The following is a 452,255-nucleotide window of genomic DNA, read 5'->3' as shown; positions in this document are numbered from 1 at the left end:
TCCATGTAGCGTCAAGACCCCCGAACAAAACTTGTTCCGGGTCATTATATTGTGGGACAGAATCGGTGCCTACAGCACGCAATGTCCGAGTTGGATCATTCGCGTCGATTTGACAGCCGAGCAGTTGCTTCCGGTCTACCCACAACTCCGGACATGACGCTGAACCGCGACAATTGTTGCTTCGGGCCAAGAGGCGAAATGGCATGGCATCAAGAAATGAAAGAGGTCACCAACTGAGGCGGGCCTTATTTGCTGATGTGTTCGAAATTGAACATCCGGAACTGCCAAGACATGAACATACTCAAATCATGGCCTCAAAAAAGAAACCGCTTAGCCCGGAAGAGTTTGCGTCCTTGCTTATAGTCGGCAGCACATCTGCCGTAACCAGTCCCCCAGCAGTGATCCCGGCCGAACATAGCGCCCGGCTGATCGCTATGGGTTACATGGTCGAACTATCGGGCCGGCTGCGAATGACCACGCAGGGCCGAATGCAAATATATGCGGGACAACTCATTACCGAGGTGGGCTCACAACGCCACCAAGCTGAATGAATGCCTGGTGGCGTTGTGCTAGCCCCGGATAGAGCAATCTCCGGTATGTTAGATCAGCACACGGCTTAGCTCTCGTCTGAGCAAAATTGCTCACTTTTCATTTGATCTTAGTCCGGGAGATGCCAGCCACTCAGTCATGTGGGCGGCGGCTTCATCGTGCCGTTCTCCGCAGCCGCGACTCTCGTTCTGGATCTGGTGGAAGTTGGTTGGCGCGCCCTCGCAGGTCTTTGGCTTCCTCGCAAGGCGCGCTTCAAGAGAATGAATCTGCTTAACCCAACGTCGTTGTCTCTGCATGGCTCCTCTTTGGAACCCTCGAGGAATCGGAACCGTTAGAATGGTTGCGTGCCTTCCGCTGCTGGGGCGTGCCTGATCCGGGCGGTCCCGGCTTTCAGCCCCCAAGCCCGGCCGGGACCGCTCACTTAAGGTCTCTGTCCATAGCCCTCAACGTGAGGCGGCCTGGCTTCTCAGTACGGTCGCTTCAATGGGCCTAAGATCAGTCTCATTGTTTCGGGCGATTTTGGTGGATCTGGACCGTCACAATCAATGCAGCGGAACTCACGACCGCCCGTCTGCGCTAGCAGCCATCTCATGGGCTCGCTGCATTTCCTGCAGAGAGGTGGGGGCGTATTTTTCGGCATGAATGCTCTCGCGGTGTCGGCGGGAGCACAAAACTCTCAGTCACCGATGGATGCCGAGGGCGGTCGATGATCCAGGCACTAGCCCGTCTTATTCATCAGCGGCTTGTTGAGAGGCTGGCGAGCGTGGCGTAAGCCGCTGAGATGGCGTAGGATTCGGTTGCTGACACCCACCCTCCGCGCATCCGGGCCGCCACACTCGCCATGACCGACGATACGAGTCTGCCGTTCTCATTTCCAGCCGTTTCCCACAAGAAGATCACAGCCTCGTTCGACGGCGGCAAGCTGACGTCGGATGGCGGCGTCATGCTTCTGGCCATGGCGGACCGGCGCCTCGGCTTGGCCGCGAAGTTGTCCTGCGTATTCCCCGAGCGGCGCGATCCGGGACGCATCGTGCACAGCCTTGCGGATATGATCCGCGCCCGCATCTTCGCCATCGCGTGTGGCTACGAGGATGGCAATGATCTCGATCGTTTACGCGGCGATCCGGCGTTCAAGCTGGCTTGCGGCCGACTGCCGGACACTGGCCGGGATCTGTGTTCGCAGCCGACCCTATCGCGCCTGGAGAATGCACCACACCTGCGCGAGGTGATCCGGCTGAGCTCTGTGCTGGTTGACCTATGGATGGACAGCTACGCGCGAGCGCCGAGCGCAATCACGCTCGACATCGACGACACGGTCGACGTGGTGCATGGCCGTCAGCAACTCTCGCTGTTCAACGCCCATTATGATGAACACTGCTTCCTGCCGATCCACGTCTACGACACCGAGCACAGCCGGCCTGTTGCGGTCATCCTGCGCCCCGGCAAGACGCCGAGCGGCCGCGAGGTGCGGGCACACCTGCGCCGCCTGGTTCGGCGCATTCGCCGGCGCTGGCCCGATACGCGTATCACCTTCCGCGGCGACAGCCATTACGCCGGCCCCGAGGCGATGACTTTTTGCGAGCAAAACGGCGTCGATTACATCTTCGCGCTAGCCGGCACGAAGCCGCTCGCCAGAAAGGTCGACGAGGTCTGTGATGCATTTCGAACCGAACGTGCGATCGAGAACAAGATCGTGGTTCGCGGCTACACCGAGACCTGCCACGCGGCCGGCTCCTGGCATCGTGAGCGCCGCGTCGTCGCCCGCATCGAGGCAACCCAACAAGGGCTCGACGTCCGCTACGTCGTCACCAGCCTGGATATCGGCTCGGCTGAGTGGATCTATGACAGCCTCTATTGCGCTCGCGGACAGGCCGAGAACCTGATCAAGCTGCACAAGACCCAGCTCGCCTCCGATCGCACCAGTTGCCGCTCGGCGCTCGCCAACCAGGTCCGCCTCGTCTTCCACACCGCCGCCTATTGGCTCATCCTCGCCGTGCGCGATGCCATCCCAAAGCCGCGCGATCTGGCAACGGCCGAGTTCAACACGATCAGGCTCAGGCTTCTCAAGATCGCAGCCCGCGTCATCGAGACCGCCACCCGCGTCCGTCTCGCCTTCGCTGCGGCGTGCCCCGACGCCGACCTGTTCCGCGGCTTGGTAAACGCTCTGGTCCCGCAAGCACCCTGACGCGCGGGGCATGAGCCCCCGGTCACCCCGCTGCCGTCCTCCAACGCGTTCACGAAGTCGGGTCGAAAAGCGGCGAAAAAGCCGAAGCGTTCGCGCGCGCCTTCACCCCGACCGGAAATGTTCCAGCTGCCCCGCCCGGCAATCATGAATAAGACGGGCTAGGCGCCTTTCATTTGAGCAAGTCGACTCACACTTTGCTGGTGCCCCAGAACATGGAGGATTCGATGACGCGCTTTGTCGTTGACGATGACCGCAGTCAGAGCACTTTGTTTTCCGAGCGGCTGGAAGACTATTTGTCCGAGGCTAGGGTCAAAAGCCGTCGATGACGATCGACCTACAGCAACTACCGCTTCACCCTCGGAAGCGGACCTTTATCGGTCCACGCCCGAGTCATCGCGCAAGGCCGGTCTGCTGCGAATGATGTGCAATCGCAGCAAATTGTTCGCGCGCATCAATGTCGCGCGATCAGTCCGGCGGTTCATGCTGTCATCAAAAAAAGATTGGCAGTGCGAATAATGTTCACGCCTTGCGGCCCCTGGGCCGCCAACCACATCTCCCCACCGCAATTCTCGGGTGCAGGTTTGGGCTCCCAAACCGCCCAGTTGCGAATTGTGGAGATGGACTATGGACTTCCTCGGTTTTCTTAATGGTTCAGGTTTGACTCAGCCTGCCATTTGGATCGCTGCAGCGGTCGCATGTGTGATCCTGCTGCGCGTATCGAACGTATTTCGCTACATTCCCAACAATCAGGTCGGCATCGTCGAGAAGCTGTGGGCGATCAAGGGCTCGATCGAGGACGGCTTCATCGCGCTGAACGGTGAGGCCGGCTACGAGCCGGAAGTGCTGCGCGGCGGCCTGCACGTGATGTTTCCCTTCATGTACCGGATCCACCGCTCGGATCTCGTGACCGTCGGCCAGGGCAAGATCGCCTATGTGTTCGCGCGCGATGGCGCGGCGCTGGAGCCTTCGCAAGTGCTCGGCGCCAACGACACCGAAGACAAGTCGGACTTCCAGGACGCGCGCCGCTTCCTGCTCGGCGGCGGCCAGAAGGGGCCGCAGCGCAAGGTCCTGCGCGAAGGTACCTATGCGATCAACACCACGCAGTTCGCGATCATCACCGATGAGCGCGTCTACGGTCATGCGCTCAGCGAGCGGGAACGCGGCGTGCTCGAGAGCATGCAGCTCACGATCACCGAGCGCTGGGGCTTTGCGCCGGTGGTGCTGGCGGCCGATCACGATCTTGTCGGCATCGTCACCGTGCATGACGGCCCGTCGCTGCCTCCGGGCGAGATCATCGCGCCCGAAGTCGGCATCGAGCTACGGGATGCTGCGACCTTCCACAACAATTTCCAGGAGCCCGAGAAATTCCTGCTCGCCGGCGGCTATCGCGGCCGCCAGCTCCAGGTCATCGTCGAGGGCACCTGGTACATCAACCGCCTGTTCGCGACCGTCGAGGCGGTACCGAAGACGGTGATCCCGGTCGGCAATGTCGGCGTCGTCATCTTCTACACCGGCCCGCGCACCGACGACGTCTCGGGCGAGCAGTATCGCCATGGTGAGCTGGTGCTCAACGGCAGCCGCGGCGTCTGGAAGGACCCGCTGTTGCCGGGCAAGTACGCCTTCAACACCTATGCCGGCAAGATCGAGGTGATCCCGACCGTCAACTTCATCCTGAAATGGGTGCGCGGCGAGGTCGGCGCGATGAAGCTCGACGAGAACCTGTCGGAGATCTCGCTGATCACCAAGGACGCGTTCGAGCCGACGCTGCCGCTCTCGGTGGTGATGCATATCGACTACAAGAAGGCGCCGATGATCATCCAGCGCTTCGGCGACGTGAAGAAGCTGGTCGAGCAGACGCTCGACCCGATGGTCAGCGCGTTCTTCAAGAACATCGCGCAGAAGATGACGCTGATCGAGCTGTTGCAGAACCGCGCCGCGATCCAGGAAGAATCGGCGCGCGTGATGAAAGCGAAGTTCGAGGGCTATTCGCTCGACTTCCAGGAGGTCCTGATCGGCACGCCGCGCGCGGCGCCCGGTGACCACACCATCGAGAACATCCTGATTCAGCTCCGCTCGCGCCAGATCGCACGCGAGCAGATCGAGACCTATCAGGAGCAGGAGAAGGCCGCGGTGCAGGAGCGCGCGCTGAACGAAGCCAAGGCGACGGCGGCAGCGCAGACCGCACTCACGCAGTCGCTGATCCAGGTCAAGGTCCACGAGAACGAGGGCGCGGCTGCGCTCGCCCGCGCGCAGAAGGATGCCGAGACGAGGAAGGTGACCGCAGCCGCGGTCGGCGAGCAGTCGCGGCTGGAAGGCCAGGGCGAGGCCGACCGGGTGCTCGCGGTCGGTACCGCCAACGCGCAGGCGACCAAGCTGTCGGTCGATGCCTATGGCGGGCCGGAGTACCGGCTTGCCGAGCAGAACTTCGCGAAGTTCGCCGATGCGCTGACGCGGATCAACCAGCCGCTGGTGCCGCAATTCCTGATGTCGGGCGGGCAGGCGGGTGAAGGCGGCAATGCAGGCCTGATCCCGACCGCGATGCTGAGCTCGATGTTCGGGCAGATGATGCCCGGCGCATTGGAGAAGCTGAAGGACGAGGCGCCGAAGGCCGCGCGCCGCACCAACGGCCAATGACACGGCGATCGTGCGATGCCGTCGAGCGAGCGACCGCAAAGATGCTGTGCTCCCTCTCCCGGGGGGCACTCGCATATGGCAGCGAGAAGCTTGGGATGCCGTTTCCTGAGTCGTCATGGCCGGGCTTGTCCCGGCCATCCGCGGCTTTCTCGCGCGGAAACCAAGACGTGGATGCCCGGCACAAGGCCGGGCATGACGCGTTCGTGGGGGAAATCGAGCCCATATGCGATAGCCTCGCCATTGCGGGCGAGGGGTGCATGCACGATTTCGGAATATTGGAAATATATGCCTGATTTGCCCGACGTGTCAAGTTGCCCGGTCGAACGCCGGCGGCCGTCGGCTCCTTTGCATGGGGTTGTTTTCGATATTTTGGCAGCGCGCAGAAGCGCCGCCGATCCTATTCCGTCTTGTCGACGTTCCAGAACACCGGCGGCGCCGGGCCTTCCAGCACGCCGGTGAGCGATTTGCGCCAGGCGCTCGGCAAGCGGAACTGGCCGAGCGGGACATAGATCACCTGCTCGTAGGCTTCTTTTTGAATCTCCATCGCGAGCTTCTTCTGGTCTTCAGGGGAGGTGGCGCGCGCATAGGTGTCGCGCATTTGCTCGAGCTTGGCGTCGTCGGGCCAGCCGAACCAGGCCCGCTTGCCGTTCGCGGCGATCTGGTTGTTGACGATCGGGTTCATCACCTCGGTCGCGCCCGTGAAGGTGAAGAACAGGTTCCAGCCGCCTTCCTTGGGCGGCTTCTGGCTGGCGCGACGGCTCACCACAGTCTGCCAGTCGGTCACCTGCGCGTCGACGTTGAAACCCGCCGCGCGCAGCAGCTGCGCTGCGACGGTCGGCGGTCCCTTCAGCGTCTGCACGTCGCCGGGGATCATGATCACGACGGGCGTGCCGTCATAGCCCGAGGCGGCGAGCGCCTTCTTCGCCTCGGCCATGCCGTTGCCTTTGATCAGCGTCTCGGCGCCGGCGTCGCTCGCGAGCGGCGTGTCGCAGGCGAAATAGGAGCCGCAGATCTCGTAATATTTTGCATTACCGACGGTGGCGTCGAGCACGTCCTTCTGGTTCATCGCCAGGAATGCCGCGCGGCGGATCTTGGGATTGTCGAACGGCGGGTGCAGGAAATTCATCCGGCCTTCGATCTGGAAGCCGAACTTGTTCAGCACGGCAACGGTGAGATCGGAATTGGCCTCGAGCACCGGCACCAGGTCGATCGACGGCTGTTCCAGGAAATCGATGTCGCCGGATTGCAGCGCGTTGATCGCGGTCTGCGCGTCGGGCATCGTGATCCATTCGACGCGATCGACCTTCGCGACCTTGCCGCCCGACAGCCAATCCGGCTTTTCCTTGCGCGGCACGTAGTCGGCGTTCCGCTCATAGACTGCCTTCACGCCCGGCTGGAATTCGGCCTGCACGAACTTGAACGGCCCGCAGCCGATCTGCTCGGCGATCTGCTTGCCGGGTGGCGTCTCCGCGAGCCGCTTCGGCATCATGAAGGCGACATAGGAGGAGGGCTTTGCCAGCGACTCCAGCACCAGGCCGTACGGCTCCTTGAGCTTGAGCACGATCGTCTTCGGTCCGCCGGCCTCGAGGGAGGCGGTGAACTCGGCCAGCTTCTGCGCCATGCCGTCGACGACGGTCCAGCGCTTCAGCGAGGCGATGCAGTCCTCCGCGGTGACGGGCGCGCCGTCATGCCATTTCAGGCCGTCGCGCAGCGTGAAGGTGTAGGTCAGCTTGTCGTCGGAGATCGTCCAGTCCGCCATCTGCGGCCGGACCTTGAAGCTTGAATCGATGCCGAGCAGCGTGTCGTAGACCATGTAGCCATGGTCGCGGGTGATGTAGGCGGTGGTGAAACCGGGATCGATGATGCGCAGGTCCGAGTGCATCACCGCCGATATGGTCTTGCCCTTGCCGGCGGCGATGGCTCTCGATGACAGGAGAGCCGGGGCCGCGATCGCCGGCGGCACGCTGGCCGCGAGCTTGAGGAGCGTTCTGCGCGAAACATCGACCATTCGCCGTCCCCCGATTTGTCGTTGCGCCGGCACGTTGGCCGCAGCGAGCCGCATGCTTCACCAATCCGATCAGCAAATCAAGCAAGCGCCGTGCCGCCAATCCCGCAAGGCGCGCAAGCGCGCATCCTGCATAGGAGCCTGCGCTTCCTGCCGCACCTCGCAGGCTGTTCGGACGGCGATCCGCCGTGTAGGCTTGCGGTCTGCCGGCCAGCAATAAGGCCATATCCCGCACATCCCTGAGGGAACAAGCAGCCGAGGGAGACCAGAAGAACCGTCATGACCGATATCCGATACGTAGCACCGCGCACGCTTGATGAAGCGATCGGCGCATTTGCTGCCGCCGGGAGTGCCGCCCGCATTATGGCAGGGGGCACCGACTTATTGGTGCAAATGCGCTCCGGCCTGGTGCGGCCGGGACTGATCGTCGACATCAAGAAGATCGGCGAGATGACCGAGATCTCTGAGGCCGCCGATGGCGGCTTCCGCGTCGGCGCTGCCGTCTCCGGCATGGAGCTCGCAGACCACGCGCGCTTCGGCAAGGTCTGGCCCGGCGTGCTCGAGGCCGTGAACCTGATCGGCTCCAAGCAGGTGCAGGGCCGGGCCTCCGCCGGCGGCAATCTCTGCAACGGCTCGCCGGCCGGCGACAGCGTGCCGGCGATGATTGCGGCGGGCGCCGTCGTCACCGTGCAGGGCCCGAACGGCCGCCGCGAGCTCAAGGTCGAGGACGTGCCGGCCGGGCCGGGACGGACCAACCTCAAGCCGGGCGAGATCCTCGTCAGTTTTGCGCTCCCGCCGCGGCCCAAGGGCTCGGGCGATGCGTATCTGCGCATGATCCCGCGCACCGAGATGGACATCGCGGTGGTCGGCATCGGCGTCAGCCTGACCTTGCAGGACGGCGTCTGCACCGCGGCCCGCGTCGGCCTCGGCGCGGTGGCGCCGACCGCGCTGCTGGTTGAACCGGCAGCGCAGGCGCTTGTTGGTTCGAAGCTAGACGATGCGGCGCTGGAAGCGGCTGCTGCGGCGTGCCGCGCCGCCTGCCGTCCGATCGACGACAAGCGCGGCACCATTGCCTACAGGACAAAGACCGCCGGCGTGCTGCTCAAGCGCACCGCCGCGATCGCCGCCCAGCGCGCCGGAGGACACTAGCACCATGCCGAAACTGCACGTCACCACCTCCGTCAACGGCGAGCCGGTCGAATTCCTGTGCGAGCCGTATGAGACCATGCTCGACGCGCTGCGCGGGCAATTGGGGCTCACCGGCTCCAAGGAGGGCTGCGCCTCCGGCGATTGCGGCGCCTGCTCGATCACGCTCGACGGCCGGCTGATCTGCTCCTGCCTGATGCTCGCGGCCGAGGCCGAGGGCCACGAGATCCGGACCATCGAGGGCATGGCCAAGGGCGACAGGCTGCATCCCTTGCAGCAGAAATTCCTCGAGCATGCCGCGCTCCAGTGCGGCATCTGCACCTCGGGCATGCTGGTGGCCTCCGAGGCGCTGCTGGCGCGCAACGCGAATCCGACCGAAGAGGAAGTCCGCTTCTGGCTCGCCGGCAATCTCTGCCGGTGCACCGGTTACGACAAGATCGTCCGCGCGGTGATGGAGACCGCCGCTGAAATGCGGGAGATGAGGCCATGAACGTCGTCAACAACAAATGGATCGGCCAGCGCACCATCAGGCCCGATGGCGTCGACAAGGTGACCGGCCGCGCGGCGTTTGCCGCCGACACCACCATGCCCGGCATGATCTGGGGCAAGGTGCTGCGCAGCCCGCATCCGCATGCCCGCATCAAGTCGATCAACACCGCGAAGGCCGAGGCACTGCCCGGCGTCAAGGCGGTGGTCACCTCGCGCGACATCGTCGACTTCACGATCGAGAAGGGCGCGGTGATGCTCGGCATCCAGGACATGCGCTGGATGTGCCGCAACGTGATGGCGCGCGACAAGGCACTGTTTCCCGGCCATCCCGTCGCCGCAGTCGCCGCGACCACGGAGGCGATCGCGGCGGAAGCCTGCAAGCTGATCGAGGTCGATTACGAGGTGCTGCCCTGGGCGATCGAGATCGACGACGCCTTGAGGCCTGATGCGCCGATCCTGCACGAGTTCAACAGATTCGACGGCAAGCCCTCGAACATCATGGGCCGCATCGAATCCAGGAAGGGTGACATCGCACAAGGCTTCAAGGACGCCGAAATCGTCATCGAGCGCTCCTTCACCACGCGCCCGGTGCACCAGGGCTATATCGAGCCGCATGCCTGCCTGATCTCGGTCGCGGCCGACGGCAAGACCACGATCTGGTCGTCGAGCCAGGGCCAGTTCATGGTGCGCGCGATGACCTCGATGCTCACAGGCATCCCGCAGAGCGACATCCGCGCCATCCCCGCCGAAATCGGCGGCGGGTTCGGCGGCAAGACCATCGTCTATCTCGAGCCGCTCGCGACCTTGCTCGCCAAAAAATCCGGCCGTCCGGTCAAGATGGTGATGACCCGCGAGGAGGTGATGCGGGCCACTGGGCCGACCTCGGGTTCGAAGAGCACGGTGAAGATCGGCGCGAAGAAGAACGGCACCATCGTCGCCGCCCACGGCAGCTTCTATCTGCAGGCCGGCGCCTTTCCGGGCTCGCCGATCCGCGGTGCGGTGGGCTGCAGCTTCGCGCCCTACGACATTCCGCATGTGCTGTCGGAAGGGTTCGACGTCTGCTCCAACCGCTCCAAGGTCGCGGCCTATCGGGCGCCCGGCGCGCCAATCGGCGCCTATGCGGTGGAATGCGTGCTCGACGAGCTTGCCGAGGCGCTGAAGATGGATCCGCTGGCGCTGCGGCTGAAGAACGCGGCGAAGGAAGGCACCAAGGCGGCACACGGCCCGGTGTTTCCGCGCATCGGCTATATCGAAACGCTGGAGGCCGCGAAGAACCATCCGCACTATGCCGCGCCGCTCGGCAAATATCAGGGCAGGGGTGTCGCCTCCGGCTTCTGGTTCAACGCCGGCGGTGAATCCTCGGCGCAAGTCAACATCACCGAGGACGGCAACGTCGTCGTCACGACGGGCCACCCTGATATCGGCGGCTCGCGCGCCGGCATCGCCAACATCTGCGCCGAGCTGCTCGGCATCGACTACAAGCGCGTCTCCGTCATCATCGGCGACACCCAGACGATCGGCTTCTCCAACCTCACCGGCGGCAGCCGCGTGCTGTTCGCCTCCTCGATGGTGGTGACGCAGGCGGCCGACAAGGTGATCGCAACCTTACGCGAGCGCGCCGCGAAGATCTGGGAGATCGACCCTGAAGCGGTGAAATGGGAGAACGGCGCCGCGCACCCGGTGAGCCCGAATGCCGGCCAGTTCGAACCGCTGACGCTCGCGGACCTTGCCGAGAAGGCGCCCTCGCAGGGCGGCCCGATCGGCGCCAGCGTGCAGCTCAACACCCAAGGCGCCGAGGGCGGCTTCGGCACGCATATCTGCGACGTCGAGGTCGATGTCGATCTCGGCATCGTGCGCGTGATCCGCTACACCGCCGTGCAGGATGTCGGCCGCGCCGTGCATCCGAGCTATGTCGAGGGCCAGCTGCAAGGCGGCGTCGCGCAGGGCATCGGCTGGGCGCTGAACGAGGAGTACATCTACAACAAGGACGGCAAGGTCGATAATCCGGGCTTCCTCGATTACCGGATGCCGGTCTGTTCCGACCTGCCGATGCTCGACTGCGCGCTGGTCGAGGTGCCGAACCCGAAGCATCCGCAGGGCGTCAAGGGCGTCGGCGAAGTGCCGCTGGTGCCGGTGATGGCCGCAGTCGCCAACGCGGTGCATAACGCGCTGGGCAAGCGCTTCTACAGCCTGCCGATGTCGCCGCCGAAAGTGTCGGCGGCGCTGGACGCACCGGCGCAGCAAGCCGCGGAGTAGGGGTGTTCAGCCATTCGCTTCGCTCATGCGGGCTTCTTCCTGCGTACTCCCGATGCGCGAAGCGATATCCGGATGGGGTCGTCTCGCGTGTCGGTGCGCCCAGTTGTGAGTTCGCATGAACAGAATTGTTTGCGTCAGGTCGAGCGATAAAGGTACGAAGTGACAGCCTCGCGAGAGGACGCTAGGGCGCTGGCGGCGGACTTGGTCGCCAGCCTTGGTGCGCAAGTTGATCTCGAATTCATAATTGTAGACGAGATCGAAATCGGAGAGGGCTGGGTGTTCTTCTATAACGATAAGGAATATGTCGAGACCGGAGACATTAGTCTGGCTCTCGCCGGAAATGGACCGATATTTATCGATCGCGAGGGGCGAGTGAATAAGCTCTCGACCGCCGAGCCGTGGGAAGTGTCGGTCAAACGGCCAAGCGTGTAGGCGGGTAAGGCTGTCCCGTACATCGAGTTGCGGCGGATAACCCTGACGCTCACCCGCCCTGCAGGGCAGCGATGCTCACCGCAACTCCTTCCCCAACTGCGCAAGCACCGTCTCGCAGGTCATCAGATCGAGATGCCCGCCGCCGGCGTTCTTGAAGAAGGTGATGTCGTCGGCTGACAGCCGGCCGGCGACCTTGCCGGTCGCGAGGTCGTAGTGATCGCCGAGCACGTCGCTCTCGCGGATGGCGCCGCTGGCGATCGGCGCCAGGATGTCGCCGACGCCGTCGAAGGCGGATTCGCGGCGATCGACGAAGATGCGCGCGCGCCGCGCCGCCTCGTCGTCGGACTCGCGGGTGTCGGGGGTGAAGCCGCCGACCAGATCGAGATGGGTGCCGGGCTTCAGGTTCGCGCCCTTCACCAGCGGCTCGCGCGAGCGGGTGCAGGTGGTGATGATGTCGGCCTCGCGGGTCGCGGCGTCGAGGTCGGTGACAACGTCGGCGGCGATGCCGTCGCTTTCCAGCAGCCCGGCGAGCTCCTGTGCGCGCGCGACGGTCCGGTTCCAGATCCGCACCCGCTTCAGCCGCGGCCGAACCGTGCGGTGGCCGCGCACCAGCCAGCGCGCCATCTCGCCGGCGCCGACCACCAGCAGCGTCTCGGCGTCCGGCCGCGCCAGATGTTTGGCGCCGAGCGCGGAGTCCGCGGCGGTCTTCCAATGGGTGATCTCCGCGGCGTCCATCACCGCCAGCGGCCGCCCGTCATTGCCGTCGAACAGCACGCAGACCGCCTGCACGGCCGGCAGCTTGCCATGCGCAAGGTTGCCCGGGAAGCTGGTGTACAGCTTGGTCATCATGAAGCGGCCGGCATCGACCGCGCTGCGGGTCACCAGCTGCTGGCCCCTGTCGTCGCCGAGATAGCCGTCCTTGACGGCGATCTTCGGCCGCCGGTGCGCGGCCTCGATCGCCTCGATCAGGATCGGAAAGGTCAGGACGCGGTTGACCTCGCGGTCGTCGACAATATGCACGTGTTTCTCTCCTCGGGCGCGCCGGACGCCCCAAAAAGCGTTCCGGACTGATAGCGCGTAGGGACGGCCAGTCAACCGGACATGCGCCACCGCGCGGCGCTTGCTATCCTGCGCACCTGATTCTCTCGCAGGTTTTCGCAAGCCGTGGTTGCAGTCGTCGTCGCCATCCTGATCTTCATGCTGCTCGGCGGCGCCGCGCTTGCGACCATGGCGATCCATGGCCGGCTCAAGGACCATCACCGCAGCGACGAGACCAATACCTCGATACGCCTGGTCGCCACCCTGTTCGTCACCATGCCGTCGCTGCTGCTCGGCCTGATGATGAACAATTCGGCCAATACCTATGTGGCGGTTGACCGCAACCTGCATGTCTTCGCCACCGACCTCATCCTGCTCGACCGCAGCCTGCGGCCGCTCGGCCCCAGCGCCGACGAGCCGCGCCGGCGGCTGCTCGCCTATGTCGAGCAGGCGCTCAAGGATGCCCCGATCTCGCGCGCGAACGAAGTGTCCGAACATTTGCTCGACGAGGTCGGCACCAGCATCCGCGAGCTGAAGTTCGACGACGAGCAGAGTGTCGCGCTGTGGAACGACGCCCGGTCGGTCTACCGGCAGGCGGTGCAGCAGCGCTGGACCTTTGCCGAGCAGTCCGACAGTTCGTTTCCTTCGCCGCTGATCTGCATCCTGGTCGGGTGGCTGACGCTGATGTTCGCGACGCTGGGTTTTCGCGCGCCGCGCAATGCGGTCGTGGTCTCGACCACCATCGCCGCCGCGGCGCTGATCTCGGCCGCGATCTATCTGATACTCGAAATGAGCACGCCCTTTTCCGGCCCGATCCAGCTCTCCGACCGCCCGCTGGTGCGCGCGGCCGAGGAGATCAGGCGGTAGCTGCCGGTATCGGCACGCGCTCTCGGCTTTATTCCCCTCACGCCCGTCGCCCGGCCCGAAATTGTTTCCGCGCCGCCAGCGGAATAGTGGAGGCCTTCGCGCGTCCTAACGCATGCAAGCCATTTGCATTCGAAAGGGAGACATCATGAAGACAACGCTCGCACTCGCGCTCGCCGCTGCCGCTGCCGCTTCGTTCACACTCGCGTCTGCCGCCTTTGCTGCGCCGCCGACCAAGACCGGCACCACGGCGAGGGGCTCGGTCCTGACAGACGCCAAGGGCATGACGCTCTACACTTTCGACAAGGACACCGAAGGCAAGTCGGCCTGCAACGGCCCGTGTGCCACGAACTGGCCGGTGCTGAAGGCGGAAGCCAGCGACAAGGCCGAAGGCGGCTACACTATCATCTCGCGTGACGACGGCTCGAAGCAGTGGGCCTACAAGGGCAGGCCGCTCTATACCTTCGCCAAGGACCAGAAGGCCGGCGACATCACCGGCGACGGCTTTCTCAACGGCGCCTGGCACCTCGCGCAGCCCTGAGGCGTTGCGGAGGACCGCAGGGCGGGTGAGCGCAAGCGTAACCCGCCCTTTCTCCGCGTACGAGATTTGCGGCGGGTTAGGCTGACGCTAACCCGCCCCACATTGGCGCTTCACGCTCGCTGCTTCAGCGCCATGCCCATGCTGATCCAGCTGACGCCGGCGCAGATCAGGTCGACGCTGAGGAAGATGCCGAGCACGTAGAGGCTCGACACCGGCCAGCGCGCCAGGATCATGGCCCCGAGCACCAGCGTGATCAGCCCGGAGATCGCGACCATTCCCCACGGCGCCGCCGAGTTCATGCCGAACGCCAGGAAGATGCGGACGATGCCGGAGACCACCAGCGCGATGCCGAGGAATAGCGTCAGGGTCGCCGCGGCGAGCAGGGGGTTCTCGAAGGTGATGAAGCCCGCGACGACATAGAGCGCGCCGAGCAGCAGCCAGAACAGAAACTTGCCCCATGTCTTGAACTGGAACGCGTTGATGATCTCGGCAACGCCGGCGACGATCATCATCGCGCCGACGAACAGCACGCTGACGACGGTGGCGAAGAACACGCTGCCGAAGGCGAACACGCCTGCGATCAGGTAGATCACGCCCAGGGCGACGATCCAGCCCCACTTCGCGCGAAGATGGGCAAGCCCGGATCCGAGGCTGTGAGGAGGTGTGACGGGTGAGCTGGACGCGGTGGACATCGTATCGCTCCCGAATACTGGAATAGATTATGCTACCATAGGTGCCGGTGCGGACAAAGGGCAGGTGAAATGGCACCAAATGCATGCTGGCACCAAAGGCGTTGCAACACGTTGATTCAAGTCAACCGGTGTGTTGCCGCGCAGCATTCGTCGGTTTGACGAGAGCCGGTCCGCATCGGACGACGGACTGTCCGGATCGGAGAGCAAATTGTCCCGATCGCGCATCCACCCAAGGAGGTCGACATGCCCACGACACACGATAAGGACCACGTCTACAAGATCCTTGAACTGGTCGGATCATCGGACAAGAGCGTCGAGGCGGCGATCGAGAACGCCGTCAGCCGCGCGTCGAAGACGATCCGGGAAATGAAATGGTTCGAGGTGGTGCAGACCCGGGGCCATATCGAAAACGGCAAGGTCGGCCACTACCAGGTGGCGCTGCGGGTTGGCTTCACGCTGGAATAGGGCGCTTAGGCAGCTTATCGCGAGAGCGCGAAGCTGTATCGCATCCTCATCTGTCATCGCCGGCTTGACCGGGCGACCCAGTACGCCACGGTTTCGGCTCAAGCACGCGCGCCTCTGGAATACTGGATCGCCCGCATGCGCGGGTGATGGCACCGAACTTGCTCGAGATCGCGCAACGCAACGCAATGTCGTCCCGGCCTTCGCCGGGACGACTGTTGTGGGCTCGGCTCCCCCCATCACCGCCGCGACAGCGGCGCGGGCGGCGGCGGGGCGGTCGAGCCGGCGGCGAGCGAGCGCTGCACCATCACGGTGTCGGACCAGCGGCCGTAGCGATAGGCGACACCGGGCAGATGGCCGACGCGGGCGAAACCGAACCGGTCGTGCAGCGCCAGCGACGCGGCATTGTCGCTGTCGATGTAGCCGATCATCTGGCGGAAGCCGGCCGCCGCGCAGGTGTCGACCAGTTCCTGCAACAGCCGGCCGCCGACGCCCTTGCCGGTGAAGCGGTGGTGAATATAGATCGAATGCTTCACCGTGTAGCGATAGGCCGGGCGCTTGCGGAACTGGACCACATAGGCGTAGCCGACCACCTCGCCGTCGCACAGCGCGACCAGATGCGGCAGGCGGGTGTTACGCAGATTCTTGCGGCGGTCGCGCAGGTCGTCGGGCTCCGGCGTGCCGGAATCGTCGACGCTCTCCTCGATGCCGTGGCGGATGTGATAGCGGTAGATCGACAGCATCGCATCGACGTCGCTGTCGCGCGAGGGGCGGACGGTGATCTTTTGATCATTCTCCATTGTGTTGCGTCCGCTGGCCTATTCGGACACGACATAGGTGTAGAAGCGGACGCGGCCGGCGTCGTCGATCTCCTTGTAGATGCCCTGGACCTCGACCTCGAAGCCCGGGAACGCATTGAAGCTCGCCTCGAACATCCGCAAGTAATCGATCATCGGCTTGCTGCGTTCCGACAGCCGTTCGCCGGGCACGATGGTGGCGATGCCGGGCGGATAGACCACGAACGGCGTCGCGGCGATGCGGCCGAAGATCTGGTCGATCGGCAGATAGTCGACATCGTTGCGGATCAGATATTGCGCCGCCTGGCGCGGCGACATCGCGATCTCAGGGAGATGTTCGGGCAGGAATTGCTTGGCCTGCAACGTGCTGACGCCGCCGTCGCGGAAGAAGCGGTGCATGTCGCCGCAGAGGTCGCGCAGCCGCACGCCGGTGTAGCGTTGCGGGCGGCGGCGGAAGAATTCGGGGATGACGTCCTCGACCAGCGCGTTGTCGTCGTGCAGCTTCTTGAAGGCGACGAGCCCGGACACCAGCGTGCCGGCCTTGCTGGCCTCGACGCCGGGCGTCAGCAGGAAGAGCAGGGAGTTGAGGTCGTTCTTCTCGGCGACGATCTGGTTCTCGCGCAGATATTGCGCGACGCCGGGCGCGGGGATGCCGTGATCGGCATAGGCGCCGGTGGCGTGGTCGAAGCCCGGCGTCAGCAAGGTGAGCTTGTTCGGGTCGGTCATGGCAAAGCCCGCGGTCAGCTCGGGGAAGCCGTGCCAGGTTTCGCCCGGGCTGAGCTGCCAGTAGGACGGATTGGTCGCGAGCTGATCGGTCGAGATCGTCTCCCAGGCGACATTGTGCACGCCGTTCTCGCGCGCGACGTCGGGGATCATCACGCGGTCCGGCACGAACGGCTCGAAGAACCAGCGCCGCTCCGCGCGCGTCTCCTTCTCCTCGAACTCGCGCTTCACCGCACGGATCTTCTTGCGCAGCTCGATGCCGAGCCGGATCGTGTCGTCCCACAGCACTTCGCCGGAGCGGCCCTTCATCATCTGCGCGCCGACGTCGAGCGAGGCGAAGATCGGATAGAACGGCGAGGTCGAGGCGTGCTGCATGAAGCTTTCGTTGAAGCGGCGGTGCTCGACCCGGCGCTTCTGGCCCTTGATGTGGCGGTCGCGGATGTGGATCTGCGAGGCCTGCGAGAAGCTCGCGAGCTGCTTGTGGGTCGATTGGGTGGCGATGATGCCGGGCGCCTCGGGGCCGAGATTGGCGAGCCCCATCGCGAAGCGGCCGGCATAGATCGGGTGGAACTTCATGAAGCCGGCCCAGGCCTCGTCGAACAGGATGTAGTCGCAGAGGTGGCCGATCCGCTTGAGGATCATCTCGGCGGAGTGGATGGTGCCGTCATAGGTGCATTGCTCGACCACGGCGACGCGGAACGGACGCTCCTTCTTCCAGGCGTTCTCGTCCTTGACCAGCGGGTGCTTGCGGATCTGGTCGCGCAAGCTCCCCTCGTCGAGCAGGTCCCAGCGCATCGGGCCGCAGGCCCCAGGCGTTGCGCACCGTCGGCACATAGACCGGGATGCCGCCGCCGATCAGAAGCGCGCCGTGGTGCGCGGCCTTGTGGTTATTGCGGTCGAACAGCACGAGATCGCCGTCGGTGACCAGCGAGCCGAGCGCGACCTTGTTGGATGTCGAGGTGCCGTTGAGCACGAAATAGGTCTTCTCGGCGCCGAAGATCTTGGCGGCTTCCTTTTGCGCCCGCAGCGCCGGCCCCTCATGGGTGAGAAGGTCGCCGAGATCGAGCACGGAATTGTCGAGGTCGTCGCGGAACACCGCCTCGCCGAGATGTTCGACGAACACCCGGCCGATCGGGCTGCGGCTGTAGAACACGCCGCCATTGTGGCCCGGGCAGGTCCAGAGCTGGTTGCCTTCCTCGGCATAATCGACCAGCGCCCCGAAGAACGGGGTCTTCAGGTTCTCGGCATATTGCTTCAGCCTGGAGATCAGGTTCTTGGCGATGAAGGGCGGGGTTTCCTCGGACAGGAACACGTAGCCGTCGATGAAATCGAGCACCTCGACCGGCAGATCCTCGAACCGCTTGCGGCGGATCAGCAGGAGGATCGGGAAGTCGAGGCCGCGCCGGCGCATCAGGTTGATCAGCGCCGCGGTCTTGCCCTCGAGACCCTTCTTGCCCCAGTCGACCACCATGCAGCCGATCGCCGCATCGGTCTGCACCGCGATCTCGGCATCTTCCAGCTTGCGGGCGCGGACCACCTCGAAGCCGGAGCGTTCAATCTCGGTGATGATCTGGTTGAAGCGGATGCCTTCGAGGTCGTCGGCCTCGAAAACCGGCGCCGCGAACAGGAAGTTGAAGCGTTTGAAATAGTCCATGCATGTCCCCGAAACTGGTCCGCTGAACCTGTCTGCACAATTCATGACAAAGAGATGACGGTCCCTCTGCGACGCCAGGTGCCATGGCCAAATCCGCGTCGCCGCGTTGAACTCCCGATATTGCCAGCTTTCGCAAAAGGAAGGCGCCATGCCCCACCCTGCCAACTCCGCTGTTGCCGATCATTTGGCCGCGCTCGAGCGGCTTGCCCCCTTGATTGCCGAGCAACGGGCGGATTTCGACCGCGAGCGCCGGCTTCCCGACGCGGTGGTCCGCGCCCTGGCCGAGGCCGGATTGTTTCGGCTGTATTTGCCGAAGGCGCTGGGCGGGCCGGAATTGTCGCCGCTCGACTTCATGACGATCGTCGAGGCGGCCGCCGCGCTCGACGGTTCGGTCGGCTGGCTGGTCGGCAACGGCGGCGGCATGAGCCGGGCCGGCGGTTATCTGCCGGAGGAGGTGGTGCGCGGCTGGTTCGCCGATCCGCACGCCTTCATCGCGAGCGCCACCGGGGCGATCGGGACGGCGGTCGAAGTCGAGGGCGGCTATCGCGTCAGCGGACGCTGGCCGTTCGGCAGCGGCGCGCCCCACGCCACCAGGTTCATGGGGCTGGCGAGCGTCAAGGGGCCCGACGGCAAGGATGGCCCGCCGATCTGCTGCTACGTCGATCGCGCCGACGTCCGCCTCCACGACACCTGGTTCGTGTCCGGTCTGCGCGCCACCGGGAGCTGCGACTTCGAGATGCAGGACTGCTTCGTGCCTGACAGCCACACCCATCCGCTGGTCGACTTCAAGCCGACCCAGCCGGGCATCCCGTACCGGCTGCCGGGTTTGGCGGCGTTTTCGTGGACGGTCTCGGTCGTGCCGCTCGGGATCGCGCGCGGCGCGCTCGACGCCTTCATCGCGCTCGCGGGCAAGAAGCCGCGGCTCGGTGGCGTCGGCCAGCTCCGCGACGGCGAGCTGGTCCAGTCGATGGTCGGCCGAGCCGAAACGGCGCTGCGCTCGGCGCGGGCGCTGCTGGTCGAGGACATGACGGAGCTGATGGCCGCGAGCGAGGCCGGAGGCGAGCGCCTGATCGAAGCAAGGCTGCTGCACCGGATCGCGTGCGCCAATGCCGGCGAAACCGCCGCGCGTATCGTCGAGATGATCGCGGCGGCCGCCGGCACGGCCGCGATCTTTGAGACCGGTACGCTCGAACGATCGATCCGCGACGTCCAGGCCGCGATCAAGCATGTCGCGATGACCCCGATCAGCTACGGGCTGGTTGGGCGCGTGAAGCTCGGCCTGCCGCTCGGCACGACGCGGTTTTGAGCAGCGCCGCCAGCGGTGCAGGTTTCTTGCGTCGAGCGGTCAGGAAGCGACCGGCACCAGGCCGTAGCGCAGCATCGTCTCTTTCATCCTGGCTGGATCGGGGGCACCGCCCGCCATCAGGGCCGCCATCTCCTTGAAATATTGCGGTCCGAGCGCGCCGGGGCTGAGGAGGCAGAGGCAGGTCGCCGGACCGTTCGAGCGGTTGGTGAAGCCGTGCACGACACCGCGCTTGATGAACACCGACTCGCCGGGCGCGATGTCGATCTCCTTGCCGTCGACCTGCCAGGTCGAGACGCCCGAAAGCCCGTAGATCGTCTCGTCCCAGCTCTCGTGATAGTGCGGAATCGGCATCCGGGCATTCGGTTGCAGCGTCATCTCGAACAGATCGACGCTGCCGCCGGTGGTCTCCTTGCTCTGCAGGAATTTGAGCTGCAACGTACCGAAATCAATCAGGTCGGGCATGACGGGCTCGCGAATGGTTCGGGTGCCCACGATAGCGGACGGCGCCGAAGGAAGCCAACGGCGCGTACAGCCCGGACGCGCGATGCGATGTCCGGGCCGGATCTAGTGATCCCGCATTCCGCTTATGCCGGCTCAGCGCCGGTGCGCTCAGTAGACGAGGTTCGTGCCCGGCGGCTTCTCCAGTGCGGCCGCCAGCGTGCGATACTCCTCGCAGTCGGTGCCGCAGATCTCGGCGATCCGCTGCAGATGATACTGCGCCTGGTCGCGGTTGCCCTGTTCGATCTGCCACAGGCCGTAGTAGTTCCACGTCAGCACGTGGTTGGGATCGGCCTTCAGCGCGCGCTCGTACCAGACCTGCGACTGCTTGTAGTCGCCGAGCTTGCGATAGGAGTAGCCGATCAGGTTCGCAACGTTCGGATGATCATCGCGGTCGAGCGCGCGCAGCTGATCGATCGCGGCGGCGTAGTCGTTGCGTTCGTAGATCGTCGCATAGGCCGCGCGATAGCCGTCGCGGAATGCCGGATCATCGAAGCCGGATTGCTTGATCGGCTTCTTGACCCTGTGCGTGGTCTTTCTGTCCTTCTGCTGGGGATAGGCCGGCGCAGGCGTGCTGTAGCTCGACCCGTAGAACTCACCGCCGCCTGCTCCTCCGCCGCCGCCACCACCTCCACCGGCGGCGAGGGCGGTGTGCGGTGGGAACAGGATGATCGGTGCTGTCAGAAATGCCGTAAGCATTGCGAGCTTCATCGGTGACTTGATCATGCGCACCTCCCGACTAGACGTGGACAGTCATTGATCTGAAGCACTAACTCCCGATCGAGAGAGACATTCCGCGCGTTCTGAAAAATTGTTTGCCGATGCGACAATCGCACTGTCGCTTCCGGAGCTCGTGCTTGCACGTGCGCCGAATGTCTTGTTCGCACCATCGAACGGCGGAGCCGAAACTAACATCGGTGTTAGAATCGCCTGGTCGCACAAGGGCAGTGTGAAGGGCAGGTCAGCGTCAATGCGTGTAGCCCGGATGAGCGAAGCGATATCCGGGATCTTTCGTTCCGCATATCGCGGAGCCCGTCATCGGGCGCGCATTTTGCGCGAGCCGTTGGCTCATGCGGGCCGCAAGTGTCGCTACTTCTGCTCCAGGTGCCAGGCGCCGTCCCAATCCGCCGCCGGCGGATTTTGCCTGAATGCTGCGACGCGTGCCTTCATGGTGATCGACGGTCCGTCGTCCGGCGCCGCAGCCAGCGCGGCCGCGAAAGCTTGCTCGGCGTCGTCCCAGCGGCGGTCGCGATAGGCGGCGAGACCATCGGCGTAGCGCTGCCGCAACTCGGTCTGCGCCGGCGTCAGTTGATCCTTCTTGCCGAGGATCTCGAACACGGCGACCGGCTGGGTCTGGCCGACGGCGACGAGGCGGTCGACCTCGCGCAGCTCGATGGTCGCGGCGCAGGCGCTCGCGGTGGCCTCCGAGATCAGGCTGCGGCTGCCGTAGAACTTGTTGGCGCCTTCCAGCCGCGAGGCAAGGTTCACGGTGTCGCCGAGCACGGTGTAGCTCATCATGAATTCCGAGCCGATGCTGCCGACCAGCGCTTCGCCGGTGGCGATCCCGATCCGGATGTCGCAATCGGCCGGGATGGCGCGCACGCCGAGCAGTTCGGGCAGATCCTTGCGCAGCTGGTTGACCTGGCCGATCATGTCGATGGCGGCAAGCGCGGCGAGATGGGTCTGCTCGGCTTCTTCGACGAACGGGGCGCCCCAATAGGCCATGATGGCGTCGCCGATATACTTGTCGATGATGCCGCGATGCGCATGGACCGGCGCGGACATCGTCGACAGATAGAGGTTCATGATCTTGACGAGGCCGCGCGGCGTCACGCCTTCGCTCAGGCGGGTGAAGCCTTTCATGTCGCAGAACATCACCGTCATGATGCGGCGCTGGCCTTCGGTGGCGGCGACCGCCGGCTGCTCGAGCAGGCCCTCGGCGATCCTCGGATTGATGTAGCGGCCGAAGGTCTCGCGGATGCGCTGGTTGTGACGCAGCGTCTCGATCATGCGGTTGAAGGCGGCGGAGAGCTGGCCGATCTCGTCCTGGGTCGTGATTGCGATGGTGCCGTCGAGGCGGCCCGCCTCGACCTCGCGGGTGCCCTCCAGCAGCCGCATCACCGGGCGCGTGATGCCGCTGCCGACCAGCATCGCGAACACGAAGCCGAGGATCGCGGCAATCGCGGTCACGACACCGGAGATGATGATCGCCCGCTGCTGGGCACTCATCACCTTCGCTGCGGCCGAAGCGACCTGCGCTAGCATGTCGGTACGAATGCCTTCGATCTTGTTGTTGAAGTCGTCGCGCAGGACGTCTGCGCGGAGCGTGGTCGCTTTCGCGGCCGCGAAGTCCTGGGCGTCGAGCTGGTCGAGCAGCGTCTTGTTCTCGGCGTTCAGGCGCATTAGGAGGTCGTTGACGGCATTGTCGATGCGGTCATCGAGGCGCCCGAGGGCGGCGTTGTCCGATGGGGTCGAGGGATCGGCGATGATCGAATCGATCAGCACGCGCGCCGCGTCGGCCTCGCGCTTGATCTGGGGCTCGATCTCGTCGAACGTCTTGCGCGCCGCGTCGTAGCCGCTCGCTTCCCCCGCCGCCTGCATCTTCGCCATCATCATCCGGCGCATCGCCAGGGACCGCTCCAGCGAGCGGATGTTGACGCGGGCGAGATGGCCATAGGCGGGGATGTAGCGGTTGGTGAGCTCATCCAGGAGATGGCCGACCTGGCCCGCCATCACCATCGACAGCAGCGAGGTGATCACCGCGAGGACGATGAGTCCCGCGGCGATGCCGACGATCTTCTGCCTGATCGAATTGCGAAACATGCCCAGCCCGGCCGCAGCTGCAATAAGCGGATCACCCCCGCCATGGCGGCGAAACAGCTAATAGAGTTCCGCGGCCCGCGGTGCAAGCGACCGGCGCGGCCGGTCTCGCCGCCGGACGAGGGCAGGCGTCAGGGGTTAGCGCAGCCCTTCGTAGACCATGAGGCCGCGCGCGATGGCCAGCTTGCGCAGGGTCCGCGGCACCAGCCGCTCCTGGGGATGCAGGTAGCGCCACGAGGTCAGGACGAGGTCGTGCAGCCGGGTGACATCATCCTCGAACGGGGCGAGCAGGCCGGTCAGGCTCGCCGGCATATGGACGCGAGCGGTAAAGGGCAGCAGCAGCAATTCAAGGTGCGCCTTGGAGCCGGTTTCGGTCGTGGCGGTGACACCGGCGATGGCCGGCAGGGTCTCTTCGACGACACAGGTGATGATGTCTTCGATCTCGCCGCGGCTCTCGTCGGTGAAAAGGGCGGAAAAGCTGCGGTTCTTGAGGTCGCAGCCGAGCAGGGCGGAGGTGCGGGTGCCGGCGACGCGGAACGGAAAGCGGGTCTCGCCGTCATAGGACAGCACGAAGATGTCGGACAGCAGCTCGCGCACCGCGGACGGTTCGAATTCGCTCCGGTCGGGTGCACGCGCAGTGCCGCGCTTCGCATTCCAATAGGCGAAGAATTCGCGGCTGGAGCTGTGTTTCATAAAGAACCTTGCCCGGCACCTGGCTCGGCGGGACACATCTGTCCCGGTTTTGCTCAGGCGCCTTCCCTTCTCTGTTGTGCAGGGAAGGCTGTGCAGCGTCCATGCCGTGGCCGCGGTTTGGGCGGCTTATCGGCAGCTTTGTGTTGTTAACGTAAATTTAACTATGTCCTTGGCGTCGGTGGAACCTGCGCATAGGGTCCGCGCGTTCCCGTTCGCCGGCTGCCCCAAGCGCCGGCGTGGTTGGTACACAGGCGGCGTCAAACAGTTTGGTCACCGTGCGGGGAGGGGTGGGGATGTTCTCCCGATCCCTCTGGGGCACGAGAAGACCAGCCGATCAGGGAGGGCGTTCTCAGCGCCCTCCCTTGTTTGTTTTTATTGACGTTTTTCCGGTTTTTTAAGCTCCGCCCCTATTCAGCCCTTGGCCTGGTCAATGCAGCGGGCGCGCCTTCAGCCGCAGCGCGGGCGTCGCAGCACGGTCAGCGACGGGAGCGCCGGACGGGCCGGAAAACGCTACCGGACAGCCGCGCTGCGTGTCCGGACGGGCGGTCGGAGCGGCGGCCGAGGGCCGCTTCCGGGTCGATCCGACGGGTTCGCGCCGGGACGTTTGGACTATCTATCCCCCGATTCTATGGCGCACTGCATTTCCAGTTCGGGACAGCCGTCTCCTTCTGATCCACCGCAACGTGTCCCTCATCTCGTCGCGAGAGGATTCCGGTATGACCCCCCGACGACGAACCGCCGCCCCCGCCGAAACCGAAGCCTGCACCCTAGCCGAAAGCGCAGGGCGCGGCAGATGGACGAGGCGCAAGTCGCTGCAGCTAAACGGCGGGTTGCAGAAAAACCCTCCGTTTCCGAAAGGCCCATCACCCTCGCGCCCGTAAGATGGCTGCGATCCCGGAAGCAACATTTGAAAGCGGCATAAAGGACGCACGCCGAAAGGTAGAGGAGCATTCGCGTGGTCAGCATGATGGCTGAGCAGGCGAAGAATGGGATGATGGCTAAAAATGCGCCCGGACCTGGGCGCGGAAAAGCCGGGGTGCCAGCGGCCCCGGCTTTTAAACCTACGCTCGCAAGTCAAAAGATCGATAAGAACCTCGCGAAGCGTGCCCGTAAGATGGCGGCTATCGGAGCGCGCGCACGTAACCGATCATCTCTTCGGTATCATCAGTATCTTTGAAGAGTGTCCTCAGCAGCCGCCACAATTCGCGGTGCCCGGCTGTTTGGCCACCTTGCTTGAGATAATCCGCGATATCCATTGCGGCAGTTTGGATCTCAATCGTACCGCTGACGCGTGCGTCCAAATGCGCCACCTCCCGCTCGACATACAAGCTTTTGGTGTCTGTATCGAAGACCAGCGCGCAACGATCCGCGTGGGTGACCTCAGGGCCTCTAACTTGGCGGTATAACTCGCGTCTGAGGAGGGCCATGTTCAACTCCGACGGTTTCCGACAGCAGAATCCGAAGCTTCGGCTTCATGAGGCCGCCGCCTTCTCTCTCGCCTGCTTGATATGGAAGTCGGCCAGCTTGGCTTCTTCCTCCGCCAACAGCTTGTGGAGCATGGCGATCTTCCCAGCGTCGCTCGCGGTCGCCAGTAGCTCTTTGTAGTGAGCGATGTTCGCCTGAAAAATGAAATTCAGCATGGCTCGACTTCCTTTGGTTGAGCCAAGGTTCGTTATGCTGCGCCTCGGAAACGCAAATAGCGAGTCAAATGTCGGCTACCCGACAAATATGAACCTAAGGCCACTCCAAAAATCGAAACAGAGCCCCCAAGTGTAAATGCTTGCTGGACGCCATCAAGTGGACGGCCTGCGAGCACTTGCGCAGCGAGATATGGGCGGACTCGGATCCCCCTGATCCGGGAAACCCCTTACGTACACCACCCGAATTTTAAACACGGGCTCCTTCGGGCTAGATGATGCTCGATGAGGTCAGGATGCTCGGGGCCATGATGAGCAAAGAGTGTCCGTTAGCGGTGTCCGACGACAATGACCAAGCTTGAATTGATGAAGGTCAAAGACGCTGCCAAGGAACTGCCAGACCATTTTGCTATGGACTGGCAGACGATAGCGAGCGCACCGTTCGACCGTGATCTCGAAGTCGCGGTTTTCGACGCTGGAGAAACCCACGCGGTTGTCTTTCCGTGCCGCCGTGTGCTTCGGGGTTGGGTAAGCGCGGAGACGGCGGCCCCCGTGGCCATTCATCCAACCCATTGGCGCGAATGGCAGGCCTCCAACTCAGCGCTTTTTGTTGTGCTCGGTCCGGGCATTGCGCAAAGCGGCGACCTTTAGCTCCTCCTCCGCCAGCAGACGTTCGATGGCGGCGCGCCTCTCCGCGTCCGTTTCCGTCTCAAGGAGCGTCTTGAAGTGCGCAATGTTGGCGTTCGCGATCTCTTCAGGCATCCGGATAGGCGTCCAATCACCGACCAAGTTGATCCGACCCCGATCCCACAAGGGACATACGGCCGTGCTGCAATGCGGCGCGAGAGTATCGCGATCATCTGCCCCCTTCAAGCCGTGGCCGATCAGCGGTACAAGCGATCCATCGAGTAGGAATCTTGCTCAATGCAAATCTGTCATGCAGCGATCTTCGCTGTCGCGTTTGAACTGACCGGATCGGCGGCCCTTGCTGCGGATGCAAACCACGGGGCGGAGCTGGCAAAACGATGGTGCGCCACCTGTCACGTGGTGAGCGACGATCAGAAGCAGGCAGTCGCCGATGTGCCGCCATTTGCTGCAGTTGCGCGTAACCCAGATTTTAGTCCCGAGAAGCTGGCGCTTTTCCTGCTCGACCCGCATCCAAAGATGCCAAATTTTCCGCTGAACCGAGCCGAAGCAGCGGATATCGCCGCTTACGTCGCGTCGCTGCGCAAATAGCGCAGAGGCGAGGTTATAAGCAGCCGGCCTCATCACCGTGATTCTACGGCTTGGCACAATCTGCACTGGTGCGGTCGGTTCCCGGGCGTAGGCTTCAACCCCAACTGTAGGGGTTGTGTCATGGGCAGTGACATACTCGAAAGCGTTTGCATCGTGCTCCTCGGGCTAAGCCCGCTCGTCATCATCGGCGTCGTCATGTACGTGGAGTGACCGCAATCTGGCTCGGCGCATCGGGCCGGTAGATGGCCCCAGCAACTAGCCTCCGTCATAGGCCCCCAATGGTTGCTGGGGTCGCTCAATCAGAGGCCGCCTCAGTTGGCGGCCTCTATCGTTTCTGGGTGTAACGTTACGAGAAGATTTCCTGAACGCACCTCGTCATCTCCACGCATCACCTTGGCTTTGATCCTTCCAGCCTGCTGGATCACCAAATTTTTGAACGTGGCCATGATCGTCATATCGAGGCAATTGCTTGGATGTGTCGCCATGCCTCAAGCTGGGCGCTACACCACAGTAGGTACGAAGCGGTGGCAACAATGAAGTAGCGGTCGAAGGCGGTCGCGGGACGTTCACCGGCCTTGCGGGTCGCTTGCGCCTCGGCGTCGATGAGCTTCGTGAATTCGGCCTCGGTGACACCGCCCAGCGGCTTGGTCACGCCCACATACAGCGTTCCGCTTCGCCCGCTCGCGAGGATGTAAACAAAGAATTGCGCGTTCATCTTGCACCAAATGGATGCGGAAGGCGTCTTAAGTCTCGCAAGTTCAGGGAGGATTGCCAATTTCGACGGGTCCCGGCTCTGCATCGCAACACTGCGTGGCTGCGACGCATCCGGACACGAGAGATGTCCGATTTCGGGATTGTGCACTTGCACAGCGGTATGAAAGCCGCCTATCTGGGATGCACAGCCGCGTGCGAGGTCGCCGACCCCTTGGACTCCCATCCCGAATTCCCGCTCGAGCCGCCGCCGGAGGCGCCGCGCGAGCCGATCCTGACCCTGCCGCCGGCGCTCACCGCCTACATCCTCCTGATCGCGGTGATCCATCTGCGGGTGCTGCTGCCGCCGGAGATGGAAAACTGGACCATCGACGCCTTCGGCTTCATCCCGAAGCGCTACGATTCGACGCTGCTCGACATCACCTTCCCGGGCGGAGACGGCGCCAAGGTCTGGACCTTCGTCACCTATTCGCTGCTGCACGCGAACCTCACCCATATCGGCTTCAATGTGTTGTGGCTGCTGCCGTTCGGCAGCGCGCTGGCGCGGCGCTTCGGTGCGGTGCGGTTTTTTGTCTTCATGGCGGTGACGGCGGCCGCCGGCGCGCTCGCGCATCTGTTGACCCATGAGCACGCCATTGCGCCGATGATCGGCGCGTCGGCCTCGGTGTCGGGGACGATGGCTGCGGCGATGCGCTTCGCCTTTGTGAAGGGCAGCTTCCTGTCGTTCAGCCGCGGCGATGCCGACGCGGCCGCCAAGGTGCCCGCGCTGTCGCTCTGGCGGGCGCTGCGCAACGGGCGGGTGCTCGCGTTCCTGGCGATCTGGTTCGGCGTCAATATCCTGTTCGGCGCCACCTCGCTGTCGCTCGGTGCCGAGGACGCGAGCGTCGCCTGGCAGGCGCATATCGGCGGCTTCCTCGCCGGGCTGTTGCTGTTCTCGCTGTTCGATCCGATTCCGCGCGCGCGAGACGATGCTGCGGATGCGTCGTCGCTGGACCAGTCCGGCCGCGTCTGATCGCCGCTTGCGGCTCGGTTCGAATTCCTCCATCATCTTTGCGACACAGAACAAAGCGGGCCGACACATCGAGCCCAGCTACCGACCGCGCCCCGGAACCGAAATCGGCGCGGAACTGTTGATTGAAGACTCTGGCGAACAGGCTCGACCCCGCTGAAGCGGGGGCGAGCGGATTCAGGGAGGCGGCAATGACGGTACGTTCCATTCTCGATGCAAAGGGCCATCAGGTCATGAGCGTCGCGCCCGGCGCGAAGCTCTCGGCGGCGATCAAACTGCTCGGCGAGCGCAAGATCGGCGCCGTGCTGGTGATGGAGCAGGGCCGGATGGAGGGCATCTTGTCGGAGCGCGACATCGTGCGCGTGCTCTCAGAGCGCGGCGCGGGCGTGCTGGACGAACCGGTGAGCGCGGTGATGACCAAGAAGGTCGTGAGTTGCCGCGAGTCCGATACCGTCAGCGGCCTGATGGAGATGATGACCACCGGCAAGTTCCGCCACCTCCCTGTCGTCGAGGACGGCAAGGTGGTCGGGCTGATCTCGATCGGCGACGTCGTCAAGCGCCGCGTGCAGGAATACGAGCACGAGCAGGAAGCGCTGCGCGACTACATCAAGACTGCCTGAGCGCTATTTCCCGGTGGTGCCCGTGCCGTTTGACGGCGGCACCAGGATCTCGATCGCTTCCTCGATCGCGCCGATGGCGCGTTCGGCTGCGCGGATGCCATGTGCGATCAGGTCGTCGGCGCGGTGGAAGTCGAACCAGCCGATCTGACCGACGCGCGGCGAGATCAGCATGTCGGGCGGATCACCGGCGAGGCGCGCGCGGGTGATACGGTCCTGCATGATGTTGAAGGCGTCGACCATGACGCTCGAGATTCCGGGCCGGCTGGCGCTGCCGAAAAACTCCCGCTTCACGGTCCGTTCGGCGGAGAAGAAGCGCCCGAACCGCCGCTTCGGCGGTTCGGGCTCGATCTCTGCCTCGGCAGTCACCGCGACCGTCACCTCGGGCGCGGCGGACGGCCCGTGATTGTAGATCGTGGTCGAGTGCGCGAACACGTCGCTGGAGAGGTTCGCTGCAATGACGATCTCGGCGCCGAGGGCACGGGCGGCGGAAACCGGCACCGGATTGACCAGCGCGCCGTCGACCAGCCAACGGTCGCCGATCAGCACCGGCGCGAAGATGCCGGGCAGGGCGTAGGAGGCGCGCATTGCGTCGACCACACGGCCCTGGGTCAGCCAAATCTCGTGCCCGGTGCGGACTTCGGTTGCGACGCTGGCGAACTTGACCGCGAGGTCCTCGATCATGACCTGGCCCAGCGCGGCCTCGATCTCGGCGGCGAGCTTGGCGCCGCCGATCAGGCCGGAGCCGTTGAGGCGGATGTCGAGGTAGCCGAGCACGCTGCGTGGCTGCAGGCTGCGGGCCCATTGCTCCAGCTTGTCGATATGGCCGGCCGCATAGGCGCCGCCGACCACGGAGCCGATCGAGGTTCCGACCACGACATTGGGGACGATGCCATGGGCGAGCAGGGTCTTGATGATGCCGATATGGGCAAAGCCGCGCGCGGCGCCGCCGCCGAGCGCGAGCCCGATCACCGGCCGGCGAACCGGTCCCAGTCCTACCTTGTCGGGGCCGTCGGAGCTCTTTTGGCCTCGGCCCATCCAGCTATCCAACACGGCAAATCTCCTGCCAGCGCGAGACTAGGCCGCGCGGCATCGCTGCGCCAGCGTCGTCCGGTTTCATGGTTATTCCCCACAGGCATGATTCATGCCCCGGGTGGACCGCGGTAGGCAGGGAATGTGACTTGACCGCGACGATGGGACTAACATCGGCTTGATCGAGCGGTTCCAAACCGGGGACGACGCCCCCGGGAGTGTGACAAAGCATTGGACGAAGGCTTGAATTTGCCGCGTTTTCGTTGAAAAGCATGGTGATGACTTCGAGGGGCAACGGCATCGGCGGATGCGGGCGGGGCATGCGGCTCCTTCCGCTATTGACGCTTGCGGCATTTTTGCTGGCCCTGATCCCGACTTCCGTGTCGGCGCAGTTCTTCAGCGACCGGCCGCCGCCGATCCCGCCCGCCTCGGTGCCGGACGTGCCGTCCGGCCCGGCGCTGAACCTGGCGCCGCCGTCCGGGCCCGGTTCGGGGCCCGTTCTGCCCGGTCCGCTGACCCAACCGACCATCGTCCAGCCGTCGATCGCGACCGTGCCTCCGGTGACGCCGCCGGCCGGCTCGCCGACCGCGGGGCAGGCGGTGCTGTCGCTGACGGCGCGGTACGGCAAGGACCTGCCGGTGATCAATGCCGGGCTGGTGTGGCGGGTGTTCGCCGACAAGCCGGATGACAACGGCACCTACAAGCTGATCCGCGAGGAGCGCGGGGCGACGCCCAACGTTGTGCTGCCGCCCGGCAACTATGTCGTCCATGTCGCGCTCGGCCTCGTCAGCGCGGTCCGCGCCGTCAGCCTGAAGTCGGAAACCGACCGCGAGTCCTTCGTGCTGCCGGCCGGGGGCCTGCGGATCGAAGGCCGGGTCGGCTCCAGCAAGATCCCGGCCAACCAGATTTCGTTCGCGATCTACAAGGGCAGCCAGTTCGACGGCTCGGACCGTGGCCCGCTGGTGCCCAACGTGTCCGCCGGCGACGTCGCGCTGCTGCCGGAGGGCACCTATTACATCGTCTCCAACTATGGTGACGCCAACTCGGTGGTGCGCTCCGACATTCGCGTCGCGGCGGGCAAGCTCACCGACGTCACCGTCACGCATCGCGCGGCCGTCATCACCCTCAAGCTGGTCAGCGAGAAGGGCGGCGAAGCACTCGCCAACACCGCATGGTCGGTGATCACGCCGGGCGGCGACGTGATCAAGGAATCGATCGGCGCGTTCCCGCGCGTCGTGCTCTCCGAAGGCGAGTATCGCGCGATCGCCAAGAATGAGGGCAAGGTGTTCGAGCGTCCCTTCAACGTCGTCAACGGCGTCGACGGCGAAGTCGAGGTCGTGGCGCGCTGACGCCCGACCGAATTGCATTTCATGCAGCCGTCATAGTCTCTAACGTGAACTAACCATCGCGCCAATTTGAGCTGTCATAATCGCTGGCGGCGACGCATAGGCTCGCTATTTTTACATGGCGTTAAGCCGCGGCATGACTTGGATGCCACGGGGACTAAAGCGCGCTGAGTTCAAATTGTGTCGTCATCGCGCCTTGGCTTTTTGCTTGAGCATGATCCCTTCGGAAAGCTTGTTTCGCACTTTCCGGATCATGCTCCGGCGTTTGCGTGAACGGGGCGTGCCATGATCATGGCCAACAAGAAATCAGCAAAGACTTCGGCCAAGTTCAATTCCGAGATGTTCGCCGACGTTCCGGTTCTGCAACGCAAGTGGCAGGCGGCAGTCCGTCCCGGTGAAAAGCTGCCGCATTATGAAGACGTGATGCTCGGCAGTCTCGGCCGGCTCGCGGATCACATCGTGCTGCTGCGCAACGTCGACGGCGTGCTCAGCGTCTCGCACACCGGCCGCTATGTCCAGACCTGGCTGAACGACGAGCGCTGGGACATTCCACTCAGCGCGCTGCCGCCGGACTGCGCGACGGCTTTGACCGAAGCCGCCGCGAATGCGCGCGAGAACTGCCGGCCCTATCTCGCGTCGGCGCATTGCGTGCGCGACGGTCTGGTGCGGACCTTCGACGTGCTGGCGCTGCCGACGCGGTCGCGCTGGGGCGGCATCCTGGTCGGCGTCTATGTCAACGAGCGCAATGCGCAGTACAATCTTCTCGATACGATCTTCTCGGCCACCGACGAGGGCGTGCTGTCGCTCGCCGCGATCCGCGACGCGCGGGGCGAGGCGGCCGACTTCCAGATCGTGCATCTCAACCAGGGCGCCGCAAGGCTCCTGATGCAGCCCGCGACCGAATTGCTGTGGCGTCGGCTCGGCGCCGGCGGCAATCCGCTGGCGGCGCCGGCGGTGATGAACCGCCTGCGCGGATTCGTCGGGAGTGGATTCGTCGGCAATGGTCCTGGCGGCCAGTTCGAGATCGACAGCGGCGATCGCTGCCTGCGGCTCGGCGTCACAGCGTTCGGCGACATGCTGTCGCTGACCGTCTCCGACGTCACCGCGCTGAAGCAGCGCGAGCTGTCGTTCCGCCTGCTGTTCGAGAACAACCCGATGCCGATGTGGGTATTCGACGCCGGCACGATGGAGTTCCTCAGCGTCAATGACGCCGCCGTTCAGCACTATGGGTACAGCCGGGAGAGATTTCTCGGCATGACACTGCGCGAGATCTGGCCGGAGGATGAGTGGGCCATGCACAGCGCCGCCTTGCGCGAGGTCGGCGACGTCTATCAATCGAGCCGCGACTGGCGGCACATCAAGGCGGACGGCACCGAGATCCATGTGCTGACCTTCGGACGCAGGGTGGCGTTCGAGGGCCGCGACGGCTATCTGGTCGCGGTGGTCGACATCACCGAACGCCGTGCTGCCGAAGCGCGGATCGCGCACATGGCGCACCATGACGGTCTCACCAACCTGCCGAACCGCGACTTCTACCAGGAGCGCCTGCGCGAGGCGCTGGAGCGCGGCCGGTCCGGCAATCGGCGCGTCGCGGTGATGTGCATCGATCTCGATCTGTTCAAGAACGTCAACGACTCCTTCGGGCATCCGATGGGCGACCGGCTGCTCAAGCTGGTGACGGAGCGGCTGCGCGAGGTGGTCCGCGACGACAACGTGGCGGCCCGTCTCGGTGGTGACGAGTTCGCGATCGTGCTAGCCGCGGATGTCTCGCCGAACGAAGCGAGTGCTTTCGCCGAGCGGCTGATCGATGCCCTGAGCGCGCCCTACAAGATCGACGGGCTCGAGGTCGTGGTCGGCGCCAGCGTCGGGATCGCGCTGTCGCCGGGCGACGGCACGACGTCGGAGGACCTGATGCGCAATGCCGACATGGCGTTGTATCGCGCCAAGTCCGAGGGCGGCGGCGTGCATCATTTCTTCGAGCCGGAGATGGATCAGCAGGCGCAGAAGCGCCGCGACATGGAGCGCGATCTGCGCGCCGCTTTCAGCAACGGCGAATTCGAGCTGCACTACCAGCCGCTGGTCGATATCGCCGCCGACCGCATCAGTGGCTTCGAGTCGCTGCTGCGGTGGCAGCACCCGCAGAAGGGCATGATCTCGCCCGCGGAGTTCATCCCGGTTGCGGAAGACATCGGCCTGATCGTCGCGCTCGGCGAATGGGTGCTGCGCGAAGCCTGCGCCGAGGCGATGAAGTGGCCCGCCGACGTGAAGGTCGCGGTCAATCTTTCGCCGGTGCAGTTCCGCAGCCGCAATCTGGTCCAGGCCGTGATTTCGGCGCTGGCGCATTCCGGCCTGTCGGCGCGGCGGCTCGAGCTCGAGATCACGGAGTCGGTGTTTCTGGCGGAGACCGAGGCCAACCTCGCCATCCTGCATCAGCTGCGCGAGCTCGGCGTCAGCATCTCGATGGACGATTTCGGCACCGGCTATTCCAGCCTGAGCTATTTGCGCAGCTTCCCGTTCGACAAGATCAAGATCGACCGCTCCTTCGTGAAGGACCTGGCGCGGCGCTCCGATTGCCTCGCGATCGTGCGCGCGATCTCGGGCCTCGGCCGCAGCCTCAAGATCACCACGACCGCGGAAGGGGTCGAGACAACCGACCAGCTCGACTGGCTGCGCGCCGAAGGCTGCAATGAAGTGCAGGGCTTTCTGTTCAGCGCCGCGCGGCCCGGGCACGAGATCGCGGCCTTGCTGCGCGGCTTTGCGGAGCGCGCGTCGAAGGCGGCGTAACTCTCCGCTCGTCATGGCCGGGCTTGACCCGGCCATCCATCATTCTTCAGAAGAATCTTTCGGTAGATGGATCGCCTGGTCAAGCCCGGCAATGACAGATCTACGGTTTCAGAACCGCGTCACGATATCCGACAGCACCGGGCGCGGGCGATCCTCGCTCGGCTTGGTCGGCGTGCCGATATGAATCAGGCCGGCGAGCTTCTCGTCCGGCTTCAGGCCGAGACCGTCGAGCACGTCGCGGTCGAAGGCGAACCAGCCGGTCAGCCAGCAGGCGCCGTAGCCGAGCGCGGTCGCGGCGGTGACGATGTTCATGGCGCTCGCGCCGGCCGACAATTCCTGCTCCCACGGCGGCACCTTCGGGTGCGGCTTGGTGAAGGAGACCACTCCGATCACCAGCGGCGCATCGGTCAGGCGCTTCTTCTCGACCTCGATGTCGGTGGCGGGCGCGCCGGGATTCTTGCGGGCAAACACCTTTGCGATCACGTCGCCGGCGCGGCCGCGGGCCTCACCCTCGAACACGATGAAGCGCCAGGGCGCCAGCTTGCCGTGGTCGGGCACGCGCGCGCCGATCGTCAGGATGGTCTCGAGCTCGGCCGCGGACGGGCCCGGGCCGGTCATCTCGCGCGGTTTCATCGAGCGGCGTGTCTTGAGGAGTTCAATGGCATCGGGCACGGAAATGTCCTTCAAGTGGAGTCGTGCCCCCAAGATGGGGCCACGACCAAGCCGACGAAAGCCCGTTTAGACCGATTGTGAAGATCAGGCGACCGATCGCGCCCGTTTCACGTCCGGCGGTGTCGCTTCATCCACCAGCGCAGCGATCGCCTCATCGGTCGGCATCACGGTCTGCCGCTCGCTGCCGAGGCGGCGGACCGAGACCGAATGCGTCTCGGCTTCCTTCTTGCCGACGACGAGCAGGGCCGGGATCTTGGCCAGCGAGTGCTCGCGGACCTTGTAGTTGATCTTCTCGTTGCGCAGGTCGATCTCGACGCGGAGGCCGGCGCGGCGCGCCGCGGCCGCCACCACCTTGGCGTACTCGTCGCCCTCGGAGGTGATGGTCGTCACCACGAGCTGGGTCGGCGCCAGCCAGAGCGGGAAGTTGCCGGCATAGTGCTCGATCAGGATGCCGATGAAGCGCTCCATCGAGCCGCAGATCGCGCGGTGCACCATGACCGGCGCCTTCTTCGAGCCGTCATGATCGATGTAGAACGCGCCGAACCGTTCCGGCAGGTTGAAGTCGACCTGGGTCGTGCCGCACTGCCAGTCGCGGCCGATGGCGTCGCGCAGCACGTACTCGAACTTCGGGCCGTAGAACGCGCCTTCGCCCGGGTTGATCTCGGTGCGGATCCGGTTGCTGCCCTTGGCCTTGATCTCCGACAGCACGGTCGCCATCACGCGCTCGGCGTGATCCCACATCTCGTCGGTGCCGACCCGCTTTTCGGGCCGCGTCGAGAGCTTGACCGTGAGCTCGCCGTCGAAGCCGAAATCGGCGTAGGTCGACAGGATCAGCTCGTTGATCTTGAGACACTCATCGGCGAGCTGCTGTTCGGTGCAGAACACGTGGGCGTCGTCCTGGGTGAAGCCGCGCACCCGCATCAGGCCGTGCATCGCGCCCGACGGCTCGTAGCGATGCACGACGCCGAACTCGGCGAGCCGCAACGGCAGGTCGCGGTAGCTCTTCAGCCCGTGCTTGAAGATCTGCACATGGCCCGGGCAGTTCATCGGCTTCAGCGCGAACCAGCGCTTGTCCTCGGCCTCGTCGCCGGCGGACTGCGCCGCGAACATGTTCTCGCGGTACCAGTCCCAGTGGCCCGAGGTCTCCCACAGCACCTTGTCGAGGATCTGCGGCGCATTGACCTCACTGTAGTCGCCGAGCAGCCGGCGCCGCATATAGGCGATCAGCTGCTGGAAGATGGTCCAGCCCTTCGGGTGCCAGAACACCACGCCGGGGCCTTCTTCCTGGAAGTGGAACAGGTCGAGCTCGCGGCCGAGCTTGCGGTGGTCGCGCTTCTCCGCTTCCTCGATCTGCTTGAGGTAAGCGTCGAGGTCTTCCTGCCTGGCGAATGCCGTGCCGTAGATGCGGGTGAGCATCGGATTGTTGGAATCGCCGCGCCAATAGGCGCCGGCCACCTTCATCAGCCTGAAGGCGTTGCCGATCTTGCCGGTCGACGTCATGTGCGGGCCGCGGCACAGATCGAACCAGTCGCCCTGGAAATAGATCTTGATCGGCTCGTTGCCGGGAATCGCGTCGACCAGCTCGACCTTGAAGGCCTCGCCCTTGTCGCGGAACACCTGCTTGGTCTTCTCGCGATCCCAGACTTCCTTGGTGAACGGCTTGTCGCGCGCGACGATTTCGCGCATCCGCTTCTCGATCGCGGCAAAATCTTCCGGGGTGAACGGCTCGTTGCGGAAGAAGTCGTAATAGAAGCCGTTCTCGATCACCGGGCCGATCGTGACCTGGGTGCCGGGCCACAGCGACTGCACGGCTTCGGCGAGCACGTGTGCGGCATCGTGCCGGATCAGTTCCAGCGCGCGGGGGTCTTCACGGCTGATCAACTCAATCTTGGCGTCGGCTTCGATCGGATCATTGAGATCGGCGAGTGTGCCGTCGAGCGCCATCGCGACGGTGCGCTTGGCGAGCGAGGGCGAAATGCCTTTGGCGATGTCGAGGCCGGTGGTCCCTTTCGGGAAATCGCGCCTCGCTCCATCAGGGAAGGTGAGGGCGATCTTGTTCACGGGTTCTGCGGGTTTGAGGTTAGAGAGGCTGTACTGGAATCCGGACTCGGATTTGGGCGGCGTGTCGGACATTGAAGGCTCCTGTAGCTCACTCCTGCGAACGAGCGCAGGTAAGCGGAAAGCAGCGGTATAGCAGGGGATTTGACGCCTGCAATCCGGCAATATCAAGAAAATGGGCCTCCGGCCGTACCGATTCGAGAGAAGCTCGCCTGCTCCTGATGGCACCAAGCGTTGCGACGTTGCCGATCATCGTTTAACGTCGAAAGTCCACTTTCCCGCCATCGCGCGATCCGCAAGGTTCATGTTTTCCCGTCTCCTGCTTTTCGTGGCGTTGCTTCTGGTCCCGGGCGCCTTGCGGGCGGAAGAAGCACCGGTCGAGAAGGCCGGCTTTGCGAAAAAGCTGACCATCTACCTCGCCAAGGGCCCGGCGAACGCCTGCGGCGCCGGTTGCGATCGCTGGATCGCGATCGAAGGCGAGATCGATCGGGAAGCCGCGCAGCGGATTCGCACCTTCCTTTTTCCCATCAAGGACAGGCACCTTCCGATCTACCTCCATTCGCCAGGCGGAAACGTCGAGCAGTCCTACGCGATCGCGCGGTTTCTGCGCGCACACAAGGCGATTGCCCGGGTCGGCCGCACCACCGTGCCGGCCTGTTTCACGGGCACGCAGACCGATGCTGCCTGCCTGAAGGTCAAGGCTGCGAAGGGAGAAGTCGAGGCCGAACTCACCACGCGCAACGCGATGTGCGTTTCGGCCTGTGCCTATCTGTTCCTGGGCGCGACCGACCGCGAAGTGGCGCCCGACTCGGTGCTCGCGGTGCATAACTCCAGGCTGATGTTTGTGGTCCATGGGAATCCGTCGCCGCAGGTCGTCGCGGATTTCAGGCGGCGCGAGATGGTCAGCGCCGATCGCGACCGCAACGCGTTCCTCGCGGCGATGGGGATCAGCCACGAGCTCAGCGAGTTGATCCGGACCGTGAAGTTCGAGAACCTGCACGTGCTGACGCGGCCGGAACTCTATCGATTTGGAATCGATACGCGGCCGTTGCCGGAAACGCTCTGGGCTGTGGAGAAGGAAACCCGGCCCTATGTCCGCAAGATCGCGCAGCAGAAGAAGGGCGACGGCAGCGCGTTCCGTATGATGGAGTGGCGCCTGTTCTGCGAGAACAAGGATCGCGGGCGGCTGATGTTCGTGCGCGAGTTCGACGAGGGCGCCGCTGGCAAGAGCACGGTGGTGATGATGGCCGGCGCCGCCAAGGCGATCGCATTCGGCAGGTTGCCGGCGCGGTTCGGCAAATACGAGGTCTGGAGCGACCCGGTGGGGTCGGACACCGTCAAGGCGATGCTGGCGGTCCCGCATCTGCAGATCGGCGAAAGCACGCCGTCGTCAGACGGCAAGTCGGATCCGAAGTCCGATTTCAAGCCTGACTTCGCGACATTCGATATCGAAACGACCGGGCTGGAGCAGGGCTGGACGCAGCTATTGGCGTCGTGCCCGGCAACGAGCGCAGGCCCGAAGCCTGCGAGCCCGTCGCCGGCCGCTGTGTCGTCGAGCGTCAACGCGGCGCCGGCCGCATCGCCGTCGCCATGAGCGCAACAGGCGCCATTCAATCACGTGCCATCGATCACGTGCTATGCATTTAGATGCAGTTGCATTGATTTCGAGGTCTGCTATCAACGCGGCGTGAAACGCTTCGCTCCCACCGCATTGATGCTCGGCAATATCGTCACCGGCTGCTCGGTGCTGGCGCCGGCCGGCATGCTGTCGGAGCTGTCCAACGGACTCGGCGTCACGATCCACGCCGCGGGTCTCCTGATCACCTTCGGCGCGATCGTGCTGTGCGTGGGCTCGCCGGTGACGGCGTGGCTGACCAGCCGGTTCGAACGGCGGGCGCTGCTGACGGCGACGCTCCTGGTGCTGGCGCTGACCAACGCGGCATCGGCCTTCGCGCCGGACTACGACAGCCTCTTGATCATACGCCTGGTGATGCTCGCGGTCGGTGTCCTCTACACGCCGCAGGCGGCCGGCACCGCGGCGCTGATCGTGCCGGTGGAAAAGCGTGGCAGCACGATCGCCTATATCTTCCTCGGCTGGTCGCTCGCCGCTGCGATCGGGCTGCCGTTGATCACCTTCATCGCAAGCCGTTACGGTTTTCGCGTGACCTATGGCGCGATCGCACTGACCGGGCTTGTGAGCTGCCTGCTGCTGTGGTGGCGGTTGCCCGGCGGGTTGCATGGCGCGCCGGTCGACTTGAGGACCTGGGCCGATCTCGGCCGCAATCCGACCGTCATCCTGCTGCTGTCGATCACGACGTTGCAGATGTCCGGCCAGTTCGTGGTGTTCACCTTCATGGGGCCGCTGCTCGGCAAATTGACCGGCGCCAACGCGGACGCCGTCGGGATCGTGTTCGCGCTCTACGGCATCTTCGGGTTCGTCGGCATTGCGATCGCAACGCGCATCGTGGATTCCTGGGGTGCCTGGAAGACGTCGGTGCTGTTCACCGTGCTGCTGCTCGCCGGCGTGGCCGGCTGGGCGCTGAGCGCCGGCGCCTACGCATTGATGGCCGCCTCGGTTGCGGTTTGGGGTCTCGGCTTTGCGTCGACCAATTCGATGCAGCAGGTGCGGCTGGTCGGTGCGGCGCACGCGCTCGCGTCGGCGTCGGTCTCGCTCAACACCTCGGTGCTGTATATCGGCCAGGCCATCGGCTCTGCGATCGGCGGATTGCTGTTCGCGCGCGAATGGCTCTACAGCGCGGGCTATGTGGCCACGGCCTTCGTCGCGGCGGCCCTTGCGGTCGTGGTCATGACGCGGCCGCGACAGACGGCGCGCGCTGCCGCAGCCGAGTGAGCCTCTTGCCGTAACGCGCTTCTCTGCGCGAAGCTGCGCCCATCGCGCTCCAATGTTTCTAATCGGCGATCCGGGTCAGGAACGCCTTGAAGCTCACGCCCGGCAGCTGCAGTGCCTCGCCCTCGAAATCGACCATGTCGCCGTTCGCGGTGCCCTTCAGCATCAACGTGATCATGTCGGTCCCGAACAGCGGCCGGAACGCGGGATCGGGATTGTGCCGCTGGGTCGAGACCTTGACGTGAATGCCGTCACCGCGGTCGGTGTAGTTGCCGACGAAGGCAAAGGCCGAGTTGCCGCCGCGCAGCTTGCCGCACGTCGCGTAGAGCACACCGGTGCCGGTGCCATGTACGGTGTGAAATTCGAGCTTGTACAAGCCTTCCTGCAATGCCCACCCCCGTGAAAAATATCTGTCCCAATGGTTACAGCCCATGGTGCATGCGGGATGCAGACAATGCCGCGTGGCGCGGATCGCTCGGTCGTCAACACCACATCGGGTGAGGTCAGCGCATGGTCGGGAGGTTGGCGCTGCGGCTGTTCGCGTTGGGCGTTGGTCGTGGTGCCGGCTTCCAGCTCTGCCGCTAGAGCAGATTCTGATCAGACACGGTCATAACCGGCTGCGGCGAAGAAGTTCAGGCACTTTTGGGCGGTGAAGGCGGTCAGGGCGGTGGCAATAGCGTTGTCCAAAGCCTCGATTGATCTGGCGGCGGCCTTTCGAAGTGCGGCTTTGAGCTTGGCGAAGGCCATTTCGATCGGATTGAGGTCGGGCGAATAAGGCGGCAAATAGAGGAGCTGGGCGCCCACGGCATCGATTGCGATGCCGACCTCGGCGCGCTTGTGTGCTGCGAGATTGTCCATCACCACGATGTCGCCGGGCCTGAGTGTCGGCACGAGGACTTGCGTCACGTAAGCCTCGAACGCCAGACCATCCATGGGACCGTCAAGGACCATCGGCGCAGTCATGCCGGTCGCTCTGAGCGCGCCGACGAAGGTCGTCGTCTTCCAATGACCATGCGGGAGCGCTGCGACACAGCGCTGGCCGTACGGCGAGCGGCCATAGCGCCGCGCCATCTTGGTCGAGGCTCCCGTCTCGTCGATAAACACCAACCGATGGATGCCGATCTCAGGCTGAGATGCCTTCCACGCCGCGCGTTCAGCGGCCACGTCCGGCCGATCCTGCTCGCTGGCGTGCGATGTTTTTTTTGAACGTGATGTTGCGGCGATCGAAGAATCGCCAGACCACGCTCGGCACGAAACGCTCGCCGTGGACTTTGAGGAGATGGTCAGCGATCTCGGCCAGCGTCATGTCAGGCGTAGCCTTGACCAGGGAGAGGATCTCCGCAGCATGACCCTCGATCCGAGCTGAACGTCTGTCTCCGCCCTGCGCTCCCGCCTCACAAGCGCCGGTGCTGCGCCATTCGTTGACCAGTTCGATCGCTGTCGATGGCGCTACGCCGAACCGGCCGGCGGCGCCCCGACAGCTCATGCCTTCCTCTTCCACAGCCCGAATAATGCGAAGGCGAAGGTCCGGCGAGAGCGGCTTAGCCATGGGGGCTGGCCTCCATCACCAGCCCTCAGGGTGAATCACGATTTGCCTCACAAGGGAATCTGGAGGGTTCTGTGAGGTCGCGCTCACGCGAGGGCGCGGCAGGCGCTTATGACGCGACCTCATTGAAGCCGGATTGAACGAAGGCGCGGGAGGCTATTCGCGGTTTTGCAGCTATGGGGATTGTTCGAGATCGCCATGCCCGATCTGCTGGCTCGGCGCGTGAGGCAGAGACACAGGAGTGCGCATCCTGGAAGAGTTGAGATCAGACGCGCTTCGCCTGAGATCGCGATAGGCCTTTTGCTGCATCGGACGGTTGTTGTCGCGCAGTGTGACAGCACGGATTCGACATCGTCCGCGATGATCGAGACGCTGGGAGCGAAATGACGAATGATGATCGTCGTGCACGACATGACTTGGCTCACGATGTGTCGCATCGGAACGGTGATGTTCGAGGGCTGGGGCGTCTGAAGCTATGTCGAAAGCGCTCAATGATGCGCATGACGCCACCACAATCGGGACAGGCAGGAACCTCGGCCCGGGTTTGAGCCTCCGAATCCACAGGCGACGGCTGGCCATCGTTTGGGGCTGTTCGCTCATGATCGAGAAGTTCGCGGCAAAGGGCGAGCTTGGCAGCGCGATGGCGGTTGGCCATGAAGCCGAAGTGGCGGATGCGGTGGAAGCCGTCAGGCAGCGTATGAAGCAGGAAACGGCGAATGAACTCATCGGGCTTGAGATTCATGATCTTTGTCGCGCTGTTTTGGCGATAGTCCTTCCATGAGAAGGCGACATGATCGTCGTCGAGTGCGACGAGCCGGCTGTTGGCGATCGCGACGCGATGGGTGTAGCGGCCGAGATAGGCCAGGACCTGTGCGGGTCCGCCGAAGGGCCGCTTGGCGTAAACAACCCAGTTGATGCGTCGCATGGCGTCGAGGTGGGCCGCAAAGGCAGCCGGCTCGGCCAGAGCTCCGAGATCGCCGAAGAAACGCAAGGCACCGGAGTTGAAGGCTGCCGACAGACGTTTGAGAAAAAGTGTGCGAAATAGTCTGGACAACGGTTTGACGGCCAGGAAGAAGTTCGGTCGGCAAGCGGTCCAGCGCGCGCCATCGGGCGAGAGGCCGCCACCCGGAACGACGCAATGGACGTGGGGATGATGCATCAGCGTCTGTCCCCAGGTGTGGAGGACGGCGACGCCGCCGATCGCACCGCCGAGCCGGCGTGGATTGGCGGCGAGCGTCGTCATCGCCTCGGCGGCAGCCTTGAACAGGATGGCATAGACGACGGCCTTGTTCTGGAAAGCGATCGCGGCGATCGGTGCGGGAAGTGTAAAGACGACGTGGAAATAGGGAACCGGAAGCAGGTCGGCTTGACGCGCGGCGAGCCACGCGGCTCGGGCTCTCCCCTGACACTTCGGACAGTGCCGATTGCGGCAGGAATTATAGGCAACGCGTGTCGTGCCGCAGTCGTCGCAAGCCTGCATGTGGCCGCCGAGCGCCTCGGTCCGGCACGCAACGATCGCGCTCATCACGCGCCGCTCGACCCGCCCCAGATGACCGGCATGTACACGGCGATAGGCGTCGCCATGCCGGCACAGAATATCGGCAATCTCGATGGCGGGCCTGTTGGAGCGGATGTCGGAGCGGGTCATGACCCGCATCCCGCTGCGGGTCATCCAGGTGGCGTCACCTCCAGCGACAGGCGATCGAGCGGGCTCTGCGTCGCTCGGATCGTATCGGTGGCGACCTGCGTGTAGCGCGCTGTCGACGACAAATTATTGTGCCCGAGCAAGACCTGGATGATCCGGATATCGGTTCCGTTCTCGAGAAGATGTGTCGCGAAGCTGTGGCGCAGCGTGTGCAGCGTGACGCGCTTGGTCAGGCCCGCAGCCTTCACCGCCGACCGGCAGGCGGCATGCAGCACGGTCTGATCGATCGGATGATCTTCGTCACGACCAGGGAACAGATAAAGCCGCGGCCGGGCGAGCCGCCAGTAGGTGCGCAGGATGCCCAGCAGCTGGGGCGACAGCATCACGTTGCGATCCTTCGCGCCCTTGCCGTGGCGCACCTGGATGACGCCGCGGGCGCTGTCGATGTCTTCGATCCGCAGTCCCGCAACCTCCGAGGCCCTGAGCCCGGCCGCATAGGCGGTGGTGAGCGCGGCGCGGCTCTTCAGGCTCGATACCGCTTCAAGAAACTGAACCACTTCGTCGGCGCTGAGAACGACCGGCAGCTTGCGCGGTTCTCGCGCATAGGGAATGCGCTCTGGGATGAGCGCCTCGCCGAGCGTGACGCCGTAGAAAAACCGTAGCGCACAGACGATCTGGTTCAGCGCCGGCCATGAGATGCCGGTCGAGACCAAATGCACCTGGAAGGCGCGGACGTCTTCCAGCTCTAACCGGTCAGGCGATCGGCCAAAATAGCGGCTGAACTTCGAAACCGCGCTGATGTAGGATCTTTGCGTCGCCGGCGACAGATTGCGGACGGTCATGTCTTCGATCATGCGGCGGCGAAGAGGGCTCAAATCGGCCATCTCGATACTCCTGTCTGAGGGGGTGGGCTCCAACACCCACATCCTCTCAGCCAGGAGGCGATCTATGCCACCTTGCCCCCTACGCCGCGGCAGCGGCTTAGTTCAATCCCTTCCGATTCCGCCAGGTCAGAAAATGCTCTAGCCGGTGATCGACGCGCTACGCGTCACCATTTCACGTTCTGGCTGGGCACGATGAACGCCGTCGTGCTCGGCCTGTTCGGATTGTGGGTGAAGTAGCCGTAGGCGGCAATGATCACGACGAGCAGGGCAAGCACGGCCAGCAGATCGATCTGCCGGGGATCGTGCCCGTTGTGGCTGAGTTTCCAGCGCATTGTTGTTTCCTCGCCAAGGGGGCGATGAAACAATGCGCCGAGTATCGCCACAGTTCCGCCGGAACAGCTATGCGCGTGGCGTTTGGGAGCGCCGCAACAGATCAAGCGTCGTTGACGCCGCGCCAGCGGCCGTAGCGCCAGGGCAGATACCAGTGTGCCCCAGGCGGCCTCGCCTGCGGGACATTATCGATGCCAGAAGTTCCCCAGGGCTGGCAGCGCAGCAACCTTGCCAGCGTCATCCACCCGCCGGCCCAGAGTCCGAAGCGCTCGATCGCTTCATCGCCATAGACCGAGCAGGTCGGCAGATGCCGGCAGTTGTAGCCGACCAGCGGCGACAGCGTGTGCCGGTAGATCCAGATCAAGGCGCGGCCAAGGTTGCGCGGCATGCGGCGCATGGTGGTGGCACAGTCCATGCATCGCGAATGGTGTGTCGTTGAACGATCGGTCGGTGACATACGCAAGTATGTACGTAATCTTGCGGGGGTTCCAAGCTAAGGAACTGTTCAATTGCAGATATTTACGCCACAGTTGGCTACTATTGCACAGCACCAGTGGCGCTGCAGCAAGGGCTCTATGGACGGTCCAGGTCAGCAACGCTACCGTTCCCATTACGCGCCGATGACAGATTCGTGGCGCATTGCCATGGGGCCATTGCCACCGCTCGCATCACCAAGGGCTTGGGGGAAGGAACCAAATTGAGGCTCGCGAACTCGCTTTCGTTGCGCAGTTGGGTGCTCACCGGCGCCGTTGCCCTTTGCTTCGCGGTTTCCGGCACCGCCACATGGGCGGGGAGCTCCACGCAGACCAGCTCGACCCTCGAAGAACGCAAGCTGCCGATGAAGTTCAGCTGGATCGCATGCCAGCCGAATTGCCGCGGCTGGGTGTCGGCGGTCGGCATCATCACGGCCGACAGCCCCAAGGAATTCGACGAGTTCGCGCGCAGCCGCCAGCTCAGCGGCGCCACCATCGTGCTCGACTCCAGCGGCGGCTCGGTCAACGACGCGATTGCGCTCGGCCGCCGCTTCCGCGGTCTCGGCGCGCTGACCACGGTCGGCACCAGCGTCGTCAATGCGGCCGCGCAGGGCGACCGCGCCAGCGTGCTGCCGGATGCCTATTGCGAGTCGATGTGCGTGTTCCTGCTGTTGTCGGGCAAGACGCGCTATGTGCCACCGGCCGCGCACATCCGGGTGCATCAAATCTGGATGGGTGATCGCGCCGATGACGCCAAGGCCGCCAGCTACACCGCGCAGGACCTGATGATCGTCGAGCGCGATATCGGTCGTCTTGCCAAATACACCTTCGATATGGGTGGTGCGGGTGAGCTGTTGTCGCTCGCACTCAGCGTGCCGCCGTGGGAAGATTTGCACGAATTGTCGGCGGCCGAATTGCGGCTGACCAATCTCGTTACCACCGATGCAGTCGCCGACGTGCTGCCGCATCAGGACAACGCAATCCCGGTCGCCGAGGCGAAGCCGAAGAACGCCGATCGCTTCGTGAGCAGCGCGATGCAAGGCGAGGCGCTGCCGCAAGCCGCGAAGGCGACCAAGACCGCCGAGGCTGTCGTGCCGACCGGCGGCACCGCCGCCCCGGCGCCGGTCCAGCCGTCGCAGTAAGGTTGAGGCTGGCGGTCGGGCTTACGCCGGCTGCTTTGCCTTGGCCTCGATCTGGCCGATCGCATCGACCACGGCGTCGAAGGTCAGTAGCGTGGAGGCATGGCGGGCCTTGTAGTCGCGCACCGGCTCGAGCAGCGCGATGTCGGCCCATTTGCCGCCCTGCGGAGGCTGGCCATTTTCCTTCAGCATCTTGCGGACGGTCTCGCGCAATTCGCGCAGCTCATCCGCGGTCGATCCGACCACATGGCTCGCCATGATCGACGAGGAGGCCTGGCCGAGCGCGCAGGCCTTCACGTCATGGGCGAAGTCCGTCACCACGGGGCCGTCCATCTTGAGGTCGACCTTGACGGTTGAACCGCACAATTTCGAATGAGCGGTGGCACTGGCGTCCGGCTCGGCCAGTCGTCCGAGGCGCGGAATATTGCCGGCCAACTCAATGATCCGCTTGTTATAAATGTCGTTCAGCATGGGGGTAGATGCCTGGTTCCGGCTGCGCCGGGCGCTCTTGGCGGCTGGGTCTCACCGTCCTATATATGAACGGCATCGTCCGAAACATAGCCCGGCTATGCTTCCACCGCGGGCCACTTGCGCCGCGGCGGTGCTACGAAGATGGGGACTCAGGCGCCCGGCGGTTCGACGATCCGCCCCGTCTGCCCGGTGACACATCCGGCCCAAAGGCAAATGCCTGGCCGGTCGAACGGAGAAGACATGGACGCCTTGATCAAATCGATTCGCCCCAACAAGCCGGCCGATGCGAAGGCCAGCGAGCTCGACCCCTCAGAATTCCTGGCGGCGGCCGTCCGTGCCGACCAGCCGCGCCCGTCGCGGGCGGAGGCCGAGGACGCCGTGAAGACGCTGCTCGCCTATATCGGCGAGAACACCGGCCGCGAGGGCCTGCTCGACACGCCGCGCCGCGTCGTCGAGGCCTATGACGAGCTCTATCAGGGCTATCATCAGTGCCCGGCCGAGGTGCTGAACCGTACCTTCGGCGAGACCGCCGGCTACGACGATTTCGTCCTGGTCCGCGACATCGAATTCACCTCGCAGTGCGAACATCACATGATGCCGTTCTACGGCAGGGCGCATATCGCCTACACGCCGGTGGAGCGCGTCGTGGGTCTCTCCAAGCTGGCGCGGCTGACCGATATCTTCGCTCGCCGCCTGCAGACCCAGGAGCATCTCACCGCGCAGGTCGCGGCCGCGATCGACGAGGTGCTCAAGCCCCGTGGCGTTGCCGTGCTGATCGAGGCGGAGCATACCTGCATGTCGGTGCGCGGCGTCGCCAAGCATGGTGCATCGACCTTCACCAGCCGCTTTACCGGCATGTTCCGCGACAATCCGGCGGAGCAGCAGCGTTTCCTGTCCCTGGTGCGAGGACCGAACCGGTAACCTCGCATTTTCCTGAGCGAGGTTTTCCGTGTCCGCATCGACCCACGATCACGACCGCGAAGAAGGGCTGGCCTTCCAGCCCAAATTCGACGCGACAGGTCTTGTGACCTGCGTCGCGACCGATGCCGCGACCGGCGACGTGCTGATGGTCGCGCACATGAACGACGAAGCCCTGCGCAAGACGATCGCGACCGGTGAGGGCTGGTACTTCAGCCGCTCGCGCAATGCGCTGTGGCGCAAGGGCGAAAGCTCGGGCCAGACCCAGCGCGTGATCGAGATCCGGACGGATTGCGATCAGGACGCGGTGTGGATCAAGGTCGAGCAGATCGGCGCGGCCTGCCACACCGGACGGCGCTCCTGTTTCTATCGCGCCGTGAAGGGCGAGGGCGGCAATGTCAGCCTGTCCTTTGTCGACGCCGAGCGGCTGTTCGATCCGGCGCAGGTCTACCGCAAATAGCGGGTCCTGCTGGGCTCTCTGGATCTTAACGTGCCGTTAACCATAATTGCGGCAGGTTGTCGGGACATGGGTGCCGATTGCCGGCGCCCGGCAAGGCACCCGGACAGATGGCGGTCGACCTCTTCAATGCGACGGCTTCGGCAGGTGTCGATGCTTCGCGCCTGAAGGTCGCCGGTTCGATCAAGCAGGCGGCCGCGACCACCGGCACGAGCTTCGAATATTTGCTCACGACCGCGAAGATGGAATCCAATTTCAATCCGCGGGCCGGTGCCACGACCTCGTCGGCGCATGGACTTTATCAATTCATCGACCAGACCTGGCTCGGCACCGTCAAGGAGGCTGGAAGCCAGCTCGGCTACGGCCAGTATGCCGACGCCATCACCAAAAATTCCGACGGCAGTTATTCGGTCAGCGATCCCTCAGCGCGGAGCGCGGTCATGAAGCTGCGCGACGATCCCGATGCGGCGTCGTCGATGGCCGCGGTGTTGACGCAATCCAACAGCTTCAAGCTCACCGGCACGCTCGGCCGTCGTCCGACCGATGCCGAGCTCTATATGGCGCATTTCATGGGCGTCGGCGGCGCAGGCAAGCTGATCTCGAGCGCCGAGGACAGTCCGAGCGCCAATGCCGCAGCGATGTTTCCGAAAGCGGCGGCCGCCAACCAGTCGATCTTCTACGACAAATCGGGCAGCGCGCGCAGCGTCAGCCAAGTCTATTCGGTGTTGACCACACGCTACGCCGCGGCTGCGAATTCGAACGACACGCGCACGGCGTTTGCCGCGGCGGGCGGCGACACCATGTCGCCTTATGCGATCGCAAGCGCTGCGCCGACACAGGCGCCGGCCATGGACACTGCGTCCTATCTTTCGACCTTCCCGAATGCCCGCGCGGCCTCATCAGCCGGTGCGACCTCGGCCGTCGCATCGGCACAGCCGGCGCCGGCCTTCCGCTCGCTCTACCAGGGCGGCGACCGTTCGGAGCCGATCTCGCCGGCGGTGCAGGAACTGTGGGGCAATTCCGCCTCGCTGACCACGTCGGCGACGCCAAAGGTCCGAGCGCCCGGGCGGCTTGATCTGTTCAGCGATCCGAACGGCACTTACAGCAGCGGCTAGATTGCTGGCTTCGCAGGTGCGTTGGCGCGCTGTGGCCGTCTTAACGAAACGTCAATAATCCCAAACGTTTATGGTGAACCCTTTGTTAAGCGTCATGGTTTATTTTTCCTTGTAGTGGCGTCGTATGTCGATGCCGTCTCGTTGCGTAAGCCGGCAGGACCATGATCGTTCGGCAGTTCATTAGTTGGATTAGGACCGCTCCGGCAGGCGAGCGGGCAGAGGCGACGCGGGCGTTGGCCCGGGCCTGGCTCATTTCGGATCTCACCGAGGACGACCGCATCGCAGCCGAAGGCGCGCTGCTGATGCTGCTCGACGACCCGTCGCCGCTGGTGCGACAGGCGATGGCCGAGGTGTTTGCATACAGCGCGGAGGCGCCGGCTACGATCGTGCAGGCGCTGTCGGCCGACCAGCCGGCGATCGCGCTGCCGGTGCTGGAGCATTCACCTCTGCTGATCGATGCCGACCTGGTCGACCTCGTCGCGACCGGCTCCGACGAGATGCAGTGCGCGATCGCGCGCCGCGCCAATCTGCCGGCCTCGGTCGCCGCGGCGATTGCCGAGGTCGGCTCGGCGGCGGCCGCGCTCGAGCTGATCGAGAATCCCTCCGCCGGGCTTGCGCCATTCTCCTGGGACCGCATCGTCGAGCGCCACGGCCATCTCGCCGCCATCCGTGAATCGATGTTGCAGCTGGAAGATTTGCCGTCGGCGACGCGGCTCGCGCTGGTCGCAAAGCTCTCCGACACGCTGGCGCAGTTCGTCGTCGCGCGAAACTGGCTCGGCGCCGACCGCGCCGACCGCATCGCCGGCGAGGCGAAGGAGCGCTCCACGGTGAACATCGCCGCGCGTGCCTTCGGCGACGACATGCAGAACCTGATCACGCATCTGCGTGCCACCGGCCAGCTCACTGCCGGGCTGATCCTGCGCGCGCTGCTGTCGGGCAATCTCGACCTGTTCGGGGCTGCGCTCGCCGAACTGTCCGGACTGCCCTATGGCCGGGTTTCCGCGCTGTTGAACGACCGCGGCGGCAACGGCCTGCAGGCGCTGCTGCGTCGCGCCGGCCTGCCGGAATCCACCTACGCGGCGTTCCGCGTCGCGCTCGAGGCCAGCCACGAGGTCGGCTATGTTGACAGCGGCGACGGTGCCGCGCGGCTGCATCGCCGCATGGTCGAGCGCGTGCTGACCCATTGCGAGACCGATCATTCGGCCGCCGAGCCGCTGCTGATCCTGCTGCGCCGCTTTGCGACCGAATCGGCTCGCGAGGATGCGCGCATGTTCTGCGAGGAACTCGCCGCGGAAGACGCGATCGCGGTGCTGCCTTACGACGACGATCTGATCGCGGCCTGAAGGTCGCGTTTCCCGAGATTGACGATGATTGAAGCCGTGGCCGCCGCCGAGGCGCGCGGCTATTCGCCAGGTGCGATGCTTGGCGCGAGGATGGCCTCGAGATGTTCGGGCCGGTCGCGGTTGGCGTGGGTCAGGAATTCATCGGCGATGCCGCGGAGCTGCTTGCTCAGCACGCCGGCCACGACCGCGGTGTCGAGCTTGGTGCGGTTACGTACGATCGCCTGCACGGCATTAATGTGGTGGGCAATCAGCTGCGCCGGCACCGCGGCGAGGTCAGGCGCGTGCTCGATGATGCGGCACAGGCTCTCGGCCGCCGCCGCCGCCGACGGATAGCCGAATGTCGCGGCATCGCCCTTGATGTCGTGCGCGGCGCGGAACAGCTCATCGCGCGTGTTGTCGTTGAAGCCCTCGCGTTGCACCGTGGCGTGCGCGGCGGAGAGGCGGTCGGCCTCGATCGTCATCCATTCCTTGAACTCGCCCGACAGCCCGGCGAGCGCCTTTTCGGCGCGGCCGACCGGATCGTCGAGATCGCTCTCGGGGACGCGCAGCAGCACCTTGCGCAGCGGGTTCGGCTGCGTGATGACATGATGGGTGCCGAAACTCTTGACCTCGATCGTCCCGGGTTTGTCTTTCGCCATGGCGATATCCTAAATGGTCGAGCGCGCCTTCTCGAGCAGCGACGGCTGTTGCAGGATTTCGACCTCGCCGCTGCCGCGGCGTTCGGGGCCGATATAGGTATTGGTGGTGTTGCGGCGGCGGTCGGGACCGAAATAGGTCTTGGTCTTGATGAACGGGCGCGGGTTGGCGACCACGTTCATGATGCGCTGGTAGAGGCCCTTGGCCGAGATCGGCTTGGCCAGGAATTCGGTGACGCCGGCATCTCGCGCCACGGTGACGCGGCGCTTCTCGGAATGTCCGGTCAGCATGATGATCGGCGCGTAGGGATTGCCCTTGGATTCCGGCTGCCGGATCATCTGCGCGAGCTCGAGGCCGTCGAAGATCGGCATCGACCAGTCGGTGATGACGATGTCGGGCACGTAATGGGTGTACATCTCGAGCGCGGTGGCGCCGTCCTCGGCCTCATACACCTCGCGCGCGCCGAATGAATGCAGCAGCGTCCGCAGGATGCGGCGCATGTGCGGATTGTCGTCGCAAATCAAAAATCGCAGCTTGTTGAAATCGATGCGATACATGGTCCGGTCCCGAACGGGCATACCGGGCCAATGCGGTATTACCCAGCGTTAACCATATCCCGCCCGCGGTTAATGATTGGTTGCCGGGCAGGGTGGGGCGGTACGCCGTCAGTAGCCGAACTGCTCGCGCAGGATGCGCTCTTCCAGCGAGTGGCCGGGATCGAACAGCATCCGCATCGCGATCGTCTTGTCGGAGAGCACCTCGACCCGGCGGACGTCGCGGACCTCGTCATGGTCGGCGACCGCGGCGACCGGGCGCTTCTCGTCCTCGATCACCTCGATCACCACGAAGGCGGAATTCGGCAGCAGCGCGCCGCGCCAGCGCCGCGGCCGGAACGCGCTGATGGGGGTGAGCGCCAGGAGCGCCGCGTTGATCGGCAGGATCGGCCCCTGGGCGGAGAGATTGTAGGCGGTCGATCCCGCCGGCGTCGCCACCAGGATGCCGTCGGCCATCAGCTCGGGCATCCGCTCATGCTCGTCGATCAGGATGCGCAGCTTCGCGACCTGGTAGGTCTGCCGGAACAGCGCGACCTCGTTGATGGCGTGATGCAGATGCACCGCGCCGTGGATGTCGGTCGCGCGCATCAGGAGAGGATTGATCAGCGACTCCCGCGAGGCGGCCAACCGCGTGCGCAGATCGTGCGTCGAATATTCGTTCATCAGGAAGCCGACCGTGCCGCGATGCATGCCGTAGATAGGCTTGCCGCTGCGCATGTTGGCGTGCAGCGTCTGCAGCATCAATCCGTCGCCGCCGAGCGCAACCACGACGTCGGCATCGGCGGCCGAATGGTTGCCGTACATCGCGGTCAGCTGCTCGAGCGCGGTCTGCGCTTCCGCGCTCGCGCTGGCGACGAAGGCGATCTTGTCATACCGCTTGGAGCTAGCCATCGCTCACGAACTCGTTTGGCACGGAACACGCCGCGCTCGTCTATACATCCCGGGCGGCCTTGTCGAGATGGTCCCGTGAGAGACCCGATGCCCAACGGGTACCGCCAGACTAGCGCAGTTCGCTAGTGATATGCGTAAATGTCGGCCCAGGGAGTGAACGGCATGGCTAACAGTTTTGCGACACAGCTCACCGCGGCGTTGCTGGTGGCCTGCCTCGCAACCGCGGTGCGGGCCGACGACGAGACCCCGCAGCCGTCGCCGTCGCCGAGCGCGCAGGCCCCAAGCGGTCAGAACCCAAGCGGCCAGAAGGGACGGGCAGGGCGCGGCGAGACGGGCTCCGGCGCCAGCGCTGCGGCCAATGCGTCGACCGCCGAGCAGCACCGCCTGCCGCCGGATTCCACGACCAAGCAATCGGTCGCGCTGCCCGGCCGCACGCTCGCCTTCAGCGCGACCGCGGGCTCGATCCGCGTGTTCGACGACAAGGGCGAGCCGCTCGCCGACATCGCCTACACCTCCTATCAGCTCGATGGCGCCGAGAAGGCGAGCCGCCCGGTGACGTTCCTGTTCAACGGCGGGCCGGGCTCCGCTTCCGCCTGGCTGCAATTCGGCAATGTCGGGCCGTGGCGACTGCCGTTCGACGGAGCGGTATCGTCGGCCTCGCCGGAGCTGCAGCCGAATGCGGATACCTGGCTCGATTTCACCGATCTTGTCTTCATCGATCCGGTCGGCACCGGCTACAGCCGTTTCGTCACCACCTCGGAGGATGCGCGCAAGCGCTTCTTCACCGTCGATGGCGATGCCAATTCGGTCGCGCTGGTGATCCGCCGCTGGCTGGAGAAATACGACCGGCTGACCTCGCCGAAATACGTCACCGGCGAAAGCTATGGCGGCATTCGCGGGCCCAAGGTGGTGCGCAATCTGCAAATGCAGCAGGGTGTCGGCGTACGCGGCCTGATCCTGATCTCGCCGGTGCTCGATTTCCGCGACTATACCGGCTCCAGTATCCTGCAATATGTCGCGAGCCTGCCGACCATGACGGCGGTCGCGCGACAGGCCAGGGGGCCCGTGACGCGCGAGGATCTTGCCGACGTCGAGAGCTACGCGCGCGGCGACTTCCTGCTCGATCTCGTCAAAGGGCAGGCCGATACCGAGGCCACCACGCGGCTCGCCGACAAGGTCGCGAGCCTGACCGGCATCGATCCGGCGGTGAGCCGCAGGCTCGCCGGCCGATTCGACATCGGCGAATTCCGCCGCGAGTTCGATCGCAAGAACGGCAAGGTGACCGGCCGCTACGATGCCTCGGTCGAAGGCTTCGATCCCTATCCGGACTCCAGCTCCTTCCGCTTCAACGATCCGTCCGGCGATCCGCTGATGGCGCCGCTGACCAGCGCCGCCGTCGATCTCACGACGCGCAGACTGAACTGGCGGCCGGACGGCTCCTATCATCTGCTCAGCGAAAGCGTGAACAAGGGCTGGGAGTTCGGCCACGGCATCAGCCCGCCGGAATCGGTGACGCAGCTGCGCCAGATGCTGGCGCTCGACCCCAAGCTGAAGCTCCTGATCGGTCACGGCCTGTTCGATCTCGCGACGCCGTACTTCGCCTCGAAGATCATCCTCGACCAGCTGCCGGCCTTCGCGGGTCCGAGCCGCACCAGGCTCGCGGTCTATCCCGGCGGCCACATGTTCTACTCTCGCGACGGCTCGCGCCAGGCATTCCGCAAGGAGGTCGAGGCGCTGGTGAAGTGAGGGGGATATCGCTGCGCGAATGACGCGGTCCGTTGCAAATATTCTCGTCGTCCTGGCGAAAGCCAGGACCCATAACCACTGAATTCGATTGTGAACGAGATCGTCGCCCCAGCGTCGCGCGCCAATTGCCATTTGGGGTAATGGGTCCTGGCTTTCGCCAGGACGACGGCGGTGGATGGTGCTCGATTCATGATGACAAACACGCGTTGTCATCACCCGCGCATGCGGGTGATCCAGTATTCCAGAGACAGTCGTGCATGAGCCGAGAGGCCGCGGCGTACTGGGTCGCCCGGTCCGCACATCGAGCCGGGCGATGACAGATGAGGATGAGGACATGGCTTCACGTTCTTGTCCGAGCCTTGCTCTTCGTTCCGCCCTCTCCTGAACGGAGGGGGCAGGAAAGCCGGGTGCCGATCGCATTGTCTCAGCCATAGGTCTCCACGATGAAGTCGATCAGGGCGCGGAGCTTCGGCGTCATCTTGCGGTTCTTCGGCCACAGGATCTGGCGCGCGCGGGCTTGCGTCGAGTAGTTCGGCAGCAGCACCTGCAGCCGGCCCGCGGCGATATCGTCGGCCAGCAGCTCGTCGCGCATCAGCACGATGCCGGCGCCGGCCAGCGCCGCATAGCGGATGCCGAACGCGTTGTTGATGAAGAGGCGGCTCGCGACATCGACATGCACTTCGCCCTCCGGCCCGACGAAGGTCCATCGCGGCCCGTCCGACCAGCCGGGATAGTGCAGGCATTCATGGTGGATGAGATCCCCCGGATGCGTTGGTGTGCCGCGTTCGGCGAGATAGCTCGGCGCGGCGCACACCACTCCTGTGTAGGGCGACAGCGAGCGCGACATCATGGTGGAGTCGGTCAGGGTGCCGACGCGGATCGCGGCGTCGAGGCCTTCCTCGAGCAGATCGACCATCCTGTCGCTGAGGATGAGGTCGACCGAAACTTCCGGATATCTCTTCATGAAGCGGACCAGCGCAGGCGCCAGGCTGTACGACCCGAAGGCGACCGAGGTCGCGACGCGGAGCTTGCCGCGCGGCGCGCTCAACGCCTCCTCGACCAGCGCATCGCCGACCTCGGCCTGTTCCAGCAAATGCTTGCAGTGATCGAGATAGCTGCGGCCGAGCTCGGTGAGACCCTGCCGCCGCGTCGACCGGTTGATCAATTGCGAGCCGAGCCGGTCCTCGAGAAAACGGATATGCTTCCCGATCATGGTCGGCGAGATCCGCAGCTCTTTGGCCGCCGCGGTGAAGGAGCCGAGATCGGCGACGCGGGCGAACACGGCCATACTGGTCAGTCGGTCCATGGATTATAAACCAATGGTTATTTCATTGCGCATCATCGCGCCGCTTACGCAGCGTTGGAATTGGATTTATTACCACGAGTGAGCAATCGGCGCGAATGCGCGCTCGATCGCTTTGGAATGTCGCGGTTGCGCCCGGAGGGGCGCAGTCCGGACGGGTCTCGAACCAGGACAGGAGTGTCAGGATGCCTTTCCAGATCACCATCAATGGGACCAGTCATTCGGTCGATGCCGATGGCGATACGCCGCTGCTGTGGGTGCTGCGCGACGTGCTCGGCATGACCGGCACCAAGTTCGGCTGCGGCATGGCGCTGTGCGGCGCCTGCACGGTGCATCTCGATGACAGCGCGGTGCGCTCCTGCATCACGACGATCGACAGCATCGGCGACTCCAAGATCACGACCATCGAGGCGGTCGGCAAGACGCCGGTGGGCAAGAAGATCCAGGACGCCTGGCTCGCGCACGAGGTGCCGCAATGCGGCTACTGCCAGTCGGGGCAAATCATGTCCGCCTCCGCCTTGCTCGCAAGCAAGCCGAAGCCGACCGACGCGGATATCGACGACGCGATGTCGGGCAACATCTGTCGCTGCGGCACGTATGTGCGCATTCGCGAAGCCATCAAGCAAGCCGCGCAGTCGGGAGGTTGAGCCATGACACTGATGGACCATCTGTCTGAGCGCGCCGCCGACCTGTCGCGGCGCAATTTCCTCCGCGCCAGCGCGATCGCTGGAGGCGGCCTGCTGCTGAGCGTGAGCCTGCCGCTTGCGAGCAGCGAGAGCGAAGCCGCGGCCGCCGGTGACTTCGCGCCGAATGCCTTCATTCGGATCGGCGGCGACGGCAAGGTCGTGCTCACCATGCCCTATGTCGAGATGGGGCAGGGCACCTACACCTCGATCCCGATGCTGATCGCCGAGGAGCTCGAGATCGGCCTGAAGCAGGTGCAGCTCGAGCACGCGCCGCCGAGCGACAAGCTCTATGCGAATGCGATGCGCGGCGCCTGGCAGCCGATGCGGAAAGCCGGCGCCACGGCGAAAGCGATGTTGGTCGCGGCAGCGGCGAAACACTGGAACGTCGAACCCGGCTCGTGCCGCGCCGAGAACGGCGAGGTGCTTCATGCGGCCTCGGGACGCAAGCTCGGTTACGGCGAACTGGCGGTCGACGCGGCGCAGATGCCGGTGCCGGAGAACGTGACGCTGAAGAGCCCGGCCGAGTTCAAGCTGATCGGCACGCCGGCCAAGCGGCTCGATACGCCCTCCAAGATCAACGGCTCGGCCGTCTACGGCATCGACGCGCGGCCGCCCGGCGTGAAGGTCGCGACGCTGGTGCAGTCGCCGGTGTTCGGCGGGCGGGTCAAGCGCGTGGATGATGCGGCGGCGAAGGCCGTCAACGGCGTGCGCCAGATCGTGAAACTCGATGACGCGGTCGCCGTGGTGGCCGATCACATGGGGGCGGCGAAGAAAGGTCTCGCGGCGCTCACGATCGAGTGGGACGAGGGGGGGCACGCCAAGCTCGCCACGTCAGATATCGCGCGCGAGCTCGAAGCCGCCACCACGAAGCCGGGCGCGGTCGCGCAGAATATCGGCGACGCCGACAAGGCGCTGGCGGGCGCGGCGACGAAACTCGAGGCAAGCTATCAGCTGCCGTTCCTCGCCCATGCGACGATGGAGCCGATGAACTGCACCGTGCATGTTCGCGCCGACGGCTGCGAAATCTGGGTCGGTAACCAGGCGCTCTCGCGCGTGCAGGCGGTGGCCGCGAAGATGCTGGACCTGCCGCCGGAGAAGGTGGTGGTGCACAATCATCTGCTCGGCGGCGGTTTTGGCCGCAGGCTCGAGGTCGATGGTGTCATTCGCGCCGTGCAGATCGCAAAGCAGGTCGACGCGCCGGTCAAGGTGGTGTGGACCCGCGAGGAGGACATCCAGCACGACATGTACCGGCCGTACTGGTGCGACCGGATTGCGGTCGGCCTCGATGCAGCCGGCAAACCGGTGGCCTGGAACAACCGCTTCGCGGGTTCTTCCGTCATTGCGCGGTGGGCGCCGCCGGCGTTCCGCAACGGTCTCGACCCCGACACGACAGAAGGCGCGATCAATCTCGTCTATGACATTCCGAACTTCCACGTCGAATATGTCCGGGTCGAGCCGCCCGGCATTCCGACCGCGTTCTGGCGCAGCGTCGGGCCCTCGCACAACGTGTTCGTCACCGAAAGCGTGATCGACGAGATGGCGGCGGCCGCCAAGCAGGACCCGGTCGAATATCGCAAGGCGCTGCTCGGCAAGTCGCCGCGCGCCAAGGCGGCGCTCGAGCTCGCGGCGGCCAAGGCCGGTTGGGGCGGGAAGCTGCCTGCCGGGCGCGGCCGCGGCGTGTCGCTGCAATTCGTGTTCGGCAGCTACCTCGCACAGGTCGCCGAGGTCGAGGTTGCCAAGGACGGTTCGGTCCGTGTCCATCGCGTCGTCTGCGCGATGGATTGCGGCACCGTGGTCAATCCCGACACCGTGCAGGCGCAGCTGCAGAGCGGCATCAATTTCGGGGTCACCGCCGCGCTCTATGGCGAAATCACGCTGAAGGACGGTCGCATCGAGCAGAGCAATTTCGACAGCTACCAGATGCTGCGGATCGATCAGGCCCCGGCCATCGAGGTCCATATCGTGCCGAGCACCGAGCCGCCGGGCGGCATGGGCGAGACCGGGACATCGGGAATCGTGCCTGCGATCAGCAATGCGATCTTCGCGGCGACCGGCAAGCGGCTGCGAAAGATGCCGGTCGATCCGGCGGTGTTGAAGCAGACGTAAGCTACCGGCCGTCATGGCCGGGCTTGTCCCGGCCATCCACGTCCTTTCTTATTCGATTGGAGTGAAGACGTGGATGCCCCGGGCATAGGCGAGCGGAAGCGACGCCGTCCTTCGGACGGCTATGCCCGGGCATGACGGAATGCCGGCGCGATCGTGAAGCCGGGCGGATTTGCGCCTTGCATTGATCCGCGCGAGGCGGTTCGCCAATCTCAAGTTCGCCCCTCGTATCACTAACGCTCACGGCTCCACGGGAAGAGCGAGGCCGGGAAATCGGCCGCGTAGCGGTGACCGATCGGCGGGCGGGGCTCTTCTTGCGGAGGATTCGGGTCAGGCTCGACCACCTTCCTGTAAAGATGCCAGGTCGCATGACCAAGCACCGGCAGAACGACGCAGAGACCGACGAAGAATGGCAGTGAACCCACGGCCAGCAATACCGCAACGATCAATCCCCACGCCGCCATCTCAATTGGATTCATCATCACGGCCCGTATCGAGGTGCGGATCGCATCGATCGCTGTGGCATGGCGGTCGAGCATCAGTGGAAACGAGACGACGCTGACGCACAGGGCAGCCAGGGCGAAAAGGAAGCCGACGCCGCATCCGACGATGATGAGCGACCAGCCTTCGGGCGTCGTCAACACGCGCTCTGCGAAATCAGGGATGCTCGCAGCCGGAGCATAGCCGAAAGTCGCAATGTAGATCGCGTCCGCGGCGGCGATCCAGACCCCGAACAGAACGAACAGGAGAATGCCAAGTTCGAGCATGGCGCCAAACGACGGCGCGCGCAGCACCTGCATTGCATCCCAGGCTCCTGGCTCCTCTCCCCGCTCGCGGCGGCGGCTCAGTTCGTAGAGGCCTAATCCGGCGAAAGGACCGATCAGGGCGAAGCCGGCGGCGAGCGGAAACAGCAGCGGCAGAACCGAATAGCCGATCACAAGTCTGAACAGGACAAGTCCGAGGACGGGGTACATCACGCACAGGACGATGGCGTGGGTCGGGATGGCCTTGAAGTCTTCCCAGCCGAGGCGCAGCGCGTCGCCCAGGTCGGAAAGGCTGATCTTGCGAACCACAAAGGCGGTCGAGACGCCAAACAATTGCAGTTTGGGTCGTGCGAATACGGTGGTCATGGTTCCGGTCTCCTTGCTTGTGCCCGCAGGGGAACGGAGCGCCATCAACACACGCACATCCGCCTCATGCGCGAAAATCGCGACTGAGTCCGGCAAATCAGATTCAACCGGAAGGAGCTTGCCGGACGACATCTGTCGCAACCGGTCCAATCAAACTAGTCCGATACGCAGCAGAAGCAAGATGGCGAACGCGGTCGGGAGAATTGTGCAATCGCACAGGCCAGTTTTTTGCGATGCACCATCTGATGACGGGTGCCGATCGGTGCCCTCCGGCACGCGATGTATTCGCGCTATCGCGCGCCGGACAGAGGCGGGACATACTCCTCTATTGACGCCGGGCTCGACGAGTACCATCTTCAATGCACTGAACGCCCCCAAGCTCCGATGAGATTGCGGCCGTGACGTTGACCCTTTGTCATGATGTCCCAGCGTCCCGACCGGCAGAATGGGCGAGGCAAAAGGCGCGGTGATGGTGTACGTGACACCATACCTTTGACACCATACCTTTGACGTGAGCTCCGCCCTTTCGTTCGTCTCCGTAGCCTTCAATGGCAAGGAGGAATGAGGGATGGCTGTCGCGCTCGTACTGCTCCTGGTTGCAGTCGCCTCGGTGCTGTTTCACATCTACAGCCCGTGGTGGTGGACGCCGATCGCCTCAAACTGGCGCTACATCGACGACACGATCAATCTGACGTTCTGGATCACCGGTGCGGTTTTCTGCGCGGTCATCGCGTTCATGGCTTACTGCGTGTTCCGCTTCCACCACAAGGAGGGACGGCGGGCCGCCTACAATCCCGAAAACAAGAAGCTCGAATGGTGGCTCAGCATCGTGACGGCAGTCGGCGTCGCAGCCATGTTGGCGCCCGGCCTGGTCGTCTGGCACCAGTTCGTCACCGTTCCCGACGACGCGACCGACGTCGAGGTCGTTGGGCAACAGTGGATGTGGAGTTATCGGCTTCCGGGAAAAGACGGCCGGCTCGGCACGTCAGATGCGCGCCTGATCAGTCCCGACAATCCTCTGGGGTTGAATCCCAACGATCCGAACGGACAAGACGACATCGTCATTCAAAGCGACGATCTGCATCTGCCGGTTGGGAAGCCGGTGAAGGTGTTGCTCCGCTCAATCGACGTTCTGCATGATTTCTACGTGCCCGAGTTCCGGGCCAAGATGGACATGATACCGGGCTCGGTGACCTATTACTGGTTCACGCCCACCCGCACCGGAACATTCGACGTCCTCTGTGCGGAGCTGTGCGGTACCGCGCACGCGCAGATGCGGAGCAAGGTCGTCGTGCAGGAAGCGAAAGAATATCACGCATGGCTCGAGAGGCAGCGGACGTTTGCGGAGTTGTCAGGCCAGCACGACGTCGCGAAGGCCGCGTACAAGACTGGTAGCGAATGAACATGCCGACGAGGATCAGCCGGATATGAGGTGAACTCGTCGCTGAGCGGAAGACCAAGGAGGCTATTCCGATGGTCGATATCCCGTTTGATGAGGTCGCAGGCATCCCGCCCGCCGAAGTAGGTGAGGTCGAGCTCTATCACCCGCACAGCTGGTGGACGAGGTACGTCTTTTCGCAAGACGCCAAGGTTATCGCCGTCCAGTACTCGATCACGGCGATGTCCATCGGAATGGTTGCGCTGGTGCTGTCGTGGATGATGCGGCTGCAACTGGGATTTCCCGGCACATTCTCCTTTATCGATGCCAATCAGTACCTTCAGTTCATCACCATGCACGGCATGATCATGGTGATCTACCTGCTCACGGCGTTGTTCCTCGGCGGCTTCGGCAACTACCTCATCCCGCTGATGGTTGGCGCGCGGGACATGGTCTTCCCCTACGTGAACATGCTGAGCTACTGGGTCTACCTGCTCGCCGTGCTGGTGCTGGTCGCGACGTTCTTCGTGCCCGGTGGGCCGACCGGCGCCGGCTGGACGCTTTATCCACCCCAGGCGATTCTTTCCGGCACCCCCGGGCAGGATTGGGGCATCGTTCTCATGCTGGCCTCGCTGATCCTGTTCATCATCGGTTTCACGATGGGCGGGCTCAATTATGTGGTGACGGTGCTGCAGGCCCGCACGCGCGGCATGACGTTGATGCGGATGCCCCTGACGGTGTGGGGCATCTTCACGGCTACCGTGATGGCGCTGTTGGCCTTCCCGGCGTTGTTCGTCGCCTCGGTGATGCTGTTGCTGGACCGCCTCCTGGGAACCAGCTTCTTCATGCCGACGCTGGTCGAGATGGGCCAGCTGACGAAGTATGGCGGCGGCAGCCCGATCCTGTTCCAGCATTTGTTCTGGTTCTTCGGCCACCCCGAAGTCTACATCGTGGCCTTGCCGGCCTTCGGCATCATCTCCGATCTGATCAGCGTCCACGCGCGAAAAAACATCTTCGGCTATCGCATGATGGTTTGGGCGATCGTGGCAATCGGTGCGCTCAGCTTCGTTGTATGGGCGCACCACATGTATGTGAGTGGCATGAACCCGTATTTCGGGTTCTTCTTCGCCACCACGACACTCATCATCGCCATCCCGACTGCGATCAAGGTCTACAACTGGGTGCTGACGCTGTGGCGCGGCGACATCCATCTCACGGTGCCGATGCTGTTCGCGCTCGCGTTCATCATCACGTTCGTGAACGGCGGCCTGACCGGACTGTTTCTCGGTAACGTGGTTGTGGACGTTCCGCTGTCGGACACGATGTTCGTTGTCGCGCACTTCCACATGGTGATGGGTATCGCGCCGATCATGGCCGTGTTTGGCGGGATCTATCACTGGTATCCGAAAGTCACCGGGCGCATGCTCAATGAGGCGCTTGGACGTTTCCACTTCTGGGTGACGTTCATCGGGGCCTATGCGGTCTTCTTCCCGATGCACTATCTGGGCCTGCTCGGGATGCCCCGCCGCTATCACGACATCGGCGAGACAACCTTCGTCCCGGCATCCGCCCACGACCTCAATGCGTTTATGAGTGTGGCGGCGCTGATTGTCGGCTTCGCCCAGCTTGTCTTCCTGTTCAATCTCATCTGGAGCCTGTTCAAAGGAAAAGAGGCTGGCAGCAACCCCTGGGGAGCCGCCTCGCTGGAGTGGCAGACACCGGAGACGCCGCCCGGACATGGCAACTGGGGCAAGGAGCTCCCGATCGTCTATCGCTGGGCCTACGATTACAGCGTGCCGGGCGCTGCCGGGGATTTTGTGCCGCAGAATGAACCGCCGGCCGGATTGGCGACGCAGGGAGCCCATCCGTGAGTGCCATCATCCTGTTCACTGTTACAATAGCAGCGATCGCGGGATGGTGGCTCTCGCAGCAGCGGCTGGCCGCCAAACCCTGGCTCGAGCAAGGGGCGGACGTCGATGTTCGCGGTGAGCGCGGGTCGTCCGTGCCGACGGCGAAGATCGGACTGGGCGTGTTTCTCGCGGTCGTCGGCTCGTTGTTCGCGCTCCTGATCAGTGCTTACTCCATGCGCAACAGCATGGTGGACTGGCGGGAGCTGCCGCTGCCCAGGCTGTTGTGGTTCAATACCGGCGTCCTGGTCATCAGCAGTGTGGCGCTGCAATGGGCGTACATGGCCGCGCGACGCGACGACATTGATGGCCTGATCGTCGGCCTGCTGATCGGCGGGGCATCCGCCATGACCTTCCTGGCCGGGCAGCTATTGGTCTGGCAGCAGCTGAAGGCCGCCGGCTATTTCGTGGCGTCCAATCCGGCCAATTCCTTCTTCTACCTGATCACCGCGGTGCACGGACTGCATCTGATGGGCGGTCTGGTGGCGCTCGGCAGGACGACCGCCAAGGTATGGCGTGGCGCGCCGATGATGCAGATGCGCCTGAGCGTGGAGCTCTGCGCCATCTATTGGCATTTCCTGTTGTTGGTCTGGCTGATCTTGCTCGGTCTGCTGACGGGCTGGACTGACAATTTGGTCGACATCTGTCGCCAGTTGCTCACCTAGCGAGGTCGGGAAGCGATGACGGAAACCACACTTGCACCCCCCCAGACGTCGCCCGGAACGATACCCGGATTGCGCGGCATCGCCGCCGACTGGGCGTCGGACCAGCGTGCCTTCAAGCACGTGTCCTGGGGGAAGGCCATGATGTGGATCTTCCTTCTGAGCGACACCTTCATCTTCAGCTGCTTCCTGCTGTCGTACATGACGGCGCGAATGTCGACGACCGTGCCGTGGCCCAATCCCAGCGAAGTCTTCGCGCTCAATCTCGGCGGCAAGCACATCCCGCTCATCCTGATCGCGATCATGACTTTCATCCTGATCAGCAGCAGCGGGACGATGGCGATGGCCGTCAACTTCGGCTACCGCCGGGATCGTGTCAAAACGGCAGCCTTGATGCTGGCCACCGCGGCATTTGGCGCGACGTTCGTCGGAATGCAGGGCTTCGAATGGACCAAGCTGATCATGGAGGGCGTACGGCCCTGGGGCAACCCGTGGGGCGCTCCGCAATTTGGCGCCTGCTTCTTCATGATCACCGGCTTCCACGGCACCCACGTGACCATCGGTGTGATCTTCCTGATCGCCGTCGCGCGAAAGGTTTGGCGGGGAGACTTCGACGTCGAGCGGCGTGGCTTCTTCACGAGCCGGAGGGGGTATTACGAGATCGTCGAAATCATGGGCCTGTACTGGCACTTCGTCGATCTGGTGTGGGTATTCATCTTTGCCTTTTTCTATCTCTGGTGAGGTTGGCGCATGACAAACGCAGCGGTACATGTGGAAGGGCAGGCAACGCAACATGGGCTGCACGCGTATGTGCACGACGCAGTCGCATCGGGAGCCACGCACGCAAAGGGCCAGCAGCATCCGATCAAGCTCTATCTCGTGGTCTGGGGATGGCTGTTCGTGCTCAGCACCTGCTCATACCTCGTCGATTTCTTTGGCATCCACGGCCATCTCCGCTGGTCACTGATCCTGCTGTTCATGGTGCTGAAGGCCGGCCTGATCGTTGCCGTGTTCATGCATATGGCCTGGGAGCGGTTGGCGTTGGCCTACGCCATCCTGTTGCCGCCGGTGCTCGTGCTGGTCTTTGTAGGGATCATGGTGTTCGAATCCGACTATACGCATCTGCTTCGGGTCATGTTTTTCGCGTCAGCGAGCTAGAGGCAGGACGGCTGAGAGGTCGCCACGTCATCTGGGACTTTGCGAAGAAGGCCTTCAACCGATGGCCTCTAGAGTATCGAACTGACGAGGAATCAATCTCGTGCAAATCAATCGTTCAATTCTTCGCCGGAGCTATACGAACATCGGAGACTACGTCGCACTGACGAAACCGCGCGTCATGTCGCTGGTCGTCTTCACCGCACTGGTCGGTCTCATGGTCGCACCAGGCGGCATCGATCCCGTCACCGGCGTCGTTGCTCTTGTTTGCATAGCTGCGGGAGCTGGCGCCGCAGGTGTGCTCAATATGTGGTACGACGCCGACATCGATGCGGTGATGGCGCGGACCGCCATCCGTCCAATCCCTGGCGGCCGTGTATCGCGCTCGGAAGCATTGGTTTTCGGATTGATGCTCGGCACGTGCGCCGTCCTGGCCCTCGGCACTTTGCTGAATATGGCCGCTGCTGCTCTCCTTGCTTTCACGATTTTCTTCTACGTCGTCGTCTACACGATGTGGCTCAAGCGGCGAACACCGCAAAACATCGTCATTGGCGGTGCCGCTGGCGCACTCCCTCCGGTGATCGGCTGGGTCGCGGTCACCGGAAGCGTCGGGCTCGAGCCGCTCATCCTGTTCTTGATCATCTTCCTCTGGACGCCACCCCACTTCTGGGCATTGTCGCTCAATCTTGCTGGAGAATATGCCCGCGCCGGTGTGCCGATGTTGCCGGTCGTCGCCGGCAAGACCGAAACAAAGCGCCAGATTCTTCTCTATAGCGTGCTTTTGGTTCCGATCTCGCTGCTACCCTACGCACTGGGATTCGCGGGGGGCATCTATGGCGCGGCCGCGGCGATGCTGGGAGCGATCATGATCTTTCTCGCATGGCAAGTACGTCGAAGCCACGACAAGGAAAGGCGGCCTGCTCGTCGCTTGTTCGTGTTTTCGATGCTCTATCTGGTGCTTCTTTTTGGTGTGCTGCTGATGGATGCTGCACCCTACGCTCAGTCCTACTAACGCGACGCATTCGAATCGACAGCCGCAGGGCTTACTTCGTGCCGTCCCCGGCGAGACCGGGCTTGTTTATCCGACAAACCGAAATGTTTTCGCCGCGGCGGCCTGCGCCGCAGGGCAAATCAATGGCAGGGCGTTCAGGCCGGCGTTGACCCGCCACAGCATTCGCCGCGCGTTTGCACCGGAGGGCAGGGGACAGTCCCGTAAGAGCAGAACACGCAGCAATCGCCGGCAAGCGGCTTGAGGCGGGTGCCGCAGCCGCGGCAGTCGTAGAAGAACTGGCAGGCATCGGTCGGCATGGTTTCGGTCGCGGCGAATCCGCAGGCCGGACAGGTCAGGGTCGACACGAGTTGCATAGGCCGCGGGTCCGTTGGTCAGCCCCTTATGTCATTTGGGCGATTGCACAGGTCAAGGCCCCATCTGGCAGGATTGTGATCGGCGGTCGCCAAAGACGGGCCCGGGATGAACTCGCAAACTGGCGCCGATGATGTGCGAATTGAGCTGAACCGGTAGCGGCTTCGAAGATATTCGTCGTCGGGCCGCGCTCCATGCGGGCGCCAGGCCGGCATGAACGATTAACCACCCAAGCTCCCGCTGGTGCAGTTGTGAACAGGGTGACCTTTTCAGCACCCGTCCTTTGTGAGACTGTCGCGACATGAATGTTCGCCAATTGTTCAGATTGCTGCTCGCCGTCCTCGTGACGGCAGGCCTGACAATTGCGCCGCTGGCTGTGCCCGCGGCGGCCGGATCTTCGTTGACCGGTATGAGCCAGATGGCGGACATGTCGGACATGACGGCCGATATGCCGTGCTGCCCCGACAAGCAGAAGAGCAATGATTGCCGGGATTGTCCGCTGGTTGCGATCTGCATGTTGAAGGTCCTGCACGCGGGGCCATCGACGCTCGGTCTCGCGGTGAGGCCGTCGACGCAGCTGCAATTGCATCCGCATGACGATCTGGTCGCTGACGGGCTGGTCCGTCCGCCGCCCGACCATCCTCCTCGACATTTGGTCTGACTGGCGCCGCAAGCGCCGTTGCTGCCGCGCGACCTTCTGGCGCGTGGACGTCGCATGCCGCGCAAGCGGCAGGCCAAATCCAATCGAGGAATGAAACGAGATGACGTCGTTCAATACGTCGCGTGCCGTAGCGGCCGCGCTCATCGGCCTGGCGCTGACTGGCACCGCCACTGTCGCGCTCGCCGACATCAAGGACTACGAATTCCAGCTCGTCGACCAGACCGTCCAGGCCGGTCCGGACAAGGTTGTCACCGTTCGGCTGATGAACAAGAAGACCGGCAAGGCCGTGCCTGACGCCGTGATCTTCGCGACGCGGCTCGACATGGCGCCGGACGGCATGCAGGAGATGGCCACCAAGGTCACGCCGATGCCTGGGATCGAACCCGGCACCTATCGGTTCAAGGCGAACTTCGGCATGGCCGGGCGCTGGCAGCTGTCGCTCGGTGCGAAGGTGCAGGGCGAGACCGGCACGGTCGAAAGCAAGCTCGTCGTCACGGCCGGAAAATGAACCGGCTCGCTCTGGCAGGCGTTGCCGCTGCGATCGTTGCAGCGGCAGGCGTCGTATATCTCGGTCGCGGCCTGCCGCCGTGGCCGGGCGCAAATCTTGCCGCCTCAGCCGCGCAAGCGGCGGAAGCTGGCGCGCCGATCTATTTCCGCGATCCGGACGGCAAGCCGTCTTACTCGCTGGCACCGAAGAAGACGCCTGACGGCCGCGACTACCAGCCGGTTGCCGCCGGCGCCGATCTCAGCTTCGACGAGGCGGACGCGCCAATGGCGATGCCGGCGGACAACAACGCCACGGCCGCCAAGGGCGAGCGCAAGGTCAAATATTATCGCAATCCGATGGGCCTTCCCGACACCTCGCCGGTGCCGAAGAAGGATTCCATGGGGATGGACTACATCGCCGTCTACGACGGCGAGGACAGCGACGGCGGCTCGATCACGCTGTCGCCGGGAAAAATCCAGCGCACCGGCGTCAAATCCGAAGCGGCGGAGCTGCGCCGCATCCGCACGCTGGTCCGTGCCCCCGGCACGATCCAGCTCGACGAACGGCGGGTCTCCGTCATCGCGATGCGTGCCGAGAGCTATGTGCAGAAGGTCGCCGACATCACGACCGGCAGCCGGGTGACCAAGGGGCAGCCGCTGATGGAGATCTACAGCCCGGCGGTGTCGTCCGCGGCGGCCGAATATGTCGCGACCATGACCTCGAAAGCGATCGCGAATATCGAGCCCTACGGACGCGGCTCCAAGCAGCGGCTGACCAATCTCGACGTTCCCGAGACCGTCATCGCCGAGATGGAGAAAAGCCACACGGTGCCGCTCGCGATCCAGTGGTTGTCGCCGCGCGACGGCATCGTGTTGCAGCGTGCGGCGATCGAGGGCATGCGCGCCCAGCCCGGTGACGTGCTGTTCCGGATCGCCGACGTCTCTGTCGTGTGGGCACTGGTCGATGTCGCCGAGCGCGATCTCGGCAACATCGTGGTCGGGCAGAAGGTCGCAGTGCGGGCCCGCAGCTATCCCGGCCGCGCGTTCATGGGCCAGATCAGCGTGATCTATCCGCAGGTCAACAAGGACACGCGCACCGCGCGGGTACGGATCGAATTGCAGAATGCCGATCTCGCGCTGCTGCCGGACATGTATGTCGACGCCGAGATCGACATTGGCAGCGCGGCGCCGGTGCTGACGGTGGCTGACAACGCGATCCTCGACACCGGGAGCCGGCAGACCGTACTGATCGACCGGGGCAACGGGCGGTTCGAGCCCCGCGTGGTTAAGCTCGGGCGGCGCGGCGACGGCTATGTCGAGATTCGCGACGGGATCGCGGAGGGCGATGCGGTCGTCACGTCGGCGACCTTCCTGATCGATGCCGAAAGCAACCTGAAAGCCGCGATCAAGGGCTTTGCCGAGGCCGGCGCTGCGCAAGCGGCAACGGCCGACGGCCAGATGACGGAGGGAGGCCGGCCATGATCGCACGTGTCATCGCCTGGTCGGCGCGCAACCTGCTGCTGGTGCTGTTCGGCACCGGCTTTGCGGCTGCCGCGGGCCTCTACGCGTTGCTGCATCTCCCGCTCGATGCGATCCCCGATCTCTCCGACACCCAGGTCATCGTCTACACCGAGTATCCCGGCCAGGCGCCGCAGGTGATCGAGGACCAGGTCACCTATCCCTTGACCACGGCGATGCTGACGGTGCCGAAATCGAAGGTCGTGCGCGGCTTCTCGTTCTTCGGCGTCTCCTTCGTCTATGTCATCTTCGAGGACGGCACCGACATCTACTGGGCGCGCTCGCGCGTGCTCGAATTTCTCAACGGCGCGGCGTCGCGGCTGCCGGCCGGCGTGTCGCCGACGATCGGTCCCGACGCGACCGGGGTGGGCTGGGTCTACCAGTATGCCGTGATGTCGAAGGAGCTGAATCTTGCCGACACCCGCACCATCCAGGACTGGAATCTGAAATTCGCGCTGGCGAGAGCGGAAGGCGTCGCCGAGGTCGCGAGCGTCGGCGGCTTCGTCAAGCAGTACAATGTGATCCTCGATCCGCAGCGGATGCGCGACCGCGGCATCACCATGCAGCGGATGCGCGATGCGATCCGCGCCAGCAATGCCGATGTCGGCGGCCGCACCGTCGAACTCTCCGAGTTCGAATATGTCATTCGCGGCAAGGGCTATCTGAAGGACATCAACGATCTCGGCAACATCGTGCTGAAGACCGACAACGGCACGCCGGTGCTGCTGCGCGACGTCGCCCGCGTCGAGCTCGGCCCCGACGAGCGGCGCGGCATCGCCGAATTGAACGGCGAGGGCGAGGTGGCGAGCGGCATCGTGCTGCAACGCTTCGGCGTCAATGCGCTCGACGTGATCGAAAACGTCAAGAAACGCTTTAAGGAGATCGCGACCAGCCTGCCGAAGTCGGTCGAGATCGTGCCGGTCTATGACCGGTCCAACCTGATCTATGCGGCGATCGACACGCTCAAGCGCACGCTGTTCGAGGAGAGCGTCGTGGTCGCGCTGGTCTGCCTCGTGTTCCTGCTGCATGTCCGCAGCGCGCTGGTCGCGATCCTGATGCTGCCGGTCGGCGTGTTGATGGCGTTCGGCGCGATGAAGCTGCTCGGGATCGGCTCCAACATCATGAGCCTCGGCGGCATCGCGATTGCGATCGGCGCCATGATCGATGCGGCGATCGTGATGATCGAGAACGCGCACAAGCACCTGGAGCGGGCCGAGCCCGGCCGGTCGCGGGTCGCGATCCTGATCGAGGCCGCGGCGGAGGTGGGACCGGCGCTGTTCTTCAGTCTGCTCATCATCACCGTGTCGTTCATGCCGATCTTCACGCTGGAATCGCAGGAGGGGCGGCTGTTCTCGCCGCTCGCCTTCACCAAGACGTTCGCGATGGCGGCAGCCGCGCTGCTGTCGGTGACGCTGGTGCCGGCGCTGATGGTGATCTTCGTCCGCGGCAGGATCGTCCCCGAGCACAAGAATCCGATCAATCGCTTCCTGATCTGGATCTACCGTCCCGTCATCAACGGGGTGTTGCGGGCGAAGACGCTGGTGATCCTGCTCGCACTCGGTGCGATCGCCGTCACGGTCTGGCCGGCGCGGCAACTCGGCACCGAGTTCATGCCCGACCTCAACGAGGGTACGCTGCTCTACATGCCGACCACGCTGCCGGGGATCTCGGTGACCAAGGCGGCCGAGCTGCTGCAGATGCAGGACCGCATCATCCGCAGCTTTCCCGAAGTCGTCTCGGTCTACGGCAAGGCCGGCCGCGCCGCGACCGCGACCGACCCGGCGCCGTCGGAGATGTTCGAGACCGTGGTCAACCTCAAGCCGAAACAGCAATGGCGCAAGGGCCTCACGCTCGACCGCCTGATCGCCGAGATGGATAAGGAGCTGCAATTTCCTGGCGTCTCCAATGCCTGGACCATGCCGATCAAGGCGCGCATCGACATGCTGTCGACCGGGATCCGGACGCCGGTCGGCGTCAAGGTGATCGGCCCCGATCTCGCCGTGATCGACAAGCTCGCCCGCCAGATCGAGCAGGTCGTGAAAGGCGTGCCCGGCACCTCGTCGGCCTATGCCGAGCGCGGCCTCGGCGGTTACTACCTCGAGATCACGCCGAACCGCGAGGCGTTATCGCGCTACGGCATCGCGGTGCAGGACGTGCAGGACACGATCGCGACCGCGCTCGGCGGCCAGACCGTCACGACGACGGTGGAGGGACGCCAGCGCTTCACGGTCAACATGCGCTATCCGCGCGACCTGCGCGACAATCCGGGCGCGATCGCCAGCGACATCCTGGTGCCGATGCCGGCGAGCGGCGCGGTGCCGCTCGGCGAGGTCGCCGATATCACGCCGGCGCGCGGGCCGACCACGATCAGGACCGAGAACGGGCAGCTTGCGACCTACATCTATGTCGATATCCGCGATCGCGATCTCGGCGGCTATGTCGCGGATGCGCAGCGCGCGGTGCAGTCCGCCGTGCAGTTTCCGCCAGGAGCCTATGTGATCTGGAGCGGGCAATACGAATATCTCGAACGCGCCGCGGCGCGGCTCAAGATCGTGGTGCCGGTGACGCTTCTGATCATTTTCCTGTTGCTCTACCTCAACTTCCGCTCGGTGGCGGAGACCATGATCGTGATGTTGTCGTTGCCGTTCGCGCTGGTCGGCGGGCTCTGGCTGATGTGGGCGCTCGGCTTCAACCTGTCGGTTGCGGTCGCGGTCGGCTTCGTCGCGCTCGCCGGCGTCGCCGCCGAGACCGGTGTCGTGATGCTGATGTATCTCAACCAGGCGCTGGCCGAGGTCACCGCGCGTCGCGTCGCCGAGGGCCGCGCGATCGGTCGCGACGATCTCAACCACGCGATCATCGAGGGCGCGGTCGAGCGGGTGCGGCCGAAGATGATGACGGTGGTTGCCATCATGGCCGGGTTATTGCCGATCATGTGGAGCACCGGCACCGGCTCCGAGATCATGCAGCGCATCGCGGTGCCGATGATCGGCGGCATGATCTCGTCGACCTTGCTGACGCTGATCGTGATTCCCGCGATCTTCGCCGTCGTGAAGGGCATCGGGCTTCGCGTGAGGATGCCGGGAGCGGATGTCGTTGCGCCGGTCGTGCGACAGCGTGTAGCAGGGGCAGGGAATCCGTTGGCTGGTTCAAACCGGATTGAATGATACCCTGAGGGGGTATATACGATGGGGTTCGCGGCCGACTGATTTGCAGTCGGGGTGCGGTCAGGTGAGTTCGGGGCGATCACGCAGGTGTTGGTGCGGTTGACGAGGTCAGGGCGGGTGCGGGCGGGATGTTCCATCATCCTGGCCTATCTGTTCTGCGTCCTCGCGCCGTCCGTCGCGCTCGCGTTCGGAGCGCCGTTTCCGTGCCTGACCGATGAGGTCCAGCCGGCCGCCGCGGTGCAGGTGCATGATGCCTCGATGGCGCACGCCGATGGCGCCGCGCACGATCATGCCGCCCACGATCATGGCGGCATGCATATGCATCACGCCGCCGATGGCGCTGAACCTCCTGCCAAGCACAGCCACGACGGCAAGAACGCGCCGGGGCCGTGCTGCGCGATGATGTGCGTGTCGGCGCTGCCGGCCGATCTTCCGTCCGTCACTGCTCCCTTGCACCCGATCGCGACCCGTCTCGCCGAGGCTCTTCAGAGCCTGCACAGCGAGGCGCCCGCGCGGCTCTATCGTCCCCCCATCGCCTGATCCTCAGCTGACATCGTGGCTGCGCCGCGCGCTCGCGTGCGCATGCCTGTCATTCATCTGACGATCGGGACAGACCCATGTATTCGCATTTCGGGGCGAGGCTCGCCGCCGTGGCCACACGGCTTGGCAACCGGCTTGGCCGGCGCGCGCCATCCACATTCGTGTTGCGGATCGCCTCCGCCATCCTCGCGGCCGCGTCGCTTGCCGGCTGCATGGCCAACGGCCGGCCGCTTGCCGCCGCAGGCGATCCGGCAAACCCGTCGGCGGGCAGCGCCAGCGTCGGCTACCGCTCGACGATCGCGCCCTACAGCAGCCTGCGTCCGGCGACGCCGCTGCCCTGGCGCGAGCGCAACGACGGCGTGACGCCGCCGACCAATTCGAATCGGTAGGAGGGCGCCATGCGACATCTAGCCATCGTGCCGATCCTGCTGCTGACATCCGCGCTCGCGGGATGCGCGTCGTTCTCGCCCGACGGCGGCATGGGCGTCGTCTCCGAGGTCACCGCGCAGGCGATCGGCAAGGACATCGCCTTCGTTCGCACCAAAGACGAAGCCACAACCGTCGACGCCGCGGTGAAGCGGCTGCTGGCGCGCAACCTGACCGCGGATGCCGCCGTCCAGCTCGCGCTATTGAACAACAAGGGATTGCAGGCCGCCTATAACGAGCTGGCGCTGGCGGAGACGGAACTCGTTGCCGACAGCCTGCCGCCGAACCCGACCTTCTCGGTTTCCCGGATCACCGGCAACGGCGCCAGCGAAGTCGAACGGCAGGTGGTCGGCGACATCCTGGCGCTCGCGGCGCTGCCGGCGCGCTCCGAGATCGCGCGCGAGCGCTTCCGCCAGGCGCAGCTCAAGGCCGCGCTCGCCACCTTGCGGCTCGCTGCCGAGGTGCGGCGCGGCCATGTCGCGGCGGTGGCGGCGAACGAGACGGTCGCGCTGCTGACCGACGCGAAGGCGACTGCCGAATCGACCGCGCAGCTCGCCAAGAAACTCGGCGAGACCGGCGGCATGAACAAGCTCGACCAGGCCCGCGAGCAGGTGTTCTACGCCGAGATCACGGCCGACCTCGCCAGCGCGCGGCAGAATGCGGCGAGCTCGCGCGAGCGGCTGGCGCGTCTCTTGGGATTGTGGGACGGCGATCTCGGCTTCCGGATTTCGAGCAAGTTGCCATTGCTGCCGAAGCGGCCACTGGAACAGACGTCGATCGAGGTCGCCGCGGTCGGTCATCGCGTCGATCTGCAGATCGCACGGATGGAGATTGTCGCGCTCGCCAAGGCGCTCGATCTCACCGAAGCGACGCGCTTCGTCACGCTGCTCGACGTCGCCGGCATCGACAGGCGGACGCGCGATCCCGAGGGCCCGCCATTCAGGGAGCGCGGCTTCGACGTCCAGTTCCAGATCCCGATCTTCGACGGCGGCGAGGTGCGGGTGCGTCAGGCGGCCGAGACTTACCGGCAGGCCATGAACCGACTGACCGAGAAGGCCATCAATGTCCGCTCCGAGGCGCGCGACGCCTATCGCGTCTACCGCTCGACTTACGACATCGCGAGCCACTACCAGCGCGAGGTGCTGCCGCTGCGGCAGATCATCACCGAGGAGATGCAGCTGCGCTTCTCCAGCATGCAGGTCGACGTGTTCGCACTGCTGACCGAAGCGCGGCAGCGGCTCGGCTCGCTGCGCGCAGCGATCGATGCCAAACGCGACTTCTGGCTGGCGCAATCCGACCTGCAGACCGCCATCAGCGGCGGCGGCCCGGCGGCCGCGCCATCGACACCATCCGCCATCGCCTCGACCGCGCCTGCGGCTGGCGATCATTGAGAGGAGACGTAGATGTTTTCACGTCGAGGATTTTTGGGGAGCGCGGCGCTGGTCACGGCAAGCGCGGTCAGCGGCCGCGTCCAGGCTGCCGCGATTCCGGAGGCGCCGACCATGGACAGAGCGGTGATGCAGCCGCCGCTGCATCCGACAAGCGGGCCCGACTACCGGCCCGTCGTCACGCTCAACGGTTGGTCGCTGCCGTGGCGGATGAACGGCGACTGGAAGGAATTCCATCTCGTCGCCGAGCCGGTGGTGCGCGAATTCGCCGACGGCATGAAGGCGAACTTGTGGGGCTATAACGGCCAGGCGCCGGGCCCGACGATCGAGGCGGTTGAAGGCGACAAGGTCCGCATCTTCGTCACCAACAAGCTGCCGGAGCACACCACGGTGCACTGGCACGGCATGATCGTGCCATCAGGCATGGACGGCGTCGGCGGCCTCAACCAGCCGCACATCAAGCCGGGCAAGACCTTCGTCTACGAGTTCGAGCTGAAGCACAGCGGGACCTTCATGTACCACCCGCATTCCGACGAGATGGTGCAGATGGCGATGGGCATGATGGGCATGTTCATCGTGCACCCGCGCGATCCGGCATTTCGTCCGGTCGACCGCGACTTCGTCTTCATCATGAGCAGCTACCTGATCGATCCCGGCACCTATCTGCCGAAGGTCAACGAGATGAGCGATTTCAACATGTGGACCTGGAACAGCCGCGTCTATCCCGGCATCGATCCGATGCCGATCCGGCTCGGCGACAGGATCCGCGTGCGGATCGGCAATCTGACCATGACCAATCATCCGATCCATGTGCACGGGCACAATTTCGCGGTGACCTGCACCGACGGCGGCTGGGTGCCGCAGAGCGCGCAATATCCGGAGACCACGACCGACGTGCCGGTCGGCGCCGTCAGGGCGTTCGACATGCTCGCCGACAATCCGGGCGACTGGGCGTTTCACTGCCACAAGTCGCACCACACCATGAACGCGATGGGCCACGACGTGCGCAACTTCATCGGCGTGTCGCGCAAGGATCTGGCCAAGGCGGTCGGCAAGCTCGCGCCCGACGCCATGGTGATGGGATCGACCGGCATGGCGATGGGCAACATGGAGATGCCGGCGCCCGACAACACGCTGCCGATGATGACCGGAACGGGACCGTTCGGGCCGATCGAGATGGGCGGCATGTTCACCGTGATGAAGATCCGCGAGGGGCTCGGCCGCGACGATTACGCCGATCCCGGTCCCTACAATTATCCGCCGGGCACCGTTGCCTATCAGGTCGACGCGCCCGCCGCCGAACCCGCGCGGCAGCCGCCGGCGGCTCCCGAGCGAAAAGCCAAGCCATCGATGAAGGGAATGAAGATGTAGCGGATCGACGTGCCGTCCAACGAAAAGCAAGCAACAAACTCAGAATGGAGAATCCAATGAATCACCGCACCACGATCGGCATTGCCCTCGTTGCGCTGTCGATCACCGCGGCGCCGTCGCGCGGTCACGAAAAACACGGTCACCAATCCTACTCGGCCGGCGAGCCCGGCGATCCGAGCAAGCCGTCGCGCACGGTCGAGGTCGAGATGAAGGAGATGGAGTTCACGCCATTCCGCATCGAGGTCAAGCGCGGCGAGCAGATCCGTTTCGTGATCAAGAATGCCGGCACCGAGGATCACGAATTCCTGCTCGCGACCACCGAGGAGAATTTGAAGCATGCCGAAGTCATGAAGAAGCATCCGCATATGGAGCATGACGATCCGAACGGCGTCCGCCTCGCGCCCAAGAAGACCGCGGAGATCGTCTGGAAGTTCACCAAGGCCGGAACATTCGAATATTCCTGCCTGATCCCCGATCACCGCGATTACGGGATGACCGGTCGCGTCATCGTGCAATGAAACCAGCAACGAGAGAAAGGACGACAACGATGAACAGGATGATCCGGATTGCAGCCGCAGCTGCGCTGGCGCTGACATTGGGCGGCGCTTTCGCGCAGGCCGCAGCCATCAACGGCGAGGTCAAGAAGATCGACGAGGGCGCAGGCAAGATCACGCTCAAGCACGGCCCGGCCAGGAGCCTCGGCATGGACGAGCCGATGACGATGGTCTACCGGGTCAAGGATCCCGCGCTGCTCAAACAGGTCAAGGTCGGCGACAAGGTCAAGTTCGAAGCCCAGGAGGGCGATGGCGGCTACACCGTCACCGCGATCCAGAAGGCGAAGTGAGGCGACGCCCGTATCGTCGCCCCGCGCACGATGGGCTGTCGGTTGAAACACCGCCGGCAGCCCCAGCAAGCGCGGGGCATGATCGTCAAAGCAGAGCTGCTCCACGTGGATCGGCTTGAATGCGTTGCACGGGTGGACTTATCCTGCGGTCTGGAAGGACAAGCCATGAGCGATTGCTGCGAGCAGAAGACGCCCGAATGCTGTGCGCCACCGCCGCCGACGTTGCCGAAGAAGGCTGGCGCGCCGGCGTTGGATCGCAACCTCACGGCTGATGCGTGCGGCTGCTCGGGCGGCGTTCCGGTGTTTGACGGCCTCGATCCGCGCTACAAGCGCGTGCTCTGGACCGTCATTGCCATCAATGGCGCGATGTTCCTGACCGAGATGATCGCGGGTCAGCTTGCCGGATCGCAGGCGCTCAAGGCGGATGCGCTCGACTTCCTTGCCGATACCGTCACCTATGGGCTGAGCCTTGCGGTGATCGGCGCCGGCCTGCGGATGCGTGCGTCGGCGGCGCTGCTGAAGGGCGCTTCGCTGAGCCTGATGGCGCTCTGGGTCGTCGGCTCGACGGTCTACCAGACCCTCGTTCTCGGTGTGCCGAAGGCCGAGGTGATGGGCGCGATAGGGACGTTGGCGCTTGCGGCGAATCTGTCGTCCGTTCTGCTTCTGCTGCCCTACAAGGACGGTGACGCCAATGTCCGCTCGGTCTGGCTCTGCTCGCGCAACGACGCGATCGGAAACCTCATCGTGATGGTGGCCGCGCTCGGCGTCTGGGGAACCGCCACCGCCTGGCCCGACCTCGCGGTCGCCGCGGTGATGGCGATGATATTCCTCACCTCGTCGGTGCAAATCCTGCGGCAGGCGTGGGCCGAGTATCGCGAGGCGGCGCTGCGCAGCCCGACGGCGGCGCATGGCTGATTGAGCCGCACCTGACCGTGTGCTGCTGCTGGAGGCGTGCGCGGGAATTCGCCTTGCATTTACCTTAAATGATGGCGCCGGGGGAACGTCCGTGGCAGCGGCGCGTTGCTGTGCATCATTTGTGCGCAGAAGGCCCCCTCCATGACAGTCAACGTGGCAATACTGATGGCGGCATTGGTGCTGTCGGGAACCGTGTTGGCGCAGAGCTCCGGTCCGTCGGCCGGCTCAGCGGGAGCCGGGCAGGCCGCCAACGTCACCACCACCGGCCAGGCGCTGAACACCAGCAAGAAGACCGGCGACAGCGGCCCGCCGATCGCGACGGCCGCGCACCCGGCGAAGCCAGCTGACGGCAGCACGGTCGGCGCGAGCCGTCCGCAAAAGCCCGACCGGCGCCTCGAGCACTACCCGTAGGCTGCGGAGCCCAAGCAAGGCAATCACCTCCAGGATGCGTTACCCATCCTATCGCAGCGATATCGATCAGCAAAAAGCCGGCGCGGTCATTGTGACTACACCGGCTTGATGTTTGAACGGTTCGCTTGCTCAGTAAACCAGGCCGGTGCCCGGGGGCTTCTCCAGCGCGGCGGCGAGCGAGCGATATTCGTCGCTGCTGGTGCCGGCGAGCTGGGCGATGCGGTTCAGGTGGTATTGCGCCTGATCGCGGTTGCCCTGTTCGACCTGCCAGAGGCCGTAATACTGCCAGGTGCGCACATGGGCCGGGTCGGCCTTGAGCGCGCGCTCGTACCAGATCTGCGAGACCTTGTAGTCGCCGAGTTTCCGATAGGAATAGCCGATCAGGTTGGCGACGTCGGCACGGTCATCTTGGCCGAGCGCCTTCAGCTGCTCGATCGCGGCGCTATAGTCGTGCTTGTCGTAGATCGTGGCATAGGCGGCGTGATAGCCGGCCAGGAACTTCTGATCGTCGATCGCGGAGCTCTTGTCCTTCTTCGCCTTCTTGCCCTTGCTGCTGCTGTCGGAAGCCGGCGGGGAGGGATTGTCGCCGCCTGCGGCGTAGGCCGAGATGACCGGCCCGGCGGCGAGGGTCATCGAGAGCACTGCGAGGCCCAAAAACTTCCAAAGAAACTTCGGCGACTTGCTCATTCCTGGTTGCTCCTGATCGTTCCTGATCGTGCTCGGTAATCCTACACCCAAGCCTGCTGACTTGAACACCCGAGGGTGCAGAACATTCCCGCCCGGGTCCACGATTGCGTGATCCCCGCCGGCAGGGGGCGGCCAACATGACCAAGATGTCATTCACATGAATGAATACCGTCAGCGCCCTTCAGAACGGGTTCAGTGCGCGGCCCATAAGGTCACGTGCATTGATCGGTGAGGCCGACCATCCGGCCGGAGACCTCTCGATCCCGCAGAGGAGACCACCATGCTGAAGACGATTTCCGCCGCGCTGCTCGCCATGTCCGTGATCGCAGCGCCCGCGCTCGCCGCTGAGGCCGGCAAGACTGCTGCGCCCGCGCCGGTGACCACGACCGCCCCGGCGACCAAGGCCGCCCCCGTCATCAAGAGCGAGCAGCTGCCGTCGAAGGTGCGCAACGCCAACGCCAAGATGCACCACAAGCACTATCGCCATCACCGCCACCACAAGCACATGGGCATGCTGAAGGTGAAGGCGCCGAAGCATGCGACCAAGCACGTCCATGCGAAGGTCGCCACCAAGCACGTCGCGCCGGCCAAGCGCGGCTGATCAAGCGCGGCTGAGCCTGATCCGAAGGGCGTCGTTCGATCCACATTGCCCCGCTGCGCCCTTGGGATGCAGAACCGGCCCGTCCGTCCATTGCTTCCCCAATGGCGGCGGGCCGGAGTGCGTCGGGGCTTCCGTTGCGAGGCTGGGCGCCAGCTCGGCGGGAACAACCGAGTTGCGAATTCCCCGGCTGGCGGTTTATGAGACGCGTCCGGGGACTCATGAAACAGCGTCGTTTGCGGACCTCATCAAAACTGGCGGCGATCCTGCTGCTCTCGATGCCACTTGCCGGCTGCCTCACCAGCGACGACGGCGGCAGCTCGACCACCTTCACCGACGATCGCGGCGTCGCCAACCAGCCGTTTCCGGACAGGTACCGCGACCAGATCCTGGCCTTCATGCGGACCTACCTGAACAATCCGGTCGGGGTCCGCGAAGCCGGCATTGCCGAGCCGGTGCAGCGCACGGTCGGCGGCCGGCTGCGCTACGTGGTCTGCCTGCGCTACAGCGCAAAGGATACCGACGGCAATTACCGCCCGGCGCGGGAGCGCGGCGTCCTGTTCGTCGACGGCCGGCTCGACCGCATCCTCGACAACGCCGCCGAGCCCTGCGCCGGCGCGTCCTACGCGGCATTTCCGGATCTGGAAAAGATGGCGCGCTAGGCATGATCCGGAAAAGTGCGAAACGGTTTTCCGACAAGATCATGCCCAGACAAGGAGACAAGGCGCGATCTGACGCGCTTTGGGACGCGGCGGCTTGTCGCAGCAGCAAGCCTGAGCAGTTCGTTAGCGAACTCCGATCACTTTTCGGCGAGCGCTGAACTTCACCTTAGCCGTTTGCGACTTACATACAGCCGAAATACGGCTGCTTAACCGGTGAAAAAACCTTCTCTGCCAAGGAACAAACGGGCGTTGTTGCGACCCTGTTACAGCTCGGAAACATCACAGGTCAGGCATTGCCCCAAAGCAACCTAATTGGCGTCACGTTGTTTGGCTTAACAGCGCAGCGTTCGTAACGGGGATCAGAGATGAAGAAGTTTTTGCTCGGCACAGTCGCGCTGGCCGCCCTTGCGGGCCCGGCATTTGCGGCTGACATGCCAGCCCGCACCTATACCAAGGCACCGCCGCCCTATACCGCCCCGGCGCTCGTCTACAACTGGACCGGCTTCTATATCGGCGGCCATGTCGGCGGCGCGTTCACCGACGGCACCAATCTGATGGGCAGCGACGCGCGGTTCATGGGTGGCGTGCAGGGCGGCTTCGACTATCAGTTCGCGCCGAACTGGGTGATGGGTATCGAGGCGCAGTACTCCTGGCTGCCGAGTTCCTCGAACAATGGCCTGACGTTCCCTGCCGGAACGGTCGTGACCGGCAATACCGACCAACTCGGTTCGGTGACCGGCCGCCTCGGCTACACTTGGGGTCCGGCGCTACTCTACGCCAAGGGCGGCTACGCCTGGCGCGACAACAACATCACGGCGTCGGTCGGCGGCGTGCCGGCGGCCTTCACCACCGATGGCGGTCACAAGGACGGTTACACGGTCGGCGCGGGCCTCGAATACATGTTCGCCCCGAACTGGTCGGCGAAGGCCGAGTACCAGTACTACAATTTCGGCAAGACCACTTTCACCAGCGGTCCGGCCGACATTGTCGGTGCGAGCTTCCGGAACGACGAACATACCGTCAAGCTCGGGGTCAACTACCGCTTCGGCTGGGGCGGTCCGGTGGGCTCCCGCTACTGATCGCGTCGTCGTATCATCGACATCGAAAGGCCGGCCTTCGGGGCGGCCTTTTTTGTTGGCCTGCCGCGTGCCCGCGCTCCCACATTCACCCGATGTTCAGGCCTGATCGTGCAATGCAAAAAAATAATTCCTGCATTGCACGGAACTTTCATCGTGATGCGCTATTGTGGGATCGCCGGGCTGGTGGACAAACAAACATGCGTAGCTTTGCGTTAGGGCTGATCATCTCTGCGGTCTCTGTGCCGTGCTTTGCCCAGACCATCCTCAAATCCGAACCCTTGGCACTCGCGCCTTACGAGGTCGTGTTCGTGCAGGACGCCTCCTGCACGGCCGGCAAGGTGCTCAAGGTGACCGGGTCGATCCGCGGTCTGCATCGGCGGAAAATCTGCGTCTCGCTCGCCGCCGAACAGGCGTCGCTGGCGACGGCGACGCCGTAACGGCAGCACGACGGCCGCATCGGCATCCGGTCCGCCTATGCGCACCGGACGACCCACTGTACCTCAGTTCAACCGCGGCTCCAGACGCGCTTCGCGTTCGGCATCGGCCTTGTTCTTGGCCGGGTCCTCGTTCGGCTCGGGCTGGCACGGCCGGATTTCGTAGTCATTGTCCAGCACCGGGCGCGGCGAGGACTTCTCCTCCTCGGAGACGGTATCCACCACCAGGCCCGATTGCCGGGCAAGCTTCCAGACATCGGCCTCGGTCGGGTAGGCCTTGCTCAGCTTGGCGTCTTGATAGAATAGCGCGTACGGCATTCGTCGTTTCCCCAAACAACCGACAACGCCAAGGCCCGTCCCGGGTTTCACACGAGATCGCCGTTCCGATCACGGAACCGTGAGCCGGATTCAGGCAAGCATCTGAAAATATGAGTCATTTCGGACTTTTTGCGGGAGGAGCCTGAGTCCTTAATGAGCGGTAAACCCCGGAAAAAAGAATCCCCGGGACTCCTCGGGTAGAATCGCCGGATGCTCCGAGCCATGAGAGCGATCCACCAGCCCCCCTACGAACGCGTGCAGCTCGCGCTTGCGGTTGTGCTGCTCGCAGCCTGTGCCGCCAACGTGGCACTGGTCTGGTCGCGGCTCTAGGGAAACTTGGCTCCAGCCAAAACCTGTATGTAGCGGACCACGCGAAAACGCCGTGGCCGCGCGACCCCGGCACCGATTGACGGGCCGGCCATTCCTTCCATCATTGCCGGCAGAACAAGTGCCCGCCGCGGCCTGCGCGGACGGGCCGCGATCGGGGTGGAGCTGTCATGATCGAGATGCTGAAGGAACGGGTCAATTGCGACGCCGGCCTGGTGCGGCGCGGCCGTTACCTCACCACGACATTCCTGCTCGAGATCGGCAAGGCCGCCTGGCTGATCGCCATCCATGAGGGCCGCGTCGTCGCGGTGACGAAGGGCCCGTTCGTGATGCCGTCGTCGTCGTTTGCACTGCGCACCTCGGACGAGGAATGGGACAGGTTCTGCGAAAAGCGGCCGCCGCCGGGCTCCAACGACCTGATGGCGCTGCTCAAGCGCCGCGTGCTGAGGGCCGAGGGCGAGCTGCAGATCTTCATGGCGAACCTGCGTTACTTCAAGGAGGCGCTCGGCAAGCTGCGCCGCGAGGGAGCGGCCGCATGAGCGCCAAATTCGAACCGATCATCGGCCGCTACACGCATCTCGAGCTGTCAGGCCGGGCGCACCGCGTCTATGTCGAGGAGGCGGGCGAGGGCACGCCGCTGCTCTGCCTGCACACCGCGGGCGCCGACGGGCGGCAATATCGCGGCCTGATGAACGATGTCAGCGTCACGCGCAACCATCGTGTCATCGCGTTCGACATGCCCTGGCACGGCAAGTCGTCGCCGCCCCAAGGCTGGCACGACGAGGAATACCAGCTCACCTCGGCGCAATACATGGCGATGATCCTGGCCGTGATGGAGGCGCTCGATCTCGACCGGCCGATCGTGATCGGCTGCTCGATCGGCGGCCGGATCGCGCTGCATCTCGCGCTCGAGCATCCCGAACGCTTCCGCGCGATCATAGGTCTGCAGGCTGGCGCGCATGTCGATCCCTATTACGACCTGAATTTCCTGCATCGGCCGGACGTGCATGGCGGCGAGGTCGCGGCCGCCATCGTCTCGGGTCTGGTCGGGCCGGACGCGCCCGACAAAGACCGGTGGGAGACGCTGTGGCACTACATGCAGGGCGGGCCCGGCGTGTTCAAGGGCGACCTCTATTTCTACAAGATCGACGGCGATATCCGCGCCCGCGTCGCCGAGATCGACACCAAACGCTGCCCGCTGTTCCTGCTGTCGGGCGAGTACGACTATTCCTGCACGCCGGAGGAGACGCTGGCGGTGGCGAACAGCATTGCCGGCAGTGAGGCCACCATTATGAAGGGCCTCGGGCATTTCCCGATGAGCGAGAACCCGGGCGAGTTCTTGAAGCATCTGCTGCCGGTGCTGGAGAAGATCGGCGGCGGCTAGAGCGTTTTCAAGCGAAGTGGATACCGGTTCGCGCTCAGAAAACGCGTCAGAACAAGAGTCGCCACTCTCGACCTCGTATGGCGCGGTGTGACAGACTGCGTCATCGCACGAAGAGGTTACGCGGGAGGTCTCCATGCTTCCGAAGGCTGAAGCGGCATATTTCGCGATTGCCGATATTTCCGGCTATACCAACTTCCTCGCGGCGGTCGAGCTCGACCACGCGCAGGACATCATCGCCGATTTCATGGACGTGGTGGTGAAAGGGCTGCGCCCGCCATTTCGCCTCGCCAAGTTCGAGGGCGACGCCGCCTTCGTCTACTCGACCGGGACAATCGACGGCTCGCTGCTGCAGGACGCGATCGAGGGCGCCTATTTCAAATTCCGCCGGCGCCTGCGCGACGTCCGCCAGGCCTCGACCTGCGAGTGCAAGGCCTGCGTCGCGATGGGCGATCTCGATTTCAAATTCGTCGTCCATCACGGCGAGATGGTGAAGCAGAAGATGGGCGGCAGGGAAGAGCTCGCCGGGCGCGACGTCATTCTGGTCCACCGGCTGCTCAAGAACACGGTTGGCGAGAAGGTTGGCGGGCGTGCCTACGCGCTCTACAGCGACGCAGCGATCCGCGCCATGGGCGTCGACCCGGTGGCACAAGGTCTGATCCCGCATCAGGAAACCATCGACATCATCGGCGATGTGACGCTGTGGGCGCGCGATCTCGAGGCGGCGTGGCAGCAGGACGACGCGCAAACGCGGCTGGAGGTGACGCGCGAAGACGCCTACGCGATACTGGAGTTCGACATCGCCGCGCCGCGGCAGACGGTGTGGGAGTTCATCACCGTGCCCGGGCAATGGCAGAAATGGTGGGACGCCGACGACATCGTCGAGGAGTCAGGCAAGGGGCGACGCGGTATCGGCACCAAAAACCATTGCGCGCACGGCAACCATACCAACGTCGAGGAAACGCTCGACTGGCGTCCGGTCGATTACTTCACGGTCGGGATCACGCTGCCGGTGCCCGGAGCCCCGCGCATCATCATGACCCGGGCCGTTCTCGACGGCGCAAACGGAACGTCCCGTTTCGAGCTGCGGATCGCCAAGCCGAAGCCGAAGGACAGGGCGTTCCTCGATGGCGCCGCGGCCAAATTCGCCGAACGGATGACCCAGGCGGTGGCCGGCCTCCGATCAATGGTGGAAGGCAAGCAGCCTGCCGTTGACGCTGTGGAGGAGCCGACGCTGGCGCGATCGAGCGGACGCTTCCTGAGCGAGCCGGTGAAACCGGGCGCGCGCGGCTGAAGGTCAGCGAACGATTCGGAGATTAAAGGGGGCCGGTTACTTGCCGGAGCGCGGCAGCTCGCTGTTGTCGCGGATCGCAGCGCGGACCTTGGCCATGGTCGTGGTGCAGTATTCCTCGCGCTCCCTCAGGAAACGCTGCTGCTGCGCGCGGAAATTGGCAACACGGTCCCGCACCTCGGATCCGAAGTCGCCGCTGATGTCGAGCTTGGCAAATTGCGGCGGCTGCGCCGGCGGCGGCGGGACTTCGACGACGGTCACAGCTAAAGGCTGTGGAGCGGAGGGCAGGCCTTCGATCACGGTCGGCAGCGGAAGCGGTGGCGGCATGAGTGCAGCTTGCACCTCAGCCTCAGGCTTGACGCTGAGCGTGGCGATGGCCTCGACCAAGGCCTGTTCAGCGGCGGTCTGCAACGCGGCAGCGGGTGCAACTGGTGCGGCGGGTGGCGCGGCGGTCGGCTGGGCGGCGGGCGGCGTCACCGTCCGCGGGGCAGGCGTCGGCAGTTCGGCGTCGGGCAGCTTGCCCTTCACCGACTGTACGAAAGCCATTGTCTGCGCGATCAGGAGATCGCGTTCCTTCATCCACTTCATGGCGCACCTTGAGCGCGCGGATTGCATCAGAGCAACCCCGCGGAAGCAAGCACTCGCCATCATGATGGTTGACGAAGACGCCGGTTTTGCAGGCACGGTGACAAAATTGTGACGTGCGTGGGCGCGAGGGACGGTCAGCGCTGGCGGGGATTGGTGTTCGGGACGAACGGGGTACCGACGATCCGGACCGGCGTCTGGGCCAGTGCTTGGCTTGGGACCGGCGCCTGATTCGCGGCCGGCCGGGGCGCCGCGCTGGCCGGAGCGGGCGCCGGATCGAGCAGGGCGACGATGCCGGCAGCGGCCACGCTCAGCAGCGTGAAGCTGCCCAGAAGCATCAAATTTCGGTTGGTCTCGCGTACTCTCATGCGGGGAAAATCGCGTGAGGCGGCATAATGTTCCGAACAAATCCTCAGGCGTTTTCTCGCGGTTTGGCCTCGAGCTTGAGAAAGTGCGGCAGGAGGAGACCTGAAAGCTCAAGTCGCGAGTCCACCGGCCCGGTGTGCCGGCTGGAGCGGGCGCGTTCAGTCTAGTGAGCCATCGCCTCGACAGCTACCGGTTCGGTGCTGCGGGCCTCGATCAGGTCGGCGTAGCGGCCATACTCCTCGGCCATTTCGAGCAGCTTTTCACGCACCGTGGCGTCGGTGACCTGGCGGGCCAGCCGTCGCGCCTGATCGGACTGGAAGCGATAATGGGCTGTGTCGGACATCGTAGGCTCCTCACACATGTGTAAGGACCGTCCGGCAAAGGTTCATCAAGACGTCATTGAAGGGAAGACGTCATGAAGGGCAGGCGTTATTGAAGGGTGTTGGACCGATCGGTCGCCGTAGCCGCGACCGGGTGGCCGGCCTTGTCCTCGCGGACCTCGACCTCGAACCAACCCATCTCCTTCAGCTCGCGCGCCTTCTTCTCGGCAGCGTCTTCGCTGTCGCGCTTCAGCACGATTTGGCTGGTGCCATCCCGGGCAAGGATCAAATAGGTCATTGGCTGAGTCCCATCCCACATTCTGCATACCGCGTTTTGGGCTGCAAGGACAGAAACAAGGCAAGGGATGGGTGATGCTACGGGGATGATCCCACGATTCCTGCCAGGGAGCAGGGTGTCCGGCTGGTTCCCGACCGCTGTCGACATGACCAGCTACGCCGGATGATCGCCGATATCCGAGAGCTTGAGACCGGCGCAAGCTTGATAGGTCAGCTGTCCGCCGTTGGCGTCCAGCGGCAGGCTTACGAGTTGCGTTTCGCAAAGCGCACTGAGATGACGGACATCATTGCTTGCGTGCCTGCCGAGCAGGGCTCCTTCGATGAGTCACCGTTGCCTTGCGCGCAAGTCCTGTCGGCGGTGTGAGCGGAGCCCGGAAGACTACGGCTTCCGTTAAACGTTGTGGGTAATCCAAGTGAGGCTCTTTGATTGAGCCGCGAATACATGCTCGGGTTGGATCAAGGACAATGCGCGGCGCAAGCCGTGTAGATCCGGATGGAGGACTCGATGCCCAGGCACTTCGGTTTGAAGGCGACATCGCCGGCGGGACGGTCGACGTTCACGGGATCATCAAGAGATTTGCAGCAGCGGACCGCGTCGGCATCTGCGTCGAAGAATCGTGCTTCGGTCAGTTCGCCGGCATCAAAGCCCGCTTCGCCATGCTCGGAGCTGCCGTATTCTCCCACGAGCTGGCGGGGCTGCTGCGGTCGACGGTCGATCTCGACCGATTGAAGCTGCGCGCGACGAGGCGTGGCTGACAGTCTTCATAGCTCGGACGGCTCGTGCTTTTTGTCGCGCTTCAGGTCCATGCGATCGATGCGTTCATCGATCAATCGATTCAGTCTCTCGTCCCGCAGCGTGTCCTTCCTGAACAGCCCGCCATGCAGGCGATAGGCGAGGAGGAGCAGGACCACAGCAACGCCGACGAGATAGTAGGACCAGTCCATAGTCAGAACCGCGCCTGGCAGTGTCCATTGTGAAACAGCGAGCCTCGGCAACTGTGCCAGGCAGCGCTAACGACGGCTCGCCAGCATCACCGCAAGGTCAGCTCAATTGGCGCCCGCCAGGATAAACAGATTATTGTAGACGGGCAGTGCAATGAAGGCGACCACATAAGCCACTTGGCGTTCGCTGTTGCCGTGCCACAGCAACCATATCACGAGGTAGGTTAGGCCCAGTTTGGCAATAAGCCACCATTCACCCAGCCACTCCTGGGTGAGCCACATGAACGGGTTCAGTTCGCCCATTCCCCGCTGCAAGATCTCGTTGGTGGTGATCAGATCCGAGTAGCCCATCAGCAAGGCGCAGACCAGCAGCATTGCCTTCAGGAACGACGTCCTCGCCCGCAACTGCTTTTCCGTCATCCGGTGCCTGCCCGAAATCCGCTTGTGGCTCCCTGTTGCGCAATTTTGCGGGATGTTTTCGGCTAGTGCAAGCCCCCACGACCCGGTTGTCCAACGCCACGCTCTCCAAACCAACCAGGTTGGGCATCCCGTACCGGGGCACGGCCAACCGACCCGTCCCGTTGATTTCGTGAAAAGATGGTGCCGGCTGAGGGGATTGAACCCCCGACCTTCAGTTTACAAAACTGCTGCTCTACCGCTGAGCTAAGCCGGCTACATGGGTATGATTTGCGCGCTCGCATAGCAGACTTGGCGGGGCAGGGCCAGAACCTGAAGGCCAGAACCCGGGAGGTCCGGATCGGCCGTTCGCCTCCACCGGCCAGGCGGCAAAGAGGCGGCCCGAAGGCCGCCTTTTGCGCGTCAGCGGTTCGCCCGAGCTACTGGCAGGGATGTCGCAGGCCGTCACTGCCGCGGAACCACGTGCCGGGGGTGCAGACAAAGCCATTCTGCCGGGCATATTCCTCGCCGCCGATCGGGGTGCGGGCATAGTCGGGGCCGCCGAACGGGGCGGTCGCGATCGCGGCTGCGGTGCCGACCGCGCCGCCAACCACACCGGCCGCGACGCCGGCGGGGCCGGGGTCATAGCGGTTGTAGCTGCCCTGCCAGTCGCGGTCCCGCCGATAGGTGTGGTGGCGATAGGCGGTGCGCGTGGTGCCGGGCGTCATCGTCTGGCATCGGGCATCGGGATCGTCATTCGAGCAGCGCGCGGCGGTACCGATGGTCTGCTGCGCCATCGCGGAGCCGGCCAGGGTCGCAGCGAGCAGGGCTGCTGCGCCAACGGTGGCGCAGCGAATCTTGAGCTGTGTCATGCAAGGTCTCCTCTCGTCGTGGTGACGAGCTAATCTCGCCGCGCCGTGCCTGTTCCGATCCGGCCTTGCCCTGCGTTCAAACCAGTGTGAAGTTCCGTAACTCTCGCGCATGATGCGTTCCGGATGATGCTGTCTTGACGAGAATTGCATGCACACTGGTGACATCGACTACGCCGCCGGCGACGCCAATTTGCGCGGCTATCTTGCGTTCAAGGACCGCGGCGTAAAGCGTCCCGGGGTGCTGGTATTCCACGAAGGGCTCGGGCTCGGCGATTTCGCGATGGAGCGGGCACGCAGGCTTGCCGAGCGTGGCTATGTGGCGTTCGCCGCCGACATGTTCGGCGAGCGGCGGCAGGCCGCCGATCTGCAGCAGGCAATGACGCTGATCGGTCATTTGCGCGCCAATCCCGCCACGCTTCGCGGGCGGGCCCGCGCCGCGCTCGCGACGCTCACGGCATTGCCCGAGGTCGACGCTACCCGTTGCGCGGCGATCGGCTTCTGCTTCGGCGGCACGGTCGTGCTCGAGCTTGCGCGCGACGGTGCTGACCTCAAGGCCGTCGTCAGCTTCCATGGCGTGCTCTCGACCACGCAGCCTGCGGCAGCGGGGGCGGTGAGGGCGAGCGTGCTGGTCTTGACCGGAGCCGACGATCCGCTGGCGCCTTCCGACCAGGTCGCGGCATTCGAGAACGAGATGCGCGCCGGCAAGGTTGCCGACTGGCAGGTGATCAGCTACGGCAACACGCTGCACGGTTTTGCCAACCCGGCCGCCGACGGTTCGATCATGAAGTCGGCGCTGTACGATGCGCGGGCTGACCGCCGCTCCTGGGCGGCGATGCAAGGCCTGTTTGACGAGGTGCCGGCCTGACAAGATCGGCGATGTGGTGTTTGATCTGCCGTCACGCGCCGGCGCGGGGGATTGATGTTCGGAATCTTGAGTCTTGGCTTTCTGCTTGGCATGCAGCATGCGCTGGAGCCGGATCACATCGCGGCGGTATCGAGCATCGCGGCGCGCCGTACCCATGTCGGTGATATCGTCAAGCACGGCCTGACCTGGGGCCTCGGTCACACGCTCACGCTGTTCGTCTTCGCCGGCGCCGCGATCCTGCTCGGGCACGCGATCCCCGAGACGGTCGCGCAGCCGATCGAGACCGCGGTCGGCGTCATGCTGGTCGGCCTCGGTGCGCATGTCTGGTGGCGGCTGTGGCGCGATCGCGTGCACTTCCACACCCATTCGCATGGCGACGGCATGACGCATTTCCACGCCCACAGCCATGCCGGTGAAACCGTGGCGCGTGCGTCCACCAGCCCACATGTCCGCGCGGCGCACAGCCACGCCCATGGCTTCCGCTGGCGCACGCTGCTGGTCGGTCTGATGCACGGCATGGCGGGCTCGGCGGCGCTCTTGGTGCTGACGGTATCGCAGGCCCCAAACCCGGTGATCGGGCTTGGCTATGTCGCGCTGTTCGGCGTCGGATCGATGATCGGGATGGGCGTGCTGTCGAGTGTGATTGCGGTGCCGCTCGCGGCCTCCGCACGCTGGCTGACCTGGGCCAATCGCGGCCTGCAAATGGCGGTCGGCGCGGTCACGATTGCGATCGGCATCCACTCGATCATCGAGAACGCGTTTACCTGACGCAGCCAACGTGCGCCGGACCGCCGTTAACGATTCCTGATCCCTCACGGCCGCATTGACCGGATGCCGATGCTTACGCGTTAGGCTTACCGCCAGTTTGGGCCGCGTCCTTAACCCTTCCGCCAAGCCGTTGGATTAGGCTGCGGGTGGAACAATTCGGGACGCTGGGTAGAACATGCGCGGAAGTCTTGCGCTGACGATATTGGCTGCGATGACCTCGACGGCGCTGGCCGGCGGCGGCTTCGACATTGTCGTGCCCAATCGCCCTGGCGTGCCCATCATCATCAATGGCGTCGACGCCTCCTACGCCGTGGTCGAAAGTGCCATGGGGCTGGCCCGCAACGACTCGATGGTGCCGACCGTCTATGGCGGCCGCCCGATCGATCCCGAGCCGAATGTCGGCCATTATTATCCAAGCCTCGGCCACATGCCGGGTTACGGCCGCCTCGAGATCGAGCCGCCGGCCAACCGCCGCCTGCCGCAGCCGGCCGAGAGCTATCACGAATCATGGTCGGCGCGGTCCGCGCCGCTGCCGGCGCAGTCCAGCGTGCCGGTCGATCCGCCGCCGGTGATCTACGCGCCGCAATTCAACGGGCCGCAGCCGCTGCCGGGACCGGTCCCGCGGCCACCGCGTCCCCGAGGACCCTAAATCAACTGCCCCTCGAACGGGGGCGCCTTCATAGCCACCAAGAGCTACGCGACGAACAGAGAGACCATCAGGAGAGAGTAATGCGTCAAATGATCAAAGGACTGATTGCGGCCGTGGCCGTCATGGTGACCGCGCCCGCAATGGCGTGCGGTTTCAACCCTTGCGGCTATTCCGCGCCCGTCGTGAATTACGGCTGCGGCGGCTGCGGCGGCTGCGGCGGCTGCGGTGGCTACGGCTACGGCTACGGCTATGGCGGTTACGGCGCGGTCGAACGCCTGCCTGACCCGGATGCGGCCTACCCCGACGCAGCGCAGCAGTACTATTACGTCAACCAGGGACCGAGCTACACCGGCCCGGGCAATTGGGCGCCGCGTCCGTACTACCGCGAGGGTTACGGCCGTCCGTATTACGGCTATCGCCACTATGGCTACCGTCACTACGGCTACCGCCATCACTATCGGCCCTACCGTGCGCACTACGGCTATCGCTACGGCTACGCGCCACACCGCTACGGCCATCCGGTGCTGCGCCGCTACTACTGATCCGACGATCGGTTCGAGACCCGGTCGAAGACATCAGCGCCCGTTTGCGTCAAGCGAGCGGGCGTTCTTCGTTTGACAATTGAAGTGAGGTCGCTTCCGCAAAGGGCGCCGCACCCCCCGCATGCGACCGCCGCAGGTGCGCGCTGCCAAAATATCGAAAACAACCCCATGCAAAGGAGCCGGCGGTTGCCGGCGTTCGACAGGGCGACTTGACACGTCGGGCAAATCAGGGATATATTTCGAATATTCCGAAATCATGCGAGCGCCGCCTCGCAAGCCCCCTGGTCCGCAAGCGGGAGAGGTGAACAAGATCTCGGCCCCATCCAACTATCAAACTAACCCATCAGCCCGAGCCGGCTGGCGCCGATATAGAGCGCGAGCACACAGGCGTTCGACACGTTGAGGCTCTTGATCTCGCCGGGCATGTCGAGGCGGGCGACGACGCGGCAGGTCTCGCGCGTCAATTGCCGCAAGCCCTTGCCTTCGGCGCCGAGCACCAGCGCGAGCGGCTGCTGCAATTGAACCTTGCCGAGATCCTCGGTGCCCTCGCTGTCGAGGCCGACGGTCTGAAAGCCGTGGTCGTTCAGTTCGTTCAGCGCGCGCGCCAGATTCTGCACGGTGACCATCGGGACCAGCTCGAGCGCGCCGGAGGCGGACTTCGCCAGCACGCCGGTGGCCTCCGGGCTGTGGCGGGCGGTGGTGACGATCGCCTTCACCGCAAATGCCGCGGCCGAGCGCAAGATGGCACCGACATTGTGCGGATCGGTGATCTGGTCGAGCACCAGCACGATGCCCTCCTGCGCCAGCGTGTCGATGCCGGGCGAGGGCAGGGGGTCGGCCTCCGCCAAGAGGCCCTGATGCACGGCATCGGGGGTGAGGCGCCGGTCGATGTCGCCGGGCCGGACGATCTCCGGGGTGACCCGGGTCGCGATGTTTTCGTCGGCAAGGCGCTTCGCGGCGTTCTCGGTGAGGTAAAGCTTGCGGATCTGGCGGTCCGGGTTGGCAAGCGCGGCGGCCACCGTGTGCCAGCCATACAGAATCACCGGTCCGTCGGAACCGGATTCGCGCTCCCGCCAAGCCGGCGGGCGGCCGAATTTCGGCCCTTTTTGGAAGGGTTTACCGCCCTTGCCTCGGAAATTGGGTTTGCGGTCGCGGTCGCTCATGTGAGGCTTGTGTCACGGCTCTCGATTATTGGCAATTTACGCAGCGTTTTCGAGCGAAGTGGAGGGCGGTTCGCGTGAAGAAAACGCGTCAAAAACAAGAATCTAGCCGCCGTTATTGCTTGTTTGGAACAGAGATCGCGACAGTCTGCAAAAGTATGCCAAATAGGCGGCCCGCTTGGTTGACTTTGGGGACCGCCTTCGCCCATAAACGCGCCCGACCGCGCACCCGCTTCGGGTCGGCCGGTTATCAGCGTCATCTCGATGACCCGGTCCGCCGCCACTCGCGCGGCCGGTCTGATGCTGTTGGACGGGGGAGTGTCCCGAGTGGCAAAGGGAGCTGACTGTAAATCAGCCGCCTCATGGCTTCGCAGGTTCGAGTCCTGCCTCCCCCACCACGCTTCGCCCTGACGGGCTACGCGTGGCGCAGCCACGCCTGACCCGTCAGGGCAAAGCGTGTCCGGCGTAGCTTGAGCGCCAGCGAAAGCGAAGACGGACTGGCCAAGGGCATCGCTTCCACGAACTTCAATTCGACACGTTACTCCCATTTCGCTGGGCATGCCGAGAAGGCGTCTCGCGCCGCCACCACGATTCACCCCCGCAAACCACGCCGCAGCAGTTTCGCGAAATCCTGCGCCATCTGCGACGGCGCTTCGTGCGTCGGGGAGAGGATGGCGATCTGGTACTGGATCTTCGGCTTGAACGGGCGGATGGCGAGGTCTTCGGTGAAGGGCTTGCTCACCACCGGATCGACGATGCCGACGCCGCGGCCCTCGGCGACGAGCTGGCACGCGGTCGAGAAGAATTCGGTCTCCGCGACCACGTTCCAGCGCGCGCCGTATTCGGAGAAGGCGGATGCCAGCTGCTGGTAGATCGGATCGCCGCGAAACAGCGTGACGAAGGGGACGCCATCGAGGTCATCAGGGGTGATCTGCTTGAGCTTCGCGAGCGGATGCGCATGCGGCAGCATGCACGCGCACTCATACGAGAACACCTCCATGTGCGAGGTCGGATAATCCAGCGGCAGCTCGGCGATCGCGAGATCGAATTGCTGCGTCGAGATCAGCTCGCGGACGGTCGCGGAATTGCGCGTGATGATCTTGATCTGCAGCTCGGGCTTGTTCCTGGCGAACTGCGACAGAAGCCGCGGCAGCAGGCTGATCGAAATGCTCGGATAGGCCGCGATCGCGAGGTGACCGCGCCGCCCGGACCTGATCTCGGCCGCAACGCGCGCCGCGTTCTCGGCGGCTTCGAGGGCGCGCGCCGCCTCGACATAGAACAGCTTGGCTTCCGGGGTCGGCTGAAGGCGGCCGCCGCGGCGCAGGAAGAGATTGAGGCCGGTCTCGTGCTCGAGGCCCGCGATCATCGTGCTGATGCCGGGCTGCGACATGCCGAGCAACTCGGCCGCCCGGGTCATGGTGCCGTGGAGCATCAGGGCGCGGAAGCATTCGAGCTGTCTGAGGCGCATGCGCGACTATACGAATCTGCTATAATGGACACAATTAATATTATTAGAATTACATGACGAGCAGTGCTCCAATGGCGCAACGAGCCATTGAGGAGGCACCACATGACCATAGCAACCATCGATCTGACCCGCGCCCGTCTGATTCCGGCCCGCAATGGCGTGGCGGCTCGCCTCGATGCGGGAGAGACGGTCATGGTCGTCAACACCCATGGCAAGCAGGTGGTCGATACCTGGGCCTTCAATGCCCGCGACACCGGCGAGTTCATGTCGATGGAGCACAGCCGTGCATCGATGCTGCGGCTGATTCCGCGCGTGGGTGACACGCTGACGACCAACCGGCGCCGCGCGATCCTCACCTTCGTCGCCGACACGACGCCGGGAATCCACGACACGTTGATCGCGGCCTGCGACATTCACCGCTATCGCCAGCTCGGTGCGGTCGGCCACCACGACAATTGCACGCAGAATCTGGCGCACGCGCTCGAGACAGTCGGCCTGTCGGCTGCGGTGACGCCGGCTCCGCTCAATCTGTTCATGAATGTACCCGTCACCGACGGTGGTCAACTGGACTTCAAGTCGCCCGTCAGCGAGGCCGGGCAGTATGTGGCGCTGCGTGCCGAGATGGATCTCGTCATCGTGTTCTCCGCCTGTCCGCAGGACATGGTGCCGGTGAACGACATGCGGCCGACCGACGCTCATTTTCTCATCGCCTGACACGGGCCGCGCGGAGAACAAATCATGCGCAAGCTGCCGCCGCTTAATGCCGTCCGCGCGTTCGAAGCCGCGGCGCGCCATGAGAGCTTCACCGCCGCCGCCAATGAACTCTGCGTCACGGTGACGGCGATCAGTCACCAGGTTCGGCAACTCGAGGCAATTCTCGGACACAAGCTGTTCGAGCGCTCCGGCCGCGCGGTGGTGCTGACCGCGGAGGGCCATGCGGTGTTCCCCATGCTGCGCGACGGCTTCGACCGCATGGCGAGTGCCTTCGCCGCGATCCGTCCGCCGGCCGACGGCGATGCGATCACGGTATCGACCACGCGCGCCTTCGCCGAGCGCTGGCTGATGCCGCGGCTCGCGCGCTTCAACGCCGCGTTTCCGCACCTCGTCGTCCACATCGATGCGACCGAAGAGGTGCGGACGCCGGGCGCAGACGGCGTCGATCTGGCGATCCGCTACGGACGCGTCGACCGCGCCGGCGAGACATCGGTGCTGTTCAGCGATCGCTACATTGCGGTTGCGGCGAGCGCGATCTGTCCGCCCGGTGCCCGTCTCGGCATTGACGACGTCCGTTCGCGCTCGCTGCTGGCGTTCCGCTGGAAGAACGCCGCGCTGGACTCGCCGGCGTGGTCGGCCTGGCTCGCGGCGGCCGATCATGATCCCGGCCGGGACTTCCGCATCTCCTGGTACAGCGAGGAGCCGCTGGCGCTGCATGCCGCCGAGCGCGGGCTCGGACCGCTGTTGTGCAGCGATGCGCTGGTGGACGAGCAATTGCGCGAGGGCACGCTGCGCCGGCTCGACGGTCCCGCGCTTGCGGGCTTTGCCTATCGCCTCGTCGATACGCCAAACGCTGCCCGGCGCAAATCGGTGACGGCGTTCATCGACTGGCTGCGGGCCGAGGCGGCCACCTTTCGGGCGGCTCCCGAGCAGGTCATGACACGGGCTGCGTGAAGTAGGGCAGGGTCTCGACGCGGACCTGGTAGGTGCCTGCCTTGACCAGGCCGTCGAGGTGCGCCGCGATGTCCTCGAGCGATGCGAACCAGACCTTGCGTTCGGCAACGATCTGCTCGAGCCAACGCTCCACGACGCGCCAGCGGGCAAGCCGGCCGGTCAGGAACGGGTGCCAGATCCCCATCCAGAATCCGCCGGCCTCATAGGCGGCTTCGAACTCCTCGAACGAGGCGGCAAGGCCCTCGCTCGGCGATTTGACCGGCATCATGTAGCCGATCTCCGCGTAATGGGCGAAGGGCGGCCAATCGTCCGATCCCCAGTGCGGCGGCATTTCGTAGAGCGATCCGCGCGCGGTGCGCATCTGGTACGGGATGTCGTCGGCCATCAGCGACGAATCGTAGACGAAGCCGTGCTCGATCAGGAGATCGATCGTGGTCTGGTTGGCGTTGTAGACCGGCGCGCGGTAGCCGCGCGGCTTGCGCCCGGTCATCGCGACATGAATGCCGAGCGCGCGTTCGAAGGCCTCGCGCTGCTCCACCGAGGAAATCTCCGTCGGATCCTCATGGATGTAGCCGTGATGGCCGATCTCGTGGCCACCCCTGAGGATCGCCTCCACCGCATCCGGATAGCGCTGCATGGTCCAGGCCGGCATGAAGAACGATTGCTTCAGGCCGAGGCGTCGATAGGTTTCCAGGATGCGCGGCACGCCGACGGTCGGTCCGTAGCGTCCCATCGTGATCGGATAGAGCCGGTCGAAGGAGTCCTTTGGGCGCGCGATGTGGATCAGGCTGTCGGCGTCGACGTCGAACGTGATCGCACAGGTGCAGCGCGCACCGTTCGGCCAGGGGATGGGATTCTTTATCATGGGATCATCCTCGTGCAGCCGGCGGACAGCGGTGCATCATTCCGCCGCCACATTAACAGGCCCGTCGATTCCAAGACACTGCCGGACCAGCACGGGGATCGCGGCGAAGGCGTCGGCGAGCGAGCGCCGGTAGCGTTCATCGTTGAACTCCTGGTAGTCGACCGCGATCAGATGGCTCTCCTGCACCCCGAGATAGTGGGCGCAGGTGAAAATATGGGTTTCCAGATGGTTCATGGTTTCCCGCACCCCGCCGGGGCCAAAGCCGAATTCGCCGCGCGAGCTCAGCACCACCAGCGTCTTGCCGCGCATGATCGGCTCAAGCGGAAAGTCGCCGCGGGCGAGATCGAAGCTGAAGGTCTTGTCGATGCGGATCACCTTGTCGAGCCACGACTTCAAGGCCGCCGGCATGCCGTAATTGTGCATCGGCGCCCCGATGACGATCACGTTGGCGCGTTCAAGCTCGTCGATCAGCGCATCGGAGAGACGAAGCTCGTCGTGCTGCTCCGCCGTGCGGTCGCCGGGCGCAGTGAAGGCGGCGGCCACCCACGCCTCCGTGATCAGCGGCGGCGGGGCGCGGCCGACGTCGCGCGAGATGATCGTGGCGCCGGGCTCGTGCGTCAGCCAGTGCTCGACAAACGACCTGGAGAGCTTTCGACTGACCGAACGGTCGCCGCGCGGGCTGGCATCGATATGCAGAAGTGTCGTCATCCCTGGCCTCGGCTGGTTGGGGGCAATGCGTTGGCTCCACAATGACCGAGTGCCCGGGTCGGCGTGATTGACGAATCCGGCAGGTGAGTTGAGAAAATCTCAACAGTGAAGCGGCGTGCCGTGATGACGCGGTCTGCGAGCGTGACCGCGGGGGGATCTGTCGCCATTCAACACGCAAACTTCACTCTCGATCTCATCTCAACCCGGCTTGAGGATTCCTCATTATCGCCTCACGGCTGCCTGCTGCTCAGATGCCCCATCCCGGCCCAAACCAATGCGCCGGACAACGGGGGAAACATGTTGCTCAAGCAGACACAGCTTCCGGCGCAGGATGAAGCCGGCTTCGATGCCCACGGAATTGAGCCGGTGCCGGCGACGCACCGCACGTCGTCATCATCAGATCAGTTTTGGATCTGGACCGGCGCGAACATCGCACCGATCAACTGGGTGCTGGGCGCGCTCGGCATCCAGCTCGGCCTGAGCCTGCTGCAAACGCTTGCCGTCATCGTTGTCGGCAATCTGTTCGGCGCGGCGCTGTTTGCCGCCTTCTGCCTGATGGGACATCGCACCGGCGTGCCGCAGATGGTGCTGGGCCGGCTGGCGTTCGGCCGCCGCGGCGCCTATCTGCCGGCGCTGGCGCAGGTCCTGATGCCGATGGGGTGGGTCGCGATCAACACCTGGATCGTGCTCGACCTCTGCATGGCGGCGCTGGAGCGGATGGGCATTGGCGGCGGCATCGAGCTCAAATACGCGATCGCGGTGCTGGTGATGCTGTTCCAGATCGGCATCGCGGCCTGGGGCTTCAATGCCATCAAGGTGTTCGAGCGCTACACCATGCCGTTCATCCTGCTGATCATGGCGGTCATGACCGCGCTCGCCTTCCTGCGCGTCGATATCAGGTGGCAGTCGGCAACCGTCACCGGCATGCCGGCGTTCGCGGCGGCGACGCAGCTGATGACCGCGATCGGAATCGGCTGGGGCATTTCGTGGCTGACCTATGCCGCCGACTATACGCGCTTCACCAGGCCCTCGCTCGGCGCCGCCAAGGTGTTTCGGGCGACATTCCTCGGCATGTTCCTGCCGACGGTCTGGCTCGCCTTCCTCGGTGCGGCCATTGCGTCCGCCGGCGCCGGTTCCGATCCGTCGAAGCTGATCATCGCAGCTTTTGGTGCGATGGCGCTGCCGGTACTGCTGGTGCTGCTCCATGGCCCGATCGCGACCAACATCGTCGTGATCTATTCGGCGGCGCTGTCGTCGCTCGCGCTCGATCTGCGGCGGCCGCGCTGGGTGATCTCCGTGCTGTCCGGCCTGATCGCCTCCGCGATCCTGTACGCCTTCCTGCAATCGGGCGATTTCGCCCACGCCTTCGACAATTTCATGGTCGCCCTGATCGTCTGGATCAGCCCATGGGCCGGCGTGACGCTCGCGGACTTCTACCTGGTGCGACGCGGCCGCATCGATGTCGCCTCGCTCTACGAGGAGCCGGGTCGGGATCGTGATTTCAACTGGGCCGGGCTGATCGCGTTTGCTGCCGGCTTCGTGGCGGCGTGGGCTTTCCAGATGGGCACGATCAAGGCCATGCAAGGTCCGCTGGCGTTGGCGACCGGCGGGGTCGACCTGTCGTGGCTCACCGGCATCGGCGTTGCGATGGCGAGCTACCTTGCGCTGCATCGGCTGTTTGGACGTCCGTTGGCGCGGAGCGTCCCGTCGCCGGCCGTGGACACAGCGTCGATCGAACCCGCGCCCACATCGACCTGACAGGGGCACGCCTTGCGCCTGCTCACTCCATCCGCGCGAATATCTCCACCAGCGTCTCGCGCAGCCAGCGCTGCGCGGGGACGGTGTCGTTGCGCTGGTGCCAGAACAGGCTGACGATGCGCGGCGGCGCCGGCAGCGGCACCGGCACCGCATGCAGATGGGGCGCCTGGCGGGACTGCGCGCTGAGGTCGCGCGGCAGCACCGCGATCAGGTCGGACTGGCGCACGATCTCGTAGGCGGCGTTGTAATGATTGACGATGGCGACGAGGTTGCGCGACAGCCCGCGAGAGCCGAGAAACTGGTCATAGGTCGGCAAAGTTCGGCCGGCCAGGCTCACATCGACATGCTTGGCGTTGAGGAAACTGCGCACATTCAGCCGCTTCCGGCCCGCAAGCGGGTGATCACGCCGCATGAAGCAGGCATAGTCCACCGTCCAAAGCGAGCGCGAACGGATCAGTCCCTGATGCAGCGCCTCATTGACATAAACGCTCAGCACGCAATCGACCCGGTTGTCCTCGAGCTGGTCGGCGATCCCGATGATGGTGTTCGGCACGGTGCGGATGCGCGCCGTCGGCGCCATTTCGGCGAAGCGGTTCAATAGCCGCGGCATCACCAGAGCCGCCACGTAGTCCGACATCGACAGGCTGAACTCGGTCTGCGCACGGCGTGAATCGAAGACCTCCTCGTCGAGTGCGCCGCGGATGCTCTCCAGCGCGCCGCCGATCGGATCCCACAGTGCCACGGCCCGCTGGGTCGGGCGGATTCCCGTGCCGGATCTGACGAACAGGGGATCGCTCAGCGCGTCACGTAGTCGTGCCAGCGCATTGCTGACCGCGGGCTGCGTCATTTTGAGCGTGTTCGCGGCACGCGTGACGCTGCCCTCCGTCATCAACGCCTCGAAGACTTTCAGGAGATTGAGGTCGAGCGTGCGAAACGGCATTAGCGACATTCATGCTGGTGATATACTAGATCATAATTATAAATTATTGCGATAATTGAGGTTTGTCTATCATTCCCCCGAACACGGGCGCCGGGCCGTGGCTCAGGGGGGATATTCATGTCAATGATATCGGCGCGCATCGAGCGCCTGCCGTTCGCGCGTTTCCATGTGCACCTGCTGCTGATGGGCGGCCTGGGCTATCTGTTCGACGCGATGGATGCCGCCGTGCTGGCGTTCATCCTGCCGGTGCTGCGCACCGCCTGGGGGCTCACCAATGTCGAGACCGGCGTGCTCGGCAGCAGCACCTTCGTCGGCTATCTGTTCGGCGCGCTGTTTGCCGGGATGCTGGGCGACCTGATCGGCCGCCGTGCGGTGATGATGTCGGCGCTCGCGCTCTACAGTGCAGCTTCGCTGGTCAGCGCGACGGTGGACAGCTGGCCGGCGTTCTTCGCCGCGCGCGTCGTTGCCGGCATGGGCACCGGCGCGGAAAGCGCGATCATCGCGCCTTATCTCGCGGAATTCGTGGCGCGGCGTTACCGCGGCGCCTTCACCGGCGCGCTCGCCGGCTTCTTCTCGTTCGGCTTCGTTGCGGCTGCCTTGCTCGGCTATTTCATCGTGCCGGCCTATGAGAACGGCTGGCGCATCGTGCTCGTGATCACCGCCATACCTGTCGTGATGCTGCTGTGGTGGCGCCGGTCGCTGCCGGAATCGCCGCGCTGGCTGGAAAGCCGCGGCAGGGTCAAAGAAGCCGAGGCGGTGCTCGATAAGGTCGAGGCGAGCTTCGCGCGCGAGGGCCGTGTGCTGCCGCCACCGGTCGCAGAGCCCGCGCTGCCTGCCGTATCGTCGGGAACGCTGCTGAGCAATTTTGCGGCGCTGTTGGCCGGCCGCCAGGCGCGGATCACCACCATGACCTGGATCATGTGGCTGTCGATCACGTTCAGCTATTATTCGTTCTTCGTCTGGATTCCCGGCCTGCTGGTCCAGAACGGCATGAGCATCACCAAGAGTTTCGGCTATTCGCTCGCGATGTATTGTGCGCAGGTGCCCGGCTATTTCACCGCCGCCTTTTTCAACGAGCGGATCGGCCGGCAGTCCACGATCGCATCCTACATGATCCTCGGCGGCGCCAGCGCGCTCGGGCTCGCCTTTGCCGCAAGCGACGGGCAGATCATGGCGGCCGGGCTGCTGCTGTCGTTCTTCATGAACGGCACCTATGCCGGCGTCTATGCCTACACGGCCGAGGTGTTTCCGACGGCGATCAGGACCACCGGCGCAGGGCTCGCGTCCGCGATCGGTCGCATCGGCGCGATCATTGCACCGATCCTGGTCGGCTATCTCTACCCGAATTTCGGCTTCGCCGGCGTGTTCGGCGTCACCACGACCGTGCTGTTGATCGGCGCCGTCACCGTCGTGCTGATGGGCGTGCCGACGCGCGGCCGATCGCTGGAAGACATCGCAAGCGAAGCCGCGTGAAGCATGATCCGGAAAAGTGTGAAGCGGTTTTCCGAAAAGATCATGCTCAAACTAAAGCGACCGGCCACGTCCTGACAGGAGACCTTATGTCCACGACCCTTTTCAAGAATGCCGCGCTGCTCGACCCGCTGCGGTCCGATCTGCTCGAAGGCCACCACGTGCTGGTCGAGGATCGCCTGATCAAGGAAGTGTCCGATCGGTCGATCGAGGCCTCAGTCGATCGCGTCATCGACCTCAAGGGCAAGACCCTGATGCCCGGCCTGATCGACCTGCATGTGCACGCGGTCGCAGTCGAGCTCGACCTGTCGCAGCAGGCTCGGATGGCGAACGTGCTGGTGACGCTGCGCTCGACCATGCTGCTGCGGGGCATGCTGAAGCGCGGCTTCACCACCGTCCGCGATGCCGGCGGCGCTGGCCATGCGCTCAAGCAGGCGATCGACACCGGGCTGACCGATGGGCCCAGGCTGTTCGTCTCCGGCCGCGCGCTCAGCCAGACCGGCGGCCATGGCGACGGGCGCGGCCGCTCGGATTATCTGAGCGACCCGACCTGCTCCTGCTGCGTGCGGGTCGGCGCGATCGCGCGCGTCGTCGACGGCGTCGATGCGGTGCGCAAGGCGGTGCGCGAGGAGCTGCAGATGGGCGCCGACCAGATCAAGATCATGGCGTCCGGCGGCGTCGCGTCGCCCACCGATCCGATCGGTGCGTTCGGCTATTCCGAGGACGAGATCCGCGCCATCGTCGCGGAAGCGAAGGCGCGGCACACCTATGTGCTGGCGCATGCCTACACCGCGGAGGCGATCGAGCGCGCGGTGCGCTGCGGCGTGCGCACCATCGAGCACGGCAATCTGGTCGACCTTCCGACCGCGCGCCTGATGGCCGAGCAGGGCGCCTATGCGGTGCCGACGCTCGTCACCTATGAGGCGCTGGCCACCGAAGGCGCCAAATACGGCCTGCCTGCCGCAAGCGTCGCCAAGGTTGCCGACGTGCGTGACGCCGGCTTGCGCTCGCTCGCGATCTATCGCGAGGCCGGCGTCAAGATGGGATTCGGCACCGATCTGCTCGGGCCGTCGCAGCGCTTGCAGAGCGACGAGTTCCGGATCCGCGCCGAGCTGCTCGGTGCGCAGGCCGTGATCCATAGCGCGACCATTGTCGGCGCCGAAGTGCTCGGCATGGAAGGCAAGCTCGGCCGCATCGCGCCGGAGGCGTTTGCCGATCTGCTGGTGGTCGAGGGCAATCCGCTGCGCGATGTAACGTGCCTGCTGGGCCAGGGCGAGCACATTCCGCTGGTGATGAAGGCCGGCAAGGCCGAAGTCGACCGGCTGGGCGGGTGAGCCACCTAAGCACGCTCGCGGGCAAAGCGCTCGTCCTCACGGCGTCACGCGGGGGCAGGCCGGGCCGATTTGCTCGTTCACGTTACCGCTGGCGGCGTTGACGCGGCCGGGCGGAAGCACGACATATCGCGTGCCGACCCCACCCGCCGCTCCGGAGCCAGCCATGAACGCGCCCCCCAACATCGATCACGTCACGCCGCAGTCCGACGGCGACGTAGTGAGCTGGCTGACCAACGAGACGCGCGACCAGCGCTTCATCGACAATATCTTCGCCGAGTTGTGCATCCGGCTGCAGCGGACGGGCATTCCGCTCAAGCGGGCGACGATGAATCTCCTGATCCAGCATCCGCAATGGCTCGGCGCCCGGATCATCTGGGCCGACGGGAAACGCGAGGCCGAGATCACGCGGGTCGACTACGATGTCCAGCAGCGATCGGAATATATCGGCAGTCCGGTCTACGAAATCCATCAGGGTATCGACGAGGTGCGCGAGAAGCTCGAACATGACCCGTCACAGGGCCGCAAGCACGCGCTCTATGACGAGATGCGCGCGCAGGGCCTGACCGACTATGTGGCCTGGCCGTTGCTGCATACGCTCGGCAAGCGGCATGTCGTGACCTTCGCGACCGACCGTGCCGGAGGTTTCGATGATGCGCATATCGCCAGTCTGAAGACGGTGCTGCCGGTGCTGGCGCTGGTCAGCGAAATCCGGATGAAGAACCGCCTGGCGCGGACGCTGCTCGAGACCTATGTCGGCTCGCACGCCGGCGAGATGATCCTGGCCGGCGCGACGCGGCGGGGCAGCGGTACCACGGTGAGCGCCGCGATCATGATCTGCGACTTGCGGGATTTCACCCGGATCTCGGACTCCTGGCCACGCGATGACGTGATCGATCTCCTGAACGACTATTTCGACGCGATGTCGGAGCCGATTGCGCGGCATGGCGGGGAAATCCTGAAATTCATCGGCGACGGTCTGCTCGCCATTTTCCCGCTCAGCGAACCCAAGGCCTGCGCCAACCTGCTGCATGCGGTAGCCGAGGCGCGGCTGGCGATGGCGGCGCTCAGCGAAAGGAACGGCATGATGGGCCGCGCGCCGATGAATTACGGCATCGGCGTCCATGTCGGCGACGTCATGTACGGCAATATCGGATCGCGCACCCGGCTCGACTTCACCGTCATCGGCCCCGCCGTGAACATGGCGTCGCGCCTCGAAGCCCTCACCAAGCAGTTGAAGAAGACGGTGCTGCTGTCCCGCGCCTTCGCGGATCTTGTCGAGCACGATTTCGCGCTCGAACATGTCGGCGAGCATCCGGTGCGCGGCTTCAGCGAGCCGATCGAGTTGTTTGCCTATAATGGCTGAAGAAATCTTCAGGCCGGCGTCGCCTTTTGCGCCGGCGTAGCCCGATCGATAAATCCCTTGGCGAGGGCATGATAGACGCCTTCCTTGCAGATCAGGCGCGAGCTCGCATGCGCGATCAGGGCCGCGGCCATCAGCGGCACCACCATGGCGTGATTGTCGGTCATCTCGGTGACGATCACGAAGGCCGTAATCGGGGCCTGAACCACGCCGGCGAAATACGAGACCATGCCGAGCAGCATGATGGCCGCAAGCGGCGCGCCGTGGAACAGCGGTGCGATGTTGGAGCCGAGCCCGGCGCCGACCGCGAGCGATGGCGCGAAGATGCCGCCCGGCATGCCGCTGATCGAGGCAAATGTGGTGGCCAGGAATTTCCACACGCTGAAGCTCGCGGGCAATTGTGACCCGGCTTCCAGCGCGGATTTGACCTGCTGATATCCCGTGCCGTAGATCGCGCCGTCGGAAGCAATCCCGCAAATCGCCGCCGCAAATCCGCAGATCGCGGCAAAGCCGACCGGATAGCGTTTGATCGTGCGTCCGACCGGGTTGGCAAATCCGCGCGCCATTGCGATCAGGATGCGGCTGAACAGGCCGCCCGCCAGACCTCCGGCCACGCCGCAGAGCGGGACCGCGAGCCAGTCGGCGCCGTTGCGCAGGGCCGTCGCGCTGGTGCCGAAATAAGTGTAGTTGCCCATCAAGGCGAGCGACGTCAGGCCCGCGGCGATCACCGCGCCGATGATCAGGCTGGAGGTTCGCGTCTCGAAGGCGCGGCTCATTTCCTCGATGCCGAACACGATCCCGGCCAGCGGGGTGTTGAAGGCTGCCGCGACGCCCGCCGCCGCACCGGCAAGGATCAAGCCCGGTTGGCGCCGGGGCGAGAAGCGGCCGAGCGCAAACATGATCGACGCGCCGATCTGCACCGTCGGTCCCTCGCGCCCGACCGATGCGCCACACAGCAGGCCGAACAGGGTTAGCAGAATCTTGCCGGCGGCAATGCGCAGCGAAACCAGGCTTTCGCGCGCGGTCTGGTCGGTCAGATGGCGTGCGGCGATGGCCTGCGGGATGCCGCTTCCCTGCGCGTTCTGAAAAAAGCGATTGGTCAGGTAGACCGAGAGCGCGAAGCCTGCGGGCGTCAGCACCAGCGAGGCGTAACGGACATGCGACACCAGCGCGGAGAAGGCGACCTGCGCCAGATCCGCGAGCTGGGCGAGCGCGACGGCCGCCGCGCCGACCGCAATGCCGCCCAGAAGGAAGATGGCCCGGCGCTGCCAACGCGCGGAAACGATTCTGAACAGCCGCCTCTGGCGGTTGGAGGGGAAGCCCATTCTGACGCAATTCCGGCTGATGACGTGATCCGGTCCGGACGGATCACGTCATTCCTAGCATGCGTCGGTGGTGGGTGAAGCTCAACAAATCAGCAAGGCGTGCCCGCGCAGCCGCCAGATGCCAAAGCCGAAATCTGTGCTTTTTGCCGCGGGCAGCAGAGATCCCGCCGCCTATCTCCGGCGCCGCTGCTTCCTTGGAAACAGCCGATCGCGGATGTAGCGCGAGGTCGGCGTCAGGCGAAGTCCGCGCGGCTTTTGCCAGGCGGCGCGGTCGATCTCCTTCTTGTCGCCGATCGCCAGCCGTCCCTTGGCGTTCTTGGCGATGAAGATCGCATCGCTCATCCTGCGGCCGGAACGCTTGTTCTTGGCCGTCACTTCCTTCCACAGGCTGAGCCTGCCGAGCTTGAGCTTCGGCAGCTCTTCCTTGATCTCACGCTTCAGGCAGTCCTTGCCGGTCTCGCGCGCACGCCTGCGTCCGCCGGGGAACATCCACAGCCCGTCGGATCGACGTCGGACCAGAAGGACCTTGCCGCGCTTCGCGGCAACTAGTTTGGAAGACTTCGTCATGTACTGCGCAATGACCGAAACAGAATCGACCCCATTCTAATTTGTCTATTTGAGTAGACAAGTTCCAAGGGCGAATTGTTCCACAGTCATGTGTCGGCTGTTTGTCTGCCACGGAAGGCCTGAGCACTGAGAAAATCCTGACGACGCGCATCCTCGTACGAGGAGCGGCAAGTGAAGAGGCGGCCGGCTGTGACGGTCTGGCGCGGCTTCACCGTGGATACGCTTGCACGCGTTCGCCGTGAGCCCGGGCGTGGTCTCGCTTCATCGAACATCCTCACGTTGAGCTCGTGAGAATGAGGTACTCCTGGTTCCCGTAGGAGGAACTGGCGCGGCCTTCGATGACAAAAGTCCATGGCAGGCAGCTCTCTGCCGCTTGACTCAATGTTCTTGTTTTGTTCTAATCGCCCTCCACCGTGAATAGGAGGCCGCCATGGACAACCGTATCAGCGAAATTCGCAGGCAGATCAGGGCGCTGCGCGTCAGCATGCTCGAGGCCGAGGCCATCATGCGACAGCAGATCAACCGGGATGAGGACTGCGCCTTCGTGGCCGGGGACCTCCTCAAGATGCGCCTGGTGATGAGCCGTCTGGTCGAAGAGCGGGGCATGCTGGGCGACCGCGAGCCGATCATCGTGCATGCGAGCGTTGCTCCGCGCCGCCGTGCCGCGCCACCGATCTTTCTTCGCGCGGCGAAGCGGGAGCTCGTCGCCGGCGAAGCGCGTGGGTGATGACGAACTAAGGATGCAGCGGCTGCGCACCGAGTTGCGCGAGTTCGACGCATCCGTGAACCGGCTGAGGCAGGCCGGACGCGATAGTGCATCGGCGCAGCTTCTGCTGTCGCGCAAGCGCGCCGAGCTGGAGGACGTGATCTGCCGGAGGAAAGATGAGAGAGCCGCTTCGGTATTTCCACGACAGCGATGATCATGCGCCCTGGATCAAGGCGCTGGCCGAGGTCCGGCACATGGCGACGCGGGAAGGCTGGTGCTTTCACCACGTGCAGGCGATCATCGTGGCGATCGACCAGTATGCGGAGGCCGCGCTTGGCAACCGCGAATTCTTCCTCAACCGCCCGCAGACCGTCGGCCCGCTGCGGCGAGGCGAGGTGCCGTAGAACGCAGCATCGCGTACGGCATTTCGCGAGCTGGTGCTACGGTCAGCACCGCCGTGTGGTTGACGAGCTCAAGGCAATACGTCGGCGGGATGCTTGTCGCGATGCTCGACATATTCGACGCGGGTCTGGTCCGGATGCAGCACCAGCATGTTGCGGCCGGTCGGGACCGGCTTGGGGGCCTCCAGTATCGTGGCGCCGACGCCGGGGAGATGCGCGGCGAATGCGTCGATGTCGTCGACCAGAAACGTCAGATGCGTCGCCGTGAACGGCTTCAGGCTCTGTTCCGTCCCTGCAATGAACAGGATCGAGGCGACCTGCGCCAGCCTGAGATCATATTCGGGATAGTCGAACCGAAGCCGCGCCGGCTGGCCGATCAGGGCTTCGTGGAAGGCCACGGCCTCGTCCAGGCCCTCGAGCGGCAGGTAACGTCTCGCCAGGATATTGAGTATCTTCATCGCCACGTCCTGATGTTCTCATATTGCTGCGACCGCCATCCGGTCCAGCCAGACGACGCGACAAGGCGCGCCGCCGCTTGCGCAGCGCCGCGATCGCTCGATCGATCTGTTCGAGCTTCTCCTGCATCACTGCCGAGCAGTTCACGCGCGCGCCGCGCCGGCCGTCTTCAAGCGCAGTCAGAAGATTGCGAAGCTCGCGGGTCGAGAAGCCCGCGGCGATGAGGTCGCTCACCCACGCAGCCCGTTCGATCTCCAACACAGAATAGCTTCGATAGCCGTTCGAATTCCGGCGCGGCACGATCAGGCCTGCCGCCTCATAATGCCGAAGCGCTCGTGCACTCACGCCAAGATGGTGTGCCGCCTCCTGAATCCGCATCGCGATCTCCTGTCGAGGGTCGGCCTAGCACCTTCTCATTAACGTCAATGTCAAGCGCCGTGTTGCGGGGCCGCACCGGGCGCCGCCGCTGAATTCCATCAATCCGCCGGGACGGACGCCGGGGCCAAATGCCCCGGCCTGCCTGATCTGGCCGGGATGGCCAATCCGCTGCCGCCGACATATCGTGACGGTCCGCGGCCGAATCTGAGGCGGATCGTTCATCGTCGGGTCATCTACATCAGGCCATCGTCAGCGCCGCGCCCGCGAGGGGCGGCGGCACATTTTTCGGAGGAGGTTTCGGATGATCAGGGGCTGGCAGATTGCGACGTCGGCGCTCGCCATCGTCGTGATGGTTGCAACGCTGGGCGCAGAGGCGAACGCGGCGCAGTGCGGCAACGGGCCCGGCGGATTCGAAGCCTGGAAGGAGCAATTTGCCGGCGAGGCGAGGGCCAAGGGCGTCGGTGCCACCGCGATCGACGCGTTGATGCAGGCACATTACGCCAGTGCGACGATCGCCGCCGATCGCGGCCAGCGCAGTTTTGGCCTGTCGCTCGAGCAGTTCATGGCCAAGCGGGGATCTGCGACCATCGTGGCGCGCGGCCGTTCGCTGAAGCAGTCGCAGGCGGCCATGTTCGCCTCGATCCAGCAGCGCTACGGCGTGCCGCCGGGACCGCTGATCGCGATCTGGGGCATGGAGAGCGGCTTCGGCAGCCAGCGCGGCAACCAGAACATGCTGTCGTCGATCGCGACGCTTGCCTATGACTGCCGTCGCCCGGACTTCTTCACCGACCAGCTCTATGCCGCGCTGAAGCTGATCGACCGCGGCACTCTGTCCGGAAGCACGCGCGGCTCGATGCATGGCGAAATCGGCCAGACCCAGTTCATGCCGAAGAACGTCCTCGCCTATGGCACCGGCAATCTCGACGTCGCCGCCAACGCGCTGAGCTCGACGGCGAACTTCCTGCACGCCCATGGCTGGCGCGCCGGCGCCGGTTATCAGCCCGGGGAACCCAATTTTGCCGCGATCGAGGCATGGAATGCAGCGCAGGTCTATCAGAAGGCGATTGCCATTATGGGACGGCAGATCGACGGCCAATGAGCGCAGGGCCGGGGGTTCCTTCATCCCCTGTTAACGCAACGGTGCCCAGATCGTTTGCTGTGAAACGGAGCAGATGGAGACAGGCTCCATGCTCAAGAACGGCACCTATGCGGCGTGGTTTCGGACGTCGCTCGCTGACGGCACCGGCATCGTGCACATGGCCGACGGCAGGCTGTGGGGCAGCGATGCCATCATGCTTTACGACGGCACCTATGAGGTCGACGGCGAGCGCTTCTCCGCCGTGCTCACCGCCAGGCGGCACTCCGAGGGACATGCGACCGTGTTCGGCACCGACGACCTCGTGGTGCGGCTCGAAGGCGTCTGGAGCGGCGCGATCGCGACGGCCGCGGGCAGGGCGGATGCCGTGCCCGATCTCGCCTTCGAGGTGACGCTGATTCCAAGCAATGGGGTGGCGCCCACACCGCCGCCCGATCCGCCGCTGCCGAAGTTCGATCCGAGCAAGCTGCCGAAGCTGCCGAAGCGCTCGAGTCGCTGAGCAACTTTATGCGTCGCTCGGGCCCGCGGTCTCCGGAAACGGCGCGCCGGGGATGTAGAGCTTCAGCGCGCGGATCTCGTAGACCGCCGACGGGTTGACGCTGCGCAGGTCGCGTGCCGCGGCGATCGCTTCTGCTTCATCGGCGCAATCGATCACGTAGAAGCCCAGCAACTGCTCCTTGGTCTCCGAGAACGGGCCGTCGATCACGATGCCGTGGCCGGGCCCGCGCAGGGTGCTGGCGTTGCGGGTCTCGCCGAGCCGTGCAGCCGGGCCGAGCCGCCCCTTCAACCGTTGATGGACCTCGCGCAGACCTGCCATGACGGCTGCGTCCTCATCGGCGCTCCACGACTTGACCTCGGCTTCGACGTGATAGGCCAGGATGGCATAAAGCATCTCGTGAGCTCCTCATTTCTGTTGCGGCAGGCCCAAGGACGGCCCAGAGCCAGCCACGCCGACATTTCATGTGTAGCGGACCGGCCGGTTTTTGTGCTGCGACAAGGTATCCCGCCGGCGGCATGGCGGCGGCGAATCCCGCGGCCTGGACAGGTAAAAAGGCGCGGCGGAATCGCTTCCGCCGCGCCCCCGGATTTGTTGTCTCGCTGGTCAGGGCTGAGAGCGCCCCGATGCCAGGCTGATTACTCAGAGCCTAGCGGGCGATCTCAGCGAGGTGACAGCGCTTGAGACAAGACACTAGATCACCTCCTTTCTTTGTTGATGGGACCAGCAATATAGGTGGCGAATCTGCCGCTGTTAAGACCGCCGTCCGTCCCATCCGGGCCAGGAACCGGCCGCATTGCGCGAACATATTCTCGTTTACCGGCGCACAAGGACGCCCGCCGAGGCAGTTGAGACGGCCGTCCGGCCGTGTTAGGTGATCGCTCGATGCGGGTGTAGCTCAATGGTAGAGCAGCAGCCTTCCAAGCTGAATACGAGGGTTCGATTCCCTTCACCCGCTCCAATGTTTTCAATGGTTTAGAGCGTCAAGACCTTTTCATTCTGACAAGACACGCATTGTCATTCTGACAAACGTTCACTTTCCCTTCGCTTGTCTTGCACGGCGCTTGATGCGTTTCATTTGCGCATCCTGCTTGGCTTCATCATCGTCGTGCAGGTAGTGCGCCATGGCCATTGTCGACGACCACTGACCCTTCTTCATCAGCTGTGTTTCCGTCAGGCCGGATGTGCTTGCTTCGGTCGTGCCGCCGTGGCGACCAAATGAGGTGAAAGTCAGTTCGGGCCGTAAACCTGCGGCCAAGATAACTTTCTTCGTGATGCGCTGGACTTGAGTCAGTATTTCACCCTTACCAAACCAGGGAAGACTGCTGCCATCACGCCGCAGCATCAGACCTCCCGTTGGGCGCAGCTCCTTGACTGCGTCGAGCTCGGCCATCAGCAGCGGATAGAGTGCCCTTCCTTTGGCATTGAAAAGTGGTTCCCAGGATCCGGTGCTGGTCTTGTAGTTGATAACGTAGACGTGATTCGGCCGGCTCGGAGGACGGTAGTGGTCGGTCATGAAGCGGATGAAAATATGAGCCTCGCGCTGAAGCAGCTCCCAACCGATCAGCGCACCGGTGGCAAGCGAAGAATAGCCCATATCGATCGCCTTCGCGCGGAAAGCTGCAAGCTCCGCAAAGGTCGCATGCGGCGTTTCGCGCGAGCTGGATCGCAGGCCCATCTTTTCGAATGGATTGCGGGGTGGAAACAAGGCTGGATGTGCCCGGGAAATGGCGTTCCATCCGCTACGTGCGGTCTTCATCGCGTGATTGACCGTCGTACGGCGTTCGATCTTCTCGCCCTTCACTTCTTTGAAGAGCAGTTTTTCGAAGAGCTGATCGACGAAAGCCGTATCGATACTTGCGGCTCGGCGTGCCCCCAATCGTCGGCCATCTTGCAGGATGTAATCGCAAATCATCTTGATCCCAGTCTCATGAACGCGGCACTGGCCCGGGCTCAAAGGCTGAAGCCGCTTCGCTGTTTTCTGAGACCAGGTTTGGCGGTAGAGGTGAAACATCCAATCCAGCGTGCCGACGACAACGCCAATGCCGATTGGACTTGCGTCCTCGCCGCGGGTGCGCCAACTATCAAAAGCAGGAAGCAAAATTTGTTCTGCGCGTGAGACTGCGCGCTTATAGTCAGTACCTAGGGCTTCGTTCGCGATCGAACATCCACGCTTGCGGGCCCACGTCGGGATATTGAAAAAATATGCGAAGCCGCCGCCTCTGAGACGCTTGCGCAGAGTGTACCGAGGCAACGATAACGCAGATCGCCCTGGTCTTTTCACAGCAGTCTCCTGGACACCTCCGGATCGTCTTCAGGATCGATTGGAATCGATCCTTCTTCTCTAATCAACACAGAAATGCGTCCGTCAGGCCATATCTCGACGCGCGCGACCTTACCGCCGCTGTCGAGGACGCCTCGAACAGCCCGCTTAATATCTGCCTCGGTGAATCTGGTCCGGGACATCCAAGTCGGTGTGTACGGGATCGCTGATCATTAAATCATGACGCTCAGTTATGAGTCTACTGAAACAAGGGAAAGCGTGGAGCACCGTGGCGAAGATAGATGGGGCAGGAGGCCTCTTGCGACAAAAAGATCGAAGCAGAACATAACGATCATTTTCCCTTGATGTCGCCGGGGCGGCGACAAATCGGAAGGCTAGATTTGCTCAAGTTTGACCTAGACTGGTTGTGTTTGTGTAGCTGGAGCTAGCTCAAACTTCCCCATGATGGATAGGACCGAGAGTTCAAGTTTTTCAATCGGTTAAAGGGCGGCGTGTGCACAACGTGTGCACCGGGAGATCAAAAGAAATCTCACCGCATCCCAGTTGAGCGGGCTTATGGCGCATGTGTAGGATCTGCATTTCTCGATGCTCGAAGTGGAATGATCGAAACCGTGGGTTTGACTCAAATCTCTGCGCCATTTGCATGATTTCGCGCGACCGCATTCGCCGTAGTGCTCTGATGGTTGCGCGAGCTGCCAACAAGGAGGAATTGGTACCGTCAAGATAGTCGGCCAATTCAAGCCGTTGTCAGTAAGGCCGGAGCATTTCGAACATGGTTTCGGGCGTCAGCTCGAAATAATCTCCGCGACACCCCGCGCGCGCGATTGGTTGCGCGAATGCGGTATTGCAAATGCCATCCCTAATGAATGCTTTGCCGATATGGACGGCGACGACTTGGCCGAATGTCTGCCAAGCTTCGACTTCTCCCCCTAGGAGTTGGCCGGTCGCCGGACGCGCGGGAGAAATCTCGGCGCGACCTTAGCTCTTTCGCGAACGGCATCACCTTTTTCCGGTGGATAAGGCCGCGACCCTCCATGGTTGCGAGGTGCGTGCATTATTCTACCTTGAGGAGAATCTATATGGCCTCACCAGAAAAGACGCCGTCAGGCCTGCCGACCATGGCTGGCTGGTTTGAGCCTGGATTACTGATCAAACTGCTTTGGCGCGTCGTCGTTTCCGAACTCTTTGGCCAATACGCTGATCGGCGATTGATCGTAGCGGCGCTTGATCCGGTATCTGCCGACGAACTCGTGAAGCGTGCCAAGCAGTTTATGCCCGGCGGCGACAACGCCGAAGTCTGGGATTTTGCACCCAAGGACGGCGCTGTTTGGATTGATTATGTCGCTGATCTCGGTGACGGCTTCGACTCCACTTACGCCATGGCTTGCCTCTTGGCACGTGACGAGCTGACGTTCGGGCAGGAAAAACTGCCGCGTGGTCAGCTCCTGGTCATGGGTGGCGATGAAGTTTATCCCAACGCATCCGCCGAGGCCTACCGCGACCGGCTGCGTACACCCTATGAGTGGGCGTATCCGGACTCGAACCCAAAGCTGCTCAAGGGGCCTCCTGTCTACGTCCTTCCCGGCAATCATGATTGGTATGATGGGCTCGTTCAATTTCTGGCGCTCTTTTGTCGCCGTGAGCATCTGCATCTTGGTGGCTGGCGCTCGCATCAACGGCGCAGCTACTTCGCGCTTCAGCTGACGGAAACCTGGTGGATTTGGGGCATGGACTCCCAGCTCGACGATGACATGGATCAACCCCAGAAGGATTACTTCGTCGCGATCGCCAAAGGTATGCCGGAGAATTCCAACATCATCCTCTGCGGGCCAGAGCCGGGATGGCTCTATACCAACGTTCCTGGCGGCGCCTCGCTCAAGATCATGGACTATCTGGCCTGGATCGCGATCAACCATTGCAAGGGTGTCCGCATCCCGCTCGTGATCTCTGGCGATACCCATCACTACAGCCGCTATGAGGGGGATGACGGGATGACGCAATTCGTCACCTCGGGCGGAGGTGGGGCCTTCCTGCACCCCACCCATCAGCTAGCACCGACCATCGACCTCAATCGTCGCGCCGACGGAATTGTCTGGATGAAGTCCGCCGTTAAAAAGCTAACCTTGGGGGCATTCAAGGATGCGGCAGGAGCGACCAAAGAAGCTTGCTATCCCGATCGAGCCACTAGCCTTGATATGTTACGAGGCAATTTCAAGTTTGCCAGTCTCAACCGGGGCTTCGGCATCGTGCTCGGTGTTGTCTATTTCTTGCTTGGGCTAATCGTGAGGTATCTGCCATGCGATGTCTGGTACATCGCGCCCATAGTCCTGGCAGCCGGCTTCTATGCCTACACGAAGCGGACGGAAGGCGCGTCCGCCAAAGTCGGCTGGGTTTCTGCGACAAACGGCATAGCGCATAGTCTCACCTTGATCGCTTGCGCGTGGGTCTTCAATCATTTCAACGCATTCTTCGTCGATTCATCGTCCTGGCCGCGCTTAACCTTTCTTCTGTTCGGCACCGAAATGATCGGTGCCGGTGGCGTTGTCGCTGCTGAGCTCTTCGGCGCCTACCTGTACGTATCGTCCGCATACCTCGACATGAATCACAACGATGCGTTCAGCTCGATGCGCCGCGACACACATCGTAACTTTATAAGAATGAAGATCGTCGGGGAGGAGCTGACGCTTTATCCGATCGGCTTAACGAAAATTCCGGCGCGCGACGCCTGGGCTAAGAACCCAACCAACGTGGGTCCGATCTATGTGACGAACCCGGACTTGAATCCCGAGCTCATCGAACCCGCGGTAACGATCAAGGCGCAACGCAAGCCAAACCCGCCCATTCCGGCGAATGACCCGACAGCGTGAGGTCATTCCACCTCGTAGCGATTAGCTGATCTCGATAGACGGCTTAAGGGCGGCAGGATCGGGTGTTCGGCCGGGCGGCGAAGCATCGTCGGGCCAGGGCGAGGGGAACGGCCAAGACGAACGGAACGGCGCGGCCGAGGCGGTGCCGTTCCTGCGGCGCTATACCGTCTTTAATGTCGCGCAATGTGAGAACCTGTCGGATCACTGCCTTGGTTCTGCGCTCGCCTTGCCGGAGCGCCAGATCGTACCGCAGGCCGAGGCGCTGGCGAAAGCGACGTTGGCCGATATCCGTACCGGCGGGGCGCACGCCTTCTATCGGCCTTCGGAAGACGCGGTCCACATCCCGCCGCAGCCCGCTTTCTTCGATCAGATCAATTACTACCGGACCCTGTTTCACGAACTGGGGCACTGGACCGGGCATGCAAAAGGCTGAACCGCGACCAGACCGGCTCGTTCGGCTCGAAACTCTACGCCAGCGAGGAACTTGTCGCCGAGATCACGGCCGCCTTTGTTTGCGCCGCGCTGTCGATCCAGCCGACCGTGCGCCACGCCGATTATCTCGGCAACTGGCTGAACGTCCTGCGTTCGGATAATCGCGCCATCTTTCGCGCCGCCAGCAAGGCCTCGAAAGCCGCCGATTTCCTGCTGGCCTTCCGAGCGCCGGTCACAGCGAGCACCGATGACCAAGCGCGGGACGAACTACCGCCATAGCGCCTCCGTCCCCGGCGATCCCCGGACGCAAACGCCACTGGCTTTCAAGAAACCCATTGCCTCCCGAAACCGGGCTCGTCGGTGAGGCTGTTCGCAATCGCTGAGCCTTCACCTCAACATCAACCGAAGGAGATAAGATAATGGACCTGCAACACATTCCCTTGAGCAACCTCAAGGTAGCCGCCGTCAATGTCCGCCATGGACGCAAACCGCCCGATGTCTCCGACATCCTGCCGTCAATCCGCGTCCGCGGCGTTCTGCAGCCGCTTCTGGTGCGACCAAATGAAGAAGGCTTTGAGATCATCGCCGGGCGACGGCGATATTTCGCCGCAAGCAAGGTCGCCGAGGAACAGGGCGCAGCACCTGAAACGGTGCTGCTGCCGTGCGCCGTGACGGCCACGGGCGACGACACCGGCGCGATGGAAGCCTCCCTTATCGAAAACGTCGCCCGCCAGCCAATGGACGAACTCCAGGAATACGAGGCCTTCGCCAAACTGCTCAAGCAAGGCCGCAAGGTGGAGGAGATTGCCGCAACGTTCGGCGTGACCGAGCTTCGGGTCAAGCAGCGTCTTGCGATCGCCTCCCTCCACCCGAAAATCAAGGAAGCCTTCCGCGCAGGCACCATCGAGGGCGAAGACCTGCGCCTCCTCACATCGGCGACGAGGAGCCAGCAGAAGGAGTGGGTCGATGCATTGGCCACGGAGGCCGGTGCGGACGGCGACGGGGAGGGAGCACCACGGGGGTTTCGGCTCAAGCGCTGGCTGTTCGGAGGCGAACAGATCGCAACCAAAGTCGCGTTGTTTCCGCTTGCGAACTACCCCGGCAATATCGTCACCGATCTCTTTGGCGACGTCGGCTACTTCAGCGACCACGATGCCTTCTGGGTACTTCAGAACACAGCGATTGCGCAGTTGCGGGACGACCTGACCGGCAAAGGCTGGCAACAGGTGACGGTCATGGAAAGAGGCAGCAGTTTCCACGACTGGCAGTACGATGAAGTGGCGCTGGAAGACGGCGGCCACGCGTTCATCGAGGTCGGCTCGAACGGCGAGGTGGAGGTCCATGCCGGTTATCGCGACCGGGACGAGCGGGACGCGGACGATAGGGAAGCTCAGGGCGGAAAGGCCACCGACACGCTGGAAAGGTCCACTCTTGCCAAGGCTGAATTGACCAAGGCTGCCGAGAACTATGCATCGCCACGCCATCGTGCGCGCCGAACTGCTGTCGCGGCCCGGCATTGCGCTCCGGCTTGCCGTCGCGCACATCATCGCCGGATCGCCGCTGTGGAGCGTCCGCCCCGAGCCGCAGCGCGCCGACAAGGAAGCCATTGCTGAAAGCGTGGCCGCAGGGCGAGCTCAGGCAGCCTTCGAGGCCGAGCGAACCGCGATCTTCGAATTGCTCGACCTCGAACCGAGCCACTACGGTACGCTGACGCGGGGCAATGCCGATGCCTATCGGGGCGCCGCCGTACTCGCCCGGCTGCTGACCCTGCCGGACGAACAGGTGTTACGGGTACTGACCTTGCTCATGGCCGAAACCCTGTACGCAGGCTCGGAGCTGGTCGAGGCGGCGGGCTTTCTTGTGGCCCCCGACGTGGCGCGTTGGTGGGCAGCCGACGATACCTTCCTCGATCTCGTCCGGGATCGCGGCGCGGTCAATGCCATGCTTGCGGACGTCGCCGGCGCGGAGACCGCCGCCGCCAACGTGTCGGAAACGACAAAGGTGCAGCGAAAGATCATCCGCGACTGCCTGAACGGCGAAGGGCGGGACAGGATCGAGGGTTGGGTGCCGCGCTACATGGCGTTCCCGCCGCATGCTTATGACGCCGCCAAGACCCTTAGCGCGGCCAGCAACTGGGAGGCTGTTAAGGATTTGTTTACCGGCGGCTAAGCCCACCGATTCGGCTGCGGCGGCCTCCGCCGCAGCCTTTTTGCAGGAGTCGGTGAGTCCTGAATCAAACCCTAACAGCCCCGGAAATAAGCCTGAGGGGGAGCCTTCCCGACTCGGATTATGAGTCCGGAGCGATCCACGGATGGAACTCGACGGAGCCGACCCATGCTGAATGCATTCAGCGTCTTTAAGGACGGAAGTGCCATGGTGAAGCATTGCGTTGCGCAACTTTTGGTCGGAGCGGCGACACTAACTGCGACCGTCGTGGTGCTTGCCCGGGTCGTCTCCTCACTGACGATGGGCGCACCGTAGGTGCGACTCCAATATGTGGAAGCCGTCGTTCCCAGACGAGTCCGCCCGAACCGAACGATGTCGCCCGAGCTCACTTTGATTCGATCGATCCACCTTCGGGATGGCGGGGGCATCGGCACTGGAAGCAGTCCCGATGACTGCTCCCGCGAGGGGATGGACGATCGGCGCTGAGACTAAAAAGTAATCCTTAGGAATCGACGAGACCTGTGCGGCATACGCCCCGAAATAAAACCGGCCCCATGTGCATCAGTCCCAGGCTTCTTGAGCCGTGTGCACATGGGGCCGGTCTGATCGTCGGCGCGATACCGCGGCGGCTTTGCTCTTGCGGAAAACCGCGCGCTTACTTCTTCATCTTCTTGGTCTTCTTGGCGACCTTCTTGGTCGCCTTGGCGGTCTTCTTTGCCTTCTTCGCTTTCTTAGCCATGTCTTCCTCTTAGGTTTGGTTGGCTTGACGAATGCGCGGACGCTGCGAACCAGCGCGCGCCATCAAGCTAACACGAAACTAGCAAAAACCATACCACGATGAATTAACGCTCGGCCTTGCGCGTCGCGACGTCGCGATGATGAGCGACGCAGGCGACTCACCGAAGCGCGGGTGATGCGATGTCAGCTATTCGCCGGCGAAGATGATGCTTCACGATTCGTCGATGGCCTCCGGCCACTAAACGGCCGCGCTTGCGTGTGCTCAGTCCGAACTCGGGAGACGCAAACGACAGGCTCACATAGTCCTTGCCGCTGTTTTCCCGGCGCCGGATTCACTTAAGCGCTCGTCGCGAACCACCGGATGACAATGCGGAATCCCGGATGAGTGTCCGCACTCTTGTCGCGGTTGGGCAGATGTCGATGTCGGTGCCGACCCGGTACGACGCGGTCTTGAGCTGAACCTTGTAACCGCCGTTCTCGTTCTTGGTGACGTGTCCGATCGCAGTCACGGTCTGTCCCCATGAGCCTCAAAGGAACGATTCCCTGCTCGTGGGCGTGACGACCTATGGGAACCGCTCCGCCGCCAAAACCCTCGCCATCTCCTTTTTTCCCCGCCGGTCCTGCTAGTCCCGGCTCCTCGCGGCCGCTTCGCTCCAAAAAACTCGTTTGCTCGGGTGCGCCGCTGCGCTTCGCCCCTGACGGGTTCGGTGGCGTTTCGGTTCCCATGACGGTCTCGCCATCGCAGGGGATCGGCCTCTGCGGCATCAAGGAGACAGACCATGACTGCGATCGGATACGTCACCAAGAACGAGAACGGCGGCTACAAGGGACAACTCAAGACCGTGTCGATCCGGGCCGACATCGACATCGTGCCCAACCGCGACAAGAGCGCGGACACTCACCCGGACTTCCGGGTCGTCACCCAGGGCGTCGAGATCGGCGCGGGTTGGATCCGGCGCGGGGAAAACAGCCGCAAGGACTATGTGAGCCTGTCGCTTGCGGCTCCCGAGTTCGGACCACGCAAGCTTTACGCCAACCTCGGCCGTGCCGCCGGCCAGGACGACGACAACGTCTTCGCCGTCATCTGGAATCCGGCGGACTAACGCCAAGCCCGGCCCCCGCGCTCTTCGCACGGGGGCCGTTCTCTCGCCCCAATTACTCCTGACGATCCCGTTCGTCTGATCGCTCGTCTAAATGCCCGGGGGCTTCTCCTGAACCACGACGTTACCGTCACACCGCGCGAGACACCCGTTTCTTGCGGACCGGCCTGCTATGACCCAAGCGACTGGGCCTGGGAATTCCTGCGTCGAAATCCTGACTATTACGCTGACTGGTGCTGCTCCGTGCCCCGGCATCAGCCGCTTATCACCCTGAACGACGGCACGCGATTATTGCGATTGCGACGGCGCTTTCCACGCGCCGAACAATGGGGCCTTTATGCCTTCGCCGATCCTTCGATTGTGGCTCGGCAAGCTCCGGTGTTCTGGCATATGGCCTCGCTGAGGCAGGTCGTCCGGCTCCGGGCCGCGCCCCCAAAACATCGCCAAGGCCTCGCACCGCTCACGCTGTCGCGCTTCAATGCCGACCGGGTTGCGGCGATCGGCGTCGATAACATTCCGCTGGTGTTGATGAAGGGGCGAGGCGCCTTCGTTGCCGTCGAAATCCACGACATCGCGGTCCTGACACAACCCTTTGCGTCGGTGTTTGAGATCAACGGTTTGGCGGATTTGAACGCGCAAACCGAACTGCTCAAGCGCCTGCACCGCTTTACCGAGCAGGCAGCAACGGCCGCCAATAGGCAGGCATTGACGGTCGACGAACGGCTCCACCACGCGCTGATCGCGCTCGATGAGAGTATGGCCGGCAAGACCTACCGGCAGATCGCCATCACGATCTTCGGCGAGAAAAAGGTAGCCGAGGAATGGCAAGGACCGAGCCAGTTCCTGAAAGACCGCACAAGGCGGCTGGTCGCCAAGGGCACCGAATTGATGAAGGGCGGTTACCGCGATCTGCTCGCCTAGCCGCTTGGCCTATAGGTGGCTTGACCAACCTTGCCGGTCTGGGGTGGCGAATCGGCATTCTCTAATCTTCGCCACTCCCGATCGCGCGGCAATCTGACGACGCTTCTTCTCGCCCTCGCATTTTGACGGGGCGCGCGCGAGGGAGAGCCCAAAGATGGCGGACGACGCAAAGAAAGAGCCGGAACCAGCATTTCTGAATACGGTGGAAGCAGCCGCCTGGCTGCGGCTCACCAAGAACACCCTGGAGAAAATGCGGGTGCAGGGCACAGGCCCCCTTTACCGCAAGCATGGACGTTACGTCCGTTATCACATCGAAGACCTCGTCGATTACTCGCAGGCCAACAAGCGGAGGTCGACCTCCGATGCGGATTGATCGTACCCGTCTGCGGCTGCAAATAGCCGTACTGGCCAGCGTTTCGGCGGCCGTCGTTGCGATGTTCATCACCTCTGATATTCGCGCGCCGCTCGTCATCTACAATGCCTCGGGCAGCGCGCCGCTTGGGTTCTATTACCTCGAGAACCGGCTCCCAAAGCGCGGCGAGACTGCGGTAATAATACCTCCGCCATTGATCGAGCTGATGATTGTCGCCCGTGGCATCCTGCCGCCGTCGGTGCCGCTGGTGAAACAGGTCACAGCCATCGGCGGCGATGAGGTTTGCCGCTCGAAGGAGCCGATCAGCACAATTGCGATCAATGGCCAGGTCTTGGCTGAGGTGTTCGACAAGGACCGCGAGGGACGGCCGCTGCCGGCTTGGGAGGGCTGCATCCGGCTGGTCGATGGCGAATTCTTCCTGCTGCAGCCGCATCCATACTCGTTCGATTCAAGGTATTTCGGGCCGGTCATGAGGTGCGATATTCTGGGCGTCGCGCGGCCATTGTGGACCTGGAATCCGGATCAATAGACCGGCGAGAGAGGCAACTGGATGTTCATGCGGGCGACCCTGCTTGCGGGGTATCGCCCGCTCGCGGAACGGTGAGATCGGAATGCAAGCGCGCCGGGTCGTCATAGACGGACGCCAGGTGGCGTGAGCTGAGCCTCTTGATCACCTGAATCGCACAGGTCTTCGCGTAGCCGTCGCGGATCAGAAAATAATCGCAATAAGCGAGCGCGATGACCGCATGCATCAAATCGATGCCGTCGGACCGCTGGGGCTTGCGGCGGGGATTAGCGGTGCGCACGGCCGTCAGCGCATCCTCCACCACAAGCGACGGACATGCGTCGAAAAACGCCTTCTGATGCGCTTCACACCACGCCAGCAGCTCAGCCTGCTGCGCAACCGTGAAGGGCTTCCCGTCGGGATCGAACTTCGGAATCAAGCCTTTGATCCACGCCCTGAAGACCTCGTCCTGTCGCGTCTTGAATGTCTTCCTGTCCACGGCCTGGAGCCGCGTCAGCGCGTCCGGAGCAAGCTCCTTGTGCTTGGACACGCGGTTGAAATCGACGCCGTCAATCCAGCCCCGCGGCGTCAGTCCGATCCGCGTTTGCGTCCCGGAATGATAGAAATCGACGACCGAAAGATGCGGCGTAACCACGCAAAGGTCTCGCGGAGTGACACCGAAACGACCCTCCCAGAGGAAGCGTTCGACCTCCTGCCGCTGCACCGCGACGCGCTCAACGATCCACAACGGGTCATGTTGTTCGAGAAATGCCAGGCGGCGGTCCTGCTGCGTCCGGTCGGTAGCACTGCCGATCTCGACCAAATTCCACAGGGAGAGTGCGAGCCGGACCTGGCCAGTTGCAAGCACGGCATCGATCTGCGGCCACCAATCCTCATTCGAGACGGCGCTGTGATCGAGATAGAGATTGGGCGTTCCGAGCAGCATGAGCGGTATTTTGCAGGAGGGAAGCGGGAGGGCTCTTCAAATCGGGCGTCGAGATACCGGTGCACGGCGATAACGCGATCGTGGCCGAATCCGGAGCCTGGTGCGACGACTTGGAGCGTCGTTGCCACAAGGGAGAGCTCCGATGAAACTCTATGTTGGACTGGACGTCGGCCTTGAAGAAACCAGCGTTTGCATCGTCGATAGCGAGGGTCTCACGGTTCGCGAAGTGAAGGTCAACACCGAGCCAGAGGCGATCCGCTCCGCGTTGGAGGGCTACGCGGATCGCCTCGATAGGGTGGGGGTTGAGGCGTCATCGCTAGGTATCTGGCTGTATCGCGAACTACGGGCAGCCGGCCTTCCAATCATTGTCGTGGAAGCGCGCCATATGCGCGTTTCGCTATCGACGATGCGCAACAAAACTGACCGAAATGATGCGCGCGGCATCGCGCAGATGATGCGGCTGGGCTGGTACCGCGCCGTCCATGTCAAGAATATCGACATGCAAAAAATGCGCACGTTGTTGACTAACCGGAAGCTGCTCAAGCGCAAATTGGTCGACCTCGAGAACCATGTTCGCGGGGCACTGCGGGCCTATGGATTGCTCGTCGGAGCGGTCGCCCGGGGGGCTTACGAAGCTCGGATCCGCGAGCTGATCGAGCACTGCGACCCGGTCTTTGCGATGTCCATCGAGGTTATGCTGGACGTGCGCCGCGCGCTTCTCGAGGGCTACGAACGGCTGCATCGCGTGCTGCTGCAGGCGGTCCAGCATGATCCCGTTTGCCGCCGTCTGATGACGGTTCCGGGCGTCGGTCCGGTCGTCGCCTTGTCCTTCAAAGTTGGCGTTGATGACCCTCATCGCTTTGCCCGATCACGTACGGTGGGCGCCCATTTTGGCCTGACGCCGAAGCGCCACCAATCTGGAACATCGATCGATTTTGAGGGCCATATCAGCAAACAAGGCGATATCTCCGTGCGAGAGGCGCTCTGTGAGGCGGCTGCCAGCCTGCTGCTCCGGGTCAGAAAATGGTCGGCACTGCGGGCATGGGGCCTGCGGATCGCCAGGCGGTCGAGCATGCTGTGCGCGATTGCCGCGGTGGCGCGGAAACTCGCATGCATTCTGCATCGGATGTGGGTCAGTGAGACCGATTTCCACGTCGGATTCGGTGCCAAGATCATGCAACGGCTGCGCTTAAAGCCTGCGCAATAGCCTCCGCGCCGGCGAGCCAGCAAGGCGCTGGGGACACGCCCCAGCATTGTTGAGGAGGAACGAAACTAGAGATCCGCGCGCGCGGTGAGCGTCCCCTGGCGGGGCCGCGAAACGGGGAATGTCCGCTATCTCTTGCCTGCTGCCGCCCTTCGGGGACGAGAGCGCAAAACTGCTTGGACAACCCTGTTTACGAACCTGGTGAAGAGCATGCGACGGCCGAAGTGCTGAACGCGAAGGAACGCATGGACCCCGCCTGGTGAATGCCACTGCAACGCGGTGTGGTGACGTTTGTGCGTCGTAGATGGAGGGAAGCAGCGATGCTTATTCTGCGAGGAGTCGAAGAAAAGCGTAGGAATGAGTTGACTTTGAACGCCCGATTAGGAAGGCCGCCCGTAATCGGTCTGCACCCGGATTTGCGGCCGCAGCGCAAGTGGCCTGCGCGATGAATGACGGGCACAGTGCGCCGCCTCAGCAACGCGGGAGGCGTGCGATGGAATACTTCTGTGGTCTGGATGTCGGCATGGACGAGACGGCCGTGTGCGTGGTGGACGACAAGGGCACGGTGATGCTGGAGACGGCGGTGGTGACCGATCCCGACGCGATCAAGGCGGCGCTTGCGGCGTATCTCGGCCGCTTGCGGCGGCTCGGCCACGAGGCGGGCTCACTGTCGCCCTGGCTGCATGCGGAGCTGCTGAAGCTCGGCCTGCCGGCGGTCTGCCTGGAGACGCTGCATGTGCGCGCGGCGCTGAAGGCGCAGCGCAACAAGACCGACAAGGCGGACGCGCTCGGCATCGCCCACATCATGCGCACCGGCTGGTTCCGGCGCGCGCATATCAAGAGTGAGGCCTGCTACCGGCTGCGGCTGCTGCTGACCCACCGGCGCAATTTGAAGCGCAAGTTCCTGGATCTGGAGAACGCGATCCGGCACTCGCTGAAGGTGTTCGGCATTCGCCTCAACCGGGTCGGGCGCGGCGGCTTTGCGCAAGCCGTGCGCGAGGCCTGCGCGGGCGATGCGCTGGTCAGCGAGCTGATCGACGCCATGCTGACCGCGCGCGCGGCGCTGTGGAAGCAGTATTGCCGGCTGCACGACCTGGTGGTCAGACTGGTCGCCGGCCATGCGCTGTGCCGGCGCTTCATGCAGATTCCCGGCGTCGGCCCGATTGCGGCGCTGAGCTTCATGACCGCGGTCGACGATCCCTCGCGCTTCAGGCGCTCGCGCGACGTCGCGGCGTATTTTGGCCTGACCTCGCGGCGCTGGCAGTCCGGCTCCTCGATCGACGTGCAGGGCCGGATCAGCAAGGCGGGCGACGGCGACGTGCGGCGGGCGCTCTATGAGGCGGCCAGTGCGCTGCTGACCCGCTACAAGCGCAAGGACAAGGTCAAGACCTGGGGCATGGCGATCGCAAAACGCACGAGCCATCGCAAGGCGACCGTTGCAGTGGCACGCAAGCTTGCCGTGATCATGCATGCGATGTGGGTCGACGGCACATTTTATTGCGGCGATCCGGACGCCGCGCAGGCGGACGTCAGCGCACGTGCCGCCGCCAAGGACCGCAAGCTGCTCGGAGCCCATGCATGACCAGAGGCGAGCCGATGGCCGATCAATGACCCGAGCAGCGTAGCCAATTTGAACACGGAGCTCCGCCACAAGCGGAAGAGGCCTGGTGCAGATCAACGACGACGGAACGCACGCTATCTTGCCTGTGGCCACGCACGTGACGTGCAAGTTGGACCACGCCGGAGTGCCTGTGATGTGGCTCCGTCATGCCGATGGAAAATTGCGCCGCGACGGCATCCACGCTGCCTTGCTGCAGCGATTTTGCGCCGTCGCTGAGCGCGGAAGAGTGCACGGCGCACCCGGACTCGCGGTTGTGGTGGCGCAGCGCGTTCAAGCGTGGCGCAGAGGGCCTTGTCGTAAAAGAGAAAGGAAGCGAGAATGGGTAAGAGCGGAGAGACGAGAGACGACACGACCGATTAAGAGGGCAAGATAAAAGCACTGGCGCTATGGAGCGCCTAAGCCGTTGTCTGCACATCCAAGAGTTGGCGCTCGCTGAATCCTCTCCGTCACCATATTCGGCCCAACGCAATGGCGAGCTTGAGCAATTGCGTCTGCGTCTTGGCGAGCGCTCGTTGGCTTCACATATCGGCGGCTCGTTCAAACGCCGGATGCGGGCCATGCGAGAGATCGACGACGAATTCGAAGTGAAACTTGGACGGATCGGCAACCGCAGAGCCAGGAAAGCGACCAGCTATCTTCGACGCGTCCGCCAGGAGGCGGCCAAAGCTGGCGCCGGTGTTCGGACGGCCTCGTCGTTCAGCGGCGGTCGCATCGGGCGCGGCCGCGCGCAAGGTGCGGTGCTGGTCGGGCGCGGGCGGAATCCGGGCCAGCGCCGCGTCGTGATCAAGGCCCGGATCGTGCGGATTAAGTCAGGCGACCTAGGTGCCGTACGAGCTCACCTGCGATACGTCCAGCGCGACGGTGTCACACGCGAGGCCGAGCCGGGGGAGCTCTACGACGCCAGCAATGACCGCGCCGATGGCAAGAGCTTTGCGGAACGCAGCACCGGCGATCGCCACCAGTTCCGGTTTATCGTGGCGCCTGAGGACAGCTCGGAGCTGGCGGACATGAAACCCTTCGTCCGCGACCTCATGCGGCAGATGGAGCAGGATCTCGACACCAGGCTCGACTGGGTCGCTGCTGATCATTTCAACACCGGCCATCCCCATACCCACGTCGTCCTGCGCGGCAAGGATGGCGAAGGAAACGATCTCGTCATCGCGCGCGACTATATCGCTCATGGTCTTCGCTCGCGGGCAGCGGAGCTCATCACGCGAGAGCTCGGCCCGGAAACGGAATTCGAGGTCGCACGTAAGCTTCAGCAGGAGATCACGGCCGAGCGGTTAACGCGGCTCGATCGGAGTATCCTGCGAGATGCTGCCGAAGGAGCTCTTGAGTTGGGTGCTCTGTCTGGACGGGAGCCCGCCTGGCAAACGGCGCGGATCGGACGGCTGCGAGCCTTGGCGCGCATGGGGTTGGCGGAAGAGGCTGAACCGGGGCGTTGGCGGATCGACCCTGAGCTCGAGCCCAAGCTGAGACGCATGGGGGAGCGCGGCGACATCATCAAGACCATGCATCGCGAGATGGCCGCGGCAGGAGTTTCGCGAGCCGCCGGCGACTACGCGATCTTCGATCCGGAGCGACACGGTCAGCATCTGGTCGGGCGGGTCGTCGGCGAAGGGTTTGCAGATGAACTGACAGAGCGCCGCTATGTGGTGATCGACGGGGTCGACGGGCGGACGCACTATGCGGAGCTTGGTATCCTTCGTGCCAACGAAGAGCCGCCTGTCCGGAACACGATTCTGGAGCTCCGGTCGCGCGTCGCTGAGCCGCGCGCAATCGATCGGACGATCGCAGAGATCGCCGCCCGCCATGGCGGCATTTACAGCGACCGCCTGCACCGGGAATTCGCCCCGCAAGCATCAGGCGAATTTGTCAGAACCCACGTCCGTCGTCTGGAGGCGATGCGGCGCGAGGGGATGGTAAGCCGTCTTGCCGATGGCGGTTGGAGCGTGGGGCGGGATTATCTGGACCGGGCGCTTCGATACGAACAACTCCAGCAATCGCGCGCTCCGGTCCGGATCGCGGTGCTGTCGTGGCAAAGGCTCGAGGATCTGCCGCAGGCGCTGGGCGCAACTTGGCTGGATCGCAAGCTCGTTGGCAAGGAGCCCAATGAACTCGCATCGACCGGCTTTGGCGCGGCGGTCGAGACCGCCTTGCGAGCCAGACGGCAATGGCTGATCGAGCAGGGGTTGGCGCGGGAGGAAGGCGGTCAGATGCGCTTCGCGCGGAACATGCTCGAGACGCTCAAGACGCGCGAACTGACGCGGACCGCCGCGGAGATATCCGCGCGCACTGGCCTTGAGCATGTCGATGCTAAAACCGGCGACAAGATCGAGGGCGTCTACCGGCGCATGCTGACGCTGAACAGCGGACGGTTCGCCGTGATCGAGCGATCCCACGAGTTCGTGCTGGTGCCCTGGCGTCCGGTGCTGGAGCGGGTCCGCGGGCAATTGGTCACCGGCCAGATCGGCGGGGAGGGTATTTCCTGGTCAATCGGCATGAAGCGCGGATTGGGCCTTTAAAACGTATAAGCTACTGATAAATATAGAGGTTATACTATTTGTGCGGAAGTAGTATAACGGACTTGCCGCTTGCACTGAAACGGTTATACTATTTTCGCGAAAATAGTATAACTTGGGTTCCCGGCATGACCTCCGCCCGCCTCGATATCACCTATCAAACGCTATATTCGGAATTGGCCCAGCGTAGCCTCGATGAGAGCTTCACCTCCGAATTTTCCTCGAATGGAAGGTTCGTGGCTGTCGAAGTCAAGGACAAGAAGTACTGGTACTTCGACACACCCAAGCCAGAGGGGGGCGGCCAGGATCGCCGCTACGTCGGTCCAGTGGATGATCCTGAAATCACCAAGCGGGTTGAGGCATTCAAAGATCTGAAGGCCGACCTGAAGGGACGTCGCCGGCTGGTTTCCACGCTGACCCGCGAGGCCTATCTGCCGCGGCCCTTACCCATGGTCGGCCAAGTCGTGGAGCAACTGGCCAAGGCCGGCTTTTTCCGCATGAGGGGGGTGCTCGTGGGAACAGTGGCCTACCAATGTTACTCCGCCGTGCTCGGCCGACGCCTTGATGCGGTCGCCATGCAGACTGGCGATGCCGACTTTGCGCAATTCCATGAAATCTCGGTCGCGATCAAAGATACCATGCCTCCGATCCTGGAGGTACTTCGACATGTCGATCCGACTTTTCGCGAGGTTCCGAGCCAGGCCGACGGCAGGGTCTCCACCCAATTCGTGTCGAGGGACAACTTCAAGGTGGAATTCCTGACGCCGAACCAGTGGTCCGATGATCAAGCAGGCAAGCCAGTTCCGATGCCGGCGCTCGGTGGTGCGGCGGCATTTCCGCTGCGCTTTCTCGATTACCTGATTTACGAGCCCATCCGTGCCGTGCTGCTGCATGGTGCAGGCGTGCCGGTTCTCATTCCATCTCCAGAACGATATGCCATCCACAAGCTGATCGTCGGATCCCGCCGAAAGCAAGACCGCGACGGGACGGCCAAGAGCGCGAAGGATCGACTTCAAGCCAGATCGATCATTGAAGCAATGATCGAGAACCGGCAGCATGCTGATCTTGCCTCCGCCTTCATGGAGGCATGGGATCGTGGTGACCAGTGGAGAGCTGCGATCCGCACCAGCATTGCGACCTATGACGATGACTTCCAGACGTTGCTCCGAACCGAATTTGCGAAGGGTGTATCCGAGTTCGGCTCCGATCCAGCCAATTACGATCTGGTAGACAAGTCCACCGACAAGCCGGCTCCACCGCCAAAATGACTCGTGACAGGCAGGCCAAGTCCTGCCTCGCGTTGCCTGCTCCAACGTCGCCTCGACCAGCAGCAGCACAGGTCCCGCGTCAACATGATCGCCTCTGTCACGCAAGTGCTGCCGATGAAGATGCCGATATCGGCATGTCGATCACGCCGACGTCACCGATCATGCTCGACACTGCGTCTGGCGCAACATGATGGTGGCAGTGATCGGGCTGTCCACGCCTTGCTGGCTTTTGCTTGCTAAACGGCATGTTGATCACTGACCCATCCAGCATTCGCGCTGAATACAATTAGATCCAGCTCAGTCTTGCAGAATCACATCGTGGCCCTTCGTGGCCGCGCCGACTCGCGAATGCTCGCTACGGCGTTGAGCGCTGATCGCCAGGGTTCAGGGGGCGACATGGCAACGAGATGCTATTTGCGCCAAGTGTTCACACGCTGTTGAGGTGTTCGATGACGCTGCGTCGACCTTGATTTTCAATGCCGGCGCCTGACCATACTTGATCAATCTCGCGCTCGCTGATGGCGCGACTTTTTATTTCGATTGAAGGCTCGCCGCATTCGCCGTTTTCATCGCGCCGCTCACGTGGGGTGAGTGAGTGGGGCGAGCGGGATGTTTCCAGCAAAAATCTATGTCGGTCAGATCGCCGTCGTGCTCGGCATCGTCGTGGTGTCGACCTGGGGCGCGACGCAATGGACGGCTGCAGCTCTCGGCTATCAGCAGCGCCTCGGCGAACCTTGGTTTCTGATCGTCGGCTACCCTGTCTATCTGCCTTGGCGGTTGTTCGAATGGTGGTTCGCCTTTGAAGCCTATGCTCCCGAGATCTTCGAGGAGGGTGGAGGAATCGCCGCCGGCGGCGGCATCGCGGGCGCGCTCTTTGCGATCGTCAATTCGGTGTGGCGCGCGCGCCAAAGCCAGATGGTGACGACCTACGGTTCGGCTCGGTGGGCGACCCCAAAGGAAATCAAGGCGGCCGGCCTGTTCGCGTCTAAGGGCGTTTTCTTGGGGCGCCTCGAGAACAACTATCTGCGCCACGACGGACCGGAGCATGTCATGTGCTTTGCGCCCACCCGTTCGGGCAAGGGCGTGGGGTTGGTGTTACCGACACTGCTGTCCTGGACGTCGTCGGCAGTGGTGCACGACATCAAGGGCGAAAACTGGGAATTGACCTCCGGCTGGCGCTCGACGTTCTCGCATTGCCTCCTGTTCAATCCCACGGATTCGCGCAGCGCCCGCTACAATCCGCTGCTTGAGGTGCGCAAGGGGGCGGCCGAAGTCCGCGACGTCCAGAACATCGCCGACATCCTGGTCGACCCCGAAGGCGCGCTCGAACGCCGCACCCATTGGGAAAAGACCAGCCATTCGCTGCTGGTCGGCGTCATTCTCCACGTCCTGTATGCGGAAGAGAAGAAGACGCTCACCCGCGTCACGGAGATCCTGGCCGACCCTGCGCAGTCCTTTGAGAAGACGCTCAGGATCATGCTGGCCACCAATCATCTCGGCACCGAGGCCGAGCCGAAAGTGCATCCGGTCGTCGCCGCGACCGCACGAGAGCTGCTTAACAAGTCCGAAAACGAACGCTCCGGCGTTCTGTCGACTGCCGTGAGCTTTCTCGGCCTCTACCGCGATCCCGTCGTCAGCCGAAACACCGAATACTGTGATTGGCGCATCGCTGACCTCGTGAGCGCGGACAAGCCGGTCACGCTTTATCTCGTTGTTCCGCCGTCGGACATCAGCCGTACAAAGCCGCTGATCAGGCTGATTCTCAACCAGATCGGTCGGCGACTAACCGAGACTTTGAACGTCAATCAAACCGGCCGAATGCAGCGCCAGCTCCTGATGATGCTGGACGAGTTTCCTGCGCTCGGCCGGCTCGACTTCTTCGAAAGTGCGCTCGCATTTATGGCGGGCTACGGCATCCGCGCCTACCTAATCGCGCAGTCGCTCAACCAGATCGCAAAAGCATACGGGGAGAACAACGCGATCCTCGACAATTGCCACGTCCGCATTGCTTTTGCAGCGAATGACGAGCGCACCGCCAAGCGGATTTCGGACGCGCTGGGGACCGCGACAGAACTGCGTGCGCAGCGCAACTATGCCGGCCATCGGCTGGCTCCCTGGCTCGGTCATGTCATGGTCAGCCGTCAGGAGACCGCACGTCCTTTGTTGACGCCGGGCGAGGTGATGCAGCTGCCGCCCGAGCAGGCCATCGTGCTGGTTTCTGGACTTGCACCGGTCCGAGCAATGAAGCTTCGGCACTACGAGGACGCAAACTTCGTCAGCCGCTTGCGCAAGTCGCCGTCCTTGACGGGCGAGGTGTATGCCGACCGGCCGGCAGCACGCCCTGACAATTGGAGCGGCCAGGTGCGCTCCACCGACCTTCGCCTTGCGACCCTGCGGTATCGCGAGCTCATGCAGGCGGGCGGCGAGGAGGGCGGTCTCAAGCAGCAATTGCCGTTGTTCGATGAGGCCGCACCGACCGGAAACGACGCTCGTGCCATCGAGGAGCGATTGCTTGACGACGAGTCTGACGTCGCCGCCGACCGCAGCCAGATGCAGCAGGCAGCAAATGCCTCGAGCGCCGTACGCAGAGCCCACGCCGTCACCCGCAACGATGACGATCTTCTCCCCTCATTCTGAAGAGCATTCCCGATGAAACCGAAACTGTCGGCCTATGTCAGCGATAGCGTGGCGCAACGGCTCGAACTCGCAGCCAAGCGTCCCGGAGCCAACAAGTCGGCCATTGTCGATGCTGCGCTGGATCGCTTCCTCAACCCTGAGCGGGACACGAGCGGCGATGCAGCGCTGATCCGACGGCTGGACCGGATGAGCCGGCAACTGGAACGAGCCGACCGCGACGTGAGCGTCCTGGCGGAGACCATCGCACTTTTCATCCGCTATTACCTGACCATCACCCCGCCGCTGCCTTCGCAGGATCAGGATGCAGCGCGTGCGCTGGGACGCGAGCGGTTCGAGATGTTTGTCGCCCAGGTCGGCAAGCGCGTCGCCTCCGGTGGCCGGCTTGTCGCCGACGTCATGGATCGCGTCAGCGCCTCCAAGCCTGATCTCTTCATGCGGAACCTCGAGGAGGGTGCTCCTCTGGGCGCGGCCCAATCTGGCGATACTGGATCCCGCGCGCAGAGCGCGACGGGTGAGCCGCCGGAGCATTCTCCGGCAGGGCGAGAGGAGGTTGGCAATGTCTGATCTCCTCTCGCCAGAAACTCGCGAACGACGCCGGGGCATGCTGCGGACCGCGATGGGACCTGCAATCGCGCTGGCTCTCGAGGAGCCCGATGTCGTCGAGGTCATGGTCAATCCCGACGGGAGGCTTTGGCTTGATCGCCACGGGACGGGCCGCGCTGATACCGGCGTTGTTCTGACGCCGCAGGAGTCGGAGCGGATCATCCGGCTTGTTGCCAGCCATGTGCGGGCGGAAGCGAGCGGTTCGTCTCCAATCATCTCAGCGGAGTTGCCCGAAACGGGCGAACGCTTCGAAGGCGTCTTGCCACCCGTCTCGCTTGCGCCTTGCTTTGCGATACGCAAGCCCGCGACGACCACGTTCCGCCTAACCGACTACGTCAAGGCGCAGATCGCCTCGCCTCTGATGGCGAAAGTGCTCACGGCCGCAGTGACCGACGCGCGCAGCATTCTGATCGCCGGCGGCACTGGCTCGGGCAAGACGACGCTTGCCAACGCTCTCCTTGCGGAGATTGCCGGTCTCGAAGAGCGGGTGGTCATCATCGAGGACACCCGCGAGCTGCGCTGCGATGCGAAGGATGCCGTGACGCTCCGGACCAAGCCGGGCGTGGCGAGCCTCGCCGATCTTGTGCGGTCCACACTGCGCTTACGGCCCGACCGCATCATCGTCGGTGAGGTCAGAGGCGCCGAGGCCCTGGACATGCTGAAGGCCTGGAATACGGGTCATCCCGGCGGAATTGCCACGGTCCATGCCAACTCGGCTCGAGCTGCGCTCTACCGGATCGAACAACTCATCCAGGAAGCGGTCGCGACCGTGCCGCGCCGGCTCATTGCCGAGGCGATCGACCTGGTCGTCTTCATCAAGGGACGGGGCCCCGCGCGGCGCATCGAGGCCGTCGCCGAGCTCAAAGGCCTCGATCCGTCAGGCGACTATCTGCTCGAAACCCCGCCTGGACTTCCAAACACCGCCCACCGCCCTTGACCTGAAGGAGACTGCTATATGTCAATTCGACTGCTTCTTAACGTGCGTTCGCGCCTGCGTGGCATCTGCTCGATCCGCGGGCTTCCCTTGATGGAGCTCGGCGCGGTCTCGGTCTGCATGCTTCTCAGCGCCTCGGCGGCGCACGCTGCCGGTTCGGGCATGCCATGGGAAGCCCCGCTCGAGCGCGTCCTGGAATCCGTCCAGGGACCGGTCGCCAAGATCGTCGCCGTCATCATCATCACTGTGACCGGCATCTCGCTGGCCTTTGGCGACACCTCCGGTGGCTTCCGCAAGATGGTCCAGGTCGTGTTCGGCCTGTCCATCGCCTTTGCTGCGAGCTCCTTCTTTCTTTCGTTCTTCTCGTTCGGTGGCGGAGCACTGATCTGATGCGCGCGGAAGGTTTTGAACTCGTGCTCCACCGCTCGTTGACCGAGCCCATCCTGATCGGCGGCGCCCCGCGTGCCGCCGCCATCCTGATCGGGACACTCTCCGCCGTGCTGGCACTCGGTCTGCGTCTTTGGCTCGCAGGCCTCGTGCTCTGGGTCGTCGGCCACAGCGCGGCCGTTTGGCTCGCCAAGCGCGACCCGGCCTTCGTCGAAGTCGCCATCCGTCACACCAAGCACAAAGGGCGTCTCGCACGCTGAATCTGAGAGAATTCCGCGGCCATGCCTATCGGCTAGCGGATTGGCTGCCATGGGCATGCTTGGTCGCTCCAGGCGTCATCCTGAACAAGGATGGCAGCTTCCAACGGACGATACGCTACCGCGGGCCGGACCTCGACAGTGCGACCGAGGCCGAGCTGATGAGCGTCACGTCCCGCGTCAACAATGTCTTGAAGCGTTTTGGCTCAGGCTGGGCTCTGTTCTTTGATGCCACGCGCATTCCGACTGGCGAATATCCCCGCTCGGAATTCCCTGATGCGGTGTCCTGGCTGGTGGATGAAGAGCGGCGGGCTGCGTTCTCAGGCGCCGCTGGGGTGGCATGGGAGGATCCGTCACGCCCCGGCGGGCAGCATTTTGAAAGTGTGTTGCATCTGACCTTGATGTACCTGCCGCCTGCCGAGACAGTCTCGCGCCTCGAAGGTCTGTTTCTCGAGCGCCCTAAGGAGAGGCATGGTGTTGAGCGGAAGAGGAAGCGCATTCGTCGCGGCCAACCAGTCGAAAGTCCTGCGCAGGGCATCCAGGACGACGAGATTGACGACCAGCAGCGATTCGACAGCAACGAAAAAGGCTATCGCGATCAGCTTCAGAGATTCGTTCAGGAAACCGACCGGGCGATCGATCTGCTCTCGTCGGTCTTGCCCGAGATCTGGCCTCTGAACGATGCGGAGACGCTCACCTATCTTCATAGCTGCGTCTCGACCAAGCGCCATCCGGTCAACGTTCCCAAGATTCCGGCCTATCTCGATTGCTTCTTGAGCGATGAGCCGTTGACCGGGGGATTGTCTCCGGCGATCGGGCGGAGCCATCTGCGCGCACTGACCGTCCTTGGGTTTCCACACGTCACCTTTCCCGGCCTGCTCGACGAATTGAACCGGCTTGGCGTTGCCTACCGGTGGGCAACCCGGTTCATTCCGCTCGATCGCACACAGGCCAACGCGACGCTGTCGCGTTACCGGCGACAATGGTTTGCCAAGCGCAAATCGCTTGCCGCGATCCTTAAAGAGGTCATGTTTAACGAGCAGGCGGCGCTGCTCGACACCGACGCCAGCAACAAAGCTCTCGACGCCGACGCGGCGCTTTCCGAGCTTGGCGACGATCTGGTTGCCTTCGGTTATATCACCACGACCGTCACTGTCAGTGACGAGGACTCGCATCAGGCGGACGAGAAGATCCGCGCGGTCGAGCGGGTGATCAATAGCCGTGGGTTTACGGCCATCCGCGAGAGCGTCAATGCGGTTGAGGCCTGGCTCGGCGGCCTGCCGGGCCAAGCCTATGCCAATATCCGCCAGCCAATCGTTCATACGTTGAACCTCGCCCACATGTGCCCGTTGTCGGCAGTGTGGGCTGGACCTGAGCGGTGCGAGCATCTTGATGGACCGCCGCTTCTGATCGCCAAGACCAAAGGTGCGACCCCGTTCAGGCTGTCGCTCCACGCCGGCGACGTCGGGCATACGATCGTTGTCGGCCCCACAGGGGCGGGCAAGTCGGTCCTGCTGTCGATGCTCGCACTTCAATTTCGTCGCTATCCGAACGCGCAGCTGATCACGTTTGACAAGGGCCGATCGGCACGGGCCACAACGCTCGCGTTGTCGGGGGCTTGGTATGAACTGGGCGCCAAGGGCGGCATCGCCTTTCAGCCGCTCAAGGATGTCGCGGAAGAGGGAGCTCGGCTCTGGGCGCTCGACTGGCTCTGCGGCGTGCTCGCCCATGAGCACGTGACCGTAACGCCCGAAGTCAAGGAGACGCTCTGGTCGGCGCTCAGGAGCCTCGGGTCTGCGCCCGTCTCGCAGCGGACGATGACCGGCCTTGTGGCGCTACTTGCCCGCGATGCGCTGCGGCAGGCGCTGCAGCCTTACACGCTGGAAGGGCCTTACGGTCGCTTTCTTGACGCAGACTCGGACCGTCTTTCTGGCGCGGACGTGCTGACCTTCGAGATGGAGGAATTGATGGCGTTGCCTGGCTTGGTGGCACCGGTCCTGACCTATCTGTTCCACACCCTTGAAGAGCGCTTTGATGGCCGTCCCACGCTGCTGGTGCTGGATGAGGCCTGGGTGTTTCTGGACGACCCGCTGTTCGCAAGCCGGATTCGCGAATGGCTGAAGACGCTGCGCAAGAAGAACGTGGCCGTCATTTTCGCGACCCAGTCGCTCGCTGATATCGCCGACAGCCAGATTGCGCCTGCGATCATCGAATCCTGTCCAAGTCGAATATTCTTGCCAAACCCTCGTGCGCTGGAGCCGACGCAGACCGAGACCTATCGCCGGTTTGGCTTGAACGACACGCAGGTGCGCCTGATCGCGGAAGCATTCCCCAAGCGCGACTACTATCTGCAGTCCCGAGCGGGAAATCGCCTGTTCGAGCTAGAGCAGATTCTGATCAGACACGGTCATAACCGGCTGCGGCGAAGAAGTTCAGGCACTCTTGGGCGGTGAAGGCGGTCAGGGCGGTGGCAATAGCGTTGTCCAAAGCCTCGATTGATCTGGCGGCGGCCTTTCGAAGTGCGGCTTTGAGCTTGGCGAAGGCCATTTCGATCGGATTGAGGTCGGGCGAATAAGGCGGCAAATAGAGGAGCTGGGCGCCCACGGCATCGATTGCGATGCCGACCTCGGCGCGCTTGTGTGCTGCGAGATTGTCCATCACCACGATGTCGCCGGGCCTGAGTGTCGGCACGAGGACTTGCGTCACGTAAGCCTCGAACGCCAGACCATCCATGGGACCGTCAAGGACCATCGGCGCAGTCATGCCGGTCGCTCTGAGCGCGCCGACGAAGGTCGTCGTCTTCCAATGACCATGCGGGAGCGCTGCGACACAGCGCTGGCCGTACGGCGAGCGGCCATAGCGCCGCGCCATCTTGGTCGAGGCTCCCGTCTCGTCGATAAACACCAACCGATGGATGCCGATCTCAGGCTGAGATGCCTTCCACGCCGCGCGTTCAGCGGCCACGTCCGGCCGATCCTGCTCGCTGGCGTGCGATGTTTTTTTTGAACGTGATGTTGCGGCGATCGAAGAATCGCCAGACCACGCTCGGCACGAAACGCTCGCCGTGGACTTTGAGGAGATGGTCAGCGATCTCGGCCAGCGTCATGTCAGGCGTAGCCTTGACCAGGGAGAGGATCTCCGCAGCATGACCCTCGATCCGAGCTGAACGTCTGTCTCCGCCCTGCGCTCCCGCCTCACAAGCGCCGGTGCTGCGCCATTCGTTGACCAGTTCGATCGCTGTCGATGGCGCTACGCCGAACCGGCCGGCGGCGCCCCGACAGCTCATGCCTTCCTCTTCCACAGCCCGAATAATGCGAAGGCGAAGGTCCGGCGAGAGCGGCTTAGCCATGGGGGCTGGCCTCCATCACCAGCCCTCAGGGTGAATCACGATTTGCCTCACAAGGGAATCCCTTCCGATTCCGCCAGGTCAGAAAATGCTCTAGGCCTTGGACCGGTCGCGCTCGCGCTCGTCGGAGCCTCCTCATCAGACGATCAGCGCGCCATTGACGCCGTCCTCGCCCGCACCGGGCCTCACCATTTCGCTGAGCGCTACCTCGCCGAACGTGGTCTGAGCTGGGCCGCCAATCTCATCAGCACCTTTGAACAGGCCCATAAGGCCTGACCTCAACCTCAATCCCTGGAGTTTTCCATGCTCGAAAGTACCGGTCGCATGTTCATGGGCACAACCTCAAGAGTTATCGTGACAACGATACTATCATTCGTCATCGCCGTGAATGGGTCGCGACGGCTGGGAGCGTTCGACATCGTGTTCGACCCTTCGAACTACAGTCAGAACCTCCTGACCGCTGCGAGAACGCTGGAGCAGATCAACAATCAGATCAGGAGCTTGCAAAACCAAGCGCAATCGCTGCTCAATCAGTCCAAGAACCTTACGAGCCTGCCCACCAGCGTGGTCGGTCAGCTTACATCGACGATCAATCAGATGAACACTCTGGTTGGTCAAGCGAAGAACATTTCGTTCGATGTTCAGAAGACCCAGCAGAATTTTGAGCGGTTTTATCCTCGCCAGTACGCGTCGGTGGTCTCGTCGGACAAGATGGTCCAGGACGCGATCTCGCGTTGGGACAATAGCTACGATGGGCTGAAGCAGTCGCTCACCATTCAGTCAGCCATCGTCAGTTCTCTGGGCCAGGATGGCCAAACACTTCGCACGCTGATGGCAAATTCGTCAACGGCAGTCGGCTCGCTGCAGGCCCAGCAATCCGGCAACGAACTGCTCGGCCTACAGATCAAGCAGTCGTTGCAGACCCAGGCACTTCTGGCGACCCAAGCACGCGCGGAGACGTTGCGTGCGGCCGAACAGCAGGCCTCGTCGGCCGCGGCGAAGGAGCGATTTAACCGCTTCATCGGCGATGGCCATGCCTACACCGGCGGCAAGTAGGTGAAGGCGCCATGGCTGATCTCTCCGTCATTGACCGCTTTACCGAGACATTCTCGCGCTACATAGACTCCGGCTTCGGTCTATTGTCGGGCGATGTCTCATTTCTGAGTTCAACGTTGATCGGCATCGACCTGACGCTTGCCGGACTTGCTTGGAGCATGCGTGCCGACGACCACATCCTGGTGACGCTCGCCAAGAAAGTTCTCTATGTCGGCGCCTTCGCGTTCATCATCGGCAACTTCAAGAGCCTCGCCGATATTGTCTTTGCCTCGTTCTCCAGCATCGGATTGAAGGCATCGGGTGGAAGCTTAAGTGCTGCCGACCTGGCGCGGCCGGGCTTTGTCGCCTCGGCTGGGTTTACGGCCGCTCATCCACTTCTGGAGGAGACCGGACAGTTCTCGGGTTTTGATGTCCTGACCAACCTGCCGACGATCCTGATCCTGCTGTTCTGCTGGATCCTGATCGTGCTCGCCTTCTTCGTCCTCTCGGTGCAGCTCTTCGTCACGCTGATCGAGTTCAAGCTGACGACGCTTGCAAGCTTCATCCTCGTGCCGTTCGCCTTGTGGGGAAAGACCGCGTTCCTCGCAGAAAAGACCCTGGGCAACGTGGTCGCGTCGGGGGTGAAGGTGATGGTCCTCGCGATCATCATCGACATCGGTTCGACCATCTTCGGTCAGCTCGCAAGCACGTTGACGCGTCCCGTCGATATCGTGTCGGCCATGAGCCTGTTGCTTGCGGCCCTCTCGCTGTTTGGCCTTGGCATCTTCGGTCCTGGAATCGCGGCTGGACTGGTCTCGGGCGCACCCCAGCTCGGCGCCGGCGCAGCCGCGGGAACGGTGGCGGGTGCGGCGGCGGTCGCGATCGGCGGCGGAGCGGCGGCCGCGGGCGGGCTGCGCCTCGCGGCAGGCGGTTCAATTACTGCGGTTCGCTCCGCAGCATCGCTCACCGGTGCGTCCTCGTTGGCAGGCACGTCGGCCCGGGCCGCAACCGTGGATCAGCTCTCGAGCGCGAGCACTGGCGGCGCAACGACCGGAGCGGCGGCCTCAGGCGTGGGTCGTGCGACAGGCTCGTCAGGACGCGGCCATGCGAGGGAAGCGGCTCAGGTCGCTGCTCACACCCTGAAGGAGGGGGACAAAGGCGGGCATTCGTCAGGTCCGAAGCTGGGGGAGGAGTAGGATATGGCTGGTCACCCCTTTCAGCGCGGGTCCGTTCGCTATGGCGAGACGCCTGAGCCGGTCACGCCCTATCAGAAGGCGGCCCAGGTCTGGGACGAGCGGCTAGGGTCCGCCCGTGTTCAGGCCAGCAACTGGCGGCTGGCAGCGCTGGCGGCCATCGGCCTGTCAGGCGTTCTCGGATTGACGATCTTTACCCAGATCGGTCGCTCGGGTGTCGTTCCTTACGTAGTCGAGGTCGATCGGCTCGGTGAAGTTCGAGCAGTCGGGCCGGCGCTTGAGGCCTACCAACCGTCAGACGCACAGATCGCGCATTTCCTTGCGCGGTTCATTGAGAACGTCCGCTCGCTGTCCATCGATCCGGTCATCGTCCGGGCGAACTGGCTGCACGCCTATGACTTCGTCACCGACCGCGGTGCACAAGCCCTAAACGACTATGCGCGCGAAGCCGATCCGTTCACAAAGATCGGCTCTAAGACCGTGACCGCCGAAGTCACGTCCGTGGTGCGCGCCTCCGGCGACAGCTTCGAGATCCGCTGGAAAGAAGACGCCTACGAGAACGGCGCGATCGCAAAGACAGAGCGCTTCACCGGTCTTGTCACCACGGTTCTCAAGCCGCCTACGGATGCCGAAACCCTGCGGAAGAACCCTCTCGGCCTCTACGTCCATTCCCTCAACTGGTCGCGCGACCTCATCGGAGACGCCAAATGAATTCCAAAGCCCTCACCAAGCTCGGGTCGGCCAGCGTACTTGCCTTGTCGGTTGGGCTTGCGGGATGCGCCACCAAGCTCAATCTCGAAGCGCCCTATGATGAGATGACATTTGAGAAGGCGCTGCCAGAGAGCGATCCGCCAGCGCCGGTGCAAGTCGTCGAAACGCCCAAGGTCCTGCCGTTGCCGGGCCAGTTGAAGCCATTTCCGACAAAGGGAGGCAAGGAAGAAAAGCTGCCGCCGGAGCAGGCGATCGCGAAGGCGAACAAGGCGGCAAGGATGGAGCCGACGCGCGCCGGTTATATCAACGCCATCCAGGTCTACCCCTGGACGGAAGGTGCGCTCTACCGGCTCTATGCAAGCCCAGAGAAGGTCTCGACCATCGCGCTTCAGCCGGGCGAGGAACTGATCGACGTCTCCACAGGCGATACGGTTCGCTGGGTGGTCGGCGATACCTCAAGCGGGCAGGGGAGCGGCCGCCGGGTGCATATCCTGGTCAAGCCGACGCTTCCGGACATTCAGACTAACCTCGTGGTGCTGACGGACCGGCGGGCCTATCACCTCGAGCTCGTCTCGACCAAGCAGACCTACATGGCGTCCATCTCATGGACGTATCCGACCGATACGCTCGTCGCTCTTCATAAGCAGAATGCCGCCGTACAGCAGAACGAAGAGCGGATCGCCGATCGCGGGGTGCGGCTCGACAGTCTTAATTTCCGCTATCGCATCGAGGGCGACGATCCGCCTTGGCGGCCGGTGCGCGCCTTCGACGACGGCCGCAAGGTCTATATCCAGATGCCGTCCGGCCTGTCGCAAGGCGAAGCGCCGCCTTTGTTCGTCGCCGGCGCCGATGGCCGGCCGAACCTCGTCAACTACCGGGTCCGCGGTTCCTACTACATCGTCGATCGGATGTTCGGTGCTGCCGAGCTTCGGCTTGGCGAAGATCCGCAGCGCATCGTCCGGATCATCCGTATCGACGCTCGGCCGGTCTCGCAGATCTTCAGCGCCGGGAGCGCATCATGACGAGCTTGGATCCGGGTCCCGAGCCGCTGGAGCTGCGGGCGCGGCCGCGACCCGTTCGGCGCCTCAACAAGCGCGCCCTTATGATCGGCTGCGCGGTCGCGGCGCTGTTCGTGGGCGGAGCGATACTTATTGCGCTCAAGCCGAGCTCCTTCAAGCAGTCTGAGCGAACGGAGCTGTACAATACCGACCGCAAGCAGACGGCCGAAGGCCTGAGCAAGCTGCCAAAGTCCTATGAAGACCTGCCGCCAGCGACGCCGCGGCTTGGACCGCCGTCGCCAGGGGACATTGGCAGGGCCTTTGCCGAAAATGAGAAGAAGGCTGGCGTCGCTCCGGACGCTGGCTTCCGAACCAATCCGGAGGAAGACGCCGAACGGGCTGAGCGGATCCGCCAGACGCGGGTCGCTCAACAGGCAAAGGAGTCGGGCTTGTTCGTCCGCCTGTCGGAGAAGCAGGACAAGCGCAAGCAGGCGAGTACGACGGAGGCCCCAACTGCCGCTCCATCCGAATTCCGGCCTTCAACGCCCGATACAGGCCCATCAGCTGCGGAGCTCGCAAAGACGGCGCAGGCGATGATCGACCGCTCCAGCGAAATCATTCCCTCGTCGCAGGCGCGAAAGCTGGCCTTTGTGGACGCGAAAGCCGACACGGAAACCACCAATCAACACGCGCTCAAGCCGGCGCCGTCGACCTATGCCCTGATGGCGGGGTCGATCATCCCGGCGAGTCTCGTCACGGGGCTGAATTCGGACTTGCCAGGCACCACCATCGGCCAAGTCACCGAGAACGTCTATGACACGGTGACGGGCGAGCACCTCCTGATCCCGCAAGGGACTCGGATTATAGGAAAATACGACAGTGTCGTCGCTTTTGGCCAGAAGCGGGCGTTGGTCGTCTGGAGCCGGCTTATCCTGCCGAACGGCAATTCGATCGTGATCGAGAACCTCCCGGCCACCGACGTTGCGGGCTACGCCGGCCTCGAGGACGAGGTGGACTTCCATACCTGGCAGTTACTCAAAGGTGTCGCTCTGGCGACCCTGATCGGGGTGGGGACACAGCTATCGATCGGTAACGACGAGAGCGATCTCGTGAAGGCGTTGCGGGAGAGCACGCAGCAAACGACCAATCGTGCCGGCCAGCGCCTGGTGGAACGCGAGCTCGACGTGCAGCCGACGATCACGGTGCGGCCGGGTTGGCCGCTGCGGGTGATTGTTTCGAAGGATCTGGTGCTGAAGCCGTACCAGGACGTTCAGGCAATGGCGAAGGGCAGGTAAGGGATGAAGCTTGCGAAGCTGCCTGATCGGACGCCGGTGAAAGTGAACGTTGTGTTTACGCCAGGCCTGGCGCAGAGACTGCGCGAGTATGCTGCGTTCTATGCAGAGACCTACGGCAACAAGGAGGAAGTGGCTGAGCTGATACCGTTCATGCTCGAGGCATTTATTGACGGCGATGTTGCTTTTAGGAGAGCAAAGCAGAGATCAAGCAATCGCGACCAAATGTTTACGGATGGGGATGACTCTACTTCGAGCTAGTGTCCCCTTTCCGATGATTGAAATGATCGCTCGACGGGATGTCACGAATCGACCTAGCGAAACACCTGAAGGCACTCGGCGACTAGGTGCAGCGAACGTCCGAGTCGATCGTGCAACTGCTCCAGTTCATGCTTCGTGGCGCCTTCAAGCCGAAGGCTATCTCGGGCAAGCGCACGCCTCACTAGAGCATCGATCGGCTCAGACGTAAGAACCTGGACCGGAGACTTGGTCCTCACGAATTCGAACGAGGATTCGACTTGGCCGCTCGGAGTTACGACAGCGGATGTGATCACGCTGCCCATGACAACAGCTTCCACTAGCTCAGTGGGCAGATTAATCGAGCATATGACAGCTCCAGTTTCTCTACACCTGTAGCCGGCTAGATAGCCTATCGCTCCCAAGCTTCCGGGAGAATGGCCGCAGGATTCCAGGAACGGCTCTAAGATGATTGCCTCGTAGTTACCCATGACGGTAGCTCCAAATTCTTCGGTCTCCCTCTTTATGTAACTTAAAAGCGGTCGCCTTAAAGGCGTCAATACGCAGGATGTGTGTTGGTGAAGCTGACACACAAAGGACCGCTGCGAGACGTTTTGGCAAAGAACATGCGACGCCTGCGGGCCGCGCGTGGGCTTAGCCAGGAGGCGCTTGCCTATGAATGCGGCATTAACCGAACCTATCTCAGCGGAGTCGAGCGTTCAGAGCGGAACGTGTCCATCGATAATATCGCCCGAATTGCGGTAGGGCTTGGAGTTGAGCCATGGCGGCTTCTGAAGGACGATTGAGGCACACACCTTGCCGTCTTGGTGTTCGGTTCAGCTAGAGCGAGTGGCCTTATTCAGTTGGACCACGTTGGATCACGTTTCCCCTACGGAAGACGGCCGATCCCGAAGACGGCCACGTGCAAGATCCAAAGTTTGTCGAATATATGGACCAACCTTTTGACCGGTGCGGGTTGGTGCACTGGAAGATAAAGCAGCGAGGCTGATTGAGCGATCGGATCGACTGAAAGCGCACTTGTCCGTAAGCTAAGGCCTTTGTTTTCATCTACTGAGCATCCAGAAAGGACTACAACTGCGGTAGATATCGATCGATGATAATGTGCGTGAGCTGTTCACCTCGGCTGGTCAACAGCGTAAGGTCTTTTGCGGAGACGGGCGCGAAATCTGTTGGATAGTCGCGAACTTTGTCGCGCGTTACAAGGTCGGGGGGATGGCACGGAAGCTGGTGATCCTGTTGGCCGAGGTAGACCATCCCGAAGCCGTCCAAGTCGCCTGCTTCTACATGACGATGTAGTCTGGAGTAGACGTGGTCTTGCGATTTGCGGTGCACCGCTTCGAAGGCCTTTGCGACGCGGCTGATCCACCAGAAGGGATGATCGCCACCGTTGAGCTGGCCTGGTCCGGCGTTGAGACTGATAATATGCGTCACCGGGTATGTGTCGGTGATATCGCCGTCTCTTCCGGGCTCCAGGACGGACACTCCCAGATTGTCGAACACGCCGCCGTCGGTCAAGACGACTGTCTGGGTTCGAGTGCTGCCGCCTTTGCTGAACTGGAAAGTTTCGATAAGCGGCGGCAGGATGATGGGGAAGGCGGCCGATGCCGCCACGGCCTTCGCAACGGTTGGGGCCGGTCCAACGATTTTCCCGTAACGCCAACCTCCCGACCGTTGCGAGCCAAAACGGAATGCGGTTCCGGTCTTCAGGTCACAGGCGTTTATGACCACTTGCAAATCCGGACGCGTGACATCACAGACAGTCTTCGATCGAAAGAGGCTGGTCAGGGCCTGCTCGAACGCTGTCGTGAGGCTAGCCCAAACCAGCAGCGACTGTCGAAACACCGCAAGCGCGCGCTCGATGCGTCGTGTCGGGAGTCCGGTGAGGAGTCGACAGGCAGCGAGGATTGACGAAAGGGACCAAAGGACAGCTGTGGGCAGTCCACTTAAGATCAGTGTGAGAAGGATCTTCACCCATTGTGTGCTGGTCAGCAGCTCTTTCAAGATCATCCGCTGGATGCCATTCCGGAGCAGCTCGACGAGTTTTCGGTCGAACGAAACGAAGTCATCCGAGCTGTAGGCGTAACATGCGCCGATGACGCTGCCTCCCGAAACGGTGGACAGGACCTTCACCTTTTCCAACAGGCCTCTGTCATGGAGCGCCCGCAAACAGCCGAGATGGAACGCCATCGCCCGTGCGCCGCCGCCGGACATGGCGAGTCCGATAAACGGCTGCTTCGGCAGCGGACTACTGTTGGTAATCGGCTCGCTCAAAGACCGTCCCCGTAATGAGGGGGCGTGATGAATCAGCCCCAATAATGATCATCAAGAAACGCTTGGCCTGGAATTCCTTGCTCGTCAGGAGATTCGCCATCGCGCCGTAGTCGGTGTTGCTGGGCAGCGGAATTCCTCCAGGGTGCGTGTGCCACATACCGACAAAGGCAACGGATTTCCTCGTCCTCCTGGTCTTTTCGGTGTTCATTTCAGAAACGCCCGCGGTGCCGCAGACGAATGCCGTCGGAGATTGAAGGCTATCAGGCGGTGGCCCGCTGATCTCATCGACCCAAAGGATTTTCAGGAACTCATCCGCGTGACCAAACAGGATGCCACCTGTCTCGACGCGTCGGCCGTTAACCCGCTCTGACCTGCGCATCCATGCCCGCATTCCTGCAAGAGCGGCCTGCGTCACACGGATCTGGTAACCGTTCCGGCCATCGACGAGAACAATATCGGTGGGCCACTCGAACTCGAACTCGTTGAGGGCACCTGTGCGCTGTCCGGTCAGATCAAACGAGCGGGCGCGCGCAGCAACAAGCGAGGGACTTGCCAACCATCTGCTCGCGACGTTCGTCATCAATGCCGAAAGCGCCATCACGTCGGCAGCGGAGCCCCGGAATGTCGGGCTGGAACAGCCGGGCTCGGGCTGAAACAGGCGCGTCCTGTCCGGGCTTACCGGCCAGAACTCGTCGAGGACGTGCTTTCCCTTTTCAAGATTCGACAGCGCTATCTTGGCGCGACGGTCGAGGTCCAGCGTTATTCCAGGAACCCCTTGCACAGCCATCGTCATCAAACCCTGATCCGCCTTGTGCCCCAGGGCCATTGAGACGATAGGCGGATGGGCCTTTGGCCAGGTCCTGAACTGCTTCTCCAGCGAAGTCGCGACCATTGTCGAAGCGGTTGCGTTGATGATCACGTCAGCGGCCAGGATGTCCGCGCGGCGCTCCGGGACTTCAAGCAATCTCACGATATCTGCGGGCGACGAGAGCGCTTCGACCCCATAATTGGTATATCGGATGTTCTGGGCGGTTGCCTTCGCCTTGTTGGCGCCAATCTGATACCGGTCGAAGAGCTGCCTGACCAGAACACCCGGCTTGACCACGTCCTTGTCGTAGAGCTGCAGCTTGGCCACGCCCGCGCGGGCGAGCAGCATGGCGACCGCGCTGCCGATAGCTCCACAACCGAGGAGGACGACATGGCGGCCCGCCCACCAGGCTGAAGCACTCTCGGCGTCTCGTCTGGTGACGATTTCCGGTCGATCCTCAAGGATGCTGCACCATTCGATTGTGGCCTTCGCAGCCCATTCATAGAATTCGGTGACGTCACTGGGATCGTCGCTGGTAGAAGCCCTGATTGCTTCGCGCATTTCATCGACGCGCTGCGCATCAATGCGCCAAGCAGCCAAGTGCTGAAGACGTGGGCCCCCGGCAATCCCGCGCATCGCGGCGCCCAGTATGAAGATGAGCGGCTGACCGCTTTCACCTCTGAGCACGCCTAACTGGATCATCAGCCGAATGACCTTGATGGGGAGATCTCGGGCCTTCAACTCTTCGAGAAGTTCCGAGACTGACTTGGGATACTCGTGCGGCATCCCGGTCGGAAGGAGCACAGCGGCGGCCAGGCGACCATCGGGGATGGTACCCTGGCTTTCAATCCATTCGCCGAGTTCTATACGGTTCTCGTTCTCGCGTATGATCTTCGCGTATCCTGCCCAGAATGGCGGTTCGACGACCGGCGTATTCTGCGTTGGGACAATTTTCAGGCTGCTGACCGCGTAGGTGACGGGCGGGTGCAGCGGCATTCCTGCCGGATCGAGTTCATCTGCGGCAGCGGCTCGAAGCCAGTCGTCGATGCGCTGCATGTAGCCGAAGAGGCCGTCTTCCGGCTGCCATTCGCTGTCGGTCGCTTGATAAAGGCAGATGTAGCTGCCCCATTGTACGTGCGAGAAGTCGCCGTAGCGCTTGTGCGCGAAGTCAAGCCGCGGCACCTCTAGAGGGAAATTAGCCGGAATCTTGAGAAGCAGTCGCTCCCGTGTCCTGAAAGGAATCCCGCCTGGCTTACGCGGGTATCCGGAGCAGTCCACCGAAAGAGAAACGACTACGGCTTCGCCATCTTCGGTCGGCTCGACGGTGTCTATGACCTCGAGCGAACCGGAGGAAGCTTGGACGATTTCGGCAAGTTGTGCGAGCGCCCAGGCCTGCCCGTCGGATTTCATTCGTGGCCGAAACCAACTTTGGCGGTTGGAGGTGCCGCACGTCCGCGGGCCGCCTCGACTGCGGCGGCCAACGTCTTGCGCGCGCTATCGGAGACCTCGTAGTCGTCACCGTCGAGGAAGACGCCGTCTTCGTTGACGCTGAAGATGATCGGCCGGAGGTTCTCGGGCGTGCTGTATTCGCCGGTGCAGAGGAACGCCGTGTTGACGATTTCCTCATAACGGTTCCTCGCCTTGACGTGGGGCGGATTGTCGCCAGACGAATTCGATGCCGGGAATTCCGGCGAGCTCGCGACGATATAACCGATATCGAGCTGCGGCGCCTGCAGCTCGTCGAGGGCGTCTTGCTGAAGAACATTGTCTTCATACATGACCTTCTTCGAGCAGTGATGCGGGGCAAGAAGCACGTTCCAGTTTAGCATGGCGTCATTGTTGTGAGCGTGCGTCTGCTCGAAGATCTGCATCAGGGTCGGGTAGGAGACATCGCCGAGGAAGAGTCCGTACATCGGATGATCTTGGTTGCCGATGATCACCCGCATGGCCACGCTGGTCTCGTTGCGAGCGTCAGCTTCACCCTCCTTGAAAGGCCCGTGGATGAAGGCATGAAAGCGGTCGCTGACGTCTGCACCGTCGAGAATGGTGATCTCCGCACCCGGGCGGGTGCGGAACTCCTCGGGAAGGTTATGATAGCGTTCGCCGGGTTGAAACAGCGAGCTGTAGCCGATAACCCGAACGCGATTGCCGGCGCCGGGATCACCTCCGGCCTTGATGGTCTTCGTTGCCCGGCGACGCGCCTCCTCGCGAAACACCTCGGCATCCTTGCACAGGACCTTTTCGTCCTCGTACTCCCGGAAGATATGCGGGCTGTGCCAGAGCTCGCCGATCACAACTCGCTTGAGAAGATCCTCGAAGCCGCGGCAATGATCCTGGTCAGGATGTGTCAGGACAAAGCAGGACAGGTAGGGCTTGCCATCGCGCTGCGGCAGCTTGGCCACGAGTTCATCAACCAGCGGAATGTGCTCGTTATCGTCCTCCTCAGCCATCACTTTGTCGTTCAGATCAATCTGCATGAGTTCAGTTTCGCCGACGACGATGGTCGTGCTATCGCCGCAGCCGACAGGCCAGAAAATAAAAGACGGTCCCTTTACATCTGCGAACATCGCGCCTCCTCGGCCGGTCAGGCCTTACACCATGCCTTTAAGTAAAACGGCCGCGCAAAAGGGCATTTCCTGAATGACCATGCTGCAAGCTAGCCGGAAATAGTATGTTGATTCGGGTCTGCAAGCCAAGCGAGTGGAGCCGGAAGCGCCAGAATCTAGGGTTGAACTTGAAGATTCGGTGGGTTTCCAGCTTCGGGCCCTCGATCGCCAGCGGTGGCCTGACGGCGGTGCATGTTCCGACGGTCAACTGATCGAGACGCCTTTACCCGAGGTCGGTTGTTACGGATGCCCGCCACCGAATGCGCAAGCGACTACATCGCTAATGATGGCCCGCTTTCTAGCCAATGTCGGTCTGTTGCGGCTTACGTTATCGAGTTGAAATTGCAACGGCAGGGGCGGTCTCGGGAATATCGATCGCGAGATAGCCGCCGTCGCCGTAGGACGACGTAAAGGCATAGGCTCCGACGTTGGGTCTACGCCACCATGCGGTGAACGGGGTGTCATAGTTGAAGAACAGTTTCACTATGTCGGGTGAGCCGGCGATGATCCGGGCGATGGCCTCGCGATCAGGATGCTTGTACTGAGCTCCATTTGTAGAGATCGCCCAGCAACTGCATTGGGCCGCTGCCACCAATTCGTTCGAGATATTGCCGCGGCTTCCGTGGTGCGAGGCCTTTACCAAGGCGAACCCCTCGTGTTCGGGATGCATTTCCTTGTAGAGCGCGAGCGATGCCAGCAGCCGGCCAACGTGAGCATCGCCGGTCAGCAAGATCGTACGCTTCTTGTAGGCGGCGACCACCGCAATACTCGAGCCGTTGGGCTTCGCCTTGTCGCTTTTGAATGGCCGACTAGCGAGGAAGGCGACGTCGATTGGCTCGGTCTCGCCGTACTCTTCCCAGCCCGGCGGAGCCTCTCGCAGAGTGTCCTCCCACGGCTTAGCGAGATCGGCCAATTGCTGCTGATCGGGCGACAAGACGGTCAGGGTCAGGCCGCCCGGAAGTTCGACAACAGGCAGCTCCTCTTGCCGCACTGCGACCGGCGCTGGCCTGAAATCGAGATTATTGGCGATCTGGTGCTCGGCGATGAGTGCGGCTAGACGTTCTCCGTCGAGCGCGCCGTACGTCTCGAAGCCCGGTTCCGGCGGAGCGTAATCAAGGTCGCCGCGGTCATTAAACCAGATCTGCTTGACGAGGGGCCGGAAGCGCTCCGACCTCAGGAGGGCTACCGCGCCTTCGATATGGTCGCGATCGATATGGGTCACGATGAATAGCTCGAACATGTCCTTCGCGCCCCCATGTTCTTCGACGTATGCAAGCACCGCCTCGGAGGTCGACTCGCGTCCGGCGTCTATGAGCAGGCGATAAGGGCTATCGGCTTCACCCCAGCTGAGGATCAGACAGTCCCCCTCCCGCGCGGGTAGCATTTCTAGCCTGAACATCAGCTTTGCGTCAGGGTCAAATATTGGAGTTGCGGCAGACTAGATTGTTGCGTTTGGCTTTGCTCCAACCGCCCCAATGCTCCTTGAGCCCCCGGTTCCACGAGATTGCCGGCTGGAGCATCGAGTTCGGGTTTCGTTTCCTCGACATCGCGAGTCAGCGGTTTGGCGATAGAGAAGGATGTGAAGGCCTGGCTCAGATCCATGGATCTGGCCACGCCTCGCACCTTGCGTAGGAGTTCGGTGCAAGTCGGGCAGCCGATCGATGTCTGCTCCAGACCCTCGATCAACCAGACAACACCGGTCGTAAAGAAGGGAAGACCTCGCATGACCGAATCGTAAAGAAGCTCATGAGCTTCGTAGAGATGCTCTTCGACATTCTGGGACAATAGCCACTTCGCCCGAAGAATCGGCCCATCGGGGAGCCGTGGGAATCGGCGCGCAAGATTGTCCAGCCACTCCGGCCAATCATTCGCGTGATCACCTTCTTGCAGCGACGAAAGGAGGACGTACCCGCCGATCGCTGCGGCAAGCGGGTTCTCGAATTTCTCGAATAGGGCGTCTTGGGCACTTTTCAAAATTTCGTAGGCGAGGTCGACGCGCCCCCTGTTCAGATAGGCAACGAGCCCCGCCCATCGCTCGTCTCTTAGGACCGGGTCGCAACGCAGCTGTCGGTCATCCTCGAACGCCAGCATCTCAAATGGTGTGGAGTAGTAGCTGTCACCCCACGGCAGGGGGAGGGCAAACAATTGGGTGCCGGCCTTGCCGGCGATGGCAGCGTAGGTGCGTCGCGCGCCGATCTCGGTAGTGTGGAAGTCGAAACTCGCAGAAGCCTGCCGCGTGAACATGATCCGGAGCGGCGTTCCATTGTACCCGCCCTCGGTCGTCACGCTTAGCCCGTCATCGCTCCCTGCAAGTTGAATGTCTAGTGCGTGCTCGGGGCCGCGGCGATACCGTTCCTCAAGGTAATGGAACCAGCCGGTCCAGCTCGATGGGTCAAATCCGTCAAAGTCGCTCGACCCGGCAATGCTGCCGATCGTCACGCTGAACGATGTGGTGGGGTAAGAGGGACCTCGCAGCAGTTCGCCAGATTGCTGGTGTGCCGACGCGAGCGTTGCGCCGGAAAAATGCGCCCAGCTGCGCCATTCGTTCGGTGAAGCCTCGCCCCGAAGGATAACCGGCATGCCGGCGTCGCCATATTCTTCAGCCTCTGGCCCGACCAAGAGCTCCTTGAGCAGCGGCTCTCCTGATGGCAGTACCGCCTCGACATCATACGCGCCGAAGGCGAGAGAAACGCGAACGCCGTCATATTCGTAAGATGACACGGGCGCGATCGTGGTCACCAACTTGCGAGAGCGGTCGGAGCGGCGAGTGTGCTTGTTAGCATCGTCGATGACGGGACGAAAGCGGACCGGCACCCCAAAGCGAACCTGATCACCATCGATGTACTTGTCGACACGAACCAATATGGCGGCTTTCTGCACCATTATTCAAGCCTCGCCTTCTTGAAGGTGGGGGCGGACCGTTGCTGAGCGTGCGCAAGGTTGGTGGCGCCGTTCTTGAGAGTAAACGTGTAGCCGCCATAGGGGAGGCTAAGCTCAATTTCGTACTCGTCGTTGCCGCAGGGGCGGGCCATCGCTCGGCCGCCTACTTCGTAGTGGAGCTCCCCGGGGCCGCACGCCTGGCCGCTACGATCGAGATAAATCGGCGATATAGGGTCCGCCGCCAAATAATGAAAGTCAAAAGCGCGCGTCTGGCCGCCCTGCGGCTGTTGTGGCTCCGGAAAATGCTGCTGGGTAAGGCGGAGCGAAACGTGCGACATGGCTTCGAGGAGCGAGTAATTATTGATGCGCCAATCCCCGTTATCATCACGTGCGCCCATGCCGCGTACAGACTTCATAAAGGCGTCAGTGAAGACGCTCGCGCCGTCGCTGCGGCCACGGGCTGGCTTGTCATCGCCGGTCGAGAAGATCAGCGGCGCATTGCGATTGGTGGAGAAGTCCTTGCGCGGTGTTGACTTAGCATGGACCGGCGAGCGTCCGATCGCAGCACCCGGCGGAAGGAGATCTCCATGTGGTCGCCGGCATGCGTCGATGAAGAAGATCTGCTCGGCTGCCGCGCAATTCTCCATGCCGGCCACGAACTTGCCGAGGTCGAGTGCATTGTCCCAGGCATCTTGCTTACGGAAGTCGAAGTCGGACATTAGCAACGACGTCAGTACGCCGTATCCAAAGCCATGACCACAAAACAGGAATACTAGCCGGTTCGCTTCATCGCTGTTGCCACGGCTATACCAAGCCTGGGCTGCACGTGCGAAAACGTCGTAGTTCGACATTGGTGGAAGCCAACTACCGGACCTCGTGTCGAACGGCACATCCGTTGGCTCGGCGGATAATATTGCTAGCCCGTCTTATTCATCAGCGGCTTGTTGAGAGGCTGGCGAGCGTGGCGTAAGCCGCTGAGATGGCGTAGGATTCGGTTGCTGACACCCACCCTCCGCGCATCCGGGCCGCCACACTCGCCATGACCGACGATACGAGTCTGCCGTTCTCATTTCCAGCCGTTTCCCACAAGAAGATCACAGCCTCGTTCGACGGCGGCAAGCTGACGTCGGATGGCGGCGTCATGCTTCTGGCCATGGCGGACCGGCGCCTCGGCTTGGCCGCGAAGTTGTCCTGCGTATTCCCCGAGCGGCGCGATCCGGGACGCATCGTGCACAGCCTTGCGGATATGATCCGCGCCCGCATCTTCGCCATCGCGTGTGGCTACGAGGATGGCAATGATCTCGATCGTTTACGCGGCGATCCGGCGTTCAAGCTGGCTTGCGGCCGACTGCCGGACACTGGCCGGGATCTGTGTTCGCAGCCGACCCTATCGCGCCTGGAGAATGCACCACACCTGCGCGAGGTGATCCGGCTGAGCTCTGTGCTGGTTGACCTATGGATGGACAGCTACGCGCGAGCGCCGAGCGCAATCACGCTCGACATCGACGACACGGTCGACGTGGTGCATGGCCGTCAGCAACTCTCGCTGTTCAACGCCCATTATGATGAACACTGCTTCCTGCCGATCCACGTCTACGACACCGAGCACAGCCGGCCTGTTGCGGTCATCCTGCGCCCCGGCAAGACGCCGAGCGGCCGCGAGGTGCGGGCACACCTGCGCCGCCTGGTTCGGCGCATTCGCCGGCGCTGGCCCGATACGCGTATCACCTTCCGCGGCGACAGCCATTACGCCGGCCCCGAGGCGATGACTTTTTGCGAGCAAAACGGCGTCGATTACATCTTCGCGCTAGCCGGCACGAAGCCGCTCGCCAGAAAGGTCGACGAGGTCTGTGATGCATTTCGAACCGAACGTGCGATCGAGAACAAGATCGTGGTTCGCGGCTACACCGAGACCTGCCACGCGGCCGGCTCCTGGCATCGTGAGCGCCGCGTCGTCGCCCGCATCGAGGCAACCCAACAAGGGCTCGACGTCCGCTACGTCGTCACCAGCCTGGATATCGGCTCGGCTGAGTGGATCTATGACAGCCTCTATTGCGCTCGCGGACAGGCCGAGAACCTGATCAAGCTGCACAAGACCCAGCTCGCCTCCGATCGCACCAGTTGCCGCTCGGCGCTCGCCAACCAGGTCCGCCTCGTCTTCCACACCGCCGCCTATTGGCTCATCCTCGCCGTGCGCGATGCCATCCCAAAGCCGCGCGATCTGGCAACGGCCGAGTTCAACACGATCAGGCTCAGGCTTCTCAAGATCGCAGCCCGCGTCATCGAGACCGCCACCCGCGTCCGTCTCGCCTTCGCTGCGGCGTGCCCCGACGCCGACCTGTTCCGCGGCTTGGTAAACGCTCTGGTCCCGCAAGCACCCTGACGCGCGGGGCATGAGCCCCCGGTCACCCCGCTGCCGTCCTCCAACGCGTTCACGAAGTCGGGTCGAAAAGCGGCGAAAAAGCCGAAGCGTTCGCGCGCGCCTTCACCCCGACCGGAAATGTTCCAGCTGCCCCGCCCGGCAATCATGAATAAGACGGGCTAGGCTGCCCAAAGGTGCCGGCGGATACCGATACTCCTCAAGAAACCATCGTGCCAATAAGCGCGCCGAGACGGTCGACGAGGTCAGTTGACCAAGTGGAGCGCTCTCATGGCATCCGGGGCCGCCGTTACGGAAACATGGATAGTGTCCCACCCCGACGATCAGAACATGAGTCTTTGGGCCAGGCTGGCTATCCTCGAAAACTACTCCGTCGACAGCGTGTGGTATTTTTGTATTCTGGGCTGCGTTCGACGTGCCCGCGCTTCCATTTTGCTCCGGACTGTTTGCCAATCCGACGTCTCCCGTTTCCACGTGCATTGCATCTCCGATGCAACGGCCCCTGTAGAGTGAGAACAAATGAAGTATAACCGCGCCGGCAAACGCCGACAATCGATGCAGTATTTACCCCACCCAATTTACCGGCGGATTGTGCTCAATCTTAAGTTACAGTGCAAGCCTTGATACAAGTAGATTGTCGCGGTTTGCGATCGATCCGTTGCAACGTTAGGCGAGTTTCCCGGGCGGACGCTCAGCGCATGTGTCTCCGATCGAGTCTAGGTCCTCGGCAATCACGACGGCCGCGGGCATCCGGAGAAACTCCGGCCGGCGGATCCTGACGCGCTACTTCGAATGCAGGCTCGCGACGTTGGTCTGCCCGAAAGGGACCAACAGGCGCGAAATCCAGTCTAAGCCTTGAAAGATCCCGGCAGCCCTTAGAAATGGAGATCCCGTCGCAACGCGCCGGCGCACATTTCTCCCAACGCTAGAAGCATCGTTCGGCCGAGACTGCTGACGTGCTGTCAGAGGTTCCGTTCGCGCGCCGGCCGCCGAAGTCGGCAACCAGCATTGGTGCGCGAACTGCCGGCCGGGGTCAAAGCTCCAGATAGCTAAGGTTGTCAATCGGCGTTCGACTGGGACCCCCTATCGGCATCCAAAAGGGACCCCTTTGATCGGCGTGCTCTGCTGGTAGCGCTCGGGTCGTCGGAGCTGGTCGGGGTTGCGGAGACGGCGCGAGCGCGGGTTGTTTGAACATCGTCGCGGCTTTTGAATCGCCAGCTGTCGTTGCCGGTCTCGACGATGTCGCAGTGATGGGTCAATCGGTCGAGTAGCGCGGTGGTCATTTTGGCATCACCGAACACACTGGGCCATTCGCCGAACGCAAGATTGGTGGTGACAATGATGGAGGTGCGCTCGTAGAGCCGGCTGATGAGATGGAACAGGAGCTGACCGCCGGATTGCGCGAACGGCAGATAGCCCAGCTCGTCGAGAACGATGAAGTCCATGCGGGTCAGATGCTCGGCGAGCCGTCCCTGCCGACCGTTGCGGGTCTCGGTCTCGAGCCGGTTGACGAGGTCGACTACGTTGTAGAAGCGTCCTCTGGCGCCATCGCGGATGCAACTTCTGGCGATGGCAATGGCCAGGTGGGTTTTGCCTGTACCGGTGCCGCCAACCAGCACGACGTTGCGTTGTTGGGCGATGAAGCCGCCGCCAGCGAGATCATTGACGAGAGTCTGATTGATCGGCGTGCCGTCGAACTGGAAGTCGGCGATGTCCTTGGCGAGCGGCAGCTTGGCAATGGTGAGCTGGTATTTGATCGACCTGGCTTGCTTCTCGTTGATCTCGGCGTTGAGCAGGTCGCCGACAATGCGTTGAGGCTCGTGCTGGCGCTTGACGGCAGTTGCCATGATCTCGTCGAAGGCAGCCTTCATGCCGTAGAGCTTAAGTTCGCCCATGAGGTCGAAGATTTGGGTTCGTTCCATCAGATGGTCCTCCGGAGGTTGTCGTAGCGGGCACAATCGGCGATCGGTGCATGACGGAGCGTCAGTGCGGCCGGCGTCATGATGTTGGCCGGTGGGGCGGGTTCACGTTGACGGGCCAGGATATTGAGAACGACATCGGCGGAATGGACGCTGTGACTGAGCGCTTCGGCACAAGCCGCTTCCACCGCGGACAGACCGTCAGTCAGCACCGCGGTGAGGATGTCGACCATCTGCCGATTGCCATCGTCGGTGCTGGCCAGCTTGCGCCGGATCCGCTCGATCGCGGCCGGCAGCACCCAGTCTTTGAAGGGAGCACCGTTGCGCAAGGCGCCGGGTTTGCGGGCGAGCACCGGCACATAATGCCAGGGGTCGTAGACGGTATCGCCGCGGCCAAAGGATCGCGGGTGCTCGGCAACGATACGTCCATCCTGACGGATCACGATGCGATCGGCATAGGCTTGAACCTCGACCGGTCGTCCGACTGCACTGGCTGCGACCGAGTACTTGTTGTTGTCGAAGCGCACCAGGCAGGTCTTCGAGACCGATGCTGTCACCGCATGGAAGCCGTCGAAGCGGCCGGCATAGGGAACGAGTTTGGGGCGTTCGGCTTCGAACACGTCCCAGATCGTCTGATCGACCAGCTCCGGATGGCGATGAGCCTTGGCGTAGGCGATGCACTTGTCGAGCAGCCAGGCGTTTAACTCGTCGAGGTTTTTGAACCGCAGCCGCGGCGTGAAGAAGCGCTCCCGGACCAGCCCGACCTGGTTCTCGACCTGCCCCTTCTCCCAGCCCGACGCTGGCGTACAGGCGACCGGATCGACCAGATAGTGGCTGCACATCTGCAGGAAGCGGCGATTGTAGAGACGGCCTTTACCGACAAAGATCGTCTCCACCGCGGTCTTCATGTTGTCGTAGATGCCGCGGGTGCAGGTGCCTTTGAACAGGGCGAATGCCCGGTCGTGGGCGTCGAACACCATCTCCTGCGTCTCCCGCGGATAGGCCCGCACGAACAGCATGCGACTGTGACAGAGCCGAACATGAGCAGCCTTCACCATCACCGTGGTGCCGCTCAGCAGGACCACCTCGTGGCTCCAGTCGAACTGGTAGGCTTCGCCTGGTGCAAAGCTCAGCGGCACATAAGCCGACGCTGTCGAGGTGCCGCGTTCCTTGGTCCACCGTCGGGCGTATCGACGAACCGCATCATAGCCGCCGGCATAACCCAGGCCGCGGAGTTCCTCGAATAGCCGGATCAGCGTCAGCCGTTCCCGCGCCGCCTTGCTCTCATTCCCTGCCAGCAACCGATCAAGCTCGGCACTCCAGGCACCCATCTTCGGGAGCGGCTGCGTCTCGCGCTCGTACCGGAACTCCGTCGCTTGAGAACGAATGACCTTGCGAACCACCTTCCGCGATACGCCAAGTTCTCGGCAGATCGCCTTGATCGGACGACCATCAACAAAGTAGGCGCGACGGATCTTACCAATCGTCTCCACCACCAGCATCCCAACCTCGGCTTCCATGACTCGATGGAAGCCACTGTGGACCCTTATCCCGGGGTCCCGATTGGATGCCGATCACCCCGAAACGGGGGTCCTTATTCCATGCCGAAACACAGTCTAAACATCGCCCAGCGCTCCGGTGATCGCCGTCAATGCATCCACATCGCCGCATTCCAGCGCGAGCTTCACGCCATTCGGCAGCGACACGCTCACTTTGGCCGGAGAACAAAAAGCTGGAGTCCCTTTGGGTTCCGAACCACGCACTTCATCGTAAGCCGGCAAATCAACCGTCGCCACGCTGTCTTTTCGCGACAGGTCCCGCTCGGACTTCCCCTCAAGCTGAACCGGGATGAACGCCGGGCGTGAGGACGGCGGCAGCGACCTGGTCGCGCTGTGCTTCTTGATCCACTTCCGAAGGAGGTTCGCGTTGACCCCATGTTCGAGTGCAAGCCTCGATACCGAAACCCCAGGCTCAAGGCAGGCCGCGACAAGACGCTCTTTCGATGCCGCCTCGTAGCGCCGGCGACCGTTCCGGCCGACAAGCCTGACCCGCAGTTTCTGATCATCGTCGCTCATCACAAGGTGTCCACCTATTTTGGTGGACACCTCATGCATCAGGACTCTCAAAAGCAAAAGGTGCGGAGAAATTCGCGCTTACGGTGAAGCTGCCGCCGGGGAGTTATCTGGCTTGGGGCGGACAGTTCGAGAACTTCTCGGTCGCGCGCCAGCGGCTCGCCATCGTCGTCCCAGCATGCTTCGCTATGATCTTCGTGCTTCTCTTCGGGGCCCTGGGGTCGGCGCGGGATGCGCTTCTAGTCTTCAGCGCCGTGCCGCTTGCGCTCACCGGCGGAATCGCCGCGCTATGGCTGCGCGGCATGCCGTTCTCTATATCCGCTGCAGTCGGCTTCATCGCCTTGTCGGGCGTCGCGGTGCTCAACGGTCTGGTCATGTTGACCCAGACTCGGTCGCTGATCGATGGCGGCGCGCCTATTGCTCGGGCGATCCGCGAGGGGGCCTTGATGCGCTTCCGTCCGGTCGTGATGACCGCGCTGGTCGCGTCGCTTGGCTTCGCGCCGATGGCGTTGGCCACCGGGACGGGTGCCGAGGTGCAGAAGCCGCTTGCCACCGTCGTGATCGGCGGGCTGCTGACCGCGACGGTATTGACGCTTGTGGTATTGCCGGCACTCTATGCTAGGTTCGCCAGACAGACGGTGCTCAAGCGAGCCAATGAAGGAAACGGCATGCAACGGGCGGCCGAATGATTGGTAGCTTGGTTATTCTGACCTTTCTGCTGCAATTCGATCGAGACGTAGCCGGTGCCGATGATCGGTCATCAGGTGCGCCCCACCCAGGACGGCGGCCAGCGTTCCCAGCCCGGTCCCGCCGGCGATCAGGAACATGATTAGCAATTGATATTTTACCGCATCAACCGGTTCGACGCCCGCGAGAATCTGGCCAGTCATCATCCCCGGCAAGGAAACGAGGCCGATCGCCGCCATGCTGTTCATGATCGGCATGAAACCGCTTCTCAACGCGTCCCGTATGATTGGCAGCAGGGCTTGGTATCGAGTGCCGCCGAGTGCAAGACAAGATTCTACGGCGGCTCGCTCCCGCACGAGGCTATTTGTCAGCACGTCCAAGCCCAGGCTTATTCCGGTCATGGTGTTACCCAGGATCATGCCCAGCAAAGGCAACGCGTAGCGCGGATGATACCAAGGATCGGGGCGTAGTTCCGTCAGGAGCGCGAACATCGTGACGGTACCGGCGGCGAGAAGTGTGCATCCGGCGCCCAAACCGTACTTCCAAACGCCCGGAAGGCGCCGCTTCTGCCGCGCGACGATTTCCCGCGAGGCGAAGAGAACCATGATGATGGCTGCAAGGGCTGTCCAAAGAGGCGACACCGCGGCAAACAGGAACGTCAGCACGTATCCAACGAGGACGAGCTGAACCACCATGCGCACAGCCGCGATGGCCAGTTGTTTCTCAAGCTTGAGGCGGAGAACAAGCGAGAGAACGCCGTCCATGGCGACAAGGAGCGCGGGTAGGGCCAGATCACTGTACGAAAGCTGGATGTAGGTCACGGCCGGCTTTCCTCGATGCTACCGTCGGGGCCCATCGCGAATATCCTTGACCCGACGCGGCGGGCTTGAGCGTTGTCGTGGGTGCTCCAGATGACGCTCGTTCCATTCGAAATGCGTTCGGCGATCAGGGATTCGACGGTGGCGGCGGATGCCGGGTCGAGCGCCGAAGTTGGCTCGTCCAGCAGAAGCACCCGCGATCGCAGCATGAGCGCCCGCACAAGCCCCAAACGTTGTCTCTCGCCGGTCGAAAGTCTTTGGATCGGCCATGGTCCGCAGTCGTCCGGAAGCCCCAGGCGCGTGACCAGCGGTAGGGCATCACCCCAGCCCGTGAAGTGCTCTTGTACGGTGTCGGACCACCAGCCGGGGTCGGCGGCGAGGTAGGTCACTCGCTTTCGCCAGGCGGGGCCGGGCATCGCCTCTCTCAGCGTTCCGTCAAGCTTGACCGTCCCTTCGTTGGGATCGAGGTCTGCGATGGAGCGAAGCAGCAAAGTCTTCCCGACCCCAGAAGGCCCTTGCAAGGCGACGCATTCGCCGTCCTGCAAGTCGAAGGACACGGAGATGTGCAAGCGCTTGAGTCCGTTGACCGTCAGCATGCGTCAAAGCTTAAGCTGTAGCCGATCGGCAGCGCGCCTGGCGATCTCCGCCGGCGCCTCGTCCGGGTAGGGATACACCGAGCTGACATTGATCTCGCCGAGCACGTAGCTGTCGCTCCCGTCTGCCTGGACGGGGCCGAGCATGAAGTCGGCGTCCCAGATCGCGGGCAGGTCACCTCGCGCGATGTCCAGCAGCGAGGTTAACTGTGGCGTCCACTCGTCCTCCATCAACCGACGCAGCCGCTGGAAGCGGGGATCTGCGTTCGACGTGTAGAGCCGCGCTCCGGCCTCGGAACGCGCGGCCGGCGAGTCGACCAGGGCTTTGACTTTGTGATGGCCGAAGCCGGCGCAGCGATCGCCTGCCATGTAGCAGCGCACCACGCCTTCGCTCAGGCGCGGCTGGAACGGTTGATCGATCACGCTGCCGTTTTCGAAATACTCAGCGCAGCGGCGGAGAAAATCATCCAGCGTCAGTTCCTCGGGCGCGTCCTTGGTCGCGTCCAGCACTCTGATCAAGGGGGCGGTCGGCAGTCTCTCGACCTTCCAGACGCCTTGACCACCGTTGCCCCGGTTGCGCTTGATCACGCGTGGACCGGCGGCGAGCCGTGTCGGCAACTCGGCGCGCATCGCCTCGGCGGTTTGATATAGCGCCGTGTCGCATCCCCACCCCATCGGGCGGGTACGATAGAGTACCTCCTTGGTACCCATCTTGAGGATGACGTCCGGATGAGCGCTGACCCACACGCCGCGGGCGGCGACGTCGCGCAGCAGGGCGTCGAGGCCGGCGCGATTTCGACCGTCTTGAATTGGGTTTACCCAGACGAGTACGCCGTCCACCGCGAGCAACTGCTCGCGGACCTCCTCGGCGAAAGTTTCATCGTAGATCGCCGGGCGTGCTTCGATGCCCACAGCGGCGAGCGCTTCGAAGACGTGGACAAAGCGGCTGTTCTGCGGGGTCGTATCCCGCCGCGCGGCGGCGTCGCCTCGCGAGAGAATGGCTATTGAAGGTGAAAAAGGCTGTCGTTCGGGGTCCATGCGCAAGCTCCACGTGTTGCGTGCTGCGCAGAGCTTGGACCGAAGTCTCACGGGGAGTCTGCTTGTCCCCTCTAAAACATCCTACGGAAATCCTTCTAACGGTTCAAGCCGGCGGTAATGGTGCTCATTCCATGTCTGCTGCTGTGCCGTCGACCCTTGATCCAGCGCAAAAGGACTTCGTCGGCCCCCGTCGGATCGTGAGCCATGAAAAAGGCTGGCGAACCAGGACAAGAAAACGAGATTCCCGAGCCTAAGCCTTCGCGGCTGGAGGAAGCTCTTAAGATTATCGAGGAGTACGCGAAGGACCTTAGAGAGATCATTAAAAAGCTCCGTCAGCACCTCCAATGAGCCCGCGCCGTAATCGCACCACGGTTCAGATTGAGCGCGTTCGTATGACGCGCGACCGCTCTCGGGGTGGTTCCTAAGGCAGAATGAATTCTTTGTGACGCACTTGGACGAGGGGCTTGATCGAGCCTGACAAAGCCCCCCGTTGACAGCCTCGCCGTCAGGGTTTTTATTCGAGGTTCGGGGATGTGCGATCTCCCCGCGAGGCGATATGCCCAAGAATCGCGTCCTGGATCACCAAGGGCGCAGCATGTCATCTTATACCTCAATCTCTTCTGAAAAATTGGCACGGCTGATCGGCACGGCGAACGCGCCGACGCTGATCGATGTGCGCATCGATGAAGATTTTGCCGCCGATCCGCGGCTGATCCCCGGCGCGGTTCGCCATTCGCACGTCGATGTGCAGCATTGGGCCTCTCGGATGACTGGCCAATCCGTGGTCGTCGTCTGCAACAAGGGCCAGAAGCTCAGCGAAGGGACGGCCGCCTGGCTGCGTTGTGGCAGCGTGGCTGCCGAAGTTCTCGAAGGCGGACACCTCGGCTGGGCTGCCGCGGAATTGCCCGCAGTCCCGGCCGACAAGATTCCGAAGCGCGACGGGCGGGGCCGTACGTTCTGGGTCACGCGGTCGCGCCCCAAAATCGATCGCATCGCCTGTCCTTGGCTTATTCGCCGCTTCGTCGATCCAACGGCCCAGTTCCTCTATGTGACGGCGTCGGAGGTCGAGGCTGTCGCCGAGCGTTTCGGCGCGACCCCGTTCGACATCGAGAACGTGTTCTGGAGCCATCGCGGTGATCTCTGCACCTTCGATGTGATGGTTCAGGAGTTCGGGCTTTCGACGCCAGCACTCGAACGACTGACGACGATGGTGCGCGCCGCCGATACGGCGCGGCTCGAACTTTCTCCAGAAGCGCCCGGTTTGCTCGCCGCTTCGCTCGGACTGTCGCGCATGTTCGACGACGATCTCGAGCAGTTGAGCGCTGGCATGCTGCTGTACGATGCGTTCTACCGCTGGGGTCGCGACGCGACCAAGGAGACGCACAACTTGCCGACCAACAAGGCGCGGTCGTGACCGGTGCCGATCACTTCGACTGGGGCAGGGACAACCAGGAGAACGATCATGCGGAATCGAGCAGTCTTGTCTGCAGCGCTGCTGCTGACCATCGCCAGCGGCAGCGCGCCCGCCCATGCGCTCACCCAGGATGAGCTCGTCGCCAAGATCGAGGCGGCGGGCTACTCGAAGGTCAGCGACATCAAGTCGACCGCCGAGGGCATGACTGCGACGGCGATCAAGGATGGCAGGCAGGTTCATCTCGTCATCGACAGCAGCGGCCAGATCAAGCAGCGGGATTGAGTTCACAATGATGAAACTGAGAACGATCGTCTGTGCGGCTATCCTGCTGCCGGGAGCAGCTATGTCGGCACCGGCCAACGAACCGCTGGTGGAGCACGACTCGATTGCCACCCTGACCCTCGGTGCAGCCATCACTCGGCCGCCCGCGACCGAAACGTTGCGTGGTGTGGTCGACGGCATCGACCAGGGCCGCAACACGATCGAGATACGGCTGTCTCAAGACAGGGAGGAGTTCTTCAAGGTGCAGGACGGCCTGATCTTCGACGCGGTCCGCTTTGGCGACCCCGTCGAGATTTCCGTGCAGACCATCTCCGGCGCACGAACCATCGTGCGCCTCTCGGAGCAATAGGAAGGCGGGGGCTTTTCGCCGCCGCGGAGAACGCGCCGCGGCTCCCGAACCACCTGCAAGGAGCAATTCAATGCGAAGAAACACGATCTCGGCTTTTATTGGCGCCGGCTGCTGCCTGTTTGCTTCGACTGCCATCGGGCAGACCTTCGACTGGAAAGTATTCAGCGAGCCTTTCATCACGTCGGCACGGGCTCAAAGTGTCGATTGGCGGAAGATCGACGAAACGTTGGGCCGCAAGCCGGCCGTCTCGGACGACGTGCATCGCTATGGGTTTGCGCGCTCTGACCTCACGGTGACCCTGGATGGCGTCACCATCAAGCCGGCTTTGGCTCTTGGCGGGTGGGTAGCGTTCAAGCCGGCGCATGGTGGTGTCATGGTGATGGGCGATCTGGTGCTGCTGGAGACCGAGATCAATCCGGTGATGGCCAAGATGATCGCGGGAGGACTCGAGATCACGGCGGTCCACAATCACCTGCTGCGCGCGAGTCCAGCAACCTTCTACATGCATGTCGCCGGCCATGGCGATCCCGCCAAGATTGCCGCCACAATCCGTGACGCACTCGCCGAAAGCAAGACGCCGTTGACGAGTGCGCCTCCCGCAAGCCCGCCTCCCGCGGTTGATCTGGATACGGCGCAGCTCGATCAGATCATCGGTGCCAAGGGGCAAGCCAATGGCGGCGTCTATCAGTTCGGCGTAAAGCGGCGCGACCCGATCTCGGAAAACGGCATGCCGCTCACCCCGGTTGGTGCGATGGGCGTCGCGACCGGCATCAACTTCCAGCCGACCGGTGGTGGCAAGGCAGCCATCACTGGTGATTTCGTGCTGACCGGCGACGAGGTCAACCCGGTGATCACGGCGCTTCGCACGCATGGCATCGAGGTGACCGCGCTGCATAGCCACATGCTCGACGAGCAGCCGCGGCTGTTCTTCATGCACTTCTGGGCCAATGACGATGCCATCAAGCTCGCCAAGGGCCTGCGTGCTGCGCTCGACAAGGCGGCAAGCGCAAAAACCTGATGCGATAAAGGGGGATCAGACGATGCGAACGTTCACGATTTCGTTCATGATTGCAGTCGGAGTTCTGGCGAGCATGGACGTTGCGGTCGGCGAGATCAGTTGCAAGGTCTGCGCCGATCAACAGAAGGCGTGCATGAAGAATTATGCCGGACCGACCTGCAAGTCCGAGTATCAGATGTGCATGAAGTCCTGTAAAAAGTGAGAACGGGGTACCGAAAAGCCTACTTGCGAGATGTCTCATCGCGGCACTCGCCAACCGGCGTCGGGGGCTCGGTTGTCCTCGATGCCAGCTGTTTCGCGGCCGCAGGCGCTCGGAAGCTGAACGGTACGCAGATTAGAGCTGGCTTTGCCGGGAAACAGCTCACAGACGAGGTTCACTATCGTCTTGTCTATGAGCCGGACGGCACGCTGCGAAGCTTCTCGATGGGCGTGAAGAAGGTCGGCAAATGGATCGTCGAGAGGGACGAGCTTTGCCTGTATCTCGGAGAGACGGACGACGGTTGCTTCCAGGTGACCAGGAACGGCGAGCAGATCGAATTGACGCCGGTGGAGCTCGGCGGCGCGCTCGATGGGATTTTGCAGCCGGCGTGTCACGGCAACGGGGACAAGTGATGACGACGACAACAACGAGCACCGGGCGAGGACAAATGGGCGAGATGGTACGCTATTTCCTGCGCCTGGGCTTTCTCGGCTTCGGCGGACCGGTGGCGTTGGTCGGCCAGATGGAGCGCGAACTGGTCGACGAAAAGAAGTGGCTCACCAAGGAGCAGATGCGCGAGACCATCGCCATTTGTCAATCGCTGCCCGGGCCGCTCGCGATCCAGGTCGGCATCTTCATCGCCTATTTGCGCTGCGGCTTCTGGGGCGCGTGGGCTGGCGGCTGGGCCTTCATCTTGCCGAACTTCGTCATCGTGGCTGCGCTAGGCGCGCTTTACGTCCATCTCGGCGACCTGCAGCCGGTAACCGCGATCTTCTATGGGGTCAGCCCCGCGGTGATCGCCCTGATCCTGCATTCCTGCTACCGGCTCGCCAAGCTCGGCATGGAAGACTGGCTGCAATGGGCGATCGCCGCGGTCTGTCTGGCCGTCACCGTGATCCTGCAAGCCGAAGTCGCGTTGCTGTTCATCGGCGCTGGTATCGTCGGCATCATCTACTACGGCAACATCAGGCGACCTCCGGTCGCCCTGCAACTCGCGGTGATCCCGGCGGCCGCGCCCGCAGCCGCGCCGGTCGCGACCGGCTCGACGCTGGGCAAGCTGTTGCTGTTCTTCCTCAAGGCGGGTTCGCTGACCTTCGGCAGCGGCCTCGTGATAGTTCCCTTTCTGGAGCAAGGGTTGGTGCAGCAATATGGCTGGCTCAACGAGCGCGAGTTCCTGGTGGCTGTCGCGATCGGCATGATGAGCCCGGGGCCGGTCGTGATCACGGCAACCTTCGTCGGCTATCTCGTCGCGGGATTCTGGGGCTCGCTGGTCTCCACCATCGGCATCTTCCTGCCGTCATTCCTGCTCGTTCTGATCGTGGCGCCGTTGCTGGCGCGGCACCGCAAGAATCCGAACGTGCAAGGTTTTGTGAAAGGCGCCTATGCAGCGGCAATCGGAACGATTCTTGGCGCGTGCTTCCTGCTCGGCAAGATCGCGATCGGTGACTGGCTGACAGCGCTGATCGGCGTCGTCTCGCTCGCCGTGCTGTTCCGCTGGAAGGTCAGCAATCCCTTGCTCATCGTCGTCACCGCCGTGGTCGGGCTTGCCGCCTATCCGATCCTGCAGCCTGCATGGGTGCTGACCGGGCTGAAATGAGAGGCTGACGATGTGGACACAGAGCAAGGTGACTCGGCTGTGGTTGCGCCTTGCGGCCATTGCCCTCGCGATCGTGATGGCAGCGGCCGCGCCCACGTCGGCAGACGAGGCCGGGACGATCGTCTTCGTCTGCCAGCACGGCGTAGTGAACGGTCAGATGGCCGCGGCCTATTTCAACAGAGCCGCGCAGGAGCGCCGGCTGCCGTTCAGGGCCGTCTCGCGGGGCATCGATCTTTATCGATCGGTCCCGGTGCGGGTCCAGGACGGCCTTGCGCTCGATGGACTGGAAGCGGCCAACACGCCGCAGCAACTGAGTGTGAATGACATCACCGCGGCGCGCCGGGTGGTGGCATTCGATCAGATTCCGGCGGAGCGGCGAGGGGGCGCCGATGTAACCTATTGGTCTGGCATTCCCTTGGGCATCGACGACTACGAGGCGACCCGCGACCAGATCGTCCAGCGTATCGACGCGCTTATTCCGACGTTGGCGGCGGCAGCTCAACCGGCAGAAAACAAGGCCCCACTCGAGCTCGAAGCGAAAATCCTGCTCGGCGATGTGCGCGGGCGCATCGATCATCTGGCCGTCGATCTGAAACGACAGCGATTGTTCGTGGCCGAGCTCGGCAACGACAGTGTCGGCGTCGTTGATCTGGCTGCTCACAGCCTGCTCCGGACCCTCACCGGGCTGAACGAGCCCCAGGGTGTCGGCTATGAGCCATCGACCGATACCCTCTATGTTGCCAATGCCCGCGATGGATCGGTGCGACTGTTCGAGGCCAATGAGTATAAGGCGACCGGACGGATTGAGCTCAGCAGCGATGCGGACAACATCCGGATTGATGCTGCGGCCAAGCGCGTTATCGTCGGCTATGGTGATGGTGGTCTGGCGGTCCTTGACCCGGCCACCCGCGCCAAGGTTCGCAGCGCGCCGCTGAAGGCGCATCCGGAAAGCTTCCAACTTGAGCCGGACGGTGGACGTATCTTCGTCAACCTACCGGATGCGCGCGCGGTCGTGGTGGTTGACGGAACTTCCGGGAAACAGCTCGCCACCTGGCCCTTGAACAAGGGCGGCAATTTCGCGATGGCGATCGATCGCGACCGTGGCCGCATCGTTCTGGCGTACCGCAGTCCCGCCGAACTTGCCGTCTTCTCGACGGATGGAAAGCCGATCGCGAATGCGGAAACCTGTGGCGACGTCGATGACGTCTTCATCGACGGGAAGCGCAACCGTGTCTATGTGAGCTGCGGCGCAGGATACGTCGACGTATTTGAAATCGATGGATCGGTCTACCGCCGGATCACACGCCTGCCGACGGCAACGGGGGCGCGAACGTCCCTCTTTGTGCCGGAGATGGACCGTTTGCTTGTGGCCGTCCGGGCGGGGCCGGCTGGGCCGGCCACGATCTGGGTGTTCAAACCAATGCCCTGAGATCGATTTCGTAGGGAGGCGGCGCATGTGCAGACGTAGCCGAGGCTTTCGCAGCTCCCCGAGATACTTTGTGCCACGGGTTGCGGTCACTTTGGCGCTGGTCGCCTGGTCTGTTCCAGCTTCCGCCTATCGCCCATTCGACGGCACCGATGCCGCCGTCGCAAAGAAGGGCGAGATGGAGATCGAACTGCAGCCGGCGGGGCGTTTGCGCGATGAGAGCGGGACAAGCCTGATCGCGCCAGCCTGGGTCATCAACTATGGTTTAAGTGAAGATTGGGAAGCCGTCTTCGAGGGGCAGGGACAAACACCGCTTTCTCCAGCCGGACCAACCAGCCTGACCGCAGCCGGAGCCTTTCTCAAGCATGTGGTTGTGCCCGGGAGCCTGCAGGACAAGACGGGCCCGAGCATTGCGACCGAATTTGGCGTTCTTCTCCCGGACAGCACCGGCAATTCAGGCGTCGGCCTAAGCCTGGCCGGCATTATTTCGCAGCGCTGGGATTGGGGCGCCATCCATCTGAACGCTGAGACGGCCCTTACCCGCGACCATCACGGCGATGTCTTTCTTGGCGCGATTATCGAGGGGCCGTCGACCTGGACAGCGCGCCCCGTCGCAGAAATCTTCTACGAGAACGAGTTTGGGAAGGAGGAAACGTTTTCCGGTTTGGTCGGCTTGATCTACCGGGTGCGAGACGATCTGAGCTTCGACGTCGCAGTCCGTCATGCACTCACCGGCAGGCACCCGGTGAACGAGATCCGCGCCGGCTTGACCTTCGGCTTTCCGCTGTCCTTCTTCGAAGGCCACGCCGCGCGCGCGGCGTCGCCAATTCCGCCTCGATAGCTACTGGCGATCCTGGTTCTCTGGATGGGCTCGCCAGTCTCGGCCAACCGTCTGATGGTTGTCGTCGGGCGTTGCCTGACCGGCGTGGTCGTTCTCGCCGCTTAGGGCCTTCCAGTCGCGTCCGATCTTGACGTCCTCAGCGCGGCTGCGATCCTGCTCGCGCGAATGGTCCGACTGCTGGGGCGGCTGTGCCTCTTGGACAGGGGTGGACTGCGCTTGCGCGCCGGCTTCGCCGAATGCGAAGATCAGCGCGAAAACGGATAACGCAGCAAGCGATGTAGAGCTTTTCATGGTGGCTCCCTTCCTTATCAGAACTGCGTACTAACTCGCCGGAACGCGCATTGTTCGTAAACGAGCAGGTTTTCATCTACGCCGCGATGGGGCCGGGAAATACGAGCTCTTGCGAAGGCTTGGACGGTGCAGCCGTCCGTCGGGGAGCCCATGTTTCGCGTGAAGGAAGCCTGGCCAGGGACAATCGCCGCGGCAAGGTTCCTGTTGGTCAATATTTCGGCCTGTGCGTATTGGCCCATTCGCGCGCGTGTTCGATCGGCAGGCGCTGTACGGCTGCGCGAACCTTTTGCGTTGCAGGCAGATTGTCCATACGTTCCCGCCAGCGGCAGAATGCCGGGTACTTTGGATACATTGACTGCCCCTCGGCGGTCAGGCTGAAGGCGAACGTGCTTGGCAGCAGATAGAAATCCGCCATCGAGAGTTCGTCCCCTAACAGGAAGTCCTTGCCATGCGCGAGCTGGCGCTCGGCCACCGCGAGCCCCGTTTCGACCTTGGGCAGCGCATGCGCGACGACCTTCTCGTCAGAGGCGATGCCGAGCTCCGGGAATACCAGACGCTCATGCGTCACGTGGTAGATCATGTAGGGGTAATAGTAGGAATTGACCGCGCTGATCCACTGGTTCATGCGGGCCCGCGCCTTGATGTCTTTCGGCGTCAGCGCCACGCCGCCAAAGGCCTCATCGACATAGGCGGCGATGGCGCTCGTTTCATAGATCGTGAGATCGCCGTGGCTAAGGATCGGCACGCGGTTGAACGGGTGCAGCGCCAGGTGATCGGGCTTGCCCATGACCGGTTCAAGGTCATGGAATTGGTAGGCCACGTCCTTGTGCGTCAGGATCAGTCGGACGATGTTGACAAAAGTGCTGCGTGGAAAACCGTAGACGATCGGACCGGACATCCGTTTTCTCCTTTTGCGCTTGTCGATCAGAGCAAGAACCAGAGCCAGAACGGCTTGGCCGCCTCGCGTAGCGCCTGTTCTCGAGTTAGCCCGAGGTCCTTGAGCAGATGCGGGTCATCCGCAATTTCGCGCAGGGCCTTGCGTTCGTGCTGCCGGTCGAGCCAACTCCACCATCCGTTCCGGCGAACGGGGGGTGAGAGCCCTGAGCTGGATTGATGAAGTGGAATGGCCGGATCAGCGGCCTGCACGGGCGAGATCGACAGGGCGTCGGCTAGCAGGATGGACATGGACGGCTCCAAAATGGCTTGAAATTCTGTGCTGGAGCTGTTCAATAATGATGCGAGGATGCGTCCTCGCAAAGCATCGTTTCTCGTGCCTGCCATAGTTTTTCTCATGAAGTCGGTCCGATGCGCCCACGTCTGCCTCCGCTCAATGCCCTGAAGGCCTTCGAGGCCGCTGCGCGCCACGAGAGTTTTACGCGTGCAGCCGAAGAGCTTTGTGTCACCCAAGGCGCGGTGAGCCATCAGGTGAAAGCGCTGGAGACGGAGCTTGCGCTAAAGCTGTTTAACCGTGAGCGGCAGCGTCTGATCATCACCGAGGCCGGGCGCGATTATCTTGCGGTCGTGCGCGACGCGCTGGACCGCATCGCCATCGGCACCGAGCGGTTGTTGCAGCGGCAGAATGCCGGTGTGCTCACGGTCTCGACCTCGCCCGACTTCGCCGCCAAATGGCTGGTGCACCGGCTTGGCCATTTCGCCGAGGCGCGTAGCGGCATCGACCTGCGCGTCTCCGCGACGTTGCACCACGTCGACTTCGCGCGCGAGGAAGTAGATCTCGCGGTGCGCCATGGCGACGGCAACTGGCCGGGAATGGACGCGGTGCGGCTGAGCCCGGAACAACTGTTTGCGGTGTGCAGCCCGAAGCTGTTTTCTGGCAAGCGACGCCCGAGCAAGCCCGCTGACATCCTGAAATTTCCGCTGATCCACATGGACAACCGCACTGACTGGAGCAACTGGCTGTTGGAGGCTGGTCTCGACGAAGTCGGAGTTACGCATGGTCCGCTACTGAACCGCGCCAGCATGGTGATTGACGCCGCAATCAACGGGCAGGGGATCGCGTTGGCTCGCACCACTCTGGCAGCATGGGACATCATTAACGGCCATCTGGTCCGGCCCTTTCCGCTGTCGCTGCCGTTGTCAAAGACCTACTGGATCATCTGCCCGAAGGCGACTGCGAACCTGCCGAAGATCGTGACGTTTCGCGACTGGTTGCTCTCGGAGGCCGCAAGCGACCTAAGCCGGCTCAAGAAGCTCGGCGCACCCAAGCGAGAGTGATGTTGAAGCGGCCCCTGACGTCGATCGACGGGAAGAGTGGCTCGAACTACTACTGGAAAAGCAGTCTCATCGTTTTGCGCGATGCGCCATGACGGTGGCATCGAGCGTCTCTTGATTTTGGTTCGCCCGAAGTCTGATGAACGTTCCCGACATCCAGACTTCATTGCAGTCAGCCGATGTACTGCTCGGCATCGTCATGCAGAGCCGATTGTTGGTGATCGCCCACTTCCGGTCCACGAACTCCCCGACTCTTCACCGATAAGGACGCCGTCGGGGCGCAAGTACATCATCGGGAAGAACGACCAGGCCATCTGCTAGGGGGATTCAGATCATATGAACAATTTAACATGACCCAAAAAGCATATGTCGCTGGAAGGGCGTCAACGACAACCTCCGTTGTGAACTCACGGCAGAACTCGCGCGGAGCAAATGATCAAGGAAGTCCTCACGTTCCATGGGTGTTCTCTAGCATATCCCAATAGCTCTGGGGCCAATGAGGGCTTTGCTTGAAAGCGAGTCAGGGCCGACGTCGCGAATGCGGCAGGATCGAGCGTACGGATGTGTCTTTGTACCCAGATTCTCGGACGCTCATTGGGCGCAGAATTCCCAGATTGGGGGTGTTTTTGCGTGATTCTGAGTGAAGTCTGTTTTTGGTCTAAAGTGTTGAAATGTGAACGAAAATGACGCTCAGTGAAGCCCGCGCATAGTAGCGCAATTTGACTTCCAAGCTGAATACGAGGGTTCGATTCCCTTCACCCGCTCCAATGTTTTCAATCACTTGCGGCACTGCCTCGACTCCATTCGGACAAGGGCACAGCTGCTCCTTCGAAAAAATCCGCGCTTTTGTTCGCGCGGCGTTTCCTCGTGCCGGTAGGATCACGCCGAGCGCTGGAGCGAGCGCGCTGCAACGGCGCGCGGCATCCGTATTGAACTCGGCCCAAGATAGCGGCGACCAATTGTCGGTAGACTGGAGGACCACGACATGCCCGACTGGATTCTCGCGCCGATCTGTGTGGTCGCACTGGGCGGCTTTATCTGGTTCGCGTTTCGACAGGGTTTCAGGGTCAAGCCGGACGAGAACAACCGCGACCACCCGACTTTGCCGCTTGGGCCGGACGGGTCGTGGCGCTGAGGGCGGCGTCGAACGACAGGTGCTGCCGGCACACTTGCGTGACCCATGCTCGTGGTGAGATCGTCATGCGGCCGAGGGTGCCAGCGTTGGGGGTCAATGGCGTCCGTTGCGGTCGGCGATCCTACACCCTTTGGAGTATGCCGATCGTCACGTGAACCTTCTGCCCAGGTGTGTAGACCTAATGGCTACCGGGATTTTGCATTTCCTTCCTGGGGCTGGAGCCGACGCCGTCCGCATGTATTTTAAGCGGGCGGTGTTGGTGCTGACGTGAACCACCGCCCCGTCGCAGCATCCCGCTCCCGCACGCGGAGGCGGCCCATGAAGCGAATACCCACGAGCGAAGCGATCATCACCGTCGCCTTGTTGGTGATGTTCGCGCTCGTGATCTGGTTTGGCGCCATGCCGTGAGACTAGGGCGCCCGCGCAACGAGCCCGAGAAAATCCGGATCGCGGGGCTGGGCGATGGCTCCGTCAGGGGAGCGAAACGACTCGCAGGTTGTTCGTGCTTCCCGCCTGCCCGAAGGGAATGCCGGCGACAACGACCAGCAGGTCCCGGCTTGATGCAAACTGCTCTGCATGCGCGAGAGCCGTCGCGCGCTCGACCATCTCCTCATAGCTCTGAACGTCGTCGGAAAGAACGCTGTGCGCACCCCAGAGTAGGCACAAGCGGCGCGACACTTCGCGGCTTGGGGTGATGGCGAGGATCGGCAGGCTCGGCCGCTTGCGCGCGACGCGTGCGGCCGTGGTGCCGCTCGACGTGTAGGCCACGATGGCCGCGGCGTGAATGACGGAGGCGAGGTCGGCGGCGGCTGTTGCAACGGCATGCGGCGGCGTCTGCTCTTCGCCGGGCTGGGTCGCCTCGACGATCGAGCGGTACATCTTGTGCTGTTCTGTGCTGCGGATGATGCGATCCATCATCTCAACGGCCTCGCGCGGATAGCGGCCCGTCGCGGATTCCGCCGACAGCATCACAGCATCTGCGCCGTCATAGATCGCCGTCGCAACGTCGGAGACTTCCGCGCGCGTCGGTGTCGGCGCGGCGACCATGGAGTCCAGCATTTGCGTGGCGACGATCACGGGCTTCACCGCGAGACGGCAAGCTCGCACCAGCTCCTTCTGGCGCCCGGGCACGTCCTCATGTGGAATTTCGACGCCGAGATCACCCCGCGCAACCATGATGGCGTCGCACAGCTGGATGATGTCGTCGATCCGCTCGAGTGCTGCCGGCTTCTCGATCTTGGCCATCAGGCCGGCGCGGTCGCCGACCAGGCCTCTCGCCTCGATGACGTCGGAGGGCTTTTGCACGAATGACAGGGCGACCCAGTCGACGCCGAGGTTCAGACCGAACTCCAGATCGAGGCGGTCCTTGGCGGTGAGCGGCGAAAGGTCGAGCACCGTCCCCGGCAGATTGACGCCCTTGTGGTTCGAGATCGTGCCACCGACGATCACCCTGGCTTCGATGAAATCGTCACCGAGGCCGGCGACGCGTACCCGGACCCTGCCGTCGTCGATCAGAAGGTCGTGGCCCGGGGCCACGGCGGCAAAGATTTCCCGGTGCGGGAGCGGAATCGAGGATCGGTCGCCGTCCGATCCGGACAGCACGAACCGGATGGTCTCGCCGGCCGCCACCGTAATCTTGCCATCGCGCAAGGTGCCGACGCGGATCTTGGGACCCTGGAGGTCCATCAGAATGCCGATCGGCCGGTTGACTTCCTGTTCCAGCTTTCGGATCGCGGCGTGGATGCTTGCGTGGTCGCTCTGGGTTCCGTGGCTAAAGTTCAGACGGAAGGTATCGACGCCAGCCAGCAGCAGCGCCTTGAGCATCTCGGGGGAACTGCTGGCGGGGCCGACGGTTGCGACGATCTTGGCCCGTCGATGACGACGCATGGGTCACCTCATTGCTGGCTTGCCGGCTGCAATCAGCACAGCGCGGATATCGTTGACATTGGTAAGCGTTGGGCCGGTGCGCACGAGGTCTCCAAGGCGGTCGAAGAACGTGTAGCTGTCATGGGCTGCCAGATAGGCCCGTGCGTCGAGGCGATTGGAGGCGGCGCGCCGCAGCGTATCCGGACTGATCAAAGCTCCAGCCGCATCTTCCGTTCCATCAATACCATCGCTGTCTCCCGCAATCGCCCAGATATCGGACGTACCGGACAAGGCGATGACAAGCCCGAGCAGGAATTCGGTGTTGCGGCCGCCGCGGCCCGCCGGCCCGCGTCCGATCGTCACCGTCGTCTCGCCGCCGGACAGCAGCACGGCAGGGGCAGGGCCGGGCTGCGCATGTCTCCCGACCGACCGGGCGATGCCCGCCATCACGGTTCCGAGTTCGCGCGCCTCGCCTTCGATCGCGTCTCCAAGGATGATCGGGGTCAAGCCTTCATCCCGTGCGGCCCTCGCCGCAGCATCAAGCGCGTGGAACGGCGCGGCAAGGATGCGGGCATCGGCCTCGATCTCGCCAGGTTTCGGGGTCTCGTCGGCTCGCGCGAGCACGAGCCGCGCCGCGTCCGGCAGGTCGATCGCAAACCGGCGCACGATCTCCTGCGCATCGGCTTTTGTGCTGCTGTCCGGCAGCGAGGGACCGGAGCCAATCGCTGTGGGATCGTCGCCGGGAATATCTGAGATCACGAGGGTCGTGACGCGGGCGGGGCGGGCGGCGAGCGCCAGCCGTCCGCCCTTGATCGCGGACAAATGCTTGCGGACGACGTTCATCTCGACAATCGTTGCGCCGCTTGCAAGCAGGGTACGGTTGACCGCCTGCTTGTCGGCGAGGGTCATCGGGGACGCAGGAAGGGTCATCAGGGCCGAGCCTCCGCCGGACATCAGGGCGATGACGAGATCGTCAGCTGAAAGTCCCTGAACGGCGCTGAGCATGCGAAGGGCGGCGGCCTTGCTCGTGTCGTCAGGCACGGGGTGAGACGCCTCGAGCACTGCGATGCGGCCGGCGGGAACGGAATGGCCGTGGCGCGTCACCACGACACCTGAAAGGTCGACATCAGGCCAGGCCGCGTCGAGGCCTGCGGCCATCGCCGCCGAAGCCTTGCCCGCGCCGACGACGATGCATCTGCCCTTCGGCTTTGCCGGCAGGGCGCGTGCGACGGTTATCCTTGGATCGCAACTGGCGATGGCAGTATCGAAGATCCTCCGGAGCGCCGTCCGAGCCCGCAAGTCCGTCCAATCAGTGTTCAATCGCCGTACTCCGGCCAGGTGCAGGCGCGATCGCGGCCTTTGCCGTCGTCTCACTGCCGAGAATGAAGGCGCGCCGCATCGGCTTGATCACCAGCAAGGCCGTGAGGGCCGCGGTGGCATTGAGCGCAACCGCGACGATGAACACGGCCTGCCAGCCGAGCTGCGAGGAGATGATGCTTGCGAGCGGTACGAGCAGTGCCGCGGTGCCCTTCGCCGTGTAGAGCATGCCGTTGTTGGTGGTTGCGTACTTGGCGCCGAACGTGTCGCCCGACGTCGCCGGAAACAGGCTGTAGATTTCGCCGAAGACGCCGAAATAGATCGCCGTGGCCAGCACGAAGACAACCGGAATGTGGCCGTAGGTGGACAGCGTCAGCAACATCAGCGCCGCAGTCGCGAACGCGATGAACATCGTGTGCTCGCGGCCGATCGTGTCGGAGACCCAGCCAAAGAACGGACGGCCGAACCCGTCGAACACACGATCGAGCGAGATGGCAAAGGTCAGCGCCGCCATCTGGAAGCCCGCCAGGGTGACCGGCGTGTCCGCGATCTTGAAGTCATGGGCAATCGGCCCGATTTGCGCCGCGGTCATCAACCCGCCGGAAGCCACCATGACGAACACCAGGTACATGACCCAGAAGATCGGCGTGCGCAGGACCTGCGGCGGCGTGTAGTCGATTGCGCTCTGCGGCAGATTGAGGCGCTTTTTCCTCGGCGCCTCGACGCCATGCGGCGGGCGGACGAACCAGGCTAGCAGGAGAACGATCAGGCCTTGCCCGATTCCGAAGGTCAGGAAGGTGCTTTGATAACCGCTGGCGGCAATCATGTTGGCGATCGGCACGACGGTGAGGGCTGCGCCGGCGCCAAAGCCTGCGGCGGTCGCGCCTGCGGCCAGGCCGCGCCGGTCCGGAAACCATTTCAGCGCGTTGCCGACGCAAGTGCCGTAGACGGCGCCGGCGCCGATGCCCGCGACAATAGCCGCCGCATAGAGCATGACGAGGGAAGAGGCGTAGGAGTTCAGCACCCAGGCCAATCCGATCATCAGCCCGCCGAACATGATGACGATGCGGGGGCCGTATTTGTCCACGAACCAAGCTTCCACCGGCACCAGCCATGTCTCCGTCATCACGAAAATCGTGAAGGCGAGCTGGATGGCCGGACGGCCCCAGTGAAACTTGGCGTCGATCGGATCAACGAACAGCGTCCACCCGTATTGCAGGTTGGCGATCATTGCCATGCAGACGATGCCGATCGCGAGCTGGAGCCAGCGGAAGCCGCCGGGCGACGATGCCGCTTTCGTGCTGGAGATCATGTGCGCTCCCAAAAGAGGTGGTGGTCGTTGGGTCCGGCTGCGTCGGGCTGTCGTCCTGCCGCCGCCTACTGACGAAATTCGTTGGTCAACTCGCCGATTCCGTCGATCGCGACGGTGACCGTATTGACGGACTCCTTCATCACCCCGACGCCGATCGATGTCCCGCAGCAGATCAGGTCGCCCGGCAACAGCGTCATGTCGTGTGAGATCTTGCTGACCAGCGCCTGCGCGCTGAAGATCATGTCGGCGATCGGGTAGTTCTGGCGCTCCACCCCGTTGAGGATGGTGCGCACCACAAGGCGTGCGGGGTCGAGGCCCGAGGCAATCACGGGACCGAAGGGGCCATATCCGTCGAAGCCCTTGGCCCGCGCCCATTGCGGGAAGGTCGGGTCGCGATTGAGAATGTCGGCGGCAGTGACGTCGTTGGTGCAGGTGTAGCCGAAGATGAAGCTGTCGGCCTGTTCGGGGGCGACGGCGGTGCAGCTCTTGCCGATGACAATGCCGAGCTCGCCTTCGTAGGTTGTCTTGCCGTCGTAGCCCGGGGGGCGCGTGATGATGGCCCCAGGCGCGGTCACGCTGGTTTGCGCTTTCAACAGGTAGAGCGGTTCGGCAGGCTCAGGTGATTTCAGCTTCTCCGCCAGCGCGTGGAAATTGTTCCAGAGCGCGATGATCTTGCTCGGCTCGGTTGGCGCGAGCAGTTCGACGTCGTCAAGCGCCAGCGTCTGTCCGGTCGGTCGTGTGTCGCCGAACATCTCTCCTGCATGCACGGAGATGCCGGACGGGGTGAGTTGCCCGAAGCCGGTTTCGGCACGGTGGCGGAAGCGGACCCAGCGCGTCACATTGGCCATCGCGATCACGCCACCGCAAGCGATTGGGCGTCGACGCCGGCTGCCCCGTCATAGAGGCCCGCCAGTCTGCTGCGCTGCGCGACCAGCGCCAGCACCGCGTCGAGTGCGGGCGTCGCAATCCCCGTCATCCGGCCCATCTCCTGCACCACGGTGATCAGCGGATCGATCTCGACGGGGCGTCCGCGCTCGAGGTCCTGCAGCATCGAGGTCTTGTGCGCGCCGACCTTGCGTGCGCCCTCGATGCGGCGTTCGACATCGACCCGGAACTTGACGCCGAGGCTTTCCGCGATCGCCTGCGCCTCCAGCATGATCGCCCTGGACAGCGCCCGCGTGCCGGGATTGGTGCAGATCACGTCGAGGGTCGCGTGGGTGAGCGCGCTGATCGGGTTGAAGCAGACATTGCCCCACAGCTTGAGCCAGATCTCGTCGCGGATGCGGTCGAGCACCGGTGCCTTCATGCCCGCCGCCGCGAACAGGGCGGCAAGCCGCTCGACATCAGGTGTGATCTCACCGGAGGGTTCGCCGAGCGGAAAGCTGTTGCCGTAGACGTGGCGGATCACGCCGGGCGCCTCGATTTCGGTGGCGGGATAGACCACGCAGCCGATGGCGCGCGCGGGGTCGAGTTCGTTCCACTGCCGTCCGCCGGGATCGATGCTCTCAAGCGCCGATCCTTCGTGCCTTCCGCCGTGCTTGTAGAAATACCAATAGGGAATGCCGTTGACGGCGGTGACGATGCGGGTCCGCTCACCCAGCAGGGGGCGCATCGGTTCGATAACGCCGGTGATCGAATGCGCCTTGAGGCAGATGATGACGAAATCTTGCTCGCCAAGTTCGGCGGGGTTATCGGTACAGCGAGGATGCACCACGCGCTCCTCGTCGCCGATCAGGAGCTTCAGGCCGTTCTGCCGCATCGCGGCGAGATGCGCGCCCCGCGCGACCAGGCTGACATCGGCGCCAGCGCGCATAAATTCGACACCGAGATAGCCGCCGATGGCACCGGCGCCGTAGATGCAGACCTTCATGAAATCCTCTCGAGCAGAGTGGGGACACAGCATGAGCCGCAACGGCTCGAACCGGGTTGCGTGGCAATGGCCTCGGAAAAGTCCGTCAGGCCGCGCAGGCGGCTTCCTCCAAGGCAAAGCCGATGTCCCGCATGCTCACGACGCCGACGAGCCGGCCGTTGTCGATGACGGGAATATGGCGGATGTCGTGACGGACCATCAGTCGCTCGACATCGGTGAGCGCGTCTTGCGAATTGCAGGACACCAGCGGCCGCGGCGAAATGAACTGCGCGACTTTCGCGGCAAGACCACCCGTGCCGCGCTCGGCGATCACAGCGACGATGTCGCGCTCGCTGAACATTCCGACCACGGCGGCGTCGACGCTGCGCGAGGCGTTTCTGACCACGAGTGCGCCGACATTGCTCGCGTACATCAGGTTCGCTGCAATGCTCACGGTTTCGCTCGAGCCGATCGTCACCACGTGCGCACTGTTAGTGCGAAGGATGTCCCCGACATACATGGCTTGGTCCTCCCGGTTGCATCATTGGGTCGTTAAGAAGCAATCGTGGTATACATTATCCCAGAAGTCAAACAAAAGAATCGCCGCGTTACGTAAGAAAATGGCAAAAATACTGACCCATTCTCAAATTCCGCGACCTTGACTCAAACGTCTTTTGGTATGCCATATGCCAATTGTGACGCTCGTTATCGGCGAGCAATTTCGTTCTGAACCGCAACCGGTTAGGGGCAGGTCGTGATGAAAAGAGAGCCGATCCGGCGCAAGCCGTCCGATCCCGATTTTCGCGCGCAACCGGATCAGGACGCGCGAGACGGCGGCGTTCAATCGGTCGATCGCGCGCTGCAAATCATGGAAGCGCTTGCAGAGGATGACGAAGGCTATCGGCTGACCGATCTTGCGATCCGCATCGGCTTGCCGCCGTCGACGGCTCACCGGCTGCTGACGACGCTGGAGAACCGCAGGTTCGTGCAATTCGACCGCGAGGAGTCCAAATGGCACATCGGCGCGCAAAGCTTCGTGGTCGGTTCGACCTTCATGCGTCGGCGCAATTTTTCCGCGCGGGCATTGCCCTATCTGCGCAAGCTGCGCGACCAGACCAGGGAAACCGCCAATCTTGCAGTGGTCGATGATGATTCCATCATCGTCGTATCCCGCATCGAAAGCCGGGAGATCATGCGTTCGCTGACCAAGGTCGGCGGACGCGTGGCGTTGATTGCCTCGGGCGTGGGGAAGGCGGTGCTGGCCGCGTATTCCGATGCCGATATCAACGCGATCATCCGTCGCCGCGGCATGCCGCGCCTGACGGAAAAGTCGATCATTCGGCCGGGCGAGCTGTTTCGAGAATTGGAGACCGTGCGACGCCAGGGCTATGCGGTGGACGATGAAGAGGCGCGGCTCGGCCTGCGCTGCGTGGCCGCAGTCGTCTTCAACGATTGCAGCGAGCCGTTCGCCGCGGTTTCGGTATCGGGGATGGCGGATCGGCTGACCGACGAGCGCCTGCCAGAGATCGGCGCCATCGTCCAGCAGATCGCAGCCGAGCTCTCCGCAGAGCTTCGCGGCAACAGCCGCACGCAACCGTAGCAGGGCGCAAGGCCTGCGGCTGATCTCGTCCTCGCCGGTTTCCATTCTTTCGCAGGCGCTAATCATTTGGAGACATGCAAGAAATCGCGAGCGTTGCCATAGCGCGGAAAATCCAATCGATTGCGTTGAGATCGATGATCGCGGGCCTGATGATCATGCTCAGGCCAACTCATAGCGAAGCGGGATCATCAGATGAAAATGCGAGCAGTGGATGCAGCAGTGCGCATTCTCGAACGCGAGGGGATCACCTGCGCGTTCGGCGTTCCCGGCGCCGCGATCAACCCGCTTTACTCCGCGCTGAAGCGCAACGGCTCGATCCGGCACATTCTGGCGCGCCACGTCGAAGGCGCCTCGCATATGGCGGAAGGTTATACCAGGGCGAAAGCAGGCAATATCGGCGTTTGCATCGGCACATCGGGCCCCGCCGGAACCGACATGATCACCGGCCTCTATTCGGCGATCGCGGATTCGATTCCGATCCTCTGTATCACCGGTCAGGCGCCGCGGGCGCGGCTCTACAAGGAAGATTTCCAGGCCGTCGACATCGAGGCGATCGCAAAGCCCGTGACGAAATGGGCCGTCACCGTGCGCGAGCCGGCGCTGGTGCCGCGCGTGCTGAGCCAGGCCTTCCATGTCATGCGGTCGGGGCGGCCGGGACCGGTGCTGATCGATCTTCCTCTCGATGTGCAACTGGCCGAGATCGAGTTCGACGACGAGACCTATTCGCCGCTGCCGGTCTACAAGCCGACGGCGACGCGCAAGCAGATCGAGAAGGCGCTCGAAATGCTCAACGCCGCGGATCGGCCGCTGATCGTGGCCGGCGGCGGCGTGATCAACGCCGATGCGTCCGAGCTCCTGGTCGCCTTCGCCGAAGCGGTCAACGTTCCGGTCGTCCCGACGCTGATGGCGTGGGGCGCCATTCCGGACGATCACGCGCTGATGGCCGGTATGGTCGGCCTGCAGACCAGCCATCGCTACGCCAACGCCACGATGCTCGAATCCGATTTCGTGCTCGGCATCGGAAACCGCTGGGCCAACCGGCATACCGGTTCGATCGAGACCTACACCAAAGGTCGCAAATTCGTCCATGTCGACATCGAGCCGACACAGATCGGACGGGTTTTCAATCCGGACCTCGGCATCGTGTCGGACGCCAAGGCCGCGCTGGAAATGTTCGTGACCATCGCCCGGGAGTGGCGGAAGTCCGGCAAGCTGCGCGATCGGCAGGCCTGGCCCGCAGCCTGTCGCGATCGCAAGCGCTCGATGCTGCGCAAGAGCCATTTCGATAACATCCCGATCAAGCCGCAGCGCGTCTACGAGGAGATGAACAAGGCGTTCGGCCGCGATACCTGCTACGTGACGGTGATCGGATTGTCGCAGATCGCGGGTGCCCAGTTCCTCAACGTCTATCAGCCGCGCAACTGGATCAACGCCGGGCAGGCCGGCCCGCTCGGCTGGACACTGCCCGCCGCGCTCGGCGTGCGCGCCGCCGATCCCGACCGCGACATCGTTGCGCTGTCGGGTGATTACGACTTCCAGTTCCTGATCGAGGAGCTCGCGGTCGGGGCGCAGTTCAATCTGCCCTACATCCACGTCGTCGTGAACAATTCATATCTCGGGCTGATCCGGCAGGCGCAGCGCGGCTTCGATATGGACTATCACGTCCAGCTCTCGTTCGAGAACATCAACGCACCCGAGATCGGCGCCTACGGCGTCGACCACGTGACCGTCGCGGAGGGACTGGGCTGCAAGGCGATCCGGGTGACGGATCCGAACGAGGCACAGGCCGCGTTCGCGACCGCGCGCGAGCTGATGGCGAAGCACCGGGTGCCCGTGGTGGTGGAGTTCATTCTCGAGCGGGTCACCAACATCGCGATGGGAACGGAGATCGACAACATCGTCGAATTCGAGGAGGTGCTCGATCTCCCGCTCGATGACGTGCCGAGCGCACAACGATCCGGCACGTTATTGCCGGCTTGACGACCTCATTCAGCGCTGCCCCAAGCGGAGATACCACCCGTGCCTCAATTTGCCGCCAACCTCACCATGCTCTTCAACGAGCTGCCGTTCCTCGATCGGTTCGCGGCCGCCAAGGCCGCCGGCTTCAACGCAGTCGAGTATCTTTTTCCCTATGACTTCGAAAAGGGCGCGTTGCGGGAGGAGCTGGCGCGCTGTGGGCTGACCCAGGTGCTGCACAATCTTCCGGCCGGCAATTGGGCCGCCGGTGAGCGGGGCATTGCGATCCTGCGCAATCGGGTCGATGAATTTCGCGACGGCGTGGTGCGCGCGATCGACTACGCGAAGGCGCTGGATTGCCGGCAGCTGAACTGCCTGGTCGGTATCGCTCCCGCCGGCGCTGATGCCGCAGAGCTGCGCGAAGTCCTGGTGTGGAATCTGCGCTTCGCCGCCGGCGCGCTTGGCCAGCATGGGATCAAGCTCCTGATCGAGCCGATCAACACGCTCGATATTCCCGGCTTCTTCCTAAGCGGAACGGAACAGGCGGTGCAGCTCATTTCCGACGTGAGTTCATCCAACCTGTTCATCCAGTACGACATCTATCACATGCAGATCATGGAAGGTGATCTGGCGCGGACCCTGCAAAAGCATCTCGGCCGGATCGCGCATGTCCAGCTCGCCGACAATCCTGGCCGTTACGAGCCGGGGACCGGCGAGATCAACTATCCCTATTTGTTCAAGCATCTCGACAGCATCGGGTATCGCGGCTGGATCGGATGCGAATACAAGCCGCGGACGACCACACTCGAGAGCCTCGCCTGGCACGCCGCGCAGACCTTCGTGACCTAGAGCTTTTGCGTTCCGTTCGAATCGGAACGGAGCTCTGGATTTTTGCTTTGACGCGTTTTCTTCACGCGAACGGTATCCGCTTCGCAGGAAAACATCCCAATCCGGCTGACAGGAGCGACGACAAATGAAAGACATAGGATTCATCGGGCTCGGCACTATGGGACGTCCGATGGCGAGCCACCTCCTGGCTGCCGGCTATCGCCTGTTCCTGCACGACGTCGCACCCATTTCGCCAGAGCTGATTGCGGCCGGCGGTATCGCTTGCGAGTCCGCCAGGCAGGTGGCGCAGGAAGCAGACGCCGTGATCATCATGGTGCCGGACACGCCGCATGTGGAAGCCGTGCTGTTCGGTCAGGGCGGCGTTGCGGAGGGGGTCTCCAAAGGCATGATCGTGGTCGATATGAGCTCGATCTCGCCGCTGGCGACGAAGGAGTTTGCGCGCAAGATCGATGCGCTCGGAGCCGACTATCTCGACGCGCCGGTTTCCGGCGGCGAGGTTGGCGCAAAGGCGGCAAGCCTGACCATCATGGTCGGCGGGCGGGAGCGGGCGTTCAACGCGATGAAGCCCCTGTTCGACGCGATGGGAAAGAATGTTACGCATGTCGGCGGCAATGGCGACGGCCAGACCACCAAGGTTGCGAACCAGATCATCGTGGCGCTGACCATCGAGGCGGTGAGCGAGGCCCTGCTGTTCGCGTCCAAGGCGGGCGCCGATCCTGCGCTGGTGCGCAAGGCGCTGATGGGCGGCTTTGCCTCGTCCCGGATCCTCGAGGTGCACGGCGAGCGCATGCTGAAGCGCAATTTCGATCCGGGCTTTCGCATCGAACTGCATCAGAAGGATCTCAACCTCGCGCTGGAAGGTGCGCGGGCGCTCGGCTTGTCGCTGCCGGGCACCGCGGCAGCCCAACAGCTATTCAACGCCTGCACCGCGCTCGGCGGCAAGGCCTGGGACCATTCCGCAATTCTGCGGGCGCTGGAAGTCATGGCGGGCCACGAGGTGGCGGCTGCCTGAGCTTCATGCAAGGATCACGGTGCCGAACTGCAATGGCCGGTCCTGATGACGAGATCGACGGCCCGGCACCCGTATCTCAAAAGACCGGTCTCTGGCGCCTTGACACGGTAAGTAAAAATATTATTACAAGCCGTGCTTGGGAGAGACGGCTGATGTTGCAGACAAAACGAAGCTATGGCGGCATGGTGACCGCGCCGCACCACCTCGCGGCGCAGGCTGGGCTCGCGGTCCTGTCGGAAGGTGGCAATGCGATCGAGGCGATGATCGCCGCGGCCGCGACGATTGCCGTGGTCTATCCGCATATGAACGGCCTCGGTGGCGACAGCTTCTGGCTGGTCGGCCGCGCCGGTTCGATGCCGGTCGGGATTCAGGCTTGCGGACGCGCCGCGATTGCAGCGGATCGCAGCTGGTATCGCGAGCGTGGCTGCAGCAGCATTCCTGGCCGCGGCCCGCTGGCCGCGCTGACCGTCGCCGGGACCGTCGACGGTTGGCAGAAGGCCTATGAGCTCAGCCGCGATCGTCATGACGGTCGGCTGCCGATGGCGCGGCTGCTCGAGCCCGCAATCCGGCATGCCGAGGAGGGCGTGGCCGTCACCAGCACGCTGCACGAGAACATCCGCAAGAAGCGGCATGAGCTCGAAAACGTGCCCGGCTATGCCGAGGTTTATCTGCCGCAAGGCACCCCACTCGCGCTCGGTGCGCGGCTGCGGCAGCCGCGTGTCGCCGCGACGCTGGGGCGTCTGGCCAAGGCCGGGCTGGCTGATTTCTATCGCGGCGAACTGGCGCGCTCGTTGGCGGTCGACCTCGAGCGGGTAGGGAGCCCGCTGCGATTGGCTGATCTGGAGCGGCATCAGGCATCGCTGGTGACGCCGCTGTCGGTCGAGGTGTCCGGACACAAGGTCTTCAACATGCCTCCGCCGACGCAGGGGCTGGCCTCGCTCCTGATCCTGGCGCTTTATGCCCGGCGCATCGCTGGCGAAGCCGATAGCGTCGATCATCTGCACAGGCTCGTCGAATGCACGAAAGCTGCGTTCCGTATCCGCAACGGCCACGTGACCGATCCCGACTACATGAAGCGCCCGGCCGCCGAATTCCTGTCCGAGCAATCGCTCGCCGCGCTTCACGAAACCGTATCCGACCGCCGCGCCGCGCCGTGGCCCGATCCGTCCAAGCAGGGCGATACGGTGTGGCTCGCTGCGACCGATCGCAGCGGGCTCAGCGTCAGCTTCATTCAAAGCGTCTATTGGGAGTTTGGCTCGGGCGTCATCCTCCCCGAGAGCGGAGTCACCTGGCAAAATCGCGGAACGAGCTTCAGCTTAAACGAGACCGATACCAATCGGTTGGATCCGGGACGCCTGCCGTTCCACACGATCCAGCCGGCGATGGCCGAACTCGGCGACGGGCGACTGATATCCTTCGGCACGATGGGCGGAGAAGGGCAGCCGCAGACCCAGGCCGCCATCTTCTCCCGCTACGCCATGCACGGCCGGGAGCTGCAGTCGGCGATTACGGCGCCGCGCTGGCTGCTCGGTCGCACCTGGGGCGAGGAAAACAACAATTTGAAGATCGAATCCCGCTTCGATCCCGCGATCATCGATCGGCTGCGCGCGCTCGGCCACGACATTCAGGTGACTGGCCCGTTCGAGGAGGTCATGGGACATGCCGGCGCAATCGTCTGGCATCCGGACGGCCTGATGGAAGGGGCCAGCGATCCGCGCAGCGACGGCGTCGTTGCGACCCGCTGAGGGGCATTCGCTGCTCTCGATCCGCACGTATTGCGTCGTGCGGCTTGCCCCGCTAGCGGGACGGCTTGCTGAGGCGCGCCGTCGCCTTCGATCCTGCCGACTTGTCCTTGCGATCCGCGACAGGGGCCGTCAGCCAGGTCAAGATCATGTCCTGCGCATGCTTGCGGCGCAGCTCTAGCCAGTCCGACGCGCCGAGATCCTTGTCGAACATCGCCGACAATGTGTACCGGTTGGAAACGTGGAAATAGCTCATCGCGGTGATTGAGACATAGAGCTGGATGGGATCGACGTCATCGCGAAACAGGCCCGCCGCCACGCCTCGCCGCAGAATGCTTTCGATGCTTGCAACCAGCGGCAAAGTAAGCTCGGCAATCTTGCGCGACTTGCGCATATTGCGTCCGCGTTGAAGGTTCTCGGTGTTGATCAGGGCGATGTAGTTCTGGTGCTGCCCGAAGAAAGTGAACGTGAAATCGATCAACCCACTCATTGCGGCGATCGGCTCGAGATCATCCAGTTTCAGCCGCTGTTCGGCCGCGCGAATTTCGGTGTAGACGTCCTCGAGGACGGCAATGTAGAGCCCGTTCTTGTCGCCGAAATAGGCGTAGAGCAGGCGCATGTTGGCCTTGGCGCGCTGCGCAATGGCCTCGACACGAGCGCCGCCGAGGCCATTGTGACAGAACTCGAAGGTCGCGGCGCGCAGGATCGCTTCCTTGGTGAGCGCGGAGTCGCGAGGCCGCTTTCCGCGTGTGGTGGTGCGGGTGGGGCTGGTCGGTGCTGTCGTCTCTGTCACGGCGTCAACCTTGCCTGGGCTCGGGTATTCACGCAGGGCACGTCCGCATCAGGCCACATCGGGCAGCGGACCGGTTCCCGGCGCAAGCAGCTGGGATTGAGATCGGCATTACGACTGTTCGTCAAGTGCGATTCCTCCATGTTTACTGCTTCCGGGCGCCGGCCGCCACCATCACGCCGTTGTGCCCGACGAGTCGGCCAGCCTTGTAGACATCGCGCGGCTTGGGACGAGCGACCACGGCTTCCTGGACATGCCGGGCGTCCAGCACGACGAAATCCGCCGTCCCGCCGATCGTGAGGCCGTAGTCCTTGAGGCCAAGCGCGCGCGCTGCGTTGGTCGTCACCATGTCAAAGGCCGCGGCCAATTGATCGTCAGTGTTGAAGCCGGAGCGATAGCCGACCATCATTGCGCGCTCGAGCAGATCGCCGTCGCCGTAGGGCCACCAGGAATCGCGGATGTTGTCGTTGCCGGAGAACACGGTGACACCGGCATCGCGAAGCAGCAACACGGGCGGAAATGCGTGTGCGCCCGGAGCATTGGTTAAAATGGCGACGCCGGCCTCGGCAAGCTGCTGCGCGGTACGCTGAGCCACGTCGCTAGCCACTTCGCCGAGCGCGTAGGCATGGCTGATCGTGACCTTGCCGCCAAGACCCGACGCTTTGGTGCGTCGCGCGATCTCCTCGATCTCCGAGATGCCCTGCAAACCGCCGTCATGCAAGTGAATGTCGATGCCGACGCCATGCCGTTCGGCGATCCCGAAGACGACGTCGAGATGCCCGGCGACGTCACCATCATGGCCTGCGGGATCAAGCCCGCCGACCAGATCGGCGCCGGCGCGAACGGCTTCCTCGAGCAATTGGGCCGTTCCGGGCGATGTCAGGATGCCGCTCTGGGGAAACGCGACGATCTGGATCGAAAGCTTCTCCCGGTGCGCCTCCCGCGCGGCGGCGATGGGCTCGAAATGTCGCAGGCCGACCTTGGCGTCGACATCCACATGGCTGCGCATCTGAGTCGTGCCCTGCGAGACGCAAAGGTCGATCAGGGCCGCAGCCCGAACCGGGATCGGCTTGGCGCCGGCGAGCGCTTCCTTCTCGAATTTGACGCGCTCGCGCACGCTGAAGCCGGCGGTGCAGGGCCGATGCGGCTTCCAGTCGTCGCCGATGAAGCATTTGTCGAGGTGGATGTGACCTTCGACCATGCCGGGCAGCACCAGGCGTCGGCCAAGGTCGCGCCTTTCGCCGACTGCGCCGTAGCTTTGCGGGGACGACGCGATCGCCACGATCTTGCCGCCGCGGACGGCGATTTCGACCAGTTGGCCGTCGGTCAGCCGCGCGTTCTGAAAGAGTGTGTCGATGGCAGTCAATTCGAGTCTCCAGTTTTCTTATGTCGGAACGATGCCGTCGGGCAGGGCACGCGAAAATGCCGCGATCTCGCCGGCGGTGGTGATCCAGATGTCCTCGCGCCTTGCGACGATCGCCTGCAGGGCGCGTCGCAGCGGCCGCAGCCGGTGCGGCTGGCCGACCAGGTATGGATGCAGCGCGATGCCCATCACCAGCGACTGCTTGGCGGATTGGGTAAGCATCTCCTCGAATGTGTCCGTGATCATGGTCGCAAACTGTTCGCCGCTGTCCTTGCGCCCGACAATCGAGGGGATGTCGTTCAGTTCCTGTGGATAGGGGACGGACAGGATCCGCCCGCCAGCCCTCGTCGCGAACCACACCGGCTGGTCGTCCATGCACCAGTCGAGCAGATATTGGTAGCCCGCTTCGGCGAGAAGGTCCGGCGTTACCGCGGATTGCGAGATCCACGGACCGAGCCAGCCGAGCGGCCGCCGTCCCTCGGCACGCGCGATGACATCGGTCGCCTCCTCGATCAGTCGCTGCTCCTCGGCCGGTGAGAGTACGCCTTGCCGTTCGGAATTGGTCCGTCCATGGCCGACGACCTCGTCGCCGCGCGCGCGAAATGCGTCCATGACTTCCGGGCAGTAATGATAGATGCTGCTGTTCACGAGCACGGAGACGGGCAGTTTCAGTTCGTCGAATAGATCGATGAGCCGCCACACGCCGACCCGGTTGCCATAGTCGCGCCAGGCGTAATTGAGGACGTCCGGATGCGGACCGCCCGGACAGAGTTCGGCACCGAGTCCGTCGCCGAAAGCGAAATGCTCGAGGTTGAGCGCGATGTAGACCGCGAGCCGCTTTCCGTGTGGCCATACGAAGTCGGGGCGGCGCGTGATCGCGCTGTAGCTGTAGCGGTCATGAGAGATGAGACCCCGCGCTGGATCCGCCGCTTGTGCGGATGTTGCACCGCCAAGAACGCCACGTGAGGTGGCCCGCTCCGGTTCTGCTCCAGTCTCCCGTTGCATTGCAATCTCCATTCGGCGCGCGATCAGCCGCTTGACATTCGTCAATTTGTGAAGAAAGTTTTTACTTCCGTCAAGGCCGCGGAGACGGCGGCAGCGGACCAGAGGCGGCTCGGGAGCCGTCGGAGCGGGAGGAATTGCAGAAATGAGCTACGCTTGTACCCCCATCACCGGGTTGTGCCGCCGCGTTGTCTTGCAGGGCGCGCTCGCCATTCTCATCGGCTCCGTGCCGCTTGCGGAGCGGGCGCGGGCAGCTGAGCCGATCAAGATCGGCCTGGTCACGGCGCTGTCGGGCCAGTCGGCGCGCGCCGGCGAAGCATTGACCCGTGGTGCCACGATCGCGATCGAGGAGATCAACGCGAAAGGGGGCGTGCTCGGCCGTCCGCTGGAGCTGGTGCGCCGTGACGATGAAAGCAATCCTGCGAAGGGGCTGACCGCCGCGCGCGAACTGATCCAGCGCGAGAAGGTCGCGGTGCTGCTCGGCGGTCTCGATACGCCCGTCCAGCTCGCGATCGTGCCGTTCGTCAACAACGTCAAGATGCCGTTCGTGGTGCCGTGGGCCGCCGGCACCAACATCACGCAGAACGGCGCCGCGTCCAACTATGTATTCCGCGTCTCGGCGATGGACGACGAGGTCGACAAGGCGATCGTTGCGTTCGCCGGCAAGACCTTCGCAGCCAAGAAGCCGGGCCTCATCCTCGTCAACAATCCCTGGGGCGAATCGAACGAGCATGGCCTGCGCGCGGCGCTGAAGGCGGCCGGCATCGAAGCGGCGGGTGTCGAGAAGTTCGAGGCGAACGATGTCGACGTGGTCGCGCAATTGTCCCGGCTCAAGCAGGCGGGCGCCGACTCCCTGTTCCTGGTCGGCAATGTCGGTCCATCCTCGCAGGTCGTGAAATCGCTCGACCGGATGGGTTGGGCACCGCCGATCGTGTCGCATTGGGGGCCGGCCGGCGGCCGCTTCACCGAGCTCGCCGGGCCGAGCGCCGAGAGCGTCGTCTTCGTCCAGACCTACAGCTTCTTCGGCAACCTCTCGCCGGTCGGCAAGCGCGTGCTCGCCGAGTTGCAGGCGAAGTATCCGGACATCAAGGGCCCGGCGGACGTGACGCCGGCGGTCGGCTTCGCCAACGCCTATGACAGCGTCCTGGTGATCGCCGGCGCGATCCAGAAGGCCGGTGGCACGGATCCGACCGCCATTCGTGACGGCTTTTACGGAATCGACCGGCTGGAAGGCCTGATCAAGACCTATGAAAAGCCGTTCGCCAAGGACAAGCACGATGCGCTGACGGCGCAGGACTACATCTGGGCCCACTTCGAAGACAACCACATCCTGCCGTTCAAGAACTGACGGCAGCGGTCGTCCAGCAAGCAGATCGGGGTGATCATCGATGTCGTTTCTTTCGGCGATAATAACCGGAATGGCGCTGGGGAGCATGTACGGTCTGCTCGCGCTGGGCTTTCACGTCACGTACGCCGTATCCGGCACGGTCAACTTCTCGCAGGGCAGCTCGATGACCCTGGGAGCCGTTGCCGGATACTTCTTCCTCATCGTGTGGGGCTGGCCGGCCGCGATCGGCATCCCCGCGGTGCTGCTGGTCTGCGCGGTTTACGGCGTTCTGATTGAACGCTTCGCGGTTCGTCCGTTCGTGCTGCGCGGGTCGGACAACTGGCTGATGGCGACCGTTGCGGTCGGCATCATCGTCGACAATGTGATGCTGTTCGTGTTCGGCAAGGAGCCGCGCAGCTTCCCGTCGATGCTCGCGGCCAAGCCGATCCAGATCGTGGAGGGGGCAGGGGTCTATCCGCTGCAGCTCCTGATTCCCGTGGTCGGGCTGTTGCTTGCGCTGGCGCTGCATCTGATCACCCGCCGCACGCGGCATGGCGTCGCGATGCTTGCGGTGGTGCAGAATCCCAATGCCGCGCGGCTGATGGGCATCAATGTCAGCGGCGCCATTGCCGCGAGCTATGCGGTGTCGGCCATGCTGGCAGGCGTCGCCGCGCTGCTGATCGCACCGCTGTTCAACGTCTCGTCCGAGATGGGCACGCTGTTCGGCATCAAGGCGTTCGCCGCCGCGATCATCGGCGGTCTCGCCAGCGCCTGGGGCGTCATGCTGGCTGGATTGTGCCTTGGCCTGATCGAGGTGTTCGCGACCAACTATCTCGGGTCGGTCTACACCCAGATCATCACGTTCGCTTCCGTCATCGTCATCCTCGTCGTCATGCCGCACGGGCTGCTCGGCCGAGCTGGAGTTAAGAAGGTATGACCTCGCGCGCCTCCCTTCTCGTCGCGTTCGCGGCGTTCGCCATTGCCATCGGCTATGCCGCGGTCGCGGACAGCTATTCGGTGTTCCTGATCGCGACGATTTCGCTGACGGCGATCGGCTGCATCGGCCTCAACGTCCTGCTCGGCCTCGCGGGCCAGATCTCGCTCGGCCATATCGGCTTCATGGCGATCGGTGCGTACACCACCGTGCTGCTGATGGAGAAGGCCGGCTGGCCCTACCTCGCCGCGACGGCGGGGGCCATCGTGCTGGTCAGCATCGTCGGCGGGCTGCTCGCGATGCCGGCGCTGCGCGTGCGCGGGCCGTATCTGGCGATGGTGACGATTGCCTTTGGCTTCATCGTCGAGCACGTCACGATCGAGTGGCGCGATCTCACCGGCGGCGGCAACGGTCTGATGCTGAGTGCGCCGCCGAGCGTGTTCGGCTATACGCTGTCCGAGCGTTCGCTTGCCATCGCGGGCGTCGTGCTGGTGTTTGCCGGTCTCATCCTGTTCGAGCGGCTGAAGCGCAGCGGCTGGGGCTATGCCATGCGAGCCGCCCGCGATACCGAGGTCGCGACGCGTTCGCTCGGCATCGATCTGGTGCAGGTCCGCGCCGTGGCCTTCGTGATCTCGGCGGCCGCGATGGCGCTGGCCGGCGCGCTGTTCGCGCCGCTGCAGGGCTATATCAGTCCGAGCTCGTTCCCGTTCCTGCAATCGGTGCTGCTGTTGTTCGCCGTGATGGTCGGCGGCGCCGGCTCGGTGCTCGGCCCGGTGATCGGCGCCGCGCTGGTGGTGCTGCTGCCGGAAGCGCTGTCGGATCTCGCCGAGTATCGCCTACTGGCCTTCGGCGTGCTGCTGTTCGTCGTGCTGCGCGCTGCGCCCTCCGGCATCGTCGGCCTCGCGGAGCAACTCGCGGCAAGAGTCCTGCCGGCACGCAAGCCGGTGGCCGGGCCCGCGATCGCCGCGGCGGAAACCGATGCGGCGATCCTCGAGACCCACAACGCGGCGGGGCTCGACGTGACGGATCTCTCGATCTCGTTCGGCGGCGTGCGCGCGGTCCAGGGCGTATCGTTCAAGGCGGCGCCCGGTGCCGTCACCAGCATCATCGGTCCCAACGGCGCGGGCAAGACAAGCGCGCTCAATCTGCTCTGCGGCTTCTACCGGCCGCAGGCGGGGACGGTGAAGCTCGGCGATCGCGATGTCACGGGCATGACGTCGCATTTGCTGGCGCGGGTCGGCGTGGCGCGCACGTTCCAGACCACGCAGCTGTTCGGGTCGCTCACGATCCTGGAAAACATCCTGCTGGCCGAGCGGGTCGGCCGTCTCGGCGGCGTTGTCTCCGCGCTGCGCAACGCGGAGACCGAGAGTTTCGCCCGGTTCCTGCTGCGCTTTGCCGGTGTCGACGGCGATGTCGATCGTCTTGCGGATTCGCTGTCCCATGGCGAGAAGCGCCTGGTCGAGATCGCGCGCGCGCTCGCTTTGCGGCCCCGCATCCTGCTGCTCGACGAGCCCGCGGCCGGCCTCTCCAAGGGCGACAAGCAGCGCCTGACCGCGCTGTTGCGCCGGATCGCCGATCTCGGGATCGCCGTCATCATCGTCGAGCACGACATGCCGATGATCATGTCGCTGAGCGATCTCATCGTCGTGCTCGACGGCGGCAAGCGCATCGCGATCGGCGATGCGGCGGCGATCCGCAACGACCCGCTGGTCCGCAAGGCCTATCTCGGCGACGCGACGGCCGGTGAGAAGAGCCGCGCGCCGCGGCCGGCGCGGCAGGGCACCGCACTCGAGGTCAAGACGCTCGATTCGTTCTATGGCCTGTCACGCGCCTTGAACGGGATCGATCTGGTGGTCGCTCCCGGCGAGGCGGTCGCCGTGCTCGGCGCGAACGGCGCCGGCAAGACCACCCTGATGCGGTCGATCGCCGGTCTCGAACCGCCGCGCTCCACGGGTGAAGTGCGGCTCGCCGAGACGCGCATCGACAGGATGCCCGCGCATGTTCGTGCCCGCTACGGCGTCGTGCTGGTGCCGGAAGGGCGGCAGGTGTTTCCGGAGCTGACGGTGAGGCAGAACCTGCAACTCGGCGCCTATGCGCGCAAGGGAATAGACCTCGATGCCGAGATCGAGGCGATGTTCGTGCGCTTCCCGCGGCTGAAGGAGCGCATCGACCAGCGCGCCGGCCTGCTGTCCGGAGGCGAGCAGCAGATGCTCGCGGTGGCGCGCGGACTTCTGACCGGGCCGAAGATCTTCATGCTGGACGAGCCGTCGCTCGGATTGGCGCCGCTCGTGGTCGATGAACTGTTTGCGTCCTTCGAGCGGCTGCGCAGCGAGGGCATCACCATCATCGTGGTCGATCAGATGGCAGGCCACGCGCTCGCGCTGGCCGACCGGGCCTATCTCCTGGAGACCGGTGCGATCCTGAAGAGCGGCGCCGCCGACATCATCGCCGAGGATCCGCTGCTCGAGGCGGCCTATCTGGGTGGCGAGGCCCAGGCCGGCGCGCCACAACGGCTCGCGGCACAGGCACGCTGAGGGAGGCGAGGGCGGATGTTGGTCGAAGGCCGCGAAACGGACGGAAGGCAGTCGGGTCGCGCGGGCGCGCCGGACGAGCGGCGTCCCGAATCCGCAGCGACGGTCTGTGCCGATGTGGAAGTGGGGCTCCTCGCCGACAGGGCGCTTCGCGATCGCGCCGCGGGCCAGGTCGTCGCCGTGTTCGAACGTTCGTTCTACGCCGTGATCGACGGGATCTGGATCTGCGTTGGACGGATCGGCATCGGATCGGGTCCGTTGCATGTGGTCGGCGACTTCCGATGGCCGGGCCTTGTGGTCGGCGATCCCGTGCGGGTCGCGGACTCCATTCTGTGGATCGGAGCGACGCCGCTCGCGAATCTGGCCGCGCGGTCGGTCTGGGCGCCGCCCGCTGCACCACACTGGTCGACGGCCAGCCTGCGACGCGGCCTTGATACCGTCGACGAGGTGTGGGGCGGTGATCTGACTTCGGAGGGCCTCGCCGTGGTCGGGGCCGGACATGCTCCGGGCGACGCCTCCGCGCTGGTTCGGGCTGCCATGCCCGGTCTCGCTGCGTTGGAGCTCATCCTCGCAGGCTCGGATGACGATGCGGATCGAGAGTCCGGGCTTGCCAGCCTGCTCGGTCTCGGGCCGGGGCTTACGCCATCCGGCGACGACCTGATCGGCGGTGCGCTGATTGCGCTGGCAGCGCTGGGACGCATCGAATGTCGCGACGCATTGTGGGAACATTGCCGCGCGCTGCTCGATGGCACCAACGACATCAGCCGAATCCATCTGCGCGCGGCGGCGCTGGGCTACGGGGCGGCGGCACTGCACGCTGCCATCCATGCAACGATGAGCGGCGAGGCCGCCGGATTTCGTCGCGCCCTCACGGCCCTGACGGCGATCGGGCATACATCCGGACTGGACGCATTTGCCGGCAGTCTGATCGTCCTGCGGCGCGCCGCCCTGCGCGAGCGGTGACGCCGTTGCAGCTCAGATTTCGAGTTCTCCCAGACTGCTCCGAACGAAGTTCGGAGCTCTTTTTTTGAGGCGCGATTGCGCTTCGGCCGGTCCGCTGTTCGAGGGTTGAGGAAATTCGCACTTTCCGAGAATCCGATCTTGACGAAGTAAGTGTTGTCTTATTAACTCGACACAACCAAAACGAACTTTGTTAGGGCGGAGACGATGACGGATCAGGATAGGCCGCAGTATCAGCAGTTGCTGGCGCGCAAGGTCGAAGTCGTGAATGTCGGGCTTGAGGGGTTCGTGAAGGACCTCCGCGACTGCGGCATCGACGTCGTTCACGTCGACTGGAAGCCGTCGGCGGGCGGAGATCCGCAGATGGCGGCCCTGCTCGCGAAGCTCGGTGTGTGAGGGCGCACCGATGAAGCTGATCGAAGACGCAAACCAGCAGGCGCTCGCCCGGATCCTCGAAGGAGAGCCGCGGCTGATCGACATCGTTCCCGCCCGCGAATTGATCCCGGGCCTGCGCGAACGGATGATCCTCCACGCCGGACCGCCGATCTCCTGGGACAGGATGTGTGGCCCGATGCGCGGCGCGGTCGCAGGCGCCATCGTGTTCGAGGGATGGGCGCGGGATCTGCCGACCGCGACCAAGCTCGCCGCCAGTGGCGAAATCGAATTTCACCCGAACCACCACTTCGGCGCAGTCGGCCCGATGACCGGCATGACGACGATGTCGATGCCGTTGTTCGTGGTCGAGAACGCACGCTTCTCCAACCGGGCCTATTGCGCGATCAATGAGGGGCTCGGCAAGGTGATGCGCTTCGGCGGCAACGACGCGAGCGTGCTGAAGCGGCTCGCCTGGCTGCGCGACGTGTTCGGGCCGACGCTCGGCAAGGCGATCCGTGCCGCCGGCGGCATCGACCTGAAATCGATCGTCGCGCGGGGCCTGTCGATGGGCGACGAGCTGCATCAGCGCAATCTGGCATGCTCGAGCGTCTTCCTTCGCGAAATCGCGCCCTGGATGGCGCGAACCTCGACCGACAACGCCGTTCTCGCCGAATGCCTCGCATTCATCGGGCAGAACGATCAGTTCTTCCTCAACATCGCGATGGCGATGGGCAAGGCGATCACCGATCCCGCCAACGGCATCCGGGGTTCGACCATCGTCACCACCATGTGCCGCAACGGCACCGATTTCGGGATCCGCGTCAGCGGGCTCGGCGAGCAATGGTTCACCGCGCCGGTCGAAATGCCGGAAGGGCTGTATTTCGCTGGCTATTCCGAGAAGGACGCCAATCCGGACATGGGCGATTCCGCCATCGTCGAGACGATCGGTCTGGGCGGATTCGCGATGGCGGCGGCGCCGGCCGTCGCAGGCTTCGTCGGGGCCGGCGCGCCGTCCGAGGCCGGCAACTTCACCCGTTCGATGGGCGAGATCACGGTTGCGCAGAATCCGGAATGGACCATCGCCGCAATGGACTTCGCGGGCGTGCCGACCGGCATCGATATCCGCCTGGTCGTCGATTCCGGTGTGGTGCCCGTCATCAACACGGGCATCGCGCATCGCGAGCCCGGCATCGGCCAGGTCGGTGCCGGCGTGGTCAAGGCGCCGTTGGCGTGCTTCCAGCAGGCGATCGTCGCGATCGCCAAGGATTTGAGTGTGTCATGAACGTCGTTGTCCTGAACGAGGTCCGCAAGGGATTCTATCTCGACTCGGTCGCGCTGATGCGGCTGTCGCGCGAGGTGGCCGGCTCGCCCGGCGTGATCGAGGCGGCGTTGATGATGGGAACCCCGTCGAACGCTGCGATCATGCGCAATGCGGGGCTTCTGGAGGAGGGCACTGCCGTGAAGGGCAATGACCTCGTGATCGCGGTCAAGGCCGAGTCGGAGCCCGCTGCCCGCGAAGCCCTCGACAATGCGATCAAGTCGCTCGACAAGCCGAAGACCCAGGGCGAGACGCAGGCTGCCTGGCGGCCGCACTCGATCGCCGCGGCCGTGAAGGTCAGGCCGGAGATCAATCTTGCGCTGATTTCCGTTCCCGGCGAGTTCGCCGCCGCGGAGGCCCGCAAGGCGCTCAATCGCGGCCTGCATGTCCTGATGTTCAGCGACAACGTGTCCCTCGAGGATGAATTGTCGCTCAAGCAGCAGGCGCGGGCGGCCGGCCTCCTGATGATGGGGCCAGATTGCGGAACGGCCGTGATCGGCGGCGCGCCGCTGGCGTTCGCCAACAAGATCAGGCGCGGCAGGATCGGCATCATCGGCGCGTCAGGGACCGGCACGCAGGAGGTCTCATGCCTGATCTCGGAAGCCGGCGCGGGGATCTCCCATGCCATCGGGGTGGGCGGGCGCGATCTGAAGAAGGATATTGGCGGCATCACCACGCTGATGGCGATCGATGCATTCGAGTCCGATCCGGAAACCGATCACGTGGTGCTGATCTCGAAGCCGCCGCATCCCGATGTCGCCAAATCCGTCCTTGAGCGGATCGGCAGAAGCAGGAAGTCGTACACCGTGTGTTTCATCGGTGCCTCGGAGATCGAGCTGCCACCGAACGCCCGCTTCTCGCCGACGCTGAAGGGCGCCGCGGAGCTGGCACTGGGAGACAAGAAGATCGGCACGGGCTTCGATGCGAATGCTGTCGCATCACGGCTTCCGCGGATCGGCCGAGGCGGGATCGAGGGTTTGTTTGCCGGCGGAACGCTGTGTGCCGAAGCTCAGGTGATCCTCGCTGCCGCAGGTCGGAAGGTGGCGTCGAACGCCGCCATCCCCGGCGTGGTCAAGCTCGGCGTCGAGCCGAACTCCGGACGGGATCGGCTGATCGACCTCGGCGACGACGAATATACCCGTGGCCGGCCGCACCCGATGATCGACCCGTCAGTGCGCGACGATGCGTTGCGTGCTGCGCTCAAGAACCGCGATCTTTCGGTGATCCTGCTCGATCTTGTGCTCGGCTATGGCGCGCATGCCGATCCCGCCGAGCATCTGACGAATATCGTCGCCGATCGCGAGCAAGATGCGCCAGCGTTGATCGCGTCCGTCGTCGGCACGGAGCAGGATCCGCAAGGGCGCTCCGCGCAGGTCAGGAAACTGGAGCAGGCCGGAATCCTCGTTGCGCCGTCGAACGCGCAGGCGTGCGAGCTTGCGGTTGCCATCGTCCAGAATGCCGGGAGGTAAGGAAATGCGTACGCTCAATGACGTGCCGCGTCGCCTGGTGGTCGCGATCGGTGGCAATGCGGTTCACCCCGAGGATATCAGGGGCACTTCCCAGGAGCAGAAGTCCGTCGCGCGGATCACTGCGGAAGCGCTGCTGCCGCTTGCGCAACTCGACAATGAGCTGGTCATCACGCACGGCAACGGCCCGGTCGTCGGCAAGATCATGATGCGCCAGATGCTGACGATGAGCCGAATCCCGCCGATGGACATGGACATCTGCGTCGCGCACAGCCAGGGCGGCATCGGCTATCTCCTGATGCAGGCGATCGAGAATGCCCTCCGCGAGCAGGGCAACCAGCGACATGTGGCAAGCCTGCTGACCCAGGTCGAGGTGGACAAGGACGATCCCGCGTTCAAGAATCCGACGAAGTTCGTTGGACCGTTCTTTTCCGAGGACGAGGCGAAGAAGATCAGCGCCGAGCTCAATTGGGCGATGCGTGAGGATTCAGGGCGCGGCTGGCGTCATGTCGTGCCGTCGCCGAAGCCCAAGCATGTCTGCGACATCTCGCTGGTCGACGCATTGGTCAAGCGGGGAACGATCGTCATTGCGGGAGGCGGCGGCGGCGTTCCCGTGGTTCGAGATGCAAAGGGCGTGCGCACCGGCGTGCCGGCGGTCATCGACAAGGATCTGACATCAGCTCATATCGCGAATGTGCTTGGTATCGAAGAGTTGCTGATCCTGACGGCTGTTCCGCGCGTCGCGGTGAATTTCGGCAAGCCGAACAAGAAGGATCTGGACCAGGTCAGCCTCGAGGAGATCAAGGCCTACCACCGCGAGGGACATTTTCCTCCGGGAAGCATGGGACCCAAGGTCGATGCGGCGATCCGGTTTCTCGAGGGCGGCGGCAAACGCGCGATCATCAGTCACCTCGACTGTGCCATGGCGGCGCTGCGGGGCGAGACCGGGACGCACGTCGTTCAGTAACCACCGGGATTGGCGCATCGGCGGGACATTCGCCCGTGCCAATCTGCATTCGAGCGTCGAGCAAGATGGCCCGCGCTCACCGAGTTGAAGCAGTTGGGGCGCATCTGCGCCTCATTCTGATCAGGCGATCGAGCTGGCCGCTGGCTCAAGCTCACACATGCAAGACAGACAAGCAGCCTGCGGGATTCAAGGGAACGACAAGGCGATGGCCATTCAATCCAGCATAAAGGCGAACCTGTACAAGGATTCCGTGTCGTTGATGCGGATCTCACAGGTCACGGTCGCGCGGACCGGCGTGCAGCGGGTCACGCTGCTGATGGGAACGCGCAGCAACAAGGAGTTCCTGCAGCAGGCCGGGCTGATGAGCCCGGCGCTCGAGAGCGCCAAGCCGGGCGATATCATGATCGTCGTGGCGGACGATGCGCCCGAAAAGCTCGCCGCCGCGGAGCGGGAGATCCACTCGCTGATCGCCGGCGAAAAACCAAAGGGCGGGTCGAATGAGGCAGCGGCGGAAGCACCGCCGCGCTCGATCTCCGGCGGCGTTGCGATTGCCGATCATGCCGACCTCGCATTGATCTCGGTGCCGGGCCCCTATGCCGCGGCGGAAGCCTTGAAGGCGCTGCGCCGGGGCCTGAATGTGCTGCTGTTCAGCGACAACGTGCCGATCGAACAGGAGGTGGCCATCAAGCGCGTTGCGGCGCAGAAGGGCCTGCTGGTGATGGGACCGGATTGCGGCACAGCCATTATCAACGGCGTGCCGCTTGGATTTGCCAATGTCGTTCGGCGCGGCGCGATCGGGCTCGTCGGCGCGTCCGGCACGGGCCTGCAGGAGGTGATGTGCCAGATCCATCGTCATGGCCAGGGCATCTCGCAGGCCATCGGCACCGGCAGCCACGACGTTTCAAGCGAAGTCGGCGGCATCACGATGTTGCACGGCCTTGAGCTGCTGGCCGCCGACGCGCAGACCAAAGTTGTCGCCGTCGTCTCCAAGCCTCCTGCGCCCGATGTGCAGAAGCGGGTGATCGAGCGCGCTCGCGCGATCGGAAAGCCGGTCGTGATCTGCTTCCTCGGCGGCGAGCTGGCAGCATCCGCCGGCAATGTTCACCGCACATCGTCGCTCGAGGAGACGGCGCGGCAGGCCGTCGCGCTTGCGGGAGCACGCCAACCCGGCGGCGATGAACAGTCCATCGAAGCGTTGGCAACGCGGGTCTGTGCGTCGCTGGCGCCGTCGCAGCGCTACCTGCGCGGTCTCTACTCCGGTGGAACGTTCTGCTCGGAAGCCCAGACCATTTGGCGGGCGGCGGGGATTCGTGCCCGGTCGAACGCGCCGCTTGCCGGGGCAGACCGCTTGGTCGACGTGGCAGAGAGCCACGGGCACACGGCCATCGATCTCGGCAGTGACGAATTCACGGTGGGACGTCCGCATCCGATGATCGACTATGGCGTGCGGATCGAACGGCTGCTGAAGGAAGCGGACGATCCGACCGTTGCCTGCATCGTCCTGGACGTCGTGCTCGGTTACGGCAGCCACCCCAATCCGGCAGAGATCCTGGCCCCGGCGATCCGCCGGGCGAAGGCCGCGGCGCGAGCGCAGGGGCGGGAGCTTCCCGTGATCTGCTTCGTCTGCGGCACGGATTCAGATCCGCAGCCCTACGAGATCCAGAAAGCCATGTTGGCGGACGCCGGCGCGGAGATTGTCGGCAGCAGCACGGGCGCGGCCCGTTCCGCGCAAGCCATCGCGAGCCGCATGGCCGCGGACGACAACGCCACAGCGCGCCGTGCGATGCAAGGTGGAGAACGATGATGAACGCAGCCCGCTCCGCGCTCCAGGACAAGACATCGGTCATCAGCCTCGGCGCCTCCGGCGTCGATCGCGGCGTCGAGAGCAGCGGTGCCCCGCTGGTGCGTCTGCAGTGGCAGCCGGTCGGCGACGGAAGTCCCGAGGTCGCCTGGAGCCTCGCGCAACTGGTTGGCGACGCCGGCGATGCCGACTGCCTCGGATCGCGGATCGATCGCGCCAATGCGGAGGTGCTCGAGCGCATCCTGACCGCGCAGCCGGTATGGGTCGACGTCGCGGCGCACGCATCCGAAGTCTGGCCGGACATGGGCCGGACGCTGCTTCATGCCGGTCCGCCGATCGCCTGGAACGATATGTGCGGCCCGATGAAGGGGGCGGTCGTCGGCGCGGTTCTCTACGAGAAGTGGGCGGCGACCCAGCAGGAGGCTGAACAACTCGTCGCGGCAGGCGGCATCCGCTTCGCGCCGTGCCATGAATTCGGCGCGGTCGGGCCGATGACCGGGATCATCTCGCCCTCAATGCCGCTGTTTGTGGTGCTGAACCAGACCACCGGCAACCGCGCCTATGCGCCGATGATGGAATCCGGCGGCGCCAAGACCCTGCGCTTCGGTGCCTTCGCGCCCGAGGTGATCGAGGGCCTCAAGCTGATCGAGAATGTGCTGGCTCCATGCTTGAAGGCCGCGGTCGCCGGCATCGACGGTGGATTGCCGCTGAAGCCGCTGATGTCGCAGTCGCTGCACATGGGCGACGACGTCCACAACCGCAACACGGCGGCGACCCTGCTGCTGTATCGCGCCGTCACGGAATCGCTGCTCAAGTCCTCGATCTCGCGCGATCTGGTTCACGAAACGCTGCGGACGATCGGGGCGGACGACATGTTCTTCCTCAGCCTGTCGATGGCGGCGTGCAAGGCGACCATGGATGCCGCGCACGGCGTGCCGTTCAGCAGCATCGTCACGGCAATGGCGCGCAACGGCGTCAATGTCGGCATCCGGGTCAGCGGCCTGAACGGGCAATGGTTTGTCGGTCCGGCCGACATCCCCGTCGGGCTGTTCCTGCCCGGCTTCAGCGAGGCCGATGCCAATCCCGATATCGGCGACAGCGCGATCACCGAGACTGCGGGGCTCGGCGCGTTCGCGATGGCGGCGGCTCCAGCGATGGTTCAGTTCGTCGGCGGCACGCCGCAGGACGCCCTGCGTTATTCGCGCGAGATGGCGCACGTCACGATCGGCCGCAATCCCGGCTTCACCCTGCCGATGCTCGACTTCATCGGAGCTCCAGTCGGCATCGACATCCGCAAGGTCGTGGACGAAAGCATGCGCCCGGTCATCAACACCGCAACGGCGCACAAGGAGCCGGGCATGGGGATCATCGGCGCCGGCGTCGTGCAGGCTCCAATGAAATGCTTTGTCGACGCCGTCGGCGCGCTAGCGACGGTGGCCGGGAGATGACGTTGCTTCGAGTCTGAGAACGACGGCAGCGGTCGCGCTGCCGATTGAAAAAATGCCGCAACAAAGATTGCGGCAACACCGGGAACGAACAGGAGGAAACAGATGAACGGTACCCGTCGTGCATTTCTGCAAACAGGCCTGCTCTCGGCAGCCTGGATCAGTTCATCAGGCCGGCTCGCCTCCGCCGACGATGCTGCGAAGCCGCTTCGCATCGGCATTCTCATTCCGGGGTCGCGGGCCGACCACGGCTGGATGGAGTCGGCCTACAACGGCATGAAGGCGGCCGAGCAACGCCACGGCAGCAAGGTCGTGATCACGTCGATCGAGAACGTCAAGTTCGCCGACATGGAGCAGGCGCTCGTCACGCTCGCGAGCAAGAACGACATGGTGATCGGCGCCGCGGGGCAGACCCAGGCATCGGTGCTCAAGGTCGCCAAGCGCTTCCCGAAGGTGAAGTTCTCTATCGTCGGCCCGACCGGACAACCGACCGAAAACGTCGCGCAATACGACGTGCTGCAGGCCCAGATCGGCTTCATCGCCGGCGCGGTCGCCGCGATGATGTCGAAGAACGGCGCGGTGAGCTACGTCGGCGGGCTTGAAATTCCGGCCATCGTCAACACCGGAACGGAATTCGCGAACGGCGCCAAGCATGTCAAGCCGGACACCAAATGCTTCGTGACCTACACCGGTGACTTCGACGACGTCGCCAAGGCGAAGGAAGCGACCCTTGCCGCGATCGCGCAGGGGGCGGACGTCCACTACAACATCCTCAATCTCGGCGTGCGCGGAATGGAGCAGGCGGCGCGCGAGAAGGGCACGAGGATGATCGGGAGCTATACCAACTACTGCTCCGACAATAACCCGCTCTACATCGCCTACACGGTCAGCGGCATCGGCTTCATGGTCGAATATGCCATCGACCAGGCCGTCGCCGGAACGTGGCACCCGGAGTACAAGCAGTTCGGCCTCGCGATGGGGCCACGTTCCGCCGACATCGAGATCTGCGCCGGGGCGACGCCGGAGATCCAGGCCAAGATCAAGGAGCTCAAGGACGACCTGCTGTCGAACAAGATCAAAGTCAAGGTGGGCTGACCGTGGCACTTCTCGAACTGTCTGGCTTGACCAAGCGCTTCGGGGCTTTTACCGCGCTCGACGACATATCGCTGCTGATCGAGCGCGGCGAGGTGCACTGCCTGCTCGGTGAGAACGGCGCCGGCAAGTCGACATTGTGCAATCTGGTGTTCGGGGTGCACCGGCCGGATGCCGGCACGATGACGCTGGGCGGAGAGCCGTTCGATCCGCGCGGCCCGGCGGAAGCGCTGCAGCGCGGCGTCGTCATGGTGCATCAGCATTTCAGCCTGGTGCCCAACATGAGCGTGGTCGAGAACCTGATGCTCGGCCGCGCCAACGCGGTGCTGAAGCCGCAGGATATCATCGTGCGGATGGAGCAGCTCGCAGCGGAATACGGGCTCGAGATCGACCCCGAGGCGCGGATCGATGAGCTTTCGGTCGGCGAGCGGCAGCGGGTCGAGATCATCAAGTGCCTGCTCGGCGATCCGCAGCTGCTGGTGCTCGACGAACCGACGGCCGTTCTGCAGCCGGACGAAATCGACGCGCTGCTGGCGATCTGCCGCCAGGTGGCGCTGCGCGGCAAGTCCGTGATCCTGGTGACGCACAAGCTCGGCGAAATCAGCCGCGTGGCCGATCGCACGACGGTGCTGCGGCAGGGCCGGATCATCGAGACCGTCGCGATGGATGGTGCCGACATCCGATCGCTGGTGCGTTCGATGGTCGGCCGCGACGTCCGGTCGGCAGGCTCGGTGCTCGCCGCCGCGGTCGACATCGAAGACAAGACGCCCGCGAAATCTAGTGCGGCCGCGGCCGGCCCGGTGTCGGCGGGCGAGGCGGTGCTGCAGATCTCCGACCTCGTGTATCGCGACCCGCATGGCGTGCCGAGGCTCGACGGCCTGAGCCTCACGGTCGGTACCGGCGAGATCGTCGGGATCGCGGGCGTCGAGGGCAACGGCCAGACCGAGCTCGGACTGATCCTGGCCGGCCTCGCCACGCCAAGCGCCGGCGCGATCGTGGTCGGCGGGACACAGGTCGGCGGTTGCACGCCGCAAGAGATCACGGATTCGGGTGTCGGTATCGTTCCCGAGGATCGCCATGCGGTGGCCTGCATCAAGGAATTGTCGGTTGCCGAGAACCTGTTTCTCGGCGCGATAGGAAAATTCAGCCGCTTCGGCCTGCTCGACAAGTCGGCGCGGCGCAAGGCGGCGGAGGCGATGATGCGCGACTTCGACGTGCGGGCGAGCAGCCCGGATGTTTCGATGGCGAGCCTCTCCGGCGGAAATCAGCAGAAGGCGGTGCTCGCGCGCGAGCTGTCGCTCGATCCGCTGGTGTTCCTGCTCGCCGCGCAGCCGACGCGCGGCCTCGACGTCGGTGCGATCGAGGCCGTCTACAATCGGATCCGTGCCGCGCGCGATGACGGCCTCGGGGTGCTTCTGATCTCCAGCGAGCTCGAGGAGCTGATGGCTGTGTCGGATCGGATCGCGGTGATCTACCGCGGAAAGCTGGTTGGCGAGCTCGCGGCCGGGTCGTTCAGCCGCGAGGCGATCGGAGCGATGATGTCGGGGCACGCGCATGTCTAGGTTGGCCATGGTTATGAAAAATCCGAAGCTTGCGCGGGTCGCGCAGGGCGCGAAACTCGAGCTCGTGCCGTTGCAGGTTCTGGTTCCGGTGGTATCGACCCTTGTCGCGCTCGGGATCGGCCTGCTCATCATCGCCGCCACCGGCGCCTCCGTCCTCGAGGCGATCGAAGCGTTCTGGGACGGCATGGCGGGAAGCGATTTCAACATCGGTGCTTCGATCAATCGCGCCATCAGCCTCGCGCTGGTCGGGCTCGGCTTCATTTTCGCCGGCCGTGCCAACCTGACCAATGTGGGAGGCGAGGGGCAGATCGCGATGGGCGGGATGTTCGCGACGGCCGCGGCCCTGCACGGCGCCGGCGACCTGCCGTTGGGACTGGCGTTCATCGTGCCGCTCGCCGTGGGGACTGTCGCCGGCGCCGTTTGGGGCGGCCTGGCGGGCTTCCTCAAGGCGGCACGCGGCACCAACGAGGTCATCAGCACATTGCTGTTGAGCTTCATTGCGCTGCCGCTGGTGTACTGGTCGGTCGAATCCTTTCACCTGCTGCGCAAGCCGATCAGCGATGTGTCGTCGCTGCCGGAATCGGCGGAGATTCCGGACACGACCAAGTTGCCGCTGCTGTTCCCGGACAATGGATCTCCGCTCCATATCGGATTGCTGATCGCGGCGATCGCGGTCGTCGTGGTGTGGCTGGCGCTCAAGCACAGCACGCTTGGCCTGCGGTTGCGTGCGGTCGGCTTGAATGCGACGGCCTCCCGCCGTGCCGGCATGCGGACGAGCGTCTACGTGATCCTGGCCGTGACGGTCTCCGGCGGCCTGGGCGGTCTCGGCGGCGCCATCATGATCCTCGGCCAGCAATTCTATCTGACGAGCGATTTCTCGTCGGGTTACGGATTTGACGGCCTGGTGGTCGGCCTGTTGTCGCGCGGCTCGGCCGTCGGCGTGGTGATCGGCGCGCTGCTGTTCGGCTTCCTGCGATCGGGATCCATCAACATGGAAATCTCGGCGCACGTCCCGTCCGCCGTCGTTCTGATCTGCCAGGGCCTGATCGTCATTGTCATTGCAGGCTCCGCGATCCTCACCAACCGAAAGGTGACCCGATGATTGACGAACAGATGGCCGTGTTCATCGGTTCCGGACTTCGCCTGGCGGTTCCGATCATCTTCGCCGCAACCGGCGAGATGCTGAGCGAGCGCGCCGGCGTGCTCAATCTCAGCCTCGATGGCATGATGTTGATGTCGGCCTTCACGGCGGCGCTGGCATCGTGGGCGACCGGATCGCCGCTTCTCGGCGTGGCGGCCGGCGTATTGGTCGCGATGGCGGTTGCCGCGGTCCAGGCCGTGCTGAGCGTGACATTGCGCGCCAATCAACTGGTGGTGGGGATCGGATTCAACATCCTGGCGCTGGGAACAACCACGTTTCTCTATCGTGAGATATTCGGGCCGCTGTCGCGCGATCCGATTCCCGGCTTCGCGCAGCTCAATCTGCCGTGGCTCGCCAGTATCCCGGTGATCGGGCCGGCATTGGCGAACCAGACCGGCCTTGCCTATGTCAGCATCCTGATGGTCGTCGTGACGTGGTTGATCCTGAAGTACACGTCGTTCGGGCTGGCAGTGCGGGCGGTCGGCGAGGATCCGCGCGCCGCGGACAAGGCGGGCATCAGCGTCGCCAGGACGCGCTATCTCGGCGTGCTCTACGCCGGCATCCTGGCGGGCCTCGGCGGCGCCTTCATGTCGGTTGCCGACAGCAATACGTTCACCGAGAACATGACCAAGGGAGCAGGCTATCTCGCGATCACGGCGGTGATCTTCGGCGGCTGGAATCCCTGGTACACGCTGGCGGCGTGCCTGCTGTTCGGCTTCGCGACCGCGCTGCAATTCCTGGTGCCGGCGCTGCAGCTCGATGTGCCGGTCGCGCTGCTGTTGCTGCTGCCATATTTGCTGGCGCTGGTCGCTATCGCCGGCTTCGTCGGCAAGAGCAGACAGCCCTCGGCCCTGACCATTCCGTTCGAACGCGGCGGCTGACCACAACAGACTTCAAGAAAACATAGGCAAGGGAGGACAATCCGATGACGAGTTCCACTTTAGCAAAGACCGCGGAATCCCCCGCGCCCGGCACCGCCAATCCCCTTGGGTCTGCTCCCGGCTACAAATGGCTGGTCGACGACAACAACGTCAACATGGCGATGGCGCTGCCGCCGCCCAGGGCGGTCACGATCGATGCGCAGCCGCAAACCGTGACGGTCGATCTGCACCGCACCGTCCTCATCGTCGTCGACATGCAGAACGACTTCTGCGCGAAGGGGGGATGGGTCGACCATCTCGGCCTCGATCATACGCCGGATCGGGCACCAATCGAGCCGCTCCAGAAGCTTCTCCCGGTGTTGCGGAATGCCGGCGTGCATGTCATCTGGCTGAACTGGGGCAATCGGCCTGATCTCAAGAACATGGCGCCCAACCAGCTCCATCTCTACAAGCCGAAGGGCGTCGGCATCGGCCTTGGCGAGCCGTTGCCGGGCAGTGGAGCGCGTGTGCTGCAGAAGGACAGCTGGGCCGCGGCCGTTGTCGATGAATTGAAGCAGGAGCCCGAGGACATTCACGTCGATAAATACCGGATCAGCGGCTTCTGGGACACGCCGCTGGACAGCATTCTGCGCAATCTCGGAACCAAGACGATCCTGTTTGCCGGCGTCAACACCGATCAATGCGTGCTGCATTCGCTCACCGACGCGAACTTCCTGGGCTACGGTTGCCTCCTGGTCGAAGACTGCTGCGCAACGACCTCGCCGGGCTACTGCGTCGAAGCAACCCTGTTCAACGTCAAGAAATGCTTCGGCTTTGTGACGCATTCGTCAAACGTCATCGAAGCCATTTCAGGAGTAGGTCCAACGGCGTGACGGATCGGTCGCGCTCCGAGTGCACACACTAGCCTTGTGACGCCGCTTGCGATTCTCGTCCACCTGATCCCAGGCGCGGCTCGGTCCCGGCAAGCAGCCGCTGGATGTTCGCGCGGTGGCGCGCGATCACGTAAAGGCCACCTGCGATGACCAGCAGCCGATAGGGCAATGGCTGCTCCAATGCGCAGACCAGTGCGATCGCAGTGAGTGCCGCCAACATTGAGCTCAGGGAAACGATCCGGGAAATTGCCAGCACAACGCCAAAGGCTGCAGCGGCGCCGAAACCGACCGGCCAGGACAGCGCCAGCAACACGCCGAGCCCCGTCGCGGCGGATTTGCCACCCGTGAAATTCAACCAGATCGAACGGCTGTGCCCCAACAATACCGCAAGTCCGGCCAGGCAGACCGCCCAAGGCAGCAAGGTTTGCAGATCGATCGCCGTCGGTGGCGTGACCGACGGTAATGTCCCGAGCCAGGGATAGAACCAGCGGGCAAACGCGATCGCTCCCGCACCCTTCAGCACATCGACCAGCAGGACCGCCAACGCGGGCCACTTGCCCAGGGTACGCAAGACGTTTGTGGCCCCGGTGGACCTGGAGCCGTGCTCTCGGATGTCGATGCCCTTGAGCAACTTCCCGGCGAGATAGCCCGCGGGTATGGAACCGAGAAGGTAGGCCGTCGCCAATCCAGCCGCACTCGCGATCCAAAAAATCATAGGCCTCTCCTCGATGCGCCAGTGTCAGGCAAGCGTCATCCGGAGTCTACCTCTATGCGACGGCCGATATCGTGGATACGAGGGGGCGATTCCCTCACCCGGTCCAATCCCCTTTGGAATAGGCCGGCTTTGCGATAGATACCGCGATCGACATGCCGATCGATCGGCGATACTGCCGCGACGAAGACAGGACACGGAATGACGACGCAATCAATCGAGATTCGCCGCCTCTTGCCTGCCGACGCTGCGCTTTATCGCGACATCCGTCTCGAGGCGCTGCGCTTGAGCCCCGAGGCGTTTGGCAGCGCGTATGAGACGGAGAGCGTTCATCCCGTCGGCTGGTTCGCGGAGAGGCTCGCGCACGGGGCGGCGATAATTGGGGCGTTTCGCGGCGGCGAACTCGCCGGCATCGTCGGCTTCATCGCGGCGCAAGGGCCGAAACAGCAGCACAAGGGCATGCTGGTCGCGATGTATGTGCGGCAGCAGGCGCGACGCGCCGGTGTCGGTCGGCTTCTGGTCGATGCTGTGCTCGAGCTCGCCGCGCAATCGGTCGAGCTGGTGCAGCTCGCTGTGGTGAAGGGCAATGAGCCGGCCTGCGGGCTCTACCGGCGCGCCGGCTTTGTCGAGTACGGGCTGGAGAGGCATGCCCTGAAGATCGATGGCCGCTACTACGACGACATCCTGATGGCGAAGGACCTGCTCGGGCGCGACTGACGTCGCACAAAGTGAACCGTCACAATTCCGGCGGCCCATTGCGATAGCCGCATATCCACGCTTAACGTCACGCATCCGCTTGCTGTCATCGCCTCGGGGACGCTTCCATGCCGAAGATCGATCTGACAAAGGTACCGGAACGCAAGGGGACCGGCTATCTGGCCGAGTTCGCTGCACCGTGCGCGGAACGAATCCGGCAGCGTCTCGGCGACGCCGGCGGGCTCGCCGATTTCGGCGTCAATCTGATGCGGCTGCCGCCGGGCAACTGGTCGAGCCAGCGCCATTGGCATTCGGACGAGGACGAGTTCGTCTATGTGCTTGCGGGCGAGGTAGTGCTGATAGAGGACGGCGGCGAGACGGTGCTGCGCGCCGGCGATTGCGCGGCGTTCCCGAAGAATTCCGGCAACGGGCACCATATGATCAACAGGTCGCAGATGACGGCGACCTATCTTGAGGTCGGCTCGCGCTCGCGTGCCGACGTCATCACCTGTTCCGACATCGATATGATGAGCCCGAGCACCGACGGCCGCTTCCTGCACAAGGACGGCCGGCCGTACGAATAGGCCCTGAACCGCAGGACGGCGCGAAATCCGGCGTTGCAGATTGGCCGGCGAAGGACCAATCTTCCGGCCAGGGAGATTTGGTCGCGTCCATGACGGAATGGTATTTCATCTGGATCGATGGTCCGCGCGGACCCGAGCCGCAGAAATGGTCGTCAGACGCGCTGTGGGGGCAGCTTGCGCGCCAGGACATCATTGTCCGCTTTCCCTTGATGGAGCGCGAAGCCGGGTTGTCGCTTGATCAGCTGGCGCGGCTGCATCCGGTGCCGCAGTGAGCTGCGCCGCAAGAGCGTGCGGCCGCCTCACACCACCAGCCGTCCTTCGCGGTCCGCGACCGTGATCTGGGCTTCCGTTCCCGAGTTGAAGTCGAGCCGGTCCGCCTCGATGCCGTCGCTGAAGATGACGCCGTTCTCCGGCATCAGCGAGCGGACGCTGAGGCGCTCGGTGCGTTCGATGCTGCCACAGACGAGGGTGACCTGCGAGGTGCGGCTTGGAAACGGCTCGCGCACCGCAAAGCGCAGCGCGCCGGTGTCCCAGGCCTGAGGCAGATAAGGCGGGCTGCCGGCGCCGCCGCCGAAGCTGCCTGCGATTGCGAGCGAACCGGTGACGATGCTCTTGAACCAGGCGGTTGAGCCGAGACCGGTCGCGACGATCAGGCCGCTCGAGGACTGACGCTCCTTTCGATCGGCGAGGGCGATCTCGTAGACGGCCGATGTATGCGTGCGCGCGCCGATGAAGAGATCGTTGACGGCATAGAGGATCTGGCCATTGGTGAGCGCGGCCTTGGCCATCGTCACCGCCTTGTGGCCGCGTCTGTCGCCCGCGACCTCGCGCAGGAGGGCAGGGAGGTCGCGCGGCACGAATGGCAGCAGGATGCCGTCGTGGCGCTGGGCATCCGGGTTGAGCCCGATCAGCGGATGACCATCGAGATATTTCATCGTGTTGGCGACGACGCCGTCCTGGCCGAGCGCCACCACGATGTCGGAAGGGCCGAAAATGAAGTTCGGCAGAAAACTCCGGTCGATGATCTGGTAACGACCCCATTGCTCCAGCGCCTGTACGGTGACGCAGCGCTCGGCCTGGTAGACATCGTGTTCGCGCTGGTAGTCGGAGAAGTCGGCGCCGAGATGCTCGACATAGAAGCGCGCCTGCGCCGCCGTCAGGTATTTTGCGATCAATTCCTCGAGCCGCGTCTTGCGGGTGACGAGGACGATCTTGCGGTCATTGTCGGCGGGCACGGGGAGCCTCCACGACGGGCCTGTCCAGCAGCGTGTTGAGCAGATCGGGCGAGACGTTGAGCTGGCCGATCTTCTCGGCCTTTTCGGCGATGCCGCTGAAGGCCTGCGCGATCAGCTGTCCCGGCTGCATGCCGGCCGCGGCCAGCGCCTGGATCACGCGGGTGTCGACGCCCTCGAAGATCTTCATCAGCGCGCCGACCCGATAGGCCTCGGCATCGGCCAGCGTGCGGGTGTTTTCGGCGTTGAGGCCGACGAAATCCTTGCGTTTGCTCTCCAGCGTGATGTCGGCGACCATGCCGGCCTCGCGCAGCTCGGCCTGCTTCGCCGCGACGCTCGCTTCGGCATCCATCTGGGTCTCCCGGATCGAGCGCTTCTTCTGCTCGACCGCGATCTCGGTGTCGAGCTCGCTCTCGCGGATGGCGCGTTCCTGCTCCACCGCGAAGTTGCGCCGCGCGAAGATCGCCTCGTCCGCGCTCTTGAGGATCGCCTCGCGCGCCTCGGCCTCCAGCGCCTTGGCGGTGTCCGGCGTCGGCTTCACGCCGCGGATCGAGACGCCGAGAATTTCGAGCCCGAGGGCGGCGATGTCGGTGCGACCGCGCAGTCCGCTCTCGATCAGGCCGGCGATGCGATCGGCGGCCTGCAGTGCTTCCTTCAAGGTGAGTTCCTTGACCGCCTGCTGCGCCAGCACCTCGACGGTCGCGAGAATCCGCTGCGGCAGCTGCTCCGGGTCGTCGGACTCGTAGGTCTTGCCATCGGCCTTGAGCGTGAAGTTGAGCATCGCGGCGGCCTTCTGCGGCTCGCTGATCCGGTAGGTGACATGGCCCTGGATGGTTAGCGCCTGAAAGTCGCGCGCGATCTGCTGGAAGATGAAGGCGGCGTCGCGGCTGCCGATCGGCACCGCGACCAGCGAGGTGACCGGCCCATAATAGAAGCCGGACAGGCCGGCGCCCTGCTGGGTCACCGCGCCGCGGCGGTACTTCATGAGATAGGTGGTCGGCTGGGCCTTGATGAAGCGGAGACCGAACATGGCATGCACTCCCGGGTAAGTTGGTCTAGGCAACTAAGTTAGTTGTACTGTACAACTAAGTATGCTATTATCAAGCGGTGACGTGAAAAGGTTCACGCCAGCAGAGCGTTTTCGAGCGAAGTGGGCACCGGTTCGCGTGAAGAAAACGCGTCGAGACAAGAAGCTCAGGAGAAGCGGGGAGAACATGCCCGAGAAGCCGGAACTCGACTTTCCGAGGCCGCTGACAACGGTGGACGTCGTCATTTTCGCCATTCGGTCAGACGCGCTTCAGGTTCTGCTGGTTCAACGCCCCAAAGCGGAAACCGAGCCGTTTCCAGGGGCTTGGGCATTGCCCGGCGGCTTCGTCGATATTGCCGGCGATCGCGACCTCGAAGCCTGCGCCGCGCGCAAGTTGAAGGACAAGACCGGCGTGGTCAGTCCGTATCTGGAGCAACTCGGCAGCTGGGGCAGCGCCTCAAGGGATCCGCGCGGCTGGTCTGCGACGCATGCCTACTTCGCATTGCTGCCGGGGCATGCCGCGGGCGGCGCGCTGGCCGTGGATGCGCAATGGTTCGCGGTCGAGGGCGAGAAGGTGAGGCCGAAGCTTGCCTTCGACCATGCCGAGATCCTGCAGGCTGCGGTGCAGCGTTTGCGCAGCAAGGTCGAGTACACGTCGCTGCCCGCCTATCTGATGCCGCCGGAATTCACGCTGCCGGAATTGCAGCGGACCTATGAGATCGTGCTCGATCGTCCGCTGGAGAAGAGCGCCTTCCGCACCCGCATGCTCGCCGCCGACCTGATCGAACCGGTCGCGAAGATGCGCAAGGGACCGAACCGGCCGGCGCAGCTCTATCGGTTGAAGAAGGCCAGGGCGCCGGTGTTCTTTGCGCGCACGTTCAATCCGCCGGGTTGAACGTCATACCGAGAGATCGAAGCCGGGCGTCGCGACGTCGGTCAAGAACGAGGCCAGGAACACTTTTCCAAGTACGTGCCTGGCTGCGGGCGTGCGGGCCTCGAGCCGGCCGCTTCGGATGGCCGCCCTGAATTCCGTTGGCGTGGGCGCCGTCATTTCTGTGTCAGGTGCCGCGCGTGGCGCCATTGCTGACGCGCTGAGCAGGACGCTGGCGTAATAAAGTCGGCTAAGGGCGCGCACGAGCCGAAGCCGGGCACGCACAGCGTCGTCCGGCGCGCGGCCGAGGCATGACCGCAGCAGGACGTATTCGAACTCCGCCGACCGCGCGAAGCTGTCGCCGATGATGGCGATATCGACCAGCGGATCGTTGCGATAGCCGGACTCCCAGTCGATCATCCAGAGCCGCTTGCCGTCGTACAGGATGTTGGCGGGAATCAGATCATTGTGGCTGGAAAGCGAATTCGCATCATTCCAAACATAGGCCGCGCGGATATGCTCGAAATGTTCGCTGTATCGATCAAGCGTGCCAGGAGCAAACAAGCCGGTACGACAGACGTGGGACCAGAGCCAGCCCACGATATCCGAATAGCGTACCAGATGTGGAAAGACCGGCGTCGCGTGCAGCCGCGCCAGCAATTCGCCGAGTGCCGTTGCCAACGCAGGCAATCCGCCAGCGTAGCTGCCCAGCGGTTGCCGCGCGACGAAGTCCATCACGGCAATGCGCGAGCCTTCGTCGGCGTAGTAGAGCCTTGGTGCAACGCCGGCTTCTGCGGCGATGCGCAGCGACGTATATTGATGCGGATTTTGCAGCGCGCTCGCTGGTCCCTCGATCCGCAATCGCTGCAGTGGACTGACCAGCCCCTCCGCTCGCAACAGATAGCGGCGGCCGCCCGCATCGATTCGGAACAGCCGCGCCCCCGTCGTGCCGCCTGAGATCGGCGTCATGGTGTCGATCGTTACCCTGCCGATCACCTCACGCAACGCAGCATGCGCTGCATCGCGCTGTTCCGGTGGAAGTGTATCGAGATCACTCATGCACAAAAAGTTAGCATGACGGCTATGCGTACCGAAATCGCATTGATGTTGGGTTCCCGATCCTCAATTGCTGGTCGCGCGCGACGAAGCATGAAACAATGCCGCAAAAATCATGTCGGGAGAAACTTGATGTCGTTCGAGCGGGGGTTGCATTGCGCCGTTGCGTGCAGGATCGTGAAGTGCAGATCATGGATCGCGTTGCCATTATTCTGCCTGATCAGCACGTTCGGAGTAATGCATGACGCCGTCGCGAACGAATCCCTGGCGATCGTGGATGCGCGTGTACCGGCGGTCGACAAAGCGGGCGGGGACCTTCCCTTGACGATGACGATCAAGAACGAGGCCGACAGCGCCGACGCGCTGCTCCGTGTCCGCTGCCCGGTCGCGAATTTTTCCGAGCGCCACATCGTCGATCGCGGCGAAGGCGCGCCCGCCATGCGCTCGATATCCAATATACCAGTCCCGGCCAAGGCGACGCTCGAGCTGAAGCGCGACGGCTATCACGTCATGCTGCTGCAGTTGCGTCAGGCGCTCGCTCCCGGTGAGACGTTCAAATGCGCGATCGTTTTTCAGAAAGCTGGAACCATCGAGACGGAGGTGCAGGTCCAGAAGTGACCCAAGACGAGTGAAGACAAGTGACTAAGGAAGGCGGCGGGCGGCACAGCCGATCGCCGGGACTCAAGGCTTCTCGCGCAACTGCCCGTGTATGACGGGCGGTTCGATCAATGAAGAACGCTGGATCCGGAGGAAATGAACTGATGACAAGGTTGAATTGGGTTAGATCGCATATGCTTGCGGCGGCAGTAGCATCCGCTGCGACCTTGGCGGGCTCGTTCGCGCTCGCCGACGATGTCAACCAGGATCGCCTGCTCAATGCTGACAAGGAAGCAGGCAACTGGCTGCACCACCACAAGAACTATTCGGCGACCCGCTTCTCGTCGCTGGCGGATATCAACAAGGACAACGTCAAGAACCTGAAGGTCGCCTGGACCATGCATCTCGGCGGCGTCGAGGGCGGCGGAATCTGGGGGCACGGCGGCCTTGAGGGAACTCCGATCGTCGAGAACGGATTCATGTACGTCACCGACGGCTGGGGCTCGGTCTACAAGATCGACGCGCATGGCGGCAAAGGCGTGCTGCTCTGGAAGATGGATCCCAAGACCGACCACGACTGGGCCGGCGCGGTCGCCTGCTGCGGCGTCGATAACCGCGGCGTCGCGCTGTGGGACAACCTCGTGATCTCGCACACGCTCGACGGCCGCCTGATCGCGACCAACAAGGAAACCGGACAGGTCGCCTGGCAGCGTCAGGTCGCCGATCCCGACAAAGGGTGAGGTGATCACCGGCGCGCCACTGATCGTCAAGGGCATGGCGATCACGGGCGTCGCTGGCGCCGAATACGGCATTCGCGGCTGGATCGCCGCGACCGACCTGAAGAGCCAGAAGGAAGTCTGGCGCACCCACACGATCCCGGGCAAGGACGAGCCCGGTTCCGAGACCTGGAAGGACGACAAGAACGCCAAGGCGAGCGGTGGTGGATCGACCTGGGTCACCGGCAGCTACGACCCGTCGACCAACACCATCGTCTGGGGCGTCGGCAATCCCGGACCGGACTGGGATAATGAATACCGGCCCGGCGACAACCTCTACACCGACTCGTCGCTCGGTCTCGATGCCGACACCGGCAAGATCAAGTGGCACTACCAGCACACGCCGAACGATCCCTACGACTATGACAGCGTGGCGGAGAACGTGCTGGTCGACGTTCCCGGACCCAACAACACGACGCTGAAGCTCGCGCTCGAGGCCGACCGCAACGGCTTTGCCTATGCGGTCGACCGCAACAGCGGCAAGTTCATCTGGGGTCTGCCCTTCGTCAAGAAGGTGACCTGGACCAAGGGTCTCGACCCCGAGTCCGGCAAGCCGGTGGAGTATGATCCGAAGCAGGGCGTGCAGAAGTACAATGCGCCCGTGACGCCGAGCCGGACCAACAAGGAGACGGATATCTGCCCTGGCAACATGGGCGGCAAGAACTGGCCGCCGACCGCGTATAATCCGAACCTGAAGCTCTGGTACATTCCCGTCATCGAGAGCTGCAACCACATCAAGGTCGAGGAGATGACGCCGGACAAGGTCAAGGCGCGCGAGTTCTTCACCGGCGGCGGACCGAGCCAGCCGGTCAAGATCACCGGCAGCGTGACCGCGATCGACGTCACCACCGGCAAGGTGGCAGGGAAGGCGGAGACGCAATTCCCGAACCTCGGCGGCATCCTGGCGACGCCCGACCTCGTGTTCTCCGGACAGCCGTCCGGCGAGGTGATCGCCTACGACGCGAAGTCGCTGCAGCAGCTCTGGCAGTTCAACACCGGCGGTGGCGTCAATGCGCCTCCGATGACGTTCTCGGTGGACGGCAAGCAGTATGTCGCGATCCTGGTCGGCCTCGGCGGTGCCTGGGATAAGTGGTTCATCGATGCCACGCCCGAGCTGAAGCGGATGCAGCCGGGCTCGATGCTCTACGTGTTCGCGCTCTGACATCGCAAGCGCGGGAGGCTTCACATCGAAGCCTCCCGCGTCGATCTGGCCGAGAGAAATCGGACAAGAAACAAGACAAATGAAACAAGCATGGCTGGTTGGCGTGTGGCTCGGCTGCGCGTTGGTGACGGGATTTGTGAGTGCGGCGCAGGCACAGTCGGCGAGCGATCCGACCGATGCGGGCAAGGCGGTGTTCAAGCGCGGCAATTGCGTCGGCTGTCACAAATGGCACGGCAATGGCGGCGGCGGTTATGGCGGCGACGCGTTGTCGCTGCGCAAGACCGAGCTGACCCGCGAACAGATCATCGAGACGGTGACGTGCGGACGGCCGGGCACCGGCATGCCGTTCTTCGTGCGCGGCTCCTATGACACCACGAAATGCTACGAGATGACCCGGCAGGATGTCGCGGATCGCATGCCACCCGAGGCGAATGTGTTCCTGCGGCCGAACGAGATCGAGGCGGTCGCCGACTACGTGCTCGCCCACGTCAAGGGCAAGGGTGAGCCGAACTATGACGAATGCATCGCCTTCTTCGGCGATGGCTCGCGTGTCTGCAATATCTACAAGGAGGCCGGCCACGCCGCCGCGTCGTCCGACCAGAGCGAGAAGGCAAAGCCATGAGCAAGCAGGGATCGGCAATCCGCGGGTTGGTCTTCGCCGCGTCAGTCACCGCGGCGGTGCCGGCGATGGCGACGGCGAGAGACTTGCGCGACATCAATGTCGGCATGGAAATCAGCAGCATTCCCGACGCGGGATACATCAACCTGACCTGCGTCGGTGAGAAGACGCACCGATTGGCGGAATGGGCGCAGTGGGCGGCTTGCCCGGCCGGGCCGGACCAGCTGCGCGGCATCCGCTTCGAGTATGACCGCGCGACCGCGCGGGAAGGCACCATGGTCGGCGGCCATCCGGCGATCCTGACCGTCATGATCGACAAGGACGCCAGGATCGCGGCGCTGACGATCGAGACCGATCCGAAGGCGCGGCTCTATCTGCGCAAGAAGGCGTTCCTGCTTGGTCTGCAGGCGAAGTCACGCTACGGCGAGGATGGCTGGACCTGCTCGGAGGCGAAGCCGGGCGCCGACAAGCAGGAGGTCGGCGGCGTATTCGTCGACGAGACGTGCAGCAAGACCACGGATGGTAGAACTGTCGAGATCGAGCGTCACCTCTATCGTGAGCCGAACAAGGAGCTCAAGGACATGACCGACGAGACCCGGATCACGATTCGCCGCGCGGGGTCGTAGGAACATCGATCGGGCGCATTTGCGCCGAGTTGCCCACCCGATCTCAAGTCTCGATCGGTGGCGCGTCGATGTCGATCTGCGGCAACAGGCCGGGCGACTGCCGTTCGACCAGCTCGCGCATCTTTCCGATGATCGCATTGCCTTCCGCCGAGACAATCGAGCTCGGGCCTGCGACGGTGATGACGAGCGGGGGCGTCTGGTCGGCCTCGGTCAGTCGCATCGCAATCGCGCTCAGGCCGGGGGTTCCCATGTCGCGCGTATAGGCGAAGCCCTGCCGGCGGATCGTCGCCAGCGCATGCTGGATATCGCCGAATCGGACGGCGGATGACGGGGCTTCCTCGGCGTTGATCCGCTGCACGATCCGCCGCGCATCCTCGTCGTTCATCAGGCTGAGAAACACCCGGCCCGGTGTCGAATGGGTCAGCAGCCGCCGCGCACCGGGTTCGAGATAATAGCGCACTGGCGTCGTGCCCTGCAGCACGCGGATATACTGGCTGTAGAGCTGGTTGCGCGCCACCACGAAGGTGGTCAGCCGCGTCGCCTCATGCAGCTCGCGCGTGATGGCATCGAGCGTCGCTCCCGGCAGCGTCTGGCTCTTGAGCCACCCGCCGAGCAGGGCGACGCGGACCGTCGGCCGGTAGGTGCGCACCTGCCGGTCGTGGTCGAGATAGCCGAGTTCGACGAGGCTCTTCAGCAGCGCCGATGTGCTCGACGGCGGATAGTTCAGCCGGCGCGCGATCTCGGTCATGGCCGCGGGCCGTTCGATCTCGGCAAAATACTCGAAGATGCGGAGCACGCGGTGCGCCGACTTGACGATTGACGGATCGGGGCTGCCGTCGGCGGCGCGAAACAACTCGTCATGCCTGTTGGCCTCGATCACCATCGCCGCGGGATCGTCCGCTTGCGTGCGCACGCGGTCGGCGACGATGCGCCTGCGGCCCCGCCGGGACGGCGGCTGGGTATCGGAGCGAACGCCCTTCATCTTCTTGCCGCTCGTGTCCTTGAAGGCAGCGCAAGCCTGGTGCGCTGCAACATCCATTGTCGCCTTGTGCTGTCGAATGTGCAGCGAAACCAACGGAGGTCAAGCGTCCGCGGTGCAGCACGACTTGCCGTGCGATCCGCGAGCGGACGGCATTTCCTCCACGTATCTGAAATTATTCTCGCAAGCCGGCTCGCCGGTGGACATCGCCGCGATCGTTCCCGATGTTGCAGGCGAGGTCTTGAACACCGAGCGATGACATCCCGCACACCGGCAAGGCTGCCGCGACGTCATCCCGAACCAGGAGAGCCCCGATGCAGATGAGCGCGCGCGACCTTCGCAGCTCCAACGATGCCGCCGATCCGGCCCGCCACATTTCGCATGATTGCGCTGGCCTCAACTTCTATGATCTCGATCGCGGGCTCCGCGGCCTTCTGGGGCTCTATCTGGCGCGCGAGGATCGCGAGCGGCTGGAGCCGCACTTCAAGCGTCTCGGCGAACTGGCGGGCGGCAGGCTCGACCGCTTGGCACGGATCGCCGACAAGCATGCCCCGGTGCTCAACCCGAGGGACGCCTACGGCCGCGACGAGGACTGGATCGACTATCATCCGGCCTACCGCGAGATGGAGGCGATCGCATTCGGCGATTTCCAGTTTCACGCCATGAGCCACCGCGCCGGCGTGCTCGGCATGGACCGGCCGCTGCCGGCGGTGGCCAAATACGTGTTTCAGTACCTGTTCGTGCAGTCAGAGTTCGGGCTGATGTGCCCGATCAGCGTCACCGACACCTCGACGCACCTGGTTCGCAAATTCGGCTCCGACGAGCTCAAGGCCTACCTGCTGCCGAAGATGCTGTCGGACGACATGGCGACGCTGTGGAAGGGCACGCAGTTCATGACCGAGCGCGCCGGCGGCTCCGATGTCGGCGCCGTCGAGACCGTTGCGCGGCGGGATGGCGACGTCTGGCGTCTGACCGGCGACAAATGGTTCTGCTCGCACGCCGATGCCGACGTCGCGCTGATGCTGGCGCGGCCGGAAGGTGCGCCCGATGGCACAAGGGGGCTCGCACTGTTCGCGCTGCCGCGCCGCCTCAAGGACGGCCGGCGCAACAGCTACCGGATCGTCCGTCTCAAGGACAAGCTCGGCACCAAGTCGATGGCGTCAGGCGAGATCCGGCTCGACAGCGCAGTTGCTTATCTGGTCGGTGATCCCACGCAGGGCCTCAAGCAGATGATGGAGCAGGTCAACCTCTCGCGCCTGTCGCACGGCGTGCGTGCCGCCGCGATGATGCGGCGCTGTGTCAATGAGGCTGTCGTCAGCGCCTCGTCGCGCGTGGCGTTCGGCCAGCGCGTCATGGATTTCCCGCTGCTGCGCCGCCAGCTGTTGAAGCTGATCGTGCCGACCGAGCAGGCGTTGTCGATGATGCTGGTGGCCGCGCGCGCGATGGACGATGCCAATGCCGGTTCGGCGCAGGCGAGGGACCTGCTGCGCATCCTGACGCCGCTGTTGAAGTACCGCGCCTGCCGCGACAACATTCCGGTCGCTACCGGTGCGATGGAGGTGCGCGGCGGCAACGGCTATATCGAGGAATGGGTGCAGCCGCGGCTGGTGCGCGATGCTCATGTCGGCGTGCTCTGGGAAGGCACCAGCAACATCAACGCGCTCGACATCATTTCGCGCGCCGTTGGCAAGAGCGGCGCGCACCGGGCGCTTGCCGCGGTCCTTCAGTCGCGCCTTGAGGAGGCGAAGGTGTTGCCCGAGTCGTTCGGCAAGCGCCTTCGGACAGCGCTCGATCGTTCGATCAGCTTCGCCGAGCAGGTCGCGGCCGATCGGCAATCGGAGCACACGGCGCGGCTGGCGGCGAGCGCGCTCTACCATGCCACCTCGGCCATCACGCTCGCATGGGAAGGATCCCAGCCGGAGGTCGATGCAAGGCGGCTGTTGCTGTCGCGATTCGTGCTCGAGCATCGCCTGACCGCGAAAGACCCGCTGGCGCCGGCCGCCGATGCATGGGAGCGCGACGCCATCGATCTGATGCTGAGCGATGCGCCGGTCACATTCGGTCAAGCGGTCAGGTCCCTGACAGCCTGACCACAAGAGAACAAAAAACATCGCGGGGAGGTCTCTATGCGATCGATTGCGGCCGCGCTCACGGCGGTCTTGTGTCTGGCTGCGGTTGGGTCCGTGCGCGCGCAGGTGTCCGGCGACGTGGTGCGCATCGGCGTCATCAACGACATGTCGGGACTTTATTCCGATCTTGGGGGCGAGGGGTCGGTCGAAGCGGCCCGGCTCGCGATCGAGGATTTTGGCCCGACCGTGCTCGGCAAGAAGATTGAGCTGATGTCCGCCGACCATCAGAACAAGCCCGATATCGCCTCCGGCATCGTGCGTCGTTGGATCGACGAGAACGGTGTGGATCTGATTGCCGATGGCGGCAATTCGGCGACGGCGCTGGCCATTCAAGCCATCACCCGCGAGAAGAAGCGCATCTTTGTGATTTCTGGGCCCGGTAGTTCCGATCTTACCGGAAAGCAGTGCTCGCCTTATGGGTTTCATTTCACCTATAGCACTTACGCTGAAGCCTCTGCCGTCACCAAGGCCATGCTCAAGAAGGGCGCGGATACGTGGTTCTTCCTGACCGCGGACTACGCCTTCGGCCATGCGCTGGAGCGTGACGCATCAAGCTTCATCACGACCGCGGGGAGCAAGGTCGTTGGCTCGGTTCGCCATCCGCTCGGTGCGTCGGACCTATCGTCGTTCCTGCTTCAGGCACAGAACTCGAAGGCGAAAGTCATTGCATTGGCGAACGCGGGCGGCGATACGGTCAACAGCCTAAAGCAGGCTTCGGAGTTCGGCATCGGAAAATCTGCCGACCAGAACATCGTCGCTCTTCTGATGTTGATCACGGACGTGCATTCGCTCGGCCTTGAGGCGGCGCAGGGCATCATCTACGCGACGTCGTTCTCGTGGACCCAGAACGAGGCAACCCGGACCTTCGGTCATCGCTTCATGGCGCGTCGGCACGGGCAGGCGCCGACCATGATCCAGGCCGGCGTCTACAGTGGAGTGATGCATTATTTGAAGGCAGTGCAGGCGGCCGGAACCGACGATGCTGGCGCCGTAGCCGCCGCCATGCGCAAGCTTCCGGTCAACGATTTCATGACGCAGAATGCACAGATCCGCGAGGATGGGCAGGTGATGCGTTCGATGTATTTGGTCCAGGCCAAATCGCCATCCGAATCGCGCGAGCCTTGGGACTACGAAAAGGTAATCGCGACGATTTCGCCGGACGAAGCCTGGCGGCCGCTCGCGGAAGGCGGTTGTCCGCTTGTGACGAAGGCTCAGTGATGTTTGCGTTCGCAGCGCTCGAGCGTTTTCGAGCGAGGTGGACGCCGGTTCGCGTAAAGAAAACGCGTCAAAACAAGAATCTGGAGCTTCGGTTCTGATTCAATCAGAACCGAAAATGCTCTAGTGCCGTGCCAGCAGCACCACGATGATCAGGGCCAGAATGGCGCATAGCACCTTCCAGAAGGTCACGGGATCGCGGTCGTGCAGCGATTTGCGGGTCGTGACGGCGGGGCCGGCCCAGGTGGCGCCGTTTTCCAGCTCGTGCGCGAACTCGATGGCGTCGCCGAAGCGTTGCGCGGGCTCGACGCTGAGCGCCTTGCCGATCACGGCATCGAGCCAGGCCGGCAGGTCCGGCCGGTAGCGTGACAGCGGCGCCGGCTTGCCGAACCGTGGCCGCGAGAACGGCTCGATCTCGCCGAACGGATAGTTCGCGGTGAACATGCGGTAGACGGTGACGCCGAGCGCGAACAGGTCGGAGGCCTCGTCGCCGGCCTTACCGCCGAACAGTTCCGGCGCCATGTAGCTCGCGGTGCCCGGAATATCCTCGGCGGGAAAGTCTTCCAGCAGCGGCACGCGCGCGACGCCGAGGTCGACGAGGCGCAATCCGCCGTCTTTCAGCAGGATCACATTGTCGGGCTTGATGTCGCGATGGATGATGCCGGCGCGGTGCAGCGCCGTGACCGCGCGCACCAGCTTGGTTGCGATCGCGATGCCCTCGGTGAGCGACAGCCGCGGCGCGCGGCCAAGCCGCTGCTCCAGCGTTTCGCCCTCGTAGAGCGGCATCGCCGAATAGAGCCTGGTCTGCCGCTCCGCCGGCACCTCGATGATCTCGCCGATCCACAGGCTGCGGACGCGCGCGGCCACCCAGGCCTCGCGCACGAAGGCGAGGCGGTAGGAACCTTCGCTGGCGACCCGCGGATGCGGAAACTTCAGCACGACCTCGCGGCCGGCGCGCTTGTCGGTCGCCTTGAACAGGCGGCTGTAGCGCCCGTCGGACAGCACGTCGTGGAGCGCGAAATCGTCGATCATGTCGCCGCTCTCCGGCAAGTCGAGGATCGGCAGCGTCGCGATCGCGTGGGTGAGATCGTCGCGATCCGCCGGCGGCAGGTCGACGACGTCCAGCACCAGCGCCGTCGTGTTGTCGCTGCTGCCGGCCGCGAGCGCGGCATCGACGATGCTGCGCGCCGATTCGTCAGGCGGTGTGCGCTCCTCCAGCAGTTGCTGGAGGAGGGAATCGGAGAGCGCGCCGTGAACCCCGTCGCTGCAGATCAGGAGACGGTCATGCTGCCGCAGCCCGACCGAGGTATAGTCGAAGCGGGCGAACTCCTCGAAGCCGATGGCGCGGTTGAGCATGTGGGCGAGGTCGCCGCGGCCGGCGATATGGTCCTGCGTCAAGCGCTCCAGCCGTCCGTCGCTCAGGCGGTAGGCGCGGGTGTCGCCGATATGGATCACATGGCATTGCCGCCGCGACAGGATGATCGAGGAGAACGCGCACGCCATGCCGCTGCGCGCGGCATCGACGCGGCCCTGGCCGTAGATCCAGCTGTTGGCGGCTTCCAGCGCCCGCGCGGCGCGGCGGCGGACGCCGAGCGTCTCGGGCAGCGAATAATAGGCGTCGATGAAGCTGCGGACCGCGACCTCCGCGGCCTCGCGTCCGCCCTTGTGGCCGCCGACGCCGTCGGCGACCACGGCCACAACATCGCGATGCACTGAGCCCGGCTGGCCGAGGCAGGTCGCGACATAGTCCTCATTGGCGGCGCGCTTGCCGGTCTCGCTGGCGAAGCCGACGCGAACGCCCAAATCCGGTTGCGCGCCATTCGCCACGTCCGAGCTATCCTCTCCCCGGGGAGCGGGCCGTCAGACGCGCGCTCCCGACACCGCGCCCCAGGTGGTGCGCCAGCGGACCTTGACCATGGCAAGTCCGATGAACCCAAGCAACGCCAGCGCGCCGAAGAACAGGAAGCCGGCGCCGAAACCGCCGGTCATGCCCTTGGCGAAGCCGAGCGTCTGGGCGAGGAAGAAGCCGCCGATGCCGCCGGCGCAGCCGACAAGCCCGGTCATCAGGCCGATCTCGTGGCGGAAGCGCAGCGGGATCAGCTGGAACACCGCGCCATTGCCCATGCCGAGCGCCAGCACGCCGATCGAGAACAGCAGCACCGAGATCCAGGCGATGCGCGGCAACTCGGTCAACGCCCAGCCGCCCGCAGCCGGCGCCGTCGGGCCCTCCGGCATGAAGGCGATCACGAGATAGGCCGCGACGACGACGCCGAACAGGATCGACAGCGAACGAATGCCGCCGATGCGGTCGGCAATCATGCCGCCGACCGGGCGGAATCCCGAACCGAACGCGACGATCAGCGCGACCAGCATGCCGGCCGCCACGCCCGAGACGTGATACTGCACGGTGAAATAGAGTGGCAGCGCGTTGGCGAGGCCGACGAAGCCGCCGAAGGTGATGAAGTAGAAGAACATGAACCAGCGGCTGTCGGAATCCTTCAGCAGCGCGCCGTAGGCCTTCAGCGAGATCTTCTTGCGCTCGCCCGGCGCGTCCTTGGCCGCGAACGCGTAATAGGCGAGCACCATCAGCATCGGAATCAAGAGGCAGCCGAACACGGCCTGCCAGCCCCAATGTTCGGCAATGCTCGGTGCAAGCAGCGTGTCGAGCACGACGCCCATATTGCCGGCACCGGCGATCCCCATGACCACGCCCTGATATTGCGGCGGATACCAGCGGCTGGCCTGGGGCAGGGCGACCGCGAACGAGGCGCCGCCGACGCCGAGCGCAAGCCCGAACAGCTCGATCGCGAGCTTGCTGGTCAGCCCGAAATGCCAGACCGATGCGGTCGCAACGATCACGACGAGTTGGGCGATGATGCCGGTGCGCTTGGCGCCGATGATGTCGGCGAGAATGCCCATCGGCACGCGCAACAGCGCCCCGGCGAGAACGGGAATGGCGACCAGGGTGAACTTCTCGTTCACGGCCAGGTTCATGTCGCGCGCGATGTAGACGATCAGCGGTCCGAGCGCGACCCACGCCATGAAACTGATGTCGAAATACAGGAACGCGGCGAGCAGGGTCGGCCAGTGACCTGCCTTCTTGAACTCGGCTAGCTTCATCGCAACGTCTCGCGGTGATGCGGCGGAGATAGCCGCACACGTGCGGTTCTCTCGGGCGCAGATAAATCGAATGTGGGTGAATGCGTGTGCGCGCTCGTCGTTGAGACGCACTCCGTCAAGAGTTCAGGTCAGCAATTTGCGTGCCATCGAATCGATCGCGTCGCTTTGCCTTGCAGTCGCAAGACGTTGCCGCGAGATCCCGAACCAAGTTCGGCGATCGGAATTGGCGCGGCTTGCAGCAAGTGCCGCCGCGCAAACGCGCACGCTGATGCTTTCTTGTGCGACGTGCCACGAGCGCGCCATGGCGTATCAATAACGGGTTCACGATTGCCATCGCGGCCGGCGATGCTGTGCTGCACAAGAGATCATCGCCGTGGCTAAAAATTCGGCCAGCCGGCCGCGCGGCGCATCATTGGGCAGGTGCGCGGTCGCCGAAAACGTATTGATTCTGCTGTAAGATTCGTCCGTCACGAGTTGGCACGCGTTTTGAATATCAATCAATAACGGAACATCGGTCGTCATCGAAGACGGTCTGCGCCCGCGGCTGGGCTTCCTACAACTCCAACCTTTATCGGTGCCCATCAACGACGCACATCGCGTCGCTGCGCAGCGCCGTCGGAATTGAAAGGCAGACCATGCTCGACAAAGTGACCAGGCAGAAGCTCGTGGTGATCGGCAACGGGATGGCCGGCATCCGCACGGTGGAGGCGCTGCTTGAGCGCGCCCCCGATCTCTACGACATCACGGTGTTCGGCTCCGAGCCGTACGGTAATTACAACCGCATCCTGCTGTCGCCGGTGCTCGCCGGCGAGAAGACCGTCGACGATATCATGCTCAACACCGTCGACTGGTACGAGGACAATAACATCACGCTGCGCAAGGGCGAGACGATCAGCATGATCGATCGCCGCACCTGTGAAGTCGTCACCGAGGCAGGCGAGCGCGTTCCCTATGACCGCCTGCTGATCGCGACGGGCTCAAATCCGATCATGCTGCCGCTGCCGGGCAAGGACCTGCCGGGCGTGATCGGCTTCCGCGACATCTATGATGTCGACCGCATGATCAAGGCCTCGACCGACTATCGCAACGCGGTCGTGATCGGCGGCGGCCTCTTGGGCCTCGAAGCCGCCAACGGGCTGATGAAGCGCGGCATGAACGTCACGGTGGTGCATCTGCTCGACACCTTGATGGAGCGCCAGCTCGATCCGGTGGCCGGCGGACTGCTGCGCAAGTCGCTGGAAGAGCGCGGCATGGTGTTCAAGATGCCGGCACAGACCCAGGCGATCCTGGGCGAGGACCGCGTCACCGGCGTGCGCTTCGGCGACGGCACCGAGCTGCCGGCCGATCTCGTGGTGATGGCAGTCGGCATCCGCCCGAACTTCGAGCTCGCCAAGAAGGCCGGGCTTCACTGCGAGCGCGGCATCGTCGTCTCCGACACCATGCAGACTTATGACGGCCGCATCTACGCGGTCGGCGAATGCGTGCAGCACCGCCGCCAGACCTACGGTCTCGTCGCTCCGCTGTTCGACCAGGCCAAGGTCTGCGCCAACCACCTCGCGATGAAGGGCTTTGCCACCTATGACGGCTCGGTCACCTCAACCAAGCTGAAGGTCACCGGCATCGACCTGTTCTCGGCCGGCGACTTCGCGCCGGGCCCGGACAAGGAGGAGATCGTGCTGCAGGACGCCAATCGCGGCGTCTACAAGCGCATCATCCTGAAGGACAAGAAGATCGTCGGCGCCGTGCTCTATGGCGACACCATCGACGGCCCCTGGTACTTCCAGCATCTGCGCGACGGCACCGACGTCTCGCATATGCGCGAGCGCCTGGTGTTCGGCGCCGCCAATCTCGGCGAGGGCGGAGTCAGCGGCCAAAACTCGGTTGCCGCGATGAGCGACGAGACCGAGATCTGCGGCTGCAATGGCGTCTGCAAGGGCGCGATCGTCAAGGCGATCTCCGAGAAGAAGCTGTTCACACTCGACGACGTCCGCGCCCATACCAAGGCCTCATCGTCCTGCGGCTCCTGCACCGGCCTGGTCGAGCAGGTGCTGGCGTTCACGCTCGGCGGCGACTATTCGGCGGCGCCGAAGGTCAAGCCGCTGTGCAAATGCACCGATCACAGCCACGACGACGTTCGCCGCGTCATCGTCGAGCAGCAGCTCAAGACCATTCCCGCCGTCATGCGCTTCATGGAGTGGAAGACGCTCAACGGCTGCCACTCCTGCCGGCCGGCGCTCAATTACTACCTGCTCGCGACCTGGCCGGGCGAGTATCGCGACGACCAGCAGTCGCGCTTCATCAATGAGCGCGTCCACGCCAACATCCAGAAGGACGGCACCTATTCGGTGGTGCCGCGGATGTGGGGCGGCGTCACCACGCCGAGCGAGCTGCGCGCCATCGCCGACGTCGCCGAGAAATTCAACATCCCGACGGTGAAGGTCACCGGCGGCCAGCGCATCGACCTGCTTGGCGTCAAGAAGGAGGACCTGCCGGCGGTGTGGGCCGATCTCAACCACGCCGGCATGGTGTCGGGTCATGCCTACGCCAAGGGCCTGCGCACGGTGAAGACCTGCGTCGGCTCCGAATGGTGCCGCTTCGGCACCCAGGACTCCACCGGCCTCGGCGTCAAGCTCGAGAAGTTCATGTGGGGCTCGTGGACGCCGGCCAAGGTCAAGCTCGGCGTCTCGGGCTGCCCGCGCAACTGCGCGGAAGCGACCTGCAAGGACGTCGGCGTGGTCTGCGTCGATTCCGGCTACGAGATTCATTTCGCCGGCGCCGCGGGCTTGCACATCAAGGGCACCGAGTTCCTGACCAAGGTCGAGACCGAGGACGAGACGCTCGAGGTGATCGTGGCGCTGACCCAGCTTTACCGCGAGGAGGGCTGGTATCTGGAGCGCATGTACAAATGGTGCGACCGCGTCGGTCTCGAGCAGATCAGGAAGCGGGTGGTCGACGACATCGCGAACCGCAAGGCGCTGTTCGCCCGCTTTGCCCATTCGCAGCAGTTCGCGCAGACCGATCCGTGGGCCGAGCGCGCCAGCCGCGGCGTCGACCGCAACGAGTTCGCGCCTCTCGCCGAATTGGAGCTCGCATGACCAGCTGGATCGAAATCGGCGCGCTCGAGGACATTCCGCGGCTCGGCTCGCGCGTGGTGCGCACGCCAGGCGGCAACATCGCGGTGTTCCGGACCGAAAGCGACGAGGTGTTCGCGCTCGACGACCGCTGCCCGCACAAGGGCGGGCCGCTATCGCAAGGCATCGTGCACAACAAGCGCGTGACCTGTCCGCTGCATAATTTCGTCATCGAGCTGGCCAGCGGGCAGGCGGTCGCGCCCGACGAAGGCTGCACGCATACTCATCTGGCCAAGGTCGAGAACGGCGTTGTCTGGCTGTCGGTGCGGCAGGCGGCCGCGGTGAGCTGAGCGGGCAAGGATCGGCCAGCCATGTCCGTCAAGACCACGTGTCCCTATTGCGGTGTCGGCTGTGGCGTCGTCGCGTCGAGGGACGCGGCGGGCGCGATTCGGGTCGAGGGAGACAACCAGCATCCGGCCAATTTCGGCCGGCTCTGCAGCAAGGGCTCGGCGCTCGCCGAGACCATCGATCTCGACGGGCGTCTGCTCGCGCCTGTCGTCGACGGCGCGCCGGCGGGCTGGGATGACGCGCTCGATCGTGTCGCCGATGGCTTTAGTCGCGTTATTCGCGAGCACGGGCCCGACGCGGTCGCGTTCTATGTCTCCGGCCAGCTGCTGACCGAGGACTATTACGTCATCAACAAGCTCGCCAAGGGCTTTGTCGGCACCGCCAATATCGACACCAATTCGCGGCTGTGCATGGCCTCCAGCGTCGCGGGGCACAAGCGCGCCTTCGGCAGCGATACCGTGCCGGGCTGCTACGAGGATCTCGAGCAGGCGGACTTGCTGGTGCTGGTCGGCTCCAACGCCGCCTGGTGCCATCCGATCCTGCATCAGCGCATGCTGGCGGCGAAGGAAAAGAACCCGGCGTGCAAGATCGTGGTGATCGATCCGCGCCGCACCGCGACCTGCGAGGGCGCCGATCTGCATCTGCCGCTGCGCTCGGGCAGCGACAGCGTGCTGTTCAACGGGCTGTTCGCGTTCCTCGCCGGCAGCAATGCGGTCGATCGCGGCTTTGTCGGCAATTGCACGACGGGAATCGTCGACGCCCTCAAGCAGGTGGGCGGCCAGACCCTGGCGCAGACGGCTGCGACGTGTGGGCTGAGCGAAGGCGCGGTCGGACTGTTCTTCGACTGGTTCACCGGGACCGAGCGCGTCGTCACGCTGTATTCGCAGGGCATCAACCAGTCGTCGAGCGGCGTCGACAAGGTCAACGCCATCATCAATTGCCATCTGTTGACCGGGCGCATCGGCCGTCCCGGCATGGGGCCGTTCTCGCTGACCGGGCAGCCCAACGCGATGGGCGGCCGCGAGGTCGGCGGCCTCGCCAACCAGCTTGCCGCGCATATGGAGATCGAGAACCCCGCGCATCGCGAGCTGGTGCAGCGGTTCTGGCGCGCGCCTGTGATTGCGGAGAAGGGCGGGCTGAAGGCGGTCGACATGTTCGATGCGATCGCCGACGGCCGCATCAAGGCGGTGTGGATCATCTCGACCAATCCGGTGGTGAGCCTGCCCGATGCCGACCGCGCGCGCGCCGCCCTCGACGCCTGCGAGCTCGTCGTGGTGACGGACTGCATGCGCGACACCGACACCACGCGGCATGCCGACGTGCTGCTGCCGGCGCTGGCGTGGGGCGAGAAGGACGGCACCGTCACCAATTCCGAGCGCCGGATTTCGCGGCAGCGGCCGTTCCTCGCCGCACCCGGCGAGGCGCGCGCCGACTGGCGGATCATCTGCGACGTTGCTGCCCGCATGGGCTATCCCGGCTTCGATTACGCGTCAGCCGCAGACGTGTTCCGCGAGCACGCTGAACTGTCGGGCTTCGAGAATAACGGCCAGCGCGATTTCGACATCTCGGCGCTGGCTGCGCTCGATGACAGCGCCTACGACGCGCTGGCGCCGGTGCAGTGGCCGGTGACGCGTGACCATCCGGCCGGCACGCCGCGGATGTTCGAGAGCCAGAAATTCTTCACGCCCGACCGCAAGGCGCGCTTCGTGCCGGTCGCGCCGCGCGCGGCGCGGCATGCCACCAGCCGCGATTTTCCGCTGGTGCTCAACACCGGCCGTATCAGAGATCAGTGGCACACCATGACCCGGACCGGGAAAACCGGTCGGCTGCTGTCGCATATCTTCGAGCCCTATGCCGAGTTTCACCCCGAGGATGCGCGGCAGGCCGGCCTGCAAAACGAAGGACTGGTGCAGCTGACGAGCAGCTGGGGCGAGATGATCGCGCGCGTCGTGGTCAGCCCCGACCAGCGCCGCGGCTGCGTGTTCGTGCCGATGCACTGGAACGAGGTATTTGCCGGCGAGGGGCGCGTCAACGCGCTGGTCAATCCGGCGGTCGATCCGCTGTCCGGCCAGCCGGAGTCCAAGCACACGCCGGTCAAGGCCGATCCCTACGCGCCGAAATGGCACGCCTTTATCCTGAGCCGCGATGCGATCAAGCGTCCGGCAACCGGCTACTGGGTTTACGGCAAGGCCGGCGATTGCACGCGGCTGGAGCTTGCGCTCGACGCCCGCCCGGAGAGCTGGCGCGACTGGGCGCGCGCGCAGCTCGGCCTCGAAGGTATCGAGATCGAATGGATCGCCTATCGCGATCCGGCCGCTGGCCGTTTCCGCTACGCGGCGGTGCGCGACGGCCGGCTCGAGGGCTGCGTGTTCATCGCGCCCGATCACGCGCTGCCGTCGCGGGCCTGGCTCGCCGGGTTGTTCGCGGAGCAACAATTGTCGGCCAATGCGCGGATGGCGCTGCTCGCCGGGCGGCCGTTCGGCGCCGGCGAGGATGTCGGTCCGATCGTCTGCTCCTGCTTCAGCGTCGGACGGCACCAGATCACAGCGGAGATCAGGAAGGGGGCCGACAGCGTCGAGGCGATCGGCCGCTGCCTGAAGGCCGGCACCAATTGCGGCGGCTGCAAGCCCGAGATAGGCAAGCTGATCGGTGCCACCGCGCAGCCGCGGCACGCGATCGCATCCTGAGTTTCCGCGCGTCGCGGCGGCGCCAGGGCGAGGCGCAAGCCGTGCAATTGGGGCGCTATCCGCCCATAAGCAGATTCGTCATACCCACCTTGAGTGCGTCCGGCCTTGACCCAACCGGGACACGCGCGGTTCAAGGTTGTTGCGACGCAAATTGACCTTTGAACCCCATTTCTATGATCGCAATTTTCTGATGTGATCTTTCAATATTTGCGAGCCAGTTTGCTGTCACCTCTGCTCAGGGGCGTCGTGTCGATCACCATCATGTCGTGACAAAAACGATAGAACAGGAAGGACATCACATGCCTTCACGCCGTCATTTTCTGACCGGCACGGTCGCGACCGGTGTTGCGCTGTCAATGCAGTACGTGCCGGCAACAGTCGCGCAGCAAAAGCGAGTGATCGTTGATTCGCAGGTTCACCTGTGGCCCGCGAGCACGCCGGAAAGACCCTGGCTCCCCGGTGCCAAACCGCAGCTACCGGAGCCCTTCACCATTGAGCGAATAATTCCACTGATGGACGAGGCTGGCGTCGACCGCGTCGTCATCGTTCCGCCAGTGTCGCTCGAAGGCGAGCGCATCGACTATGCCCAAGAGGCGGTCAAACAGTACCCCGGCCGCTTCGCCATCATGGCGCGTGTCGCCCTCGACAAGCCCGACCGCGCGGCACGGCTTGCGACCTGGCGCGACCAGCCCGGCGTGCTGGGTGTGAGGTTGAACTTCGGCCCCGGCGAAGCGGCGTGGCTGACCGACGGAACCGCGGACTGGTTCTGGCCGGCGGCGGAGAAGGCCCGCCTGCCTGTGATGTTTCTGACGTCGGGCCAGACATCGCTGTTCGCCCGCATCGCCGAGCGACACCCGCAACTGACGCTCATCATCGACCACATGGGCGTCGGCGCAGGCCTACGCCCTCGTCATGATTCATCGGATTCCACAAGCAGCAACGCGGTGCCGGAAGCTGTTGCCCAGGCGGTCGCGCTCGCAAAGTATGCCAATGTGTCGGTGAAGTTGTCGTCAGTCCCGCTGATTTCGACTCAGCCATATCCATTCCGTGACGTGATCCCGCATATCCACCGCCTGTTCGACGCCTACGGACCGGAGCGCTGCCACTGGGGAACCGATGTCACCAATTCATTCGCCCGGGCCACCTACCGGCAGCGCGTGACGCAATTCACAGAGGAGCTTCCGTTCCTCACCGAAAGCGACAAGGACTGGATCATGGGCCGCGCGATCCTGGCGCGGCTTCGCTGGACGTGAACCAGGTTTGCTGCCGGCTCTGGCCCATTGCGGAATTATCACGACACGCTTTAGCAGCCGCGGCAGATGCTCTTCAGCTTGTTGTTGAGCAGGCGGTCCTCCTCTTCGGAGGCTGCCTTGGTGTAGGGGTCGTCGGCGTGGCGTTTGTCGGCGGCAAATCCGCCACCGCGACTTACGCCGCCGGCATGCATGCCGTGCAAGCCGCCGCCATGGCCGTGGCCGCCGCGCGCATCCGCCGGCGGCATTGCGGCCGCAAGCAGGGTGAGCAGCAGTCCGACTGTTGCGATCGTCCGCATGATGTCCTCCTCGTCGCGGTAAAATACCGCTGATGCTGCGGCAAATCGGTGTCGGCCAACTTCACAATTTCGCGTGGCGGCAATCGGCCCGAAACTCGCGGCCGGTTCCCGAAGGGCCCCCGCCGCTGCGCCACACGGGGATGGCTTCATGCCGACAATGCAGTGCTCGCGGCAGCAAAATGGTGTATCGGCAAGCTCTGGCGCGCCCAGGAGACGGGCAGGACACGGGCAAGACACGGTCCGGCGCCGGACAATCAAGATTTAGCAAGATTTCGGAGGAACGTTCATGTCGGCTCTGCCACTTTCGGGCATCAAGATTCTCGACCTGACGCGGGTGCTCGCGGGCCCGCTGTCGGCCCAGATGCTGGCGGATCTCGGCGCCGAGGTGATCAAGATCGAGCGGCCCGGCGGCGGCGACGACGCCCGCGCCTTCGGCCCGCCCTATCTCGCCGATCCCGAAGGCAAGGCGAACAACAACAACTCGTTCTACCTCTGCGCCAACCGCAACAAGAAGTCGGTCACGGTCAATATCGCCAAGCCCGAAGGGCAGGCGATCATCCGCGAGCTCGCCAAGTCGGTCGACGTGATGATGGAGAACTACAAGGTCGGCGACCTCAAGCGCTACGGCCTCGATTACGACACCATCAAGCAGCTCAACCCCGGCATCATCTATTGCTCGGTGACCGGCTTCGGCCAGACCGGTCCGTACGCCACGCGCGCCGGCTATGACGCGATCCTGCAGGCGATGGGCGGCCTGATGAGCGTGACGGGCCATATCGACGGCGAGCCCGGCGCGGGCCCAATGAAGGTCGGCCCCTCGATCGTCGACTACATGACCGGCATGAACACCTCGATCGGAATTCTTTCGGCGCTGTACCATCGCGACGCCAACAACGGCGAAGGGCAGCATGTCGACGTCTGCCTGTTCGACACGGTGATCGCCTCGCTGTCGCACTGGCTGCAGATCTATCTCGTCAACGGCAACATGCCGCCGCGCCGCGGCACCTGGGGCAATGGCGGCATGCCGGCCGGCGTGTTCCGCTGCACCGACGGCGAATTGATGCTGGTGGTCGGCAATGACGGCCAGTTCCAGCGCACCTGCGCCGTGCTCGGCGAACCCGAACTCGCCAACGACAAGCGCTTCGTCAAGAACAACGACCGCGTCGTGCACGGCAAGGAGATCATGGCGATCTTCGCCGGCCTGTTCCTGAAGCATCCGGTCGCCTACTGGCTGGAGAAGCTCGAGGAGGCGGGCGTGCCGTCGGGCCCGATCAACAACTTCGAGCAGGTGTTCAGCGACCCGCACGTGCAGTCACGCGGCATGCGGGTGAAGGTCGATCATCCTTTCGAGCCGAACCTGTCGCTGATCCGCAATGCGCTGACCTTCTCGGGCACGCCGATCACCGAATACCGCGCCCCGCCGCTGCTCGGGGCCGACACCAAGGACGTGCTGGCGACCATCGGCTATGACGACGCCAAGGTCGAAGGGTTGAAGGCGCAGGGGATCCTGTAGGCGCTGGTGCGCCAACAGCCGTTAGCCGATAAGGATGAATCGGCCACCGGCCGGGCCGTTCATCCTTCGAGGCTCGCAAGAGCTCGCACCTCAGCGACTGTGTTCTTGGTCAAGCGGGTTGCCATGGTTTTTGGTCCCTGAGCATGGCGTTGAGGGTTGTAGGACTTTGCGCGCAACGGCGATGAGGGCGACCATCTTGGGCTTTCCAGCGGTCACCAGGCGCCGGTAGAAGACCTTGAGCTGCGGATGGTATCGGCTGGCCGACAGAGCGGCCATGTAGAGCCCGGCACGCAGCTTGGCTCTTCCGCCGCCGATCATGCTCTTGCCCTTCCAGCGGCCCGACTGGCGGGTGAACGGGGCAAGACCGGCGAGGCTCGCAATCTGGCGCCGATTGAGCGCGCCGAGCTCCGGCACCTCGGCAAGGAAGGTCCGCGCGAGGGTGTTGCTCACACCAGGAAAGCTGACCAGCAGCTCCTCCTTGGCGCGCCAGACTGGCGAGCCGCGCACCAGCGTGTCGATGTCGTTGTCGATCTCCGGCAGCTCCTTCTCGAGGACCTTGATATGGCGGACAAGGCTCTTGCGGACGCGGACGTTCTCGGCGCGCTTCTCGCGCTGACGCTCGGCAACGATCATCTCGATGATCTGCCGTCGGCGGCTGACCAGCTCAGCCAGCAGCCGAGCTTCCTGATCCGGCATGGCACGCGGCTCCGGCTTCACGGCCTCGACAAACCGCGCGATCACCGCCGCATCGATCGGGTCCGTCTTGGCACGCTGACCAACCGCCTGCGCGAAGTGCCGGATTTGGGCCGGGTTGACCACCACCAGCGGCAGCTGGGCGCCGGCCAGCGCAGCAGCAACGATCGTCTCGAAGCCGCCAGTTGCCTCTACCGCAATCAGCACCGGCGAGATCGCCTGCAAGCGCGCAACAAGCTCTTCCAAGCCTTTGCCGTCACGCGCCACGGCAAAGGCTTCCTCGCCCGGACGGACATGCACGTCCAACCGGTCCTTCGACACATCAATGCCAACATAGATCGCTTCCATCTGCACCCCTCCTTGCGCAATCGGGCTCGCCAGGCGGCCCTCGCGACTGTTCGGGTTCAATGGAACAACGGACGGGGCGCCGCGCTGAGGTTCGGGCTTCGATGCCCTGGGATGAAGCGGTCTCCCGTCCGTCACCGCGCCGGACATTCTAGCCGATCCGGCGATTCGAGACTTACAAGGATGACGGTCTACTGCGCTACAACACTTCGACCTGTATCGAAGCATTCTTGACACGAGCCTGCTAGATTGGCGCCATCGATCCCCTATCGAAGGTGCCAATCATGAAACGGGAAGTGGTGCGCGTCGAACCGATCTCGAGCTGGCTGGAGCGTTGGAAAGCGCCGGCATCGGCAGTCACCCGCGCCGGCAACATGATCTTCGTGTCCGGCCTGCCGCCGTTCGATCCGGCAACCGGCGAGATCGCCGCCGGCGCCTCGATCGAGCGGCAGAGCGAGCTGGTGATGGAGCAGCTCAAACAGTGTCTGGAGGCGGCCGGCGCGTCGTTCGACAACGTGATGAAGTGCAACATCTTCTGCACCTCGGCAAGACACTTCGCGACTTTCAACGCGATCTACCGGAGATATTTCGCCGATGATCTGCCGGCGCGGATCTTCGTCTGCATCCCGGAATGGACCGGGCCGTTCGATATCGAGATCGATTGCGTCGCGGTCGTGTAAGGCACGATCAGGAAAAGTGTGAAGCGGTTTTCCGTCGCGACAAGCGCAAGGCGTTTGCGCGGATCGTGCTCAGAAGAAAATGAAGCGTGATGGAAAATCGCGCTTGAGGGCAGGGCCTCTCACAAATCCTGGCGCGTCAGTCGGCCGTGCACCACGACCGGCCGCAGCGCCGGCTTGCTCGGCACGTCGCCCATCGTCAGCGCCATCACCGAGACCGTGACCACGCGATCGATGATGGCGCGGACGTCGTCGAGGTCGCATTTGCCTTCGGATAGCCGCAGCAGGCGTTCCTTCTCGCGGATGGTGTGATGCGCCATCGCGAGCGCGAAGTGCAGGCCCCAATAGAGCTCGGTGTCGTCGCGGCCCGGCATCGCGCGGCGCATCGCCGCGGCGAATTTGCGCAAATGATCGACCTCGCGGTTCTTGATACGGCGGATCGGCGGCACCGATTCGATCGAGGCGCGGATCATGAAGCGCGCCGCGGTCGAGCCCTCGCGATCCGGCCCGAGGCAGCCGCGCAGGGTCGGGCCGACGAGGGCGCGCATGATGTCCTCGATCGAGGCGCGTCCGCCGCCTGATTCCTCGGCCGCCTTCAATTCATTGAGACGTTCGCGGTTGGTCTGGATGCTGCGGGTGACGAACAGCTCCGCGATCAATTCGTCCTTGGAGCCGAAATGATAGTTCACCGCCGCGAGGTTGACGTTTGCCTCCGCGACGATGTCGCGCAGCGTGACGTCGCCGAAGCCGCGGTCGGCATAGAGCCGCTCGGCGGCGGCGAGAATGGCGGATCGGGTCTGGTCGCTGGCCATGGCTGAGAGCCTTTCCGTTATTCCGCGGTGCGCCGGGGAATGACGAAGACGACAGGGAGTTGCATTTCAAACATTTGTATGAAACTATCGTTTGAAGAACCGGAAATGTCAATCCGCTGATCGCGGGGCGGCGTTCTGGCACGCCACCGCCGCCGTTTCCGTGAACGCCCTTGCGGGCCGCGGAGGCGAGGTCAACAATGTTGCCCAAAAGGCCAAGGCCCGAACTCAAGGCCAGGTCCAAAGCCCAAGTCTAGGAAACGAGGAGCGTCCCATGGATTTCACGTTGTCGGCCAGGCAGAAGGAATGGCTTGAGCGCGTTCAGGCCTTCATGAAGACGCATGTTCGTCCGGCGGTGCCGATCTACGACAAGCAGGATGCCGAAGGCCCGCGCTGGAAGGTGATCCCGATCCTTGAGGATCTGAAGAAGAAGGCGAAGGCCGAGGGCCTCTGGAACATGTTCATGCCGCCGTCCTCGCATGAGGACGATGAATTCCACGGCGCGGGATTGAGCAACCTCGAATACGCGCTGCTGTCGGAAGAGATGGGCCGTATCTCCTGGGCATCCGAAGTGTTCAACTGCTCCGCTCCCGATACCGGCAACATGGAAGTGTTCATCCGCTACGGCACCAAGGAGCAGAAGCGCAAATGGCTGCGCCCGCTGATGGACGGCGAGATCCGCTCCGCCTTCCTGATGACCGAGCCGGCCGTGGCTTCGTCTGACGCCACCAACATCGAGACCCGCATCGAGCGCGACGGCGACCACTACGTCATCAACGGCCGCAAATGGTGGTCGTCGGGCGTCGGCGATCCCCGCTGCAAGATCGCGATCCTGATGGGCAAGACTGACTTCAACGCCGCCAAGCATCAGCAGCAATCGCAGATCCTGGTGCCGCTCGACACTCCCGGCATCAAGGTCGAGAAGATGCTGCCGGTGTTCGGCTTCGACGATGCGCCGCACGGCCATGCCCAGGTGCTGCTCGAAAACGTCCGCGTGCCGAAGGAGAACATCCTGCTTGGCGAGGGCCGCGGCTTCGAGATCGCGCAGGGCCGTCTCGGCCCGGGCCGCATCCATCACTGCATGCGCACCATCGGCAAGGCCGAGGAGGCGCTGGAGAAGATGGTGAAGCGGCTCGCCTCGCGCACCGCGTTCGGCAAGAAGATCATCGAGCATTCGGTCTGGGAGCAGCGCATCGGCGAGGCCCGCGCCGACATCGAGATGAATCGCCTGCTGTGCCTCAAGGCCGCCGACATGATGGACAAGGTCGGCAACAAGACCGCGCAGGCCGAGATCGCGATGATCAAGGTCACCGCACCGAACATGGCACTGAGGATCATCGACAACGCGATCCAGGCATATGGCGGCGGCGGCGTCTCCGACGAGGCCGGGCTCGCCAAGGACTATGCCCATATCCGTACGCTGCGGCTGGCCGACGGTCCGGACGAGGTGCACAATCGCGCCATTGCCAGACTTGAACTTCGGAAGTATGCAAACACGTCGCACTGAGCATGATGCGGAACGCATGGCGTTCGCGCTGACATCGTGCTCAAAATGAAAAAGAGAAATCAGGCTGGCGTGCCAGCCTGATCGCGGCGGCGCCCGGCGGTGCTGCCGAGAAAAATGAGTTGAGGGAGCGTCATCGTGGCGGACGGCGTCAGGAAAGACGAAGAATTTTCCGGCACAAGGGAAGTCGAGGAGCGCCATCGTATCAACGAGGCGGACCTCGCGGCTTGGATGCAGGAACACGTCGAGGGCTATCAGGGCCCGCTCAAGGTCCTGCAGTTCAAGGGTGGCCAGTCCAACCCGACCTACAAGCTCGAGACCCCCGGCCGCAACTATGTGATGCGGCGCCGTCCGTTCGGTAAATTGTTGCCGTCGGCCCATGCGGTGGATCGCGAGTTCCGCGTCATCGCGGCGCTCGGCAAGCAGAATTTCCCGGTCGCGAAAGCCTACGCGCTGTGCACCGACGATGCGGTGATCGGCTCGGCCTTCTACATCATGTCGATGGAGGAGGGGCGGGTGTTCTGGGATCCGACGCTGCCGAGCCAGCAGCCCGACGCGCGCCGCAAGATCTTCATCAGCAAGATCGAGACGCTGGCGAAGCTGCACATGCTCGATCCCGAAAAGATCGGCCTCGGCGATTTCGGCAAGCCCGGCAATTATTTTGCGCGCCAGGTCGACCGCTGGACCAAGCAGTATCGTGCGTCCGAGACGCAGCACATTCCTGAATTCGAGAAGCTGGCGGAGTGGCTCCCGAAGACGGTGCCGGAGCAGAAGCGCGTCTCGATCGTGCACGGCGACTATCGCCTCGACAACATGATCTTCCACGCCACCGAGCCGCGGGTGCAGGCGGTGCTGGACTGGGAATTGTCGACGCTCGGCGATCCCATGGCCGACTTCACCTATCTGTTGATGCAGTGGACCATGCCGGGCCTCGCCAATGCCGACCTCAAGGCGCTGAACATTCCGAGCCAGGACGAGGCCGCGCAGATCTACTGCGACGTCACCGGCATGGCTGTGCCGGATCTGAACTGGTACTTCTCCTACAACCTGTTCCGCCTCGCCGGCATCACGCAGGGCATTGCGGGCCGGGTTCGCGACGGCACCGCCGCGAATGCCAAGGCCCTCGAGTCGGCCAAGCGCACCGTGCCGCTGTCCCAGGCGTCTTGGGAATACGCGCAGAAGGCCGGCGCAACCTGATGAGAAAACGCGGCGCGATCCCTCGCGCCGCTTCTGCTTCCGCTTCACCTCGCCCCGCATGCGGGGAGAGGTCGGATCGCTTCGCAAGATGCGATCCGGGTGAGGGGGACTCTCCGCGAGTCCGTCTTTCACCGAGTTTGCCGAGGCAGCCCGTCACCCCAACCCTCTCCTCGCAAGAGCGGGGCGAGGGAGCACGGGGCCGGCGGCGATCCACCAGAGTTCGCGCCGCTTCTGCGAACTGCGGCATGTTTCCGCATTGTAGCCATCTGTGACTTGAGTTCGCTGCGCCGCTTTGGCAAGTCAGTCCAGTCAACGCCCGCCCTCGTCCTGATCGGACATTTTCACTTTGGCCCTTTCCTCGAATCTTCGCGGCAGCCTGTTCATGGCTGCGGCCATGGCCAGCTTCACGGCCAATGACACCATCACCAAGGCGGTGTCGGCGGAGCTCAACATCGGGGAGATCCTGCTGGTTCGCGGCTTGGTCGCGATGGTGCTGGTCGCGGCACTCGCCTGGTACCGCGACGCGCTCCGCAGCTTCAGTGCGCTGCTGATCTGGCCGGTCGGATTGCGCGTGATGGGCGAGATCGGCGGCACGCTGACCTATCTCTCGGCGATTTCGCAGATCCCGCTCGCCAATGCGTCGGCGATCTTCCAGGCGCTGCCGCTCGTGATCACGCTGGGCGCGGCGCTGGTGTTCGGCGAGCCGGTCGGCTGGCGGCGCTGGCTTGCGATCGCCGCCGGCTTCATCGGCGTGCTGGTCATCGTCCGGCCGGGGGCGGAGGGCTTCAGCCAGGCCTCGCTTCTGGCGCTGGCGTCGGTCGGCTTCTGCGCGGTGCGCGATCTCGCCACCCGCCGCATCCCGAAAGCGCTGCCGACCGTGTTCATCACGCTGCTCACCACCGTGACGGTGACGACGGCAGGCGCTGCTGTTCTTGTCCCGCTGGGCGGCTGGAAACCGCCGTCCGGCTACGCCCTCGGCCTGCTCGTGCTGGCCGCGGTGCTGATCCTGATCGGCTACCAATGCATCATCGTGTCGCTGCGCACGGGCGACATCTCGGCGGTGGCGCCGTTCCGCTACTCCGCATTGCTGTGGGCTATGCTGCTCGGTTATCTCGCCTTCGGCCACCAGCCCGACGTTCGGATGCTCGCGGGCGCTGCGATCATCGTCGCCTCCGGCCTCTACGCCTTCTACCGCGAGCGCAAGCGCGACAAGCTCCGCCCGGCCGCGACGGGGCCCGGCCTGCCGCCGGATGGGTTGTGATGCTGTATAGGCGGATGAGCCGAAGGCGTATCCGCCGACGGTGCGGCGGGTTACGCTTCGCTAACCCGCCCTGCGCTCGGAACATCAGTGAATGCCGGTGAACAGCCGGTTCCAGCGCACCGAGGACGGCCAGCGCCACACTTGCCATGCCGGCGCGTCATTGCCGATCGAGAAAAAGATCACCTTGGCTTGCCCGATGAGGTTCTCGAACGGCACGTAGCCGACGCCGCCGCGCGCGGGCGGTACGCGGCTGTCGGCCGAGTTGTCGCGGTTGTCGCCCATCGCGAAGAAATGCCCCGGCGGCACCACATAGACCGGCGTGTTGTCGTATTCGGACCGCTCGATGCGATCGAGCGTGTCGTAGCTGACCCCGTTCGGCAGGGTCTCGCGCCAGCGCTTGACGCGGACCGGGCGCGGCCCCTCGTCGCGATCGACATAGTCATCGACCCGCTCGCGCTTCACCGCGGTGCCGTTGATGTACAGCTGCCCGTCGATCATTTGAATGCGATCGCCGGGCAGGCCGATCACGCGCTTGATGAAATCAACGGAGTCGTCGCTCGGCAGCCGGAACACCACGACGTCGCCGGGCTTGGGTTCGGAGCCGAAGATGCGGCCCGAGAACAGCGGCGGCGAGAAGGGCAGGGAATAGTGCGTGTAGCCGTAGCTGTATTTCGAGAGAAAAAGGTAGTCGCCGACCAGCAACGTCGATTCCATCGACTCCGACGGGATGTTGAAGGACTGGAACAGGAAGGTGCGGATGACTAGCGCGATGATCAGCGCCTGCACGGCCACGCGGAAGGTTTCCGCGATTCCACCTTGCTGACGTTGCTTTTCGGTCGACATGGTCCCGGTTCCTGTTTCACACCCTACGCATGACCACATCACTTCGCGCAATGCGCAATCAGCCGCGCGACGAAATCGCCGCAAGCCGCGAGCTGCGACATCTCGACGAACTCATCCGGCGTGTGCGCCTGCGCGATCGAGCCGGGGCCGACCACCACCGACGGCACATCGGCCATGCTGACGAACAGGCTCGCCTCGGTGCCGAACGCGACCTTGGCGTGGTCGTTGCGGCCTGCGAGCTGCTTGGCGAGCGTGACGATGGGCGCGTCCGCTGCGGTGTCGAGTGCGGGGTAGTCGAGGATTTCCTCGAAATCGATGCCGCACTCCGGATGCCGCTTGCGCATGTCAGGCTCGATCTCGGCCTTGGCCCAGGCGATGATCGCGTCCGTCACCTGCCGCGACTCGGTGATTCCGATGCCGCGGCATTCGAATTCCACCACGCAACTGTCAGGCACGATGTTCAGCGCGGCGCCGCCATGCACGATGCTGGTGAGCAGGGTCGAGTGCGGGACGTCGTAGAGGCTGTCTCGCTCGGCATCCGCGGCCAGCAGCGCGGCGCGGCGGCGAATTTCCGTGATCAGGTCGGCCGCGTATTCGATGGCGTTGACGCTATCAGGCGCGATCGAGGAGTGGCGGGCGAGCCCGCGGAACGTGGCGCGCACGCCGTGCTTGCCCTTGTGGCCGATGATCACCTGCATCTGGGTCGGCTCGCCGACGAAGCAGCCGAGCGGCCTGATCGGCTTGCGTGCGACGTCGCGCAGCATCGGGCGCACGCCGACGCAACCGATCTCCTCGTCATAGGAGATCGCAAGATTGATCGGCGTCTTCAGATCGGCCGCGAGCATTTCCGGAACCATCGCGAGACAGACCGCGACAAAGCCCTTCATATCGGTGGTGCCGCGGCCGTACAGCCGCCCGTCACGCTCGACGAGCTCGAACGGGTTGTGGCTCCAGTCCTGTCCCGCAACCGGCACAACATCGGTATGCCCTGACAGAACCAGCCCGGCCTTGTCCTCGGGGCCGATCGTGACCCACAGCGAGGACTTCTGTCCGGTGTCATCGACGATGCGCTGTCCGCTGACGCCAAGCGAGGCGAGGTAGCGCTCGATGTAGTCGATCAGGGGCAGGTTGCTGCGGTCGCTTATGGTGTCGAACGCGACGAGGTCGGCCAAGAGCTTGCGGATACGGTCGGGGCGTTGATGTTGCATTGCCTGTTCGTGTGCGAGGGAGTGTGCGAGGAATTGCTGATGTACCGGCGATCCTGCCAGCAAAGTATAACAGCTGGTTTGCCTGCCGGGGCCAAGCAATATTCGGGCCGCTGCGGGACGTTATTGCGGGTCCGCTTCCGTCGCCCCATGTAACGACCGGGAGATCGCATGATCCAGCAATTGCGCATCTACGAGATATTCGAGAAGAACAAGGCCGCGTTTCACGCCCGGTTCCGCGATCACGCGGCGCGGATCATGACGGGGCGTTACGGGTTCAAATTCGCAAGCATGTGGGAAACGAAAATCGGTGACCGCACCGAGTTCGTGTACTTGCTCGAATGGCCCGACGAGGCGACCAAGATCGCGCAATGGGCTCGCCGGGGAGAGCACGAAGTAAGCCGTAACCCATCGCGCAGGTAAAGCCGGGTTGTTTCCGGTTTCACCTGTGGTCCTACCCCGAGCTTTCTAACTTCTGCTCGGGGCCCATGGGTGCGATCGGCACGCGGCTTTTCCTGCGCTCTTTGTTCAAGAGAGGGCGGAATGAAATGCAAAGCTCGGACAGATGATGTCGCGAGAATGCGGAAGTTCGACTCACAAGCCGCGCCGCATATTTGGTGTCGTCCCGGCGAAAGCCGGGACCCATTGCCACAAATGCGAATTGTTGCGCGACGCTGGGGCCACGGCTTGTTTCCAACAACACAACCCGGTGGTTATGGGTCCCTTGGGTTCACGACACAAGTGCAACACCTGCTAGGGTGTTGTGGCGATGGGACAATGTTATGGCCAGCTCAGCCTTGAAGAGCGCGTTGAGATTTACCGCCTGCATGCAGATGGTAAATCTCAAAACGATATTGCGTCTGCGCTTGACCGCGCGACGTCGACGATAAGTCGGGAGCTGAAGCGCAACTCGCGGCCTACCAAGGTCTGGAAGGGCGGTTACGAACCGGTCCGGGCTCAACAATTGGCCGAACGTCGGCGACGGCAGGATGGCCGCTTCAAGCTGGCGCGCCAGCCGGCCCTGCGGGACTGCGTCGGCAAAAGCCTTGCGATGGGACATTCGCCGGAGCAGATCGCTGGTCGACTGGCGCGAGAACATGGTCGCGTCATGATCAGCCACGAGTCAATCTATCGTTTCATCTATCATCGTACGGCCCAGAAGGATTACTGGCACCGCCTGCTGCCGCGCCATAAACTCAGGCGAGGGCGCCGGCGACGCCCAGGCGGCAGCCCTGCCAGCTTCATTAAACAACGGCGCTCGATCGATGAACGACCCTCCGAGGTCGAAGGCCGCGGGACGCCGGGTCATTGGGAAGCCGACTTCATGCTGTTCGCGCGATATGGCCAAGGATTGCTGGTTCTCCACGAGCGCCAAACCCGCTTCAGCATCGTGCTGCACCCACGCGATCGGAAAGCTGTCCTCACCGCTCGGACCATCGCCCGTCAACTCGGCAAGCTTCCACAGGCGATCCGTAAAACCATCAGCTTCGACAACGGAACCGAGTTCGCCGAGCATCACAGGCTTCATAACGCCCTCGGCGTCCAAACCTTCTTCTGCGATCCCCATAGTCCCTGGCAAAAAGGCGGCGTGGAAAACTCCATCGGGCGCTTACGACGCTCTCTGCCACGCAAAACTGACCTCAGGTTCATCACGGCAGCCGCCCTCAGGCGGCTCGTTCAGCGCCTCAACGATACCCCACGCAAATGCCTCGACTTCAAGACCCCCGCCGAGGCATTCTCCAAACTCAAATCAATCGTTGCACTTCAAACGTGACTCCATCTCCCGGCCTTCGCCGGGACGACGGTCGTGAAAGTGGAGTCATCCGGGCGGTCGGGACGACGGTGGTGGATGTGGCGCCGTCATCGCACCATGCAGACTCGCGTCGCGAACGGAGAATGTCGTTGCTAAATCGGCTTGCCCGTATACGGCATCGACGCGGTGAGGCCGCCGTCGACCGGGATGGCCTGGCCGTTGACGTAGGACGCCTCGTCGCTCGCCAGGAACAATCCCATCGCGGCGAGTTCGTGCGGCTGGCCGGGGCGCTTCAGCGGATTGAGCTGGCCGATCTTGTCCTGGGTGCCGCGCTCCTTGGCGCGATCGAACACCGGCTTGGTCATGCCGGTCTCGATCAGGCCCGGGCAGACCGCGTTGATGCGCACGCCGGTGCCGGAGAGCGAGTAGGCGGTGGTCTGCACCAGGCTGATCACGCCGGCCTTGCTCGCGCCATAGGGATGTCCGCTGGCGCCGGCCTTCAGGCCCGCGACGGATGCGGTGCAGACGATCGAGCCGGAACCCTGCTTGGTCATGTGCGGGATCGAATGCTTGATCGCGAGGAAGGGCCCGATCAGATTGACGCGCAGCACCTCCTGCCAGTGTTCCGGCGTCTGGTCGGCGAGCGGCACGAGGCCGCCGCTGACGCCGGCATTGGCCCAGATCGCATCGAGCTTGCCGTACGTCGACAGCGCCTTGTCGATGAAGGCCTTCACGTCGCTCTCCGAGCCGGCATCGGCGGTGACGGCTTCGACGGTGCCGCCGGCATCGCGCACCAGCTTGGCGGTCTCGTTGACGCCCTCGCTGCGATCGACCGCGATCAGCTTGGCGCCTTCCTTGGTGAACAGCAGCGAGGCGGCGCGGCCGATGCCGCTTCCAGCGCCGGTGATGATGACGGATTTGCCTTCGAGGCGGCCCATGGTTTTTCTCCCTGTTCACATGGTCCGTGGCGCGTCTGCCGCGCGACGGAATTCAAACAAAATTTCAAACGTCCGAAGCACTTGAGACGATGTGCGGCGTGACGTACAGCGAGACGGGACAGTATTGAAGGGCTCATCCGATGTCCAATCCAGACAAGCCTAACGTGACGGTGACGCGGTGGTGGTGGGTTCGCCACGCGCCGGTGCGCAGCGACGGCGGCAACATCTACGGACAAGAGGATATCGACTGCGACACCGGCGACGTCGAAGTGTTCGAGGCGGTCGCCAAGATGCTGCCACGCGATGCGGTCTGGTATTCGAGCAATCTGAAGCGCACGCACAAGACCGCGGAAGCGATCTGGGCCGCAGGTTTTCCGAAACCGGCCAACATGACGCAGGAACGCGACTTCGCCGAACAGCATCTCGGCCAGTGGCAGGGCATGAACCGGGCCGCACTGCTCGCGCGCCAGCCCCCCGGCAGAAGCTGGTTTGCCGACGTCAACGAGCCCGCGCCCGGCGGCGAGAGCTTCATGGATCTCTATACGCGGGTCTGCCGCACGGTCGTGCGGATCACAGCTGCGGAGCCGGGCAAGAATATCATCGCGGTCGGCCATGGCGGCGTGATCCGGGCTGCGGTCGGTCTCGCGCTCGGCGGCCAGCCGGACCGGGGCCTGTCGTTCGACATCGACAATGTCTCGGTGACGCGGCTCGATCACATCGCGGGCATCGGCCTGTCGACCTGGCGGCTGCCGATGGTGAACCAGCAGCCCTGGATCGCCGATCCGCGCCACGCCGCGATGCATCAGCCGTCCGGACCTGAAGTCCGGCCGGCGAGCAAGCTTGCGTGATTGCCGCTATCGCAACACCGGAACGCTGCCTAAGCTGAACACAGAATTCAAACGCCTTACATCAGGGAGAGAAGCATGACCTTGTTCGACATGAAGGGAAAAGTCGCCGTCATCACCGGCTCGACGCGCGGCATCGGGCTCGCCATTGCCGAGCGCATGGCCGAGCACGGCGCCAAGGTCGTGATCTCCTCGCGCAAGGCCGACGTCTGCGAGCAGGTCGCGGGCGACATCAACGGCAAGTTCGGCAAGGGCACCGCGGTCGCGATTGCCGCCAACATCTCGTCGAAGGAAAACCTGCAAAATCTGGTCGACGAGAGCAATCGCGCCTTCGGCAAGATCGACGTGCTGGTCTGCAACGCGGCGTCGAACCCGTATTACGGCCCGCTTGCCGGCATCTCCGACGATCAGTTCCGCAAGATCCTCGACAACAACATCGTCGCCAACAACTGGCTGATCTCGATGGTGGTGCCGCAGATGATCGAGCGCAAGGACGGCTCCATCATCATCGTGTCCTCGATCGGCGGCCTCAAGGGCTCGACCGTGCTCGGCGCCTACGCGATCTCGAAGGCCGCCGACATGCAGCTCGCGCGCAACCTCGCCTGCGAATATGGCAAGCACAATATCCGCGTGAACTGCATCGCGCCGGGCCTGATCAAGACCGACTTCGCCAAGGCGCTGTGGGACAATCCGGACACGCTGAAGGCCTCGACCGCGCGCTCGCCGCTGCTGCGGATCGGCGTGCCTGACGAGATCGCCGGCGCCGCCGTGTTGATGGGCTCGCGCGCCGGCGACTTCCTCACCGGCCAGACCATCGTGATCGACGGTGGCGCGACGATCAGCTGACGCGAAGCGTCATCCCGGGGCGCGCGTCAGCGCGAGCCCCCGATGCGCAATTGCGCATCGGGGGTCTCGAGCCGCAATGACGTCACTCCACCGCCGCGTAGACGCCGTTGCGCACCAGCGAGCGGGTATATTCGCGCTGGCCCGGCCCCTGCATCATGAAGACCGCGATCAGGTCTTCGCGCGGATCGATCCAGAAGAACGTGCCGGCCATGCCGCTCCAGAAGTACTGGCCGACCGAACCGGAGAACGGCGCGATGCCCTGCTGCATGCGCACGGCGAAGCCGAGGCCGAAACTGTGGCCGGGCGACACCAGCGTGCCCTGGATCTTGACGCCGGCGCCGAGGTGGTCGGAGGCCATGAATTCGAGCGTCTTGCGGCCGATGATCCTGGTGCCGTCGAGCGAGCCGCCGTTGAGCAGCATCTGCGCGAAACGCGCATAGTCCATCGCGGTCGACACCAGTCCGCCGCCGCCGGATTCCATCGCCGGCTTCTCCAGCATGTTGAACAGCTGCACCTTCTCGTTGGTCCAGGGATCGTTGGCAAACGCCTCGGCGAGCCGGCCGGCGTTGGCTTCCGGGGTGTGGAAGGCGGTCTCGTTCATCTGCAGCGGCGAGAGGATGCGCTCAGCGAGGAATTCGCCGAGCGTCTTGCCGCTGACGACTTCGATGATGCGGCCGAGGATGTCGGTGGAGCGGCTGTAGTTCCACTCGGCGCCGGGCTGGCAGATCAGCGGCATGCCGGCGAGCATGATGGCGTGCTCGGCATTGGTGATCTTGCGGCTGCGCAGCCGCGACTGCTGGTAGAGCTGCTGCACCGGGCCGTTACCGGTGTGGTCATACGTCAAGCCTGATGTGTGGCGCAGCAGGTCCTGGATCGTCATCTGCCGCTGGACGGGGACCAGATCGAGCTTGCCGTTGTGCTCGACGCCGACCTTGGTCTCGGCGAATTCGGGGATGAATTTCGCGACGGGGTCGTTGAGCAGGAAGTGGCCGTCCTCCAGCAGCATCATGATGCCGACCGAGACGATCGGCTTGGTCATCGAGAAGATGCGGAAGATCGTGTCATGCGTCATCGGCGCCGACGCCGCCGGGCTTTGCCGTCCGATCGCATCGAACCAGCCGATCTGGCCGCGCCGCGCCACCAGCACCGTGAAGCCGGGCGCGGTTCCCCTGTCGACCTCGCGTCTGAAGGTGTCGGACAGTGCCTGCAGCCGCGTGCTCGACAGTCCGATCGATTCGGGTTTGGCGAGGGGGAGGGACGGGGTGGTTGGGCTGGCGGCGTGCTTGGTGGCGGTCTGGGCGTTCATGGTCTCTCCCGGGTTCTTGATTCTTGCGGCGGAGCGCCGACGTGGGGTGATGGCCGAAGTCTGGCGCAGAAGTATTGCAATGAACAGAAGCTTCACCGCTTCGCCCTTGCAAACCGGCCATGCCCTGTGCTTGAAACGGCGCGAACCGGCGGCGACGCTGGTTCCCTGCAGGAGTGTAGCTCAATTGGTAGAGCACCGGTCTCCAAAACCGGGGGTCGCAGGTTCGAGCCCTGCCACTCCTGCCAGATTTTACCCAATCATTTGAGGGTGTTGGCCGAGGTCCTGGACCCCGGCCGTGATCGTATTCACTCACTTGATGAGCGGGCAGCCGCCGTCCTTCAGCGGCCGGAACGCCTGGTCGCCGGGCACCTCGGCGAGCACCTTGTAGTAATCCCACGGCGCCTTCGATTCCTCGGGCTTCTTGACCTCGAACAGGAACATCGAGTGCACCATGCGGCCGTCCTCGCGCACCACGCCGTTGTCGGTGAAGGCGTCGCGGACCGGGGTCGCGCGCATCTTCGCCAGCACCGGCTTGGTCTCCTTGGTGCCGGCGGCCTTCACCGCGTTGAGGTAGTGCAGGGTGGCGCTGTAGGTCGCGGCCTGGTTCATGGTCGGCATCCGCTTCATGCGCTCGAAGAAGCGCTTGCCGAAGGCGCGGGTGCGGTCGTTGAGATCCCAGTAGTAGGCCTCGGTGATGATCAGGCCCTGCGCGAGCTTCAGCCCGAGGCTGTGGATGTCCGAGATGAACATCACGATACCAGCCAGATTCTGTCCGCCCGCGACGATGCCGAATTCGGCGGCCTGCTTGATCGCGTTGATGGTGTCGCCGCCGCCATTGGCGAGGCCGACGATCTTCGCCTTCGACGATTGCGCCTGCAGCAGGAAGGAGGAGAAGTCCGGCGTGTTGAGCGGATGCCGGGCGCTGCCGAGCACCTTGCCGCCGGCGGCGCGGACCACGTCGCCGGCGTCGCGGACCACGTCGCCGGCGTCGCGCTCGATCGAGTGGCCGAACACGTAGTCGGCAGTGATGAAGAACCAGCTGTCGCCGCCGTTCTTGACGATCGCGCTACCGACGGTGTGGGCGTTGGCGTAGGTGTCGTAGGTCCAGTGCAGCGTGTAGGGCGAGCAGGACTTGCCGGTGATGTCGGAGCTCGCTGCGTCCGTCACGATCATGATCTTCTCGAACTGCTTCGACATCTCCATGCCGGCAAGCGCGGTTGCCGAAGTCGGCATGTCGATGATCATGTCGACATTCTCGGCCTCGTACCATTTGCGGGTGATGGTGGCGGCGACGTCGGCCTTGTTGAGGGCATCGGCGGTGACGAGCTCGATCGGCTTGCCGAAGATGCTGCCGCCGAACTCCTCGATCGCCATCTTGGTGGCCTCGACATTCCCGGCGCCGCCGATGTCCGAATAGACCGACTGGAAATCGGTCAGCACGCCGATCTTGAGCGGCGTCTGCTGCGCGAGCGCGGGCCCCGCCAGCACGGTGGCGATCAGGCCGGCGGCGGACAGACTCGTGACGATGGATTTCATGGTGATGCGCCTCCCCAAGATGTTATTATCGGTTTGTCCGACAAAGCTAGATTTGCCCGGTTCCAGTGTCAATTCGTGCCGGGCGGGTGCGACAATACGGCCAAGAAGAGCCGATTTGACGCTCTAAATGCCTTCGCCTATCCTTTGTCCGACAAAAGACAATCGGGAGCCTCCCGGGAGTGAAGATGCCCGCCACGCCGCGGTTCCGGCGCATCGATGTCGCGCCGGCCTATCAGAAGGTCGCGGACGCGATCGAACGCGAGATCATCAACGGCCGGATCAAGCCGGGCGAGCCGATCGGCACCGAGCAGCAACTGGTCGCGCAGTTCGGCGTCAACCGCTCGACGGTGCGCGAAGGCATTCGCGTGCTCGAGGAGGGCGGGCTGATCCGCCGCGATTCCAGCCGTCGCCTGCAGGCTTGTCTGCCGCGCTACAACAAGCTCGCCACGCGGCTGTCCCGCGCGCTGATCCTGCACGAGGTGACGTTCCGCGAATTGTTCGAGACGTCGATGACGCTGGAGGTCGCGAGCGTCGAGGGTGCGGTGGAGCGCGCGACCGAGGCGAACCTCGCCGAACTCGCCGGCAATCTCGAGCGCAGTGCGGCCGTGGTCGGCAATCCCGCTGATCTCGCCGAGCTCGATGCGGAATTCCACGTGCTGATGGCCAAGGCCTCACAGAACCGCGTGCTGCAACTCGCCCGCGAGCCTGCCGCGCAGCTGTTCTTTCCGACCACCGAGATGATCGTCGGCGGCGTGCCGGAGGGCGGCGCGCGCCTCGTCGAGGCGCATCGCCACATCCTCGATGCGGTCACGCGGCGCGACAAGGAGGCCGGCGTGCTATGGACCCGGCGGCATTTGCAGGACTGGCGGCGCGGCTTTGAGAAGATCGCCTCGCTCGATCGCTCGGTCGAGCACACCTACATGGAACACGCCTACGCCGCCCGGCAATAGCGACGGCGCGGCGAAGACAAGACAACGACAAAAAGCACATTCGGGAGGGACTTTATGAGCGGAGACATCGCAGCAACCATCCAGCGCGCCCGCGAGCACAGCATCGGCGATCTGCTGCGCCGGTCCGCCAAGCGTTACCCCAACAAGGCCGCGCTGATCTGCGGCGAGGTGAGCTGGACCTTCGCGGAGATGGACGCGATCTGCAATCGGCTCGGACGCGGCTTGCTTGCGCTGGGCATTGCGAAGGGCGATCGTGTTGCAGTGCTGTCGCGCAACTCGCATGGCTTTGCCGCGCTGCGCTTCGCGGTGGCGCGGATCGGCGCGATCCTGGTGCCGATCAACTTCATGCTCAATCTCGACGAGATCAATTTCATCCTCGCCAACTCCGGTGCGAAGCTGCTCGCGGTCGGGCCCGATTTCGTGGAGACGGCGCACGCTGCGGCCGCCAATAGCTCGGCAGTCGAAACCCTGATCTGGCTGCCCGGCGAGGATCCGGCCACCGCGCCCGACGGCATCACGACGTTCGACAGCCTGCTGCACAGCGACGCCTCGGCGCCGGATGCCTCGGTCGACAGCCGCGATCCCGCCCAGATCATTTACACCAGCGGCACGGAGTCGCTGCCGAAAGGCGCGATCCTCACCCATGAAGCCGTGATGTGGCAGTATGTCAGCTGCATCATCGACGGCGGCATGGCGACCGACGACACCGTGCTGCACGCGCTGCCGCTCTATCACTGCGCGCAGCTCGACGTCTTCCTGGGGCCCGCGATCTATCTCGGCGCCACCAGTCTCATTACCGGCAAGCCGGTGCCCGACAACGTCCTGGCGCTGATCGCAGCCCACAAGATCAATTCGTTCTTCGCGCCGCCGACGATCTGGATCGCGATGCTGCGCTCGGGCGCGTTCGATCGTACTGATCTCTCGACCCTGCGCAAGGGCTATTACGGCGCCTCGATCATGCCGGTCGACGTGTTGCTCGAGCTGCAGCGGCGGTTGCCCCACGTGAAGTTCTGGAATTTCTACGGCCAGACCGAGATCGCACCGCTCGCGACCGTGCTGGCGCCGGAGCTCCAGCTGCCGAAGGCAGGCTCTGCCGGCAAGCCCGCGATCAATGTCGAGACGCGGGTGGTGAAGCCGGACATGACCGACGTCGGGGTCGGGGAGGTCGGCGAGATCGTGCACCGCTCGCCGCATCTCTTGTCCGGCTACTACAACGATCCGGTCAAGACCGCGGCGGCGTTTGCCGGCGGCTGGTTTCATTCCGGCGATCTCGCGACTGTCGATGCCGACGGCTACATCACGGTCGTCGATCGCGTGAAGGACATGATCAAGAGCGGCGGCGAGAATGTCGCAAGCCGCGAGGTCGAGGAGATGATCTACCGGCTGCCCGCGGTGTCGGAGGTCGCGGTGGTCGGGCTGCCCGATCCGCGCTGGATCGAGGCGGTGACCGCGATCGTGGTGGCCAAGGCGGGCGAGAGCCTCGATGCCGAGGCCGTGATCAAGCACTGCGCCGCGTCAAGGTGCCGAAGCGGGTCATCTTCGTTGACAGCCTGCCGAAGAACCCGAGCGGCAAGTTGCTCAAGCGCGAACTGCGCCAGCGCTATGTCGGCGGTGCCACGCTGGATCAGGCGGTCCAGAAGAGCTTTGCCGGGTGATCCACCCGGTCGCCGCGGTGGGCGGCCGGGGCAACGGACCTCGTACCATCAGCCTAAGTCTTTGATTCGAGGGGCCCCGTTCCGATCCGCCGCGGGCGCGGCCGGGGTGGGGCGCGACCCCGCCGACCTTGACCTTTGGCCGGTCTCGCAGTAGATACCCGGCACTCGCAGCCGGCCCGCTTTGATCGCGGATATCCGGCGCGGCCTAATTCCCCGAACATTCGAGCTCGTTTATCGGCTCAACCTTCCAAACGAGGGCTGGGTCCGCAAGGTCGGCTGTTCGGATTCCTTGAAACGTTGCAAATCGTCCGGAGACGGACGCGGATCTCACGATGGCTTTCAGCCCGTTCAAATTCCTGCAGGAAGTGCGCTCGGAGACCGCCAAGGTCACCTGGCCGACGCGCCGCGAGACGACCATCACGACCATCATGGTGTTCGTGATGGTGGCGCTGGCCTCGATCTTCTTCTTCGCCGCGGACCAGGTCATCCGCTACCTCATCACCCTGGTACTGGGCATCCACTGATGAGCATGGGAACTCAATTGATGGACAAGCGCTGGTACATCGTTCACGCCTATTCGAACTTCGAGAAGAAGGTCGCGGAATCGATCCGCGAGCAGGCCAAGCAGCGCGGGCTGGAAGAGCTGTTCGAGCAGGTGCTGGTGCCGACCGAGAAGGTCACCGAGGTGCGCCGCGGCCGCAAGATCGACGCCGAGCGCAAGTTCTTCCCGGGCTATGTGCTGGTGAAGATGAAGCTGACCGACGAGGCGTTCCATCTGATCAAGAACACCCCGAAGGTGACCGGCTTCCTGGGCGCTGAAAACAAGCCGATGCCGATCTCGGAATCCGAGGCGATGCGGATCCTGCACCAGGTGCAAGAGGGCGTGGAGCGTCCCAAGGCGTCGGTATCGTTCGAAATCGGCGAGAACGTGCGCGTGGCCGACGGCCCGTTCGCCTCGTTCTCCGGCGTGGTGGAAGAAATCGACGAGGCGCGCTCGCGCGTGAAGGTCGCGGTGTCGATCTTCGGCCGCGCGACCCCCGTGGAACTGGAATTCGGTCAGGTCGAAAAGGTGGTCTGACCGGACGGCGTGGGGTATATGCCCCCCGTCAAGTGAGAGGCCGTGGGAGGGAGGAGGCGGTCGCCAGCCCCTTCAACCGAACCACGGAACCTGAAACCGCCGGCACCGTCCGGCACAACAGGAGCGATAAATGGCAAAGAAAGTGACCGGATACCTGAAGCTTCAGGTCCCGGCCGGTGCGGCGAATCCTTCGCCCCCGATCGGCCCCGCGCTTGGTCAGCGCGGTCTCAACATCATGGAGTTCTGCAAGGCGTTCAACGCGCAGACCCAGAAGGAAGAGAAGAATACCCCAATCCCGGTGGTGATCACGATCTACGCCGATCGTTCCTTCACCTTCGAGATGAAGACGCCCCCGATGTCGTTCTTCCTCAAGCAGGCTGCCAAGATCCAGTCCGGCTCGAAGGCGCCGGGCCGCGACAAGGCCGGCCAGGTGACCAAGGCGCAGGTGCGCGAGATCGCCGAGAAGAAGATGAAGGACTTGAATTGCGACACCATCGAATCGGCCATGAAGATGGTCGAGGGCTCTGCCCGTTCGATGGGTCTGGAAGTTGCGGGGTAACGGGCCATGGCAATCGGAAAGCGTTTGAAGAAGGCCCGCGAGGGTGTCGATCGCGAGAAGCTCTACCCGCTCGCGGACGCCATCAAGATGGTCAAGGAGCGCGCCAAGTCGAAGTTCGACGAGACGATCGAGATCGCGATCAATCTCGGCGTCGACCCGCGCCATGCCGACCAGATGGTCCGCGGCGTCGTCAACCTGCCGAACGGAACCGGCCGTACGCTGCGCGTCGGCGTGTTCGCGCGCGGCGCCAAGGCTGAGGAAGCCAAGGCCGCCGGTGCCGACGTCGTCGGTGCCGAAGACCTGGTCGAGAAGGTGCAGGGCGGTGCGATCGACTTCGATCGTTGTATCGCTACTCCCGACATGATGCCGCTGGTCGGCCGCCTCGGTAAGGTGCTCGGTCCGCGCGGCATGATGCCGAACCCGAAGATCGGCACCGTGACCATGGACGTCACCAACGCCGTGAAGGGCGCCAAGGGCGGCTCGGTCGAGTTCCGCGTCGAGAAGGCCGGCATTGTGCAGGCCGGCATCGGCAAGGCCTCGTTCTCCGAGGACAAGCTGGTCGAGAACGTCAAGGCGCTCGCGGATGCGGTCTCCAAGGCGAAGCCGGCGGGTTCCAAGGGCACCTATATCCAGCGCGTGGCGGTTTCTTCCACCATGGGCCCGGGCGTGAAGGTCGAGCCGGGCACGATCCTCGGCTGAGGTCTTTCGTCGTGACGAAATAAAGAGGGGCGGGATCGGGCAACCGGTTCCGCCCTTTGTTTTGCCGGAGCGTTTTCGCGCGAAGTGGCTACCGGCTCGCGTGAAGAAGACCCGCCAAGACGAGAATCCAAAGCCTCGTTCCGATTCAATCGAAACGGAAAAGGCTCCAGGTGAAGCCGCTCGCAGGAAACAACAACAATGCCCGATAAGGTGCTGGTCTATTCGCGCTTTCCCAGAAACGAGCTGGTGCGCTTCGGCGAGCGCTACGAACTGCTGAATGCCGCGGGCAAACGGCCGACCGAGATGTTTCCGGCGGCCGAGCTCGGCGAGATCCGGGCCATGATCACATCGGGTGGGACGACACTCGGCGGCGAGGCGATGGACATGTTGCCGAAGCTTGGCGCGATCATCTGCTACGGCACCGGCTATGAGGGGATCGATCTTGCCGCCGCCGCGAAGCGCGGCATTGCGGTCGGCCACAGCCCCGGCGCCAATGCCGCATCGGTTGCCGACATCGCGGTGACGCTGATGCTGGCGGCTACGCGCCGCCTGCCGGTCGCCGATAATTACGTCCGCAGCGGTGACTGGATCACCGCCAAGCCGTCGCCGATGATGCGGCCGCAGGCCGGCATGCGCGGCCGCAAGGTCGGCGTGTATGGTCTCGGCGAGATCGGCCGCAAGATCGCGGCGCGGGTCGCGGCGTTCGAGACCGAGGTCGGTTATTTCAGCCGGTCACGGCAGGACGTGCCGTATCAGCACTTTCCGAGCCTCGAGGCGCTCACCGACTGGTGCAGTGTGCTGATGATCGCGGTGCGCGCCGGCGCGAACACGGTTCACGCCGTCAATGCCGATATCCTGCGCCGGCTCGGCAGCAGCGGGATCGTGGTCAATATCTCGCGCGGCTCCGTCATCGACCAGAAGGCGCTGGTCGCGGCACTGACCGATGGCGCAATCGCAGGCGCCGGCCTCGACGTGTTCGCCAAAGAGCCGCACGCGCCAGACGAACTGACGGCGCTGCCGAACGTCGTGCTGTCGCCGCATATCGGCGGCCACACCCTGGAATCGCACGTGGCGATGCAGGACTGCGTGCTCGCCAATCTCGACGCGTTCTTCGCCGGCAAGCCGCTGCCGTTTGAGGTAAGGGGCGCCTCAGCGGCTGGCGGTTCCGACCTTGGAACCGGTTCCCCGGCCGCAATGTGAAACTGGTCTGAAATTTGCTCTTGGCAAGCAGGGCGGGACCGGTTACATAGCGGCTTCCGGGCGTGCTGGCACTTGCTGGCATGTCTGTGCTCGCATTCCGAAAACCTGAGGTGATAGGAGATCATTCCTTTCCGCATGTCCGCAAGGATGCTCGAAAGGAAGGAAACCCGTCGCCTCCAACGGAATGAGAGCAGGGCGTTCGGCCCCGGCCGATAGCCCGATCCTGTCCGAGACTGCAGGCGCCCGCGAGAACTTCGTGTTTTCAACGGCTTAATCGCATGGCCTGCATAGACGGGTGAAGACCGGATTTTGTGCTCCACGTCGCGGCCTGTTCGCGGCTGGGAGGCTGGTTTGGTTCGAACCTCGACAGCCCATGGCCGCAAGGCTCTGGGAGGGCAGGCTTCTAGATGTCGTCTTGCCCGGCATGTCCGAAGGGTCTTGCGCCCAACGGATCAGGTTTAGGGCGGGACGATGGGTGCAACCCGGCGGTCCTGCCTTCGCGGAAAGGCCGCCAACCGGAAAGAGCTTGCTGTGGAACGAGCGGCAAAAAAAGAGTCGGTCGAACAACTCAACGAGGTCTTCAAGACCACGTCGGTTGCGATCGTTGCTCATTATTCCGGCCTCACCGTGGCCCAGATGCAGAAGCTGCGCATGCAGATGAAGCAGGCGGGTGCGTCGGTGAAGGTCTCGAAGAACCGTCTCGCCAAAATTGCTCTTGAAGGCACTGACGTCGCTGCCATCGGCTCCCTGCTGAAGGGACCGACCGTGATCGCTACTTCGAACGATCCGGTTGCGGCGCCAAAGGTTGCCATCGAATTCGCCAAGGCGAACGAGAAGTTCGTCATCCTCGGCGGCTCGATGGGTAAAACCGTCCTGAATGTCGACAGCGTGAAGGCGCTTGCCTCACTGCCGTCGCTCGACGAACTGCGCGGCAAGATCGTTGGCCTCATCGTGGCGCCGGCGACCAAGCTCGCTCAGCTGTCGAACGCGCCTGCGGCCAAGCTCGCACGCGTCATTCAGGCTCATGCCTCAAAGAGCGAAGCGGCCTGACCCTTCGCTAATCTCAAACCTGGTTCGAACCAAACGTTTAAGGAAACAGATCAATGGCTGACTTGCAGAAAATCGTCGACGACCTCTCGAGCCTCACCGTGCTCGAAGCCGCCGAACTCGCCAAGCTCCTCGAAGAAAAGTGGGGCGTGTCCGCCGCTGCCGCCGTTGCGGTTGCCGGCCCCGCTGCCGGCGGTGCTGCCGCTGCTCCGGCTGAAGAGAAGACCGACTTCACCGTCGTGCTGGCTGCCGCCGGCGACAAGAAGATCGAAGTCATCAAGGAAGTCCGCGCCATCACCGGCCTGGGCCTGAAGGAAGCCAAGGACCTCGTCGAAGGCGCTCCGAAGCCCGTCAAGGAAGGCGTCAACAAGGACGAAGCCGACAAGATCAAGGCCCAGCTCGAGAAGGCTGGCGCCAAGGTCGAGCTCAAGTAATGCGCGATCCGGGAGCGCCGCAGGGCGCTCCCGGGCCATGCAAGCGGCGTGCGACAGGTTGTCGCGTGGTGCGCCGGACACAAGAAAGTGTGGGGATCCGTGGACTTAACCCTCGAATCTCCTTTATTGCCATCCCATATCGGGTTGGCAGCAGAAAAACACGGTAGGCGGCGGGGGCGGCAGGGCACCCGGCGGAAGCCGTTGGGAGACAGTCAGATTTCGGGCTTTTTCAGTCCGTAAAGCGGAGCGTTTGGACGAGCGGGTGCAGTGATGCGCCTCGCGCGTCGTTTTGCGTTTTGGAGGTGATGGGGCCGGGCCGGGGATTTAATTCCTGACTTTGCGCTTCGTTCCTTCGGGACGATTCGAAATTCAACCCGGGGGCGATGGCAATCGCGTCCCGGAAGGTTCGCCCCACAAAGGCGACGAAAATGAGAGGCCACGATGGCGCAGCAGACATTCACCGGTCGCAAACGCGTACGCAAGTTTTTCGGTCACATCAAGGAAGTCGCCGAGATGCCGAACCTCATCGAGGTTCAGAAGGCATCCTACGACCAGTTCCTGATGGTTGACGAGCCGGCCGGCGGTCGCCTCGACGAGGGCCTGCAGGCGGTATTCCGCTCGGTATTTCCGATCTCGGATTTCTCCGGCACCTCGATGCTCGAATTCGTCCGCTACGAGTTCGAACAGCCGAAGTATGACGTCGACGAGTGCCGCCAGCGCGGCATGACCTTCGCTGCGCCGCTCAAGGTGACGCTGCGCCTCATCGTGTTCGATATCGACGAGGAAACCGGCGCCAAGTCGGTGAAGGACATCAAGGAGCAGGACGTCTACATGGGCGATATCCCGCTCATGACGATGAACGGCACCTTCGTCGTCAACGGCACCGAGCGCGTCATCGTCTCGCAGATGCACCGTTCGCCCGGCGTGTTCTTCGACCACGACAAGGGCAAGACCCATTCGTCCGGCAAGCTGTTGTTTGCCGCGCGCGTGATTCCGTATCGCGGTTCCTGGCTCGACATCGAGTTCGACGCCAAGGACATCGTGTTCGCGCGCATCGACCGCCGGCGCAAGCTGCCCGTGACCTCGCTGATGTACGCGCTCGGTCTCGACGGCGAGCAGATCCTGTCGACCTTCTACAAGAAGATCACCTACAAGCGGACCAAGGACGGATGGCGCGTGCCGTTCGATGCCAACCGCTTCCGCGGTTATTCGACCGTGAACGACCTGATCGACGCCGACACCGGCAAGGTGGTGCTCGAGGCCGGCAAGAAGCTGACCGTGCGCAGCGCGCGTCAGATGCAGGAAAAGGGCCTCAAGGCCCTGCGGATGTCGGATGATGAGCTCGTCGGCAACTATCTCGCCGAGGACCTCGTCAACCCGAAGACCGGTGAGATCTACGCCGAAGCCGGCGAGGAGATCACCGAGAAGTCGCTCAAGGTGCTGAACGAGCAGGGCTACAAGGACCTGCCGCTGCTCGACATCGACCACGTCAATGTCGGCGCCTATATCCGCAACACGCTGTCGGCCGACAAGAACTTGACGCGTGAGGACGCGCTGTTCGACATCTACCGCGTGATGCGTCCGGGCGAGCCGCCGACGCTGGATTCGGCGCAGGCGATGTTCCAGTCGCTGTTCTTCGATGCCGAGCGCTACGACCTCTCCGCGGTCGGCCGCGTCAAGATGAACATGCGCCTCGAGCTCGACGCGCCCGACACCCATCGCACGCTGCGCAAGGAAGACATCCTGGCGGTCATCAAGACGCTGGTCGACCTGCGCGACGGCAAGGGCGAGATCGACGACATCGACCACCTCGGCAACCGCCGGGTGCGCTCGGTCGGCGAGCTCATGGAGAACCAGTACCGGATCGGCCTGCTCCGCATGGAGCGCGCCATCAAGGAGCGCATGTCGAGCGTCGATATCGACACCGTGATGCCGCAGGACCTGATCAACGCCAAGCCGGCGGCTGCCGCGGTGCGCGAGTTCTTCGGTTCCTCGCAGCTGTCGCAGTTCATGGACCAGACCAACCCGCTGTCGGAGATCACCCACAAGCGGCGCCTCTCGGCGCTTGGCCCGGGCGGTCTGACCCGCGAGCGTGCCGGCTTCGAAGTCCGCGACGTGCATCCGACGCATTACGGCCGTATCTGCCCGATCGAAACGCCGGAAGGTCCGAACATCGGTCTGATCAACTCGCTGGCGACGTTCGCGCGCGTCAACAAGTACGGCTTCGTCGAGACGCCCTATCGCAAGATCAAGGACGGCCGGGTCACCGACGAGGTGGTCTATCTGTCGGCGATGGAAGAGGGCCGCTACCGCGTTGCGCAGGCCAACGTGCCGCTCGATGCCAAGGGCCGCTTCACCGACGACCTGGTGGTCTGCCGTCATGCCGGCGAAGTGCTGCCGGTGACGCCGGACAAGGTCGACTACATGGACGTGTCGCCGAAGCAGCTGGTTTCGGTCGCCGCGGCGCTGATCCCGTTCCTCGAGAACGACGACGCCAACCGCGCGCTGATGGGCTCGAACATGCAGCGCCAGGCGGTGCCGCTGGTTCGCGCCGAGGCGCCGTTCGTCGGCACCGGCATGGAAGGCGTGGTCGCCCGTGACTCGGGCGCGGCGATCGCCGCGCGCCGCTCGGGCGTGATCGACCAGATCGACGCCACCCGCGTCGTGATCCGCGCCACCGAGGATCTCGATCCGACCAAGTCGGGCGTCGATATCTACCGGCTGATGAAGTACCAGCGCTCCAACCAGTCGACCTGCATCAACCAGCGTCCGCTGGTGAAGGTCGGCGACATCGTCAAGAAGGGCGACATCATCGCGGACGGTCCGTCGACCGATCTCGGCGAGCTCGCGCTCGGCCGCAACGTGCTGGTCGCGTTCATGCCGTGGAACGGCTACAACTTCGAAGACTCGATCCTGCTCTCCGAGCGGATCGTGAAGGACGACGTGTTTACCTCGATTCATATCGAAGAATTCGAGGTGATGGCCCGCGACACCAAGCTCGGTCCTGAGGAAATCACGCGCGACATTCCGAACGTTTCGGAAGAAGCGCTGAAGAACCTCGACGAAGCCGGTATCGTCTACATCGGTGCGGAAGTCCGCGCCGGCGACATCCTGGTCGGCAAGATCACGCCGAAGGGCGAGAGCCCGATGACGCCGGAAGAGAAGCTGCTCCGCGCCATCTTCGGCGAGAAGGCCTCCGACGTCCGCGATACCTCGCTGCGCGTGCCTCCGGGCGTGCAGGGCACCATCGTGGAAGTCCGCGTGTTCAACCGCCACGGCGTCGACAAGGACGAGCGTGCGCTGGCGATCGAACGGGAAGAGATCGAGCGTCTGGCCAAGGACCGCGACGACGAGCAGGCGATTCTGGACCGCAACGTCTACAACCGCCTCGCCGAGCTGCTGGAGAACCGCCAGGGCATCGCCGGCCCGAAGGGCTTCAAGAAGGATACCAAGATCACCCGTGCGGTGCTCGACGAGTATCCGAAGTCGCAGTGGTGGCTGTTCGCCTCGCCGAACGACAAGCTGATGGCCGAGATCGAGGCCATGCGGAAGCAGTACGACGAGTCGAAGAAGGGCCTCGAGCAGCGCTTCCTCGACAAGGTCGAGAAGCTGCAGCGTGGCGACGAGTTGCCGCCCGGCGTGATGAAGATGGTCAAGGTCTTCGTCGCGGTGAAGCGCAAGATCCAGCCCGGCGACAAGATGGCCGGCCGTCACGGCAACAAGGGCGTGGTGTCGAAGATCGTGCCGATCGAGGACATGCCGTTCCTCGAGGACGGTACGCATGCCGACATCGTGCTCAACCCGCTCGGCGTGCCTTCGCGCATGAACGTCGGTCAGATCCTTGAGACCCATCTCGGTTGGGCCTGCGCCGGCCTCGGCAAGCGCATCGGCCAGACCATCGACGCCTACTATCAGAAGCAGGATCTCAAGCCGCTGCGCGAGACCCTGAAGAAGATCTATGGCGAGGATGAAACCATCAAGTCGCTGAACGACAACGAGTTGGTCGAACTCGGCCGCAATCTGAGCCACGGCGTGCCGATCGCAACGCCGGTGTTCGACGGCGCCAAGGAAGCCGACATCGAGGAGATGCTGAAGCTCGCGGGCTTCGACGCCTCCGGCCAGTCGACCGTCTATGACGGCCGCACCGGCGATGCGTTCGATCGCAAGGTGACGATGGGCTACATCTACATGCTCAAGCTGCACCATCTCGTGGACGACAAGATCCACGCGCGTTCGATCGGTCCGTACTCGCTCGTCACCCAGCAGCCGCTGGGCGGCAAGGCGCAGTTCGGCGGCCAGCGCTTCGGCGAAATGGAGGTCTGGGCGCTGGAAGCCTACGGCGCCGCCTACACGCTGCAGGAAATGCTGACCGTGAAGTCGGACGACGTCGCCGGCCGTACCAAGGTGTACGAGGCGATCGTGCGCGGTGACGATACCTTCGAGGCCGGCATTCCGGAATCGTTCAACGTGCTGGTCAAGGAAATGCGCTCGCTCGGCCTCAACGTCGACCTGCACAATTCCAAGGTGGGACCGGCGCCGACGTCGGAAGCGGCCGAGTAACGCGATGATTTACGCCCGGCGCGAAAGCGCCGGGCCTTCGCGCTCCGCTCGGACGTTGAGTGGGGCGCGCGTTGAATAAAAGTTTCGAATTTGCTGCCGGTGACGATCGGCACGCGAGGAGAAGACCATGAATCAAGAGATTATGAATCTTTTCAATCCGACGACGCCGGCTCAGGTCTTCGACCAGATCCGGATTTCGATCGCGTCTCCGGAGAAGATTCTGTCCTGGTCCTACGGCGAGATCAAGAAGCCGGAGACCATCAACTACCGCACCTTCAAGCCGGAGCGTGACGGCCTGTTCTGCGCGCGCATCTTCGGGCCGATCAAGGACTACGAGTGCTTGTGCGGCAAGTACAAGCGGATGAAGTACAAGGGCATCATCTGCGAGAAGTGCTCGGTCGAAGTGACGCTGTCGCGCGTCCGGCGCGAGCGCATGGGCCATATCGAGCTGGCGGCGCCGGTCGCTCACATTTGGTTCCTGAAGTCGCTGCCGTCGCGCATCGGCCTCTTGCTCGACATGACGCTGAAGGATCTCGAGCGGATCCTGTACTTCGAATACTACGTCGTTCTCGAGCCGGGTCTGACCGCGCTGAAGGACCGTCAGCTGCTGTCGGAAGACGAGTATCTGAAGGCGCAGGACGAGTACGGCCAGGACAGCTTCACCGCCATGATCGGCGCGGAGGCGATCCGCGAGCTGCTGAAGGGGCTCGAGCTCGAGAAGCTCGAGGCGACGCTGCGTGCCGACATGGCGGAGACCGACTCCGACATCAAGCACAAGAAGCTCGCCAAGCGTCTGAAGATCGTCGAGGCCTTCCGCGTCTCCGGCAACAAGCCGGAATGGATGATCATGACGGTCGTGCCGGTGATTCCGCCGGACCTGCGCCCGCTGGTGCCGCTCGACGGCGGCCGGTTCGCGACCTCGGACCTCAACGACCTGTATCGCCGCGTCATCAACCGCAACAACCGCTTGAAGCGGCTGATGGAGCTGCGTGCGCCCGACATCATCATCCGCAACGAAAAGCGCATGCTGCAGGAGGCCGTCGACGCGCTGTTCGACAACGGCCGCCGTGGCCGCGTCATCACCGGCGCCAACAAGCGCCCGCTGAAGTCGCTCGCCGACATGCTGAAGGGCAAGCAGGGCCGGTTCCGCCAGAACCTGCTCGGCAAGCGCGTCGACTATTCGGGCCGTTCGGTGATCGTGGTCGGTCCCGAGCTGCGCCTGCATCAGTGCGGCCTGCCGAAGAAGATGGCGCTCGAGCTGTTCAAGCCGTTCATCTACTCGCGGCTCGACGCCAAGGGTCTGTCCACCACGGTGAAGCAGGCCAAGAAGCTGGTCGAGAAGGAGCGTCCGGAGGTCTGGGATATCCTCGACGAGGTGATCCGCGAGCATCCGGTGCTGCTCAACCGCGCGCCGACGCTGCACAGGTTGGGCATCCAGGCGTTCGAGCCGGTGCTGATCGAGGGCAAGGCGATCCAGCTGCATCCGCTGGTCTGCGCCGCCTTCAACGCCGACTTCGACGGCGACCAGATGGCCGTGCACGTTCCGCTGTCGCTGGAAGCGCAGCTGGAAGCGCGCGTCCTGATGATGTCGACCAACAACATCCTGCATCCGGCGAACGGCCAGCCGATCATCGTGCCGTCGCAGGACATCGTGCTCGGCCTCTACTACGTCTCGATCATGCGCGAAGGCCTGCCCGGCGAGGGCAAGATCTTCGGCGACATGGCCGAGCTCGAGCACGCCCTGCATTCGAAGGTCATCCACCTCCACACCAAGATCAAGTACCGGTGGGAAGGCCTCGACGAGGAAGGCAAGATGTCCAAGCGGTGGATCGAAACCACCGCCGGCCGTGTCATGCTCGGCAACCTGCTGCCGAAGAGCACCAAGATCTCGTACGACATCATCAACAAGCTGATGACCAAGCGCGAGATCTCGGGCGTGATCGACCAGGTCTACCGTCACTGCGGTCAGAAGGAGACGGTGATCTTCTGCGATCGCATCATGGCGCTCGGCTTCTACAACGCCTTCAAGGCGGGCATTTCGTTCGGCAAGGACGACATGGTCGTGCCGGCGTCGAAGTGGAAGATCGTGGACCAGACCCGTACGCTGGCGAAGGATTTCGAGCAGCAGTACAATGACGGCCTGATCACCCATGGCGAGAAGTACAACAAGGTCGTCGACGCCTGGTCGAAGGCCGGTGAAGAAGTCGCCAAGGCGATGATGAAGGAGATCTCGTCCACCAAGAAGACGGCGGCGGGCGCGGATGCCGACATCAACTCGATCTACATGATGGCGCACTCCGGTGCGCGTGGTTCGCCGGCCCAGATGCGCCAGCTCGCCGGCATGCGCGGCCTGATGGCCAAGCCGTCGGGCGAGATCATCGAGACGCCGATCATTTCCAACTTCAAGGAAGGTCTGTCGGTGCTCGAGTACTTCAACTCGACCCACGGCGCCCGCAAGGGCCTTGCGGACACCGCGTTGAAGACCGCGAACTCCGGCTACCTGACCCGCCGTCTGGTCGACGTCGCGCAGGACTGCATCATCACGCAGACCGATTGCGGCACCAAGCTCGGCATCAAGATGCGCGCCATCGTCGATGCCGGCACGGTCGTTGCCTCGCTCGGCTCGCGCATCCTGGGCCGTACGGCCTGCGATGACGTGCGCGATCCCGCCACCAACGAGATTGTCGTCAAGCGCGACACGTTGATGGAGGAGACCCATGTCGACGCGATCCAGCAGGCCGGCATCCAGGAAGTGAAGATCCGCTCGGCGCTGACCTGCGAGCTGATCAACGGCATCTGCGCCAAGTGCTACGGCCGCGATCTGGCCCGCGGCACGCCGGTCAACCACGGTGAGGCCGTCGGCGTCATCGCGGCGCAGTCGATCGGCGAACCCGGCACGCAGCTGACGATGCGCACGTTCCACATCGGCGGCGCAGCCCAGCTCAACGAGCAGTCGTTCGTCGAATCGAACTTCGACGGCAAGATCGTGATCAGGAACAAGGCGATCGCCCGCAACAGCGAAGGCAACCTGGTCGCGATGGTGCGCAACATGGTTGTTGCGATCGTCGATGCCGACGGTACCGAGCGTGCAACCCACCGTATTCAGTACGGTTCGAAGATGCACGTCGACGAAGGCGACATGGTCAAGCGCGGCCAGCGCATCGCGGAGTGGGATCCCTATACCCGCCCGGTGCTCACCGAAGTCGAGGGCACGATCGGTTTCGAGGATCTGGTCGAAGGCCAGTCGATCTCGGAAACGCTCGACGAGTCGACCGGTATCGCCAAGCGCGTGGTCATCGACTGGCGCACGACGCGCGGCGGTTCGGACCTGCGTCCGGCCATCGTGGTCAAGGGCAAGGACGGCAAGGTGATGAAGCTCGCGCGTGGCGGCGATGCCCGCTACATGCTGTCGGTCGACGCCATTCTGTCGGTCGACATCGGTGCGAAGGTGATGCCCGGCGACATCCTTGCGCGTATCTCGACCGAGAGCGCCAAGACGCGTGACATCACCGGCGGTCTGCCGCGGGTGGCGGAACTGTTCGAGGCTCGCAAGCCGAAGGATGCGGCGATCATCGCGGAGACCGCGGGAACGATCCGCTTCGGCCGCGACTACAAGAACAAGCGCCGCATCTCGATCGAGCCGATGGACAAGACCGAGGAGCCGCGCGAGTACCTGATCCCGAAGGGCAAGCACATCCACCTTCAGGACGGCGACATCGTCGAAAAGGGCGATTTCATCGTCGAAGGCAACCCGGCGCCGCACGACATCCTGGCGATCAAGGGCATCGAGGAACTCGCTGCCTATCTGGTCAACGAAATCCAGGAGGTCTACCGGTTGCAGGGCGTGCTCATCAACGACAAGCACATCGAGGTGATTGTCCGTCAGATGCTGCAGAAGGTCGAAGTCACCGATCAGGGCGACACCGACATGATCTCGGGCGAGCAGGTCGACAAGATCGAGTTCGACGCGCTCAACACCAAGGCCAAGGAGGAGGGCAAGAAGCCCGCCACGGGGACGCCGGTTCTGCTCGGCATCACCAAGGCGAGTTTGCAGACCCGCTCCTTCTTCTCGGCGGCGTCGTTCCAGGAGACCACGCGCGTGCTCACCGAAGCTGCCGTCAACGGCAAGGTGGACCCGCTCGAAGGCCTCAAGGAGAACGTCATCGTCGGCCGCCTGATCCCGGCCGGCACCGGCGCCTCGATGGCGCGGATCCGCGAAGTCGCGGTCAAGCGCGACAAGCTGATCCTCGACGAGCGCGAGAAGCAGCAGGCGGCGATCGTGCCGACGGCTCCGGAAGCGGAGCCGCTGGCGCTGCCGCCCGCGGAATAGGCATCCGCAAGACTACGGGTGCGACGAGAAGGCCGGCGTTCAGCCGGCCTTTTTGCTGCTTTCTTTCCCTGCTGCGGTGCAGGGACGCAGTTTGTTCATCTTTCCTTCAGGCAAAAAAGTGCCTTTGCTGGGGTGACTTAGACCGGCTGTTTGGCTCGTGCCGGAGACGACGGAATCGATATGCTCGACTTGGCGATTGTAGGCGGCGGCCCCGGGGGGCTGATGAGCGCCTGGTATTTGAAGCGCAAACTCGGCGACCTCTGCCGCATCACCATCTTCGAGGCGTCCGATCGCCTCGGCGGCAAGATCGCCACGCGCAAATTCGACACCGCGCCTGCGATGTATGAGGCCGGCGTTGCCGAGATCTACGATTACTCGATGACGGGCCCGGACCCGCTGCGCGAGCTGATTCAGCATTTCGGGCTGCAGACGATCCCGATGGACGCCGAGCAGGTGCAGCTCGACGGCGAACTGCTGGCCGACGTCCCCGGCATGCGCCGCAAATACGGCGCGAAGACCGCGGCCGCGATCGAGGCGTTCCGCAAGCGCTGCAGCGAGCTGGTGTCGCCGATCGAGTATTACGAGGGCGTCGGCGCTCACGACAACGAACATCCGTGGGCCTACAAGACCGCCGAGCAGATCCTCGACGAAGAGGTCGAGGACGTGACTGCCAAGCGGTTCTTCAAGGTGATGGCGCGCTCCGACCTCGCGACCGAGAGCCACAACACCAACGGCCTCAACGCGCTGAAGAACTACGTCATGGATGTCGACGGCTATATCGGCCTGTATTCGATCCAGAACGGCAACGAGCAGCTGATCGATTGCCTGCGCTCGGAGGTCAGCGCCGACATCCAGCTCAACCATCGCGTCCTCAAGGTCGGCAAGACCGCAAGCGGCCGCTACCAGCTCAACATGATGAACGGCAAGGGGCCGGAGACGCGCGACTTCGACCTCGTGCTGGTCTGCCTGCCACATTCCTGGCTCGCGACCATGCGCTGGGACGGCGAGCAGCTGCGCAAGTCGATGGTCAAGCACGTCGCCTATTTCGATCGTCCGGCGCACTATCTGCGCGTCTCGATCCTGTTCGACGAGCCGTTCTGGGGCGAGAAGATCCCGGGCGCCTGGTTCATGTCGGAAGCGTTCGGCGGCTGCTGCGTCTACAATGAGGGCGCGCGCCACGATGTCGGCAAGCACGGCGTGCTGAACTGGCTGATCGCCGGCTCCGACGCGCTCGCCTTCGCCAATCTCAGCGATGAGGAACTGATCGACGCCGCGCTGAAGTCGCTGCCGGCCTCGCTCGGCGATGCGCGTGCGCATTTCCTCGAGGGCAAGACCCATCGCTGGCTGTCGTCGGTCAACGCGCTGCCGGGCGGCCTGCCGGTGCGCGACGTCATGACCAACCACCGTCCCGATCCGAAGCAGCACCCCGGCATCGTGGTGGTCGGCGACTATCTGTTCGATTCGACGCTGAACGGGCTGCTCGATTCCTCCGATGCCGCGACCGACATCATCGTCACCGAGATGATGCGGCTGCGCCGCGCCCGTGCGCAGGACGAAGGCGCGCTGTCCGACAAGATCGACCGCAACTATTTCGAGAATTATCGCGGCGCCGGTCCCTACAGCGAAGTCTGGCGCAACTTCACCGACCCGGCCTATCTGACCGACCTGATCAAGACGGTGTGGGGCAGGGCGAAGGGCTACAAGCTGCTGATCGCCGGCTCCGCCAGCGGCGAGCTGGTCGGCGCGCTGCGCGAGCGCGGCATCGATGCCTGGGGCATCGAGAACAACCGCTACATCCACAGCAAGACGCCGAAGGCGCTCAAGAAGTACAACAAGCTCGGCTCGATCGCCGACATGCCGTTCAAGGACAATGAGTTCGACTTCGTGTTCGAGACCTCGCTGTGCCATCTCGGCGAGAAGCAGGTCGTGCGCGGGGTGCGCGAGCTCAACCGCGTGGTCAAGACCGGCGTCGTGTTCGCGTCGGTGACCTCGGACATGGCGCCGGCGGTGATCGATCGCTACGACCTGCTGCGCGGGGTGAAGAAGCTCGGCACCTGGTGGGAATGGTCGGAATTGTTCTTCGGCAACGGCTTCGACCTGTCGATGCACCGCCGCGACTGCACCGATGCGCTGTGGACGTTGACGCTTGCCGCCAACAAAGGGCCGGGGCAGTGGTACGCCGACTCCGACAGCCTGCGCTATTCCTTCTTCGACAAGGTCGAGGCGGATCACGACGACTAGCGGCAGCGAGTGACGGCACCCGCTCGCGGTCTTGCGCAAGGCGAGCGGCCCCGTCAACCAACGTCAAAGGCGGCCGTGCCGTGATCCCGAATCCACGGGACCGCGCGCCGCGCCGTTCCAAACGCTTTGCCGAATTCGTTGTGATCGCATAGGATTGTACCAGCAGCATTCGCCGCTGCGGTTTCGATTTGCGGTCATGCCGGCCGTGGAGCAACGGTTGGTTTCATGGCGCCAAGACCTCCTGCATCAGACGATCCGAATCGATCGGCGGCCGACGATCCCGCGCTGAAGAAGAAGTCTGCGGCCGCGGCCGGTCCGCCTGCGGCAACGGCCTCCGCCAAGCCCGCCGCCGCTCCGGTCGATGACGACGATGATGAGGACGAGGACGACGAGTTCGAGCTCGACGACGATGATGACGAGGACCTCGTCGTCTTCACCGCCAGGGAAGCCGCCGGCGCGCTCTCCACGATCTTCAGCTTCGTCAAGCCGATCCTGACCAACTACAAGAAGCCGCTCGCCTTTGTCGCGATCGGCGTGCTGGTCGAGACGTTGTTCAACGTCATCATGCCGCTCAGCCTGAAATTCCTGATCGACGACGCGCTCGGCGAGGAGGATTTCCAGGCCCTTTACAAGATCCTCGGCGTGCTCGCGGTCGCCGGCATCGTCACCTCGATCATCGCGGTCTGGTACGAGCGCTGGGATGCACGGCTTGGCGCGGGCATCATCGCCGACGTCCGGACCCGCATCTTCGACCACGTCCAGAACCTGCCGTCAGCCTATTTCGCCCGCACCAAGCGCGGCGAGATCCTGTCGCGTTTCTCGATCGATCTGTCGGCCTTCGAGGGCTCGGTCAAGACCTTCGCCAACAGCGCGGCGCTGCCGGGCCTCGAGCTGATCGCCGGCATCATCCTGATGCTGTTCCTGAACTGGCAGCTTGCCGTGGTCGCCTTGCTGGTGTTTCCGATCACGCTGATCGGGCCGCGCATCCTGACGCCGAAGGCGGTGCTGGCCAATTACGAGCAGAAGCAGAACGAAGCCGCGCTGCTCGGCATGGTGCAGGAGAACGTTGCTGCCCAGGCGGTGGTGAAGGCGTTCAACCTGCAGCGCCGGGCGCTCGGCTGGTTCACGCTGCGCAACCGCGACGTCCGCGCCAAGGCCGCGTCAGCCATGTTCCTGTCGACCATGGTGGAGCGCACCGTCACCATTTCGGTGCTGCTGCTCCACCTCGTGGTGTTGGCGATCGGCGCCTATCTCGCCACCAAGGGGCAGATCACGGTCGGCACCTTCGTGACCTTCGAGAGCGCATTCTGGGAGGTGTCGTACAACATCGCTCATCTCATGCATTTCATCCCGGTGTCGATCCAGTCTGCGGCGGCAGTGCGGCACATCGAGGAGCTGCTCGACGAGCCGACCCGCGGCGCCGACCGCCCCGGCGCGCCGGATCTGCCGCGCATCACCAACGACATCTCCTTCGACCGCGTTACCTTCCAGTATGAGGGGGCGCAGACGCCGGTGCTCGACAATCTCAGCCTCAAGCTCAATGCCGGCAAGAGCATTGCGATCGTCGGTCCCAGCGGCTCCGGCAAGAGCACGCTGATCAACCTGATCCTGCGGCTCTACGTGCCGGACGAGGGCCGCGTTGCCATTGACGGCGTCGACATCCGCCGGGTCACGCGCGAGTCGCTGCGGGCCAGCATGGCGGTCGTGTTCCAGGAGAACATGCTGTTCAACATGTCGATCCGCGAGAACATCCGGCTCGGCAAGGAAGGGGCCACGGACGCGGAGGTCGAGGACGCCGCGAAGAAGGCCGAGATCCATCGCTACATCATGAGCCTGCCGCAGCGCTACGACACGCCGGTCGGCGAGCGCGGCGACACCTTGTCCGGCGGCCAGCGCCAGCGCATCGCGATCGCGCGCGCGATCATCCGCAACCCGTCCGTGCTGCTGCTCGACGAGGCGACCTCGGCGCTCGACCAGACCACGGAGGCGGCGATCAACCGCACGCTGCTCAAGGTCGCCAAGGGTCGCACCATGATCTGGTCGACGCACCGACTGGCCTCGGTGGTCGAGATGGACGAGATCATCGTGATCTCCGGCGGCAGGGCGATCGAACGCGGCTCGCACGAGCAACTGCTGGCCCTGAATGGCGTCTACCGCAAGCTGTGGGACGACCAGGGGCATGTCCATCACGATGCGGACGACGAGGATGACGACGACGCGGACGATGATGAAGACGACGAGGATGAGGACGAAGACGAGGCGTGAGTCCCGCGCCGCGTCGCCGGCGATGGCCGGGCGCTAGAATCTTGTTTGACGCGTTTTCTTTACGCGAGCCGGTACCCACTTCGCTCGAAAACGCCCCTGCTGATCACGCCTCTACGCCCTGTCTGCGGCGTGCGGACGCTGCCGGAAGTGATTGGCGGACCGTGCCGCTGACGCTGCCTGCGGGCCGTGCAACCGGCGCAGCGTGCCCCGGCCGAGATAGCCGAGGAAGCGTGCCCAGCGCTGGGCCTGCCAGTAGGGCCCGCTGCCGATCGACACCTCGCGGAAGTTGAATGCCTTGGCATTCGACCACGCGTCGCACTCCGTCTTGACCGGATCGTCGTAGAACGCCGTGATCTTCTCCTCGCCCATGCCGTCGGTCGCAAGCCAGGCCGGGATATGGACGTTGCAGAGCTGGGATACGTCGGTGAACACCTTGTCGGTCCCGGTGCCGGTGACGGGGCAGGTGCTGGCGAAGGCGTCGCCGACCAGCACGACGCCGGCCTGCCGATAGCCGGTACTGACATAGACGTCGGCGGGCCTGATCTTGATGTCGCCGGCGACGTCGAACTCACCGGTGAGCCGGCGCAGCCGCGGTAGCGCGGCGTTCAGCGTCTCGACCGGATCGCGCCGCATCGCCCGCAGCCACGGATCGTCGGCCTGGCGGTAGGTGAACAGGTTGGCGCGCATCCGGTTTCCGATCGGAAACAGCGTGATGTAAGGGATGCGGTCGCTCGGCCGCTCCGAAAAGTAGGTCATGGCCGCGAACGGGAAGGCGGGGCGGCCGACGGGGACGAAATCGAAGCCGATCGAGATCGAGTGGCAGAAGCTGGTCACCAGCCGCTCGATGCCGAGCATCCGGCGCAGCCCGACATTCAGGCCGTTGGCGAGCACCACGAGGCGCGCCGAGATCTCCTCGCCGCCCGAAAGCACCAAGCGCTGCCGCTCGGAGCTGGTCGCGACATCGACGACCTTGTCGCGGATGAATTCCGCCGGCCCGGCGATCTCGGCCCGAATCGCAGTGATCAGCGCGTCGTACATGATGCCGTATTGCCGGCTCGGCTGCCGGTCGAGCAGATGACCGAATCGCGCGATCCAGTTCTCGCCGTCGAGCGTCGCCGAACGCAGCACGGATTCGGCAATCCCGGTGCGGGCGAATCGCGCGAGCTGCAGGTCGCCGCCGATCTTTTCGACGCGGAAGTCGAACGGATAGACCTGATGGGGATCGATCAGGACGGTCGGTATCCCGGCACGGCCGAGCATGGCGGCCGCGGTCGAGCCCGCAAGACCTCCGCCGATGATCGCGATGTCGGTGTACCGCATGACGTTTTCCGTGGCCGTAGACCGCAATTTTTGCGCTGCGAATGGCAAATAAAGGCTTAGTTTCGAAATTCGCCTTCAGATTCAAGTTGGGGAGAATTGTTTCTAATCATATTTTACCCGGATATAATATGATTCCGCTGACGTGCCGGAGATTCGGATTCGGGCGAGGGGAGGCGCGAAGGCTGTCAGATTTCGTCGCCCGACGAGCACTCCGAAATGCGAAATCTGCAAGCGCCAGAGGCGTTTCTTTGCTTGTCGTTTTGCTTGACTTCACTATCTCTCGATTATACAAGGCGCTCACTTAACGACAGGCGGTGAGCTACGCCAGCGTCGGAACGGAACACCCCAAGGCCTTTTTCAGCGCCGGACGGGCACCAACCTCGACGAATGCCGCTCAAACGCTGTCGATGATAGCTAGGCAATGCCAGGACGATTTTGGTTCTCTTGAGCACGTCCTCTTGAGAGTGAATTCGGATGCATGACCTCGGTGGCGGACCAGACAGCGAACGCTGAACGGTTCGGAATCGCGGTCCTCTGTGGCGTCGATGCGCTTTCCGCTCAGTGATGAGTGGTTGGCGCGATTTCGCTTTGCGCGGTTGTCTGTTCCGCGTCGAGCGGGCCGTACGGGACGGCTAGTCCTGAGAAGAAATTTGCGGAGCCATTCAAGGTTTCCGCGCGAACTAAAGGGTGAAGGCTGCATGCCGACGATCAACCAGCTGATCGCAAAACCACGTGAAGTGCAGAAGTCGCGCAAGAAAGTGCCGGCGCTGCAGCAGTCGCCGCAGAAGCGCGGCGTGTGCACGCGCGTCTACACCACGACCCCGAAGAAGCCGAACTCGGCGCTTCGTAAGGTCGCCAAGGTGCGCCTGACCAACGGCTTCGAGGTGATCGGCTACATCCCGGGTGAAGGCCATAACCTGCAGGAGCACTCGGTGGTTATGATCCGCGGCGGCCGCGTCAAGGACTTGCCGGGCGTGCGCTACCACATCCTCCGTGGCGTGCTGGATACCCAGGGCGTCAAGAACCGTAAGCAGCGTCGTTCGAAGTACGGCGCGAAGCGTCCGAAGTAAGCGGGAAACGATCAAATGTCGCGTCGCCATTCTGCTGAGAAGCGTGAAGTTCTTCCGGATCCGAAGTTCGGGAACATCATCATTACGAAGTTCATGAACTCGGTGATGTACGCCGGGAAGAAGTCGGTCGCCGAAAACATCGTCTACGGTGCGCTCGGCATGATCGAGGCCAAGACCAAGCAGCCCCCGCTCGGCGTGTTCGAGCAGGCGCTCGAGAACGTGATGCCGACCATCGAGGTCCGTTCCCGCCGCGTCGGCGGCGCGACTTACCAGGTGCCGGTGGAAGTCCGCTCGGTGCGCCGTCAGGCGCTCGGCATCCGCTGGCTGATCTCGGCCGCCCGTGAGCGCAACGAGAAGACCATGACGGAGCGTCTGTCGGCGGAGCTGCTCGACGCCTCGAACAATCGCGGCAACGCCGTCAAGAAGCGTGAAGACGTGCACCGGATGGCGGAAGCCAACCGCGCCTTCTCGCACTATCGCTGGTAAGGCGATCAACGGAATTTAAGGAACAGTCTCATGCCCCGCCAACATGCCATCGAGGACTACCGCAACTTCGGTATCATGGCGCATATCGACGCCGGCAAGACCACGACCACCGAGCGCATCCTGTATTACACCGGCAAGAGCCACAAGATCGGCGAAGTGCACGAAGGTGCCGCGACGATGGACTGGATGGAGCAGGAGCAGGAGCGTGGCATCACGATCACTTCGGCTGCGACCACCGCGTTCTGGAACGGCAAGCGCCTGAACATCATCGACACCCCCGGCCACGTCGACTTCACCATTGAAGTCGAGCGTTCGCTGCGCGTGCTCGACGGCGCCGTTTGCGTTCTCGACTCCAACCAGGGCGTCGAGCCGCAGACCGAGACCGTCTGGCGCCAGGGCGACAAGTACAAGGTTCCGCGCATCGTCTTCGCCAACAAGATGGACAAGACCGGTGCCGACTTCTTCAAGTGCCTGTCCGACATCGTCGACCGCCTCGGCGCCAAGCCGATCGCGATCCAGCTTCCGATCGGTGCCGAGAACAACTTCAAGGGTCTCGTCGACCTCGTGAAGATGAAGGGCATCGTCTGGAACGATGAATCGCTCGGCGCCAAGTTCGACTATGTCGACATCCCGGAAGACCTGGTCGAGCAGGCCAAGGAATATCGCGAGAAGATGGTGGAAGCCGCCGTCGAGCTCGACGACGACGCTTTGGCTGCCTTCCTCGACGGCAAGGAGCCGGACGAGGCGACCCTGAAGCGCCTGATCCGCAAGGCCGTGCTGACCGGCGCGTTCTATCCGGTGCTGTGCGGCTCCGCGTTCAAGAACAAGGGCGTGCAGCCGCTGCTCGACGCCGTCGTCGACTACCTGCCGTCGCCGGTCGACGTGCCCGCGATCAAGGGCACCGACGATGACGGCAACGAAGTCGTGCGCCATGCGGACGACAAGGAGCCGCTGGCGCTGCTCGCGTTCAAGATCATGGACGACCCCTTCGTCGGCACCATCACCTTCTGCCGCATTTATTCCGGCATCCTGCAGTCGGGCACCGGCGTGGTGAACTCGACCCGCGAGAAGAAAGAGCGTATCGGGCGCATGCTGCTGATGCATGCGAACAACCGCGAAGACATCAAGGAAGCCTATGCCGGCGACATCGTCGCGCTGGCTGGCCTGAAGGAAGCGCGCACCGGTGACACGCTGTGCGATCCCGACAAGCCGGTCATCCTCGAGAAGATGGAATTCCCGGAGCCGGTGATCGAAATCGCGATCGAGCCGAAGTCGAAGGCCGACCAGGAAAAGCTCGGCGTGGCGCTTGCCAAGCTCGCCGCGGAAGATCCGTCGTTCCGCGTGTCGACCGACCAGGAGTCCGGCCAGACCATTCTCAAGGGCATGGGCGAACTGCATCTCGACATCAAGGTCGACATTCTCAAGCGCACCTACAAGGTCGATGCCAACATCGGCGCGCCGCAGGTGGCGTTCCGCGAGCGCGTGACCAAGAAGGCTGAGGTCAAGTACACCCACAAGAAGCAGACCGGCGGTACCGGTCAGTTCGCCGAAGTGTCGATCGTCGTCGAGCCGAACGAGCCCGGCAAGGGCTATGAGTTCGAATCGAAGATCGTCGGCGGTGCGGTGCCGAAGGAATACATCCCCGGCGTCGAGAAGGGCCTCAACAGCGTGATGGGCTCCGGTGTCGTTGCCGGCTTCCCGGTGGTGGACGTCAAAGTGCAGCTGGTCGACGGCAAGTATCACGACGTCGACTCGTCGGCGCTGGCGTTCGAAATCGCATCGCGGGCTGCGTTCCGCGAGGCGCTGACGAAGGGCAAGTCCGTTCTGCTCGAGCCGATCATGAAGGTCGAGGTGGTGACCCCGGAAGACTACACCGGTTCGGTCATCGGCGACCTGAATTCCCGGCGCGGCCAGATCCAGGGTCAAGACATGCGCGGCAACGCCAACGTCATCAATGCGATGGTGCCGCTCATGAACATGTTCGGTTACGTGAACAACCTGCGCTCGATGAGCCAGGGTCGCGCGACCTTCACAATGCAGTTCGATCACTACGCCGAAGCACCGGCGAACGTGTCAGCTGAAGTCCAGAAAAAGTTTGCTTGATTGTCGTTGGTTAGCAACTAACGACTGAACGGAGAGTCAAATGGCCAAAGCAAAATTCGAGCGTAACAAGCCCCACTGCAACATCGGCACCATCGGTCACGTCGACCATGGCAAGACCTCGCTGACCGCAGCGATCACCAAGGTGCTTGCAGAGACCGGCGGCGCGACGTTCACCGCCTACGACCAGATCGACAAGGCGCCGGAAGAGAAGGCGCGCGGCATCACGATCTCGACCGCTCACGTCGAGTACGAGACGAAGAACCGTCACTATGCCCACGTCGACTGTCCCGGCCACGCCGACTACGTCAAGAACATGATCACCGGTGCCGCCCAGATGGACGGCGCGATCCTGGTCGTATCGGCTGCTGACGGCCCGATGCCGCAGACCCGCGAGCACATCCTGCTCGCCCGCCAGGTCGGCGTGCCCGCGCTCGTCGTGTTCCTCAACAAGTGCGACATGGTCGACGATCCGGAGCTGCTCGAGCTCGTCGAGCTCGAGGTCCGTGAGCTGCTCTCGAAGTACGAATTCCCGGGCGACAAGATCCCGATCATCAAGGGCTCGGCGCTCGCCGCCCTCGAAGACAAGGACAAGACGCTTGGCCACGATGCCATCCTCGAGCTGATGCGCAATGTCGACGAATACATCCCGCAGCCGGAGCGTCCGATCGACCAGCCGTTCCTGATGCCGGTTGAAGACGTGTTCTCGATCTCGGGCCGCGGCACCGTCGTCACTGGCCGTGTCGAGCGCGGCGTGATCAAGGTCGGCGAGGAAATCGAAATCGTCGGTATCCGCGACACCCAGAAGACCATCGTCACCGGCGTCGAAATGTTCCGCAAGCTGCTCGATCAGGGTCAGGCCGGCGACAATATCGGTGCGCTGCTCCGCGGCACCAAGCGCGAGGAAGTCGAGCGTGGCCAGGTGCTGTGCAAGCCCGGTTCGGTCAAGCCGCACACCAAGTTCAAGGCTGAGGCCTACATCCTCACCAAGGAAGAGGGCGGTCGTCACACCCCGTTCTTCACCAACTACCGTCCGCAGTTCTACTTCCGCACCACCGACGTGACCGGCGTTGTGCACCTGCCCGAAGGCACCGAGATGGTGATGCCGGGCGACAACATCGCGATGGAAGTGCACCTGATCGTGCCGATCGCGATGGAAGAGAAGCTGCGCTTCGCGATCCGCGAAGGCGGCCGCACCGTCGGCGCCGGCGTCGTCGCCGCCATCATCGAGTAAGGGTGGATCAGTCAGTTTGCAGCGGGTGGGTTCGCCCACCCGCAGCTCACCACTCGCTATTCGCTAATTGAGCGACGAAGAAAGAGATACGGCAATGAACGGCCAAAACATTCGCATCCGTCTCAAGGCGTTCGACCATCGAATCCTCGATACGTCGACCCGTGAGATCGTGAACACGGCGAAGCGCACCGGTGCGCAGGTTCGCGGACCGATTCCGCTGCCGACCCGCATCGAGAAGTTCACCGTCAACCGTTCGCCGCACGTTGACAAGAAGAGCCGCGAGCAATTCGAGATGCGCACTCACAAGCGCCTCCTCGACATTGTCGACCCGACCCCGCAGACCGTCGATGCGCTGATGAAGCTCGACCTGGCCGCCGGTGTCGACGTCGAGATCAAGCTCTAAGGTTTTGGATTTTTACGTCCGCCGCTTGCGGACAGAAAGACAGGAAGCACGCCGATGCGCTCCGGAGTGATCGCACAAAAGGTCGGGATGACGCGGGTCTTTACGGAGACCGGCGAGCATATCCCTGTGACCGTGCTGAAGTTGGGCAACTGCCAGGTGCTGGGCCACCGCACGACCGAGAAGAACGGCTATGTCGCTCTTCAGCTCGGCTCGGGCGCCCGCAAGACGGTGTACATGCCGAAGGCCGAACGCGGCCAGTTCGCGGTCGCCAAGGTCGAGCCGAAGCGCAAGGTCGCCGAGTTCCGCGTGTCCGAGGACGCGCTGATCCCGGTCGGCGCGGAAATCCAGGCGGACCATTTCGTGGTCGGCCAGTTCGTCGACGTGACCGGCACCTCGATCGGCAAGGGCTTCGCCGGCGGCATGAAGCGCTGGAATTTCGGCGGTCTGCGCGCCACCCACGGTGTGTCGGTCTCGCATCGTTCGATCGGTTCGACCGGTGGCCGTCAGGACCCCGGCAAGACCTTCAAGAACAAGAAGATGCCCGGTCATATGGGCGTCGACCGCATCACCACGCTCAATCTGCGCGTGGTTTCGACCGACGTCGAGCGCGGCCTGATCCTCGTCGAAGGCGCCGTTCCCGGCTCCAAGGGCGGCTGGATCTCGGTGCGCGACGCGGTCAAGAAGCCGCTGCCGAAGGAAGCCCCGAAGCCCGGCAAGTTCAAGGTCGCCGGCGGTGAAGCTGCCGAGGCTGTAGCCGAGAAGGAGGGCGTGTGAGATGGAACTGAAAGTCACCACCCTTGAAGGCAAGGACGCCGGCTCGGTTCAGCTGTCGGACGAGATCTTTGGTCTCGAGCCGCGCAAGGACATCATCCAGCGTTGCGTGCAGTGGCAGCTCAACAAGCGCCAGGCCGGTACCCACAAGGCGCAGGGCCGCGCCGACGTCTGGCGCACCGGCAAGAAGATGTACAAGCAGAAGGGCACCGGCGGCGCCCGTCACGGCTCGGCCCGCGTGCCGCAGTTCCGCGGCGGTGGCCGTGCGTTCGGTCCGGTGGTTCGCTCCCATGCGACCGACCTGCCGAAGAAGGTGCGGGCGCTCGCGCTGAAGCATGCGCTGTCGGCCAAGGCCAAGGACGGCGGGCTGATCGTGATCGACAATGCGCAGCTCGAGGCCGCCAAGACCAAGGCGCTGCTTGGTCACTTCTCGGGCCTCGGCCTGACCAACGCGCTGATCATCGACGGTGCGGAGCTGCACAACGGTTTCGCGACCGCGGCCCGCAACATCCCGAACATCGACGTGCTGCCGATCCAGGGCATCAACGTCTACGACATTCTCCGCCGCCACAAGCTGGTGCTGACCAAGGCTGCGGTTGATGCGCTGGAGGCGCGCTTCAAATGAAGAACATCGATCCGCGCCACTACGACGTCATCATCTCGCCGGTCGTGACGGAAAAGGCGACGCTCGCCTCCGAGCACAACAAGGTTATGTTCAAGGTCGCCGGCAAGGCGACCAAGCCGCAGATCAAGGAAGCGGTCGAGAAGCTGTTCGACGTCAAGGTGAAGAGCGTCAACACTCTCGTTCGCAAGGGCAAGACCAAGATGTTCCGCGGCAATCTCGGCTCGCATTCGGACTCCAAGCGCGCGATCGTGACCCTTGAAGAGGGTCACCGCATCGACGTGACTACCGGACTATAAGGCGCAACGACGATGGCATTGAAAACCTACAATCCCACGACGCCGGGCCAGCGCCAGCTGGTCATGGTCGATCGTTCGGCGCTCTACAAGGGCAAGCCGGTGAAGACCCTGACCGAGGGCAAGCTCGGCAATGGCGGTCGCAACAACACCGGTCGCATCACCGTGCGTTTCCGCGGCGGCGGCCACAAGAAGGCCTACCGCACCGTCGACTTCCGCCGCGACAAGGTGGACATGCCGGCGGTCGTGGAGCGGCTCGAGTACGATCCGAACCGCACCGCGTTCATCGCGCTGATCAAGTATCAGGACGGCGAGCTGGCCTACATCCTGGCGCCGCAGCGCCTGGCGGCGGGCGACACCGTCGTCGCCGGCTACTATGTCGACGTGAAGCCGGGCAACGTCATGCCGCTCGGCAACATGCCGGTCGGCACGATCGTGCACAACATCGAGCTGAAGATCGGCAAGGGCGGCCAGCTGGCGCGCTCCGCCGGCACCTACGCCCAGATCGTCGGCCGCGACCAGGACTATGTGATCGTCCGCCTGAACTCGGGCGAGCAGCGTCTCGTGCACGGCCGTTGCCGCGGCACCATCGGCGCGGTCTCGAACCCGGATCACATGAACATCTCGATCGGCAAGGCCGGTCGTACCCGCTGGCTCGGCTGGCGTCCGCACAACCGCGGCGTCGTCATGAACCCGATCGATCATCCGCACGGCGGTGGTGAAGGTCGTACCTCGGGCGGTCGTCACCCGGTCACTCCGTGGGGCAAGCCGACCAAGGGCAAGAAGACCCGCACCAACAAGTCGACCAACAAATTCATTCTCCTCAGCCGCCACAAGCGGAAGAAGTAAGGAACGCCGGACATGGTTCGTTCAGTCTGGAAAGGCCCGTTCGTCGAGGGTTCTCTGCTCAAGAAGGCAGATGCCGCGCGCGCGTCCGGCCGTCACGACGTCATCAAGATCTGGAGCCGTCGCTCCACCATCCTGCCGCAGTTCGTCGGCCTGACCTTCGGTGTCTACAACGGCCAGAAGCATGTGCCGGTGGCGATCAACGAGGAAATGGTGGGTCACAAGTTCGGCGAGTTCTCGCCGACCCGGACCTTCCACGGCCACTCGGGCGACAAGAAAGCCAAGAAGGCTTGAGGAATAGACGATGAGCAAACCAAAGCGCGAACGTAGCCTCGCGGACAATGAGGCCAAGGCCGTCGCCCGCATGCTGCGCGTCAGCCCGCAGAAGCTCAACCTGGTGGCGCAACTGATCCGCGGCCGCAAGGCATCGGCTGCGCTCGCCGACCTGCAGTTCTCGCGCAAGCGGATCGCGGTCGACGTCAAGAAGTGCCTGGAATCGGCGATCGCGAACGCCGAGAACAACCATGACCTCGATGTCGACGATCTCGTCGTTGCCGAGGCGCATGTCGGCAACGGCATCGTGATGAAGCGTTTTGCTCCGCGCGGCCGTGGCCGTTCGGGCCGTGTGTTCAAACCGTTCTCGCACCTGACCATCGTGGTTCGTCAGGTCGAGGCCGAGGCAAGCGCCTAAGAAGGGCGCAGGAGAAGACGATGGGTCAAAAGATCAATCCAATCGGGCTGCGTCTCGGCATCAACCGGACCTGGGACTCCCGTTGGTTCGCCGGCAAGCAGGAATACGGCAAGCTCCTGCACGAGGACGTCAAGATCCGCGAGATCCTGCACAAGGAGCTCAAGCAGGCGGCTGTCGCCCGCATCGTGATCGAGCGCCCGCACAAGAAGTGCCGCGTGACGATCCACTCGGCCCGTCCGGGTGTCGTGATCGGCAAGAAGGGCGCCGACATCGACAAGCTGCGCAAGAAGGTTGCCGACATCACCTCGTCGGACGTCGTGATCAACATCGTCGAAATCCGCAAGCCGGAGCTCGATGCGACCCTGGTCGCTGAATCGATCGCCCAGCAGCTCGAGCGCCGCGTTGCGTTCCGCCGCGCCATGAAGCGCGCCGTGCAGTCGGCGATGCGTCTCGGTGCCGAGGGCATCCGCATCAACTGCTCGGGCCGTCTCGGCGGCGCCGAAATCGCGCGCATGGAGTGGTATCGCGAAGGTCGCGTGCCGCTGCATACGCTGCGCGCCGACGTCGACTACGGCGTTGCCACCGCGTTCACGACCTTCGGCACCTGCGGCGTCAAGGTCTGGATCTTCAAGGGCGAGATCCTCGAGCACGATCCGATGGCCCAGGACAAGAAGATGGCCGAGGGCGACAACACGCCGCGTTCGCGCCGCGACGCCGCTTGAGGCAAAGCAGGAATTTGAGGGCTTAAAGCCATGATGCAACCTAAGAAGACGAAGTTCCGGAAGGCGCATAAGGGCCGTATCCACGGCGTTGCGACCTCTGGCGCGACGTTGGCGTTCGGCCAGTTCGGCCTGAAGGCGATGGAGCCTGAGCGCGTCACCGCCCGTCAGATCGAAGCCGCCCGCCGCGCGCTGACCCGTCACATGAAGCGCGCCGGCCGCGTCTGGATCCGGGTGTTCCCGGACGTGCCGGTGTCGAAGAAGCCCGCCGAAGTCCGCATGGGCTCCGGCAAGGGTGCGCCTGAATTGTGGGTGGTCCGGATCAAGCCGGGCCGCGTGATGTTCGAAATCGACGGCGTGCCGGTGCAGACCGCCAAGGAGGCGCTGTCGCTCGCCGCCGCCAAGCTGCCGATCAAGACGCGCTTCGTTGCGCGCATTGCGGAGTAATCGCCATGGCCGAGATGAAAGTTGAAGACATTCGCGCGATGAGCGACGACCAGCGGGAAGACGCGGTCCTTAACCTGAAGAAGGAACGCTTCAACCTACGTTTCCAGCGCGCCACCGGGCAGCTGGAGAACACGTCGCGGATGCGGGAAGCCCGCCGCGATATCGCTCGTATCAAGACCATCGCCGCGCAGCTGCGCGCGAAGAAGAAGTAAGGGGCCAGCTATGCCGAAACGTACTCTGCAGGGCGTGGTCGTGAGCGACAAGCAAGCCAAGACCGTGGTGGTGCGCGTTGATCGCCGCTTCACCCACCCGATCTACAAGAAGACGATCCGCCGTTCCAAGAACTACCACGCGCACGACGAGGACAACCAGTTCAAGCCGGGCGACATGGTCTGGATCGAGGAATCGAAGCCGATCTCGAAGCTGAAGCGCTGGACCGTGGTCCGGGGCGAACACAAGAAAACGGCCTGATTACTTCGGCCTGGCCGAAGACATTCAGGGAAATTTTTGGGCGCGCTAAAGCGCAGAAAGAGGACGAGGTGCATCAATGATTCAGATGCAGACCAACCTCGACGTGGCCGATAATTCAGGCGCACGCCGTGTCATGTGCATCAAGGTTCTTGGAGGTTCCAAGCGCCGCTATGCCACCGTGGGCGACGTTATCGTTGTGTCGATCAAGGAAGCCATTCCGCGTGGCAAGGTGAAGAAGGGCGACGTGATGAAGGCCGTCGTGGTCCGGGTCCGCAAGGACATCCGCCGCGCCGACGGTTCGGTCATCCGTTTCGACCGCAACGCCGCCGTGCTGATCAACAATCAGTCCGAGCCGGTCGGCACCCGTATCTTCGGGCCGGTGCCGCGCGAGCTGCGCGCCAAGAACCACATGAAGATCATTTCGCTTGCGCCGGAGGTGCTGTGATGGCTGCCAAGATCCGCAAGGGCGACAAGGTGATGGTGCTCACCGGGCGCGACAAGGGTCGCACCGGCGAGGTGTTCGAGGTGCGTCCGGACGAGAACAAGGCTCTCGTTCGCGGCATCAACATGGTGAAGCGTCACCAGAAGCAGAGCCAGACCCAGGAAGGCGGCATCATCTCCAAGGAGATGCCGATCGACCTGTCCAACATTGCGTATGTCGGCAAGGACGGAAAGCCGACCCGCATTGGGTTCAAGATTCATGCCGATGGCAAGAAGGTTCGTGTTGCCAAGAGCTCGGGAGCAGAGATCGATGGCTGAGACAGCTTACACGCCGCGCCTGCGCGCGGAGTATGACAAGAAGATCCGCGGCATGATGACCGAGAAGTTCGGTTATGCCAACGTGATGCAGGTGCCGCGCCTCGACAAGGTCGTGCTCAACATGGGCGTCGGCGATTCCGTCAACGACCGCAAGAAGGCCGAGACCGCCGCTGCCGAGCTGAGCCAGATCGCCGGCCAGAAGGCGATCGTGACCTATTCGCGGATCGCGATCGCGACCTTCAAGCTGCGTGAGAATCAGCCGATCGGCTGCAAGGTCACGCTGCGCAAGGCCCATATGTACGAGTTCATCGACCGCCTGGTGAACGTGGCGCTGCCCCGCGTCCGCGACTTCCGCGGCCTGAACCCGAAGAGCTTCGACGGCCGTGGCAACTATTCGCTCGGCATCAAGGAGCACATCATTTTCCCCGAGATCGACTTCGACAAGGTCTCGGAAGCGCGTGGCATGGACATCACGGTCTGCACCACCGCCAAGACCGACGATGAGGCGCGCGCCTTGTTGACCGCTTTCAATTTCCCGTTCCGGCAGTGAGTAGCTGAGCCAAAGCCACTCAAACGCGGATACCCAGGAGCCAAGCATGGCAAAGAAGAGTTCGATCGAGAAGAACAACCGGCGCAAGCGGATGGCGAAGAACGCTGCCCCGCAGCGCGAGAAGCTGAAGGCGATCATCGCCGACAAGACCAAGCCGATGGAAGAGCGCTTCGCGGCGACGCTGAAGCTCGCCGAGATGCCGCGCAACTCGTCGCCGACGCGCATCCGCAACCGTTGCGAGCTGACCGGGCGTCCGCGCTCGATCTATCGCAAGAACAAGCTCTCGCGCATCGCGCTGCGTGAACTCGGCTCCAAGGGCCTGGTTCCCGGCCTCGTGAAGTCGAGCTGGTAAGGGGAGGGTCGGAACAATGTCTACGCACGATCCGATCAGCGATCTCATCACCCGCATCCGCAACGCGCAGATGCGTTCGAAGTCCAAGGTCTCGAGCCCCGGCTCGAAGATGCGCGCCAACGTGCTCGAAGTGCTGAAGTCCGAGGGTTACATCCGCGGCTACGCCAGCGTCGAGCATGCCTCGGGCCGCAGCGAGCTCGAGATCGAGCTGAAGTATTTCGACGGCGAGCCCGTCATCCGCGAGATCGAGCGGGTGTCGAAGCCGGGCCGCCGCGTTTACGCCTCGGTGAAGAACCTGCCGCGCGTGAACAACGGTCTCGGCATTTCGGTGTTGTCGACGCCGAAGGGAATCATGGCTGACCACGAGGCGCGCGACGCCAACGTGGGCGGCGAAGTTCTCTTCACGGTGTTCTGAGGAAGGATTTTACGATGTCACGTATCGGCAAGAGGCCGGTGGCGATCCCGTCGGGTGTGACGGCAAGCGTCGAGGGCCAGACGGTGAAGGTGAAGGGGCCGAAGGGCCAGCTTCAGTTCGTCGTGCATGACGACGTCGAGGTGAAGTTCGAGAACGGCCAGGTCAAGGTCGCCCCGCGCGTCAAGACCAACCGCGCGCAGGCGATGTACGGCACCGCGCGCGCGCAGGTCGCCAACCTCGTCGAGGGCGTCACGAAGGGCTTCGAGAAGAAGCTCGAGATCACCGGCGTCGGCTACCGCGCCGCGATGCAGGGCAAGAACCTGCAGCTCGCGCTCGGCTACAGCCACGACGTGGTTTACGCGATCCCGGAAGGCATCACCATCGCGGTGCCGAAGCCGACCGAGATCACGATCACCGGCAACGATCCGCAGCGCGTCGGCCAGGTCGCCGCCGAGATCCGCGCCTACCGTCCGCCGGAGCCCTACAAGGGCAAGGGCGTGAAGTACGCTAACGAATTCATCTTCCGCAAGGAAGGCAAGAAGAAGTAACGGAGCCGGTCATGTCACTCAAGGTTACGAATGCCCGGCGCAAGCAGCGCGTCCGCCTTGCGCTTCGCCGCTCGGCAGGCGGCCGTCCGCGGCTGTCGGTGTTCCGCTCGTCCAAGCACATCTACGCCCAGGTCATCGACGACCAGAAGGGCGAGACGCTCGCGTCCGCCTCGTCGCTGGAGAAGAACCTGCGCGACGCCGGCAAGACCGGCGCCGACATCGATGCGGCGAAGGCCGTCGGCAAGCTGCTGGCGGAACGCGCGGCGCAGAAGGGTGTCAAGGAAGTCGTGTTCGATCGCGGCGCCTACATCTATCACGGGCGCGTCAAGGCGCTCGCGGATGCGGCGCGCGAAGGCGGATTGAGCTTCTAAACTTTACGAACGATTACCAGGATAGAGGCGTCAGGCCTCCTAGAGATTGGAAAACACCATGGCAGGTGAACGCGAACGCGGCGGACGCGAACGGAGCAGGGATCGCGAGGAGCGCGACAGCGAGTTCGTCGACAAGCTCGTCCACATCAATCGCGTGGCGAAGGTCGTCAAGGGCGGCAAGCGCTTCGGCTTTGCGGCGCTGGTCGTGATCGGCGATCAGAAGGGCCGGGTCGGTTTCGGCCACGGCAAGGCGCGCGAAGTTCCGGAAGCGATCCGCAAGGCGACCGAATCGGCGAAGCGCAACCTGACGCGGGTCGCGCTGCGCGAAGGCCGCACGCTGCATCACGACATCGCCGGCCGTCACGGCGCCGGCCGCGTCTATCTGCGTGCCGCTCCGGCCGGTACCGGCATCATCGCCGGCGGCCCGATGCGCGCGGTGTTCGAGACGCTCGGCATCCAGGACGTGGTGGCGAAGTCGATCGGCTCGTCGAATCCCTACAACATGGTTCGCGCAACCTTCGACGCGCTGAAGCATCAGGATTCGCCGCGCTCGGTGGCTGCGCGCCGCAACATCAAGGTCTCCACCCTGCAGTCGCGCCGCGTCGGCGGTGACGCCGAAGTGGTGGCGGAATAACAACGCGCGCTTCTCGAAGCGCTATTCGGAGTTACTGTCATGGCCCAGGCCAGCAAGACCATCAAGGTCGAGCAGATCGGCAGCGCAATCCGCCGCCATCACTCGCAGCGTTCGACGCTGATCGGCCTCAAGCTCAACAAGATCGGCCGGGTTGCCGAGCTGCAGGACACCCCTGAAGTTCGCGGCATGATCAGCAAAGTCCAGCATCTCGTCCGCGTCGTCGGCGAGTAAGCAGAGATAAGGAGAAGGGCGATGAAGCTCAGCGATATCGCCGACAACGCCGGCTCGCGCAAGAAGCGCATGCGTGTCGGCCGTGGCATCGGTTCCGGCAAGGGCAAGACCTCGGGCCGCGGCGGCAAGGGCCAGACCGCGCGTTCGGGCGTCCGCATCAAGGGTTTCGAAGGCGGCCAGATGCCGATGCATCGCCGTCTGCCGAAGCGCGGCTTCAACAACATCTTCCGGCTCGACTTCGCCGAGATCAATCTCGACCGTCTCCAGGAAGCGATCGACAACAAGCTGGTCGATGCGAGCGCGACGGTGAACGTCGAGTCGCTGGTGAAGGCCGGCGTGCTGCGCCGCGCCAAGGACGGCCTGCGGCTGCTCGGCCGCGGCGAGATCAAGACCAAGCTGACCATCGAGGCGCACGGCGCTTCCAAGTCGGCCATTGCTGCGGTCGAGAAGGCCGGCGGCTCGGTCAAGATCCTGGCCCCCGCCAAGGACGAAGGCGAGGCGGCGTAACATCTGCGTCATTGCCCGCGGCCTGCGCGGGCAATCCGCAGATCGAATGATGGACTTATCGAGGCCGAGCACCAGATAATGTCCGGTGTCTGCCGACGGCCCGAAAGAACGAGTTTCTTGGGGGCGTCGGCGAAGCGGGCTCCGGGAGAAAGCCGAACATGGTCTCAGCAGCCGAACAACTTGCCGCAAACCTCAATTTCGGACAGCTGGCGAAAGCCGACGAGCTGAAGAAGCGCATCTGGTTCACCCTGGGTGCGCTGCTTGTTTATCGGCTGGGCACCTATATCCCGCTGCCGGGCATCGATCCCAACATCTGGGAGCAGGTGTTCCGCAGCCAGTCCGGCGGCATCCTCGGCATGTTCAACATGTTCGCCGGCGGCGGCATCCACCGCATGGCGATCTTTGCGCTGAACATCATGCCGTACATCTCGGCATCGATCATCGTACAGCTGCTGACCACCGTGTCGCCGCAGCTCGAGGCGCTCAAGAAGGAAGGCGAGGCGGGCCGCAAGACGCTGAACCAGTACACCCGCTATCTGACGGTGATCCTGGCGCTGTTCCAGTCCTACGGCATCGCGATCGGCCTCGAAGGCGCCGGCAACGTCGTCAGCGACCCCGGCATGTTCTTCCGGATCTCGACCGCGATCACGCTGACCGGCGGCACCATGTTCCTGATGTGGCTCGGCGAGCAGATCACCTCGCGCGGCATCGGCAACGGTATCTCGCTGATCATCCTGTCCGGCATCGTCGCCGAGCTGCCGTCGGCGCTCGCCAACATGCTGGAACTCGGCCGCCAGGGCGCGATGTCGACCGGCTTGATCCTGATCGTTATCGTGATGGCGGTCGCCGTGATCGCCTTCATCGTGTTCATGGAGCGGGCGCAGCGCCGGCTGCTGATCCAGTATCCGAAGCGCCAGGTCGGCAACAAGATGTTCGAGGGCCAGTCCTCGCATCTGCCGCTCAAGCTCAACACCTCGGGTGTGATTCCGCCGATCTTCGCCTCGTCGCTGCTGCTGCTGCCGACCACGGTTGCGAACTTCAACGCCGGCAAGGGGCCGGAGTGGTTCCAGTGGCTCACCACCCAGCTCAGCCATGGCCGGCCGCTGTTCCTGCTCATGTATCTCGCGCTGATCGTGTTCTTCGCGTTCTTCTACACCGCGATCGTGTTCAACCCGACCGAGACCGCGGATAATCTGAAGAAGCATGGCGGCTTTGTCCCGGGCATCCGGCCCGGTGAGCGCACCGCCGAATACATCGACTACGTGCTGTCGCGCATCACGGTGCTCGGTGCGATCTATCTCGCGATCGTCTGCCTGATCCCCGAAATTCTGATTTCCTACGCCTCGGTCCCATTCTACTTTGGTGGCACCTCGCTTTTGATCGTCGTCAGTGTAACGATGGATACGGTGTCGCAGGTTCAGGGCTATCTGCTCGCCCATCAGTATGAAGGGCTGATCAGGAAGTCGAAGCTCAGGGGAGGCCGCCGCCGCTGATCGCGGTGCGGCTTCAAACTCAAAACACAGGTGTGCGGACGTCGCCCACCTAGCCGGGGGGCGAAACAGATATGAGATTAATCCTTTTGGGGCCGCCGGGCTCGGGCAAGGGAACCCAGGCACAGCGGCTGGTGCACCGGCATGGCATCGTTCAGCTCTCGACCGGCGAGATGCTGCGCGCAGCCGCTGCCGCGGGCACCCCGGTCGGCTTGCAGGCCAAGGAGATCATGGCCAATGGCGGCCTGGTTCCCGACGAGATCGTGGTGGGAATCATCGCCGACCGAATCGAGGAGCCTGACGCGAAGAAGGGCTTCATCCTCGACGGCTTCCCGCGCACGGTGCCGCAGGCGGAGGCGCTCGACGAGCTGCTCCGGAAAAAGCACCTCAAGCTCGACGCCGTCGTCGAACTGCGCGTCAACGAGAGTGCGCTGCTCGCCCGCGTCGAGAAGCGTGCCGAGGAAACCCGGGCGCGCGGCGAGGAAGTGCGCCTCGACGATACACCGGAAGTGCTGACCAGGCGCCTGGCGCAGTACCGCTCGCTGACGGAACCGCTGATTCACTATTATTCGGAGCGGCGGAAGCTTCTGACGGTCGATGGCATGATGACCATCGAGCACGTCACCCGCGAGATCAACCGGATCCTGACCGCGCTCGGCGCGCTGGAACCGAAGGAGCACGAGGAGCCCAAGAGCGCCTCGAAGGCGTCCAAGACGGCTAAGAAGACCGCGACGAAGGCGACCAGGAAGGCAGCCGAATCGGCCAGTAAGGCCGCCAAGGGAGCCTCAAAGCCGGCCTCCAAGGTCAAAGCTGCCAAGAAGGCTGCCAAGAAAACGGCGAAGCAACCGGCCAAGAAGACCGTGAAGAAGGCCGCAAAGCAGGCCGCCCGTACGGCGAATGCCCGGAAGGGGGCAAAGGCCGCCAAAAAGGCAGCAAAAAGGCTCACGAAAAAGCGAGCTAAACGCTAGGAGCGGTTGACGAAACCGACATGAATCCTTTAATAAGCCCCGCATCCAAGTTGGATAGTTTGATGACGATGCCGGGCCCCGAAGGACATCAGGGGAAGGGCGTCGTGTTCGCGTTTGTGGACACAAGCCCGCAGAGAGCAAGAACTTGAGAAGCCCGCATCCGTGATGGAGCGGCGACAGGAGAGAAGTCCGTGGCCCGTATTGCCGGCGTCAACATTCCTACCAACAAGCGCGTGCTGATCGCGCTTCAGTACATCCATGGTATCGGCCAGAAGAATGCGGCCGACATCATCGAGAAGGTCAAGATCCCGGCGGACCGTCGCGTCAGCCAGTTGACCGACCAGGAGGTCCTGCAGATCCGCGAAGTCATCGACCGCGACTATATGGTCGAGGGCGACCTCCGTCGCGAGGTCGGCATCAACATCAAGCGGCTGATGGACCTCGGCTGCTATCGCGGCCTGCGCCATCGCCGTGGTCTGCCGGTGCGCGGTCAGCGCACCCACACCAATGCGCGCACGCGCAAAGGCCCGGCCAAGGCAATCGCCGGCAAGAAGAAGTAAGTTTCGCGAATTGCAGGTGGGGAGTAGCGAATTAAAATTCGCTGCTCGCCATTTGCGTTTTGAGGTGTAGCCGCTGGCACTACGGCGGCGCTTGAGATCACAGGAAAGGTTTGAAATGGGCAAGGAAGCCACCCGCGTACGTCGCCGCGAACGCAAGAACATCGCCTCCGGTATCGCGCACGTGAATTCGTCGTTCAACAACACGACCATCACCATCACCGACGCGCAGGGCAACACCATCGCCTGGTCGTCGGCCGGCACGATGGGCTTCAAGGGCTCGCGCAAGTCGACCCCCTATGCCGCGCAGGTCGCGGCCGAAGACGTCTCCAAGAAGGCGCAGGAACACGGCATGCGTACGCTGGAGGTTGAAGTGGCCGGCCCGGGTTCGGGCCGTGAGTCGGCGCTCCGTGCGCTGCAGGCTGCGGGCTTCACCGTCACCTCGATCCGCGACGTGACCACGATCCCGCACAATGGCTGCCGTCCGCGCAAGCGTCGGCGCGTTTGATCTGTAAGTCGCGGGCGGCCTCCAGCCGCCCTGCGATCGTTTTTGGAATTGACCGCGCGGACTGTTCCGCGATCTCCAACGCCAGGTTCGGCCATTCGACGGGCCCGACGACTGGCCCATGGGTGAACAAGTGACGATCCAGAAAAATTGGCAAGAACTCATTCGACCGAACAAGCTGCAGGTGACGCCGGGCTCGGACGCGAGCCGGTTCGCCACCGTGGTCGCCGAGCCGCTCGAGCGCGGCTTCGGCCAGACGCTCGGCAACGCGCTGCGCCGCATCCTGCTGTCCTCGCTCCAGGGCGCGGCGGTGCAGTCGGTGCATATCGACGGCGTGCTGCACGAGTTCTCCTCGATCGCCGGTGTCCGTGAAGACGTCACCGACATCGTCCTCAACATCAAGGACATCTCGATCAAGATGCAGGGCGAAGGCCCGAAGCGCATGGTCGTGAAGAAGCAGGGCCCCGGCGCCGTCACCGCCGGCGACATCCAGACCGTCGGCGATGTCACCGTGCTCAATCCCGACCTGCAGCTCTGCACGCTGGACGATGGCGCCGAGATCCGCATGGAGTTCACGGTCGCGACCGGCAAGGGCTATGTCGCCGCCGAGCGCAACCGGCCTGAGGATGCGCCGATCGGCCTGATCCCGGTCGACAGCCTGTTCTCGCCGGTCCGCAAGGTTTCCTACAAGGTCGAGAACACCCGTGAGGGCCAGATCCTCGACTACGACAAGCTGACCATGACGATCGAGACCAACGGCGCGATCACGCCGGAGGACGCGGTGGCCTACGCTGCGCGCATCCTGCAGGATCAGCTCAACGTGTTCGTCAACTTCGAGGAGCCGCGCAAGGAAGTCACGCAGGAGATCATCCCCGATCTCGCGTTCAACCCGGCGTTCCTCAAGAAGGTCGACGAGCTCGAGCTGTCGGTGCGTTCGGCAAACTGCCTGAAGAACGACAACATCGTCTACATCGGCGACCTCGTGCAGAAGTCGGAAGCGGAAATGCTCCGCACCCCGAACTTCGGCCGCAAGTCGCTGAACGAGATCAAGGAAGTGCTGGCCCAGATGGGTCTGCACCTCGGCATGGAAGTGCCGGGCTGGCCGCCGGAGAACATCGACGAGCTCGCCAAGCGCTTCGAGGATCACTACTGATCCGATTTCACCGTCGTGGCCGGAGCATCTCCGGCCACGATTTTTTGCGCAGCATGATCCCGGAAAAGTGCGGAGCGGTTTTCCGGAAGGATTATGCTCAAACGAGATAGCATAAGCGCGCTAAGGCGCTTTGCGGGCGAACGCAGGATGCCCACCTGCAAAAACTTGTCGCTGAACCACCGCGGCAGAATTGAAGAAGGAATAAGTCAATGCGTCACGGCAAGGTTCATCGGAAGCTCAACCGCACCGCCGAGCACCGGCGTGCGATGTTCGCCAACATGGCGGCCGCGCTGATCAAGCACGAGCAGATCGTCACCACGCTGCCGAAGGCCAAGGAGCTGCGGCCGATCGTCGAGAAGCTCGTCACCCTCGGCAAGAAGGGTGGGCTGGCCCTGCGCCGCCAGGCGATCTCCGAGCTGCGCGACCTCGACCAGGTCAAGAAGCTGTTCGACACGCTGGCGACCCGCTACAAGGACCGCCAGGGCGGCTACACCCGCATCATCAAGGCCGGCTTCCGCTACGGCGACAACGCGGCGATGGCCGTGATCGAGTTCGTCGACCGCGACGTCGATGCCAAGGGCCAGGACTCCGGTCCGGCCCAGGGCAAGGAAGCCGAGGCGGCGTAACGCCGCTCTCGCCGAGGCGGCTAGACCGCTATCGAGCCAGGTTTTGAAGACGGCGCCTTCGGGCGCCGTTTTTTATTTTGCGCGGCGCTCCATCCCAGTGGTCGTCCTGGCTTTCGCCAGGACGAGATGTCTTCAAGTTCCTCACGCGTCGGTGAGGTGCAATTGCTATGCGTGATCCTACGCCCGATATCTCCATTCACATCAATGGAGATGACAAATGAAAATCGACCTTTCCGGAAAGACTGCACTGGTGACCGGCTCGACCGCGGGCATCGGCAACGCCATCGCCAGGGGGCTGGCCGAGACCGGCGCCGAGGTCGTCATCAACGGCCGCAGCCAGGCCAAGGTCGATGCAGCGGTTGCTGCGATCGTCAAGGCGGTGGCGGGCGCAAAAGTCCGCGGCATCGCCGCCGACGTCTCGACGTCGGCCGGTTGCAAGGCGCTGCTCGCCGCGCTGCCCGAGGTCGACATCCTCGTCAACAATGCCGGCATCTTCGAGCCGAAGGCGTTCTTCGACATTCCCGACGAGGACTGGAGCCGCTTCTTCGAGGTCAACGTGATGTCGGGCGTGCGGCTGTCGCGCGGCTACATGCAGGGCATGCTGAAGCGCAACTGGGGCCGCATCGTCTTCATCTCCTCGGAATCCGGCCTCAACATCCCGACCGAGATGATCCACTACGGCACGACCAAGACTGCGCAGCTTGCGATCGCACGCGGGCTCGCGCAGCTGACCCGCGGCACCGCGGTCACCGTCAACTCCGTGCTGCCCGGACCGACGATGTCTGAAGGCGTCGAGACCTTCGTCAAGGATCTCGCCCAGCAGAACGGCCAGTCGGTCGAGGAAGCCGCCTCCAACTTCGTCAAGCAGCACCGGCCGACCTCGCTGTTGCAGCGCTTTGCCAGCACCGAGGAGATCGCCAATCTCGTCGTCTATGTCTGCTCGAAGCAGGCCTCCGCGACCAACGGCGCGGCGCTGCGCGCCGAGGGCGGCATCGTCAATACCATCGCCTGAGGTGCGGCCATGTCAGCCTATGCGATTTCCGAGGTCGACGTGAAGGATGCCGCGGATTTCGAGGCCTATCGCACCATCGCCGCCAAGGCCATCGCGCAATTTGGCGGGCGCTATCTGGTGCGCGGCGGTGCGGCCGACGTGGTAGAAGGCGGGCCGCCGCCGAAGAGCATCATCGTCGTCGAATTCCCGTCGATGACGCGGCTGCGCGAGTGGTACGCATCGCCGGAATATGCCGAGGCGCTCAAGCATCGGCGGACCGCGCTGGACCGCCGGCTGATCTTCGTCGAAGGCGTGCCGCCGAGCTAACCCTTGGCGCCGTCGAGAAACTCGCTGAAGCCCGAGGGCCGATAGGGGCCGAAGCATATCTGCTCCAGGACGCCGATACCCGTCCGGTCGCCCTGGCGGGCGCGCACCACCTGTTGCACGTGCACGTTCTCGCGGGCCAGCGGATCAAGTGTCATCGGATCGAACGACTCGCCGCCGATCTCGAGCTCGCCCTTCCACATGCCCTGGCCCCATTGCTGATGACCGTAGCCGAGGCCCTTCATCTGGAATTTCAGGATCGGGTCGAGCGCGATGGTGGAGGTGTGGCCGTCGATATCGACCAGGTCGATTTCAGCGGACTGCGCCAGCCGGGTGTTCGGGACGTATTTGACACGGTGCCGCGCGGTCGCCATGCGGCGGTCGCGCCCATCGACGACCCCGGGGATCTCGGCCTCGCTTCGGTAGAGCGGCGCGGTGATGCCCTCGCGGACCAGCGCCTCGCCCTGCGTCCCGTCGAAGAAGATGGCGTGCGAGATGTGGTCGTCCCAGACCAACGGGGCCCAGAGGAAGAACACGCTCGGCGGCGGCATCGGCGCGCCGCCGACATCGCTTTCGCCGACATTGCGAACGCCCCAGGAGCGATCCTTGGTGCCGTAGCACGTGTGATCGTCGACTTTGATCTCGCCATCGGGGTGGCGCACGACGCCGCTCCAGCGGCCGAACTGGTCGAACCGGGTCGAGTCCATCGCGCGGCGGTCGCCGGACCAAAGCGTCTGCCGTGCTTCCTGGATCGCGGCCGTGCGTGCGGAGAAGGTCAAATCGCAGGCGAGACCCGTTGCATTGTCGTCGAGCACGACCCGCGTCCGCCGCATCGGCTCGATGACCTCCAGCCTGAACGGGCCGACCTGCATCTCGGTGCGCTCGAGCGGCGCCCGCCGCGAACCGTAGAAGCAATGCTGCCGTCCACCACGCTCCACGACGCTGAAGGCGCAATCGAGGATCTTGCGGTGCGGGTAGATCGCGATGCCGATGCCGAAATAATACGCGCCGTCGGCGGTGTAGCCGTTGAACCAGGTTCGGTCATAGACATTGCGGTCGCTGGTCGAGGGAACCGCAATCGGCTCCGGCGTCTGGTGGATGGGGAAGTCGTCCAGTTTGTTGAGCACGCCGATCCCTTTCGCTGTCTTGACGTTGTCTTCACGGGAACCATTTCGCCCGATCGCGCTTCAGTCTTGCCAGTATGAAAAACTGTCGTGGTCCAGCGCTTGCGCGCAGGCGCCACGGGTCATTTTCAGGAACAGTGCGTCGCCCCGCTCGGAGCGCTGGACGCTGAGCGCCGAGACGACGCCCATCATGATGCCATGCAGCGTGTAGCGCCGGTAATCCCGCCAGCAATCATCCCAGCCATAGTCCCGCACGCCGCGCCGGATCAGCTCGGAATGATAGAACCGCACCAGATCGGCTTCATGAAGCCGCCGCTCGGACGGATCGACACCGGCCGACAGGAAATAGGCAACGTCGACGATGCCTGGCCCCACCGTCAGCGTCTGCCAATCCAGCGTGGCCATCGGACGGGTGTTGCCGCGCACCTCGAACAGCATGTTGTCGAGCCGGAAGTCCGCGTGCTGCAGCGTTCGCGGCACCGATCGATCGGACTGGTAGCGCGGTATCGCGTCCGGAAGCCGGTCGATCAGATCCAGGAATTCCGGTTCGATTACGCCGTGATATCGCTCCTTGTAGTGACCGATGATGGCGGGCAGCACCGCGCGAAGATCCCTGCGCCGGCTTGCGGCGACCACGAAGCATTGCACCGCGTCGAGCGTCGGGTCGTTCCATCGCGGCGCATGCAGCGCGGCGGCCTCGGCCATCGCCGTCAGGCAGTCCGCGATCGCGCATCCGGCGAGCTGGTCGCCCGGGCGTGCGGGCGCCAGATCTTCCAGGATCAGTGTGAAGTCGTCGGTGGCAGGATCGATTTCGGCGAGGATCGGCCGCGGGGTGTGAATGTCGACGGTGGCCGCCAGCTCGCGATAGAACGCGACCTCGCGGATGTAGAGCGTGTGCGCGGAACCGGAGCGGCGGCTGTCGGGATCTGCGGCCGGGAATTTGCCGACGACGCTTAAGGGCGCGTTCGGCTCATCGCCGTCATAGGTCAGATGAAATCGATAGCTGTCGCCGACGAGGCCATTGCCGACCGGCTTGCAGACGAGTTCGACGACCTTCACCTGGTCGATCGCACCGGCTTCGCGCAGCGCCTGCGTCATCCACTCCGGATCGATCCGCGACGGATCGGCCGTGAGCAAACTCATCGGTTTCCTCCCATCCCCGCGTATCCCCTTGGGGCGTCACCACCGTTTCGGCCGCGTGTTGCACGGCCGGATTGAGGACGGGGTGATCGTTGCGCAAATCATACAGGCGATGTCATGGCTTTGGCAAAAGCCACGCGCCGGCCTGTGGGGATATCTCGCGAGTTGCGTAGGTGCGTAGGGCGGGTTAGCGCCAGCGTAACCTGCCGCTTCTGCTGGTGGGATGGTGGATTACGCCTTCCCCCTTCGCTCGTTGAGCTTCGACGGACGCTGCCTGCCAATCCACCCTACGCAGCGACTCCTACCAGCCCTCCAGCACGATCTTGCCGCGCGACTTGCCGCTTTCCAGCAGCGCATGGGCGCGCTTGAGGTTGGCGGCGTTGATGGTGCCGAAGGTCTGGTCGAGCGTGGTGCGCAGCACGCCCTTGTCGATCAGGTCGGCAACGTCGTTGAGCAGATGATGCTGCGCGATCATGTCAGGCGTCTGGAACGATGAGCGCGTGAACATCGATTCCCAGTGTACCGACACCGCCTTGCCCTTGAACACGGCGACGTTGAATTCGGCGGGATCGTCGATCAGGCCGAACTTGCCTTGCGGCGCGATGAAGTCGGCGATCGACTTGTAGTGCTGGTCGGTGAAGGTGAGGCTGGCGACGAGGCCGACCGGCGGCAGCCTCAAGCTCTCGATCTGCTCCTTCATCGGCTGCGAGTGATCGATCACCGCATGCGCACCGAGATCGCGGCACCACTTCTGAGACTCCGGCCGCGTCGCGGTCGCAACCACGGTCAGCCCGGTGAGGCGGCGCGCGAGCTGGATCAGGATCGAGCCGACGCCGCCGGCGCCGCCGGTGATCAGCAGCGTACGCGGATCGAGGCTCTTGCCCGGCACCGCGCCGAGCCGATCGAACAGCAGCTCCCACGCGGTGATCGAGGTCAGGGGCAGGGCGGCGGCCTGCGCGAAGGAGAGCGATGCCGGCTTTTTGCCGACGATGCGCTCGTCCACCAGATGAAATTCCGAATTGGTGCCCTGGCGCTGGATCGAGCCCGCGTAGAACACTTCATCGCCGGGCTTGAAGAGCGAGACGTCGGGCCCGACGGTATCGACCACGCCGGCCGCGTCGAAGCCGAGGATCTTGTAGCTGCCGTCGTTCGGCGCCGCGCGCTTGCGCACCTTGTAGTCGACCGGGTTGGCCGAGACGGCCTTCACCGCGACCCTGACGTCGCGTCCCTTCGGTTCGGGCTTGGCGATCTCGAAATCGACGAGCGAATCCGCCGCCTCGATCGGCAGCGATTTTTGATATCCGACGGCCTTCATGCCTGGTCTCCGTGGTGGGCGATTGCCTGCCGCCTTACCTGTCGTGCTGGCGTCCTTTTGGCAAGTACTGTAAAATCAGGGAACTAGTCCCTGTTTGTATACTATTGGAAAATTACCGATGAAACGGAAGAATTTCGCGCGCCGGCCGGGCTGCGCGGTCGAGGCGGCGCTCGACCTGATCGACGGCAAATGGAAGGGCGTGATCCTGTATCACCTGCAGGCCGGCACCCAGCGCTTCGGCGAGCTGCGGCGGCGGATGCCCGGCATCACCCAGCGCATGCTGACCAAGCAGCTGCGGGCGCTGGAGGACGACGGCCTCGTGACCCGCAAGGTCTACGCCGAGGTGCCGCCGCGGGTCGAATACACGCTCTCCGAACTCGGCGAGAGCCTGCGCCCGGTGATCGATATTTTGAAAGCCTGGGGCGAGGGCCATCAGGAACGGCTGTCCTGTGCGCCGGCGCCGGAAGTCGTTGTGAAGAAGTCGAAGCGCGCGGCCTGACAATTTGTAATGAAGAAGGCCGGGAGCGATGTCGCTCCCGGCCTTTGTTGTCGGCGCTGATCAGATTGCGTCAGAACGCAACCTGCGTGCGCAGCGCGACTGCGTCGAACTTCGAGCCGGCATCCACAGGCGATGTCGCCGAGGCCTGCTTGGCGATGTCTCCGTGCAGGTAGTTCAGCATGAAGCGGACGTTGTTGTTGACGTACCAGTTCAGCGCGGCGGTGTAGACGGTCTGCCGTCCGCCCGCGATGCCGACGGCCTGGCCGACCTGGTCGTTGAGGTTCATCGTGCTGACGCGGCCGGCGATTTCCCACGCGCCCATGCCGCCGCCGGCAAGCGAGAACGGATCGTGCGGCTTGATACCGCCATAGGAGGCCGTTGCCGGATTGTAGGCGTGATTCTCGCCGGTCAGCACGTAGCCGACCTGCGCGTAACCGCCGTCGAATTTCAGGCTCGGCGCGCCGAACGGCGGCAGCCCGGTATTCGCAGAGCGGTCGACATTGAACCAATAGTACTCGCCTTGTGCGATGAACGGGCCGTAGGTCGCTGCCGCCTCGACGCCGTAGACCTGCGCGCCCGAGACGTTGGCGATCGCACCGGTCGAGATCAGCGTCGTCGGGTCGATGCGCAGCTCGGGCCGGTCGTTCAGCGTGAGCGTCTGCGCCTGGGTGAGCTGGTTGCGCGGCGGCTGAACCAGCCATTCCGCATCGGCGCCGATATGCACCGAGTAGTTCTTGCCGCTGATCGGATTGCCGGCGACGCGGATGACACCGCCATACTGCTCGGACGTGCCGGCCGGCGCGGCTGACGACGCGGAGTGAATCGCGCCCGTCGTCGGTCCCGTGACATAGCCGCCGATCCAGAGCTGGTCGTTCCACCATCGGGTGCCGGCGCCCGAACGGAAGTCACCGGCCGCGATGTTCTGTGCGATGATGCCGACCGAGGCGCGCTCCATGAACAGGATGTCGTTGGAGCTCGTCGATTCGTCCAGCGTCCACGGGATGTCCATGATGCCGCCTTCGATCGCCATCTTGCCCCCGAACGGCTTGAAGCCGGTGTAGCTCAGATAGGCATTCTCGACGCCGGAGGTGCCGCCGCCAGGCAGCGATCCCGGTGCCGCGCCGCCGAAGTCGTAGATCAGCGCGTAATTCCAGTCGCCGAAGAATTTGCCGACGATGCCGATGCGGGCGCGGCGGAGGTTCTCGCCGCTGTCGAGCTTCTGCGGCGAGGTACTTGCGGTGTTCGGACGATAGTCGTAGCCGCCGACATCCCAGTGCACGCGGCTCGTGATCGCAACGCAGTTCTGTTCATCCGCAGTGCAGATCGTCGGCCGGTTGTTCGGCAGCGTCACCACGACGCCCGACGGCGCGACCGGGCCCTTGACCGGGATCGCGGCGTTGGCGCTTGCGACCCGCGCGGCCTTGGCATCCGCCGCCTTCGCGTTGGCATTCGCGCTGGCTGCGGTCGCAGTATTGGCATTGGTCTGCTTCTGCAGCTTGTCGAGCTTCTGCTCGAGCATCTTCAGCTGCTGTTTCAGCAGCGCGATCTCCGCGTCGCTGCCGCCTCCGGCCGATTGCGAATAGGCCGGAGAGGCGGCGAGCGCCCCCGCCAGCCCTATGGCGATTGCACCGACTTTTGTCGCACCCATTGTGCACCCCTGTTGTGTTTGAATTCCCCACTCACTCACTGAAACGTCCTAGGAGTTGATCGTGACTGACGCACGACAGCGCCGCCTAGCATCGCAGTTCCGCTTGTTGTCCGCGGGCAACAAGCGGAGCGGTGCAGTGAGATGACAGTCATCATAGAAGCTTGGCGGCGCGCTTCAACGCTGCTGCCGCCGGTTTTGCACCGGTCCGGCGGGGGCCAGTTATCCGGCCGGGCGCCCTTCAATTGCCCGGCGAACACGCCTATATTCCGGCGTTTCCACGAGAGGTGAGAATGCTCCGACCCGTCCGCTTCGCTGCCATATCCGCTCTGTGCACATTGGCTTTCATAGGGAATCTATCCCCGTCCGCGGCCCAGGACCGCCGCGTGCCGTCCTCGCAGGCCGAGCTCCAATTGTCCTATGCGCCGATCGTGCAGCGGGTGCAGCCGGCCGTGGTCAACGTCTACGCCGCCAAGACGGTGCAGAACCGCAATCCGTTTCTGGACGACCCGATCTTCCGCCGCTTCTTCGGCGTCCCGGGGCAACAGCCCGAGCAGATGCAGCGCTCGCTCGGCTCCGGCGTGATGGTCGATGCTTCCGGCCTCGTGGTCACAAACAATCACGTGATCGAGGGCGCCGACCAGGTGAAGGTCTCGCTCGCCGACAAGCGCGAATACGAGGCCGAGATCGTGCTGAAGGACAGCCGCACCGACCTCGCGGTGCTGCGGCTGAAGGAGACCAACAGGGAGAAGTTCGCGATGCTCGACTTCGCCAATTCGGACCAACTGCAGGTCGGCGACGTCGTGCTGGCGATCGGCAATCCGTTCGGCGTCGGCCAGACCGTGACGCACGGCATCATCTCGGCGCTGGCGCGCACGCAAGTCGGGATCACGGATTATCAATTCTTCATTCAGACCGACGCGGCGATCAATCCCGGCAATTCGGGCGGCGCGCTGGTCGACATGACCGGCCGGCTCGCCGGCATCAACACTGCGATCTTCTCGCGCTCCGGCGGTTCGCAGGGCATCGGCTTTGCAATCCCCGCCAACATGGTGCGCGTGGTGGTGGCCTCCGCCAAGAGCGGCGGCAAGGCGGTGAAGCGGCCATGGCTTGGCGCGCGGCTGCAGGCCGTCACGCCGGAGATCGCGGAGACGCTCGGGCTGAAGCTGCCGACCGGCGCGCTGGTCGCTAACGTCGCGCCGAACAGCCCGGCGGCGAAGGCCGGGCTCAAACTGTCCGATCTGATCGTCGGGATCGACGGCCAGGCTATCGACGATGCCAACGCGTTCGACTATCGCTTCGCGACCCGTCCGCTCGGCGGCAGCGCGGAGATCGAGGTGCAGCGCGCCGGCAAGCCGGTGAAGCTCACCGTGCCGCTGGAGACCGCGCCCGATACCAACCGCGACGAGATCGTGCTGACCGCGCGTTCGCCATTCCAAGGTGCCAAGGTTGCCAACATCTCGCCGGCGCTGGCCGATGAGCTGCATCTCGACGCCGGCGCCGAGGGCGTCGTCGTCACCGAGCTCGCCGATGACGGCACGGCTGCCAATGTCGGCTTCCAGAAGGGCGACATCATTCTCGCGGTCAACAATGAGAAGATCGTGCGGACCAGCGACCTCGACAAGGTATCGAAGGCGGGGTCGCGGATCTGGCGCATCACGCTGGTGCGCGGCGGCCAGCAGATCAACGTGACGCTCGGCGGATGAGCCCGAAGAGACCGCACGAAGCCAGCAATCTCTTTGCCGCGGCGGGGATGGAGCAGGACGCGCCACACCCGCTGCCGGACCGGTTGCGCCCGCGCACGCTGGCCGACGTCGTCGGTCAGGATCACATCCTCGGCCCCGACGGCGCGCTGACCCGCATGCTGGAGACGCGCACGCTGGGTTCGCTGGTGTTCTGGGGACCACCCGGCACCGGCAAGACCACCGTGGCGCGGCTTCTGGCCGACGCCACCGAGCTGCATTTCGAGCAGATCTCCGCGGTGTTCTCCGGCGTCGCCGACCTGAAGAAGGCGTTCGATGCCGCGCGGGCCCGGCGCGAGACCGGCAAGGGCACGCTGCTGTTCGTCGACGAGGTGCACAGGTTCAACCGCGCGCAACAGGATTCCTTTCTGCCGGTGATGGAGGACGGCACCGTGGTGCTGGTCGGCGCCACCACGGAGAACCCGTCCTTCGAGCTCAACGCGGCGCTGCTGTCACGGGCTCGCGTGCTGGTGTTTCATTCGCTCGATACGGCTGCGATCGAACGGCTGTTTGCCAATGCCGAGAAGATCGAGGGCAAGGCCCTGCCGCTCGATGCGGAAGCGCGCGCCGTGCTGGTGCGGATGGCCGACGGTGACGGCCGCGCCTCGCTGACATTAGCCGAAGAGGTCTGGCGCGCCGCGCGTAAGGGCGAGGTGTTCAACGCCGAGCAGTTGCAGGCCATCCTGCAGCGCCGCGCGCCGATCTACGACAAGTCGGCTGATGGTCACTACAACCTGATCTCGGCGCTGCACAAGTCGGTGCGCGGCTCCGATCCGGATGCTGCATTGTATTATCTCGCGCGCATGCTCGATGCCGGCGAGGACCCGCTGTTCCTGGCGCGACGCGTGGTGCGGATGGCCGTCGAGGACATTGGTCTCGCCGACCCGCAGGCGCTGGCGGTCTGCAACGCGGCGAAGGATGCCTATGATTTCCTGGGCTCGCCGGAGGGCGAGCTCGCGATCGCACAGGCCGTGGTCTATCTCGCCACCGCGCCGAAATCGAACGCGGTGTACACTGCGTTCGGCGCTGCGATGCAGACCGCAAAGCAGGGCGGCTCGCTGCTGCCGCCAAAACACATTCTGAATTCGCCGACCAAGCTGATGAAGTCGGAGGGCTACGGCTCCGGCTATCAGTATGATCACGACGCGCCCGACGCGTTCTCCGGCCAGGACTATTTCCCGGAAGCGCTGGGCCGCCAAACCTTCTACGATCCGCCCGACCGCGGCTTCGAGCGCGAGATCAGGAAACGGCTGGATTACTGGAACAGGCTGCGCAAGGAGCGGGGCGGGAGGTAGGACGCGTACCTATAAACCCGACGGCGTGATGCGACGAAGCTTGCGTCCGCTTGCCCCAATGACCTGATATGGCGATGGTCGAGCGGGCCTTCAGCTACGGGCCAGCAGCCAGACGTGCCCGCATATCGCGGGGAGCTATTCAAACGTGAATAGACTTCCTTCCGATAGTCGGGCGTAAGGCGGATGGGTGCTGGTCGTAGCTGGATCACAACACCCAGCAAAAAGCATCATTTTAACGGGTTGGTTTTTGCCGAATCTCTCTTGAGTTGTGATCGCCCGAAGATACCATCGGAAAATTCGCCTTGGATCGAGTTTGACCTGCTGGCGCAAATTGGCGGGTGGCGGTCGCATCGTTGAAAGATTGCATTGGATGATCGGATTATTCCGAATGGGACTCCCGATGAAGGTGCGTGGCGGTGTCGCGCTGCTAATCTATCTTTGCCTTCATGCACCGCCGGCAGTTGCAGTCGATAGCACCTGGACAGGGGGGAACAGTAGCGATTGGAATACCGCCTCAAATTGGTCCAATGCGACAGTGCCTTCGGGCACAGCGAGTTTTGACGGCAATGTCCTCACGACGATCACCTTCTCGTCGGCCGTTACCACCATCGGCACAATCCAGTTCAATTCGGCAGCGACCGACTACACGTTCGCGATCGACAATCCTACGGGCCGAACGGTAGTTCTGAACGGCCTTGGAATCGTGGGTTCATCCGGTGGGCCAACCATAAACTTGGCCGGTGCTTTCTTTTCATCGCTTGTGTTCGCAAACGGTAGTGGGGCCGGAAACGCCATACTCAACAACAGGGGGTTCCTCGGAGGAATACAATTTGTGAACTATAGCTCTGCGCAGAATGCAGTCATCACAAATAACTTTGCAAATCTTTCGTTTCGGAACTCCAGCACAGCTGCTAACGCCAGTATCTTCAATTACAACATCGGCAGTGGCGCTGGCACGACTTTTTCCGACACCAGCACGGCAGCGAATGCGAATATTCTGAACAGTGGTGGCACTGCTCTCACTATCTTTCGCGATCAGAGCACGGCTGGCAAAGCCACAATCGACAATGAAAATTGCGGGGAGACCCAGTTTTTTAATTCGAGCACCGCTTCTAACGCGCGCATCATCGTAGGGAGTTGTGGCGGGGTGACATTTAGCAACACCAGCACTGCGGCCAACGCCGTCATCGCCAACAAATTCGTCGCCACCTTCGGTCAGACTGCTACCGCCGGAAACGCCGTGATCACAACGACCAATGGAGGTCTGACGGCCTTTTATGACTCCAGTACGGCAGGAAACGCCACCTTGGTCACGCTCGACGCGAGTAGAACCGCCTTTCTGGGCAACAGCAATGGAGCGCTGGCGCGGTTCATTACCAATGGAAGCGGCGTCGTCGATTTTTCGCTGAGCAGCGGACCGAACAACGATTTCAAAATGACTGCCGGCTCCATCGAGGGGGCTGGACGTTATCTTCTTGGAGCAAACCAGCTCACCGTCGGCGGCAACAATATCAGCACTGAAGTTTCTGGGACCATTAGCGATTGCGGTCCGGGCGGCCATGACTGCGGTGCCGCTGGCACACTGCTCCCATTTACCTCGGGCTCATTGGTCAAAATTGGTACGGGCACGATGCTGTTGTCGGGGATAAACACCTATACAGGCGGCACCACGGTGAACGGCGGATTCCTCGACGTGATGGGCTCGATCGCATCATCCTCCGGCACGACCGTCAATTCCGGCGGTGCGCTGACCGGCTCCGGCATCGTGAGTGCTACAACAATTGCTGCCGGCGGCATCTTCCTGCCTGGCAGCGGCTTCGGCACGTCGACGAGCGTGCAAGGCAACCTCGCTTTCCAGTCGGGGGCGCTCTATCTTGTGCAGCTCAACTCGGCGACATCAACCTTCGCCGATGTCACCGGCAAGGCGAACGTCTCTGGCAATGTCAGCATAACGATCAATGCCAACGGCATCGTGATGAAGAACTACATGATCCTTCATGCGGCGGGTGGTGTCAGCGGAACTTTCGATGGCGCCTCCGCTCCGGGTGCGCTTGTTCCCACCGTCACCTATGATCCGACCCACGCCTACATCGATTTTAGTTTAAACTTCAGCGCGCAGAGCAATCTCAAACTCAACCAGACCAATGTCGCCGACGCGCTCGCAAATTTCTTCAACAGCAACGGCGGCATTCCCACTGTCTTCGCGACGCTGCAGCCTGCGGGCCTGTCACAAGCCTCCGGCGAACTGGCGACGGGAACGCAGCAGGCGACCTTCAACGCTATGAACATGTTCCAGGGCGTGCTGATCGATCCCTTCATCACCGGACGCAGCGATCCGGTCAGCGGGGCCGGCAATGCCAATGCTTATGCCGACGAGAACCTCGCCTACGCCGCTAAGCGTAAGCCTGATGATGCGCTGGCTGCGATTTACACCAAGGCGCCCCCAACGGCGTCGATCTTCGAGCAACGCTGGAAAGTGTGGGCTGCGGGATATGGCGGTTCGCAGCGGACAGACGGCAACGCGGTGACCGGATCGAACGACACTCGCAGCAGCATTTACGGTACGGTCGTGGGCGTCGACTATCGCATCTCACCGGACACGATTGCCGGCTTCGCGCTAGGCGGCGGCGGCACCAACTTCAACGTCAACGGTCTCGGCGCTGGCCGCTCTGATTTGTTCCAGGCCGGCGCGTTCGTCCGTCACAATGCAGGGCCGGCGTATCTCACGGGCGCGCTGGCATATGGCTGGCAGGATATCACGACTGATCGCACGGTAACGGTGGCCGGCATCGACCAATTGCGCGCCCAGTTCAACGCCAGTGCTTGGAGCGGGCGCATCGAAGGCGGCTATCGCTTCGTGTCGCAAGGCTTTGGCTGGATCCCCTATGCGGCAGGACAGTTCACGACGTTCGACCTGCCGAACTACGCCGAACGAGCCATAATCGGCGCCAACACCTTCGTGCTGGCGTACAACGGCAAGAGCGTGACCGACACGCGCAGTGAGCTTGGTCTTCGTACCGACAAGGCCTTTGCAGCGGCCGATGGGATCCTGACGCTGCGCGGCCGTGTCGCGTGGGCCCACGATTTCAATCCGGACCGTTCCATCGCGGCGGTTTTCCAGACGCTACCGGGCGCGAGCTTCGTGGTGAGCGGCGCCAGGCAGGCATCTGACTCGGCACTGGTGACGGCTGCGGCCGAGAAGACATGGCTGAACGGCTGGTCAGCTGCGGCAACATTCGAAGGCGAGTTCTCCAACGTAACCGAGAGCTACGCCGGCAAGGGGATGGTGCGATACGCTTGGTGAGGCCGGCTTCTGGGCCCAAAACCGACATGCCAGTCACCCGGCGATGTCCGGCTTCAGGGGCAAAGCCGACGTAGCGGATTTATGAGTACACGCCCTAGAGCAAAGCGAGATTAGGCTGCGGCCGCGAATAACGCGTGTTCCCGTTCCGGCCTGCGGCGTCAGTTGCAGAAGCCCGCAAATGCAATATGCAAATTGAGTGACTTCGGAATATTAGAAATATATCCCTGAATTGCCCGACGTGTCAAGTTGCTTGGTCGAACGCCGGCCGCCGCCGGCTACTTTGCATGGGGTTGTTCTCGATATTTTGGTAGAGCCCGCTGCGACGGCCCATAACTTCATATTGCTCTCGCGCGTCACTTGACGCTTTTCACGAACTCCAGAATCTCATCCGTCAGCCGCGTGTCCGGCGTGTTGATCGCGTAGACCTCCGACATATGGCTGTGCTGCGGCAGCATGAAGCTGCGGGCGCAGCCGCTCGGCCGCTTGCAGCTGGCCTGCTTCATGAGCTCGAACTGTTCGACGAAGCGCGGCGGATCGAGCTCGGCCGCGGTGATCAGAAATGGAATCGGACTGGCGACCAGGCCTTGCAGCGAGGAGCGTTCGGCGTAGCGCGAGGGGTCGGAGCCGTAATAGGCGAGCTCAGCGTCGCCGGCGGGCGAGGCGGTCAGATCGTAGATGCCTGACACCATGATCGCGCCGGCAAGGCCGCCGCCCGTCACCTTGTGGAATTCGCTGTGCGAGACATAGCTCGCGACATGGATCGCGCCGGCTGACTGGCCCATCAGGAAGATGCGGCTGGGGTCGCCGCCGCGGGAGCCGATGTTCTCCGCGACCCACTGCACGATCGCGCCCATGTCTTCGGCGCCTGCCGGCCAGGGAAAGGCCGGCGCCAGGCGGTAGGTGGCATTGACGCCGACAAAGCCGCTCTTGGCGGCCCACAGCATGACGTTGTCGTAGAACGGGCTGCCGGGGTTGCGCTTGCTGCCGGCAATGAAGCCGCCGCCGTGGATGTAGATCAGCACCGGCCGTGGCGCCGCCGCCGCTGGGTCGGGCGTGAAGATGTCGAGCAAATGGCGGTCGGCAGGGCCATACTTGACGTCGCGCTCGACCTTGACGCCCTGATAGGGCTCCTTCTGCTGCAGCGGTGCGTAGAGCGCGGCCGTCCTGGGCGGGTCGATGACGCGGCCGAGTTCCAGGAGCTTCCAGGCGAGATCTTCCTGCATCGGGCCTTGCTGCGCCAGCGCCGGTCCGGAGAGCATCAGGGCCGCCGCCAAAGCCGATACCGCCAGTCTCATTCCAAAGCTCCTTCCACGGCTCCCGTCGATTGCCGCATGCAGCCAAACATGGCCAATGTTGCGCCGGATTCGTACCGATTTCGCCGTGACGATTCGCGGCATTTGCGCTACCCACGGGCTTAACTTCGGAGTTGCAACCCCATGAGCCGCCGCGTCAAGAGACCTCTCCGCCCAGCGAGCGACCGCGCCAAAGGCGCGCGTCCCCATCGCGGCCCGGCAGCCGAGCGGGGGCCGGCGCATCGTGCGGGCGGCAAGTCAACAGCGGTGCGCCTTGGCGACAAGCAGCGGGCGCCCAAGCCATTCGTGCCCGAACCGGAGAAGAGTGTCGCCGAGCCGCCGCCGCTGCCGACCAAGGTGCAGACCGTGGTGGTGACGGCGGACGAGGACAACATGCGCGTCGACCGCTTTCTCGAGGCGCGTTTCCCCGGCCTGTCGTTTTCCCACATCCAGCGCATCGTTCGTAAGGGCGAGTTGCGCGTCAACGGCAAGCGTGCGGACAGCAAGGACCGGCTGGAAGAAGGGCAGAGCGTCCGCATTCCGCCGCTGCGGCTCGATACGCCGAAGGCGGCCGCCAGCCTGTCCGAAGCGGCGAAGAAGACCCTCCAGGATCTCAAGGATATGATCCTGTTCGAGGACGCCGACGTGATGGTGCTGAACAAGCCCGCAGGCCTGGCGGTTCAGGGCGGCTCCGGCATCACGCGCAATGTCGACGACATGCTGGAGGTGATGCGCGACGCCAAGGGGCAGAAGCCGCGGCTGGTGCATCGGCTCGACCGCGAGACCTCGGGCTGCCTGCTGATCGCCAAGACGCGCTTTGCCGCGACCGCTCTGACCGGCTCGTTCCGGCATCGTTCCGCGCGCAAGATCTACTGGGCGCTGGTTGCCGGCGTGCCGAAGCCGAAGCAGGGCCGCATCTCGACCTATCTCGCCAAGGAGGAGAGCGAGGAAGACAGCATCATGCGGATTGCGGCGCATGGCGACGAGGGCGCCAGCCACGCCGTGACCTACTATGCCGTGGTCGAGACTTCGGCGACGAAGCTCGCCTGGGTCTCGCTCAAGCCGGTGACCGGCCGCACCCATCAATTGCGCGCCCACATGGCGCATATCGATCACGCGATCGTCGGCGACCCCAAATACTTCAACAAGGAGAACTGGCAGCTGCCGGGCGGCCTGCAGAACCGGCTGCATCTGCTCGCGCGCCGCATCGTGATTCCGCACCCGCGCGGCGGCGTGATCGACGCGACGGCGCCGCTGCCGCCGCACATGCTGCAATCCTGGAATCTGCTCGGGCTCGAGGCCGATCGCTTCGACCCGATCGAGAACGCGCCCGAGGAGTGACGGCGGACGCCGCCTCTCGATATCCGTCGCGGACAGCAAGAACGATCAAAGCGGCTCACTGCGCCGCGGCTATGTTGCCGCGCGCCGGGCACCGCCGGCATGCAACCGTCAGAGAGGCTGTCCATGACCGGGACCTGGTTACGCGTCGCGCTTTTTCTCATTGGCTCGGCCGTCGCCACTGCGGCGGCACATGCCGAGACCGTGGCGCTCCGCGGCGGCACGCTTTACGCATCGGCCGATGCAGCCGCGCTGCCGGATGCGGCGATCGTGATCACGGACGGCGTCATCAGCGCGGTCGGCAAGTCCGGCGACGTCAAGCTGCCCTCGGATGCGCGCCTGATCGATTGCAGCGGCAAGACTGTCGTTGCCGGGTTCTGGAACAGCCACGTGCATTTCACGGAACATGTCTGGCACAACGCCGGCGAGGCGCCGGCCGCGCCGCTGACGCAGCACATGCAGGAGATGCTGACCCGATGGGGTTTTACCACGGTCTGGGATCTCGGCTCCGATCCACGGAACACGCTGCCGCTGCGCAAGCGCATCGCAGCAAATGAGGTCGCCGGTCCCAACATTCTGCTCGCCGGCAACGTGTTTCCCAAGGGCGGGCATCCCGTCTACCTGCCGCCCGAAATCCAGCTTCCTGAAGCCGCGACGCCTGCGGAGGCGGCGAAGTGGGCGCGCGACTGGCTCGCGATGGGCGAGGACGGCATCAAGCTGTTCACCGGCGCGTTCATGGGCGATAAACCTGTCATCAACATGGATCCGGCGATCGCCAAGGCGGCCGTCGACGTCGCGCATGCACAGGGCAGGCCGGTGTTCGCGCATCCGCAGAACAAGATCGGCGTCGAGACGGTGATCGCAGCAGACGTCGACGTGCTCGCGCACACGACGCCCAGCGAGCGGAGCTACACGGATGATCAACTTGCGCGGTTCAAGGCGCAGGGGACTGCGCTGATCCCGACGCTGTCGCTGTTCACGACGGTGGTTCTCGACCCCAACGTCACCAACCGCCTGGTGGCCGCGACCGTCAACCAGCTCAAGCAGTTCTCGGAGAACGGCGGCACGGTGCTGTTCGGCACCGATGTCGGCTTCACCACGCTGTACGACACCACGCAGGAATTCCAGCTGATGCACCGCGTGCTGTCGGAGCGTCAAGTGCTGGCCTCGCTGACGACCAATCCGGCGCGGTTCTTCAAGGCCGCGAAGAAGGGCAGGGTGGAGCAGGGCTTTGACGCCGATCTCGTGGTGCTCGACGGCGACCCGCTCAGCGACGTCGCCAATCTTGCGAAAGTGAGCACCACCATCCGCGCGGGTCACGTGATCTATCAGAAGCCGTGAGAGCCGGCCGGAAACCGGCTGCGCCGGTCTATTTGGCGGGAAGGCGCAAAGTAGCGAGATCCGAGCCGACGATCGTCGTGCCGGTAAATCCGCCTGCCTCGGCGGCGGCGCGATAGTCCGCTTCGGTGAGCGCGCCTCCGGGGACCTTGTAGGGGCCGTGGTGCGTTGCCCCGACCTGTGGCGCGAGGTGGGTCAGCATCAGATACTTGGCGCCCACGCGTTGTGCCATGGCGCCGAGGTCGGGCGCCAGGCTCTGGCGGTAGAAGACGGGCGGCGGCATGCCGCTGTCGCGCTCCGGACCCATGATGGGATGCATGGTCGAGTGCACGATCACCTCGGCGCCTTGTGCCAGCTTCTCGACTTGCGCCGACGTCGACGTCGGACGCGGCGGAGCGGCACTGTCATTGCTGGCATCGCCGCCGATCACGACGCTGCCGGCCGGCGTGTCGACGCGATAGGAGGCATGGCCCGCGATGTGGGTCGAGCGGATCGCGCTCACCCGGACCCCGCCCTTCGACCAGATCACCTGTGGCTCGTCCGTCGGCTCGAATGTGATGAGATGCACAAGCTCGGCAGGTCCGCCAGCCAACCGCCTCTTGTCCTCTGAAACCCGCTGTGCGATTTCGCCGGACTGAACAAAGGCATCGCCGATATGCGCGACAAACTTGCCGCAGCTCAGGGTGAAGCCGAGCGGGGAGGGCGCATCGCTGCTGCAGACCACATCGAGCGCGGCCCCGCCGGAACTCCAGTTCCAGCGCGCGAGCAGCAAGTCGACGAGGCCCTCGGTGTGATCCGAGTGCATATGCGTGAGGAAGACGGCGTCGATCTGGCCGGGCTCGACGTCCAGTTGTGACAGCCTTAGTTCGGTGCCGCGGCCTGCGTCGAACTGCAGCTTCAGCATCCCGCAATCGGAACTGTCATCTCCGTAGCGCACGAGTGTGCCGGCGCCCGCGATGCCATTGCGCAAAGCGGGGCCGCTCATGGTGCCGGTCAAGGTGACGAGCAGGCAGGGCGCCGATTGGGCGGGAAGTGGCAGCAGCAGCCAGATGACGGCCAGCAAGGATGTCGGAAGAATGAAGTGCCGCATGCCGTCCGCTCCCGCGTCGTTCCGGTGATCAGGGAGACTGCCAAAGCCGGCGCCATATCACAACGCTCGGCCGCGCCGCATCGAGGTGTTGTGATCGCGCGGCCGGTTGGTCTCGCCGCACGGTGCGGAAGCTTAAAGCATCAGCTTGTAGCCGAGATGGCTGCCGACGAATCCCAATCGCTCATAGAAGCGGTGCGCATCGGGGCGCGCCTTGTCGGTGGTCAGCTGCACGAGATCGCAGCCTCTCGCTTTGCATTGGTCGATCGCCCATTCGAACATCTGCTGCCCGACGCCCGAGCTGCGGTGCGCCTCGGCAATTCGGACCGCCTCGATCTGTCCGCGCCAGGCGCCCAGGCGTGCCATTCCGGGAATGAAGGTGAGTTGAAGGGTCCCGATCACCTCGTCGTCCAGGGTCGCCACGACCAGAAATTGGTTGGGATCAGCGAGGATGGCTTTGAAAGCGTCGACGTATCGTGGGTTCGGCGGCGAGCTCGGATCCTCGCGCTGTTTCCCCAGGAGATCGTTGGCGAGCAGGGCGATGATCGCGGGAAGGTCGGCGGGTTGTGCCTGGCGGAAAGCGACTGATGTCATTGACCTGAATTTCCATGGAGACGAGACCGGTGCTGCCGGACACGTTACAGGCTCGTTCAGGCTAGGACATCCGCTGGACGCAAATGAAATCCGCCGGCCTTTCGGGCCGGCGGATCGTTGTGTCGCGAGGTGCGGGCGTCAGTGGTCCCAGCCGCCGTCATGATGATGGCCGCCGTCGTCGAAGTCGAAGACGTCGAACAGATCGCTGAGCGCCGGGTTGTTGACCGGAACATAGGGATTGCCGGGCGCCGCGACCGGGTTCGGGAAGTTGTCGCGGCTGCGGTTCGTGATCGGCTCCAGGCGCCAATTCCGCTCGATGAATTTGATGATCGAGACGTGATCGGCATATTCATGCGAGATGTGGCCGTGCCGCGCGAACGGCGACACCACGATCAGCGGAATACGCGTGCCGTCGCCGAAGTAATCGAGCGGCTGCACATAGCCGGAGTCGAAGTAGCCGCCGCCTTCGTCAAAGGTGATGAAGATCGCGGTGTCCTTCGCATAGTCCGAGGTTTGGACCTGGTCGACGATCTTCTTGGTGAAGCCTTCGAACAGATTGAGTTTGGAGGACGACGGGTGACCGTCGGTGAAGCCGCTCGGCTTGACGATCGAGACCGCCGGCAGCGCGTGCTTGGAGAGGTCGGAGTACAGATCAACCGAGTCCTTGATATGGGCTGCGACCTGGTCCGGGTGCGACATGATCGAGGTGTCGTACTGGAACGGGTTGCAGATGTTGCAGTACTCGTCCGCGGTCGGACCAGCCACACCCCAGTTGAGTTGATAGGGATCGTTGACGTAGTTGTTCCACTGGTCGCCGTAGTACTTCCAGGAGATGTTCCGCTCGTTCAGGCTGTCGCCGATGCTCTTGCGGGTCGACGGCGGGATCGTGAACGGCGTGTTGGACGGATTGGTGTCGGTGTAGGCGTTCTTGCCGTTGCCGAAGTAACCCGGATTGTAGTTGTTCAAGAGATAGTAGTGGCCCGGTTCGCAGTTCGCGTTGATGTGGATCCCCTTAAGATAGTCCAGGATCGGCTTGACGCCGGGCTGGCTGGGATCCGAGCAGTCGCTGTAGGAGCCGCCGCCGGACACCGGGCTCGTCTGGTAGGGCGGCGCAAAGCCGCCATTGCCGCCGGCGCCGTAGCCGTCCTCGGTGTACCAGTTGTTGGTGCCGGAAGCCGGGTTCGGATTCTCGATTTCATGCACGATGCCGGCGTCGGGCGTGCCGCCGAACACCTGCGTGCCGTTCGGCGGCACCGCGGCGTTGCCGTAGGTGTCGCTGAAGTAGAGCATGTCGGCATGGCCGAACATGATGTGGTTGGCGCCGGTGCCGCCATTGACGGACTGGTGGAAGTTGTCGCTCATCGCGTATTTCTGCGCGAGCGAGGTGAAGTAGGGCACGTCACCCTTCTGCACGTTGTAGAAGCCAAGCGCCGTCGAACCCTCGCCGGTGGTCGTTGCCGTCGGCGAGTAGTCCGTTGAGAAGTTGGAGGGCTGCGCCGCACCGTTGGCGCCCGCGCCGACGGTCACCTCGACCCAGGCGAACAGGTTGCCACCGCAGCCCGACGGATTGTCACGGCTGGCCGCCGAGTGGTTGCAGTTCAGCTGCTGCCACATCTGGTAGAAGCGATGCACCGGGCTTGCCGAATAGGTGTCGTAGGGCATCGCATCGCTGTTGGTGAGCTGGAACGGACCGGCCGGCAGCGCGCTGACATTGGTGATGCGCTGGTCGGGGGTCTGCGAGGTCTGACCGGTGCCGCCGCTCAGGAGGAACTGGTAGTACTCGGACGGCAGGCCGGATTCCGACTGCTGCGCCAACGCAAGCGACGCCTCGCAGGTGGTGATCGGCGAGCTGCCGCATTTGTTCGGGATGTAGGAGACCTTGGGGCCGCCGACCAGCGGAGCCGGCAATTGATCCTTGGGGAAGTTCTGCTTCGGCGGGCTCAGCAGGAACGCATCGTTCAGGCCGGTATCGGTCGCCGCCTGCTGATGCGCCTTCTCGAAGTTCGGCCCGGGGATCGCGTTCTTCTTGTTATCGAGCTTGACGATGCCCTGCGAGAGCAGGTTGAACACGCTCTGGTCGCGCCGTTCGGGCACGTAGGTCGCGAACACGTGATCGAAGCTGCGGTTCTCGCCGATGATGACGATCACGTGCTTGATCGGCGACCGCGTCTCATGTCCACCGTGGTGATTCCAGTCCTCCGCAAGCACCGGGCCGGCGGTGAACTGACCCAGCGCAAGTGCGCTGAGGGTAAGGCGGCAACCTTGCAGCCAACGTGACCTGTGCTTGTCGCGCATTAAAGCTCTCCTTTTTGCTGATTGAGCGGCTTGGTGGAACTTGCGGTGTCTCGCGGCGCGACCCTGATGCGTCCCATCATGCCGCCGTCCTCGTGCTCGAGGACGTGGCAGTGGTAGACGAAGGTGCCGACGATGTTGGGATCGCGAAAATCCATGCGCAGGCGCACGCTCGGATATTTCAGCATCCGGGTGTTGTAGTAGGGGACGTTGACGGTATCGCGCAGGAACGGCTCGTTGACGGTGACGCCGGACCAGTCGAGCAGCTGGAAGTGCAGCTGATGGATGTGGAAATCATGCAGCTCCATCGAGCGGTTCTCGACGATCCAGTCCTCGACGTCGCCTTGTCTCACGGTGATGTCGGGAATGTCCGATTGCGGATCGAACGGTTTCGGCGTCTCTCCGTCGATGGTCATGAAGAATTTGGTCGGGCTGTTCGGGTCGTTCGCGTTCTCCGGCTGCTCGGAGAAGAACAGCTTCCTGACGCGCACCGGCGCGACGTTGCCGACCCACGGTCGCTCCGGTCGCGGCAGCGGCTCGGCGTGAGCGGGCAGCGCGGCCTGCGGCTCGCTTGTATTGACCGAGGACGTGATCGCGACCAGCGCGCGGTTGGGATCGTTCTCGCCGGCGGGCCCGGTGTCGACCGCGCGCGTCACCAGCAGGGCCGAGCTGCCGGCCGGCGGTCCCTCGACGATGAATTCGGCGCGCGAGCCCGGCGGCAGGCCGATATGGTTGACCCATTGCACTGATGGCGACGGGCTGCCCTGGAACTGCAACGGCACCCCATTGAGCCCGACGATCCCGATCTGCTGCGGGGAGCGGCCGACCAGCAGCGCGAGGTTGAGATAGGTGATCGCGGACGCGTTCAGGACCCGCCAGAGCTGCCGCTCGCCCGGCTTCATCGTGAGCCGGGCCGGCGGATAGTTCGGATAGGGCACCGGCACGAAGTTGACGGAGAGATCCTTCGACGGCTTGCCGAAGCCGGTGCCGGAGTTGGCGACGTCGCCGTCATTATCGAGCTGGCTCTTGGTCATGACCGGCTCGGATTTCGACGGCAGCGCGTCGGGATTGACGAGATCCTGGTCGCGGATCACGAGCAAGCGCTCGGGCAGGCCAGCGAGCTGTGGATCGGCGCGCTCGATGCCTTCGATGATGATGGCGCCCGAGGCGCCGCCGAGCACCTGCGTCTTGCTGAAGCCGTGCAGATGCGGGTGATACCAATAGAGGCCGGGTGGCGCGTCATCCGGAATGCGCAGGCGGTATTCGAACGGCGCGTCGTCGGGCTGGATCGAGGTCTTCAGCACATCATCCTGATGGCAGACCGGCGGCACCGTCAGCCCGTGGAAGTGCAGATTGGTCGAGATCGGCGTCATCGCGCCGCTCTCGCAAACATCGGCCTGCTTTCGCGTCGTGCAGATCGGCGCGCCGGCGAGTGGGCGGTCGATCGCAGGTGCTGCCATATCGAGGTCGACGAGGTCGTTCTTGAAACGGATGACGAGCTGATCGCCCGGCTTCAGCCGCAAGGTCGGCGACGGCTTGCCGTCCCGCGTCAGATAGCAATAGCGGCTCGTTCCGTCCGGCAGCTTCTGATCGTGGATGCTGAGGTCGGTTTCGAGCACGCCGTCGCGGCTGCGCAATTCGGCGGGTTCCTCGATCGCGCTTCCGGGCTCGGGCCGGGCGCAGACGTCCTGCTGCGTGCGCGGCGACTCCGGCAAGCCCGTTGCGCCGAGCCAGGCCGTCATGCCGCTCACGGCAAGCCCGAGGCAGGCCGCGACGATGACACAACAAACGGTCGAAAGTCGTCGTGCCACGCCGCCCCGCCAATACGCCGCCACCGGCGCGCAAGCGCGCACGGACGCCACGCGTGACGCCGGTTCACGTCTTGCGACCGCGATGGTCGACCAATGCTTCTGTTTGGTGTCGCGAGGTTAGCCGCGCGTTGTTGCCGGAATCTGGCAGGTTTTTAACGCGCAGATGACAGCGCCTTGCGGCACTTCGACGCGGAAGTGCGCGCGACGTTCAAACTTGCTGAGCGATCAATCGGATGCACCATTCGCGGACCGAATTGCGGAGAAAGCAGGACGCGCAGGCAACCGTCAGATATTTTTCTCTTGCGCGCCGCCGATCGCATCGCGCGCTGTCGTGTTGACGATCGGGATTAGCGTCTGAACTGCGCCAGAAACATCCGCAACGAATCGTGCGGGCTCTCGACGTCCGCAATCATCCAGCCGTCGGGTCCGTTGACGACGATGAAGTTGAGCGTGACCGTGCGGCCCTCATTATCGAACGTGACCGTCACATCGGTCCTGTCGAACTGCCGGCGCGGAATTGCGACCGAGATCGGGCCGAGCCGCCAGGTCGGGCTCTGCACCAGGAAATCGTAGGGGGCGTCGTGCAGGGCGGTCCAGGCGCCGCGCAGGCTGGAATCGAAGAATTGGCGGCCGGTTTCGTCGTCGCGCGGCAGGCCATTCGAAAATGCGGCGCTGCCTTTGCCATAATGGGCGTAGACGTTGCGGATCAGCGATTCCGGTGTGCGGAACCCGGCGACGGTGGCGGCGGCTCCGAAAACCGTCGCAACCAGCGAAAAACCCGCGAGGAATTTCCCGCGTCCCATCAGCTTTATTTGCCGTTGCCGCTGGCATATCTTGCAGGGAAATCCTCCCAAGCGAAAGCCGGCCGGCGCGATGCGCGAACTCTTCGACGACGTCCCAGACCAATCCCCGCTCGACCCGCAGGAGGCAGTGCGCCGCCACATCCGCAGGCCGCAGCGCAAGCGGTTCTACACCAGCGTCGGCGTGGCCGAGGCTGATGGCGGATTTGCGATCACGCTCGACGGCAAGCAGATCCGCTCGCCGTCCGGCAAGCCGATCATGGTGCCGAGCCGTGCCATTGCGGATGCAGTCGCAGCCGAATGGAATGCGCAGGGCGAGACTATCGATCCCATGACCATGCCGCTGACGCGCCTGGCCAACAGCGTGATCGAGGGGGTGATAGACCGCGTCGACGAGGTCGCTGACGATGCGGCAAAATTCCTCGGCAGCGACCTGCTGTTCTATCGCGCCGGCTACCCCGAGACGCTGGTGGCGCGCGAGGCCGGGCACTGGGACCCGATCCTGTTCTGGGCCGCCGATACGCTCGGCGCCCATTTCGTCATGGCCGAGGGGGTCATGCATGTCGGCCAGCCCGAGCCCGCGATCAAGGCGGCGCGTGCGGCGTTCCCGACCGATCCATGGTCGGTCGCGGCGCTCCATGTGGTGACGACGCTGACCGGCTCGGCGCTGCTGGCGCTGGCGCTCGCCCATGGCGTCCGCGACGAGGACCAGGTCTGGGCGGCCGCCCATGTCGACGAGGACTGGAACATCGAGAAGTGGGGCGTCGACGAGGAGGTCGCTGCGCGTCGCGCCGCCCGGCAGGTCGATTTCAGGGCCGCCGCCGGCGTCCTGAGGGAGTTCGGGCCGGCTGCCGGTTAACGAGACCTTTACGGCGCCGGGCTAGCCTGCGGCACGTCCCTCGCGCCTGGCCGAGACCTCCGACATGGCTATCGCCGTCAATCCCGTGCTGCCGGTGCTCGCCTCGAAGGAGGCGGACAGCGTTGCGCCGGACCTCACGCTGGAGGCCGGCAGCGTCGTCAATGCCCAGGTGCTGAAGGTGCTGTCGGCCGACCTGGTGCGGATCGCGATCGCGAGCCTGTCGATCGACGTCCAGACCGAGGTGCCGCTGCAGCAAGGCCAGAACCTGCAGCTTGCGGTCTCGCAGACCAACGACGGCGTCCGCCTGCAACTGGTCGGGCCGGGGGCTGACGCGGGCGATGCCGTGCAATTGTCGCCGGAGGCGACCAACGCCAGCGCCGCTCCGCAACCCGTCGCCACGGCGCCGAAGGCTGTGCTGTCGCCGCTCGAGCGTGTCACCATCACCGCGACGGCGCAGCATGCGGCGGCGGCGCAGGGCAGCCAAGCGCCGCTGTTTGCCAACCTCACGGCGGTCGCCGCGGCCAATCTGCCGCCGAAGCTGCAGGCCGCCATCGCGCAGGTGCTGGCGCAGCAAACCGGCCTCGACGAGAATTTGAGCGGCGATGCAATCAAGGGCGGCTTCCAGAAATCCGGACTGCTGCTGGAGGCGACGCTCGCCTCGGGCGTTGCGCCGGCGAGCGGCAGCGTGCCCGATCTGAAGGCCGCGCTGATCGTGCTGCGCCAGGCGCTGACTTCGCTCGGCGCTGGCGATGCCACAAGGCCCGCATCCACGCCGCCGCCGCAGCCGGCGCTTGCCGGTGCCGGCACGGCCCCGGGCATTGTGCCGCCGGCAATGCCCGAGCTCGAGGTTCAGGAGATCTTGCTGCCGCAAGCGCGCGTGCCGGTTGCCGAGGATCTCACCCGCGGCGCCACCCACCTTGCCGGCGCTCTCGCGGATGCGCTCGATGCCGGCCCGTCATCGGGCGGCGCGCTCAATCTCATTCAGGAAGCGCTGCATGAGCTCGGCAACCCGGCACGGCAGGGCGCCGCGCCGAGGGAGATGCTGCCCGGCGACGTGCCAGCACGCGGCAGCACGCCGCCACCGCCGTTTCACGGCGCGCTGCCGTCGGCCCAGGCCGTCGCGGGGCCATCGATCGCGCCAGGCACGCCGCTTGCGAACGCTGCGCACCGCCTCTTGGAAAACACCGACGCGGCGTTGGCGCGGCAGACGCTGCTGCAGATCGCCTCGCTGCCGGACCGTGGCGACGGCACGCGCCCGCAGCTCGACACGATGGTGCCGCGCTGGAATTTCGAGATCCCGTTCCTGACCCAGCAGGGCACGGCGATGGCGCAGTTCGAGATTTCCCGCGACGGCGGCGGCAACGAGGTCGAAGCCGCCAAGCGGGTGTGGCGGGCGCGCTTCACGCTCGACGTCGAGCCGGCCGGGCCGGTGCACGCGCTGGTCTCGCTGAACGGCGAGCGCACCTCGGTGCGGATGTGGGCCGAGCGTCCCTCGACCGTCGCGCAGCTGCGTGCCGGCGCTTCCGAGCTGAGCCAGGCGCTGACCAGGGCCGAGCTCACGCCCGGCGATATCGAGATCCGCGACGGCAGTCCGCCGCAACCTGCGCCCGCACGCGCCGGCCATTTCCTGGATCGTGCATCATGAGCGAGACGCAGAACCAGCTCGCGGTCGCGCTGCATTACGATCACGCCGGCGCGCCGCGCGTGGTGGCGAAAGGCAAGGGCGCGATCGGCGCCAAGATCATCGAGGTCGCCAGGGCCAACGATATCCCGATCGAGGAGAACGAAGTCTTGGCCGGCGCGCTCTCCAATGTCGAGCTCGGCGACGAGATCCCGGCCGAACTCTACAAGGCCGTCGCCGAGGTGCTGGTGTTCGTGCTGCGGCTGTCGGGCCGGGCCCGGTAGCGATAGCGTTTTCAAGCGAAGTGGGCACCGGCTCGCGTGAAGAAAACGCGTCAAACAAGTGAGGCTCATTGCCATCCTTTCACCACGATGGCATCAGCATCGTCGTCAACCCGAACCAGCTCAGGTCCCGTCGTGATCCATCGCCGCCATGCGCTTGGTCTGCTTGCTGCCGCGAGCATCCTGCCGTCGCGCAGCTTCGCCAATGTGTCCTACCAGCGCAGCGAGTTTCGTGAGGACCTGCAAAAGCGGTTCTTCGATCTCGGCACCGAGGGCACCTTCGTCGGCTACAAGGTCGACGACTATCTGATCATCGCGAGCGACAAGGTTCGCTCGGGCGAGGGCAGGCTGCCGGCCTCGACCTTCAAGATCCCGAACGCGCTGATCGCGCTCGAGACCGGCGTGGTGCAGGATCCCGACAAGGACGTCTTCAAGTGGGACGGCACGACGCGCAGCATCGAGGCCTGGAACAAGGATCACACGCTGCGCTCGGCGCTCGCGGTGTCGGCCTTCCCGGTGTTCCAGGAGGTCGCCCGCCGGATCGGCGAGGAGCGGATGAAGAAGTATCTCGACGTCATCGACTACGGCAACCGCGACATCGGCGGCGGCATCGACCAGTTCTGGGTGACGGGCAATTTGCGGATCGATCCGGTGCAGCAGATCGATTTCCTCGACCGGCTGCGCCGCGGCGTGCTGCCGGTCGGCAAGCGCCGCCAAGAGCTGGTGTGCGACATTCTCCCGGTCACGAAAGTCGGCGACGCCGTCATTCGCGCCAAGACCGGTCTGACCGACAAGGAGCACGGCGCGCTCGGCTGGCTGGTCGGCTGGGCCGAGAAGGGCAGCGAGGTCACCGTGTTCGCGATGAACATGGACTGCAAGACCCAGGCGCAGATCGAAGCGCGGATGAGCGTCACGCAGCAATGCCTCACCGATATCGTCGCGCTGTGACGGGCTGACCTGCGTACGCTGCGACTGGTAGGCGGGCCGCCGCTCGATTAGCATCCTCCGATAAAAGCAAAATCGGAGGGAATCATGCAATCAGCTTCGATCTGGCTGTCGTCGCTCACGCTGGCGGCGGCCGGCGGCTGGCTCGCGGCCACAACGTTTTCGGCGCCGGCCACCAGCAAGGAGCCGCGCTTCCCACAGCTCACGATGGATCAGCTCAACGACCAGCAGCGGCCGCTCGGCGAGGCGATCATGAAGGTGTCGAGCGTCGGCATCGGCGGTCCCTACAATCCGATGATCCGGAGCCCGGTGCTCGGCCAGCGGCTCTACGATCTGTTCTATTATCTGCGTTGGCAGACCTCGGTGCCGACCAGGCTGAACGAGTTCGCGATCCTGATCATCGGCCGGCAGTGGCGCTCGCAGGTCGAGTGGTTCGCGCATGCGCCGCTCGCGGCCAAGGCCGGCTTGTCGACCGATCTCATCGCCGAACTCAAGGCCAGCAACCGCCCGTCGAAAATGGCCGACGATGAGGCCGTGGTGTACGATTTCGTCACCGAGCTGACCACGACCAAGAAGGTCTCCGACGAGACCTATGCGCGGGCCAAGAAGGTGTTCAACGATCAGCAGATCGTCGATCTCACCGCGGTGGCCGGCAATTACGTGATGGTCGCGATGCTGCTGGCGATGGCGGAAGAGACCGTGCCGCCGGGCAAGGAAGAGCCATTCAAGGTCGGCGAGAAGTAGGGCGCAGCGCCGTATCGATCGGGTGCTTGCTAGCGCCCGATCGCGCGCAGCAAGGCCGGCATCAGCTTCGGGTCGCGGCATTGCGCGACGTTGAAGCGCATGAAGCCGGTGGCCGATTGCGTGGTGCTGAACACGTTGCCCGGCGCCAGCACGATGTTGTCGGCGAGCGCCGCGCGCGCCACGTCGGCGGAGTCGCAACCGTCCGGCAAGCGGCACCAGAGCTGGAAGCCGCCGCGCGGCATCAGCCACGGCTCGATGCCGATGCGCTGCAGCTTCTCGCCGACGTCGCGGCGGGCGCGCGCCAGCCGCCGGCGCAACTCCTCGACATGCTTGCGGTAGAAGCCGGTCGCCAAGACGCTCGCGATGATTTCGGTCGCGACCGCACAGGGGCCGCCGAATCCGGTGGCGACCTGCAGATCGACCAGCTGCTCGATCCAGTCGGCGCGCGCCGCGATGAAGCCGCAGCGCAACGACGCCGACAGCGTCTTGGAGAAGCTGCCGATCCGGATCACGCGGTTCAGCCCGTCGAGCGCCGCGAGCCGCGCCGACGGCTCCGGCTCGAAATCGGCGAAGATGTCGTCCTCGACGATGGTGAGGTCGAAGGCTGCAGCCACGTTCAACACGCGGTGCGCGGTCTGCGGCGACATCGTTGCCCCGGTCGGATTATGTAGCCCGGACACGGTGATGTAGAGCCGCGGCCGCTCGGCTTCGAGCACCGCCTCGAAGCTTGCGACATCGGGCCCCGATGGGGTGTAGGGCACGCTGACGAGTTTGACCTGATGGGCGCGCAGCAGCGCCCGGAAATTGAAATAGCAGGGATCGTCGACCAGCACGGTGTCGCCGGGCCGCAGCAGGAAGCGGCAGATCAGGTCGATCGCCTGGGTGCCGGACATCGTGAGCAGCACCTGCTCGGGCGACACGTCGAGGCCCTCGTCGGCGAACCGCGCCATCAGCATGCGGCGCAATGCCAGCGAGCCGCGCGTCGCGCCGTAATCCGCGAGCACGGCGTCCTCGGCCCGCGCCAGGCCGCGGAACGCGCGCCGCAGCGCCTCGGTCGGCATCCAGTCGGCGGGCAGCCAGCCGCAGCCCGGCTTCAGCGCGCCGCTCGCGGCGTCGAGCGATTGCCGCGACACCCAGAACGGATCGACGGCGCGGTCGTGCTGCGGCTGGTCGTTTGCCAGCGCCAGCGGCGGCAGCGCCGCGGACGAGACATAGAAGCCCGAGCCCGGCCGCGCCCGGATCAGGCCCTCGGCGGCGAGCCGGTCATAGGCCTCGACCACGGTCGAGGGCGAGACGCCCATGGTCGCGGCAAAGCTGCGGATCGAGGGCAGGCGGTCGTCGGCGGCGAGCGCGCGACTCGCGATCCTGGCGCGGATCGCGTTCATCACGCCGGTGGTCCGGGTCGCCTTTGGCGCATTGAATGATTGCCGCAAGTGTATGTCTACCTTTACCCATACAGTTTGGCGATATTGTATTGATCCGTAACTGCCTTGGCCAGCCCGTCGCCGCTATCCTCGCCTGCGAGCGTTGAGGTGTGCGATGAGCGATTCGAAGACATTGTCGGGGAAGTCTTGGTCGGGGAAGTCTTGGGCGGGTGAGGGGCGCAGCAGCGCTTCGCTGGAGGGCTGGGGCAGCGGCCTGCTCGGCGTGATCATCTTCAGCGGCTCGCTGCCGGCCACCCGCGTCGCGGTCGCCGGGTTCTCGCCGCTGTTCCTGACCTCGGCACGTGCGGCGATCGCAGCGCTGCTCGGCGCGGCACTGCTCGCGCTGCTGCGGCAGCCCTGGCCGGAGCGCAAGGACCTGGTGTCGCTGACCATCGTCGCGCTCGGCGTCGTGATCGGCTTTCCGCTGCTGACCGCGCTGGCACTGCAGCACATCACCTCGGCGCACTCGATCGTGTTCATCGGGCTATTGCCGCTGTCGACCGCCGTGTTCGGCGTGCTGCGCGGCGGCGAGCGGCCGAAGCCGCTGTTCTGGCTGTTCTCCTGCATCGGCAGCGCGACGGTCGGCGCCTTCGCCCTGTCGGGTGACGGATCGGCGTCGCTGGCCGGCGACCTGCTGATGATTGCTGCCATCATCGTCTGCGGCCTCGGCTATGCCGAAGGCGCGGCGCTGTCGCGCAGGCTCGGCGGCTGGCAGGTGATTTCCTGGGCGCTGGTGCTCTCGGCGCCGGTGGTGCTTCTGATGACGATCATGACGCTGCCGCCGAGCTGGCAGGGCATCGGCGCGCCGGCCTGGCTCGGGCTCGCCTACGTCTCGATCTTCAGCATGCTGGTCGGCTTCGTGTTCTGGTATCGCGGCCTTGCGCTCGGCGGCATCGCCAGCGTCGGCCAGTTGCAGCTGTTGCAGCCGTTCTTCGGCCTCGTGCTGGCCGGGCTGCTGTTGCATGAGCAGGTACGCTGGTCGATGATCGCGGCGACCATGCTGGTCGTCGCCTGCGTCGTGTTCGCGCGCCGCTTCGCGTGACGGCTAGAGCGGGATGATTTCCATCATCCCGCTCTAGCCCTTTGTTTTGCGCATGATCTTTTCGGAAAACCGCTACACGCTTTTCCGGATCATGCTCTAGCTCAGCTTGAACAGCGGCCGAGCAGCGCCTGGTTCGGTCCGGTGGCGGTCAGGCCGCGGCCGGAGAAGCCGTCGATCACGAAGGTCGAGATGCCCATGGCGTTGAAATGGCGGACCCAGCCGTCCATCCCGGCGCCGACACCGCTCGAGCCGTGCATCAGCACCACGACCGGGAGCCGGCCGCTGCCTTGCGCGATGCGGAATTCGCCGCCGACGGTGACCGGCTTGTCGTTGCTGTCGCCGGTGAGGAACTGGTGGTCGGAGATCGTCAACGAGGGGATGGCGTAGATCTCGGTGCGGGCCGCGATCGCCTTCGGGATCTGTTGCGCGCTGGTCTCGATGCAGGCGAACAGCAGCATGCTGAGAAGCACCGCTCCGATGGCTGCCGATCGGCCGTAGGTGAGCATGATTTCCCCCTCTGACTCGGCCGAATTGTAAAGCGCGCGCTAACCATGCCAAGCGCTAATTCACCCCGTCGGCGGCACGGTCCCGCACTGTTACGGATCGGGTTTCAGTGATCCTTAAGCGGAGCTGCCCACCTTGCGCGCTGACGCGACATCAGAGGGGCAGATGACCTTCAGGTTCATTGCGCCTGACGCGATCAGGTCGCCAAGCCAGCGCGCACTGTTGGAGCAGTGGGATCAACTGGCCGCCGGCCGGCCATTTCCCGCATTCGCCGAGTTGAAGCCGGATCCCGCGACGCACGATCCCCGGCAACTCGTCGCATGGGCGGTCGAAGGCGAGGGACGCCTGCGCAAATTCCGTGCGATGTATCAGGGCGAGCATGTCGCCGAGGCGTTCAATTCCGCCTGGGCGGGCAAGACCATGGAGCAGGTGGTCTCGATGTCGCTCCGGCGCATCACGCTGAGGCCGGCGAAGGAGTGCGCCGAGAGTGGTTGCGCGGTCTACATGGTGTTCTCCACCGTCGATGCGAACGACCAGCAGGTCGATTGCGAGCGGCTGCTGCTGCCGTTCGGCAGCGACGGCGAGAAGGTCGAGCATCTGCTGGCGTCCCTGCAATTGACCGTGGTCGGAAGCCGGCCACGCATTCTCAAGCATTTCGACATGCAGGCGGACGTGCGGCTGCAAGGCAGGATCCGCTCCGGCTTCTCGACCGGCGCGACCAGCGAGGCCGCTGGCGACCAGCGCAGGGCTCTCAGGCGCAACGTCGCGCGCGCGGCGCGGATCAGCTTTGCCCGGCGCAGCATTACCTGCATCGTGCGCAACCTCTCCGCGACCGGCGCCGCGGTCGAGGCTACGAATCCCGCTGTCATCCCCGACAGCTTCAGCCTCGTGCTGGAAATGGAGACGACGGAGCGGCATTGCCGCGTGATCTGGCGCAGGAAAGGCCGGATCGGCGTCCAGTTCAGCTGAGCTTTCCGATTCGCCCGAGATGGGTGAAGCCAAAGCCTTTGGAATATTTCAGCCCGTAGCCGAGCGCGCGGTCGATCCCGATATGGGCGAGCCAGATCATCGCGATCGAGAGCACCAGCGGTCCTTCGCCGGCAAAACCCAGCGTCATCAGCGCCACCGGCGCCAGATAGGTATGGGCGGCGTTGTAGGCGATGGCGCCGGCCCGCGGGCTGATCAGGTAAGCGGCAAAGCTGAAGTCCGGCACCAGGAACAGCAGGACGTAGACCAGCCAGGAACCCTCCCACTTGTAGTAGAGCACGGTCATCCCGACGAACAGAACCAGCCCCTCCAGCCGGAGCAGGGTGCGCACCCCGCCGGTCGCGGCGCCGGTCTCGGCCGTGGTCGCATCAGTCATCGCTGTCTCCCCAGATGTCGGAAAATCCTACCGTTTTTGCGCCCGAACCCGCCCACAAGCGCCTTTCCGGTTCCGAAATGACCGTGCTAAAGCCATTCCGCGGACCGGCACCTCGCGCCGGGACGCGGACTGTAGCTAACACGGGCGGAAACAAATGAAAGACATCCTCGACACCCTCGAAGAGCGGCGCGCCGGCGCCAAGCTGGGCGGCGGCGAAAAGCGCATCGAGGCGCAGCACGCCCGCGGCAAGCTGACCGCCCGCGAGCGGATCGAGCTTTTGCTGGACAAGGGCTCGTTCGAGGAATTCGACATGTTCGTCGAGCACCGCTCGATCGAGTTCGGCATGGAGAAGACCAAGATCCCCGGCGACGGCGTCGTCACCGGCTGGGGCACGGTCAACGGCCGCAAGACTTTTGTCTTCGCCAAGGACTTTACGGTGTTCGGCGGCTCGCTTTCCGAAACGCACGCACTGAAAATTACAAAACTTCAGGACATGGCGATGAAGGCGAGGGCGCCTATCATCGGCCTCTATGACGCCGGCGGCGCGCGCATCCAGGAGGGCGTCGCTGCCTTGGCGGGCTATTCCTATGTGTTCCGCCGCAACGTGCAGGCCTCGGGCGTGATCCCGCAGATATCGGTCATCATGGGCCCCTGCGCCGGCGGCGACGTCTATTCGCCCGCGATGACCGACTTCATCTTCATGGTGAAGAACACCAGCTACATGTTCGTGACCGGCCCTGACGTCGTGAAGACCGTCACGAACGAGGTGGTGACCGCGGAGGAACTCGGCGGCGCCTCGGTGCACGCGACCCGCTCCTCGATCGCCGACGGCGCGTTCGAGAACGACGTCGATGCACTGTTGCAGATGCGCCGGCTGATCGACTTCCTGCCGTCGAACAATACCGACGGCGTGCCGGAATGGCCGAGCTTCGACGATATCGGCCGGGTCGACATGTCGCTGGATACGCTGATCCCCGACAATCCGAACAAGCCCTACGACATGAAGGAGCTGATCCTGAAGGTCGTGGACGAGGGCGACTTCTTCGAGATCTCGGAGACCTTCGCCAGGAACATCGTCACCGGCTTCGGCCGCATCGCGGGCCGCACCGTGGGCTTCGTCGCCAACCAGCCGATGGTGCTGGCGGGCGTGCTCGACAGCGATGCCTCGCGCAAGGCCGCACGCTTCGTGCGGTTCTGCGATGCCTTCAACATCCCGATCGTCACCTTCGTCGACGTGCCGGGCTTCCTGCCGGGCACCGCGCAGGAATACGGCGGCTTGATCAAGCACGGCGCGAAACTCCTGTTCGCCTATTCGCAGTGCACGGTGCCGCTCGTCACCATCATCACCCGCAAGGCCTATGGCGGTGCCTTCGACGTGATGGCCTCGAAGGAGATCGGCGCCGACATGAACTACGCCTGGCCGACCGCGCAGATCGCGGTGATGGGTGCCAAGGGCGCGGTGGAGATCATCTTCCGCTCTGACATCGGCGACCCCGACAAGATCGCCGCGCGCACCAAGGAATACGAAGACCGCTTCCTGTCGCCCTTCATCGCCGCCGAACGCGGCTACATCGACGACGTCATCATGCCGCATTCGACGAGGCGGCGGATCGCACGGGCACTGGCGATGCTCAGGGATAAGAAGGTGGAGATCCCGGCGAAGAAGCACGACAATCTGCCGTTGTGAGGAATGCGTCGGGCGGATTAGCGACTTGTCCGCCGTAGCTCGAAGAGCGAAGGCGGAAGTGTAACCCGCCATCTTGGTTCCGCGCGATCCGCGGCGGGTTACGGCTCCGCCGAACCCGCCCTACAGGTTCGAACCTGATGACTGAAGACGAGCCGACCGACGACATCTCCGAGATCGAGGCGCAGATCGAGGAGCTTGCCGAGAGCGCCGAGCGATCTCGCAGGATTATTCTCGGTTCGAAAGTGGCAATCGCCGGCGGGTTCGTGTTGTTGTTCGCTGCGCTGCTCGGCCTGTTCAGTTCTGGTGAGACCGCAGCACTCGGATCGATCGCGCTGGTGCTTGGCGGCATCGTGTCGCTCGGATCGAATGTCAGCACGTTGCGGCAGACCGAGGCCGCGATCAGCAGCGCCGAGGCGCGCCGTGCGCGACTGATCGGCAACATCGATCTTCGGCTAGTTCACGATGCGCCGCTGAAGCTGATGTGAGGCCATACTTCGTAGCCCGGATGAGCCAACGGGTCGCGCGAACGCGCGCCCGATGACAGGCTCCGCGACATCCGGGGCCGCTTTATCCGTATGGTATCGTTCCCGCATATCGCTCCACTCATGCGGGCTACGCGGCTAACTTACCAGTCGCGCAAATCAAACCTGCTCGCGCCGGCTGCGGCATAGTAACCCGACAGGCGATGCTAGCTAGTTCCATTCGACGGTCCTCGAAACCGGCGGAATGGGCATGACGGGTAGAACGCGAGGAAGCGGCGGGCATCGTGATGGTGGTTTGACGTCACGCCGTTGCAAACGCGGCCGTGCGGCGTCGAATTCCCTGAAACGTGAATGCGCGGTTCACCGAGCGTTCAGCTCGCGGCGAAAAAACTGGCTGACGCAGTTGGTCCAACTCAGCAACAAAGGGAAACTCTCATGGAACGCCGGGATTTTCTGAAGATGGCCTTCGGTGTCGCCGCCGGTGTGGCGACTTTTGCAGCAACCGCCCGGGCGGCGCCGCTCGCGCCGCTTCCGCTCAAGGGGGATGCCCGCGCGCCGGCCGGCAACGATGCGCATCCGGCCGTCACCACCGGCGACGAGGTCGGTCGCCTGAAGCCCGAGGAGGTGCGCTGGCATCACGGTCATCGCGGTTGGCATCATCGGCGCTGGCATCACCGGCATTGGGGCTGGCGCCACCGCCACTGGCGCAGGCATCACTGGCGTCATCATCACTGGCGTCATCATCACTGGCGCCGCTGGTGACATCGGCACCACCTCAAAAAAGAAAAACCCCGCGCGAGGCGGGGTTTTGTTTATCCAGGTGTGCCGCGATCAGATCGGGCGGCAGCGGCCGTAGCGCCAGGCGAAACCGTACGGGCAAGCGCGAACGCGCGGCGCCACCACGACCGCGCCGGGTGCGACGACGACGGGACCACGGTTCCTGACGCAGCCGCCATAGGGACCGCGGTGCCAGCCGGGGCCGCAACCACCGGCAGCATCAGCCGCGCTGATGCCGGCGAATGCGGTCGTCACCAAAACTGCTGCTGCAAAAAGATACTTCATTTCTTCTCCTTTTAATTCGGCCGCGCTGCGGCACCGCAACAAACTTTTGATTACCGATTCGCCCGGCCGGATCATTGCAGAAGCCGTGCCCGATGTCGTCGACCATAATGTTGCGGGCTGAACGCGACATGAATGTTGCGCGTCACAGCTGCGTCAGTGCGCCGCAAGCAAGCTCAGCATTGATTTGAAACATTTCGCACGCGCGAGAGCAGTACGCGCCGTCACGAGGATACAAATTGTATCGGAGAGCGAGACAAGCAAGACAATGGGTTCGCGAATGACCGCGCCGATGCCGAATTCAACGCGCGATGTTACTCGCCCGCGCCAAACAGTGCTGCGAACCGCTTCTCACCGTTGCGCGAGAAATTGACCACGCGGCTGCCCGGTGCAGCATCGCGCGCGGCCCATTTCAATTCGGTGAAGCGGTCCATCATGGCAGCGCCGAGCGTGCCGGCGAGGTGGTGGCGCCGCTCGCTCCAGTCGAGGCAGGCCTTGCACACCGGACGGCGCGGATGCGTCAGCGCATCGGCGTCGATCTGCAGCTCCTCGGCCATGAAGCGCTTGCCTTCGCCGGTCAGTTCGATCGCCTGCTTGCTCTGGCGCACCAGTTTCTGCCGCCTCATGCTGTCGAGCATCTGCACGCCGAGATCGCCGGCGAGATGGTCGTAGCAGATGCGGGCGCGGCGCAGCGCCGGATCCTTCGGTCCGGTGCGCACGCGCATATGGCCGGCGCGGGCGGCGATGCCCTGCAGGCCTTCGAGCACGTCGGCGACGTCGGGGTCAGAGAGCCGGTAGTAGCGGTGGCGGCCTTGCTTCTCGGGCTCGATCAGCCCGCCGGCCTCGAGCTTGGCGAGATGCGAGCTCGCCGTCTGCGGCGTGATGCCGGCCTCCTGCGCCAGCTCGCTCGCGGTCAGCGCGCGGCCGGTCATCAGCGCGGTCAGCATGTTGCAGCGTGCGGGATCGCCGACCAGAGCGGCGATCCGGGAGATGTCGGGTCCTGCTTTCATAGTTCGATGATAGCCGAAGCATCGAGGTCGGGCAAGGCGGTAGTGTCCATCGTGCCCGTCGCCCGTAAAGACGAAAACACCAGGAGGCCATCAATGACCGTCACCGTCTTCATCCGCTACCAGCTCGATCCGTTCAAGCGCGCGATGTTCGAGGAGTATTCGCGGAACTGGCTCTCGATCATCCCGCGCTGCGGCGGCGATCTGCTCGGCTACTGGATGCCGCATGAGGGTACCAACAACGTCGCCTTCGCGCTGATCTCGTTCGAAAGCCTCGCCGCTTACGAGGCCTATCGCGCGCGGCTGCGCCAGGACAGCGAGGGCATGGCGAACTTCAACTTCGCGGAACAAAACCGCTTCATCCTCGCCGAGGAACGAACATTTCTGCGCAAGGTCGAGCTATAGTCGTTCCATAACGACAACGCGCGGAGGCGCCCATGATTGCCGTGATCTTCGAAGTCTGGCCGAAGGCTGAGCACCGGGAGCTCTATTTTGACCTAGCCGCCGAGCTGAAGCCGATCCTGCAGGAGATCGACGGCTTCATCTCGGTCGAGCGGTTCGAGAGCCTGACCGAGAAGGGCAAGTTCGTGTCGCTGTCGTTCTTCCGCGACGAGGCTGCGGTAGAAGCCTGGCGCAACACGGTCGAGCACCGCCGCACCCAGGCCAAGGGCCGCGCGCGGATCTTCGAGAATTACCGGCTGCGGGTCGCGAGCGTGATGCGTGACTACGGCCTGAACGAACGCGATCAGGCGCCGAAGGACAGCCGCGCAGTGCACGAGCCGCACTAGCACCGCGGAGTGTGCGTGCCTATCTCTGCGCGGCCAATGACTCTAGGGAGCGACCAATGCCACTGCCAACTGCTGACAAACGAGCCGCCTTCAAGAAGCTGCACGACAGCGGGTGCTTCATCATTCCGAACCCGTTCGATGTCGGCAGCGCCCGCGCCTTGCAACATCTCGGCTTCAAGGCGCTCGCCTCGACCAGCGCGGGCTTTGCCTGGACCATCGCGAAGGCCGACAACCGCGTCACCGTCGATGACGTCTGCGACCACCTCACCGCGGTGTGCGCGGCGGTCGATATTCCCGTCAACGCCGATTTCGAGGGCGGCTTCGCGGTCGAGCCTGAGAAGGTTGCGGTCAATGTCGCGCGCGGTGTCAAGACCGGTGTTGCCGGCCTCTCGATCGAGGACTCCACGGGAGACGCGGCCAATCCGCTGTTCGAGCACAAGCTCGCGGTCGAGCGCATCAGGGCGGCGCGCAAAGCCATCGATGCCGACCACAGCGGCGTGCTGCTCACCGGCCGCTGCGAGGCGTTCCTGTGGGGCAAGAAGGACCTCAATCTGGTGATCGAGCGGCTGCAGGCCTATTCGGAAGCCGGGGCGGATGTGTTGTATTCGCCGGGCATCTCGACCAAAGAAGAGATATCCGCGGTCGTGAAGGCGGTGGCGCCGAAGCCGGTCAATCTCTTGATCGGCGGCGCGTCCGACCTGACGCTGCAGGCTGTCGGCGACCTCGGCGTGCGCCGGATCAGCGTCGGCGGCGCGCTGGCGCGGATGGCCTGGGCCGGCGTCATGAAGGCGGCCAAGGAAATGGCCGAGAAGGGCACCTTCACCGAATTCGCCAACGGCTATCCCGGCGGCGAGCTCAACAAGATGTTCAAGTAGTCGCCACAAAAAAGCAGCGGGCCGTGGGGGCCCGCTGCTCGCGCCGGTGTCGTTACGCGTTACTTCGCATTCTCGGCCGGCGGCGCGGCCGGCTTGTTCATGTCCGACTTGTTCATGTCAGACGGCGGGGTCGACGGGTTGGCCGGCGCCGCGCCCGTGGTCACGCCGGGCTGGCTGTTCGGCTTCGGCGTCACGTCGCGCATGCCCGGAGGCGGCGCGGCTGGGTTAACCGGCTGCGTCTGCGCGGTCTGCGTCGACGGCGTCGTGCCGGCCTCGTGCACCGACGTGTTGTTCAACCCGTAGAACAGCGCGCCGAGCACCACGGCCACCGCAACTGCGAACATCGCGATCTTGGTGCTGCTGGCCGGTCCCTCCTGGAGTTCCGGATCCGGCTGCAGCTCGTTGTCCAGGCTGTTGAAGCGCGCCTGACGGCGGATTTCGTCATCGGTCAGGTTGGCGCGATACGGATCGTCAGGGTTGTAAGCCATTTCAAAGTTCCTCCGTTAGCCCCCCAAGGCTAAGCGCGTAGTCTAAACGCTGGAGACAATGGCTGGCGCGTGAGGATGTTCCGCGCCAATGTTGCAACCTGTTCATGCTGGAACCGCCGATTCCCAGGGTTCCGAACCTGTTCCATGAGGCTTTTTCATGTGGACCATGCCGCCCACCGATTCGGTGCTGCACGTGCTCTCGTTCATTGCCGTTGCGGCGCAATCGATGACGGCGGCGCTGGCGGCCGGCAGACGCAGCATGGATTGGGCCGGCGTCTGCATGTTAGGGGCGATCACCGCGCTCGGCGGCGGCACCATCCGCGACGTGCTGCTCGGGCATTATCCGCTGCTCTGGGTCGCACAACCGATCTACCTTGCGATCGCGGCGGCGGGCGCCTTCGCCACCATCCTGCTGGCGCGGCTGGTGGTCAGGCTCAATCTCGCGTTCCTGGTGCTCGATGCGATCGGGCTTGTGGTGTTCACCATGGCCGGCTGCGACGTGGCCTGGCAGGTTGACGCCTCGCTGCCGATCGTGATCGTCGCCGGCATGATCACCGGATGCGCCGGCGGCGTGCTGCGCGACATCCTCTGCAACGAGGTGCCGCTGCTGTTTCGCAGCGAGCTCTACGCCAGCGTCTCCGTGGTGACCGGGCTGTTCTATGCGACCGCGTTCGGACTGAACCTCAACCCACCGGTTTGGACCCTGCTGACCTTCGCCCTCGGCCTGACGTTCCGGATGCTGGCGATCCGCTATAAATGGGAGATGCCGAAATTCGTGTTCAGCGATGAGGAGCGCTGAACGGCTATTTCGCCGTCCGCGCCTTCGCGACCTCGTCCGCGCTGACGGCCGGCGCCGCATTGCCCCAGGCATTGCGGATATAGGTCGCGACATCGGCGACCTCCTGGTCGGTGAGTTTTGGATAGGCCGGCATCGAGCCTGCATTCGGCGCGCGCGGCGTCGTCACGCTCTGCGCACCGTCGAGGATGATGCGCAGCGTGCTCGCAGGACTAGCCGATTGCAGATTGGCGTTGCCGGGCAGCGGCGGATAGATCCGTGGGCTACCGGAGCCATCGAGCTCATGACAGGCGACGCAGGCGCCGCGATAGATGCGCTCGCCGTTGCTCATCTGCGCCGGCGAGGGCGGGGTGACCACAGGCTCCGACGCGCCGGCGGGCAGGCTCTTCAGATAGACCGCGATCGCGCGCACATCGGCGTCGCTCATCTTCGAGGTCGAATTGACTACCACCTCGGACATCAACGGACCGGCATGGCTGTGCCCGTTGCGGCCGCTCTGTAGATATTCGGCGATGTCACCGGTGCTCCAGGACTTCAGCCCACTCCGCTCGGCGCCGTCGAGCCTGGGCGCGAACATGCCCTGCACCATGTTGCCGCCGAGCGCCTGGTCGCGCTTATCGGCGCCGAACGCATTCTTCGGCGTATGGCAGGCGCCGCAATGGGCGAGGGCCTCGACGAGGTAGCGGCCGCGATTCCATTCCGCGGTCCTGCTCTGGTCCGGCTGGATGATGCCCGGCGTGAAGAACAGCGCATTCCAGGCCCGCATCAGCACGCGGTAGCAATACGGCCAGCGCAACCGCGGTGGCGGCGCCCTGTTGCTGACCGGCGCCAGCGTCGCAAGATAGGCGCGGATCGCCAGGATGTCGTCGCGGATCAGCTTCGTGAAATACGGGTAGGGGAAGGCGGGATAATAATGCGCCCCGTTCGGCGAGACGCCGGTGCGCAGCGCGCGGACGAAATCGTCGTCGCTCCAGCCGCCGATGCCGGTATCGCGGTCGGGCGTCAGGTTCGGCGAGAACACCGCACCGAACGGCGTGTCGATCCGCTTGCTCCCGGCGAACGGCTTTGCCGGGTCGGCGGTATGGCAGCTCGCGCAGTCGCCGGCGATCGTGAGCGCCTGGCCGCGGGCGATGATGTCGTCGGTTGACGCAGCGGTGCATTCGCGAGCCGCGAACGCACTGCACAACAGCACACCGGCCAGAATCGCACAGGTCGTTCGAGGTCGTCGCCGCATCCATTCACCTTCCGGTCCACACGACGCGTCACGCCGTTTCGCCGCGGGCCCGTCCTGCGACAGAAACCGAAACGGCCCTGCAATATTCCCGGCACGAAATTGCGATTTTCGAGCGACGGGCTTGGTCGCCCAGAATTGTGCTGCGCCGGCCGGAAAATCCGACATAGACTGGTTCTAACAAGTTCGGATGACTAGCTAAAAAGCAGGCGTCGCGACCAGCGCAAAGAGGGCTAAATGGGAATCAACCAAGGGCCTATCAGCCTCGACCAGAAATACACCCAAGGCACCGGCCACGTCTTCATGACGGGCATCCAGGCGCTGGTCCGCCTGCCCATGGCGCAGATCAGACGCGACCGCGCCGCAGGCCTCAACACGGCAGGCTTCATCTCCGGCTATCGCGGTTCCCCTCTCGGCGGGTACGACCAGCAGCTGTTCGCCGCCCGCAAGCATCTCGAGCAGTACAACATCAAATTCCAGCCCGGCGTGAACGAGGACCTGGCGGCCACCGCGATCTGGGGCTCGCAGCAGCTCGCCCTGTCACCCGGCGCCAAATATGATGGTGCGGTCGGTATCTGGTACGGTAAGGGCCCCGGCGTCGACCGCTGCGGCGACGTCTTCCGCCACGGCAATGCGGCGGGCTCCGCCAAGAACGGCGGCGTGCTTTGCCTGGCCGGCGACGATCACGGCGCAAAGTCCTCCACCGTCCCGCATCAGTCCGACCACGCCTTCATCTCCGCGCTGATGCCCTACCTCTACCCCTCTAGCATCCACGAAATGATCGAGATGGGCCTGCTGGGCATCGCGATGTCGCGCTACTCCGGCTGCTGGGTCGGCATGAAGGTGATTACCGAGACGGTCGAGACCACGGCCGAGATCGACCTCACCGACGAGATGACGCCCTTCATCATTCCGGCCGATTTCGAGCTGCCGCCGGACGGCCTCAACATCCGCTGGCCCGACGACCGGTTCGAGCAGGATCGCCGGCTGCAGGACTACAAGGGCTTTGCCGCGATCGCCTTTGCCCGCGCCAACAAGGTCAACCGCGTCACGATGGATTCGCCGAACGCGCGCTACGGCATCATGGCCTCGGGCAAGAGCTACGAGGACATCCGCCAGGCGCTGCGCGAGCTCGGCATCACGCCCGAGATCGCCGCCAAGATCGGCATCCGCCTCTACAAGATCGGCATGCCCTGGCCGCTGGAGCCGGAAGGCGTGCGCAACTTCGCCGTCGGCCTCGAAGAGATCTTTATCGTCGAAGAGCGCCGCGAGATCGTCGAGAACCAGGTCAAGCAGGAGCTGTTCAACTGGCGCGACGACGTGCGCCCGCGCATCGTCGGCAAGATGGACGATCACGACAAGCGCTTCCTGACCTTCGCCGCCGAGCTCAGCGTGGCCTCGCTTGCAAGCTCGCTCACCGAGCGGCTGCTTCGACTTAATCTCAATCCTGAAATCGCCGAGATGTTGCGCGCCAAGGCCGACTGGTTCAACGGCCGCCAGTCGTCGCAGATGCAGGCGACCGCACCCGTCAGCCGCACGCCGTATTTCTGCTCGGGCTGCCCGCACAACACCTCGACCAAGGTACCTGAAGGCAGCCGCGCGCTCGGCGGCATCGGCTGCCACTTCATGGCGCTGTGGATGAACCGCTCGACCGAGACCTTCACCCATATGGGCGGCGAGGGCGTACCGTGGGTCGGCATCGCGCCGTTCACCAACGAGAACCACATCTTCGCCAATCTCGGCGACGGGACTTATTTCCACTCCGGCATTCTCGCGATCCGCCAGTCGATCGCCTCCAAGGCCAACATCACCTACAAGATCCTCTACAACGACGCCGTCGCCATGACCGGCGGCCAGCACCACGACGGCGATCTGTCGCCGCAGAAGATCACCTTCCAGCTCCACGCCGAAGGCATCCGCGAGATCTACCTGGTCTCGGAAAATCCGGGTTCTTATCCGGCTGATACCATCGCGCCGGGCGTCAAGCTGTTCCATCGCGACGAGCTCGAGAACGTCCAGAAGATGTGCCGCGACACCAAGGGCACCTCGGCGATCGTGTTCGTGCAGACCTGCGCCGCGGAAAAGCGCCGTCGCCGCAAGCGCGGCCTGATGGAGGATCCGGCGCGGCGCGTGCTGATCAATCCGGCCGTCTGCGAAGGCTGCGGCGACTGCTCGGTGCAGTCGAACTGCATCTCGGTCGAGCCGCTGGAGACGGAATTGGGGCGCAAGCGCACCATCAACCAGTCGACCTGCAACAAGGATTATTCCTGTGTGAAGGGCTTTTGCCCGTCCTTCGTCACGGTCAATGGCGGCACCCTGAAGCGTCGCGCGCCGACCGAGCTTGGCGATATCGGCGCTTTGCCGGAGCCGGCCTCGAAGCCCGCGCTCGACCGGCCCTACAACATCGCGGTCGGCGGCGTCGGCGGCACCGGCGTGCTGACGATCGGCGCGCTGCTCGGCATGGCCGCGCACATCGAGGGTAAGGCCTCGATGATCCTCGACATGTCCGGCCTCGCGCAGAAGGGCGGTGCGGTGCTCAGCCATGTCCGGCTCTCCGAGCACACGGCAGATGTGACCTGTTCGCGCATCGTGACCGGCACGGCCGATCTCGTCCTTGCCGCCGACGAGGTCGTGGCGGTGTCGAAGGAGACCATCACGCTGTGCGACGCGAGCCGCACCGTCGGCATCATCAACAGCCACATCATTCCGACCGCGGACTTCATCCTCAACCGCGACTTCAATTTCCAGAGCCGCAAGGTTACCGGCGTGCTGGAGACCGAGCTGCGCAAGGACTCCGCCTTCTTCGACTTCACCAAGCCGGCCGAAGCGCTGCTCGGCGACTCGATTGCCACCAACATCATGATGATGGGCTTTGCCTATCAGCGCGGGCTGCTGCCGCTGTCGGCGGAGGCGATCCAGCAGGCGATCGAGGTCAACGGGGTCTCGATCAAGATGAACACGCAGGCGTTTCAGCTCGGGCGTCTGGCCGCGGCCGATCCGGCGCGGCTCGCCGCGATGATGAAGGGGCAGGACAACGACGTCGCACCGGTCAAGTCGCTGGATGCGATGTCGCTCGACGAGATCATCAACCACCGCATGGCGCTTCTGACCGGCTATCAGAGCGCGCGTTTGGCAAAACGCTACCGCAAGCTGGTCGATCAGGTCCGCGACATCGCCGTCAAGGGCGGTTATGGCGAGGCGCTGCCGCGCGCGGTGGCGATCAACTACGCCAAGCTGCTCGCCTACAAGGACGAGTATGAGGTGGCGCGGCTGTTCACCGATGGCCGCTTCGAGAAGCAGCTGCGCGACCAGTTCGAGGGCGACTTCAAGTTCAACTTCAATCTGGCCCCGCCGATCCTCGGCGGCGGGCTCGATGCGCAGGGCCGGCCGAAGAAGCGGGCGTTCGGTTCGTGGATGATGTCGGTGTTCAAGGTGATGGCGCGATTCCGCTTCCTGCGCGGCACGCCGCTCGACATCTTTGGCTACAACGCCGACCGCAAGCTCGAGCGCGATCTGATCGCGGGCTACGAGAAGGATGTCGCGACGGTGCTGACCCTGCTGTCGCCGCTCAATCACGACATCGCGGTCGAATTGCTGTCGCTGCCCGACCGCATCCGCGGCTACGGCCCGGTGAAGGACAAGGCGATCAAGGAGGCAAAGGTTCGCTACGCGCAACTCGCCGCCGACCTCGCCAACCCGCCGCCCGCGCCGCGGCAGATGGCGGCGGAGTAGGCGCCACATATTCAGTGTCGTCCCGGGCAAGCGAAGCGCGACCCGGGACCCATAACCACAGCAGTTCATTGTTGCGCGATGCTGGGGCGACAGCTTGACCTCACGACACGACCCTTTGGTTGGGTCCCGGCCTTCGCCGGGGCGACACCTGTGTTGTGGGCGCGCGCACTGCGCATAAGAGCAGTCTCGCCTGACGGAATATTTCAGCGCTTGCCAAGGTCGCGCCGTCGGTTCAGAAAAACGCTGGAGCGAGAAACGCCAGCGGAGAGCGATTTGACCATCAAGCGCAAGGCCTACATTGCCGGGATCTACGAGCATCCCACCCGGCATGCACCCGATAAATCAACAGCACAGCTACACGCCGAGGTCGCCAAGGGTGCGATCGAGGATGCCGGGCTCACCAAGGACGATATCGACGGCTATTTCTGCGCCGGCGATGCGCCGGGCGGGCTGTGGCCGATGGTCGATTACCTCGGCCTCAACACCAAGAAGCTGCGTCACGTCGACTCCACCGAGACCGGTGGCTGTTCCTATCTGATCCATCTCGGTCACGCCGCCGAGGCGATCGCCGCGGGCAAATGCTCGGTCGCGCTGGTCACGCTCGCAGGCAAGCCGCGCACCGGTCCGATGCCGCCGCGCGCCTCCGGCGCCGAGGCTGATTTCGAATTGGCCTACGGGGCTACCACGCACAATGCCTATGGCATGTGTGCCATGCGCCATATGCACGACTACGGCACCACCTCCGAGCAGCTTGCCTGGATCAAGGTCGCGGCCTCGCATCACGCGCAATACAATCCGCACGCGATGCTGAAGGAGGTCGTCACCGTCGAGGACGTCTTGAACTCGCCAATGATCTCGGACCCGCTGCATCGGATGGACTGCTGCGTCGTCACCGATGGCGGCGGCGCGATGATCGTCACCACACCGGAGATTGCGAGGAGCCTGAAGAGACCGCTGGTGCGCCTGATCGGCCATGGCGAGGCGATGAAGGGCCCGCGCGGCGGCAAGGATCTCGATCTCACCTATTCTGCTGGCGTGTGGTCCGGCCCGCGTGCTTTCGAAGAAGCGGGCGTCACGCCGAAGGACATCAAATACGCCTCGATCTATGACAGCTTCACCATCACGGTGCTGATGCAGCTCGAGGACCTCGGCTTCTGCAAGAAGGGCGAGGGCGGCAAGTTCGTCGCCGACGGCAACCTGATCTCGGGCGTCGGCAAGCTGCCGTTCAACACCGACGGCGGCGGCCTGTGCAGCAATCATCCCGTCAATCGCGGCGGCATGACGAAGATCTTCGAGGCGGTGCGCCAGTTGCGCGGCGAGGCGCATCCGAAGGTGCAGGTCAAGAACTGCGACCTCGCGATCGCCCACGGCACCGGCGGTCTGCTCGGCGTTCGCCACGCTGCCTCAACCTGCATTCTGGAGCGTGCGTGATGTCTGAAGCCAAGAAGTACAATGCCCCGGTGACCAATCCGGAGACCGCGCCGTTCTGGGAAGCGGCGAAGGCGGGCAAGTTCATGATCAAGCGCTGCATCACGTGCGGCGAAGCGCATTACTTCCCGCGCGCGATCTGCCCGTTCTGCTTCTCCGACAAGACGGTGTGGGAAGAGTCGAGCGGCGAGGCCACGGTCTACACCTACAGCCTGATGCGGAAATCGCCGACCGGTCCGTATGCGATCGCCTATGTGACGCTGAAGGAAGGTCCGTCGCTGCAGACCAACATCGTCGATTGCGATCTGGAGAAGGTGAAGATCGGCCAGAAGGTGAAGGTGGTGTGGAAGCCGACTGACGGCGCGCCGCTGCCGTTCTTCACGCCGGCCTAAGAAGTACCTTCCCCCCTTGCGGGGGAAGGTGCGTAGGCGGCCTTCGGCCGCCGTACTAATTAACGTCGATGCTTTGCATCGGCTATGGAAGCTGCCGGAAGAGGGGTGTCTCTCCGCGAGAGACGTGTTTGTGGAGATAACCCCTCTCCCAAGCAAGTTTGCGTTTGATGCCGTTGCAGCCCTCTCCCGCGGGGAGAGGGCGCTTCAATAGGCACCGTCGACAAGAGAGTTCGGGGAGAAAACAACAATGCCAATCGTGTACGAACAGCTGATGGCCCTGAAGAACCTCGGCCAGAAATACAACTACAGCGATCGCGACGTGATGCTCTATGCCTATGGCATCGGGCTCGGCGCCGATCCGATGGACGAGAACGAGCTCGCCTTCGTCAATGAAGGCGTGCTGACGCCGCGTCCGCTCAAGGTGGTGCCGACCTTCGCGTCGGTCGCGGCCTGGGGCGCCGGCCCCGGCGAGATGAACCTGAACCGCGTGATGGTGGTCGACGGCGAGCGCGACATCACCTTCCACAAGCCGTTCGCGACGGCAGCCCACATCACGGCCGACTCGACGGTGCTCGACGTGTTCGACAAGGGCAAGGACAAGGGCGCGGTGATCCGCCACCAGATCGTGCTGAAGGACGAGAAGGGCGACAAGCTCGCCACGCTGGTCGCCTCGCGCTTCGCCCGCGGCGATGGCGGCTTCGGCGGTCCGTCCGATGGCCAGCCCGAGCCGCACAAGGTGCCGGAGCGCGCGCCCGACAAGGTGGTCGACATCACGACGCGGCCCGACCAGGCGCTGATCTACCGCTTGTGCGGCGACCGCAACCCGCTTCACTCCGATCCCGCGTTCGCCAGGAAGGCCGGCTTCCCGCGGCCGATCCTGCACGGCATGTGCACCTACGGCATCACCTGCCGCGGCGTGCTGCAGACCTACGCCGATTACGATCCGTCTGCCTTCAAGCAACACGCGGCGCGGTTCTCCTCTCCGGTGTTCCCCGGCGAGACCGTGACCATGGAGCTGTGGAAGGACGGCAACGTGGTGTCGTTCGAGGCCAAGGTGAAGTCGCGCGGCGTCACCGTGATCAAGAGCGGCAAGACGGTGCTGGCGTAGCCACACGTCGAGGCCGTCGGCTCCCTCGCCCCGCTCTTGCGGGGAGAGGGTGGGGTGAGGGGCTTTCTCCGCGAACTGTGACAGCGGAGAGACCTGTACCCCCTCACCCGGATCGCGAGGGCGATCCGACCTCTCCCCGCAAGCGGGGAGAGGTGAAGAAGAAAGAACAAAACGGAGAAACGACCATGGGATTACTCGACGGCAAGGTGGCGCTGATCACGGGCGCCGGCGGCGGACTTGGTGAAGCCTACGCAAAGCTGTTTGCGCGCGAGGGCGCGGCGGTGGTGGTCAACGACCTCGGCGGCCCGCGCGACGGCTCGGGCTCCGACAAGTCGATGGCCGACAGGGTGGTCGATGCGATCAAGGCCGAGGGCGGCCGCGCGGTCGCGAATGGTGCCGACATCTCGACCATGGCCGGCGGCCAGTCGGTCTTCGACGACGCAATCAAGCATTTCGGCCGCGCCGACATCCTGGTCAACAATGCCGGCATCCTGCTCGACGAGACCTTCCACAAGGCCAAGGAAGCCAACTGGGACAGGGTGATGAAGGTGCATCTGAAGGGCACCTTCTGCTGCACCCAGCCGGTGTTCAAATGGATGCGCGACAATGGCGGCGGCGTCATCGTCAATACCTCCTCGACATCGGGCTTGATCGGCAATTTCGGCCAGACCAATTACGGCGCGGCCAAGGGCGGCATCTGGGGCCTCTCTAACGTACTGGCGATCGAGGGCCGCAAGTACAACATCCGGATCTGGACTCTGGCGCCGGGCGCGCTGACCCGCATGACGGCAGACCTGCCGCGCTACAAGGAGAACCCAGGTGCGGCGCTCGGCCCCGACGGCATCGCGCCGGCCGTGCTCTACATGGTCAGCGATTTGTCGGGCGACCAGACCGGCAAGGTTCTCGGCGTCTCGGGCCCGCGCGGCGTCCGCGAAATGCGGATGATGGAAATGGAGGGCTGGAAGCCGCCATTTACCGGCTGGAAGGCCGAGGACATCGCCACCCACGCCAAGGAGATCTTCTTCTCCGAGGAGCAGATCAAGATGGGCGCGCGGCGGTTCTGATCTTACGTCATTCCGGGGCACGCGAAGCGTGAGCCCGGAATCCATAACCACGATCGGGAGTATGGATTCCCCGATGCGCCATTGCGCATCTGAGGCCTGCGCCAAGTGGCGCATCCCGGAATGAGCCTGTATAGAGGCGGAAACAGATGAGGCACCAATGACCAAACTCACCGCCCAGGCCGCAGGAACCTTTGCCATCGCGCCGACCCCGTTCCACGACGACGGCCGCATCGACGAGGCATCGATCGACCGGCTGACCGATTTCTATACCGAGGTCGGTTGCGACGGCGTCACGGTGCTCGGCATCTTGGGTGAGGCGCCGAAGCTCGACGCCGCGGAGGCGGAGCAGGTCGCGCTGCGCTTCGTCAAGCGCGCCAAGAAGCTGCAGGTGATCGTCGGAGTCTCGGCGCCCGGCTTTGCCACGATGCGCTCGCTGGCGAAGAAGTCGATGGATGCGGGCGCCGCCGGCGTCATGATCGCGCCGCCGCCGCATCTGCGCACCGACGACCAGATCATCGGCTACTTTAAGCAGGCGCAGGAAGCGATCGGCGACGATATTCCCTGGGTGCTGCAGGACTACCCGCTGACGCTCACCGTCGTGTTCACACCCGCGGTGATCCGCAAGATCGTGATGGATTCGCCGTCCTGCGTGATGCTCAAGCACGAGGACTGGCCAGGCCTCGAGAAGATCTCGACCTTGCGCAACTTCCAGAAGGACGGCTCGCTGCGGCCGCTGTCGATCCTGGTCGGCAATGGCGGCCTGTTCCTCGATTTCGAGATGGAGCGCGGCGCCGACGGCGCGATGACGGGCTATGCCTTTCCCGAGCTCCTGATCGACGTCGTCAATTTGTCGAAGGCCGGCAAGCGCGATGCCGCGCATGATCTGTTCGACGCGCATCTGCCCCTGATCCGCTACGAACAGCAGCCTGGCGTTGGCCTGACCGTGCGCAAATACGTGCTGCAGAAGCGCGGCATCATCTCCTCCAGCGCCCAGCGCAAGCCCGGTGCTGTCATCACGCCGCAGGCGAGGGCGGAGGTCGATTATCTGCTCTCCCGCGTGGCGCGTGTCGACCGTCGCGCCAATCTGCAACCGCAATCCAGTGCAGCAGGATAATTATGACCGAGATCGTTGCCCCGCGCCTTGCGTCCACCGTTTTGCTGTTGCGTGACGGAACGCCGTCAGGCGAAATCGAAGTCTTCATGATGGTCCGCCATCACCAGATCGAGTTCAATTCCGGCGCGCTGGTGTTTCCGGGCGGCAGCGTCGACAAGAACGACAAGGAGATAGCCGCCGATCCCGCGCTCTATTCGGGCGGGGAAGGGCTCGACGGCGACGCGCTCGGTTTCCGCATCGCCGCGATCCGCGAAACCTTCGAGGAGAGCGGCATCCTGCTGGCGCGGCCGCGGGGGTCGAAGGATCTGGTCGACGCCATGCGCGCGAACGACATCGCGACCGCGCATCGTGCGGCGTTGAACGAAGGCAAGATCACCTTCCTCAAGGTGCTCACGGACAACGGCATGGTGCTCGCGCTCGACGAGCTCGTGCCCTATGCGCACTGGATCACGCCGGAGGGCATGCCGAAGCGCTTCGACACCTGGTTCTTCCTCGCCGCCGCGCCGCCCGAGCAGCTCGGCGCCCATGACGGCAAGGAGTCGACCGACTCGATCTGGGTATCGACGCGCGAGGCGCTGGAAGGCGGCGAGAGCGGCCGCTTCAAGCTGCCGTTCCCGACCACGCGCAACCTGATCCGGCTTGGCAAGCAGCCGAGCGTCGGTGCCGCGCTCGCCGACAGCAAGGGCAAGTCGATCGTCACGGTGATGCCCGTGATGACCAAGACCGCCACCGGCCGCCAGCTCCGCATCCCCAAGGAAGCTGGCTACGACGGCGAGGTGTTCGACGTCGGCGCGATGGGCTGAACTCTCGCGGATCCGGGCCACGATACTTCGGCGGGCATCGAAATATAGTCACCAGAAGCTTGCTATAACCACGTCAATCACCGCGCTGGGCGAACGGCCCGGCGCAAAGGAACCGACGTGGCAACATCTCTCGAAGCGGCAATATCTCTCGAAGCCCATCTGACGCTGCCCGGCAGCGATCACACCCTGCTGCTGCGGCACTGGCCGGGCGCGGGCGATCCGGTGCTGTACGTTCACGGCGCGACGTTTCCCTCAGCGCTGTCGGTCGGCTATCGCTTTGGCGGGCGTTCCTGGGCGGACGATCTCAACGCTCGTGGTTTCGACGTCTGGGGTTTCGATTTCACAGGCTTCGGCGGCTCGAGCAGGCCGCGGCAAATGTCGATGCCCGCGAGCGGGGTCGCGCCGCTCGGCCGTGCGCCGGAAGCCGCCGATCAGGTCGGTGCGGTGGTCGATCACATCCGCAAGGTGCGCGCCGGTGCGCCGGTTCATATCGTCGCGCATTCATGGGGCACGATGGCGGCCGGCCGTTTTGCGGCCGATCGTCCGAATGCCGTCGGCCGCCTCGTGCTGTTCGGGCCGATCGTCCGGCGCGAGCTGGAGGGGCTGCCACGCCCCGAGAGCGTCGGTGCATGGCGCGAGGTCTCCATCGCGGATCAATTGAAACGATTTGTCGAGGACGTCCCGCCGTCGCATCCGCCGGTGCTGATCGAGCCTGACCTCGCCGAGTGGGGGCCGGCCTATCTGGCGAGCGATGCCGGCGCAGCCGGACGCAATCCGCCGGCGGTCCGGATTCCAAACGGGCCGCAGGCCGACATCATCGCCGCGATGTCGGGACGGCTCCCCTACGACCCGCGCCGCGTCCAGGCGCCGACGCTGATCGTCCGCGGTGAATGGGACAACCTTTGCCAGGATGCCGACGCAGCCTGGCTGACACATGCACTGGGCGCGTCGCAGAAGGCCGATGTCGTCGTGCCGAGCGCTACGCATTTGATGCATCTTGAACACGGGCGGGAAGGCTTGTTTGCGGCAACCACCGCTTGGCTCGCAGGGAGCGCGTCGTGAGCGGCCCCGCGACCGGCGACGCGCGCCAGCCCCCTATGGGCTTCGAGCTGGCGCTGCTGCTCGCGCTCGCCACCCTCTGGGGCGGCTCCTACACCTTCATCAAGCTCGGCGTCGCGACCATTCCGCCGATCACGCTGATCGCGGCGCGCACTGCAATCGCGGGGCTCTTGCTGCTCGTCATCATGCGGATGCGCGGCGTGACGATGCCGATGGACGGCGCGACCTGGCGCCGCTTCATCTTCCAGGCCTGCCTCAACAGCGTGATCCCGTGGACGCTGATCGCCTGGGGCGAACGCTTCGTCGATGCCGGCCTCGCCACCATCCTCAATTCGGCCTCGCCGATCTTCACCTTCCTGTTCACGGCCGCGATCACCCGTCATGAGGCCGCGAGCCCGCGCAAGCTGTTCGGGGTGATTGCCGGCATGGCCGGCATCTGCCTGATCGTCGGCGTCGATGCGTTCCGCGATCTCGGGGAGGGCATCGTGGCCGAGGTCGCGATCGTCGCCGCCACCATCTGCTACGCCTGCGCCGCGATCTTCAGCCGCGGCTTCAAGGGGCTCGATCCGATGGCGCCGGCCGCGGGCTCGCTGATCGCGGGCGCCGCGGTGCTGATTCCGCTCAGCCTTGCCGTCGAACGGCCCTGGACGCTGACGCCGTCGACCAGTTCGCTGCTCGCCTTGCTGGCGCTTGCGGTGTTCTCGACCGCGATCGCCTTCGTGATCTACTTCCGCCTGATCCAGACTCTGGGTTCGGTCGGCACCACCGCGCAGGCCTATCTGCGGGTGCCGATCGGGGTTGCGCTCAGCGTCGCCTTTCTGGGCGAACGGCTGAGCCCGACGGCGTGGACCGGGCTCGCCTGCGTCGTGATCGGCGTCGCCGCGATGACGATTCCTGCGCGAAGGGTTACCACGGCCTGAGGTCATCGCCGCGACGGCGATCCCGCCGCGGACGACCGCCGCCGCTGATGTCCTGTCTCCCGAAACCGGCTGCCGGCTGGATGTCCCCGGATGCGTCAAGGAGGCCGGCATCCCGTCGAACGAGGCCTGATGTCACCCTGTGCCGGAATCGGCCACCGACGGCCCCCCGGGTGACACGGGTCACACCGCCGGCCGGCGGGGGGCTTCAGCATGTTTCCCCAAAGCCCGTAATTTCCCGTATATTGGGGCGCATTGGACCCCGGCCTTGATGACATGACCGCTGAATTGCCGCCGAATTCGCAAGCGCCGCGTGCGTTCTCCCTCTCCATTGGCCAGCTCACGTTCGGCAGCTTCCTGCTGGTGCTGGCTGTGATCATCATCACGTCGACGGCCAGCGTGATCGCGATCCGGCACATCGATACGACCTTCGCCGAGCTGCAGCGGCTGCAAAGCGTCGGCGACATCGCCGAGGATATCGATCGTCGCACCAACGAGCTGCGGCTGGCGGCGCGGGACTTCGTCACCGAGCCCGGAAACCAGTCGGCCCAGGTCGCAGAGGCGGCCCAGTCGCTGAGCGAGATCCTGAAGAAGACCCGGATCGAGCTGGCGCCCGAGCAGCAGGACATGATCGACGGCGTCACCCAGCGGCTGGCGACCTATCGCAGCGGGATCGAGCGCATCTCGGCGTTGCTCAGCCGCCGTGCCGAGATCGTCGCCGGGCTGCCGCCGCTGCGCGATGCGTTCGACAAGGCGGTCGCCGCGAGCGATGATGCGGCGCTGGCCAACACGCTGTCGCAGGCGCAGAGCCGCATTGCCACCGCGCTGTTGGCGCACAACACGTCGGCCGCCGAGCAGGCCGCGCAAAGCATGCGGGCGATGACCATCGCCGAACCCGCCCTGCGCGGCGCGGTCGACAATTATGCCGAGGCGATCAGCGCGATTTCAGTTCGCGAGGGCCAGATCGCCGACATCGACCGCGAGGTACTCGGCGCCGAAGGCCGCCTGATCCAGAAGGTCACCGAGCTACTGCGCGAGCTTAGCTCCCGCCGCGGCCATGTGCTGTCGCGCGATTTCGCGCGCACGCTGGCGGAGGCAAAATGGCAGAGCATCGTGCTCGGCACGGCGGGGGTGCTGATCGGCCTGTTCGCTTCGGTGCTGGTGGTTCGCCGCACCGTTCGCCCGCTCGCCCGGATCGCCGGATCGATCCGCAAGGTCGCGGGCGGCGAGAAGAGCGCGTTCATTCCGGGCGCCGATCTCGACAACGAGATCGGCGACATCGCGCGCGCAGCCGAAGTGTTCCGCCAGACCCTGGTCGATGCCGACAGCGCGCGCGAGGCCGCACTGCGCGCGCTTGCCGAGCAGCGGCTCGCCGAGGAGAGCTACCACAAGCTGTTCGAGGCATCGGTCGACGGCATCTACGTCACGACGCCGGGCGGTGCGCTGCTCAACGCCAATCCGGCGCTGGCGCGGATGATGGGCTATGCCACGCCGCAGGACCTGATCAACGGCATCGGCGACATCGCGTCCACCGTCTATGTCGATCCGGCGGCACGGGAGCAGTACCAGCAGCTGATGCTGCGCGACGGCACGGTGCGCGACTACGAGTATCAGGTGCGCTCGCGTGACGGCACCGTGCTGTGGCTGTCCGATTCCGCGACCGTGGTACGCAACGACGAGGGCGAGGTGGTCCGCTACGAGGGCACGGTGCGCGACATCACCGACCAGAAGCGCGCAGAGGACGCCATCGCCGAAGGCCGCCGGCTGTTGCAGATGGTCATCGACACGGTGCCCGCCGTCATCAACGTCAAGGAACGCAACCTGCGCTACGTGCTGATGAACCGCTACATGGCGGGTATCTTCGGCATCGAGCCGCAGGACGCGATCGGCCAGACCACCGCCGAGCTGATGTCGCGCTACGGCGCAGCCAAGACCGACGAGAACGACAAGCGCGTCCTGTCGGCGCGCCGCGAGCTTGGTTTCTATGAGGAAGAGTACAAGGACGCAGCCGGCAACATGCGGCAATGGCTCGTCAACAAGCTGCCGATCCTCGATGCCCAGGGCGACATCGAGAACATCGTCACGGTCGCGCTCGACATCGGCGAGCGCAAGCGCTCCGAACAGGAGATGCGCAAGGCGAGGGATTCCGCGGAGGCGGCGCTGCGCAATCTGCGGGAAACCCAGAGTTCGCTGATCGAGGCCGAGAAGCTCGCCGCGCTCGGCCGCCTGGTCGCCGGCGTCGCCCATGAGGTCAACAATCCCGTCGGCATCAGCCTCACGGTGGCCTCCGCGCTGGAGCGCAAGACCGCGAACTTTGCGACCCAGGTCGAGCGCGGCGACTTGCGCCGCTCGAGCCTCAACGACTTCCTGAACACCGCGCGGGATGCCTCCTCGCAGCTGGTCGCCAATCTGAACCGCGCCGCAGAGCTGATCCAGTCGTTCAAGCAGGTCGCCGCCGACCGCAATTATTCGGACCAGCGCACCTTCGATCTCGGCGATCTCACCGAGCAGGTGGTGATGAGTCTGCGGCCCGGCCTGCGCAAGCACAATCTGACGCTCAACGTCGATTGCGAGCCGAACCTGATCATGAATTCCTATCCCGGACCGTACGGCCAGGTGCTGACCAACCTGTTCCTCAACGCGGTCGCGCATGCGTTCCCGGACGGCAAGGCCGGCGAGGTCGAGATCCAGGTGCACGCCTCCGGCAACGACTATGTCGAGGTGATCTTCGCCGACAATGGCTGCGGCATGAGCCTCGACGTGCGCCGCCGCGCCTTCGATCCGTTCTTCACGACGCGGCGCGACCAGGGCGGCACCGGGCTCGGGCTGCACATCGTCTACAGCATCGTCACCAATCGCCTTGGCGGCCGGCTCTCGCTCGATTCCGCGCCGGGCAACGGCACCCGCATCCAGATGATCCTGCCGCGCGTCGCACCGCTGGAGCAGGCGGCGGAGTAGGTGAGCGATGAGTCGGTGGCGCCAGCTTTAGCTCCGTCATCCTGAGGTGCGAGCCTCTTCGGCGAGCCTCGAAGGATCGACGGCCACCGACCGGGCCGTGCATCCTTCGAGGCTCGCTACGCTCGCACTTTAGGATGACGGGTCAGATGCCGGTGCGATGACCTAATTGATATCCGCGAGCTTGTGCAGCGTGGCGCCGAAGATCAGGCTCGCCTTGCCGACCAGCGCGGTCCCACTCATGGTGCCGCGGGTGTCGGTGAAGGTGCCGGAGACGCCGATGCCCACCGGCGCGGGCCCGCCGAACAATGGGTTGTCGGTCTCGCGCGGCGTGGTGTGGCGCTGCACGAGGACCTCGCCCTTGAACGCGTCGCCCTTCACCGTGTAGCTGCCGGTGTAATAGAGATAGGCATCGCCGCCGAGAATTTGCCCGTCGCGGAAAAGAATCACTCCGCTGCCCTTGCCGACGCGTCCGTCCAGCAGGGTGACGTGGATTGAGTACAGCCCGTTCTTCATAACGTCCCATGTACCGGCTGCCGCGCCCGCAGCAATCCGGATTGGTTTTTTATGCCAAAGCGAGCAACCTTGTGCAATGCGGCAGGTTGATTCCGGGGGTATCCGGACTGACCGTGAACCCTCGGTTCCTGCCAGCCGGTGTGACGGCGCGATGACAGCGGACCGTGCGCGCGAATCGAACTGGCCCGCGAAATGCATAGCTCTGGTTGCACTGGCCGGTGAGTGCTGGAGCGAACACATGTCGGACTGGATTGAATCGGGCGGCCGTTTGGCGCGCCCTCGCAATGCCAATGGAACTTGGGCCCGTCGTGCGGGCCGTGTGATGGTGTCTCTCGGGCTGATGATGCTGGTGTTGGCGGCGGCCGTACAAATCGCGCGGGCGCGCGATCCCGACGGCCGCTACGCCAATTCGCCGCTCAAGGAATGGTTCGACGGTCTGCGCAGCGGCAAGGGACCGTGCTGCTCGGATGCCGACGGCAGCGCGGTCAGCGACGTCGATTGGGAGTCGAAGGACGGGCACTACCGCGTGCGCCTCGATGGGGCTTGGGTCGACGTCCCCGACGAGGCTGTGGTCACCGAGCCCAACCGGGTCGGCCGCGCGATGGTCTGGCCGATCAAGAGCTACATGGGCGTGACGATCCGCTGCTTCATGCCCGGCAGCATGACGTAGCGGATCGGTCTTCGCTCACGCGTATTTCTGGTCGCGCTCGAGTAGTTCGATCGAGATGCCCTGCGGGCCGCGGATGAAGCAGATCCGCACGCCGGGGCGGATCGTGGTCGGCTCCTTGGTGAACTCGACACCCTTGGCCTTGATCTCGGCCGCGACCGCGTCGATGTCCTTCACGGTCAGGCCGAAATGATCGAGCCCCTGATACGGCGTCACCGGCGGGGCGTTGACGCCGTCGCCTTGTGTCACCTCCGCGATGAACACCTTGGCGCCGCCGAGCTGGACCTCGATGCGGCCGGGGCCGCGGATGATCTCGCCGCCGAGAATGTCGCGCAGCCAGGTCGCGGTGGCCTCGGGATCGGGACTGCGCAGATGGACGTGGTCCCAGGTGACGACAGGCATTGCGATCTCCTTGTTGTTCTCGCGCGCGCTTGGGGCGCGGCACTCGCTCTCGGGCGGCGCAAATCTAGCGATTGGTCCGTTGGGATACCATGCCTCCGTGATGCCAGCCGCAAGATTGTCGTCCCGGAATGAAACCATTCCGGCGGTCGGTGATTGATCTTGCGTGGCCGCTCGACCTGCGGCCGTCCCGGATGCCGCACGCTGCGATGCCTGCGGTTTCTGTGCTGGGTGGCGGCTTGATAGGGCGTCGAGGGTGAGGGCACGACGATGCGAATCGGCTTGGCGTCGTTTCGAAGATTTGGCGCCGGACGTCTCGGTGAGGGCGGCCTTTACGCCAGCCTGCTGCTATCGGTGATCGCGGTCGCCGGAATTGCGGCGTGGTTCATGCTCCCCGAGCCGAGCGATGCTGGAGACCAAGATGTCTGGCCGGTGTCTTCCGCCGTCATCCGCACCGTGCAGGATGCATCGACCGGGGTGCAGCCCGGCCAAATCACAAATCAAGCTGGAAAGGACGCGCCAGCCGCACCGGCAGCTGAGCCGGCCACGGTCGGCGTGGCCACCGCCGCGCAGCCGGCCGAAGCGGCCAAAGCGTCCGAGCCGGGTACTGAAAGATCGCCGCTGGACAGGCTGCGGATCGCCTCGCAATCCTGGCGGCGCGGCGGGCTGGGTTCGAAGGTGCTGGTCACCCTGACGCTGCGCAATGCCAATGACTTCGCGGTGAAGGATATCGAGATCGCCTGCGCCTTCATCCGCGGCGACGGCAGCCCCGTGACCGAACGCAAGCGGCTGATCCCGGACACCATCGCCATGAGGAGCCGCAAGACCTACCCGCCGATGCTGATCGGGTTCGTAAATGTTAACGCAAACAAGGCGAAATGCACGGTCGTGACCGCCAGCCGCGCCTAAACCCTGCATCCCGAAAAAGTGACCGGGAATTGACTTGCCGGGTGAACCGTAACGGCCAGGGAGGAACTAACTAATAAGCCGACCGTTAGAGAACGACCCGGGAGAGCGGATGGCGTCTGTCCGGGTGATCATGCGCAGACGATGAATTCGTTGCGCGATGACAAGATGTCGTCGCGTCGAGTTGAACCGCGCCCGTAGCGCGGGGGGAGCTACCAAAATGCCTGTGGCGCGTTATTTCCTGTTCGTTGGTGGCGTGCTGCTCGCGCTGCTCTTCATCGTCAATGCCATCGTACCGCAGGAGGCCGTAGTCGCCAGCCAGGGCCTGTCGTCGCCCGGCGTCGACAGCAAGACCATGGTACGCATCAAGTCGACCCAGAAGCTGCCGGAGCGGGTGGTGTATGACACCAACCTGCCGACCATCGTTCCGTCGCAAGTGAACGCGGTCGCCGCAGCGACCCCGGCGGCTGCCAGCGATGCGTCGGCGCAGGCCCGCGTCCGTGACACGTTCGCCCAGTTCATTCCGCCGGAGAAGGCTGACGCGCGCAAGGGGCCGGTCGTGGCCGAGGCGAAGCCGGCCGAGCAGCCGGTGCAGGCGCCGAAGAAGCGCAAGATTGCGCACAGCCATACCCATTCCCAGCAGCCGATGCGGTTGGCCCAGCCCGGAATGTATCAGCCTTACCGTGTCGCGCAGCAGCAGCCGCGCATGGGCTTCTTCGGCGGCTTCGGTACCTGGTAGGCACGGACACGCCGCAATCGGCAATCGATACGCCGCCGCAAACACTTTGCGGCGGCATTTTCGTGTCCGCGATGCCAGCCCGGTAACCGGTTGCGGGAAGGCGCCCGTGGTGGCCGGAACCGGTTAGCGCGGCAGGCGCGGAATCTTGTCGGCGAAGCCGTTGTAGCAGGTCAGCCGCTCGTCCTCCTCCTTGACGAACCGGCATTCGGCGACGCCCTTGGCAGGGGCGGCCTTCGGCTTGGGCTGCGGCTTGAAGATCTCGTCGTAGCACATCAGCCGCTCCTTGGTGGCGTCGTCGATGTCCTGGCAGGCCTGGAGCTTCTGCGCGACCGATTGCGGCTTGCCGGGTGCTGCGGCCTTCTCGCCCTTCTTGGCCGCCGATTTCTTGCCGACCTGGACCAGCGGCTTGTCGCCGACCATCGGCTGCGAGGCCGCCGCCGGCTTGTCAGCGGCGGGCGGTGGCGTGGTGGCTGGAGCGGTGCCTTGAGCAAGCGCGGCAGCCGGGCAGAGGAGCGCCAGCGCGAGGATGATATGTCTCATGGTGAAAATGTCCGAAGTGGCGTGATGACCGGAAGGATGGCGCCGGGGATCGGAAAAGCCCGGCAAGCGCCGAGGCTTATCGCAAGTTCTGCCCGAATCCTACCCCCGGAAGGGCCCCGCCCGGCACCGATCCACCGGCAAAAACAGGGGCAATTCGTCGCCGGTTCGGCCGCAAGCGAGCGTGATTTGCGTTTGCCGGGCCGGGCGGCTATGACGGCGGCATCTGCGCGACTGGCGCTTGGATGGACCACCATCGGGGAGCGCAGAGACTGAACGCCGCGCGCCTGGGCACCGCTTCGAAACGGAGGTGCCATGACGGCGAACATTCTTGATGGGCATGCACATGCCCAAATTGTCATCGACAAGGTTGCGAGCGAACTGGACCGGCTGCGCCGCGCGCCCGGGCTCACGGTCGTGCTGGTTGGCTGTGACCCGGCGAGCCAGATTTACGTACAGAGCAAGGTCAGGATGGCCGAGCGGATTGGCCTGCGCGGCGAGGTCGAGCGCCTGCCGGATGACGCCAACGAGGCCGATCTGCTTGCCAGGATCGACGCGCTCAATGCGCGCGACGATGTCGACGGCATCCTGATCCAGCTGCCGCTGCCGGCGCATATCGACGCCTTGCGCGTGATGGCGGCGGTCGATCCCGCTAAGGATGTCGACGGCCTGCACGCGCTGAATGCAGGCCGGCTGTTTCACGGCGACGATGCCTTGGTGCCGTGCACGCCGCTCGGCTGTCTCCGGCTGATCAAGTCGATCCGGCGAGATCTCACCGGCGCTCATGCCGTGGTGATCGGCAGCTCCAACATCGTGGGCAAGCCGATGGCCGCGCTGTTGCTGCAGGAGCAGGCGACCGTGACGCAAACCCACATCCACACCCGCGGCATCAGCAAGATCTGCCGTCAGGCCGATATCCTGGTCAGCGCGGTGGGGAAGGCTGGGCTCGTGCGCGGCGACTGGATCAAGCCGCAGGCCATCGTGATCGACGTCGGCACCACGCGCGTCGAGAAGCCGGACGGCGGCTACGCGGTGTGCGGCGACGTCTTCTTCGACGAAGCGGTGCAGGTCGCCGGCGCGATCACGCCGGTGCCGCGCGGTGTCGGCCCGATGACGATCGCCTGCCTGATGGAGAACACGGTGAAGGCCGCGAAGGCGAGGGCGGCGCGGCTGCAATAGCCGCGGGGGCTTGTAGCGAGACGCGGGCGGCGGGTGCCGCGCGCGTCGTTTCCGCGCGCCCGGAGCCCGGTGCGCGAAGTTCATGGCCCCGGAGGTCATGGAAAGCCCGCAGCATTGGTCTATCGTCGCGCGACAGACGGAGGCGCGCGATGCTGTATGCGGAAGATCTCACCGAGGGCCAGACATTCCAGCTCGGCACCTACACGATCGGCGAAGCCGAGATCCTGGAGTTCGCCGGCAAATATGATCCGGTGCCGATCCATACCGACCCCGTCGCGGCTGCGGCGGGCCCGTTCGGCGGCCTGATCGCAAGCGGCTTCAACACCATTGCGATCTATCAGCGGCTCGTCGTGGAGGCGATCTGGACCAAGGTGGCGGGCATCGTCGGGCGGAGCTTCGAGATCCGCTTGCCGAGCCCGGTTCGCCCGGGAGCCACGCTCACCGGCCAATCCCGGATCCAGAAAATCACCATCAGGCCGGAGCGTCGCGACGCCGTCGTGATCTTCAAGACCGAGCTCGTCAACGACGAGCAGCGTCCCGTGCTTGTCCTGGTTCTCGATGCGCTGATCCACATGCGGCCGGCGGAGCAGGGGCGGACGTAACCTCCGCCCGGATCGATCTGGCCGCCCCGCGATGCTGCGGCTACCATGGCAAGCCTGCGCCGACCTGCAGCGGATCAATGACGTCGTCTTGATACGGCCGGGCTGCCGGACGTTCGTCGATACGGTGCAAGACGGATGGTATGGGCGTGAAGGGCAGCAAGCAGACGCGCGGCGAGATCGAAGCCAAACAGCGCAAGGCTGAGGAATGGCGTCGCACGCTGGCGCAACGCGCCGCCGAACGGCAGCGCCTGCGCGACTACAAGATCGCGCTGGCGCGCGACGAGGTTGCGGTGGTCACGAGCCAGCTCGCCGCCTCGAACAGCTATTCGATTCCGGATTTCGTCGAACGCGGAACCTATCGGCCCGAGCCCTTTGTCTGCAAGGATTGCGGCGTTGCCGAGGTCTGGACGCCGTTGCAGCAGAAATGGTGGTACGAGACCGCCAAGGGCGACGTGTTCACCAAGGCCGTGCGCTGCCGGGCCTGCCGCACCAGGGCGCGCGCACGCAAATCCGCTGCGCGCCGCGTGCATCTGGAAGGGCTCGCCAGGAAGAAGCCGTCCGCCACGTAGCGAGCGGGTGCACCCGACGTCGCGCCACACTTCACATAGCGATGGATCTGGAACCTGCGCGTACGCGGTCAATGCGTCGCGCGTGCGGAACGTTTCGTTGCCAGATCGGTTCGAGACTTCGAAGCCCCCGGCGAGGGGTGCGGGCAGGGAGGAACCAGCCAGGGAAACATCCAAAGGCCGGAACCAACAAGCAGGAGCAGCGGATGAAGCTTAATTCCACGCAAGTCAAGCAGACCATGACGCAACTCAACGCGCAGGTGCTTCCGGATGATCATCCGGCGGTGGCGCAGCTGAACAGCGTGTTCGGCGAGCACACATTCTTCGTCGACACCACCGGGCTCAAGGTGCTCGAACCCGCCCAGAGTTCCGACATGCCGGGGCAGACCGGTGAGGTGGTGAGCCTTGCCGAGTGGAGCGATCCGGAGCTGACGTCGCTGCGGCCGCACGAGCCCGAACCGACCGGCGTGCTCATCACGCTTGAACCCAGCAAGCACTAGGAGCGTTTTCGAAATCGGCCTTCCTGATGGCGACAGTCTCCAACGTCACATCAAGAGGTGCCGAAAGTCACATGGCAAATCAGCGCCGCCTGCGTATGCATCGGTTCGAGATGGGTATCCAGGCGGTGAGGGCCAGATGGGAATCGTGCGGCGCTGGAGCTCTGACGAGGACGAGAAGCTCAGAGAACTCGCCAGGGCCGGCAAGAACGCTCTCGATCAGCAACGAACTGACCCGCAGCGCTTCGGCCGTGCGCCGTCGCGCCGAAGTGCTGTCGGTCCTCATCATGGCAAAGGCGTTTCGCGCGCGCCCCTCGCATGTCGCCACCCATCTCGAGCGGGTCGCAATTGACGCGATCCGAAATCGCCGGCCGTTTCCTGCGGGTGTCGGCCCGAGCACCATTGCCGGAATGATCGAGAAGGGCTGGATCCTCCCGGAGATGGGACGGAAATATCGCGTGACCGACGCCGGCGTGGAGGCTGTCCGCCGGAAGATCCCGAGCGGGTGAAAACCGGCGGCGGCAAGATTCTCCGCCCGGGATGCGCGCTTGCGCCGTTGAAGGAGGAGGAGACTGACATCGAGCCGGTCTATCTCCAGGCCTATTCAACGTCACCGCTGGTCGGTGCGCATGTCGATCGGCTGAAGCCCGACTTCGTCTTCATCGACGGCGATCACAGCCTGCGCGGTGCGATGCAGGATCACCTGCTGGTGCGCTCCCACGCCAGCATCATCGTACATCACGACATCCACTCCCAGGCCTGTCCGGATACGACGCTGCTCTGGAAAGCGCTGAAGGAATTCGAAGCACCTGGCTTCGATGCGTTCGAATTCACCAGCCAGTATCCGTCCGTGAACGGCTCGTTCCTCGGCATCGGCGCGATGAAGCGGCGGTCCGGGCAGACCTAGAAGCGGCGCCCGTCGCGATCATGCATTCACCGGCCGGTCGCCGAGATTGAGCTTGCTCTTGTCGCCGCCGGCCCACGCCAGTGTCTTCGGGTCCATCACGCGGAACCAGAGCGGCGGGATCGCGGCAAGACCGAACATGCCGGTGTAGCCGTTCGGCAGCCGCGGGATGTCGTCGAAATCGCGCAGCGACTGGTAAGGGCGCATCGGGTTGGCGTGGTGATCGGAATGACGTTGCAGATGGAACGTCATCAGGTTCGAGACGATGTGGTTGGTGTTCCAGGAGTGGCGCGGCTCGACCGCCTGGTAGCGGCCGTTCGGCAGCTTCTCGCGCAGCAATCCGTAATGCTCGACATAATTGGCCTGGGTCAGCGCATACCAGCCGAGGAAATGATGCGCGACGATGAACGGCGCGACCTTCCAGCCGAACAGCGCAATCAGGATGGCCGCGACGACGAGCGTCAGCGCAAAGCCCTGCAGGATCTCGTTGTTGACCGACCAGACCGGCTCGCCGCGCCGGGTCAGCCGCTCGGCCTCATTGCGCCAGCCGCGCCTGAAGGCGCCCGGCAGCTCGCGTGTCGCGAAGGCATAGATCGATTCACCGAATCGCGCGCTGGCGGGATCTTCCGGCGTTGCGACCCAGGTGTGATGGCCGCGATTGTGCTCGACGCGGAAATGGGCGTAACCCACCGCGCAGTTGGCGAGCATGCCGAAGAGGATGTTGAGCCGGTCAGCCTTGTGGCCGAGCTCGTGCCCGATCAACAGCGCGCCGCCATTGATGGTGCCGACGCCGAGCAGCAAAGCGACGTAGGACCACCACGGCAGCTCCTGCGTGCCGAAGAAGGCGATCAGGGCGACGTAGTTGATCCATGGAAACACCACGGTGATACGCGCCAGCCGCAGATAATACGGATCGGCCTCCATCGCGGCGACCACTTCCGCCGGCGGATTGTGGGTGTCCTCACCGAACAGGACATCGAGCAGCGGGATCAGGATGAAGATGAAGACGAAGGGAATCAGCGTCACCAGCGGATTGTGCGTCCGCAGGAAGAGCCAGTAGGACAGTAGCGGGATCAGCGGCGGGATGAACGAGAGCATCCACAGATAGCGCTTGCCGTCCCGGTAGGTGATCGTTTCGCCAGCGGCATTGGTGCCCGTGAAGATCATCGCATTCCCTCCAGCATTTCTTGTCGAGGCGGCGTTTCGCCGTTGTTGCAGAGAGGATGCCGCGAGGCGGGCCTGCGCCGCCAGTTCCCAACAGGCCAATTTTGTGGCATTTTGCGCCAAACCTGTTCCACCGGATCTGTTCGGCTGGACGCTCGCGAGGGAGGGCGCCAAGGCAATGCAGGGATCGGAGGCCGATGCCCTTCGCACGCCGGTGTCCGTGAGCTATGCGCGGGCGCTGGTGCGGGCGTTCGGCAAGACGCGGGGCGAACGCGACGAGCTGCTGCAGGGCACCGCAATCCAGCAGGACGTGCTCGACCAGCCCGGCGCTCACATGCCGGTGTCGTCGCTGATGATCCTCGCCGCCAACATCACTCGCCGGCATGGTGAGCTGTGGCCGTTGTCGGCCGCGGCGGTTTGGTCGACATCGCTGCAAGGCGCGCTCGACGTCGCGACCAGGACGGCGCCGACCATCGCGGACGCGCTCAACACCGGCGCGCGCTTCGGGTCGACCCGCGCGCCCTTCATCCGTAACCGGCTGCGCACAACACCGCGCTCGATCCAGATTGAAATCTCTCCTGCGGTCGCCATGGATGCCGCGCTATGGCGCACCGTGGCGCTGGCGGTCAGCCTCAACGTGCATGCGGTCTATGCGCAGCTGCTCGAGGATGCGATCGATCAGGCGACCTTGCAGTTTCCCTGGCCGCCGCCTGCGGGCGTGGAGCGGCTGATGCCGTATTATTCCTGCGCCGTGAAGTTCAACGCCGCCGCCTTCATCTTCGACGTGCCCAAGCAGCTATGCGCGCGGGCTTCGCCGTTTGCCGATCCGGAATTGCACGCCAAGGCCATCGAAGCGCTCGAGGAAATCGAGAAGCCGCGCTCGGACACCGCGGCGCTGGCGCGGATCGTCGAGAGCCTGATTGCGGCGCGGCTGCCGCAGCGGCTCGGCGAGGAGGAGGCCGCGCGCCTCGTCGGCACCTCGCGGCGGACGCTGGTGCGGCGGCTGGCGGAGGCGGGCTGCGCCTTCCGGCCGCTGCTCGACGGCGTGCTGCGCGAGCGCGCCCGGACAATGCTCGCGGCGGGCACGCAATCGCGCGACGAGATGGCGGCCGCGCTCGGCTACACCGACGCAACGAGCTTCAGCCGCGCCTGCCGGCGCTGGTTCGGCGACAAGAGCCTGCGGAGTTAGCTCAGCGGCGCGCTCTGGCGCGGCTGCGCAGGCTCGCCACCACTTGGCATGTGAGGTTGGGCGGCTGGCGGGTCGTTGCGCTTGCGCTTCGAGGTCCACGCGACGATCGGGTAGGCCAGGAGCGCCAGATAGCTGGAAGGCATTGGATGATCGACGCCAAATGTCTTGGGATTCTGCCCCTTCGGAAGGTGGGCGCTCCCGAACAGCACATCGTAGAACGAGAACAGTCCGGCGAAGTTCTTGTCCCTGGCTTCCGTCTCGCTGCTGTGGTGCCAGTGGTGAAATTCCGGCGACACCAGGATGTGTCGCAGTGGTCCGTAGTTCAGGCGGACATTGGCGTGAACCAGCCAGGTCTGCCAGAAGTAGATCAGAAGGTAAGTGGCGATCGCTTCCGCGGAGAAACCGAGTGCGTAAAGCGGAAACAGCGCCCCGGCCTTCATGAAGATGACGTCGAGCGGGTGCTGATGAACCGCAGCGAGCCAATCCAGTTCCTCGACCGCGTGATGAACGGAATGGATTTCCCACATGGCAGGCACGACGTGCAGGATGCGGTGCGTCCAGTAGACGCCGAGGTCCGCGATCAGGATCACGATGGGCACTTGCACCAGATACGGAAGATCGCCGATCGTCTGCGTCAGCGCTGCCGGCAGGATCGACTGATTGACCAGAACGGCCGCCGTCATGATGGCGATCACGCCGCCTACCACCAGCCACCCGTTGAGAAACAGGAAGGCCATGTCGGTCAGCAGGCCACGCCTGAGAATCTTCTGAGGCCTCGCGGCGAGCAGTCGCTCGAAAGGCACGAAGATCAAAACCACCAGCAAAAGCTGCTTCAATCCCGATAAATCGTTCATTCAAAATGGCCGTTTGAAATGCCGGTAGCCTATCACCCCGGCGCCCAACAGCGTCAAGGGGAAGGGAAGCCCAAACCGCGGGAGCGTTAATCGGCCGGTTCCATGTCGCCGGGGGGCGTCAGAAACCAGGCAAGTCCAATCGATTTGGGTGGTGCGCTAGTGGCGCGCTCGGAGAGATTCGAACTCCCGACCCTCGGAATCGAAATCCGATGCTCTATCCAGCTGAGCTACGAGCGCGTTGCGGGTCGATTATCAGACTTGGGCCGTCGGGGCCAGCAGGGACGGCACGGCGTCCGCGCGTCCCGCCGGCCTTGCTTTGAGCTCAGAAGCAGGGATGCCGGCGATGATCCTGGCCGATATAGGCGGCCGAGCCCTGGTAGCACTTGTTGGTCGACGGGCCGTCGTAATAGGCGAAGCTGCCGGCGGCCGGGCCCGGGCCGTAATTGTGCAGATAGCTGATGTGGTAGGGCAGGCCCCAATAAGCGTGGTGGTGGTGATGCCGGTGGTGGCGCGGGGTGGCCGAGAGGTCGGCCGCTGCAGCCGGGGTGAGGGCCGGGATCGCCAGGGAAACGGTCACGGCGAGGGCGGCGAAAAGCTTGGTCTTGGTCATTGGCGGCCTCCTGGCATTCACGATGGAATCGGCTTGCGCAGCCGGTCCAAGATCCTCTGACGCTTCATCTAACCCGGAATCTGGCCAAAAGCTGCGGGAAATCAGTCACAGCGCGCCAAATTTTGCCTTTTTGGGGATGCTTAACGGATTGCCAACACAGTCCGGCCAGAGTCTTGCGGTCAGGTCCGCCCGGGCTGCCTTTCCCTCGGTTTCGAACATTCCATGCGCATCACGCCCCTTGTCGCTTTGCTGCTCTCGGTTCTGGCGGTCACGCCAGCGCGAGCCGTTCTGCACATCACGCGCGACCATGGCGGCTATGTCGAGGAGTACAAGGCCAAGTACAAGCAGATCCGCGAGCGCCGCGAGCGGGTCGTGATCGACGGCATCTGCAATTCGGCCTGCACGCTGGTGTTCGGCATCGTGCCGCTGAACAAGATTTGCGTGACGCCGAAGGCGAGCATCGGCTTCCACCAGGCCTATTACGACAAGGCCTTCACCTTCGGCATCAAGGTCACGAGCCTCGAGGGCACCTCCGACCTGATGTCCTACTATCCCGACACGGTGAAGGACTGGATCCGCCGCAACGGCGGTCTCACCACCGAGATGAAGAAGATCAGGAACGGCGTCGATCTCTGGAAGATCGTCGATCCCTGTCCGGAAGAGTGGTAGGCGCGGACGCTCGCGCGCTCCGGACCTTCTTCCAGCGCGGCTTTGCGCGCTTGCCGCGTGCGGCCAGTGCCCGCGATCCGAAACCCTGCGGTTAGAATTTGGAACCGGCAGCACGGGCCATTCGTTTTGCTCATGATGCGTTCATCCTCATGATGCGATTGTGGTCCGAGCAGCGAGAGCGAGCCTCACCGCCGGAACGGACCGGCCTCAGCTCGCACGCGCAGGAGGTTGTGATGGCAACCAGGTCCAATCTTTCGAAGGCTGAACTCGCCCGCGGCGTTGCCGGCGCCGCGTCAGCGTTGGTGCTGAGCGCGCTCGTCCTGTTCGTCGCCGCACATCACCTGAGCGGCGGGTAGACCGGGCGGCGCGTCCACCAAGCCAGTCATGAAAACAGGAAGGTCCCGATCAGGAGGCCGGCCGCAAATGCCCAGAGTCCGAGGGTGCAGGCCGAGATGACCCGAACGAGATTGCGCAGATCCACGTCCTGCCAGCTGCTGTGGGATCGATACGTCAATTGCAGGCACCCCCTGCGGCGGCCGCCTTTGCGTCCTGGTTCCACAGCCTGTTCCCGATACGTGCCCAAATGAAGGCAACCGGTGGTGGCGCCTGATCACGCATTTGCGAGCTTTGGCCGGCGGTCGGCGGCCGTCCTTGCCAGAAGGGACCGAAGCCGGAGCCCATCACGCCGCAAAAGCCGAACCGCCGCTTTGCACGATGTCGCTGAGATATTTTGCCGGCGGCTTGCCGAGCGCCTTCTTGAACATGGTGATGAACGCCGTGACGGATTCATAGCCGAGCGCGGTCGAGACCTGCTGAACGTCACACCGGCCGACAGCTCACGCAACGCGACGATCAAATGCAGCTGCTGGCGCCAACGGCCGAACGTCAGGCCGGTTTCGCTCAGGACGAGACGTGCAAGGGAGCCGGAGCTGCCTTCATATTCCTCAGCCTGCGAACTGCGCGCAGCCATCAGGCGGCGGCGCTGTCAGGCATGGCGCAATGCCTCGGCTAGGCAACTTCGCCGGACGCGCGACCACGATCTGACGCTTGCTCTGTGCGGACATGCGGCCTGTCAATTCGGCTTCCGCACCGGCCGCATACCGGTAGCGGATGCCCGTCGGTTGTATGCGATGGACCCGCGCGCTATGGACACGCCTGGCGAGCAAGAGCCCGGGGAAAGTGCCGTTGAGGATATCCGCCAGTACGCGCATCGTGATCGGATCGACGCTTTTTGCCCTGGCGTCGAGTGCATTGCTTTATCTGGTTCCGGCGAGCCCGATCGACCGGCAACTGCTGCGCGGCACCTTTCACTTTTATCAGGGGCACGCGTTTCTCGTCCCGGTCAAATACGTGGATGGCGAGATCAAGACTGCCCGGATGTATGAGGATGACAGGCTTCTCGGCCCGGCGAATAGCACCCAGCAAGAGATCATCGACAAGGGCGCCGGCCGATTCGGACTTTACCGGGATCGCTGGGGCTATTTCGGGCCGGCCTTGATGTTCTCGACAAGCGACAATACCGACCCGAACACGAACGGCAGGAAGTATCACCTCAGATGACGATCTGACGTGCGCTGTCTCCGCGTGCCGTCACGTCGTCCGTATCACGCCCAGTTCCTTCGACCGCTGGAGAAGAGCCGTCCGGTAGGGCGGGGAGGGATCGTCATCGTCGTCGTCAGGGATGGCGCAATAGCCGAACTCCTGCTGAATGCGGTGGATCTCCATGACGCGATCGTTCAACCGCTGCAGATGCTCGATCGACCTGGCCTTCCAGTAGCGGAAAGTGTCGAACGTGATCGGCACGAAGGCGGTGCCGAACAGCGTTGGATCGGGCACGATAGTCCGGCCGAGCAGCAATAGCGGTCGTGACCGACGATGACGAGGGTGGCATACGGCCGCCCTTCACTCACCCTGAGGCCCTTCAGCGATAGTTCCCGCATGCGCGGGTGATGACACCGTTCTTCGGGGCGCACCCAGCAACGCCATGGAAATTCGCGATTGCCCGCTGCCTGATCTTCGGGCAATGACGGCCTGCAATGAACAAGAGCTTCGAGGAAACTGCCGCTCGCCTGGCGCCGGCGATTTTTGTCGTGCTGTGGAGCACGGGATTCATCGGCACCAAATACGTCATCAACAATGCGGAGCCGCTGACTTATCTGGCGATCAGGATGGCGTTCGTGGTGATGGTGATGACGGTCATCGCCGCGGTCGCACGGCCGAAATGGCCCGACCGGACAGGCGTTTTCCACAGTGCGGTGGCCGGCATCCTGGTGCACGGCTTCTATCTCGGCGGCACCGCGATTGCGATCGCGCATTCGATTCCCGCGGGCCTGTCGGCGTTGATCCCGGGCCTGCAGCCGATCCTGACCTCGACCATCGCCAACCGCTGGCTCGGCGAGCGCGTCACGCCGCTGCAATGGGGCGGACTGCTGCTCGGTCTCGCCGGCGTCGTGCTGATCCTGCACAACCGGCCGATGACGGGCGATGCGGGGTGGGGCTGGCTTGCCTCGGGCGTCTCGCTGATCAGCATCACGCTTGGCACGCTCTACCAGCGCCGCTACTGCAACCAGATCGACTGGCGCGCCGGCAATCTCGTGCAGTACGTCGCGGTGACGATCTTTTTCGGCATCGGCGCCTGGCTGTTCGAGACCAACGTCGTGCATTGGACCAGCGAGTTCGTGCTGGCGATCGCCTGGCTGGTGTTCGCGCTGTCGATCGGCTCGATCGGGCTGCTGTATTGGCTGATCCGTCACCATGCCGCGACCTCGGTCGCGAGCCTGTTCTATCTGGTGCCGGCGGTAACCGCGTTGATGGCCTACATCCTGTTCGGCGAGCGGCTCGATCCGGTATCGATCGCCGGCATGGCCGCCTGCGCCGCCGCGGTGCTGGTGGTCAACCGCCGCGCTTAATCCTTGCTCTAATCCCTGCTGCGGATTTTTGCATAAGCCGCAAGCGCGCGCTCGCGGGCCTGCTTGTGATCGACAATCGGCGGCGGATAGGTCTTGCCGAGTTCGACGCCGGCGCTTGCGAGCTCGATCGGTGTTGCGGTCCAGGGCTGATGGATCAGGTCGTTGGGGAGCTGCGCCAGCTCCGGCACCCAGCGCCGGACATAAGCACCGTCCGGATCGAACTTCTCGCCCTGCAGGATCGGATTGAAGACGCGGAAATAGGGCGCGGCATCGGCGCCGGAGCCGGCGACCCATTGCCAGTTCGCCGGGTTGGAGCCGGCATCGGCGTCGACCAAAGTGTCCCAGAACCATTGTTCGCCTGCGCGCCAGTCGATCAGCAGGTGTTTCACCAGGAACGAGGCGACCACCATCCGCACCCGGTTGTGCATCACGCCGGTGTGCCAGAGCTCGCGCATGCCGGCATCGACGATCGGATAGCCGGTCAGACCGCGCTGCCAGGCCTTCAATGCGCGCGCGTCGCACTTCCACGGAAAGGCGTCGAAGTGCTCCTGCAAATTCCGTACGGCCAGGTCGGGGACATCGAACAGCAGATGGCGGCAGAACTCGCGCCAGCCGAGCTCGCTGAGGAACTTGTCGATATCGCCGGCGAGGCGCGGGTGCTCGGCGGCGGCGAAGCGGGCCGCATGCCAGACCTGGCGCGGGCTGATCTCGCCGAAGCGCAGATGCGGGGACAGGCGCGAGGTGCCGTCGCGGTCGGGCCGGTCGCGATCGCCGGCATAGCCGCGGATATTCTCGTCGAGGAATGCCTTCAGCCTGGCCTGTGCCGCGGCTTCGCCCGGAGTCCAGATCTCGCGCAGGCCGCCGGCCCAATCCGGCCGGGTCGGTTCGAGATTCCAGTCGTCGACGGCCTCGCTCGTGATGACGCCGATGGAGGTTAGCTTCTTCGGTGCCGGCAACGGCTTTTGCGGATCGCCAAGCCCCTGCACACGCCGCCAGAACGGCGTGAACACGCGCAGGCCTCGATTGTCCTTGTTGCGGATGAACTTGGGGTCGACGAGCAGGTCACCAGGGAAAATCTGCGAAGAGATACCGTCGCTTGCGAGCGCGGATGCAACGTCTCGGGCAATTGCTTGATGCGGCGCCTGCGCGATGTCGTTCCAGAACACGGCGTCCGCATGGATGTCGCGCGCCAGCGTGGCGATTACGGAAGCGGCCGGTCCCGTCCGCAGCACCAGCGTTCCGCGGATCGCTTCAAGGTTTTTGCGAAGTGCGCGCAGCGACTGCGCGAGCCACCAGCGCGTCGCGCCCCCGAGGGAGCGCGCGGCTGGAGGTTTCAAGGCACGGCTTTCGTCGTCGCGGACATAGAGGCCAACCACGGGCGCGCCGCGGCTGGCCGCTTCATGCAGGGCCGGGTGATCCGACAGCCGCAGATCGTCGCGGAACCAGACGATAACAGGCTGTGCGCGGGCCACCCGGACGCTGCGTGCCGGCCGTTACTTCGGCTGCGGCACGATGCGGATGTAGGGCTTGGGTTCTTTCCAGCCCTGCGGATAGATCGTCTTGGCTTCGTCATTGCTGACCGAGCCCGCGATGATCACGTCCTCGCCCTGCTTCCAGTCGGCTGGGGTGGCGACGCGGTGCGTGGCGGTGAGTTGCAGCGAGTCGATGACGCGCAGGATCTCCTGGAAGTTCCGCCCCGTGGTCATCGGGTAGACCAGCACCAGTTTGATCTTCTTGTCGGGCCCGATGATGAAGACGTTGCGGACCGTCTGATTGTCCGCCGGCGTGCGGGTGAGGGGATCGCCCGAGGTCGAGGCCGGCAGCATGTCGTAGAGCTTCGAGACGTTGAAATCGGTGTCGCCGATCATCGGATAGTTCGGCGCCGCGCCCTGGGTTTCCTTGATGTCCTCGGACCATTTGGCGTGACGATCGACCGGATCGACCGACAGGCCCATCAGCTTGACGCCGCGCTTGTCGAATTCGGGCTTCAGGCGGGCGAGTGCGCCGAGCTCGGTGGTGCAGACCGGGGTGAAGTCCTTGGGATGGGAGAACAAAAGCACCCAGCTATTGCCGATCCAGTCGTGGAACTTGATCTTCCCTTCGGTGGTCTCGGCTTCGAAGTCGGGGGCGACGGCGCCAATCTGAAGTGCCATGATTTTACCTCATCTCTTTGAAGTTGCATCTAAATTTGTATTTGAGGTGGTCTGTTCCAGTATAGGACGCGGAAAGGCTTAAGTGAACGGGTTCTGAAAAAAGGTGAGACATTTCTCCTTGAGGGTGGAATTCCAAGCAACTTGTTTTGATCTGTACTCCTGCGACGAAATATCAGGTGCGGCACAAAAGCTTGGAAATGCCCAGATAAAGCCGCTTATCGCCGTCATCACGCCGGCCCCGGCTGCTATAGGACTGAACCGTGACAGCGTTTAAATCGACCAAATAGCAACCATCTAAAAATCTCGGAACCCAAGTTCCGAATCATTAACCACTCGTTTACGCCCGCATGGAAAATCTGGCCTCAGATAGGAATTGAAAGCTCCCACAATGTCTACCCCAAGTACCAAGACCGCTGAGGCTCTCAGCGGTGCGTTGCATCCATCCTGCCGCAAGACCGCCGCCCATGCGCTGACCATCGTGCGCGATGGCGTGATCACCGGCGAAGGCCCCACCACCAAGGGCCGTATCCATTTCTCCCGGTCACTCGATGCCGATGACGCTGCCTGGTGCGCGCGCATCCTGACGGCGGCCGCGGTCGAGCATCAGCCGGTCAGCCGGGCCGAGATCGAGGCGCTGTTCGCGATCAACGAGGCCGCTGCCGAGCGCAGCGATGGCGGCCGGTTCGACGACCTGCTCGCCAAGGCGATCGCCCATCATGCCGCGTCCGAGTCCGGCCTGCCGGTGCCGCCGCGCACGGTGGCGCTGTCACCGGACACGAACATCGATCGCTGGGCGCCGACCCAAGGCACCAAGATGGACACCAAGGTTCTGGAATGGATCGCGGGCCGGATGCGCGGTCAGCGCCGCACCGGCCGTGCGCTCGCGGCGATGGTGGCGACGCTGGTGGGCGCGACCGCGCTGCCGCTCGCGGCGCAACTGCCCAACGTGTTCGACATCGGGATGATGTAATCATCCCGAACCAATGGCTTCAGGCGAGAGCGGCGGGGATCACTTCCCCGCCGTTTTCTGTTTGCCGCCGGTCTCCTCGAGCCCGAGCGTCCGCCCCGGGAACCCGGCGACGTCGAAATAGCGGGTCGAGAGCACGCGCTGGAATTTCAGCACGGTGCGCAGGCCGTTGGCCGAAGGCTTCTTCGACATGATGGTGCCCCCGGCCATCTTCGGCACGATGCCGTTCGGCAGTGCTTCCGACATCACCCGGCCGATCAGCCCGCCATTGTTCGGGGCGCGCAGCCCGAGCAATTGCGCCGCGGTCATGCCGACATCGGCGTTGCTGACCGGCAACGGATCGACATAGCCCGCCTTGAAGTCGGGACCGATCGCCGCGGTGAAGTTGAAGGTGTCGCCGCGGCTGAAGCTGCCATGCATGCCCTGGCCCTGGCGCAGCACGGTGTCGGCGACCTGCACCGAGCAGTTGGTCGGAATCTCGCAACCGCTCGACCAGGAGCGGAAATTGACCACGATCGACGGGCTCGGCGTCACCGCCTTGCCCTTCAGGTTAAGGTTCGACATCGGCAGCGTGCCGGGGAAGGTGCCGAGCTTGTCGTCGACAAACAGGCCGCTGACATAGTCCTGCTCGAGCAGCGCTTTGATCACGCGGTCGGCGAGCTTCTTGTCGCGGTTCGGCAGATAGATCAGGTCCGAGCCGCCATTGGTGGCAATCACGACGTCAGGCTTGGCCGGGTCCTGGCCGAGCACGCCGTTGCCGGCCTTCGGGTGGACATTGTCGGCGACCTTGGCATTCTTGTCGTTGGGGTCGAACAGCGGCAGGTTCAGCGCCTTGGCGAGATCGATCGCCAGAAAGCCCATCGGCAGGAAATCCTTCGGCGTGTCGTCATAGGCGATCTTGGCCGAGGGGCTGGTTTTGCTCTCCTTCGAGATCGTCGAGAAGCCGTGGTCGGACGAGACCATGATGTTGGTGTTGGCGGCAAGCCCAAGCTCGTCGAGCGCCTTGCGGAGCTGGGCGAGGTTGTTGTCGGCATTCTTGATGCCGGCCATCGAGGTCGGGCCGTTGATGCCGGGGGTGATGGTGTTGAGGCTGTCGCCGGTATTGTGCTGGCTGCCGTCCGGATCGCGCGACCAGAACACCAGCACGAACGGCTTGTTGCGCGCCTTGAACATCGGCAGCACGACCTGGGTCGCGACATCGGCCATGTAGGCCTGCTGGGCTACGTTGGCCACCGTCGTGCCCGGCGTCTTGGCGTCGCCGGCCTTGGCGTTGTCGGCGCGGCTCGGGGTTGCGAGCGGCAGGCCCGCCTTGGTCAGCGCGTCCTTCATCTCGTCGGAGAGCGGCACGCCGGTCTTGCCGCCGGTGGAGTCATCGATCACGATCGTGTTCTTGCCGCGATCGGTGTGGTCGAACAGCAGGGTCGGGCCGACCTTGCCGATGGCCGCGGTGCTAAAACCCTGGCCGCGGGCCATCTTCAGCAGCGTTTCCTCGTTGAGGTAGTCGCCATTGAAGTGATCGTCGATATCGGCGAGCACGGCGTCGTTCTCGATGAAGGGGACCACGGTGTCGCCGGCAGGGACCGAGGTGTAGCCGGTATAGATCGTGTTGGAGAAGGTGCCGGTGTCGCCGAGATAGTGGCCGGTCGACAGCGCCGAGCTGTTCGCCATCGTGAAGGTCGGGAACAGCGAGTGCGAATTCTTGAAGTGGACGCCCTTGTCGCGGATGTCGGTCATCGTCGGCGCCGTCTCCGCGCTTACGATGCCGCCGCGCAGGCCGTCGGGGACGAACAGGATGAGGTTGCGGGGTTTTGCATTCTGCGCGGAAGCGGCGCCGGCTGAAAGCGCGATCATGCTCGCGGACAGTAATGTAATGGCATGGCGCATTTTGTTATTCCCCTGATGAAGCCCCGCGGCAGCCCGCCGCAGCTTTCGTTTAGTTTTGCCACATGACAGAAATGTTACAGCGCCTGCCGGGCGCTGTAACTGCCGGATTTTTCTTGGCGACGGCCGGTCAGCAGGCCGTCATTCCGCGGGCTGAACCGCGGTTCTCTCATTGCGCGCAGCGCTGCCGGCATGCCCGTACCGTGCATAGAGCGCGGGCAGGACGGCAAGCGTGAGCAGCGTCGCGCTGATCAGGCCGCCGATCACGACGGTCGCGAGCGGCTTCTGCACCTCGGCGCCGGTGCCGGTGGCGAACGCCATCGGCACGAAACCGAGCGAGGCCACCAGCGCGGTCATCACCACGGGGCGGAACCGGGTGAGGGCGCCTTGCTCGATGGCCTCCCGCATCGGCACGCCGCGCTCGCGCAATTGCCTGACGAAGCTCAGCATCACAAGCCCGTTCAGCACCGCAACGCCCGACAGCGCGATGAAGCCGACCGCCGCCGAGATCGAGAACGGCATGCCGCGCAGCCACAGCGCCGCGACGCCGCCGGTGAGCGCCAGCGGCACCGCGCTGAACACCAGCAGCGCATCGCGCACTGAGCCCATCGCCGCCAGCAGCAACAGGAAGATCATCGCAAAGCAGGCCGGCACCACGACGGCAAGGCGCTGGCGCGCCGCGGCGAGATTTTCCGATTGGCCGCCCCAGGTCATCCAGTAGCCGGGCGGCAGCTGCACCGATTGCGTGACCTTTGCCTGAGCTTCCTCGACCACCGAGCCGAGATCGCGGCCGCGGACGTTTGCCGTCACCACGATGCGGCGCTTGCCGTTCTCGCGGCTGATCTGGTTCGGCCCCTCGGTGAAGGAGAACTGCGCGACGCGTTTGAGCGGCAGGCTCTGCACCGGCGAACTCGGCGTTGCCTTCGGCAAGGCGACCGGCAAATTGCTCAACGCCTCGAGATCGGAGCGGACGCTCTCCGGCAAGCGCACCACGATGTCGAAGCTGCGATCGCCCTCGTAGACGACGCCGGCATCCTGGCCGCCGACCGCGGCACCGATCACGTCCTGGACCTCGGAGACGCTCAGGCCCCGCCGGGCGATCGCCGCCTTGTCGACCTTGATCTCGAGCACGGGCAGGCCACCGGCCTGTTCGACCTTGACGTCGGTCGCGCCGCGCACGCCGCGTAGCGCTGCGGCGACCTGGATGGCGGCCTTCTGCATCGGCTCGAACTCGTCACCGAACACCTTGACCGCGATATCGCCGCGAACGCCGGCGAGCAGTTCGTTGAAGCGCATCTGGATCGGCTGGGTGAATTCATAGACGTTGCCGGGCAGCCGGCCGACCGCCTTCGAGATCTCCTCGATCAACTGCTCCTTGGTCAGCGATGGATCCGGCCACTGGGCGCGCGGCTTCAGGATGATGAAGGTGTCGGACGCGTTCGGCGGCATCGGGTCGCTCGCTACCTCCGCGGTGCCGGTCTTGGAGAAGACGAACGACACCTGCGGAAAGCGGCTGACGGCCTTCTCGACCGAAAGCTGCATCGCCTGCGACTGCGACAGCGCCGTGCTCGGAATCCGCAGCGCGTGCATGGCGATGTTCTTCTCGTCGAGCGAGGGGATGAACTCCTGGCCGAGCCGGAAGAACCCGAACAGGGCGGTGGCGAACAGCACCACCGCCACCGCGATGACGGGCAGGGGCGTTGCAACCGCACGCCGGAGCAGCGGGCTGTACCCGCGCTTCAGCGCGGCAACGAGCCAGTTCTCCTTCTCCTGCACGCGGCCGGTGATACCGATCGCGATCAGTGCGGGCACCAGCGTCAGCGACAGCACGAAGGCCGCCGCAAGCGCGAGGATCACGGTCAGCGCCATCGGCTCGAACATCTTGCCTTCGACGCCGGTGAAGGTGAGGAGCGGCACATAGACCAGCAGGATGATGGCCTGCCCGTAGAGGCTCGGCTGCACCATTTCCAACGCGGACGCCCGCACCGTCGCCAGCCGTTCGTCGCGGGTCAGCACGCGGCCGAGCGCGTGCTGCTTCTCGGCGAGATGACGCAGGCTGTTCTCGGTGATGATGACGGCGCCGTCGACGATCAGGCCGAAATCCAGCGCACCGAGGCTCATCAGATTGGCGCTGATGCGGCCCTGCCACATGCCGATCGCCGTCATCAGCATGGCGATCGGGATCACCAGTGCCGTGATCAATGCGGCGCGGAAATTGCCGAGCAGCACGAACAGCACCGCGATCACGAGCAGCGCGCCTTCGCCGAGGTTGCGCGCCACCGTACCGATGGTCGCATCGACCAGCTGGGTGCGATCGAGCACGGTCTCGACTGCGACGCCTGCCGGCAAGGGTTGCGTGATCGCACGCAGCTTGGCATCGACCGCGGCCGATACCGTGCGGCTGTTGGCGCCGATCAGCATCAGTGCGGTGCCGACCACGACCTCGCGGCCGTTCTCGCTGGCGCTGCCGGTGCGCGTCTCGCCGCCGATCGAGAGCGAGGCGAGGTCGCGGATGCGGACCGGGACGCCGCCGCGGGTGGTGACGACGACGGCACCGAGCTCCTCGATGTTTTCGAGGCGACCGCCGGACCGCACCACGAATCCTTCGCCGTTGCGCTCGATATAGCGCGCACCGCGGCTGACATTGTTGCTCTCGATCGCCTTGGCGACGTCCGCGAAGGTGAGGCCGAGCGCGATCAGCTTCGCTGCATCGGGTTGGACTTGGTACTGCTTGAGATAGCCGCCGATCGAATCGACGCCGGCAACACCCGGCACCATCTTGATCTGCGGCTTGATGATCCAGTCCTGCACCGTGCGCAAATAGGCGTCCTTTTCGACCTCGCTTTGCAGCACCTGGCCGTCCGCCGTGAGGAAGCGGCCGTCGCTCTGCACCTTCTGGCCGGAGTAATGGACGGTCCACATGTAGATTTCGCCAAGACCGGTCGAGGTCGGGCCAATTCGCGGCTCGATGCCTTGCGGCAGGCGCGCGCGAACTTCGGTCAGGCGTTCGCCGACCTGCTGGCGGGCGAAATAGATATCGGTGGCTTCGCTGAACACCGCCGTGATCTGCGAGAAGCCGTTGCGGGATAGCGACCGCGTGCTCTCGAGCCCTGGCGCGCCGGCCAGCGCCGTCTCGATCGGGAAGGTGATCTGCTTCTCGATTTCCGCCGGCGACAGCGCCGGGGCGACGGTGTTGATCTGGACCTGCTTGTTGGTGATGTCGGGCACTGCGTCGATCGGCAGCTTGGTCAATGCGAGGCCACCGAGGAACATCAGGACCGCCGCCAGCGTGACGACGATCCAGCGCCGCTGGATCGCAAGACCGATGATGCGCTTAATCATGGCCGTGCTCCGCTTCGTCCTTCTCGACCTCGGCCTTCAATGTGAAGGTGTTCTGCACCGCGATGGTCTCGCCGGCGGTAAGACCCGCGACGATTTCGATGTCGTCGTCGTCCTCACGGCCGGTTCGCACCGACCTCGCCTCGAAGCCGTCGGCATCACGCACGAATACGGTCGGCGTGCCCTTGATGGTTTGGATGGCCTTCTTGGTGACCATCACGGTGGACGGCGCGCCAGACAGCGGGACCTCCGCGGTTACGAAGGTGCCCGGTTTCCAGCGGTGATCCTTGTTGGGCAGGGTCGCGATCACGCGGGCATTGCGGGTCTCGCGGTCGAGCAGGGGGCTGACGAAGATCACGCCGGCACTGGCTTCATCCTCGGTGCCGATGGCACGGATCTTGACCGACACGCCTTCGCGAACTGCGCTGATGTCCTCCGGCGAGACCGCCAGATCGACCCAGATGTCGTCGAGATTGACGATGACGTAGAGCTCGCTTTCCTGGCCCTCGCGCCCGATCAGTCCGCCGAGGTCGACGCGCCGTTCGGACACCCGGCCGCTGATCGGCGCGCGAAGGAACTGCGTCCGCAGGCTTTCGGGCGGCTGGCTGGGCAGATCGGCGATCTCGCTTTCCGACAGGCCGAGCGCAAACAGCTTCTGCCGCGCGCCGTCGAGCTTGATCTGGGCGTCGTTCGCGGTCAGCCGCGTGCGCAGGAACTCGTTTTCCGAGACGACCCGGGTTTCGACCAGCGTCTTCTGCCTGGCATAGAGGGTCTGCTGCAGATCGTTGGTGAGCCGCGCGGCGAGGTATTCGCTCTTGGCGTCGGCGACCTCACGGCTTTCGATCGCAGCGACAATCTCGCCCTTCTCGACCACGTCGCCGAGACGCTTGCGCAGTTCCGTGACTGTCGCGAGCACGCGGACCGAGACGCGGCCAATATGATCGGCGTCAGGAATCAGCGATCCCGGCGCGAGGAAATGTCGCTTCAGCATGCCGCCACTGGCCGGTGCGAGCGTGATGCCAGATTCACGAATCTGGTCTTCGCTGAGCTCGATATGTCCGGGGGCCTCATGCCTGGCCTCAACCTTCGATCCACCCGTGACCGCAGTCTCATGCATCGTGGCCGGGAACTTGACCGGCCAGCCGATCCATCCGGCCGCCAGAATGATCAGTGCAATGCCGGCGGCCACGCCGGCGAAAAATAGAACAACCCGTTTCATATGCGCCTCTCCGCAGCGCATGCCGATGGCCCTGCGCTGTCGCGACGTCGATCTGTGCGGAAGCGTGCGCGCTACCGGATGGCAGCGGCGCACGGCCGGTCATACCGACCGGATCAGGCGCGGGGTGGTTTGAAGGGGGAGAGGCGATCCGCCGAAGCCGGCAACCCGATGCTGCCGTCGCCATAGCTATGCGGCGCATAGGCGATCGGGAATGCCGTCTCCTGCGGCGCCACGGAGGCGACGTGGGTCAGGCAGTGATCGCCATGCAGTGCGGCCGGATGCGCGGGAGCCTTGCCGCCGGTGTCGTTGATCGACTGTGCGATCGAGAAGCCGGGAGCTGCATCGTCATCGCCGTCGAAGGCCCAGCCGTGGAAGAACGACAGCACCAGCGCAAGCGAAATCAACCCCGCAAGCAGGCTGCGCCAGCGGCGCGATCCTGTTGCATGAGCGGAAGGCTGAATCATGGTGCGCGATGCGTCCATGGGCCCTAATTAGCCTCGTCATCGGGCGCATTCAAGTTCGACGCCGCGACAGATTGGCCGCGGATACTATAACGTTACACGCTCTCAGCGGTTCGGCGCATCATCCAGCGGCGCGCTGCGACGATGGCCCAGATCGCTTCGACCAGCCCGAACGGCCAGGCGCCCTGCAGGAAGCCGTAGGCCGAGCCGAGCGCGCAGGAGACCGCGAAAGCCAGGATGAACCACGGGCTGCGGTCCTCGGCTGCGTAGCAGACGAGCATCATCGTCACGGCGAACAAACCGAACAGCGTGAGCGCATCCATTCCGCAGCAGGACTCCTGTTGTAACGCTGTTGATATCTGAGCATGCTTGGGCTGGAATATCCATCCAGCGTCGCCGCCCGAAAGGATTGCCCCCATGAAGCGCATGCATGTTCACGTCGCCGTCAAGGACATCCACCAATCGGTCGGATTCTACTCGGCGTTGTTCGGTGCGGAACCGACGGTCGTGAAATCCGACTATGCCAAATGGATGCTCGATGATCCCCGCGTCAATTTCGCGATCTCGACCCGCGGCCGGGAGCCGGGGCTCGATCATCTCGGCATTCAGGTGGAGAGCGCCGAGGAGCTCGGCGAGGTCTATGGCCGGCTGCGCAAGGCGGGCGGCGAGGTGATCGAGCAGGGACAGACGGTGTGCTGTTATGCCAAGTCCGAGAAGTCGTGGATCGACGATCCCGCGGGGATCGCGTGGGAGACCTTCCATACGACGGGTGAGAGCATCGTCTATGGCGACGGCAGCGGCGAGCGGACCGCGCATGTCGCGCACGAGAAGCTGGACGGGCAGCAGAGCGCCTGTTGTGCGCCACAGCCCCAGGCCGCGCCGCCAGAGGCTTCGGCCTGCTGCAGATCGTGAGCTCGGGGCGGTCGCCGGGCAGTCGTCATGTCGGCGCAGCCGGCTACCGCTGTAAGCAAAGGCTTAATGCCTGCGACATATTATCCCAGCGACGACTCCCCTCCGTGCTAACAGCCCCCTAACCATGCGGCTTTTGCCAATCAAGGATCCTGAGCGATCCTGGCGTCATATCAAGGCACAATGGAAGAAGGACGCTGAAGGCGTCGGAGAGGATTTTGCCACCTTTGGCGGCATCGGTGCCTTTGAAGCGCTGACCGCCAGGGAAGGCGACAGTCAGGGGCTGTATCACCTGACCGACGGCGAACGGGTCCACGCCGTCTGCCAGGTCAGGCGGCTCCTGATGAGCCGATATACGTCGCCGGCTCTCAGCGCGCGTTTCATCAATGTGTCTCCGATCTACGATCTCGGCCTCGCCGATGTCAGCGATTACGCGCAGATGCTCGTGGCGCTGTTCTCCGGCGTCGTCTGGCTGTCGCGTGATGCGCTGGCGGCCAGCCACATCCGTTTTCTCCTCAAGAGTCCGGGCGACTCGCAATTCTTCGCCGCGCTCAAGGCCGCGACGCCGTTCTCTCCATTCTCGAAATTCAGCATTGAGGGCGCGTTGATCGAGTGCAGCCTGAAGGAGACGACCGGGGTCGCCTGATACGGTCGCGTCCCGAGGATTTCCGTGCGGATCGCGCTCGGCTACTCATCCGCCTTAACAGTCCGATAACTGATTTTCCTAACGAGCCCTTGGGTTGTGCTCCCGTACAAGGGCACCCGCAGGGGCAGGAAAATGTCGGTTATCTCAACGAACAGCGTGAAGCCGGAGCACCGGCGGCTGTCGATCAAGGGTGTGCTGCGCGCCACCAGGATGGGTGCCATTCAGTGGCTCGTCCTGAGCGCCGCGCTGCTGGTGCTCGCCATCACGCTTGGCACCGGCTATCTCGCGCTGCAGTTTCGCGAGCGCGCGCTGGAGATGTCCGAACGCGGGCTCAACAACACCGCGCTGCTGCTGTCGCGGCATTTCGATCAGCAGCTCAGCGACCTCCAGCATGTCCACGACGACATCGTGAACTACCTGCGGTCGGAGCAGGTCGAGACCGCCGATCAGTTCGAAAAGAACATGTCGCTTTTGAGCGCGCACGAGATGCTGCGCACACGGCTGGCCGCGTTGCCGCATGTCGGCGGGCTCAATCTATTCAATGCCAAGGGATGGCTGATCAACTCGTCCGAGATGTGGCCGGTGCCCGACGTCAGCATTGCCGAACGGCGCTATTTCCAGGAGTTCACCTCGGGACGACCGACGTCGCCGGTGATCGTCGAGCCCGCCATGAGCAAGGTGACCGGCAACTGGACCACGATCTTTGCCCGCAAGATCACCGGGCGCAATGGCGAGATCATCGGCTTTGCGAGCCGCGGCGTCGAGCCCAGCCATTTCGAGGATTTCGTGGCCTCGCTGGCGCTGGACGGCGACACCGTGATTTCGATGATCCATCGCGACGGAACGATCATCGCGCGTTATCCGCAGGATGCCGGCGTGGTCGGCCGCAACATCATCGACCAGCCGGTGTTCCAAAAGGTCATCAGCTTCGGCGGCAACACGTCGGGACGGTTCGTTGGCGCTTCTGGCGAGGAGAATGTCGGTGCGGTCAAATCGCTGTCGCATTTTCCAATCCTGATCCTCGCCACCACGAAGACCTCGAGCGCGCTGGAAGACTGGCGCGCCCAGACCAAGCTGCAATTCTGCGCGGCCGTGTTGGCGGTACTGATCATCAGCTTCGCGGTCTTCCTGATCGTCCGCCAGCTGCAGCGGCAGCACGATGCGGCGCAGCGCCGGCTGTCCGAGAAGAGCCAGCATCTCGACACCGCGATCAACACCATGACGCAGGGGCTCCTGCTGTTCGACGCCTCGGCGCGGCTCGTGATCTGCAACCAGCGATACATCGACATGTTCGGCCTGTCGCCCGATATCGCCAGGCCCGGCTGCCATCTGCGGGATCTGATCCTGCATCGCCAGGCGCTCGGTTCATTCGTCGGCGATGTCGACGAATACTGTGCGCGGTTCACCAATCCCAGGGGGGACGAAATCCGGGATTCGGTGATCATGACGCCCGACGGCCGCAGCATCCGCCTGATCTACAAACGCGCACCTGACGGCGGCTGGGCTACCACGCTCGAGGACGTCACCGACGGGCGGCGTGCGCAGGCGCAGATCGAGTATCTCGCGCACTACGATGCCCTGACCAATCTGCCGAACCGGACGCTGTTCCAGCGTCACGCGGAAGAATTGTTGCGCGAGGCTACCGTCCGCGAATTCGCGATCCATTACATCGATATCGACGAGTTCAAGCGGATCAATGACACGCTGGGTCATCCGATCGGCGATGAATTCCTCCGGCGCGTGGCCGAGAAGCTGCGCCAGTCGGTCGGGTCGAACGACTTCATCGCACGCCTCGGTGGCGACGAGTTCGCGATCGTCCAGCATGACATCATGTCGGACGACGACGTCAGCGATCTGGTTGCGCGTGTCTATCAGTCTCTGCGCACGCCGTTCGACTGCCACGGTCATTGGCTGTCGAGCGACGCCAGCATCGGCATTGCGATCGCCCCGCGACACGGCTCCGACCTGTTCGGCCTGCTCAAATGCGCCGACCTCGCCATGTACGCGGCCAAGGCCGCCGGCCGCAGGACCTACCGCTTCTTCGATCCGGCGATGGAGAAGCAGGCCAACCTGCGCCGCGCGCTGGAGGCCGATCTGCGAAGTGCGTTGGTGGAGGACCGCTTCGAGCTGCACTATCAGCCGCTGGTCGACCTGCGCAGCGACGAGGTGACCGGCTGCGAGGCCTTGCTGCGCTGGCGCCATCCGGTGCGCGGCATGATCTCCCCGGCGGAGTTCGTACCGGTCGCCGAGGAGACCGGGCTGATCGAGGAGATCGGGCAGTGGGTGTTGCGCACCGCCTGCATCGAGGCGGCGGCCTGGCCGGCGCATGTGCGCCTGGCAGTCAACGTCTCGCCGATCCAGTTCAAGTCGGAGACGCTGGCGCTGAAGGTAGCGAGCGCACTCGCCGAGAGCGGGCTCGACCCGCGCAGGCTCGAACTCGAGATCACCGAGGCGGTGCTGATCGCCGACGACGATGCGGCGCTTGTCACGCTCGGCCAGCTGCGCGCTCTCGGTGTCCACATCGCGCTCGACGATTTCGGCACCGGCTACTCGTCGCTGCAATATCTGCAGCGCTTCCCGTTCGACAAGATCAAGATCGACCGCAGCTTCGTCAAGGAAGTGACCCGCAACAGCAGCTCGGCCTCGATCATTCGCGCGGTGGTCTCGATCGCCGCCGACCGCAACATGATCACGACCGCCGAGGGCGTCGAGACCGATCAGCAGCGCGACACGGTGCAGATGCTCGGCTGCACGCAGATGCAGGGCTATCTGTTCAGCAAGCCGGTTCCGGCGCAGGATCTCCGGACACTGCTCGCGGCCGATAGCGTCGAGGACGCCGCCTGAGCGGCTCTCGCTGAAAAGTTCCAAAAAATCGACCTGCCGACGTGTCGGGCGCGGAACCGAAACGGTGGAACCGCGTTCCATTGCGGGGCTCGACCGGCAGGCAATCAATGAAGACCGCAGTAACGTCCGCGGCCATGCTGCTGTTTACCTCATGCATGGCGAACGCAGAGAGTGGCCTTGCGTCCTATTATCATGGCATCGGCAGGGGTGCCGAGATGACCTGCGCGCATCGCAGGCGGCCATTCGGCAGCATGGTCACCGTGTCCTACCACGGGAAATCGATCCGGTGCCGGGTCAACGACCGCGGACCGTTCGTTCGCGGACGGATCATCGATGTCTCGACCACGGCGGCGCGCGCGCTCGGCATCCTTCAGCTCGGCGTCGCGCATGTGGTGATCGAGTAGCGCGCGGCCGGCGGCGGGATCAGGGTTTTGAGGCGGTCGCCCGCTGCTCGGCGATCGCCTTGCGGAGCGTGCGCGACAGCGCTTCGACCGAATAGGGTTTCTGGATCAGCTCGAAGCCGCTATGCGCATTCTCGGCGAGCACGTTGCTGTAGCCGCTGGTCAGGACCACCGGCAGGCCGGGAAAGCGATCGCGGATCACGCCGGCGAGCTCGACGCCATTCATGCCGGGCATGATCACGTCGGAGAACACGAGGTCGGCGGCGAACTCGTTCTCGGAGAGAATCGACAGCGCGGCGTTGGCGTTCGCCGCGCGCTTGACCGAATAACCGAGATCCTCGAGCAGCTCGGTGGAGAACTGGCCGACATCGTCGTTGTCCTCGACCACGAGGACGCGATAGCCGCGGCCGATCGAGGCCTGCTCGATGCCGGCGCTGGCCGCGACCTTGGCGTCCGCCGGGCGCATCGCCTGCGGCAGATAGATGGTGAAGGTTGCGCCGTGCCCGGGCGTGCTGGTCACCTCGATGTCGCCGTCGGATTGCTTGACGAAACCGAACGCCTGGCTCAGCCCGAGGCCCGTTCCCTTGCCGACCTCCTTGGTCGTGAAGAACGGTTCGAAGATCGCATCGAGATTTTCCGGCGAGATGCCGGTACCGGTATCCTGGATCGAGACCGTCACGAAATCACCGCTGCGCGAGGCCTGGGCGCGCAGGGCAGGGATGTGCTTGACCTTCCTAACGCCGATCGTCAGCTGGCCTTCGCCGTTCATGGCATCGCGGCCATTGACCGCAAGGTTGATCATCGCGGTCTCGAACTGGCCGATATCGGCGATCGCAAAGCAGTCGGGATCGTCGATCCTGACCTCGATGTGAATCCGCGCGCCGACCACCGGACGGATCAGCTGCACCACGCTATCGACCTGCGTCCCGACATTGAACACTTCGGGATTGAGCGGTTGCCTGCGCGCAAATGCCAGGAGCTGCGCGGTGAGCTTGGAGGCCCGCTCCACGGTCTCCGAGATCGCATCGATGTAGCGGCGTCGCCGCTCGTCCGGCAGCTCGCGGCGGCGCAGGAAATCGGTCGCCGAGCGGATGATGGTGAGCAGATTGTTGAAGTCGTGCGCGACGCCGCCGGTGAGCTGGCCGACCGCTTCCATCTTTTGCGACTGCCGCAGGGCTTCCTCGCCGCGGCGCCGCTCGGTGATGTCGACGGCCTCCGGCACCGCGCCGACGATCGTGCCGTGCTGGTCCTGCAACGGGCGCATCGCGAAATCGAAATAGCGTTCGCCGATCGGCAGCTGCAATTGCAGCTCGATCTTGACCTCCTCGCCGCGCATCGCGGTCGCAAAGGCATTCTGGATCACGCGCGGCATGCCGTCGGTAGCAGTGAACCATGGCGTGTCCCAGAACGGTTTGCCGACGACGTTGGTGGCCTCGGCGCGGATGCCGGCCAGCGCGGTCTGGTTGGTGTAGAGCAGGTCGCCATCCCGGTTGAGCAGCATTTGATATTGATGGCTGGTTTCCAGGATCGCGCGGGTCTGCGCTTCGCGGGATTCGAGCTGTGCGGTGCGCTCCAGGATGCGCCGCTCCAGCGACTCGTTGAGCTTGCGCAGTTCGATCTCGGCTTCCTTGGCCGCGGTGATGTCGTGGGCGACGCCGATGAAACCGATATGCTTGCCGTTCGGGTCCCACCGCGGTTGCGATTCCGAGCGCAGCCAGCGCCAATCGCCCGCCGCGTTCCGATAGCGTGCCTCGAGCACGAACGGCTTGAGCGACAATTCGCCGGTGATCTGCTCCTGCAGGATGTTCGGCAGATCATCCGGATGCAGCGCCTTGCGCCAGTCGAACACGACGGCTTCCTCGAACGGCAGGCCGAGGAAATCCAGATAGGCCTGGTTGGCGAAGGAGCGGGTGCGGTCGAGCTTGGTCACCCAGATCGGCACCGGCGCGCTGTCGGCGATCAGGCGGAAGCGTTCCTCGCTCTCGCGCAGGGTTTCCTGCGCCAGCATCTGATCGGTGACGTCGAGATCGGCGCCGACCAGCCGCAGCGCACGGCCGCTGCGGTCGCGGTCGATCTTGGCGACGACACGGATCCAGCGGCTCTCGCCGTCGTTCGGGCGGATGATGCGGTATTCGGCGGTGTAATCCTCGCCGCCGGCCTTGAGCACGCCGAACAGGTGCTTGATGGTTCGTTCGCGATCATCGGGGTGGATGCGCGCGATCCAGTTCTCATAGGTCTCGTTGACCTCCTCGGGCGGCAGGCCGTGCACCAGCAGATATTCGGGAGAGCGGCGGTTGCGCACGCCGTCGCGGAAATCGATCTCGAGCCCGCCGACCCGCGCGATGCGCTGGATCCGTGCCAGCTCGGCCTCGCGCTCCTGAAGCTCGCGATGGGCGCGGTCGCGTTCGCGCGCGATCTCCTCAAGGTGCTGCCGCAGCCGTTCGGCTGCCGCAGCTTCGGGAAGCACATCAGCGGGATCGGGTGGAGTCATACGCGCCGGCAACCTCTCGGCGCAGTTTCACACAGGATGAGGCGGCTTTTCCAGCGTGATTTGCGGCGATCACTTGCCCGTCACTTGGCCCTCATTTGCCTTTGGGCGGACGGCAATTATAGGCCCTGCGGAACCCGGCGGAGTGCGCATCCTCCTCGGAGCAGAACCAGCGATCCGGATTGCCGAGGCCGGGGTAACTGCGGCACGCCTGCAGGTGATAGATGCCGACATTGCCGGTGACGCGGGCGCGTACGGCATACTTGCCCTTGATGTTGCAGCTTGCCGGCATCGGCAGGTCGTCAGGGAAGAGCGCATTGCGGATCTGCGTGTCGCGGTCGGCCGGGCAGGCGTTGCCGAGCAGGGCGCCGTCCTTCTTGCCGAGACGAAAATCGCGCGGCGCCACGAAGCAGCCCTTCCACAGCCCCGCACGACTGTCCGTGGCGGTGGCTTGATCCGGCTTGAATCGGCCAGTGGCCGATGTCTCGACGTTGAGGGCGTAGCCCTTCTGAACCATCACCTGGCTGAGGCTGGTCGGGTCGCCCTCGAGCTTGCAGACGCCGAGGCGGCGCTTCTTGAAGGTCGGATCGACGCCGATGTCGTCGCAATGAATTGGTTTGCCGCCGATCAGTCTGGTCAGCTGGTCGCGCGCTTCAATCCCGCAGGTCCAGACGTCGGCGTGCTCGTCGATGCAGAGCTGGTCGGCCGCCGGCGCGTCGATGCCGTCGAGCCGATAGACCGTGTTGCCGAGCTGAATTGTGCCGGCGTCCTTGACGATCGCCGTGGCGGCGGGGCCACCGGTCGCAGACAGGGCAGCCGTCGCAGACAGGACAGGGCTCGCGGACAGGCATGTCAGGAGAAGCGTCGTGATGACCGGATTCCGAAACCGCATTTTCTCACTTCAGATCTTTGGCGGGCAGCCGAACTTCTAGCACAGGCAGGTACGATCCAACCAAGGACTGTTCGCACGCGACGCGTGCGCGCCGTCACATCCTGATCGGCATTCCGCGACGTAGAACGGCCGGACATTGCTGTCGAAGGGATGCCGATATGGCCGAGTTCATCATCAACCTCATTGCGGATGTCATCACCGACATCTGGACCCTGCAATGTCTCGCGCGCCGGCGGCGGAAGCTAGAGGCGCCTCGGCAGACGGCTTCCGAGCAAAGATCCGATTGACTTCATGAGAACAAACTAGGAACATGATGTGCCACCTGAATCCCGGATGCCCCATGATGTCTGCACGGCCCGAATCTGATGACGATGACGGGCTGGAAGCGGCTGTCGATCAGGCCATTTCCGCGTGCGGCGGCAATTTGCGCGCGACCATCCGGGCGCTGATCGTGGCCAATGAATTCCTGGAGAATGAGGTCAGCGAGCTGATGAAGGCCGTCGCGAAAGCGCATTCGCGCGGCCGCTTCAAGACTTATTCGGGCTGAAATACCCCTCCGGCTACCGCCAAGGACCGGCCAGGCGCCGCGCCCGGTCTGCATTTGCCTCCGGGGCATTTTGCTGTACCACGGAGTGGTTACGCCAATCGCCCGTGCCGGATTGCGCGGGGAGGAATCCTGCCCAAAGCCCAAGCAAGAAGAGCATGTTCAAACGAATCCTGATCGCCAACCGCGGCGAGATCGCCTGCCGGGTCATCAAGACTGCGCGCCGTATGGGGATTGAGACGGTTGCCGTCTACTCCGAGGCCGACCGCGACGCGCTACATGTCGAGATGGCCGACGACGCCGTGTTGATCGGCCCGCCCGCCGCGGCCGAGAGCTATCTTCTGATCGACAAGATCGTCGACGCCTGCCGCAAGACCGGCGCGCAGGCCGTGCATCCCGGCTACGGCTTCCTGTCCGAGCGCGAGGCCTTTCCGCGCGCGCTGGAAGCCGCCGGCATCGTCTTCATCGGCCCGAACCCCGGCGCCATCGCCGCGATGGGCGACAAGATCGAATCCAAGAAGGCCGCGGCCAAGGCCAAGGTCTCGACCGTGCCCGGCCATCTCGGCGTCATCGAGGACGACAAGCACGCGGTCCAGATCGCCGACGAGATCGGCTATCCCGTGATGATCAAGGCCTCCGCCGGCGGCGGCGGCAAGGGCATGCGCATCGCGCATTCGAAGAGCGAAGTCGCCGAAGGCTTCAACCTCGCCAAGGCCGAGGCGAAGTCGTCGTTCGGCGACGACCGCGTCTTCATCGAGAAATTCATCGTCGATCCCAGGCACATCGAGATCCAGATCCTCGGCGACAAGCATGGCAACGTGATCTATCTCGGCGAGCGCGAGTGCTCGATCCAGCGCCGCAACCAGAAGGTCATCGAGGAAGCGCCGTCGCCGCTGCTCGACGAGCAGACCCGCCGCAAGATGGGCGAGCAGGCGGTCGCGCTGGCCAAGGCGGTGAATTACGATTCGGCCGGCACCGTGGAATTCGTCGCCGGCCAGGACAAGAGCTTCTACTTCCTGGAGATGAACACCCGTCTGCAGGTTGAGCATCCCGTCACCGAGCTGATCACCGGCATCGACCTCGTCGAGCAGATGATCCGCGTCGCCGCCGGCGAGAAGCTTGCACTCGCGCAGAAGGACGTCACGCTGACCGGCTGGGCGGTCGAGTCCCGCGTCTATGCCGAGGATCCGTTCCGCAACTTCCTGCCCTCGATCGGCCGGCTGGTGAAATACCGTCCGCCGGCCGAGGCCAGCCATGACGGCATCACGATCCGCAACGACACCGGCGTGCAGGAGGGCGGCGAGATCTCGATCCACTACGATCCGATGATCGCCAAGCTCGTCACCCATGCCCCGTCGCGCGCCGCCGCGATCGAGGCGCAGGCGACCGCGCTCGACGCGTTCTATGTCGACGGCATCAGGCACAACATTCCGTTCCTGTCGGCGCTGATGAACCATCCGCGCTGGCGCGAGGGCCGGCTCTCGACCGGCTTCATCGCGGAAGAATTCCCGAAGGGATTCTCCGCGCGCGCCCCCGAGGGCGAGATCGCGCGGCGGCTCGCGGCAGTCGGTGCCGCGATCGATCACGTGCTGGGCGAGCGCAAGCGGCAGATTTCCGGCCAGATGGGCGGCCGCGTGGTGCAGCGCGAGCGCCGTCGCGCGGTGTGGCTCGATCGCGCCGAAATCGCGCTCGACGTCGCGCGCGAGGATGACGCCATCGCGGTGCGCTTTATCGGCGCCGATGGGCTGCCGGGCAATCCGCACAATCTGGTGTCGAGCTGGGCGCCGGGCGAGCCGGTGTGGCAGGGCACCATCGACGGCAATTTTGTCGCCGTGCAGGTGCGGGCGATCAACAACGGCTTCCGCCTCGCGCATCAAGGCTATGAGGTACCGGTCTATGTCTTCACCGAGACCGAGGCGACCTCGGCGCGGCTGATGCCGGTGACCTCGGCGGCCGACACCGGCAAGAAGTTGCTGTGTCCGATGCCCGGGCTCGTGGTGTCGATCGCGGTGACCGAGGGCCAGGAGGTCAAGGCCGGCGAGACGCTCGCGGTGGTGGAAGCCATGAAGATGCAGAACGTGCTGCGCGCCGAGCGCGACGGCACGGTCAAGAAGATCCACGCCGCCGCCGGTGCCACGCTCGCGGTCGATGCACTGATCCTGGAGTTCGCCTAGACTCGTCATTGCGAGCGAAGCGAAGCAATCCATCTCCCCTCGCAGAGAATGGATTGCTTCGTCGCTTCGCTCCTCGCAATGACGCGGACGGAGAAGACAACATGGCCTTTCGCAAGCGCCGCGAAGCACTGCGATCGATTCTCAACGGATCAACCTGCATTCGCCCGGGCTCGGTCTATGACGCGACCTCGATCCGGATTGCGGAGGATCTCGGTTTCGAACTCGGCATGTTCGGCGGCTCGGTGGCGTCGCTCGCCGTGCTCGGCGATCCCGATATTGCGCTGATCACGCTGACGGAGTTCGCTGAACAGGTGCGCCGGATGTCGCGGGCGTCGACCTTGCCAGTGCTTGTCGATGCCGATCACGGCTACGGCAATGCGCTCAACGTTCGCCGCACGGTCCAGGAGGTCGAAGCTGCCGGTGCCGCCGGCCTCACCATCGAGGATACGCTGCTGCCGCAGACGTTCGGCCAGGCCAAGGCGCAGCTGATCTCGCTCGAGGAAGGCGTCGGCAAGATGAAGGCCGCGCTTGACGGCCGCAGCGATCCGTCGCTCGTCATCCTGGGCCGGACCGGGGCCGTCTCGATCACAGATCTCGACGACGCGATCGCACGCGCCAGGGCCTATGAGGCGGTCGGCGTCGATGGACTGTTCTTCACCGGCATCACGTCGCGCGGGGAGCTCGAGGCGCTCTCGGCCGCCACGACGCTGCCGATCGTGCTTGGCGGCGCGCCGGAGGAGATGACCGCGCTGGATTATCTGGCAAGCCAGCGCGTCAGGATCGCGCTGCAGGGCCACGCGCCGTTCGCGGCCGCGACCCAGGCCGTCTACGAAACGTTGAAGGCGCTGCGCGAAGGCACCTCGCCGAAGAATCTGAAAGGCATCGCCTCGTCCGAACTGACCAGCCGCGTGATGCGCGAGGCGGAGACCAGGGCGCGCAGCGGCGAGTTCCTCGGCCTGAAGAAATGAGCGGTGTGATCCGCCATGTCACGATCAGCGGCCGGGTGCAGGGCGTCGGCTATCGTGCCTGGGTGGACGAGCAGGCGAACTCGCGCGGCCTCGAGGGTTGGGTCCGCAATCGCCGCGACGGCAGCGTCGAGGCGGTGTTCGCTGGCCCCGAGGTCGTCGTCGCTGACATGATCGCGGCCTGCGGCCGCGGACCGTTCTCGGCGCGCGTCGACCGTGTGCACGCCGTATCAGGCAATTCCGATCTTCTGAACCTGCGACGGGCAGGGGAGCGGTTCTCGGTCCTGCCGACGGTATGACGCGTGGTCACGCAACAGCCGTGATCACCAGCGCCTGAATGCGGCCTTCGATCGCGCCCTTGCCGAAGCGCCGCGCGAGCGCCGATGCAGCGTGCTCGGTCGCGGCGTCGAGGCCGATCCCGCCGCGTGCCTCGATCTCGCCGCGCAGCGGTGAGCCCTGGCAAAAACCGATCGCCGGATCGTGCGGCGCGTTCGCCCGGCTCTGCTCCCGGACGGTGTCGATCTCGATCTTGCTGAAGCCCGCGGCCAAAAGATCGGCCCGGATCGGGTCAGCCGCATAATGGCCATGGGGCGTGCGCGCGAGGAATCGCGGCGGATCGGCCGGGAAGACCTCTGCCAATGCCTGGGTCACCACGTCGGCAAACTCGTTCTCTTCGATGCGATCCCACATGCTGAACAGGAAACGGCCGCCCGGCTTCAGGACACGGCGGGCCTCCGAATAGCCCTTGGGCTTGTCGGGGAAGAACATCGCGCCGAACTGGCAGGCGACGACATCGAAGCTCGCACTGCCGAACGGCAGGTTGAGCGCGTCGGCCTGCCGCCACGTGATATCAGCCGCGTCCGGCATCCGCGATTTCGCCCGTTCGAGCATCGGCTCATTCAGGTCGGTCGCCACGATGCGGGTGTCGCGGCCGAGCGCTGCCGACAGCGCGCGGGTCACGGCCCCGGTGCCCGCGGCCGTCTCAAGCAGGTCGCGCGGGCCAATGGCCTTGGCGCGTTGTGCGAGATCGCGTGCGTAGGGTTCAAAAATCATCGGCACGAGGAGCCGGTCGTAAAGTTCTGGAATGGACCCAACGAACTCCTTGTCGGACGCGGGCATCGCAAGCTCCTTGTTGGCCGTGAAGCTGGCTCATGTCGACAGCCCGCGATCCGGCGGAAAAATCGTCCACCCGGATCAGCTTGGACGAAGACGTCGGTCGCGACAAAGGAAAATTCGTCATCTGTGATGAATCACCCTCGCTGGGGTCACACAGGCGAGAGGGACACGCTGCGTCATGCGGCGTCCCTGGCGGCATCGATGACCCTTGACTTCTGCTCCGAACAATCTGATATTTCTGTCATGACAGAAATAACCGCCAAGAAAAAACTTCCCGCCGCCGTCGAGCGCTTCATCCTGCATTGGGGCGACATGGGCGACGAATGGGGCGTCAACCGCTCGGTCAGCCAGATCCACGGGCTGCTCTACCTCGCCGAGGCGCCAATGACCGCGGAGGACATCGCCGACACGCTCGGCATGGCGCGCTCCAACGTCTCCAATTCGATCAAAGAATTGCTGTCCTGGGGATTGATCCGGCGGGTGCCGATCCTCGGCGACCGTCGCGACCATTTCGAGGCCGAGACCGATATCTGGGAGGTCGCGGCGAAGATTGCAGCGGGGCGCAAGGAGCGCGAGATCGATCCCGCGCTGGCGGCGCTGCGCGCTTGCGTCTCCGACGCGGCCGACGATCCCGCCATCAGTCCGCTCGCCAGCAAGCGGCTGAAGGAGATGCTGACATTCACCGAGCTGGTCGACCGCTGGTACACGCAGATGCTGAACGTGCCGCGGCCACGCCTGGTCGCATTGATCAAGCTCGGCGAGAAGATCGTGAGTTTCCTGCCGACAGGCAGAGCCAAATAGGGGCGGCGGCGTAACGGGAGTGTGCGATGGCGTCAGCAAGGATATCCACCTTCAAGACAGCGCCGGCTTCCGATACGAAACTGTTCGACGACCATCGCTTCCGCGCGTTGTTGTCGGACGAGGATTGGGGCCGCCTGCCGGTTGCGATCTGGCGGCGCTTCTCGAAGCGGTTCGAGGACGGCAACACCGTCGTCTATGTCGGCGAGGTCGAGGAAGCCTCGAGCAGCCGCGCCGGCTGGTGGCTGGCACAGGCCGCGCGGCTGATCGGCGGACCGCTTCCGACCGGCACCGAGATCGGCGTGCCGATGATCGTCACCGTTACCGAGGACGCCGCGAGCGGCGGCCAGATCTGGACCCGCATCTGCGCGCGCCGCGACGGCTTTCCGCAGGTGATTCATTCCGCCAAGCGTTTTGCCGGGTCGACCGGGCTCGAGGAGTATGTCGGATTCGGCGTCAGCATGGCGTTGCGGATCGCGGTCGAGCACGAGGCGCTGGTGTTTCATAGCGTTGGCTATTCGCTGCGGCTCGGGCCGTTTCGGATGCAATTGCCCGAATGGCTCACGCCAGGCGATCTCACCGTCACGCATTCCGATCTCGGCTGCGGCGACTTCCGCTTCACGCTGGAGATCATCCACCCGCGTTTTGGCCGGCTGATCCGTCAGTCCGCCGTATTCAGGGAGGCTTACTTCGTCATGACGCCGCTGCTTTGGACCTTGGTCGCCATCCAGATCGCGATGGGCGCGTTCGACACCTTCTATCACCACGAATTCACCGAGCGGCTGGCCTGGCGTCCCTCGCAGCGCCATGAGTTGCAGCTGCACAGCGTGCGGAACATGCTTTATGCGCTGCTGTTCCTCGTGCTCGGCTGGCTGGAGGTGCACGGTATTCTCGCGATCGCCGTCATGGCCGTGCTGGTCGTCGAGGTCGTGATCACGCTGATGGATTTCGTCGAGGAGGATCTGAGCCGAAAACTGCCGCCGAGCGAGCGGATCAATCATACGCTGCTCGCGATCAACTACGGCGCCATCCTGGTGCTGCTGGTGCCGGTGCTGATCGGCTGGGCGATGCTGCCGACGGCTGTCGTGCCGGCTTCCGCAGGCCTGCTAAGCCTGTTCGCAACTGCCGCGGCCTTCGGCGTGGCGCTGTTCGGTGCGCGCGACTTCGCCGCCGCCAGGCGGTTGGGACGGATGGTCAGCGGGTCGGCCGCCACCTTGGTCGAGAAATTGCCGGCGCGGCAGACCGTGCTCATCACCGGCGCGACCGGGTTCATCGGCAGCCGCCTGGCCGCAAGCCTCACCGCATCAGGCCATCAGGTGATTGCGCTGATCCGCAATCCGGCGAAGGCAGAGATGCTGCCGCCGCCGGTGACGCTGATCACCAGCCTCGACCAGCTGCCCGCCGATACAGGGATCGACGCCATCGTCAATCTGGCGGGCGAGCCGATCGGCAACGGTCTTTGGACCGAGGCCAAGCGCCGCAAGATCATCGCCTCGCGTGTCGACATGACGGCCGAGGTCGTCAGGCTGATCGCGCGGCTCGAACGCAAGCCGGCGGTGCTGGTGAGCGGCTCCGCGATCGGCTGGTATGGTCTCTGGCAGGACCAGGTGCTGACGGAATCGGCGAAATCCCACGCTTGCTTCAGTCATGAACTGTGCGAGGCCTGGGAGAATGCGGCGAAGCCCGCCGCCGGTCACGGCGTGCGCGTCGCGTATTTGCGGATCGGTCTCGTGGTCGGCACCGACGGCGGTTTCATCACGCGGATGCTGACGCCCTTCGAATTTGGTCTCGGCGGCCCGCTCGGCTCGGGCAAGCAGTGGATGTCGTGGATCGAGCGCGACGATCTGGTGCGCCTGATCGCGCATGTGATCGCGAAGCCGGAGCTCTCAGGCCCGATCAACGCGACCGCGCCGATCCCGGTGACCAACACGAAATTCACCGAGGAGCTCGGACGCCGCCTGCACCGGCCCGCGATCTTCCGCGTGCCTGCCGCGCTGCTCCGCGCCGTCGGAGGCGACTTCGCCAACGAGCTGCTGCTCGGCGGCCAGCGCGTGCTGCCGAACAAGGCGCTCAGCAACGGCTTTGTGTTTCGGCATGAGACCTTGCGCAGCGCGTTCGAGGCGATCTTGTGAAGAGGGCGAGATGTCTGATGACGGTTGCCGTGCATTTGGAGGTTGGCTCGCTGGATGCGGAGCCGCAACTGCGGTCCTCTCTGGTGTTGCCCAGACGCTGCTGATGGTCGCATCCGGCGGCGACATCATGAGGCTGCTGGGAGGCGTCATCGCGCTTCTGCTTCCCTCATTCCTGGTCTTTGTCATCACATGCCTGCTAACCGCGATTCCCGCAGCGATCGCGATCTGGCTAAGCGAGGAGTTCCGGATCCGATCCGCCGGGTTCTTCGCCGGCGCAGGCGCTGCGATCGGTGCGTTGTGCATCACGGTGCTGCTGCGGTCTCCGGCCGTCTGGACATCCGGACTTGTCTGCCTGTTCGCCGCAGCCGGATTTGTCGCAGGCCTGACCTACTGGTTTGTCGTGAGAGAGCTGGAAGCCGCCGAGCATTCCTCGTGATGCTGCACAGCGGTGCCCGCACTACGCTGCAGACGCCACACTCCGGAACGTCGCCGCCAGCGTCCGCAATGCCGCGAGCTTCGCGGGTTCGCTGACCTTCGAATGCAGCATCACCTTTGACGTACCGAGCCGTGGCAGCTTGCGCGTGGGTCCGATGTCGATCAAGCCGGGCGGCGCGATGCGGCGGACGAGGGGGGCAACAGCAAGGCCTGCGAGCGCGGCGGCCACGACCGCGGTGACGCCGCCGCCGACGAAGCTTTCGGTCCACGCGATGCCGGCCTTGTCGAGCACTCGCACGGCAAGGGCGCGCACACCGCAGGGCGGTGCGAGCGTAGCGAGCGGCAGTGCGTCGCCGCGCGGCCAGACGAAGCGCTTGGCGGCGAACCAGCCGAATTCGTCCTCGGTCAGTTTCTCGCCGCCACGCCGGCTGCCCTCCTGGCGCACGATCACGGCGTCAAGCTCGCCGGCATCGTAGGCGTCGAGCATCTCGCGCGAGAAGCCGATGGTGACGGCGAGCGCAAGCTGCGAGGCCATCGCGTGCAGCCGCTCCAGCAGCGGCACCAGCTCCGGCCCCGCGGCGTGATCGCTGATCCCAAGCGTCAACTGCTGCCGCGCCGGTGTCCCGCCGGACACCGCACGGTCATGCACCTCGATCAGCGCGCGGGCGTGGTGCAGGAAGGCCGCGCCATCGGCGGTCAGCCGCACCGCGCGCGGCGAGCGCTCGACCAGCCGCTTGCCGAGCACGGTTTCCAGCCGCTGCAATTTCTGCTGATCGCGGCCTGCGTGGTGCCGAGCGCCTCGGCGGCACGGGTGAAGCCCTGCAGCTCGGCGACGAGGAGGAAGGCCTGCACGGTGTCGATATCGAGCGTCGCCGTCATGATCAACAATTGTTATCATTGCTATCCATATGGATAAGATATCAAGATGATGCGCAAAGGTCTAGTTGGAGGAGGCGCGATTGACCCGCGCCAACCGAATTCAAGGAGACCGATCATGCCGCTCGTCACCGTCACCTATGCGACCTCCCGCGAGAGGCCGTCGCTGAAGTCCGACATCGCCGCTGCCGTGTCGGAGCTGACCGCGGGGATTCTGCACAAGGACCCCAAGGTCACGGCAATCATCGTGAAGTCCGCCGACGCCGCCGACTGGTTCGCCGGCGGCAAGTCGCTCGCCGAGCAGGGGCTCGCGAGCTACTGGCTCGACATCCACGTCACCGAAGGCACCAACACCAAGGACGAGAAGGCGGCCTATCTCGCGGCGCTGTTCAAGCGGATGGGCGAATTGCTCGGGCCGCTCCACACCGAGAGCTACGCCCATGTCGACGAGGTGAGGGGCGATGCCTACGGCTTCGGCGGGCTGACCCAGGAGCGCCGTTACATCGCCGGCAAGCTCGAGGTGCCGCAGAAGGCGGCGTAAGCCTTACAACGTCGCTTCCGGCAGGCGCGCTGCGGTGTCCCCGAACACCTCGGAAAATGCCTGCCGGAGCGCGATGTCGACATCGGCCATCGTGACCGGCAGCCCGAGATCGACCAGCGAGGTGACGCCGTAGCGCGGATCGACCACGCCGCAGGGCACGATCGCCTGGAAGTGCGAGAGGTCGGGCTCGACATTGATCGCGATACCGTGGAACGAGACCCAGCGGCGCAGCCGCACGCCGATCGCGGCGATCTTGTCCTCATGGCCCGGCCCCTTGTGCGGGCGCCGCACCCAGACCCCGACGCGGTCCTCGCGGCGCTCGCCGCGGACGTTGAAGGCAGCGAGCGTGCGGATGATCCATTCCTCGAGCGAGGCAACATAGGCGCGCACATCGGGCCGGCGCCGCTTGAGGTTGAGCATCACATAGGCAACGCGCTGGCCCGGGCCGTGATAGGTGACCTGACCGCCGCGGCCGCTCTGGAAGGTCGGAAAGCACGGAGCCAGCAGGTCGTCGGCCTTGCCGCTGGTGCCGGAGGTGTAGAGCGGCGGGTGCTCGAGCAGCCACACCAGTTCAGGCGCCGAGCCCTCGGCGATCGCCGCTACCCTTGCGTCCATCTCGGCGAGAGAATCGGGGTAGGGCACCGGACGGTCCGAGATCCGCCATTCGACCGCTTCGCCGCCCGAAGGGCGGGCAAAGGTCGTCAAATCGAGGCTTTGGCGGTCGTTAACCATTAGCTAACCCTAACGTGGTCAGGTGAATCCACAATTTAGTTCCAGTTCGGCGGTTCAGAAGTGCCCACCCTCGATAAAGTCAGCGTTGATCTCATGGTGGTCCTCGGCACGACCACCATGCCGATTCACCAGGTCATGCGGCTGTCCCGGGGCGCCATCATCGAACTGGATGCCACCGAGGCCGACGAGGTCAAGATCCTCGCCAACAACCTGCCGGTGGCCAGCGGCGTCGTCCTGGTCGACCGCAACCGGATTGCGGTCGAGGTCAAGCAGATGCTGCCGAAATCTCCCGGGGTTCGCAGTTAATTCACGCATCAAGCGCCTTGTCCCTGCATCCGTGATTTGTTACATGGCCCCCTCGATGCGGCGGCGCCTTAGGGTTCCATCCGACATCCTTAGCGCTCGTGGCGGAATTGGTAGACGCGCTGCCTTGAGGTGGCAGTGGGTAACACCGTGGGGGTTCGAGTCCCTCCGAGCGCACCACACCTCAGTTGATCCTTGAAATCGCTGGACTTTTTCGAAGTGTGGCTGCGGCCTGGCCGTGCCGGCCCCGCGCCCCAGGGCAGGTGCGACGAGTGCCGGCGCGCGACGTGAAGGCGCCGGTCGATGCGGTCCTGTAACACCGGTCAGGTAGATTCGCGGATGCATGGCCTTGCCGGTGTGGCGCTGCCGACCGGAGGCGGCCGCGTCTCCCGACCGCGCGGCCGCAAGCCTGCCCCACCCGGAGCACCCGATGATCTTTGCCAGCTACGCCTACCGTGTCCTCTCCAACTTCGTGTTCCTGGGACTGGTCTATTTCACGCTGAACCTGCTGGAGAAATACGAGCAGCGCGCGACGGTCGCGATCCTGGTCCTGGTCTATGCAACGATGCATGCCTTCTCGGGCCTGCGCTCGTTCTATTTCTTCCAGCGCATCGAGCGCCTCGAAGGCGAGACGCGGCGGCTCGCCGCTGCGGCCGGTGAGGGGCCCAATGCGGTGGCCTCGCGCAAGCAGATCGTCGCCGATGTCACCGCGCTCAGGCATGCCGGCGAGATCAAATCCTATATCGACATCTTCTTCCTGGCGCTGGTGATCCTGCTCTGCGTCGCCAAGATCGTGGTCAGCTAGATCGCGCTCTAGCCCGTCTTATTCATCAGCGGCTTGTTGAGAGGCTGGCGAGCGTGGCGTAAGCCGCTGAGATGGCGTAGGATTCGGTTGCTGACACCCACCCTCCGCGCATCCGGGCCGCCACACTCGCCATGACCGACGATACGAGTCTGCCGTTCTCATTTCCAGCCGTTTCCCACAAGAAGATCACAGCCTCGTTCGACGGCGGCAAGCTGACGTCGGATGGCGGCGTCATGCTTCTGGCCATGGCGGACCGGCGCCTCGGCTTGGCCGCGAAGTTGTCCTGCGTATTCCCCGAGCGGCGCGATCCGGGACGCATCGTGCACAGCCTTGCGGATATGATCCGCGCCCGCATCTTCGCCATCGCGTGTGGCTACGAGGATGGCAATGATCTCGATCGTTTACGCGGCGATCCGGCGTTCAAGCTGGCTTGCGGCCGACTGCCGGACACTGGCCGGGATCTGTGTTCGCAGCCGACCCTATCGCGCCTGGAGAATGCACCACACCTGCGCGAGGTGATCCGGCTGAGCTCTGTGCTGGTTGACCTATGGATGGACAGCTACGCGCGAGCGCCGAGCGCAATCACGCTCGACATCGACGACACGGTCGACGTGGTGCATGGCCGTCAGCAACTCTCGCTGTTCAACGCCCATTATGATGAACACTGCTTCCTGCCGATCCACGTCTACGACACCGAGCACAGCCGGCCTGTTGCGGTCATCCTGCGCCCCGGCAAGACGCCGAGCGGCCGCGAGGTGCGGGCACACCTGCGCCGCCTGGTTCGGCGCATTCGCCGGCGCTGGCCCGATACGCGTATCACCTTCCGCGGCGACAGCCATTACGCCGGCCCCGAGGCGATGACTTTTTGCGAGCAAAACGGCGTCGATTACATCTTCGCGCTAGCCGGCACGAAGCCGCTCGCCAGAAAGGTCGACGAGGTCTGTGATGCATTTCGAACCGAACGTGCGATCGAGAACAAGATCGTGGTTCGCGGCTACACCGAGACCTGCCACGCGGCCGGCTCCTGGCATCGTGAGCGCCGCGTCGTCGCCCGCATCGAGGCAACCCAACAAGGGCTCGACGTCCGCTACGTCGTCACCAGCCTGGATATCGGCTCGGCTGAGTGGATCTATGACAGCCTCTATTGCGCTCGCGGACAGGCCGAGAACCTGATCAAGCTGCACAAGACCCAGCTCGCCTCCGATCGCACCAGTTGCCGCTCGGCGCTCGCCAACCAGGTCCGCCTCGTCTTCCACACCGCCGCCTATTGGCTCATCCTCGCCGTGCGCGATGCCATCCCAAAGCCGCGCGATCTGGCAACGGCCGAGTTCAACACGATCAGGCTCAGGCTTCTCAAGATCGCAGCCCGCGTCATCGAGACCGCCACCCGCGTCCGTCTCGCCTTCGCTGCGGCGTGCCCCGACGCCGACCTGTTCCGCGGCTTGGTAAACGCTCTGGTCCCGCAAGCACCCTGACGCGCGGGGCATGAGCCCCCGGTCACCCCGCTGCCGTCCTCCAACGCGTTCACGAAGTCGGGTCGAAAAGCGGCGAAAAAGCCGAAGCGTTCGCGCGCGCCTTCACCCCGACCGGAAATGTTCCAGCTGCCCCGCCCGGCAATCATGAATAAGACGGGCTAGGTGTCTGGTCCCGGAGTGTGGCGGAATGGGCCAGGCGGGACACCCGAACGAAAGCTGAGCAGAATTGACGAGGGCGATCGATATGCTGCCGCTCATAACGGTCTCGTTGCAGGTTCGAGTCCTGCAGGGCCCGCCGGTGATTTCAGAGGGCGGCAGACTAAGCCCAAGCGCAGCCAGAGCCGGTGGCACCGAAACCGCCGGCCGACTTTGCCAACTATTATAGTTTTTGATGGAGGCATAGTTGTCGATAGCTCGATCGGCTCTCGTTAAGCTTTTGCTCATTCAAAGTTTACCCAATTTTGATTCTCTTGTTCACGACGACGGCCTGCGTGTCTGGCACAATTGGCGATGAAAACGAATTCATTGGAAGATACTGAAGAAGGTTGCCGGCCGACCAGGAACGCGGTCTGCCGGGTTTTCGATCCTTGTCGAAAAATTCGTATCCGCGACGACCGTGGACCCTTGCTGAAGCGACGGATGGGGCAGGCTTCGCGAATGGGAGCGGTCGCGCTCTTCGTCGTGGCATCCGGTTATCAGATGGCCGCCCAGGCCGGCACATCGACCGCGAACTTGACCGTCCAGATCACCATCACGGCGGCCTGCACAATCAACGCTGCAACGCTCAATTTCGGGAGCGTGTCCGGAACAACGCTCGCCACCACCTTGCAGTCGGGTAGCACAACCGTCTCGGTCACCTGCACCAATGGCAGCCCGTACTCCATCGCCATGGACAACGGAGCAAATGTGTCCGGCAGCCAGCGGCGGATGACGAATGCGGGGAATTTTATCAACTACGATCTCTATACTGATGCAGCCCATACAAACCCCTGGACCACGGCTACCAGCAGCACCACCTGCACAACCACGAACGGCTGCTTTCTCGGCACCGGTAACGGATCGGCGCAGACGATCAACATTTTCGGTACCGTTCCCGCTACCGGCACCGCACCGAACACCGGCACCTACACGGACACGGTGGTCATGACCATCACCTATTGAAGAAGGGGCCGCGGCAGCGGCCCGCTGTTCCGTTGCATCTGCGTATCGACGAAATGCCTTCTTGGCGCACGATTTCGAAATCGATTGGGCATCGCGATGCATCAAAATTCGACACTGCTGGCCGCATTTGCCGCAAGCCTGACATGCATGGAAGTTGCCCATGCCACCGCGCTTCGCGTTGAACCCGTTCTCCTGGAACTGAATGCGCCGGCGGCGGCGGCTTCCCTGACGCTGCGCAATGACGAAGATGCCGACGTCGAGGTCCAGACCCGCGTGCTTCGCTGGTCGCAGTCCGACGGCAAGGAGAGTCTCGAACCGACAACCGACGTGGTGGCATCACCTCCGGCTGTCAGGATGGCGCCTCATTCAGACTACGTCGTGCGGGTTGTGCGGGTGTCGAAACGCCCGGTCAACGGCGAAGAGAGCTATCGTGTCATCGTCGACCAATTGCCGCGAGCAGGCGGCAGCCAGAGTCGCAGCGTGAATCTTTTGGTACGACAGTCGATCCCCGCGTTCTTTCGCGGACGCGAGATCAGCCGGCCGCAGGTTTCCTGGACGCTCCGCACTGAAGCTGGCCAACTGACGGTCGTGACCCAGAATGCCGGCGACGAGCGGCTACGTATCGCAAACTTGCGGCTTAAGGATTCCTCGGGAGCTACCTTGTCCTTTGGCAATGGTCTCCTCGGCTATGTCCTCGGACATTCCTCCATGAGTTGGGCCACGCCGAAATATCCTCGCAGCTTTGGATCCGGCGGATCCATCGCCGTCACGGCGGACACCGACAAGGGCCAGACTCATGCGATTATTGAGTCTCCGGCTCGTCGGTAGAAGAGGCTCCGCGCTTGTTTCAGTGATGGCACTGCTCGGCATAGTCTTCTGTGCCGGGCGTTCGCGTGCGGGGGAGCACCAGACAAATCTGCAACTCGATGTCGTGATCAACTCCATGCCCGCCCGAACGATCGGATCATTCGTGCGGTTCGACGACGGTCGTATCGGCGGAACGGTGGAGGAACTGGAAAGCCTCGGCCTGCGACCGGGCCCGTCGCATCGACCGGGCGAGATCATCGCACTGGATGATATCCCGACCCTAAAGTATCGATATGAGGAGAGAACACAGCGGATATTCATTGCCGTCGACGAAGCCGGACGCAAACCGCAACTGTTTGACGCAGGCGGCTCCAGCGGGAACCTGCCAAGGGCGCGGGGCGATCCCGGCGCGGTGCTGAATTATGACCTGTTGAGTTCAACCAGCAACGCAGCTACCCCGGGATTGATCGGGCTCGGTAGCACATCGCTTTTGCTCGATGCCCGGGCGTTTTCGCCTTACGGCACCGCCGAACAGTCGGCGATCGTCCGCACTGGTCCGCAGCAGCCTGCGCAGGCGACACGGCTGAATTCATCTTACCAGTATTCCGACCAGGACCGGATGATCGGCTACGTTGCTGGGGATACAATCAACGGCGGACTGGCCTGGTCGCGGCCGATCAGGATCGGCGGCCTTCAGGCTCAACGCGATTTTGCCCTGCGGCCCGATCTCATTACCGCGCCGCTCGCGACGATCGGTGGTAGCGCGGCAGTGCCGTCAACCGTCGATGTCTATGTCAACAACATCAAGACGTTTTCTCAGGACGTCGCGTCCGGTCCTTTCAGCGTGAACAACATACCGCTGATTTCAGGCGCCGGCACGACGCAACTCGTGGTGCGGGATTCGGCAGGTCACGAAATCCAGACGTCGGCGCCGTTTTATGCGACCTCGAGCCTGCTTGCGCCCGGGCTGAGCAGCTGGTCGGTGGAGGGCGGATTGCCGCGGCTGTCCTACGGCTCGAGCAGTGACGTCTATGTCGGCTCGCCTGTCGGGTCTGCAACCCTGCGACGAGGTATCTACGACGGCTTGACAGCAGAGGCGCACGTCGAAGGCGGAGCCGGCGTCATCAACGGTGGCATCGGTGGTGTCTTCAGGACCGGGACGATCGGTGTCGCCGCCGTGGCCTTGGCAGGCAGCGGAAGCGGCACGAACCGCGGTCTGCAGAGCTACGCATCCTATGAGACCCGGCTCTTCGGCGTGAGCATTTCGGCGAGTTCGCAACACACCTTCGGCACCTATGACGACCTTGCCTCCGCCACCGCAAGATTGCAAAACATCGCGGCGTTGAACGGCGGCCTGCAAAATCTGAACGGTCTGTTCAATTACCTGCCCGGCAGTATCGCTTCATTGTCGAACTCGTTTGCCTATGTGACGGGCATCTATGGCAGCGCCCGTGCGCCGGTCGCACTCGATCGCATCACTTTCAGCGCTCCGATGCCGTTCGACCCCCGGGCCAGCCTGAGTGCAAGCTTTGTCGATCTGCGCGATGACTCGGGCCATCGGTCCAATATTGTGACGGCCTCCTATTCGCGTTCGTTGCCCTACAATGCGTCGATATTCTCCACCGTCTTCCACGATTTCCGTACCAAGAAGAATACCGGCATGTTTGCCGGTTTGAGCATCCCTTTCGGCGACTCTGCTTCGATCACGACCGGGGTTTCGAGCGGACGGGGCGGTACGACCGGTAGCGTTGATGCCGTCAAGTCGCTTGGGCCGGAGCCCGGCAGCTACGGCTGGCGCGTCCACGATTCCGAAGGCTCATCGAAGTACCGGGAGGCAACAGCTTCCTACAGGTCGAGCTACGGCACCATCCAGGCAGGCGCAAGCCAGGCCGGATCCGGCAGCGTGGGATCGCTGGAATTGCGCGGTTCGATCACCACCATGGGAGGCGGTGTTTTCCTTTCGAACTGGATCGACGACAGTTTCGCGGTGGTCGCGACTGGCGTGCCGGATGTCGAGGTCCTCAGCGAGAACCGCCGGGCGGGTGTCACCGATTCCAGGGGCATGCTGTTGATCCCGACGCTCCGGTCCTACCAGAAGAACAAGATTGCGATCGACCCGACGAATCTTCCGGTCGACGACGAAGCAGCAACGACGCATGACATCGTCGCTCCGGCCGATCGCGCCGGGATGCTCGTCAGATTCGACGTCCGCAAGGAGACGACGGCTGCGCTGGTTACTTTTATCGGGCCTGACAATCGCGTTCTGCCGGCGGGGGCCGTCGGCCACATGACCGGCGGAGGCGAGTTTGTCGTAGGCTACGACGGACAGGCCTATATCAGGGGGCTATCGTCAATGAACGAAGCCGAAATCGAGTTAGCTGGCGCGCGCTGCCACGCCACGTTCGCGTTTGTTCCGAGGCCCGGCGAACAGGTCCGGATCCCCGGGGTCGTGTGCCGATGACGTAGTCATGTCCGACGTAAAACAGTTCCTTCGTACATCAATTTCCTCGATCATCCCTTCTGAACAACCCGCATTGCGAGATCGAAATCGTGGTCATCGGCCCAAAGCGAACCCTGCTCTTTGCTTTGCTGCTGCAACTTGCGGCATCGTTTTCGGCCCACGCTCAAAGCTGCTCCGTTACCTCGGCGTCCGGCAACTACGGATCTGTCGACATTCTGGCCGGCAGCGCCGTCGATACGACCTCGACATTTACCGTAACATGCAGCGGCTGCGCGCTCGGCTGCACGGTCAATGCGTGTGTGCAATTCAACCAGGGGGCGCCCAACAGCAGCAGTTCGGTTCGATCACTGGGAAGTGGTGCGAATACGGCAATACACGAGCTCTACACGGATTCCGGGCGCACGCAGGTCTGGGGATCCTGGGGATACGGAACCACCGCGTATGGCTCCGGCGGCGTCAGCATCAATCTCAGTCTTCCTCTTTTGGGTGGGCCCGCGCAACAAACTCTAACCGTCTATGGGCGCTTCCTCGCCAATCAGCAGGCAACGATACCCGGGACCTACGTCTGGAGTACGACCTCTCCGGTCGTCGCCTACGCGGCCTATCTTCTTGCAAGCCCGAATTGTTCGTCGAACCCGGGAACGACGACAAATGCAGGCTCCTCGCCCTGGACAGCGACAATCGCCGGAAATTGCATTGTTTCGACCACGCCACTCAACTTCGGTAACGCTTCGCTGTTGACGTCGAATGTTGACGGCGTTGGGACGATTTCAGTGAAGTGCACCAATACGACCCCGTACTCGATCGGCCTCGACAATGGACTACACGTAAACGGCAGCCAGCGGCGCATGCAGGCAGGTTCCAGCTTCATCAATTACAATCTCTATACGGACGCGGCCCGGACCAGCGCCTGGACAAGTACGACATCCGCTACAACCTGTACGTCCGGTGCCAACACCTGCGTGCTTGGCACAGGAACAGCGTTGAACCAGAACGTTTCAGTCTATGGGCGCGTTCCGCCGCAAACCTCACCCCCTCCAGGAGTCTACGCCGACACCATCATCGTCACCGTGACCTTCTAGCCCGATCTTGCCGGATTAGCGGTTTGAGAATCCGAAAATCAAAATCGACACGATGCCGATCGCCGCAAATGTCCAACTCTTTCAATTTCGACAGCCGATGACCGCACCGGTTTCGGAGCAGAAACGAGCTCACCGAGACGCAACGAACAAGCTCAAACGCTTCCGCCGCTTCGCCACGCGATATGACCGACGGGCAGACGACTTCCTCGCATTCGTCCACCTCGCCGCAATCTGCATTTGGCTCCGCTGAATGTGGATTCGTCTAGTCAGGCACGCGCTTGCTGGCCGCCGAGGCCTCGGCGCGCGGGGTGCGCCTGGCGACGTGGACCGACGCATTGCTTGCGGCGGGCGGCGCGACACGCAGCGGCGCGGCGTGAAGCCGGCCGTGCGCCGGAGCGGGGAACTGATGCGCGGCCTGCTTCTGGTGGCTGGCCTGGCGCGCCGAGATCGCCTGCGCACGCGGTGCGCCAACTCCGGAGGCCGCTGTCGCGTGCTGTGCGAGACGGCGATCGGCCGCTGAGCGGGCCGCGAGAAGGGTCAGGTCCAGCGCTTCGGGAACGCGAAACACGTCAGCCGCTGGGATCGGCAATGTCGAAACTGACGCGAGTTGGGTGAACTGCGGCTGCGGCCACAGCGTGCGGACGGATGCGCCGACGCGCGCGCGCTGCGCGTGATCGAGAATGTCGGCATCGCGCCAATCCATGTCGGCAAACACCGGGGCCGGCAGCGTCCGCGTCGCGGTGAAGACGAAGTTCGGAATTTTGGGCCAGCGCGTGATTGCGACCGTCTCGGTCGGCGGACGCATGAACCATTGCTGCGGCTCGGTCGGCGTCGCCGGGCGGTCCGCTGTCGCGGGCACGACATGGACGATGCGGTAGCCGCGCTCCTTCAGCGTGTTGAGGATGCGCGGCAGCGCCGCGACGGTGCGCGGCTGGATGTCGTGCAGCAGCAGGATGCCCTTGTGCTTGGCCTCGATCCGCTGGATCGCAAGGTCGTAGACCCGCTGCGGCGAGATGTGGCGCCAGTCGTCAGCTGGGAAGTCGGCGCTCCAGACCTGGATGCCCTGTGACGCCAGATAGGCTTCGGGGATATCGGCGCGCATCAGGCCGGGGATTCGGAAGAACGGCGCGAGCTTGCTCTTGTCGCCGTTGAGGGCGGCGAGCGTCGAGGCGATGCCGTCGTCGACTTCCTGCCGCACGCGCTCGAGCGGCATCTTGTTCATCGTCAGCGGATGGTTCTGGGTGTGCGTGCCGACGGTATGCCCGGCGGCGACCAGCTTGCGCACGCCCTCCGGATTGAACCGGGCCTGGGAGCCGATGGTGAAGAAGGTCGCCTTGACGCACTGGCTGGCGAGGATCGCCAGCACCTGGTTGCTGTATTTCGGCAGCGGCCCGTCGTCGAAGGTCAGCACCACCTCGTGATCGGCGAGCGGCAGTGTCTCCGGATACTGCATGGTGCCGATCCGCGGATGTTCCCTGGGATCGACGACGATGGTCCGCGAGGTGCCGAGCGCGTTGGGGTTACCCGGGCAATCCGCGGCGAGGCCGGCCTGCGGCGTCATCAAGCAGCAGCCCAGCAGCGCCGCGCCGATCACGGTCCACGACCGCTTCCGGATCATCACCAGGACGTCTGCAATCATCAATCTCGGCCGCATTCCAAACGCACTGTCGAATCCTTAGGTGGGGCCCCATGAATGCCGCCTTAACGGTCTGTAATCCACCTTGGGTCCCGGGTTCAATGTGTCCGGTCAGACACGGTTTTCAACGCCGCCGGGACGATGTGGACGACGTGATAATTATGCTCCTGCAGGTACCTTAGGAAGGCCGGCAGCATCTCGGCTGTTCGCATTTGCGGGTCATGCAGCAGGATAATTCCCTTGCGATGGCCCTCCAGCCGCCCGGTGAGCAGCTTGAGTTCCTCCTCGGGGGTCATCTTGTTCCAGTCGCTGGCCCAGAAATCGGCGCCGAACACCGCGATACCGCGTTTTTCCAGGCGCTCGAGCAGGGCGGGGGTCGACTCGAAATAGGGGAACCGGAAGAACGGCGTGCTCGGGACCGTGCTCGCGGTGCCGCGCAAAGCCGTCTGGACCGCTTCGATCCCCCGATTGATGTTCGCTTCGGCCTGATCCGTCGAGAGTTTGTTGGAATGTGGATGGTCCCACGTGTGGTAGCCGATGGTGTGCCCGAGGCGCGCGATCTTGCGAACCATGTCGGGATGATCGGCCGCATTGCGGCCGACCATGAAGAAGGTGGCCTGCACGCATTCGGTTGCCAGCGCCGTCAGCACCCTGTCGGTGACGCCAGGTGTCGGCCCGTCGTCGAAGGTCAGCACGACCTCGCCATCCCGCAGCGGCAGGGTCTGCGGAAAGCTCTTCAGCCCGACGCGCGGATAGGTCGCAGGATCGACCTCGAGCACGCGCGAGGTGCCGAGTGCGTCCTTGCGCGGACATTCGGCGGCCTGCGCCGGGCCGATCAGCGCAAGCGGCGCGAGCGGGATCAGCGCAACAGGCGCGAGCGCGAGCAGAGTCGCGAGGACATTGACGATTGACCGTGGGCCGCTCGACATGTTTCTCATTGCAATATTTTTCATTGCACTCGGCACCGTCGATTAGGTAATCCGTTCCGCACTCATCAGAGCAGTTTTTCCCCTCCTGTCAAACCGGCGAATCACGGCATGGCCGAGAATATCGACGTTGTCGAACCCGCCGAGGCCAACCCGCTCGCCCGGATGCCGATGCGGGACGAGGAGGGCCAGCTCCGCCCCGAATTCGTCACGGAGATCACCCGGGCCATTCGCGCCGCCGACCGGCCCCTGCTGTGCGAGGTGGTGGCGGAACTGCACGAGGCCGATCTCGGCGACCTGATCGAGGCGCTGGAGCCGGACGACCGCGTCACCTTGGTCGAGATCACGGGTACGGACTTCGACTTCTCGGCGCTCAACGAGGTCGACGAGACGGTCCGCGAGGAGATCCTCGAGGAACTCGAGCCGGAGACCGTTGCCGAGGGCGTCCGCGAGCTCGAATCCGACGACGCCGTCGAGCTGCTGGAAAGCCTCGACGAGGAGGACCAGGAAGAGATACTGGAGAAGCTGCCGGCGGCCGAACGCGAGGACATCGAGCGCAGCCTGCTGTACCCGGAGAATTCCGCCGGCCGGCGGATGCAGACCGAGTTCATCGCGGTGCCGCCGGACTGGAAGGTCGGGCAGGCGATCGACTACATGCGCGACACGCCCGATCTGCCGGACCGCTTCTACGAGATCTATGTGGTCGACGCCGACAAGCATCTGCTCGGCGCGGTGCCGCTCGACGTGCTGCTGCGCACGCGCCGCCCGGTTCCGGTCAAGGACCTGATCGAGGAGGACCGTCGCCGGGTCTCCGCGCTGGAAGACCAGGAAGAGGTCGCGCGGATGTTCGGCAAGTACAATCTGGTCGCGGCTCCCGTGGTCGACACCACCGAGCGGCTGGTCGGCGTGATCACCATCGACGACGTCGTCGACGTGATCGAGGAGGAGGCCGACGAGGACCTCAAGGCGCTGGGCGGCGTTACCCATCCCGAAGAGCTGTCCGACACGGTCTGGACCATCGCCCGCGGCCGCTTCAACTGGCTGCTGGTCAATCTCGCCACAGCGTTCCTGGCCTCCTCGGTGCTCGGCCTGTTCGAGGGGCAGCTCGAGAAGATGGTGGCGCTCGCGGTGCTGGCGCCGATCGTGGCGAGCCAGGGCGGCAATGCCGCGACCCAGACCATGACGGTCGCGGTGCGCGCGCTCGCCACCCGGGAGCTCGGTGCGTTCAACGCGACGCGCGTGGTGCTGCGCGAGACCATGGTCGGGCTCGTCAACGGGCTCGCCTTTGCCGTCATCACCGGCATCGCCGCGGTGGCCTGGTTCAAGATCCCCGGCCTCGGCATCGTGATCGGACTTGCCATCATCTGCAACTTGGTCGCAGGTGCGCTCGGCGGCATCCTGATTCCGATGGTGCTGGAACGGGTGCGCGCCGATCCCGCGGTTGCCTCCGGCACCTTCGTCACGACCGTCACCGATGTGGTCGGCTTCTTCTCGTTTCTCGGCATCGCCACGCTGTGGTTCGGGCTGAAATAGCGCATGATCCGGAAAAGTGCGAAGCGGTTTTCCGACAAGATCATGCATGACGGGGGCGCCGGCGGGCGCGTTTATCGTTAATCGCGCCTTAACGGGGTTGGCGGATGATGCTCCTATCTCCAGAGGGGCCATCACGGGGGCCATCATGCAGCGGTTGCGGCTCAAGGCGGACGGACGGATCGTCGAATTGCGCGACGGGCAGGAAATCCCGCTCGCGCCCGCACATCCGGCCGAGGCGCCGATGCAGCCTTCGGCCTCGCAACCGGCCGTGCGCGATCTGCGCCGCCGGGCCCAGCTCACCCAGCTCGAATTCGCCGCCAAGCTCGGCGTACCGGTGGAGACCATCCGCAACTGGGAGCAGGGCAAGCGCGCCCCGCGGGGACCCGCCCGCGCGCTGCTCGCCGTGATCGCCCATTCGCCGGAGACGGTGTTCGCCGCGCTGTCGAGCGAGCCGACGGCGGCGTGAACTGATACGCCGCGCGCGGCGTTCATTGTCGGCCAATTGATCGCGCATGCCGGCCACAACACCGGTGTCGTGCGGGGGGGACGGCAACGGGGCCCTCGCTTCCGGCACGATCTCACGGGACTTGCCAGCAAGGCGGTTTGGCCGCTTTAATCGATGGATTGCAGTACGTTCTTATTTTGAAGCGTGGATTTCCCATGAAGGCCATCGAGCAGATCATTGCCGGTTACGTGTCACTGAAGAACCGTCAAGCGCTGGAACAGCTCAGAGACCACCGCCAACACCTGCTGGACGATGTTCGAACCCACAGCGTCCCAGGTTTCAGGCCATCGGTCGTGAACGAGACCCTCGCCGAGGAGATCGAGCTCATCGAGGGAGCATTGGCTCGCTTCGACGAGCACGGATAGCTTGCGACCGGAACGTCAGGCCGGCTGGTCGTCTGACGATCAGCCGCAGCACGGTTGCGTGGCTTTCGGCGCGCAACAGGATTGCTGCTCCTGCAGCCATCGGTCGCGCGGCTTGCAGCTCGATGGACGTGCCGAGAGATAGACGCGGATCGCGGCGTCGCCGGCATCCATGCGTTCCGCGCGATAGATTTGCATCGGCCGTACGCCGTCGCTGACCTCGAAGGTCAGCTTGGCCTGCGGATCGAAGCCGACCGCCTCGTCGACCTTGCGGATGATCGCAAGGAACTTCCCGGCCGGCATGTGGCCCCGGTTTTCCTCTTCGATGTCCCAGAGCTGAATGAAGGTCTCGCTCCAGCTCTCGGGGTTCGCGCCGCAATCGAGCCCTCTGAATGAGCCGGTTTTGACTTCGGTCACGTGATAGCTGGGGCGGACATCCCGGCCGTCGTAACTGAAGATCAGCGGCTTCTCCTTGTGCGCCTCGAGGCTGGAAAGCAGCGTTGCGGACGAGAGCTCTTCCACCGGCAGCAGGGCGCCGACGGTCGATCGGGTATTGGCAAGCGTATCCATGGCTGCTATCCTCATTTCAATGATTCTTGAATTGTAGGATTATCGAAAGATGGAGGAGCGTCAAGCCCGAACCGCCTTCGCCGCGCTGTCGCAGGAAACGCGGCTGCGGATCGTGCGATTGCTGGTACAGGCCGGCCCGGATGGCATGGCGGCAGGGGCGATCGCCGAGGCGGTCGAAGTATCGCCATCCAACGTGTCCTTTCATCTGAAGGACCTCGAGCATGCCGGCATGATCGTGCCGCGTCGCGAGGCGCGTTCGATCATCTACTCGGCGGATTTCACCGGCTTGAGTGACCTCATTGCCTTCCTGATGAAGGATTGCTGCGCGGGCCACCCGGAAATCTGCGCGCCGGCGCTCGCCGATGCCCGGTGCGGGCCGTCCACCGCCAAGAAGAAGGCGCGAGCCTGATGCGCGGCTTCGACCTGCCGCGGCGCCTGGTGGCCGAGGGCCTCGGTACCTTGCTGCTGGTCGCCACCGTCGTTGGCTCCGGAATCATGGCCGAGACCTTGACCAAGGACGTGGCGTTGGCGCTGCTCGGCAACACCCTTCCGACCGGCGCCATCCTGGTGGTGCTGATCACGATCCTTGGACCAATATCAGGCGCGCACTTCAATCCGGCGGTCACGCTGGTGTTCATGCTCAAGGGCGAACTCCGTCCACCGCATGCCGCGCAGTACGTCGCGGCGCAGGTGCTCGGGGGAATCCTCGGCGCAATGGTCGCGCACGCCATGTTCGGCCTGCCGCTCCTGGAGTTCTCGGCCAAGGCAAGGACGGGATTTCCGCAATGGTTTGCCGAATTCGTTGCCGCGTTCGGACTGATCGCAACGATCATCGGTGGCCTCCGGTTTCGTGAGGCCGCAATTCCATGGCTGGTCGGGCTTTACATCACGGCCGCGTACTGGTTCACCGCATCCACGTCTTTCGCCAATCCGGCCGTTGCCATCGCGCGATCGTTCACCGACACGTTTTCCGGCATCCGCGCGCAGGATCTGCCGGGATTCATCGTCGCCGAGGTTCTGGGTGCCATGGTCGCGCTGGCATTCATGACCTGGCTGCTGCGGGGCGCCGAACCCACCAAGGAAGTAATCCGATGACAATCACGATCTACCACAATCCCGATTGCGGAACGTCGCGCAACACCCTGGCCATGATCCGCCAAAGCGGGGAGGAGCCGGAGATCGTCGAATATCTCAAGACGCCTCCCTCGCGCGACAAGCTGATCGCGCTGATCGCTGCCATGGGCATGACACCGCGCGCGCTGCTCCGCGAGAAGGGCACGCCCTATGCCGCGCTCGATCTCGCCAATCCAAAATGGAGCGACGACGAATTGATCGATTTCATGATGGCGCATCCGATCCTGATCAATCGGCCCATCGTCGTCTCGCCGAAAGGCGTGAAGCTGTGCCGGCCGTCCGAGGCCGTCCTTGATCTCCTCGCCGTTGCCGACATCGGCCGGTTCGTCAAGGAAGACGGCGAAGTGATTTCGCCGAGGACGCCGGGTGCGCGCGCTGAATGAGCCGCCGTGCAGATAACCTCCTGATCGTCGCGCTCGGCACCACGCAAACCCTGGCCTGGGCGTCGAGCTATTATCTGCCGGCCATTCTCGCGGACCCGATTGCGCGGGACCTCGGCATATCCACGAACTGGCTGTTCGCCGCGTTCTCGATGGCGCTCGTGATATCAGGACTGCTCGGTCCGCGCGTCGGCCGCCAGATCGACCGCATGGGCGGGCGCGAAGTGCTTTGCGCGTCCAACCTGATTCTGGCGTCCGGCCTGATCCTGCTCGGGCTTTCGCAGGGCACCGTTCTGATGGCCGCAAGCTGGCTGTTGCTCGGTGTCGGCATGGGCCTTGGCCTGTATGATGCGGCCTTTGCGGCGCTCGGGCGCATCTATGGCAACTCCGCGCGCCGCTCCATCACCGGCATCACCTTGATCGCGGGGTTTGCCAGCACGATCGGCTGGCCGCTCACCGCGTGGGGCCTCGCAACCATCGGCTGGCGCTGGACCTGCTTCGGCTGGGCGGCGGCGCACATTCTGATCTGCCTGCCGCTCAACGCGTTCGTGATGCCCAGACTGAAGAGCGAGCATCGGATCGCAGCCGACACGCCAAAGCCGCATATTCCGATCGACCGCGCGATGGTGCTGCTCGCCTTTGCCTTCGCGGCCGCCTGGAGCGTCACGTCCGCGATGGCGGTGCATTTGCCGCGAATTCTGGAGGCGTTGGGCGCGACGCAGACACAGGCGATCGCGGCGGGCGCGCTGATCGGCCCGGCGCAGGTGGCGGCGCGGATTGTCGAAGCGAGCCTGCTGAAGCACTTCCATCCACTCTGGTCGGCGCGATTGGCCTGCATCACGCACCCCTTGGGCGCCTGCGTCATCGGCCTGTTTGGCGGTGGCTTTGCCGGGATCTTCGCGCTGCTGCACGGCGCCGGAAACGGCATCCTGACGATCGCGCGTGGCACGCTGCCGCTGGCGATATTCGGTCCAAAGGATTACGGCTACCGCTTGGGGCTGCTCGGCGCGCCGTCGCGACTGTCGCAAGCGATCGCGCCGCTGGTATTCGGATTTCTGATCTCACCGCTCGGCGGCTATACGTTCGCGGTCACGTCGGCTCTCAGTCTCGCTGCGCTCCTTGCGCTGTTCGCACTCAAGGCCGAACCGAAGAGCCCTTCGCAGTAGCGTCACGACCTTTCATCCGCCGAACCGTCTCGATGAACGCCTTGATGATCGGCGAGTGGTCGCGGCCGCTGTGATGGGCGATGCTGTACTGGGTCTTGATGGTGCGGTCGCTGATCTCGAGCGCGCGCAGGTTCGGGTGCGGCACGAATTCGAAGTCGGCGACGACGCTGATGCCGAGCCCACGCTCGACAGCCTTCCACACGCCTTCGCGGCTTTCGATCTCGAACACCGGCTCGATCCTGATGCCCTCGGCCTGCATCGTCGCCTCGAAGGCGCGCCGGGTGGTCGAGCCGCGCTCGCGCAGCACGATGGGCTGGTCGGCAAGCTCGCGCAGCCTGACCGATTTCCGCTTGAACCAGGGATGATCCCGGTTGACGAACACGATCACGCGGTGCGTGCGATAGGGGATCATGGTGACGCGCGGATCTTCCGGCACCTCCGCCAGGATCGCGACGTCGGCCTCGAAATTGACGATGTGACGAAGAGTGCGTTCGGAGTTGCCGAGCAGGGTCGAGATCTGCACCTCGGGGTGATCGCGCTTGAACGCGGCGATGATCTCGGTGGCATGAAACGGCCCGACGGTCGCAACCCGTAGATGCCCCTTGGTTGCCTTGCCATGCGCGGCCAACAGTTCGTGCGCCTCGTCGCAGAACGTCATGATGCCGCGGGTGATCTCGAACAGCGCGGCGCCGGCTTCGGTGAGCTCGGTGTGCCGTGGCTTGCGGATCAGAAGCTCGACGCCGTAGGTCTCCTCCAGCTCCTTGACCTGGATCGTGAGCGTCGGCTGCCCGACATTGAGCACGCGCGAGGCCGCGGTGAAGCCGCCATGCGTGGCGACCGCATGGAAGGCACGCAGCTGGCTGAACACTATTGACATAATCAATAGAACGTATCCGAAGAATGAATTTGTCAATAGCAGCCGGCGCCGTACCTTCGCGCCAAACGGAGGACGCGCGGATGGACTGGAGTTACTCCAACCCGGTAAGAGTCGAATTCGGAGCCGACAGCTTCGACAAGCTGCCGGCGTTGATCGGCAAGCGCGCCTATGCGCTGGTGACCTATGGCGAGCCGATCTTCGCCGAGCTCGAGCGGCGGCTGCGCGCTGCGGCGGGGGCTTCGGTTCTAACCATCCGCGATGTCGCGCCCAATCCGGACTACCGCTTGCTCACCGAGCAGACCGCGCGCTTTGCCGGGCTCGCCAGGCAGCCCGAGGTGATCGTCGCGCTTGGGGGCGGCTCCGTGATCGATTCCGCAAAGGTGTTCGCGGCAGCCGGCGGTGACTTCGCGATCGTCAAAACCTATCTGGAGACGCAGCAGGGCGCAGATCGCCTTTCAGCCATCCCGATCATCGCGGTGCCGACCACCGCGGGCACCGGCAGCGAGGTGACGTGCTGGGGCACGGTGTGGGACGAGGCCAACGGCAAGAAATATTCGCTGGCGCGGCCGTCGCTCTATCCGACCCATGCGGTGATCGATCCGCGCCTGATGCTCGGCAAGCCGCAGCTTCTGACCATCAGCACCGGCCTCGACGCGCTGTCGCATGCTCTCGAGAGCATCTGGAACGTCAATAACAACCCGGTGTCGGCCAACCATGCGGTGGCGGCGGCGCGCGGCGTTCTCGACGTGCTGCCGAAGCTCGCCAATGACCTGGGCAATCTCGAGCTGCGCAGCCGGATGGCGCAGGCGGCGCTGTTCGCAGGGCTGGCGTTCTCCAACACCAAGACCGCGATCGCGCATTCGCTGTCCTATCCGATCACGCTGCGGCACGGCGTGCAGCACGGCATTGCCTGCTCGTTCTCGCTGCCGATGGTGCTGCGCAGCGTCAAGGGGGCGGGCGGGCTCTGCGAGGACAGCCTCAAGCAGATCTTCGGCGCCGACCTGGCGCGCGCCGCCGACGATCTCGAGGACTTCATGGCGCGGCTCGGCATCTCCTGCAACCCGGCGGCCTACAGGATCGAGCGCGCCGAATGGCACGCGCTGATCGCAGACTCGCTGCAGGGCGAGCGCGGCCGCAACTTCCTGGGATCCAAGGAACGGCTGATCGAGGCATCGCAAACGCTGCGGATGCCGAGCGCGGCGAGCGCGTGACGACGGCATAGCGACACGGAGAGATACAGTGCAAGACAATCGCAAAACCATCACCGTCAACGGACGTCGTTACGACGCGCCGACGCGGCCAACGGTCGTGATCTGCCTCGACGGCTCAGAGCCCGGCTATATCGAGCAGGCGATCGAGGCCGGCGTCGCGCCGACCTTCGCGCGCTTCATGAAGGAGGGCGCGCATGTGCATGCCGCGAGCGTGATCCCGAGCTTCACCAATCCGAACAACCTCTCGATCATCACCGGACGGCCGCCCGCGGTGCACGGCATCGCCGGCAATTATTTCTACGACACGGCAAACGACGCCGAAGTCATGATGAACGATCCGAAATTCCTGCGCGCGCCGACCATCCTGGCCGGCGTGCATGACGCCGGCTACAAGGTCGCCGCCGTCACCGCCAAGGACAAGCTGCGCACCTTGCTGGCCTATGGGCTCGACTATGCGAGCGGCCGTGCCATCGCCTTCTCGTCGGAGAAAGCCGACCAGGCCACCAGGGCCGCCAACGGCATCGACAATGTGCTCGACTTCGTCGGCCTGCCGCTGCCCGAGGTCTATTCGGCGGATCTGTCGCGCTTCGTGTTCGCGGCCGGCGTCAAGCTGGTCGAGCGGCATCGTCCGGACCTGATGTATCTGTCGACCACCGACTACATCCAGCACAAGGTCGGGCTCGGCACCAGAATCGCCAACGACTTTTACGCGATGATCGACGGCTATCTTGCCAGGCTCGATGCGCTCGGCTGCAACGTCGTGGCGACCGCCGACCACGGCATGAACGACAAGTTCTTGCCCGACGGCAGGCCCGATGTGATCTACCTCCAGGACGTCATGGACGACTGGACGGGTACAGGCACCGCGCGCGTGATCCTGCCGATCACCGATCCCTATGTCGCCCATCACGGCTCGCTCGGCTCGTTCGCGACGATCTACACGCCCGAGGGCGCCGACGTCGACACGCTGCTGATGCGGCTGCGCGACATCAAGGGTATCGAGGTGGCGCTGCCGCGCAACGACGCCTGCGCCCGGTTCGAGCTGCCGCCCGACCGGATCGGCGACATCGTCGTGATCTCGACCAGGCACAAGGTGCTTGGCACCAGCGAGTCTCGCCACGATCTGTCCGGCCTGACCGAGCCGCTGCGCTCGCATGGCGGACTGACCGAGCAGCGGGTGCCGCTGATCGCCAACCGCAAGATCGCACTGCCGGCCGGTCATGCCTTGCGCAATTTCGACGTCTTCGACGTCGCGCTCAACCGCATCCAGTGACATCCGGACCTTAAGGACACCACCATGAACATCCAGAGCCCGGCAGTTCGCCACGAGCAGATGCGCATCGCAGGCAGCCTCGTCGACACCGACGAGCATGTCGAGGTTTTCAATCCCTACACCAACAAGGTGGTGGGCACGGTGCCGGCGGCGCGCCCCGAGCATGTGCGCAACGCCTTTGCCAGGGCGGCGGCGTTCAAGCCGAAGCTGTCCCGCTACGAGCGCCAGCGCATCCTGCTGCGCACCGCCGAGATCCTGGCGGGCCGCAAGGAGGAATTCGCGCGGCTGATCACCGCGGAGTCCGGGCTGTGCTGGAAGGACTCGCTCTACGAGGCCGGCCGCGCCTACGACGTCTATTCCTTTGCTGGGCAGCTTGCGATCAAGGACGACGGCGAGACCTTCTCCTGCGACATCAGCCCGCAAGGCAAGGCGCGCAAGATCTTCACGACGCGCACGCCGCTGCTCGGCGCGATCTCGGCGATTACGCCGTTCAACCATCCGCTCAACATGGTGAGCCACAAGATCGCGCCGGCCATCGCCACCAACAACCGCGTGGTGCTGAAGCCGACTGAGCTGACACCGCTGACCGCGCTCGCGCTCGCCGACGTACTGTACGAAGCCGGGTTGCCGCCCGAGATGCTGTCGGTGGTGACGGGCAATCCGCATTCGATGGGCGATGCGATGATCACCGATCCGGACGCCGATCTCGTGACCTTCACCGGCTCGGTCAGGGTGGGCAAGCACATCGCCGACAGAGCCGGCTACAAGCGCCTGGTGCTCGAGCTCGGCGGCAACGATCCCCTGATCGTGATGGAGGACGCCGATCTCGAGAAGGCGGCCGAGCTTGCGGTCACCGGCGCGACCAAGAATTCCGGCCAGCGCTGTACGGCCGTGAAGCGCATCCTCTGCGTCGAGGCCGTCGCCGACGATTTCGCTGATCTCGTGCTGAAGAAGGCGCGCACCCTGAAGTGCGGCGATCCGATGGATCCGACGGTCGATGTCGGCACCGTGATCCATGAGGGCGCGGCGAAGGAATTCGAGCGAAGGGTCCACGCTGCGGTCACCGACGGCGCCGAGCTCCTGCACGGCAACGACCGCAAAGGCGCGCTGTATCCGCCGACCGTGGTCGACCGGATTCCCTACACCAGCGAGCTGGTGATGCAGGAGACCTTCGGTCCTGTGATCCCGATCATCCGCGTGCCCAACGATATCGAGAGCGTGATCCGGATCTCGAACGCGACGGCATTCGGCCTGTCGTCGGGCGTCTGCACCAACCGGCTCGACTACATCACGCGGTTCGTCAATGAGCTCGATGTCGGCACCGTCAACGTTTGGGAAGTGCCGGGCTACCGGATCGAGATGTCGCCATTCGGCGGGATCAAGGACTCCGGCCTTGGCTACAAGGAAGGCGTGCAGGAGGCGATCAAGAGCTTCACCAACGTCAAGACCTATTCGCTGCCCTGGCCGGTGTAGGGACGCGCGTCGATCCGAAGGGAGGGCCGCACGCGCGTAACAACAACAGCGCGGCGGCCCGAGGGTGAACAACAAAACAATCATCAGGGGAGGCTGCAATGTCGATCACGTTCAGTCCGGCGAGCGTCGGCTCGGTCGGAGTCCAGAATCCGGAGCTTGCGACATCGTTCCGCCGCGCGCAGTGGCGGATGCTGTTCGCGGCGATGTTCTGCTATCTGTTCTTCTACACCGGGCGGCAAACCTTCGGCTTCGCGATTCCCGGCATCCAGGCCGAGTTCGGCGTCAGCAAGGAGGTGCTGGGCTGGGCCAGCGCGGCGCTATTGTGGTGCTACGCGGTCGGGCAGGCCATCAACGGCAATCTCGGCGACAAGTTCGGCGGCCGCCGCGTGATGAGCGCGGGTGCGATCCTCTCCTTCATCATGAACTGGGCGACCAGCCTCTCGACAGGGATCGTCAGCCTCACCGCGTTCTGGGGCATCAACGGCTATTTCCAGTCGATGGGGTGGGCGCCGGGCAGCCGGCTGCTGTCGAACTGGTGGGGTCGCCACGAGCGCGGCACGGTCTACGGGCTCTATACCTTCGCGGCCGGTCTCGCCTCGGTACTGTCGTTCGTCACCTCGCTGGTGGTGGTCGGCTATTTCCAGCTCGACTGGCGCTGGATCTTCCGCATTCCGGTGGTGCTGCTGCTGCTCGGCGGCATCGCATTCTATTTGATCGCGCGCGAGAAGCCCGAGGACATGGGCTTTGCCTCGCCGCATGACGAGGCCGACGACGTCACCGCAACCGAAGCCGCGGTCGACGCCAATGAGGGCTCGCTTGCGCGCTACAAAGCGGTGCTGTCGAACTGGCGCCTGCTGGTCGCCGGCGTCTCGATCGGCTTCCAGAACGCGGCGCGCTATGGCCTTTTGGTGTGGGTGCCCGTTCACTTCCTCGGCAGCAACTGGGCCAAGGCCGGCGCCACCTCGGCGATCGATCCGCGCTGGATTAGCATCGCGCTGCCGGTCGGCATGGCGGTGGGTGCGTTCAGCAATGGCTGGGTCTCGGACAAGGTGTTCGGCTCGCGGCGGTACCTCGCCATCGTGCTCTATATGGTGCTCGCCGCGGTCACCGCGCTGTGCATGTACGCGATCCCGACCACCGAGGTCTATCTCGGGATGACGGTGCTGTTCCTGTGCGGCTTCTTCACCTACGGCCCGCAATCCTCGTTCTGGGCGCTGTGCCCGGATCTGGTCGGCCACAAGCGGGCAGGGACCGCAACCGGGGTGATGAACTCCTTCGCCTATCTGTTCGCGGGTCTCGGCGAGCCGATCATCGGCCACTTCATGGACAAGCATAACCAGACCTCGCTGGTGTTCCTCGTCGTCGCGGTCTGCGCGACCTCCAGCGCCGTGGTGGCAGCCTTCATCCGACGCTAGCTCACTCACATGCGTCCCGGGTGACTGCCCGGGACGCGGCCATCGGGGTATGTGTAGCCCGATGAGCGAAGCGATATCCGGGGTTGCTGTGGTCCCCGCATGTCGCTTCGCTCATGCGGGCTACGCCTTTTTGCAGCCAGCGGAACGCAGCCGCGCGCGAACGTTGGAGCCCAAACACCGCGCCAATTCGCTGAAACCGCCTGGCCGCGCCGACGAGCCAGCGCCCAATTGCTCACCACGGGCTGATTAAAAACGGAGCGGTACCATAATAATATCTAGTCATATCAATGATATGTATAAAATTGCATGCAGAATGCAAAATGTGCTTGTCGCCTCGCACGGCTTGAAGCAGACTTCGCGCGGGGCAGGAGAGGCCAAAGACCTTCGATGACGCGGGTCGGCGCGGGGCAAAAACAATCTGCCGGCAGAGGAGCGAGCAATGCGCGATCAGGTGTCCACCATCGCAATGGCAGATACGGCGAAGCCTTCCGGCGTGCGCTGGAAGATCTTCCTGCTGATGCTGTTCCTGATCTCGATCAACTATATCGATCGCGCCTCGCTCTCGGTCGCGATGCCTGTGATCGCCAAGGAGTTCGACATCGATCCGGCGATGCAGGGCCTGATCCTGAGTTCGTTCTTCTGGACCTACGCGCTGATGCAGGTGCCGGGCGGCATGCTCGCCGATCGCTTCAAGCCGAGGATCGTGATCGCCCTTGCAACGCTGTTCTGGGGCTTCTTCCAGGCGCTGGCGGCGCTGTCCACCAGCTGGATGCTGCTGCTGCTGACCCGGCTCGGGCTCGGCGCATCGGAAGCGCCGATCTATCCGGCCGGCGGCAAGCTCAACGCGATCTGGATGACGCAGACCGAGCGCGGCCGCGGCGCCACCTTGCTGGATGGCGGCGCGCCGCTCGGCGCTGCGCTGGGATCTATCGTGATCGCCTGGCTGATGGCGGCCTTCAGCTCCTGGCGCGTCGCCTTCGTCGTCGCGGGCGTCGGCACCATGCTGTGCGGCCTGTGGGCCTGGTACTACATCCGCAACGCGCCACGCGAGCATCCGTCGGTCAATGAAGCCGAGGCGCGCTATCTCGAGGAGGCGCATGCGATCGAGGACGCGGCGACGCCGCCGTCGTCGGGCGCAAGCGGGATGGCCTATTTCCGCTTCCGCTCGGTCTGGTGCATGTGCCTCGGCTGGATGTTCTTCAACACCACGTTCTACGGGCTGTTGACCTGGATGCCGACCTATCTGTTCAAGGTGCACGGCTTCGATATCAAGGCGCTCGGCGGCGCATCCTTCATCATCTTCTTCGCGGGCTTCGTCGGCGAACTGGTCGGCGGCTGGATCGGCGACGGCTGGCGGGCGCGGGGCGGGGCGCCTAACACCGTGTTCCGCACACTGTTCGGTATCGCCGCGATCATGGCGACCGTGTCGATCTTCCTCGTCGCCTACGTCACCAACGCGGTCGTGGTCGTGGTGCTGCTGTCGACGACGCTGTTCTTCCTGCGATGGTGCGGCATGTACTGGGCGATCCCGTCGGCGCTGGCGGGCCGCGGCAAGTCCGGCTTCCTCGGCGGCTGCATGAATCTCGGCGGCAACATCGCCGGCATCACGACGCCCCTGATCGTCGGCTTCATCGTGCAGGCCACCGGCTCCTACTTCCTCGCGCTGATGTATTTTGCCGCCGCGGGCATTGCGCTGTTGATCTGCTCGACCCTGATCGATTACAGCCGCAAGCTCCCGGTCTGAAACGAGGACGGCCGAATCCTGCCAAGGGTTCGGCCGGTTGATGAGGCAAGCGAATGACACCTCCCGTCCGGCTCGGCATGCTGACGCCGTCGTCGAATACAGCCCTCGAGCCGATCACCTGCGCGATGCTGGCGGGCGTCGACGACGTCTCAGCGCATTTCTCGCGCTTCAAGGTGACGGAGATCGCGCTGTCGGAGCAGGCGCTGCGCCAGTTCGACGCCAGCGAGATTCTGCGCGCGGCAGAATTGCTCGCCCATGCCAAGGTCGACGTCATCGCCTGGAACGGCACCTCGGCAAGCTGGCTCGGCTTCGATCGCGACGAGAGCCTGTGCGAGCAGATCACGGCGGCGACCGGGATTAAGGCCTGCACCACGGTGCTGGCCTATCGCGACCTGCTGCGGCGGATCGGCGCCCAACGCATCGGGTTGGTGACGCCGTATCGCAGGGATGTGCAGGACAAGATCATCGCCAACTGGAATTCGGCCGGGCTGCATTGTTTTGCCGAGCGGCATCTGTCGCTGCAGGACAATTTCTCCTTTGCCGAGGTCAGCGAGGTCGAGGTCGCAGGCCTGATCGAGGAAGTGGTGCGCGAGGGCTGCGATGTCGCCGTCGTGCTCTGCACCAACATGCGCGGCGCCGGCGCCGCCGAGCGGCTGGAGCGCGGTTTTGGCGTGCCGGTGCTGGATTCGATCGCGGTGACGCTGTGGGCGTGTCTCACAGCTGTGGGCTGCAATCCGTCGCGCGTGCACGGCTGGGGCAGCCTGTTTACGAACCCCGATCTGCGCGCAGCGACCGCGATCCCCGATCATGACGATAAAGGCGTGCGGTGACCGAAGCCAAGACTGAAGCCAAGACGAGCAGACGGAGCAAGGAATCCAAGCGTGCGATGACGGCGCTGCAGCGGCGCCGGCTGCGCGTGCCGCGGGTCGGACTGCACGAGCAGGCGGCGGCGCGGCTGCGCACCATGATCGTGCGCGGCGAGTTGGCGCCGGGACAGTCGCTGGGGGAGGCGGACCTGTCCGACGCGCTCGGCATTTCGCGGACTCCGCTGCGCGAGGCGCTGAAGCAATTGGCGAACGAAGGCCTGGTTGAACTCAGGCTCAACCACAGTGCCGTGGTCGCGCCGTTCCGCCGTGCCGAACTGACCGAATTGTTCGAGGCCGTCAGCGGCATCGAGCGCTGCGCCGCCGAGCTCGCCGCGCTGCGGATGGAGGACGCCGATTTCGAACGGCTCGATGCGCTGCAGGACAAGATCGAATGGCATCACGGCCGGGGCGAGCTGCGCGACTATTTTCAAGTCAACCAGCAGATCCATTCGGCGATCGTCGGCTTCGCCCGCAACGCGGTGCTGAAGGCGACGCATGAGGCGCTGCTGGCGCGGGCCGAGCGCGCGCGCTTCTTCGCGCTCTCGGTGCTCGGGCGCTGGGATGAATCGGTGCGCGAGCACCAGGATATCCTGGCCGCGCTCAGGCGCCGCGATGCGGCGCGGGCCGGGCAGATGCTGGCCCACCATGTGCGCCGCACCGGCGAGATCGTCGCCGAGACGCTGGATGGCAAGGCACTGAATGACGAGGCGGATGACGACGCGGTACCGGACACTCCCGCAAAGCCGCGCGGCCGCAAGACGAGGAACGTTGCGCCATGAAGATCCTGCTGCTCAATCCCAACACGACAGTGGCGGTCACGGATCTGCTCCATGCCGCCGGTAGCAAGGTGGCTTCAGCCGGCACCGAACTCGTGCCCGCGACCGCCGCGCGCGGCGTGCCCTATATCGCGACCCGCGCCGAGGCTCAGATCGGCGGCGCGATCGCGCTGGAAATGTTGGCCGAGGCCGGCCCCGGCATCGATGCCGCCATCATCGCCGCGTTCGGCGATCCCGGCCTGTTCGGTGCGCGTGAGCTGTTTGCGTTTCCGGTGGTGGGATTGGCCGAGGCCGCGATGCTCACCGCCTGCATGCTCGGCCGGCGGTTCTCCATCGTGACCTTCGCCGGCGCGCTGGCGCCCTGGTACGAGGAATGCGTCGCCATGCACGGGCTGAGTTCACGCTGCGCCGGCATCCGCACGCTCGACGGTGGCTTCCAGTCGATCTCCGACGTGCAGGCCGAGAAGGAAGAGCTGCTGGTCGCGCTCGCCAACCGGGCGGTCGAACAGGACGGCGCCGACGTCGTCATTCTGTCGGGCGCGCCGCTCGCAGGCCTTGCCGCAAGGGTCCGCGACCGTATTCCGGTGCCCGTGGTCGATCCGGTCGCGGCCGCTGTGCGCCAGGCGGAGACGCTTGCCGTGCTCAAGCCGCGCAAGGCGGTCGCCGGCACCTTCCGGCGGCCTGATCCGAAACCAACGCTCGGACTGGCGGAGCCGCTTGCTGCAATCATCGAACATCGCTCACCGAAAGAGGGGACAGACTGATGTCCTTCGACACCATCATTCGTGGCGGCACCGTCGTCACCGCTGCCGACACCTTTGCCTGCGACGTCGGAATCCGTGACGGCAAGATCACGGCGCTCGGCCGCGATCTCGGCGATGCGGCCACGATCATCGACGCCACCGACCGGCTCGTGCTGCCGGGCGGCATCGACAGCCACGTCCACTTCGCCCAGCCGTCGGGCGACGGCATCGTGATGGCCGACGGCTTTGCCAGCGGCACCCGCTCGGCGGCGTTCGGCGGTAACACCACCGTGCTGCCGTTCTGCCTGCAGGAGAAGGGCCAGACGCTGCGCGAGGCGCTCAAGCACTACCATTCGCTGGCGGACGGCGAATGCCATGTCGACGTCGCCTTCCATCTGATCGTCACCGACCCGACCGAGCATGTGCTGGGCCAGGAGCTGCCGGCGCTGGTCGAGGACGGCTATACCTCGCTCAAGGTCTTCATGACCTATGAGGGGCTGGCGCTGTCGGATCGCGAATTGCTCGAGACCATGTCAGTCGCGCGCGAGACCGGCGCGATGCTGATGGTGCATGCGGAGAACTTCGACGCCATCCGCTTCCTCACCGACCGGCTGGAACGCGCCGGCAACATTGCGCCGCGCTTCCACGCGACCTCGCGGCCGATCCCGGTCGAGCGCGAGGCGACGCATCGCGCAATTTCGCTGTCCGAGCTTGTCGACGTGCCGATCATGATCGTGCATGTCTCGAACCGCGAGGCGATGGACGAGATCCGGCGCGCGCAGCAGCGGGGCTTGCGGGTGATGGGTGAAACCTGCCCGCAATATCTGATGCTGACCGAGAAAGACCTCGATCAGCTCAATATGGAGGGCGCGAAGTACGTCTGTTCGCCGCCGCCGCGCGACGTCGCAAGCCAGCAGGCGTGCTGGGAAGGCTTGCAGCAGAAGGTGTTCTCGGTGTTCTCGTCGGACCATTGCCCGTTCCGCTACGACGACCCGAAAGGAAAGCTCGCGCCCAAGGGGCGCACCAGCTTCCGCTGGGTGCCGAACGGCATCCCCGGTGTGGCGACGCGGCTGCCGATCCTGTTCTCCGAGGGCGTGGTAAAGGGGCGCATCGACCTCAACAGCTTCGTCGCCTTCAGCGCCACCAATCACGCCAAGATCTACGGCCTCTATCCGCGCAAGGGCACGATCGCCGTCGGCTCGGATGCCGACATCGCGCTGTGGGACCCCGAGCGCAAGGTGACGATCCGCCACGAGCTGATCCATGACGGCTCCGACTATACGCCCTATGAAGGGCTCGAGGTCACCGGCTGGCCGGTGCTGACCATGGTGCGCGGCAAGGTGGTCGTCGACGACGGCACCCTTGTCGGCAGCAAGGAGCACGGCACATATTTGCCGCGCGCCAAACCCCAGGCGGGGGCAACCATCCCGTAACACCCAAAGCAAGAAGGCAGGAGACCACCATGCCCTACGCGACAACCGACGACGGCGTGCGGCTCTATTTCGAGGAGACCGGATCCGGCCATCCGGTGATCCTGGTCCATGAATTCGCCGGCGACCTGCGCAGCTACGAGCCGCAGATGCGGCATTTCGGCAAGCGCTTCCGCACCATCGCCTACAATGCGCGCGGCTTCCCGCCGTCTGATGTGCCCGAGCAGGTCTCGTCCTATTCGCAGGCGCGCGCCGCCGACGATATCCTTGCCGTGCTCGATCACATCGGCGCGCCGAGGGCGCATATCATCGGCCTCTCGATGGGTGGCTTTGCGACCTTGCATTTCGGATTGCGTCATCCGGCGCGGGCGCTGTCGCTGTGCATCGGCGGCTGCGGCTATGGCGCCGAGCTCGACAAGCGCGAGACGTTTCGCGCCGAGGCCGACGTGATCGCGGGCATGATCCGCACGGAGGGCATGCCGGCGTTCGCCGAGCGCTACGCCTACGGGCCGACGCGCGTGCAGTACGAGAACAAGGATCCGCGCGGCCACGCCGAGTTCAAGACCATGCTGGCCGAGCACTCGGCGGTGGGATCGGCCAACACTCAGCAGGGTGTGCAGAAGGAGCGACCCTCGCTCTACACGCTGGTCGACGAAATGAAGCGCATCACGGTGCCGACGCTGATCATCACCGGTGACGAGGACTGGCCGTGCCTGCTGCCGGGCATTCTGATGAAGCAGAGCATTCCGTCGGCCGCGCTCGCCGTCATGCCGAACTGCGGCCATGCCATCAACATCGAGGAGCCCGACGAATACAACCGGATCGTCGGCGATTTCCTGGCGCAGGTCGAAAGCGGCCGCTGGCCGATGCGCGATCCGAGAGCGGTGAGCGCGTCGATCACGGGGATGAAGGACTAGCTGGCTCGGCCCAATACGTCGCGTTGAATTGTACGACTACAGGAATCGTGCCGGATCGTGCGTACATGAACACGTCGTACGCGCGGAAGTAGGTCTCAACATGACGCGCGTGCCGGCGTCATTGAGTTCGCGATCGATTCGATGACATCGATGCGATATTCGTTCGCGCGCGCCGCAACCGCCGCGTGAGATCGAACGCGTGACGATCACGTCGCGATGACACGTCAATCGCAAAACCGACACAGAGCTGTTACGCGCGCTGGCTAATGTGTCGCATGTCGACGTCATAAATCCTTAAAAAATGGGGCAAGAAGTGAAGGCGAAATTCCTTTCAACGGTCGGAGTCTGTCTGGTCGCTGCTGCTGCAGTTGTGTGCAGCGCCGCCGCTCACGACGATGATAGAGATCACGTTCATCGTCATCCGCACGACATCCACACGGCAACGCCGATCAAGTATCTCGTCGTGATCTTCAACGAGAACCGCTCATTCGATCATTATTTCGCAACCTACCCGAATGCGGCCAACCCGACCGGCTCGATTCCGTTCATTGCGAAGCCGCATACGCCGAAGGTCAACAACCTCGCCAACGCCAATCTGCTGACCAACAACCCGAACACCAATCCGGCCAACGGCACGGGCGCGACCAATCCGTTCCGGCTCGATCGCACCCAGGCCAACACGCGCTCGCAAAACCACGCCTATACGCCCGAGCAGCAGGCGGTCGATAACGGCAAGGAAGACCTGTTTCCGAAATTCACCGGTCGCGGCACCGCCGGCGGCGTCGGCGCCTTCGGCACCAACGGGCAGGTGATGGGTTATTTCGACGGCAACACGGTCACCGCATTCTGGAACTACGCACAGAACTTCGCGATGAGCGACAATAGCTGGACCGACACCTTTGGTCCGTCGACGCCCGGCGCGCTCGAGGTGGTTGCCGGCCAGACCAACGGTGCGCAGAACATCGTCGGCACGTCATCGTCGATCGCCGACGGCCAGGGCGGCCTGACGTTGATCGGTGATACCGACCCTGCCTACGACGCCTGCTCGAGCACGACCAGCCAGGTCCTGATGACCAGCAAGAACATCGGCGACCTGCTCAATGCCGAGCACATCAGCTGGGGCAGCTTCATGGGCGGCTTCGACCTGACGCTCAAGAACAGCAACGGCACCACCAACTGCGCCCGCAGCACCTTCTCGAGCAACGTCAACGGCAGCATCGTCGACTACACCCCGCACCATGCCTGGTTCCAGTACTACAAGTCGACCGCCAACCCGACCCATGCGCGGCCGAGCTCGGTCGACGCAATCGGCCGCAGCTATGTGCCCGGCAGCAAGACGCTCGATCCGGCAAATCATGCCTACGATCTCGAGGACTTCTACGCCTCGGTGAAGGCCGGCAACTTCCCGGCCGTCTCCTACATCAAGATGCCGGCCTATCAGGACGGTCATCCCGGCAACTCCGATCCGCTCGACGAGCAGGTGGGCAATGTCGAGCTGATCAACTTCCTGCAGAAGCAGAAGGAGTGGCGCGAGACCGCGGTCATCATCACCTATGACGACTCCGACGGCTGGTACGACCACCAGTACGTTGCGCCGATCAGCGCCTCGTATGATCCGACAGCCGACCAGGTCAACGGTCCCGGCCAGTGCGGCCGCGGCATCGGCAAGCAGACGCAGCCAAAGGGCCTGAACGGTCAGCCGGTGAACGGCCGCTGCGGTCCCGGCACGCGGATCCCGTTCCTGCTGATCTCGCCTTACGCCAAGAAGAACTTCGTCAGCCACACGCGCATCTCGCAGGCGTCCGTCGTGCGCTTCATCGAAGACAACTGGCTGCACGGCCAGCGTCTCGGCGGCGGCGCGTTCGACGATAGCGTCGAATCGATCACGGACATGTTCGACTTCGATCATGGCCATGATCACGATCACGACCGCGACGATCAGCAGAACAAGCTGTTCCTCGATCCGACGGCCGGCACGGTCATCGTCAGCCCGCCTGATGATCATCCCCATCACTAACGCTCTGGGATCACTGGACGTCATATGAACGGCCGCATGTTGTGGCTTCTCGGCGCCGGCCTGCTCTGCATGGCCGGCGCCGTTGCGGCAGTCGAGACCCAAGGACTTCCGGGGACAAATCCGAGCCCGGTGCAGCTCAGGCGTCCGCCGATCGCCCCATTGTCCGGCATGGCGCAGCTCGGCCAGAAGATCTTCTTCGACGCGTCGCTGTCCTCGTCAGGCGCATTGTCGTGCGGCTCCTGTCACAGTCCGGATCACGCCTACGGGCCGCCCAGCGATGCGGCGGTCATGTTCGGCGGCCCCGCGCAATCGCGGCAGGGGACGCGCGCCGTTCCGGGACTGACCTATCTGGAACGCCAGCCGAATTTCAGTATCGGACCCGAGAAGGACGAGGACGACAATCTCGTCGACTTCGCGCAACTGGCCGCGGCAGGCCAGCAGGCTGCGCGTGCGAAAAAGGTCGCGACCGGGACCGCGGCGTCGGCGGTCAACATCGTGCCGCAGGGTGGGCTGTTCTGGGATGGCCGCGCCGATACGCTGCAGGACCAGGCGATCTTCCCGCTGCTCGATCCTAATGAGATGGACGGCGGCAGCATCGAGGTGGTGGCGCAGAAGCTGCGCCAGGCGAGCTATGCCCCGCGCTTTGCCGAACTGTTCGGCGCGAACATCTTCGACAACACGCGGCTGCTGGTCGCGGAGGCAATGTTCGCGGTCGCGCGCTATCAGGTCGAGGAGCCGAGCTTCCATCCCTACAGCAGCAAGTTCGACTACTGGCTGGAAGGCAGGGCGCGGCTGAGCGAGAGCGAGTTGCGCGGCCTGCAATTGTTCAACGATCCGGACAACGCCAATTGCGCCGGCTGCCATACCTCGGCGCCTACCCGCGACGGCCTGCCGCCGCTGTTCACCGATCACCAGTATGAGGCGCTCGGCGCGCCGCGCAACGCCGCGCTCGCCAGCAACCGCGATCCCAACTATTTCGATCTCGGGGTCTGCGGTCCGTATCGCACCGACATTGCCGAGCAGACGCAATATTGCGGGATGTTTCTGACGCCGACCTTGCGCAACACCGCAACCCGCCGCGTGTTCTTCCACAACGGCGTCTTCACGAGCCTCGAGCAGGTGCTGGATTTCTATAACTTCCGCGATACCAATCCTGAGAGGGTCTACCCGCGTGCGGCCGACGGTACGGTGCGGAAATACGACGATCTGCCGGAAAAGCATCACGGCAATGTCGACGTCGCCGATCCGCCGTTCGAGCGCCATCTCGGCGACACGCCCGCGATGACCGCGCAGGACGAAGCCGACATCATCGCCTTCCTGAAGACGCTGACCGACGGTTACCAGGCGGAGCGGTGAGCCGTCGCGACGGCTCATCGCGGAACCCATGCGTGAGTTGGCAGGTCCTCGTCATGCGCGCATAATGGGCGCATGAATGTCGTCGAAGGCAACGGTGCCAGAATTCCCGCGATCGGGCTCGGCACCTGGGAGCTGCGCGGGCGGACCTGCGCCCGCATCGTCGAGCAGGCGCTGCGGCTCGGTTACCGGCACATCGACACCGCCCAGATCTATGACAACGAGCGCGAGGTCGGCGAGGGGCTGCGCGCCTCCGGCATCAAGCGCGACGATGTGTTCCTGACCACCAAGGTCTGGACCACACATTTCATGGCGAAGGATCTCGAACGTTCCGCCAAAGAGAGCCTGGCGCGGCTGCGTATGGCCGAGGTCGATCTGTTGCTGCTGCACTGGCCGCATCCGCACGTGCCGCTTGCCGAGACGCTCGGTGCGCTGGCGCGGGTCAAGCAGGCGGGACTGGCGCGGCATATCGGGGTCTCGAACTTCAACGTGGCGCTGATCGAGGAGGCGGTGGCGGCGTGCCCCGAGCCGCTCGCCTGCGATCAGGTCGAGTACCATCCTTATCTGAGCCAGGCCGATGTGATCGAAGCCTGTGCGCGCCATGGCATGGCATTCGTCGCCTACAGCCCGATCGCGAAAGGACGCGTCAAGGGCGATCGCGCGCTGGCGCGGATCGGCGACCGTTATCGCAAGACGGCTGCCCAGGTCTGCCTGCGCTGGCTGGTGCAGCAGAATGTCTCGGCGATCCCGCGCACGTCGAAGCTCGAGCGGCTCCAGGAAAATCTGGACATCTTCGACTTCGAGTTGTCGGATGAGGACATGCGCGAGATTTCGGCAATCGGGGGCACGGCCGCGCGCTGACGGCCCATCTGAACGCCCATGGCGCGTTGGGTCCTTGCCTGTGAATCGCCGCGCGGAAAATGGCTGGGCAGCGGTCCGGATCATGCTATTGCGCGCTGGCCGATTGCGGTTTTGCACCGAATGGGGATTGAGGCAGGCGGGTTCCAGCCGGTATTGTGACCGGCGGGGAGACGACACTGATGTGATCGAGTGGGATGAAGTTTCGGCCAAACGCGGATCTGATGGCATCGGTGTTCGTGCACCTGATGCTGCTCGCGCTGATTTTCCTGTATTCGGAGGTGCATCAGTTCGATCCAGTCGCCGCTGACACGGTGCCGGTCGAGATCGTGACGCCGCAGGAGGTCGCCAGGAGCGAGATCAAGAGCGAGATCAAGCCCGATCCGGTGCCGAGCCCGTCGCCGACGCCGGAGCTGCAGTTACCATCGCTCGACAAGCCCGTGGACACGGCCAAGTCTGAACCACCGGCGCAAGCGCCGGCAGCACAGCCGCAGCAGGCCCAGCAGCAACCGCCGCAGAAGCAGGCGACGCCGCCGGAGCCCAAGCCCAGCCCGGCTCCGCAGCATGCTGCCGTCGAGCCGCCGGCACCGCAGACGCCGGCACCCCAGACGCCGCCGATGCCCCAGCCAATGGCGCAGCAAGCAGCGACGCCGTCGCCACCCGCCTATGTGCAGCCCGAGCCGGACCTGTCCGTCAAATACAATGTCATGCTCGGTTTGCCGCCCGACATCCCCATCAAGCCGCCGGCCGAAGCGCCGCACGGCCCCGGTCCCGGCAAGGACAATTTCGACGCCGCTGCCACCGAGCAGGCCGACGTCGGCTCCAGCGTGGTCGCCGAGTTCCGCCGTCATCTGAAGAGCTGCATGAAACTCCCGGCGACGCTGAGCACCGGCGATGACGTCAGGATCAAGCTCAGGGTGTTCATGAAGCCCGACGGCAAGCTCGGCGCATCGCCGTTGCTGATCGAGGCTACCGCATCGGAAAAGGGGCCGCTGCTGCTCAAGAGCGCGACCGAGGCGCTGCAGGCCTGCCAGCCCTATGCGATGCTGCCGCGGGATCGCTACGGCGAATGGAAGGTGCTCGACCTCGACTTTACGCCGCGCGATTTCGCATCGTGAGCCGAGGCAAGTCTCAGCTTCCCATCGCCTGCCAGGCATTCGAGGCGAACTGCCGGCGCCAGATCACGATGACGACCGCGGCGGTGGTGGCGAACAGCACCCAGGGGCTGACGAACCAGCCGAGATAACCGAGCGCGAAGAAGAACGCGCGCTGGCCGCGATTGAAGTGCCGGCCCGCGGTCTCGAACAGCCGCGTGGTGCGGATCACATGCGCCTCGGCTTCCGGTGTATCGCGCTGGCCGGCCGGCGGCATCGCGCCGAACAGGATCGCAACATAGTTGAACAGGCGATAGGCCCAGGCGAATTTGAAGAACGTGTAGATGAAGATCAGGATCAGCCCGATGCACTTGATCTCCCACAAAGCGGGTGAGGGCGTCAGGTTGACCGGCAGCGCACCGAGCACCGCGAGCGCGTCACTGGTCGCGCGCAGCAGCGCCAGCGCGCCACCGATCGCGATCAGGCTGGTGGAGGCAAAGAACGCGGTGCCGTTCTGCAGGCTGGCCATGATCTGCATGTCGACCATCCGCGCATCGCGGTTGAGCAGATTCCTCACCCAGATCTCGCGATAGACATGCATCCGCGCCGACAGGCTGTCGCGTCCGTAGGCGGTGTGCTCCAGCGTGATGGCGTAGACCAGCCATTCCAGCGCGAAGAAGCCGACGGCCAGGATGTCGACCCAATAGCCGGTCATTGGTGCCTTCCTTCGTCAACGCGCGGCAGGTCCGCGCCGCGCTGCATCCGCATCCGCGTCATGTACAGGTTGAACGCGTGCAATGCACTATGGCAAACTGGCGTGGCAACAGGATTCACAGGCATGCTCAAGCTCGTCATCGGCAACAAGAACTATTCGTCATGGTCGATGCGGCCTTGGCTGGCGCTGCGCGCCAACGACATCCCGTTCGAGGAAATCTTCGTTCCGCTCTACACCGACCAGGCCGACAAGGACCGCATCCTCAGCTTCAGCAAGGCCGGCAAGGTGCCGACGCTGATCGACGGCGACGTCACGGTGTGGGATTCGCTGGCGATCATCGAATATCTCGCCGAGAAGTTTCCCGAAGCGAAGCTCTGGCCGTCGGATCGCGCCGCGCGCGCGCATGCCCGCGCGATCTCGGCGGAGATGCACTCCGGCTTCGTGCCGCTGCGCAGCGAATGCGGCATGAACCTGCACCGGCCAATCCGCGCCGTCGCGCTGTCGGACGATGCGCGGGCCAATGTGGCGCGGATCGAGGAGATCTGGGCCGATTGCCACGCGCGCTACGGCAAGGAGGGTCCGTTCCTGTTCGGCGCATTCTCCGGGGCGGACGCGATGTACGCGCCCGTGGTGCATCGTTTCCGCACCTATGCGATCCCGGTGAAGGCCGAGGCGCAGCACTATGTCGATGCCATGATGCAGCTTCCGGCGTTCCAGCAATGGACCAGCGACGGCCTGGCCGAGACGCTGCGGATCGAGCGATTCGAGGACGCCTGACCGGTCCTGCGCTGCCGAATTGTGACAGCGGCGGCAAAGATCGCGGCTTGACGCCGCGGGGCCGAAGGCGTCGAATCCGAAAGACCGGTTTTGCAAGTCGTGAAAGGACTTAGACCATGGGCATTCTCGATTCGCTGGAGAATTCACCGGAGCTGAAAGGCATGCTTGGCCAGCTCGGGGCGGCCGTCATCCCCGTCGTGCTGGGTCAGGTGATGGGCAATGGCGGGCAGGGCGGCTTGTCGGCGATCGTGGCCAAGCTCGAGCAGGCCGGCCTCGGCGAACAGGTCAAATCCTGGATCGGTACCGGCCAGAACCTGCCGATCACCGCCGAGCAGCTCCAGGAGGTACTGGGCAGCGACACCGTCAAGCAGCTCGCCGCCAAATTCAACATTCCGGTCGACCAGCTGTCCAAGGTGCTGGCCCAGCAACTTCCGGCTGCGGTCGACGGCGCGAGCCCCAACGGAAAGTTGCCGCATACCGCCTGAGGCCGTGGAACCGGGTTCCGGCCGAGGTCGGCGGGCAATTTCCGGCTGGCACGTAAATTGCTGCCTATCGCCCTGAAAAACCTGCAAAATCGCACCTTCGTCATGCCCCAATCTTGCTGGATTTGGGGCGGTGCGATGTGCTAGGTTGCCGCAGGGTTCTCAAAATGCCGGCTTGAGCTATCGGGACTGTCAGCTCAGCCAGCAATCTCTAAGAAGATGGAGAGGGCGTTGAAGCATAAGTACTCGATTGGCGAGATCGTCTATTTCACGGCCAGCAACGTGGCGCGCCCCGCTGCGAGCGGCACCTATGAGGTGATCCGCCTGTTGCCGACCGACGGTGACGATTGCCAGTATCGCATCAAGAGCTCGACTGAAGCTTTCGAACGGGTGGCCAAGGAGAGTCAGCTCGCGCTGTCCTGAACGCGTTGTGCGCAAGCCGGTGGCTGGAGCGGATTCCGCGCCGTCGCCGTCAAAAGGCCCTGTTCGCAGACCCATTGTGCTGAAGGTTGGACGTCGGGATGGCGGCGTTCGCCGTCGCCGGCTGTGCTTACGCTGTGTTGAGGGACATCGCGCATGAATTGGGCTTCCTCGCTGGATCAGATCTGGCGCTCACCGACCTTCCCGATGTGGCTGACGCTGGCCGCGGCGGGCTTCTTTGGGATCGTCGTTCTGGTCACGCTGCTGCGCGCGGAAAAGTCCGTCGCCAACGGTGCGCTGACCGTCATCACGCTGCTGTCGATCGCGGTTGCGGTCGCCGCCACGATCCGCGGCTTCGGGCCGGGGGGGCAGGCGGCGCCCGCCGACACACGGACGGCGCAATTCACCAGCCAGACCGCGCCGGCGCTGGCCTGCATCGACGACCTTGCCGGAGACGCCGTCCTCAATGCCTGCGAGAAGGTGCTGTTCGGTTCGTCTGACACAGCCGCTGCGGCGGTCAGCTATGCGGCGGCGCAGATTTCGCGCCTGACCGCGCTCGGCGACCTGGCAACCGCGGAGCGCAATTCCACCACCGAATTGCAGGCGCTGCGCCGCGCTGTCGAGCACGACCGCTACGGTCTGGTGGCCTACGCACTGATGGCGCGAGACCACTGCACGCCGACCGCGTGCCCCGCGTTCCGCTCGCTGGGCGACAACCATCAGATCATCAATAACATGAACGAGCGGACCTACGAGAACCTGGTCACGCGCTACGCCGCGTCCTGGAACGCACCGGCGGGCGCGCAGGCGTCGGCTGCCAACGGCCTGATCGCAGCGTTGCCGCCGTCGATGCCCACCGGCAAGCCGACCAATGCGGAGTTTCCGAGCGCGTCCTCGACGCCGCCGGTCAGTATCATGACGCCCGAACCGGCGAAGCCGGCCGCTGCGGCCCAGCCGCCGGCCGCACGTGCCGCCGCCGCACCGCCCGCGGCCCCGAAGCGGCCGCCCGCGCCGAAGCGCCCGGTCCAGATCGCGCCGGCTCCTGCGCCGGCGGCGCCGCCGCCTGCCGCGGCAAGCGCGCCGGCGGCCGCGAACCAGGAATGAGCGTGATGACGGCGGCTTGAGCCGTCGTCATCACGCTGTTCCGGGTAGTAAATCCCGATATCCACTGCCGCTGCTATCGCTCCCTTTCCAAAGCGCGCGCCGGCCGCTACATCCGGCGCATGCCGCTTCATCTCATCAAGCTTGCCGTCGGTTGCGACTCGGTCAAGGAACTCAAGGGCTGGGTCGCCGAACGGATGGCGACCGCGAAGAAAAAGGGCCTGCCGCTCCGTCACGTCCACATCACGCGGATGACGCCAAAGCGCGAGGAGGAGATCCTCGCCGGCGGTTCGCTGTATTGGGTGATCCGTGGCGAGATCGCCGCGCGCGAGAAGATCATCGCGATCGAGCCGTTCCGCGACAAGGACGGCATCGGACGCTGCCGGCTGGTGATGCAGCCCAAGGTGATCGCCGTCTCGCCGCGGCCGATGCGGCCGTTCCAGGGCTGGCGCTACCTGACCGCGGACTCCGCGCCCGCGGATCTCACCAAGTCGAGCGCGGCCAGTGTGGCGTCGATGCCGGAGCCCATGCGCCGCGAGTTGCGCGACCTCGGATTGCTCTGAGCAATCGGAAGACGGCTGGCGCCGATCACTGCGTCACGAGATGCAGCCGGCCCCATTCGGACGCCGGGATCTCGACATAGCGGCCGCCCGCCTTGTCGACGGTGACGTCGAGCAGTTCATGGTCGATCCCCATCTCGCCGAGATATCGCCGGAACTGGTCGGTGAAGATCGAGGTCAGGCTTTCCCGGTGCTCGGCCGAGACGTTGGGCGCGAGCCGGTCGTAGATCTGCATTCTGGCGGTCAGGATAACGCGATTGCCGGGCGGCAGGATGCGATGTACGCCGCCTGCAAGCATCAACACGCAGGCCAGCTCGCAGGCGACACCAGAGAGCTTTTCCTTCGCATCCAGCGGGCCGCCGGGCCGCTTCAGTGCAAAACAGTCCTCATCGGATTTCCCACTGCAGGCCTCGACCTCGGTCGCCGCAACCGCCGCATCGATGCCGCGACCGCGCAGGATCCGGCCGAGGCTGGCAGCGACAGTGAGGTCGGACCCTTGCTTGACATTGATCACGACCGGCAGCTTGCGTCCGTTCTGCCGGTCGAGGATCGCCAGCAAGCGCTTGTAGGTGTCCCACTGCACGACGCCCTCGGCGGCGATCCAGTCCGAGCAGCCCGGACCGCAGGCATCGGGCGCACCATGCGCGACGTAGAAGATCATCGCGCCGGGTGCGGAAATGACCCCGCCGACCGGCGGCCGGGTCTGCGCCTGCGCCGCGACGGCGGCCAACAGCGCGATGCCGAGAGCAATACCTCGCCTGAAATAACTGTTCATTCCGATCGCCTCTGAAAGGCGCGATCATCCCGCGTCGCGGCGGCGGCGCAAGCCCGACCCGACATGGCTAGACCGCGATGTTATCGATCAGTCGCGTGCCGCCGATCCTTGCCGCCACCAGCATCCGCATCGGACCGTCCTTCAGCGAGCCGATCGGCGCCAGCGAGGCGGCGTGGCGGACCTCGAGATAATCCAGCACGAAGCCGGCCTTGGTGATCTCAGCGGCCCCGTCGGCCATTGCGGTCGCGGCGTCCTCGCCGGCGCGCAGGCGGCCTGCCGCTTCCTTCATTACCCGGTTGAGCTCGGGGGCCGCGCGCCGTTCCTCCGTCGAGAGGTAGACGTTGCGCGAGGACATCGCGAGGCCGTCGCGTTCGCGCACCGTCTTCGACCCGATCACCTTGACGCCGAGGTCGAGGTCCGCGGCCATCTGGGTTACGACCCGAAGCTGCTGAAAGTCCTTCTCGCCGAAGATCGCAACATCGGGCCGGACTTGGGTGAACAGCTTGCCGACCACGGTGGCGACGCCGCCGAAGAAGTGCGGCCGGAAGCGATCCTCGAGTCCAGCGGTGGCCGGTCCCTCCGGCACGATCCTTGTGGCGAAGCCGTCCGGGTACATCGCCTTCACCTCGGGATGCCAGATCAGGTCGACGCCTTCGGCGGCGAGCTTGGCGACGTCTTCCTTCCAGGCGCGCGGATACGAACCGAAATCTTCGGTCGGCGCGAACTGGGTCGGGTTGACGAAGATCGAAACGACGACTCGCTTGGCGCGACGCTTGGCGAGCCGCACCAGCGACACATGGCCGTCATGGAGGGCTCCCATGGTCGGGACCAGCGCGACGGTCGCCTTCTTGGCGCGCAATGTGTCGACGGCGCGACGAAGGGCGGGGACGGTACGGACGACGGTGGGATTTCTCGGCATCTGGTCTCGACTCGTGGGGCAAGCTGGGTGGGGAAATCCAGGTGGAACGTTTGGCGTTCGGCAGGTGGCGGAGCTTACCAAGTCCGAACCGCAATCGGCAAACCGCCGCGCAAGCATTACCCGATCTCGCACGCGCATGGATCGCAGGCCGCGTGCCGCCGATCGACGCAGCAGGCTTGCGCGTTCGATTCATCATTAAGGACGGCTGCAATTGATTTCCTGTCGCAGTGATGCATTTCGCTTGACCGCAGCCGTGCGCGATTTGAAGATCGTTGCGGGGATTGAATCATGTTGGTGCAGGCTAGTCAGGGTCAATCCGGCTCCGCACATGTCGTGGTGCTGGGCAACGAGAAGGGCGGTTCGGGCAAGTCGACCACCGCGCTGCATATCGCCGTTGCGCTCCTGAAGGCCGGACAGCGCGTTGCCAGCATCGATCTCGACTGCCGCCAGCAGAGTTTCACCCGCTACATCAGCAATCGCCAGGCCTGGGCGCGGCGTTCCGGGCTCGATCTCGAACTCCCCGCGCATTATTGCATCAAGTACGGCGAGACGATGCAGATCGAGGAGAACGAGAACGCCGAATTCCAGCAGTTCATGGCCGCCGTGAGCGCGGTGGAACGTGCCGATGATTTCATCGTCATCGATACCCCGGGCTCGGACAGCTACCTGATGCGGCTCGCGCATTCGATGGCCGACACGCTGGTGACGCCGATCAACGACAGCTTCCTCGATTTCGACGTGCTGGGCACGGTCGACCCCGCGACCTATGCGGTGATCGGCGAGAGCCACTACGCCGAGATGGTGCGCGACACCAGACGCAAGCGCCGCCAACTCGACGGCGCCTCGACCGACTGGATCGTGGTGCGCAACCGGCTGTCGATGCTCGGCTCGCGCAACAAGCAGCTGGTCGCCGACGGCTTGAAGCAACTGTCGCTGCGGCTCGGGTTCCGTTCGGTCGACGGCTTTACCGAGCGGGTGGTCTACCGCGAATTCTTCCCGCGCGGGCTGACGGCGCTCGACGACATCGACGAGGCGACGCTCGGCACCCGCCCGAGCCTCGGGCACGTCACCGCCCGCGAGGAGGTGATGGGCCTGTTGCGCCAGCTCAAGCTGCCGCTCGACGAGCGCGGCCGCCGCCGCGCCGCCAATCGGGCCGAATGGTTCAGCCAGGTCGACAAGCCGCTGGAAGTCGACGACATCATCGGCAGCTAGGCCGGCAAGGCCGGTAATCCCGGTGGCGGCCCAGCATCGGGCAGATTCTCCGAACGATTGGTTTGAGCGGTCGCGAGGCGACCAACGGAGGATCGAATGGAACGGCGCCAGTTCATGTCCCTTCTCGGAGGAGCTGCGTTGGCACCGCTCGCCACCTCGCCGGCCTACGCGGACCCGCCGGACGCCTGTGGTGTTCCAATCGCGCGGGACGACGGCTGGTCCGTCGCCTCCATCACTGAGGACAAGCTCGCCGACCGCGCCGCGCTGTGCAAGATGGCTGATCGGATTGCCGCCGCGAGCGATGGCAACATCCATTCCGTGCTGGCCGTTCGCAGCGGCAAACTGGTGTTCGAGCGGTACTTCAGCGGTTCCGACGAGGTCCCCGGCCGCTTCTATGGCAGCCGGGTCGAAGACGTCACGTTTAATGCCGATACGCTGCACAACATCAAGTCGGCTTCAAAGAGCGTCGCGTCACTCGCCGTCGGAATCGCGATCGATCGCGGGCTGATCCGCAGCATCAACGAACCGATCTTCAGCTTCTTCCCCGAATTGTCAGACCTGCGGTCCCCCGAAAAGGACCGCATCCAGCTCGTGCACGCCCTCACCATGTCGATAGGGTTGGCGGGGGTGGAGGCGACCCCGGCGACGGGAGAGGCGTTCTTCTACAACACCGGCGCGCTGACGCTGGTGTCGGCCATCGTCCGCAAGGCGACCGGGCATCCGCTCGACGAATTTGCGCGCACCGCGTTGTTCGAGCCCCTGGGCATTACCAGCTTCGAATGGAGCCGGGTCAAAGGGGACAGCGATGCCGGTGGCGGGTTGCGCCTGCGACCGCGCGACATGGCAAAGATCGGCCAGCTTGTCCTCGCAGGCGGCCGCTGGAACGGTCGCCAGATCGTCCCAAAGACATGGATCGAGACCTCGACGGAATCGAAACTCAAGGCCACGGAGCATCAATCCTATGGATACCTCTGGTGGCTCGGCCAGTCTCGGCTCAACGGGCGCAAGGTCGACTGGATTGGCGCGCTCGGACGAGGCGGGCAGTCGATCCGGATCGTCCCTGAGCTCGATCTCGTTGTCGTGGTGACCGCGGGATATTATCAGGACTACAGCCCGCAGGCGTTTCAAGCGCAGTACGGCGTCTTCAAGGATGTCCTGCAAGGGATTTCGCCTCCGGTCTAAAGCGCAATGAGATTGGGTTGAATCGTCATCGCGCTTTTAATGCTTATTTCAGCCTGATCTGCGCGCAGACGCTTCGTCGACCTGCTGGCGAGGCTCCGCCAGGGCTGTCCCGAGTTCGAGGCCTGGTGGGGAACCCACGACGTCAGCGGCAGCGTCGCCGGGCGGAAGGTGCTCAGCCACCCCAGGCGCGGCAGGCTCAATTTTGAGTACGCCAGCTTCCAGGCCAACGACGATCCCGGCCTGAGGCTGATCATCTACACCGAAATCGGTTGAAATCCGTGGTTTTCCGGTGATTTCGACCACACCACGGCCAAAAAGCCGGAACAAAGCAGCCGAAATCCCGTTTCTCCTCCACGTCGATCCAAGGAGCGGTCGAGGGGCGACCCAGGGCTTGAACGCAACCTGGGGAACTCACGTCAAAGGGTAGAGGAGAGCACGAGCCGTCGCGGTGAGGCGTGTGCATCTGCACAAACTATAGGTGCGGCGCACAACGTTATGCCACCGAAGCCACAATATTTGGACTTCCTGTCACGGCGCTGTGACATATATTCTCAAAAAGAGGCCGAAGAGCCTCCGGCCAAAATCGCCCTGTAAAGGCGGGCACCTCGAGGACGTCATGAAGCGTGGAATTCTCGTTCTGCTTTCGCTCTCCGTAGTGATCACGGGTGCGTATTTCACCGCGAGCAAGTGGGCGATCCGTCACGAAACTCTCATGTTCAAGGATCCGACCCGCGATGAGCGGCCGGTCGCGGTCGACGTTGCCGTGCGCTTCGACAAGGAGATGCAGGCCGACGCCGGCATGATCAAGCTCCCGGTTGCGATCCTCAATCATGGCAATACCGTCAAATTTACCGAATATTCCTTCCTCGCGAATGTGTTCGCGGCGCGCGGCTATCTGACCATCAGCATTCAGAACGACCTGCCGTCGGATGGACCGATGGTGACCAAGGCTGGCGAGCTCTATGTCGGGCGCCTGCCGCAGTATCAGCGCGGCATCACCAACATCAAATTCGCGATCGAGGAGATGAAGAAGCGTCAGCCGAACGCGGACTACAGCAAGCTGACGATGGTCGGCCATTCCAATGGCGGCGACATCGCGATGTATTTCGCCAAGCAGTATCCGGACGAGATCAAGAAGGTCGTCACGCTGGACAATCTGCGCGTGCCGTTCATGACCGACGGCAAGTTCAAGATCCTCTCGTTCCGGTCTCACGATTCGCAATTCAAGCCAGATCCCGGCGTGGTGCCGGACGAGGAAGAGTGTGAGAAGGCCGGCATCACCGTTGTGAACACCAACTTCCAGCACAACGACATGCGCGACACCGGGCCGGAGAAGGCCAAGGACTCGATCCAGGCGATGCTCGATAAATTCCTGGCCGACACCGACAGCGATGTCGCGGCGGTCGACACCAGGAATTCGCCGCCGAAGATTCTGGAGCCGGGTCCCGTCTCGCTCTACGTGCCGGTCGAGAAGCCTCAGACCTTCGGCGAGAAGGTCAAGAAGTCGCTCTCGCTGACCAAGACCGAGACCAAGAAGGGTCCGTCGGTCACGAACTGACAGGGCCGCCCGGGATCCGATCCGGGCGGGCGGGCGCGGTCACGTTGACCAATCCGATGCCGCGGCCCACATAGTGTTTGCTGTACGAGGCAAGCGCTGATGGCTGGCAAGACGATCAAACCGACATCCGGAAGCGACGTGCGCCCGGCCGATGCGCCTGGCGTGCCGGCGTCGAGCGCCAATGACATCGCCGCGTTCGTGGCGAAGGCGCGCGCGATGTCGCCGCATCGCGCCGGCGCGCGCGGCAGGCTGGTGTTCGCGCTCGACGCCACGATGAGCCGGCAGCCGACATGGGACATGGCATGCACGCTGCAAGCGGACATGTTCCGCGAGGCCGGCTCGCTCGGCAGCCTGGATATCCGCCTCGTCTACTATCGCGGCTTCAACGAGTGCCGCGCGTCGGGCTGGATCTCCGACAGCGCGCAGCTCGCGCGGCTGATGAGCAAGATCGACTGCCAGGGCGGCAATACCCAGATCGGCAAGGTGCTGTCGGAGACCCGCCGCGAGGCGGTTGCGGCAGGTGTGCGCGCGCTCGTGTTCGTTGGCGACGCGATGGAGGAGAACGCCGACGCGCTGTGCGCAAGCGCCGGTGAGCTCGGCCTGCTCAAGGTGCCGGTCTTCATGTTCCAGGAGGGCGCGGACGCAACTGCCGAGCAGACGTTTCGCGAGATCGCGCGGCTGACCGGCGGCGCATGGTGCAGGTTCGATCCCGGGGCGGCGGCACAGCTCCGCGAGCTGCTGCGCGCCGCCGCAGCCTATGCTGCCGGCGGCCGCGAGGCGCTGCTGCAACTGGCGAAGACGACGAGCGGCGCGGCCAGGCTGATCGGCCAGATGAAATAGGCCGCTTGGCGCGTCAGGCTCCGCCCGACGTCACGGTCTTGGCAATAGCGCCGAGCAGCGCCGACATGTTGGCCGTGACCTGTCCGGTCGCTTCCGCGACGCCGTGCCGTTCGGCGAGCCAGGCCGGATCATTGTAGGAGAACCAACAGTCGCCGGCTTCGTCCTGCCAGACCAGGGCCTTGAGCGGCAGATCGATCCCGATGATCTGCGCAGCCTGCATCAAGGGCGTGCCGCCCTTCGCGTTGCCAAACACGAACAGTTCGGTCGGCCGGAGCGCAAGACCGGCGCCGGCGGCGCCCGCGGCATGATCGATCCGGGCGAACAAGGTCAGCCCGCGCGCCTGCAATTCGGCCTTGAGCCGGTCGGCGGTTTGCTTCGGCCCGACTTGGCTGCGAAGGCTGATCAGTCCGTCAATCGCCATCAAGCTTCCTCCAGCGCGGTTGCCGCAAGCTACTCAATCGCAGGGGACCGCGCCACGTGAGGGCGCTTCACGCTCCAGTGAGACGAAGCTTCGCATGCTTTTTGCCGCCGGGCCGCCTATATTCCGCGCATGCCAACCCTGATCGCCGGCGTCGTCGCCGTTGTCATCCTTTATTCCGCGCTGCAGATGTTTCGTGCGGCCAATCCGGCCGTGCTTGCGCGTGCGATCAAGATCGTGGGCGGGGTGCTTGCGCTTGCCGTTGCGGCCTTCACCGGCGTGCGGGGCGAACTGGCGGTCGCAATCCCGCTCGGCATCTTCGGCGCCGGATTGCTCGGCTGGTCGCCGTTCGGGAGCACCGGCTTTCCCAATTTCGGCGGCATGTTCGGCGGTTCGCGCAATCAGGGACAAAGCTCGCGGGTGCGCTCGCAATATCTCGACATGAGCCTCGATCACGACAGCGGCGTGCTCAAGGGCCAGATCGTGGCGGGACCGCAGGCCGGCCACATGCTCGACGAGTTCGACCTGTCGCAGCTTCTGGCGATGGTCCCGAGCTTCGACGCCGAAAGCGTCGCGCTACTTGAAAGCTATCTGGACCGCCGCTTTCCCGCCTGGCGTCAGGACGCACAGGGCGACCGGACAGGGGGGCAGGGCCGCGCGGCGGCGACCGACAAAATGACGAACGAGGAGGCCTATCAGATCCTTGGCCTGCAGCCGGGAGCGTCGCGTGACGACATCAGCCGCGCTCACCGCACCCTGATGAAGAAACTCCATCCCGACCAGGGGGGCTCGACGTATCTCGCTGCCCGAGTGAACGAGGCCAAGGATACTCTGCTTCGCACGCATCTCTAACTCCGGCTACGCTACTGACGCCACAGCCGAGAGCTGCCTTCCGTTTCTCTGATTGATGCCCCGTCTGGCCCGCCGCTGTCCGGCGTGGCCGATCGTTCTTTCGGGAAAACTTAACCGTAAAAGCTTGACGAGAAGTTTCATGGTTGCGCCGCGCGCGGAAAGGCCGGTCGTTCGCGCGGCGGCCTGCAAAGCGAACGGGCCGGCGCTTGCGGCGCCGGCCCGTTGAAATCAGACGATCGCGTCGATCAGTTGCGAACGGTGATGCAGGAGATCTCGGCGCGCTTCAGCGTCTTGCACGCCGCTTCGGCCTGATCGCGCTCGAGGCCGGCAAAGCGGGCGCGGTAGAGCTTGCGATTGTCCTTGGCCACGACCTCGGTGAACGGGTCCGCCTTGCTGAGGAGGCCGCGGGCCGAGCTGCGCGCGAGGTCGATGCGCTTGTTGGCCTCGCCTTCGGACTCGAGCGCGCCAACCTGGATGATCCAGCCGGAATGCGCGGTGCCCGGCTTGACGACGCTGGTCTGCGGCGCGGCCTGCAGGCTCCGGGTCGGTTCGATCGAGGCCACGGTCTGCGGTGCCGGGGCGGCGGCCGGTGCATGGACGGACGAGGCCGGCAGCACGCCGAGGATGCCGTTGCCGGTGCCGAAATTGGCCGGCTGCGGCGGCATCTCGGGCCTCGAGGTCTCGGCGGCCCGCGCCATCATCGCATTGGAGGTTTCGGGAACTTCGCCGCGCGACGGGATGGTGCTGGTGATCGGGGGCGCGGACTGTGCCGGGCCGGCGGCGGCAAGCTTGATTGGGCCGGCCTTGACCTGCACGGTCTTCACCTTGACCGGCTTCATCGGTTCGGCCGAGCCGGGGATCGCGGCGATCGGCTGGGTCTGGATCACGCCTGAGGTCAGCGGCGCCGGCTCGGGCTTGGCCTGCGGCTCAGGCTTTGCCGGGGGCGGCGGCAGCGCGGCGGCGACGGCCGCCATCAGCGAGGGCTTGCTGGCCGGGCGCGGCGCCTGCACCGCGACGGCTGCCGCGGCGGGCTCCGACGCCGCGACCGGCGCGGTGTCCGCGCTGCGTGCGTTGTCGGCATCGGCAACCTCGACATTGGCGTCGGCCGGGTTGCGCTCGGTGATCGCGGCGGCCGTGCGGGTGGTCGCGCCCTTGCCGATGTTCTCGGCCAGCAGGTTGCGCATGATGGCGTCGCGGGAGCCGCCGCTGCGGCCGCCGAGCACCACGCCGACTAGGAAGCGATTGCCGCGGTGGATCGAGGTCACGAGGTTGAAGCCGGAGGCGCGGGTGTAACCGGTCTTGATGCCGTCGACGCCTTCGACGCTGCCGAGCAGGCGATTGTGACCGGTGATCGTGTGGCCGCGGAAATTGAACGCCGTGGTCGAGAAGTAGCGATAGTAGCGCGGGAAACGATCCTGGATGGCGCGACCGAGCGTCGACTGATCGCGCGCGGTGGTGATCTGCTCGTCGTTGGGCAGACCCGAGGCGTTGCGATAGGTGGTCCGGCTCATGCCGAGCGCGCGGGCCTTGCGGGTCATCATCCGGGCGAAGTCGTCTTCGCTGCCGCCGATTGCCTCGGCGATCACGACCGCGGCGTCATTGGCGGAGCGGGTGACGAGACCCTTGATGGCGTCTTCGACCCTGATGGTCTGGCCGGGCCGCAGGCCGAGCTTGGTCGGGTCCTGCTCGGAGGCATGCTCGGAAACCGGCATCTCGGTGTCGAGCTTCATCTTTCCGGAATCGAGGCGCTCGAACAGCAGATAGAGCGTCATGATCTTGGTGAGCGAGGCGGGGTGCCGCAGGCCGTCGGGACTGTTTGACGTCAGCACCGAGCCGGTGTTGCCGTCGATGATGATCGACGCGAATTGCGGGCTGTAGCTTTCGCGCGCGGCCTCGCTGTGGTGGTGACGGGCGGTGTGACGCCGGTGACGGCGCGCCTCCGCGCTATCACTGGTGATCAGGATCGCCGTCGTGACGGTAACGAGCCCAAGAACGCCAACTCGCAGCGCCCGCGAGGAGGCCAAGGTTGTTCGAAGCATCTACTTCCCCGTCCCAATTTCTATCTAGATCACTGGCTCGTGAGGCGAAATTGTGCCCGGCGGCCGTCGATCCTTGCCTGCGCAACAGACCACTTCGGGCAGAACCATCGGCCCTCGTGGCGGCTCAGGTCGCTCTTCTAGCTAAGGTGTTGTTCACAAACAGCTTTCAAGGCTGCCCGTCGGAAGGCGAACAAAGTCCAGGAATCAGGTTAGGCGGACCGAGTTTCCAAAAGATTAAGCAACCGTTGCGTAGTCCCCCGGGGTTTATCGCAAATGCTCAGGATTCGAGCAAATGTCGTTGTGCGTCGCACAATATTCATTGACTTTATTGTGCGATGCGATATTCCAATAGCTGTCAGGGGGCCGGGAGCTTCCCGGCAATGGGAATTTGCGCCTTCAAGTCTGGGAAAAGGAATTCCAATCCATGGTCAAGATCGAAGACATTCAGAACTACGGCAAAGAGCATTTCGAGTCCGTCACTGCGTCTGCGAACAACCTGCAGAGCGGCGTCCAGGCGATCGCCACCGCCTATGGCGACTACGCCAAGAAGTCGTTTGAGGACACCAAGTCGTTCGTCGAGAAGCTGTCGGGCGTGAAGTCGCTGGACAAGGCGCTCGAGGCGCAGACCGAGTACCTGCGCTCGTCCTACGAGACCTTCGTCGCGGAATCGCAGAAGATCGCCGGCCTGTACAGCGACTGCGCCAAGCAGACCTTCAAGCCCTACGAGGGCCTGGTCTCCAAGTTCGCGCCCGCTCAGTAAGCGCTACTGACCAAGACAAACGAAAGCCCGGCCGTTTCGGCCGGGCTTTTTTGTTGCGCCTGAAGCGGGCGGTTATTTCGCCAGCCGCAGCTTGCTGAGAGCAGTTCCGATCGTGTTGAACGTCGTCAGGATCTGGGTCGAGCTGGTCAGCATGTAGAACTTGTCGGGGCTGCTGGCGCAGTTCTTCAGGACGGTCGAGGTCGGATCGGCGGGCGTGCTGGTGTTCACCTGGATGGTGTAGATCGTGTACAGCGGCGCACCGTTGGCATCCCTCGCGTTCTGCAGATTCTGGCACTGCAGGGCCTGCCTTGCGTCGATCGGATTGCCCGAGGCCTGCGAGCTGCCGTCGCCATAAGCGGGCCAGCGGTCCTCGGTGTTCAGGCCGTCGGACAGCAGGATGATGACCCGGTTGTAGGTGGTGTTGGAGTCCTCCGCCGGTGCGTTAAGCGGACCGCCCACGAGAAGGGACTGCCACGCCCAGGCGAGGCCGACCGACTGGTCGGTGCCGCCGGTCGGTTGCATGGCGTTGACCGCCGTCTTGAGCGCGCTCCAATTGTAGCTCAGGGGGATGATCGGCTCGAGCGGCGTCGAGACGCTGCTGTTGCAGTAGGATGTGCTGTTCTCGAAATACTCGTAGGCGGGAAACAACGTCGTGACATCGGACGACGCCGGCAGCACGCCGGTCGCATCGTTGGGTTGGGTGCGGTCGGTGATGCAGCCTGTCCACGTGCTGATCGGGTTGGTGGAGGGTTGGCGCCAGTCATTTGCGACCCCGACGGCGTTGGGAGTCCAGATGTGGTCCTTGTTGGTGGTGCTGGTATTGTCCTTGAATCCGACGATGGCGGACACCCTCGGTTGAAGGGGATTGTCCGTCAGGTCGTTGGGACCGGGCTGTGTCCAGTTGTGAACATAAGTCAATCCGGTGCAGGACTTGTTGCTGCCGGTGCCGCTGCAAGTGCAACCCGCGACGTTTGAGCCCGAGGAGTTCTTTGGGCAACTGCAATTCGAGCTTCCGCTGCAGAATGTCTCCGTCAGGCCGGTCGGTTCGCTGCTCCAGCAGCCATTGTACTTCACGAAGGTGTAGGGAGCGGTGAACGTCTCGGCAGTCGGGCAAATGGGATTTTTGACGCTTGCACCGTTGATCGTGATCGTCGTCGACGGAATCGTTGAGGTGGTCGAACCGTCGCTTGCTGTGGGACCCGTCTTACAAACGAAGCTACCGTTTGCGGCACCATTGGTGTTGCCGATGGTGTTGGTGAACGGGCACTTCGCGCCAGGTCCCACGGCATGCCAGTTGATGGGAAGTGTCGCCTGGAAACCACCGTTGCTGTTGGCGGGCTGTGTGGTCGGAGGATTGAGCCAGTCGGTCCAGTCGATCCAGTTCTGGGTATAGTTGCTGGAGCCGAGGTTGACGACCTTGGCGAACGGGATGACGGAAATGTAGACGTCGCCGTTGTTCTTGCTGAGCGCGCTGAGCTGGTCGATCAGGCCGCCGGTTCCGGCCACCGCATTTCGCAGCGCGGTAATCTTGCCGTTCTGGCTCATCGATCCCGTGTTATCGAGGGCGAGGGCGACGCGCATCTTGACGTTGCCCCAGGTGGTGGTGGTCGAGGTACCGAAATTCATTTTCTGGAAATTGCCGCCGGACAGATCGGCAAACTTCATGAAATAGGTGTTGATGTAGCCGGACCCGCTCAGGAGAATGGTCGCGGCTGCGCTCGAGGTCGGGGTCGTATAGGTGGCCGAGATGGCAATGCCCTGGCCGTCCTTGTTGGTGAAGAGGCTGTTGAAATAGGTCTGTGCCTTGCTCGGGATCTGCGCGGCCGTGATGGTGCCCATGGTCAGATCCTTGGACAGCATCAGCGCGGTGGAATCGAGGGCCGACTGCATCGCGGTGCGAGCATTGTTGGCGCGTGTATAGTCGACCGCTGCTCCCACGAAGGCGAGGATCGGCAGCATTGAGAAGGTGAAGATCACCGCGACATTGCCGTCGGTTGATCCGGAAAACCGGCGGAGAGCCGCGCGGACGCGATTGGAAATGGCTGAACCAAGCATGGCACTCTCGTCAAAATGGATTGCGCGGCCATCTCCACGTGCGCGGCTAAACAGATGGTGAATCGGGCAAGGGAAACCCGGCGGGCGACCCCCGCAGACGGTCGAAAGCAGGGCAAAAGCGTGGGCTATCCTGAATGCCGTCTAAATTGGACGCCCTAGGTCGTGTGGACACTTACCGCATCCAAAGGACGATGGCTGCGAGAGTGACGACGGCGCGATAATTTCGGGCGGTCTTTTCGAAGCGGGTTGCGACGCGGCGGAACTGCTTGAGCTTTGAGAAGCAGCATTCGACGAGGTGACGCTGGGCATAGAGGTGCTTGTCCAGCGGGTATTTGAGTGTGCGTGACGGGTTGTTGGGGATGACGGCGAGCGCGCCCTTGGCGGCGATGGCTTGGCGCAAATGATCGGCGTCATAGGCCGTATCGGCCATGACGACCTCGGCAGGTAGTCCCTCGATCAATGCGGCAGCTTGCGGTGCATCGCCCTGCTGGCCTGCGGTCAGCGCGAACCGTACGGGACATCCCAAGCCACGAACGGCCATATGTATCTTGGTGCTCAGCCCCCGCGCGAGCGGCCGATCGCCTGATCTTCAGACCCCCTTTTTTGGCGCCGGCGGCGTGCTGATGCGCCCGGACGATGGTGGAATCGACGATCAAATATTCGAAGTCCGGATCATCGGACATCGCCTCGAAGATCCGCCACCAGACGCCCTTGATGCTCCACCGACTGAAGCGCCGGAACACGCTGTTCCAATCCCCGAACGCCTCCGGGAGATCACGCCAGGGAGAGCCCGTGCGAACAATCCAAAGTACACCTTCCACGAACATCCGATTGTCGCGCCCAGTGGAGCCCTTCTGGTCGGGGCGACCTATGATCAGCGGCGCCATCCGCTCCCAAGCCGCGTCGCTCAATACCAAACGGTCCATCACACCCAAGACTGCCTCCCCAAAAGCAGTCTTGAATCTGATTTGCGCCTAAAAGGGAATCCTTAGAGTCCACACCACCTAGTCCTTTGTCAAATCAGCCAGAAATGATTAACCTTCCGACGGTTGCCGTGCCGGGAATCGGACCGGTGGGCTGCGGCGGGTCTGCGCTTGCGGCAGGGCGTCGTGAGGCCCATATTCGGGAGGTCGATCCGGCCGCCGGATCGGACCGGGAGCGGCAATCTGGAAAGCATTGCTGGGGGTTCCGCGATCAGTCTTGCGGCAATCGCGACCACCTTCCAATCGCCAACCGGTTTCCCCTGGGGAATTCGAACGCCTGAGCCATGCTGCGATACACGTTGACAGTCCCGATCTCCGAGCCGGTTTCGGCCATGCCCGCGGTGTCCGCCGCGCCGGTGCCGAAAATGAGCAATGACGACAACCGCAATGGAGCGGGCAGCGGCCCGTCGACCTCGGTCATCACCAAGGTCAAGCCGAAGACCAAGCGCCCGAACCTGTATCGCGTCCTGATCCTGAACGACGACTACACGCCGATGGAGTTCGTGGTTCACGTGCTGGAACGATTTTTCAACAAGGACGCCGAGGCGGCGACCAAGATCATGCTGCACGTTCACCATCACGGGATCGGTGAGTGCGGCGTGTTTACCTATGAGATCGCCGAGACCAAGGTGACGCAAGTCATGGACTTCGCGCGCAAGCATCAGCATCCACTGCAATGTGTGATGGAAAAGAAATAGTTCGCGGGAGCGATTGACCTGCCGCGGGAAGCGGAACGGGTCTTGCATCGCGTTTTTGAAGGCAGCGAACGGCGTTCCCGTATGATCACGGGGCGCCGCCGGACAACGTTCCGGTGCCCCGAATTTAGAAGAAAACCATCATCGCGGGACCGGTCTTTCGCCACGATCCGTCGTAACTATATCAATGGCGATCACGAAGGTTGTTATTGCCTGACCCGGTAATGGCGATCATGATGGCCGGGGGCCATAGAGGACGCGAATGCCTACTTTTTCCCAAAGCCTAGAACAATCCTTGCATCGTGCATTGGCGATCGCGAACGAGCGTCACCATCAATACGCGACGCTCGAACACCTTCTGCTGTCGCTGATCGATGACTCGGATGCGGCGGCGGTGATGCGGGCCTGCAGCGTCGATCTCGACAAGCTGAGGACCAGCCTCGTCAATTATCTCGAGACCGAATTCGAAAACCTGGTGACTGACGGCGCCGACGACGCGAAGCCGACCGCCGGGTTCCAGCGCGTGATCCAGCGCGCGGTGATTCACGTTCAGTCGTCCGGTCGCGAGGAAGTGACCGGCGCCAACGTCCTGATCGCGATCTTCGCCGAGCGCGAGAGCCATGCCGCGTATTTCCTGCAGGAGCAGGACATGACGCGCTACGACGCCGTCAACTACATCAGCCACGGCATCGCCAAGCGGCCCGGCGTGTCCGAGGCGCGGCCGGTGCGCGGCGTCGACGAGGAAACCGAGACCAAGGGCAACGAGGACGCCAAGAAGAAGGGCGAGGCGCTCGATACCTATTGCGTCAACCTCAACAAGAAGGCGCGCGACGGCAAGATCGATCCGGTGATCGGCCGCAATGCCGAGATCAACCGTGCGATCCAGGTCTTGTGCCGCCGCCAGAAGAACAACCCGCTGTTCGTCGGCGAAGCCGGCGTCGGCAAGACCGCAATCGCCGAAGGCCTCGCCAAGCGCATCGTCGATAGCGATGTGCCGGAGGTGCTGGCGGCCGCGACCGTGTTCTCGCTCGACATGGGCACGCTGCTCGCGGGCACCCGTTACCGCGGCGATTTCGAGGAGCGGCTCAAGCAGGTCCTGAAGGAGCTGGAGGCGCATCCGAACGCAATCCTGTTCATCGACGAGATCCACACCGTGATCGGCGCCGGCGCCACTTCCGGCGGCGCGATGGATGCGTCCAATCTGCTGAAGCCTGCGCTGGCTTCGGGCACGATCCGCTGCATGGGCTCGACCACCTACAAGGAATATCGTCAGCACTTCGAGAAGGACCGCGCGCTGGTGCGGCGCTTCCAGAAGATCGACGTCAACGAGCCGACGGTGGAAGACGCGATCGCGATCCTCAAGGGCCTGAAGCCCTATTTCGAGGATTACCATCGGCTGAAATACACCAATGAGGCGATCGAGGCGGCTGTGCAGCTGTCGTCGCGCTACATCCACGACCGCAAGCTGCCCGACAAGGCGATCGACGTGATCGACGAGTCCGGCGCGGCGCAGATGCTGGTCGCCGAGAGCAAGCGCAAGAAGACGATCGGCATCAAGGAGATCGAGACCACGATCGCGACCATGGCGCGGATTCCGCCCAAGAGCGTGTCGAAGGACGATGCCGAGGTGCTGAAGCATCTCGAGCAGACCCTGAAGCGCACGGTGTTCGGCCAGGACAAGGCGATCGAGGCGCTGGCTGCGTCGATCAAGCTGTCGCGGGCCGGCTTGCGCGAGCCGGAAAAGCCGATCGGCTCGTATCTGTTCTCGGGACCCACCGGCGTCGGCAAGACCGAGGTCGCAAAGCAGCTGGCGGCCTCGCTCGGCGTCGAGCTGATCCGCTTTGACATGTCCGAATACATGGAGCGGCACACCGTGTCGCGCCTGATCGGCGCGCCTCCCGGCTATGTTGGCTTCGACCAGGGTGGCCTGCTCACCGATGGCGTGGACCAGCATCCGCATTGCGTGGTGCTGCTCGACGAAATCGAGAAGGCGCATCCGGATCTGTACAATGTGCTGTTGCAGATCATGGATCATGGCCGGCTCACCGACCACAATGGCAAGCAGGTCAACTTCCGCAACGTGATCTTGATCATGACCACGAACGCGGGCGCGGCCGACCTCGCGCGGCAGGCCTTCGGCTTCACCCGCTCGAAGCGGGAAGGTGACGACCACGAGGCGATCAACCGCCAGTTCGCGCCCGAGTTCCGCAACCGGCTGGATGCGATCGTCTCCTTCGCGCACCTCAATGCCGACGTGATCGGCATGGTGGTCGAGAAGTTCGTGCTGCAGCTCGAGGCGCAACTCGCCGACCGCGACGTCACGATCGAGCTGTCCGAGCCCGCCAAGGCCTGGCTGATCGAGCACGGCTATGACGAGCAGATGGGCGCGCGTCCGATGGCGCGGATCATCCAGGAGCACATCAAGAAGCCGCTCGCGGATGAGGTGCTGTTCGGCCAGCTCAAGGGCGGCGGACACGTCCGCGTCGTCCTGGTCAAGGACGAGGCGACCGCCAAGGACAAGATCGGGTTCGAATATGTCGAGGGCCCGGTCACCCCGAAGCCCGAGAACCTGCCGCCGCGCAAGCGCAAGCCGCCGAAGGGCGGTCCGGGTGGCGGCGGTGGCGGCACCAAGGGGCCGGCCTCAAAGGGGCCGATGGTCAAGGCCTGAGGCGCGAGCGAACAACCAAATGAAAGGCCGGCTGAAAACAGCCGGCCTTTTTGTTGGACGACTGAGGGGCTCTGCCGCGCAGCGTCACTCGCCCTTCAGGCGCTGGCCCTCATGGACCCGCACCTGGTCGGCGCCGCGGCTGCCGGCCGAGGACAGCCGCAGCGTGCTCAGCACGGCGCCGACGACGGCAAAGCCGACGCCGACCATCAGCGAGATCCTGGTGCCGTCGGCCGGATAGCGCGCCAGCAGCATCGCCACCAAGGCGGCACCGATGGTCTGTCCGAGCAGGCGCGCGGTGCCGAGCATGCCGCTGGCGCCGCCGGAGCGCTCGCGCGGGGCGGCGGCGATCATGGTGCGGTTGTTCGGGGTCTGGAACAGGCCGAAGCCTGCGCCGGCGAGCGCCATCCGCCAGATCACGTCGATCGGCGTCGCATGGGCTGGCATGAACGCCAACGTGCCCAATCCCAACGCGAACAGCAGCAGGCCGATGCCGCCGAGCAGGCCGGCCGGGTAACGCTCGACCAGCCAGCCCGCGATCGGCGCGGCGAATGCGACCGCGATCGGCCACGGCGTGATCAGCAGGCCGATCTGCACCGCCGAATATCCGAAGTGGTTCTCGAGATAGAACGGCATCGCGACGAAGGCCAGCATCTGGCCGCAGAACGAGGCGATCGACGTGCCGATCGACAGCGCGAAGATCGGAATCCGCAAGAGGTCGACCGGTAGCAGCGGCGAGGGCAGATGCTGTTGCCGCCGGTACAGCAGATGGGAAGCGACCGCGGCAATCGCGAATTCCAGCGCGCAGAGATACAGCGCCTCGCCATGGCCGGCGCTGTCGATCGCGCTGATGCCGAATCCGAACGCGATGGCGCTCATCGCGGCGCTCTGCCAGTCGAAGGCGTGCACCGCGGGCCTGGTGTGCGGCAGGAAGCGCCAGCCGAGCGCCAGCGTGACGACGCCGAGCGGGACGTTGATGGCGAACAGATACGGCCAGGTCCCGACCGCCAGGATGAACGAGGCGATGGTCGGGCCGACCGCAGCCGAGATCGCAACGACCAGCGCGTTGACGCCGATGCCGCGGCCGAGCTGCGAATGCGGATAGATGAAGCGGACCAGCGCAGTATTGACGCTGAGGATTCCGGCGGCGCCGAACCCCTGCAGGATGCGGGCGATAGTCAGCAGCGGCAGCGTATGCGCCAGCGCGCAGAACAGCGACGCCAGCGTGAACAGCAGCAGCCCCGCCAGATAGACGCGGCGATAGCCGATGATCTCGCCGAGCGAGGCCAGCGGCAGCAGCGAGATCGTGATTGCCAGCTGATAGCCGTTGACGATCCAGATCGAGAACGCGGGGCTGGCGTCAAGATCCCTCGCGATGGTCGGCAGCGCCACGTTGGCGATCGAGCCGTCGACGACGGCCATCACGAGGCCGAGCGCGATCGTGAGAATGGCCCAATTGCGCTGCGGTTGCGGCAGCCCGTCGGGATGCTCAATGATCGCGGACGACATGTCGTGAAATGGCCTTTGGTTCCAGCATTGGCGAGCTTACCGGATGCTGGATTAACCTGGCCTTTGCAACCCCCGAAACGACAGATACCGGCCGCGATCCAAACGCGGCCGGGGAGCTGCGGAAGGATGCTCAGCCTTGGCCGAGCAGTTCCTTGATCCGCCGCTGCAACTGCCGTTTCTTGATCTCGCTGCGGCGGACCCGCTCGTCAAGATCGCTCACAGGGGTATCCGACGTCATGATCCGGAACGCGAGGCCGACCTTGTTGGCCTGGCGCCAGATCATGCGCGCAAGGAACGAGCGGCCCTTGCGCGCGACGTTCAGATTCATCTCTTCGGGCAGTCGCGTGGCATCACCAAATTCGACGCAGGCGCCGCCTTCGCTGATGTTGCGGACCACGCAATCCATCGTCGAGCCGTGCTCATTGATCTCCGCAACCGCACCGTAAAACACCTTGTCACGTGGGCTCTGGCGCCGGTCCTGCATGGGAAATCCTCCTAAATCAACGGCAGGACTGTACCGGTCCGGACCCGCGAAAAGAAGGCTACGAACGGAACCCGTTGGAGTTAGTGTAAATTGTTTGCATCTGTGAAGGTCAGGATTCCCGGCTATTTTGCGCCGCAAACCACCCGAGAAACTAGTTCGGCACCCGGCTGTGCCGCCAATCGCGCGGCGACAGGCCGTAATGGTCGCGGAACACGCGGCCGAAATGCGAGAGATCGTTAAAGCCCCAGGCGAACGCAATCTCGCCGATATGGCGATGCGCGTGGGCAGGCGAGGCGAGGTCGCGCTTGCAGCGCTCCAGCCGCTGCGCCAGCACGAAGCGCTGGAACGAGGTGTCCTCGTCGGCCAGCAGGCTGTTGACGTAACGCGGCGAGATGCCGAGCGCCGCGGCGGTTTCGCTGAGGCTGAGGTCCGGATTCGGCAGATGCGCGAGCACATGCGCCTTCAGCCGGTAGAGCAGGGCGGAGCGATGCGTCGAGGCCTGTAGCGCCGCGCCGCCGAGCCGCTCGCTGATCGCCATCGCGAGCAGGTCGGCGGCCTGATCGGCGAGGCGGATCGCATTATCAGGATCGAGCTTGTCTGCGATCTCGGAGAGCCCGCTGATGAACTGCCAGGCGAGCCGCTGCACCGGGCGATCCGATGTGAACGTGGTCGCCGTCAGGCCCTGGGTGCCGGCAAAGCGCCGGTGCAGCATCGCACGCGGTACCTGGAAGATGGTCTGCGTGAAGTCGTCGTTGAAGCGCAATTCATAGGGCCGGGTGGTGTCGTAGAACGCAAACTCGCCCGGCTGGATCACGGTCTCGCGGCCGTCCTGCAGCACGGCGCCGCAGCCGCGCTGGCCGAGCGCGATCAGGACGAAGTCCTCGCTGGTGCGCGCAATCCGCGACGGTGTGCGCAGCACGCGCTGCCGGCCCGATGAGACGACGGAGCATTTCACCGCGCCGAGTTGCGCGCTGGTGATGGCGCCGTGGAAGGCGGTGCCGAGATCGGACTTGCAGTCGAGTTGCACGAACACATCGCAGACGATGTCCCGCCAGAGCGCGAGGCGCCGATGCGTGGGCGCGCCTTCCGTGGTGAACAGGGCCGGCATGATTTCCTCCCTTCACGAGTGCAAACGCTGGCCACGCAAACAAAGCAAGCTTCGTACCGGGGACGGCTTGGGGAATCTCCTCCGCAGTCGAATTTTCCTTCCGTCCTGGTCGAACGACGCTCCCGGTCCCGGGGCAGCATGATGTCAGAGGCCGCTGGGCCCGATCAAGTACGAACCGGCCAGAGCGGCTGGCCACGAGGAGGACATCATGGGCATCGAACATCCGAAATATCGCGTTGCGGTGGTGCAGGCGGCCCCTGCCTGGCTCGACCTCGACGGCTCCATCGCCAAGAGCATTGCCTTGATCGAGGAGGCCGCCGCCAAGGGTGCAAAACTGATCGCGTTCCCCGAGGCCTTCATCCCCGGCTATCCCTGGTATATCTGGCTGGACTCGCCGGCCTGGGCGATCGGGCGCGGTTTTGTGCAGCGCTATTTCGACAACTCGCTGAGCTATGACAGTCCGCAGGCCGAGAAGCTGCGGCTGGCCGTGAAGAAGGCCGGCATGACCGCGGTGCTCGGCCTGTCCGAGCGCGACGGCGGCAGCCTCTATCTGGCGCAATGGCTGATCGGGCCCGACGGCGAGACCATCGCCAAGCGGCGCAAGCTGCGGCCGACCCACGCCGAGCGCACCGTCTACGGCGAGGGCGATGGCAGCGACCTTGCGGTGCATGACCGCCCCGGCATCGGCCGGCTCGGCGCGCTGTGCTGCTGGGAGCATCTGCAGCCGCTCTCGAAATACGCGATGTACGCCCAGAACGAGCAGGTGCATGTCGCGGCCTGGCCGAGCTTCTCGCTGTACGATCCGTTCGCGCCGGCGCTCGGCTGGGAGGTCAACAACGCGGCCTCGCGGGTCTACGCCGTTGAAGGCTCGTGCTTCGTGCTGGCGCCCTGCGCCACGGTCTCGCAGGCGATGATCGATGAGATGTGCGACCGCGACGACAAGCACGCGCTGCTGCATGTCGGCGGCGGACACGCCGCGATCTATGGGCCGGACGGCAGCTCGATCGCCGAGAAACTGCCGCCCGACCAGGAAGGGCTGCTGCTCGCCGATATCGATCTCGGCGCGATCGGGATCGCCAAGAACGCCGCCGACCCGGCCGGGCATTACTCGCGGCCCGACGTCACGCGTCTGCTGCTGAACAAGAAGCCATCGAAGCGCGTCGAGCATTTCGCGCTGCCGCTCGACAGTCTTGAGGAGGTCGACGCGGCCGCGAGCTGAACGCATCAGGCAACATTTAACCGGAGGCGACTGCCATGGAATCCGCGATTCCCTCTCATCTGCAAACAGTGCGCTCCCGTCATCGTCGCGTGCCCGACGATTACGCGTCGCCTTATCCCTCGTTCGTCGCGCGCCACAAGCCCGCGGTCGCAAGCGTCATCATGGCCTATTTCGGCGTGCAGGTTCGCGGCGAGCCGACCGCAGCAGTGGCCGAGGCGCTCGCATCGATCGCAACACGCTTTGCCGGAGAGAACGGCCCGACGCATTGGGATCGTGCGCAATATGTCGACCAGGCCGGCTACACCAACGTCGTCTCGGTCGCCTATTGGGACGATGCCGGGCGCTTCGATGCCTGGTTCGCCGGCGCGCGCGAGGCCTGGACCGGCAATGGCGCCACCGATGGTATTGGCCGCTTCATCGAAGTGCTGCGGCCGCACGTTGCGCGCTACGAGACGCTGTTCTCGTCGCTCGGCCGTCCGGAGGGCGTCGCTGTTCTCGCCGACGGCATGAGCGGGGAAGTGCAGGAGCACGCCTACTGGGGCGGCATGCGCGACCGCATCCCGCTGTCGCAGACCGACGCGATGACGCCCGGCGGCGAGCCGCGCGTGATCCGCGACGGGGCGCGCATCCGCGTGGTCGCCCATGACAATCTCTGCCTGATCCGCTCCGGCCAGGACTGGAGCGACACCGAGGCGTCGGAGCGCAAGATGTATCTCGACGATGTCGAACCGGTGCTGCGCGAGGGCATGGACTTTCTGCGCGACGACGGCGTGCCGATCGGCTGCTACGCCAACCGCTACATGCGCGTCGTCAATGCGGATGGAAGGCTGACGGAAAAGTCCTACGGCCAGAGCTGGTGGAAGTCTCTCGCGGCGCTGGAGCGCTGGGCGGAGTCGCATCCGACCCATGTCCGGATCTTCGGCGCGGCGATGAAGTATCTGTCGACCTTGGGACCCGCTGCGAAACTCAGGCTGTATCACGAGGTCACGGTTGCCGCGGCCGACGAGCAGTTCTTCGAATATCTCGGCTGCCACGAACGGACCGGCATGCTGAACGCGGTGCAACTCGCGGCGGCGCGGTCCGCCTGACGCGGGGCGCCTGGTCCGAGCGGGGGCCGCATCGAAGCATTCCTTCTCCCGCTTGCGGGCAGGGCTATCGCATATGGCACTGACGTGTCGACATCTTCATAGCCGGATGCGATAGCCCGCCATCGCAGGGGGCGCACTGCCAAAATATCGAAAACAACCCCATGCAAAGGAGCCGGCGGCTGCCGGCCGACACGGCAACTTGACTCGTCGGGCAAATCAGTGGCATTCTTCTATTATTCAGAAATCGTGATGCGATTGCCCTGTCCGCAAGCGGGAGAGGTGCAACGAGCGCGGCGTCAGACCATTCCAGCCAAACATCGCTGTACTTCTAAGGCCGCAGCCGGCCGCCGCGTTCCGTGATCGCCTGCGCCAGTTCGACCGCCGGGCCGCGCTTGGTCCGGCGGGCGGTGCGGACCACGAACTCGACGCTGCCGAGCGGCGGCAGGCCCGACGCCGGCATCGCTTCGAGTCCATCCGGGATCAGGCCCTGCGCCTGCGGGGTGATGCCGAGACCTGCGAGCGCCGCGGCGCGCAGGCCGCTCAAGCTGCCGCTGGAGCAGACGATGCGCCAGGGCCGTCCGAACCGTTCCATCGCCTCCAGCACCACGCTGCGGCTGACGCTCGGCGGCGCGTAGAGGATCAGGGGCAGCGGCTCGTCGGGATCGAGCCGCATGCCCGGCGCGGCGGTCCACACCAGGCGGTCCTGCCACACCGGTTGCCCCAGCGCGTCGCCGGGCCGCCGCTTGCCCAGCACGAGGTCGAGCTCGCCGGCGTCGAGCTGCTGGTACAGCACGGCGCTGAGGCCGATCGTCAGCTCGAGATCGACCTGCGGATGGCGGCGGACGAAGTCGCGCAGCAGATCGGGCAGGCGCGAGCTGGCAAAATCCTCCGCGGCGCCGAACCGGACTTTTCCGCGCACCTGCGACCCCGCGAAGTAATCGCGGGCACGGGCATTGGCCTCCAGGATCGGGCGCGCAAAGCCCGTCATCGCCTCACCGTCGGCGGTGAGCACCACCGAATGGGTGTCGCGCACGAACAGCCGGCGCCCGGCTGCGGCCTCGAGCTTGCGGATGTGCTGGCTCACGGTCGACTGCTTCAGGCCGAGGCGGCGGCCGGCCTCGGTGAAGTTCTGCGTCTGCACCACCGTGAGGAAGGTTTCGAGCTGGGCCGGGTCGAGCATGGCGGCGATCAGTCATTACGTAACGTCATGACAATAACACCGGTAAGCGCAGTTCACAATCGACATGGGGAGCGCCATTTTCCGGTCAAGGAAAGGAAGCCACCATGACCATCAGCCGCCTGCGTTCATTCGTGCCTGTCGACCCCTACATCGCCGCCATCGTCGGCATGGTCGGCCTCGCCACCTTGCTGCCGCTGCACGGGCAGGGCACCGTGATCGGTGGCTATGCCACCGATGCGGCGATCGCGCTGCTGTTCTTCCTGCACGGCGCCCGGCTATCGACGACGGAGGCGCTGGTCGGCGCCCGGCACTGGCGGCTGCATCTCGTGATCTTCCTGTCGACGTTTGCGCTGTTCCCGCTGCTCGGGCTCGCGGCCCATGCGCTGGCGCCGCATCTGCTGACGCCTGCGCTATGGGCGGGTGTGATCCTGATCTGCATCCTGCCATCGACCGTGCAGTCGTCGGTGGCCTTCACCTCGATCGCGCACGGCAATGTGTCGGCGGCGCTGTGCTCGGCGACCGCCTCCAACCTGCTCGGCATCGTCGCGACGCCGCTCTTGGCGGGCTTCCTTCTGTCGAGCCATGGCGGGTTCTCCGGCAATGCCGCGCTCGACATCGTCGTGCAGCTGCTGCTGCCGTTCGTGGCGGGGCAGTTGTCGCGGCCGCTGATCGGCCGCTGGGTTGCCAGGCATCATACGATGCTCGGCCTGGTCGACCGCGGTTCGATCCTCCTGATCGTCTACACCGCGTTCAGCGACGGCGTCAGCCACGGCATCTGGCATCAGGTCAACGCGACGCAGATGGCCATCGTGCTCGGCCTCGATGCGCTGCTGCTTGTGGTCGTGCTGCTGGTCACCAGTTTCGGCAGCAAGCTGCTCGGCTTCTCGCGCGCCGACCGCATCGCCATCATGTTCTGCGGCTCGAAGAAGAGCCTGGCGAGCGGGCTGCCGATGGCGAGCGTGCTGCTCGCCGGGCAGTCAGTCGGCCTGATCGTGCTGCCGCTGATGCTGTTTCACCAGATCCAGCTGATGACCTGCGCCGCACTGGCGCGCCGGTATGCGGGCGGCGAGGAAGGGACGTCACATGATGCC

The 452,255-nt window shown here is 64.1% G+C and carries 438 protein-coding genes, 6 tRNA genes, 11 pseudogenes and 1 riboswitch (1 of these 456 cut by a window edge); of the genes and pseudogenes, 306 read left to right on the top strand and 149 right to left on the bottom strand.

Annotation, left to right across the window (positions count from 1 at the left end; translation table 11 throughout):
* The first annotated feature begins 203 nt into the window (after positions 1–203).
* The 3 genes from HU230_RS18410 to HU230_RS18400 all read left to right on the top strand — a co-directional run bounded on the left by HU230_RS18410 (position 204) and on the right by HU230_RS18400 (position 5,368).
* The gene (locus HU230_RS18410) at positions 204–551 is read left to right on the top strand and encodes an HMG-box domain-containing protein (protein WP_176530434.1); all 348 of its coding nucleotides are present in this window, start codon (positions 204–206) and stop codon (positions 549–551) included.
* A gap of 839 nt (positions 552–1,390) precedes the next feature.
* Entirely contained in the window at positions 1,391–2,734 is a 1,344-nt protein-coding gene (locus tag HU230_RS18405; RefSeq protein WP_176530435.1) for an IS1380 family transposase, read from the top strand.
* Between the two features lie 624 nt (positions 2,735–3,358).
* Positions 3,359–5,368 carry an SPFH domain-containing protein gene (locus tag HU230_RS18400; RefSeq protein ID WP_176530436.1) on the top strand — a complete coding sequence of 670 codons (2,010 nt, stop codon included), beginning with the start codon at positions 3,359–3,361 and terminating at the stop codon, positions 5,366–5,368.
* A gap of 397 nt (positions 5,369–5,765) precedes the next feature.
* Here the strand turns inward: HU230_RS18400 and HU230_RS18395 are convergent, their stop codons facing one another.
* Entirely contained in the window at positions 5,766–7,376 is a 1,611-nt protein-coding gene (locus HU230_RS18395) for an ABC transporter substrate-binding protein (RefSeq protein ID WP_176530437.1), read from the bottom strand.
* Between the two features lie 285 nt (positions 7,377–7,661).
* On the opposite strand from HU230_RS18395, the gene HU230_RS18390 reads away from it, so the two are divergent.
* The 4 genes from HU230_RS18390 (at position 7,662) to HU230_RS18375 (ending at position 11,696) form a co-directional block, all read left to right on the top strand.
* A complete protein-coding gene (locus HU230_RS18390) occupies positions 7,662–8,522 on the top strand; it encodes an FAD binding domain-containing protein (RefSeq protein WP_176534972.1) in 861 nt (286 codons plus the stop codon).
* Between the two features lie 4 nt (positions 8,523–8,526).
* The gene (locus HU230_RS18385) at positions 8,527–9,009 is read left to right on the top strand and encodes a (2Fe-2S)-binding protein (protein ID WP_176530438.1); all 483 of its coding nucleotides are present in this window, start codon (positions 8,527–8,529) and stop codon (positions 9,007–9,009) included.
* Positions 9,006–11,264 (top strand): xanthine dehydrogenase family protein molybdopterin-binding subunit, encoded by a 2,259-nt coding sequence (locus HU230_RS18380; protein ID WP_176530439.1) that lies wholly within the window; start codon positions 9,006–9,008, stop codon positions 11,262–11,264. The genes HU230_RS18385 and HU230_RS18380 overlap by 4 nt, the downstream gene beginning before the upstream one ends.
* Before the next feature lie 201 nt (positions 11,265–11,465).
* Positions 11,466–11,696 (top strand): YrhB domain-containing protein, encoded by a 231-nt coding sequence (locus HU230_RS18375; RefSeq protein ID WP_176530440.1) that lies wholly within the window; start codon positions 11,466–11,468, stop codon positions 11,694–11,696.
* Positions 11,697–11,771: 75 nt separating this feature from the next.
* Here the strand turns inward: HU230_RS18375 and HU230_RS18370 are convergent, their stop codons facing one another.
* Complete coding sequence (locus tag HU230_RS18370; RefSeq protein ID WP_176530441.1) at positions 11,772–12,716, bottom strand: ornithine cyclodeaminase family protein; 945 nt, start codon at positions 12,714–12,716, stop codon at positions 11,772–11,774.
* A gap of 144 nt (positions 12,717–12,860) precedes the next feature.
* Between HU230_RS18370 and HU230_RS18365 the strand changes: the two genes are divergently transcribed.
* Complete coding sequence (locus HU230_RS18365) at positions 12,861–13,601, top strand: bestrophin-like domain (protein WP_176530442.1); 741 nt, start codon at positions 12,861–12,863, stop codon at positions 13,599–13,601.
* Positions 13,602–13,746: 145 nt separating this feature from the next.
* Complete coding sequence (locus tag HU230_RS18360; RefSeq protein WP_176530443.1) at positions 13,747–14,139, top strand: COG4315 family predicted lipoprotein; 393 nt, start codon at positions 13,747–13,749, stop codon at positions 14,137–14,139.
* 110 nt (positions 14,140–14,249) lie between these two features.
* Here the strand turns inward: HU230_RS18360 and HU230_RS18355 are convergent, their stop codons facing one another.
* Positions 14,250–14,831 carry an HdeD family acid-resistance protein gene (locus HU230_RS18355; protein WP_176530444.1) on the bottom strand — a complete coding sequence of 194 codons (582 nt, stop codon included), beginning with the start codon at positions 14,829–14,831 and terminating at the stop codon, positions 14,250–14,252.
* A gap of 243 nt (positions 14,832–15,074) precedes the next feature.
* Between HU230_RS18355 and HU230_RS18350 the strand changes: the two genes are divergently transcribed.
* A complete protein-coding gene (locus tag HU230_RS18350; protein ID WP_176530445.1) occupies positions 15,075–15,296 on the top strand; it encodes a dodecin in 222 nt (73 codons plus the stop codon).
* A 236-nt stretch (positions 15,297–15,532) separates the two neighbouring features.
* Here the strand turns inward: HU230_RS18350 and HU230_RS18345 are convergent, their stop codons facing one another.
* The gene (locus HU230_RS18345) at positions 15,533–16,093 is read right to left on the bottom strand and encodes a GNAT family N-acetyltransferase (RefSeq protein WP_176530446.1); all 561 of its coding nucleotides are present in this window, start codon (positions 16,091–16,093) and stop codon (positions 15,533–15,535) included.
* Between the two features lie 18 nt (positions 16,094–16,111).
* Positions 16,112–18,467 (bottom strand): annotated as a pseudogene (locus HU230_RS18340) (Orn/Lys/Arg family decarboxylase).
* 148 nt (positions 18,468–18,615) lie between these two features.
* Between HU230_RS18340 and HU230_RS18335 the strand changes: the two are divergent.
* Positions 18,616–19,773 carry an acyl-CoA dehydrogenase family protein gene (locus HU230_RS18335; protein ID WP_176530447.1) on the top strand — a complete coding sequence of 386 codons (1,158 nt, stop codon included), beginning with the start codon at positions 18,616–18,618 and terminating at the stop codon, positions 19,771–19,773.
* 39 nt (positions 19,774–19,812) lie between these two features.
* On the opposite strand, the gene HU230_RS18330 is transcribed toward HU230_RS18335, so the two are convergent.
* The 6 genes from HU230_RS18330 to HU230_RS18305 form a co-directional block, all read right to left on the bottom strand.
* Positions 19,813–20,235: a cupin domain-containing protein gene (locus tag HU230_RS18330; protein ID WP_176530448.1), complete on the bottom strand. Its 423-nt coding sequence runs from the start codon at positions 20,233–20,235 to the stop codon at positions 19,813–19,815.
* 147 nt (positions 20,236–20,382) lie between these two features.
* Entirely contained in the window at positions 20,383–20,997 is a 615-nt protein-coding gene (locus HU230_RS18325) for a tetratricopeptide repeat protein (protein WP_176530449.1), read from the bottom strand.
* A gap of 363 nt (positions 20,998–21,360) precedes the next feature.
* Complete coding sequence (locus tag HU230_RS18320; protein WP_176530450.1) at positions 21,361–23,094, bottom strand: adenylate/guanylate cyclase domain-containing protein; 1,734 nt, start codon at positions 23,092–23,094, stop codon at positions 21,361–21,363.
* A gap of 135 nt (positions 23,095–23,229) precedes the next feature.
* Positions 23,230–23,784, bottom strand: a complete 555-nt coding sequence (locus HU230_RS18315; protein ID WP_176530451.1) for a PAS domain-containing protein — start codon at positions 23,782–23,784, stop codon at positions 23,230–23,232.
* Between the two features lie 1,121 nt (positions 23,785–24,905).
* Positions 24,906–25,211 (bottom strand): hypothetical protein, encoded by a 306-nt coding sequence (locus tag HU230_RS18310; protein ID WP_176530452.1) that lies wholly within the window; start codon positions 25,209–25,211, stop codon positions 24,906–24,908.
* 45 nt (positions 25,212–25,256) lie between these two features.
* A complete protein-coding gene (locus tag HU230_RS18305; RefSeq protein WP_176530453.1) occupies positions 25,257–25,424 on the bottom strand; it encodes a hypothetical protein in 168 nt (55 codons plus the stop codon).
* A gap of 345 nt (positions 25,425–25,769) precedes the next feature.
* Between HU230_RS18305 and HU230_RS18300 the strand changes: the two genes are divergently transcribed.
* On the top strand, positions 25,770–26,072 hold the full coding sequence (locus HU230_RS18300) for a hypothetical protein (RefSeq protein WP_176530454.1): 303 nt from the start codon (positions 25,770–25,772) through the stop codon (positions 26,070–26,072).
* Between the two features lie 273 nt (positions 26,073–26,345).
* Positions 26,346–26,657: a c-type cytochrome gene (locus tag HU230_RS18295; protein WP_176530455.1), complete on the top strand. Its 312-nt coding sequence runs from the start codon at positions 26,346–26,348 to the stop codon at positions 26,655–26,657.
* A gap of 311 nt (positions 26,658–26,968) precedes the next feature.
* Here the strand turns inward: HU230_RS18295 and HU230_RS43660 are convergent, their stop codons facing one another.
* Positions 26,969–27,103, bottom strand: coding sequence for a hypothetical protein (locus HU230_RS43660; RefSeq protein WP_275948957.1), 135 nt, complete (start codon positions 27,101–27,103; stop codon positions 26,969–26,971).
* A gap of 5 nt (positions 27,104–27,108) precedes the next feature.
* Positions 27,109–27,372, bottom strand: a complete 264-nt coding sequence (locus HU230_RS18290) for a GIY-YIG nuclease family protein (protein ID WP_176530456.1) — start codon at positions 27,370–27,372, stop codon at positions 27,109–27,111.
* 159 nt (positions 27,373–27,531) lie between these two features.
* Between HU230_RS18290 and HU230_RS18285 the strand changes: the two genes are divergently transcribed.
* Both HU230_RS18285 and HU230_RS18280 read left to right on the top strand, forming a co-directional pair.
* Entirely contained in the window at positions 27,532–28,380 is an 849-nt protein-coding gene (locus HU230_RS18285) for a rhomboid family intramembrane serine protease (protein WP_420840888.1), read from the top strand.
* Between the two features lie 188 nt (positions 28,381–28,568).
* Complete coding sequence (locus HU230_RS18280) at positions 28,569–28,997, top strand: CBS domain-containing protein (protein ID WP_176530458.1); 429 nt, start codon at positions 28,569–28,571, stop codon at positions 28,995–28,997.
* 3 nt (positions 28,998–29,000) lie between these two features.
* On the opposite strand, the gene HU230_RS18275 is transcribed toward HU230_RS18280, so the two are convergent.
* Positions 29,001–30,032 (bottom strand): patatin-like phospholipase family protein, encoded by a 1,032-nt coding sequence (locus HU230_RS18275; protein ID WP_210284215.1) that lies wholly within the window; start codon positions 30,030–30,032, stop codon positions 29,001–29,003.
* A gap of 272 nt (positions 30,033–30,304) precedes the next feature.
* Here HU230_RS18275 and HU230_RS18270 point away from each other — a divergent pair, with 272 nt between their 5' ends.
* Together HU230_RS18270 and HU230_RS18265 are read left to right on the top strand one after the other, a co-directional pair.
* The gene (locus tag HU230_RS18270) at positions 30,305–31,375 is read left to right on the top strand and encodes a hypothetical protein (protein WP_176530460.1); all 1,071 of its coding nucleotides are present in this window, start codon (positions 30,305–30,307) and stop codon (positions 31,373–31,375) included.
* A gap of 282 nt (positions 31,376–31,657) precedes the next feature.
* On the top strand, positions 31,658–34,156 hold the full coding sequence (locus HU230_RS18265; RefSeq protein WP_176530461.1) for a putative bifunctional diguanylate cyclase/phosphodiesterase: 2,499 nt from the start codon (positions 31,658–31,660) through the stop codon (positions 34,154–34,156).
* A gap of 108 nt (positions 34,157–34,264) precedes the next feature.
* On the opposite strand, the gene HU230_RS18260 is transcribed toward HU230_RS18265, so the two are convergent.
* Both HU230_RS18260 and thrS read right to left on the bottom strand, forming a co-directional pair.
* Positions 34,265–34,828: a nitroreductase family protein gene (locus HU230_RS18260; RefSeq protein ID WP_176530462.1), complete on the bottom strand. Its 564-nt coding sequence runs from the start codon at positions 34,826–34,828 to the stop codon at positions 34,265–34,267.
* Between the two features lie 84 nt (positions 34,829–34,912).
* Positions 34,913–36,961, bottom strand: a complete 2,049-nt coding sequence (thrS, locus tag HU230_RS18255; protein WP_176530463.1) for a threonine--tRNA ligase — start codon at positions 36,959–36,961, stop codon at positions 34,913–34,915.
* A gap of 229 nt (positions 36,962–37,190) precedes the next feature.
* Between thrS and HU230_RS18250 the strand changes: the two genes are divergently transcribed.
* Both HU230_RS18250 and HU230_RS18245 read left to right on the top strand, forming a co-directional pair.
* Entirely contained in the window at positions 37,191–38,480 is a 1,290-nt protein-coding gene (locus tag HU230_RS18250) for a COG3904 family protein (RefSeq protein ID WP_176530464.1), read from the top strand.
* Positions 38,481–38,600: 120 nt separating this feature from the next.
* Complete coding sequence (locus tag HU230_RS18245; RefSeq protein WP_176534973.1) at positions 38,601–39,737, top strand: MFS transporter; 1,137 nt, start codon at positions 38,601–38,603, stop codon at positions 39,735–39,737.
* A gap of 58 nt (positions 39,738–39,795) precedes the next feature.
* Here HU230_RS18245 and HU230_RS18240 read toward each other — a convergent pair whose 3' ends face one another.
* The 6 genes from HU230_RS18240 to yidD all read right to left on the bottom strand — a co-directional run bounded on the left by HU230_RS18240 (position 39,796) and on the right by yidD (position 44,596).
* A complete protein-coding gene (locus tag HU230_RS18240) occupies positions 39,796–40,110 on the bottom strand; it encodes a hypothetical protein (protein ID WP_224943352.1) in 315 nt (104 codons plus the stop codon).
* A gap of 221 nt (positions 40,111–40,331) precedes the next feature.
* Positions 40,332–41,283 (bottom strand): IS630 family transposase gene (locus tag HU230_RS18235; protein ID WP_176529724.1). Its coding sequence is split into 2 segments (ribosomal slippage): positions 40,332–40,944 and positions 40,943–41,283, totalling 954 coding nucleotides; the frame shifts between segments, so codons are not numbered across the junction.
* A gap of 418 nt (positions 41,284–41,701) precedes the next feature.
* Complete coding sequence (locus HU230_RS18230; protein ID WP_176528572.1) at positions 41,702–42,928, bottom strand: IS91 family transposase; 1,227 nt, start codon at positions 42,926–42,928, stop codon at positions 41,702–41,704.
* 20 nt (positions 42,929–42,948) lie between these two features.
* Positions 42,949–43,809 (bottom strand): tyrosine-type recombinase/integrase, encoded by an 861-nt coding sequence (locus HU230_RS18225; RefSeq protein WP_029085027.1) that lies wholly within the window; start codon positions 43,807–43,809, stop codon positions 42,949–42,951.
* A 164-nt stretch (positions 43,810–43,973) separates the two neighbouring features.
* Positions 43,974–44,141 (bottom strand): hypothetical protein, encoded by a 168-nt coding sequence (locus HU230_RS18220; protein WP_176530466.1) that lies wholly within the window; start codon positions 44,139–44,141, stop codon positions 43,974–43,976.
* 101 nt (positions 44,142–44,242) lie between these two features.
* The gene (gene yidD / locus HU230_RS18215) at positions 44,243–44,596 is read right to left on the bottom strand and encodes a membrane protein insertion efficiency factor YidD (protein WP_420840874.1); all 354 of its coding nucleotides are present in this window, start codon (positions 44,594–44,596) and stop codon (positions 44,243–44,245) included.
* Between the two features lie 240 nt (positions 44,597–44,836).
* On the opposite strand from yidD, the gene HU230_RS18210 reads away from it, so the two are divergent.
* Complete coding sequence (locus HU230_RS18210) at positions 44,837–45,754, top strand: COG3904 family protein (protein WP_176530468.1); 918 nt, start codon at positions 44,837–44,839, stop codon at positions 45,752–45,754.
* A 21-nt stretch (positions 45,755–45,775) separates the two neighbouring features.
* Here HU230_RS18210 and HU230_RS18205 read toward each other — a convergent pair whose 3' ends face one another.
* The gene (locus tag HU230_RS18205) at positions 45,776–46,222 is read right to left on the bottom strand and encodes an iron-sulfur cluster assembly scaffold protein (protein WP_029080129.1); all 447 of its coding nucleotides are present in this window, start codon (positions 46,220–46,222) and stop codon (positions 45,776–45,778) included.
* Positions 46,223–46,462: 240 nt separating this feature from the next.
* Here HU230_RS18205 and folE point away from each other — a divergent pair, with 240 nt between their 5' ends.
* The 4 genes from folE to HU230_RS18185 all read left to right on the top strand — a co-directional run bounded on the left by folE (position 46,463) and on the right by HU230_RS18185 (position 50,055).
* Positions 46,463–47,143 carry a GTP cyclohydrolase I FolE gene (folE, locus tag HU230_RS18200; protein WP_176530469.1) on the top strand — a complete coding sequence of 227 codons (681 nt, stop codon included), beginning with the start codon at positions 46,463–46,465 and terminating at the stop codon, positions 47,141–47,143.
* Between the two features lie 28 nt (positions 47,144–47,171).
* Positions 47,172–47,600: a phosphoribosyl-AMP cyclohydrolase gene (gene hisI, locus HU230_RS18195; RefSeq protein ID WP_176530470.1), complete on the top strand. Its 429-nt coding sequence runs from the start codon at positions 47,172–47,174 to the stop codon at positions 47,598–47,600.
* A 107-nt stretch (positions 47,601–47,707) separates the two neighbouring features.
* A complete protein-coding gene (locus HU230_RS18190) occupies positions 47,708–48,712 on the top strand; it encodes a transglycosylase SLT domain-containing protein (protein WP_176530471.1) in 1,005 nt (334 codons plus the stop codon).
* A gap of 161 nt (positions 48,713–48,873) precedes the next feature.
* A complete protein-coding gene (locus HU230_RS18185; protein WP_176530472.1) occupies positions 48,874–50,055 on the top strand; it encodes a DUF2336 domain-containing protein in 1,182 nt (393 codons plus the stop codon).
* 59 nt (positions 50,056–50,114) lie between these two features.
* On the opposite strand, the gene HU230_RS18180 is transcribed toward HU230_RS18185, so the two are convergent.
* From HU230_RS18180 to HU230_RS18170, 3 genes are all read right to left on the bottom strand, one after another.
* Positions 50,115–50,693: an Hpt domain-containing protein gene (locus HU230_RS18180; RefSeq protein ID WP_176530473.1), complete on the bottom strand. Its 579-nt coding sequence runs from the start codon at positions 50,691–50,693 to the stop codon at positions 50,115–50,117.
* 9 nt (positions 50,694–50,702) lie between these two features.
* Complete coding sequence (locus HU230_RS18175; protein WP_092115128.1) at positions 50,703–51,248, bottom strand: response regulator; 546 nt, start codon at positions 51,246–51,248, stop codon at positions 50,703–50,705.
* A gap of 108 nt (positions 51,249–51,356) precedes the next feature.
* A complete protein-coding gene (locus HU230_RS18170; protein ID WP_176530474.1) occupies positions 51,357–52,136 on the bottom strand; it encodes an NAD kinase in 780 nt (259 codons plus the stop codon).
* A 162-nt stretch (positions 52,137–52,298) separates the two neighbouring features.
* Here HU230_RS18170 and HU230_RS18165 point away from each other — a divergent pair, with 162 nt between their 5' ends.
* On the top strand, positions 52,299–53,882 hold the full coding sequence (locus tag HU230_RS18165) for a S10 family peptidase (protein WP_176530475.1): 1,584 nt from the start codon (positions 52,299–52,301) through the stop codon (positions 53,880–53,882).
* 424 nt (positions 53,883–54,306) lie between these two features.
* On the opposite strand, the gene HU230_RS18160 is transcribed toward HU230_RS18165, so the two are convergent.
* On the bottom strand, positions 54,307–55,188 hold the full coding sequence (locus tag HU230_RS18160; RefSeq protein ID WP_176530476.1) for a LysR substrate-binding domain-containing protein: 882 nt from the start codon (positions 55,186–55,188) through the stop codon (positions 54,307–54,309).
* A 182-nt stretch (positions 55,189–55,370) separates the two neighbouring features.
* On the opposite strand from HU230_RS18160, the gene HU230_RS18155 reads away from it, so the two are divergent.
* The gene (locus HU230_RS18155; RefSeq protein WP_176530477.1) at positions 55,371–55,832 is read left to right on the top strand and encodes a (2Fe-2S)-binding protein; all 462 of its coding nucleotides are present in this window, start codon (positions 55,371–55,373) and stop codon (positions 55,830–55,832) included.
* A 3-nt stretch (positions 55,833–55,835) separates the two neighbouring features.
* Complete coding sequence (locus tag HU230_RS18150; RefSeq protein WP_176530478.1) at positions 55,836–57,977, top strand: xanthine dehydrogenase family protein molybdopterin-binding subunit; 2,142 nt, start codon at positions 55,836–55,838, stop codon at positions 57,975–57,977.
* 230 nt (positions 57,978–58,207) lie between these two features.
* Here HU230_RS18150 and HU230_RS18145 read toward each other — a convergent pair whose 3' ends face one another.
* A complete protein-coding gene (locus tag HU230_RS18145; protein ID WP_176530479.1) occupies positions 58,208–59,104 on the bottom strand; it encodes a DUF2189 domain-containing protein in 897 nt (298 codons plus the stop codon).
* A gap of 568 nt (positions 59,105–59,672) precedes the next feature.
* On the opposite strand from HU230_RS18145, the gene coxB reads away from it, so the two are divergent.
* From coxB to HU230_RS18115, 6 genes are all read left to right on the top strand, one after another.
* Entirely contained in the window at positions 59,673–60,506 is an 834-nt protein-coding gene (coxB, locus tag HU230_RS18140) for a cytochrome c oxidase subunit II (RefSeq protein WP_176530480.1), read from the top strand.
* A gap of 71 nt (positions 60,507–60,577) precedes the next feature.
* The gene (ctaD, locus tag HU230_RS18135) at positions 60,578–62,353 is read left to right on the top strand and encodes a cytochrome c oxidase subunit I (protein ID WP_176530481.1); all 1,776 of its coding nucleotides are present in this window, start codon (positions 60,578–60,580) and stop codon (positions 62,351–62,353) included.
* Positions 62,350–63,054 (top strand): cytochrome c oxidase subunit 3, encoded by a 705-nt coding sequence (locus HU230_RS18130; protein WP_176530482.1) that lies wholly within the window; start codon positions 62,350–62,352, stop codon positions 63,052–63,054. Before ctaD ends, HU230_RS18130 begins: the two co-directional genes overlap by 4 nt.
* A gap of 15 nt (positions 63,055–63,069) precedes the next feature.
* A complete protein-coding gene (locus HU230_RS18125) occupies positions 63,070–63,792 on the top strand; it encodes a heme-copper oxidase subunit III family protein (protein WP_176530483.1) in 723 nt (240 codons plus the stop codon).
* Positions 63,793–63,801: 9 nt separating this feature from the next.
* Positions 63,802–64,209, top strand: coding sequence for a cytochrome C oxidase subunit IV family protein (locus tag HU230_RS18120; RefSeq protein WP_176530484.1), 408 nt, complete (start codon positions 63,802–63,804; stop codon positions 64,207–64,209).
* A 100-nt stretch (positions 64,210–64,309) separates the two neighbouring features.
* A complete protein-coding gene (locus HU230_RS18115) occupies positions 64,310–65,218 on the top strand; it encodes a heme o synthase (protein ID WP_176530485.1) in 909 nt (302 codons plus the stop codon).
* A gap of 134 nt (positions 65,219–65,352) precedes the next feature.
* Here HU230_RS18115 and HU230_RS18110 read toward each other — a convergent pair whose 3' ends face one another.
* Positions 65,353–65,571 (bottom strand): GDCCVxC domain-containing (seleno)protein, encoded by a 219-nt coding sequence (locus tag HU230_RS18110; protein WP_176530486.1) that lies wholly within the window; start codon positions 65,569–65,571, stop codon positions 65,353–65,355.
* 299 nt (positions 65,572–65,870) lie between these two features.
* Here HU230_RS18110 and HU230_RS18105 point away from each other — a divergent pair, with 299 nt between their 5' ends.
* The 12 genes from HU230_RS18105 to HU230_RS18050 all read left to right on the top strand — a co-directional run bounded on the left by HU230_RS18105 (position 65,871) and on the right by HU230_RS18050 (position 77,293).
* Positions 65,871–66,230, top strand: coding sequence for a hypothetical protein (locus HU230_RS18105; RefSeq protein ID WP_176530487.1), 360 nt, complete (start codon positions 65,871–65,873; stop codon positions 66,228–66,230).
* A 100-nt stretch (positions 66,231–66,330) separates the two neighbouring features.
* Positions 66,331–66,738 (top strand): FixH family protein, encoded by a 408-nt coding sequence (locus HU230_RS18100; RefSeq protein WP_176530488.1) that lies wholly within the window; start codon positions 66,331–66,333, stop codon positions 66,736–66,738.
* Positions 66,735–68,198: an efflux RND transporter periplasmic adaptor subunit gene (locus tag HU230_RS18095; protein WP_176530489.1), complete on the top strand. Its 1,464-nt coding sequence runs from the start codon at positions 66,735–66,737 to the stop codon at positions 68,196–68,198. Before HU230_RS18100 ends, HU230_RS18095 begins: the two co-directional genes overlap by 4 nt.
* Positions 68,195–71,398, top strand: coding sequence for an efflux RND transporter permease subunit (locus HU230_RS18090; protein ID WP_224943350.1), 3,204 nt, complete (start codon positions 68,195–68,197; stop codon positions 71,396–71,398). Before HU230_RS18095 ends, HU230_RS18090 begins: the two co-directional genes overlap by 4 nt.
* Positions 71,399–71,485: 87 nt before the next feature.
* Complete coding sequence (locus HU230_RS18085) at positions 71,486–71,938, top strand: hypothetical protein (protein WP_420840873.1); 453 nt, start codon at positions 71,486–71,488, stop codon at positions 71,936–71,938.
* A gap of 77 nt (positions 71,939–72,015) precedes the next feature.
* Positions 72,016–72,327, top strand: a complete 312-nt coding sequence (locus HU230_RS18080; protein WP_176530490.1) for a hypothetical protein — start codon at positions 72,016–72,018, stop codon at positions 72,325–72,327.
* Between the two features lie 9 nt (positions 72,328–72,336).
* Positions 72,337–73,755, top strand: coding sequence for a TolC family protein (locus tag HU230_RS18075; protein ID WP_176530491.1), 1,419 nt, complete (start codon positions 72,337–72,339; stop codon positions 73,753–73,755).
* Positions 73,756–73,767: 12 nt separating this feature from the next.
* Complete coding sequence (locus tag HU230_RS18070; RefSeq protein ID WP_176530492.1) at positions 73,768–75,123, top strand: multicopper oxidase family protein; 1,356 nt, start codon at positions 73,768–73,770, stop codon at positions 75,121–75,123.
* Between the two features lie 56 nt (positions 75,124–75,179).
* A complete protein-coding gene (locus tag HU230_RS18065; protein WP_224924479.1) occupies positions 75,180–75,641 on the top strand; it encodes a cupredoxin domain-containing protein in 462 nt (153 codons plus the stop codon).
* A gap of 29 nt (positions 75,642–75,670) precedes the next feature.
* Positions 75,671–75,967, top strand: a complete 297-nt coding sequence (locus HU230_RS18060) for a copper-binding protein (RefSeq protein ID WP_176530494.1) — start codon at positions 75,671–75,673, stop codon at positions 75,965–75,967.
* Between the two features lie 165 nt (positions 75,968–76,132).
* The gene (locus HU230_RS18055) at positions 76,133–76,882 is read left to right on the top strand and encodes a cation efflux transmembrane domain-containing protein (RefSeq protein WP_176530495.1); all 750 of its coding nucleotides are present in this window, start codon (positions 76,133–76,135) and stop codon (positions 76,880–76,882) included.
* Between the two features lie 141 nt (positions 76,883–77,023).
* A complete protein-coding gene (locus tag HU230_RS18050; protein ID WP_176530496.1) occupies positions 77,024–77,293 on the top strand; it encodes a hypothetical protein in 270 nt (89 codons plus the stop codon).
* A 129-nt stretch (positions 77,294–77,422) separates the two neighbouring features.
* Here HU230_RS18050 and HU230_RS18045 read toward each other — a convergent pair whose 3' ends face one another.
* Positions 77,423–77,980 (bottom strand): tetratricopeptide repeat protein, encoded by a 558-nt coding sequence (locus HU230_RS18045; protein ID WP_176530497.1) that lies wholly within the window; start codon positions 77,978–77,980, stop codon positions 77,423–77,425.
* 280 nt (positions 77,981–78,260) lie between these two features.
* On the opposite strand from HU230_RS18045, the gene HU230_RS18040 reads away from it, so the two are divergent.
* The 4 genes from HU230_RS18040 (at position 78,261) to HU230_RS18025 (ending at position 80,756) form a co-directional block, all read left to right on the top strand.
* Positions 78,261–78,581, top strand: a complete 321-nt coding sequence (locus HU230_RS18040) for a His-rich protein BRANT (protein WP_176530498.1) — start codon at positions 78,261–78,263, stop codon at positions 78,579–78,581.
* A gap of 218 nt (positions 78,582–78,799) precedes the next feature.
* Positions 78,800–79,240: a hypothetical protein gene (locus tag HU230_RS18035; RefSeq protein WP_224943348.1), complete on the top strand. Its 441-nt coding sequence runs from the start codon at positions 78,800–78,802 to the stop codon at positions 79,238–79,240.
* A 365-nt stretch (positions 79,241–79,605) separates the two neighbouring features.
* Positions 79,606–80,319 carry an outer membrane protein gene (locus HU230_RS18030; protein ID WP_176530499.1) on the top strand — a complete coding sequence of 238 codons (714 nt, stop codon included), beginning with the start codon at positions 79,606–79,608 and terminating at the stop codon, positions 80,317–80,319.
* A gap of 197 nt (positions 80,320–80,516) precedes the next feature.
* Positions 80,517–80,756 carry a DUF6719 family protein gene (locus HU230_RS18025; protein WP_050402822.1) on the top strand — a complete coding sequence of 80 codons (240 nt, stop codon included), beginning with the start codon at positions 80,517–80,519 and terminating at the stop codon, positions 80,754–80,756.
* Positions 80,757–80,819: 63 nt separating this feature from the next.
* Here the strand turns inward: HU230_RS18025 and HU230_RS18020 are convergent, their stop codons facing one another.
* Complete coding sequence (locus tag HU230_RS18020; RefSeq protein ID WP_176530500.1) at positions 80,820–81,071, bottom strand: hypothetical protein; 252 nt, start codon at positions 81,069–81,071, stop codon at positions 80,820–80,822.
* A 497-nt stretch (positions 81,072–81,568) separates the two neighbouring features.
* On the opposite strand from HU230_RS18020, the gene HU230_RS18015 reads away from it, so the two are divergent.
* The 3 genes from HU230_RS18015 (at position 81,569) to HU230_RS18005 (ending at position 84,073) form a co-directional block, all read left to right on the top strand.
* Positions 81,569–81,937, top strand: a complete 369-nt coding sequence (locus HU230_RS18015) for a hypothetical protein (protein ID WP_210284216.1) — start codon at positions 81,569–81,571, stop codon at positions 81,935–81,937.
* Positions 81,934–82,782, top strand: coding sequence for an alpha/beta fold hydrolase (locus tag HU230_RS18010; protein WP_176530501.1), 849 nt, complete (start codon positions 81,934–81,936; stop codon positions 82,780–82,782). The genes HU230_RS18015 and HU230_RS18010 overlap by 4 nt, the downstream gene beginning before the upstream one ends.
* Positions 82,783–82,915: 133 nt before the next feature.
* Positions 82,916–84,073 carry a DUF2652 domain-containing protein gene (locus tag HU230_RS18005; RefSeq protein ID WP_176530502.1) on the top strand — a complete coding sequence of 386 codons (1,158 nt, stop codon included), beginning with the start codon at positions 82,916–82,918 and terminating at the stop codon, positions 84,071–84,073.
* Between the two features lie 36 nt (positions 84,074–84,109).
* On the opposite strand, the gene HU230_RS18000 is transcribed toward HU230_RS18005, so the two are convergent.
* From HU230_RS18000 to HU230_RS17985, 4 genes are all read right to left on the bottom strand, one after another.
* Positions 84,110–84,658, bottom strand: coding sequence for a hypothetical protein (locus tag HU230_RS18000; protein WP_176528435.1), 549 nt, complete (start codon positions 84,656–84,658; stop codon positions 84,110–84,112).
* Between the two features lie 134 nt (positions 84,659–84,792).
* Positions 84,793–85,023, bottom strand: a complete 231-nt coding sequence (locus HU230_RS17995; protein ID WP_176530503.1) for a hypothetical protein — start codon at positions 85,021–85,023, stop codon at positions 84,793–84,795.
* Between the two features lie 161 nt (positions 85,024–85,184).
* Positions 85,185–85,364, bottom strand: coding sequence for a hypothetical protein (locus HU230_RS17990; protein ID WP_176530504.1), 180 nt, complete (start codon positions 85,362–85,364; stop codon positions 85,185–85,187).
* Positions 85,365–85,450: 86 nt separating this feature from the next.
* On the bottom strand, positions 85,451–85,639 hold the full coding sequence (locus HU230_RS17985) for a hypothetical protein (protein WP_176530505.1): 189 nt from the start codon (positions 85,637–85,639) through the stop codon (positions 85,451–85,453).
* Between the two features lie 162 nt (positions 85,640–85,801).
* Between HU230_RS17985 and HU230_RS17980 the strand changes: the two genes are divergently transcribed.
* Positions 85,802–86,002: a hypothetical protein gene (locus HU230_RS17980; RefSeq protein ID WP_176530506.1), complete on the top strand. Its 201-nt coding sequence runs from the start codon at positions 85,802–85,804 to the stop codon at positions 86,000–86,002.
* A gap of 101 nt (positions 86,003–86,103) precedes the next feature.
* Positions 86,104–86,394: a hypothetical protein gene (locus tag HU230_RS17975; protein WP_176530507.1), complete on the top strand. Its 291-nt coding sequence runs from the start codon at positions 86,104–86,106 to the stop codon at positions 86,392–86,394.
* A gap of 6 nt (positions 86,395–86,400) precedes the next feature.
* On the opposite strand, the gene HU230_RS17970 is transcribed toward HU230_RS17975, so the two are convergent.
* From HU230_RS17970 to HU230_RS17955, 4 genes are all read right to left on the bottom strand, one after another.
* The gene (locus HU230_RS17970; protein WP_176530508.1) at positions 86,401–86,583 is read right to left on the bottom strand and encodes a hypothetical protein; all 183 of its coding nucleotides are present in this window, start codon (positions 86,581–86,583) and stop codon (positions 86,401–86,403) included.
* A gap of 102 nt (positions 86,584–86,685) precedes the next feature.
* Entirely contained in the window at positions 86,686–87,000 is a 315-nt protein-coding gene (locus HU230_RS17965; protein WP_224924475.1) for a DUF5658 family protein, read from the bottom strand.
* Positions 87,001–87,178: 178 nt separating this feature from the next.
* A tRNA-Thr gene (locus HU230_RS17960) sits at positions 87,179–87,253 on the bottom strand.
* Between the two features lie 163 nt (positions 87,254–87,416).
* Positions 87,417–87,848 (bottom strand): hypothetical protein, encoded by a 432-nt coding sequence (locus HU230_RS17955; protein ID WP_176530509.1) that lies wholly within the window; start codon positions 87,846–87,848, stop codon positions 87,417–87,419.
* Between the two features lie 148 nt (positions 87,849–87,996).
* On the opposite strand from HU230_RS17955, the gene HU230_RS17950 reads away from it, so the two are divergent.
* The 4 genes from HU230_RS17950 to HU230_RS17935 all read left to right on the top strand — a co-directional run bounded on the left by HU230_RS17950 (position 87,997) and on the right by HU230_RS17935 (position 90,672).
* Positions 87,997–88,713, top strand: a complete 717-nt coding sequence (locus tag HU230_RS17950) for a dienelactone hydrolase family protein (protein ID WP_176530510.1) — start codon at positions 87,997–87,999, stop codon at positions 88,711–88,713.
* Positions 88,714–88,767: 54 nt separating this feature from the next.
* Positions 88,768–89,481, top strand: a complete 714-nt coding sequence (locus HU230_RS17945) for a HoxN/HupN/NixA family nickel/cobalt transporter (RefSeq protein ID WP_176530511.1) — start codon at positions 88,768–88,770, stop codon at positions 89,479–89,481.
* A 175-nt stretch (positions 89,482–89,656) separates the two neighbouring features.
* On the top strand, positions 89,657–90,130 hold the full coding sequence (locus HU230_RS17940; RefSeq protein ID WP_176530512.1) for a hypothetical protein: 474 nt from the start codon (positions 89,657–89,659) through the stop codon (positions 90,128–90,130).
* An 80-nt stretch (positions 90,131–90,210) separates the two neighbouring features.
* On the top strand, positions 90,211–90,672 hold the full coding sequence (locus tag HU230_RS17935; protein ID WP_176530513.1) for a hypothetical protein: 462 nt from the start codon (positions 90,211–90,213) through the stop codon (positions 90,670–90,672).
* A 335-nt stretch (positions 90,673–91,007) separates the two neighbouring features.
* On the opposite strand, the gene rlmB is transcribed toward HU230_RS17935, so the two are convergent.
* On the bottom strand, positions 91,008–91,835 hold the full coding sequence (gene rlmB / locus HU230_RS17930; protein WP_176530514.1) for a 23S rRNA (guanosine(2251)-2'-O)-methyltransferase RlmB: 828 nt from the start codon (positions 91,833–91,835) through the stop codon (positions 91,008–91,010).
* 309 nt (positions 91,836–92,144) lie between these two features.
* Here rlmB and HU230_RS17925 point away from each other — a divergent pair.
* Positions 92,145–92,230 (top strand) — tRNA-Tyr (locus HU230_RS17925).
* Between the two features lie 194 nt (positions 92,231–92,424).
* On the opposite strand, the gene HU230_RS17920 is transcribed toward HU230_RS17925, so the two are convergent.
* A complete protein-coding gene (locus HU230_RS17920) occupies positions 92,425–93,300 on the bottom strand; it encodes a LysR family transcriptional regulator (RefSeq protein ID WP_176530515.1) in 876 nt (291 codons plus the stop codon).
* Between the two features lie 102 nt (positions 93,301–93,402).
* On the opposite strand from HU230_RS17920, the gene HU230_RS17915 reads away from it, so the two are divergent.
* Together HU230_RS17915 and HU230_RS17910 are read left to right on the top strand one after the other, a co-directional pair.
* Positions 93,403–94,014, top strand: coding sequence for a DUF1989 domain-containing protein (locus HU230_RS17915; protein ID WP_176530516.1), 612 nt, complete (start codon positions 93,403–93,405; stop codon positions 94,012–94,014).
* A gap of 24 nt (positions 94,015–94,038) precedes the next feature.
* Entirely contained in the window at positions 94,039–94,968 is a 930-nt protein-coding gene (locus HU230_RS17910) for a LysR substrate-binding domain-containing protein (RefSeq protein WP_176530517.1), read from the top strand.
* Here HU230_RS17910 and HU230_RS17905 read toward each other — a convergent pair.
* Positions 94,949–95,833 carry a polysaccharide deacetylase family protein gene (locus HU230_RS17905; RefSeq protein WP_176530518.1) on the bottom strand — a complete coding sequence of 295 codons (885 nt, stop codon included), beginning with the start codon at positions 95,831–95,833 and terminating at the stop codon, positions 94,949–94,951. The genes HU230_RS17910 and HU230_RS17905 overlap by 20 nt on opposite strands.
* A 36-nt stretch (positions 95,834–95,869) precedes the next feature.
* Complete coding sequence (locus HU230_RS17900) at positions 95,870–96,541, bottom strand: FMN-dependent NADH-azoreductase (RefSeq protein ID WP_176530519.1); 672 nt, start codon at positions 96,539–96,541, stop codon at positions 95,870–95,872.
* A 297-nt stretch (positions 96,542–96,838) separates the two neighbouring features.
* Here HU230_RS17900 and HU230_RS17895 point away from each other — a divergent pair, with 297 nt between their 5' ends.
* Positions 96,839–98,299 (top strand): purine-cytosine permease family protein, encoded by a 1,461-nt coding sequence (locus HU230_RS17895; protein ID WP_176530520.1) that lies wholly within the window; start codon positions 96,839–96,841, stop codon positions 98,297–98,299.
* A gap of 22 nt (positions 98,300–98,321) precedes the next feature.
* On the opposite strand, the gene HU230_RS17890 is transcribed toward HU230_RS17895, so the two are convergent.
* Complete coding sequence (locus HU230_RS17890; protein WP_224943346.1) at positions 98,322–99,239, bottom strand: LysR family transcriptional regulator; 918 nt, start codon at positions 99,237–99,239, stop codon at positions 98,322–98,324.
* Positions 99,240–99,356: 117 nt separating this feature from the next.
* Here HU230_RS17890 and HU230_RS17885 point away from each other — a divergent pair, with 117 nt between their 5' ends.
* Entirely contained in the window at positions 99,357–100,712 is a 1,356-nt protein-coding gene (locus HU230_RS17885; protein WP_176530522.1) for an MFS transporter, read from the top strand.
* Between the two features lie 86 nt (positions 100,713–100,798).
* The gene (locus HU230_RS17880) at positions 100,799–102,043 is read left to right on the top strand and encodes a metal-dependent hydrolase family protein (RefSeq protein WP_176530523.1); all 1,245 of its coding nucleotides are present in this window, start codon (positions 100,799–100,801) and stop codon (positions 102,041–102,043) included.
* Positions 102,044–102,079: 36 nt separating this feature from the next.
* Here the strand turns inward: HU230_RS17880 and HU230_RS43655 are convergent, their stop codons facing one another.
* Positions 102,080–102,208 (bottom strand): hypothetical protein, encoded by a 129-nt coding sequence (locus HU230_RS43655; protein WP_275949091.1) that lies wholly within the window; start codon positions 102,206–102,208, stop codon positions 102,080–102,082.
* Between HU230_RS43655 and HU230_RS17875 the strand changes: the two genes are divergently transcribed.
* The gene (locus tag HU230_RS17875; protein ID WP_176530524.1) at positions 102,207–103,406 is read left to right on the top strand and encodes an adenylate/guanylate cyclase domain-containing protein; all 1,200 of its coding nucleotides are present in this window, start codon (positions 102,207–102,209) and stop codon (positions 103,404–103,406) included. The genes HU230_RS43655 and HU230_RS17875 overlap by 2 nt on opposite strands.
* An 8-nt stretch (positions 103,407–103,414) precedes the next feature.
* Here the strand turns inward: HU230_RS17875 and HU230_RS17870 are convergent, their stop codons facing one another.
* Together HU230_RS17870 and HU230_RS17865 are read right to left on the bottom strand one after the other, a co-directional pair.
* Positions 103,415–104,728, bottom strand: coding sequence for a chloride channel protein (locus HU230_RS17870; protein ID WP_176530525.1), 1,314 nt, complete (start codon positions 104,726–104,728; stop codon positions 103,415–103,417).
* 171 nt (positions 104,729–104,899) lie between these two features.
* The gene (locus tag HU230_RS17865; protein ID WP_092115072.1) at positions 104,900–105,295 is read right to left on the bottom strand and encodes an NUDIX hydrolase; all 396 of its coding nucleotides are present in this window, start codon (positions 105,293–105,295) and stop codon (positions 104,900–104,902) included.
* A gap of 430 nt (positions 105,296–105,725) precedes the next feature.
* On the opposite strand from HU230_RS17865, the gene HU230_RS17860 reads away from it, so the two are divergent.
* Positions 105,726–106,022: a hypothetical protein gene (locus HU230_RS17860; RefSeq protein WP_176530526.1), complete on the top strand. Its 297-nt coding sequence runs from the start codon at positions 105,726–105,728 to the stop codon at positions 106,020–106,022.
* Between the two features lie 155 nt (positions 106,023–106,177).
* Positions 106,178–106,405: a hypothetical protein gene (locus HU230_RS17855; protein WP_021081740.1), complete on the top strand. Its 228-nt coding sequence runs from the start codon at positions 106,178–106,180 to the stop codon at positions 106,403–106,405.
* A gap of 68 nt (positions 106,406–106,473) precedes the next feature.
* Here HU230_RS17855 and HU230_RS17850 read toward each other — a convergent pair whose 3' ends face one another.
* Positions 106,474–106,800 (bottom strand): VOC family protein, encoded by a 327-nt coding sequence (locus tag HU230_RS17850; RefSeq protein WP_210284217.1) that lies wholly within the window; start codon positions 106,798–106,800, stop codon positions 106,474–106,476.
* Entirely contained in the window at positions 106,736–107,236 is a 501-nt protein-coding gene (locus tag HU230_RS44090) for a MerR family transcriptional regulator (protein WP_207830526.1), read from the bottom strand. Before HU230_RS44090 ends, HU230_RS17850 begins: the two co-directional genes overlap by 65 nt.
* Positions 107,237–107,537: 301 nt before the next feature.
* Here HU230_RS44090 and HU230_RS17845 point away from each other — a divergent pair, with 301 nt between their 5' ends.
* Both HU230_RS17845 and HU230_RS17840 read left to right on the top strand, forming a co-directional pair.
* Positions 107,538–108,335 (top strand): lytic murein transglycosylase, encoded by a 798-nt coding sequence (locus tag HU230_RS17845; protein ID WP_176530528.1) that lies wholly within the window; start codon positions 107,538–107,540, stop codon positions 108,333–108,335.
* 88 nt (positions 108,336–108,423) lie between these two features.
* The gene (locus HU230_RS17840; RefSeq protein ID WP_176530529.1) at positions 108,424–108,831 is read left to right on the top strand and encodes a hypothetical protein; all 408 of its coding nucleotides are present in this window, start codon (positions 108,424–108,426) and stop codon (positions 108,829–108,831) included.
* A 6-nt stretch (positions 108,832–108,837) separates the two neighbouring features.
* On the opposite strand, the gene HU230_RS17835 is transcribed toward HU230_RS17840, so the two are convergent.
* Entirely contained in the window at positions 108,838–109,224 is a 387-nt protein-coding gene (locus HU230_RS17835) for a YciI family protein (RefSeq protein ID WP_176530530.1), read from the bottom strand.
* A gap of 491 nt (positions 109,225–109,715) precedes the next feature.
* Here HU230_RS17835 and HU230_RS17830 point away from each other — a divergent pair.
* Positions 109,716–109,789, top strand: a tRNA-Gly gene (locus HU230_RS17830).
* Positions 109,790–109,861: 72 nt separating this feature from the next.
* Here the strand turns inward: HU230_RS17830 and HU230_RS17825 are convergent.
* Entirely contained in the window at positions 109,862–111,112 is a 1,251-nt protein-coding gene (locus tag HU230_RS17825; protein ID WP_176530531.1) for a site-specific integrase, read from the bottom strand.
* Positions 111,113–112,191: 1,079 nt separating this feature from the next.
* On the opposite strand from HU230_RS17825, the gene HU230_RS17815 reads away from it, so the two are divergent.
* The 9 genes and pseudogenes from HU230_RS17815 (at position 112,192) to HU230_RS17780 (ending at position 120,238) form a co-directional block, all read left to right on the top strand.
* Positions 112,192–113,979: a metallophosphoesterase gene (locus HU230_RS17815; protein WP_176530532.1), complete on the top strand. Its 1,788-nt coding sequence runs from the start codon at positions 112,192–112,194 to the stop codon at positions 113,977–113,979.
* Between the two features lie 136 nt (positions 113,980–114,115).
* A pseudogene (locus tag HU230_RS17810) lies at positions 114,116–114,690 on the top strand (ArdC family protein); the annotation flags it as partial.
* Between the two features lie 140 nt (positions 114,691–114,830).
* Positions 114,831–116,024: a ParB/RepB/Spo0J family partition protein gene (locus tag HU230_RS17805; RefSeq protein ID WP_176530533.1), complete on the top strand. Its 1,194-nt coding sequence runs from the start codon at positions 114,831–114,833 to the stop codon at positions 116,022–116,024.
* 721 nt (positions 116,025–116,745) lie between these two features.
* On the top strand, positions 116,746–116,892 hold the full coding sequence (locus HU230_RS17800; protein ID WP_176530534.1) for a hypothetical protein: 147 nt from the start codon (positions 116,746–116,748) through the stop codon (positions 116,890–116,892).
* Between the two features lie 1,202 nt (positions 116,893–118,094).
* The gene (locus HU230_RS17795; RefSeq protein WP_176530535.1) at positions 118,095–118,418 is read left to right on the top strand and encodes a DUF736 domain-containing protein; all 324 of its coding nucleotides are present in this window, start codon (positions 118,095–118,097) and stop codon (positions 118,416–118,418) included.
* A 51-nt stretch (positions 118,419–118,469) separates the two neighbouring features.
* Positions 118,470–118,622, top strand: a pseudogene (locus HU230_RS44085) (hypothetical protein); the annotation flags it as partial.
* A gap of 36 nt (positions 118,623–118,658) precedes the next feature.
* Positions 118,659–119,336: a DUF2285 domain-containing protein gene (locus HU230_RS17790; RefSeq protein ID WP_176530536.1), complete on the top strand. Its 678-nt coding sequence runs from the start codon at positions 118,659–118,661 to the stop codon at positions 119,334–119,336.
* A gap of 154 nt (positions 119,337–119,490) precedes the next feature.
* Complete coding sequence (locus tag HU230_RS17785; protein ID WP_176530537.1) at positions 119,491–119,709, top strand: helix-turn-helix domain-containing protein; 219 nt, start codon at positions 119,491–119,493, stop codon at positions 119,707–119,709.
* Positions 119,699–120,238, top strand: coding sequence for a S26 family signal peptidase (locus HU230_RS17780; RefSeq protein ID WP_176530538.1), 540 nt, complete (start codon positions 119,699–119,701; stop codon positions 120,236–120,238). The genes HU230_RS17785 and HU230_RS17780 overlap by 11 nt, the downstream gene beginning before the upstream one ends.
* Positions 120,239–120,263: 25 nt before the next feature.
* Here HU230_RS17780 and HU230_RS17775 read toward each other — a convergent pair whose 3' ends face one another.
* On the bottom strand, positions 120,264–121,160 hold the full coding sequence (locus tag HU230_RS17775; RefSeq protein WP_176530539.1) for a hypothetical protein: 897 nt from the start codon (positions 121,158–121,160) through the stop codon (positions 120,264–120,266).
* A 142-nt stretch (positions 121,161–121,302) separates the two neighbouring features.
* On the opposite strand from HU230_RS17775, the gene HU230_RS17770 reads away from it, so the two are divergent.
* The 4 genes from HU230_RS17770 (at position 121,303) to HU230_RS17755 (ending at position 127,775) form a co-directional block, all read left to right on the top strand.
* Complete coding sequence (locus HU230_RS17770) at positions 121,303–122,367, top strand: IS110 family RNA-guided transposase (protein WP_176530540.1); 1,065 nt, start codon at positions 121,303–121,305, stop codon at positions 122,365–122,367.
* 490 nt (positions 122,368–122,857) lie between these two features.
* Positions 122,858–123,946 carry an IS110 family RNA-guided transposase gene (locus tag HU230_RS17765; protein ID WP_176530541.1) on the top strand — a complete coding sequence of 363 codons (1,089 nt, stop codon included), beginning with the start codon at positions 122,858–122,860 and terminating at the stop codon, positions 123,944–123,946.
* 461 nt (positions 123,947–124,407) lie between these two features.
* Positions 124,408–126,510 carry a relaxase/mobilization nuclease RlxS gene (gene rlxS / locus HU230_RS17760; RefSeq protein WP_234633877.1) on the top strand — a complete coding sequence of 701 codons (2,103 nt, stop codon included), beginning with the start codon at positions 124,408–124,410 and terminating at the stop codon, positions 126,508–126,510.
* Between the two features lie 125 nt (positions 126,511–126,635).
* On the top strand, positions 126,636–127,775 hold the full coding sequence (locus HU230_RS17755; RefSeq protein WP_176530542.1) for a nucleotidyltransferase family protein: 1,140 nt from the start codon (positions 126,636–126,638) through the stop codon (positions 127,773–127,775).
* A 427-nt stretch (positions 127,776–128,202) separates the two neighbouring features.
* On the opposite strand, the gene HU230_RS17750 is transcribed toward HU230_RS17755, so the two are convergent.
* Positions 128,203–128,397, bottom strand: coding sequence for a hypothetical protein (locus tag HU230_RS17750; RefSeq protein ID WP_176530543.1), 195 nt, complete (start codon positions 128,395–128,397; stop codon positions 128,203–128,205).
* On the opposite strand from HU230_RS17750, the gene HU230_RS17745 reads away from it, so the two are divergent.
* From HU230_RS17745 to trbE, 6 genes are all read left to right on the top strand, one after another.
* Positions 128,385–130,412 carry a conjugal transfer protein TraG gene (locus HU230_RS17745; protein ID WP_176530544.1) on the top strand — a complete coding sequence of 676 codons (2,028 nt, stop codon included), beginning with the start codon at positions 128,385–128,387 and terminating at the stop codon, positions 130,410–130,412. The two genes, HU230_RS17750 and HU230_RS17745, sit on opposite strands and share 13 nt — an antisense overlap.
* A 48-nt stretch (positions 130,413–130,460) precedes the next feature.
* A complete protein-coding gene (locus HU230_RS17740; RefSeq protein ID WP_234633876.1) occupies positions 130,461–130,976 on the top strand; it encodes a CopG family transcriptional regulator in 516 nt (171 codons plus the stop codon).
* A gap of 37 nt (positions 130,977–131,013) precedes the next feature.
* Positions 131,014–131,952 carry a P-type conjugative transfer ATPase TrbB gene (gene trbB / locus HU230_RS17735; RefSeq protein ID WP_215907627.1) on the top strand — a complete coding sequence of 313 codons (939 nt, stop codon included), beginning with the start codon at positions 131,014–131,016 and terminating at the stop codon, positions 131,950–131,952.
* 90 nt (positions 131,953–132,042) lie between these two features.
* Positions 132,043–132,339, top strand: coding sequence for a TrbC/VirB2 family type IV secretion system protein (locus HU230_RS17730; RefSeq protein ID WP_176534979.1), 297 nt, complete (start codon positions 132,043–132,045; stop codon positions 132,337–132,339).
* Positions 132,339–132,596, top strand: a complete 258-nt coding sequence (locus HU230_RS17725) for a VirB3 family type IV secretion system protein (protein ID WP_176530546.1) — start codon at positions 132,339–132,341, stop codon at positions 132,594–132,596. The genes HU230_RS17730 and HU230_RS17725 overlap by 1 nt, the downstream gene beginning before the upstream one ends.
* Before the next feature lie 158 nt (positions 132,597–132,754).
* Positions 132,755–135,046: a conjugal transfer protein TrbE gene (gene trbE, locus HU230_RS17720; protein WP_420840886.1), complete on the top strand. Its 2,292-nt coding sequence runs from the start codon at positions 132,755–132,757 to the stop codon at positions 135,044–135,046.
* On the opposite strand, the gene HU230_RS17715 is transcribed toward trbE, so the two are convergent.
* Together HU230_RS17715 and HU230_RS43650 are read right to left on the bottom strand one after the other, a co-directional pair.
* A protein-coding gene (locus HU230_RS17715) for an IS630 family transposase (RefSeq protein ID WP_176528729.1) occupies positions 134,991–135,942 on the bottom strand; the annotation gives its coding sequence in 2 pieces (ribosomal slippage) (positions 134,991–135,603 and positions 135,602–135,942; 954 coding nt in all). The two genes, trbE and HU230_RS17715, sit on opposite strands and share 56 nt — an antisense overlap.
* Positions 135,943–136,077: 135 nt before the next feature.
* Complete coding sequence (locus HU230_RS43650) at positions 136,078–136,206, bottom strand: hypothetical protein (protein ID WP_275949090.1); 129 nt, start codon at positions 136,204–136,206, stop codon at positions 136,078–136,080.
* A 36-nt stretch (positions 136,207–136,242) separates the two neighbouring features.
* On the opposite strand from HU230_RS43650, the gene trbJ reads away from it, so the two are divergent.
* From trbJ to HU230_RS17680, 7 genes are all read left to right on the top strand, one after another.
* Positions 136,243–136,995 (top strand): P-type conjugative transfer protein TrbJ, encoded by a 753-nt coding sequence (gene trbJ, locus HU230_RS17710; RefSeq protein ID WP_176530547.1) that lies wholly within the window; start codon positions 136,243–136,245, stop codon positions 136,993–136,995.
* Between the two features lie 11 nt (positions 136,996–137,006).
* A complete protein-coding gene (gene trbL, locus HU230_RS17705) occupies positions 137,007–138,170 on the top strand; it encodes a P-type conjugative transfer protein TrbL (protein ID WP_176530548.1) in 1,164 nt (387 codons plus the stop codon).
* A 3-nt stretch (positions 138,171–138,173) separates the two neighbouring features.
* Positions 138,174–138,878, top strand: coding sequence for a conjugal transfer protein TrbF (trbF, locus tag HU230_RS17700; protein ID WP_176530549.1), 705 nt, complete (start codon positions 138,174–138,176; stop codon positions 138,876–138,878).
* A complete protein-coding gene (gene trbG / locus HU230_RS17695; protein ID WP_176530550.1) occupies positions 138,875–139,900 on the top strand; it encodes a P-type conjugative transfer protein TrbG in 1,026 nt (341 codons plus the stop codon). Before trbF ends, trbG begins: the two co-directional genes overlap by 4 nt.
* Complete coding sequence (locus tag HU230_RS17690) at positions 139,897–141,171, top strand: TraB/TrbI/VirB10 family type IV secretion system protein (protein WP_224943343.1); 1,275 nt, start codon at positions 139,897–139,899, stop codon at positions 141,169–141,171. Before trbG ends, HU230_RS17690 begins: the two co-directional genes overlap by 4 nt.
* A 3-nt stretch (positions 141,172–141,174) precedes the next feature.
* Positions 141,175–141,429, top strand: coding sequence for a DUF2274 domain-containing protein (locus tag HU230_RS17685; RefSeq protein ID WP_176530551.1), 255 nt, complete (start codon positions 141,175–141,177; stop codon positions 141,427–141,429).
* A 602-nt stretch (positions 141,430–142,031) separates the two neighbouring features.
* Positions 142,032–142,211 (top strand): helix-turn-helix domain-containing protein, encoded by a 180-nt coding sequence (locus HU230_RS17680; RefSeq protein ID WP_210284462.1) that lies wholly within the window; start codon positions 142,032–142,034, stop codon positions 142,209–142,211.
* A 283-nt stretch (positions 142,212–142,494) separates the two neighbouring features.
* On the opposite strand, the gene HU230_RS17675 is transcribed toward HU230_RS17680, so the two are convergent.
* The 6 genes from HU230_RS17675 to HU230_RS17650 form a co-directional block, all read right to left on the bottom strand.
* Complete coding sequence (locus HU230_RS17675; protein ID WP_176530553.1) at positions 142,495–143,697, bottom strand: patatin-like phospholipase family protein; 1,203 nt, start codon at positions 143,695–143,697, stop codon at positions 142,495–142,497.
* Positions 143,672–145,915: a ThiF family adenylyltransferase gene (locus HU230_RS17670; protein ID WP_176530554.1), complete on the bottom strand. Its 2,244-nt coding sequence runs from the start codon at positions 145,913–145,915 to the stop codon at positions 143,672–143,674. The genes HU230_RS17675 and HU230_RS17670 overlap by 26 nt, the downstream gene beginning before the upstream one ends.
* Entirely contained in the window at positions 145,912–147,072 is a 1,161-nt protein-coding gene (locus HU230_RS17665; RefSeq protein WP_176530555.1) for a ComEC/Rec2 family competence protein, read from the bottom strand. The genes HU230_RS17670 and HU230_RS17665 overlap by 4 nt, the downstream gene beginning before the upstream one ends.
* A gap of 367 nt (positions 147,073–147,439) precedes the next feature.
* Complete coding sequence (locus tag HU230_RS17660) at positions 147,440–148,510, bottom strand: ComEC/Rec2 family competence protein (RefSeq protein WP_176530556.1); 1,071 nt, start codon at positions 148,508–148,510, stop codon at positions 147,440–147,442.
* Positions 148,510–149,994 (bottom strand): hypothetical protein, encoded by a 1,485-nt coding sequence (locus HU230_RS17655; RefSeq protein ID WP_176530557.1) that lies wholly within the window; start codon positions 149,992–149,994, stop codon positions 148,510–148,512. Before HU230_RS17655 ends, HU230_RS17660 begins: the two co-directional genes overlap by 1 nt.
* Positions 149,994–150,842: a caspase family protein gene (locus HU230_RS17650; RefSeq protein WP_176530558.1), complete on the bottom strand. Its 849-nt coding sequence runs from the start codon at positions 150,840–150,842 to the stop codon at positions 149,994–149,996. The genes HU230_RS17655 and HU230_RS17650 overlap by 1 nt, the downstream gene beginning before the upstream one ends.
* A 188-nt stretch (positions 150,843–151,030) precedes the next feature.
* Between HU230_RS17650 and HU230_RS17645 the strand changes: the two genes are divergently transcribed.
* Entirely contained in the window at positions 151,031–152,374 is a 1,344-nt protein-coding gene (locus HU230_RS17645; RefSeq protein ID WP_176530435.1) for an IS1380 family transposase, read from the top strand.
* Between the two features lie 1,055 nt (positions 152,375–153,429).
* Here HU230_RS17645 and istB read toward each other — a convergent pair.
* The 3 genes from istB to tnpA form a co-directional block, all read right to left on the bottom strand.
* Positions 153,430–154,293 (bottom strand): IS21-like element helper ATPase IstB, encoded by an 864-nt coding sequence (gene istB / locus HU230_RS17640; protein ID WP_166107168.1) that lies wholly within the window; start codon positions 154,291–154,293, stop codon positions 153,430–153,432.
* Positions 154,293–155,792 (bottom strand): IS21 family transposase, encoded by a 1,500-nt coding sequence (gene istA, locus HU230_RS17635; protein WP_166309211.1) that lies wholly within the window; start codon positions 155,790–155,792, stop codon positions 154,293–154,295. The genes istB and istA overlap by 1 nt, the downstream gene beginning before the upstream one ends.
* A 114-nt stretch (positions 155,793–155,906) precedes the next feature.
* A complete protein-coding gene (gene tnpA, locus HU230_RS17630; RefSeq protein WP_176530559.1) occupies positions 155,907–156,365 on the bottom strand; it encodes an IS66-like element accessory protein TnpA in 459 nt (152 codons plus the stop codon).
* A 74-nt stretch (positions 156,366–156,439) separates the two neighbouring features.
* Here tnpA and HU230_RS17625 point away from each other — a divergent pair.
* Positions 156,440–157,051 (top strand): annotated as a pseudogene (locus tag HU230_RS17625) (efflux RND transporter permease subunit); the annotation flags it as partial.
* A 12-nt stretch (positions 157,052–157,063) separates the two neighbouring features.
* Here HU230_RS17625 and HU230_RS17620 read toward each other — a convergent pair.
* Genes HU230_RS17620 through HU230_RS17610 form a run of 3 tightly spaced genes read right to left on the bottom strand, consistent with a single transcriptional unit; the run spans position 157,064 to position 159,498 of the window.
* Positions 157,064–157,870, bottom strand: a complete 807-nt coding sequence (locus tag HU230_RS17620; RefSeq protein WP_176530560.1) for an ABC transporter permease — start codon at positions 157,868–157,870, stop codon at positions 157,064–157,066.
* A complete protein-coding gene (locus HU230_RS17615; RefSeq protein ID WP_176530561.1) occupies positions 157,867–158,463 on the bottom strand; it encodes an ABC transporter ATP-binding protein in 597 nt (198 codons plus the stop codon). The genes HU230_RS17620 and HU230_RS17615 overlap by 4 nt, the downstream gene beginning before the upstream one ends.
* Positions 158,464–158,466: 3 nt before the next feature.
* Entirely contained in the window at positions 158,467–159,498 is a 1,032-nt protein-coding gene (locus HU230_RS17610) for a Cj0069 family protein (RefSeq protein ID WP_176530562.1), read from the bottom strand.
* Positions 159,499–159,702: 204 nt separating this feature from the next.
* On the opposite strand from HU230_RS17610, the gene HU230_RS17605 reads away from it, so the two are divergent.
* The 10 genes from HU230_RS17605 to HU230_RS17560 all read left to right on the top strand — a co-directional run bounded on the left by HU230_RS17605 (position 159,703) and on the right by HU230_RS17560 (position 166,624).
* Positions 159,703–159,846 (top strand): hypothetical protein, encoded by a 144-nt coding sequence (locus HU230_RS17605; RefSeq protein WP_176530563.1) that lies wholly within the window; start codon positions 159,703–159,705, stop codon positions 159,844–159,846.
* A gap of 247 nt (positions 159,847–160,093) precedes the next feature.
* Positions 160,094–160,912 carry a chromate resistance protein ChrB domain-containing protein gene (locus HU230_RS17600; protein ID WP_176534981.1) on the top strand — a complete coding sequence of 273 codons (819 nt, stop codon included), beginning with the start codon at positions 160,094–160,096 and terminating at the stop codon, positions 160,910–160,912.
* A gap of 48 nt (positions 160,913–160,960) precedes the next feature.
* Positions 160,961–161,194, top strand: coding sequence for a PepSY domain-containing protein (locus HU230_RS17595; RefSeq protein ID WP_176530564.1), 234 nt, complete (start codon positions 160,961–160,963; stop codon positions 161,192–161,194).
* 7 nt (positions 161,195–161,201) lie between these two features.
* A complete protein-coding gene (locus tag HU230_RS17590; protein ID WP_224943336.1) occupies positions 161,202–161,543 on the top strand; it encodes a hypothetical protein in 342 nt (113 codons plus the stop codon).
* 70 nt (positions 161,544–161,613) lie between these two features.
* A complete protein-coding gene (locus HU230_RS17585; RefSeq protein WP_176530565.1) occupies positions 161,614–162,561 on the top strand; it encodes a DUF1259 domain-containing protein in 948 nt (315 codons plus the stop codon).
* A 22-nt stretch (positions 162,562–162,583) separates the two neighbouring features.
* Positions 162,584–162,763 (top strand): hypothetical protein, encoded by a 180-nt coding sequence (locus tag HU230_RS17580; protein ID WP_176530566.1) that lies wholly within the window; start codon positions 162,584–162,586, stop codon positions 162,761–162,763.
* 221 nt (positions 162,764–162,984) lie between these two features.
* Positions 162,985–163,173 (top strand): hypothetical protein, encoded by a 189-nt coding sequence (locus HU230_RS17575; RefSeq protein ID WP_176530567.1) that lies wholly within the window; start codon positions 162,985–162,987, stop codon positions 163,171–163,173.
* Entirely contained in the window at positions 163,173–164,357 is a 1,185-nt protein-coding gene (gene chrA, locus HU230_RS17570; protein WP_176530568.1) for a chromate efflux transporter, read from the top strand. Before HU230_RS17575 ends, chrA begins: the two co-directional genes overlap by 1 nt.
* Before the next feature lie 10 nt (positions 164,358–164,367).
* A complete protein-coding gene (locus HU230_RS17565) occupies positions 164,368–165,786 on the top strand; it encodes a hypothetical protein (RefSeq protein ID WP_176530569.1) in 1,419 nt (472 codons plus the stop codon).
* Between the two features lie 91 nt (positions 165,787–165,877).
* Positions 165,878–166,624: a hypothetical protein gene (locus HU230_RS17560; RefSeq protein ID WP_176530570.1), complete on the top strand. Its 747-nt coding sequence runs from the start codon at positions 165,878–165,880 to the stop codon at positions 166,622–166,624.
* Here the strand turns inward: HU230_RS17560 and HU230_RS17555 are convergent, their stop codons facing one another.
* The 3 genes from HU230_RS17555 to HU230_RS17545 form a co-directional block, all read right to left on the bottom strand.
* A complete protein-coding gene (locus HU230_RS17555; RefSeq protein WP_176530571.1) occupies positions 166,625–166,915 on the bottom strand; it encodes a hypothetical protein in 291 nt (96 codons plus the stop codon).
* Between the two features lie 208 nt (positions 166,916–167,123).
* Complete coding sequence (locus HU230_RS17550; protein ID WP_176530572.1) at positions 167,124–167,813, bottom strand: glutathione S-transferase family protein; 690 nt, start codon at positions 167,811–167,813, stop codon at positions 167,124–167,126.
* Between the two features lie 26 nt (positions 167,814–167,839).
* Positions 167,840–168,196, bottom strand: a complete 357-nt coding sequence (locus tag HU230_RS17545) for a DUF1127 domain-containing protein (protein ID WP_176528436.1) — start codon at positions 168,194–168,196, stop codon at positions 167,840–167,842.
* Positions 168,197–168,220: 24 nt separating this feature from the next.
* Here HU230_RS17545 and HU230_RS17540 point away from each other — a divergent pair, with 24 nt between their 5' ends.
* Positions 168,221–169,147 carry a transcriptional regulator GcvA gene (locus HU230_RS17540; RefSeq protein ID WP_176530573.1) on the top strand — a complete coding sequence of 309 codons (927 nt, stop codon included), beginning with the start codon at positions 168,221–168,223 and terminating at the stop codon, positions 169,145–169,147.
* Between the two features lie 982 nt (positions 169,148–170,129).
* Positions 170,130–170,279: a hypothetical protein gene (locus HU230_RS17535; protein ID WP_171947620.1), complete on the top strand. Its 150-nt coding sequence runs from the start codon at positions 170,130–170,132 to the stop codon at positions 170,277–170,279.
* Positions 170,280–170,750: 471 nt separating this feature from the next.
* On the opposite strand, the gene pyk is transcribed toward HU230_RS17535, so the two are convergent.
* The 6 genes from pyk to HU230_RS17505 form a co-directional block, all read right to left on the bottom strand.
* Positions 170,751–172,166 carry a pyruvate kinase gene (pyk, locus tag HU230_RS17530; RefSeq protein WP_176530574.1) on the bottom strand — a complete coding sequence of 472 codons (1,416 nt, stop codon included), beginning with the start codon at positions 172,164–172,166 and terminating at the stop codon, positions 170,751–170,753.
* 3 nt (positions 172,167–172,169) lie between these two features.
* Positions 172,170–173,465 carry a glycerate kinase type-2 family protein gene (locus HU230_RS17525; protein WP_176530575.1) on the bottom strand — a complete coding sequence of 432 codons (1,296 nt, stop codon included), beginning with the start codon at positions 173,463–173,465 and terminating at the stop codon, positions 172,170–172,172.
* Positions 173,455–174,774 (bottom strand): oxalate/formate MFS antiporter, encoded by a 1,320-nt coding sequence (gene oxlT, locus HU230_RS17520; RefSeq protein WP_176530576.1) that lies wholly within the window; start codon positions 174,772–174,774, stop codon positions 173,455–173,457. The genes HU230_RS17525 and oxlT overlap by 11 nt, the downstream gene beginning before the upstream one ends.
* Positions 174,775–174,839: 65 nt before the next feature.
* Positions 174,840–175,622 (bottom strand): fumarylacetoacetate hydrolase family protein, encoded by a 783-nt coding sequence (locus tag HU230_RS17515; protein ID WP_176530577.1) that lies wholly within the window; start codon positions 175,620–175,622, stop codon positions 174,840–174,842.
* Between the two features lie 5 nt (positions 175,623–175,627).
* On the bottom strand, positions 175,628–176,644 hold the full coding sequence (locus tag HU230_RS17510) for a 2-dehydropantoate 2-reductase (protein ID WP_176530578.1): 1,017 nt from the start codon (positions 176,642–176,644) through the stop codon (positions 175,628–175,630).
* A gap of 85 nt (positions 176,645–176,729) precedes the next feature.
* Positions 176,730–177,143 carry a CBS domain-containing protein gene (locus tag HU230_RS17505; RefSeq protein WP_176530579.1) on the bottom strand — a complete coding sequence of 138 codons (414 nt, stop codon included), beginning with the start codon at positions 177,141–177,143 and terminating at the stop codon, positions 176,730–176,732.
* Between the two features lie 237 nt (positions 177,144–177,380).
* On the opposite strand from HU230_RS17505, the gene HU230_RS17500 reads away from it, so the two are divergent.
* From HU230_RS17500 to HU230_RS17480, 5 genes are all read left to right on the top strand, one after another.
* Complete coding sequence (locus tag HU230_RS17500; protein WP_176530580.1) at positions 177,381–178,223, top strand: IclR family transcriptional regulator; 843 nt, start codon at positions 177,381–177,383, stop codon at positions 178,221–178,223.
* Between the two features lie 192 nt (positions 178,224–178,415).
* A complete protein-coding gene (gene gcl, locus HU230_RS17495; protein WP_176530581.1) occupies positions 178,416–180,203 on the top strand; it encodes a glyoxylate carboligase in 1,788 nt (595 codons plus the stop codon).
* A gap of 39 nt (positions 180,204–180,242) precedes the next feature.
* On the top strand, positions 180,243–181,028 hold the full coding sequence (gene hyi / locus HU230_RS17490; protein WP_176530582.1) for a hydroxypyruvate isomerase: 786 nt from the start codon (positions 180,243–180,245) through the stop codon (positions 181,026–181,028).
* Positions 181,029–181,152: 124 nt separating this feature from the next.
* A complete protein-coding gene (locus HU230_RS17485; RefSeq protein WP_176530583.1) occupies positions 181,153–182,040 on the top strand; it encodes a 2-hydroxy-3-oxopropionate reductase in 888 nt (295 codons plus the stop codon).
* Positions 182,041–182,192: 152 nt separating this feature from the next.
* Positions 182,193–183,785, top strand: a complete 1,593-nt coding sequence (locus HU230_RS17480) for a gamma-glutamyltransferase family protein (RefSeq protein WP_176530584.1) — start codon at positions 182,193–182,195, stop codon at positions 183,783–183,785.
* Between the two features lie 52 nt (positions 183,786–183,837).
* Here HU230_RS17480 and HU230_RS17475 read toward each other — a convergent pair whose 3' ends face one another.
* The 3 genes from HU230_RS17475 to HU230_RS17465 all read right to left on the bottom strand — a co-directional run bounded on the left by HU230_RS17475 (position 183,838) and on the right by HU230_RS17465 (position 186,940).
* On the bottom strand, positions 183,838–184,575 hold the full coding sequence (locus tag HU230_RS17475) for a TetR/AcrR family transcriptional regulator (RefSeq protein ID WP_176530585.1): 738 nt from the start codon (positions 184,573–184,575) through the stop codon (positions 183,838–183,840).
* 142 nt (positions 184,576–184,717) lie between these two features.
* Positions 184,718–185,938, bottom strand: coding sequence for an amidohydrolase family protein (locus tag HU230_RS17470; RefSeq protein ID WP_176530586.1), 1,221 nt, complete (start codon positions 185,936–185,938; stop codon positions 184,718–184,720).
* A gap of 18 nt (positions 185,939–185,956) precedes the next feature.
* On the bottom strand, positions 185,957–186,940 hold the full coding sequence (locus HU230_RS17465; RefSeq protein WP_176530587.1) for a polysaccharide deacetylase family protein: 984 nt from the start codon (positions 186,938–186,940) through the stop codon (positions 185,957–185,959).
* Between the two features lie 142 nt (positions 186,941–187,082).
* On the opposite strand from HU230_RS17465, the gene HU230_RS17460 reads away from it, so the two are divergent.
* The 15 genes from HU230_RS17460 (at position 187,083) to HU230_RS17390 (ending at position 205,609) form a co-directional block, all read left to right on the top strand.
* Complete coding sequence (locus HU230_RS17460) at positions 187,083–188,285, top strand: ABC transporter substrate-binding protein (protein WP_176530588.1); 1,203 nt, start codon at positions 187,083–187,085, stop codon at positions 188,283–188,285.
* 40 nt (positions 188,286–188,325) lie between these two features.
* The gene (locus HU230_RS17455; RefSeq protein WP_176530589.1) at positions 188,326–189,201 is read left to right on the top strand and encodes a branched-chain amino acid ABC transporter permease; all 876 of its coding nucleotides are present in this window, start codon (positions 188,326–188,328) and stop codon (positions 189,199–189,201) included.
* Complete coding sequence (locus HU230_RS17450; RefSeq protein WP_176530590.1) at positions 189,198–191,732, top strand: branched-chain amino acid ABC transporter ATP-binding protein/permease; 2,535 nt, start codon at positions 189,198–189,200, stop codon at positions 191,730–191,732. The genes HU230_RS17455 and HU230_RS17450 overlap by 4 nt, the downstream gene beginning before the upstream one ends.
* 15 nt (positions 191,733–191,747) lie before the next feature.
* Positions 191,748–192,692 carry an oxamate carbamoyltransferase subunit AllH family protein gene (locus tag HU230_RS17445; protein ID WP_176530591.1) on the top strand — a complete coding sequence of 315 codons (945 nt, stop codon included), beginning with the start codon at positions 191,748–191,750 and terminating at the stop codon, positions 192,690–192,692.
* 204 nt (positions 192,693–192,896) lie between these two features.
* Positions 192,897–193,085, top strand: coding sequence for a hypothetical protein (locus tag HU230_RS17440; protein WP_050404632.1), 189 nt, complete (start codon positions 192,897–192,899; stop codon positions 193,083–193,085).
* A gap of 10 nt (positions 193,086–193,095) precedes the next feature.
* A complete protein-coding gene (locus tag HU230_RS17435) occupies positions 193,096–194,346 on the top strand; it encodes a YlbE family protein (RefSeq protein WP_176530592.1) in 1,251 nt (416 codons plus the stop codon).
* On the top strand, positions 194,343–195,851 hold the full coding sequence (gene fdrA, locus HU230_RS17430) for an acyl-CoA synthetase FdrA (RefSeq protein WP_176530593.1): 1,509 nt from the start codon (positions 194,343–194,345) through the stop codon (positions 195,849–195,851). The genes HU230_RS17435 and fdrA (HU230_RS17430) overlap by 4 nt, the downstream gene beginning before the upstream one ends.
* 4 nt (positions 195,852–195,855) lie before the next feature.
* Positions 195,856–196,815: a carbamate kinase gene (arcC, locus tag HU230_RS17425; RefSeq protein WP_176530594.1), complete on the top strand. Its 960-nt coding sequence runs from the start codon at positions 195,856–195,858 to the stop codon at positions 196,813–196,815.
* A gap of 205 nt (positions 196,816–197,020) precedes the next feature.
* The gene (gene fdrA / locus HU230_RS17420; protein WP_176530595.1) at positions 197,021–198,619 is read left to right on the top strand and encodes an acyl-CoA synthetase FdrA; all 1,599 of its coding nucleotides are present in this window, start codon (positions 197,021–197,023) and stop codon (positions 198,617–198,619) included.
* Positions 198,619–200,064, top strand: a complete 1,446-nt coding sequence (locus HU230_RS17415; RefSeq protein ID WP_176530596.1) for a YlbE family protein — start codon at positions 198,619–198,621, stop codon at positions 200,062–200,064. Before fdrA (HU230_RS17420) ends, HU230_RS17415 begins: the two co-directional genes overlap by 1 nt.
* Before the next feature lie 102 nt (positions 200,065–200,166).
* Positions 200,167–201,156, top strand: a complete 990-nt coding sequence (locus HU230_RS17410; protein WP_176530597.1) for a BMP family protein — start codon at positions 200,167–200,169, stop codon at positions 201,154–201,156.
* A gap of 2 nt (positions 201,157–201,158) precedes the next feature.
* Complete coding sequence (locus HU230_RS17405) at positions 201,159–202,715, top strand: ABC transporter ATP-binding protein (RefSeq protein ID WP_176530598.1); 1,557 nt, start codon at positions 201,159–201,161, stop codon at positions 202,713–202,715.
* Positions 202,716–202,728: 13 nt separating this feature from the next.
* On the top strand, positions 202,729–203,817 hold the full coding sequence (locus HU230_RS17400) for an ABC transporter permease (protein WP_176530599.1): 1,089 nt from the start codon (positions 202,729–202,731) through the stop codon (positions 203,815–203,817).
* Positions 203,814–204,737 carry an ABC transporter permease gene (locus HU230_RS17395; protein ID WP_176530600.1) on the top strand — a complete coding sequence of 308 codons (924 nt, stop codon included), beginning with the start codon at positions 203,814–203,816 and terminating at the stop codon, positions 204,735–204,737. The genes HU230_RS17400 and HU230_RS17395 overlap by 4 nt, the downstream gene beginning before the upstream one ends.
* A gap of 44 nt (positions 204,738–204,781) precedes the next feature.
* On the top strand, positions 204,782–205,609 hold the full coding sequence (locus HU230_RS17390) for a cysteine hydrolase family protein (RefSeq protein WP_176530601.1): 828 nt from the start codon (positions 204,782–204,784) through the stop codon (positions 205,607–205,609).
* A 28-nt stretch (positions 205,610–205,637) separates the two neighbouring features.
* Here HU230_RS17390 and plsY read toward each other — a convergent pair whose 3' ends face one another.
* On the bottom strand, positions 205,638–206,324 hold the full coding sequence (plsY, locus tag HU230_RS17385; protein WP_176530602.1) for a glycerol-3-phosphate 1-O-acyltransferase PlsY: 687 nt from the start codon (positions 206,322–206,324) through the stop codon (positions 205,638–205,640).
* A 198-nt stretch (positions 206,325–206,522) separates the two neighbouring features.
* Here plsY and HU230_RS17380 point away from each other — a divergent pair, with 198 nt between their 5' ends.
* The 3 genes from HU230_RS17380 to HU230_RS17370 all read left to right on the top strand — a co-directional run bounded on the left by HU230_RS17380 (position 206,523) and on the right by HU230_RS17370 (position 207,873).
* Positions 206,523–207,038 carry a GNAT family N-acetyltransferase gene (locus HU230_RS17380; RefSeq protein ID WP_176530603.1) on the top strand — a complete coding sequence of 172 codons (516 nt, stop codon included), beginning with the start codon at positions 206,523–206,525 and terminating at the stop codon, positions 207,036–207,038.
* Between the two features lie 107 nt (positions 207,039–207,145).
* Positions 207,146–207,601, top strand: a complete 456-nt coding sequence (locus HU230_RS17375; protein ID WP_176530604.1) for a cupin domain-containing protein — start codon at positions 207,146–207,148, stop codon at positions 207,599–207,601.
* A gap of 89 nt (positions 207,602–207,690) precedes the next feature.
* Positions 207,691–207,873, top strand: a complete 183-nt coding sequence (locus tag HU230_RS17370; RefSeq protein ID WP_224924470.1) for a hypothetical protein — start codon at positions 207,691–207,693, stop codon at positions 207,871–207,873.
* Positions 207,874–207,900: 27 nt separating this feature from the next.
* Here HU230_RS17370 and HU230_RS17365 read toward each other — a convergent pair whose 3' ends face one another.
* Both HU230_RS17365 and HU230_RS17360 read right to left on the bottom strand, forming a co-directional pair.
* Positions 207,901–208,836: a diacylglycerol kinase catalytic domain-containing protein gene (locus HU230_RS17365; protein WP_176530606.1), complete on the bottom strand. Its 936-nt coding sequence runs from the start codon at positions 208,834–208,836 to the stop codon at positions 207,901–207,903.
* Positions 208,820–209,863 (bottom strand): SPFH domain-containing protein, encoded by a 1,044-nt coding sequence (locus tag HU230_RS17360; RefSeq protein ID WP_176530607.1) that lies wholly within the window; start codon positions 209,861–209,863, stop codon positions 208,820–208,822. The genes HU230_RS17365 and HU230_RS17360 overlap by 17 nt, the downstream gene beginning before the upstream one ends.
* 184 nt (positions 209,864–210,047) lie before the next feature.
* Here HU230_RS17360 and HU230_RS17355 point away from each other — a divergent pair, with 184 nt between their 5' ends.
* Complete coding sequence (locus HU230_RS17355) at positions 210,048–210,755, top strand: NUDIX hydrolase (protein WP_176530608.1); 708 nt, start codon at positions 210,048–210,050, stop codon at positions 210,753–210,755.
* Positions 210,756–210,758: 3 nt separating this feature from the next.
* Here the strand turns inward: HU230_RS17355 and HU230_RS17350 are convergent, their stop codons facing one another.
* A complete protein-coding gene (locus tag HU230_RS17350; protein WP_176530609.1) occupies positions 210,759–211,790 on the bottom strand; it encodes a phosphotransferase in 1,032 nt (343 codons plus the stop codon).
* A 234-nt stretch (positions 211,791–212,024) separates the two neighbouring features.
* Here HU230_RS17350 and HU230_RS17345 point away from each other — a divergent pair, with 234 nt between their 5' ends.
* The 5 genes from HU230_RS17345 (at position 212,025) to HU230_RS17325 (ending at position 215,567) form a co-directional block, all read left to right on the top strand.
* Positions 212,025–212,405 carry a copper chaperone PCu(A)C gene (locus HU230_RS17345; RefSeq protein ID WP_176534983.1) on the top strand — a complete coding sequence of 127 codons (381 nt, stop codon included), beginning with the start codon at positions 212,025–212,027 and terminating at the stop codon, positions 212,403–212,405.
* A gap of 143 nt (positions 212,406–212,548) precedes the next feature.
* Positions 212,549–213,124, top strand: coding sequence for an outer membrane protein assembly factor BamB family protein (locus HU230_RS17340; RefSeq protein WP_224943331.1), 576 nt, complete (start codon positions 212,549–212,551; stop codon positions 213,122–213,124).
* Position 213,125: 1 nt separating this feature from the next.
* Positions 213,126–214,322 (top strand): outer membrane protein assembly factor BamB family protein, encoded by a 1,197-nt coding sequence (locus tag HU230_RS17335; protein ID WP_224943330.1) that lies wholly within the window; start codon positions 213,126–213,128, stop codon positions 214,320–214,322.
* A gap of 79 nt (positions 214,323–214,401) precedes the next feature.
* Positions 214,402–214,944 carry a c-type cytochrome gene (locus HU230_RS17330; protein ID WP_176530610.1) on the top strand — a complete coding sequence of 181 codons (543 nt, stop codon included), beginning with the start codon at positions 214,402–214,404 and terminating at the stop codon, positions 214,942–214,944.
* A complete protein-coding gene (locus tag HU230_RS17325) occupies positions 214,941–215,567 on the top strand; it encodes a hypothetical protein (protein WP_224943328.1) in 627 nt (208 codons plus the stop codon). The genes HU230_RS17330 and HU230_RS17325 overlap by 4 nt, the downstream gene beginning before the upstream one ends.
* Positions 215,568–215,610: 43 nt before the next feature.
* Here the strand turns inward: HU230_RS17325 and HU230_RS17320 are convergent, their stop codons facing one another.
* Positions 215,611–216,606 (bottom strand): IclR family transcriptional regulator, encoded by a 996-nt coding sequence (locus HU230_RS17320; RefSeq protein ID WP_176530611.1) that lies wholly within the window; start codon positions 216,604–216,606, stop codon positions 215,611–215,613.
* A gap of 260 nt (positions 216,607–216,866) precedes the next feature.
* On the opposite strand from HU230_RS17320, the gene HU230_RS17315 reads away from it, so the two are divergent.
* Entirely contained in the window at positions 216,867–218,636 is a 1,770-nt protein-coding gene (locus HU230_RS17315; RefSeq protein ID WP_210284468.1) for an acyl-CoA dehydrogenase family protein, read from the top strand.
* 36 nt (positions 218,637–218,672) lie between these two features.
* Positions 218,673–219,893, top strand: a complete 1,221-nt coding sequence (locus HU230_RS17310) for an ABC transporter substrate-binding protein (protein ID WP_176530613.1) — start codon at positions 218,673–218,675, stop codon at positions 219,891–219,893.
* Positions 219,894–220,013: 120 nt separating this feature from the next.
* Here HU230_RS17310 and HU230_RS17305 read toward each other — a convergent pair whose 3' ends face one another.
* The 3 genes from HU230_RS17305 to HU230_RS17295 form a co-directional block, all read right to left on the bottom strand.
* Entirely contained in the window at positions 220,014–221,717 is a 1,704-nt protein-coding gene (locus HU230_RS17305) for a bifunctional protein-serine/threonine kinase/phosphatase (protein ID WP_176530614.1), read from the bottom strand.
* A gap of 33 nt (positions 221,718–221,750) precedes the next feature.
* Positions 221,751–223,010, bottom strand: a complete 1,260-nt coding sequence (locus HU230_RS17300; RefSeq protein WP_176530615.1) for an MFS transporter — start codon at positions 223,008–223,010, stop codon at positions 221,751–221,753.
* 321 nt (positions 223,011–223,331) lie between these two features.
* Complete coding sequence (locus HU230_RS17295; protein WP_176530616.1) at positions 223,332–223,532, bottom strand: hypothetical protein; 201 nt, start codon at positions 223,530–223,532, stop codon at positions 223,332–223,334.
* A gap of 113 nt (positions 223,533–223,645) precedes the next feature.
* On the opposite strand from HU230_RS17295, the gene nirB reads away from it, so the two are divergent.
* From nirB to HU230_RS17275, 4 genes are all read left to right on the top strand, one after another.
* Positions 223,646–226,105: a nitrite reductase large subunit NirB gene (nirB, locus tag HU230_RS17290; RefSeq protein WP_176530617.1), complete on the top strand. Its 2,460-nt coding sequence runs from the start codon at positions 223,646–223,648 to the stop codon at positions 226,103–226,105.
* Positions 226,102–226,431, top strand: a complete 330-nt coding sequence (gene nirD / locus HU230_RS17285; RefSeq protein WP_176530618.1) for a nitrite reductase small subunit NirD — start codon at positions 226,102–226,104, stop codon at positions 226,429–226,431. Before nirB ends, nirD begins: the two co-directional genes overlap by 4 nt.
* Before the next feature lie 21 nt (positions 226,432–226,452).
* Positions 226,453–229,116 carry a nitrate reductase gene (locus tag HU230_RS17280; protein ID WP_176530619.1) on the top strand — a complete coding sequence of 888 codons (2,664 nt, stop codon included), beginning with the start codon at positions 226,453–226,455 and terminating at the stop codon, positions 229,114–229,116.
* Positions 229,117–229,415: 299 nt separating this feature from the next.
* A complete protein-coding gene (locus HU230_RS17275; RefSeq protein ID WP_176530620.1) occupies positions 229,416–230,369 on the top strand; it encodes an amidohydrolase family protein in 954 nt (317 codons plus the stop codon).
* A gap of 50 nt (positions 230,370–230,419) precedes the next feature.
* Here HU230_RS17275 and HU230_RS17270 read toward each other — a convergent pair whose 3' ends face one another.
* Positions 230,420–230,665 carry a hypothetical protein gene (locus HU230_RS17270; protein WP_176530621.1) on the bottom strand — a complete coding sequence of 82 codons (246 nt, stop codon included), beginning with the start codon at positions 230,663–230,665 and terminating at the stop codon, positions 230,420–230,422.
* A 286-nt stretch (positions 230,666–230,951) separates the two neighbouring features.
* Here HU230_RS17270 and HU230_RS17265 point away from each other — a divergent pair, with 286 nt between their 5' ends.
* Positions 230,952–232,178: a CaiB/BaiF CoA transferase family protein gene (locus tag HU230_RS17265; RefSeq protein ID WP_176530622.1), complete on the top strand. Its 1,227-nt coding sequence runs from the start codon at positions 230,952–230,954 to the stop codon at positions 232,176–232,178.
* Between the two features lie 109 nt (positions 232,179–232,287).
* Here the strand turns inward: HU230_RS17265 and HU230_RS17260 are convergent.
* Positions 232,288–233,219 (bottom strand): annotated as a pseudogene (locus HU230_RS17260) (IS110 family RNA-guided transposase).
* A gap of 281 nt (positions 233,220–233,500) precedes the next feature.
* Between HU230_RS17260 and HU230_RS17255 the strand changes: the two are divergent.
* Positions 233,501–233,896, top strand: coding sequence for a RidA family protein (locus HU230_RS17255; RefSeq protein WP_176530623.1), 396 nt, complete (start codon positions 233,501–233,503; stop codon positions 233,894–233,896).
* A gap of 119 nt (positions 233,897–234,015) precedes the next feature.
* On the opposite strand, the gene HU230_RS17250 is transcribed toward HU230_RS17255, so the two are convergent.
* Positions 234,016–234,705: a TetR/AcrR family transcriptional regulator gene (locus HU230_RS17250; protein WP_176530624.1), complete on the bottom strand. Its 690-nt coding sequence runs from the start codon at positions 234,703–234,705 to the stop codon at positions 234,016–234,018.
* Between the two features lie 271 nt (positions 234,706–234,976).
* Here HU230_RS17250 and HU230_RS17245 point away from each other — a divergent pair, with 271 nt between their 5' ends.
* The 3 genes from HU230_RS17245 (at position 234,977) to HU230_RS17235 (ending at position 238,664) form a co-directional block, all read left to right on the top strand.
* Entirely contained in the window at positions 234,977–236,209 is a 1,233-nt protein-coding gene (locus tag HU230_RS17245; protein ID WP_176530625.1) for an acyl-CoA dehydrogenase family protein, read from the top strand.
* A 135-nt stretch (positions 236,210–236,344) separates the two neighbouring features.
* The gene (locus tag HU230_RS17240; protein WP_176530626.1) at positions 236,345–237,403 is read left to right on the top strand and encodes a phosphotransferase family protein; all 1,059 of its coding nucleotides are present in this window, start codon (positions 236,345–236,347) and stop codon (positions 237,401–237,403) included.
* A 346-nt stretch (positions 237,404–237,749) separates the two neighbouring features.
* Positions 237,750–238,664 (top strand): DMT family transporter, encoded by a 915-nt coding sequence (locus tag HU230_RS17235; protein WP_176530627.1) that lies wholly within the window; start codon positions 237,750–237,752, stop codon positions 238,662–238,664.
* Between the two features lie 84 nt (positions 238,665–238,748).
* Here HU230_RS17235 and lepB read toward each other — a convergent pair whose 3' ends face one another.
* Entirely contained in the window at positions 238,749–239,507 is a 759-nt protein-coding gene (gene lepB, locus HU230_RS17230) for a signal peptidase I (RefSeq protein ID WP_176530628.1), read from the bottom strand.
* A gap of 38 nt (positions 239,508–239,545) precedes the next feature.
* Positions 239,546–240,715 (bottom strand): acetylornithine deacetylase, encoded by a 1,170-nt coding sequence (gene argE, locus HU230_RS17225; protein WP_176530629.1) that lies wholly within the window; start codon positions 240,713–240,715, stop codon positions 239,546–239,548.
* 168 nt (positions 240,716–240,883) lie between these two features.
* Between argE and HU230_RS17220 the strand changes: the two genes are divergently transcribed.
* Positions 240,884–241,135 (top strand): NIPSNAP family protein, encoded by a 252-nt coding sequence (locus HU230_RS17220; protein WP_176530630.1) that lies wholly within the window; start codon positions 240,884–240,886, stop codon positions 241,133–241,135.
* Between the two features lie 346 nt (positions 241,136–241,481).
* Complete coding sequence (locus HU230_RS17215; protein WP_176530631.1) at positions 241,482–242,486, top strand: IS30 family transposase; 1,005 nt, start codon at positions 241,482–241,484, stop codon at positions 242,484–242,486.
* Between the two features lie 131 nt (positions 242,487–242,617).
* Here the strand turns inward: HU230_RS17215 and HU230_RS17210 are convergent, their stop codons facing one another.
* On the bottom strand, positions 242,618–243,403 hold the full coding sequence (locus tag HU230_RS17210) for an SDR family NAD(P)-dependent oxidoreductase (RefSeq protein ID WP_176530632.1): 786 nt from the start codon (positions 243,401–243,403) through the stop codon (positions 242,618–242,620).
* Positions 243,404–243,543: 140 nt separating this feature from the next.
* On the opposite strand from HU230_RS17210, the gene HU230_RS17205 reads away from it, so the two are divergent.
* Positions 243,544–244,251: a histidine phosphatase family protein gene (locus HU230_RS17205; RefSeq protein WP_176530633.1), complete on the top strand. Its 708-nt coding sequence runs from the start codon at positions 243,544–243,546 to the stop codon at positions 244,249–244,251.
* 75 nt (positions 244,252–244,326) lie between these two features.
* Entirely contained in the window at positions 244,327–245,094 is a 768-nt protein-coding gene (locus HU230_RS17200; protein ID WP_092115009.1) for an SDR family NAD(P)-dependent oxidoreductase, read from the top strand.
* Between the two features lie 82 nt (positions 245,095–245,176).
* On the opposite strand, the gene HU230_RS17195 is transcribed toward HU230_RS17200, so the two are convergent.
* Positions 245,177–246,400, bottom strand: a complete 1,224-nt coding sequence (locus HU230_RS17195; RefSeq protein WP_176530634.1) for a serine hydrolase domain-containing protein — start codon at positions 246,398–246,400, stop codon at positions 245,177–245,179.
* A 169-nt stretch (positions 246,401–246,569) separates the two neighbouring features.
* Here HU230_RS17195 and HU230_RS17190 point away from each other — a divergent pair.
* Positions 246,570–246,645 (top strand) — tRNA-Trp (locus HU230_RS17190).
* A gap of 64 nt (positions 246,646–246,709) precedes the next feature.
* On the opposite strand, the gene HU230_RS17185 is transcribed toward HU230_RS17190, so the two are convergent.
* Positions 246,710–247,936 (bottom strand): ABC transporter substrate-binding protein, encoded by a 1,227-nt coding sequence (locus HU230_RS17185; protein WP_176530635.1) that lies wholly within the window; start codon positions 247,934–247,936, stop codon positions 246,710–246,712.
* A 185-nt stretch (positions 247,937–248,121) separates the two neighbouring features.
* On the opposite strand from HU230_RS17185, the gene HU230_RS17180 reads away from it, so the two are divergent.
* The 13 genes and pseudogenes from HU230_RS17180 to HU230_RS17120 all read left to right on the top strand — a co-directional run bounded on the left by HU230_RS17180 (position 248,122) and on the right by HU230_RS17120 (position 268,954).
* A complete protein-coding gene (locus HU230_RS17180) occupies positions 248,122–248,886 on the top strand; it encodes a FadR/GntR family transcriptional regulator (RefSeq protein WP_176530636.1) in 765 nt (254 codons plus the stop codon).
* 54 nt (positions 248,887–248,940) lie between these two features.
* Positions 248,941–250,541, top strand: a pseudogene (locus tag HU230_RS17175) (acyl-CoA synthetase).
* Between the two features lie 332 nt (positions 250,542–250,873).
* Entirely contained in the window at positions 250,874–251,065 is a 192-nt protein-coding gene (secE, locus tag HU230_RS17170; protein WP_092115004.1) for a preprotein translocase subunit SecE, read from the top strand.
* A 20-nt stretch (positions 251,066–251,085) separates the two neighbouring features.
* Positions 251,086–251,619: a transcription termination/antitermination protein NusG gene (nusG, locus tag HU230_RS17165; RefSeq protein WP_044538613.1), complete on the top strand. Its 534-nt coding sequence runs from the start codon at positions 251,086–251,088 to the stop codon at positions 251,617–251,619.
* Positions 251,620–251,749: 130 nt separating this feature from the next.
* Positions 251,750–252,178 carry a 50S ribosomal protein L11 gene (gene rplK / locus HU230_RS17160; RefSeq protein ID WP_066499365.1) on the top strand — a complete coding sequence of 143 codons (429 nt, stop codon included), beginning with the start codon at positions 251,750–251,752 and terminating at the stop codon, positions 252,176–252,178.
* Positions 252,179–252,184: 6 nt separating this feature from the next.
* Positions 252,185–252,877, top strand: a complete 693-nt coding sequence (gene rplA / locus HU230_RS17155; protein WP_029081784.1) for a 50S ribosomal protein L1 — start codon at positions 252,185–252,187, stop codon at positions 252,875–252,877.
* 198 nt (positions 252,878–253,075) lie between these two features.
* Positions 253,076–254,077, top strand: coding sequence for a 2-hydroxyacid dehydrogenase (locus HU230_RS17150; RefSeq protein WP_176530637.1), 1,002 nt, complete (start codon positions 253,076–253,078; stop codon positions 254,075–254,077).
* A 531-nt stretch (positions 254,078–254,608) separates the two neighbouring features.
* Positions 254,609–255,127 carry a 50S ribosomal protein L10 gene (rplJ, locus tag HU230_RS17145; RefSeq protein ID WP_176530638.1) on the top strand — a complete coding sequence of 173 codons (519 nt, stop codon included), beginning with the start codon at positions 254,609–254,611 and terminating at the stop codon, positions 255,125–255,127.
* Between the two features lie 53 nt (positions 255,128–255,180).
* Positions 255,181–255,558 carry a 50S ribosomal protein L7/L12 gene (gene rplL / locus HU230_RS17140; protein WP_050420389.1) on the top strand — a complete coding sequence of 126 codons (378 nt, stop codon included), beginning with the start codon at positions 255,181–255,183 and terminating at the stop codon, positions 255,556–255,558.
* A gap of 441 nt (positions 255,559–255,999) precedes the next feature.
* On the top strand, positions 256,000–260,118 hold the full coding sequence (gene rpoB / locus HU230_RS17135; RefSeq protein ID WP_176530639.1) for a DNA-directed RNA polymerase subunit beta: 4,119 nt from the start codon (positions 256,000–256,002) through the stop codon (positions 260,116–260,118).
* Between the two features lie 127 nt (positions 260,119–260,245).
* Entirely contained in the window at positions 260,246–264,448 is a 4,203-nt protein-coding gene (gene rpoC, locus HU230_RS17130; protein ID WP_176530640.1) for a DNA-directed RNA polymerase subunit beta', read from the top strand.
* 180 nt (positions 264,449–264,628) lie between these two features.
* Positions 264,629–266,689 carry an FAD-dependent oxidoreductase gene (locus tag HU230_RS17125; RefSeq protein WP_176530641.1) on the top strand — a complete coding sequence of 687 codons (2,061 nt, stop codon included), beginning with the start codon at positions 264,629–264,631 and terminating at the stop codon, positions 266,687–266,689.
* A gap of 225 nt (positions 266,690–266,914) precedes the next feature.
* Entirely contained in the window at positions 266,915–268,954 is a 2,040-nt protein-coding gene (locus HU230_RS17120) for an ABC transporter ATP-binding protein (RefSeq protein WP_176530642.1), read from the top strand.
* Positions 268,955–269,065: 111 nt separating this feature from the next.
* Here the strand turns inward: HU230_RS17120 and HU230_RS17115 are convergent, their stop codons facing one another.
* Entirely contained in the window at positions 269,066–270,274 is a 1,209-nt protein-coding gene (locus HU230_RS17115; protein ID WP_176530643.1) for an FAD-dependent oxidoreductase, read from the bottom strand.
* A gap of 698 nt (positions 270,275–270,972) precedes the next feature.
* On the opposite strand from HU230_RS17115, the gene rpsL reads away from it, so the two are divergent.
* The 33 genes from rpsL to HU230_RS16950 all read left to right on the top strand — a co-directional run bounded on the left by rpsL (position 270,973) and on the right by HU230_RS16950 (position 291,414).
* Positions 270,973–271,344, top strand: coding sequence for a 30S ribosomal protein S12 (gene rpsL, locus HU230_RS17110; RefSeq protein WP_028168167.1), 372 nt, complete (start codon positions 270,973–270,975; stop codon positions 271,342–271,344).
* Between the two features lie 15 nt (positions 271,345–271,359).
* Positions 271,360–271,830, top strand: a complete 471-nt coding sequence (gene rpsG, locus HU230_RS17105) for a 30S ribosomal protein S7 (RefSeq protein WP_021081660.1) — start codon at positions 271,360–271,362, stop codon at positions 271,828–271,830.
* 30 nt (positions 271,831–271,860) lie between these two features.
* Entirely contained in the window at positions 271,861–273,933 is a 2,073-nt protein-coding gene (gene fusA, locus HU230_RS17100) for an elongation factor G (RefSeq protein WP_176530644.1), read from the top strand.
* Between the two features lie 40 nt (positions 273,934–273,973).
* Entirely contained in the window at positions 273,974–275,164 is a 1,191-nt protein-coding gene (tuf, locus tag HU230_RS17095) for an elongation factor Tu (protein WP_176530645.1), read from the top strand.
* Between the two features lie 94 nt (positions 275,165–275,258).
* Complete coding sequence (gene rpsJ, locus HU230_RS17090) at positions 275,259–275,567, top strand: 30S ribosomal protein S10 (RefSeq protein ID WP_002712302.1); 309 nt, start codon at positions 275,259–275,261, stop codon at positions 275,565–275,567.
* A gap of 54 nt (positions 275,568–275,621) precedes the next feature.
* Entirely contained in the window at positions 275,622–276,341 is a 720-nt protein-coding gene (gene rplC, locus HU230_RS17085; protein WP_029081772.1) for a 50S ribosomal protein L3, read from the top strand.
* A gap of 1 nt (position 276,342) precedes the next feature.
* Entirely contained in the window at positions 276,343–276,963 is a 621-nt protein-coding gene (gene rplD, locus HU230_RS17080; protein WP_173637158.1) for a 50S ribosomal protein L4, read from the top strand.
* Positions 276,960–277,259, top strand: coding sequence for a 50S ribosomal protein L23 (locus HU230_RS17075; protein WP_176530646.1), 300 nt, complete (start codon positions 276,960–276,962; stop codon positions 277,257–277,259). The genes rplD and HU230_RS17075 overlap by 4 nt, the downstream gene beginning before the upstream one ends.
* A gap of 12 nt (positions 277,260–277,271) precedes the next feature.
* A complete protein-coding gene (gene rplB, locus HU230_RS17070; RefSeq protein ID WP_176530647.1) occupies positions 277,272–278,105 on the top strand; it encodes a 50S ribosomal protein L2 in 834 nt (277 codons plus the stop codon).
* A 12-nt stretch (positions 278,106–278,117) separates the two neighbouring features.
* Entirely contained in the window at positions 278,118–278,396 is a 279-nt protein-coding gene (gene rpsS / locus HU230_RS17065) for a 30S ribosomal protein S19 (protein ID WP_018272137.1), read from the top strand.
* A gap of 10 nt (positions 278,397–278,406) precedes the next feature.
* Entirely contained in the window at positions 278,407–278,793 is a 387-nt protein-coding gene (gene rplV, locus HU230_RS17060; protein ID WP_018272136.1) for a 50S ribosomal protein L22, read from the top strand.
* Between the two features lie 20 nt (positions 278,794–278,813).
* Entirely contained in the window at positions 278,814–279,515 is a 702-nt protein-coding gene (gene rpsC / locus HU230_RS17055) for a 30S ribosomal protein S3 (protein ID WP_018272135.1), read from the top strand.
* Positions 279,516–279,545: 30 nt separating this feature from the next.
* A complete protein-coding gene (rplP, locus tag HU230_RS17050; protein ID WP_016843752.1) occupies positions 279,546–279,959 on the top strand; it encodes a 50S ribosomal protein L16 in 414 nt (137 codons plus the stop codon).
* A gap of 5 nt (positions 279,960–279,964) precedes the next feature.
* Entirely contained in the window at positions 279,965–280,171 is a 207-nt protein-coding gene (rpmC, locus tag HU230_RS17045; protein WP_021081654.1) for a 50S ribosomal protein L29, read from the top strand.
* 10 nt (positions 280,172–280,181) lie between these two features.
* Entirely contained in the window at positions 280,182–280,430 is a 249-nt protein-coding gene (gene rpsQ / locus HU230_RS17040) for a 30S ribosomal protein S17 (protein WP_092114991.1), read from the top strand.
* A gap of 76 nt (positions 280,431–280,506) precedes the next feature.
* Positions 280,507–280,875 carry a 50S ribosomal protein L14 gene (gene rplN / locus HU230_RS17035; protein ID WP_011473865.1) on the top strand — a complete coding sequence of 123 codons (369 nt, stop codon included), beginning with the start codon at positions 280,507–280,509 and terminating at the stop codon, positions 280,873–280,875.
* Positions 280,875–281,189 (top strand): 50S ribosomal protein L24, encoded by a 315-nt coding sequence (rplX, locus tag HU230_RS17030; protein ID WP_173637157.1) that lies wholly within the window; start codon positions 280,875–280,877, stop codon positions 281,187–281,189. The genes rplN and rplX overlap by 1 nt, the downstream gene beginning before the upstream one ends.
* Positions 281,182–281,739, top strand: coding sequence for a 50S ribosomal protein L5 (rplE, locus tag HU230_RS17025; RefSeq protein ID WP_097675079.1), 558 nt, complete (start codon positions 281,182–281,184; stop codon positions 281,737–281,739). The genes rplX and rplE overlap by 8 nt, the downstream gene beginning before the upstream one ends.
* A gap of 46 nt (positions 281,740–281,785) precedes the next feature.
* Positions 281,786–282,091: a 30S ribosomal protein S14 gene (gene rpsN / locus HU230_RS17020; RefSeq protein ID WP_092114988.1), complete on the top strand. Its 306-nt coding sequence runs from the start codon at positions 281,786–281,788 to the stop codon at positions 282,089–282,091.
* Between the two features lie 16 nt (positions 282,092–282,107).
* Positions 282,108–282,506: a 30S ribosomal protein S8 gene (gene rpsH / locus HU230_RS17015; protein WP_021081651.1), complete on the top strand. Its 399-nt coding sequence runs from the start codon at positions 282,108–282,110 to the stop codon at positions 282,504–282,506.
* A gap of 14 nt (positions 282,507–282,520) precedes the next feature.
* On the top strand, positions 282,521–283,054 hold the full coding sequence (gene rplF / locus HU230_RS17010; RefSeq protein ID WP_092114986.1) for a 50S ribosomal protein L6: 534 nt from the start codon (positions 282,521–282,523) through the stop codon (positions 283,052–283,054).
* An 11-nt stretch (positions 283,055–283,065) separates the two neighbouring features.
* The gene (gene rplR / locus HU230_RS17005) at positions 283,066–283,425 is read left to right on the top strand and encodes a 50S ribosomal protein L18 (protein WP_029081760.1); all 360 of its coding nucleotides are present in this window, start codon (positions 283,066–283,068) and stop codon (positions 283,423–283,425) included.
* 58 nt (positions 283,426–283,483) lie between these two features.
* Positions 283,484–284,059 (top strand): 30S ribosomal protein S5, encoded by a 576-nt coding sequence (gene rpsE / locus HU230_RS17000; protein ID WP_028349043.1) that lies wholly within the window; start codon positions 283,484–283,486, stop codon positions 284,057–284,059.
* 39 nt (positions 284,060–284,098) lie between these two features.
* Positions 284,099–284,290, top strand: coding sequence for a 50S ribosomal protein L30 (gene rpmD / locus HU230_RS16995; protein ID WP_092114985.1), 192 nt, complete (start codon positions 284,099–284,101; stop codon positions 284,288–284,290).
* A 21-nt stretch (positions 284,291–284,311) separates the two neighbouring features.
* Entirely contained in the window at positions 284,312–284,797 is a 486-nt protein-coding gene (gene rplO / locus HU230_RS16990) for a 50S ribosomal protein L15 (RefSeq protein WP_176530648.1), read from the top strand.
* A 158-nt stretch (positions 284,798–284,955) separates the two neighbouring features.
* Positions 284,956–286,290: a preprotein translocase subunit SecY gene (secY, locus tag HU230_RS16985; protein ID WP_176530649.1), complete on the top strand. Its 1,335-nt coding sequence runs from the start codon at positions 284,956–284,958 to the stop codon at positions 286,288–286,290.
* A gap of 71 nt (positions 286,291–286,361) precedes the next feature.
* Positions 286,362–287,255 (top strand): adenylate kinase, encoded by an 894-nt coding sequence (locus HU230_RS16980; protein WP_176530650.1) that lies wholly within the window; start codon positions 286,362–286,364, stop codon positions 287,253–287,255.
* Positions 287,256–287,446: 191 nt separating this feature from the next.
* Positions 287,447–287,815 carry a 30S ribosomal protein S13 gene (gene rpsM / locus HU230_RS16975; protein ID WP_176530651.1) on the top strand — a complete coding sequence of 123 codons (369 nt, stop codon included), beginning with the start codon at positions 287,447–287,449 and terminating at the stop codon, positions 287,813–287,815.
* Between the two features lie 115 nt (positions 287,816–287,930).
* Entirely contained in the window at positions 287,931–288,320 is a 390-nt protein-coding gene (rpsK, locus tag HU230_RS16970; RefSeq protein WP_006021048.1) for a 30S ribosomal protein S11, read from the top strand.
* Between the two features lie 118 nt (positions 288,321–288,438).
* Positions 288,439–289,470, top strand: coding sequence for a DNA-directed RNA polymerase subunit alpha (locus HU230_RS16965; RefSeq protein WP_092114981.1), 1,032 nt, complete (start codon positions 288,439–288,441; stop codon positions 289,468–289,470).
* Between the two features lie 209 nt (positions 289,471–289,679).
* The gene (gene rplQ / locus HU230_RS16960) at positions 289,680–290,096 is read left to right on the top strand and encodes a 50S ribosomal protein L17 (RefSeq protein WP_176530652.1); all 417 of its coding nucleotides are present in this window, start codon (positions 289,680–289,682) and stop codon (positions 290,094–290,096) included.
* Positions 290,097–290,313: 217 nt separating this feature from the next.
* A complete protein-coding gene (locus tag HU230_RS16955; RefSeq protein ID WP_176530653.1) occupies positions 290,314–291,108 on the top strand; it encodes an SDR family NAD(P)-dependent oxidoreductase in 795 nt (264 codons plus the stop codon).
* 9 nt (positions 291,109–291,117) lie between these two features.
* Entirely contained in the window at positions 291,118–291,414 is a 297-nt protein-coding gene (locus HU230_RS16950) for a DUF1330 domain-containing protein (RefSeq protein ID WP_176530654.1), read from the top strand.
* Here the strand turns inward: HU230_RS16950 and HU230_RS16945 are convergent.
* The 3 genes from HU230_RS16945 to HU230_RS16935 all read right to left on the bottom strand — a co-directional run bounded on the left by HU230_RS16945 (position 291,411) and on the right by HU230_RS16935 (position 294,990).
* Positions 291,411–292,538 (bottom strand): Rv3169 family protein, encoded by a 1,128-nt coding sequence (locus tag HU230_RS16945; protein WP_176530655.1) that lies wholly within the window; start codon positions 292,536–292,538, stop codon positions 291,411–291,413. The genes HU230_RS16950 and HU230_RS16945 overlap by 4 nt on opposite strands.
* 60 nt (positions 292,539–292,598) lie before the next feature.
* A complete protein-coding gene (locus tag HU230_RS16940) occupies positions 292,599–293,678 on the bottom strand; it encodes a phosphotransferase (RefSeq protein ID WP_176530656.1) in 1,080 nt (359 codons plus the stop codon).
* A 298-nt stretch (positions 293,679–293,976) separates the two neighbouring features.
* Entirely contained in the window at positions 293,977–294,990 is a 1,014-nt protein-coding gene (locus HU230_RS16935) for a zinc-binding alcohol dehydrogenase family protein (protein ID WP_176530657.1), read from the bottom strand.
* A 118-nt stretch (positions 294,991–295,108) separates the two neighbouring features.
* Between HU230_RS16935 and HU230_RS16930 the strand changes: the two genes are divergently transcribed.
* Positions 295,109–295,489 (top strand): winged helix-turn-helix transcriptional regulator, encoded by a 381-nt coding sequence (locus HU230_RS16930; RefSeq protein WP_176530658.1) that lies wholly within the window; start codon positions 295,109–295,111, stop codon positions 295,487–295,489.
* A 70-nt stretch (positions 295,490–295,559) separates the two neighbouring features.
* Here HU230_RS16930 and HU230_RS16925 read toward each other — a convergent pair whose 3' ends face one another.
* The gene (locus tag HU230_RS16925) at positions 295,560–297,137 is read right to left on the bottom strand and encodes an OprO/OprP family phosphate-selective porin (RefSeq protein WP_176530659.1); all 1,578 of its coding nucleotides are present in this window, start codon (positions 297,135–297,137) and stop codon (positions 295,560–295,562) included.
* A 290-nt stretch (positions 297,138–297,427) separates the two neighbouring features.
* On the opposite strand from HU230_RS16925, the gene HU230_RS16920 reads away from it, so the two are divergent.
* The 3 genes from HU230_RS16920 to HU230_RS16910 all read left to right on the top strand — a co-directional run bounded on the left by HU230_RS16920 (position 297,428) and on the right by HU230_RS16910 (position 303,475).
* On the top strand, positions 297,428–298,840 hold the full coding sequence (locus HU230_RS16920; RefSeq protein ID WP_176530660.1) for a DegQ family serine endoprotease: 1,413 nt from the start codon (positions 297,428–297,430) through the stop codon (positions 298,838–298,840).
* Entirely contained in the window at positions 298,837–300,171 is a 1,335-nt protein-coding gene (locus tag HU230_RS16915; RefSeq protein WP_176530661.1) for a replication-associated recombination protein A, read from the top strand. Before HU230_RS16920 ends, HU230_RS16915 begins: the two co-directional genes overlap by 4 nt.
* Positions 300,172–300,571: 400 nt before the next feature.
* The gene (locus HU230_RS16910) at positions 300,572–303,475 is read left to right on the top strand and encodes an autotransporter outer membrane beta-barrel domain-containing protein (RefSeq protein ID WP_176530662.1); all 2,904 of its coding nucleotides are present in this window, start codon (positions 300,572–300,574) and stop codon (positions 303,473–303,475) included.
* A gap of 353 nt (positions 303,476–303,828) precedes the next feature.
* Here the strand turns inward: HU230_RS16910 and HU230_RS16905 are convergent, their stop codons facing one another.
* Positions 303,829–304,770 carry an alpha/beta hydrolase gene (locus HU230_RS16905; protein ID WP_176530663.1) on the bottom strand — a complete coding sequence of 314 codons (942 nt, stop codon included), beginning with the start codon at positions 304,768–304,770 and terminating at the stop codon, positions 303,829–303,831.
* A gap of 141 nt (positions 304,771–304,911) precedes the next feature.
* Between HU230_RS16905 and HU230_RS16900 the strand changes: the two genes are divergently transcribed.
* Positions 304,912–306,108 carry an RluA family pseudouridine synthase gene (locus HU230_RS16900; protein WP_176530664.1) on the top strand — a complete coding sequence of 399 codons (1,197 nt, stop codon included), beginning with the start codon at positions 304,912–304,914 and terminating at the stop codon, positions 306,106–306,108.
* A gap of 123 nt (positions 306,109–306,231) precedes the next feature.
* The gene (locus HU230_RS16895; protein ID WP_176530665.1) at positions 306,232–307,446 is read left to right on the top strand and encodes an amidohydrolase family protein; all 1,215 of its coding nucleotides are present in this window, start codon (positions 306,232–306,234) and stop codon (positions 307,444–307,446) included.
* Positions 307,447–307,474: 28 nt separating this feature from the next.
* Here the strand turns inward: HU230_RS16895 and HU230_RS16890 are convergent, their stop codons facing one another.
* The 5 genes from HU230_RS16890 to HU230_RS16870 all read right to left on the bottom strand — a co-directional run bounded on the left by HU230_RS16890 (position 307,475) and on the right by HU230_RS16870 (position 314,030).
* On the bottom strand, positions 307,475–308,533 hold the full coding sequence (locus tag HU230_RS16890) for an MBL fold metallo-hydrolase (protein WP_176530666.1): 1,059 nt from the start codon (positions 308,531–308,533) through the stop codon (positions 307,475–307,477).
* Between the two features lie 132 nt (positions 308,534–308,665).
* Positions 308,666–309,124, bottom strand: a complete 459-nt coding sequence (locus tag HU230_RS16885; protein ID WP_176530667.1) for a GNAT family N-acetyltransferase — start codon at positions 309,122–309,124, stop codon at positions 308,666–308,668.
* 138 nt (positions 309,125–309,262) lie between these two features.
* Entirely contained in the window at positions 309,263–311,419 is a 2,157-nt protein-coding gene (locus tag HU230_RS16880; protein WP_176530668.1) for an alkaline phosphatase family protein, read from the bottom strand.
* Positions 311,419–313,227, bottom strand: coding sequence for a multicopper oxidase family protein (locus tag HU230_RS16875; protein WP_210284220.1), 1,809 nt, complete (start codon positions 313,225–313,227; stop codon positions 311,419–311,421). Before HU230_RS16875 ends, HU230_RS16880 begins: the two co-directional genes overlap by 1 nt.
* A 347-nt stretch (positions 313,228–313,574) precedes the next feature.
* Positions 313,575–314,030, bottom strand: a complete 456-nt coding sequence (locus tag HU230_RS16870; protein ID WP_176530669.1) for a hypothetical protein — start codon at positions 314,028–314,030, stop codon at positions 313,575–313,577.
* A 70-nt stretch (positions 314,031–314,100) separates the two neighbouring features.
* On the opposite strand from HU230_RS16870, the gene HU230_RS16865 reads away from it, so the two are divergent.
* From HU230_RS16865 to HU230_RS16845, 5 genes are all read left to right on the top strand, one after another.
* The gene (locus HU230_RS16865; RefSeq protein ID WP_176530670.1) at positions 314,101–314,886 is read left to right on the top strand and encodes an ATP12 family chaperone protein; all 786 of its coding nucleotides are present in this window, start codon (positions 314,101–314,103) and stop codon (positions 314,884–314,886) included.
* A gap of 64 nt (positions 314,887–314,950) precedes the next feature.
* Positions 314,951–316,531 carry a flagellar hook-length control protein FliK gene (gene fliK, locus HU230_RS16860; RefSeq protein WP_176530671.1) on the top strand — a complete coding sequence of 527 codons (1,581 nt, stop codon included), beginning with the start codon at positions 314,951–314,953 and terminating at the stop codon, positions 316,529–316,531.
* Positions 316,528–316,791: an EscU/YscU/HrcU family type III secretion system export apparatus switch protein gene (locus HU230_RS16855; RefSeq protein ID WP_176530672.1), complete on the top strand. Its 264-nt coding sequence runs from the start codon at positions 316,528–316,530 to the stop codon at positions 316,789–316,791. The genes fliK and HU230_RS16855 overlap by 4 nt, the downstream gene beginning before the upstream one ends.
* 132 nt (positions 316,792–316,923) lie before the next feature.
* On the top strand, positions 316,924–317,736 hold the full coding sequence (gene blaOXA / locus HU230_RS16850) for a class D beta-lactamase (protein WP_176530673.1): 813 nt from the start codon (positions 316,924–316,926) through the stop codon (positions 317,734–317,736).
* Positions 317,737–317,820: 84 nt separating this feature from the next.
* Positions 317,821–318,477 carry a carboxymuconolactone decarboxylase family protein gene (locus tag HU230_RS16845; RefSeq protein WP_176530674.1) on the top strand — a complete coding sequence of 219 codons (657 nt, stop codon included), beginning with the start codon at positions 317,821–317,823 and terminating at the stop codon, positions 318,475–318,477.
* Positions 318,478–318,506: 29 nt separating this feature from the next.
* Here HU230_RS16845 and HU230_RS16840 read toward each other — a convergent pair whose 3' ends face one another.
* Positions 318,507–319,862 (bottom strand): aminotransferase-like domain-containing protein, encoded by a 1,356-nt coding sequence (locus HU230_RS16840; protein ID WP_176534986.1) that lies wholly within the window; start codon positions 319,860–319,862, stop codon positions 318,507–318,509.
* A 154-nt stretch (positions 319,863–320,016) separates the two neighbouring features.
* Here HU230_RS16840 and HU230_RS16835 point away from each other — a divergent pair, with 154 nt between their 5' ends.
* Complete coding sequence (locus tag HU230_RS16835; protein WP_224943325.1) at positions 320,017–320,943, top strand: DMT family transporter; 927 nt, start codon at positions 320,017–320,019, stop codon at positions 320,941–320,943.
* Between the two features lie 113 nt (positions 320,944–321,056).
* On the opposite strand, the pseudogene HU230_RS16830 reads toward HU230_RS16835, so the two are convergent.
* Positions 321,057–321,401: pseudogene (locus tag HU230_RS16830) on the bottom strand (dienelactone hydrolase family protein); the annotation flags it as partial.
* 211 nt (positions 321,402–321,612) lie between these two features.
* On the opposite strand from HU230_RS16830, the gene HU230_RS16825 reads away from it, so the two are divergent.
* The gene (locus HU230_RS16825; RefSeq protein ID WP_224943322.1) at positions 321,613–322,416 is read left to right on the top strand and encodes a PilZ domain-containing protein; all 804 of its coding nucleotides are present in this window, start codon (positions 321,613–321,615) and stop codon (positions 322,414–322,416) included.
* Here HU230_RS16825 and HU230_RS16820 read toward each other — a convergent pair.
* Positions 322,409–322,810: a DUF4260 domain-containing protein gene (locus HU230_RS16820; protein WP_176530675.1), complete on the bottom strand. Its 402-nt coding sequence runs from the start codon at positions 322,808–322,810 to the stop codon at positions 322,409–322,411. The two genes, HU230_RS16825 and HU230_RS16820, sit on opposite strands and share 8 nt — an antisense overlap.
* Positions 322,811–322,964: 154 nt before the next feature.
* On the opposite strand from HU230_RS16820, the gene HU230_RS16815 reads away from it, so the two are divergent.
* From HU230_RS16815 to HU230_RS16805, 3 genes are all read left to right on the top strand, one after another.
* Positions 322,965–324,497, top strand: coding sequence for an acyl-CoA carboxylase subunit beta (locus HU230_RS16815; protein ID WP_095735072.1), 1,533 nt, complete (start codon positions 322,965–322,967; stop codon positions 324,495–324,497).
* Positions 324,498–324,634: 137 nt separating this feature from the next.
* Complete coding sequence (locus HU230_RS16810; protein WP_176530676.1) at positions 324,635–324,982, top strand: hypothetical protein; 348 nt, start codon at positions 324,635–324,637, stop codon at positions 324,980–324,982.
* Positions 324,983–325,414: 432 nt separating this feature from the next.
* Positions 325,415–325,741, top strand: a complete 327-nt coding sequence (locus tag HU230_RS16805) for a twin-arginine translocation signal domain-containing protein (RefSeq protein ID WP_176530677.1) — start codon at positions 325,415–325,417, stop codon at positions 325,739–325,741.
* Between the two features lie 69 nt (positions 325,742–325,810).
* On the opposite strand, the gene HU230_RS16800 is transcribed toward HU230_RS16805, so the two are convergent.
* Both HU230_RS16800 and HU230_RS16795 read right to left on the bottom strand, forming a co-directional pair.
* Positions 325,811–326,041, bottom strand: a complete 231-nt coding sequence (locus HU230_RS16800) for a GCG_CRPN prefix-to-repeats domain-containing protein (protein WP_176530678.1) — start codon at positions 326,039–326,041, stop codon at positions 325,811–325,813.
* Positions 326,042–326,352: 311 nt separating this feature from the next.
* The gene (locus HU230_RS16795; protein ID WP_050402286.1) at positions 326,353–327,048 is read right to left on the bottom strand and encodes an ArsR/SmtB family transcription factor; all 696 of its coding nucleotides are present in this window, start codon (positions 327,046–327,048) and stop codon (positions 326,353–326,355) included.
* A 93-nt stretch (positions 327,049–327,141) separates the two neighbouring features.
* On the opposite strand from HU230_RS16795, the gene HU230_RS16790 reads away from it, so the two are divergent.
* From HU230_RS16790 to HU230_RS16780, 3 genes are read left to right on the top strand one after another with little or no spacing between them, the layout of a single operon-like run.
* Positions 327,142–327,450 carry an NIPSNAP family protein gene (locus HU230_RS16790; RefSeq protein ID WP_176530679.1) on the top strand — a complete coding sequence of 103 codons (309 nt, stop codon included), beginning with the start codon at positions 327,142–327,144 and terminating at the stop codon, positions 327,448–327,450.
* Positions 327,451–327,482: 32 nt separating this feature from the next.
* Entirely contained in the window at positions 327,483–327,833 is a 351-nt protein-coding gene (locus tag HU230_RS16785; protein ID WP_176530680.1) for an antibiotic biosynthesis monooxygenase family protein, read from the top strand.
* A gap of 56 nt (positions 327,834–327,889) precedes the next feature.
* The gene (locus HU230_RS16780; RefSeq protein WP_176530681.1) at positions 327,890–328,708 is read left to right on the top strand and encodes an isocitrate lyase/PEP mutase family protein; all 819 of its coding nucleotides are present in this window, start codon (positions 327,890–327,892) and stop codon (positions 328,706–328,708) included.
* 59 nt (positions 328,709–328,767) lie between these two features.
* On the opposite strand, the gene HU230_RS16775 is transcribed toward HU230_RS16780, so the two are convergent.
* On the bottom strand, positions 328,768–329,196 hold the full coding sequence (locus HU230_RS16775; RefSeq protein WP_176530682.1) for a hypothetical protein: 429 nt from the start codon (positions 329,194–329,196) through the stop codon (positions 328,768–328,770).
* Between the two features lie 157 nt (positions 329,197–329,353).
* On the opposite strand from HU230_RS16775, the gene HU230_RS16770 reads away from it, so the two are divergent.
* Positions 329,354–329,995 (top strand): trimeric intracellular cation channel family protein, encoded by a 642-nt coding sequence (locus tag HU230_RS16770; RefSeq protein ID WP_176530683.1) that lies wholly within the window; start codon positions 329,354–329,356, stop codon positions 329,993–329,995.
* A gap of 4 nt (positions 329,996–329,999) precedes the next feature.
* Here the strand turns inward: HU230_RS16770 and HU230_RS16765 are convergent, their stop codons facing one another.
* Positions 330,000–331,226, bottom strand: coding sequence for a cytochrome c (locus HU230_RS16765; RefSeq protein WP_176530684.1), 1,227 nt, complete (start codon positions 331,224–331,226; stop codon positions 330,000–330,002).
* Positions 331,227–331,460: 234 nt separating this feature from the next.
* Here HU230_RS16765 and HU230_RS16760 point away from each other — a divergent pair, with 234 nt between their 5' ends.
* The 10 genes from HU230_RS16760 (at position 331,461) to HU230_RS16715 (ending at position 345,798) form a co-directional block, all read left to right on the top strand.
* The gene (locus tag HU230_RS16760) at positions 331,461–334,955 is read left to right on the top strand and encodes an indolepyruvate ferredoxin oxidoreductase family protein (RefSeq protein WP_176530685.1); all 3,495 of its coding nucleotides are present in this window, start codon (positions 331,461–331,463) and stop codon (positions 334,953–334,955) included.
* A gap of 273 nt (positions 334,956–335,228) precedes the next feature.
* On the top strand, positions 335,229–336,386 hold the full coding sequence (locus tag HU230_RS16755; protein ID WP_176530686.1) for a thiolase domain-containing protein: 1,158 nt from the start codon (positions 335,229–335,231) through the stop codon (positions 336,384–336,386).
* The gene (locus tag HU230_RS16750) at positions 336,386–336,775 is read left to right on the top strand and encodes a Zn-ribbon domain-containing OB-fold protein (protein ID WP_176530687.1); all 390 of its coding nucleotides are present in this window, start codon (positions 336,386–336,388) and stop codon (positions 336,773–336,775) included. Before HU230_RS16755 ends, HU230_RS16750 begins: the two co-directional genes overlap by 1 nt.
* Before the next feature lie 247 nt (positions 336,776–337,022).
* Positions 337,023–337,883, top strand: coding sequence for a MaoC family dehydratase (locus tag HU230_RS16745; protein ID WP_176530688.1), 861 nt, complete (start codon positions 337,023–337,025; stop codon positions 337,881–337,883).
* Between the two features lie 185 nt (positions 337,884–338,068).
* On the top strand, positions 338,069–338,947 hold the full coding sequence (locus HU230_RS16740) for an SDR family oxidoreductase (protein WP_176530689.1): 879 nt from the start codon (positions 338,069–338,071) through the stop codon (positions 338,945–338,947).
* A gap of 157 nt (positions 338,948–339,104) precedes the next feature.
* Complete coding sequence (locus HU230_RS16735) at positions 339,105–340,061, top strand: dihydrodipicolinate synthase family protein (protein WP_141340969.1); 957 nt, start codon at positions 339,105–339,107, stop codon at positions 340,059–340,061.
* A gap of 2 nt (positions 340,062–340,063) precedes the next feature.
* A complete protein-coding gene (locus tag HU230_RS16730) occupies positions 340,064–340,864 on the top strand; it encodes an NUDIX hydrolase (protein WP_176530690.1) in 801 nt (266 codons plus the stop codon).
* Between the two features lie 117 nt (positions 340,865–340,981).
* Positions 340,982–341,926 (top strand): alpha/beta hydrolase, encoded by a 945-nt coding sequence (locus HU230_RS16725; RefSeq protein ID WP_176530691.1) that lies wholly within the window; start codon positions 340,982–340,984, stop codon positions 341,924–341,926.
* A gap of 35 nt (positions 341,927–341,961) precedes the next feature.
* Positions 341,962–342,843 (top strand): DMT family transporter, encoded by an 882-nt coding sequence (locus HU230_RS16720; RefSeq protein ID WP_176534989.1) that lies wholly within the window; start codon positions 341,962–341,964, stop codon positions 342,841–342,843.
* A gap of 273 nt (positions 342,844–343,116) precedes the next feature.
* Complete coding sequence (locus tag HU230_RS16715) at positions 343,117–345,798, top strand: PAS domain S-box protein (RefSeq protein ID WP_176530692.1); 2,682 nt, start codon at positions 343,117–343,119, stop codon at positions 345,796–345,798.
* A gap of 162 nt (positions 345,799–345,960) precedes the next feature.
* On the opposite strand, the gene HU230_RS16710 is transcribed toward HU230_RS16715, so the two are convergent.
* On the bottom strand, positions 345,961–346,311 hold the full coding sequence (locus tag HU230_RS16710) for a GrlR family regulatory protein (protein WP_092114933.1): 351 nt from the start codon (positions 346,309–346,311) through the stop codon (positions 345,961–345,963).
* A 238-nt stretch (positions 346,312–346,549) separates the two neighbouring features.
* Between HU230_RS16710 and HU230_RS16705 the strand changes: the two genes are divergently transcribed.
* Positions 346,550–346,981 carry a hypothetical protein gene (locus tag HU230_RS16705; protein WP_375789532.1) on the top strand — a complete coding sequence of 144 codons (432 nt, stop codon included), beginning with the start codon at positions 346,550–346,552 and terminating at the stop codon, positions 346,979–346,981.
* 15 nt (positions 346,982–346,996) lie between these two features.
* Here HU230_RS16705 and HU230_RS16700 read toward each other — a convergent pair whose 3' ends face one another.
* Positions 346,997–347,380 carry a VOC family protein gene (locus HU230_RS16700; RefSeq protein WP_176530693.1) on the bottom strand — a complete coding sequence of 128 codons (384 nt, stop codon included), beginning with the start codon at positions 347,378–347,380 and terminating at the stop codon, positions 346,997–346,999.
* A gap of 351 nt (positions 347,381–347,731) precedes the next feature.
* Between HU230_RS16700 and HU230_RS16695 the strand changes: the two genes are divergently transcribed.
* Positions 347,732–348,286, top strand: a complete 555-nt coding sequence (locus HU230_RS16695; RefSeq protein WP_176530694.1) for a hypothetical protein — start codon at positions 347,732–347,734, stop codon at positions 348,284–348,286.
* 217 nt (positions 348,287–348,503) lie between these two features.
* Complete coding sequence (locus HU230_RS16690; protein WP_176530695.1) at positions 348,504–349,022, top strand: hypothetical protein; 519 nt, start codon at positions 348,504–348,506, stop codon at positions 349,020–349,022.
* A 123-nt stretch (positions 349,023–349,145) separates the two neighbouring features.
* Here HU230_RS16690 and HU230_RS16685 read toward each other — a convergent pair whose 3' ends face one another.
* Complete coding sequence (locus HU230_RS16685) at positions 349,146–349,562, bottom strand: hypothetical protein (protein ID WP_173642391.1); 417 nt, start codon at positions 349,560–349,562, stop codon at positions 349,146–349,148.
* A 217-nt stretch (positions 349,563–349,779) separates the two neighbouring features.
* Positions 349,780–349,859: riboswitch (ZMP/ZTP riboswitch) on the top strand.
* A gap of 15 nt (positions 349,860–349,874) precedes the next feature.
* Between HU230_RS16685 and HU230_RS16680 the strand changes: the two genes are divergently transcribed.
* The 6 genes from HU230_RS16680 to HU230_RS16655 all read left to right on the top strand — a co-directional run bounded on the left by HU230_RS16680 (position 349,875) and on the right by HU230_RS16655 (position 353,310).
* Positions 349,875–350,738: a bifunctional 5,10-methylenetetrahydrofolate dehydrogenase/5,10-methenyltetrahydrofolate cyclohydrolase gene (locus HU230_RS16680; protein ID WP_176530696.1), complete on the top strand. Its 864-nt coding sequence runs from the start codon at positions 349,875–349,877 to the stop codon at positions 350,736–350,738.
* Between the two features lie 149 nt (positions 350,739–350,887).
* Positions 350,888–351,340 (top strand): MaoC/PaaZ C-terminal domain-containing protein, encoded by a 453-nt coding sequence (locus tag HU230_RS16675; protein WP_176530697.1) that lies wholly within the window; start codon positions 350,888–350,890, stop codon positions 351,338–351,340.
* A gap of 146 nt (positions 351,341–351,486) precedes the next feature.
* Entirely contained in the window at positions 351,487–351,909 is a 423-nt protein-coding gene (locus HU230_RS16670) for a zinc-ribbon domain containing protein (protein ID WP_210284222.1), read from the top strand.
* 203 nt (positions 351,910–352,112) lie between these two features.
* Positions 352,113–352,406 (top strand): hypothetical protein, encoded by a 294-nt coding sequence (locus HU230_RS16665; RefSeq protein ID WP_176530699.1) that lies wholly within the window; start codon positions 352,113–352,115, stop codon positions 352,404–352,406.
* Between the two features lie 248 nt (positions 352,407–352,654).
* Complete coding sequence (locus HU230_RS16660; protein WP_224943319.1) at positions 352,655–352,912, top strand: hypothetical protein; 258 nt, start codon at positions 352,655–352,657, stop codon at positions 352,910–352,912.
* Positions 352,909–353,310 carry a class I SAM-dependent methyltransferase gene (locus HU230_RS16655; protein WP_176530700.1) on the top strand — a complete coding sequence of 134 codons (402 nt, stop codon included), beginning with the start codon at positions 352,909–352,911 and terminating at the stop codon, positions 353,308–353,310. The genes HU230_RS16660 and HU230_RS16655 overlap by 4 nt, the downstream gene beginning before the upstream one ends.
* 18 nt (positions 353,311–353,328) lie before the next feature.
* Here HU230_RS16655 and HU230_RS16650 read toward each other — a convergent pair whose 3' ends face one another.
* Positions 353,329–354,474 (bottom strand): alkane 1-monooxygenase, encoded by a 1,146-nt coding sequence (locus tag HU230_RS16650; protein ID WP_176530701.1) that lies wholly within the window; start codon positions 354,472–354,474, stop codon positions 353,329–353,331.
* Between the two features lie 175 nt (positions 354,475–354,649).
* Between HU230_RS16650 and HU230_RS16645 the strand changes: the two genes are divergently transcribed.
* Positions 354,650–355,660 (top strand): helix-turn-helix domain-containing protein, encoded by a 1,011-nt coding sequence (locus HU230_RS16645; protein ID WP_176530702.1) that lies wholly within the window; start codon positions 354,650–354,652, stop codon positions 355,658–355,660.
* Here the strand turns inward: HU230_RS16645 and HU230_RS16640 are convergent.
* The 3 genes from HU230_RS16640 to HU230_RS16630 all read right to left on the bottom strand — a co-directional run bounded on the left by HU230_RS16640 (position 355,657) and on the right by HU230_RS16630 (position 357,124).
* Complete coding sequence (locus HU230_RS16640; protein WP_176530703.1) at positions 355,657–356,514, bottom strand: sterol desaturase family protein; 858 nt, start codon at positions 356,512–356,514, stop codon at positions 355,657–355,659. The two genes, HU230_RS16645 and HU230_RS16640, sit on opposite strands and share 4 nt — an antisense overlap.
* Before the next feature lie 160 nt (positions 356,515–356,674).
* Positions 356,675–356,751 (bottom strand) — tRNA-Arg (locus tag HU230_RS16635).
* An 85-nt stretch (positions 356,752–356,836) separates the two neighbouring features.
* Positions 356,837–357,124, bottom strand: coding sequence for a hypothetical protein (locus tag HU230_RS16630; protein ID WP_176530704.1), 288 nt, complete (start codon positions 357,122–357,124; stop codon positions 356,837–356,839).
* Between the two features lie 222 nt (positions 357,125–357,346).
* Here HU230_RS16630 and HU230_RS16625 point away from each other — a divergent pair, with 222 nt between their 5' ends.
* Positions 357,347–357,793: a hypothetical protein gene (locus tag HU230_RS16625; protein WP_176530705.1), complete on the top strand. Its 447-nt coding sequence runs from the start codon at positions 357,347–357,349 to the stop codon at positions 357,791–357,793.
* Positions 357,794–358,026: 233 nt separating this feature from the next.
* Positions 358,027–358,149, top strand: a complete 123-nt coding sequence (locus tag HU230_RS43645) for a hypothetical protein (protein WP_256459054.1) — start codon at positions 358,027–358,029, stop codon at positions 358,147–358,149.
* A 324-nt stretch (positions 358,150–358,473) separates the two neighbouring features.
* Here the strand turns inward: HU230_RS43645 and HU230_RS16620 are convergent.
* Positions 358,474–358,724, bottom strand: a pseudogene (locus HU230_RS16620) (helix-turn-helix domain-containing protein); the annotation flags it as partial.
* A 194-nt stretch (positions 358,725–358,918) separates the two neighbouring features.
* On the opposite strand from HU230_RS16620, the gene HU230_RS16615 reads away from it, so the two are divergent.
* A complete protein-coding gene (locus tag HU230_RS16615) occupies positions 358,919–359,353 on the top strand; it encodes a hypothetical protein (protein WP_224943317.1) in 435 nt (144 codons plus the stop codon).
* A 30-nt stretch (positions 359,354–359,383) separates the two neighbouring features.
* Here the strand turns inward: HU230_RS16615 and HU230_RS16610 are convergent, their stop codons facing one another.
* The gene (locus HU230_RS16610) at positions 359,384–359,629 is read right to left on the bottom strand and encodes a hypothetical protein (protein ID WP_338077434.1); all 246 of its coding nucleotides are present in this window, start codon (positions 359,627–359,629) and stop codon (positions 359,384–359,386) included.
* A 200-nt stretch (positions 359,630–359,829) separates the two neighbouring features.
* Between HU230_RS16610 and HU230_RS16605 the strand changes: the two genes are divergently transcribed.
* Positions 359,830–360,702: a DMT family transporter gene (locus tag HU230_RS16605; RefSeq protein WP_176530706.1), complete on the top strand. Its 873-nt coding sequence runs from the start codon at positions 359,830–359,832 to the stop codon at positions 360,700–360,702.
* Positions 360,703–360,710: 8 nt separating this feature from the next.
* Here the strand turns inward: HU230_RS16605 and HU230_RS16600 are convergent, their stop codons facing one another.
* Together HU230_RS16600 and HU230_RS16595 are read right to left on the bottom strand one after the other, a co-directional pair.
* The gene (locus tag HU230_RS16600; RefSeq protein ID WP_176530708.1) at positions 360,711–362,174 is read right to left on the bottom strand and encodes a cryptochrome/photolyase family protein; all 1,464 of its coding nucleotides are present in this window, start codon (positions 362,172–362,174) and stop codon (positions 360,711–360,713) included.
* Positions 362,175–362,195: 21 nt separating this feature from the next.
* Entirely contained in the window at positions 362,196–362,855 is a 660-nt protein-coding gene (locus tag HU230_RS16595) for a peroxiredoxin (protein WP_176530709.1), read from the bottom strand.
* 388 nt (positions 362,856–363,243) lie between these two features.
* Between HU230_RS16595 and HU230_RS16590 the strand changes: the two genes are divergently transcribed.
* Complete coding sequence (locus tag HU230_RS16590) at positions 363,244–363,825, top strand: hypothetical protein (protein WP_092114902.1); 582 nt, start codon at positions 363,244–363,246, stop codon at positions 363,823–363,825.
* A gap of 39 nt (positions 363,826–363,864) precedes the next feature.
* Here the strand turns inward: HU230_RS16590 and HU230_RS16585 are convergent, their stop codons facing one another.
* The 5 genes from HU230_RS16585 to HU230_RS16565 form a co-directional block, all read right to left on the bottom strand.
* Positions 363,865–365,706, bottom strand: coding sequence for an alkaline phosphatase family protein (locus HU230_RS16585; protein WP_176530711.1), 1,842 nt, complete (start codon positions 365,704–365,706; stop codon positions 363,865–363,867).
* 138 nt (positions 365,707–365,844) lie between these two features.
* Positions 365,845–369,045 (bottom strand): efflux RND transporter permease subunit, encoded by a 3,201-nt coding sequence (locus tag HU230_RS16580; protein ID WP_176530713.1) that lies wholly within the window; start codon positions 369,043–369,045, stop codon positions 365,845–365,847.
* Positions 369,038–370,261, bottom strand: coding sequence for an efflux RND transporter periplasmic adaptor subunit (locus HU230_RS16575; RefSeq protein WP_176530714.1), 1,224 nt, complete (start codon positions 370,259–370,261; stop codon positions 369,038–369,040). The genes HU230_RS16580 and HU230_RS16575 overlap by 8 nt, the downstream gene beginning before the upstream one ends.
* 113 nt (positions 370,262–370,374) lie before the next feature.
* Entirely contained in the window at positions 370,375–370,725 is a 351-nt protein-coding gene (locus tag HU230_RS16570) for a hypothetical protein (protein WP_176530716.1), read from the bottom strand.
* A gap of 92 nt (positions 370,726–370,817) precedes the next feature.
* Positions 370,818–371,045 carry a hypothetical protein gene (locus HU230_RS16565; RefSeq protein WP_176530717.1) on the bottom strand — a complete coding sequence of 76 codons (228 nt, stop codon included), beginning with the start codon at positions 371,043–371,045 and terminating at the stop codon, positions 370,818–370,820.
* A gap of 94 nt (positions 371,046–371,139) precedes the next feature.
* On the opposite strand from HU230_RS16565, the gene HU230_RS16560 reads away from it, so the two are divergent.
* From HU230_RS16560 to HU230_RS16545, 4 genes are all read left to right on the top strand, one after another.
* Positions 371,140–371,634, top strand: a complete 495-nt coding sequence (locus HU230_RS16560) for an ArsI/CadI family heavy metal resistance metalloenzyme (RefSeq protein ID WP_176530719.1) — start codon at positions 371,140–371,142, stop codon at positions 371,632–371,634.
* 124 nt (positions 371,635–371,758) lie between these two features.
* Positions 371,759–372,277: a hypothetical protein gene (locus HU230_RS16555; protein ID WP_176530720.1), complete on the top strand. Its 519-nt coding sequence runs from the start codon at positions 371,759–371,761 to the stop codon at positions 372,275–372,277.
* A 132-nt stretch (positions 372,278–372,409) separates the two neighbouring features.
* A complete protein-coding gene (locus HU230_RS16550) occupies positions 372,410–375,121 on the top strand; it encodes a bifunctional diguanylate cyclase/phosphodiesterase (RefSeq protein ID WP_176530722.1) in 2,712 nt (903 codons plus the stop codon).
* 107 nt (positions 375,122–375,228) lie between these two features.
* Positions 375,229–375,525 carry a septal ring lytic transglycosylase RlpA family protein gene (locus HU230_RS16545; RefSeq protein ID WP_224924462.1) on the top strand — a complete coding sequence of 99 codons (297 nt, stop codon included), beginning with the start codon at positions 375,229–375,231 and terminating at the stop codon, positions 375,523–375,525.
* Between the two features lie 19 nt (positions 375,526–375,544).
* Here HU230_RS16545 and HU230_RS16540 read toward each other — a convergent pair whose 3' ends face one another.
* Together HU230_RS16540 and HU230_RS16535 are read right to left on the bottom strand one after the other, a co-directional pair.
* Complete coding sequence (locus HU230_RS16540) at positions 375,545–378,013, bottom strand: PAS domain-containing hybrid sensor histidine kinase/response regulator (RefSeq protein WP_176530724.1); 2,469 nt, start codon at positions 378,011–378,013, stop codon at positions 375,545–375,547.
* Between the two features lie 91 nt (positions 378,014–378,104).
* Positions 378,105–378,902: a thermonuclease family protein gene (locus HU230_RS16535; protein ID WP_176530725.1), complete on the bottom strand. Its 798-nt coding sequence runs from the start codon at positions 378,900–378,902 to the stop codon at positions 378,105–378,107.
* Positions 378,903–379,060: 158 nt separating this feature from the next.
* Here HU230_RS16535 and HU230_RS43640 point away from each other — a divergent pair, with 158 nt between their 5' ends.
* From HU230_RS43640 to HU230_RS16515, 5 genes are all read left to right on the top strand, one after another.
* Complete coding sequence (locus HU230_RS43640) at positions 379,061–379,189, top strand: hypothetical protein (RefSeq protein ID WP_275949089.1); 129 nt, start codon at positions 379,061–379,063, stop codon at positions 379,187–379,189.
* 53 nt (positions 379,190–379,242) lie between these two features.
* Positions 379,243–379,449, top strand: a complete 207-nt coding sequence (locus tag HU230_RS16530) for a hypothetical protein (protein ID WP_016840474.1) — start codon at positions 379,243–379,245, stop codon at positions 379,447–379,449.
* A gap of 155 nt (positions 379,450–379,604) precedes the next feature.
* On the top strand, positions 379,605–381,620 hold the full coding sequence (locus HU230_RS16525) for an acetyl-CoA carboxylase biotin carboxylase subunit (protein ID WP_092114891.1): 2,016 nt from the start codon (positions 379,605–379,607) through the stop codon (positions 381,618–381,620).
* 101 nt (positions 381,621–381,721) lie between these two features.
* On the top strand, positions 381,722–382,588 hold the full coding sequence (locus tag HU230_RS16520) for an isocitrate lyase/PEP mutase family protein (RefSeq protein ID WP_176530727.1): 867 nt from the start codon (positions 381,722–381,724) through the stop codon (positions 382,586–382,588).
* Positions 382,585–382,884 carry an acylphosphatase gene (locus HU230_RS16515; RefSeq protein ID WP_176530729.1) on the top strand — a complete coding sequence of 100 codons (300 nt, stop codon included), beginning with the start codon at positions 382,585–382,587 and terminating at the stop codon, positions 382,882–382,884. The genes HU230_RS16520 and HU230_RS16515 overlap by 4 nt, the downstream gene beginning before the upstream one ends.
* 7 nt (positions 382,885–382,891) lie before the next feature.
* Here the strand turns inward: HU230_RS16515 and HU230_RS16510 are convergent, their stop codons facing one another.
* Positions 382,892–383,704 (bottom strand): class I SAM-dependent methyltransferase, encoded by an 813-nt coding sequence (locus tag HU230_RS16510; protein WP_176530731.1) that lies wholly within the window; start codon positions 383,702–383,704, stop codon positions 382,892–382,894.
* 240 nt (positions 383,705–383,944) lie between these two features.
* Here HU230_RS16510 and HU230_RS16505 point away from each other — a divergent pair, with 240 nt between their 5' ends.
* The 4 genes and pseudogenes from HU230_RS16505 (at position 383,945) to HU230_RS16490 (ending at position 387,067) form a co-directional block, all read left to right on the top strand.
* Positions 383,945–384,502: a GbsR/MarR family transcriptional regulator gene (locus HU230_RS16505; RefSeq protein ID WP_176530732.1), complete on the top strand. Its 558-nt coding sequence runs from the start codon at positions 383,945–383,947 to the stop codon at positions 384,500–384,502.
* Between the two features lie 26 nt (positions 384,503–384,528).
* Positions 384,529–385,185 (top strand): annotated as a pseudogene (locus tag HU230_RS16500) (DUF4166 domain-containing protein); the annotation flags it as partial.
* Between the two features lie 9 nt (positions 385,186–385,194).
* On the top strand, positions 385,195–386,631 hold the full coding sequence (locus HU230_RS16495) for a TIGR01777 family oxidoreductase (RefSeq protein WP_176534992.1): 1,437 nt from the start codon (positions 385,195–385,197) through the stop codon (positions 386,629–386,631).
* Positions 386,632–386,734: 103 nt separating this feature from the next.
* Positions 386,735–387,067 (top strand): hypothetical protein, encoded by a 333-nt coding sequence (locus HU230_RS16490; RefSeq protein ID WP_176530734.1) that lies wholly within the window; start codon positions 386,735–386,737, stop codon positions 387,065–387,067.
* Between the two features lie 21 nt (positions 387,068–387,088).
* Here HU230_RS16490 and HU230_RS16485 read toward each other — a convergent pair.
* Positions 387,089–387,945, bottom strand: a pseudogene (locus HU230_RS16485) (LysR family transcriptional regulator).
* A gap of 115 nt (positions 387,946–388,060) precedes the next feature.
* On the opposite strand from HU230_RS16485, the gene HU230_RS16480 reads away from it, so the two are divergent.
* A complete protein-coding gene (locus HU230_RS16480) occupies positions 388,061–388,483 on the top strand; it encodes a tautomerase family protein (protein WP_176530736.1) in 423 nt (140 codons plus the stop codon).
* A gap of 3 nt (positions 388,484–388,486) precedes the next feature.
* Here the strand turns inward: HU230_RS16480 and lipB are convergent, their stop codons facing one another.
* Complete coding sequence (gene lipB / locus HU230_RS16475) at positions 388,487–389,215, bottom strand: lipoyl(octanoyl) transferase LipB (protein WP_176530738.1); 729 nt, start codon at positions 389,213–389,215, stop codon at positions 388,487–388,489.
* A gap of 60 nt (positions 389,216–389,275) precedes the next feature.
* Between lipB and HU230_RS16470 the strand changes: the two genes are divergently transcribed.
* The 8 genes from HU230_RS16470 to HU230_RS16435 all read left to right on the top strand — a co-directional run bounded on the left by HU230_RS16470 (position 389,276) and on the right by HU230_RS16435 (position 397,309).
* Positions 389,276–389,521, top strand: a complete 246-nt coding sequence (locus HU230_RS16470) for a FliM/FliN family flagellar motor switch protein (RefSeq protein ID WP_021080574.1) — start codon at positions 389,276–389,278, stop codon at positions 389,519–389,521.
* Positions 389,522–389,613: 92 nt separating this feature from the next.
* Positions 389,614–389,698 (top strand) — tRNA-Leu (locus tag HU230_RS16465).
* Between the two features lie 250 nt (positions 389,699–389,948).
* Positions 389,949–390,323, top strand: a complete 375-nt coding sequence (locus HU230_RS16460) for a hypothetical protein (RefSeq protein ID WP_176530741.1) — start codon at positions 389,949–389,951, stop codon at positions 390,321–390,323.
* Between the two features lie 131 nt (positions 390,324–390,454).
* Positions 390,455–391,798: an IS1380 family transposase gene (locus HU230_RS16455; RefSeq protein ID WP_176530435.1), complete on the top strand. Its 1,344-nt coding sequence runs from the start codon at positions 390,455–390,457 to the stop codon at positions 391,796–391,798.
* A 510-nt stretch (positions 391,799–392,308) separates the two neighbouring features.
* Positions 392,309–392,959 (top strand): Csu type fimbrial protein, encoded by a 651-nt coding sequence (locus HU230_RS16450; protein ID WP_176530742.1) that lies wholly within the window; start codon positions 392,309–392,311, stop codon positions 392,957–392,959.
* Positions 392,960–393,043: 84 nt separating this feature from the next.
* Positions 393,044–393,787 (top strand): fimbrial biogenesis chaperone, encoded by a 744-nt coding sequence (locus HU230_RS16445; protein ID WP_176530744.1) that lies wholly within the window; start codon positions 393,044–393,046, stop codon positions 393,785–393,787.
* A gap of 25 nt (positions 393,788–393,812) precedes the next feature.
* Positions 393,813–396,227 (top strand): fimbria/pilus outer membrane usher protein, encoded by a 2,415-nt coding sequence (locus tag HU230_RS16440; protein ID WP_176530746.1) that lies wholly within the window; start codon positions 393,813–393,815, stop codon positions 396,225–396,227.
* Positions 396,228–396,316: 89 nt separating this feature from the next.
* Positions 396,317–397,309: a Csu type fimbrial protein gene (locus HU230_RS16435; RefSeq protein ID WP_176530748.1), complete on the top strand. Its 993-nt coding sequence runs from the start codon at positions 396,317–396,319 to the stop codon at positions 397,307–397,309.
* A gap of 262 nt (positions 397,310–397,571) precedes the next feature.
* Here HU230_RS16435 and HU230_RS16425 read toward each other — a convergent pair whose 3' ends face one another.
* Both HU230_RS16425 and HU230_RS16420 read right to left on the bottom strand, forming a co-directional pair.
* On the bottom strand, positions 397,572–398,948 hold the full coding sequence (locus HU230_RS16425; RefSeq protein ID WP_176530750.1) for a polysaccharide deacetylase family protein: 1,377 nt from the start codon (positions 398,946–398,948) through the stop codon (positions 397,572–397,574).
* 95 nt (positions 398,949–399,043) lie between these two features.
* On the bottom strand, positions 399,044–399,883 hold the full coding sequence (locus HU230_RS16420; protein WP_176530752.1) for a polysaccharide deacetylase family protein: 840 nt from the start codon (positions 399,881–399,883) through the stop codon (positions 399,044–399,046).
* Positions 399,884–399,982: 99 nt separating this feature from the next.
* On the opposite strand from HU230_RS16420, the gene mgtE reads away from it, so the two are divergent.
* The 3 genes from mgtE to HU230_RS16405 all read left to right on the top strand — a co-directional run bounded on the left by mgtE (position 399,983) and on the right by HU230_RS16405 (position 402,274).
* Positions 399,983–401,404 (top strand): magnesium transporter, encoded by a 1,422-nt coding sequence (gene mgtE, locus HU230_RS16415; protein WP_176530753.1) that lies wholly within the window; start codon positions 399,983–399,985, stop codon positions 401,402–401,404.
* Between the two features lie 145 nt (positions 401,405–401,549).
* The gene (locus HU230_RS16410; protein ID WP_176530755.1) at positions 401,550–401,870 is read left to right on the top strand and encodes a helix-turn-helix domain-containing protein; all 321 of its coding nucleotides are present in this window, start codon (positions 401,550–401,552) and stop codon (positions 401,868–401,870) included.
* 194 nt (positions 401,871–402,064) lie between these two features.
* On the top strand, positions 402,065–402,274 hold the full coding sequence (locus HU230_RS16405; protein ID WP_176530756.1) for a hypothetical protein: 210 nt from the start codon (positions 402,065–402,067) through the stop codon (positions 402,272–402,274).
* A gap of 39 nt (positions 402,275–402,313) precedes the next feature.
* Here HU230_RS16405 and HU230_RS16400 read toward each other — a convergent pair whose 3' ends face one another.
* On the bottom strand, positions 402,314–402,841 hold the full coding sequence (locus HU230_RS16400) for a DUF6428 family protein (RefSeq protein WP_176530757.1): 528 nt from the start codon (positions 402,839–402,841) through the stop codon (positions 402,314–402,316).
* Positions 402,842–402,890: 49 nt separating this feature from the next.
* On the opposite strand from HU230_RS16400, the gene HU230_RS16395 reads away from it, so the two are divergent.
* Genes HU230_RS16395 through HU230_RS16380 form a run of 4 tightly spaced genes read left to right on the top strand, consistent with a single transcriptional unit; the run spans position 402,891 to position 405,521 of the window.
* A complete protein-coding gene (locus HU230_RS16395) occupies positions 402,891–403,250 on the top strand; it encodes an ArsR/SmtB family transcription factor (protein WP_176530759.1) in 360 nt (119 codons plus the stop codon).
* Positions 403,250–403,936: an aquaporin gene (locus tag HU230_RS16390; RefSeq protein WP_176530760.1), complete on the top strand. Its 687-nt coding sequence runs from the start codon at positions 403,250–403,252 to the stop codon at positions 403,934–403,936. The genes HU230_RS16395 and HU230_RS16390 overlap by 1 nt, the downstream gene beginning before the upstream one ends.
* Complete coding sequence (gene arsC / locus HU230_RS16385) at positions 403,933–404,358, top strand: arsenate reductase (glutaredoxin) (protein ID WP_176530763.1); 426 nt, start codon at positions 403,933–403,935, stop codon at positions 404,356–404,358. Before HU230_RS16390 ends, arsC begins: the two co-directional genes overlap by 4 nt.
* Positions 404,355–405,521 (top strand): MFS transporter, encoded by a 1,167-nt coding sequence (locus HU230_RS16380; protein WP_176530765.1) that lies wholly within the window; start codon positions 404,355–404,357, stop codon positions 405,519–405,521. The genes arsC and HU230_RS16380 overlap by 4 nt, the downstream gene beginning before the upstream one ends.
* On the opposite strand, the gene HU230_RS16375 is transcribed toward HU230_RS16380, so the two are convergent.
* Entirely contained in the window at positions 405,490–406,398 is a 909-nt protein-coding gene (locus tag HU230_RS16375) for a LysR substrate-binding domain-containing protein (protein ID WP_176534993.1), read from the bottom strand. The genes HU230_RS16380 and HU230_RS16375 overlap by 32 nt on opposite strands.
* A gap of 80 nt (positions 406,399–406,478) precedes the next feature.
* Here HU230_RS16375 and psrA point away from each other — a divergent pair, with 80 nt between their 5' ends.
* From psrA to HU230_RS16305, 14 genes are all read left to right on the top strand, one after another.
* Positions 406,479–407,609 (top strand): iron-containing alcohol dehydrogenase PsrA, encoded by a 1,131-nt coding sequence (gene psrA / locus HU230_RS16370; RefSeq protein ID WP_176530767.1) that lies wholly within the window; start codon positions 406,479–406,481, stop codon positions 407,607–407,609.
* A gap of 28 nt (positions 407,610–407,637) precedes the next feature.
* Positions 407,638–408,882, top strand: a complete 1,245-nt coding sequence (gene phnA / locus HU230_RS16365; protein WP_176530769.1) for a phosphonoacetate hydrolase — start codon at positions 407,638–407,640, stop codon at positions 408,880–408,882.
* 24 nt (positions 408,883–408,906) lie between these two features.
* Entirely contained in the window at positions 408,907–410,355 is a 1,449-nt protein-coding gene (gene phnY, locus HU230_RS16360; RefSeq protein ID WP_176530771.1) for a phosphonoacetaldehyde dehydrogenase, read from the top strand.
* Positions 410,356–410,453: 98 nt separating this feature from the next.
* Positions 410,454–411,770, top strand: coding sequence for an MFS transporter (locus HU230_RS16355; RefSeq protein WP_210284223.1), 1,317 nt, complete (start codon positions 410,454–410,456; stop codon positions 411,768–411,770).
* 439 nt (positions 411,771–412,209) lie between these two features.
* Positions 412,210–413,514: an MFS transporter gene (locus tag HU230_RS16350; RefSeq protein WP_176530773.1), complete on the top strand. Its 1,305-nt coding sequence runs from the start codon at positions 412,210–412,212 to the stop codon at positions 413,512–413,514.
* A gap of 53 nt (positions 413,515–413,567) precedes the next feature.
* The gene (locus HU230_RS16345; protein WP_176530775.1) at positions 413,568–414,344 is read left to right on the top strand and encodes a maleate cis-trans isomerase family protein; all 777 of its coding nucleotides are present in this window, start codon (positions 413,568–413,570) and stop codon (positions 414,342–414,344) included.
* Positions 414,341–415,159: a GntR family transcriptional regulator gene (locus tag HU230_RS16340; RefSeq protein WP_176530777.1), complete on the top strand. Its 819-nt coding sequence runs from the start codon at positions 414,341–414,343 to the stop codon at positions 415,157–415,159. Before HU230_RS16345 ends, HU230_RS16340 begins: the two co-directional genes overlap by 4 nt.
* Positions 415,156–415,920 (top strand): aspartate/glutamate racemase family protein, encoded by a 765-nt coding sequence (locus HU230_RS16335; RefSeq protein WP_176530778.1) that lies wholly within the window; start codon positions 415,156–415,158, stop codon positions 415,918–415,920. The genes HU230_RS16340 and HU230_RS16335 overlap by 4 nt, the downstream gene beginning before the upstream one ends.
* Positions 415,920–417,332, top strand: coding sequence for a dihydropyrimidinase (hydA, locus tag HU230_RS16330; RefSeq protein ID WP_176530780.1), 1,413 nt, complete (start codon positions 415,920–415,922; stop codon positions 417,330–417,332). Before HU230_RS16335 ends, hydA begins: the two co-directional genes overlap by 1 nt.
* A 29-nt stretch (positions 417,333–417,361) precedes the next feature.
* Positions 417,362–418,246: an alpha/beta fold hydrolase gene (locus HU230_RS16325; protein ID WP_176530782.1), complete on the top strand. Its 885-nt coding sequence runs from the start codon at positions 417,362–417,364 to the stop codon at positions 418,244–418,246.
* A gap of 313 nt (positions 418,247–418,559) precedes the next feature.
* Entirely contained in the window at positions 418,560–420,263 is a 1,704-nt protein-coding gene (locus tag HU230_RS16320) for a phospholipase C (RefSeq protein ID WP_176530784.1), read from the top strand.
* 36 nt (positions 420,264–420,299) lie between these two features.
* Positions 420,300–421,619: a cytochrome-c peroxidase gene (locus HU230_RS16315; protein WP_224943314.1), complete on the top strand. Its 1,320-nt coding sequence runs from the start codon at positions 420,300–420,302 to the stop codon at positions 421,617–421,619.
* Positions 421,620–421,691: 72 nt separating this feature from the next.
* Entirely contained in the window at positions 421,692–422,477 is a 786-nt protein-coding gene (locus HU230_RS16310; protein WP_176530787.1) for an aldo/keto reductase, read from the top strand.
* 194 nt (positions 422,478–422,671) lie between these two features.
* Entirely contained in the window at positions 422,672–423,592 is a 921-nt protein-coding gene (locus tag HU230_RS16305) for a hypothetical protein (RefSeq protein ID WP_176530789.1), read from the top strand.
* Positions 423,593–423,605: 13 nt separating this feature from the next.
* On the opposite strand, the gene HU230_RS16300 is transcribed toward HU230_RS16305, so the two are convergent.
* Entirely contained in the window at positions 423,606–424,283 is a 678-nt protein-coding gene (locus HU230_RS16300) for a DUF599 domain-containing protein (RefSeq protein WP_176530791.1), read from the bottom strand.
* Between the two features lie 123 nt (positions 424,284–424,406).
* On the opposite strand from HU230_RS16300, the gene HU230_RS16295 reads away from it, so the two are divergent.
* From HU230_RS16295 to HU230_RS16275, 5 genes are all read left to right on the top strand, one after another.
* The gene (locus HU230_RS16295; protein WP_176530793.1) at positions 424,407–425,060 is read left to right on the top strand and encodes a glutathione S-transferase family protein; all 654 of its coding nucleotides are present in this window, start codon (positions 424,407–424,409) and stop codon (positions 425,058–425,060) included.
* A gap of 116 nt (positions 425,061–425,176) precedes the next feature.
* Complete coding sequence (locus tag HU230_RS16290) at positions 425,177–425,545, top strand: YidB family protein (protein WP_176530795.1); 369 nt, start codon at positions 425,177–425,179, stop codon at positions 425,543–425,545.
* Between the two features lie 216 nt (positions 425,546–425,761).
* Entirely contained in the window at positions 425,762–425,965 is a 204-nt protein-coding gene (locus HU230_RS16285) for a hypothetical protein (protein ID WP_092114848.1), read from the top strand.
* Positions 425,966–426,118: 153 nt separating this feature from the next.
* Entirely contained in the window at positions 426,119–427,066 is a 948-nt protein-coding gene (locus HU230_RS16280; protein ID WP_176530797.1) for a hypothetical protein, read from the top strand.
* 119 nt (positions 427,067–427,185) lie between these two features.
* A complete protein-coding gene (locus HU230_RS16275) occupies positions 427,186–427,626 on the top strand; it encodes a DUF1489 family protein (RefSeq protein WP_028336418.1) in 441 nt (146 codons plus the stop codon).
* Between the two features lie 25 nt (positions 427,627–427,651).
* Here the strand turns inward: HU230_RS16275 and HU230_RS16270 are convergent, their stop codons facing one another.
* Together HU230_RS16270 and panC are read right to left on the bottom strand one after the other, a co-directional pair.
* Positions 427,652–428,398 (bottom strand): hypothetical protein, encoded by a 747-nt coding sequence (locus HU230_RS16270; protein ID WP_176530799.1) that lies wholly within the window; start codon positions 428,396–428,398, stop codon positions 427,652–427,654.
* A gap of 67 nt (positions 428,399–428,465) precedes the next feature.
* On the bottom strand, positions 428,466–429,317 hold the full coding sequence (panC, locus tag HU230_RS16265) for a pantoate--beta-alanine ligase (RefSeq protein WP_176530801.1): 852 nt from the start codon (positions 429,315–429,317) through the stop codon (positions 428,466–428,468).
* Between the two features lie 288 nt (positions 429,318–429,605).
* Between panC and HU230_RS16260 the strand changes: the two genes are divergently transcribed.
* The 5 genes from HU230_RS16260 to HU230_RS16240 all read left to right on the top strand — a co-directional run bounded on the left by HU230_RS16260 (position 429,606) and on the right by HU230_RS16240 (position 434,109).
* Positions 429,606–430,529, top strand: a complete 924-nt coding sequence (locus tag HU230_RS16260) for a division plane positioning ATPase MipZ (protein ID WP_176530803.1) — start codon at positions 429,606–429,608, stop codon at positions 430,527–430,529.
* Between the two features lie 96 nt (positions 430,530–430,625).
* Positions 430,626–431,711 carry a serine hydrolase domain-containing protein gene (locus HU230_RS16255; RefSeq protein WP_176530805.1) on the top strand — a complete coding sequence of 362 codons (1,086 nt, stop codon included), beginning with the start codon at positions 430,626–430,628 and terminating at the stop codon, positions 431,709–431,711.
* 81 nt (positions 431,712–431,792) lie between these two features.
* Positions 431,793–431,984, top strand: coding sequence for an MmyB family transcriptional regulator (locus HU230_RS44080; RefSeq protein WP_176534995.1), 192 nt, complete (start codon positions 431,793–431,795; stop codon positions 431,982–431,984).
* A gap of 343 nt (positions 431,985–432,327) precedes the next feature.
* Positions 432,328–433,269 (top strand): alpha/beta hydrolase family protein, encoded by a 942-nt coding sequence (locus tag HU230_RS16245; RefSeq protein ID WP_176530807.1) that lies wholly within the window; start codon positions 432,328–432,330, stop codon positions 433,267–433,269.
* Positions 433,270–433,368: 99 nt separating this feature from the next.
* Positions 433,369–434,109 carry a vWA domain-containing protein gene (locus HU230_RS16240; RefSeq protein WP_173642456.1) on the top strand — a complete coding sequence of 247 codons (741 nt, stop codon included), beginning with the start codon at positions 433,369–433,371 and terminating at the stop codon, positions 434,107–434,109.
* 13 nt (positions 434,110–434,122) lie between these two features.
* Here the strand turns inward: HU230_RS16240 and HU230_RS16235 are convergent, their stop codons facing one another.
* Positions 434,123–434,530, bottom strand: coding sequence for a DUF302 domain-containing protein (locus HU230_RS16235; protein ID WP_176530809.1), 408 nt, complete (start codon positions 434,528–434,530; stop codon positions 434,123–434,125).
* A gap of 129 nt (positions 434,531–434,659) precedes the next feature.
* Between HU230_RS16235 and HU230_RS16230 the strand changes: the two genes are divergently transcribed.
* Positions 434,660–435,379 (top strand): DnaJ domain-containing protein, encoded by a 720-nt coding sequence (locus HU230_RS16230; protein WP_176530811.1) that lies wholly within the window; start codon positions 434,660–434,662, stop codon positions 435,377–435,379.
* 245 nt (positions 435,380–435,624) lie between these two features.
* On the opposite strand, the gene HU230_RS16225 is transcribed toward HU230_RS16230, so the two are convergent.
* On the bottom strand, positions 435,625–437,418 hold the full coding sequence (locus tag HU230_RS16225) for a D-alanyl-D-alanine carboxypeptidase (protein ID WP_176530812.1): 1,794 nt from the start codon (positions 437,416–437,418) through the stop codon (positions 435,625–435,627).
* 424 nt (positions 437,419–437,842) lie between these two features.
* Here HU230_RS16225 and HU230_RS16220 point away from each other — a divergent pair, with 424 nt between their 5' ends.
* The gene (locus tag HU230_RS16220; RefSeq protein ID WP_021078275.1) at positions 437,843–438,178 is read left to right on the top strand and encodes a phasin family protein; all 336 of its coding nucleotides are present in this window, start codon (positions 437,843–437,845) and stop codon (positions 438,176–438,178) included.
* A gap of 72 nt (positions 438,179–438,250) precedes the next feature.
* Here HU230_RS16220 and HU230_RS16215 read toward each other — a convergent pair whose 3' ends face one another.
* Positions 438,251–440,233, bottom strand: a complete 1,983-nt coding sequence (locus HU230_RS16215; protein WP_176530814.1) for a TadE/TadG family type IV pilus assembly protein — start codon at positions 440,231–440,233, stop codon at positions 438,251–438,253.
* A 172-nt stretch (positions 440,234–440,405) separates the two neighbouring features.
* Positions 440,406–441,120, bottom strand: a pseudogene (locus HU230_RS16210) (IS5 family transposase).
* A gap of 461 nt (positions 441,121–441,581) precedes the next feature.
* Between HU230_RS16210 and clpS the strand changes: the two are divergent.
* Together clpS and clpA are read left to right on the top strand one after the other, a co-directional pair.
* Positions 441,582–441,914 carry an ATP-dependent Clp protease adapter ClpS gene (gene clpS, locus HU230_RS16205; RefSeq protein WP_106318898.1) on the top strand — a complete coding sequence of 111 codons (333 nt, stop codon included), beginning with the start codon at positions 441,582–441,584 and terminating at the stop codon, positions 441,912–441,914.
* Between the two features lie 259 nt (positions 441,915–442,173).
* Positions 442,174–444,579, top strand: coding sequence for an ATP-dependent Clp protease ATP-binding subunit ClpA (gene clpA, locus HU230_RS16200; RefSeq protein WP_176530815.1), 2,406 nt, complete (start codon positions 442,174–442,176; stop codon positions 444,577–444,579).
* Positions 444,580–444,663: 84 nt separating this feature from the next.
* Here the strand turns inward: clpA and HU230_RS16195 are convergent, their stop codons facing one another.
* The 3 genes from HU230_RS16195 to HU230_RS16185 form a co-directional block, all read right to left on the bottom strand.
* Positions 444,664–446,085 carry an MFS transporter gene (locus tag HU230_RS16195; protein WP_176530816.1) on the bottom strand — a complete coding sequence of 474 codons (1,422 nt, stop codon included), beginning with the start codon at positions 446,083–446,085 and terminating at the stop codon, positions 444,664–444,666.
* Between the two features lie 130 nt (positions 446,086–446,215).
* Positions 446,216–446,569 (bottom strand): PilZ domain-containing protein, encoded by a 354-nt coding sequence (locus HU230_RS16190; RefSeq protein WP_176530817.1) that lies wholly within the window; start codon positions 446,567–446,569, stop codon positions 446,216–446,218.
* 151 nt (positions 446,570–446,720) lie between these two features.
* Complete coding sequence (locus tag HU230_RS16185; RefSeq protein WP_176530819.1) at positions 446,721–447,677, bottom strand: AraC-like ligand-binding domain-containing protein; 957 nt, start codon at positions 447,675–447,677, stop codon at positions 446,721–446,723.
* 208 nt (positions 447,678–447,885) lie between these two features.
* On the opposite strand from HU230_RS16185, the gene HU230_RS16180 reads away from it, so the two are divergent.
* Together HU230_RS16180 and HU230_RS16175 are read left to right on the top strand one after the other, a co-directional pair.
* Positions 447,886–448,896 (top strand): carbon-nitrogen hydrolase family protein, encoded by a 1,011-nt coding sequence (locus HU230_RS16180; RefSeq protein WP_176530821.1) that lies wholly within the window; start codon positions 447,886–447,888, stop codon positions 448,894–448,896.
* A 35-nt stretch (positions 448,897–448,931) separates the two neighbouring features.
* Positions 448,932–449,984, top strand: a complete 1,053-nt coding sequence (locus tag HU230_RS16175; protein ID WP_176530823.1) for a phenylacetaldoxime dehydratase family protein — start codon at positions 448,932–448,934, stop codon at positions 449,982–449,984.
* 328 nt (positions 449,985–450,312) lie between these two features.
* On the opposite strand, the gene HU230_RS16170 is transcribed toward HU230_RS16175, so the two are convergent.
* A complete protein-coding gene (locus tag HU230_RS16170) occupies positions 450,313–451,164 on the bottom strand; it encodes a LysR family transcriptional regulator (RefSeq protein WP_176530825.1) in 852 nt (283 codons plus the stop codon).
* Positions 451,165–451,268: 104 nt separating this feature from the next.
* Between HU230_RS16170 and HU230_RS16165 the strand changes: the two genes are divergently transcribed.
* A protein-coding gene (locus HU230_RS16165) for a bile acid:sodium symporter family protein (RefSeq protein WP_176530827.1) crosses the window boundary here: on the top strand, positions 451,269–452,255 show its 5' portion. The gene runs 18 nt beyond the window's last position; only the first 987 of its 1,005 coding nucleotides appear in the window; its start codon is at positions 451,269–451,271; its stop codon lies beyond the right edge, outside the window.

Origin of the sequence: Bradyrhizobium quebecense, from assembly GCF_013373795.3 — a bacterium.
GTDB classification, from domain to species: domain Bacteria; phylum Pseudomonadota; class Alphaproteobacteria; order Rhizobiales; family Xanthobacteraceae; genus Bradyrhizobium; species Bradyrhizobium quebecense.
Note: the sequence above shows the minus strand (reverse complement) of the source record. Positions and strands in the feature narration are given on the sequence as shown.

Excerpts from the sequence above, each read along its gene's own strand:
- HU230_RS18410 (WP_176530434.1), top strand. The coding sequence starts at position 204 with ATGGCATCAAGAAATGAAAGAGGTCACCAACTGAGGCGGGCCTTATTT.
- HU230_RS18405 (WP_176530435.1), top strand. The coding sequence starts at position 1,391 with ATGACCGACGATACGAGTCTGCCGTTCTCATTTCCAGCCGTTTCCCAC.
- HU230_RS18400 (WP_176530436.1), top strand. The coding sequence starts at position 3,359 with ATGGACTTCCTCGGTTTTCTTAATGGTTCAGGTTTGACTCAGCCTGCC.
- HU230_RS18395 (WP_176530437.1), bottom strand. The coding sequence starts at position 7,376 with ATGGTCGATGTTTCGCGCAGAACGCTCCTCAAGCTCGCGGCCAGCGTG.
- HU230_RS18385 (WP_176530438.1), top strand. The coding sequence starts at position 8,527 with ATGCCGAAACTGCACGTCACCACCTCCGTCAACGGCGAGCCGGTCGAA.
- HU230_RS18380 (WP_176530439.1), top strand. The coding sequence starts at position 9,006 with ATGAACGTCGTCAACAACAAATGGATCGGCCAGCGCACCATCAGGCCC.
- HU230_RS18360 (WP_176530443.1), top strand. The coding sequence starts at position 13,747 with ATGAAGACAACGCTCGCACTCGCGCTCGCCGCTGCCGCTGCCGCTTCG.
- HU230_RS18355 (WP_176530444.1), bottom strand. The coding sequence starts at position 14,831 with ATGTCCACCGCGTCCAGCTCACCCGTCACACCTCCTCACAGCCTCGGA.
- HU230_RS18350 (WP_176530445.1), top strand. The coding sequence starts at position 15,075 with ATGCCCACGACACACGATAAGGACCACGTCTACAAGATCCTTGAACTG.
- HU230_RS18345 (WP_176530446.1), bottom strand. The coding sequence starts at position 16,093 with ATGGAGAATGATCAAAAGATCACCGTCCGCCCCTCGCGCGACAGCGAC.
- HU230_RS18335 (WP_176530447.1), top strand. The coding sequence starts at position 18,616 with ATGCCCCACCCTGCCAACTCCGCTGTTGCCGATCATTTGGCCGCGCTC.
- HU230_RS18330 (WP_176530448.1), bottom strand. The coding sequence starts at position 20,235 with ATGCCCGACCTGATTGATTTCGGTACGTTGCAGCTCAAATTCCTGCAG.
- HU230_RS18325 (WP_176530449.1), bottom strand. The coding sequence starts at position 20,997 with ATGATCAAGTCACCGATGAAGCTCGCAATGCTTACGGCATTTCTGACA.
- HU230_RS18320 (WP_176530450.1), bottom strand. The coding sequence starts at position 23,094 with ATGTTTCGCAATTCGATCAGGCAGAAGATCGTCGGCATCGCCGCGGGA.
- HU230_RS18315 (WP_176530451.1), bottom strand. The coding sequence starts at position 23,784 with ATGAAACACAGCTCCAGCCGCGAATTCTTCGCCTATTGGAATGCGAAG.
- HU230_RS18310 (WP_176530452.1), bottom strand. The coding sequence starts at position 25,211 with ATGGCCCTCCTCAGACGCGAGTTATACCGCCAAGTTAGAGGCCCTGAG.
- HU230_RS18305 (WP_176530453.1), bottom strand. The coding sequence starts at position 25,424 with ATGCTGAATTTCATTTTTCAGGCGAACATCGCTCACTACAAAGAGCTA.
- HU230_RS18300 (WP_176530454.1), top strand. The coding sequence starts at position 25,770 with ATGACCAAGCTTGAATTGATGAAGGTCAAAGACGCTGCCAAGGAACTG.
- HU230_RS18295 (WP_176530455.1), top strand. The coding sequence starts at position 26,346 with ATGCAAATCTGTCATGCAGCGATCTTCGCTGTCGCGTTTGAACTGACC.
- HU230_RS43660 (WP_275948957.1), bottom strand. The coding sequence starts at position 27,103 with ATGGCCACGTTCAAAAATTTGGTGATCCAGCAGGCTGGAAGGATCAAA.
- HU230_RS18290 (WP_176530456.1), bottom strand. The coding sequence starts at position 27,372 with ATGAACGCGCAATTCTTTGTTTACATCCTCGCGAGCGGGCGAAGCGGA.
- HU230_RS18285 (WP_420840888.1), top strand. The coding sequence starts at position 27,532 with ATGAAAGCCGCCTATCTGGGATGCACAGCCGCGTGCGAGGTCGCCGAC.
- HU230_RS18280 (WP_176530458.1), top strand. The coding sequence starts at position 28,569 with ATGACGGTACGTTCCATTCTCGATGCAAAGGGCCATCAGGTCATGAGC.
- HU230_RS18275 (WP_210284215.1), bottom strand. The coding sequence starts at position 30,032 with ATGGGCCGAGGCCAAAAGAGCTCCGACGGCCCCGACAAGGTAGGACTG.
- HU230_RS18270 (WP_176530460.1), top strand. The coding sequence starts at position 30,305 with ATGACTTCGAGGGGCAACGGCATCGGCGGATGCGGGCGGGGCATGCGG.
- HU230_RS18265 (WP_176530461.1), top strand. The coding sequence starts at position 31,658 with ATGATCATGGCCAACAAGAAATCAGCAAAGACTTCGGCCAAGTTCAAT.
- thrS (WP_176530463.1), bottom strand. The coding sequence starts at position 36,961 with ATGTCCGACACGCCGCCCAAATCCGAGTCCGGATTCCAGTACAGCCTC.
- HU230_RS18250 (WP_176530464.1), top strand. The coding sequence starts at position 37,191 with ATGTTTTCCCGTCTCCTGCTTTTCGTGGCGTTGCTTCTGGTCCCGGGC.
- HU230_RS18245 (WP_176534973.1), top strand. The coding sequence starts at position 38,601 with ATGCTCGGCAATATCGTCACCGGCTGCTCGGTGCTGGCGCCGGCCGGC.
- HU230_RS18230 (WP_176528572.1), bottom strand. The coding sequence starts at position 42,928 with ATGACCCGCTCCGACATCCGCTCCAACAGGCCCGCCATCGAGATTGCC.
- HU230_RS18225 (WP_029085027.1), bottom strand. The coding sequence starts at position 43,809 with ATGGCCGATTTGAGCCCTCTTCGCCGCCGCATGATCGAAGACATGACC.
- HU230_RS18220 (WP_176530466.1), bottom strand. The coding sequence starts at position 44,141 with ATGCGCTGGAAACTCAGCCACAACGGGCACGATCCCCGGCAGATCGAT.
- yidD (WP_420840874.1), bottom strand. The coding sequence starts at position 44,596 with ATGTCACCGACCGATCGTTCAACGACACACCATTCGCGATGCATGGAC.
- HU230_RS18205 (WP_029080129.1), bottom strand. The coding sequence starts at position 46,222 with ATGCTGAACGACATTTATAACAAGCGGATCATTGAGTTGGCCGGCAAT.
- folE (WP_176530469.1), top strand. The coding sequence starts at position 46,463 with ATGGACGCCTTGATCAAATCGATTCGCCCCAACAAGCCGGCCGATGCG.
- HU230_RS18190 (WP_176530471.1), top strand. The coding sequence starts at position 47,708 with ATGGCGGTCGACCTCTTCAATGCGACGGCTTCGGCAGGTGTCGATGCT.
- HU230_RS18185 (WP_176530472.1), top strand. The coding sequence starts at position 48,874 with ATGATCGTTCGGCAGTTCATTAGTTGGATTAGGACCGCTCCGGCAGGC.
- HU230_RS18180 (WP_176530473.1), bottom strand. The coding sequence starts at position 50,693 with ATGGCGAAAGACAAACCCGGGACGATCGAGGTCAAGAGTTTCGGCACC.
- HU230_RS18175 (WP_092115128.1), bottom strand. The coding sequence starts at position 51,248 with ATGTATCGCATCGATTTCAACAAGCTGCGATTTTTGATTTGCGACGAC.
- HU230_RS18170 (WP_176530474.1), bottom strand. The coding sequence starts at position 52,136 with ATGGCTAGCTCCAAGCGGTATGACAAGATCGCCTTCGTCGCCAGCGCG.
- HU230_RS18165 (WP_176530475.1), top strand. The coding sequence starts at position 52,299 with ATGGCTAACAGTTTTGCGACACAGCTCACCGCGGCGTTGCTGGTGGCC.
- HU230_RS18160 (WP_176530476.1), bottom strand. The coding sequence starts at position 55,188 with ATGGACCGACTGACCAGTATGGCCGTGTTCGCCCGCGTCGCCGATCTC.
- HU230_RS18155 (WP_176530477.1), top strand. The coding sequence starts at position 55,371 with ATGCCTTTCCAGATCACCATCAATGGGACCAGTCATTCGGTCGATGCC.
- HU230_RS18150 (WP_176530478.1), top strand. The coding sequence starts at position 55,836 with ATGACACTGATGGACCATCTGTCTGAGCGCGCCGCCGACCTGTCGCGG.
- HU230_RS18145 (WP_176530479.1), bottom strand. The coding sequence starts at position 59,104 with ATGACCACCGTATTCGCACGACCCAAACTGCAATTGTTTGGCGTCTCG.
- coxB (WP_176530480.1), top strand. The coding sequence starts at position 59,673 with ATGGCTGTCGCGCTCGTACTGCTCCTGGTTGCAGTCGCCTCGGTGCTG.
- ctaD (WP_176530481.1), top strand. The coding sequence starts at position 60,578 with ATGGTCGATATCCCGTTTGATGAGGTCGCAGGCATCCCGCCCGCCGAA.
- HU230_RS18125 (WP_176530483.1), top strand. The coding sequence starts at position 63,070 with ATGACGGAAACCACACTTGCACCCCCCCAGACGTCGCCCGGAACGATA.
- HU230_RS18120 (WP_176530484.1), top strand. The coding sequence starts at position 63,802 with ATGACAAACGCAGCGGTACATGTGGAAGGGCAGGCAACGCAACATGGG.
- HU230_RS18110 (WP_176530486.1), bottom strand. The coding sequence starts at position 65,571 with ATGCAACTCGTGTCGACCCTGACCTGTCCGGCCTGCGGATTCGCCGCG.
- HU230_RS18105 (WP_176530487.1), top strand. The coding sequence starts at position 65,871 with ATGAATGTTCGCCAATTGTTCAGATTGCTGCTCGCCGTCCTCGTGACG.
- HU230_RS18100 (WP_176530488.1), top strand. The coding sequence starts at position 66,331 with ATGACGTCGTTCAATACGTCGCGTGCCGTAGCGGCCGCGCTCATCGGC.
- HU230_RS18095 (WP_176530489.1), top strand. The coding sequence starts at position 66,735 with ATGAACCGGCTCGCTCTGGCAGGCGTTGCCGCTGCGATCGTTGCAGCG.
- HU230_RS18090 (WP_224943350.1), top strand. The coding sequence starts at position 68,195 with ATGATCGCACGTGTCATCGCCTGGTCGGCGCGCAACCTGCTGCTGGTG.
- HU230_RS18080 (WP_176530490.1), top strand. The coding sequence starts at position 72,016 with ATGTATTCGCATTTCGGGGCGAGGCTCGCCGCCGTGGCCACACGGCTT.
- HU230_RS18075 (WP_176530491.1), top strand. The coding sequence starts at position 72,337 with ATGCGACATCTAGCCATCGTGCCGATCCTGCTGCTGACATCCGCGCTC.
- HU230_RS18070 (WP_176530492.1), top strand. The coding sequence starts at position 73,768 with ATGTTTTCACGTCGAGGATTTTTGGGGAGCGCGGCGCTGGTCACGGCA.
- HU230_RS18065 (WP_224924479.1), top strand. The coding sequence starts at position 75,180 with ATGAATCACCGCACCACGATCGGCATTGCCCTCGTTGCGCTGTCGATC.
- HU230_RS18060 (WP_176530494.1), top strand. The coding sequence starts at position 75,671 with ATGAACAGGATGATCCGGATTGCAGCCGCAGCTGCGCTGGCGCTGACA.
- HU230_RS18055 (WP_176530495.1), top strand. The coding sequence starts at position 76,133 with ATGAGCGATTGCTGCGAGCAGAAGACGCCCGAATGCTGTGCGCCACCG.
- HU230_RS18050 (WP_176530496.1), top strand. The coding sequence starts at position 77,024 with ATGACAGTCAACGTGGCAATACTGATGGCGGCATTGGTGCTGTCGGGA.
- HU230_RS18045 (WP_176530497.1), bottom strand. The coding sequence starts at position 77,980 with ATGAGCAAGTCGCCGAAGTTTCTTTGGAAGTTTTTGGGCCTCGCAGTG.
- HU230_RS18040 (WP_176530498.1), top strand. The coding sequence starts at position 78,261 with ATGCTGAAGACGATTTCCGCCGCGCTGCTCGCCATGTCCGTGATCGCA.
- HU230_RS18035 (WP_224943348.1), top strand. The coding sequence starts at position 78,800 with ATGAAACAGCGTCGTTTGCGGACCTCATCAAAACTGGCGGCGATCCTG.
- HU230_RS18030 (WP_176530499.1), top strand. The coding sequence starts at position 79,606 with ATGAAGAAGTTTTTGCTCGGCACAGTCGCGCTGGCCGCCCTTGCGGGC.
- HU230_RS18025 (WP_050402822.1), top strand. The coding sequence starts at position 80,517 with ATGCGTAGCTTTGCGTTAGGGCTGATCATCTCTGCGGTCTCTGTGCCG.
- HU230_RS18020 (WP_176530500.1), bottom strand. The coding sequence starts at position 81,071 with ATGCCGTACGCGCTATTCTATCAAGACGCCAAGCTGAGCAAGGCCTAC.
- HU230_RS18015 (WP_210284216.1), top strand. The coding sequence starts at position 81,569 with ATGATCGAGATGCTGAAGGAACGGGTCAATTGCGACGCCGGCCTGGTG.
- HU230_RS18010 (WP_176530501.1), top strand. The coding sequence starts at position 81,934 with ATGAGCGCCAAATTCGAACCGATCATCGGCCGCTACACGCATCTCGAG.
- HU230_RS18005 (WP_176530502.1), top strand. The coding sequence starts at position 82,916 with ATGCTTCCGAAGGCTGAAGCGGCATATTTCGCGATTGCCGATATTTCC.
- HU230_RS18000 (WP_176528435.1), bottom strand. The coding sequence starts at position 84,658 with ATGAAGTGGATGAAGGAACGCGATCTCCTGATCGCGCAGACAATGGCT.
- HU230_RS17995 (WP_176530503.1), bottom strand. The coding sequence starts at position 85,023 with ATGAGAGTACGCGAGACCAACCGAAATTTGATGCTTCTGGGCAGCTTC.
- HU230_RS17990 (WP_176530504.1), bottom strand. The coding sequence starts at position 85,364 with ATGTCCGACACAGCCCATTATCGCTTCCAGTCCGATCAGGCGCGACGG.
- HU230_RS17985 (WP_176530505.1), bottom strand. The coding sequence starts at position 85,639 with ATGACCTATTTGATCCTTGCCCGGGATGGCACCAGCCAAATCGTGCTG.
- HU230_RS17980 (WP_176530506.1), top strand. The coding sequence starts at position 85,802 with ATGATCGCCGATATCCGAGAGCTTGAGACCGGCGCAAGCTTGATAGGT.
- HU230_RS17975 (WP_176530507.1), top strand. The coding sequence starts at position 86,104 with ATGCGCGGCGCAAGCCGTGTAGATCCGGATGGAGGACTCGATGCCCAG.
- HU230_RS17970 (WP_176530508.1), bottom strand. The coding sequence starts at position 86,583 with ATGGACTGGTCCTACTATCTCGTCGGCGTTGCTGTGGTCCTGCTCCTC.
- HU230_RS17965 (WP_224924475.1), bottom strand. The coding sequence starts at position 87,000 with ATGACGGAAAAGCAGTTGCGGGCGAGGACGTCGTTCCTGAAGGCAATG.
- HU230_RS17955 (WP_176530509.1), bottom strand. The coding sequence starts at position 87,848 with ATGACACAGCTCAAGATTCGCTGCGCCACCGTTGGCGCAGCAGCCCTG.
- HU230_RS17950 (WP_176530510.1), top strand. The coding sequence starts at position 87,997 with ATGCACACTGGTGACATCGACTACGCCGCCGGCGACGCCAATTTGCGC.
- HU230_RS17945 (WP_176530511.1), top strand. The coding sequence starts at position 88,768 with ATGTTCGGAATCTTGAGTCTTGGCTTTCTGCTTGGCATGCAGCATGCG.
- HU230_RS17940 (WP_176530512.1), top strand. The coding sequence starts at position 89,657 with ATGCGCGGAAGTCTTGCGCTGACGATATTGGCTGCGATGACCTCGACG.
- HU230_RS17935 (WP_176530513.1), top strand. The coding sequence starts at position 90,211 with ATGCGTCAAATGATCAAAGGACTGATTGCGGCCGTGGCCGTCATGGTG.
- rlmB (WP_176530514.1), bottom strand. The coding sequence starts at position 91,835 with ATGAGCGACCGCGACCGCAAACCCAATTTCCGAGGCAAGGGCGGTAAA.
- HU230_RS17920 (WP_176530515.1), bottom strand. The coding sequence starts at position 93,300 with ATGCGCCTCAGACAGCTCGAATGCTTCCGCGCCCTGATGCTCCACGGC.
- HU230_RS17915 (WP_176530516.1), top strand. The coding sequence starts at position 93,403 with ATGACCATAGCAACCATCGATCTGACCCGCGCCCGTCTGATTCCGGCC.
- HU230_RS17910 (WP_176530517.1), top strand. The coding sequence starts at position 94,039 with ATGCGCAAGCTGCCGCCGCTTAATGCCGTCCGCGCGTTCGAAGCCGCG.
- HU230_RS17905 (WP_176530518.1), bottom strand. The coding sequence starts at position 95,833 with ATGATAAAGAATCCCATCCCCTGGCCGAACGGTGCGCGCTGCACCTGT.
- HU230_RS17900 (WP_176530519.1), bottom strand. The coding sequence starts at position 96,541 with ATGACGACACTTCTGCATATCGATGCCAGCCCGCGCGGCGACCGTTCG.
- HU230_RS17895 (WP_176530520.1), top strand. The coding sequence starts at position 96,839 with ATGTTGCTCAAGCAGACACAGCTTCCGGCGCAGGATGAAGCCGGCTTC.
- HU230_RS17890 (WP_224943346.1), bottom strand. The coding sequence starts at position 99,239 with ATGCCGTTTCGCACGCTCGACCTCAATCTCCTGAAAGTCTTCGAGGCG.
- HU230_RS17885 (WP_176530522.1), top strand. The coding sequence starts at position 99,357 with ATGTCAATGATATCGGCGCGCATCGAGCGCCTGCCGTTCGCGCGTTTC.
- HU230_RS17880 (WP_176530523.1), top strand. The coding sequence starts at position 100,799 with ATGTCCACGACCCTTTTCAAGAATGCCGCGCTGCTCGACCCGCTGCGG.
- HU230_RS17875 (WP_176530524.1), top strand. The coding sequence starts at position 102,207 with ATGAACGCGCCCCCCAACATCGATCACGTCACGCCGCAGTCCGACGGC.
- HU230_RS43655 (WP_275949091.1), bottom strand. The coding sequence starts at position 102,208 with ATGGCTGGCTCCGGAGCGGCGGGTGGGGTCGGCACGCGATATGTCGTG.
- HU230_RS17870 (WP_176530525.1), bottom strand. The coding sequence starts at position 104,728 with ATGGGCTTCCCCTCCAACCGCCAGAGGCGGCTGTTCAGAATCGTTTCC.
- HU230_RS17865 (WP_092115072.1), bottom strand. The coding sequence starts at position 105,295 with ATGACGAAGTCTTCCAAACTAGTTGCCGCGAAGCGCGGCAAGGTCCTT.
- HU230_RS17860 (WP_176530526.1), top strand. The coding sequence starts at position 105,726 with ATGGACAACCGTATCAGCGAAATTCGCAGGCAGATCAGGGCGCTGCGC.
- HU230_RS17855 (WP_021081740.1), top strand. The coding sequence starts at position 106,178 with ATGAGAGAGCCGCTTCGGTATTTCCACGACAGCGATGATCATGCGCCC.
- HU230_RS44090 (WP_207830526.1), bottom strand. The coding sequence starts at position 107,236 with ATGCGGATTCAGGAGGCGGCACACCATCTTGGCGTGAGTGCACGAGCG.
- HU230_RS17845 (WP_176530528.1), top strand. The coding sequence starts at position 107,538 with ATGATCAGGGGCTGGCAGATTGCGACGTCGGCGCTCGCCATCGTCGTG.
- HU230_RS17840 (WP_176530529.1), top strand. The coding sequence starts at position 108,424 with ATGCTCAAGAACGGCACCTATGCGGCGTGGTTTCGGACGTCGCTCGCT.
- HU230_RS17835 (WP_176530530.1), bottom strand. The coding sequence starts at position 109,224 with ATGCTTTATGCCATCCTGGCCTATCACGTCGAAGCCGAGGTCAAGTCG.
- HU230_RS17815 (WP_176530532.1), top strand. The coding sequence starts at position 112,192 with ATGGCCTCACCAGAAAAGACGCCGTCAGGCCTGCCGACCATGGCTGGC.
- HU230_RS17805 (WP_176530533.1), top strand. The coding sequence starts at position 114,831 with ATGGACCTGCAACACATTCCCTTGAGCAACCTCAAGGTAGCCGCCGTC.
- HU230_RS17800 (WP_176530534.1), top strand. The coding sequence starts at position 116,746 with ATGCTGAATGCATTCAGCGTCTTTAAGGACGGAAGTGCCATGGTGAAG.
- HU230_RS17795 (WP_176530535.1), top strand. The coding sequence starts at position 118,095 with ATGACTGCGATCGGATACGTCACCAAGAACGAGAACGGCGGCTACAAG.
- HU230_RS17785 (WP_176530537.1), top strand. The coding sequence starts at position 119,491 with ATGGCGGACGACGCAAAGAAAGAGCCGGAACCAGCATTTCTGAATACG.
- HU230_RS17780 (WP_176530538.1), top strand. The coding sequence starts at position 119,699 with ATGCGGATTGATCGTACCCGTCTGCGGCTGCAAATAGCCGTACTGGCC.
- HU230_RS17775 (WP_176530539.1), bottom strand. The coding sequence starts at position 121,160 with ATGCTGCTCGGAACGCCCAATCTCTATCTCGATCACAGCGCCGTCTCG.
- HU230_RS17770 (WP_176530540.1), top strand. The coding sequence starts at position 121,303 with ATGAAACTCTATGTTGGACTGGACGTCGGCCTTGAAGAAACCAGCGTT.
- HU230_RS17765 (WP_176530541.1), top strand. The coding sequence starts at position 122,858 with ATGGAATACTTCTGTGGTCTGGATGTCGGCATGGACGAGACGGCCGTG.
- HU230_RS17755 (WP_176530542.1), top strand. The coding sequence starts at position 126,636 with ATGACCTCCGCCCGCCTCGATATCACCTATCAAACGCTATATTCGGAA.
- HU230_RS17745 (WP_176530544.1), top strand. The coding sequence starts at position 128,385 with ATGTTTCCAGCAAAAATCTATGTCGGTCAGATCGCCGTCGTGCTCGGC.
- trbB (WP_215907627.1), top strand. The coding sequence starts at position 131,014 with ATGCTGCGGACCGCGATGGGACCTGCAATCGCGCTGGCTCTCGAGGAG.
- HU230_RS17730 (WP_176534979.1), top strand. The coding sequence starts at position 132,043 with ATGGAGCTCGGCGCGGTCTCGGTCTGCATGCTTCTCAGCGCCTCGGCG.
- HU230_RS17725 (WP_176530546.1), top strand. The coding sequence starts at position 132,339 with ATGCGCGCGGAAGGTTTTGAACTCGTGCTCCACCGCTCGTTGACCGAG.
- trbE (WP_420840886.1), top strand. The coding sequence starts at position 132,755 with ATGAGCGTCACGTCCCGCGTCAACAATGTCTTGAAGCGTTTTGGCTCA.
- HU230_RS43650 (WP_275949090.1), bottom strand. The coding sequence starts at position 136,206 with ATGGGCCTGTTCAAAGGTGCTGATGAGATTGGCGGCCCAGCTCAGACC.
- trbJ (WP_176530547.1), top strand. The coding sequence starts at position 136,243 with ATGCTCGAAAGTACCGGTCGCATGTTCATGGGCACAACCTCAAGAGTT.
- trbL (WP_176530548.1), top strand. The coding sequence starts at position 137,007 with ATGGCTGATCTCTCCGTCATTGACCGCTTTACCGAGACATTCTCGCGC.
- trbF (WP_176530549.1), top strand. The coding sequence starts at position 138,174 with ATGGCTGGTCACCCCTTTCAGCGCGGGTCCGTTCGCTATGGCGAGACG.
- trbG (WP_176530550.1), top strand. The coding sequence starts at position 138,875 with ATGAATTCCAAAGCCCTCACCAAGCTCGGGTCGGCCAGCGTACTTGCC.
- HU230_RS17690 (WP_224943343.1), top strand. The coding sequence starts at position 139,897 with ATGACGAGCTTGGATCCGGGTCCCGAGCCGCTGGAGCTGCGGGCGCGG.
- HU230_RS17685 (WP_176530551.1), top strand. The coding sequence starts at position 141,175 with ATGAAGCTTGCGAAGCTGCCTGATCGGACGCCGGTGAAAGTGAACGTT.
- HU230_RS17680 (WP_210284462.1), top strand. The coding sequence starts at position 142,032 with ATGCGACGCCTGCGGGCCGCGCGTGGGCTTAGCCAGGAGGCGCTTGCC.
- HU230_RS17670 (WP_176530554.1), bottom strand. The coding sequence starts at position 145,915 with ATGAAATCCGACGGGCAGGCCTGGGCGCTCGCACAACTTGCCGAAATC.
- HU230_RS17665 (WP_176530555.1), bottom strand. The coding sequence starts at position 147,072 with ATGTTCGCAGATGTAAAGGGACCGTCTTTTATTTTCTGGCCTGTCGGC.
- HU230_RS17660 (WP_176530556.1), bottom strand. The coding sequence starts at position 148,510 with ATGTTCAGGCTAGAAATGCTACCCGCGCGGGAGGGGGACTGTCTGATC.
- HU230_RS17655 (WP_176530557.1), bottom strand. The coding sequence starts at position 149,994 with ATGGTGCAGAAAGCCGCCATATTGGTTCGTGTCGACAAGTACATCGAT.
- HU230_RS17650 (WP_176530558.1), bottom strand. The coding sequence starts at position 150,842 with ATGTCGAACTACGACGTTTTCGCACGTGCAGCCCAGGCTTGGTATAGC.
- HU230_RS17645 (WP_176530435.1), top strand. The coding sequence starts at position 151,031 with ATGACCGACGATACGAGTCTGCCGTTCTCATTTCCAGCCGTTTCCCAC.
- istB (WP_166107168.1), bottom strand. The coding sequence starts at position 154,293 with ATGGAACGAACCCAAATCTTCGACCTCATGGGCGAACTTAAGCTCTAC.
- istA (WP_166309211.1), bottom strand. The coding sequence starts at position 155,792 with ATGCTGGTGGTGGAGACGATTGGTAAGATCCGTCGCGCCTACTTTGTT.
- tnpA (WP_176530559.1), bottom strand. The coding sequence starts at position 156,365 with ATGAGCGACGATGATCAGAAACTGCGGGTCAGGCTTGTCGGCCGGAAC.
- HU230_RS17615 (WP_176530561.1), bottom strand. The coding sequence starts at position 158,463 with ATGCTGACGGTCAACGGACTCAAGCGCTTGCACATCTCCGTGTCCTTC.
- HU230_RS17610 (WP_176530562.1), bottom strand. The coding sequence starts at position 159,498 with ATGGACCCCGAACGACAGCCTTTTTCACCTTCAATAGCCATTCTCTCG.
- HU230_RS17605 (WP_176530563.1), top strand. The coding sequence starts at position 159,703 with ATGAAAAAGGCTGGCGAACCAGGACAAGAAAACGAGATTCCCGAGCCT.
- HU230_RS17600 (WP_176534981.1), top strand. The coding sequence starts at position 160,094 with ATGTCATCTTATACCTCAATCTCTTCTGAAAAATTGGCACGGCTGATC.
- HU230_RS17595 (WP_176530564.1), top strand. The coding sequence starts at position 160,961 with ATGCGGAATCGAGCAGTCTTGTCTGCAGCGCTGCTGCTGACCATCGCC.
- HU230_RS17590 (WP_224943336.1), top strand. The coding sequence starts at position 161,202 with ATGATGAAACTGAGAACGATCGTCTGTGCGGCTATCCTGCTGCCGGGA.
- HU230_RS17585 (WP_176530565.1), top strand. The coding sequence starts at position 161,614 with ATGCGAAGAAACACGATCTCGGCTTTTATTGGCGCCGGCTGCTGCCTG.
- HU230_RS17580 (WP_176530566.1), top strand. The coding sequence starts at position 162,584 with ATGCGAACGTTCACGATTTCGTTCATGATTGCAGTCGGAGTTCTGGCG.
- HU230_RS17575 (WP_176530567.1), top strand. The coding sequence starts at position 162,985 with ATGGGCGTGAAGAAGGTCGGCAAATGGATCGTCGAGAGGGACGAGCTT.
- chrA (WP_176530568.1), top strand. The coding sequence starts at position 163,173 with ATGACGACGACAACAACGAGCACCGGGCGAGGACAAATGGGCGAGATG.
- HU230_RS17565 (WP_176530569.1), top strand. The coding sequence starts at position 164,368 with ATGTGGACACAGAGCAAGGTGACTCGGCTGTGGTTGCGCCTTGCGGCC.
- HU230_RS17555 (WP_176530571.1), bottom strand. The coding sequence starts at position 166,915 with ATGAAAAGCTCTACATCGCTTGCTGCGTTATCCGTTTTCGCGCTGATC.
- HU230_RS17550 (WP_176530572.1), bottom strand. The coding sequence starts at position 167,813 with ATGTCCGGTCCGATCGTCTACGGTTTTCCACGCAGCACTTTTGTCAAC.
- HU230_RS17545 (WP_176528436.1), bottom strand. The coding sequence starts at position 168,196 with ATGGCAGGCACGAGAAACGATGCTTTGCGAGGACGCATCCTCGCATCA.
- HU230_RS17540 (WP_176530573.1), top strand. The coding sequence starts at position 168,221 with ATGCGCCCACGTCTGCCTCCGCTCAATGCCCTGAAGGCCTTCGAGGCC.
- HU230_RS17535 (WP_171947620.1), top strand. The coding sequence starts at position 170,130 with ATGCCCGACTGGATTCTCGCGCCGATCTGTGTGGTCGCACTGGGCGGC.
- pyk (WP_176530574.1), bottom strand. The coding sequence starts at position 172,166 with ATGCGTCGTCATCGACGGGCCAAGATCGTCGCAACCGTCGGCCCCGCC.
- oxlT (WP_176530576.1), bottom strand. The coding sequence starts at position 174,774 with ATGATCTCCAGCACGAAAGCGGCATCGTCGCCCGGCGGCTTCCGCTGG.
- HU230_RS17515 (WP_176530577.1), bottom strand. The coding sequence starts at position 175,622 with ATGGCCAATGTGACGCGCTGGGTCCGCTTCCGCCACCGTGCCGAAACC.
- HU230_RS17510 (WP_176530578.1), bottom strand. The coding sequence starts at position 176,644 with ATGAAGGTCTGCATCTACGGCGCCGGTGCCATCGGCGGCTATCTCGGT.
- HU230_RS17505 (WP_176530579.1), bottom strand. The coding sequence starts at position 177,143 with ATGTATGTCGGGGACATCCTTCGCACTAACAGTGCGCACGTGGTGACG.
- HU230_RS17500 (WP_176530580.1), top strand. The coding sequence starts at position 177,381 with ATGAAAAGAGAGCCGATCCGGCGCAAGCCGTCCGATCCCGATTTTCGC.
- gcl (WP_176530581.1), top strand. The coding sequence starts at position 178,416 with ATGAAAATGCGAGCAGTGGATGCAGCAGTGCGCATTCTCGAACGCGAG.
- HU230_RS17485 (WP_176530583.1), top strand. The coding sequence starts at position 181,153 with ATGAAAGACATAGGATTCATCGGGCTCGGCACTATGGGACGTCCGATG.
- HU230_RS17480 (WP_176530584.1), top strand. The coding sequence starts at position 182,193 with ATGTTGCAGACAAAACGAAGCTATGGCGGCATGGTGACCGCGCCGCAC.
- HU230_RS17465 (WP_176530587.1), bottom strand. The coding sequence starts at position 186,940 with ATGCAACGGGAGACTGGAGCAGAACCGGAGCGGGCCACCTCACGTGGC.
- HU230_RS17460 (WP_176530588.1), top strand. The coding sequence starts at position 187,083 with ATGAGCTACGCTTGTACCCCCATCACCGGGTTGTGCCGCCGCGTTGTC.
- HU230_RS17455 (WP_176530589.1), top strand. The coding sequence starts at position 188,326 with ATGTCGTTTCTTTCGGCGATAATAACCGGAATGGCGCTGGGGAGCATG.
- HU230_RS17450 (WP_176530590.1), top strand. The coding sequence starts at position 189,198 with ATGACCTCGCGCGCCTCCCTTCTCGTCGCGTTCGCGGCGTTCGCCATT.
- HU230_RS17445 (WP_176530591.1), top strand. The coding sequence starts at position 191,748 with ATGTTGGTCGAAGGCCGCGAAACGGACGGAAGGCAGTCGGGTCGCGCG.
- HU230_RS17440 (WP_050404632.1), top strand. The coding sequence starts at position 192,897 with ATGACGGATCAGGATAGGCCGCAGTATCAGCAGTTGCTGGCGCGCAAG.
- HU230_RS17435 (WP_176530592.1), top strand. The coding sequence starts at position 193,096 with ATGAAGCTGATCGAAGACGCAAACCAGCAGGCGCTCGCCCGGATCCTC.
- fdrA (WP_176530593.1), top strand. The coding sequence starts at position 194,343 with ATGAACGTCGTTGTCCTGAACGAGGTCCGCAAGGGATTCTATCTCGAC.
- arcC (WP_176530594.1), top strand. The coding sequence starts at position 195,856 with ATGCGTACGCTCAATGACGTGCCGCGTCGCCTGGTGGTCGCGATCGGT.
- fdrA (WP_176530595.1), top strand. The coding sequence starts at position 197,021 with ATGGCCATTCAATCCAGCATAAAGGCGAACCTGTACAAGGATTCCGTG.
- HU230_RS17415 (WP_176530596.1), top strand. The coding sequence starts at position 198,619 with ATGAACGCAGCCCGCTCCGCGCTCCAGGACAAGACATCGGTCATCAGC.
- HU230_RS17410 (WP_176530597.1), top strand. The coding sequence starts at position 200,167 with ATGAACGGTACCCGTCGTGCATTTCTGCAAACAGGCCTGCTCTCGGCA.
- HU230_RS17400 (WP_176530599.1), top strand. The coding sequence starts at position 202,729 with ATGAAAAATCCGAAGCTTGCGCGGGTCGCGCAGGGCGCGAAACTCGAG.
- HU230_RS17395 (WP_176530600.1), top strand. The coding sequence starts at position 203,814 with ATGATTGACGAACAGATGGCCGTGTTCATCGGTTCCGGACTTCGCCTG.
- HU230_RS17390 (WP_176530601.1), top strand. The coding sequence starts at position 204,782 with ATGACGAGTTCCACTTTAGCAAAGACCGCGGAATCCCCCGCGCCCGGC.
- plsY (WP_176530602.1), bottom strand. The coding sequence starts at position 206,324 with ATGATTTTTTGGATCGCGAGTGCGGCTGGATTGGCGACGGCCTACCTT.
- HU230_RS17380 (WP_176530603.1), top strand. The coding sequence starts at position 206,523 with ATGACGACGCAATCAATCGAGATTCGCCGCCTCTTGCCTGCCGACGCT.
- HU230_RS17375 (WP_176530604.1), top strand. The coding sequence starts at position 207,146 with ATGCCGAAGATCGATCTGACAAAGGTACCGGAACGCAAGGGGACCGGC.
- HU230_RS17370 (WP_224924470.1), top strand. The coding sequence starts at position 207,691 with ATGACGGAATGGTATTTCATCTGGATCGATGGTCCGCGCGGACCCGAG.
- HU230_RS17360 (WP_176530607.1), bottom strand. The coding sequence starts at position 209,863 with ATGTTCGGTCTCCGCTTCATCAAGGCCCAGCCGACCACCTATCTCATG.
- HU230_RS17355 (WP_176530608.1), top strand. The coding sequence starts at position 210,048 with ATGCCCGAGAAGCCGGAACTCGACTTTCCGAGGCCGCTGACAACGGTG.
- HU230_RS17350 (WP_176530609.1), bottom strand. The coding sequence starts at position 211,790 with ATGAGTGATCTCGATACACTTCCACCGGAACAGCGCGATGCAGCGCAT.
- HU230_RS17345 (WP_176534983.1), top strand. The coding sequence starts at position 212,025 with ATGCATGACGCCGTCGCGAACGAATCCCTGGCGATCGTGGATGCGCGT.
- HU230_RS17340 (WP_224943331.1), top strand. The coding sequence starts at position 212,549 with ATGACAAGGTTGAATTGGGTTAGATCGCATATGCTTGCGGCGGCAGTA.
- HU230_RS17330 (WP_176530610.1), top strand. The coding sequence starts at position 214,402 with ATGAAACAAGCATGGCTGGTTGGCGTGTGGCTCGGCTGCGCGTTGGTG.
- HU230_RS17325 (WP_224943328.1), top strand. The coding sequence starts at position 214,941 with ATGAGCAAGCAGGGATCGGCAATCCGCGGGTTGGTCTTCGCCGCGTCA.
- HU230_RS17320 (WP_176530611.1), bottom strand. The coding sequence starts at position 216,606 with ATGGATGTTGCAGCGCACCAGGCTTGCGCTGCCTTCAAGGACACGAGC.
- HU230_RS17315 (WP_210284468.1), top strand. The coding sequence starts at position 216,867 with ATGAGCGCGCGCGACCTTCGCAGCTCCAACGATGCCGCCGATCCGGCC.
- HU230_RS17310 (WP_176530613.1), top strand. The coding sequence starts at position 218,673 with ATGCGATCGATTGCGGCCGCGCTCACGGCGGTCTTGTGTCTGGCTGCG.
- HU230_RS17300 (WP_176530615.1), bottom strand. The coding sequence starts at position 223,010 with ATGAAGCTAGCCGAGTTCAAGAAGGCAGGTCACTGGCCGACCCTGCTC.
- HU230_RS17295 (WP_176530616.1), bottom strand. The coding sequence starts at position 223,532 with ATGACGACCGATGTTCCGTTATTGATTGATATTCAAAACGCGTGCCAA.
- nirB (WP_176530617.1), top strand. The coding sequence starts at position 223,646 with ATGCTCGACAAAGTGACCAGGCAGAAGCTCGTGGTGATCGGCAACGGG.
- nirD (WP_176530618.1), top strand. The coding sequence starts at position 226,102 with ATGACCAGCTGGATCGAAATCGGCGCGCTCGAGGACATTCCGCGGCTC.
- HU230_RS17280 (WP_176530619.1), top strand. The coding sequence starts at position 226,453 with ATGTCCGTCAAGACCACGTGTCCCTATTGCGGTGTCGGCTGTGGCGTC.
- HU230_RS17275 (WP_176530620.1), top strand. The coding sequence starts at position 229,416 with ATGCCTTCACGCCGTCATTTTCTGACCGGCACGGTCGCGACCGGTGTT.
- HU230_RS17270 (WP_176530621.1), bottom strand. The coding sequence starts at position 230,665 with ATGCGGACGATCGCAACAGTCGGACTGCTGCTCACCCTGCTTGCGGCC.
- HU230_RS17265 (WP_176530622.1), top strand. The coding sequence starts at position 230,952 with ATGTCGGCTCTGCCACTTTCGGGCATCAAGATTCTCGACCTGACGCGG.
- HU230_RS17255 (WP_176530623.1), top strand. The coding sequence starts at position 233,501 with ATGAAACGGGAAGTGGTGCGCGTCGAACCGATCTCGAGCTGGCTGGAG.
- HU230_RS17250 (WP_176530624.1), bottom strand. The coding sequence starts at position 234,705 with ATGGCCAGCGACCAGACCCGATCCGCCATTCTCGCCGCCGCCGAGCGG.
- HU230_RS17245 (WP_176530625.1), top strand. The coding sequence starts at position 234,977 with ATGGATTTCACGTTGTCGGCCAGGCAGAAGGAATGGCTTGAGCGCGTT.
- lepB (WP_176530628.1), bottom strand. The coding sequence starts at position 239,507 with ATGTCGACCGAAAAGCAACGTCAGCAAGGTGGAATCGCGGAAACCTTC.
- argE (WP_176530629.1), bottom strand. The coding sequence starts at position 240,715 with ATGCAACATCAACGCCCCGACCGTATCCGCAAGCTCTTGGCCGACCTC.
- HU230_RS17220 (WP_176530630.1), top strand. The coding sequence starts at position 240,884 with ATGATCCAGCAATTGCGCATCTACGAGATATTCGAGAAGAACAAGGCC.
- HU230_RS17215 (WP_176530631.1), top strand. The coding sequence starts at position 241,482 with ATGGGACAATGTTATGGCCAGCTCAGCCTTGAAGAGCGCGTTGAGATT.
- HU230_RS17210 (WP_176530632.1), bottom strand. The coding sequence starts at position 243,403 with ATGGGCCGCCTCGAAGGCAAATCCGTCATCATCACCGGCGCTGGAAGC.
- HU230_RS17205 (WP_176530633.1), top strand. The coding sequence starts at position 243,544 with ATGTCCAATCCAGACAAGCCTAACGTGACGGTGACGCGGTGGTGGTGG.
- HU230_RS17200 (WP_092115009.1), top strand. The coding sequence starts at position 244,327 with ATGACCTTGTTCGACATGAAGGGAAAAGTCGCCGTCATCACCGGCTCG.
- HU230_RS17195 (WP_176530634.1), bottom strand. The coding sequence starts at position 246,400 with ATGAACGCCCAGACCGCCACCAAGCACGCCGCCAGCCCAACCACCCCG.
- HU230_RS17185 (WP_176530635.1), bottom strand. The coding sequence starts at position 247,936 with ATGAAATCCATCGTCACGAGTCTGTCCGCCGCCGGCCTGATCGCCACC.
- HU230_RS17180 (WP_176530636.1), top strand. The coding sequence starts at position 248,122 with ATGCCCGCCACGCCGCGGTTCCGGCGCATCGATGTCGCGCCGGCCTAT.
- secE (WP_092115004.1), top strand. The coding sequence starts at position 250,874 with ATGGCTTTCAGCCCGTTCAAATTCCTGCAGGAAGTGCGCTCGGAGACC.
- nusG (WP_044538613.1), top strand. The coding sequence starts at position 251,086 with ATGGACAAGCGCTGGTACATCGTTCACGCCTATTCGAACTTCGAGAAG.
- rplK (WP_066499365.1), top strand. The coding sequence starts at position 251,750 with ATGGCAAAGAAAGTGACCGGATACCTGAAGCTTCAGGTCCCGGCCGGT.
- rplA (WP_029081784.1), top strand. The coding sequence starts at position 252,185 with ATGGCAATCGGAAAGCGTTTGAAGAAGGCCCGCGAGGGTGTCGATCGC.
- HU230_RS17150 (WP_176530637.1), top strand. The coding sequence starts at position 253,076 with ATGCCCGATAAGGTGCTGGTCTATTCGCGCTTTCCCAGAAACGAGCTG.
- rplL (WP_050420389.1), top strand. The coding sequence starts at position 255,181 with ATGGCTGACTTGCAGAAAATCGTCGACGACCTCTCGAGCCTCACCGTG.
- rpoB (WP_176530639.1), top strand. The coding sequence starts at position 256,000 with ATGGCGCAGCAGACATTCACCGGTCGCAAACGCGTACGCAAGTTTTTC.
- rpoC (WP_176530640.1), top strand. The coding sequence starts at position 260,246 with ATGAATCAAGAGATTATGAATCTTTTCAATCCGACGACGCCGGCTCAG.
- HU230_RS17125 (WP_176530641.1), top strand. The coding sequence starts at position 264,629 with ATGCTCGACTTGGCGATTGTAGGCGGCGGCCCCGGGGGGCTGATGAGC.
- HU230_RS17120 (WP_176530642.1), top strand. The coding sequence starts at position 266,915 with ATGGCGCCAAGACCTCCTGCATCAGACGATCCGAATCGATCGGCGGCC.
- HU230_RS17115 (WP_176530643.1), bottom strand. The coding sequence starts at position 270,274 with ATGCGGTACACCGACATCGCGATCATCGGCGGAGGTCTTGCGGGCTCG.
- rpsL (WP_028168167.1), top strand. The coding sequence starts at position 270,973 with ATGCCGACGATCAACCAGCTGATCGCAAAACCACGTGAAGTGCAGAAG.
- rpsG (WP_021081660.1), top strand. The coding sequence starts at position 271,360 with ATGTCGCGTCGCCATTCTGCTGAGAAGCGTGAAGTTCTTCCGGATCCG.
- fusA (WP_176530644.1), top strand. The coding sequence starts at position 271,861 with ATGCCCCGCCAACATGCCATCGAGGACTACCGCAACTTCGGTATCATG.
- tuf (WP_176530645.1), top strand. The coding sequence starts at position 273,974 with ATGGCCAAAGCAAAATTCGAGCGTAACAAGCCCCACTGCAACATCGGC.
- rpsJ (WP_002712302.1), top strand. The coding sequence starts at position 275,259 with ATGAACGGCCAAAACATTCGCATCCGTCTCAAGGCGTTCGACCATCGA.
- rplC (WP_029081772.1), top strand. The coding sequence starts at position 275,622 with ATGCGCTCCGGAGTGATCGCACAAAAGGTCGGGATGACGCGGGTCTTT.
- rplD (WP_173637158.1), top strand. The coding sequence starts at position 276,343 with ATGGAACTGAAAGTCACCACCCTTGAAGGCAAGGACGCCGGCTCGGTT.
- HU230_RS17075 (WP_176530646.1), top strand. The coding sequence starts at position 276,960 with ATGAAGAACATCGATCCGCGCCACTACGACGTCATCATCTCGCCGGTC.
- rplB (WP_176530647.1), top strand. The coding sequence starts at position 277,272 with ATGGCATTGAAAACCTACAATCCCACGACGCCGGGCCAGCGCCAGCTG.
- rpsS (WP_018272137.1), top strand. The coding sequence starts at position 278,118 with ATGGTTCGTTCAGTCTGGAAAGGCCCGTTCGTCGAGGGTTCTCTGCTC.
- rplV (WP_018272136.1), top strand. The coding sequence starts at position 278,407 with ATGAGCAAACCAAAGCGCGAACGTAGCCTCGCGGACAATGAGGCCAAG.
- rpsC (WP_018272135.1), top strand. The coding sequence starts at position 278,814 with ATGGGTCAAAAGATCAATCCAATCGGGCTGCGTCTCGGCATCAACCGG.
- rplP (WP_016843752.1), top strand. The coding sequence starts at position 279,546 with ATGATGCAACCTAAGAAGACGAAGTTCCGGAAGGCGCATAAGGGCCGT.
- rpmC (WP_021081654.1), top strand. The coding sequence starts at position 279,965 with ATGGCCGAGATGAAAGTTGAAGACATTCGCGCGATGAGCGACGACCAG.
- rpsQ (WP_092114991.1), top strand. The coding sequence starts at position 280,182 with ATGCCGAAACGTACTCTGCAGGGCGTGGTCGTGAGCGACAAGCAAGCC.
- rplN (WP_011473865.1), top strand. The coding sequence starts at position 280,507 with ATGATTCAGATGCAGACCAACCTCGACGTGGCCGATAATTCAGGCGCA.
- rplX (WP_173637157.1), top strand. The coding sequence starts at position 280,875 with ATGGCTGCCAAGATCCGCAAGGGCGACAAGGTGATGGTGCTCACCGGG.
- rplE (WP_097675079.1), top strand. The coding sequence starts at position 281,182 with ATGGCTGAGACAGCTTACACGCCGCGCCTGCGCGCGGAGTATGACAAG.
- rpsN (WP_092114988.1), top strand. The coding sequence starts at position 281,786 with ATGGCAAAGAAGAGTTCGATCGAGAAGAACAACCGGCGCAAGCGGATG.
- rpsH (WP_021081651.1), top strand. The coding sequence starts at position 282,108 with ATGTCTACGCACGATCCGATCAGCGATCTCATCACCCGCATCCGCAAC.
- rplF (WP_092114986.1), top strand. The coding sequence starts at position 282,521 with ATGTCACGTATCGGCAAGAGGCCGGTGGCGATCCCGTCGGGTGTGACG.
- rplR (WP_029081760.1), top strand. The coding sequence starts at position 283,066 with ATGTCACTCAAGGTTACGAATGCCCGGCGCAAGCAGCGCGTCCGCCTT.
- rpsE (WP_028349043.1), top strand. The coding sequence starts at position 283,484 with ATGGCAGGTGAACGCGAACGCGGCGGACGCGAACGGAGCAGGGATCGC.
- rpmD (WP_092114985.1), top strand. The coding sequence starts at position 284,099 with ATGGCCCAGGCCAGCAAGACCATCAAGGTCGAGCAGATCGGCAGCGCA.
- rplO (WP_176530648.1), top strand. The coding sequence starts at position 284,312 with ATGAAGCTCAGCGATATCGCCGACAACGCCGGCTCGCGCAAGAAGCGC.
- secY (WP_176530649.1), top strand. The coding sequence starts at position 284,956 with ATGGTCTCAGCAGCCGAACAACTTGCCGCAAACCTCAATTTCGGACAG.
- HU230_RS16980 (WP_176530650.1), top strand. The coding sequence starts at position 286,362 with ATGAGATTAATCCTTTTGGGGCCGCCGGGCTCGGGCAAGGGAACCCAG.
- rpsK (WP_006021048.1), top strand. The coding sequence starts at position 287,931 with ATGGGCAAGGAAGCCACCCGCGTACGTCGCCGCGAACGCAAGAACATC.
- HU230_RS16965 (WP_092114981.1), top strand. The coding sequence starts at position 288,439 with ATGGGTGAACAAGTGACGATCCAGAAAAATTGGCAAGAACTCATTCGA.
- rplQ (WP_176530652.1), top strand. The coding sequence starts at position 289,680 with ATGCGTCACGGCAAGGTTCATCGGAAGCTCAACCGCACCGCCGAGCAC.
- HU230_RS16955 (WP_176530653.1), top strand. The coding sequence starts at position 290,314 with ATGAAAATCGACCTTTCCGGAAAGACTGCACTGGTGACCGGCTCGACC.
- HU230_RS16950 (WP_176530654.1), top strand. The coding sequence starts at position 291,118 with ATGTCAGCCTATGCGATTTCCGAGGTCGACGTGAAGGATGCCGCGGAT.
- HU230_RS16940 (WP_176530656.1), bottom strand. The coding sequence starts at position 293,678 with ATGAGTTTGCTCACGGCCGATCCGTCGCGGATCGATCCGGAGTGGATG.
- HU230_RS16935 (WP_176530657.1), bottom strand. The coding sequence starts at position 294,990 with ATGAAGGCCGTCGGATATCAAAAATCGCTGCCGATCGAGGCGGCGGAT.
- HU230_RS16930 (WP_176530658.1), top strand. The coding sequence starts at position 295,109 with ATGAAACGGAAGAATTTCGCGCGCCGGCCGGGCTGCGCGGTCGAGGCG.
- HU230_RS16925 (WP_176530659.1), bottom strand. The coding sequence starts at position 297,137 with ATGGGTGCGACAAAAGTCGGTGCAATCGCCATAGGGCTGGCGGGGGCG.
- HU230_RS16920 (WP_176530660.1), top strand. The coding sequence starts at position 297,428 with ATGCTCCGACCCGTCCGCTTCGCTGCCATATCCGCTCTGTGCACATTG.
- HU230_RS16915 (WP_176530661.1), top strand. The coding sequence starts at position 298,837 with ATGAGCCCGAAGAGACCGCACGAAGCCAGCAATCTCTTTGCCGCGGCG.
- HU230_RS16910 (WP_176530662.1), top strand. The coding sequence starts at position 300,572 with ATGAAGGTGCGTGGCGGTGTCGCGCTGCTAATCTATCTTTGCCTTCAT.
- HU230_RS16905 (WP_176530663.1), bottom strand. The coding sequence starts at position 304,770 with ATGAGACTGGCGGTATCGGCTTTGGCGGCGGCCCTGATGCTCTCCGGA.
- HU230_RS16900 (WP_176530664.1), top strand. The coding sequence starts at position 304,912 with ATGAGCCGCCGCGTCAAGAGACCTCTCCGCCCAGCGAGCGACCGCGCC.
- HU230_RS16895 (WP_176530665.1), top strand. The coding sequence starts at position 306,232 with ATGACCGGGACCTGGTTACGCGTCGCGCTTTTTCTCATTGGCTCGGCC.
- HU230_RS16890 (WP_176530666.1), bottom strand. The coding sequence starts at position 308,533 with ATGCGGCACTTCATTCTTCCGACATCCTTGCTGGCCGTCATCTGGCTG.
- HU230_RS16885 (WP_176530667.1), bottom strand. The coding sequence starts at position 309,124 with ATGACATCAGTCGCTTTCCGCCAGGCACAACCCGCCGACCTTCCCGCG.
- HU230_RS16880 (WP_176530668.1), bottom strand. The coding sequence starts at position 311,419 with ATGCGCGACAAGCACAGGTCACGTTGGCTGCAAGGTTGCCGCCTTACC.
- HU230_RS16870 (WP_176530669.1), bottom strand. The coding sequence starts at position 314,030 with ATGGGACGCGGGAAATTCCTCGCGGGTTTTTCGCTGGTTGCGACGGTT.
- HU230_RS16865 (WP_176530670.1), top strand. The coding sequence starts at position 314,101 with ATGCGCGAACTCTTCGACGACGTCCCAGACCAATCCCCGCTCGACCCG.
- fliK (WP_176530671.1), top strand. The coding sequence starts at position 314,951 with ATGGCTATCGCCGTCAATCCCGTGCTGCCGGTGCTCGCCTCGAAGGAG.
- HU230_RS16855 (WP_176530672.1), top strand. The coding sequence starts at position 316,528 with ATGAGCGAGACGCAGAACCAGCTCGCGGTCGCGCTGCATTACGATCAC.
- HU230_RS16845 (WP_176530674.1), top strand. The coding sequence starts at position 317,821 with ATGCAATCAGCTTCGATCTGGCTGTCGTCGCTCACGCTGGCGGCGGCC.
- HU230_RS16840 (WP_176534986.1), bottom strand. The coding sequence starts at position 319,862 with ATGAACGCGATCCGCGCCAGGATCGCGAGTCGCGCGCTCGCCGCCGAC.
- HU230_RS16835 (WP_224943325.1), top strand. The coding sequence starts at position 320,017 with ATGAGCGATTCGAAGACATTGTCGGGGAAGTCTTGGTCGGGGAAGTCT.
- HU230_RS16825 (WP_224943322.1), top strand. The coding sequence starts at position 321,613 with ATGACCTTCAGGTTCATTGCGCCTGACGCGATCAGGTCGCCAAGCCAG.
- HU230_RS16820 (WP_176530675.1), bottom strand. The coding sequence starts at position 322,810 with ATGACTGATGCGACCACGGCCGAGACCGGCGCCGCGACCGGCGGGGTG.
- HU230_RS16815 (WP_095735072.1), top strand. The coding sequence starts at position 322,965 with ATGAAAGACATCCTCGACACCCTCGAAGAGCGGCGCGCCGGCGCCAAG.
- HU230_RS16810 (WP_176530676.1), top strand. The coding sequence starts at position 324,635 with ATGACTGAAGACGAGCCGACCGACGACATCTCCGAGATCGAGGCGCAG.
- HU230_RS16805 (WP_176530677.1), top strand. The coding sequence starts at position 325,415 with ATGGAACGCCGGGATTTTCTGAAGATGGCCTTCGGTGTCGCCGCCGGT.
- HU230_RS16800 (WP_176530678.1), bottom strand. The coding sequence starts at position 326,041 with ATGAAGTATCTTTTTGCAGCAGCAGTTTTGGTGACGACCGCATTCGCC.
- HU230_RS16795 (WP_050402286.1), bottom strand. The coding sequence starts at position 327,048 with ATGAAAGCAGGACCCGACATCTCCCGGATCGCCGCTCTGGTCGGCGAT.
- HU230_RS16790 (WP_176530679.1), top strand. The coding sequence starts at position 327,142 with ATGACCGTCACCGTCTTCATCCGCTACCAGCTCGATCCGTTCAAGCGC.
- HU230_RS16785 (WP_176530680.1), top strand. The coding sequence starts at position 327,483 with ATGATTGCCGTGATCTTCGAAGTCTGGCCGAAGGCTGAGCACCGGGAG.
- HU230_RS16780 (WP_176530681.1), top strand. The coding sequence starts at position 327,890 with ATGCCACTGCCAACTGCTGACAAACGAGCCGCCTTCAAGAAGCTGCAC.
- HU230_RS16775 (WP_176530682.1), bottom strand. The coding sequence starts at position 329,196 with ATGGCTTACAACCCTGACGATCCGTATCGCGCCAACCTGACCGATGAC.
- HU230_RS16770 (WP_176530683.1), top strand. The coding sequence starts at position 329,354 with ATGTGGACCATGCCGCCCACCGATTCGGTGCTGCACGTGCTCTCGTTC.
- HU230_RS16765 (WP_176530684.1), bottom strand. The coding sequence starts at position 331,226 with ATGCGGCGACGACCTCGAACGACCTGTGCGATTCTGGCCGGTGTGCTG.
- HU230_RS16760 (WP_176530685.1), top strand. The coding sequence starts at position 331,461 with ATGGGAATCAACCAAGGGCCTATCAGCCTCGACCAGAAATACACCCAA.
- HU230_RS16750 (WP_176530687.1), top strand. The coding sequence starts at position 336,386 with ATGTCTGAAGCCAAGAAGTACAATGCCCCGGTGACCAATCCGGAGACC.
- HU230_RS16745 (WP_176530688.1), top strand. The coding sequence starts at position 337,023 with ATGCCAATCGTGTACGAACAGCTGATGGCCCTGAAGAACCTCGGCCAG.
- HU230_RS16740 (WP_176530689.1), top strand. The coding sequence starts at position 338,069 with ATGGGATTACTCGACGGCAAGGTGGCGCTGATCACGGGCGCCGGCGGC.
- HU230_RS16735 (WP_141340969.1), top strand. The coding sequence starts at position 339,105 with ATGACCAAACTCACCGCCCAGGCCGCAGGAACCTTTGCCATCGCGCCG.
- HU230_RS16730 (WP_176530690.1), top strand. The coding sequence starts at position 340,064 with ATGACCGAGATCGTTGCCCCGCGCCTTGCGTCCACCGTTTTGCTGTTG.
- HU230_RS16720 (WP_176534989.1), top strand. The coding sequence starts at position 341,962 with ATGGGCTTCGAGCTGGCGCTGCTGCTCGCGCTCGCCACCCTCTGGGGC.
- HU230_RS16715 (WP_176530692.1), top strand. The coding sequence starts at position 343,117 with ATGACCGCTGAATTGCCGCCGAATTCGCAAGCGCCGCGTGCGTTCTCC.
- HU230_RS16710 (WP_092114933.1), bottom strand. The coding sequence starts at position 346,311 with ATGAAGAACGGGCTGTACTCAATCCACGTCACCCTGCTGGACGGACGC.
- HU230_RS16705 (WP_375789532.1), top strand. The coding sequence starts at position 346,550 with ATGTCGGACTGGATTGAATCGGGCGGCCGTTTGGCGCGCCCTCGCAAT.
- HU230_RS16700 (WP_176530693.1), bottom strand. The coding sequence starts at position 347,380 with ATGCCTGTCGTCACCTGGGACCACGTCCATCTGCGCAGTCCCGATCCC.
- HU230_RS16690 (WP_176530695.1), top strand. The coding sequence starts at position 348,504 with ATGCCTGTGGCGCGTTATTTCCTGTTCGTTGGTGGCGTGCTGCTCGCG.
- HU230_RS16685 (WP_173642391.1), bottom strand. The coding sequence starts at position 349,562 with ATGAGACATATCATCCTCGCGCTGGCGCTCCTCTGCCCGGCTGCCGCG.
- HU230_RS16680 (WP_176530696.1), top strand. The coding sequence starts at position 349,875 with ATGACGGCGAACATTCTTGATGGGCATGCACATGCCCAAATTGTCATC.
- HU230_RS16675 (WP_176530697.1), top strand. The coding sequence starts at position 350,888 with ATGCTGTATGCGGAAGATCTCACCGAGGGCCAGACATTCCAGCTCGGC.
- HU230_RS16665 (WP_176530699.1), top strand. The coding sequence starts at position 352,113 with ATGAAGCTTAATTCCACGCAAGTCAAGCAGACCATGACGCAACTCAAC.
- HU230_RS16650 (WP_176530701.1), bottom strand. The coding sequence starts at position 354,474 with ATGATCTTCACGGGCACCAATGCCGCTGGCGAAACGATCACCTACCGG.
- HU230_RS16645 (WP_176530702.1), top strand. The coding sequence starts at position 354,650 with ATGCAGGGATCGGAGGCCGATGCCCTTCGCACGCCGGTGTCCGTGAGC.
- HU230_RS16640 (WP_176530703.1), bottom strand. The coding sequence starts at position 356,514 with ATGAACGATTTATCGGGATTGAAGCAGCTTTTGCTGGTGGTTTTGATC.
- HU230_RS16630 (WP_176530704.1), bottom strand. The coding sequence starts at position 357,124 with ATGACCAAGACCAAGCTTTTCGCCGCCCTCGCCGTGACCGTTTCCCTG.
- HU230_RS16625 (WP_176530705.1), top strand. The coding sequence starts at position 357,347 with ATGCGCATCACGCCCCTTGTCGCTTTGCTGCTCTCGGTTCTGGCGGTC.
- HU230_RS43645 (WP_256459054.1), top strand. The coding sequence starts at position 358,027 with ATGGCAACCAGGTCCAATCTTTCGAAGGCTGAACTCGCCCGCGGCGTT.
- HU230_RS16615 (WP_224943317.1), top strand. The coding sequence starts at position 358,919 with ATGCGATGGACCCGCGCGCTATGGACACGCCTGGCGAGCAAGAGCCCG.
- HU230_RS16605 (WP_176530706.1), top strand. The coding sequence starts at position 359,830 with ATGAACAAGAGCTTCGAGGAAACTGCCGCTCGCCTGGCGCCGGCGATT.
- HU230_RS16595 (WP_176530709.1), bottom strand. The coding sequence starts at position 362,855 with ATGGCACTTCAGATTGGCGCCGTCGCCCCCGACTTCGAAGCCGAGACC.
- HU230_RS16590 (WP_092114902.1), top strand. The coding sequence starts at position 363,244 with ATGTCTACCCCAAGTACCAAGACCGCTGAGGCTCTCAGCGGTGCGTTG.
- HU230_RS16585 (WP_176530711.1), bottom strand. The coding sequence starts at position 365,706 with ATGCGCCATGCCATTACATTACTGTCCGCGAGCATGATCGCGCTTTCA.
- HU230_RS16580 (WP_176530713.1), bottom strand. The coding sequence starts at position 369,045 with ATGATTAAGCGCATCATCGGTCTTGCGATCCAGCGGCGCTGGATCGTC.
- HU230_RS16575 (WP_176530714.1), bottom strand. The coding sequence starts at position 370,261 with ATGAAACGGGTTGTTCTATTTTTCGCCGGCGTGGCCGCCGGCATTGCA.
- HU230_RS16570 (WP_176530716.1), bottom strand. The coding sequence starts at position 370,725 with ATGATTCAGCCTTCCGCTCATGCAACAGGATCGCGCCGCTGGCGCAGC.
- HU230_RS16565 (WP_176530717.1), bottom strand. The coding sequence starts at position 371,045 with ATGGATGCGCTCACGCTGTTCGGTTTGTTCGCCGTGACGATGATGCTC.
- HU230_RS16560 (WP_176530719.1), top strand. The coding sequence starts at position 371,140 with ATGAAGCGCATGCATGTTCACGTCGCCGTCAAGGACATCCACCAATCG.
- HU230_RS16555 (WP_176530720.1), top strand. The coding sequence starts at position 371,759 with ATGCGGCTTTTGCCAATCAAGGATCCTGAGCGATCCTGGCGTCATATC.
- HU230_RS16550 (WP_176530722.1), top strand. The coding sequence starts at position 372,410 with ATGTCGGTTATCTCAACGAACAGCGTGAAGCCGGAGCACCGGCGGCTG.
- HU230_RS16545 (WP_224924462.1), top strand. The coding sequence starts at position 375,229 with ATGAAGACCGCAGTAACGTCCGCGGCCATGCTGCTGTTTACCTCATGC.
- HU230_RS16540 (WP_176530724.1), bottom strand. The coding sequence starts at position 378,013 with ATGACTCCACCCGATCCCGCTGATGTGCTTCCCGAAGCTGCGGCAGCC.
- HU230_RS16535 (WP_176530725.1), bottom strand. The coding sequence starts at position 378,902 with ATGCGGTTTCGGAATCCGGTCATCACGACGCTTCTCCTGACATGCCTG.
- HU230_RS43640 (WP_275949089.1), top strand. The coding sequence starts at position 379,061 with ATGGCCGAGTTCATCATCAACCTCATTGCGGATGTCATCACCGACATC.
- HU230_RS16530 (WP_016840474.1), top strand. The coding sequence starts at position 379,243 with ATGATGTCTGCACGGCCCGAATCTGATGACGATGACGGGCTGGAAGCG.
- HU230_RS16525 (WP_092114891.1), top strand. The coding sequence starts at position 379,605 with ATGTTCAAACGAATCCTGATCGCCAACCGCGGCGAGATCGCCTGCCGG.
- HU230_RS16520 (WP_176530727.1), top strand. The coding sequence starts at position 381,722 with ATGGCCTTTCGCAAGCGCCGCGAAGCACTGCGATCGATTCTCAACGGA.
- HU230_RS16515 (WP_176530729.1), top strand. The coding sequence starts at position 382,585 with ATGAGCGGTGTGATCCGCCATGTCACGATCAGCGGCCGGGTGCAGGGC.
- HU230_RS16510 (WP_176530731.1), bottom strand. The coding sequence starts at position 383,704 with ATGCCCGCGTCCGACAAGGAGTTCGTTGGGTCCATTCCAGAACTTTAC.
- HU230_RS16505 (WP_176530732.1), top strand. The coding sequence starts at position 383,945 with ATGACAGAAATAACCGCCAAGAAAAAACTTCCCGCCGCCGTCGAGCGC.
- HU230_RS16495 (WP_176534992.1), top strand. The coding sequence starts at position 385,195 with ATGACGCCGCTGCTTTGGACCTTGGTCGCCATCCAGATCGCGATGGGC.
- HU230_RS16490 (WP_176530734.1), top strand. The coding sequence starts at position 386,735 with ATGGTCGCATCCGGCGGCGACATCATGAGGCTGCTGGGAGGCGTCATC.
- HU230_RS16480 (WP_176530736.1), top strand. The coding sequence starts at position 388,061 with ATGCCGCTCGTCACCGTCACCTATGCGACCTCCCGCGAGAGGCCGTCG.
- lipB (WP_176530738.1), bottom strand. The coding sequence starts at position 389,215 with ATGGTTAACGACCGCCAAAGCCTCGATTTGACGACCTTTGCCCGCCCT.
- HU230_RS16460 (WP_176530741.1), top strand. The coding sequence starts at position 389,949 with ATGATCTTTGCCAGCTACGCCTACCGTGTCCTCTCCAACTTCGTGTTC.
- HU230_RS16455 (WP_176530435.1), top strand. The coding sequence starts at position 390,455 with ATGACCGACGATACGAGTCTGCCGTTCTCATTTCCAGCCGTTTCCCAC.
- HU230_RS16450 (WP_176530742.1), top strand. The coding sequence starts at position 392,309 with ATGAAAACGAATTCATTGGAAGATACTGAAGAAGGTTGCCGGCCGACC.
- HU230_RS16440 (WP_176530746.1), top strand. The coding sequence starts at position 393,813 with ATGGCACTGCTCGGCATAGTCTTCTGTGCCGGGCGTTCGCGTGCGGGG.
- HU230_RS16425 (WP_176530750.1), bottom strand. The coding sequence starts at position 398,948 with ATGATTGCAGACGTCCTGGTGATGATCCGGAAGCGGTCGTGGACCGTG.
- HU230_RS16420 (WP_176530752.1), bottom strand. The coding sequence starts at position 399,883 with ATGAGAAACATGTCGAGCGGCCCACGGTCAATCGTCAATGTCCTCGCG.
- mgtE (WP_176530753.1), top strand. The coding sequence starts at position 399,983 with ATGGCCGAGAATATCGACGTTGTCGAACCCGCCGAGGCCAACCCGCTC.
- HU230_RS16410 (WP_176530755.1), top strand. The coding sequence starts at position 401,550 with ATGCAGCGGTTGCGGCTCAAGGCGGACGGACGGATCGTCGAATTGCGC.
- HU230_RS16405 (WP_176530756.1), top strand. The coding sequence starts at position 402,065 with ATGAAGGCCATCGAGCAGATCATTGCCGGTTACGTGTCACTGAAGAAC.
- HU230_RS16400 (WP_176530757.1), bottom strand. The coding sequence starts at position 402,841 with ATGGATACGCTTGCCAATACCCGATCGACCGTCGGCGCCCTGCTGCCG.
- HU230_RS16395 (WP_176530759.1), top strand. The coding sequence starts at position 402,891 with ATGGAGGAGCGTCAAGCCCGAACCGCCTTCGCCGCGCTGTCGCAGGAA.
- HU230_RS16390 (WP_176530760.1), top strand. The coding sequence starts at position 403,250 with ATGCGCGGCTTCGACCTGCCGCGGCGCCTGGTGGCCGAGGGCCTCGGT.
- arsC (WP_176530763.1), top strand. The coding sequence starts at position 403,933 with ATGACAATCACGATCTACCACAATCCCGATTGCGGAACGTCGCGCAAC.
- HU230_RS16380 (WP_176530765.1), top strand. The coding sequence starts at position 404,355 with ATGAGCCGCCGTGCAGATAACCTCCTGATCGTCGCGCTCGGCACCACG.
- HU230_RS16375 (WP_176534993.1), bottom strand. The coding sequence starts at position 406,398 with ATGTCAATAGTGTTCAGCCAGCTGCGTGCCTTCCATGCGGTCGCCACG.
- psrA (WP_176530767.1), top strand. The coding sequence starts at position 406,479 with ATGGACTGGAGTTACTCCAACCCGGTAAGAGTCGAATTCGGAGCCGAC.
- phnY (WP_176530771.1), top strand. The coding sequence starts at position 408,907 with ATGAACATCCAGAGCCCGGCAGTTCGCCACGAGCAGATGCGCATCGCA.
- HU230_RS16355 (WP_210284223.1), top strand. The coding sequence starts at position 410,454 with ATGTCGATCACGTTCAGTCCGGCGAGCGTCGGCTCGGTCGGAGTCCAG.
- HU230_RS16350 (WP_176530773.1), top strand. The coding sequence starts at position 412,210 with ATGCGCGATCAGGTGTCCACCATCGCAATGGCAGATACGGCGAAGCCT.
- HU230_RS16345 (WP_176530775.1), top strand. The coding sequence starts at position 413,568 with ATGACACCTCCCGTCCGGCTCGGCATGCTGACGCCGTCGTCGAATACA.
- HU230_RS16335 (WP_176530778.1), top strand. The coding sequence starts at position 415,156 with ATGAAGATCCTGCTGCTCAATCCCAACACGACAGTGGCGGTCACGGAT.
- hydA (WP_176530780.1), top strand. The coding sequence starts at position 415,920 with ATGTCCTTCGACACCATCATTCGTGGCGGCACCGTCGTCACCGCTGCC.
- HU230_RS16325 (WP_176530782.1), top strand. The coding sequence starts at position 417,362 with ATGCCCTACGCGACAACCGACGACGGCGTGCGGCTCTATTTCGAGGAG.
- HU230_RS16315 (WP_224943314.1), top strand. The coding sequence starts at position 420,300 with ATGTTGTGGCTTCTCGGCGCCGGCCTGCTCTGCATGGCCGGCGCCGTT.
- HU230_RS16310 (WP_176530787.1), top strand. The coding sequence starts at position 421,692 with ATGAATGTCGTCGAAGGCAACGGTGCCAGAATTCCCGCGATCGGGCTC.
- HU230_RS16305 (WP_176530789.1), top strand. The coding sequence starts at position 422,672 with ATGAAGTTTCGGCCAAACGCGGATCTGATGGCATCGGTGTTCGTGCAC.
- HU230_RS16300 (WP_176530791.1), bottom strand. The coding sequence starts at position 424,283 with ATGACCGGCTATTGGGTCGACATCCTGGCCGTCGGCTTCTTCGCGCTG.
- HU230_RS16295 (WP_176530793.1), top strand. The coding sequence starts at position 424,407 with ATGCTCAAGCTCGTCATCGGCAACAAGAACTATTCGTCATGGTCGATG.
- HU230_RS16290 (WP_176530795.1), top strand. The coding sequence starts at position 425,177 with ATGGGCATTCTCGATTCGCTGGAGAATTCACCGGAGCTGAAAGGCATG.
- HU230_RS16285 (WP_092114848.1), top strand. The coding sequence starts at position 425,762 with ATGGAGAGGGCGTTGAAGCATAAGTACTCGATTGGCGAGATCGTCTAT.
- HU230_RS16280 (WP_176530797.1), top strand. The coding sequence starts at position 426,119 with ATGAATTGGGCTTCCTCGCTGGATCAGATCTGGCGCTCACCGACCTTC.
- HU230_RS16275 (WP_028336418.1), top strand. The coding sequence starts at position 427,186 with ATGCCGCTTCATCTCATCAAGCTTGCCGTCGGTTGCGACTCGGTCAAG.
- HU230_RS16270 (WP_176530799.1), bottom strand. The coding sequence starts at position 428,398 with ATGAACAGTTATTTCAGGCGAGGTATTGCTCTCGGCATCGCGCTGTTG.
- panC (WP_176530801.1), bottom strand. The coding sequence starts at position 429,317 with ATGCCGAGAAATCCCACCGTCGTCCGTACCGTCCCCGCCCTTCGTCGC.
- HU230_RS16260 (WP_176530803.1), top strand. The coding sequence starts at position 429,606 with ATGTTGGTGCAGGCTAGTCAGGGTCAATCCGGCTCCGCACATGTCGTG.
- HU230_RS16255 (WP_176530805.1), top strand. The coding sequence starts at position 430,626 with ATGGAACGGCGCCAGTTCATGTCCCTTCTCGGAGGAGCTGCGTTGGCA.
- HU230_RS16245 (WP_176530807.1), top strand. The coding sequence starts at position 432,328 with ATGAAGCGTGGAATTCTCGTTCTGCTTTCGCTCTCCGTAGTGATCACG.
- HU230_RS16240 (WP_173642456.1), top strand. The coding sequence starts at position 433,369 with ATGGCTGGCAAGACGATCAAACCGACATCCGGAAGCGACGTGCGCCCG.
- HU230_RS16235 (WP_176530809.1), bottom strand. The coding sequence starts at position 434,530 with ATGGCGATTGACGGACTGATCAGCCTTCGCAGCCAAGTCGGGCCGAAG.
- HU230_RS16230 (WP_176530811.1), top strand. The coding sequence starts at position 434,660 with ATGCCAACCCTGATCGCCGGCGTCGTCGCCGTTGTCATCCTTTATTCC.
- HU230_RS16225 (WP_176530812.1), bottom strand. The coding sequence starts at position 437,418 with ATGCTTCGAACAACCTTGGCCTCCTCGCGGGCGCTGCGAGTTGGCGTT.
- HU230_RS16220 (WP_021078275.1), top strand. The coding sequence starts at position 437,843 with ATGGTCAAGATCGAAGACATTCAGAACTACGGCAAAGAGCATTTCGAG.
- HU230_RS16215 (WP_176530814.1), bottom strand. The coding sequence starts at position 440,233 with ATGCTTGGTTCAGCCATTTCCAATCGCGTCCGCGCGGCTCTCCGCCGG.
- clpS (WP_106318898.1), top strand. The coding sequence starts at position 441,582 with ATGAGCAATGACGACAACCGCAATGGAGCGGGCAGCGGCCCGTCGACC.
- clpA (WP_176530815.1), top strand. The coding sequence starts at position 442,174 with ATGCCTACTTTTTCCCAAAGCCTAGAACAATCCTTGCATCGTGCATTG.
- HU230_RS16195 (WP_176530816.1), bottom strand. The coding sequence starts at position 446,085 with ATGTCGTCCGCGATCATTGAGCATCCCGACGGGCTGCCGCAACCGCAG.
- HU230_RS16190 (WP_176530817.1), bottom strand. The coding sequence starts at position 446,569 with ATGCAGGACCGGCGCCAGAGCCCACGTGACAAGGTGTTTTACGGTGCG.
- HU230_RS16185 (WP_176530819.1), bottom strand. The coding sequence starts at position 447,677 with ATGCCGGCCCTGTTCACCACGGAAGGCGCGCCCACGCATCGGCGCCTC.
- HU230_RS16180 (WP_176530821.1), top strand. The coding sequence starts at position 447,886 with ATGGGCATCGAACATCCGAAATATCGCGTTGCGGTGGTGCAGGCGGCC.
- HU230_RS16175 (WP_176530823.1), top strand. The coding sequence starts at position 448,932 with ATGGAATCCGCGATTCCCTCTCATCTGCAAACAGTGCGCTCCCGTCAT.
- HU230_RS16170 (WP_176530825.1), bottom strand. The coding sequence starts at position 451,164 with ATGCTCGACCCGGCCCAGCTCGAAACCTTCCTCACGGTGGTGCAGACG.